Annotated in this window: 417 protein-coding genes, 12 tRNA genes, 1 rRNA gene, 3 other RNA genes and 43 pseudogenes (1 of these 476 only partly in view); 234 read left to right on the top strand and 242 right to left on the bottom strand. The window is 34.7% G+C overall.

The window, feature by feature from the left end; translation table 11 throughout:
* The 3 genes from AAGD79_RS02355 to AAGD79_RS02345 form a co-directional block, all read right to left on the bottom strand.
* On the bottom strand, positions 1-6,743 hold the 5' portion of the coding sequence (locus AAGD79_RS02355) for an ankyrin repeat domain-containing protein (protein WP_341811544.1). 2,200 nt of this gene lie to the left of the window's left edge; the window shows 6,743 of its 8,943 coding nt (coding positions 1-6,743); it begins with the start codon at positions 6,741-6,743; its stop codon lies off the left edge, out of view.
* A gap of 204 nt (positions 6,744-6,947) precedes the next feature.
* Positions 6,948-8,207, bottom strand: coding sequence for a hypothetical protein (locus tag AAGD79_RS02350; RefSeq protein WP_341811543.1), 1,260 nt, complete (start codon positions 8,205-8,207; stop codon positions 6,948-6,950).
* 634 nt (positions 8,208-8,841) lie between these two features.
* Entirely contained in the window at positions 8,842-9,498 is a 657-nt protein-coding gene (locus AAGD79_RS02345; RefSeq protein ID WP_141456732.1) for an exopolysaccharide biosynthesis protein, read from the bottom strand.
* A 379-nt stretch (positions 9,499-9,877) separates the two neighbouring features.
* Here AAGD79_RS02345 and AAGD79_RS02340 point away from each other — a divergent pair, with 379 nt between their 5' ends.
* Positions 9,878-12,136: a hypothetical protein gene (locus tag AAGD79_RS02340; protein ID WP_341811542.1), complete on the top strand. Its 2,259-nt coding sequence runs from the start codon at positions 9,878-9,880 to the stop codon at positions 12,134-12,136.
* A gap of 179 nt (positions 12,137-12,315) precedes the next feature.
* On the opposite strand, the gene AAGD79_RS02335 is transcribed toward AAGD79_RS02340, so the two are convergent.
* Positions 12,316-13,279, bottom strand: a protein-coding gene (locus AAGD79_RS02335; protein ID WP_264704656.1) for an IS630 family transposase whose coding sequence is annotated in 2 segments (ribosomal slippage) — positions 12,316-12,864 and positions 12,866-13,279 — 963 coding nt in all. Because the reading frame shifts where the segments join, the coding sequence is not laid out codon by codon here.
* Between the two features lie 302 nt (positions 13,280-13,581).
* Here AAGD79_RS02335 and AAGD79_RS02330 point away from each other — a divergent pair.
* The 3 genes from AAGD79_RS02330 (at position 13,582) to AAGD79_RS02320 (ending at position 15,914) form a co-directional block, all read left to right on the top strand.
* Entirely contained in the window at positions 13,582-14,037 is a 456-nt protein-coding gene (locus AAGD79_RS02330; RefSeq protein WP_141456730.1) for an Hsp20/alpha crystallin family protein, read from the top strand.
* 197 nt (positions 14,038-14,234) lie between these two features.
* Complete coding sequence (locus AAGD79_RS02325; protein WP_264339566.1) at positions 14,235-15,317, top strand: hypothetical protein; 1,083 nt, start codon at positions 14,235-14,237, stop codon at positions 15,315-15,317.
* Between the two features lie 384 nt (positions 15,318-15,701).
* Positions 15,702-15,914: a plasmid pRiA4b ORF-3 family protein gene (locus AAGD79_RS02320; RefSeq protein WP_141456728.1), complete on the top strand. Its 213-nt coding sequence runs from the start codon at positions 15,702-15,704 to the stop codon at positions 15,912-15,914.
* 117 nt (positions 15,915-16,031) lie between these two features.
* On the opposite strand, the gene AAGD79_RS02315 is transcribed toward AAGD79_RS02320, so the two are convergent.
* The 23 genes from AAGD79_RS02315 to AAGD79_RS02205 all read right to left on the bottom strand — a co-directional run bounded on the left by AAGD79_RS02315 (position 16,032) and on the right by AAGD79_RS02205 (position 34,910).
* Positions 16,032-17,042 (bottom strand): hypothetical protein, encoded by a 1,011-nt coding sequence (locus AAGD79_RS02315; protein ID WP_141456727.1) that lies wholly within the window; start codon positions 17,040-17,042, stop codon positions 16,032-16,034.
* Between the two features lie 66 nt (positions 17,043-17,108).
* A complete protein-coding gene (locus AAGD79_RS02310; RefSeq protein ID WP_264704372.1) occupies positions 17,109-18,596 on the bottom strand; it encodes a recombinase family protein in 1,488 nt (495 codons plus the stop codon).
* Positions 18,589-19,029, bottom strand: coding sequence for a DUF2924 domain-containing protein (locus AAGD79_RS02305; protein WP_341811541.1), 441 nt, complete (start codon positions 19,027-19,029; stop codon positions 18,589-18,591). The genes AAGD79_RS02310 and AAGD79_RS02305 overlap by 8 nt, the downstream gene beginning before the upstream one ends.
* Positions 19,030-19,033: 4 nt before the next feature.
* Positions 19,034-19,486, bottom strand: coding sequence for an ankyrin repeat domain-containing protein (locus AAGD79_RS02300; protein WP_338481571.1), 453 nt, complete (start codon positions 19,484-19,486; stop codon positions 19,034-19,036).
* Between the two features lie 38 nt (positions 19,487-19,524).
* Positions 19,525-20,253, bottom strand: coding sequence for an ankyrin repeat domain-containing protein (locus AAGD79_RS02295; protein ID WP_265039209.1), 729 nt, complete (start codon positions 20,251-20,253; stop codon positions 19,525-19,527).
* 167 nt (positions 20,254-20,420) lie between these two features.
* A complete protein-coding gene (locus AAGD79_RS02290; protein WP_341811540.1) occupies positions 20,421-21,581 on the bottom strand; it encodes a phage tail protein in 1,161 nt (386 codons plus the stop codon).
* Positions 21,582-21,867: 286 nt separating this feature from the next.
* Positions 21,868-22,668, bottom strand: coding sequence for a baseplate J/gp47 family protein (locus AAGD79_RS02285; RefSeq protein ID WP_341811539.1), 801 nt, complete (start codon positions 22,666-22,668; stop codon positions 21,868-21,870).
* A gap of 2 nt (positions 22,669-22,670) precedes the next feature.
* On the bottom strand, positions 22,671-22,997 hold the full coding sequence (locus AAGD79_RS02280) for a GPW/gp25 family protein (protein WP_341811538.1): 327 nt from the start codon (positions 22,995-22,997) through the stop codon (positions 22,671-22,673).
* 2 nt (positions 22,998-22,999) lie between these two features.
* On the bottom strand, positions 23,000-23,254 hold the full coding sequence (locus AAGD79_RS02275) for a PAAR domain-containing protein (RefSeq protein ID WP_264704364.1): 255 nt from the start codon (positions 23,252-23,254) through the stop codon (positions 23,000-23,002).
* Positions 23,255-23,719 (bottom strand): phage baseplate assembly protein V, encoded by a 465-nt coding sequence (locus AAGD79_RS02270; RefSeq protein WP_341811536.1) that lies wholly within the window; start codon positions 23,717-23,719, stop codon positions 23,255-23,257.
* A complete protein-coding gene (locus AAGD79_RS02265) occupies positions 23,706-24,182 on the bottom strand; it encodes a hypothetical protein (protein WP_264685224.1) in 477 nt (158 codons plus the stop codon). The genes AAGD79_RS02270 and AAGD79_RS02265 overlap by 14 nt, the downstream gene beginning before the upstream one ends.
* The gene (locus AAGD79_RS02260; protein WP_264685223.1) at positions 24,179-24,685 is read right to left on the bottom strand and encodes a phage tail protein; all 507 of its coding nucleotides are present in this window, start codon (positions 24,683-24,685) and stop codon (positions 24,179-24,181) included. Before AAGD79_RS02260 ends, AAGD79_RS02265 begins: the two co-directional genes overlap by 4 nt.
* The gene (locus AAGD79_RS02255; protein ID WP_338481578.1) at positions 24,686-24,991 is read right to left on the bottom strand and encodes a hypothetical protein; all 306 of its coding nucleotides are present in this window, start codon (positions 24,989-24,991) and stop codon (positions 24,686-24,688) included.
* A gap of 109 nt (positions 24,992-25,100) precedes the next feature.
* On the bottom strand, positions 25,101-26,105 hold the full coding sequence (locus AAGD79_RS02250) for a major capsid protein (protein ID WP_341811535.1): 1,005 nt from the start codon (positions 26,103-26,105) through the stop codon (positions 25,101-25,103).
* Between the two features lie 37 nt (positions 26,106-26,142).
* Entirely contained in the window at positions 26,143-26,514 is a 372-nt protein-coding gene (locus AAGD79_RS02245; RefSeq protein ID WP_341811534.1) for a head decoration protein, read from the bottom strand.
* A gap of 140 nt (positions 26,515-26,654) precedes the next feature.
* Positions 26,655-27,677, bottom strand: a complete 1,023-nt coding sequence (locus AAGD79_RS02240; protein WP_341811632.1) for a S49 family peptidase — start codon at positions 27,675-27,677, stop codon at positions 26,655-26,657.
* Positions 27,677-29,095 carry a phage portal protein gene (locus AAGD79_RS02235; protein WP_341811533.1) on the bottom strand — a complete coding sequence of 473 codons (1,419 nt, stop codon included), beginning with the start codon at positions 29,093-29,095 and terminating at the stop codon, positions 27,677-27,679. The genes AAGD79_RS02240 and AAGD79_RS02235 overlap by 1 nt, the downstream gene beginning before the upstream one ends.
* Positions 29,096-29,320: a gpW family head-tail joining protein gene (locus AAGD79_RS02230; RefSeq protein ID WP_341811532.1), complete on the bottom strand. Its 225-nt coding sequence runs from the start codon at positions 29,318-29,320 to the stop codon at positions 29,096-29,098.
* A 3-nt stretch (positions 29,321-29,323) separates the two neighbouring features.
* Positions 29,324-31,147: a phage terminase large subunit family protein gene (locus tag AAGD79_RS02225; RefSeq protein WP_341811531.1), complete on the bottom strand. Its 1,824-nt coding sequence runs from the start codon at positions 31,145-31,147 to the stop codon at positions 29,324-29,326.
* Entirely contained in the window at positions 31,144-32,625 is a 1,482-nt protein-coding gene (locus AAGD79_RS02220; protein WP_341811530.1) for an ankyrin repeat domain-containing protein, read from the bottom strand. Before AAGD79_RS02220 ends, AAGD79_RS02225 begins: the two co-directional genes overlap by 4 nt.
* Positions 32,626-32,628: 3 nt before the next feature.
* Positions 32,629-33,108 carry a hypothetical protein gene (locus AAGD79_RS02215; protein WP_264378236.1) on the bottom strand — a complete coding sequence of 160 codons (480 nt, stop codon included), beginning with the start codon at positions 33,106-33,108 and terminating at the stop codon, positions 32,629-32,631.
* 33 nt (positions 33,109-33,141) lie between these two features.
* The gene (locus AAGD79_RS02210; RefSeq protein ID WP_341811529.1) at positions 33,142-34,347 is read right to left on the bottom strand and encodes a DNA modification methylase; all 1,206 of its coding nucleotides are present in this window, start codon (positions 34,345-34,347) and stop codon (positions 33,142-33,144) included.
* Positions 34,348-34,460: 113 nt separating this feature from the next.
* Positions 34,461-34,910 carry a crossover junction endodeoxyribonuclease RuvC gene (locus AAGD79_RS02205; RefSeq protein ID WP_038228276.1) on the bottom strand — a complete coding sequence of 150 codons (450 nt, stop codon included), beginning with the start codon at positions 34,908-34,910 and terminating at the stop codon, positions 34,461-34,463.
* Positions 34,911-35,501: 591 nt separating this feature from the next.
* Between AAGD79_RS02205 and AAGD79_RS02200 the strand changes: the two genes are divergently transcribed.
* The 10 genes and pseudogenes from AAGD79_RS02200 (at position 35,502) to AAGD79_RS02160 (ending at position 42,011) form a co-directional block, all read left to right on the top strand.
* Positions 35,502-35,996 carry a sigma-70 family RNA polymerase sigma factor gene (locus AAGD79_RS02200; RefSeq protein WP_341811528.1) on the top strand — a complete coding sequence of 165 codons (495 nt, stop codon included), beginning with the start codon at positions 35,502-35,504 and terminating at the stop codon, positions 35,994-35,996.
* A 94-nt stretch (positions 35,997-36,090) separates the two neighbouring features.
* Entirely contained in the window at positions 36,091-36,912 is an 822-nt protein-coding gene (locus tag AAGD79_RS02195) for an ATP-binding protein (RefSeq protein WP_213863537.1), read from the top strand.
* Between the two features lie 11 nt (positions 36,913-36,923).
* Positions 36,924-37,124 (top strand): annotated as a pseudogene (locus AAGD79_RS02190) (hypothetical protein); the annotation flags it as partial.
* Positions 37,125-37,270: 146 nt separating this feature from the next.
* Complete coding sequence (locus AAGD79_RS02185; protein WP_182319925.1) at positions 37,271-37,447, top strand: hypothetical protein; 177 nt, start codon at positions 37,271-37,273, stop codon at positions 37,445-37,447.
* Positions 37,441-39,105 (top strand): recombinase family protein, encoded by a 1,665-nt coding sequence (locus AAGD79_RS02180; protein ID WP_341811362.1) that lies wholly within the window; start codon positions 37,441-37,443, stop codon positions 39,103-39,105. The genes AAGD79_RS02185 and AAGD79_RS02180 overlap by 7 nt, the downstream gene beginning before the upstream one ends.
* Before the next feature lie 19 nt (positions 39,106-39,124).
* A complete protein-coding gene (locus tag AAGD79_RS06965; RefSeq protein WP_010082071.1) occupies positions 39,125-39,286 on the top strand; it encodes a DDE-type integrase/transposase/recombinase in 162 nt (53 codons plus the stop codon).
* On the top strand, positions 39,279-39,443 hold the full coding sequence (locus AAGD79_RS02175) for an IS3 family transposase (RefSeq protein ID WP_084741697.1): 165 nt from the start codon (positions 39,279-39,281) through the stop codon (positions 39,441-39,443). Before AAGD79_RS06965 ends, AAGD79_RS02175 begins: the two co-directional genes overlap by 8 nt.
* Positions 39,444-39,685: 242 nt before the next feature.
* Positions 39,686-41,003 (top strand): annotated as a pseudogene (locus tag AAGD79_RS02170) (IS4 family transposase).
* Between the two features lie 80 nt (positions 41,004-41,083).
* Positions 41,084-41,278, top strand: a pseudogene (locus AAGD79_RS02165) (IS256 family transposase); the annotation flags it as partial.
* Positions 41,279-41,867: 589 nt separating this feature from the next.
* Entirely contained in the window at positions 41,868-42,011 is a 144-nt protein-coding gene (locus tag AAGD79_RS02160) for a hypothetical protein (RefSeq protein WP_153296793.1), read from the top strand.
* A gap of 27 nt (positions 42,012-42,038) precedes the next feature.
* Here the strand turns inward: AAGD79_RS02160 and AAGD79_RS02155 are convergent, their stop codons facing one another.
* Positions 42,039-43,211, bottom strand: a complete 1,173-nt coding sequence (locus AAGD79_RS02155) for an NADH-quinone oxidoreductase subunit D (RefSeq protein WP_010962676.1) — start codon at positions 43,209-43,211, stop codon at positions 42,039-42,041.
* A gap of 275 nt (positions 43,212-43,486) precedes the next feature.
* Between AAGD79_RS02155 and AAGD79_RS02150 the strand changes: the two genes are divergently transcribed.
* The 7 genes from AAGD79_RS02150 (at position 43,487) to AAGD79_RS02120 (ending at position 50,051) form a co-directional block, all read left to right on the top strand.
* Positions 43,487-44,665, top strand: coding sequence for an aspartate aminotransferase family protein (locus AAGD79_RS02150; protein WP_006280246.1), 1,179 nt, complete (start codon positions 43,487-43,489; stop codon positions 44,663-44,665).
* A gap of 88 nt (positions 44,666-44,753) precedes the next feature.
* Positions 44,754-46,037, top strand: coding sequence for an HlyC/CorC family transporter (locus AAGD79_RS02145; protein WP_341811527.1), 1,284 nt, complete (start codon positions 44,754-44,756; stop codon positions 46,035-46,037).
* 13 nt (positions 46,038-46,050) lie between these two features.
* Positions 46,051-46,317: a DUF2312 domain-containing protein gene (locus tag AAGD79_RS02140; protein WP_010082293.1), complete on the top strand. Its 267-nt coding sequence runs from the start codon at positions 46,051-46,053 to the stop codon at positions 46,315-46,317.
* Positions 46,310-46,885 carry a UbiX family flavin prenyltransferase gene (locus AAGD79_RS02135; RefSeq protein ID WP_341811526.1) on the top strand — a complete coding sequence of 192 codons (576 nt, stop codon included), beginning with the start codon at positions 46,310-46,312 and terminating at the stop codon, positions 46,883-46,885. Before AAGD79_RS02140 ends, AAGD79_RS02135 begins: the two co-directional genes overlap by 8 nt.
* Positions 46,869-47,747 (top strand): bifunctional methylenetetrahydrofolate dehydrogenase/methenyltetrahydrofolate cyclohydrolase FolD, encoded by an 879-nt coding sequence (gene folD, locus AAGD79_RS02130; RefSeq protein WP_265042931.1) that lies wholly within the window; start codon positions 46,869-46,871, stop codon positions 47,745-47,747. Before AAGD79_RS02135 ends, folD begins: the two co-directional genes overlap by 17 nt.
* Before the next feature lie 391 nt (positions 47,748-48,138).
* The gene (locus tag AAGD79_RS02125) at positions 48,139-48,315 is read left to right on the top strand and encodes a hypothetical protein (protein ID WP_182319925.1); all 177 of its coding nucleotides are present in this window, start codon (positions 48,139-48,141) and stop codon (positions 48,313-48,315) included.
* Positions 48,309-50,051 carry a recombinase family protein gene (locus AAGD79_RS02120; RefSeq protein ID WP_341811525.1) on the top strand — a complete coding sequence of 581 codons (1,743 nt, stop codon included), beginning with the start codon at positions 48,309-48,311 and terminating at the stop codon, positions 50,049-50,051. The genes AAGD79_RS02125 and AAGD79_RS02120 overlap by 7 nt, the downstream gene beginning before the upstream one ends.
* 165 nt (positions 50,052-50,216) lie before the next feature.
* Here the strand turns inward: AAGD79_RS02120 and AAGD79_RS02115 are convergent, their stop codons facing one another.
* Entirely contained in the window at positions 50,217-52,598 is a 2,382-nt protein-coding gene (locus AAGD79_RS02115) for a hypothetical protein (RefSeq protein ID WP_341811524.1), read from the bottom strand.
* A 395-nt stretch (positions 52,599-52,993) separates the two neighbouring features.
* Between AAGD79_RS02115 and AAGD79_RS02110 the strand changes: the two genes are divergently transcribed.
* The 3 genes from AAGD79_RS02110 to gatC all read left to right on the top strand — a co-directional run bounded on the left by AAGD79_RS02110 (position 52,994) and on the right by gatC (position 55,433).
* Complete coding sequence (locus tag AAGD79_RS02110; RefSeq protein ID WP_006280296.1) at positions 52,994-53,860, top strand: ankyrin repeat domain-containing protein; 867 nt, start codon at positions 52,994-52,996, stop codon at positions 53,858-53,860.
* 303 nt (positions 53,861-54,163) lie between these two features.
* A complete protein-coding gene (locus AAGD79_RS02105; RefSeq protein WP_155968767.1) occupies positions 54,164-55,090 on the top strand; it encodes a ribose-phosphate diphosphokinase in 927 nt (308 codons plus the stop codon).
* Positions 55,080-55,433, top strand: coding sequence for an Asp-tRNA(Asn)/Glu-tRNA(Gln) amidotransferase subunit GatC (gene gatC, locus AAGD79_RS02100; RefSeq protein ID WP_015588776.1), 354 nt, complete (start codon positions 55,080-55,082; stop codon positions 55,431-55,433). Before AAGD79_RS02105 ends, gatC begins: the two co-directional genes overlap by 11 nt.
* Positions 55,434-55,474: 41 nt before the next feature.
* Here the strand turns inward: gatC and AAGD79_RS02095 are convergent, their stop codons facing one another.
* The 11 genes and pseudogenes from AAGD79_RS02095 to AAGD79_RS02045 all read right to left on the bottom strand — a co-directional run.
* Complete coding sequence (locus AAGD79_RS02095; RefSeq protein ID WP_006279726.1) at positions 55,475-56,737, bottom strand: Tol-Pal system protein TolB; 1,263 nt, start codon at positions 56,735-56,737, stop codon at positions 55,475-55,477.
* 5 nt (positions 56,738-56,742) lie between these two features.
* Positions 56,743-58,377: a ribonuclease J gene (locus tag AAGD79_RS02090; protein WP_341811523.1), complete on the bottom strand. Its 1,635-nt coding sequence runs from the start codon at positions 58,375-58,377 to the stop codon at positions 56,743-56,745.
* 208 nt (positions 58,378-58,585) lie between these two features.
* Positions 58,586-59,704 (bottom strand): molecular chaperone DnaJ, encoded by a 1,119-nt coding sequence (gene dnaJ, locus AAGD79_RS02085; RefSeq protein WP_341811522.1) that lies wholly within the window; start codon positions 59,702-59,704, stop codon positions 58,586-58,588.
* An 82-nt stretch (positions 59,705-59,786) separates the two neighbouring features.
* Positions 59,787-59,864 (bottom strand) — tRNA-Arg (locus AAGD79_RS02080).
* 63 nt (positions 59,865-59,927) lie between these two features.
* Positions 59,928-60,854, bottom strand: a complete 927-nt coding sequence (locus AAGD79_RS02075) for a hypothetical protein (protein WP_264723760.1) — start codon at positions 60,852-60,854, stop codon at positions 59,928-59,930.
* Between the two features lie 214 nt (positions 60,855-61,068).
* Positions 61,069-61,449, bottom strand: coding sequence for a hypothetical protein (locus tag AAGD79_RS02070; RefSeq protein ID WP_265043710.1), 381 nt, complete (start codon positions 61,447-61,449; stop codon positions 61,069-61,071).
* A 130-nt stretch (positions 61,450-61,579) separates the two neighbouring features.
* Positions 61,580-61,735 carry a hypothetical protein gene (locus AAGD79_RS02065; protein WP_341811521.1) on the bottom strand — a complete coding sequence of 52 codons (156 nt, stop codon included), beginning with the start codon at positions 61,733-61,735 and terminating at the stop codon, positions 61,580-61,582.
* Positions 61,710-62,492: a group II intron maturase-specific domain-containing protein gene (locus AAGD79_RS02060; protein ID WP_196770138.1), complete on the bottom strand. Its 783-nt coding sequence runs from the start codon at positions 62,490-62,492 to the stop codon at positions 61,710-61,712. Before AAGD79_RS02060 ends, AAGD79_RS02065 begins: the two co-directional genes overlap by 26 nt.
* The gene (locus AAGD79_RS02055) at positions 62,438-62,767 is read right to left on the bottom strand and encodes a reverse transcriptase/maturase family protein (protein ID WP_265024668.1); all 330 of its coding nucleotides are present in this window, start codon (positions 62,765-62,767) and stop codon (positions 62,438-62,440) included. The genes AAGD79_RS02060 and AAGD79_RS02055 overlap by 55 nt, the downstream gene beginning before the upstream one ends.
* Positions 62,768-62,809: 42 nt before the next feature.
* Positions 62,810-63,205, bottom strand: a complete 396-nt coding sequence (locus AAGD79_RS02050) for a reverse transcriptase N-terminal domain-containing protein (RefSeq protein ID WP_341811520.1) — start codon at positions 63,203-63,205, stop codon at positions 62,810-62,812.
* 404 nt (positions 63,206-63,609) lie between these two features.
* A pseudogene (locus tag AAGD79_RS02045) lies at positions 63,610-63,843 on the bottom strand (PD-(D/E)XK nuclease family transposase); the annotation flags it as partial.
* A 99-nt stretch (positions 63,844-63,942) separates the two neighbouring features.
* On the opposite strand from AAGD79_RS02045, the pseudogene AAGD79_RS02040 reads away from it, so the two are divergent.
* Positions 63,943-64,807 (top strand): annotated as a pseudogene (locus tag AAGD79_RS02040) (IS982 family transposase).
* Between the two features lie 98 nt (positions 64,808-64,905).
* A pseudogene (locus tag AAGD79_RS02035) lies at positions 64,906-65,046 on the top strand (transposase); the annotation flags it as partial.
* Positions 65,047-65,061: 15 nt separating this feature from the next.
* On the opposite strand, the pseudogene AAGD79_RS02030 reads toward AAGD79_RS02035, so the two are convergent.
* Positions 65,062-65,926: pseudogene (locus AAGD79_RS02030) on the bottom strand (IS982 family transposase).
* A 138-nt stretch (positions 65,927-66,064) separates the two neighbouring features.
* Between AAGD79_RS02030 and AAGD79_RS02025 the strand changes: the two are divergent.
* The 7 genes from AAGD79_RS02025 (at position 66,065) to AAGD79_RS01995 (ending at position 69,544) form a co-directional block, all read left to right on the top strand.
* Positions 66,065-66,319, top strand: a complete 255-nt coding sequence (locus AAGD79_RS02025) for a hypothetical protein (RefSeq protein ID WP_341811519.1) — start codon at positions 66,065-66,067, stop codon at positions 66,317-66,319.
* 76 nt (positions 66,320-66,395) lie between these two features.
* A complete protein-coding gene (locus AAGD79_RS02020) occupies positions 66,396-66,593 on the top strand; it encodes a hypothetical protein (RefSeq protein WP_341811518.1) in 198 nt (65 codons plus the stop codon).
* 193 nt (positions 66,594-66,786) lie between these two features.
* Entirely contained in the window at positions 66,787-67,098 is a 312-nt protein-coding gene (locus tag AAGD79_RS02015; RefSeq protein WP_007548422.1) for a hypothetical protein, read from the top strand.
* 136 nt (positions 67,099-67,234) lie between these two features.
* Positions 67,235-67,783, top strand: coding sequence for a head-tail connector protein (locus AAGD79_RS02010; RefSeq protein WP_341811517.1), 549 nt, complete (start codon positions 67,235-67,237; stop codon positions 67,781-67,783).
* A 135-nt stretch (positions 67,784-67,918) separates the two neighbouring features.
* Entirely contained in the window at positions 67,919-68,329 is a 411-nt protein-coding gene (locus tag AAGD79_RS02005) for a DUF3168 domain-containing protein (RefSeq protein WP_265043846.1), read from the top strand.
* Positions 68,304-68,693, top strand: a complete 390-nt coding sequence (locus AAGD79_RS02000) for a phage tail protein (protein ID WP_265043847.1) — start codon at positions 68,304-68,306, stop codon at positions 68,691-68,693. The genes AAGD79_RS02005 and AAGD79_RS02000 overlap by 26 nt, the downstream gene beginning before the upstream one ends.
* Positions 68,694-68,758: 65 nt before the next feature.
* Positions 68,759-69,544 carry a hypothetical protein gene (locus AAGD79_RS01995; RefSeq protein WP_341811516.1) on the top strand — a complete coding sequence of 262 codons (786 nt, stop codon included), beginning with the start codon at positions 68,759-68,761 and terminating at the stop codon, positions 69,542-69,544.
* 403 nt (positions 69,545-69,947) lie between these two features.
* On the opposite strand, the gene AAGD79_RS01990 is transcribed toward AAGD79_RS01995, so the two are convergent.
* The 4 genes from AAGD79_RS01990 to AAGD79_RS01980 are packed head-to-tail and all read right to left on the bottom strand — an operon-like array spanning position 69,948 to position 71,095.
* Positions 69,948-70,112, bottom strand: a complete 165-nt coding sequence (locus AAGD79_RS01990) for an IS3 family transposase (RefSeq protein ID WP_084741697.1) — start codon at positions 70,110-70,112, stop codon at positions 69,948-69,950.
* Positions 70,105-70,266: a DDE-type integrase/transposase/recombinase gene (locus AAGD79_RS06960; protein ID WP_010082071.1), complete on the bottom strand. Its 162-nt coding sequence runs from the start codon at positions 70,264-70,266 to the stop codon at positions 70,105-70,107. Before AAGD79_RS06960 ends, AAGD79_RS01990 begins: the two co-directional genes overlap by 8 nt.
* A 3-nt stretch (positions 70,267-70,269) precedes the next feature.
* A complete protein-coding gene (locus tag AAGD79_RS01985; protein WP_341811515.1) occupies positions 70,270-70,755 on the bottom strand; it encodes an IS3 family transposase in 486 nt (161 codons plus the stop codon).
* A gap of 37 nt (positions 70,756-70,792) precedes the next feature.
* Positions 70,793-71,095: a transposase gene (locus tag AAGD79_RS01980; RefSeq protein WP_213863658.1), complete on the bottom strand. Its 303-nt coding sequence runs from the start codon at positions 71,093-71,095 to the stop codon at positions 70,793-70,795.
* Between the two features lie 209 nt (positions 71,096-71,304).
* On the opposite strand from AAGD79_RS01980, the gene AAGD79_RS01975 reads away from it, so the two are divergent.
* From AAGD79_RS01975 to ubiH, 4 genes are all read left to right on the top strand, one after another.
* Positions 71,305-71,565 (top strand): HNH endonuclease signature motif containing protein, encoded by a 261-nt coding sequence (locus tag AAGD79_RS01975; protein WP_151808131.1) that lies wholly within the window; start codon positions 71,305-71,307, stop codon positions 71,563-71,565.
* A 26-nt stretch (positions 71,566-71,591) separates the two neighbouring features.
* Complete coding sequence (locus tag AAGD79_RS01970; RefSeq protein WP_244226863.1) at positions 71,592-71,972, top strand: hypothetical protein; 381 nt, start codon at positions 71,592-71,594, stop codon at positions 71,970-71,972.
* A 7-nt stretch (positions 71,973-71,979) separates the two neighbouring features.
* Positions 71,980-72,990 (top strand): Mrp/NBP35 family ATP-binding protein, encoded by a 1,011-nt coding sequence (locus tag AAGD79_RS01965; RefSeq protein WP_265043819.1) that lies wholly within the window; start codon positions 71,980-71,982, stop codon positions 72,988-72,990.
* Positions 72,991-73,520: 530 nt separating this feature from the next.
* Complete coding sequence (gene ubiH, locus AAGD79_RS01960; protein ID WP_341811514.1) at positions 73,521-74,669, top strand: 2-octaprenyl-6-methoxyphenyl hydroxylase; 1,149 nt, start codon at positions 73,521-73,523, stop codon at positions 74,667-74,669.
* Between the two features lie 495 nt (positions 74,670-75,164).
* Here ubiH and pth read toward each other — a convergent pair whose 3' ends face one another.
* Positions 75,165-75,713: an aminoacyl-tRNA hydrolase gene (gene pth, locus AAGD79_RS01955; protein ID WP_341811513.1), complete on the bottom strand. Its 549-nt coding sequence runs from the start codon at positions 75,711-75,713 to the stop codon at positions 75,165-75,167.
* Positions 75,713-76,324 carry a 50S ribosomal protein L25/general stress protein Ctc gene (locus tag AAGD79_RS01950; protein ID WP_155968825.1) on the bottom strand — a complete coding sequence of 204 codons (612 nt, stop codon included), beginning with the start codon at positions 76,322-76,324 and terminating at the stop codon, positions 75,713-75,715. The genes pth and AAGD79_RS01950 overlap by 1 nt, the downstream gene beginning before the upstream one ends.
* Positions 76,325-76,469: 145 nt before the next feature.
* Between AAGD79_RS01950 and AAGD79_RS01945 the strand changes: the two genes are divergently transcribed.
* A complete protein-coding gene (locus AAGD79_RS01945; protein WP_264329789.1) occupies positions 76,470-76,769 on the top strand; it encodes an ETC complex I subunit in 300 nt (99 codons plus the stop codon).
* 51 nt (positions 76,770-76,820) lie between these two features.
* Here the strand turns inward: AAGD79_RS01945 and AAGD79_RS01940 are convergent, their stop codons facing one another.
* Positions 76,821-77,126, bottom strand: coding sequence for a hypothetical protein (locus AAGD79_RS01940; RefSeq protein WP_265043811.1), 306 nt, complete (start codon positions 77,124-77,126; stop codon positions 76,821-76,823).
* A complete protein-coding gene (gene rsmH / locus AAGD79_RS01935; RefSeq protein ID WP_341811512.1) occupies positions 77,123-78,004 on the bottom strand; it encodes a 16S rRNA (cytosine(1402)-N(4))-methyltransferase RsmH in 882 nt (293 codons plus the stop codon). Before rsmH ends, AAGD79_RS01940 begins: the two co-directional genes overlap by 4 nt.
* Positions 78,005-78,217: 213 nt before the next feature.
* Here rsmH and AAGD79_RS01930 point away from each other — a divergent pair, with 213 nt between their 5' ends.
* Positions 78,218-79,465: an MFS transporter gene (locus AAGD79_RS01930; protein WP_341811511.1), complete on the top strand. Its 1,248-nt coding sequence runs from the start codon at positions 78,218-78,220 to the stop codon at positions 79,463-79,465.
* 27 nt (positions 79,466-79,492) lie between these two features.
* On the opposite strand, the gene map is transcribed toward AAGD79_RS01930, so the two are convergent.
* Both map and ftsA read right to left on the bottom strand, forming a co-directional pair.
* Entirely contained in the window at positions 79,493-80,275 is a 783-nt protein-coding gene (gene map / locus AAGD79_RS01925) for a type I methionyl aminopeptidase (protein WP_095742848.1), read from the bottom strand.
* Positions 80,276-80,407: 132 nt separating this feature from the next.
* A complete protein-coding gene (ftsA, locus tag AAGD79_RS01920) occupies positions 80,408-81,646 on the bottom strand; it encodes a cell division protein FtsA (RefSeq protein ID WP_010962406.1) in 1,239 nt (412 codons plus the stop codon).
* Between the two features lie 138 nt (positions 81,647-81,784).
* Here ftsA and def point away from each other — a divergent pair, with 138 nt between their 5' ends.
* From def to uvrC, 10 genes are all read left to right on the top strand, one after another.
* A complete protein-coding gene (def, locus tag AAGD79_RS01915; protein WP_341811510.1) occupies positions 81,785-82,324 on the top strand; it encodes a peptide deformylase in 540 nt (179 codons plus the stop codon).
* Entirely contained in the window at positions 82,314-83,135 is an 822-nt protein-coding gene (locus AAGD79_RS01910) for a uracil-DNA glycosylase family protein (RefSeq protein WP_264707057.1), read from the top strand. The genes def and AAGD79_RS01910 overlap by 11 nt, the downstream gene beginning before the upstream one ends.
* 931 nt (positions 83,136-84,066) lie before the next feature.
* Positions 84,067-84,279 (top strand): hypothetical protein, encoded by a 213-nt coding sequence (locus AAGD79_RS01905; protein WP_006279675.1) that lies wholly within the window; start codon positions 84,067-84,069, stop codon positions 84,277-84,279.
* A 5-nt stretch (positions 84,280-84,284) separates the two neighbouring features.
* Positions 84,285-86,333 (top strand): NADH-quinone oxidoreductase subunit NuoG, encoded by a 2,049-nt coding sequence (nuoG, locus tag AAGD79_RS01900; protein WP_341811509.1) that lies wholly within the window; start codon positions 84,285-84,287, stop codon positions 86,331-86,333.
* Positions 86,317-87,342, top strand: coding sequence for an NADH-quinone oxidoreductase subunit NuoH (nuoH, locus tag AAGD79_RS01895; protein WP_341811508.1), 1,026 nt, complete (start codon positions 86,317-86,319; stop codon positions 87,340-87,342). The genes nuoG and nuoH overlap by 17 nt, the downstream gene beginning before the upstream one ends.
* Positions 87,335-88,330, top strand: coding sequence for a porphobilinogen synthase (gene hemB / locus AAGD79_RS01890; protein ID WP_341811507.1), 996 nt, complete (start codon positions 87,335-87,337; stop codon positions 88,328-88,330). The genes nuoH and hemB overlap by 8 nt, the downstream gene beginning before the upstream one ends.
* 146 nt (positions 88,331-88,476) lie before the next feature.
* Positions 88,477-89,235 (top strand): phosphatidylglycerophosphatase, encoded by a 759-nt coding sequence (locus tag AAGD79_RS01885; protein WP_213863111.1) that lies wholly within the window; start codon positions 88,477-88,479, stop codon positions 89,233-89,235.
* 44 nt (positions 89,236-89,279) lie between these two features.
* Positions 89,280-90,119 (top strand): glycine--tRNA ligase subunit alpha, encoded by an 840-nt coding sequence (locus AAGD79_RS01880; RefSeq protein WP_341811506.1) that lies wholly within the window; start codon positions 89,280-89,282, stop codon positions 90,117-90,119.
* Between the two features lie 3 nt (positions 90,120-90,122).
* Positions 90,123-92,240, top strand: coding sequence for a glycine--tRNA ligase subunit beta (glyS, locus tag AAGD79_RS01875; RefSeq protein ID WP_341811505.1), 2,118 nt, complete (start codon positions 90,123-90,125; stop codon positions 92,238-92,240).
* A complete protein-coding gene (gene uvrC / locus AAGD79_RS01870) occupies positions 92,224-94,041 on the top strand; it encodes an excinuclease ABC subunit UvrC (protein ID WP_341811504.1) in 1,818 nt (605 codons plus the stop codon). The genes glyS and uvrC overlap by 17 nt, the downstream gene beginning before the upstream one ends.
* 94 nt (positions 94,042-94,135) lie before the next feature.
* On the opposite strand, the gene AAGD79_RS01865 is transcribed toward uvrC, so the two are convergent.
* Positions 94,136-94,212, bottom strand: a tRNA-Arg gene (locus tag AAGD79_RS01865).
* 147 nt (positions 94,213-94,359) lie between these two features.
* Here AAGD79_RS01865 and AAGD79_RS01860 point away from each other — a divergent pair.
* From AAGD79_RS01860 to AAGD79_RS01835, 6 genes are all read left to right on the top strand, one after another.
* The gene (locus tag AAGD79_RS01860; RefSeq protein WP_006280146.1) at positions 94,360-95,133 is read left to right on the top strand and encodes an ABC transporter ATP-binding protein; all 774 of its coding nucleotides are present in this window, start codon (positions 94,360-94,362) and stop codon (positions 95,131-95,133) included.
* Between the two features lie 128 nt (positions 95,134-95,261).
* Complete coding sequence (locus AAGD79_RS01855; RefSeq protein WP_006013840.1) at positions 95,262-95,429, top strand: twin-arginine translocase TatA/TatE family subunit; 168 nt, start codon at positions 95,262-95,264, stop codon at positions 95,427-95,429.
* A 166-nt stretch (positions 95,430-95,595) separates the two neighbouring features.
* Positions 95,596-96,252 carry an exopolysaccharide biosynthesis protein gene (locus AAGD79_RS01850; protein ID WP_341811503.1) on the top strand — a complete coding sequence of 219 codons (657 nt, stop codon included), beginning with the start codon at positions 95,596-95,598 and terminating at the stop codon, positions 96,250-96,252.
* Between the two features lie 90 nt (positions 96,253-96,342).
* Entirely contained in the window at positions 96,343-96,999 is a 657-nt protein-coding gene (locus tag AAGD79_RS01845) for an exopolysaccharide biosynthesis protein (RefSeq protein ID WP_007549323.1), read from the top strand.
* Entirely contained in the window at positions 96,992-98,365 is a 1,374-nt protein-coding gene (gene cysS, locus AAGD79_RS01840; protein ID WP_341811502.1) for a cysteine--tRNA ligase, read from the top strand. The genes AAGD79_RS01845 and cysS overlap by 8 nt, the downstream gene beginning before the upstream one ends.
* Positions 98,366-98,371: 6 nt before the next feature.
* Positions 98,372-98,791, top strand: a complete 420-nt coding sequence (locus AAGD79_RS01835) for a DedA family protein (RefSeq protein WP_341811501.1) — start codon at positions 98,372-98,374, stop codon at positions 98,789-98,791.
* Positions 98,792-98,823: 32 nt separating this feature from the next.
* Here the strand turns inward: AAGD79_RS01835 and AAGD79_RS01830 are convergent, their stop codons facing one another.
* A complete protein-coding gene (locus AAGD79_RS01830) occupies positions 98,824-99,810 on the bottom strand; it encodes an ankyrin repeat domain-containing protein (protein WP_341811500.1) in 987 nt (328 codons plus the stop codon).
* 49 nt (positions 99,811-99,859) lie between these two features.
* Between AAGD79_RS01830 and AAGD79_RS01825 the strand changes: the two are divergent.
* Positions 99,860-100,720, top strand: a pseudogene (locus tag AAGD79_RS01825) (IS630 family transposase).
* Between the two features lie 25 nt (positions 100,721-100,745).
* On the opposite strand, the gene AAGD79_RS01820 reads toward AAGD79_RS01825, so the two are convergent.
* Together AAGD79_RS01820 and gatB are read right to left on the bottom strand one after the other, a co-directional pair.
* Complete coding sequence (locus tag AAGD79_RS01820; protein ID WP_341811499.1) at positions 100,746-103,607, bottom strand: ankyrin repeat domain-containing protein; 2,862 nt, start codon at positions 103,605-103,607, stop codon at positions 100,746-100,748.
* 132 nt (positions 103,608-103,739) lie between these two features.
* On the bottom strand, positions 103,740-105,164 hold the full coding sequence (gene gatB, locus AAGD79_RS01815; protein WP_341811498.1) for an Asp-tRNA(Asn)/Glu-tRNA(Gln) amidotransferase subunit GatB: 1,425 nt from the start codon (positions 105,162-105,164) through the stop codon (positions 103,740-103,742).
* 1,530 nt (positions 105,165-106,694) lie between these two features.
* On the opposite strand from gatB, the gene ruvX reads away from it, so the two are divergent.
* Positions 106,695-107,162 carry a Holliday junction resolvase RuvX gene (gene ruvX, locus AAGD79_RS01810; RefSeq protein WP_265043752.1) on the top strand — a complete coding sequence of 156 codons (468 nt, stop codon included), beginning with the start codon at positions 106,695-106,697 and terminating at the stop codon, positions 107,160-107,162.
* 44 nt (positions 107,163-107,206) lie between these two features.
* On the opposite strand, the gene ruvC is transcribed toward ruvX, so the two are convergent.
* The 8 genes and pseudogenes from ruvC to rplU form a co-directional block, all read right to left on the bottom strand.
* On the bottom strand, positions 107,207-107,695 hold the full coding sequence (gene ruvC, locus AAGD79_RS01805; RefSeq protein WP_151807779.1) for a crossover junction endodeoxyribonuclease RuvC: 489 nt from the start codon (positions 107,693-107,695) through the stop codon (positions 107,207-107,209).
* Positions 107,696-108,523, bottom strand: a complete 828-nt coding sequence (locus tag AAGD79_RS01800) for a cytochrome c oxidase subunit 3 (RefSeq protein ID WP_006279354.1) — start codon at positions 108,521-108,523, stop codon at positions 107,696-107,698.
* Between the two features lie 47 nt (positions 108,524-108,570).
* Positions 108,571-109,158, bottom strand: a pseudogene (locus tag AAGD79_RS01795) (TenA family protein); the annotation flags it as partial.
* Positions 109,159-109,274: 116 nt separating this feature from the next.
* Positions 109,275-109,958: a TenA family protein gene (locus tag AAGD79_RS01790; RefSeq protein ID WP_038249063.1), complete on the bottom strand. Its 684-nt coding sequence runs from the start codon at positions 109,956-109,958 to the stop codon at positions 109,275-109,277.
* A 126-nt stretch (positions 109,959-110,084) separates the two neighbouring features.
* The gene (metK, locus tag AAGD79_RS01785) at positions 110,085-111,257 is read right to left on the bottom strand and encodes a methionine adenosyltransferase (RefSeq protein WP_151807781.1); all 1,173 of its coding nucleotides are present in this window, start codon (positions 111,255-111,257) and stop codon (positions 110,085-110,087) included.
* 57 nt (positions 111,258-111,314) lie between these two features.
* Positions 111,315-111,391 (bottom strand) — tRNA-Ile (locus AAGD79_RS01780).
* Positions 111,392-111,400: 9 nt separating this feature from the next.
* Entirely contained in the window at positions 111,401-111,670 is a 270-nt protein-coding gene (gene rpmA / locus AAGD79_RS01775; RefSeq protein ID WP_006279564.1) for a 50S ribosomal protein L27, read from the bottom strand.
* Between the two features lie 10 nt (positions 111,671-111,680).
* Complete coding sequence (rplU, locus tag AAGD79_RS01770) at positions 111,681-111,983, bottom strand: 50S ribosomal protein L21 (RefSeq protein WP_341811497.1); 303 nt, start codon at positions 111,981-111,983, stop codon at positions 111,681-111,683.
* Positions 111,984-112,266: 283 nt separating this feature from the next.
* Between rplU and AAGD79_RS01765 the strand changes: the two genes are divergently transcribed.
* Positions 112,267-112,461 carry a hypothetical protein gene (locus AAGD79_RS01765; protein ID WP_041573492.1) on the top strand — a complete coding sequence of 65 codons (195 nt, stop codon included), beginning with the start codon at positions 112,267-112,269 and terminating at the stop codon, positions 112,459-112,461.
* A 616-nt stretch (positions 112,462-113,077) separates the two neighbouring features.
* On the opposite strand, the gene glmU is transcribed toward AAGD79_RS01765, so the two are convergent.
* Positions 113,078-114,370, bottom strand: coding sequence for a bifunctional UDP-N-acetylglucosamine diphosphorylase/glucosamine-1-phosphate N-acetyltransferase GlmU (gene glmU, locus AAGD79_RS01760; protein ID WP_341811496.1), 1,293 nt, complete (start codon positions 114,368-114,370; stop codon positions 113,078-113,080).
* The gene (pheS, locus tag AAGD79_RS01755) at positions 114,371-115,414 is read right to left on the bottom strand and encodes a phenylalanine--tRNA ligase subunit alpha (protein ID WP_341811495.1); all 1,044 of its coding nucleotides are present in this window, start codon (positions 115,412-115,414) and stop codon (positions 114,371-114,373) included.
* Between the two features lie 146 nt (positions 115,415-115,560).
* Between pheS and AAGD79_RS01750 the strand changes: the two genes are divergently transcribed.
* The 16 genes from AAGD79_RS01750 to ispG all read left to right on the top strand — a co-directional run bounded on the left by AAGD79_RS01750 (position 115,561) and on the right by ispG (position 126,725).
* Entirely contained in the window at positions 115,561-117,261 is a 1,701-nt protein-coding gene (locus AAGD79_RS01750; protein WP_341811494.1) for a hypothetical protein, read from the top strand.
* 67 nt (positions 117,262-117,328) lie between these two features.
* Entirely contained in the window at positions 117,329-117,925 is a 597-nt protein-coding gene (locus AAGD79_RS01745; protein WP_151808045.1) for a riboflavin synthase, read from the top strand.
* A 57-nt stretch (positions 117,926-117,982) separates the two neighbouring features.
* Positions 117,983-118,573: a CvpA family protein gene (locus tag AAGD79_RS01740; RefSeq protein WP_015588828.1), complete on the top strand. Its 591-nt coding sequence runs from the start codon at positions 117,983-117,985 to the stop codon at positions 118,571-118,573.
* Positions 118,574-118,683: 110 nt separating this feature from the next.
* Positions 118,684-119,014: a transfer-messenger RNA gene (gene ssrA / locus AAGD79_RS01735) on the top strand.
* 22 nt (positions 119,015-119,036) lie between these two features.
* Positions 119,037-119,474, top strand: a complete 438-nt coding sequence (locus AAGD79_RS01730) for a ClpXP protease specificity-enhancing factor SspB (protein ID WP_006279412.1) — start codon at positions 119,037-119,039, stop codon at positions 119,472-119,474.
* Between the two features lie 200 nt (positions 119,475-119,674).
* A complete protein-coding gene (locus tag AAGD79_RS01725; RefSeq protein WP_006279413.1) occupies positions 119,675-119,893 on the top strand; it encodes a hypothetical protein in 219 nt (72 codons plus the stop codon).
* The gene (locus AAGD79_RS01720) at positions 119,874-120,167 is read left to right on the top strand and encodes a type II toxin-antitoxin system RelE family toxin (RefSeq protein WP_306700832.1); all 294 of its coding nucleotides are present in this window, start codon (positions 119,874-119,876) and stop codon (positions 120,165-120,167) included. Before AAGD79_RS01725 ends, AAGD79_RS01720 begins: the two co-directional genes overlap by 20 nt.
* Positions 120,168-120,269: 102 nt before the next feature.
* Positions 120,270-120,491 (top strand): hypothetical protein, encoded by a 222-nt coding sequence (locus tag AAGD79_RS01715; protein WP_095742622.1) that lies wholly within the window; start codon positions 120,270-120,272, stop codon positions 120,489-120,491.
* The gene (locus tag AAGD79_RS01710; protein WP_341811493.1) at positions 120,472-120,783 is read left to right on the top strand and encodes a type II toxin-antitoxin system RelE/ParE family toxin; all 312 of its coding nucleotides are present in this window, start codon (positions 120,472-120,474) and stop codon (positions 120,781-120,783) included. Before AAGD79_RS01715 ends, AAGD79_RS01710 begins: the two co-directional genes overlap by 20 nt.
* Before the next feature lie 83 nt (positions 120,784-120,866).
* Positions 120,867-121,088 carry a hypothetical protein gene (locus tag AAGD79_RS01705; protein WP_006279415.1) on the top strand — a complete coding sequence of 74 codons (222 nt, stop codon included), beginning with the start codon at positions 120,867-120,869 and terminating at the stop codon, positions 121,086-121,088.
* Positions 121,079-121,354 (top strand): type II toxin-antitoxin system RelE/ParE family toxin, encoded by a 276-nt coding sequence (locus tag AAGD79_RS01700; RefSeq protein ID WP_341811492.1) that lies wholly within the window; start codon positions 121,079-121,081, stop codon positions 121,352-121,354. Before AAGD79_RS01705 ends, AAGD79_RS01700 begins: the two co-directional genes overlap by 10 nt.
* 171 nt (positions 121,355-121,525) lie before the next feature.
* Positions 121,526-121,804: a YggT family protein gene (locus tag AAGD79_RS01695; RefSeq protein ID WP_006279515.1), complete on the top strand. Its 279-nt coding sequence runs from the start codon at positions 121,526-121,528 to the stop codon at positions 121,802-121,804.
* The gene (locus AAGD79_RS01690) at positions 121,805-123,919 is read left to right on the top strand and encodes an FtsK/SpoIIIE family DNA translocase (RefSeq protein ID WP_341811491.1); all 2,115 of its coding nucleotides are present in this window, start codon (positions 121,805-121,807) and stop codon (positions 123,917-123,919) included.
* Positions 123,920-124,073: 154 nt separating this feature from the next.
* Entirely contained in the window at positions 124,074-124,619 is a 546-nt protein-coding gene (locus AAGD79_RS01685) for a hypothetical protein (RefSeq protein ID WP_341811490.1), read from the top strand.
* 188 nt (positions 124,620-124,807) lie between these two features.
* Complete coding sequence (locus AAGD79_RS01680) at positions 124,808-125,428, top strand: TRP75-related protein (RefSeq protein WP_341811489.1); 621 nt, start codon at positions 124,808-124,810, stop codon at positions 125,426-125,428.
* Positions 125,429-125,444: 16 nt separating this feature from the next.
* Positions 125,445-126,725 (top strand): flavodoxin-dependent (E)-4-hydroxy-3-methylbut-2-enyl-diphosphate synthase, encoded by a 1,281-nt coding sequence (gene ispG, locus AAGD79_RS01675; RefSeq protein ID WP_077188516.1) that lies wholly within the window; start codon positions 125,445-125,447, stop codon positions 126,723-126,725.
* Positions 126,726-126,826: 101 nt separating this feature from the next.
* On the opposite strand, the pseudogene AAGD79_RS01670 reads toward ispG, so the two are convergent.
* The 8 genes and pseudogenes from AAGD79_RS01670 to AAGD79_RS01640 form a co-directional block, all read right to left on the bottom strand.
* Positions 126,827-128,144 (bottom strand): annotated as a pseudogene (locus AAGD79_RS01670) (IS4 family transposase).
* A 118-nt stretch (positions 128,145-128,262) separates the two neighbouring features.
* Entirely contained in the window at positions 128,263-129,594 is a 1,332-nt protein-coding gene (rmuC, locus tag AAGD79_RS01665) for a DNA recombination protein RmuC (RefSeq protein ID WP_151807714.1), read from the bottom strand.
* A 256-nt stretch (positions 129,595-129,850) separates the two neighbouring features.
* Positions 129,851-130,021: a DDE-type integrase/transposase/recombinase gene (locus AAGD79_RS06955; protein ID WP_080717647.1), complete on the bottom strand. Its 171-nt coding sequence runs from the start codon at positions 130,019-130,021 to the stop codon at positions 129,851-129,853.
* Positions 130,022-130,276: 255 nt separating this feature from the next.
* Positions 130,277-130,423, bottom strand: coding sequence for an IS3 family transposase (locus AAGD79_RS01660; protein WP_007548352.1), 147 nt, complete (start codon positions 130,421-130,423; stop codon positions 130,277-130,279).
* Between the two features lie 59 nt (positions 130,424-130,482).
* Positions 130,483-130,614, bottom strand: coding sequence for a hypothetical protein (locus AAGD79_RS01655; protein WP_255356260.1), 132 nt, complete (start codon positions 130,612-130,614; stop codon positions 130,483-130,485).
* Positions 130,614-130,748, bottom strand: coding sequence for an IS3 family transposase (locus AAGD79_RS01650; protein WP_007548354.1), 135 nt, complete (start codon positions 130,746-130,748; stop codon positions 130,614-130,616). The genes AAGD79_RS01655 and AAGD79_RS01650 overlap by 1 nt, the downstream gene beginning before the upstream one ends.
* Positions 130,749-130,957: 209 nt before the next feature.
* The gene (locus AAGD79_RS01645) at positions 130,958-131,887 is read right to left on the bottom strand and encodes an AEC family transporter (protein WP_341811488.1); all 930 of its coding nucleotides are present in this window, start codon (positions 131,885-131,887) and stop codon (positions 130,958-130,960) included.
* Between the two features lie 225 nt (positions 131,888-132,112).
* Positions 132,113-132,334, bottom strand: coding sequence for an acetyltransferase (locus AAGD79_RS01640; RefSeq protein ID WP_264339186.1), 222 nt, complete (start codon positions 132,332-132,334; stop codon positions 132,113-132,115).
* A 16-nt stretch (positions 132,335-132,350) separates the two neighbouring features.
* Between AAGD79_RS01640 and AAGD79_RS01635 the strand changes: the two genes are divergently transcribed.
* Complete coding sequence (locus AAGD79_RS01635) at positions 132,351-133,514, top strand: multidrug effflux MFS transporter (protein WP_341811487.1); 1,164 nt, start codon at positions 132,351-132,353, stop codon at positions 133,512-133,514.
* Between the two features lie 27 nt (positions 133,515-133,541).
* Here the strand turns inward: AAGD79_RS01635 and prfA are convergent, their stop codons facing one another.
* Complete coding sequence (gene prfA, locus AAGD79_RS01630) at positions 133,542-134,621, bottom strand: peptide chain release factor 1 (RefSeq protein WP_007548640.1); 1,080 nt, start codon at positions 134,619-134,621, stop codon at positions 133,542-133,544.
* A gap of 98 nt (positions 134,622-134,719) precedes the next feature.
* Between prfA and yihA the strand changes: the two genes are divergently transcribed.
* The 4 genes from yihA to AAGD79_RS01610 all read left to right on the top strand — a co-directional run bounded on the left by yihA (position 134,720) and on the right by AAGD79_RS01610 (position 137,799).
* Positions 134,720-135,313, top strand: a complete 594-nt coding sequence (gene yihA, locus AAGD79_RS01625; RefSeq protein WP_265023858.1) for a ribosome biogenesis GTP-binding protein YihA/YsxC — start codon at positions 134,720-134,722, stop codon at positions 135,311-135,313.
* A 4-nt stretch (positions 135,314-135,317) separates the two neighbouring features.
* Positions 135,318-136,229: an acetylglutamate kinase gene (argB, locus tag AAGD79_RS01620; protein WP_182309211.1), complete on the top strand. Its 912-nt coding sequence runs from the start codon at positions 135,318-135,320 to the stop codon at positions 136,227-136,229.
* 414 nt (positions 136,230-136,643) lie between these two features.
* The gene (dut, locus tag AAGD79_RS01615) at positions 136,644-137,105 is read left to right on the top strand and encodes a dUTP diphosphatase (RefSeq protein ID WP_006279458.1); all 462 of its coding nucleotides are present in this window, start codon (positions 136,644-136,646) and stop codon (positions 137,103-137,105) included.
* 100 nt (positions 137,106-137,205) lie between these two features.
* The gene (locus AAGD79_RS01610) at positions 137,206-137,799 is read left to right on the top strand and encodes a hypothetical protein (protein WP_341811486.1); all 594 of its coding nucleotides are present in this window, start codon (positions 137,206-137,208) and stop codon (positions 137,797-137,799) included.
* A gap of 209 nt (positions 137,800-138,008) precedes the next feature.
* Here AAGD79_RS01610 and AAGD79_RS01605 read toward each other — a convergent pair.
* Together AAGD79_RS01605 and AAGD79_RS01600 are read right to left on the bottom strand one after the other, a co-directional pair.
* Positions 138,009-138,869 (bottom strand): annotated as a pseudogene (locus tag AAGD79_RS01605) (IS630 family transposase).
* A 33-nt stretch (positions 138,870-138,902) separates the two neighbouring features.
* A complete protein-coding gene (locus tag AAGD79_RS01600; RefSeq protein WP_341811406.1) occupies positions 138,903-139,259 on the bottom strand; it encodes a transposase in 357 nt (118 codons plus the stop codon).
* A gap of 33 nt (positions 139,260-139,292) precedes the next feature.
* Here AAGD79_RS01600 and AAGD79_RS01595 point away from each other — a divergent pair, with 33 nt between their 5' ends.
* Positions 139,293-139,517 carry a WPE palindromic element domain-containing protein gene (locus AAGD79_RS01595; protein ID WP_094189588.1) on the top strand — a complete coding sequence of 75 codons (225 nt, stop codon included), beginning with the start codon at positions 139,293-139,295 and terminating at the stop codon, positions 139,515-139,517.
* 345 nt (positions 139,518-139,862) lie between these two features.
* Here AAGD79_RS01595 and AAGD79_RS01590 read toward each other — a convergent pair whose 3' ends face one another.
* Positions 139,863-140,393: an IS3 family transposase gene (locus tag AAGD79_RS01590; protein WP_341811214.1), complete on the bottom strand. Its 531-nt coding sequence runs from the start codon at positions 140,391-140,393 to the stop codon at positions 139,863-139,865.
* 259 nt (positions 140,394-140,652) lie between these two features.
* On the opposite strand from AAGD79_RS01590, the gene AAGD79_RS01585 reads away from it, so the two are divergent.
* Positions 140,653-141,999, top strand: coding sequence for an IS110 family transposase (locus AAGD79_RS01585; protein WP_341811129.1), 1,347 nt, complete (start codon positions 140,653-140,655; stop codon positions 141,997-141,999).
* On the opposite strand, the gene AAGD79_RS01580 is transcribed toward AAGD79_RS01585, so the two are convergent.
* From AAGD79_RS01580 to AAGD79_RS01560, 5 genes and pseudogenes are all read right to left on the bottom strand, one after another.
* On the bottom strand, positions 141,965-142,276 hold the full coding sequence (locus tag AAGD79_RS01580) for an IS3 family transposase (RefSeq protein ID WP_341811213.1): 312 nt from the start codon (positions 142,274-142,276) through the stop codon (positions 141,965-141,967). The genes AAGD79_RS01585 and AAGD79_RS01580 overlap by 35 nt on opposite strands.
* Positions 142,277-142,335: 59 nt before the next feature.
* Positions 142,336-142,635, bottom strand: a complete 300-nt coding sequence (locus tag AAGD79_RS01575; protein ID WP_341811212.1) for a transposase — start codon at positions 142,633-142,635, stop codon at positions 142,336-142,338.
* Positions 142,636-142,692: 57 nt separating this feature from the next.
* Complete coding sequence (locus AAGD79_RS01570) at positions 142,693-143,013, bottom strand: hypothetical protein (RefSeq protein WP_341811485.1); 321 nt, start codon at positions 143,011-143,013, stop codon at positions 142,693-142,695.
* 115 nt (positions 143,014-143,128) lie between these two features.
* Positions 143,129-143,993, bottom strand: a pseudogene (locus AAGD79_RS01565) (IS982 family transposase).
* Between the two features lie 36 nt (positions 143,994-144,029).
* Positions 144,030-144,872, bottom strand: a complete 843-nt coding sequence (locus tag AAGD79_RS01560) for a hypothetical protein (protein ID WP_341811484.1) — start codon at positions 144,870-144,872, stop codon at positions 144,030-144,032.
* A gap of 700 nt (positions 144,873-145,572) precedes the next feature.
* Here AAGD79_RS01560 and AAGD79_RS01555 point away from each other — a divergent pair.
* The 3 genes from AAGD79_RS01555 (at position 145,573) to lpdA (ending at position 147,935) form a co-directional block, all read left to right on the top strand.
* Positions 145,573-145,740 carry a hypothetical protein gene (locus tag AAGD79_RS01555; protein ID WP_155968863.1) on the top strand — a complete coding sequence of 56 codons (168 nt, stop codon included), beginning with the start codon at positions 145,573-145,575 and terminating at the stop codon, positions 145,738-145,740.
* Positions 145,741-146,063: 323 nt separating this feature from the next.
* Positions 146,064-146,486, top strand: coding sequence for an IS110 family transposase (locus AAGD79_RS01550; protein WP_049973639.1), 423 nt, complete (start codon positions 146,064-146,066; stop codon positions 146,484-146,486).
* A gap of 75 nt (positions 146,487-146,561) precedes the next feature.
* Positions 146,562-147,935 (top strand): dihydrolipoyl dehydrogenase, encoded by a 1,374-nt coding sequence (gene lpdA, locus AAGD79_RS01545; RefSeq protein ID WP_341811483.1) that lies wholly within the window; start codon positions 146,562-146,564, stop codon positions 147,933-147,935.
* A gap of 5 nt (positions 147,936-147,940) precedes the next feature.
* Here the strand turns inward: lpdA and AAGD79_RS01540 are convergent, their stop codons facing one another.
* Positions 147,941-148,333 (bottom strand): hypothetical protein, encoded by a 393-nt coding sequence (locus tag AAGD79_RS01540; protein WP_265043996.1) that lies wholly within the window; start codon positions 148,331-148,333, stop codon positions 147,941-147,943.
* Positions 148,334-148,402: 69 nt separating this feature from the next.
* Between AAGD79_RS01540 and murG the strand changes: the two genes are divergently transcribed.
* On the top strand, positions 148,403-149,434 hold the full coding sequence (gene murG, locus AAGD79_RS01535) for an undecaprenyldiphospho-muramoylpentapeptide beta-N-acetylglucosaminyltransferase (RefSeq protein WP_265043994.1): 1,032 nt from the start codon (positions 148,403-148,405) through the stop codon (positions 149,432-149,434).
* Here the strand turns inward: murG and gshB are convergent.
* Together gshB and AAGD79_RS01525 are read right to left on the bottom strand one after the other, a co-directional pair.
* Positions 149,419-150,348 (bottom strand): glutathione synthase, encoded by a 930-nt coding sequence (gene gshB / locus AAGD79_RS01530; protein ID WP_341811482.1) that lies wholly within the window; start codon positions 150,346-150,348, stop codon positions 149,419-149,421. The two genes, murG and gshB, sit on opposite strands and share 16 nt — an antisense overlap.
* Positions 150,349-150,408: 60 nt before the next feature.
* Positions 150,409-151,005, bottom strand: a complete 597-nt coding sequence (locus tag AAGD79_RS01525; RefSeq protein ID WP_006279461.1) for a BON domain-containing protein — start codon at positions 151,003-151,005, stop codon at positions 150,409-150,411.
* A gap of 140 nt (positions 151,006-151,145) precedes the next feature.
* On the opposite strand from AAGD79_RS01525, the gene AAGD79_RS01520 reads away from it, so the two are divergent.
* From AAGD79_RS01520 to recJ, 10 genes are all read left to right on the top strand, one after another.
* Positions 151,146-151,227: transfer RNA gene (locus AAGD79_RS01520), tRNA-Leu, on the top strand.
* 158 nt (positions 151,228-151,385) lie between these two features.
* Positions 151,386-152,720, top strand: a complete 1,335-nt coding sequence (tig, locus tag AAGD79_RS01515) for a trigger factor (protein WP_155968869.1) — start codon at positions 151,386-151,388, stop codon at positions 152,718-152,720.
* A gap of 11 nt (positions 152,721-152,731) precedes the next feature.
* Complete coding sequence (gene clpP / locus AAGD79_RS01510) at positions 152,732-153,358, top strand: ATP-dependent Clp endopeptidase proteolytic subunit ClpP (RefSeq protein WP_006280254.1); 627 nt, start codon at positions 152,732-152,734, stop codon at positions 153,356-153,358.
* A complete protein-coding gene (clpX, locus tag AAGD79_RS01505) occupies positions 153,358-154,635 on the top strand; it encodes an ATP-dependent Clp protease ATP-binding subunit ClpX (protein WP_006279985.1) in 1,278 nt (425 codons plus the stop codon). Before clpP ends, clpX begins: the two co-directional genes overlap by 1 nt.
* A 15-nt stretch (positions 154,636-154,650) precedes the next feature.
* Entirely contained in the window at positions 154,651-157,104 is a 2,454-nt protein-coding gene (gene lon / locus AAGD79_RS01500) for an endopeptidase La (protein WP_341811481.1), read from the top strand.
* A 289-nt stretch (positions 157,105-157,393) separates the two neighbouring features.
* Positions 157,394-158,689 (top strand): Na+/H+ antiporter NhaC family protein, encoded by a 1,296-nt coding sequence (locus tag AAGD79_RS01495; RefSeq protein WP_253303194.1) that lies wholly within the window; start codon positions 157,394-157,396, stop codon positions 158,687-158,689.
* Between the two features lie 34 nt (positions 158,690-158,723).
* Positions 158,724-159,983 carry a cbb3-type cytochrome c oxidase subunit I gene (locus tag AAGD79_RS01490; RefSeq protein ID WP_341811631.1) on the top strand — a complete coding sequence of 420 codons (1,260 nt, stop codon included), beginning with the start codon at positions 158,724-158,726 and terminating at the stop codon, positions 159,981-159,983.
* 656 nt (positions 159,984-160,639) lie between these two features.
* Positions 160,640-160,762, top strand: coding sequence for a hypothetical protein (locus AAGD79_RS01485; protein ID WP_264374369.1), 123 nt, complete (start codon positions 160,640-160,642; stop codon positions 160,760-160,762).
* Positions 160,759-161,061, top strand: coding sequence for a hypothetical protein (locus tag AAGD79_RS01480; protein ID WP_341811480.1), 303 nt, complete (start codon positions 160,759-160,761; stop codon positions 161,059-161,061). The genes AAGD79_RS01485 and AAGD79_RS01480 overlap by 4 nt, the downstream gene beginning before the upstream one ends.
* A 60-nt stretch (positions 161,062-161,121) precedes the next feature.
* Positions 161,122-162,861: a single-stranded-DNA-specific exonuclease RecJ gene (gene recJ, locus AAGD79_RS01475; RefSeq protein ID WP_341811479.1), complete on the top strand. Its 1,740-nt coding sequence runs from the start codon at positions 161,122-161,124 to the stop codon at positions 162,859-162,861.
* A 54-nt stretch (positions 162,862-162,915) separates the two neighbouring features.
* Here the strand turns inward: recJ and AAGD79_RS01470 are convergent.
* Positions 162,916-163,173 (bottom strand): annotated as a pseudogene (locus tag AAGD79_RS01470) (IS256 family transposase); the annotation flags it as partial.
* A gap of 226 nt (positions 163,174-163,399) precedes the next feature.
* On the bottom strand, positions 163,400-164,206 hold the full coding sequence (locus AAGD79_RS01465) for a YgfZ/GcvT domain-containing protein (protein ID WP_015589111.1): 807 nt from the start codon (positions 164,204-164,206) through the stop codon (positions 163,400-163,402).
* A gap of 165 nt (positions 164,207-164,371) precedes the next feature.
* Here AAGD79_RS01465 and AAGD79_RS01460 point away from each other — a divergent pair, with 165 nt between their 5' ends.
* Positions 164,372-164,653, top strand: a complete 282-nt coding sequence (locus tag AAGD79_RS01460; protein WP_173862895.1) for a co-chaperone GroES — start codon at positions 164,372-164,374, stop codon at positions 164,651-164,653.
* A gap of 100 nt (positions 164,654-164,753) precedes the next feature.
* Entirely contained in the window at positions 164,754-166,403 is a 1,650-nt protein-coding gene (gene groL / locus AAGD79_RS01455) for a chaperonin GroEL (RefSeq protein ID WP_341811478.1), read from the top strand.
* Positions 166,404-166,965: 562 nt separating this feature from the next.
* Here groL and AAGD79_RS01450 read toward each other — a convergent pair.
* The 9 genes from AAGD79_RS01450 to AAGD79_RS01420 form a co-directional block, all read right to left on the bottom strand.
* Complete coding sequence (locus AAGD79_RS01450) at positions 166,966-170,088, bottom strand: AsmA-like C-terminal domain-containing protein (RefSeq protein ID WP_341811477.1); 3,123 nt, start codon at positions 170,086-170,088, stop codon at positions 166,966-166,968.
* Positions 170,081-170,518 (bottom strand): ribonuclease HI, encoded by a 438-nt coding sequence (rnhA, locus tag AAGD79_RS01445; protein ID WP_151807582.1) that lies wholly within the window; start codon positions 170,516-170,518, stop codon positions 170,081-170,083. The genes AAGD79_RS01450 and rnhA overlap by 8 nt, the downstream gene beginning before the upstream one ends.
* A gap of 175 nt (positions 170,519-170,693) precedes the next feature.
* Positions 170,694-171,581 (bottom strand): heme o synthase, encoded by an 888-nt coding sequence (locus AAGD79_RS01440; RefSeq protein WP_174515960.1) that lies wholly within the window; start codon positions 171,579-171,581, stop codon positions 170,694-170,696.
* Position 171,582: 1 nt separating this feature from the next.
* A complete protein-coding gene (gene ctaD, locus AAGD79_RS01435) occupies positions 171,583-173,133 on the bottom strand; it encodes a cytochrome c oxidase subunit I (protein ID WP_213863580.1) in 1,551 nt (516 codons plus the stop codon).
* Positions 173,134-173,148: 15 nt separating this feature from the next.
* Positions 173,149-173,913: a cytochrome c oxidase subunit II gene (gene coxB, locus AAGD79_RS01430; RefSeq protein ID WP_012673173.1), complete on the bottom strand. Its 765-nt coding sequence runs from the start codon at positions 173,911-173,913 to the stop codon at positions 173,149-173,151.
* Between the two features lie 1,235 nt (positions 173,914-175,148).
* A complete protein-coding gene (locus AAGD79_RS01425; protein WP_080717614.1) occupies positions 175,149-175,313 on the bottom strand; it encodes an IS3 family transposase in 165 nt (54 codons plus the stop codon).
* On the bottom strand, positions 175,303-175,467 hold the full coding sequence (locus tag AAGD79_RS06950; protein ID WP_156768661.1) for a DDE-type integrase/transposase/recombinase: 165 nt from the start codon (positions 175,465-175,467) through the stop codon (positions 175,303-175,305). The genes AAGD79_RS01425 and AAGD79_RS06950 overlap by 11 nt, the downstream gene beginning before the upstream one ends.
* Positions 175,468-175,590: 123 nt before the next feature.
* Positions 175,591-175,767 carry an IS3 family transposase gene (locus tag AAGD79_RS06945; RefSeq protein ID WP_410541945.1) on the bottom strand — a complete coding sequence of 59 codons (177 nt, stop codon included), beginning with the start codon at positions 175,765-175,767 and terminating at the stop codon, positions 175,591-175,593.
* Positions 175,768-175,914: 147 nt separating this feature from the next.
* Positions 175,915-176,199: a transposase gene (locus tag AAGD79_RS01420; protein ID WP_041573518.1), complete on the bottom strand. Its 285-nt coding sequence runs from the start codon at positions 176,197-176,199 to the stop codon at positions 175,915-175,917.
* Positions 176,200-176,779: 580 nt separating this feature from the next.
* On the opposite strand from AAGD79_RS01420, the gene AAGD79_RS01415 reads away from it, so the two are divergent.
* Entirely contained in the window at positions 176,780-177,691 is a 912-nt protein-coding gene (locus AAGD79_RS01415; protein WP_341811476.1) for an Rpn family recombination-promoting nuclease/putative transposase, read from the top strand.
* Here AAGD79_RS01415 and AAGD79_RS01410 read toward each other — a convergent pair.
* Positions 177,680-178,342 carry a hypothetical protein gene (locus tag AAGD79_RS01410; RefSeq protein ID WP_341811475.1) on the bottom strand — a complete coding sequence of 221 codons (663 nt, stop codon included), beginning with the start codon at positions 178,340-178,342 and terminating at the stop codon, positions 177,680-177,682. The genes AAGD79_RS01415 and AAGD79_RS01410 overlap by 12 nt on opposite strands.
* A 110-nt stretch (positions 178,343-178,452) precedes the next feature.
* On the opposite strand from AAGD79_RS01410, the pseudogene AAGD79_RS01405 reads away from it, so the two are divergent.
* Together AAGD79_RS01405 and AAGD79_RS01400 are read left to right on the top strand one after the other, a co-directional pair.
* A pseudogene (locus AAGD79_RS01405) lies at positions 178,453-179,317 on the top strand (IS982 family transposase).
* 117 nt (positions 179,318-179,434) lie between these two features.
* Positions 179,435-179,866: a hypothetical protein gene (locus AAGD79_RS01400; RefSeq protein WP_341811474.1), complete on the top strand. Its 432-nt coding sequence runs from the start codon at positions 179,435-179,437 to the stop codon at positions 179,864-179,866.
* Here AAGD79_RS01400 and AAGD79_RS01395 read toward each other — a convergent pair.
* Both AAGD79_RS01395 and AAGD79_RS01390 read right to left on the bottom strand, forming a co-directional pair.
* Positions 179,825-180,689: pseudogene (locus tag AAGD79_RS01395) on the bottom strand (IS982 family transposase). The gene AAGD79_RS01400 and the pseudogene AAGD79_RS01395 sit on opposite strands and share 42 nt — an antisense overlap.
* A 36-nt stretch (positions 180,690-180,725) precedes the next feature.
* Complete coding sequence (locus tag AAGD79_RS01390) at positions 180,726-183,134, bottom strand: ankyrin repeat domain-containing protein (protein ID WP_341811473.1); 2,409 nt, start codon at positions 183,132-183,134, stop codon at positions 180,726-180,728.
* Positions 183,135-183,799: 665 nt separating this feature from the next.
* On the opposite strand from AAGD79_RS01390, the gene AAGD79_RS01385 reads away from it, so the two are divergent.
* Positions 183,800-187,867: an ankyrin repeat domain-containing protein gene (locus tag AAGD79_RS01385; RefSeq protein ID WP_341811472.1), complete on the top strand. Its 4,068-nt coding sequence runs from the start codon at positions 183,800-183,802 to the stop codon at positions 187,865-187,867.
* A gap of 396 nt (positions 187,868-188,263) precedes the next feature.
* On the opposite strand, the gene AAGD79_RS01380 is transcribed toward AAGD79_RS01385, so the two are convergent.
* The 6 genes and pseudogenes from AAGD79_RS01380 to AAGD79_RS01355 form a co-directional block, all read right to left on the bottom strand.
* Positions 188,264-189,751, bottom strand: a complete 1,488-nt coding sequence (locus AAGD79_RS01380) for a recombinase family protein (RefSeq protein WP_341811471.1) — start codon at positions 189,749-189,751, stop codon at positions 188,264-188,266.
* Positions 189,745-190,179 carry a DUF2924 domain-containing protein gene (locus AAGD79_RS01375; protein WP_341811470.1) on the bottom strand — a complete coding sequence of 145 codons (435 nt, stop codon included), beginning with the start codon at positions 190,177-190,179 and terminating at the stop codon, positions 189,745-189,747. The genes AAGD79_RS01380 and AAGD79_RS01375 overlap by 7 nt, the downstream gene beginning before the upstream one ends.
* A gap of 4 nt (positions 190,180-190,183) precedes the next feature.
* Positions 190,184-190,594: an ankyrin repeat domain-containing protein gene (locus AAGD79_RS01370; protein ID WP_341811630.1), complete on the bottom strand. Its 411-nt coding sequence runs from the start codon at positions 190,592-190,594 to the stop codon at positions 190,184-190,186.
* A 91-nt stretch (positions 190,595-190,685) separates the two neighbouring features.
* Positions 190,686-191,405: an ankyrin repeat domain-containing protein gene (locus tag AAGD79_RS01365; protein WP_341811469.1), complete on the bottom strand. Its 720-nt coding sequence runs from the start codon at positions 191,403-191,405 to the stop codon at positions 190,686-190,688.
* Between the two features lie 168 nt (positions 191,406-191,573).
* Positions 191,574-191,903 (bottom strand): annotated as a pseudogene (locus tag AAGD79_RS01360) (phage tail protein); the annotation flags it as partial.
* Positions 191,904-191,922: 19 nt separating this feature from the next.
* Positions 191,923-192,787, bottom strand: a pseudogene (locus AAGD79_RS01355) (IS982 family transposase).
* Between the two features lie 96 nt (positions 192,788-192,883).
* On the opposite strand from AAGD79_RS01355, the pseudogene AAGD79_RS01350 reads away from it, so the two are divergent.
* A pseudogene (locus tag AAGD79_RS01350) lies at positions 192,884-194,509 on the top strand (AAA family ATPase); the annotation flags it as partial.
* A gap of 763 nt (positions 194,510-195,272) precedes the next feature.
* On the opposite strand, the gene AAGD79_RS01345 reads toward AAGD79_RS01350, so the two are convergent.
* The gene (locus AAGD79_RS01345) at positions 195,273-195,695 is read right to left on the bottom strand and encodes a hypothetical protein (protein WP_341811468.1); all 423 of its coding nucleotides are present in this window, start codon (positions 195,693-195,695) and stop codon (positions 195,273-195,275) included.
* A gap of 259 nt (positions 195,696-195,954) precedes the next feature.
* Here AAGD79_RS01345 and AAGD79_RS01340 point away from each other — a divergent pair, with 259 nt between their 5' ends.
* The 3 genes and pseudogenes from AAGD79_RS01340 (at position 195,955) to AAGD79_RS01330 (ending at position 198,736) form a co-directional block, all read left to right on the top strand.
* Positions 195,955-197,301 (top strand): IS110 family transposase, encoded by a 1,347-nt coding sequence (locus tag AAGD79_RS01340; RefSeq protein ID WP_341811129.1) that lies wholly within the window; start codon positions 195,955-195,957, stop codon positions 197,299-197,301.
* A 261-nt stretch (positions 197,302-197,562) separates the two neighbouring features.
* Positions 197,563-197,820, top strand: a pseudogene (locus tag AAGD79_RS01335) (PD-(D/E)XK nuclease family transposase); the annotation flags it as partial.
* A gap of 51 nt (positions 197,821-197,871) precedes the next feature.
* Positions 197,872-198,736 (top strand): annotated as a pseudogene (locus AAGD79_RS01330) (IS982 family transposase).
* 132 nt (positions 198,737-198,868) lie between these two features.
* On the opposite strand, the gene AAGD79_RS01325 reads toward AAGD79_RS01330, so the two are convergent.
* From AAGD79_RS01325 to purE, 3 genes are all read right to left on the bottom strand, one after another.
* Positions 198,869-201,532 (bottom strand): 2-oxoglutarate dehydrogenase E1 component, encoded by a 2,664-nt coding sequence (locus tag AAGD79_RS01325; protein WP_341811467.1) that lies wholly within the window; start codon positions 201,530-201,532, stop codon positions 198,869-198,871.
* Between the two features lie 858 nt (positions 201,533-202,390).
* Positions 202,391-204,208, bottom strand: a complete 1,818-nt coding sequence (mutL, locus tag AAGD79_RS01320) for a DNA mismatch repair endonuclease MutL (protein ID WP_341811466.1) — start codon at positions 204,206-204,208, stop codon at positions 202,391-202,393.
* A gap of 7 nt (positions 204,209-204,215) precedes the next feature.
* Entirely contained in the window at positions 204,216-204,707 is a 492-nt protein-coding gene (gene purE, locus AAGD79_RS01315; RefSeq protein ID WP_006280351.1) for a 5-(carboxyamino)imidazole ribonucleotide mutase, read from the bottom strand.
* Positions 204,708-205,142: 435 nt separating this feature from the next.
* Here purE and AAGD79_RS01310 point away from each other — a divergent pair, with 435 nt between their 5' ends.
* The 9 genes from AAGD79_RS01310 to AAGD79_RS01270 all read left to right on the top strand — a co-directional run bounded on the left by AAGD79_RS01310 (position 205,143) and on the right by AAGD79_RS01270 (position 210,909).
* Positions 205,143-205,439: a helix-turn-helix transcriptional regulator gene (locus AAGD79_RS01310; RefSeq protein ID WP_341811465.1), complete on the top strand. Its 297-nt coding sequence runs from the start codon at positions 205,143-205,145 to the stop codon at positions 205,437-205,439.
* A gap of 60 nt (positions 205,440-205,499) precedes the next feature.
* Entirely contained in the window at positions 205,500-205,907 is a 408-nt protein-coding gene (gene rpoZ, locus AAGD79_RS01305) for a DNA-directed RNA polymerase subunit omega (RefSeq protein ID WP_341811464.1), read from the top strand.
* A gap of 28 nt (positions 205,908-205,935) precedes the next feature.
* Positions 205,936-206,181, top strand: a complete 246-nt coding sequence (locus AAGD79_RS01300) for a monovalent cation/H+ antiporter complex subunit F (RefSeq protein ID WP_007548527.1) — start codon at positions 205,936-205,938, stop codon at positions 206,179-206,181.
* A gap of 6 nt (positions 206,182-206,187) precedes the next feature.
* The gene (gene mnhG, locus AAGD79_RS01295) at positions 206,188-206,475 is read left to right on the top strand and encodes a monovalent cation/H(+) antiporter subunit G (protein WP_006279703.1); all 288 of its coding nucleotides are present in this window, start codon (positions 206,188-206,190) and stop codon (positions 206,473-206,475) included.
* Between the two features lies 1 nt (position 206,476).
* Positions 206,477-207,004, top strand: a complete 528-nt coding sequence (locus AAGD79_RS01290; RefSeq protein ID WP_015589497.1) for a DUF4040 domain-containing protein — start codon at positions 206,477-206,479, stop codon at positions 207,002-207,004.
* Positions 206,997-207,416 (top strand): Na(+)/H(+) antiporter subunit B, encoded by a 420-nt coding sequence (locus tag AAGD79_RS01285; RefSeq protein WP_341811463.1) that lies wholly within the window; start codon positions 206,997-206,999, stop codon positions 207,414-207,416. Before AAGD79_RS01290 ends, AAGD79_RS01285 begins: the two co-directional genes overlap by 8 nt.
* Complete coding sequence (locus AAGD79_RS01280) at positions 207,413-207,724, top strand: cation:proton antiporter subunit C (RefSeq protein WP_006279706.1); 312 nt, start codon at positions 207,413-207,415, stop codon at positions 207,722-207,724. Before AAGD79_RS01285 ends, AAGD79_RS01280 begins: the two co-directional genes overlap by 4 nt.
* A 138-nt stretch (positions 207,725-207,862) precedes the next feature.
* Positions 207,863-209,788 carry an RNA polymerase sigma factor RpoD gene (gene rpoD / locus AAGD79_RS01275; protein WP_341811462.1) on the top strand — a complete coding sequence of 642 codons (1,926 nt, stop codon included), beginning with the start codon at positions 207,863-207,865 and terminating at the stop codon, positions 209,786-209,788.
* A gap of 140 nt (positions 209,789-209,928) precedes the next feature.
* Positions 209,929-210,909 (top strand): SGNH/GDSL hydrolase family protein, encoded by a 981-nt coding sequence (locus AAGD79_RS01270; RefSeq protein WP_010082050.1) that lies wholly within the window; start codon positions 209,929-209,931, stop codon positions 210,907-210,909.
* 174 nt (positions 210,910-211,083) lie between these two features.
* Here the strand turns inward: AAGD79_RS01270 and AAGD79_RS01265 are convergent, their stop codons facing one another.
* The 4 genes from AAGD79_RS01265 to carB all read right to left on the bottom strand — a co-directional run bounded on the left by AAGD79_RS01265 (position 211,084) and on the right by carB (position 215,282).
* Positions 211,084-211,467, bottom strand: a complete 384-nt coding sequence (locus AAGD79_RS01265; protein ID WP_227738615.1) for a hypothetical protein — start codon at positions 211,465-211,467, stop codon at positions 211,084-211,086.
* Positions 211,418-211,678, bottom strand: a complete 261-nt coding sequence (locus tag AAGD79_RS01260; protein ID WP_010082049.1) for an IS110 family transposase — start codon at positions 211,676-211,678, stop codon at positions 211,418-211,420. Before AAGD79_RS01260 ends, AAGD79_RS01265 begins: the two co-directional genes overlap by 50 nt.
* Positions 211,675-211,890 (bottom strand): hypothetical protein, encoded by a 216-nt coding sequence (locus AAGD79_RS01255; protein WP_006279709.1) that lies wholly within the window; start codon positions 211,888-211,890, stop codon positions 211,675-211,677. Before AAGD79_RS01255 ends, AAGD79_RS01260 begins: the two co-directional genes overlap by 4 nt.
* Positions 211,891-212,054: 164 nt before the next feature.
* The gene (gene carB, locus AAGD79_RS01250; RefSeq protein ID WP_341811461.1) at positions 212,055-215,282 is read right to left on the bottom strand and encodes a carbamoyl-phosphate synthase large subunit; all 3,228 of its coding nucleotides are present in this window, start codon (positions 215,280-215,282) and stop codon (positions 212,055-212,057) included.
* A 138-nt stretch (positions 215,283-215,420) separates the two neighbouring features.
* Between carB and AAGD79_RS01245 the strand changes: the two genes are divergently transcribed.
* Together AAGD79_RS01245 and AAGD79_RS01240 are read left to right on the top strand one after the other, a co-directional pair.
* A complete protein-coding gene (locus tag AAGD79_RS01245; protein WP_238514577.1) occupies positions 215,421-215,582 on the top strand; it encodes a hypothetical protein in 162 nt (53 codons plus the stop codon).
* 383 nt (positions 215,583-215,965) lie between these two features.
* Positions 215,966-216,826: pseudogene (locus tag AAGD79_RS01240) on the top strand (IS630 family transposase).
* On the opposite strand, the gene AAGD79_RS01235 reads toward AAGD79_RS01240, so the two are convergent.
* The 3 genes from AAGD79_RS01235 to AAGD79_RS01225 are packed head-to-tail and all read right to left on the bottom strand — an operon-like array spanning position 216,739 to position 218,676.
* Positions 216,739-217,146 (bottom strand): EndoU domain-containing protein, encoded by a 408-nt coding sequence (locus tag AAGD79_RS01235; protein WP_341811460.1) that lies wholly within the window; start codon positions 217,144-217,146, stop codon positions 216,739-216,741. The pseudogene AAGD79_RS01240 and the gene AAGD79_RS01235 sit on opposite strands and share 88 nt — an antisense overlap.
* On the bottom strand, positions 217,143-217,430 hold the full coding sequence (locus tag AAGD79_RS01230) for a hypothetical protein (protein ID WP_012673373.1): 288 nt from the start codon (positions 217,428-217,430) through the stop codon (positions 217,143-217,145). Before AAGD79_RS01230 ends, AAGD79_RS01235 begins: the two co-directional genes overlap by 4 nt.
* Positions 217,431-217,479: 49 nt before the next feature.
* The gene (locus AAGD79_RS01225) at positions 217,480-218,676 is read right to left on the bottom strand and encodes a phosphoglycerate kinase (protein WP_341811459.1); all 1,197 of its coding nucleotides are present in this window, start codon (positions 218,674-218,676) and stop codon (positions 217,480-217,482) included.
* Positions 218,677-219,510: 834 nt separating this feature from the next.
* Between AAGD79_RS01225 and AAGD79_RS01220 the strand changes: the two genes are divergently transcribed.
* The 7 genes from AAGD79_RS01220 to AAGD79_RS01190 all read left to right on the top strand — a co-directional run bounded on the left by AAGD79_RS01220 (position 219,511) and on the right by AAGD79_RS01190 (position 228,703).
* Positions 219,511-220,032 carry a cytochrome b gene (locus AAGD79_RS01220; protein ID WP_341811458.1) on the top strand — a complete coding sequence of 174 codons (522 nt, stop codon included), beginning with the start codon at positions 219,511-219,513 and terminating at the stop codon, positions 220,030-220,032.
* 5 nt (positions 220,033-220,037) lie between these two features.
* A complete protein-coding gene (locus tag AAGD79_RS01215; protein ID WP_341811457.1) occupies positions 220,038-221,066 on the top strand; it encodes a nitronate monooxygenase in 1,029 nt (342 codons plus the stop codon).
* 123 nt (positions 221,067-221,189) lie between these two features.
* Complete coding sequence (locus AAGD79_RS01210; protein WP_341811456.1) at positions 221,190-222,440, top strand: hypothetical protein; 1,251 nt, start codon at positions 221,190-221,192, stop codon at positions 222,438-222,440.
* 94 nt (positions 222,441-222,534) lie between these two features.
* Positions 222,535-222,909 carry a hypothetical protein gene (locus AAGD79_RS01205; protein ID WP_341811629.1) on the top strand — a complete coding sequence of 125 codons (375 nt, stop codon included), beginning with the start codon at positions 222,535-222,537 and terminating at the stop codon, positions 222,907-222,909.
* A gap of 44 nt (positions 222,910-222,953) precedes the next feature.
* The gene (locus tag AAGD79_RS01200) at positions 222,954-225,308 is read left to right on the top strand and encodes a type VI secretion protein (RefSeq protein ID WP_341811455.1); all 2,355 of its coding nucleotides are present in this window, start codon (positions 222,954-222,956) and stop codon (positions 225,306-225,308) included.
* Complete coding sequence (locus tag AAGD79_RS01195) at positions 225,289-228,105, top strand: hypothetical protein (RefSeq protein WP_410541944.1); 2,817 nt, start codon at positions 225,289-225,291, stop codon at positions 228,103-228,105. Before AAGD79_RS01200 ends, AAGD79_RS01195 begins: the two co-directional genes overlap by 20 nt.
* A 112-nt stretch (positions 228,106-228,217) precedes the next feature.
* The gene (locus AAGD79_RS01190; RefSeq protein ID WP_341811453.1) at positions 228,218-228,703 is read left to right on the top strand and encodes a hypothetical protein; all 486 of its coding nucleotides are present in this window, start codon (positions 228,218-228,220) and stop codon (positions 228,701-228,703) included.
* Here the strand turns inward: AAGD79_RS01190 and AAGD79_RS01185 are convergent.
* Complete coding sequence (locus AAGD79_RS01185) at positions 228,700-229,188, bottom strand: SH3 domain-containing protein (RefSeq protein WP_341811452.1); 489 nt, start codon at positions 229,186-229,188, stop codon at positions 228,700-228,702. The two genes, AAGD79_RS01190 and AAGD79_RS01185, sit on opposite strands and share 4 nt — an antisense overlap.
* A gap of 73 nt (positions 229,189-229,261) precedes the next feature.
* On the opposite strand from AAGD79_RS01185, the gene AAGD79_RS01180 reads away from it, so the two are divergent.
* Both AAGD79_RS01180 and AAGD79_RS01175 read left to right on the top strand, forming a co-directional pair.
* Entirely contained in the window at positions 229,262-230,617 is a 1,356-nt protein-coding gene (locus AAGD79_RS01180; protein WP_341811628.1) for a pyruvate dehydrogenase complex dihydrolipoamide acetyltransferase, read from the top strand.
* Positions 230,618-230,686: 69 nt separating this feature from the next.
* Positions 230,687-230,977, top strand: a complete 291-nt coding sequence (locus AAGD79_RS01175; protein WP_341811451.1) for a hypothetical protein — start codon at positions 230,687-230,689, stop codon at positions 230,975-230,977.
* Here the strand turns inward: AAGD79_RS01175 and AAGD79_RS01170 are convergent.
* A complete protein-coding gene (locus AAGD79_RS01170) occupies positions 230,943-232,289 on the bottom strand; it encodes an IS110 family transposase (protein WP_341811129.1) in 1,347 nt (448 codons plus the stop codon). The two genes, AAGD79_RS01175 and AAGD79_RS01170, sit on opposite strands and share 35 nt — an antisense overlap.
* Before the next feature lie 210 nt (positions 232,290-232,499).
* Positions 232,500-233,594, bottom strand: a complete 1,095-nt coding sequence (locus tag AAGD79_RS01165) for a hypothetical protein (protein WP_341811450.1) — start codon at positions 233,592-233,594, stop codon at positions 232,500-232,502.
* 237 nt (positions 233,595-233,831) lie between these two features.
* Between AAGD79_RS01165 and AAGD79_RS06940 the strand changes: the two are divergent.
* From AAGD79_RS06940 to AAGD79_RS01145, 5 genes and pseudogenes are all read left to right on the top strand, one after another.
* Positions 233,832-233,909, top strand: a pseudogene (locus AAGD79_RS06940) (hypothetical protein); the annotation flags it as partial.
* A gap of 155 nt (positions 233,910-234,064) precedes the next feature.
* Positions 234,065-234,612 (top strand): annotated as a pseudogene (locus AAGD79_RS01160) (IS630 family transposase); the annotation flags it as partial.
* A 214-nt stretch (positions 234,613-234,826) separates the two neighbouring features.
* A complete protein-coding gene (locus AAGD79_RS01155) occupies positions 234,827-236,347 on the top strand; it encodes a hypothetical protein (protein ID WP_149168922.1) in 1,521 nt (506 codons plus the stop codon).
* Between the two features lie 8 nt (positions 236,348-236,355).
* Positions 236,356-243,201, top strand: a complete 6,846-nt coding sequence (locus AAGD79_RS01150) for a latrotoxin-related protein (protein ID WP_341811449.1) — start codon at positions 236,356-236,358, stop codon at positions 243,199-243,201.
* A 22-nt stretch (positions 243,202-243,223) separates the two neighbouring features.
* Positions 243,224-243,379, top strand: coding sequence for a hypothetical protein (locus AAGD79_RS01145; protein ID WP_167495309.1), 156 nt, complete (start codon positions 243,224-243,226; stop codon positions 243,377-243,379).
* A 181-nt stretch (positions 243,380-243,560) separates the two neighbouring features.
* Here AAGD79_RS01145 and AAGD79_RS01140 read toward each other — a convergent pair.
* Positions 243,561-244,235: pseudogene (locus AAGD79_RS01140) on the bottom strand (Rpn family recombination-promoting nuclease/putative transposase); the annotation flags it as partial.
* 16 nt (positions 244,236-244,251) lie between these two features.
* Positions 244,252-245,116, bottom strand: a pseudogene (locus tag AAGD79_RS01135) (IS982 family transposase).
* 228 nt (positions 245,117-245,344) lie between these two features.
* Between AAGD79_RS01135 and AAGD79_RS01130 the strand changes: the two are divergent.
* On the top strand, positions 245,345-246,244 hold the full coding sequence (locus AAGD79_RS01130; protein ID WP_341811448.1) for a hypothetical protein: 900 nt from the start codon (positions 245,345-245,347) through the stop codon (positions 246,242-246,244).
* Here AAGD79_RS01130 and AAGD79_RS01125 read toward each other — a convergent pair.
* Positions 246,157-246,594 carry an IS630 family transposase gene (locus AAGD79_RS01125; protein WP_341811146.1) on the bottom strand — a complete coding sequence of 146 codons (438 nt, stop codon included), beginning with the start codon at positions 246,592-246,594 and terminating at the stop codon, positions 246,157-246,159. The two genes, AAGD79_RS01130 and AAGD79_RS01125, sit on opposite strands and share 88 nt — an antisense overlap.
* A gap of 42 nt (positions 246,595-246,636) precedes the next feature.
* A complete protein-coding gene (locus tag AAGD79_RS01120) occupies positions 246,637-247,017 on the bottom strand; it encodes a helix-turn-helix domain-containing protein (RefSeq protein ID WP_007549224.1) in 381 nt (126 codons plus the stop codon).
* 708 nt (positions 247,018-247,725) lie between these two features.
* On the opposite strand from AAGD79_RS01120, the gene AAGD79_RS01115 reads away from it, so the two are divergent.
* Complete coding sequence (locus AAGD79_RS01115; protein WP_265025859.1) at positions 247,726-248,256, top strand: phospholipase D family protein; 531 nt, start codon at positions 247,726-247,728, stop codon at positions 248,254-248,256.
* Positions 248,257-248,365: 109 nt separating this feature from the next.
* Positions 248,366-248,908, top strand: a complete 543-nt coding sequence (locus AAGD79_RS01110) for a hypothetical protein (RefSeq protein WP_006279913.1) — start codon at positions 248,366-248,368, stop codon at positions 248,906-248,908.
* Positions 248,909-249,246: 338 nt separating this feature from the next.
* On the opposite strand, the gene rnc is transcribed toward AAGD79_RS01110, so the two are convergent.
* The 18 genes from rnc to AAGD79_RS01015 all read right to left on the bottom strand — a co-directional run bounded on the left by rnc (position 249,247) and on the right by AAGD79_RS01015 (position 268,736).
* Positions 249,247-249,945: a ribonuclease III gene (rnc, locus tag AAGD79_RS01100; protein ID WP_341811447.1), complete on the bottom strand. Its 699-nt coding sequence runs from the start codon at positions 249,943-249,945 to the stop codon at positions 249,247-249,249.
* A 90-nt stretch (positions 249,946-250,035) separates the two neighbouring features.
* Complete coding sequence (locus AAGD79_RS01095) at positions 250,036-251,103, bottom strand: quinone-dependent dihydroorotate dehydrogenase (protein ID WP_341811446.1); 1,068 nt, start codon at positions 251,101-251,103, stop codon at positions 250,036-250,038.
* A gap of 121 nt (positions 251,104-251,224) precedes the next feature.
* Positions 251,225-251,296: transfer RNA gene (locus AAGD79_RS01090), tRNA-Cys, on the bottom strand.
* Positions 251,297-251,301: 5 nt separating this feature from the next.
* A complete protein-coding gene (locus AAGD79_RS01085) occupies positions 251,302-252,198 on the bottom strand; it encodes a class I fructose-bisphosphate aldolase (RefSeq protein WP_209473361.1) in 897 nt (298 codons plus the stop codon).
* 64 nt (positions 252,199-252,262) lie between these two features.
* Positions 252,263-254,569 (bottom strand): AAA family ATPase, encoded by a 2,307-nt coding sequence (locus tag AAGD79_RS01080; protein ID WP_341811445.1) that lies wholly within the window; start codon positions 254,567-254,569, stop codon positions 252,263-252,265.
* Positions 254,570-254,772: 203 nt separating this feature from the next.
* Positions 254,773-255,999 (bottom strand): DEAD/DEAH box helicase, encoded by a 1,227-nt coding sequence (locus AAGD79_RS01075; protein WP_038199603.1) that lies wholly within the window; start codon positions 255,997-255,999, stop codon positions 254,773-254,775.
* 35 nt (positions 256,000-256,034) lie between these two features.
* The gene (locus AAGD79_RS01070; RefSeq protein ID WP_006279919.1) at positions 256,035-256,286 is read right to left on the bottom strand and encodes a cold-shock protein; all 252 of its coding nucleotides are present in this window, start codon (positions 256,284-256,286) and stop codon (positions 256,035-256,037) included.
* Positions 256,287-256,460: 174 nt separating this feature from the next.
* Positions 256,461-257,795 carry a TldD/PmbA family protein gene (locus tag AAGD79_RS01065; RefSeq protein WP_341811444.1) on the bottom strand — a complete coding sequence of 445 codons (1,335 nt, stop codon included), beginning with the start codon at positions 257,793-257,795 and terminating at the stop codon, positions 256,461-256,463.
* An 18-nt stretch (positions 257,796-257,813) separates the two neighbouring features.
* Positions 257,814-258,686, bottom strand: coding sequence for an ATP synthase F1 subunit gamma (gene atpG, locus AAGD79_RS01060; RefSeq protein ID WP_341811443.1), 873 nt, complete (start codon positions 258,684-258,686; stop codon positions 257,814-257,816).
* Positions 258,687-258,884: 198 nt separating this feature from the next.
* Positions 258,885-260,105, bottom strand: coding sequence for a heme biosynthesis protein HemY (locus AAGD79_RS01055; RefSeq protein ID WP_341811442.1), 1,221 nt, complete (start codon positions 260,103-260,105; stop codon positions 258,885-258,887).
* Positions 260,102-260,833, bottom strand: coding sequence for a hypothetical protein (locus AAGD79_RS01050; protein WP_341811441.1), 732 nt, complete (start codon positions 260,831-260,833; stop codon positions 260,102-260,104). Before AAGD79_RS01050 ends, AAGD79_RS01055 begins: the two co-directional genes overlap by 4 nt.
* On the bottom strand, positions 260,826-262,055 hold the full coding sequence (locus AAGD79_RS01045; protein ID WP_341811440.1) for a lipoprotein-releasing ABC transporter permease subunit: 1,230 nt from the start codon (positions 262,053-262,055) through the stop codon (positions 260,826-260,828). The genes AAGD79_RS01050 and AAGD79_RS01045 overlap by 8 nt, the downstream gene beginning before the upstream one ends.
* A gap of 280 nt (positions 262,056-262,335) precedes the next feature.
* The gene (locus tag AAGD79_RS01040) at positions 262,336-263,544 is read right to left on the bottom strand and encodes a hypothetical protein (protein WP_070357004.1); all 1,209 of its coding nucleotides are present in this window, start codon (positions 263,542-263,544) and stop codon (positions 262,336-262,338) included.
* Between the two features lie 128 nt (positions 263,545-263,672).
* Positions 263,673-264,965 carry a sugar phosphate nucleotidyltransferase gene (locus AAGD79_RS01035; protein WP_341811439.1) on the bottom strand — a complete coding sequence of 431 codons (1,293 nt, stop codon included), beginning with the start codon at positions 264,963-264,965 and terminating at the stop codon, positions 263,673-263,675.
* A gap of 112 nt (positions 264,966-265,077) precedes the next feature.
* Positions 265,078-266,316, bottom strand: coding sequence for a hypothetical protein (locus AAGD79_RS01030; RefSeq protein WP_341811438.1), 1,239 nt, complete (start codon positions 266,314-266,316; stop codon positions 265,078-265,080).
* An 84-nt stretch (positions 266,317-266,400) separates the two neighbouring features.
* On the bottom strand, positions 266,401-266,757 hold the full coding sequence (gene sdhD, locus AAGD79_RS01025; RefSeq protein WP_010963113.1) for a succinate dehydrogenase, hydrophobic membrane anchor protein: 357 nt from the start codon (positions 266,755-266,757) through the stop codon (positions 266,401-266,403).
* The gene (gene sdhC, locus AAGD79_RS01020) at positions 266,754-267,131 is read right to left on the bottom strand and encodes a succinate dehydrogenase, cytochrome b556 subunit (RefSeq protein WP_341811437.1); all 378 of its coding nucleotides are present in this window, start codon (positions 267,129-267,131) and stop codon (positions 266,754-266,756) included. The genes sdhD and sdhC overlap by 4 nt, the downstream gene beginning before the upstream one ends.
* Positions 267,132-267,231: 100 nt before the next feature.
* Positions 267,232-268,736: ribosomal RNA gene (locus tag AAGD79_RS01015) — 16S ribosomal RNA — on the bottom strand.
* A gap of 153 nt (positions 268,737-268,889) precedes the next feature.
* Between AAGD79_RS01015 and AAGD79_RS01010 the strand changes: the two genes are divergently transcribed.
* The 3 genes from AAGD79_RS01010 to topA all read left to right on the top strand — a co-directional run bounded on the left by AAGD79_RS01010 (position 268,890) and on the right by topA (position 274,277).
* Entirely contained in the window at positions 268,890-269,504 is a 615-nt protein-coding gene (locus tag AAGD79_RS01010; protein ID WP_155969120.1) for a hypothetical protein, read from the top strand.
* Positions 269,505-270,098: 594 nt separating this feature from the next.
* Entirely contained in the window at positions 270,099-271,550 is a 1,452-nt protein-coding gene (gene terL, locus AAGD79_RS01005; RefSeq protein WP_341811193.1) for a phage terminase large subunit, read from the top strand.
* 276 nt (positions 271,551-271,826) lie between these two features.
* Positions 271,827-274,277 (top strand): type I DNA topoisomerase, encoded by a 2,451-nt coding sequence (gene topA, locus AAGD79_RS01000; RefSeq protein ID WP_341811436.1) that lies wholly within the window; start codon positions 271,827-271,829, stop codon positions 274,275-274,277.
* 164 nt (positions 274,278-274,441) lie between these two features.
* On the opposite strand, the gene AAGD79_RS00995 is transcribed toward topA, so the two are convergent.
* Positions 274,442-275,269 (bottom strand): rhodanese-related sulfurtransferase, encoded by an 828-nt coding sequence (locus AAGD79_RS00995; protein ID WP_341811435.1) that lies wholly within the window; start codon positions 275,267-275,269, stop codon positions 274,442-274,444.
* Between the two features lie 129 nt (positions 275,270-275,398).
* Between AAGD79_RS00995 and AAGD79_RS00990 the strand changes: the two genes are divergently transcribed.
* Complete coding sequence (locus tag AAGD79_RS00990; protein ID WP_341811434.1) at positions 275,399-276,997, top strand: iron ABC transporter permease; 1,599 nt, start codon at positions 275,399-275,401, stop codon at positions 276,995-276,997.
* A 10-nt stretch (positions 276,998-277,007) separates the two neighbouring features.
* Here AAGD79_RS00990 and AAGD79_RS00985 read toward each other — a convergent pair whose 3' ends face one another.
* On the bottom strand, positions 277,008-277,889 hold the full coding sequence (locus tag AAGD79_RS00985) for an Rpn family recombination-promoting nuclease/putative transposase (RefSeq protein ID WP_341811433.1): 882 nt from the start codon (positions 277,887-277,889) through the stop codon (positions 277,008-277,010).
* A 177-nt stretch (positions 277,890-278,066) separates the two neighbouring features.
* The gene (apaG, locus tag AAGD79_RS00980) at positions 278,067-278,468 is read right to left on the bottom strand and encodes a Co2+/Mg2+ efflux protein ApaG (RefSeq protein WP_174516854.1); all 402 of its coding nucleotides are present in this window, start codon (positions 278,466-278,468) and stop codon (positions 278,067-278,069) included.
* Positions 278,469-278,567: 99 nt separating this feature from the next.
* Here apaG and AAGD79_RS00975 point away from each other — a divergent pair, with 99 nt between their 5' ends.
* Positions 278,568-279,632, top strand: coding sequence for a 5-(carboxyamino)imidazole ribonucleotide synthase (locus AAGD79_RS00975; RefSeq protein ID WP_265043451.1), 1,065 nt, complete (start codon positions 278,568-278,570; stop codon positions 279,630-279,632).
* Positions 279,633-280,519: 887 nt separating this feature from the next.
* Here the strand turns inward: AAGD79_RS00975 and AAGD79_RS00970 are convergent.
* Entirely contained in the window at positions 280,520-281,713 is a 1,194-nt protein-coding gene (locus AAGD79_RS00970) for a bifunctional 2-C-methyl-D-erythritol 4-phosphate cytidylyltransferase/2-C-methyl-D-erythritol 2,4-cyclodiphosphate synthase (protein ID WP_341811432.1), read from the bottom strand.
* A gap of 263 nt (positions 281,714-281,976) precedes the next feature.
* Here AAGD79_RS00970 and AAGD79_RS00965 point away from each other — a divergent pair, with 263 nt between their 5' ends.
* Complete coding sequence (locus AAGD79_RS00965) at positions 281,977-283,041, top strand: AI-2E family transporter (protein ID WP_341811431.1); 1,065 nt, start codon at positions 281,977-281,979, stop codon at positions 283,039-283,041.
* Between the two features lie 129 nt (positions 283,042-283,170).
* A complete protein-coding gene (locus tag AAGD79_RS00960) occupies positions 283,171-283,806 on the top strand; it encodes a DnaA ATPase domain-containing protein (protein WP_006280257.1) in 636 nt (211 codons plus the stop codon).
* A gap of 166 nt (positions 283,807-283,972) precedes the next feature.
* Here the strand turns inward: AAGD79_RS00960 and AAGD79_RS00955 are convergent.
* Positions 283,973-284,837 (bottom strand): annotated as a pseudogene (locus AAGD79_RS00955) (IS982 family transposase).
* Positions 284,838-284,992: 155 nt separating this feature from the next.
* Here AAGD79_RS00955 and AAGD79_RS00950 point away from each other — a divergent pair.
* The 5 genes from AAGD79_RS00950 (at position 284,993) to AAGD79_RS00930 (ending at position 288,572) form a co-directional block, all read left to right on the top strand.
* Positions 284,993-285,163: a hypothetical protein gene (locus AAGD79_RS00950; protein WP_265043454.1), complete on the top strand. Its 171-nt coding sequence runs from the start codon at positions 284,993-284,995 to the stop codon at positions 285,161-285,163.
* Positions 285,153-286,139, top strand: coding sequence for a tyrosine recombinase (locus AAGD79_RS00945; RefSeq protein ID WP_151808093.1), 987 nt, complete (start codon positions 285,153-285,155; stop codon positions 286,137-286,139). The genes AAGD79_RS00950 and AAGD79_RS00945 overlap by 11 nt, the downstream gene beginning before the upstream one ends.
* A gap of 193 nt (positions 286,140-286,332) precedes the next feature.
* Positions 286,333-286,920, top strand: a complete 588-nt coding sequence (locus tag AAGD79_RS00940; RefSeq protein ID WP_010081980.1) for a lysophospholipid acyltransferase family protein — start codon at positions 286,333-286,335, stop codon at positions 286,918-286,920.
* Positions 286,921-286,971: 51 nt separating this feature from the next.
* Positions 286,972-287,241: a 30S ribosomal protein S20 gene (gene rpsT, locus AAGD79_RS00935; protein WP_012673338.1), complete on the top strand. Its 270-nt coding sequence runs from the start codon at positions 286,972-286,974 to the stop codon at positions 287,239-287,241.
* Positions 287,242-287,321: 80 nt separating this feature from the next.
* Positions 287,322-288,572 (top strand): citrate synthase, encoded by a 1,251-nt coding sequence (locus tag AAGD79_RS00930; RefSeq protein WP_341811627.1) that lies wholly within the window; start codon positions 287,322-287,324, stop codon positions 288,570-288,572.
* 189 nt (positions 288,573-288,761) lie between these two features.
* Here AAGD79_RS00930 and AAGD79_RS00925 read toward each other — a convergent pair.
* Positions 288,762-289,897: pseudogene (locus AAGD79_RS00925) on the bottom strand (transposase).
* Between the two features lie 321 nt (positions 289,898-290,218).
* Between AAGD79_RS00925 and AAGD79_RS00920 the strand changes: the two are divergent.
* The 3 genes from AAGD79_RS00920 to AAGD79_RS00910 all read left to right on the top strand — a co-directional run bounded on the left by AAGD79_RS00920 (position 290,219) and on the right by AAGD79_RS00910 (position 292,536).
* On the top strand, positions 290,219-290,575 hold the full coding sequence (locus tag AAGD79_RS00920) for a hypothetical protein (protein ID WP_223823154.1): 357 nt from the start codon (positions 290,219-290,221) through the stop codon (positions 290,573-290,575).
* A gap of 24 nt (positions 290,576-290,599) precedes the next feature.
* Entirely contained in the window at positions 290,600-290,902 is a 303-nt protein-coding gene (locus tag AAGD79_RS00915; protein WP_231115838.1) for a hypothetical protein, read from the top strand.
* 107 nt (positions 290,903-291,009) lie between these two features.
* Positions 291,010-292,536: an acyl-CoA carboxylase subunit beta gene (locus AAGD79_RS00910; RefSeq protein WP_341811430.1), complete on the top strand. Its 1,527-nt coding sequence runs from the start codon at positions 291,010-291,012 to the stop codon at positions 292,534-292,536.
* Between the two features lie 53 nt (positions 292,537-292,589).
* Here AAGD79_RS00910 and AAGD79_RS00905 read toward each other — a convergent pair.
* Positions 292,590-292,662, bottom strand: a tRNA-Thr gene (locus AAGD79_RS00905).
* Between the two features lie 247 nt (positions 292,663-292,909).
* Here AAGD79_RS00905 and mutM point away from each other — a divergent pair.
* Both mutM and pdxH read left to right on the top strand, forming a co-directional pair.
* Complete coding sequence (gene mutM / locus AAGD79_RS00900) at positions 292,910-293,725, top strand: bifunctional DNA-formamidopyrimidine glycosylase/DNA-(apurinic or apyrimidinic site) lyase (protein WP_010963068.1); 816 nt, start codon at positions 292,910-292,912, stop codon at positions 293,723-293,725.
* A gap of 16 nt (positions 293,726-293,741) precedes the next feature.
* The gene (gene pdxH / locus AAGD79_RS00895; protein ID WP_022626142.1) at positions 293,742-294,335 is read left to right on the top strand and encodes a pyridoxamine 5'-phosphate oxidase; all 594 of its coding nucleotides are present in this window, start codon (positions 293,742-293,744) and stop codon (positions 294,333-294,335) included.
* Positions 294,336-294,338: 3 nt separating this feature from the next.
* On the opposite strand, the gene AAGD79_RS00890 is transcribed toward pdxH, so the two are convergent.
* A tRNA-Met gene (locus tag AAGD79_RS00890) sits at positions 294,339-294,415 on the bottom strand.
* Between the two features lie 62 nt (positions 294,416-294,477).
* Between AAGD79_RS00890 and AAGD79_RS00885 the strand changes: the two genes are divergently transcribed.
* The 3 genes from AAGD79_RS00885 (at position 294,478) to AAGD79_RS00875 (ending at position 299,373) form a co-directional block, all read left to right on the top strand.
* The gene (locus AAGD79_RS00885) at positions 294,478-296,661 is read left to right on the top strand and encodes a ComEC/Rec2 family competence protein (RefSeq protein ID WP_341811429.1); all 2,184 of its coding nucleotides are present in this window, start codon (positions 294,478-294,480) and stop codon (positions 296,659-296,661) included.
* A 61-nt stretch (positions 296,662-296,722) separates the two neighbouring features.
* On the top strand, positions 296,723-298,420 hold the full coding sequence (locus tag AAGD79_RS00880) for a hypothetical protein (protein ID WP_341811428.1): 1,698 nt from the start codon (positions 296,723-296,725) through the stop codon (positions 298,418-298,420).
* On the top strand, positions 298,411-299,373 hold the full coding sequence (locus tag AAGD79_RS00875) for an RluA family pseudouridine synthase (RefSeq protein WP_341811626.1): 963 nt from the start codon (positions 298,411-298,413) through the stop codon (positions 299,371-299,373). Before AAGD79_RS00880 ends, AAGD79_RS00875 begins: the two co-directional genes overlap by 10 nt.
* Before the next feature lie 11 nt (positions 299,374-299,384).
* Here AAGD79_RS00875 and AAGD79_RS00870 read toward each other — a convergent pair whose 3' ends face one another.
* A complete protein-coding gene (locus AAGD79_RS00870) occupies positions 299,385-299,735 on the bottom strand; it encodes a diacylglycerol kinase (RefSeq protein WP_151807638.1) in 351 nt (116 codons plus the stop codon).
* A gap of 97 nt (positions 299,736-299,832) precedes the next feature.
* Complete coding sequence (locus tag AAGD79_RS00865; protein WP_341811427.1) at positions 299,833-300,066, bottom strand: hypothetical protein; 234 nt, start codon at positions 300,064-300,066, stop codon at positions 299,833-299,835.
* A 49-nt stretch (positions 300,067-300,115) separates the two neighbouring features.
* Between AAGD79_RS00865 and AAGD79_RS00860 the strand changes: the two are divergent.
* Positions 300,116-300,976: pseudogene (locus AAGD79_RS00860) on the top strand (IS630 family transposase).
* Positions 300,977-301,157: 181 nt separating this feature from the next.
* On the opposite strand, the gene AAGD79_RS00855 reads toward AAGD79_RS00860, so the two are convergent.
* Positions 301,158-301,913: an SDR family oxidoreductase gene (locus AAGD79_RS00855; RefSeq protein ID WP_012673418.1), complete on the bottom strand. Its 756-nt coding sequence runs from the start codon at positions 301,911-301,913 to the stop codon at positions 301,158-301,160.
* On the bottom strand, positions 301,900-302,715 hold the full coding sequence (locus tag AAGD79_RS00850) for a YihY/virulence factor BrkB family protein (protein ID WP_006279712.1): 816 nt from the start codon (positions 302,713-302,715) through the stop codon (positions 301,900-301,902). Before AAGD79_RS00850 ends, AAGD79_RS00855 begins: the two co-directional genes overlap by 14 nt.
* A 135-nt stretch (positions 302,716-302,850) precedes the next feature.
* Here AAGD79_RS00850 and AAGD79_RS00845 point away from each other — a divergent pair, with 135 nt between their 5' ends.
* On the top strand, positions 302,851-303,174 hold the full coding sequence (locus AAGD79_RS00845) for a TrbC/VirB2 family protein (protein ID WP_341811426.1): 324 nt from the start codon (positions 302,851-302,853) through the stop codon (positions 303,172-303,174).
* Positions 303,175-303,757: 583 nt separating this feature from the next.
* Here AAGD79_RS00845 and AAGD79_RS00840 read toward each other — a convergent pair.
* The 4 genes from AAGD79_RS00840 to AAGD79_RS00825 all read right to left on the bottom strand — a co-directional run bounded on the left by AAGD79_RS00840 (position 303,758) and on the right by AAGD79_RS00825 (position 307,267).
* Positions 303,758-303,943 carry a hypothetical protein gene (locus AAGD79_RS00840; protein WP_341811425.1) on the bottom strand — a complete coding sequence of 62 codons (186 nt, stop codon included), beginning with the start codon at positions 303,941-303,943 and terminating at the stop codon, positions 303,758-303,760.
* A 143-nt stretch (positions 303,944-304,086) separates the two neighbouring features.
* A complete protein-coding gene (gene recF, locus AAGD79_RS00835) occupies positions 304,087-305,166 on the bottom strand; it encodes a DNA replication/repair protein RecF (RefSeq protein ID WP_341811424.1) in 1,080 nt (359 codons plus the stop codon).
* A gap of 16 nt (positions 305,167-305,182) precedes the next feature.
* Positions 305,183-305,650, bottom strand: a complete 468-nt coding sequence (gene bcp, locus AAGD79_RS00830; protein ID WP_006279715.1) for a thioredoxin-dependent thiol peroxidase — start codon at positions 305,648-305,650, stop codon at positions 305,183-305,185.
* Positions 305,651-305,839: 189 nt separating this feature from the next.
* Positions 305,840-307,267 carry a sensor histidine kinase gene (locus AAGD79_RS00825; RefSeq protein WP_265044050.1) on the bottom strand — a complete coding sequence of 476 codons (1,428 nt, stop codon included), beginning with the start codon at positions 307,265-307,267 and terminating at the stop codon, positions 305,840-305,842.
* 66 nt (positions 307,268-307,333) lie between these two features.
* Between AAGD79_RS00825 and AAGD79_RS00820 the strand changes: the two genes are divergently transcribed.
* From AAGD79_RS00820 to AAGD79_RS00805, 4 genes are all read left to right on the top strand, one after another.
* Complete coding sequence (locus AAGD79_RS00820) at positions 307,334-308,509, top strand: aspartate aminotransferase family protein (protein WP_174515904.1); 1,176 nt, start codon at positions 307,334-307,336, stop codon at positions 308,507-308,509.
* Between the two features lie 14 nt (positions 308,510-308,523).
* Positions 308,524-309,030 (top strand): ribosome maturation factor RimM, encoded by a 507-nt coding sequence (gene rimM, locus AAGD79_RS00815; protein WP_038250708.1) that lies wholly within the window; start codon positions 308,524-308,526, stop codon positions 309,028-309,030.
* Positions 309,031-309,092: 62 nt separating this feature from the next.
* The gene (gene efp, locus AAGD79_RS00810; RefSeq protein WP_341811422.1) at positions 309,093-309,659 is read left to right on the top strand and encodes an elongation factor P; all 567 of its coding nucleotides are present in this window, start codon (positions 309,093-309,095) and stop codon (positions 309,657-309,659) included.
* An 8-nt stretch (positions 309,660-309,667) separates the two neighbouring features.
* Positions 309,668-310,363, top strand: coding sequence for an inositol monophosphatase family protein (locus tag AAGD79_RS00805; protein ID WP_006279720.1), 696 nt, complete (start codon positions 309,668-309,670; stop codon positions 310,361-310,363).
* 118 nt (positions 310,364-310,481) lie between these two features.
* Here AAGD79_RS00805 and hemA read toward each other — a convergent pair whose 3' ends face one another.
* On the bottom strand, positions 310,482-311,690 hold the full coding sequence (gene hemA, locus AAGD79_RS00800; protein ID WP_155969391.1) for a 5-aminolevulinate synthase: 1,209 nt from the start codon (positions 311,688-311,690) through the stop codon (positions 310,482-310,484).
* Positions 311,691-311,717: 27 nt separating this feature from the next.
* Complete coding sequence (locus AAGD79_RS00795) at positions 311,718-315,704, bottom strand: ankyrin repeat domain-containing protein (RefSeq protein ID WP_341811421.1); 3,987 nt, start codon at positions 315,702-315,704, stop codon at positions 311,718-311,720.
* Positions 315,705-315,855: 151 nt separating this feature from the next.
* On the opposite strand from AAGD79_RS00795, the pseudogene AAGD79_RS00790 reads away from it, so the two are divergent.
* A pseudogene (locus tag AAGD79_RS00790) lies at positions 315,856-316,720 on the top strand (IS982 family transposase).
* Here AAGD79_RS00790 and AAGD79_RS00785 read toward each other — a convergent pair.
* The 4 genes from AAGD79_RS00785 to ispH form a co-directional block, all read right to left on the bottom strand.
* Complete coding sequence (locus AAGD79_RS00785) at positions 316,717-317,046, bottom strand: hypothetical protein (RefSeq protein WP_341811420.1); 330 nt, start codon at positions 317,044-317,046, stop codon at positions 316,717-316,719. The pseudogene AAGD79_RS00790 and the gene AAGD79_RS00785 overlap by 4 nt on opposite strands.
* 42 nt (positions 317,047-317,088) lie before the next feature.
* Entirely contained in the window at positions 317,089-318,984 is a 1,896-nt protein-coding gene (gene htpG / locus AAGD79_RS00780) for a molecular chaperone HtpG (protein WP_341811419.1), read from the bottom strand.
* Positions 318,985-319,592: 608 nt separating this feature from the next.
* Positions 319,593-319,850, bottom strand: coding sequence for a hypothetical protein (locus AAGD79_RS00775; RefSeq protein ID WP_065095159.1), 258 nt, complete (start codon positions 319,848-319,850; stop codon positions 319,593-319,595).
* A gap of 636 nt (positions 319,851-320,486) precedes the next feature.
* Positions 320,487-321,416 carry a 4-hydroxy-3-methylbut-2-enyl diphosphate reductase gene (gene ispH, locus AAGD79_RS00770; protein ID WP_341811625.1) on the bottom strand — a complete coding sequence of 310 codons (930 nt, stop codon included), beginning with the start codon at positions 321,414-321,416 and terminating at the stop codon, positions 320,487-320,489.
* A gap of 20 nt (positions 321,417-321,436) precedes the next feature.
* On the opposite strand from ispH, the gene AAGD79_RS00765 reads away from it, so the two are divergent.
* Positions 321,437-322,984 (top strand): penicillin-binding protein 2, encoded by a 1,548-nt coding sequence (locus tag AAGD79_RS00765; protein WP_341811418.1) that lies wholly within the window; start codon positions 321,437-321,439, stop codon positions 322,982-322,984.
* 2 nt (positions 322,985-322,986) lie between these two features.
* On the opposite strand, the gene AAGD79_RS00760 is transcribed toward AAGD79_RS00765, so the two are convergent.
* Together AAGD79_RS00760 and elbB are read right to left on the bottom strand one after the other, a co-directional pair.
* The gene (locus AAGD79_RS00760) at positions 322,987-323,295 is read right to left on the bottom strand and encodes a hypothetical protein (RefSeq protein ID WP_010081942.1); all 309 of its coding nucleotides are present in this window, start codon (positions 323,293-323,295) and stop codon (positions 322,987-322,989) included.
* Positions 323,296-323,441: 146 nt separating this feature from the next.
* On the bottom strand, positions 323,442-324,149 hold the full coding sequence (gene elbB, locus AAGD79_RS00755) for an isoprenoid biosynthesis glyoxalase ElbB (protein WP_039963711.1): 708 nt from the start codon (positions 324,147-324,149) through the stop codon (positions 323,442-323,444).
* 136 nt (positions 324,150-324,285) lie between these two features.
* Between elbB and AAGD79_RS00750 the strand changes: the two genes are divergently transcribed.
* Entirely contained in the window at positions 324,286-325,320 is a 1,035-nt protein-coding gene (locus tag AAGD79_RS00750; protein WP_341811417.1) for a hypothetical protein, read from the top strand.
* 36 nt (positions 325,321-325,356) lie between these two features.
* On the opposite strand, the gene AAGD79_RS00745 is transcribed toward AAGD79_RS00750, so the two are convergent.
* The 10 genes from AAGD79_RS00745 to AAGD79_RS00700 form a co-directional block, all read right to left on the bottom strand.
* Positions 325,357-325,908, bottom strand: a complete 552-nt coding sequence (locus AAGD79_RS00745; RefSeq protein ID WP_341811416.1) for a 5-formyltetrahydrofolate cyclo-ligase — start codon at positions 325,906-325,908, stop codon at positions 325,357-325,359.
* Positions 325,892-326,512, bottom strand: coding sequence for an oxidoreductase (locus tag AAGD79_RS00740; protein WP_341811415.1), 621 nt, complete (start codon positions 326,510-326,512; stop codon positions 325,892-325,894). The genes AAGD79_RS00745 and AAGD79_RS00740 overlap by 17 nt, the downstream gene beginning before the upstream one ends.
* Positions 326,513-326,615: 103 nt before the next feature.
* A complete protein-coding gene (locus AAGD79_RS00735; protein ID WP_264723798.1) occupies positions 326,616-327,761 on the bottom strand; it encodes a SurA N-terminal domain-containing protein in 1,146 nt (381 codons plus the stop codon).
* Between the two features lie 184 nt (positions 327,762-327,945).
* Positions 327,946-328,036: transfer RNA gene (locus AAGD79_RS00730), tRNA-Ser, on the bottom strand.
* A 92-nt stretch (positions 328,037-328,128) separates the two neighbouring features.
* Positions 328,129-328,290: a hypothetical protein gene (locus AAGD79_RS00725; RefSeq protein ID WP_265043602.1), complete on the bottom strand. Its 162-nt coding sequence runs from the start codon at positions 328,288-328,290 to the stop codon at positions 328,129-328,131.
* Between the two features lie 44 nt (positions 328,291-328,334).
* Positions 328,335-328,841 carry an inorganic diphosphatase gene (gene ppa, locus AAGD79_RS00720; RefSeq protein WP_341811414.1) on the bottom strand — a complete coding sequence of 169 codons (507 nt, stop codon included), beginning with the start codon at positions 328,839-328,841 and terminating at the stop codon, positions 328,335-328,337.
* A gap of 59 nt (positions 328,842-328,900) precedes the next feature.
* Entirely contained in the window at positions 328,901-330,124 is a 1,224-nt protein-coding gene (locus AAGD79_RS00715; protein ID WP_341811413.1) for a hypothetical protein, read from the bottom strand.
* Between the two features lie 865 nt (positions 330,125-330,989).
* Positions 330,990-332,102, bottom strand: a complete 1,113-nt coding sequence (gene mnmA, locus AAGD79_RS00710; protein WP_265043597.1) for a tRNA 2-thiouridine(34) synthase MnmA — start codon at positions 332,100-332,102, stop codon at positions 330,990-330,992.
* Positions 332,103-332,418: 316 nt separating this feature from the next.
* On the bottom strand, positions 332,419-333,495 hold the full coding sequence (locus AAGD79_RS00705) for a rod shape-determining protein (RefSeq protein ID WP_007548791.1): 1,077 nt from the start codon (positions 333,493-333,495) through the stop codon (positions 332,419-332,421).
* 23 nt (positions 333,496-333,518) lie between these two features.
* Positions 333,519-334,940 carry a carboxypeptidase gene (locus AAGD79_RS00700; protein ID WP_010963135.1) on the bottom strand — a complete coding sequence of 474 codons (1,422 nt, stop codon included), beginning with the start codon at positions 334,938-334,940 and terminating at the stop codon, positions 333,519-333,521.
* 275 nt (positions 334,941-335,215) lie between these two features.
* Here AAGD79_RS00700 and AAGD79_RS00695 point away from each other — a divergent pair, with 275 nt between their 5' ends.
* The 3 genes from AAGD79_RS00695 to ftsH all read left to right on the top strand — a co-directional run bounded on the left by AAGD79_RS00695 (position 335,216) and on the right by ftsH (position 339,026).
* Positions 335,216-335,695 carry an OmpA family protein gene (locus tag AAGD79_RS00695; RefSeq protein WP_341811412.1) on the top strand — a complete coding sequence of 160 codons (480 nt, stop codon included), beginning with the start codon at positions 335,216-335,218 and terminating at the stop codon, positions 335,693-335,695.
* Positions 335,696-335,879: 184 nt separating this feature from the next.
* The gene (gene tilS / locus AAGD79_RS00690) at positions 335,880-337,175 is read left to right on the top strand and encodes a tRNA lysidine(34) synthetase TilS (protein WP_341811411.1); all 1,296 of its coding nucleotides are present in this window, start codon (positions 335,880-335,882) and stop codon (positions 337,173-337,175) included.
* Between the two features lie 12 nt (positions 337,176-337,187).
* Complete coding sequence (gene ftsH / locus AAGD79_RS00685; protein WP_012673393.1) at positions 337,188-339,026, top strand: ATP-dependent zinc metalloprotease FtsH; 1,839 nt, start codon at positions 337,188-337,190, stop codon at positions 339,024-339,026.
* Positions 339,027-339,183: 157 nt separating this feature from the next.
* Here ftsH and AAGD79_RS00680 read toward each other — a convergent pair.
* Positions 339,184-340,048, bottom strand: a pseudogene (locus tag AAGD79_RS00680) (IS982 family transposase).
* Positions 340,049-340,162: 114 nt separating this feature from the next.
* Between AAGD79_RS00680 and AAGD79_RS00675 the strand changes: the two are divergent.
* Positions 340,163-340,831, top strand: coding sequence for a hypothetical protein (locus AAGD79_RS00675; RefSeq protein WP_341811410.1), 669 nt, complete (start codon positions 340,163-340,165; stop codon positions 340,829-340,831).
* Here AAGD79_RS00675 and tmk read toward each other — a convergent pair.
* The gene (gene tmk, locus AAGD79_RS00670; RefSeq protein WP_265043584.1) at positions 340,824-341,414 is read right to left on the bottom strand and encodes a dTMP kinase; all 591 of its coding nucleotides are present in this window, start codon (positions 341,412-341,414) and stop codon (positions 340,824-340,826) included. The two genes, AAGD79_RS00675 and tmk, sit on opposite strands and share 8 nt — an antisense overlap.
* Before the next feature lie 108 nt (positions 341,415-341,522).
* Between tmk and AAGD79_RS00665 the strand changes: the two genes are divergently transcribed.
* Positions 341,523-342,095, top strand: coding sequence for a thioredoxin family protein (locus AAGD79_RS00665; RefSeq protein ID WP_007548785.1), 573 nt, complete (start codon positions 341,523-341,525; stop codon positions 342,093-342,095).
* Positions 342,096-342,100: 5 nt separating this feature from the next.
* The gene (locus AAGD79_RS00660) at positions 342,101-343,819 is read left to right on the top strand and encodes a monovalent cation:proton antiporter-2 (CPA2) family protein (protein WP_341811409.1); all 1,719 of its coding nucleotides are present in this window, start codon (positions 342,101-342,103) and stop codon (positions 343,817-343,819) included.
* Positions 343,820-343,849: 30 nt separating this feature from the next.
* Here AAGD79_RS00660 and AAGD79_RS00655 read toward each other — a convergent pair whose 3' ends face one another.
* From AAGD79_RS00655 to AAGD79_RS00640, 4 genes are read right to left on the bottom strand one after another with little or no spacing between them, the layout of a single operon-like run.
* Positions 343,850-344,467, bottom strand: coding sequence for an SURF1 family protein (locus AAGD79_RS00655; protein ID WP_213863315.1), 618 nt, complete (start codon positions 344,465-344,467; stop codon positions 343,850-343,852).
* Position 344,468: 1 nt separating this feature from the next.
* The gene (gene bfr / locus AAGD79_RS00650; RefSeq protein ID WP_077188433.1) at positions 344,469-344,945 is read right to left on the bottom strand and encodes a bacterioferritin; all 477 of its coding nucleotides are present in this window, start codon (positions 344,943-344,945) and stop codon (positions 344,469-344,471) included.
* A 59-nt stretch (positions 344,946-345,004) separates the two neighbouring features.
* Complete coding sequence (locus AAGD79_RS00645; protein ID WP_077188432.1) at positions 345,005-345,499, bottom strand: RDD family protein; 495 nt, start codon at positions 345,497-345,499, stop codon at positions 345,005-345,007.
* Entirely contained in the window at positions 345,499-346,137 is a 639-nt protein-coding gene (locus AAGD79_RS00640; protein ID WP_341811408.1) for an HAD-IA family hydrolase, read from the bottom strand. Before AAGD79_RS00640 ends, AAGD79_RS00645 begins: the two co-directional genes overlap by 1 nt.
* Positions 346,138-346,296: 159 nt before the next feature.
* Between AAGD79_RS00640 and AAGD79_RS00635 the strand changes: the two genes are divergently transcribed.
* Complete coding sequence (locus AAGD79_RS00635; protein WP_341811407.1) at positions 346,297-347,121, top strand: hypothetical protein; 825 nt, start codon at positions 346,297-346,299, stop codon at positions 347,119-347,121.
* A 238-nt stretch (positions 347,122-347,359) separates the two neighbouring features.
* On the opposite strand, the pseudogene AAGD79_RS00630 reads toward AAGD79_RS00635, so the two are convergent.
* From AAGD79_RS00630 to AAGD79_RS00620, 3 genes and pseudogenes are all read right to left on the bottom strand, one after another.
* Positions 347,360-348,220 (bottom strand): annotated as a pseudogene (locus tag AAGD79_RS00630) (IS630 family transposase).
* A gap of 33 nt (positions 348,221-348,253) precedes the next feature.
* Positions 348,254-348,610 carry a transposase gene (locus AAGD79_RS00625; protein WP_341811406.1) on the bottom strand — a complete coding sequence of 119 codons (357 nt, stop codon included), beginning with the start codon at positions 348,608-348,610 and terminating at the stop codon, positions 348,254-348,256.
* Positions 348,611-349,959: 1,349 nt separating this feature from the next.
* A tRNA-Gly gene (locus AAGD79_RS00620) sits at positions 349,960-350,032 on the bottom strand.
* Positions 350,033-350,204: 172 nt separating this feature from the next.
* On the opposite strand from AAGD79_RS00620, the gene AAGD79_RS00615 reads away from it, so the two are divergent.
* The 9 genes from AAGD79_RS00615 to radA all read left to right on the top strand — a co-directional run bounded on the left by AAGD79_RS00615 (position 350,205) and on the right by radA (position 357,215).
* On the top strand, positions 350,205-350,825 hold the full coding sequence (locus tag AAGD79_RS00615; protein WP_010962900.1) for a ribonuclease D: 621 nt from the start codon (positions 350,205-350,207) through the stop codon (positions 350,823-350,825).
* A 116-nt stretch (positions 350,826-350,941) separates the two neighbouring features.
* Positions 350,942-351,265, top strand: a complete 324-nt coding sequence (gene trxA, locus AAGD79_RS00610) for a thioredoxin (protein WP_007548839.1) — start codon at positions 350,942-350,944, stop codon at positions 351,263-351,265.
* A 42-nt stretch (positions 351,266-351,307) separates the two neighbouring features.
* Positions 351,308-351,384: transfer RNA gene (locus tag AAGD79_RS00605), tRNA-Ile, on the top strand.
* Between the two features lie 78 nt (positions 351,385-351,462).
* Positions 351,463-352,119 (top strand): CADD family putative folate metabolism protein, encoded by a 657-nt coding sequence (locus AAGD79_RS00600; RefSeq protein ID WP_155969607.1) that lies wholly within the window; start codon positions 351,463-351,465, stop codon positions 352,117-352,119.
* Positions 352,120-352,158: 39 nt separating this feature from the next.
* Positions 352,159-352,545, top strand: a complete 387-nt coding sequence (locus tag AAGD79_RS00595; protein WP_007548841.1) for a dihydroneopterin aldolase — start codon at positions 352,159-352,161, stop codon at positions 352,543-352,545.
* Positions 352,542-353,825 carry a dihydropteroate synthase gene (gene folP, locus AAGD79_RS00590; RefSeq protein WP_265043302.1) on the top strand — a complete coding sequence of 428 codons (1,284 nt, stop codon included), beginning with the start codon at positions 352,542-352,544 and terminating at the stop codon, positions 353,823-353,825. The genes AAGD79_RS00595 and folP overlap by 4 nt, the downstream gene beginning before the upstream one ends.
* Entirely contained in the window at positions 353,819-354,307 is a 489-nt protein-coding gene (locus AAGD79_RS00585) for a dihydrofolate reductase (RefSeq protein ID WP_265043300.1), read from the top strand. The genes folP and AAGD79_RS00585 overlap by 7 nt, the downstream gene beginning before the upstream one ends.
* A gap of 1 nt (position 354,308) precedes the next feature.
* Positions 354,309-355,064, top strand: a complete 756-nt coding sequence (locus AAGD79_RS00580) for a putative folate metabolism gamma-glutamate ligase (protein ID WP_265043297.1) — start codon at positions 354,309-354,311, stop codon at positions 355,062-355,064.
* A gap of 807 nt (positions 355,065-355,871) precedes the next feature.
* On the top strand, positions 355,872-357,215 hold the full coding sequence (radA, locus tag AAGD79_RS00575) for a DNA repair protein RadA (protein ID WP_264723993.1): 1,344 nt from the start codon (positions 355,872-355,874) through the stop codon (positions 357,213-357,215).
* Here radA and ftsY read toward each other — a convergent pair.
* Complete coding sequence (gene ftsY, locus AAGD79_RS00570) at positions 357,202-358,113, bottom strand: signal recognition particle-docking protein FtsY (protein WP_155969582.1); 912 nt, start codon at positions 358,111-358,113, stop codon at positions 357,202-357,204. The genes radA and ftsY overlap by 14 nt on opposite strands.
* 180 nt (positions 358,114-358,293) lie before the next feature.
* Between ftsY and iscU the strand changes: the two genes are divergently transcribed.
* The 4 genes from iscU to hscA are packed head-to-tail and all read left to right on the top strand — an operon-like array spanning position 358,294 to position 361,273.
* The gene (iscU, locus tag AAGD79_RS00565; protein WP_151808025.1) at positions 358,294-358,677 is read left to right on the top strand and encodes a Fe-S cluster assembly scaffold IscU; all 384 of its coding nucleotides are present in this window, start codon (positions 358,294-358,296) and stop codon (positions 358,675-358,677) included.
* 5 nt (positions 358,678-358,682) lie between these two features.
* The gene (locus AAGD79_RS00560) at positions 358,683-359,096 is read left to right on the top strand and encodes a HesB/IscA family protein (RefSeq protein ID WP_182309603.1); all 414 of its coding nucleotides are present in this window, start codon (positions 358,683-358,685) and stop codon (positions 359,094-359,096) included.
* Positions 359,089-359,547, top strand: coding sequence for an iron-sulfur cluster co-chaperone HscB C-terminal domain-containing protein (locus tag AAGD79_RS00555; protein WP_265024473.1), 459 nt, complete (start codon positions 359,089-359,091; stop codon positions 359,545-359,547). Before AAGD79_RS00560 ends, AAGD79_RS00555 begins: the two co-directional genes overlap by 8 nt.
* On the top strand, positions 359,525-361,273 hold the full coding sequence (gene hscA / locus AAGD79_RS00550; protein ID WP_341811405.1) for a Fe-S protein assembly chaperone HscA: 1,749 nt from the start codon (positions 359,525-359,527) through the stop codon (positions 361,271-361,273). The genes AAGD79_RS00555 and hscA overlap by 23 nt, the downstream gene beginning before the upstream one ends.
* 7 nt (positions 361,274-361,280) lie before the next feature.
* On the opposite strand, the gene lepB is transcribed toward hscA, so the two are convergent.
* From lepB to AAGD79_RS00535, 3 genes are all read right to left on the bottom strand, one after another.
* Complete coding sequence (gene lepB, locus AAGD79_RS00545) at positions 361,281-362,027, bottom strand: signal peptidase I (RefSeq protein ID WP_341811624.1); 747 nt, start codon at positions 362,025-362,027, stop codon at positions 361,281-361,283.
* Positions 362,028-362,974: 947 nt separating this feature from the next.
* Positions 362,975-363,862: an aspartate carbamoyltransferase catalytic subunit gene (locus AAGD79_RS00540; RefSeq protein WP_006280416.1), complete on the bottom strand. Its 888-nt coding sequence runs from the start codon at positions 363,860-363,862 to the stop codon at positions 362,975-362,977.
* Positions 363,863-364,065: 203 nt separating this feature from the next.
* Positions 364,066-365,091: an extracellular solute-binding protein gene (locus AAGD79_RS00535; RefSeq protein WP_265043290.1), complete on the bottom strand. Its 1,026-nt coding sequence runs from the start codon at positions 365,089-365,091 to the stop codon at positions 364,066-364,068.
* 454 nt (positions 365,092-365,545) lie between these two features.
* Between AAGD79_RS00535 and AAGD79_RS00530 the strand changes: the two are divergent.
* A pseudogene (locus AAGD79_RS00530) lies at positions 365,546-366,131 on the top strand (IS66 family transposase); the annotation flags it as partial.
* Between the two features lie 7 nt (positions 366,132-366,138).
* Here AAGD79_RS00530 and AAGD79_RS00525 read toward each other — a convergent pair.
* A pseudogene (locus AAGD79_RS00525) lies at positions 366,139-366,546 on the bottom strand (IS4 family transposase); the annotation flags it as partial.
* A gap of 216 nt (positions 366,547-366,762) precedes the next feature.
* Between AAGD79_RS00525 and AAGD79_RS00520 the strand changes: the two are divergent.
* The 3 pseudogenes from AAGD79_RS00520 to AAGD79_RS00510 form a co-directional block, all read left to right on the top strand.
* A pseudogene (locus AAGD79_RS00520) lies at positions 366,763-367,348 on the top strand (IS110 family transposase); the annotation flags it as partial.
* Positions 367,349-367,449: 101 nt separating this feature from the next.
* Positions 367,450-368,314 (top strand): annotated as a pseudogene (locus AAGD79_RS00515) (IS982 family transposase).
* A 16-nt stretch (positions 368,315-368,330) separates the two neighbouring features.
* Positions 368,331-368,543, top strand: a pseudogene (locus tag AAGD79_RS00510) (tRNA (guanine-N7)-methyltransferase); the annotation flags it as partial.
* A gap of 400 nt (positions 368,544-368,943) precedes the next feature.
* Here the strand turns inward: AAGD79_RS00510 and AAGD79_RS00505 are convergent.
* Positions 368,944-369,591 (bottom strand): heme exporter protein CcmB, encoded by a 648-nt coding sequence (locus AAGD79_RS00505; RefSeq protein WP_151808123.1) that lies wholly within the window; start codon positions 369,589-369,591, stop codon positions 368,944-368,946.
* Between the two features lie 106 nt (positions 369,592-369,697).
* Between AAGD79_RS00505 and AAGD79_RS00500 the strand changes: the two genes are divergently transcribed.
* Both AAGD79_RS00500 and AAGD79_RS00495 read left to right on the top strand, forming a co-directional pair.
* Entirely contained in the window at positions 369,698-370,090 is a 393-nt protein-coding gene (locus AAGD79_RS00500; RefSeq protein ID WP_010963040.1) for a TraR/DksA family transcriptional regulator, read from the top strand.
* A 296-nt stretch (positions 370,091-370,386) separates the two neighbouring features.
* Positions 370,387-371,522: pseudogene (locus AAGD79_RS00495) on the top strand (transposase).
* A gap of 9 nt (positions 371,523-371,531) precedes the next feature.
* Here AAGD79_RS00495 and AAGD79_RS00490 read toward each other — a convergent pair.
* A complete protein-coding gene (locus tag AAGD79_RS00490) occupies positions 371,532-371,741 on the bottom strand; it encodes a hypothetical protein (RefSeq protein WP_341811404.1) in 210 nt (69 codons plus the stop codon).
* 131 nt (positions 371,742-371,872) lie between these two features.
* Here AAGD79_RS00490 and der point away from each other — a divergent pair, with 131 nt between their 5' ends.
* The 5 genes from der (at position 371,873) to AAGD79_RS00465 (ending at position 376,397) form a co-directional block, all read left to right on the top strand.
* The gene (der, locus tag AAGD79_RS00485) at positions 371,873-373,198 is read left to right on the top strand and encodes a ribosome biogenesis GTPase Der (protein WP_010963041.1); all 1,326 of its coding nucleotides are present in this window, start codon (positions 371,873-371,875) and stop codon (positions 373,196-373,198) included.
* Positions 373,195-373,716, top strand: a complete 522-nt coding sequence (locus AAGD79_RS00480) for a disulfide bond formation protein B (protein ID WP_015589379.1) — start codon at positions 373,195-373,197, stop codon at positions 373,714-373,716. The genes der and AAGD79_RS00480 overlap by 4 nt, the downstream gene beginning before the upstream one ends.
* Positions 373,691-374,233 (top strand): demethoxyubiquinone hydroxylase family protein, encoded by a 543-nt coding sequence (locus AAGD79_RS00475; RefSeq protein WP_006279362.1) that lies wholly within the window; start codon positions 373,691-373,693, stop codon positions 374,231-374,233. The genes AAGD79_RS00480 and AAGD79_RS00475 overlap by 26 nt, the downstream gene beginning before the upstream one ends.
* A 580-nt stretch (positions 374,234-374,813) precedes the next feature.
* A complete protein-coding gene (gene mraY / locus AAGD79_RS00470) occupies positions 374,814-375,794 on the top strand; it encodes a phospho-N-acetylmuramoyl-pentapeptide-transferase (RefSeq protein WP_151807633.1) in 981 nt (326 codons plus the stop codon).
* A gap of 6 nt (positions 375,795-375,800) precedes the next feature.
* The gene (locus tag AAGD79_RS00465; protein WP_015589381.1) at positions 375,801-376,397 is read left to right on the top strand and encodes a ribonuclease HII; all 597 of its coding nucleotides are present in this window, start codon (positions 375,801-375,803) and stop codon (positions 376,395-376,397) included.
* A gap of 3 nt (positions 376,398-376,400) precedes the next feature.
* Here the strand turns inward: AAGD79_RS00465 and virB9 are convergent, their stop codons facing one another.
* The 3 genes from virB9 to AAGD79_RS00450 form a co-directional block, all read right to left on the bottom strand.
* Positions 376,401-377,183 carry a P-type conjugative transfer protein VirB9 gene (gene virB9 / locus AAGD79_RS00460; protein WP_010082330.1) on the bottom strand — a complete coding sequence of 261 codons (783 nt, stop codon included), beginning with the start codon at positions 377,181-377,183 and terminating at the stop codon, positions 376,401-376,403.
* 185 nt (positions 377,184-377,368) lie between these two features.
* Positions 377,369-377,824, bottom strand: coding sequence for an outer membrane lipid asymmetry maintenance protein MlaD (gene mlaD, locus AAGD79_RS00455; protein WP_007548591.1), 456 nt, complete (start codon positions 377,822-377,824; stop codon positions 377,369-377,371).
* A 2-nt stretch (positions 377,825-377,826) separates the two neighbouring features.
* Entirely contained in the window at positions 377,827-378,141 is a 315-nt protein-coding gene (locus AAGD79_RS00450; protein WP_007548590.1) for an NADH-ubiquinone oxidoreductase subunit NDUFA12 family protein, read from the bottom strand.
* A gap of 64 nt (positions 378,142-378,205) precedes the next feature.
* On the opposite strand from AAGD79_RS00450, the gene AAGD79_RS00445 reads away from it, so the two are divergent.
* The 3 genes from AAGD79_RS00445 to purF are packed head-to-tail and all read left to right on the top strand — an operon-like array spanning position 378,206 to position 382,240.
* The gene (locus tag AAGD79_RS00445; RefSeq protein WP_341811403.1) at positions 378,206-379,672 is read left to right on the top strand and encodes a proton-conducting transporter membrane subunit; all 1,467 of its coding nucleotides are present in this window, start codon (positions 378,206-378,208) and stop codon (positions 379,670-379,672) included.
* Between the two features lie 53 nt (positions 379,673-379,725).
* Positions 379,726-380,829, top strand: coding sequence for a rod shape-determining protein RodA (gene rodA, locus AAGD79_RS00440; RefSeq protein ID WP_341811402.1), 1,104 nt, complete (start codon positions 379,726-379,728; stop codon positions 380,827-380,829).
* 25 nt (positions 380,830-380,854) lie between these two features.
* Positions 380,855-382,240, top strand: coding sequence for an amidophosphoribosyltransferase (purF, locus tag AAGD79_RS00435; protein WP_265043424.1), 1,386 nt, complete (start codon positions 380,855-380,857; stop codon positions 382,238-382,240).
* A 19-nt stretch (positions 382,241-382,259) separates the two neighbouring features.
* Here purF and AAGD79_RS00430 read toward each other — a convergent pair whose 3' ends face one another.
* The 5 genes from AAGD79_RS00430 to ruvA form a co-directional block, all read right to left on the bottom strand.
* On the bottom strand, positions 382,260-382,769 hold the full coding sequence (locus tag AAGD79_RS00430; protein WP_264339539.1) for a DNA-3-methyladenine glycosylase: 510 nt from the start codon (positions 382,767-382,769) through the stop codon (positions 382,260-382,262).
* Between the two features lie 60 nt (positions 382,770-382,829).
* On the bottom strand, positions 382,830-383,285 hold the full coding sequence (locus tag AAGD79_RS00425) for a hypothetical protein (protein WP_264705938.1): 456 nt from the start codon (positions 383,283-383,285) through the stop codon (positions 382,830-382,832).
* Between the two features lie 35 nt (positions 383,286-383,320).
* Complete coding sequence (locus tag AAGD79_RS00420; RefSeq protein ID WP_341811401.1) at positions 383,321-383,746, bottom strand: hypothetical protein; 426 nt, start codon at positions 383,744-383,746, stop codon at positions 383,321-383,323.
* A gap of 77 nt (positions 383,747-383,823) precedes the next feature.
* Positions 383,824-384,804 (bottom strand): Holliday junction branch migration DNA helicase RuvB, encoded by a 981-nt coding sequence (ruvB, locus tag AAGD79_RS00415; RefSeq protein WP_015589389.1) that lies wholly within the window; start codon positions 384,802-384,804, stop codon positions 383,824-383,826.
* A complete protein-coding gene (ruvA, locus tag AAGD79_RS00410; protein ID WP_265044033.1) occupies positions 384,801-385,382 on the bottom strand; it encodes a Holliday junction branch migration protein RuvA in 582 nt (193 codons plus the stop codon). Before ruvA ends, ruvB begins: the two co-directional genes overlap by 4 nt.
* A 571-nt stretch (positions 385,383-385,953) precedes the next feature.
* Between ruvA and AAGD79_RS00405 the strand changes: the two genes are divergently transcribed.
* On the top strand, positions 385,954-386,118 hold the full coding sequence (locus tag AAGD79_RS00405) for a hypothetical protein (RefSeq protein ID WP_341811400.1): 165 nt from the start codon (positions 385,954-385,956) through the stop codon (positions 386,116-386,118).
* 157 nt (positions 386,119-386,275) lie between these two features.
* On the opposite strand, the gene AAGD79_RS00400 is transcribed toward AAGD79_RS00405, so the two are convergent.
* From AAGD79_RS00400 to rsfS, 4 genes are all read right to left on the bottom strand, one after another.
* On the bottom strand, positions 386,276-387,109 hold the full coding sequence (locus AAGD79_RS00400; RefSeq protein ID WP_341811399.1) for a transposase family protein: 834 nt from the start codon (positions 387,107-387,109) through the stop codon (positions 386,276-386,278).
* 164 nt (positions 387,110-387,273) lie between these two features.
* The gene (gene tyrS / locus AAGD79_RS00395) at positions 387,274-388,524 is read right to left on the bottom strand and encodes a tyrosine--tRNA ligase (RefSeq protein WP_341811398.1); all 1,251 of its coding nucleotides are present in this window, start codon (positions 388,522-388,524) and stop codon (positions 387,274-387,276) included.
* Position 388,525: 1 nt separating this feature from the next.
* Entirely contained in the window at positions 388,526-388,765 is a 240-nt protein-coding gene (locus AAGD79_RS00390) for a hypothetical protein (RefSeq protein WP_265043432.1), read from the bottom strand.
* Positions 388,756-389,073: a ribosome silencing factor gene (gene rsfS / locus AAGD79_RS00385; RefSeq protein WP_006279567.1), complete on the bottom strand. Its 318-nt coding sequence runs from the start codon at positions 389,071-389,073 to the stop codon at positions 388,756-388,758. Before rsfS ends, AAGD79_RS00390 begins: the two co-directional genes overlap by 10 nt.
* A 179-nt stretch (positions 389,074-389,252) precedes the next feature.
* Between rsfS and AAGD79_RS00380 the strand changes: the two genes are divergently transcribed.
* From AAGD79_RS00380 to AAGD79_RS00370, 3 genes are read left to right on the top strand one after another with little or no spacing between them, the layout of a single operon-like run.
* Complete coding sequence (locus tag AAGD79_RS00380) at positions 389,253-389,870, top strand: AAA family ATPase (RefSeq protein ID WP_022626414.1); 618 nt, start codon at positions 389,253-389,255, stop codon at positions 389,868-389,870.
* A gap of 34 nt (positions 389,871-389,904) precedes the next feature.
* The gene (locus tag AAGD79_RS00375; RefSeq protein WP_007548581.1) at positions 389,905-390,351 is read left to right on the top strand and encodes an RNA pyrophosphohydrolase; all 447 of its coding nucleotides are present in this window, start codon (positions 389,905-389,907) and stop codon (positions 390,349-390,351) included.
* Positions 390,348-391,115, top strand: coding sequence for a TatD family hydrolase (locus AAGD79_RS00370; protein ID WP_010082353.1), 768 nt, complete (start codon positions 390,348-390,350; stop codon positions 391,113-391,115). Before AAGD79_RS00375 ends, AAGD79_RS00370 begins: the two co-directional genes overlap by 4 nt.
* Positions 391,116-391,142: 27 nt before the next feature.
* Here AAGD79_RS00370 and mdh read toward each other — a convergent pair whose 3' ends face one another.
* The 7 genes from mdh to AAGD79_RS00335 are packed head-to-tail and all read right to left on the bottom strand — an operon-like array spanning position 391,143 to position 394,978.
* Positions 391,143-392,093: a malate dehydrogenase gene (gene mdh, locus AAGD79_RS00365; RefSeq protein ID WP_341811397.1), complete on the bottom strand. Its 951-nt coding sequence runs from the start codon at positions 392,091-392,093 to the stop codon at positions 391,143-391,145.
* Positions 392,094-392,096: 3 nt separating this feature from the next.
* Positions 392,097-392,669, bottom strand: a complete 573-nt coding sequence (locus AAGD79_RS00360; RefSeq protein WP_341811396.1) for an NADH-quinone oxidoreductase subunit C — start codon at positions 392,667-392,669, stop codon at positions 392,097-392,099.
* On the bottom strand, positions 392,662-393,168 hold the full coding sequence (locus tag AAGD79_RS00355; protein ID WP_006279574.1) for a NuoB/complex I 20 kDa subunit family protein: 507 nt from the start codon (positions 393,166-393,168) through the stop codon (positions 392,662-392,664). Before AAGD79_RS00355 ends, AAGD79_RS00360 begins: the two co-directional genes overlap by 8 nt.
* 3 nt (positions 393,169-393,171) lie before the next feature.
* Positions 393,172-393,525: an NADH-quinone oxidoreductase subunit A gene (locus AAGD79_RS00350; protein ID WP_006279576.1), complete on the bottom strand. Its 354-nt coding sequence runs from the start codon at positions 393,523-393,525 to the stop codon at positions 393,172-393,174.
* 18 nt (positions 393,526-393,543) lie between these two features.
* Positions 393,544-393,912, bottom strand: coding sequence for an HIT domain-containing protein (locus tag AAGD79_RS00345; protein ID WP_341811395.1), 369 nt, complete (start codon positions 393,910-393,912; stop codon positions 393,544-393,546).
* A 3-nt stretch (positions 393,913-393,915) separates the two neighbouring features.
* A complete protein-coding gene (locus AAGD79_RS00340; RefSeq protein ID WP_265043440.1) occupies positions 393,916-394,179 on the bottom strand; it encodes a hypothetical protein in 264 nt (87 codons plus the stop codon).
* Positions 394,180-394,195: 16 nt separating this feature from the next.
* Positions 394,196-394,978: a hypothetical protein gene (locus AAGD79_RS00335; protein WP_341811394.1), complete on the bottom strand. Its 783-nt coding sequence runs from the start codon at positions 394,976-394,978 to the stop codon at positions 394,196-394,198.
* Positions 394,979-395,161: 183 nt separating this feature from the next.
* Here AAGD79_RS00335 and AAGD79_RS00330 point away from each other — a divergent pair, with 183 nt between their 5' ends.
* Both AAGD79_RS00330 and AAGD79_RS00325 read left to right on the top strand, forming a co-directional pair.
* Positions 395,162-396,691: a UDP-N-acetylmuramoyl-tripeptide--D-alanyl-D-alanine ligase gene (locus tag AAGD79_RS00330; RefSeq protein ID WP_341811393.1), complete on the top strand. Its 1,530-nt coding sequence runs from the start codon at positions 395,162-395,164 to the stop codon at positions 396,689-396,691.
* 50 nt (positions 396,692-396,741) lie between these two features.
* Positions 396,742-397,692: a complex I NDUFA9 subunit family protein gene (locus tag AAGD79_RS00325; RefSeq protein ID WP_010082395.1), complete on the top strand. Its 951-nt coding sequence runs from the start codon at positions 396,742-396,744 to the stop codon at positions 397,690-397,692.
* 8 nt (positions 397,693-397,700) lie between these two features.
* Here AAGD79_RS00325 and AAGD79_RS00320 read toward each other — a convergent pair.
* From AAGD79_RS00320 to trmB, 4 genes and pseudogenes are all read right to left on the bottom strand, one after another.
* Positions 397,701-397,774 (bottom strand) — tRNA-Arg (locus AAGD79_RS00320).
* A 904-nt stretch (positions 397,775-398,678) separates the two neighbouring features.
* Positions 398,679-399,203 (bottom strand): annotated as a pseudogene (locus AAGD79_RS00315) (ParB/RepB/Spo0J family partition protein); the annotation flags it as partial.
* A 14-nt stretch (positions 399,204-399,217) separates the two neighbouring features.
* A pseudogene (locus AAGD79_RS00310) lies at positions 399,218-400,082 on the bottom strand (IS982 family transposase).
* A 98-nt stretch (positions 400,083-400,180) separates the two neighbouring features.
* Positions 400,181-400,636 (bottom strand): annotated as a pseudogene (trmB, locus tag AAGD79_RS00305) (tRNA (guanine(46)-N(7))-methyltransferase TrmB); the annotation flags it as partial.
* A 139-nt stretch (positions 400,637-400,775) separates the two neighbouring features.
* On the opposite strand from trmB, the gene AAGD79_RS00300 reads away from it, so the two are divergent.
* The 3 genes from AAGD79_RS00300 to AAGD79_RS00290 all read left to right on the top strand — a co-directional run bounded on the left by AAGD79_RS00300 (position 400,776) and on the right by AAGD79_RS00290 (position 403,135).
* Positions 400,776-402,428, top strand: a complete 1,653-nt coding sequence (locus tag AAGD79_RS00300) for a 30S ribosomal protein S1 (RefSeq protein WP_012673366.1) — start codon at positions 400,776-400,778, stop codon at positions 402,426-402,428.
* Positions 402,429-402,457: 29 nt separating this feature from the next.
* Positions 402,458-402,736, top strand: coding sequence for an HU family DNA-binding protein (locus AAGD79_RS00295; RefSeq protein ID WP_010963035.1), 279 nt, complete (start codon positions 402,458-402,460; stop codon positions 402,734-402,736).
* Between the two features lie 72 nt (positions 402,737-402,808).
* Positions 402,809-403,135, top strand: a complete 327-nt coding sequence (locus tag AAGD79_RS00290; protein WP_010082086.1) for a cell division protein ZapA — start codon at positions 402,809-402,811, stop codon at positions 403,133-403,135.
* On the opposite strand, the gene AAGD79_RS00285 is transcribed toward AAGD79_RS00290, so the two are convergent.
* Positions 403,110-403,388 carry a succinate dehydrogenase assembly factor 2 gene (locus AAGD79_RS00285; protein ID WP_006279484.1) on the bottom strand — a complete coding sequence of 93 codons (279 nt, stop codon included), beginning with the start codon at positions 403,386-403,388 and terminating at the stop codon, positions 403,110-403,112. The genes AAGD79_RS00290 and AAGD79_RS00285 overlap by 26 nt on opposite strands.
* Before the next feature lie 99 nt (positions 403,389-403,487).
* Here AAGD79_RS00285 and rseP point away from each other — a divergent pair, with 99 nt between their 5' ends.
* The 8 genes from rseP (at position 403,488) to surE (ending at position 415,808) form a co-directional block, all read left to right on the top strand.
* Positions 403,488-404,606: an RIP metalloprotease RseP gene (gene rseP / locus AAGD79_RS00280; protein WP_341811392.1), complete on the top strand. Its 1,119-nt coding sequence runs from the start codon at positions 403,488-403,490 to the stop codon at positions 404,604-404,606.
* Positions 404,607-404,614: 8 nt separating this feature from the next.
* Positions 404,615-406,951: an outer membrane protein assembly factor BamA gene (gene bamA, locus AAGD79_RS00275; protein WP_253303390.1), complete on the top strand. Its 2,337-nt coding sequence runs from the start codon at positions 404,615-404,617 to the stop codon at positions 406,949-406,951.
* The gene (locus AAGD79_RS00270; RefSeq protein WP_077188197.1) at positions 406,952-407,503 is read left to right on the top strand and encodes an OmpH family outer membrane protein; all 552 of its coding nucleotides are present in this window, start codon (positions 406,952-406,954) and stop codon (positions 407,501-407,503) included.
* Between the two features lie 4 nt (positions 407,504-407,507).
* Positions 407,508-407,939, top strand: a complete 432-nt coding sequence (gene fabZ / locus AAGD79_RS00265) for a 3-hydroxyacyl-ACP dehydratase FabZ (RefSeq protein WP_341811391.1) — start codon at positions 407,508-407,510, stop codon at positions 407,937-407,939.
* Between the two features lie 45 nt (positions 407,940-407,984).
* A complete protein-coding gene (locus tag AAGD79_RS00260; RefSeq protein ID WP_341811390.1) occupies positions 407,985-410,837 on the top strand; it encodes an FAD-dependent oxidoreductase in 2,853 nt (950 codons plus the stop codon).
* A 303-nt stretch (positions 410,838-411,140) separates the two neighbouring features.
* Positions 411,141-412,700 carry a proton-conducting transporter membrane subunit gene (locus tag AAGD79_RS00255; protein ID WP_341811389.1) on the top strand — a complete coding sequence of 520 codons (1,560 nt, stop codon included), beginning with the start codon at positions 411,141-411,143 and terminating at the stop codon, positions 412,698-412,700.
* Positions 412,685-414,028 (top strand): signal recognition particle protein, encoded by a 1,344-nt coding sequence (ffh, locus tag AAGD79_RS00250; RefSeq protein WP_151808007.1) that lies wholly within the window; start codon positions 412,685-412,687, stop codon positions 414,026-414,028. The genes AAGD79_RS00255 and ffh overlap by 16 nt, the downstream gene beginning before the upstream one ends.
* Before the next feature lie 1,027 nt (positions 414,029-415,055).
* Positions 415,056-415,808, top strand: a complete 753-nt coding sequence (gene surE, locus AAGD79_RS00245; protein ID WP_265043407.1) for a 5'/3'-nucleotidase SurE — start codon at positions 415,056-415,058, stop codon at positions 415,806-415,808.
* 20 nt (positions 415,809-415,828) lie between these two features.
* Here the strand turns inward: surE and hisS are convergent, their stop codons facing one another.
* Together hisS and AAGD79_RS00235 are read right to left on the bottom strand one after the other, a co-directional pair.
* Complete coding sequence (gene hisS, locus AAGD79_RS00240) at positions 415,829-417,055, bottom strand: histidine--tRNA ligase (RefSeq protein ID WP_155969466.1); 1,227 nt, start codon at positions 417,053-417,055, stop codon at positions 415,829-415,831.
* Positions 417,052-417,624 (bottom strand): NifU family protein, encoded by a 573-nt coding sequence (locus tag AAGD79_RS00235; protein ID WP_341811623.1) that lies wholly within the window; start codon positions 417,622-417,624, stop codon positions 417,052-417,054. The genes hisS and AAGD79_RS00235 overlap by 4 nt, the downstream gene beginning before the upstream one ends.
* Before the next feature lie 172 nt (positions 417,625-417,796).
* On the opposite strand from AAGD79_RS00235, the gene AAGD79_RS00230 reads away from it, so the two are divergent.
* Positions 417,797-418,045 (top strand): J domain-containing protein, encoded by a 249-nt coding sequence (locus tag AAGD79_RS00230; RefSeq protein WP_022626406.1) that lies wholly within the window; start codon positions 417,797-417,799, stop codon positions 418,043-418,045.
* Positions 418,046-418,064: 19 nt separating this feature from the next.
* Here the strand turns inward: AAGD79_RS00230 and AAGD79_RS00225 are convergent, their stop codons facing one another.
* Positions 418,065-419,594, bottom strand: coding sequence for an N-acetylmuramoyl-L-alanine amidase (locus tag AAGD79_RS00225; RefSeq protein WP_246484101.1), 1,530 nt, complete (start codon positions 419,592-419,594; stop codon positions 418,065-418,067).
* A 68-nt stretch (positions 419,595-419,662) separates the two neighbouring features.
* Here AAGD79_RS00225 and AAGD79_RS00220 point away from each other — a divergent pair, with 68 nt between their 5' ends.
* The 5 genes and pseudogenes from AAGD79_RS00220 (at position 419,663) to truA (ending at position 423,489) form a co-directional block, all read left to right on the top strand.
* The gene (locus AAGD79_RS00220) at positions 419,663-419,833 is read left to right on the top strand and encodes a J domain-containing protein (protein WP_010082675.1); all 171 of its coding nucleotides are present in this window, start codon (positions 419,663-419,665) and stop codon (positions 419,831-419,833) included.
* 104 nt (positions 419,834-419,937) lie between these two features.
* Complete coding sequence (locus tag AAGD79_RS00215) at positions 419,938-421,167, top strand: cytochrome b (RefSeq protein ID WP_006280242.1); 1,230 nt, start codon at positions 419,938-419,940, stop codon at positions 421,165-421,167.
* A 347-nt stretch (positions 421,168-421,514) separates the two neighbouring features.
* The gene (locus AAGD79_RS00210) at positions 421,515-422,273 is read left to right on the top strand and encodes a cytochrome c1 (RefSeq protein ID WP_010963022.1); all 759 of its coding nucleotides are present in this window, start codon (positions 421,515-421,517) and stop codon (positions 422,271-422,273) included.
* A 284-nt stretch (positions 422,274-422,557) separates the two neighbouring features.
* Positions 422,558-422,680: pseudogene (locus AAGD79_RS00205) on the top strand (IS630 transposase-related protein); the annotation flags it as partial.
* Between the two features lie 71 nt (positions 422,681-422,751).
* On the top strand, positions 422,752-423,489 hold the full coding sequence (truA, locus tag AAGD79_RS00200) for a tRNA pseudouridine(38-40) synthase TruA (RefSeq protein WP_265043404.1): 738 nt from the start codon (positions 422,752-422,754) through the stop codon (positions 423,487-423,489).
* A 79-nt stretch (positions 423,490-423,568) separates the two neighbouring features.
* Here the strand turns inward: truA and dnaN are convergent, their stop codons facing one another.
* The 7 genes from dnaN to ffs form a co-directional block, all read right to left on the bottom strand.
* Entirely contained in the window at positions 423,569-424,726 is a 1,158-nt protein-coding gene (gene dnaN, locus AAGD79_RS00195) for a DNA polymerase III subunit beta (protein ID WP_341811387.1), read from the bottom strand.
* 123 nt (positions 424,727-424,849) lie between these two features.
* The gene (locus tag AAGD79_RS00190; RefSeq protein WP_265043401.1) at positions 424,850-425,347 is read right to left on the bottom strand and encodes an invasion associated locus B family protein; all 498 of its coding nucleotides are present in this window, start codon (positions 425,345-425,347) and stop codon (positions 424,850-424,852) included.
* The gene (locus AAGD79_RS00185) at positions 425,340-426,233 is read right to left on the bottom strand and encodes an RNA polymerase factor sigma-32 (protein WP_041582625.1); all 894 of its coding nucleotides are present in this window, start codon (positions 426,231-426,233) and stop codon (positions 425,340-425,342) included. Before AAGD79_RS00185 ends, AAGD79_RS00190 begins: the two co-directional genes overlap by 8 nt.
* Before the next feature lie 318 nt (positions 426,234-426,551).
* Positions 426,552-427,244: a P44/Msp2 family outer membrane protein gene (locus AAGD79_RS00180; protein WP_341811386.1), complete on the bottom strand. Its 693-nt coding sequence runs from the start codon at positions 427,242-427,244 to the stop codon at positions 426,552-426,554.
* A gap of 590 nt (positions 427,245-427,834) precedes the next feature.
* The gene (locus tag AAGD79_RS00175) at positions 427,835-428,167 is read right to left on the bottom strand and encodes a YbaB/EbfC family nucleoid-associated protein (RefSeq protein ID WP_010963017.1); all 333 of its coding nucleotides are present in this window, start codon (positions 428,165-428,167) and stop codon (positions 427,835-427,837) included.
* A gap of 3 nt (positions 428,168-428,170) precedes the next feature.
* Complete coding sequence (gene dnaX, locus AAGD79_RS00170) at positions 428,171-429,772, bottom strand: DNA polymerase III subunit gamma/tau (RefSeq protein WP_012673353.1); 1,602 nt, start codon at positions 429,770-429,772, stop codon at positions 428,171-428,173.
* Between the two features lie 21 nt (positions 429,773-429,793).
* Positions 429,794-429,883, bottom strand: an RNA gene (gene ffs / locus AAGD79_RS00165) — signal recognition particle sRNA small type.
* A gap of 236 nt (positions 429,884-430,119) precedes the next feature.
* On the opposite strand from ffs, the pseudogene AAGD79_RS06935 reads away from it, so the two are divergent.
* Both AAGD79_RS06935 and AAGD79_RS00155 read left to right on the top strand, forming a co-directional pair.
* A pseudogene (locus AAGD79_RS06935) lies at positions 430,120-430,236 on the top strand (WPE palindromic element domain-containing protein); the annotation flags it as partial.
* Positions 430,237-430,343: 107 nt separating this feature from the next.
* Positions 430,344-430,997, top strand: coding sequence for a glutathione S-transferase family protein (locus AAGD79_RS00155; protein ID WP_065094500.1), 654 nt, complete (start codon positions 430,344-430,346; stop codon positions 430,995-430,997).
* A 1-nt stretch (position 430,998) separates the two neighbouring features.
* Here AAGD79_RS00155 and AAGD79_RS00150 read toward each other — a convergent pair whose 3' ends face one another.
* On the bottom strand, positions 430,999-431,646 hold the full coding sequence (locus AAGD79_RS00150) for an O-methyltransferase (RefSeq protein ID WP_010081993.1): 648 nt from the start codon (positions 431,644-431,646) through the stop codon (positions 430,999-431,001).
* A gap of 250 nt (positions 431,647-431,896) precedes the next feature.
* Between AAGD79_RS00150 and AAGD79_RS00145 the strand changes: the two genes are divergently transcribed.
* Positions 431,897-432,175 (top strand): DUF2671 domain-containing protein, encoded by a 279-nt coding sequence (locus AAGD79_RS00145; RefSeq protein WP_264705206.1) that lies wholly within the window; start codon positions 431,897-431,899, stop codon positions 432,173-432,175.
* Positions 432,176-432,204: 29 nt separating this feature from the next.
* Here the strand turns inward: AAGD79_RS00145 and AAGD79_RS00140 are convergent, their stop codons facing one another.
* The 3 genes from AAGD79_RS00140 to ssrS form a co-directional block, all read right to left on the bottom strand.
* Positions 432,205-432,909, bottom strand: coding sequence for a DsbA family protein (locus AAGD79_RS00140; protein WP_038199341.1), 705 nt, complete (start codon positions 432,907-432,909; stop codon positions 432,205-432,207).
* A gap of 54 nt (positions 432,910-432,963) precedes the next feature.
* On the bottom strand, positions 432,964-433,443 hold the full coding sequence (locus tag AAGD79_RS00135) for a type II toxin-antitoxin system RatA family toxin (protein ID WP_341811385.1): 480 nt from the start codon (positions 433,441-433,443) through the stop codon (positions 432,964-432,966).
* A gap of 1 nt (position 433,444) precedes the next feature.
* Positions 433,445-433,605, bottom strand: a non-coding RNA gene (ssrS, locus tag AAGD79_RS00130) — 6S RNA.
* 116 nt (positions 433,606-433,721) lie between these two features.
* Between ssrS and AAGD79_RS00125 the strand changes: the two genes are divergently transcribed.
* Both AAGD79_RS00125 and AAGD79_RS00120 read left to right on the top strand, forming a co-directional pair.
* Positions 433,722-434,312 (top strand): ABC transporter substrate-binding protein, encoded by a 591-nt coding sequence (locus AAGD79_RS00125; protein WP_341811384.1) that lies wholly within the window; start codon positions 433,722-433,724, stop codon positions 434,310-434,312.
* A complete protein-coding gene (locus AAGD79_RS00120) occupies positions 434,309-435,598 on the top strand; it encodes a bifunctional folylpolyglutamate synthase/dihydrofolate synthase (protein ID WP_265043392.1) in 1,290 nt (429 codons plus the stop codon). The genes AAGD79_RS00125 and AAGD79_RS00120 overlap by 4 nt, the downstream gene beginning before the upstream one ends.
* On the opposite strand, the gene AAGD79_RS00115 is transcribed toward AAGD79_RS00120, so the two are convergent.
* From AAGD79_RS00115 to AAGD79_RS06930, 3 genes and pseudogenes are all read right to left on the bottom strand, one after another.
* A complete protein-coding gene (locus AAGD79_RS00115; protein WP_246484378.1) occupies positions 435,566-436,078 on the bottom strand; it encodes a hypothetical protein in 513 nt (170 codons plus the stop codon). The genes AAGD79_RS00120 and AAGD79_RS00115 overlap by 33 nt on opposite strands.
* 92 nt (positions 436,079-436,170) lie before the next feature.
* Positions 436,171-437,517, bottom strand: a complete 1,347-nt coding sequence (locus AAGD79_RS00110) for an IS110 family transposase (RefSeq protein WP_341811129.1) — start codon at positions 437,515-437,517, stop codon at positions 436,171-436,173.
* Positions 437,518-438,010: 493 nt separating this feature from the next.
* Positions 438,011-438,145 (bottom strand): annotated as a pseudogene (locus tag AAGD79_RS06930) (DnaJ domain-containing protein); the annotation flags it as partial.
* A 609-nt stretch (positions 438,146-438,754) separates the two neighbouring features.
* Between AAGD79_RS06930 and recA the strand changes: the two are divergent.
* From recA to plsY, 6 genes are all read left to right on the top strand, one after another.
* Positions 438,755-439,822, top strand: coding sequence for a recombinase RecA (recA, locus tag AAGD79_RS00100; RefSeq protein WP_341811382.1), 1,068 nt, complete (start codon positions 438,755-438,757; stop codon positions 439,820-439,822).
* Positions 439,823-440,009: 187 nt separating this feature from the next.
* Positions 440,010-440,702 (top strand): phosphatidylserine decarboxylase, encoded by a 693-nt coding sequence (locus AAGD79_RS00095; RefSeq protein WP_007548750.1) that lies wholly within the window; start codon positions 440,010-440,012, stop codon positions 440,700-440,702.
* Positions 440,699-441,469: a CDP-alcohol phosphatidyltransferase family protein gene (locus AAGD79_RS00090; protein ID WP_015589351.1), complete on the top strand. Its 771-nt coding sequence runs from the start codon at positions 440,699-440,701 to the stop codon at positions 441,467-441,469. Before AAGD79_RS00095 ends, AAGD79_RS00090 begins: the two co-directional genes overlap by 4 nt.
* A gap of 22 nt (positions 441,470-441,491) precedes the next feature.
* Complete coding sequence (locus AAGD79_RS00085) at positions 441,492-442,835, top strand: alanine/glycine:cation symporter family protein (RefSeq protein ID WP_213863214.1); 1,344 nt, start codon at positions 441,492-441,494, stop codon at positions 442,833-442,835.
* 1 nt (position 442,836) lies between these two features.
* Positions 442,837-444,303 carry an alanine/glycine:cation symporter family protein gene (locus tag AAGD79_RS00080; protein WP_155969383.1) on the top strand — a complete coding sequence of 489 codons (1,467 nt, stop codon included), beginning with the start codon at positions 442,837-442,839 and terminating at the stop codon, positions 444,301-444,303.
* Positions 444,304-444,336: 33 nt separating this feature from the next.
* Entirely contained in the window at positions 444,337-444,894 is a 558-nt protein-coding gene (gene plsY / locus AAGD79_RS00075) for a glycerol-3-phosphate 1-O-acyltransferase PlsY (protein WP_341811381.1), read from the top strand.
* Here plsY and AAGD79_RS00070 read toward each other — a convergent pair.
* The 4 genes from AAGD79_RS00070 to AAGD79_RS00055 form a co-directional block, all read right to left on the bottom strand.
* On the bottom strand, positions 444,885-445,778 hold the full coding sequence (locus tag AAGD79_RS00070; protein ID WP_341811380.1) for a hypothetical protein: 894 nt from the start codon (positions 445,776-445,778) through the stop codon (positions 444,885-444,887). The two genes, plsY and AAGD79_RS00070, sit on opposite strands and share 10 nt — an antisense overlap.
* Complete coding sequence (locus tag AAGD79_RS00065) at positions 445,772-446,761, bottom strand: hypothetical protein (protein ID WP_341811379.1); 990 nt, start codon at positions 446,759-446,761, stop codon at positions 445,772-445,774. The genes AAGD79_RS00070 and AAGD79_RS00065 overlap by 7 nt, the downstream gene beginning before the upstream one ends.
* A gap of 52 nt (positions 446,762-446,813) precedes the next feature.
* Positions 446,814-447,725, bottom strand: a complete 912-nt coding sequence (locus AAGD79_RS00060; RefSeq protein WP_083250476.1) for a cation diffusion facilitator family transporter — start codon at positions 447,723-447,725, stop codon at positions 446,814-446,816.
* A gap of 11 nt (positions 447,726-447,736) precedes the next feature.
* Positions 447,737-447,809 (bottom strand) — tRNA-Val (locus tag AAGD79_RS00055).
* A 250-nt stretch (positions 447,810-448,059) separates the two neighbouring features.
* Between AAGD79_RS00055 and AAGD79_RS00050 the strand changes: the two genes are divergently transcribed.
* From AAGD79_RS00050 to AAGD79_RS00040, 3 genes are all read left to right on the top strand, one after another.
* Positions 448,060-451,437, top strand: a complete 3,378-nt coding sequence (locus AAGD79_RS00050; RefSeq protein ID WP_341811378.1) for a peptidase M2 — start codon at positions 448,060-448,062, stop codon at positions 451,435-451,437.
* A gap of 17 nt (positions 451,438-451,454) precedes the next feature.
* Positions 451,455-451,610, top strand: coding sequence for a hypothetical protein (locus AAGD79_RS00045; RefSeq protein WP_341811377.1), 156 nt, complete (start codon positions 451,455-451,457; stop codon positions 451,608-451,610).
* Positions 451,611-452,123: 513 nt separating this feature from the next.
* The gene (locus tag AAGD79_RS00040) at positions 452,124-453,428 is read left to right on the top strand and encodes a collagen-like protein (RefSeq protein ID WP_341811376.1); all 1,305 of its coding nucleotides are present in this window, start codon (positions 452,124-452,126) and stop codon (positions 453,426-453,428) included.
* A 744-nt stretch (positions 453,429-454,172) separates the two neighbouring features.
* On the opposite strand, the gene glyA is transcribed toward AAGD79_RS00040, so the two are convergent.
* From glyA to AAGD79_RS00020, 4 genes are all read right to left on the bottom strand, one after another.
* Entirely contained in the window at positions 454,173-455,450 is a 1,278-nt protein-coding gene (glyA, locus tag AAGD79_RS00035) for a serine hydroxymethyltransferase (RefSeq protein ID WP_341811375.1), read from the bottom strand.
* A 40-nt stretch (positions 455,451-455,490) separates the two neighbouring features.
* Positions 455,491-456,711 carry an MFS transporter gene (locus AAGD79_RS00030; protein ID WP_010081954.1) on the bottom strand — a complete coding sequence of 407 codons (1,221 nt, stop codon included), beginning with the start codon at positions 456,709-456,711 and terminating at the stop codon, positions 455,491-455,493.
* 135 nt (positions 456,712-456,846) lie between these two features.
* Positions 456,847-458,073 carry an MFS transporter gene (locus AAGD79_RS00025; RefSeq protein ID WP_338976831.1) on the bottom strand — a complete coding sequence of 409 codons (1,227 nt, stop codon included), beginning with the start codon at positions 458,071-458,073 and terminating at the stop codon, positions 456,847-456,849.
* Positions 458,074-458,257: 184 nt separating this feature from the next.
* Positions 458,258-458,419, bottom strand: a complete 162-nt coding sequence (locus AAGD79_RS00020; protein ID WP_006280042.1) for a hypothetical protein — start codon at positions 458,417-458,419, stop codon at positions 458,258-458,260.
* A 142-nt stretch (positions 458,420-458,561) separates the two neighbouring features.
* Here AAGD79_RS00020 and AAGD79_RS00015 point away from each other — a divergent pair, with 142 nt between their 5' ends.
* Complete coding sequence (locus tag AAGD79_RS00015; RefSeq protein ID WP_006280043.1) at positions 458,562-459,050, top strand: hypothetical protein; 489 nt, start codon at positions 458,562-458,564, stop codon at positions 459,048-459,050.
* Between the two features lie 45 nt (positions 459,051-459,095).
* Here the strand turns inward: AAGD79_RS00015 and AAGD79_RS00010 are convergent, their stop codons facing one another.
* Entirely contained in the window at positions 459,096-460,289 is a 1,194-nt protein-coding gene (locus tag AAGD79_RS00010) for a pyridoxal phosphate-dependent aminotransferase (protein ID WP_341811374.1), read from the bottom strand.
* A 68-nt stretch (positions 460,290-460,357) separates the two neighbouring features.
* On the bottom strand, positions 460,358-461,353 hold the full coding sequence (hemE, locus tag AAGD79_RS00005; protein ID WP_410541950.1) for a uroporphyrinogen decarboxylase: 996 nt from the start codon (positions 461,351-461,353) through the stop codon (positions 460,358-460,360).
* Positions 461,354-461,373 lie beyond the last annotated feature (20 nt).

Genomic DNA, 461,373 nt, shown 5'->3' with positions numbered 1-461,373 from the left:
ACATTTTGAGCATTAATATTAGCTCCTTTGTCAACGAGGAGTTGAGCAGCCTCTAATTGACTAAATCTAGCAGTGTAGTGTAACGGTGTCCAACCATTTTTATCAATCTCATCAACACTGACTCCCTTGCTGAGAAGAAACTCTATAACATTTTTATTATTGTTTTCAGCAGCAACATGTACAGGTTTTTTACCAGAGTTGTCTGCAGCGTTAATACTAGCCCCTCTGTCAACAAGAAACTCAGCAGCCTCTAAACCTCCTCTCCATGCAGCATAGTGTAGTGGTGTATTACCTACCCTTTCAGTATCGTCGATGCTTACTCCCCTGCTCAAGAGAAACTCTATAATGTTTTTATTATTGTTCTCAGCGGCAATATGTATAGGTTTTTTACCATAAATACCTACCTCTTGAGCATTAATGCTAGCACCTTGATTGATAAGCTCCCTCACTTTATCAAGATTATTTTGCCTTACAGCATTAAACAGCTGCTCAGTCGATAAAACTAATTTTTCCTTATCAAATTCCACTATAACATCTTCTGAGTTACAAATAGAAGCTATACACTTTGAGTTAGAAACTATTGCATCATTAAAAGCAAATATCATTTCTCTTGCTGGTTGATAAGTTTTCCAATTCTCTACTTTTACAAGAGTGTTATTTTTATGTGATAGCAATAAGGTATCATTCATAACTCTCATATTGAAATCTAATATAGACTTATCTTTCAAATCAACTAAACCAATATCGTTCTTGTTAACAGGTTGATTATGATAAATCTGTAACCCTTGCTCATCTGGTTGGTAATACCTGAAAGAACTAAATTCATCAGCTCTTTCTCCAAATTCTTCTGGTTCCATAACTCTATTGTTCAGTCCTATAGATAAATCCCAGTTTTTATGAACAGAAGAATAGTAATCCGATATTGATAATGCTCCTCTATCTGATAACAATAGCAAATCATTATTTAGCTTCAAAAAAAGTACTTTGTCTGAGTCAAATGTGAAACAATTATGATGATTTAAAAGGTTAGTACCATTAACACTAAACCTTCCATCTACTTTTAAGCTATGAGAGCAATAATCTCGCTCTAATTCTCCATTCTGAAGTTTGTAATATTCTTCCCCATTAAATGTAACTGTAACATCTTTATAATTTGATAGCAGGGTTACATTTAGGCCATTTTTGTTAATCTTTATTTCTCCTTTATTATCTTCTATAAATGGCATATCATTTAACGTACTATTTAGTAGACTAAAATCTAATATACCATTTGCTTGAGCAATCATAATATTAGCGTTTCTGTTATCGAAAAGATAAAGATGGCTTATATTACTTGGAGCTTTCCAGTAAAAATTATGGTGATCCTCATCAGGGTAAAAAATATGATTACTAGAACTACCTACAACACCATGATAATTAGTGTTTAATAATTGCTTTGTAATATTAAAGTTTGAATTGTCCATTTTTTGCAGATTATCCAACTTATTATCTAATTTTGTTATGTGCACATTTGTTACTCTATCAGTATTAATGTCTACTTTTGTTGGAGTTACAAACAAACCATCTGCTGTTTTTACCGATGTTTGTTTATCTACACTTATAAAAGCTCCACTTTTATTGTAGATATTTGTTATATTATTAGCGTGAGTCATACTACCTATATCACTAAAATTTATCGGCAATAATACTAAACCTTTCCCATAAATAGAATCACCAAAATAACCCTTTATTGCAGTAAAGTTTTTTGCTGTTATTACATCATTGCCACCTTTACCATCAACATAACCTGCATGAGAAACTTCTATATGATTAGCTTCGTTACTGCCAATGACAGAGTGTATATCCTCTGAATCTTTAAAATTCCCTCGTGTTATAACTGTATTACTCTGTCCAGCAGAAGAACCACCTAAATTACATACAAAATTATCCTTTGCTATGTAGAAAAAATTTGTTCCTTGTTTATGAACATCACAATTACTTAACTGATTTGTAAAATAATACCTATTCTGTACACTAGACCCTTGATTATTGATTCCATAACTATTAAGTAATATATTTTTACCATTGAAAATAACATCAACGGTATAATTAGAAGTCACATTTATAAAAGCATTGTTATTAGACATATAAAATAACATCTTTACAGACCCAGAAGGATTATTTCTGTTATATGAAACTGCATTATAGCAATTGGTCATATGTTCTTGTAGAAACCACCTTTCTACTGTTCTACTTAATTTCATGTTACTATACTGCGATGCACTACTGCATGATGCGCCACTTGGTAGACTAGCCAAGGTTTCTTTGCTTACAATTTGTACTGCAATATTGTCGTCATGTGGTCCACAAACAACATTATAGTTTCCAACAGCACTAGGAATTATTCTAGAATTATGCTTAATACCACTAGTGTAAAATGGATACGTAATATTTGTGCTTGATTCAAAATCAAATGTATCATCAACTATCCTTGTTTTAGCACGGCACTCATTCGATACACCATGCAAAGCTTGACCAAATGCTAGACCGTATCCTTCCAATTGTCTTTTATCTCGAGAACGAGCGCTAGTAGCATATTCTTCTTTTGTAACCAGTATAGAAGGCAGTGAAATAGCTATTGTATCATAGTTATTCTTAAATTGATCTAAGATCTTTGATATATACTGTTTATATATTTCTTCTGCTTCCATATCATGTTCTATATAATCTGGTACTTTTTTACCAAGAAAGAAATCCCAATAAAGATCATGCTTTTCCTGATCTGTAAGACTCATTTGTTCTGTTAACTTTTCTACCTCAAGCCCTGCTTCTACAAACTGTGATATGACAATAACAGCAACTGAGACAGCAGCACCAACTGGACCAGCAAATTCTCCTACTACTCCAGTTTCTAAGCCTGCTACTGACATTGTTTCAGTAACAACCGCAGGGACATCTGCAGCAATAAAGATAGAATTAGTTGCGATGTTTAGGTCATCAATCTTTATATCTACAGAATCTGTTGCACTCTGACGAGCCTTTATCGACTCTGCTAGCCCTAAAAATGCTGCCAAGTTACCTATGGCACGTCCCATAACTGGCGCAAACCCTTTTAGCATCTGAGAATCAAGCTTTGTTCCTAACTCTAATATTTTTCCAGAGATTTTTTCACCAATTTTTGGCATTACCCAGAGATTTAATGCATCGTAGCCTAATCCCTCCATGTCTCCATTTGCTATATGCTTACCAACTAAAAGTGCTGTAAAGGCAAGACCTGCACCTTCTGCTACTTTTCCTATTCTTTCTGCTACTCCTGATCTTCTCAGAATATTTTTCACTTCTTCTTTGTTCTCTATATTATCCTTCATTTCTTTCACAATATCCCTAATCTCTGGATCTATCGAATTTAGGTCTACATCCTTGATCTTTGCTACAAATGCTTCTTCAACATTTTTGTCTATAATTTCACCTTCAGATATCTTCTGAGAAACCTTAAAAAGCTGGTCATAAAACTCAATATTCTTTACTCTTTCTGCTACCTTGTCAGCATTAAATAACTCTTTGATACGCTGTTCTTTTTCTTCCTCTGTAATCTTTTCTTCATCAAACGAATCTATGCAGGCCATATTTACACTTCTTTCTCTTCTTGGTTTTTTACTTGGTGGATACTCCGGTGATGAAGATTCTCTTTTAGAACACTGCCCTACAGTAGGTAACATATGAACTGAACTATGAACTACTTCAACAGGAATAAATCCTTCCTTAGCTGTCCTACTTGTTAAAATAAGTTTATTCGGATTATTAGATCCTTTATCGAAAACAACACCGATAAATTTTACCTCATCACCATCTGTAAGTGTTTTATAGGTAACACCTTCTTTGTACTCTTCATTTATTTGATCATTTGCTTCCCTCAATAAAGCTTGAGCCCCTTTACCCTGCCTTGATGCCTTAAGTTCCAATCCTATTGGAGTATACTCTTCAGCATTTCCACCTTGAGCTACAAACTTAATACCATGAACTAGCATATCAATGCGTTCCCCTCTACCAGTTTGAAACTCAGTTAAAACTAATGCTCTAGTTTCTGGTGATTCTTGTAATTTTAGGTCGCTATAATAACTAAATGCTCCATTCAATATTCCCTGGAAATGAGCTTCTTTATTAACGAGGCTCTTAAAAGGGAATATTCCTTCTCCAATTTTTTCTAATAATCTACTATATCCTCTTATTGATAAGGATTGGATATCTAGTGCTTTATCAAATGTTTCTTTTAACTCATTAGGATAAGTAACTTCTTTAAAAGTACCTTGAAATCTATTATCTCCGTTGTTGTACTCTTGTAAAGAATTGTATTTTTCAGTCCAAATAGTAAGATATCTTTTAAAATCTGACTTATATCTAGTATCAAAATTAAGATTTAATTCGACTATTTCCCTATTCTCTATTTCCTTATTTAATCTATCAAGAGGAAGCACTTCATTCATCCCGTTCAAAACATCTTTTCTGTTAGCTTCAACAATATTTATTACATAAACCAACTTTTCTGTATTTTCTGGAATAAGCACCATTGTTACAACTGCATGACTCGCATCAAGATTAGCTGACAGCCTCTCCCTGGCTCTTGCAGCTGCTGTACGTCCAAGCCCACGAAGATTAGGATGTACCTCGGTAGGTATATTGTTTCCATAGATAAAAATGTATTTTTTGAAACCAGTTTTTAAATCTTCAATTCTATTTAACAGTAGTGATTGCCCCAGTAAAAACCTGCTAAAATAATGATTATCTCCCTTCTCCGATGTACCAGGAAACGTATGATAAATACGCTCTAAATTATCTTTCACCTGTCCTTTTAATTCTATTGTTCCAATCCTTTGCGTATCCCAGTCATCAGCAGATTTTAGCATATCTTGAAAAAGAGGGATTATTTCTTCTCCACGATTTGATACTTTAATATCAGAGATAGGAGATGGATTATCAAGATTTACACCAACACATAAAATGTTATCCGCAGTAGTTAAAACTCGCTGAACGTTTGGCTGGAAGCCTTGTGCATACTTTTCTGCTTGTTGCAAAGCTTTATCTGGAGTAGCATTAGTACCTGCTCCCGCTTTTAACTCAATAATAATAGGAATAGAGTCTAATGCACGATCAGGACCACGAGCTAGCAGGATAATATCTGCATAACCCCTACCTGCAAATTGCTCTGGATAAACTCTAAGATTATACCTATAGTGGAAATTCATGAAAACGCCTACCATAAATCCATGATGTGCTGCTTCACGTGCACTACTATCATAGGTTAATGAGTTTTCATATTTAGAATGAACTTTACTAATCTCTCTAAGAATTCCCTCAAGAGATTCTTTAGCTGCTTCTTTATCAGAATTAGCAAGTTTTTCTATATCACCTTCTGGATTACTCCATACTCCTTTTTCTATTTCATGAAATTCTTTGCTAGTAGCAGAATCAAGTATCCCTTTAGTTTCCATATTAACAAAAATACCATCCTTTCCTTTATAGATCTGTACTAATCTAGATTCCATTTTACCATTAATTTCATTCTTAATCTCTTCAATTCTATTCTCAATATCTTGTTCAGTCAGTCCCTTAGACGCTATGTTCTCCTTTAATATGCTCTCCAACTCATTAACAGTAAACTGATGGCCACGCTTACCTTCTGAAATGGAAAATAAATCTATATTATTAATAGCGTCTTCAGCATTTCCAATTTGACCATTTTTAACAATAGCTACTTTTAAAGTTTTCGAAGTATCAAAACTAAAATAAATCTTTTTAATATTTAACTTTTCTGCAATCCCTGTATCCAGCAAAGTAGAAAAGCTCCCTAAGAAGAAGTGAGTAAAAAATCCTGCTTTTTCTACAGAGTGTAAATAAGATGGAATCTGATCCACAAATGACTGAAATCTTGTTTCAAAAGATCTAAAATCCTCTTCTTGCTTGCTTGTACCAACTTCTGTACCTGCTTCTTCTATTAATAACTGTATTAACTCAAAGTCTTGTGGCCTTACTTTACCCATGACTCTTTTTAAGCCTTTTGCAAGCTCTTTATCATTATCAACAATACTTCTTTCAAGACCAAAATTATAATGGTTTCGTTTACCTGGTGCACCAACATGAAATAATTGTATTTGAATATCCCCATTACCATATGAAGGAAGTTGCACTTCACCAAAAACACTAATTGTTGCACTAAGCATCCCACTCATTGCTCTTATTTCAGGTTCACCTCCCCAAGTATTAAGTTTTCTCATGTTTTCTAAGTAATCTTTGAAACTTAGTCCACTTTCACCTTCAACAAAATTTCTAAACTCGCTTTCATGATAACTTATGTGATCAACTACTCGATTGCGAAATACATTTCTTACTAAGTTTGCAAATGTATCATCATAATTCGCAGTACCTAAATTCCGAACCAAACCTCTAATATGATCTAAATTTTGGGTTACAGTTCCATCATTTCCAAATAGTACTTCATACCTTTGTCGAAATAAAGCATCGTCGTTTCTGACGGGTATTAAGTAAGCCATAGTAACAGACCAAAACAAGCAACTACCGTCTCCTGGAACATCGATTCTCTTAATCCGACTTCCACTTTCGGAATCAACATCAGATCTCCGATAACGCTTGAAATGAGGAAATTCTTTAGCTTGCCCTATATATTCTATCTCATCCGATGATTCAGTAATCTTTGAATTAACACCTTCTTTTTTTAAATGATCTGTTGGATATTGTATCTTGAACATAAACCCCCTTCATTATATTATACTAAACCTACTATACCAAGCTTATTATATAACAATTAGAGATATCAATAATAAAAGCTATTTTTACCCATATGCTGGCTTATGTATATAACATTTGTATTATAATGCAACATCTTTTTGACAGAAGCTAAAGTAGTAACAAGAAACCACCACCTGCTTTATAGAATTGCCTTATAATACTTCTCAATTACCCAAACCTAATTGCTCACATGCCTTGCTTAATTTAACCTCAGTTAAGCTAGCAGGCTCTTCAGATCTAGGCTTACCGTATGATGAAAATTTATTTAGTGAATCAACATCTCTTTTCTCTAACACAGATCGTATATACTCCGCTTGCCTAGAATCCATAAATTCTTTGATTTGATCAGGATTAGCCTTATCTAGTATTGCCCATACTGGTACCATATAACCTTTATCAATTAGAGGTACTAATAACCTTCCTTGAAATACGGAATTACTTCTCATCTCTTTATTTAACAATAAGGTACGATGGCTATTAAATCCATCTCTCATCCACATATACATAAAAAGATTTACTCCTTCATCTATACAAGACCTTGAATAATTTTCTAATTCTTTTATATATTTCAACCAAATATAATAATAATCTTCTGAAATACTACTTGGCTTTAAGCAGTCAAACAATTTTTGAAACTGATCAAAGCGAAGTGCACTCTGTAGCGTGCCTAAACTACCATAATAACCATTTTCAGCTAAGTCTCTTTTTAGAAATTCTGGATATTTATCAGGGCTTATCTGGCTGAAACAAAACTCGAATATTTCAGGATAACTATTACAACGACTACCTGCTGCATACACTGCTGTTTTCATGAAGATCTCATCCTTTTTCTGTTCGCTCATCTCACTTTCAGGTAATGATTTTATTTTATTCCAGAAGAATTCCACTGCCTGCTCTTGCTTAAAACTCATAGCACACTTAAGCCCGTACTCATATGGATGACAGCCATCTAAATTTAGTTTAGAGATGTAACCACTGATAAAATGTGACCAAAAAACTATTAAAAGGTTCCCTGATAGAGTCTTAACTAAGTGAGAATACTCCAATAGACTGCTCTTACCTTGAGCTGATAGTTTATTTTTCCTCTCTTCAAACAAAGCAACAATATCCTCTTCTAGGCAATAACGACAAGCTATCTCATATCTCTTTTCAGCGCTAAATGGATTATTTGAACCTTGCGCAATCAATTTTTTGCCTACTACTTGCCTATCAAGCTTAAGTCCGTGTAAATTGTCTACTTTTTTCCAACAATCCTCGCTAGATAGCACTTGTGCAAGAAAATTACGTCCTTTCTGACCGCTTTTTTGGTGTAGACGCCAATTTGCATAGCACCAGCGTTCAATTTGAAAAAGCTTAGATGCTCTATAGGGGTCATCCTCTTTAATAGACGAAAATAAAACTTTTGGAATATCTGAACGCAGCATAATTACCCCTTTATGAATGGAAAAATATGAAAACTGGTACACCTAACATACACTACAGTAATTTAATACTATTTTAGGCAAGATATCCTATCTTTAAATTTTGTCAATCACTATTTTAGAAAAATTTTTTAGGCTTGAATAATTTGTGACAAAAGCCTCTTAAATAGTCAAAATACATGACCTCTTGTTTATTTTAAATTTTATTTTTGTCATAAGCTTGTCTTAATTCTTCCGCAAGTAAATCAATATTAATTTAGCAAAATATATTATTAAGATCTCAAGTAAAATAACCATTTCCAGCGTTTAAAACCAAGTGTGGTGAGAGCTTTTTGTTTTGGAATGCATTGGTCTTCCAAACGATACATACGAACTTTTTTATATGGTGATTTTATTATACGCTGAAATCACCTATATTGCCTTACTTTCGCTAAATCTACATATGAACTGTTTTGCCTAACTTTGTTGTAAAAATTCCAAGCTTTTACTTTTAAAACGCCGCTTTTGTTTAAATTGTTCTCACAACAGTACGTACTTTTTTATGCTTTTGAGACACAAACAGTAAACAAAAGAATTTGCTTCCACACTGGTTGCCATGGTATTTCTATAGAATATCTAATTTGCTAATAGCTCAAGATTAACCGTATGCAAAACTCTTGAGAAAAGAAAACGCACTAATTATAAGCTGTGGACCTTTTACTATTACAATAAGAGCAAATAATATTCCACACAAGGATACCAACACTCCAAGTATCGAGACAAGCCCGTCTTTATTCATAATACCAAGTGAAATAAGAGTCGTACCGATTGCTGGAATGAAGTGAGTCAACGGAAACGGATTGGCTATCACCAATACGCAAACCAGCATTATAAATGCCAAAATCTTTTCACCTGGCCCACAGAAGATAAAAGACATTCTCGGTTTCATGAACTTTTCTATTTTTTTTAATGCAGGTAAAGTTTTTTTAACCACAAGGGCTAATGTTGAACGTTTAAAGGATTTCCTTTCCAACCAACGTGGCATCCAGGGAGAATGAAACCCAAGCAGAAGTTGTAATGAAAACAAGATTAAAGGTATAGAAAGAATAGTTGTATAACCAGGTGGAACCGGTATAGGCACCGATAGCGGCAAGGAGAAGATGATTATTAAAATACCAAAACCACGTTCTTGTAAAGCTGTTTTAATGTCAAACAATGTCACTTTATCACTATCAGCAGTACCAGTACCTGCAACCTCTTTTAGAATATCAGATGCTAATTTTTTATCTTCAGTCAAATTCTTACCCCTTTTCACAATTACCTTTTAACCAAACGACCCAATAATTAGCATAATCACTACTATAACACAACATCTATTCTTGATTTAACTGATTCATTCCTCTTTGAATTTCATACTTATGGTCTTATCTGTTTCGATACAAATTTTCGTTATTAGAAGATAAATGAGGTATATTATGAATTTGCTTAAACTCTTCAATTACAGGCAAAAAGGCCCTTTATACTGTACTAATAATGGTATTAGCTACGTGCTTTAACGTTATTATAATATTTTGCATATAAACCTATTTTATAAAAATTCACAATATGAATTAGTAAATAAATTATGTTTAAATCAGTTGCGTATATAGTAAATATAATGCATTGTGTGCCTTTGTTAATAGAAAGGTATAAGTATGCCTAGTTCAAGGCAGGTAGTACAATATAACTCATTTGATAGTAATAACCTTGAAGACACTACTTTGCCTTGCGTATTTAAAGATTTTACGATTACTTCTGAAGAGATATTTGAGATTGGTAGTGAGGGTAACCAAGTAATAGATAATTCAGATGGTGAAATAGAAAGGCTGCAACAAGAAAACTTTGATCTCAAGAAAAATGAAAAGCTCTTGGAATGCTATAAAGGTATAGCGGAAGAGTATGATCAAGAAGTGAGTGAGCTCAGCAAGAAAAATCAGATCCTAGAAAAGAAAATTAAAGAGCTTGAAGCTCAATTACAAAGAAAAACAAGAGAATTAACTAAAAATGGCCAAGAAATTGAACAGCTAAAACAAGAAATAGAAAAAGTATTATTGGACGTGAAGAATAAAAATGACATAATAGGGAACTTGGACAGCAAATTAGAAGATATGAAGAGTGAAATACAGATGATAGACAAAAAAAATGAAGAGTTACAGCAAAGGTTAAATTTGGTTGAATCTAACTCAAGTAGACTAAGAAAAGAAAGTGTAGTGCTGGTAGACAGTATAGAGGATTTGAAGAGTAATTATGAAAACCAGATATTAGAAAAAGATAAGGAACTTAATGATGTAATAGGCCAGCTCTATGTTTATTTATCAGAGCGTGAAGAACTGTTTGCAGAATTTAGTTCATTGCAGAATGAAAATGAGAGTTTAAAACAGAAAAACTTCTATATTAGTAATGAAGTGTCTCTTGAAGATGAATTAAACAAAGAAAACGTAAGAAAAGAAATAGTAAGACCTCAGTCTACAACAAAAGTGGAAATGAGGCGTATCAATGATAATGATGACCAGGAATCAATATGGCTATATAGAGAAGCAGAAGATTATCAAACAGGTGAAGATAAAAAACCTAAAAATACTAACTACGACATTGGAGTATGGAATGAAGATGACGATGAAAGTAGCGATGATCAAAAATCAACCTGGCTGTACGAAAAAGTAGAAAACAATCAAGATTATCGAACAAGTGAAGACAAAAACCTTGAAAACACTGATTACGATATTGAAGTATGGAATAAAGATGACGATGAAAGTAGCAATGATCAGGAATCAACTAGTGAAAGTGACTATAATGTTAGCTATTGCTTTGATTATGATGAAATTGTTGGTAGGACCTACGGTCAACTAGTCTACAATGCAAACATAATACGTAAAAAAGATTCTTTTTCCTTAGCAAAAGTAAAATTAAGAGAAAGAGAAAGAGAAAAATATGAAAGTATTTGGCAAAAAATAGATAATATTCATGATGAATTGGATGCTTTGGGTAACTATGGTAATGAAGAGGATTATAAAGAGTGCAATAAAAGACTTGATAAAATTGTAAGCGAGGCGCTGAAACAAAGAGTAATGTTCACTCTTCCGTATAAAGCTAATATATCTTTAGTGGATCGCATAATTGATACATTGCAAAAGCTATATTTTTCTTACGATACTACCCGAATTTATGGATTTTTAGATGAGAAAAAGATATTGCAAATAGTATCAAGAGGTGCGTCTTTAAATAGATTTAGCGATGAAGAACATGGCGATTTCGTGAACATAATTTGCTCAGATAGATACGCTCTAGATCAACGAGAAAAAATACTTTTAGAACTTAAGGACTTGGTGTACAAAAGTATCGTAGACGTAAGTGTAAAAACTGATGATCATGATTTTGAGTTAGAGATGGACAATGGACACTTTTGTATAAAATATCCAAAAGATAGTGTTGTCGAAGTTGCAAGAATATTCAACAATAAAAAAGCTAAAAATTTAGGTCTGGAAATTGGTATGCTTCAAGTTGGAGAAAGTATAGTTAGAGTTGAAAATGAAGAAGGAGTTAGGAATTACACCGACATTTCGGAGGGTAGAATTGAAATGTCTTTTACTACTTACTTTGGGAAGGTCAGTGTTTATTTATCTACTAGTGATAGAGATAATAATAAAATAGAAGTAAAGCTCGCCAACGAAGAAAGCATAGCACGTTTTAGTAAGTTGGAGGATAAATCAAGTTTAGGGGGGAGCTGTCTTTTAGGAGGAAAAAATGTTTCTATAGGCATAGAAGATGGTTATTTTGAAATAAACAGTGACGTTTCTGAAGAGTTAGCTAAAACTATGAAACAGTCAGATTGTACAATAGAAAAATCATATGTTCCATCTAGCTTTATGAAAGAAGCTTATTGCAATCAGTTAGTAAATGAAAGGGGAATTTAAAAATCAGGCTCAAATATTTCAAAAATAACCATTCAAAGCAGCATTTTTTATACAACTTCGTTTTCAATCTATCTGGAAAGAAGATATCAAGTATTCAAAGTCCAATTCGACAAATCCATAGTCCATTCTTCCTCTAGCTTTTTTATCACTAATCCAAAATTTAGGTATAATACCAAATATCATAAATAAGTAGGCAAATAACTCACAGAACAAATAGTTTTGATCGAACTTTCCGTAATATTACGAATGAATGCACATATAGTATCCTCCAATAAACTAACAGAGTCATATATTCTATTTTTAATGAGATTGTCTTTCAAATATTGCCATAAACGCTCTACTGGATTTAACTCTGGTGAATATGGAGGTAAGTAGATTAAGGTAATATTTTGTGGTATTTTTAAACCTTTGGATCTATGCCATCCTGCACAATCCACAATAAGAAATGCCTCCCTTGTTCCTAAATATTGTGACATCTGCTCAAGGAATATATTCATACAATCAGTATTGACGTTTGGTGCGAATAAACTAGAAGTCTCTCCATTTCTAGGATTAACTGCACTATAGAGATAAAAGTTTTGCCTACCTAATTTCACCTTAACCTGTGTCCTAATGCCTTTTTTAAACCACCCGTGTCCAATCTTTGAATGTGTGCCAAACCGCGATTCATCGAAGAAAAATAGCTCTTTTTCGGGATACGTGACAATAGTTTCATTAAGATTTTTTTTTAAACTTTTCTTGTTTATTTTTATCCTGTTTATTGTGCACAGGCCTTGGAGTAATATACGAAAAACCTAACTTTTGCATCAGTCCATGTGCTGTAGACTTACTTACCTCAATAGAAAACATTTTCTCAATTATGATTTTTAATTTCTTAGCCGTTAGGTTGGCTCCTTCTTCTGCTATGACATTTTTAATTTCTTCTTGCTGCTTGTAGCTCAACTTCGGCTTTACTCCACGTCCTGGTTGTATTTTAAACGCATCGACTCCTCCTTCCTTAAATCTTGTAATCCACTTCATCAATGTAGTTCTAGTAATTCGGTATATTTGAGCAACTTTTGTTATTCCATATTCTTTTCCAGATATTATTGCCTGTAATCTTCTTCCTATCTCTCCTCTTATTCCGTGCTTCTTTAATTCCAGGTTACACTTATTATATCATTCTTCTCCTATTGCTTTACTTTTTCCTGCCATAACTCCTCACTAATTCTTAAATTGTTCTATTTTAGAAATTTTTCTTTATTTGTCTATTTATTTTTAGGAATTGGTATTAGTTTATTGGAGGATACTATATGTGCATTCATTCGTAATATTACGGAAAGTTCGATCAAAACTATTTGTTCTGTGAGTTATTTGCCTACTTATTTATGATATTTGGTATAAGGTATTGAAACTAACAAGTGGAATGATTACATAATGCACATATTAGTGAAAGGAGGTACAACATGAGTAATATAGTTCATTCAAATAAAAACAATAACCGTGATAACTTTAGTGTAAGAGGGTTACAAAGGGCCGTTGATGACATATTTGATAGCTTCTTTACAGGATGGAATCCAGAGCTTTCCAGAAGAAGCAACAGTCTATTACCAGCTTGTGACTTTTATGAAACAAAGGAAAGCTATTGCCTCTCATTAGAGTTACCAGGTATTTCCAAAGAAAGCATAGATATTAGTATATCTGGCGATAGCTTAATAGTGAAGGGTGAAAAGACATGTGATAACGAGTCAAAAGATAAGCAGTTTTATCATCGAGAAAGGTACTATGGCTCTTTCTATAGGTCTATTCAGCTTCCAGTAAATGTGGAGCGAGATAAAGTATCTGCTAGTTTTTCAGATGGAGTATTACATGTAACCATACCTAAGTCAGAGAAACACATCAAGAAGATTGATGTAAAGTAACCAGTAAGTGGTAGCAGGCTTCTAGTTTGAGGCTTGCTATTTTGAATCATTATAGATAGAATATAATAAAGTTCTATTGTCTTTGCGTATTTGTTGTACAGATGGTGTAAGGCCTTTGTTGCGTTTAGGTGTTGTTAATAATCTATTAATGGTTCTTATGTTATAATCAAGTTTAGGGGCTTTAATAAGTACGGACTATGACAGAAGCAAATCCAATAGTTACGTTGAAGGTTAAAATTAAAGAATTTAGCTTTAGTAAATTAAAGGCTGGCGAGAGCAATAAATCAGCACACTCTGGTGAAACAATGTATTTCGATCTTCCAAGAATGAACTTTGTTATTAATGGAAAGATTATAGATACAGTTTTAACCTCTGTGTTAATGGAAGGAGCGAAATATCGCAAAAGCAACCTTTTTAATAGTTATGATATATATAGCGCTGAAGCCGCAAGCAAAAAACAAAGAGAAATAGATAAAGATCATGGCAGGGCTTTTGTTAATTCAGTCCTTAAGGATCTTGAAAAAGAACTTGCATATAACGCGTTAAGTGAATTGTGGGAAAGTCATTGTGAAAATCCTGAAATTCCTGATTATCAGAAAACCAATTCGTACGGTAGAGATTTTGAGAGATTTTACAATGCTGGAAGAGAGCATATGCATCTATTACTCAAAGTAGGAGATGAGAATAAGAACTACCGACCATTTGTAAAGGAAGTTTTTAAGGAAATGTTTAAATATGCTGAAGCAGAAGTTCCGAGTGCCCCTATCTTAGAAGAACTAGTTACTAATTGTAATCAAGCAGGATACTTAGCAGGTATATTTATTGAATATCACTCTGCACTTAGCAATTATCGATTAACAACGCAAGACCCTGACAAAGTAATGAATATTGATTACACTGACCATAATAACATAAGAGTAAAGTCTGATATGGAAATACCTGTAATCAAATTTGATAATCCAGGGGAAAAAATATGTGGTCTATCCACCTCACTGGAATTTACACTTGAGTCTCAAGATGGAAAAGATGGTGTAACCTATAAAGACGGTAAATTATCACTCACTGTTCCCAAGGAATTAAAAAATTATAAAGAAGGAGATAGAAACTTGCTCTCTATTATTAGAGAATACTTTCAAAAATTCTGTGAAAAATTGGGATTTAAATTTGAGATGGAAACACAAAAAATAGAGCATGATTTAGACGATTTGCCGAAAGTAAACAGTCATCTTCAAGGCCTAAGAACGCCTATTTCCAGCAACGACCATATCATCGGTCATTAAAAGTAAGTATGTGTTGTCAGAACGAATGAAAGTTCAGTTAAGCTTTTTCTAAAGTATAGCATTTCTCCTAATAGTCCGAATAGGGTAAGATATGTGGGTAAGGTTATGTTTGACTTGTGTTGTTTTTTTGCTATTGGTTAATTTAATGTAAGTTAAAGATAAATTAAGTGGATAAGAAAAAGAAAGTATACTTATTTAAAGTTTCTCTAGACAAAAAAATCTACCGTGAGATGGAATTGAAAGCTGTCTTTATAAATTTGCAGAAACTATCATAAAGGTCTTTAGTTTTGAGTTAGATCATTAATTTGGTTTTTATAGTAACATAAACGATATTTATGAAAGTAATGAAGTATACACTTTATTTTATAATACTGATTATAGTTTATGCCTAATGAAAAAAGCGTCAAAAATTCTTATATCTACAAGGTTTTTGAGCCAGATAAAAAAATGATTTTTCTTTTTGATTATGGCGATAATTGGGAATTTTTAGTAGAATGTTGTGGCATTATTGAAGCAGAAGCTGGAACAAGATATCCAAAAGTTACTAAAAAGCAAGGAGAGGCTCCTCCACAATATCCTGACTACGAAGATGAGTAGTGTAAACAATATACCTATTAAGTTGATGGATTGCCTTGAGGAAAATAGCAGCAGGTTTAGTACTTGGTTAGTAAATTAGAAGTATTTCTTAGGAAATTATTTTAATATCTGTGTTTTTTAGGAATGTTCTCTTGCGTTGGATCGGAAGAGCTCTTCTACCTTCTCTAGCTTTGTACTCGGTTCTAGGGTACTGTACAACGCAAAGCTTATGCATGCCAATCCAGCAATCACTCCAACTGTTCCTATAGTAGGCATTTTCATAATATGTGATACAATACCACTTACCAGTAGCACCACCCCAACGGCACCAGTCAGAATCGCTCTCCGTTGCATTGCTTTTGTTGATGATTCTTCATCTGCAATTTTGAAAGATTTATCGTTAACACAAGGGTTAGAAGAAAAGATTCTTAAAGCATTCAGCTCTTTTACCACCGTTCTTCCTGAGTTAGCGAAATTCCCTTGATTTTCTTCATTCCTTTCATAATCTTCACCATTATTAATCTTCTTGCACGGCTGAGTGCCAGTTTCTGCGGTTTCTTCTTGTTGTTCTCCATAAAAATTTTCTTTATTCTTATCCGAAACTTCTTCAATATCTTCTGAAATATTATAAGCCACTGATCCTTCCATAATAGTTTCTATTAACGAGTTTTTTTCTTCTTTGTCACTTGTCATATTTGGATTCATCACTTCCTTATCATCCCAAGGCTCAAAACCTTCTACCCTTACTACACCATCTTTAACAGTACTATATGTACGTATTAATTCTCCATGACTTCCTAAGTAGTCCGAGACTATTTTCGTACGATTAAACTCCTTAAAAAGCCCATGTTTTTTAGCTTCTTCTAAAAGATCATTCTCAGCTTGCTTATTCTTGCAAAATCTAGCATAATGTAATAGTGTGAATACGTCTCTTCTACGTTCATATATATCAACTATTAGTATCCACGGAATCTTTCGTGTATCATGAAAGGATTTACTAATTTTTTCACTGATACTTTTACCCTCTTGTATCCTTTTTAATAGCTTAAAAAGCTCCTTTTTATCTTTGCTTGTTAACTGATCTTGATCAAATGGCAACTCATAGGTTATATCTGCTTCATTAGTTTTTCCGGTAATTAGTTTTCTCATATTATTTTTTTCTTTGTATCTCTTATGTAGCTAATTTGTATTAGTAAAGTATTAATCGTGTGATTTTTAAATCGCTAATTTGCAAAATTTCTTCATCTGCTCACTCCACAGCATTGGTATTTCCCTCAATTCAACTAACTTCAAACCCTTTGGCTGCCTCCCATTTACTATGTCTTCTTTGATCTTTGGTGCTAAATAATTTAACCTTAAAATTTGTTGTATACGTCTTGTACCTATATTAATTTTGGCACTTAGCTCTCCTACGCTTGCATATTTTCCCTCTTCTAGCTGACGTTTCCATAGGTGGGCTCCTACCACTGCTTTCAGTAACGCATTGTTTGTTTTACCTTCTGGCTCAATCACTGTACATTTATTTCCTTTCTTCTTCATTATTGGTATAAATTCCACCTTATCCTCCGAACCCATTTCTATTCCATCTTCTTTTACCATTACTCCTTTTATTAACTTTTTCACTACTTCTTTCTGTTTTCCAAAACTTAAATTTTTCCACTCTTCCGCTTTTTTTCCCCATTTTTCATATAGCTGTTCAGCTTTCTTCATCACTTCTTTTTCCACTTCTCCCGCTACTATAGTTCTGTTTATTGATTCACAACCTTTTCCCCTTAAGTGATTGTTACATATGTAATATCGATATCTTTTATTTTCTTTTTTTGAGTATGTCAGCGTCATGTTCACATTACAACTCTTGCACTTAATTATTCCCCTAAGTAGCGCTTCCTCATATTTTGCTTTTCTATATGGTTGATTCTTTATCAATTCCTGCGCTTTTTGCCATTTTTCTTCCTCTATTATTGCTTCATGTTTTCCTTCATACTCTTTCTCATAATGCCGTATTTTTCCCATATATATTGGATTTGTTATTATTCTTCTCACCGTCGCTTTTTTAAAGATATCTGATTTCGTATGGTACCCTTGGCTATTTAACTCTCTTGCCAACTCTGCCATTGACTTCAGCTCCAAATATCTTGCAAATATATGCTTTACTATTTTTGCTTCTTTCTCATTTATTATTAATTCTTTATCTTTTACATCATACCCAAACGGCAAAGTTCCTCCCATCCATAGTCCGTGTTCTTTTGATGTTGCTATTTTATTTTTTACCCTCTCTACTATCATTTCTCTTTCTAGTTGTGCGGCTCCTGATAACACCGTTTGTACGAACTTTCCCATTGGCGTATTATTGTCAAATATCTGCGTTACTGCTACAAAATTTACTCTATGTCTTCTAAAAAATGATGTTACTTCGATGCTGTCTTTTGTTTCCCTTGATAATCTATCTAGCGTATATACTACTACACAATCTACTTCTCCTTTTTTTACATCTTCAAATAATTCCTTTATTGCTGGTCTTTCTAAATTCTTTCCTGAGAAACCTCCATCGTCGTACCTTTTGGCCAATGCTACCCAGCCTTCTTTGCTCTTTATGTACTTCTCACATGCTACTCGTTGCGCATCTAAACTGTTAAACTTCTGCTCTAGACCGTCTTCATTTGACTTTCTCGTATATATTCCACATCTTATCCCTTTACACATTTTCCCTTCCCTTTTGATCACGCAAACCAAATAGGAGCGGCCCATTGTAACTCATTCCCATTATTTTTCCGGCTACTGCTGACAATGACGTGTAAAACTCTTCTCTGTAGATTAAACCCTTATCTGTTACCATTACCGCATGCGTCTCTTCTCCTCTCTCTAATATTAGCTCTGTTCCTGCTACTGGAAGTTTGTCACTACTTATTCTTTTTCCCTTCTCTAGCCGATCTGCCAGATACTCTAGTCTTTTTGTCCCCTTTCTTGACATTTCTCCATACGCTTTTTCCTGCATTCTATAAGCTAATCTTGGTATCAGATATTTCTTTGAGTATCTAGGCGCCTCTTCCCCAAATACCTTCTTCCACGTTTTTCTCAGCTCACCCAAAGGTTTTCTCTCTAAATTCATTACTTTCTTTTCTATTTCTTCCTCCATATTTTTAGCCTTTCATAAATAACTTTTCAATTCTGTCTGTTTCTTTCTTTAATACCTCGGTTACTTCTTTACTATAATCCATTGCTGTCATTCCAAATTTATCCGCTTGCTCTATTTCTCCTCCAGCTTTCACTAGCTCCTCCACTATTTCTTTTTCACCTACCATGCACGCAAGGTGTAGAGGTATGCATTTATTTCCATATTCCTCAGCATTTACGTCTGCTCCTGATTTTATCAATTCCCTCACGATTTCTAGACGTTTCTCCGTTACCGCTAGGTGCAGTGCTGTGTATCCTTCTATATCTTTAGCATTCACATTCGCTCCTTTTTCGACTAATAACTCCACTGTTTTTACCTCTACTGCATAATGTAGAGCTGTTCTTCCATTCTTGTCTCTTGCATAAATATTTTTATATGAGTTCTCTAATAGTGACTCCTCTTTTCCTTTTTTACTCATGACCTACCTCACCTTTTCTTTGAATTTAAATCCCTTTTCTAAGCCCTCCTTTTCACCACCTCATCTATCATCTCATTTACTTGGCTCATTATTTTGCTTGCTAAATTTTCACATTCTTCCTTTATTAGTGATTTGTCTCTCTTTCTTATTTCTTCTATCTCTATTATTTTTAGCTCCGGCATATAGCTCCCATTCAGCATGTCTGCTATTTCTTCCACTATCCTCTCTATTCCATAGCACGTCAGTTCTCTACTTTTTGTTATTCCTCCTTTTTCTCTCAGAAATTTACTCGCCCTTTCACTCTCTTTGCTATCACATAGACGATACTTTTCACTTTCCCAAATGTAATACATTGGTGTTGCACCATATTTATTCAGTTGATTAACCTCAGCTCCTGCTTTTACTAGCTCTTTTATTATTTCAACTCCTGCTCCTCCTATTTTGCATGCAGAGTGTAGTGGCGTACATCCAGTGACATATTGAGTGGCATTTACTTCTGCTCCTTCCCTTAGCAGCACTTTTACATTTTCTAAGCTTTTCGCAAATACTGCACAGTGTAGTGGTGTATAACCATTTTTATCTCTTGCATTTACCTCTGCCCCTTTTTTTATTAATAACCTCGCTGTTTTGTAATCAGAGATTTCTACTGCTTGGTGCAATATCGTCTCTCCTTCTTCATTTCTTTTATTAATGTTTTTAAACCCGTTACTTGATACTTCTTTAAAAAACTTACTAAAAGATTCTCTCTTTTCTTCGCTAAACTTCATACTTACCTCACAAAATTAGCTTTTCTAGCGCCAGATAAATTTCTTATGTTTACCTGCTGCTATTTAATTCATGTCCTTTTTAGCATAAGAAAGCAAGTCCTTTTCTTTTTATTTCATACACTTTAAACTATTGTTAATATAATATATGAGGATCTAAATATAAGTACTTAACTTATTAGAGATATTACTTGACTATTTTTCCAACTTCTGTGCAAATGTCGATGTTCATGCCACTTTAGTACTCCTGGGTAAAATACTAAAATGTAATTTTCTAATTCGTGTATTGAGTCTTTTTGCTCTAAATCATTTTTATAGTAAACGTTGTGTTCTGCTAAAACATATTTTCTGACCTTCTGATCTGTATAATTTTTTGCTTTATAGTTGTGAGTAACGCTAAATCTTTCTAAAATTGGCTTGTGTTTTAAATTCCAATATTGCCCTGAAAGTTTATCGCTTCCCAATACAAATTTATTTCCTCTTTCTTCTACGCTACTAACTGGAAAGCACGTATTTATGTCTCCTAAATCCCAACTGTCTGATAATACTATCTGCGCTTTTGCAAATTTAATCGATGGTAATAAACTCTGTGGTAATGGATATAGTGCTTTTAAGTTGTACCACAAATGATTTCTTTCATAAATACCGTTATAATTCTTTGTGTGAGGCTCGGTTTCTCCAAGGATTGCTACATCTAGGCGATATATATCATTGCTTAAAGCTCGTTCATAATGATCGCGTAGATAGTTTTCTATAATCCTAATAACTGGACCACTAGACCTGAAAAAATTTACTCTTCCAAATGATAACACTGGTCCATCTTTTTCTATTTTTACCCCTGAATAATCAGAAAGAAGATCTCCAAATAAACTCTCATCCAATATAAATCTCTGCGCATTATAATAATCGTTAAAAATCCTCATCAATCTGGATCTTACAGGCAGTAATAGTTTTGCCAGCTCTACTACTGCATCTACGAAGAAGTCATTTGGTACCTCTTTTATCCCTACTTGCAACTCAAAAAAATGTTTACCAGGTGGTTCTTCGATAATTTTAATATCTTCTATATTTGCCCATTTTAGTGCTATTTTTAGTGATGCTGGAGTTCCTCTCAGTCTTTGAAATTTTACTCCTTCTACTACGGCTTTTCTTTTATCCCTTATCCAACGTAGAATTTCCCCCAATCCATATTCTTCAACTAACCACGGCAATGTTTCTTCTTTAAGACTAAACTTAAATCCTCTGATACAGCTCGGATCAACCTTATAATCTATTGCATTAACCAGCGCTTTTTCTTGCTTTGTTGCGTTTGGCGGTAATAAACTTTTCATTTGTCTTTTCTTTCAAGTTGCTTTAATTTCCTTTATTTAGGTAGCTTATGAGTAAGCAAGAGATCATTTCAGAACTGATCAAAAATAAAGATGTTCTTAATATCGAAAACACTTTCCATAATATTTGACCATACTATCCATACTTTAAAAAATAAGTTACAACTTCTGGAAGAAAATCAATACTTTCGTCTCCCTAACATTGGGCATTTTTATCCAGTAAACCTTAAACCACTTATTGAACGCAATCCCCTCACTGGTACGATTCCACAAAACAAAAAAATACGTTTTAAATCCTATCTAACTTGACGTGGCCAAGCACTGCACACTCATTCCCCAATACTACAACATCCTCTTTTGGCTCGATTAATTCTACGTTTTCTACACCCTCTACAAATAGGTTTGCTATTATCCAAGATCTTGTAACATTCCATCCTAATCTTTTTGCTAATTCAAACTTCTTAATAAACTGCTTCTTGATTTCCTCCTTCGATATCACAGGACTTATGCTCATTCTGCTGTGAATATCTATTTCCGTAATATTGCAACCTATCACTGTTAATGTATCGGTTAAAACCCTTATATCATCTCTAGTAACCTGCTTTTTTACAATTTTAAGTAGTTCTTCTGATACTATGCCAGTTGTGGATAATTGTGTTGATAAGATTGAAATTTGTACTTTTCCTGGTATAGGTGATTCTACTAATGCATCTTTTACTCTACTATCTGCTGACAGTGCATGATACCTATAATACTCCTTGCTTCCACACGTGCTTGAGCCTACTATCTTTGCTTTAATTCTTTTTCTAAATCGTTCATCATCTTCTTCTTTTTGCCTCTCCACTCCATAAAACTCAGCTAAATTATCAAGATCTTCTCCCATTGCAAATTTTAGTAAATTGCTCTTTACTGATTCATTTATTCTTTGTCTTAGTAACAATTCCCTCCATGCTGCTACTTCTAATACCTTCATCGCTGGGTCACTTTCTACTAATGCTGTAAAACTTGCATCACACTTCACTAACTCTTCCTTCATCCGAGACAGAATTTCTTCGAAGTTCAGTCGCTCAATAATGTTAGTCTGCTGCATCTTTATACTATAAAGCGAATGTTTTTCCCACTTGGTACGTATAATCCTTCTAGGTCAAGCGTTACTTTTCCTTCTTTCACCTCTGTCATTTTTACTTTTTCTAGCTTAAATCTTTCCTCCCACCTTTGTAGAGCTTCTGCTACTGCTGAATAGATTTCCAAAGTTAAATCTCTATTTATTGGCTTATCTACTAATTCAAATAGTCTTGACCCATAATCTCTCCTCATTACTCTACTGTTAATAGGAGTGGTCAGTATATCAATTATTGATTGTTTCAGATGTTCTATTCCTTCTAATTCTTTTCCTGTTTTGGAGTCCATCCCTTTCATTTTTAGCCTGCAAACACGTTTTCACTGCCTTTTATTACTTTAAACCCACATGAAACTATATCTCCTACTCTTCCCGCTCCAAACCCATTTGCAAACACTGTTTTTGATCCTTCAGTTAATGCTCTTCCTTCACTAAATTTGTCTCCTTGTCTGCACATTGGCTTACCATTTACAGAAACATTGTTACTACCACTAATGCAAAAATGCGGTGTTACTTCTACACAATAATCTCCTACTCGTACAACCGATTTATTCATTTAATTAAGGTTTATTCTATCTGCTTTCAGTTTTATTTCGCTCTTCGTCATCTCTATGCTCGATTCCCCAGCTTTCAGTGTTATTTTGTCTACTACTTCAATCTCTAAATGATGCTTCTCTTGATCATATAACAATCTTGTTCCATCCTGAAACTTCACACTATTTATTTCTTTTTTATCCTCTGGTGCAGAGTATTTTTCCTGATATATTCCTCCTAATACCACTCCTAATGATAGTTCACCAAGAGGAGAAAATACCATTACTTGTTCATCGATATCTGGTGGAGACCAATTTCTATCTTTTCCTGCTTTGCTTGTTATCCATGGTAAATAATCTGTTAAAAATTCTCCTATTTTCACTCTTACTTTTGCTTTTTCACAATCTATTTCTTTTACAACTCCTATACGGACAATATTGGCTAATTTCCTCTGTAATTCTGCAATCGCAAAATTATTCTCTAACATTTATTTCACCGATTTCTATTTTGTGTGGCATAAATTTTCCTTCTTTCCAAATAGATCGCCCTACGTGTATTGTATGCACCCATTCTACCATCCACACAAGATATGCATCTAATTCAGGTCTAAATTCGTCAACTTCTGCAGAGATAAATTCTCCTGGTGAAACATTTTTTACGTTCCAAGTATTTTTATCTACTACTTTTGCTACTTCTGCTGCTAATGACCTGACAATAATAGCTGCATTTTCTATTGTGCTATCAATCACAATCCTCGCTTCAAATCTTGCTTTCAGCGCTAATTCTTCTGTTCCAGGATCATGTCCTTTTTCAAATCCGCTAAGTTCCACAAACACCGCTGGCGCTACTAATTCCTTTCTTATCGATGGATAAATTTCACATGTCTGTATTGCTGGTATTTCTTTCTTCAGTGTGGTGCAAATTGCGTTATGCAAATCTTTAAAATTCATACACTTCCTGTAATATAACTTAATTCACGTTCAAAAAATTTTGTAAATACTTTCTCAACCTCATAATTAACAAGATTCCCTATTATCCTTGAAGCCTCAGGTTCTAGTGGCAACTTAACTTCCTTTATTGGCAATGCTGCCCTTCCTTCACGTTTAAACATACCGCTATTTCCTTTTGGCATAACTGCTGCAAATCCTCCTATAAACTCATGCTTTCCTACTTTCGATCCTCTTCTTGTTTTTTGTATTTTGCCAATTGCCGATGCTTTAATGTCATAGAGATTTGCTCTAATTAACACTTCTAATCTGCTAGTTTTCGCCTTAAAAATTCTTAATCTCTTTCTTATCAAACTTAATTTTACCTTCTTTTCCTCACTGATTTCCTTAGCTGCTTTTGATTTTAGCCATATTGCTGTTTTGTTTAATGCACTCACTGTCGCTTTTTCCACTTTTTTCCTTTCAGCATCTATACTTTGTATAATACTACCGGTGTTAATACGCATTTATACTCCTGACGCTCGAATTTTCCATACCATTCCTGAATTATCTTGCAGCGGTGGAGAATATACTTTATATTTACGGTCACCTATAACAAAAATATCTCCTACAATTGGCTGCAGTACATCAAACGCACTTACTTCCAACACTAAAGTTTCTCCTACAAATTGCCCTTCACCAATCTCGTATAATTTATCTGGCTCTTGCTTTAATACTTGTACCATGTACGCCTTATTTTTCGACTCATACAAAGCTAACTCTCCTAAATGGGCAAAACAATCTTTAAATAATCTCTTTATATTTTTCTGCATACCATTTTTTCTAAAAGTCTTTACATATTATTTTAAACATATTGCATATCTTATATTTTTATGGTATATTTTTAAGGTCATAAATAGAGTTTTCTATGTGGGGACCCTACTATGTTGTTACTATTTTCGCTAAAACGGCCGGACGATGGCACATTGGCAGAGGATTTGACTGCGTATGTAAATCGGTCCCTCTATCAAATCTTCTTGGCTCTTGTTTTGCATAAAGCGGTTGTCCTAGTGTGTTTACCGTTTCATTAAAATCTGCTGGTGCAAAATATGTTGTAAATGTGCTCGCTGTTCCTACTGGAAAACAGTGCCCTGTATCTCTTTCTATAAACCTTCTTACGGTTCCTTCAGGATCAGTTGCTTGCCCTCTATATTCCTCAAACGTGATTCCACAAAACGTAAATCCTGATCTCATATCATTCCTTAGCGCTGCTCCTTCTTGCCATCTTTCATATGCTTCTTTTACTTTAGCATGAGAAGTGAGTGCATCAAAAAACTCAGGACTTACCAAGGCATGAATCCCGGTCATATATTCACCACTTAGATTATCTTCTATGTGCCTCAATACTTCCAGACACTTACGTTTTACATCTGTTGTTGCTGTTCCCAGTGCAAAATTTACTACTTTTGGTGTTATTTCAAATTCGTTGTACAGATTTAATAATTCTGACCCATCAGCATCTAAAATTATTCCTTTCAGCGCTCCCATTCTCAAATGCTCCAACGTTATTGCATGTTTGTTTCTCATTAGCTGCAAATGATCCGTTACTACATCTGCCAGCGCTTTAAGTTCACTCTCTGATCCAAATGCCCTTATTCCCTGTACTTCCTCTGGTAACACTACATCATCATGTGGAATATGTGGAATCGTAAACGTTCTTACCTTTCTTTTTCCTCTTTTTCCTACTGTTGCTGGTGCTCCTGGAACTTGTGTTGGCAACAGGCTTAAAACTCCATTATGTTCTTCTATGGTGATATGTCTAAATCTTACTGACCTATTTGGAAACAAGTTTAAATTTTCAACACGTCCATAATTTATCGGCAATATATTTATCGCATTTGTTAGCGCCGTCATGCTAAATGCTGTATTTGTAAATGGATTTTGCATTTTTTCTTTTCCCCCTTTTATATTTTTAATAGTTTTTTTAAGCTCCCTTGCGGATAATGATCCCTCGTGCTTCAAGTTGCTTTATTGCTTCAGCTTTCTGTTCTTCAGTGATATTTGCTGGCCACACAACTGCATGATCTGCTAGTATTGCACCACGAGTAATAATTACTGCTTTGGCATTTTCTGTCGCATTTACATCACTTACTATTGCACCTATTGCTGTTTGTGTGCCATCTGTTCCAGCAGGATTAAGTACTCTAATAAAACCATCTTCCGTCTTTTTGGCAACTACTGCACCAAGCTTAAGATTTTGACCTTTAGCTACTGTTATTTGGTCTCTTGAATATAGGTTGGACACTTCATATTTCAGAAGATCGCCTAAATTATTTCCTTCAGTTATACTTATCATGTCTTTTTCTCTCCTTTTTTTATTTTTTACAGCCGTGTTTATAACTGCTATACACCGCGGTTATTACCTTATAATTAGCCATTATGGCGCATTTTGGACACTTATTTACCGCAGAGCACTATATATGGCGGTTATAAAATTTAAATGCACCGACTTTTCGCTACCTGTGTCATCAAATCTTCCTGCGAATTCCGCGGTATTGCACTCAGTATCTCTGTCTTTTTCGTTCGCTCTGCAAGTAACTCCATTAAAACTTCCCGTGCTTGCTCAACACTTACGCCTTGCTCTATAAATTCTCCTATCTTTTCTGGCATCTTTGATACATTACATAATCTTATTATCTCTAAAATTTCTCTACGACAGTTCTCGTAGCTTTCCTCAATAGTTGTCATACTAACACTCCTACTTTTATGATTGTTGATAAATTCAAAAAATGTTGTAACTCCATCTGCAAGACCTATCTCTACTGCTTTCCCGCCAAAATATAGACCTGCTTCTGTTGATCGAATCTTTTCCATTGAAAGACCTCTGTTTCTTGCTATTAGCTGCAAAAACATTTCATATAGTCTTCCTACTTCTTTTTGTAAGCTTTCTAAACTTTCAGACGTCATTGGCTCATGCGGGTTTAAATCATTCTTTCGACTACCAGCAAAGATTGTGGTGTACTTAATACCTTGCCTTTCATCAAACCTACTTTGATCTATGTGACTTGCTATTACTCCAATACTGCCCACACCAGAAGTTCTGCTCACAAATACCTTCTCAGCGCTAGAAGCTATAGCATATGCAGCAGAATATGCATCATCATTTGCTATTGCAATAATTCTCTTTTTTGTTCTTGATTCATAAATAAAATCAGCTAGATCAAAGACACCGTTTACTTCCCCTCCTGGACTGTCTATGTCAAGTAGAATCGTCTCTATGCTTTTATCTCCTAAAGCACTCTCTATCTCTTCATGAATATTTTCATACGAAGTCATATCTAAAATATGATCAAAAGCTTCTGTTTTTTTTGTCAAAACTCCATAAATACGTATTATTGCTATTCCTTTTGGGTTTATATGAAAATGCTTTAAGTTCTTAAAGATAGGTTGTTTGCTGTTATATAATGATAGTAGTTCAAAGCTTCTTCTCTCTACCATTACTGGTTTATTTATCCACATCACCTTCCTTCCCTTTTATGATTAACATCAGAATCGAAACAAAGTCCAAAAGAATTAGCTCGCTTTTGATCTTCTGCTATTTCTTGGTCAATTTCTTCTACATCGTAACCCATTTCTGATACTACTTCTGCTCGACTCTTAAATCCATTTCTTACTGCCATTTGCTGTGCTTGCTGGTCTTTCAGTGGATCCACCCAATCAAATCCCTGTGGTATCCATTTTACTTCTTCTTTCGCTGCTTTTACTACTTTTTCATCTATACTCAGTTCTCCACAAAGTACTGCTAACTCTAGCCATCTACTCCATACTGGCCTGCAAAACTGAAATACTATAATGTTGTGTTGCAGCATAGCGCATCGACGACGAAACTCTATTAATCCAGCTCTGATTGATGAGTAATTAACACCTGTTAAATCTCCTGTTAGCTGCTCATATGTTATTCCTGTACCTATTGCTATTGCCCTCAGTTGCTGTCTCATGAATGCTTCATAACTTCCTCCAACATCTGATGGCTCTGAAAATTTTATGTCCTCTCCTGGGTCTAAAAGCTGCATTGTTCCAGGTTCCAGGCCAGATAGTGCTACTCCTTGCTCATTACTTTCACCTTCTCCCATGATATTTGCTTCTGGATCGAGTCTCGTAATAAATCCAGCAAACATTGCTGCTGTCTTTTTTCTCACTAATTCTGCATCATCGTATTGATCAAGTTCATAAAGCTTTAGCAGTATATTAGAAAGCCATGGCTCTCCTCTAATTTGCCCAGGTCTTAGTGGTCTATAGATATGTAAAACATCGTTTGCTGGTACTCTCACTGATTCTCCAAATGAGCCTTCTCCTGGATGTTCTCTAAATAAGTAATATGCTTCTCTTTGCCCAAGTCTATTGAACTCAATCCCGTTTCTTATTACATTACCATTTGCTAAAGTTTTATTTGTTTTATTTTCTAAATGTTCAGACTCAAGTACTTGCAGTTGTAATGGTACAGAAAATCTATCCTCTAGCTTTCTCGTTCTTAAACGTATAAAACATTCTCCTCCCTCTATCATACTTCTGCATACTAGAGCTTGTAATCCATAAAAATCACTTACTCCGTTACTATCTGCTTCATCTGTCCATCTTAGCCATAATTCTTGTACTTTCTTTCGAAATTCTCCATCTCTTGCTTTTGATTGCGGTTTTATTCCTGTTCCAATAGAGTTACTTACTATCGTATCAATTATATTTGCAGCGTAAGGATTTTTTCTCACCATATCACGTGATCTACTACGTAAAGTTTCAAGGTTTTGAGACAGCAAATTGTTTATACTTCCTAACTCTGGTTGAAAGTGAAAAAATCTTCTTCCTGAGCCTGCTGCATCCCACGCTGAGCTTTTTATCTTTGGTTTGTTAAATAATTGCTTGAAGGTTTTTAGCAGCATTTATAAAATTCCTTTACTCGTTGAAAAAACAATTTTCCTCTTTGGCTCCACTCCAGCAATCTTTAGCTCAGCTTTAATTCGTTGTCTTAAGCTTAGTAAATCATTTATATCTACTTCAGCATATCTTACAACATGGTCACCATATGCAATTGATACTACTCGCTCTCCGTTTTGTAGTTTCTTTATCGCTTCTTCGACTTGAATTAGATAATCTTCGTTATACATTTACTACTCGCTGATCCATTTGCTTTTCACTATTTTCTTTGATTTTTTACTTTCTGGTTTTTCACTTAAACTATTCCATTTACTCTCTGGCCATCTATCTATTCCCAGTGCTATCGATGCTGCTCTTGCATAAATCCTACAGTCTAATACTTCATTTCTTTCTCTTACCTTTTGCCACTCTTGTTTGGTATAACCTTTTACTACTTTGCTGACTAATTGCTCTGCCGTTAGCTGCTTAAAATATTCAGGTGCATACTCGGGAAAATGACAGTATCCTGCTGGAGCTTCTTCACCGTCCTTTAAAACATTAAGTAATTGAAAAAGTTCTGACTTTAAAATCGATACTCCCACTGGCCAGAGCTTTATTCCTCTCTTTAGCTTTTGACCACCGACTGTTATATCTACTCTACTTGGGCTGCTCAGTGGCACTAGGGCTTTATTTACACCTTTGACTGCCATTACTCTTCCAGATCCTTGATGACCTCTTACCCAGTTGTATACTTCTTGCGTTGCATATCCAGCATCTACTGCCATCATACTTATCATATATTCAAGATCATTTTCACCGATAAAATGATGATTGAGTAACTCTGAAAGCTTTCCCCATACTTCTCCTCCTCCAGTATCACCTTCAAATACTCGGTAGTCTATTGACCAACTTTCACGGCTTTTTCCCCATGCTACAACTTCTACTTCTAAACGATCTTTTTGGACATCAACACCTGCTGTGAGAACTACTTCGCCTTTTGGTACTGTGCCAATCTGAAAAAATTCTCTCCTGTTAAATAATTGCTTCCAGTCTGGTACTTCTCCTTTATCTACCCAAGTTTCTCCTAAAGTGGTATTTATCCAAACTTTCAGTAATTGTTCACTTTCCTTTGCATGGAGAAAGTCCTCTACTGCTTGTTGCCAACTATACCAACCAACTGGACTATAAAGACTTGAAAGATGAAATCCTTTTTTCTCACCTTTTACTCTATTAGTAGGTCTCCATTCTCCACGCTCAAGCATCTCTGTCTTTTGATGATTTTCTATTTTGCCGCTACATTCAGTACAGACATAATGTGCTGTTCTTGAGTCATTGTTTTCCCATTTTATTTGTGACCATTTTAAAACTTGATAGTAATTACAATGCGGACATGGAACAAAAAAGTATCTCTTATCTGTTGCTTCAAATTCTTTCTCAATTCTGCTTATTCCATGAATTGTTGGTGTTGATACTAAAAAAATCTTTCGCTGTGCAAATGTATTAGTTCGAGCAATACTAAGCAGTACTGGATCTCCTTCTCCTCCTGAATCTCCTGGGTAGGCATCTATTTCATCAAGAAAGAGATATTTTACTGGCATAGATCTCAGTGCTACACTGCTATTTGCTCCGGTTATTACTACTATTCCACCTGGAAATTCCTTACTTTGCACAGTATTGCCCGAATCTCTTGACCTTGGGTCTTTTACTTTATTTTTTAAACATGGCGTACTCTCTATTAACGGTGCAAATCTTCCCTTCGACCAACGTTTTCCCATTTCAACTGTTGGCTGTACTACTAGCATTGGACCTGGTGTTTGATCGATGATATAGCCTATCCAATTGTTACCAGCTTCTGTTCCTCCAATCTGCGCTCCTTTCATGAATACTACTTTTTCTGCAGTTGAAGACGGAGATAGTGAATCCATGATTTCTTTAAGGTATGGCGTTCTCTCTGTTCTCCATTTCCCTGGCTCTGATGCTGCAGTTGGCGCTAAAACTCGATACTCATTCGCCCACTCTGACACTTTAAGTAGTGGATCTGGCTTTAAACCTTCAGAAAAAGATGTAGCATATATCATATCGCTAGCTCTTCACCATCATTAGATGATACCTCAACATCACTTAAAATAGAACTGCACTCACTTGTTTTCTCACTTTCAAGTTCAATAAACATTTTCTTTTCAAGTGCTTCTTCTATGTACTTCTGAGTTAAATTACTCATTGCTATTGCAGCTATGAGCGCAACTATTCCCACCATTACCGCAGCTATAATGTTAGGGTAAATTCCCACTATCACTATTGCACATACTGTTATAGAAACACAGACGATATTGATATATTTCTTTATTTTTTTGTCTGCTATTTTCCTTTCTTCAAAATATTTATTGCTCAATAAATGAAATGTTGGAAAGTTCTTCTGTCTTCCAAATAACACTATTTCCTTCTCTTTGCTCAGTAATTTTATTAATTTTGCGTTGTTCGTTATTATTGCATACTGAAAAACATCCGTGGCATCTGCTCCTCTCTTTAGCAACAACTTTACTACGTTAAAGTGACCATGCTTTACAGCAACATAAATTCCCGTTTTTCCACTCTCATCTACAGCATCTATTTCAACTCCTTCACCAAGAATACCGTCTATTAGGTCTTCATATCCTTTTCTGGCAGCTAAATGAAGCAAACTGTTTTTATCAGCTCCGTATCTATTACTTGCTAAAATCTTTACTATATCTAATCTATTTGCTTCTTTTGCATAACAAAATGGTGTCTTGCCATTATCATCCTTAATTAAAGGATCTATATCTTCTCGCGTTAGTAAAACTTCTATTGTTTTCAGCCTTTCAGCATAATGTAGTGGCGTTTTATTTTCATAATCTTGTAAGTTAACCCCAGCATTAGGAACATTTATTAAGCATCTTACAATATCTAAACATAAGTCCCTTTCGTCGTAATTACTACTACTTATAGCTACGTGCAAAGAAGATAATTTCATTGCATTTCTGCCGCTGCCAACTACATTAACATTCGCACCAAGATTTGAAAGTAATTTTACTACTCCTAGCTTCTTGTTGTTTACTGCATAATGAATTGCTGCATGATTTCTCGCATCAAGAACATCTTTGTCCGCATTTCCTTCTCTAATTAAAATTTCTACTATTTGTTCATGCCCAGCTCCTGCCGCTAAGTGTAACGGTGTATGTAGTAAAGCATTCTGCTCATTAACATTAGTCCCTTTGTCGAGTAAAAACCTTACAGCATTTGCTTCATTCAACATCGCAGCTAAGTGAAGTAAGCTATCTTTCTCCAATCCATATTTGTGATTGATTAGTGCTTGTAATATCTCTTCTTTTGCACAATCCAGCGCACTTTTACCATTATCATCAGTGATCAGTGGATTAATATTTTTCCTATTTAGTAAGAGAGCAACCATACTAAGCTCGTTAATTTCTACTGCATAATGTAGTGGGGTTTTCCCATTTAATCCTCTAACATTTACATCCACTCCTGGTTGATTAATAAGACACTTTATTAATTCTAAACTTAAGTTAGCAGACATTATTTAAAACTTAATATTAGATAATTCTTGTAATGAGTTTGTAATCTCTTCGGTTAGCGCCATATGAATCTTTTCAGTGTCACTCAGTGATGCAAGCAGTGCTGAAACTCTATTTGGAATATTAAGCAAATTATTACGTACAACTCTTGCTACATTAAATGCATCGCGCTTTACTTCCTCTACTGCTACAAGTTCACCAATCTCAGCCTTAGCTTTCGCCTCAAGAAGTTTACCTCGTTCCATTTCATTTTTTATTCGAGTTTTTAGCAACATCGTGGAAAGGTTACTTGTATTTTCGTTTTCTGGATTTTTCCTCCTAAGTGGCTGACTTGGATCTCTTATTGCCGCTACTGCTTCATTTGCTTGTTCTCTATTGATCAAACCATCCTCCAACTCAACTATCCCTTTCTTTACTAAATAACAGACATATTGCTTTGATACTCCTATCTCTCTTGCCCATTCTGTTTGTGTTATTTTTTTCACTTTTTTTTTTCTTCTCTCTTTTTTGCCTATTTTTTACGAATTTTCTTCTTGAGTCTCTGAAAAGGTTTTACCAGTACCGGCTAAAATGGCATCTCTTCCCGTGTATACTTGCCAACGTTTTATCGTTACATCTACAAACTTTGAATCTAGCTCTATTGTTCTGCAAATTCTTCCTGTTCTCTCACATGCAATCAATGTGCTACCAGAACCACTAAATGGATCAAGTACTATATCTCCTGGTCTACTGCTATTAACTATTGCTCTTTCCATTAATTCTACTGGCTTCATCGTTGGATGTAGTGTATTGTGCGTTGGCTTATCATAAAACCACAGATCACTTTGATTTCTTCCTCCATGCCACTCACGTTTATTGCCGCTTTTCCATCCATAGAGCATTGCTTCGTATTGTCTTTGATAATCTGATCTGCCTAGCGTAAAGTGATTCTTTGCCCAAATGATAAATGTTGACCATTTTCCTCCTGCCTCTTCAAATGCTTTTTGCAACGTTGAAAACTCTGATGATGATATGCAAATGTAAATTGCACCTTTCGTATATGCTAAAATATGGGAACAGATATCGTAGAGAAAAATTTCGTACTTTTCACCTTGATTATCGTTTAATATTTTTTTATCTTGGCTACCACCATAATCAACATTATATGGAGGATCACAAACAGTAATGTCTGCCATTTTATCATCTAACAGCGCTTTATATGATTCAACTACAGAGCTATCACCACAATAGATTCGATGATCACCTAAAATCCAAAGATCACCTGGTTTTGTTACTTTTTTGTCATCAATAGCTAAGTCAGAAAGATCTTCTTTTTCACTATCTAAATCATCAAGGAAATGTTGAACTTTTTCTAATTCAAATCCAGTCATTTTAAGATCAAACTGTAAATCTTCTAACTCTTGAATTTCTACTTTCAAAAGCTCATCATCCCACTTTGCCCAATTAGCTGATTGATTGGCCAGTAATCGAAAAGCTTTGGTTTGTGGTTCATTTAAATTATCACTTAAGACCACTGGAATACTTTCCATACCAAGTTTTCTTGCTGCTTTAAGTCTTAAATGACCATCAACCACAGTGCCATCGCTTTTTGCAACTATTGGTATATGAAAGCCAAATTCCCTGATTGAAGCACACATTCTATTTACTACATCATCATTTTTACGAGGATTACGCTTATATTCGACGAGGTTTTCAACAGGATAGTAGTGGATTGCTAAATTCATATAATTTAAATCCTTAATAATTAAAAAGTTAATATTCAAAATATCTCTGACGCTAAAGAAGGCCTGGGGTTGAACCCACCAAATCCGCCATTCTGGCTGAAAGGACCCACTTTTTATGGATTTTTCGTCTTATTAATATCTTTACTAATATAGAACATTAATGCCAAAGCATCGGCCTCATTATCATCTCTAGGTGAAAAACTTTTTTCACGTATCGCTTCAATAACTTCACTCTTACTTGCATTGCCTTTGCCTGCTATAAAGCGTTTTATAGTTTTAACATTAACACCTTGGTAGGGAATATTGTTCTCTTCACACCAAGCAGACAGCACTGCAAGAAACCCACCGTAGCAATGGGCTGCATCAGTTCCTAAATGTCTTCTCACCTCCTCAAAGTACACTGCAGAAATGTCTTTCAAAGAATTGAGCCAATTGCAAAAGTTTAAGAAACACATTCCACCTCCGCTGAAACGACTACCATGAAAGCTTTTGCTCCCACTTTCAATTATTCCATCTGTTAGAATTGCCCAGCCTGTTTGCTTGCCGAGATCTAGCGTTAAGATTGACGTACAAAAACTCCTTTGTGTAATTAAAGTTCAATGCCCTGTATAATATATATGTACGATGACTCGCAAATTCGTCCGCAATTTTGAAAAAAAATTAAAAAAAATTTCATATCCTGCCATTTGAGTTTTTTTCATCTTTACTTATCTTAATAACTATTTTACATAACTTATATTACGCCAATATTTATATTATTATATTATCATATATTATATTTTACCTGTATTTAAATATATATATAATATATATAAGACTTCAGTAATCCGCAAACCCTCTTTACTGGCCGATTTTAGCCACTTAACTTTAGAAACGGCTTTTAGGAATAGAACATAAAAAAGACAATATTATCAATAACTTAACGATCACTGCTTTCTGAAATACTAATTAGTAACTCAGAAATTAGGTATGAAATTGGTAGTTTTTTACCTATGAAAAAGTAGCTTCAGTAGTGTATCAAAACGTTTAAATCTTATTTTAATTTTTAAAGATTTTATTCTTTTAGATAAAAAAATTATTACTACTTTTTTATAACAAATTAGTCATACAAAGTCTTGGTAAAAATCTCTATTCATGAAACTTTTGGAGTTTTTATGAAGAATTCTTATCAAGGAATCGATTCTACAATTGTTAAACATGTGAGATTTCAAGCTTCGCGCCTTAAATCCAAAAGCTGTTTTATTAACGAAAGTCTCGAAGATATAGAACAAGAGCTTTTTTGTCAGGTTTGGCAATATCTTAACCAGCACGATGAGAAAAGAAGTAGTTTTAGTACTTTCGTTGCTAGATTAGCTAATTATTGTGCTCGCAATATGTTACGCAATCAGTTATGTCTAAAACGTAATATAACTTTTGATGATATAAACGACGATATTCCAGATCATAGGAACTCGGAAATCGAAGCGATAATTCGCACTGATATAAATAATATAATTTCAACTTTGTCTGAAAAAGATAGTAATTTATGTCAATTACTTAAGGTATTTACTATTACTGAAGTTTCTGTAATAACCAAAATACCAAAGACACCTATCTATCGCACACTAGAACGAATACGCGATAAATTCTCAGTTTTAGAGAAGTTATAAGCTCTCGATTATATTTGCTCAAAAATTTTTTTTTGCAAATTGCGGACGAATTGCCTAGGTCATCGTACATATATATTTAGGTACTGGGAGAAAAATGAAAATAATGAACAGCAATGAACGGCTAAAAGTTCAAACAGGTATAAAAATGGTCATCTTTGGTCCTTATGGTATAGGTAAAACTAGTCTCTTAAAGACCATAAATGAACCAACACTTTGTCTTGATTTTGAGGCAGGTTTACTTGCTGTTCAAGATTGGCAAGGGGATTCTGTAAGTATTCGTACTTGGAATGAGGCAAGAGATATTGCATGTCTCATAGGTGGTCCTAATCCTGCGTTAAAATCTGACTCAGCATATAGCCAAAGACACTATGAGCATGTATCCAGTAAATACAAAGAGCTTGCTTCGGAGTTTCTCAAGTATCGATGTGTTTTTATCGATAGTATTACAGTAGCCTCGCGTTTATGTCTTTTATGGTCAAAAATGCAACCTGAAGCTTTTTCTGAAAGATCAGGAAAACAAGATATGAGAGCTGCTTACGGGTTACTTGCTCAAGAGATGATGGCTTGGCTCAATCAGTTTCAACATATTCCAAATAAAGACATCATTACAGTTGGAACTCTTGGGCAATACCTTGATGATTTCAATCGCTCAACTTGGCTACCTCAATGTGAAGGAGCTAAAACTGCAAGTGAAATTCCTGGGATAGTTGACGAAGTAATCAGTATGGTTGGAATCAAGAAAGATGATGGTACAGAGGTTCGTTCATTTGTCTGTCAGACAATTAATTCTTGGGGATATCCTGCTAAAGATCGAAGTGGATGCCTGAATATGGTTGAAGAACCGCATCTAGGAAAACTTCTTACAAAGATTAAAACCAAAGCTTTTGCAATTCAACCTATCACGCACAACATATAGGAGGTTATTATATGCTACAAAACTTTTTAACTATTGGTCAAAAAATTCCTTTTTTCAGTGTGAAAGAATACTTGGATGATCAATCGCCAATACCAGAAGATATAATCTCACCAAGAATTTTAATAAAAAGAGGCTTATTGGTACTGGGTGGCCCACCTAAAATCGGCAAGAGTGACTTTTTGATCTCTTGGCTTGTCCACATGGCCGCTGGGACTCCGCCAACAATATTGCAATAAACCTGAAACTTGAGAAGACTATTTCCCGAAAGCTTCTACAAAAAGAACGGAGAGTTGAATTTATTTATAGAGCTAATGATCAAATAACCATATGTCTCGATGGATAATATATGGTAGAGCTCATGGGCAACAAGAAATTAATAGTTCGTATTAGTTGTAGTTATGAAGTAAATCGATTAGCAGAGTTGTATCTATTAGATGCATATGAAAAATTAGTGTTAAGTAAACCAATAAAAGCGAGCAAAAAGGAAGAAAACTCTGAATATAAGAAAGTAGATTTGAGGACGGTAAAATGGTAACAGTTAGTTTATATGCAAGAGTTTCTTCAGGGAAGCAAGCACAAGAAGATACAATAGCAAGCCAAATTGCTACTATAGAGAATCAAATTAGTATGGATGGACATAAATTATTAAATGAATATAAATTTATTGATAATGGTTATAGTGGTTCTAACATAATCCGTCCTGGTTTGGAAAAATTACGTGATAAAATAGCAGAAGGTAACATTGATAAGGTTTATATTCATTCTCCTGATCGTTTATCTCGTAAGTATGCATATCAGATGATATTACTTGAAGAGTTTAAGAAATTAGGAGTGGAAGTCATTTTTTTAAATCATCAAATTAGCGATAATCCAGAATCTCAATTACTATTACAAATGCAAGGTATGATAGCAGAATACGAACGTGCAAAAATCATGGAACGAAGTCGTCGAGGAAAGATTTATGCAGCAAATAAGGGTTGTATAAGTGTAATGAGTGCTGCTCCTTATGGCTATCGTTATATAAACAAAAATACAGAAACAGGACAGGCCTTATTTGAGATTTATGAAGAAGAAGCTGAAGTTGTTCGTAAAGTATTTTCTTGGGTAGGAAGAGAAAGAGCCAGTATAGGAGAAGTATGTCGTAGGCTAAGTGCTATGTCCATTATGACGAGAACTGGAAAAGAGTATTGGGATAGGGCTGTAGTTTTGAGTATGTTAAAAAACTCTGCTTATAAAGGACAAGCAGCTTTTGGTAAAACAAGGTTTGGTGTCAAACTAAAACATATAAGACCGAAAAAAAACTCCTGCGAGCATCCAAAAGATAATTATTCTACTTATCCTGTTCCAAAAGAGGATTGGATTTATATTAAAGTACCTAGTATAGTAAGCGAAGATTTATTTGAAATCGTTCAAGAACAATTAGCTGAGAATAGAAAAATAGCAAGAACAAGACAAAGAGGAGCAAGACATTTATTGCAAGGTTTAGTAGTATGTAAGCTTTGCAATTATGCATATTATGGTACTAGCACTGCAAGGAATAAGGAGGGGGAAAAAACTAATAATCAGGTATATTATCGTTGTGTTGGCACGGATTCATACCGTTTTGGCGGTAATAAAATGTGTAACAACAAATTAATTCGTACAGATACATTAGACATGGCTGTGTGGGAAGAGGTAAAACATCTATTAAAAAATCCAAATAGAATATTAGAGGAGTATAAACGTAGACTTTCAGAACTTAAAAAATCACCACTAGATCAAAAAAGTGCTTTGCTTGAAATACAAGAAGATAAGTTAAAACGAGGTATTGCAAGGTTAATTGATAGTTATGCTCAAGAATATATTGATCAAGAAGAATTTGAGCCAAGAATTAAAGCAATGAAACAAAACTTAAAAATGGTTGAAGAACAAAAGAAAAAGATATTTGATCAGAAAAAACTCACACAAGAGTTAACTCTAGTAGTAACAAATTTAGAGGGGTTTTCCTCTAGTATTAACTCAAGTCTTAATAATGCAGACTGGCTAACTAAACGTGATATTATTAGAACGTTAGTTAAGCGAATTGAGATTAATTTTGAGGATGTAAACATTGTGTTTAGAGTAAAAGAGCTTCCAGACTCTTTTCATATGGAGAAAAATCAATGCTTGCAATGTTGTTGTAGGGGTAGGGATGGCTATATTTGGCAGCAATAATTCTCACGTATGGTAGTTAATGAGTAGTGCAATAAATAAACAATTGGTTATGAACTCTTTATTAATGGCCATTAATAGGCGTAAACCTGTTAAAAATCTACTGCTGCACAGTGACCAAGGTTCACAATATACTGCGCAAGGGTATCAATATCTCTTAGCTGTAAAGAATATAGATGAGTAATAAAGGCTGTTGTTACGACAATTCTGTTGCAGAAAGCTTCTTTAGCTCATTGAAAAGAGAAATACTTATTGATACTTCACAACACTCTGCTCAACACACTAGAACTGCAATATTTGAATACATAGAAATTTTTTATAACAAACAACGTCACTATTAACTATTGCATTCCAGAACAATTTGATGCATCATTCTTTTTGTAAAAAACATTCCACACTTTCTCTCCACTTTTTCTGGGTAAGGTCAGTCAAACCTCCATTTTTTTTATATCAATTTATTACTTTTTTTTCGGTTTGACACACTTTTTTGAACCATACGCGTCAAGTTAAGGAAATAAAGGTATGAAAGAGATAGAATAATAAGGTATAAGTTCTCCCAGATATACTTTTAGTGAGAGAACCAATGAATAAAATAACTTGCTTATCAAAAAAGCTCAAAGAATTTTTTAATGAAAAAGCAGAGAAAATCTCAATTACAACAAGGTTTATAAAAAGAAAGAGAAAGCTAAAAGGTTCATCATTCGTAAAAGCCATGGTCTTGGGTAATATAGGAGTTGATAATTGTAGCGTAGAAACAATGTGTCAATTACTAAACGAGGACTCGATAGATATAACAAAACAAGGTTTGGATTTTAGATTTACTGAAGAAGCAGTGGAATTTATGAAAAGGATGTATAATGAATCTGTGATTCTCTTTAAAAATATCTTGCAAGTTGATTGCAAAATCTTACAGCAATTTAATAGTGTTAAATTATTGGACAGTAGCTATATTACTCTACCTAACAGTATGGAAGAGATGTATAAAGGTTATGGTACTAGCTACAGTGGCTATGAAAGCAATACTAAGTCTGGAATAAAGTTACAATTAGTTTTCGACTACATGAATCAGATAATAGACCAACTTAATTTAACGGAGGGGGTAAGATCAGACCAGGGATATAGGAAACATTTAAGTAATATATTAAGCAATGATTTGCTAATATCTGATCTCGGTTATTTTGTGCCAAGTTCTTTTAAACAAATCAATGAAATAGGAGCTTATTTCATAAGTCGTCGATACCAACATATATGATGTAGAAACAAATCAAAAAATGGAGTTATTAGAATGTTTAGAGGATAAGTTATTTTTAGAAAACGAGGTATTGTTAGGAAAAGAAGCAAAAATTAGAGTAAGAATTATATGTCAGAAACTAACTGAAGAACAGTCTATGGCCAGAAGAAGGAAAGCTAATAGATTAGCAAGATCGCAGGGATATACATCCTCTAAAAGAAATCAAAAATTGTTGAACTGGTCAATATTTATAACTAATGTTCCAGAAAATAAAATTAGTGCTGAGCAAGTATTAACGATTTACAGAGTAAGGTGGCAAATTGAGTTATTATTTAAATTGTATAAAAGCCATATCAGGCTTGATAAGCTAAAAGGAAAGCCATGCAGAGTATTATGTGAACTATATGCTAAATTGTGCGCAATTCTTATATTTCACGGCATAGTTGGTTGCACAGAAGTGAAAAAGAATACAGAACTTAGCTTAACAAAGGCATTTATTGAGCTAAAAAGGCGGGTTAGAGAGTTATTTTTAGTATTAACCAAAATTAATAGTTTAAAAGCATTTCTTAAAAAACTCACTATAACTTGGTCGCGATTTTCATTAAAAGACAAACGTAGAAGGGCTAGAGTATCCACTTTAACCTCTCTAAATTTGCTCACAATCTCTTAACTTGACGCGTATGGTTCAAAAAAGTGTGTCAAACCGAAAAAAAAGTAATAAATTGATATAAAAAAAATGGAGGTTTGACAATGAGTCAGAAAGTAGTAAACAGAACTACCGGTTTGGTAGATTACAAAGAACTGGAAGCAAATATACTGTCATCAATAAGGGAAGGCAGACCATTAACAGGAAGGGATGGAGCATTTACACCACTTATAAAAAAGCTGCTGGAGGCAAGTTTGGAAGGTGAAATAGAAAATCACTTATTAGCTGAAAGTGAAGAGAGGGTTTGGTTGGAAGAAGTGGAGTAGCGAATGGATATACAAAACGCTGGGTCTATATTCAGACTACAGAATAAGGTATTACAAACCGAAAGCATCACCAGCACAATATGTTATAAACTTTGGTAAAGAATCTGCTAGGAAAGCGTAGTGCGGATGCTGCGTTTGACGAGGCGGGAGCTGGAAACGTTAACATGGGAATTTGGATTGAGGCCTATTGTGAAAACAATGGATCAGCCACCAAACCCTAAAGTAGGCGCGCCAGTTCTTGACCCTACATGTTTTTTTGAAGGTTAAATCCAGCTTAGGGTCGAGAAACTTAGATAAAGCCATAGCCAAAGTGTTTAAAAATATTAATAATTATACACACAATTATTCAACCATATTTTTGAAGATAGCTATGCCGCCGCGGTATCTCTTAGCCGCTAACAAGTAGCGGGATGACGATTGTTGGTAAATCTAAGTCAGTTTAGCTATAGGCAGCAATTTTCTGTATTTATTTTAAATTGAAGGAAGCTCAAATGAAAGATCATGTTTTGCTAAAAATCATAGAATGCAGTCTAACAGTGAACGGTTACGCTTTTGATCAAAAATGTTGTATAGTACACAATCAATTTTTCTGGATCCAAGTAGTCAAGGCACTGCCTTTGTGTTTGAGGCAAAATCGGCTATAACACTTAACATACTGCCTTTGCAAACAAATGTTCGTACAGTTATGTGTCAGCTACTTGCATGACGCCATTGCCTGAACGGGTACCAATGATTACCTATCAATCTCACCAAAAACTATATCGAGTGAGCCAATAATTGCTGCAACGTCAGCAAGCATGTGTCCTTTTGCCATAAAGTCTAAGGCTTGTAAATGCGCAAAGCCAGGTGCTCTTATTCGGCACCTATAAGGTCTATTGGTACCATCTGAAACTATATACACTCCAAACTCACCTTTTGGTGCCTCAACAACTGCGTAAGCCTCACCTTCTGGTACGTGATATCCTTCTGAATAGAGCTTAAAATGGTGAATCAGAGCTTCCATAGATTTTTTCATCTCTGCTCTTGACGGTGGAGAAATTTTTCTATCTTCAGTTTTTATTTGCCCTTCAGGCATTTTCTCTATGCACTGCTTCACCAAACTGATAGATTGCCTAATCTCTGCCATTCTAACTAGATAACGGTCATAACAGTCGCCATTTTGGCCGATCGGTATATCAAAATCTAGTTGATCATATATCTCATATGGCTGGCTTTTTCGCAAATCCCAAGCAAGCCCAGCAGCGCGCAACATTGGGCCACTAAAGCCCCAATCAAGTGCCTGTTTAATTGATATTTCACTAATTCCTACAGTGCGTTGCTTCCATATCCTATTTTCTGTTAAAAGTTCATCAACATCGTCTATATATTTTGGAAATTGCTCTATAAACTTTGCAATATCCTCAATCAAATCTTCTGGAACATCTGCTGCAATTCCACCTGGCCTGATGTAAGCTGCGTGAAACCTTGCACCTGAAGCTCTTTCGTAAAATTCCAGTATTTTTTCTCTTTCTTCAAAGAGCCATAAAAGAGGGGTCATTGCTCCAACATCAAGTGCTTGAGAAGAAACGTTCAGTAAATGATTTAGTATTCTCGTCAGTTCACAAAACAAGACACGTAAATACTTTGCCCTAATTGGCACTTCACATTGCAACAATTTCTCCACACAAAGTGAATATGCATGCTCTTGTGACATTGGTGATACGTAATCAAGGCGATCAAAATAAGGCAAAGCTTGAAGATACGTTTTATGTTCTATTAATTTTTCAGTACCGCGGTGCAAAAGCCCAATATGGGGATCTGCCCTCTCGATCACTTCACCATCCATCTCTAAAACAAGACGCAACACTCCATGTGCAGCTGGGTGTTGAGGTCCAAAATTTAACATCATTGTCTTTAGATCGGGCATGTCCAGTAGTTTAAGATATTAAAATTGTATAGGCTAAAATGCGCTCAAAGTCAATAAACTTCTTGCATAGGCTACAACTATCATTCAATAGAAACAAAAACTTTTACAATGGCTAATAAGTGTTGGTAAAACCAAGTCATTTTAGCTATAGAATGACAAAAAAGGTTTGCATTAGCCAAATTTTTAGTTGAAGTAGCATAAGAGGTTAAAGGAAAAGCTTTGTGTTAATGGATTCATTTCAGGTATAGTATAGATAATACCACAATACTTATAAAATGGATCATGTTGTTAATGCGTATAATAGACTTGACACTCCTATAGTCAGGGGAGAAGGGGCATATCTTTTTGATAAAGATGGTAAAAAATATTTAGATTTTGCTGCAGGTATTTCTACAACTTCTTTAGGGCATTGTCATCCATACATTACAGATAAGCTGAAAGAGCAATCGAGCTCATTATGGCACTGCTCTAACATTTTCACTATTCCCGAGCAAGAAAGGCTTGCCGAGCGTTTAACAACCCTTACTTTTGCAGATAAAGTTTTTTTCTGCTCAAGTGGGCTTGAAGCAACAGAAGCTGCAATTAAGTTTATTCGTCGTTACTTTTATTCAAAAGGGCAAGCAAAACGTAATCGTATTATTACAATTGAAGGAGGCTTTCATGGCCGCAGTATTGCTGCAATTTCTGCTGGAGGCAATGAAAAATCACGCGAAGGTTTTGCTCCGCTCCTTTCTGGTTTTGATAAAGTGCCAAGAAATGACATTAAAGCATTAGAAGAAAAAATCAACAATGAAATAGCTGCTGTATTTTTAGAGCCCATACAAAGCGAAGGTGGAGTATATCCACTAGACGTAGAATATCTTCAAAAAGTAAGGGAAATAACAAAAGCTCAAGGAATAATTTTGTGCTTTGATGAAGTGCAGTGCGGATATGGACGCATCGGTTCTTTATTTCATTATCAAAATGTCGGCATTGAACCTGATATGCTAACCTGTGCGAAGGCTATGGGTAACGGTTTTCCTGTAGCTGCATGTTTAGTGAAAGATTATATAGCAGAAGCAATTACTCCAGGAACTCATGGATCAACCTATGGTGGCAATCCACTTGCCATGACTGTTGGTAATGCAGTGCTCGATATAATGCTAAAAGAAGGCTTTTTTGATCATGTTAAAAGAATTAGTAAATATTTAAAAGAAAAGCTGTTGCTTTTAGCTAAAGAATTTCCTGAGATGATTTTAGAAGTTCGTGGAGAAGGGTTACTAATGGGAATAGAACTAGCAACTCTTGTAGCTGATAAAATTATTAGTCGATCTCTTGATAAAGGTTTAATAATAACTAGGGTTTTAAACAACAAAGTAGTAAGGGTAACCCCACCACTTATCATTGAGGATGAGCATGTGAACGCAGCGTGTAATATGCTTTATGATTTGTTTTTTAAGATTAAAGGTATATAAAATTCGGCAATATAAATTTAGGCTTGCAAATGCCTCTCATAACATGTAAAATTAATTTTATTTTTTATCACAATAACATCGTACTTTAATGGATTGGTTATTGGTCTTAGTATCATCAGCAATTTTTGTTTTGTTAGTTTTATCGTTTTTGTTCTCAGGAGCAGAAATAGGCTTAACCTCAATTAGCCGTTCTCGAGTTAATAAGCTAAAGCTAGACGGTAACAAAAAAGCCAGGGTAATAGATCGCTTATTAAATAGGAAAGAATTGACAATAGGAACGGTATTGCTCGGCAATACAATTATTAATATTACTTGCTCTGCTTTATTTACAGCAATATTTATCAATCTTTTTGGAAATGAGGGCATTCTCCTATCAACAATTATAATGACATTTTGTATTTTATTGTTCTGCGAAGTTCTACCAAAAACTTATGCTATTCAAAATCCTGAAAAATTTGCATCATTTTCTGCTTATTTTGTATTGTTTTTTGTAAAGATTTTTTCTCCATTGACACTAGGTATTCAATTTATTGTTAACCTCATCCTAAAATTATGTGGGCTGCATAAAGATAAGGAAGTGATATCTGCAGCGGATGCAATGCGTAATATGATTACTCTTCACCGCAGTGAAGGAACTATGTTGCAACAGGATTTAGATATGCTAAGCAGCATACTTGATTTGGCTGAGACAGAGATATCACAAATTATGACCCATAGAAGAAACCTATTTTCTCTTGATATAGATCGGAATAAAGAAGAGTTAATAAGAGAGATTTTAACCAGCAGTCACAGTAGAGTACCTTTATGGCAGAAGGAACCAGATAACATTGTAGGTGTAATTCACGTGAAAGCTCTAATAAATGCTTTGCGTGAAAAGAATAATAAAGCGGAAGAAGTTGACATTACCCAAGTTATGTCAAGGCCTTGGTTCATACCAGAAAGTACACCGCTCAGCGTGCAACTTCACAACTTCCGTAAGAACAGGAAACACTTTGCATTTGTTATTGATGAGTATGGAGCACTGCAGGGAATTGTAACTCTTGAGGATATACTGGAAGAAATAGTTGGAGAAATTTCGGATGAACATGATTTGATTACGGAGAATTTTATAAAGAAAATATCTGATAATATGTATCACATAGAAGGAAAATCTACTATTAGGGACATTAACAGGCAGTTATACTGGAATCTCCCTGATGAAGAAGCTACAACTCTAGCAGGTATGATTGTGAATGAAATAGAGCGCATTCCTGACGAAGGCGAGGAGTTTTCCATGTATGGTTTTCGCTTTAAGATTTTAAAAAAAGATAAAAATATTATTACTGTTGTTGAAGTGCAAGTAAAAATTGGTAATATTAGTGGCAGCAATTAATTAGTGGAGTTTCATGGAAGATACAGTAAAAATAACGGCTGAAGAGTTGAAGGGTTACATAGAGAGAATCGAAAAACTTGAACAAGAAAAGAGGGATGTGCAAGATCACATTCGTGATGTATATGCAAAAGCCGCAGATGAAGGTTGGGATATAAAAGTGATGAAACAAATTATTAGGCTGAGGAAGATGGATGATGATGACAGAGAGGAACAAGAAATATTGCTTGATACCTATAAACGTGCATTGGGAATGAGCTACGAAGAAGAGTTAAGTGAATAGCAGAATTGTAATTGGAATAAGTGGAGCATCTGGTTCTATTTACGGTGTGCGTATTTTAGAAGCGTTGAAAGACGTCGATTATGAAACTCATTTAGTGATAAGTCGTGCTGGGAAAGTAACTTTAGCTCACGAGATTAAAGAAAAACTTGAAGATATTACATCACTTGCAGATTTTTACTATTCTGAAGAAAAGATTGGAGAAAAAATAGCAAGCGGCTCATTTAAAACCTCAGGGATGATTGTAGCACCATGCTCTATGAAGACAATGTCTGAAATCGCATCAGGTGTTACTTCCAATCTATTGACAAGGGCTGCAGATGTAACACTAAAAGAAAGAAGAAAGTTAGTTCTTATGGTGCGAGAGTCACCACTGCATCTTGGGCATTTACAAAATATGTTAAAATTAACGGAGATGGGAGCAATTATTGCTCCACCAGTGCCTGCTTTTTATATTAAACCGAAATCGTTGGATGATATTATTAATCATTCTGTTGGCAAAGTATTGGATTTATTTGATATCAAATTACCCGACTTTAATGAGTGGCAAGGAAGTGACAATTATTATTGATGGTAAAAAAATAGCAAACGACCTATGTGAGAGGCTATCACAAAAAATTGATATTTTAAAGAGAGAGTATAACATTTTTCCTTGCCTGAAAGTAATTCTCATGGGTAGCAATCCAGCAAGTCAGGTTTATGTTCGCAACAAACAGAAAAAAGCAGAATCAATAGGCATAAGTTCTGAGACCATTGTTTTGCCTAATAATATTTTAGAAGATGAATTGATTGAGAAAATCAATGAGTTAAATGAAGATCCATCTGTGCATGGCATTTTAGTACAGTTGCCTTTACCAAATCATATTAGTGCAAGCAGAGTAATTAACACAGTAAGTGTTGAAAAAGATGTAGATGGCTTTCATGATGAAAACGTTGGCAAATTAGTTAAAGGTGAAAAAAACTGTCTTATACCTTGCACTCCTAAAGGTTCTTTGCATTTAATTAAGTCAATTGAAGAGAACCTTTCCGGTAAAAACGCAGTGGTAATTGGTAGGTCAAATATCGTGGGCAAGCCAACGTTTTACCTGCTATTGCAAGAAAACTGCACTGTCACCATCTTGCATTCACAAAGCAAGGATTTAGCTGAATATTGCTCTAAAGCGGATATAGTAGTTGCAGCAGTCGGAAAGCCAAATTTTGTTCAAGCAGACTGGATAAAGAAAGGTGCAATAGTGATCGATGTTGGCATAAATAGCGTTAACGTAGGAAAGCTTGTAGGTGATGTTGACTTTGAAGGAATAAAAGGGAAAGCCAAAGCTATGACCCCAGTACCCGGGGGCGTTGGCCCAATGACCATTGCATTTCTAATGATGAACACTGTTATTGCTGCTTGCTTGCAAAAGGGAGTTGATGCTTCTGATTTCATTAGTTGAGGTATGAAGAGGAAAGCTATATGAAGATAGAATGTACCATATCACAATTAATAAAAAATTGAGATTTTTGAAATTCCTCAGTAGTCAAATTTATTAAATATTTAGGATCATCATCTATTCTTTTTTCTCTACAAGTATAGCTAAAGTGGCTTAGGTTTACCTACAATTTGAAAAACAACAAATTCGTCATTCCGCTACTCGTTAGCGGAATCTATGCTGAGATACCGCGGCGGTATGACGTAGGGACTCCGCCAACAATATTGCAATAAACCTGAAACTTGAGAAGACTATTTCCCGAAAGCTTCTACAAAAAGAACGGAGAGTTGAATTTATTTATAGAGCTAATGATCAAATAACCATATGTCTCGATGGATAATATATGGTAGAGCTCATGGGCAACAAGAAATTAATAGTTCGTATTAGTTGTAGTTATGAAGTAAATCGATTAGCAGAGTTGTATCTATTAGATGCATATGAAAAATTAGTGTTAAGTAAACCAATAAAAGCGAGCAAAAAGGAAGAAAACTCTGAATATAAGAAAGTAGATTTGAGGACGGTAAAATGGTAACAGTTAGTTTATATGCAAGAGTTTCTTCAGGGAAGCAAGCACAAGAAGATACAATAGCAAGCCAAATTGCTACTATAGAGAATCAAATTAGTATGGATGGACATAAATTATTAAATGAATATAAATTTATTGATAATGGTTATAGTGGTTCTAACATAATCCGTCCTGGTTTGGAAAAATTACGTGATAAAATAGCAGAAGGTAACATTGATAAGGTTTATATTCATTCTCCTGATCGTTTATCTCGTAAGTATGCATATCAGATGATATTACTTGAAGAGTTTAAGAAATTAGGAGTGGAAGTCATTTTTTTAAATCATCAAATTAGCGATAATCCAGAATCTCAATTACTATTACAAATGCAAGGTATGATAGCAGAATACGAACGTGCAAAAATCATGGAACGAAGTCGTCGAGGAAAGATTTATGCAGCAAATAAGGGTTGTATAAGTGTAATGAGTGCTGCTCCTTATGGCTATCGTTATATAAACAAAAATACAGAAACAGGACAGGCCTTATTTGAGATTTATGAAGAAGAAGCTGAAGTTGTTCGTAAAGTATTTTCTTGGGTAGGAAGAGAAAGAGCCAGTATAGGAGAAGTATGTCGTAGGCTAAGTGCTATGTCCATTATGACGAGAACTGGAAAAGAGTATTGGGATAGGGCTGTAGTTTTGAGTATGTTAAAAAACTCTGCTTATAAAGGACAAGCAGCTTTTGGTAAAACAAGGTTTGGTGTCAAACTAAAACATATAAGACCGAAAAAAAACTCCTGCGAGCATCCAAAAGATAATTATTCTACTTATCCTGTTCCAAAAGAGGATTGGATTTATATTAAAGTACCTAGTATAGTAAGCGAAGATTTATTTGAAATCGTTCAAGAACAATTAGCTGAGAATAGAAAAATAGCAAGAACAAGACAAAGAGGAGCAAGACATTTATTGCAAGGTTTAGTAGTATGTAAGCTTTGCAATTATGCATATTATGGTACTAGCACTGCAAGGAATAAGGAGGGGGAAAAAACTAATAATCAGGTATATTATCGTTGTGTTGGCACGGATTCATACCGTTTTGGCGGTAATAAAATGTGTAACAACAAATTAATTCGTACAGATACATTAGACATGGCTGTGTGGGAAGAGGTAAAACATCTATTAAAAAATCCAAATAGAATATTAGAGGAGTATAAACGTAGACTTTCAGAACTTAAAAAATCACCACTAGATCAAAAAAGTGCTTTGCTTGAAATACAAGAAGATAAGTTAAAACGAGGTATTGCAAGGTTAATTGATAGTTATGCTCAAGAATATATTGATCAAGAAGAATTTGAGCCAAGAATTAAAGCAATGAAACAAAACTTAAAAATGGTTGAAGAACAAAAGAAAAAGATATTTGATCAGAAAAAACTCACACAAGAGTTAACTCTAGTAGTAACAAATTTAGAGGGGTTTTCCTCTAGTATTAACTCAAGTCTTAATAATGCAGACTGGCTAACTAAACGTGATATTATTAGAACGTTAGTTAAGCGAATTGAGATTAATTTTGAGGATGTAAACATTGTGTTTAGAGTAAAAGAGCTTCCAGACTCTTTTCATATGGAGAAAAATCAATGCTTGCAATGTTGTTGTAGGGGTAGGGAAACCTTTCTTGGGTTAGCTATAAAACTAATCAGCATCTTGTTTAGCACATATAAATTAAGTTTCACAAATATAGTGCTAAACCTTGAAAATATGTTATAGCTACTTCTTCCAATTTAGTGGTGGGTTTTGACAGTACACATGTTATTTTACTAGCTACCAACTCAAGTGTCACAGAAGTTGCAATCATTTTAAATGTCACAGAAGTTGCAATCACTGCATTTATATTCTGTACTTTAACATTTACTCTACTTTCTATTAGAGGCTTTACCCCCTTACATCATTACGTACAGCAGTATGATTTATTTCATTTTCAATTCCACTACTATGCTGCAACAAGATATCCCCATTAACTTTTATTTCAACATTTTTGTCACTACTACCATTGTTAAAATTTAATCCCTCATCTCTTCTACTTTGTCTTTTTTCTTTTAATTTTAATTCAGTTTCTCTTTTATCAAGGGTAGGAAATGGGATGTGAGTTTTTTCCTGACCATCTTGATTTATAGCTCTTGTTGTATTAAAAGCTTCGTTGCTTTTACATGATATTGTATAAGTAAGTGGTGTGTAGATTTTTTCTTCACTATCTGGATATTTTATAGTTATTGTTGCATTAAGAATGTCTTTCAGAATATCATTTTCTCTAGCTATGTCTAAAATTTTTTGAATAACTTTGCGATCATGTAATGCGGCAAGTAACTTATCAGTTACTTTTTGATTATTTTTATGTTTTATGGTTATTGTTGTGTTAAGAATGTCTTTCAGAATACCGTTTTCTTTAGCTACTCTTAACATTTTCTCAACAGCTATACTATCTTTACGTAGTATAGCATAAGCAAGTGGTGTGCAAGTTTCTTCCTGACCATCTGGATATTTTATAGTTGTTGTTGCGTCAAGAATGTCTTTCAGAATACCGTTTTCTTTAGCTACTCTTAACATTTTCTCAACAGCCATACTATCTTTACGTAGTATAGCATAAGCAAGTGGTGTAACAGTTACTCTCCGACCATCTAGACATTTTATAGTTATTGTTGCGTTAAGAATATCTTTCAGAATACTGTTCTCCTTAGAGATTTTTAAAATTTCTTCAATAGCTATACTATTTTCACGCAGTATAGCATAAGCAAGTAGTGTGTAAGTTACTTCCCGGCTATCTGAATGTTTTATAGTTGTTGTTGCGTCAAGAATGTCTTTCAGAATATCGTTTTCTTTAGCTACTCTTAACATTTTCTCAACAGCTATACTATCTTTACGTAGTATAGCATAAGTAAGCGGTGCGCAAGTTTCTTCATGACCATCTGGACATTTTATAGTTGTTGTTGCATCAAGAATATCTTTCAGAATACCGTTTTCTTTAGAGATTTTTAAAATTTCTTCAATAGTTTTGCTATTTTTACATGATATAGCGTAAGTAAGCGGTGTGTAAATTTCTTTCTGACCATCTAGATATTTTATAGTTGTTGTTGCGTCAAGAATGTCTTTCAGAATATCGTTTTCTTTAGAGACTTTTAAAATTTCTTCAATAGTTTTGCTATTTTTACATGATATGGCGTAAGTAAGCGGTGTGTAAATTTCTTCTTGACCATCTAGATATTTTATAGTTGTTGTTGCGTCAAGAATATCTTTCAGAATACTGTTCTCTTCAGCTGCTACTAGAATTTCTTTAATAATTTTGCCATCCTCCCAGAACATAGCATGAGCAAGTGGTGTGTAAGTCACTTCCCGGCTATCTAAATGTTTTATAGTTATTGTTGTGTCAAGAATATCTCTCAGAATACCGTTTTCTTTAGCTACTCTTAACACTTTCTCAACAGCTATACTATCTCTACGTAGTATAACATAAGCAAGTGGTGTGTAAGTCACTTCCCGGTCTAGATATTTCATGGTTGTTGTTGTGTTAAGAATATCTTTCAGAATACTGTTCTCTTCAGCTGCTACTAGAATTTCTTTAATAGCTTTGCTATCCTTCCAGAACATAGCATAAGCAAGTGGCGCGTAAGTCACTTCCTTGTTATCTGGATATCTTATAGTTGCTGTTGTGTTAAGAATATCTTTCAGAATACCGTTCTCCTTAGAGACTTTTAAAATTTCTTCAATAGCTATACTATCTTCATATAGTATAGCATAAGCAAGTGGTGTAACAGTTGCTCTCCGACCATCTGGATATTTTATAGTTGTTGTTGCGTTAAGAATATCTTTCAGAATACCGTTTTCTTTAGAGACTTTTAAAGTTTCTTCAATAGTTTTGCTATTTTTACATAATATGGCATAAGTAAGTGGTGTGCAAGTTTCTTCATGACCACCTGGATATTTTATAGTTGTTGTTGTGTCAAGAATGTCTTTCAGAATACCGTTTTCTTTAGCTACTCTTAACATTTTCTCAACAGCTATACTATCTTTACGTAGTATAGCATAAGCAAGTGATATAATAGTTGGTTCTTTACCCCGATGTTTGCTTACTTCCGTAGTAAGAATCCTTTGTTTTTCCTTTTTAGATATTTTTTCTAGTTCTTCAGCAATGCTACTTTTTTTGCCTTTTATTTTTGATGCTAATTTTAAAATACTTTTTTCATCTTTCTCTTTCAATTTCGAATCGTTTACCTGATGAGTCATTTTTTTTCTCAAGGTCTTTCTTATTAAACTAAGCATAACATTTTCTCTCTTCGTGGTTATAATATTTGCTTTTATGAATCAGTTGTGTTGATAATGTATTAATTGCATAGTTCAGACATTGTTTTATAAAGCAAAATTTTAGTAGACCACCTTACAAGAACGTTTCTTGCTAATTCTGAATCCGAAAAAAGGACGCAGTAAAGTTATTTGTAAGGGAAGAATGAAACTTGTAGCTATAGCTAAACTGACTTACGATAATTTGAAAAACCGTCATCCCGCTGCTTGTTAGCGGGATCTAGAGATACCGCGGCGGTATGACGGTTCGCGGCGGGATGACGATAAGCTCGTCATCCCGCTACATTAATATTGTATTAATAAAAACTTAATAATAATCCTTAATAATATATGAACTAACATGTTCGCAATTTCGTATGACAGAGGAAACAAAAGATGGATATGCTTCCTTATACGTTGCAATTCAGGAAGGTAATATTGAAGCTGCAGAACTACTAATAAAATGTGGCACAAACGTCAATGATCATTATGAACGCAATCGTACGCCACTGCATATTGCCATCGGACGCAAACAATTAGAAATAGCAAAATTGCTGATAAAAAATGGAGCAAACGTTAATGCAAAAACTCAAAATCATGGTAAAGATGATCTAACACCAATGCACTTTGCAGTTTTTGCAAATACGCCAGAATTTATAGAATTACTAGCTAGCCATGGTGCATTGATTAATGAAAGAGAAAGTACCGAAGGGTATACTCCTCTTCACTTTGCTGCTTTATATGGGAACAAAAATATAATACAAGCCTTAATTGATAAGGGACAAGATATTGAAGATGTGGACAATAATGGGCGAACAGCTCTGTTTTTAGCTGCTAGGCAGTGCACTGAAGCAGAAGATGATAGCAGAATAGAAATTATCAAGTATTTGATAGACAAGCTCAAAGCAGATGTAACAAAGAAAGACAATAATAACAATGCAGTACTCTTTCCTGCCGCTAATAATTGCCCTGGAAAAGTGGTAGAATTCATCATTGAGCAATATATAAAAATCTTTGAGTTAGAGAATTTTATCAACCACAAAAATAATGATGGAATGGATGCTTTGGATATTGCGCTGAATAGTGGAAACGAAAAAGCTATTGAAGTATTAAGATCATATGGAGCAGATATCAAGAATAAGGTAGATGGTAGCATTCAAAAAATTACTGCAGAAAAACCAAGTAGTACCCTAGACAGAGCAGAAAGTGCAGAGGTAGCACCTCCAATTAAGCAAAGAGTATAAAACTTTTTATAAAGCGATTATAAATTTCAGTAAGTTGCAGAGGCTCTACAATGGGAAGTGTAGTATGTTAGCAGATACAAATGACTAGATAAATTATATTTCATTAAAGTCATTTATCTTGAAACATAAGCAGGATTTTGTATAGTTGTTTCAATTTGGGTCTGTATATTGAAACAACGCGTGAAAATGACAGGTCATTGTACAAGAGGTACCTAATTCACCGACAAGAATGCTAGATAAAGACACTTACATTTCAATTATTTTACAATTTCTGTATAATCTTAAAAACTCAATTAGTGCGTTATGAAGATAATAATAGGTAATGCTAGTAAGGAATTAGGGGAATCAGTAGTTAACCGGCTAGATGTTCAACCATCCTCTGCTTGGATATCAAAGTTTACCGATGGCGAGGTAAATGTAGAAGTAGCAAATGATCTATATAATCAAGAAGTATATATAATACAATCTCTTTCTCCCCCTGTGAATGATAACCTTATGGAGCTTCTGCTCATAATTGATGCAGTAAATAGATTAGGAGCCAAAAGGATAGTAGTAATTATTCCTTATTATGGATATAGCAGGCAAGATAGAATTATCAAGAACAATAATGTGCAGTCTGCTTTAAGTGCCAAATTAGTTGCAAATCTTATTCAAACTGCAGGTGCAAGTAGTGTTGCAGTTATTGATTTGCACTCAAGTCAAATTGAAGGATTCTTTGATGTACCGATAACTAATTTGAACTGCTTTGAAGCATTTGTTGACTCTATACACACGGAAAATTTGGCAATTGTTGCACCTGATGTTGGAGCAATTGGTAGAGCACGTGCTTTTGCAAAGACTTTAGAGGAAAAGTACAAGATAGGGTTAAGTGATAAGATTATTGTAGTAGATAAATATAGGGAGAAAGCAGGCACATCTCAAGTAATGAACATAATAGGAGAAGTTGCAAACAAAAATTGTGTCATTGTTGATGATATAGTTGACTCTGGTGGAACATTGTGTAATGCAGCTCTTGCTTTAAAAAGTTACGGAGCAAAGTCCGTAACTTCATGCATCACACACGGTGTGCTTTCAGGAAGTGCAGTTGAGAAAATCTCTTCCTCTTCTTTAGATAAATTAGTGATTACGGATACCATACTTCACAAACTTGAAAAAACTGGTAAAATAGAAGTTGTTTCGGTTGTAAATATTTTAACTCACTTCATCCAAGGAGGTAGAAATGCCAGCTAAGTCAACAGAAGACGTTATTACTTCACTAATAGAATTTGCAAATAAGAGAAAAATAACAATTACCAAGGAAGAAATGCTTAAAATTGCACAGCTTGTAAGGATTAAGTTATCAAATGACGAGATTGATCACTACTCCAAAGAACTGACAATGCTGGATTGGATACATGATACTTTATTGCAAGTTAATACTGAAGGTGTTTCTCCTATGCGTTATGGCAGCATAGACAAGGACATTCATGTACGCGATGATGTTATAAATTCTCAAAACATTAAAAAAGAGATATTGTCCAATACAAAACCTGAGCATGGGTATTTTGTAGTGCCAAAGGTTATAAGCGATTAAAGTAAAATAAGGCTCATATCAAACCTATAATAGATCTACTTTCAAAAATAAGACCAATCCGGTAAAGAAGCATTTGTGGGAGTGGAAACCATTTTTTGATTTTTCTTTACTAAGTCTACTAAATATAGTTTAGAGTTGCTTGGTGATTCTGTTCTTGTAAAAATGATTTCTCTACCATTTGGTAGCCATGCCGGGGATTCAATTTTATGCCCCTCTGAAAGCAGACGTTCTTCTTTGCCATCTGGCTTCATAACTCCTATGTAAAATTTTCCTGACTGAATCTTTGTAAAAGCTATCAGATCTCCTTTTGGCGACCAAACAGGCGTAGCATATCTTCCACTTCCAAAACTAATTCTTTTAGGTTTTTTACTTTTGTTAGTAAAATCGATAACGTACAGTTGCTGACTCCCACTTATATCAGAACTAAAAGCCATATACTTTTGATCTGGAGAAAAAGAGGGAGAAGTGCTTATAGCTGAACCTTTAGTAATTTTTTTTGTTCGTTTACTACTTAAATCCAAAGATAATATATTCGTTTCACCACCCAATGAGTGGGAAATTAAAAGAGATTTACCATCGGGAGAAAATCTTGGTGCAGAAACAACTCCTTCAAATGCGCTGATTATTGATTCAGTGTTATCTTTTAAATTTTTTAATATTATATAACTTTTACCATTTGCGTACGAGATATAAACAATACCCTTTCCATTTGGTGAGAATCTCGGTGTTGACACAAATCTATCGCCATTTGTTAAGTATTTTATATTACTTCCATCTTGATTCATCACAGCAATTTTACGCACAGATTTGTAGTTGCTATCTTTTTCTTCAGCGATATACGTGATTTTTGTGTTGAAGTGCCCTTTCTCACCAATTAATCTATCATGTATCACATCCGAAACGAGGTGACCAATTTTTCTCCAGTCTTTTGCTGGAAAAACAACTGACTGAGTAAGTAATTCTCTTTTTGTAAAAGCGTCAAATAAACGAAATGATAGCTCTAATGCACTACCAGATATTTCGCTTAAACTTACTGTGACTACAGTATCGCTTTTCCAAGATTTAGATTCAGCTTCCGCGCCACGTTTTACATTAAATAAGCCACAATTAGATAAATTTGTTCCTATTACCTTTGCAATATTTTCGCTTAATTCGCTTTCCAACGCTGTTTTACATGTACATTTAGATACAACAAGACCAATGTTACCAACACTGCTTTTTTTTATATCAACATATAAAGCAGCTTTTGTAAAATAAGGAATAAATAACGAAATAAATAACACCAGATGAACGAATAGCTTCATTCATTTCATACCTGTTCTATCTGAACCTCAATTATAGGTCTTTTTAGTAAATATTCCTTTAAGATACTCAATATTGAACTTTCAATCTTATTTTTAATTTTTTTTGTTGGCTGCAAACTAAACAACGACTCAACTTTCTTGACAATTTTCTGTATGGTAGCTGCATCTTCTAGCACTTCAAAAACACCAGGTACAAATACTTTTGGTTTAGCAAGCAATTTATTTTTCTTGTTTACAACTGCTGTTACCACAATAACTCCGGCATCTCTCATTCTTTTACGCATTTTTATAACACTGCTCTCCGGATGACGTAGCAACATACCATCAATACCAAAGTAGTCAACATCAATTGAATCAACCTTTTCTCCGTTCTCCAAATTAACAATATCACCTGGTGCAATCATTATTGCTTTTGCCACACCGCACTCTTTAGCAAATTTTACATGTGCATGCGTGTGAATATATTCGCCGTGAACTGGAATAGACATCTTCGGTTTTATTAAAGAATACATTTCCTTTAGCTCTTCTCTTGTTGGATGCCCAGAAGCATGAACATGCTCTGTTTTTTCAGTAATAACTTCTACCCCCATCTCAATAAAGGCATTGAGCATGTTGTGCGCACGAGTTTCATTTCCAGGAATGATTTTTGACGAAAAGATCATGGTATCACCTTGCTGCATTTTAAATGCTTGATGACTCTTAGCAGCAAGTCTTGCGGTAGCTGCCAGTGGCTCACCTTGACAACCTGTGCAAAGTAGCACCAGTTCTTCCCTTGGAAAATTTACTGCTTCCTTTGCTTCAAGAAACTGAGGAGAATCAGTTAAATAACCACTATCTTGCGCAACTTTCACTATTCTCCATAAAGATCTACCAAGTAAAACTACTTTTCTATTTAGTGCTTTTGCAGCTTGGCTTATCGTTTCAATTCGTGCCACATTTGAAGCGAATAGCGAAACAGCAACTAATTTTTTAGACCGCTTTATTATGTTATAAATATTATTATAAATTTCACCTTCTGACTCAGGGTGATGCTTGCTTAATATATTGGTTGAATCGCAAATTGCTGCAAGCAGGTCACCTTTATCGCCAATTTCTTTTAGACGCTCGATATTAGAAGTTAATCCAACAACAGGTTTTGGATCAAATTTCCAGTCTCCGGTATGGAGTGCACTACCCATTTCAGTGCTAATTAATATTGAATTTGCCTCAGGAATTGAATGAGTTACATTTATAAACTCGACGGTAAAAGGACCCAAATTTATGCTGCCATTTATGTCTACCTCTTTCACAGGCACTATACCTTCCAATCGAAATTCTTTTAGTTTCTCTTTAAGAAAATTAACCGTAAACTTTGTTGTATATATGGAGCACTGCAACTCTTCCCACAAGTGGGGCACTGCACCGCAGTGGTCCTCATGTGCATGTGTAATTATTATTCCAAGTAAATCTTTTTTTCTTTGAGCAATAAAATCTATATCAGCAATGAGCAGCTCAACACCTGGCATAGTTTCATCTGCAAAACCAACACCAAGGTCGATCATAATCCACTTACCTTGGTAATGATATAGGCTAACATTCATCCCGATTCTTCCTACTCCCCCAAGCGGAAGAAATAAAAACTCATTTTTGTTTATATTCATTAAATTTAAATTATTAAAACCTGAGAATAGCAAAACTTCGACCTTAAATAAAGAAATTTATTGCTTTTACATAGTTTTAAGGAACTAAGAAGTTTCTGTTGGCTAATAATAACACTATTGTTAAGTTTTCCATTAATAAGGTCAAAGAATTGCAGGATTAAATGAAAACCCGTAAACAGTTACCCCTTTATGTCATTTAGCAGATTTCTTATTTTTTTTTTACTTTACTAAAAAACCCTTCAGATTGCTGTTGTACACTTGCATTTTCCTCTTCTTCAAGCGCTTTTAATAGTTCAATTTGCTTTTTAGTTAAATTTTTTGGATTTAAAGTCTCAACTATTACCTGTACGTATAAATCACCACGAGCATGTGAGTTCATATATGGCATACCCTTTTCCCTACAACGTAGTTTGGTACCAGTTTGAGTGCCTTCAGGGACCTTTACTTTTATTTTAGCTCCATCAATTGATTGAATATCGATTTCACCACCAAGCACTGCTAGTGTCATTCTTATAGGCACTTTACAGTGTAAATCTGCTTTATTTCTAGCAAAGATTTTATGGAAAATTATTTTCACGTATACGTATAAATCTCCACTTTTTCCACCTTTTGTTCCAGCTTCTCCTTTACCACTTATCCTTACCTTAGCTCCTTCTTCTATGCCTTTTGGAATTGAAACGGATATATTTACTTCATCTCTTCTACGTCCACTTCCACCACATTTCTTACATTTGTTTTGTATTATTTCTCCTTCCCCATAGCATGTAGTACATGTTCTTTCGATGGTAAAAAAGCCTTGTTGAGTTCTAATCCTACCGCTTCCCTGGCATGTGTGGCACTGAACTGGTTTAATTGCTCCTTCGCCACCTGTGCCTTGGCATGTATCACATTTTACATTTGTCACATAATGTATAGGCGCTTGTATTCCTTTAAATGCATCTTCTAAGGTAATTTCAAGATCATAACGTAGGTCTGCTCCAGATACTCCTGTTGTACTTCTTTTTGCTCTCGATCTACTTGCACCACCACCGAATCCTCCACCAAAGAAGTCATTGAATATGTTGCTAAAATCTCCTGCAGAGCTAAAGCCTTGAAATCCACCAGAAGCACCTTCGTGGCCATAACGGTCATAGCCTGCCCTTTTCTCAGAGTCAGACAGAACTTCATATGCAGCTGTTACTTCTTTAAATTTTTCCTCTGCTTCTTGATTGCCAGGATTTCTATCAGGATGATATTTTAACGCTAATTTTTTATACGCTTTTTTTATCTCATCAATACTGGCATTTCTGCCTACTTCCAGTAGCTCATAGTAGTCTTTTTTGCTCATATATAATAGTTTAGTGCTTAACCTTTAAAGATAGGTATTGCATATATTAATTTCAAGTGTGACTTCTGCTTCCTATAAAATGTGGTGCACCCTGAGCGACTTGAACGCCCGACCTTTTGATCCGTAGTCAAATGCTCTAATCCAACTGAGCTAAGGGTGCTTTCATAAAGTTAACTTTAGCAGATTTTGTGGCTTGATTCAATTAATTTGGCTAAAAATAAAACTATTGATTTCTATCATACGTGAACCCCTCACAATTCTCAAACTGCCGTTTCGCATTAGAATTATCAAATTCACTACAAGGAGGAGCAGTTGGAGTAGTATTAGGATCTTGAGAAAAGTAAGGAGGTGGTGCATCATAACGAGAAGAATCTCCATAACCATGCCCTTGTCTAAGACAGCTATCTACCGCTCCTTTAGCTTTCTCGATATTTTCTGATTCTTCCTCATGCTTCATATGAAAAGCTAAACCACCAGTAAAACACACAAGAGAATTAACGCCAAGGATAACTAAACCCCACACTGGTAAGACTGGGTAAACAGCACAAGCTACCAAAGCTGCCAAAGAAACAGCGCCAACCGCAAATTCTATATTTCTGAACGTTTTAAATTTACTATCCAGGTAATCTATTTTTTCTTCTTTTCTAGCCACTTTTCTGCTGCTGTTATACCAAAAACACATACCAGCATGGAAAGCAACACACACAACTGCAGCTACCATACCTAAAGCTAATAACTTTCTATTGTCTTCTGAGTCTTTTTTCTTATCTTCTCTGCTTTGATGGCTACCACTACTGAAACCAGGGTTATTTATAACTGTAGTATGACCACCAAACAGGCTGCGAAGTAGTAAATAATCCCAAAAATCTAAACCTCTATCATTGTATACATGTATATGTGTAGTCTGAGGGCCTGTAGGTTGTGTGTTATTCCCTGCGTTATATTGATCATTTCTGCTTCCTGTATCGTGCCTATTGCTTGAATTTGGATATGTAAATTCTTCATACACATTTTTAAAATTCTCCTTGCTCCAAGTTAAATTCGGTGTATTATTACAATACTGTAGAAACCCTTCAATATTATTATTATTACCTAATTTCTTTATATAGGCTAACGCATACCTTTTTAAAACACTGTCACTTGCTACCATAAATACCCTCTTAAGTTAAGATTAAATTAATAAATATTTATTATAACAAGATAACATCTACTTGTCAACTTGAGCCTGATTCAAGTATCCGTTCAGAGTGTGGCAGAAGAACTTATTCAAATAAAGTAGGTGGTAAAATATAAACATTTTATAAAGTGAAAAATAGACTTTTCAGACCACTGCCGAGCTAAAAAAGCCCTGAAAAACGTGATACTTAGGCCACTTCTTGCTTAAGCTGTACAATTTCAGCTTGAGAAAGGCCAGTGGATTCAGCTATTAAATTAACAGATACACCAGCTTTAAGTAAATTTTTTGCAACTTCGATTTTTCCTTTCTCTATACCTTCCTCAAGTTTGTATTCAAGAATGGCTTCTTCCTTACGTAGATCCATTATTCTTTCTTCATATGCTACTAAATCTTTCTCATTCCAGCAAAACTTGTCTAACTCATCATATGCTAGCTTTACTATTGGTGATTTTTCTGCTATATTCCTTAGGTCTTCATCTGTAGTTTCATCTGCATACTGTTGTCTAAGTGAAGAAGGTCGCCCCTCCTCACTCGACTTCAAAACCGTACGTGAGACTTTGCGCCTCATACGGCTTCTCTCTAATTTGGTGCTTGTCATGCACACCTCCTGTGTAATTCATCGTGACAATGCCCATGTAACAAAGATAAATTTTTGATCATATTGTTTCGTCTATTCCGGTCTTTATGATGTATTTCTATTATATCATCACTTTCAAACCATAGTCTACATTATCACATTTACTTTGTTGTAACTTCAATAGTTTTATTACTCTTAATGGCTTATCTGGTATTTTTCTCAGAAGTTTACCCCAATATACCCAATCACCATCATATGGAGATCTGGTTTTTTGCACTTTGTTTAATAACATGATCGCTGTGTATAGTAAGACGTACCTTGTTACTTGTCATAAAGCGCCAGTTATCGTTATTATACTTTTTAAAGTATTTTCTTTTTATCCAGCATTTCCCTTTGTTTGGGTGCCTAAAGACTGCCCACTTCCAGAGCTTTCTATGTATAGTATTATCCAATGAGCTAAAGATTTTACATGAAACTACCGAAGAGTAATATTGACTCCATCCTCTGTTTATTGGATTGAGATTCCTTATTATTACTTCCTGTGGCGCCCCACGCATTTCTCTAAGTTTATGTTTAATAGCAAATGTATGCTGCTTTATAGAATTACGACTTGGTTTTATTAATAATGTGTAACCTTTTTTACTTTCTTTTGTTGGATATTGTCTTATTGAAAATCCAAGAAAATCAAATCCTGGTTTTGTTTCGTCAATGGTTCTTAATGTATGAGAAATTCTTGTTTTAGAGGGCTTTAATTTTAGTCCAATGGTTTCTAACCATTCTTCAACTAAAATTTTTGCTTTAAGAATAATCTCTTCGTTTTCATGTATGATGACAAAATCATCACAGTAGAAAATTACACTAATAGACTTTTGCGCGTTTTTATGCGATATCCTACCATATTTTCTTTTCATGCATTGAAAGAGTTCGTTTGTTAATGCTTTTTTGACATGTTGCTCTAATCCGTGTAATGCAACACAAGCTAGCAACGGTGCCTCCTTGAATTGTACCACGTTTTGTGGATTGAAACTTTCCATCTTCCATAACGCCTGCCCTTAACCATCTTCTTATGATTTTCTTTAACGTTGGTGTGGTTTTCAAGCAGTTTATTATGGTTAATATTGTCAAAACATCCAGAAATATCAGCATCTAATACATATGCTGTTTTCTGTTTTAGCACATCAAATATGGCTTCAATTGCATCATGACATGATCTACCAGGTCTAAAACCATAAGTGTTTGGCTCAAGTTTTGCCTCCCATTCTGGTTCCAACACCATTTTTACAAGTGTTTGTTTTGCTCGACACGATATAGTTGGTATACCAAGCGGGCGATATTCCGATGGCTTACCAGGTCAGACACGTCTTGATGGCTTTGCTTTCTCTCTTATATCTAAGGAGTTTGCCAATTGCAATCTTTCTTTTTGACTAAGGTTAGCTTTTCCATCAATACCTGCAGTTTTTTTCCCTCTGTTGTCCTGAGTTACCCTTCTAACTGCGATCGTTCTTGCACTTGTTGATTTGAGTAATAATCTCTGAAGGTTGTGCATCTTTTTGATATCATTACATTTAGAGGCTTGGTACATTCGTTTTTGTAGCTTAAATGAAGATTTCTTCAGCTTTCGCCAAGGAATTCCATTCCATTCATACCTAGCTTTTTGCTGGTCCATAACATATTCACTACTATTCACCACTTTACCTTCCAAATTAAAGTGTTTACGTCTGCATATCCCAGATATTACTTTGGGCATTAGCTTCTTCTTCCACATAGCGGCTTGTGGTTGGCTACCTACTTATATTTAATGAATATAAGAGCTTTTATGTGGTTACTCCGTTCCATAGCTTCGTTTCACGTTAAACTTAGATTCCTACTATTTGCCGGAAGCTGGGAACATCAATAACTAAAGTCTTCAATCTTTAGTTCCCCTTTTGCTTCGTACCATTTTGGTCTATGCGTAGTTCAACCTCTTTTCGCATACTATGCTTTGACGACAATTCAAACATAGGTTCCTCTCGTAATCATATCTAACTCTGTTTGCAGGATGAGGTTTAGTGTTACCTGCTTTTATCTCATGCTTGCATCCCAAAGGTTGCCATCCTTTGAAATGTGAGACATACATTATCCCCGATGTCTAGGGAAGATGGAATTTAACCATCACAAAACCACGGCTTTCCGGGTCGCACTGAAGAAAAATAACCAACGATCCACTATGCTTTCTAGCTGTTCTTCCTTATTCTTAGGAAATTTAGGTAGTTCAATAAATACAAATTGAAAATCTTTTAAGTCATGTTCATAGGTAATTTTATCAAAAGTAACGTGATCAGATTTGTAAGCCAGCTTGTTAGGAAATAAGATAAAATCGGCGATAGCAATAAAAATAACTCCTTTAAACCCCAGTTATGGATTAGAAAACAGATAAAAGTAGAATTAATAAAGAGGGAAATAGGGTAAACTCAAGTATTTTAACAATAATTTAAGAGGTTACCCATGAAGAAAGATATTACAGAACTTTACTGCTGCGTCGAGGATTTTTGTCGTGTAGTAGATGAAAATTTTGCAAATAAGTTCTTATCAAATGGCAAAAAACCAACCAGAGTACCAGAAATAGCGCACTCAGAAATGCTAACCATAATCCTGTTATACCACCAATCGCCATGTAAAAACTTCAAGGCTTTTTATCTTTGTTACCTTAAGTTACTCTATAGATCAGAATTTTCAAAGATGCCTTCATATCACAGATTTATTGCCTTAAAGCCGAGAGTTTTACGGTATTTAGCATTACTTCTTCAATGGTTCTGCGAACAAGCGAAAATGACAGGTACTTCCTACATTGACACTTCTACGATTGCCATTTGCCACAAGAAAAGGATCTCTAGGAACAAAGTTTTTGATGGTTTAGCAGAAATTGGTAAGAGCACGTATGGTTGGTTTTTTGGCTTTAAATTGCACTTGGTGATTAACGAAATTGGAGAAATTCAATCACTTACTCTAACCAAAGGTAACGTTGATACCTGTGCCAACTATAACTAAAAGACTGACAGGACTTTTGTTCGGAGATAAAGGCTATATCAAGAAGGAGCTCTTTGAGGAACTCTTCGATAGAGGTTTAAAGCTTGTCACTAAAGTGAAAAAAGGCATGAAAAACGCACTAATCTCACTAAAAGAGAAGGCTTTATTGAGAAAAAGGTCGATTATTGAGACAGTCTTTGGTTGTTTAAAAAATAAATTTGAGCTTGAACATACACGGCACAGATCGCCAATAAATTTTCTGGTACATATTTTTTCTACATTAATTTCATATTCCATGCAGTCAAAAAAGCCTTCTATTTCTAAGCCTTACTGTGTTGGTTAATCCATAACTGGGGTTTTGGAAAGGGTGGAGACGTCTCTTTGATCTAGCAGAAGGATGGAGACTTGCTCATGAACCTCATATTTGTGGGTAATAGTAAGGTTTCTAAGGGAGGGAGTAGTAGTAATACTGCTTCCTTACCTGACCAGTTTGCTCGTGATAAAGGTTTTGAGAAACGCGCTCAATACTATGCTGCTAAAGCTTATTCAAGTCAAGCTCACAAAGGTGATCAAGATCTTAAAGACCCCAGTTATGGATTAACCAACACAGTAAGGCTTAGAAATAGAAGGCTTTTTTGACTGCATGGAATATGAAATTAATGTAGAAAAAATATGTACCAGAAAATTTATTGGCGATCTGTGCCGTGTATGTTCAAGCTCAAATTTATTTTTTAAACAACCAAAGACTGTCTCAATAATCGACCTTTTTCTCAATAAAGCCTTCTCTTTTAGTGAGATTAGTGCGTTTTTCATGCCTTTTTTCACTTTAGTGACAAGCTTTAAACCTCTATCGAAGAGTTCCTCAAAGAGCTCCTTCTTGATATAGCCTTTATCTCCGAACAAAAGTCCTGTCAGTCTTTTAGTTATAGTTGGCACAGGTATCAACGTTACCTTTGGTTAGAGTAAGTGATTGAATTTCTCCAATTTCGTTAATCACCAAGTGCAATTTAAAGCCAAAAAACCAACCATACGTGCTCTTACCAATTTCTGCTAAACCATCAAAAACTTTGTTCCTAGAGATCCTTTTCTTGTGGCAAATGGCAATCGTAGAAGTGTCAATGTAGGAAGTACCTGTCATTTTCGCTTGTTCGCAGAACCATTGAAGAAGTAATGCTAAATACCGTAAAACTCTCGGCTTTAAGGCAATAAATCTGTGATATGAAGGCATCTTTGAAAATTCTGATCTATAGAGTAACTTAAGGTAACAAAGATAAAAAGCCTTGAAGTTTTTACATGGCGATTGGTGGTATAACAGGATTATGGTTAGCATTTCTGAGTGCGCTATTTCTGGTACTCTGGTTGGTTTTTTGCCATTTGATAAGAACTTATTTGCAAAATTTTCATCTACTACACGACAAAAATCCTCGACGCAGCAGTAAAGTTCTGTAATATCTTTCTTCATGGGTAACCTCTTAAATTATTGTTAAAATACTTGAGTTTACCCTATTTCCCTCTTTATTAATTCTACTTTTATCTGTTTTCTAATCCATAACTGGGGTTTAAGGGTGAACTAGGCAAAACAAAAACTAAAACAAATGAAGTGTCGCTAGAAAAAGCAGGAAAAAGACAAATGAGTTTCTTAAAAGTTGCTTCTGTGAATCTTGTAACTATGTTAACAGTAGGTGCTACTCTCAGTATTGCTTTCGACTTGTCTGTTCTACCAATAATTGTAGTTTTTGTAACATCTGCATTGATAGCTAGCGGCGTTACATATGCAATATCAACGAAACCTACCACTGAATTGAAAGAAGTGGATATTCAAGGTTCAGCGCAACATGGTGTTTGTAAAACTTAGCACCCACAGTTGTACGAACATTGCAATTTGCAGATGCAAGTATAGCTCTTTTACAATAATCCGAACAGACCGTAATATGCTACTGGCCTGCTATAGCCATAAACACATATCTTATCGCATTCGGACTATTATAAGAAAGGCTATAGCTGCACTGGAATCCCAAAAAAGGATGATGTCATTCCAGTGCTTGACACTGGAATCCAGCCTTGCCGTAATCTCATCAAGAACGTTGTGTTTTAACATAAAACGGCTACTTTTATGCTTACCAACTTAATAAAATTCCTGGATCCCAGTGTCAGCTACTCGGATGACAAGAAGAGAGGGTACTTGGATAAGAGTCATTGCCCTCCTGGTAGGCCCAAATTGCAATGTTCGTACAGTTATGAGTTACACAGTAGTGCGAATTTTTTACTTTGGTAGTTTTTTTATTACAGTTATAATCATAAAAGTAGTTGAGTTTAATTGATATGAAAACTTTTACGAAAAATTTTAAAAATAACGAAAAAAAGCTAGAGGAGTTTAATAAGGAAATTGAAGATATAACAACTATAGCTCAAGATAAATTTGCACATGAACTTGAGAACATCGCATATGACAGTGTGCAGAAATTTCGCAGTCTGCTTGCTAAAGAGTTAAACTCCATCTTCAACAATATTCATTCTCAAAATGTTAATCTACTAAAATCTAGCCTAGTTGAATATGCTATAAGTTCAAATTTTATCAATAAAAAAGGAGAAACAGCTTTAATTCGCTCTCTTCTTAATATATTCATACGATAAAGCACTCAGAGTTGTTGCTGCGCCAATCTAACTTAATGTTGAATGCAAGCTGTATAGCTAAAGTAAGTAAGATTTGCCCCACGCTGTCACGAGGTAAACCTTACTTATTCTAGCTATATCAAAAAGGAGGGTTATTATGTCAATAAGATCTACTTCACCAAGAATATCTGTGCAACGTAAATCTAAGCTTAAATCTTTTCCGGTTACTTTAGAAGAGGTTAAATCTTTTTTACGCATTGAGAACGACCAGGATGATAAGTTGATTTCAGATCTAATTTTTATGGCTAATGATTATGCTGAGTGGCATATGGAAAAGTCACTAGTAAAGCAAACATGGCAAGTTTCATATGAAGATTATGTACCTCGTAGGATCTATTTAAGCTATGGCCCTGTGAGTAAGATAGTATTGGCTACTGCAATGATGTCTAAAAATCAAGAGAAGAGAACACTTAAGTATTATTTTAGTGATGTAGGGGGCTACGTTGAGTTTTTCAATTGTTTGAATGCAATAAGAGTTGATGTTGTATACGAAGCTGGTTATGACAATGTTCCTGAGCAGATAAAACTAGGTATTATGCGGCATGTTTCTGCTCTTTACAAAAATCGTGAATCGGAGGTAAGTAGCCATTTATCTGAAGTGAAGAAGGTATATTCTCCATTTCGCGAACCAAAGGTTGTTTTGTAGATAAGGATGAAATATAGCTAAAGTAAATAAGACTTGCCAACGTCATACCGCGATTCATTCGCGGTATCTCTTAACATAGATCCCGCTAACAAGCAGCGGGATGACGAGTTTCTATATATCTTTCGAGGGTTAATCATGGAAAAAATTCAAGCTATAAACGAGTTGTACAATAGCGTTTATGCAGCACTAAAAGCAAATTCTGATTTAAGGAAATATGTTACTAACATTTATGACTACTTACCTAAACAGGTCACCATTCCTTACTTGAGATTGCGCGCAGTGAATTATAGCAACCTGCATATGCTGTCCAATTTTGCTACAAAGGCAAGATTTTCATGCGACATATATACTTATCATATAGACAGTATGTTTGCCATTATAAGGCATATTAACTTGATACTTAAGAGTATTAAATATTCTGATAATGAAACTATTTTGGAAAGTAATTGTGCTATGGATCAGCACGATGAAATTTTACATTCAACAATTAATTTTGATATTTTAATAAAAGGAGGTGATAATGAGCAAATTACAGCTAAAAATTAAAGATCATGACAATAATTTTATTGTGTTAAATAATATAAGAAACCTAAGGTTTACTTTGCGTAATAACAGAGAAGAGGTGAGAGATATTTCTTCTTTTGGCTGGAGAAAAGTATTGGACTCTGCTGGAAGCAGACATATTACGATAAAAATTAATGGAATTTTAGACTCTGTATTAGCTGATGAATTATTACGTAATTCTGCTATGCTGAACTCTAATAATGATTATGAAATTAGTTTTAATGCTAAAGAAAAGATAAGGCTTAGGTGTTCAGTTGAACTGTATGAGAGGTATTATGACCCCGCTGCTTTTGACAGCTTTACTGTCGTTTTAGCCAGTGCTGAAGTTGTAAACGCTTTTCATTAATGTTAATTTAATCTTTTTATATACAATAGTAACTGGTGAGAATTTTAACTAAATTAAAAAAAATCATGAACGACAAAGACCTTTTCGAGGAAGACGGTGATAATATTGAAGAAAATAACGATGATAAAAGAGAGAAAAGTTTAGAAAATGAAAATCAGCAAAATCAAGAAGAACAACACAAAGAGGAAGATAAGCAATACATAATACAGTATATTCAAGACTATTTGAAAGTTTTTGAGGATATTCTAAATCAGATCGACGAAGGAATTGATAATTCGGATAGTTACGAAAGGACTATGCAAATAAAGCAAAGCATAGACAGGCTCATAGAGACTTTATATAGTCAGGCTGCGTCTGAAGATATTGATGCAGAATTTGAAACTACCAAACACACTCGCGATAAATCAGAATCTATGAAAAGAGTTAGAGAGAAGAGAAGAAAGCAAGTGATAGAAGAAGTATTAAGTAGCATGTTTGCCCAGCAACAAAAGGAGCTAATGAACGCTAAACACTTAAGTCATGGACATGAAACAGCAAAAGATGGGGATGTCCACGAAGCAAAGGAAAAAGTGAAGTCTTCAATCAGGGGAGTGTTGTTTTCGGTGATTGCTCATAGGATGGATCCAAGAAGGAGGGCAGGGGAAACTGCTGACGGTAACGAAAAGCAAGCTCATATATATGGCAGGGAAGCAGTTGGTGGAGCTTTAGGTGCATTGTTAAAAACGTTTTTAACAGCAGTTATTGCCGTTGTGCGTGAAATTGCTAAGCCACTTCAGAAACCGGAAACATCTTTTGCAAAACAAGTTGAAGAAAGCAGAAACGCAGATTCACAAAAGGGTCGATCTGTGTAGATTTCTCCTTGTAATAATCTTTCGATTCTACTGTCTGTTAATTCAAATTAGGGTTATAAAATTTTAGAAGCCAGCTCTTATATAACCAATTTATAGCAAGAAATTACGATACAAAAATCAGCGTCCGTTAGAAAATAAACATAACACAGGGTGATAGAGTTGCCCCTATCCATAAGCGTCAGTTAAGCTCAAAATTGTAAGCTTAAAATATGGTTGAATAATTATTAATAATAGTATATAATTATTAACGTTTTTCAGGCATTTTTGTTATGGGTGCGCCAAGTAAGCGTTTAGAATACAATTGGTGAAAATCCAACTGACCTTACCCAGAAAAAGTGGAGAGAAAGTGTGGAATGTTTTTTACAAAAAGAATGATGCATCAAATTGTTCTGGAATGCAATAGTTAATAGTGACGTTGTTTGTTATAAAAAATTTCTATGTATTCAAATATTGCAGTTCTAGTGTGTTGAGCAGAGTGTTGTGAAGTATCAATAAGTATTTCTCTTTTCAATGAGCTAAAGAAGCTTTCTGCAACAGAATTGTCGTAACAACAGCCTTTATTACTCATCTATATTCTTTACAGCTAAGAGATATTGATACCCTTGCGCAGTATATTGTGAACCTTGGTCACTGTGCAGCAGTAGATTTTTAACAGGTTTACGCCTATTAATGGCCATTAATAAAGAGTTCATAACCAATTGTTTATTTATTGCACTACTCATTAACTACCATACGTGAGAATTATTGCTGCCAAATATAGCCATCCCTCCTTGGTTTTGATGTAAGTAATCCCATACTTTATTTGGTTGATCAACAATAAAGTTTTGATCTAGTATATTGGGAGCTACAGCTCTATTATCTGTTTGTTGTTTTTTAATTTTAAACTTTCTTCTCAGTATAGCCCTGATGTCATTTTTCTGCATAATACTTTGCACCGTTTTCAAATTGCAACTTTTACCCAAAGCCTTCAATTCAGCATGAATTTTAGGAGCTCCATATCTACATTTAGAAACTTGATATATTTTTTGAATAGCTGCGAGTAGCTCTTTATTTGCTGATTCTCTACTGCTTATTTTTCTTGTGGTCCACTTATAGTAGCCACTAGCAGAAAATCCTACATAATTCCTGTACTTTATAGCATTTATAGCCTTTCTTATAATAGTCCGAATGCGATAAGATATGTGTTTATGGCTATAGCAGGCCAGTAGCATATTACGGTCTGTTCGGATTATTGTAAAAAGAGCTATACTATATAAAAAAATATTTTACTCTTTTTGACTGGCCAGGGCTTTTTTTTAAATGTCTCTTTCCCTTGTTACTCTTGCTTTGTAAATCAAACCTCTCTTTGTCGTAAGGAGCCATGTTACCTCTACCTGGAAATGCATCTGCTGCCGACTTTTTTTCGTTGTGTTTCTTTATCCATTTTCCTAATACACTATCCCTTATTCCTAGATCTCTTGCTACTTTTGCAACTGGTTGACCTACCTTTCTTTGTTCATTTGCCAGTTTAACAGCTTCCAATTTGAATTCTGCTGTATATTCTCTTACCATTTCTAATCCTCCAAAATTTTATTTTACCCAAAAAAACTCTTTTCTTTCTCTCCACTTTTTCTGGGTAAGGTCAGTCTTTAGGCACCCAAACAAAGGGAAATGCTGGATAAAAAGAAAATACTTTAAAAAGTATAATAACGATAACTGGCGTTTTATGACAAGTAACAAGATACATCTTATTATACACAGCGATCATGTTATTAAACAAAGTGCAAAAAACCAGATCTCCATATGATGGTGATTGGGTTTATTGGGGTAAACGTCTGAGAAAAATACCAGATAAGCCATTAAGAGTAATAAAACTATTGAAGTTACAACAAAGTAAATGTGATAATTGTAGACTATGGTTTAAAAGTGATGATACAATAGAAATACATCACAAAGACCGGAATAGACGAAACAACATGATCAAAAACTTATCTTTGTTACATGGACATTGTCACGATGAATTACACAGGAGGTGTGCATGAAAAGCTCCAAATTGGAGAGAAGCCGTATGAGGCGCAAAGTCTCACGTACGGTTTTGAAGTCGAGTGAGGAGGGGCGACCTTCTTCACTTAGACAACAATATGCAGATGAAACTACGGAAGAAGACTTAAGGAAAATAGCAGAAAAAGCACCAATAATAAAGTTAGCCTACGATGAATTAGACAGGTTTAGCTGGAATGAAAAAGATTTAGTAGCATATGAAGAAAGAATAATGGATCTGCGGAAAGAAGAAGGCATCCTCGCTAAAAAACTTGATGAGGGAAAGATTGAAGGAAAGATTGAAGTAGCAAAAAACCTACTTAAAGCTGACATCTCTATTGATATTATCTCTCAGACAACCGGCCTTCCTCAAGCTGAGATTAAACGACTTCAGGAAGAAATCACCTAAAAGGCTAATGATCAACGAAGAAATTGTAAGAGAGAACTTAAAAAAAGTCATAGAGCAAAAAAGCGGTAAAGATGTGATCGCTCTTGGCATAATATCCTCAATCATTATTAAAGGCTGGGACATTGGTTTTGCGCTTGAAGTTGCCGGTGACACGCAAGCAAACGAAGAATTAAGAAGAAATTGTGAGCAAGCTGTTAAAGCTATACCGGGGGTGACAAAAGTGACCGTGGTTGCTACTTGTCAAAAACAAACTGGGCAACAAAAAGCTAAATTACATATCGAAGGAGTGAAAAATATAATTATTGTGGCCTCTGGTAAAGGAGGCGTAGGTAAATCCACAGTTGCGCTAAATCTTGCTCTCTCATTAGCAAAGTTAAAACACAAAGTTGCTCTGGTTGATGCAGATATATATGGTCCTTCAATTCCTAAAATGCTTAGCACTGAAAAATTAAAGCCAGAAATACAGGGTGGAAAAGCAATACCTATAGAAAGGTATGGACTGCATACTATTTCAATCGGCTATTTTGTTGACAAGGATCGTGCAGCAATATGGCGCGGACCTATGATCACAAAAGCACTTTATAATCTGCTCATGGGAACAAAATGGTCCGATATAGAGTATTTGATAGTTGATACACCACCTGGAACTGGCGATGTGCATTTAAGTCTTATGGAAAATTTTAACTTAACCGGGGCGATAATAGTTTCAACTCCACAGGAGCTCTCTTTAATCGATGCTCGCAAAATTTATGATATGCTTAAAAAGCTCAGTATACCGATTATTGGCATTGTGGAAAATATGAGTTATTTCATTCAAAATGACTCAGAAATATACATATTTGGAAAAGACGGCGCAAAAAGAATGTCTGAGGAGCTGAGCATCAAACTCCTAGGCAGGATTCCTCTGGATCCACAAATATGTCATGCTTCTGATTGTGGAAATCCTTTAATGCTAAGTGAAGATTTGGCAGAGATTTATGAAGACATTGCTAAAGATGTTATAGCTAAAGTGGCTTAGGTTTACCTACAATTTGAAAAACCGTCATTCCGCTACTAGTTAGCGGAATTTATACCGCGAATGAATCCACAACTGTACGAACATTGTCTACCAGAAGGGTGTCATCCCAGTCTGGGATCCAGGAATTTTATTAAGTATAAAAATAGCTGTTTTATGTTAAAATACAACGTTTTGATGATTATGGAAAGGCTGGATTCCAGACTGGAATGACATCATCCTTTTTTCTGAATTCCAGTGTCAGCTACTTCCATGACATCATTATAAAGTAAAATAAGATCCCAGTGTCACGCACTGGGATGACAAGAAGAGGGCTACTGGGATGACAGGGGAGTTGCCTTTTTTCTACTTAGTTTGGGTTATGCAAGAAATCTAATATGATTACTTCTATGCTTAGCCATTTTCAAGACAGGTTCTAAGAGACTTAATTTGTATATAGGAAAACCTTAAAGTCTTTTACTCATAGTATACAAAGTTTGTTTAAACTATTTTCAAAATAGATAAAATATAATTTTACAATTAGCGTAAATAAAATGAATTATGATGTAATCACTTCAGGTGGTGGGTTGCTTGGTCTTATTACTGCAATTGGCCTCAGTTGTAACTCTGTGTCTGTAGCTGTAATTGAAAAAAATAGTTTGCCACGTGTAGTAGATGATAATCGAGCATTTGCTATTTCTCAAGGCTCGAAAAAAATATTGGAAAAATTAGGGATTTGGCAGTTTATAGAAAGCGAAGCTGAGCCAATACTTGATATATGCATATTAGATGCGGTTACTGTGCATTACAATCATAAAATGGTTGGTGAAGAACCAATGGGTTATGTTATTAACAATGCTACTATATGGAATGCAATCAACAATAATTTTCTGAATAAACTAAATATATACTCTCCACATTCCTATAAAACAATTGCTTGTGATTCAGGATATGTGGAAGTTATTCTTGATAATAACCAGGAATTAATATCATCGCTACTTATCTGCGCTGAAGGCAAAAACTCTAAACTACCAGAGTTATTTTCTATACCGACAGTGAAATTTGATTATAAACAAAGTAGCATAGTATTTAATGTAAAGCATGAACTGCATCACCAAAACTTAGCTGTAGAGCGTTTTTTTCCTGGCGGTCCATTTGCAATTCTACCGGTGAAGGGTGGCCATACTTCTTCAATAGTCTGGACAGAAAAATCTGAAATTTCAAAAATGCTAATGGATCTGTCTGAAGAAGAATTTATTATAGAGCTTAAAAAAAGATTTGGTTCTTATTTAGGAGAGATAAAACTAGAGGGTGAAAGAAAACTTTATCCTTTAAGTTTTGTTTTCGCAAAAAAGTTATATAAGGGTAGAGTTTTGCTTATCGGCGATGCAGCACATTCAATTCATCCAGTTGCAGGTCAAGGGCTTAATCTTGGAATTAGAGATGTAGAAAGTATTATAAAGCACGTAGTTGCCGCAAAAGCATCTGGTATTGATGTTGGCAGTAGTTATTTATTAAAGAAAATTTCACGTAACAGATACTTTGATAATTTTACAATGGCGCTTGCAACTGATGGATTAAATAGGATGTTCTCCAACAGAATATTCTGCGCTAAAGCACTAAGAAATCTTGGCTTGATTGCAGTTGAAAATTCAAATTTTCTCAAAAAAAGCTTCATTCGGCATGCTATGGGGTTTATATAAACCACTATTTTATAGTTAATGCAAGTCAGGTTTCCCACGTCATACCGCCGCGGTATCTCTAGATCCCGCTAACACGTAGCGGGATGACGGTTGTCGTTTAGCTACAAACATTAAGAAATTTACCAAACGAAAAAAAAGGCAAAGAAGCTCCGTGGTGCGAGTTTTGACCCTTTAATACTTTAAATTGGCGCTGTAATAATGTTCTGACGCTTAGTTTAAGCGCGATTTGGCTGAATGTAGAAAAATTTTAAAAGACATGCAGCCGCTATAATTTTATGTAATCCGCCAAAAGATACCCTGAGTTTTTTACTGAATTTTGTCATTGAACCTGCAGGTCAAAAACAAGTTTTGAGTCATAAACACCCTTAATGCTATAATAAGGAGGTTGGCGGAGTTTGTCAAGGAAATTTTTCGTTCCTACTGAATGACAATTGTGGCTTATGCAAGAAATCTGTTATTTTAATTATGTGAAATTTATTTTTGTGTTTCGTAGTATTATATAATCGAATTGATAAAAGCTGTATTATCTCCTTGCAGCATTAAGTGTATATTTTTCGCTATTTTTTCTACTAAGGGAGTAACATTATCAAAATTTGAAAATTTTGATAATACATAATCTGCTAAGCTTTTTTGATCTTCAGGTCTACCCACTCCAAATCTCAAGCGCCAATAATCGTTGCCAATAAAACTATCTATGGATTTAAGTCCATTATGTCCAGCAGAGCTACCACCTTTCTTTACTTTTATTCTTCCAAGTTCCAAATCAGCGTCATCGTGTATGACAACGATATTATCTAGCGATAATTTGTAAAAGTTTCGTATTTTTGCAACAGGGATGCCTGAATTATTCATAAATGAATAAGGCTTTATTAACATGATTTTATTATCATTAATCATGCCAGAGGTTATCAGATAATCGGCTTTTTTAGAGAACAACTGAAAACCCCAATATTTGCAGATTGCATCAACGGTGATGAAGCCGATATTATGATGAGTTAACTCATATTGACTACCAGGGTTACCAAGCCCAACTATCAGGTGCACTATTCCTCTGTTTCTGCTTGAGGTTCTTCAACGTCACTATCGGCAGCAGAAATTGTAACAATGGTAAAATTTTCTTCTTCATGGGCTACAAACTTAACACCTTCTGGTAATTTTACATCATTAATATGTATAGACTGGCCAATCATTTTACCGGATAAATCAACTTCAATAACCTGAGGTATTTTATCAGGAGAGCATTTAACAGCAATAGAACGACACAAAACATTAAGCACTCCACCTAACTTGATCCCTGGGGCTTTACTTTCATTCACAAATGATAGAGGTATGTCTATTTTAATTTCGCTGCCTTTATCAACAAATTGAAAATCAACATGTTGCACAGTATCCTTTACTACATGCAATTGGATATCGCGAACAAGAGCATATTCCTTTTTGCCCGAAATATTCAGCTCTATCAAATGTGCAGAAAGAGAACCTGACTTATATTGCTTTGTGAATTCCTTTGCAGACAATGTCAAATTTACATTATTATGGCCCTTTCCATATATGATTCCAGGGATGTTTCCTTTCTTCCTTAGAGAATGCATCGCTTTTGTTTTTGTTATGTCACGTAACTCTGCATTAATTGTTACTATTTCCTGTTGCGTCATCGGTTACTCCTATTCAGCTAATCCTTTTAATATAATTTAATAATAATATAACATAAAAATATTTATTTCAAACTTCATTCTTTCATACTAATTGTTTGTGAAAGGATTTATTTGGATATATATTTAAGCTTATTTAACAAGAACTATGGGCATTGACGATAAAGTAGTTTTTAGGATTTATAGACCAACAAGAACTGCAACACAATCTGGTTTAGGTAATACAAATTTCTGGCACCTAAAAATTGAATCTGGTTCTTACTACATTGAACCTTTAATGGGGTGGGTTGGCTCAAAAGATCCAAAAAAACAGATTGTATTAAAGTTTGATTCTCTTGAAAAAGCAGTATTCTACGCAAAAAAATGCAACGTTAAATACATAATTGAAATGCCAAAAAATGTTAAGAGGCTGCCAAAATCTTACGCAAGCAATTTCATACTAAAGTAAGGTTTATTGTGGTGTGCTTGTCTGTAAAAGGTAAGGCTTAATATAACCAATTTAATTCTGGGTTTTAAGTTGTGCTAGCACGCTGCTGCCATTTAAAGAGTCAAGATTTTTAACCTGGCTAGCCAGTATTAAAGAGTTATTTTTCAGGTATTTCTTTACAAGACTTGCAAGCCTTTTTGGATTATTCAAATAGCTCCATTCTGCTTGTAAAACTTTTATATCACTTTGCACTAAATTAATTTCACTTTTTATTTTTATTAGCTCTCTATTTAATGACTGAACATGTAATTTTACCTTAAATAGTCCTACAATGCTAAGAAAAAACATAACTATTGAGATGATGCAGAAAGTTCTCACGACAACCTCTGTATAGCTCTTAGTTTTGCTGAGCGTGAACGCGGATTTGCACTTACTTCTTCTATACTTGCTTCGATCACTTTTTTATTTAGCAGAGAGAATGTCTTGCAATCAGTAGCACATAAATCTTTAAAAAAAGTTTTGACTATACGATCTTCTAAGGAATGAAAGGTGACGACAATTAATTTGCCATTCTCACTTAAAATCTCAGATGCAGCTTTAATGCCCTTTTCAAGTTCTCCCAGCTCATCGTTTACCCATATTCTGATTGCCTGAAATGTTCTGGTTGCAGGATCAATTTTGCTTTTTCCACGAAATACCACGGAACGTACAATATCCGCAAGCTCAAATGTAGTTTTGATAGTTTTCTTCTTCCGTGCATTTACTATTGCTCTTGCGATTTTGCGAGAATGACGTTCGCCTCCGTAGTTATATATAGTATTTGCGATTTCTTCTTCGCGTAAAGCGTTAACAAACGTTGAAGCGTTTATATAAGAAGAGTTATCCATACTCATATCGAGTGGACCATCATGTAAAAATGAGAACCCTCTATCCCCGTTATCAAGCTGCATAGATGAAACTCCGATGTCAAAAACTATTCCATCGATACCTTCAATATTGTTGCTATCTAATAAATTTTTAATATTACTAAACTTCTCAATGAATAGTTTTATTCTATCTGAATATCTAACGCTTAAATCATCATAAAACTTAGTTACCGTTTCATCTCTATCAATTGCATATACTTTGCAATCAGCTGACTCCAATATTGCTTTGCTATACCCTCCAGCTCCAAATGTGGCGTCCACGTATATGCCACCATCCTGCGGTGATAGTAGTGATAGCATCTCTTTTAACAAAACTGGAGTGTGTGTCATATCAAAAAATTTAAGTACAGTTGGTGTAGATATCCTACTCTACTCTTCACATCAATTTTATTTATGTACATAGATTTTCTTGCCAAAATATGGTATCTTATCGGAATATATGAGCAATAATATTAAAATCAAGGTTTAATATTGTTAATATAATATTCACATAACGTTCACATTTTTTTTTATATATAAGATCAAACAGGCTATAGGGAAATTATGCAGCAAATAACAAAAGTAATATTTTCAAGTTTGATTTGTAACACTTTATTGTGGTATGACCACATGCTTTTTGGCCACTTAATAAACATAATAGGTGGTGTGTTTTTTCCATCGGATGATCAACTAACCAGCGTATTGAAGGCTTTTGGAGTGTTTGCAGTGGGTTTCTTAATGAGACCAGTCGGTGCTGCTATATTTGGTCACATTGGTGATAAACATGGCAGAAGAGTTGCCTTATTGCTCTCGATTATATTAATGACTTTATCAACCGTATTAATTGCTTTTGTTCCAGGTTATCAAAGCATTGGAATACTAGCATCAATTCTGGTAGTTTGTTTAAGGCTATTGCAGGGTATATCCCTTGGAGGAGAAGCAGGAAATGCACCATTTTTAATAGAACATGCTCCTAAAAACAAAAAAGGATTTTTTGGCAGCATTGAAGTATTAAGCGCAATTTTTGGTTCAGTATTAAGCCTGATAGCGGTACTCATATGCAAAAAAGTATCTGATTTTGAATCTTGGGGGTGGAGATTACCTTTCATTTTCAGTTTAGCAATGGGATTAATTAGCATATATATGAGATATATACTTGATGAAAGCCCAGAGTATAAAAGACAAAAAAATCCGTCTAAATTGCCACTAAAAGAGTTATTAAACAATTACAAAAAGCCTGTTCTAATATCAATAGGTATTGACTTGGTTGAAAATGCGTCTCTCTATATATATTTGGTATTTTTCAATGTGCTTACGAATAAAATATTAACAGTAAATACTCATTTTAATCATATAGTGGAAATACTGAGTCAAATTGCGCTCGGAGGATTGACAATATTGTTTGCAATACTTTCTGATAAGGTAGGAAGAGAAAAAGTTATGAAATTTGCATTTATAGCTTTTGTAATAGTGAGTTATCCAGTTTTTTCAATGTTATGTAGTGGCAATTACTTGCTGGCACACATTCTTTTTATAATTCCAATAGCTGCATCGCTTGGTCCTGTCAGTGCACTTATGTGCGAATTATTTCCAACAAAGGTTCGGTACAGTGGATTTGGTTTATCAAGAAATATAGCTGCTGGATTTTTTGGCGGCCTTGCACCATTTATATGCACAACAATTATCAAGGTTACAGGACAAGAGACTTCAGCTAGTTTTTACATGATTTTCTGTGCATTAATTGGGCTAGTTGCTATATCGCAAATTAAGGGTGAGCTTTCTTCAAAATTACCCAAAGTAAACCAAGTATAGTTGCAGTATAGCAGAATTTAAAAAAATCTAATTATAAGGTGGGAAATGCCAATTCTTAGGTGATAATGTGAATATTTCAGCACCATCTTTTGTTACTCCAAGTGTATGCTCAAATTGAGCAGAAAGTGAAAGATCGCGTGTTGTTACTGTCCAGTCATCGAGTTTACTGAGCAGAGTCTCATGTTTTCCAGCATTAATCATTGGCTCTATTGTAAAAAACATACCTTCCTTTAAGACAAGATCTTCATCTTGATCATAGAAATGCACTACATTTGGTGGAGCATGAAAGACTTTTCCTATACCATGTCCGCAGTAGCTGCGTACGATAGAATATCCAAAATCTCTAATATATTTCTCTATAGCAAGCCCTATTTCATTTAACTTATTGCCGGGCTTAACTTGTTTGATTGCTTCCATCAACGCATTATAAGTAGCGTCACATAAACGTTTTGCTTTTATTGATGGCTTGCCAACCCAAAACATGCGACTTGTATCACCATGCCAGCCATTTAAAATCACCGTAACGTCAATATTCAAAATATCCCCATCTTTAAGCGGTGTATCATCAGGAACACCATGGCACACAACGGCATTTTTTGAGGTGCAGATTGATTTTGGATACCCCCTATAATTTAGTGGTGCTGGAATTGCACCTGCATTAATTATAAAGTCATGGCATAGATCATTTAATTCATTAGTTGTCACCCCTACCTTTACGTACGGTGCAATGAAATCAAGAGTTTCAGCAGCAAGCCTGCCAGCCTTGCGCATAAATTCAAAATCTTCTTGTGAGTGTATAGTTATGTTCATATTTTCCATGTCTTATTGTAATTGGTACGCTTACTCGCAAGTACATAAACATAATAATTTTACATATTATAAAAATAAGTCCTATGGATCCTAGTGTCAAGTCATTTGTATGAAAGGTGGTAAAACAGAAATCTAGACTGTAACTTTTGATTTAACCCAATTATACAATTTACTCATTTTACCATCCTGACCTAAAATACCAGAATTATTTTTATAAAAAGTGTCAACTATTAGCTTTATAGAGCCTATAGCAGCAGAAAATACAGGATTTTTATCATATTCGCCATCAAGACCGCTACAAGACTCAGGGCACCCAATTCGAACTTGCTTATTGAATATATAGCCTGCAATTTCCTTCATGCTTGTGAGTTGACTAGTTCCACCTGTGATCACTACTTTATTAATTGGATCTTTCTGCTCTTGAAATTGCTCTCTTACCATTTCAAGTATTTCTTCAACTCTTGGTCTTATGATGTTAATAAGCTCAGATTTGAATACTTGAGTAGGTTCATCATTTTCGTTGTTTTGCATTGTAATGTACTCATTCTCATCTATTGAAGTTACGATAGTGCTGCCATACAGTATTTTTATATACTCTGCACGTTCTATGCTTGTGCATAGCCCGTAAGCAATATCTCGAGTGATATGAACACCACCAATTGGAACGCTGCTTGCATACACAAGTTTCCCTCTTTTGAAAATTCCAATTGCAGTGCACCCACCGCCTATATCAACAATAGCAGTCCCGAGCTCTTTTTCATCTCCACTCAGACAGGCAAGACCTGCAGAATATGCAGAAGCAATACAACCTGCCATATTTAATCCACCATTATTGGTAATACAGTTTTCAATATTGGTAAGCGCTGGACGCGAAGCAGTGACAACATTAACATCAGCAGATAGTCTTTTTCCGTACAATCCACCAACTTCTTTTATGTCAGTCATGTCATCTAAGTGATATTTTAGTGGTATATTGTGAATGATAACATTGTCTTCAATATATTTCTCAAATGTTTGAAAAACTACACGTCTTATATCACGCTCAGAAATCTCATGGTTAGCTGCAATAATTTCATTATGTACATTGAAAGATGAGATGCCACATCCAGCAATGTTCACATATATCTGATCTATGGTTTCTTCTGATACTTGTTCAGCTAAACCTATAGTTGATGAGATGGAGTAATTTGCGTGTTTTACATTAGTTATTGATCCACCGTTTACACCTTCTGCAATCTTATAACCCGTTCCTGTTACTTTATAGCTGAAGTTGCCATTTATCTTAACGATTAGACAAATAATCTTTGTTGTACCTATGTCTAAAACAGCAAAAACATTTCTCTTTGGTTTTGCTATTACTGCAGAGTACATTAGTTAACCTTATTACGCAATTTCATTTAAATTGTAGCTTTCTTTAATAATTTATATTTCTATTATAGATATAGCAACATTTTAATATACACTAAATTCTGGACAAAAGGAAAAGCAAAACATAGAATTATAATTTTTATGTCCATATTACCAATTGTAATTGCCCCTGATGAAAGACTAATCACACGTGCCAGTGAAGTAACAGATATAAACGATAAAATTAAAGAATTAGTAAACGACATGTTCGAAACTATGTATGATGCAGAAGGTCTTGGCCTTGCTGCAGTGCAAGTTGGAGTGTTAAAGAGAATTTTTGTTATGGATATTCAGCTAGAAACGATTGAAAATGAGCCAGCAGGATATGGCTCAACTGGCAAATTTTACATGATTAATCCTGAGATTACAGAATTATCCGATGAACAAGTAATTCTCAAGGAAGGATGCCTTTCAATTCCAGAGCAAAGTCATGAAATTAAGCGTCCAAAGTATCTAACTGTGGAATACAGAGACTTAAATAACGAAGAACAGACGCTAAAAGCTAGTGGTTGGCTTGCAAGGTGTATTCAGCATGAATTAGATCACTTAAACGGCATATTATATATTAGACATTTATCTAAATTAAAGTATGATATGGCCATGAAAAAAGCACAAAAGGTTAAAAAGCATTATGAGCAATAAAGACCTAGAATTATTAAAATTTTACCATGAAGTGGGCGTTGATTGCACACTAATGGAGGGTGAAGAGGAAAAAAAATTGGAGAGCAAAGAGAGTGTACAACCCTCTGTTATCCAAACTGGGACGAAGAAGAAAGATGCAGATACGCGCTGGGGTGACACTAAAGATGGAAAAGACATGTTTCCAAGTGACTGGATAATCGAAGCAAGGAAACTTGCAAGCAAATGTAATAGTGTGGATGAACTAAGAAGTGCAGTTGAATCATTTGAAGGTTGTGAGATAAAAAAAACTGCAACTAATACTGTCTTTTCCGATGGTAATCCAAACGCAAAAGTTATGCTCGTTGGTGAAGCTCCAGGAGCAAATGAAGACCTTCAAGGCATACCATTTTGTGGTGCAAGTGGAATGTTGCTCGATAAAATGTTAAATGCAATCAATCTTGATCGCACTAAGGTATACATAAGCAATACTGTATTTTGGCGCCCACCTGGCAATAGAAAGCCAACCGACCTAGAGCTTGATATGTGCAGACCATTTGTTGAGAAGCATGTTGCACTGGTTTCACCACAAATTCTAATTTTAGTCGGGGGAATCGCATGTTATAGCCTTCTTGACAGCACAAAAACTATATCGAATTTGCGTGGTAGATTTCATACGTACACTAACCAATATTTGTCCAATTCAATCACCACAGCCGCTATATTTCATCCAGCTTACCTACTTCGCCAACCGGCACAAAAACGTTTAGCCTGGGAGGACTTGAAGAAGATTAGGGAGTATCTTGATAACACCAATAACTGCACAAATACCTAATAAAGTGGTAGACCTCTTGCATAGTTTTTTGCAGCATGTTAACAATCGTTAGAAACGAAAAAACTTCCTTGACAAACTCCGCCAGCCCCCTTATCATAAAATTGAAGCTATTGTATTTGCTTTCGCCAATCTGCAGATTAAAAGGTAAGGATTACTTAATGTATCGGCGTCTTATGTTCAATTTTTTGCAGTATATAGATACTGTATGTCTTTACAAAACTTCATCTACATCTAGATTTTTATCTAAATAAGCTGAACGCGCTTATAAAGCGTTACAAGACATCAAAAAATGCCAATACTCGACAGAGATAGTAAAAGACTAGCTAACTCGGGGATTCTTTGTCTTTTTTTCTGCTTAGTAAATTTCTTAAACATTTGCAGCGTAAGTTAGTTGCAATTAAAAGCAGCTTAATCTTGCTTGTCAAGCGTTTAAAACATAAAAAACGCCAATATTTTAAAGCGGATAATAACCCCAGGGCTTCTTTTGCCTTTTTTCGTTTGGTAAATTTCTTAATGTTTATAGCTAAACGACAATCGTCATCCCGCAGCGGGATCTATGCTTTGAGATACCGCGAATAAATCGCGGTATGACGTAGAGCTCGCGTTAGCTACACTTTTATGCTTACCAACTCAGTATCCAATCAAAACCTGGATTTCAGTGTCAAGCACTGAAATAACACCGAAAGGGCTACTGCTGTCTTGGATGGAAACCAGTGTCAGCTACTTGAATCTGCCACGCAAATTGCCTGCAAATTGCAATGTTCGTACAGCTGTGCGTCATGCGCTGGAATGGCATCAAGGGGTAACTTTTTATTTAAACAATGATTGTAAAATGATTATAATAAGAGATCTATTGAAATTTTAAAGTTATTAAATATTGACGCTATATACTTAAGTGTTAAAATAGAATGAAAAGTTTTTAGGAGTTTATATGGCAGCAGGTGGGAAAGCAAAGACAGCTAGTAAAAATAACCCTACTCAGCGTAAGAAAGCTGAGCAAAAAATGTATAAAGATAAACCGGTAAAACCTGTTAGATATATAGATCGTGATTCGCGCATGAATTATATGTCTGCTCAATATGACAACGGCAATCTGGTTGAAGATGAGGTAAGCGGCAATCCTATAAAGTGGGAAGCTGTATAATAGTTGTGGTTAAAGTTACTATTAATTCTAAGGAATGTGAAGTAGAGCATGGGCTCACTATAATTCAAGCTTGTGAAGTCGTGGGCGTTGAAATTCCACGTTTTTGTTATCATGAGCGTTTAGCAATTGCTGGTAATTGCAGAATGTGTTTGGTTGAAGTGGAGGGTGGACCTCCAAAACCAGTAGCCTCTTGTGCAATGCCAGTTGCAGAAGGGATGGTTATTCACACTGATACCCCTAAGGTTAAAAAAGCACGTGAAGGTGTGCTTGAGTTTTTGCTAATTAACCACCCGCTTGATTGCCCAATTTGCGATCAAGGTGGTGAATGCGATTTGCAAGATATCACGATGGCTTATGGGAAAGGAACCAGCAGACTTGATGAGCATAAGAGGGCTGTGCCAAAAAAACACTTCGGACCACTGATTGAGACTGCGTTGAATCGATGCATTCATTGCACTCGGTGTGTTAGATTTTTGTCTGATGTTGCAGGTACAAATGAACTTGGAGGAATCGGAAGGGGAGAAAATGTAGAGATTAGCACTTACATAAAAAGGCATATTAGTTCTGAATTATCTGGAAATATCATAGATCTCTGCCCGGTAGGAGCTTTAACTTCAAAGCCTTACTCCTTTACAGCGCGTCCATGGGAGCTATCACATTGTGAGACTATAGATGTGCTAGATGCTGTGGGTAGCGCAATTAGAGTTGATTATCGTGGCCCGGAGGTTATGAGGATATTACCAAGGCTGAGCGAAGAGGTAAATGAAGAATGGATATCAGATAAAACCCGCTTTGCCTATGATGGACTAAAAGTTCAGCGTCTTGATCGACCTTATATAAAAAAAGATGGTAAATTAGCCCCAGTTGATTGGAATGAGGCATTAACTGTTGCTGCAAAGAAATTAAAGAATACAAAATCAAATAAAATAGCTGCAATTGCAGGTGATTTAGCAGATTGTGAGTCTATGCTTCTACTTAAAGAAATGATGCAGAAGCTCGGCTCGGGAAATATAGATTGCAGGCAGGATGGTGCAAAACTTATACCAAATAATCGTGGATCGTATGTGTTCAATACCACTATTGAAGGTATAGAGAATGCGGATTTGTGTCTGCTTATAAATACAAACCCAAGGATAGAAGCACCGATCATTAACGTAAGATTGAGAAAGAGATATTTACAGGGCAACTTTCCTGTTGCAAGTGTTGGTCCTAACATTGAATATTTGTATCATGTTGAGAAATTGGGCGATAATCCTGATATTTTGAGTGAAATAGCAAATGGAAATCATAAGTTCTGTAAGCTGCTGAGTGCTGCTCAGAGCCCTATGCTGATTATCGGTCAAGATGCATTAGTAAGAGACGATTCTGAATCAATTCTAATTCTAGCTGGCAAAATTGCAGAAGAATTTAACATGGTCAGAGATGACTGGAATGGCTTTAATGTGCTGCATAAAGCTGCAGCAAGAGTTGGTGGGCTAGATATTGGGTTTGTTCCTAAAAAAGGCGAAAGGGATATTAATCAAATATTGGAACATGCAGAAAGTGGTGAAATAGAAGTTGTTTATCTTCTTGGTGCAGATGAAATTGACACATCAAAGTTAGAAAACACATTTGTAATTTATCAAGGTCATCACGGTGATAAGGGTGCACATGTGGCAGATGTTATCTTGCCTGGTGCTGCATATACAGAAAAATATGCAACTTATGTAAACACTGAAGGTCGAGTGCAAAGAACAAATTTAGCTGTATTTCCTCCAGGTGAAGCAAAGGAGGACTGGTTAATTATTAAAAATCTCTCGCAATATTTGGATCTCTCCTTACCATATGATAGTTTATTTGACGTGAGAAAAAAATTAGATACTATCGGTCCACAGTTTAGAAATGCTGATCAAGTGATAAAAAACACATGGGTGCCAATTAGCAATGGTAAAATAAATTTAAGTGATACACCTTTTACTTTAAAGGAGTGTAATTTTTATATGACGGATTCAATAAGTCGCGCTTCAAAAATAATGGCAGATTGTACTAAAGCTTTTTATGAACACGCTAGTTAATATTTTATTTATTTTAGTACCGCTACTACTTTCAGTTGCATATTTGGCATACTTTGAGCGTAAGGTCCTTGCTGCAATTCAACTAAGGCACGGCCCGAGTGTAGTTGGACCTTTTGGGCTATTGCAGCCATTTGCAGATGCTATTAAGCTACTGATTAAAGAGCCGATAATACCATTTAGAGCGAGCACCATACTGTTCATTATGGCTCCAATGCTTACCTTTATCTTGGCATTAATTGCCTGGGCAGTTATACCGTTTGGTGCTGAAGTAATTGTAGAAAATGGCCAGCAAGTAGTTATTCCTAAGGTTATAGCAAATATTAATGTTGGAGTGCTTTACGTGCTAGCTATATCGTCGCTGGGAGTATACGGCGTGATTATTGCAGGCTGGTCAAGCAACTCCAATTATGCATTCCTTGGCGCTATACGGTCGGCTGCTCAGATGATTTCATATGAAGTTTCAATAGGCTTAATAGTTGCTGCAGTCGTTATTACCACTGGAACATTAAATCTTGGAGAGATGGTGGTAGCGAAACACAATATGCCATTTTGGGTTGATTTGCTACTAATGCCTATAGGAATAATATTTTTTATTTCTTTGCTTGCAGAAACTAATCGTCACCCATTTGATTTACCAGAAGCTGAAGCAGAGCTTGTCTCTGGATATAACGTTGAATATTCATCCATGCCTTTTGCCCTCTTTTTTCTTGGAGAATATGCAAATATGATTTTAGCAAGTGCTATGATGACGATATTCTTTCTAGGAGGGTGGTATCCTCCGTTAGAACTTGGTTTGCTTTATAAAATTCCAGGTTTAATTTGGTTCGTTTTGAAGATAATTATACTTTTATTCGTATTTATTTGGATTAGAGCAACAATACCTCGTTATCGATATGATCAGCTAATGCGCCTTGGTTGGAAAGTGTTTCTGCCAATATCGGTGCTTTGGGTGATACTCATTTCAGGGGTGTTGCTCTTTACTGGGAATTTACCTGGATCCAATGTTTAATTTTCCAAATACAAGATTAAGGCGCAGGCGCTCGAGCAAATGGGTTCGCAATTTAACAAGTGAAAATAGTTTATCAGTAAATGATCTGGTTCTTCCTCTGTTTGTTCATAACAGAGAAGAAACAACTGAACCAATTTCTGGCTTACCAGGCGTAAAGTGTTATTCAATAGATGGATTAGTGTCTATAGTTAAGGAAGCTAAAGATTTAGGAATTAATGCTGTTGCAATTTTTCCTGTAGTTGATAGTAAACTAAAATCTGAAAACGCTGAGGAAGCATATAATTCTGACAACTTAATCTGCAGAGCAATTTGTGCTGTAAAATTAAAGGTACCTGAAATTGGTATTATTGCAGACGTTGCATTGGATCCATACACTATTCACGTCCATGACGGCATTTTAAAAGCCAATCAGGTGGACGTAGAAAACGATGAAACCATGTCGATATTATGTAAGCAAGCACTTGCTTTAGCAGCATCAGGATGTGATATAGTTGCTCCTTCTGATATGATGGATGGTAGAATAGGAAGAATCAGAAAATCATTAGATGATAACAACTTTCAAGACGTATTAATATTATCTTATGCAGTAAAATACTGCTCTAGCTTCTATGCTCCATTCAGGCAAGTCGTTGGTTCATGTGGGCTATCACATTCTATAGACAAAAGTGGTTATCAAATGGATTATAAAAATGCGCGCGAAGCAATGTGCGAAATTGAAATGGATATAAATGAAGGTGCAGATTTTATTATGATTAAACCAGGTATGCCATATTTGGATATTATCAAAACAGCAAGTGATAAGTTTAATTTTCCGATTTTTGCTTACCAAGTAAGCGGTGAGTACGCAATGATAAAAGCTGCTGCAAATAATAGCTGGCTAGATTATGACAAGGTGATTTATGAGTCTTTGATTGGTTTCAAACGTGCGGGTGCAAGTGCAATATTCACTTACGCTGCACTTGATATTGCAAAAAATTTAAGTGCATAAGCCCTATAAAATTATTAAATTTTTGGCGCACGTTCTTCTACTGTTGCTGCATATTACCTAAAATCTTCCAATACATGTTTTAAGCTATTGATAAGTCTATTACAATACAGTATTATAAATAATATAAACCAAGTGTTACTTAGAACATGGGGATTTTTTTTAAATTTTTGGGGAAGATGCTAGGCAAGGTTTTTCCTGCTAAAACAGTAAGCTCTCTTTTAGGAATAGGATATTTACCAAGTTGGCAAAACTATTGGTCTTCTTTTTTAATATTATTTATTGTCGATGTTATATTAATTCTTACATATGGAGGCGAATACTTACTATATAAAATGCCAGACTCAGGAATAGTCGTAGCTGCTGTTTTTACAAAATTGGCAATAGTTATGTTAGTAATGCAATTAATTGGAATATTTATTTTTCATGCTCAAGACCCTTCAGCAAACAGTGGTGAAGAAATAGTAATACAAATAGCGTCAGGGCAAGTACTGACTGTAGCACTTTCAATGCCAGCAATGATGTCGATTTATTATGCTGTAAGTAAACTCTATGGGAGTATATGTAAGCAGATGTTTCAATGCCCATTTTGGTTTAATGATTTTATGCACTTTTTCTTTTTTCTTATGATACCTTACGTATTTTTTAATGTCGTAGAAGTGATAAAACCATGGCCAATAAGTTCAATACAGCTCAGCTATAATAATGCAATGTCAATTACATTTGAGGGGATTTTTCACACATTTTATGCGGTGATTTTACTGTATTTAACAGCATTTATATTCTGCGATTTAACTATGCATGATGCAATTGTCCTAAATAAAAGCATAATTCAGTATGTGAGGGAAAGTTCAGCAGTTTTAGGTGATTATTTACATGATACTGTTAAAAAAATAGGTATTGAATAGTACTTATTTATTTATATATTTAGTATAAAAAGTGTGCAATTTGTGTGAACTTACAAAGTATAATAAAAGAGTTACAAGATTTTTGGGCTAGTGAAGGATGTGTTATACTTCACCCATACACATCTGAAGTTGGTGCTGGCACATTACATCCTGCAACAATTATGTCTGCAATTGATACAAAACCGACAAAAATTGCATATCTACAACCAGTAATTAGGCCAGCAGATGGACGCTATAGTGATAATCCTAATCGCTTGTATCAACATCACCAATATCAAGTTATAATAAAGCCATCTGGTAATAATTTACAAGACGTCTATTTAGATAGCTTAAAAGTTCTTGGCATATCTACAGAAAAATATGATATTAAGTTTGTTGAAGATGATTGGGAAAATCCGAGCGTTGGTGCATCAGGACTTGGATGGGAAGTTACATGCAATGGAATGGAAGTAACACAGCTTACTTATATACAGCAAGTTGGAGGGATTGACTGCAAGATGATTCCTGGTGAGGCGGCATATGGGTTGGAACGTTTAGCAATGTGCATACAAGGTGTAGATAATGTTTACGATATAATTTGGAACGATAACGGTGTAACTTACGGAGATATTTTTAAACAAAGAGAATATGAATTTTCTTATCTAGCGTTAGATTATTATGATACTAAAGTGGTACAGCAGCAATTCGAAGATACGGAAAAATTGTGTAAGTTCCTTATTGAAAAGGAGCTACCAATGGCAGCCTATGACCAATGTATTAAAACTAGTCACCTACTTAATCTGCTTGATGCAAGAGGTGTGCTTGGTGTAAATGAACGTACAGCTTATATTGGTAAAGTTAGAGAGCTAACAAAAAAATGTTGTGAATTGTACATGAGTAAATAGCGTATGTCGTTGCAGTTATTATTTGAGTGCCTTTCAGAAGAAATACCACCGAGAATGCAGAATGTAGCTGCAACTCAAGTTAAGAGCTGTATTGCCAATGTTTTTAACAAAAATAATGTAAAATTTACATCAATGGAGGTTTTTATAACGGCACGTCGCATTACTCTATTTGTTGACAACATAAATGCTTTGGAGCTAAAGGATTCCAATAACGAAGTTAAGGGACCAAACATTAACGCACCAAAAAGTGCTATCGAGGGTTTTTTAAGAAAATATCAGAAAAATGAAGAAGATTTGCTCGTTCGAAAAGTAAATAATGAGGATTTTTACTTCATTAAAAGAGAAAGCTGCTCATTTAACATTCAAGAGTTTCTTAAAAATCAACTAGGAGAAATATTAAAAAATTTCTCTTGGCCAAAAAGTATGAGATGGGGCGAAGGAAAAGAAAGGTGGGTTAGGCCAATTAAAAACATTTTATGCATTTTAAATGATGAAATAATACCTGTATCTTTTGCATGGATCACAGCATCTAACACAACATATGGCCATCGATTTCTCTCAAGTGGTACGGCGCTTACTGTTAAAACACCTAAAGACTATTTTGAATTGCTAGAAAAAAACAGTGTAATTCTCCAAATGGACAAAAGAAAGCAATTTATACTAGATCAGATTAATAAATTCACAAAAGAGCAGAATTTACAACTTGAGAAAAATGATTATTTACTAAATGAATTGACAGGGCTTATAGAGTGGCCAATCGTACTGTTTGGTGAAGTGAATCAAGAAAAGTCATTTGGATTACCGAAGGAAGTAATACTTAGTATAGTTAATACACAACAAAAATACCTTGCTTTAAGTAATGGAAAGAGAATTTCACACTTTGTCACTGTTGTCAACGTCAACAATGGTGAAGTTGTTAAAGGACACGAAAGAATATTAGAAGCACGTCTTGCTGATGCCCAATTTTTAATGTCTCAAGATAAAAAGGAAAATCTAGATTATTATGTCAAAAGATTAGGTTCAATATTATTTCATGCTTCACTTGGCAGCGTGGGGGAAAAGGTGAAGCGTATTACGGCTTTGTCAAAGTATATAGCTATATTTATTCCACATGCTTCGCTGATAAAAGTTGAACGTGCTGCATATTTGGCAAAAGCTGATTTGGCAACATCGATAGTAAGAGAGTTTCCAGAATTACAAGGAGTAATGGGTGGATATTATGCTTCTTATTTTCAAGAAGATAGAGAAATAGTGGAAGCTATAACTGAGCATTATAAGCCAATCGGGCCAGAGCAGGAGTGTCCTAAATCTCCTTCTGCAATTGCTGTGTCAATTGCAGACAAAGTGGATAGCTTAGTTGGTTTAATTGCAGCAGGTGAGAAAATCTCTGGTTCGTATGATCAATTTGGTTTGCGGAGAATGACAATTGGTATAATTAGGACAATACTTGAAAATAATTTGCATGTTCCAATTAGGCTAATGATAGACAAGTCAGTATCTTTATATTCAAGGCTTCTATTTAATAAAAATACAGCGTCAGTTGATAAGCCGAATAGAAAACAAATTTCAGAACTAGTATTTAGATTTTGCTTAGAAAGATTCAAGGTTATTTTAAAAAATAGAGATATAAGGCAAGATGTTGTAGATTCAATACTATATAAAATCGATATTAATGATCTGCTGACAGCAGAAAAGCAAACTGTTATATTGGATCGTTATCTTAGTACTCCAGAAGGTGAACAAATTCTAAGCACTTACAAAAGAGTCAGTAACATGATGAGCAAAGCAAGGAAAAGTGATGGCACTACTTATAGTGCATCTTACGGTAAGAGGTTTTTGATTGAAAGTGAAGAAATTGCGCTATCAAATTGTGCTATAACTGCTTGTAAAAACATAAAACAAGCGATAAAAAATAACCACTTTAATGTAGCACTTGATGAACTTGCTGGTTTTGCTCCGTTTATCAATCAGTTTATGGACAGTATAAAGATTAACTGTGATTCTGATAAGCTGAGAAGAAACAGATTATCTTTGCTTGAAAATGTAGTTTCCATCTTTCATTTAGTAGCAGATTTTAACCTCATACAGGTTAAGCAATGGATAAATGCTCAGGCAATATAAAGAACAAATCAAATCATCTCCACAGTCCTGTGGCGTGTATAAGATGGTCGGAGATAAGAATAAAGTTTTATATGTTGGAAAAGCAAAAAACTTAAAGTCAAGGTTATCCGACTACCTTCAATTCGAAAATCTTTCTGAACGAATTAGAGTTATGCTCTTACAGGTTATTAAGGTTGAAATATTCATCACTGAGAATGAAATCGAAGCACTGCTTCTTGAAGCACAGCTAATAAAATCATTGAAACCACTTTATAATATTGTGCTTAAGGATGGAAAATCTTATCCTTATATAACAATTTCCAAGCACGATTATCCAAGAATAGCAAAATATAGAGGCAAATTTAAGAAGAATGAGTTTTATTATTATGGTCCCTTTACATCTGCCGCTGCTGTTAAGCAAACTATATTGTCATTGCAAAAAGCTTTTCTCCTAAGAGTATGCTCAGATCAATACTTTTCCTCAACAAAAAGACCATGTATTGAATATCAAATTAAGCGCTGCTCAGCACCATGCATAAACAAAATCACAAAAGACGACTACTGCCAATCAGTAAAACAGGCACGAAATACATTGCTTGGAAGAAATAAGGAAGTGAAAGAACAGTTACTTTTCACAATGAGAAAGTGCAGCAGTGAAGAAAACTATGAGCTTGCTGCTATATATAGAGATCGGGTAAAGTTTCTTGAGCAAATTCAAATACAGCACACGGATTTTTCTTTTGAAAAAGATGCAGATTTCTTCAGTATTGTACGTGAAGAGGATCTAGTATGTATTAGTGTGTTATCGTTTAGAAATAAAGACAACTACGGCAGCACTCCTTACTTTGCCGAGAACTGTGGTGATCACTCAAATGATGAAATTTTATCCACCTTTTTGGTCAATTTTTATAATTCAGCTAACATACCTCCAATACAAATTTACGTTCCAGATTCTATTGTGGATAAGGAAATTATAGAACAAGCACTATATAAGGTTGCTCAAAAGCCAGTAAAAGTTCTGCATGCAAAGAATAAAAAAGAGCGTGATTTATTGAAATTTGTTTATGATAACTCTCAGCATAGCTTAGAGCAGAAGCTTATCGATTATAGAAATAACCTAGAAAAGCTTGAAGAGCTTAGCAAAGTTTTCTTGTTACCAAGTATTCCAAAGCGTATCGAGGTTTATGATAATAGCCATATTTCTGGAAGCCAGCAAATTGGTGTGATGATTGTTGCAGGGCAGGAGGGTTTTTTAAAGAGTGAGTACAGAAAATTTACTATAAAGGAAAAATTTTCAGGCGATGACTATAAAATGATGAGGGAAGTGCTAACCAGACGTTTCTCCGGCAATATAAAAGGCATAATACCTGATTTTTTACTGATTGATGGTGGACCAGGACATGTTTCCATAGTACAGAATGTACTGGAAGTATTGAATATAAACGTTCCTTTTGCTTGTATGGCAAAAGGTCCTGATCGTAACGCAGGGAATGAAAGATTTTATATGCTGGGCAGGGAAGAATTCAGTCTGGCAAATGACAGCAAAGTCATGCTTTACTTACAATCGCTGCGTAATGAAGCCCACCGTTTTGCGATAACTTCACATAGAAAAAAACGCGATAAACAGTTTATAGTTTCACAATTAAGCAAAATACCCGGCATTGGCAACAAAAGAAAAAAAGCGTTGATGTCTTATTTTGGTTCAGTGAAAAATATAAGCAAAGCTTCTCTGGCTGAAATTCAAAACGTACCTGGAATTAGTAAAGGTTTAGCAGAAGTCATTCTTAAATACGTGAATTATAAGAGAGGAGTACTGGAATGACACAAAACCCGTTTTATTATTAGGGAATTTATATCTTAAAACCGCAAAAAAAGGTGTGCGTATTTGTGAAAAAAAATCTCCATAAAATTTAATGTGGTGGGACTAGTGCGATTCGAACGCACGACCTTCGGATTAGGAGTCCAACGCTCTATCCTGCTGAGCTATAGTCCCGTGTTTCCTACCATTCATGTAAAGTTATAGCAAAAAATCCTTTCTTTTCTAGATTTCTTGCATAACCAATTTATGACGACAAAAAACATTTCTGTACTTCTTGAGTATAATGCTATTATATTTAATAACATGGTTTAAGTAAGATTAATGCTAGTTAACAATATTGGTTATTTCTATAACAATCAAAACGACTTTGCTTTAAGCAATATAAACATTAAAGTAAAGAAAGGAAATGTTGCATGTTTATTGGGGCATTCTGGCTGTGGCAAGTCAACAATTTTGAAATTAATTGCGGGAATAGAAAATCCAAAATCTGGAACTATTTTTATAAATGATAGGTTAGTTGCAAGTAATAAGGCATCAGTCGCTATAGAGCATAGAAATATCGGATTGATTTTTCAGCATTCTGCATTATTTCCTCATAAAACAGTAGTAGAAAATATAACCTTTGCTATCCGCAGCTCTTCCAAGAGAGAAAAGCACCTAATTGCATTGGAAATCTTGAAGTTACTCAATATAGAAAAATATGAAAATATGTACCCTAACGCCTTATCTGGAGGACAGCAACAATTAGTTGCAATAGCAAGAGTGATGGCACAAAACCCTGATGTTGTGTTGTTAGATGAACCATTTTCTAATTTAGATATACTGCTCAAGTGCCGAATAAGACAACATATATTGTCCCTTTTCAGAAGTAAAAATATCCCTGTGCTAATGGTAACTCATGACCCGCAAGAAGCATTGAAAGTTGCAGATTTTATCTACGTAATGAAAAATGGTAAAATTATTCAATCAGGAGTTTCTAGCGATATATACCATAAGCCTAAAGATGATACGCTAGCAAAGTTTTTTAGTGAGCTCTCTTCTACTCTACAGTTAAGCGAAAAGTTTCCACTTATTCGCTGCAAGAAAATAATCTAGTTTGGGATTGTTATAAAATAATTAAAAAACCTTGATTTATAATTAAATAAAGGTGATATAATCTATGTGTTACTTGACTTCAGTCAAGTTTTAATATTTAAAGGTCAATATTTTAAATGGAGGTGAAAATGAGTTTAGGACCATGGCAATTGTTTCTAGTCTTAATAATAATTTTAGTTCTGTTTGGTGCAGGCAGATTACCGCAAGTTATGGGTGATTTAGGAAAAGGCATCAAAAACCTTAAACAGGAGCTTAAGGACTCAGAAAAATTATCGTCTAATGAACCAGATCGTTAGCGTCCTCATACTTCGTGACATGCACCTTAGTGCATGTCATCTGTTTAAAAACTTAGTCAGGTTAAAGAATGAAAGAGATGAAGTGTTGGTATGAAATAAATAACAAATATTGAAATACAGCAACAACTATGTTAGCTTAAGAGGAATATTTTATTAAAGGATAATTGTGCAAAAAAGTGAGAAACTAACTAAAGATAAAAAACTAGCTTCTGATATTCTAAAAGAGGTTGCAGATACCAATAACAATGATAGCAATAAAGTAACTTTGTTTGACATTAAAACAGCTTTGCATGAGCGCGGTTTTGGTATTTTAATAATCATCTTCTCCTTGCCGCTATCGGTGCCTATACCTGTTCCACCTGGTTATACAACTATTCTTTCTATACCTTTAATCTTATTCTCACTGCAGCTTTTATTTGGATTTGATTCTCCTTGGATGCCCAGTTGGCTAGAAAGAAGATCTTTTCAGCGTTCAACACTAGCTCTTGTGGTAGAAAAAACTTCCCCTGCATTAGAAAAAATAGAAAAATTCATGAAGCCAAGAATGTCTTTCATTTTCTATGGGCCTGGTGAGAAGATTCTGGCTTTTATGATGTTGCTTTGTGCAATAATAATAGCTCTTCCATTGCCTTTTACTCACTTCCTTCCTGCAATTGGCACAACTCTTATTTCACTTAGCATTATGAGTAAAGACGGGTTTCTATCCATATTGGGAGTTTTAGTATCATTGTGCGGGTTGTTGCTTACTCTTGTTGTAATAGTCAAAGGACCACAACTTATAACCGGAGCACTTTCTCTTCTTAAAAGCTTTACAACACTTTAATAAAAGAACGAATTACTAGCGCAAAATGAATAATGCATATTGAAATAAAACAATAATTGTGTTAAGAATTATTTTTATCAAAGGTTTTTCGTGTCAAAAAATGATAAGTTGACTAAAAGTGATAAATTAGCTTCTGATATTCTAAAAGAAGTTGCAGATACCAATAACAATGATAGCGATAAAGTAACTTTGTTTGACATTAAAACAGCTTTGCATGAGCGTGGTTTTGGTATTTTAATAATCATCTTCTCCTTGCCGCTATCGGTGCCTATACCTGTTCCACCTGGTTATACAACTATTCTTTCTATACCTTTAATCTTATTCTCACTGCAGCTTTTATTTGGATTTGATTCTCCTTGGATGCCCAGTTGGCTAGAAAGAAAATCTTTTCAGCGTTCAACACTAGCTCTTGTGGTGGAAAAAACTTCTCCAGCATTAAAAAAAATAGAAAAGTTCATGAGACCAAGAATGTCTTTTATTTTCTATGGGCCCGGTGAAAAAATTTTAGCTTTTATAATGCTGCTTTGTGCGTTATCAATAGCTCTTCCACTACCTCTTACTAACTTCATTCCTGCAATTGGTACAACTCTTATTTCGCTTGGTATCATGAGTAAAGATGGGTTTCTATCCATATTGGGAGTTCTAATATCATTGTGTGGGTTATTGCTTACTCTTGTTGTAGTAGTCAAAGGGCCACAACTTATCATTGGGGCATTTTCTTTTCTCAAAAGCTTCGTATATGGTTAGGCTTTACAACACCTTAACAAAAAAAAAGGAACTTTTTACACCAATCGATAAAGATCATGTGAAAATGTATGTTTGCGGACCAACAGTATATGACACAGCACATATAGGCAATGCACGGTCTGTTGTTGTGTATGATGTGTTATTTCAGCTACTTAAGTTTTGTTATGGCAAAGTTACCTATGTGCGTAACATAACCGACATTGATGATAAGATAATTAATGCAGCAAGTGAAAAAAATAGCAACATAGAAAGTATAACCACATATTACATTAAAGCTTTTCATGATGATATGGAAAGCATAAATTGTAAAGAGCCAACACACGAGCCAAAAGCAACGGAAAACGTAGATTATATTATAAAATTAATTGAACATTTACTGCAATCAGGCCATGCTTACGAATCTGACAAACACGTGTATTTTAATATAGAATCTTACCATGAATATGGTGCTTTATCAGGAAAAAAAACTGATGAATTGGTTCCAGGTAGCAGAGTTGAAGTTAATGAAAATAAAAAGCACCCTGGAGATTTTGTGCTGTGGAAGCCTGCAAATGATATTGACTACAAACTTTCAAGTTATTGGAATAGCCCATGGGGAGAGGGCAGGCCTGGATGGCATATAGAATGCTCAGCAATGTCATATGCTTACCTTGGCAAAGATTTTGATATTCATGGTGGCGGCATAGATTTACAATTTCCTCACCATGAAAATGAAATTGCACAGAGTAAGTCCGCATTTGCTGGATCAATGTTTGCAAAATACTGGATACATAACGGCTTTCTTACAGTAAATGAAGAAAAAATGAGCAAGTCCTTATTTAATATAGTCAAAGTAAGAGATTTGCTAGATAGTGGAATAAAGGGTGAAGTAATACGCTATGCACTGCTCAAAACTCACTACAGAAAACCACTTGATTGGACAGAAAACGTTATTTCTGATGCACAGGAAACCTTAAACAAATTTTATCGGTTATTACGTGGTTTAGATATAACGAATATTGATGAAAGTAACGCAGAGATTTCTAAAGATTTTATAGACGCTTTAAAAAACGACTTAAACATCCCTGAAGCTCTAGCTATATTACATGAAATGGCTGCAAAAATTAACAAAATGAGTAATGAAAGTGAAAAGCTTAAATTAACTGAGAGTTTTGTTAAGAGTGCCAGATTTATTGGTCTTCTTGAGTCAAGTTATCAAGAGTGGTTTACTGCTGGTGTGAGTCATCAAGAAATAGAAAGATTGATAGATTTAAGAAGAGCAGCAAAACAAAATAAAGATTATAATACTGCAGACAAAATAAGGGACCAGTTGAAACAAATAGGGGTTACAATTTCTGACAATGAAGATGGTACAACAACCTGGTAAATTCATATGGAAAACTACTTCCTGTTATTCACAGATAGTCTAGTATCATCATTAGTCTTACCCATACATCAAGGTTTTGTGTTCAATACCATGCTTTATTTCAGGTCGTATCACACTCCACTACTGATGTTATTTTTTGGAGTACTAGGATCAAGTCTTGGTGGAATAGTTAATTGGTACTTAGGTAAAATAACAATCTCTATACGAAAATCATATCACAAACTAGAAAACGAATATACAAAGCCAAAAGCCACAAAAAACTTGCTAATTTTTGCAACTTTATTACTTTCATGGGTGCCAGCACTTGGAAGTGTGATTCAAATTTTATCAGGTTATTTTAAATTAAACCTTTATATCCTTGCCCCTTTAATCATTCTATCTAATTTCTTCTATTTGTTATATCTAATACTTACTTTTGGAGTATAACAGCTATAGTACTGCAGCTATTAAAGCCCAAGTCATAGGATGGATGCACCATGAGCTAAAAGTAACTCCACAAGGTCCCTATGATTGAAATCAGTGGCATAATGTAATGCTGTTCTTCCTTCATTATTTTTAGTGTTAACGTCTGCGTTGTACTCTAATAGTATCTTAACTACATCAATCTTTCTCTTCATAGCAGCGAGGTGTAGTGGTGTGTTGCCGTCTTTATCCTTAGCGTTAACATCAGCACCTCTTTCAATAAGATATTTTATTGTTTCTAAGTTTCCATCTCCAACAGCGATGTATAATGGAGTTTCATTATTTCCGTTTTTAACATTAACATCAGCACCTTTGTTGATTAGATATTTCACTATACTTAAGTCCTCACTAAAGGTAGCCATATGGATAGCGAGGTGTAACGGTGTTTCGTCATTTTTACCCTTAGCATTGACTTGAGCACCTTTTTCAATAAGATATTTCATTATTTCTAAGTCTCGATTTCTTGCAGCATGATGTAATGGAGTTTCATTGCACCTGTTTTTAACATCAACATCAATACCTCTTTCTATAAAATATTTTACTACTTTTAGTTTTCCACTTTTAACAGCAAAGTGTAATAAAGTATTACCAATTTTAGTCTTGATACTAAAACAAGTATCCTTTCTAACAAGATATTCCACTACTTTTAAGTTTCCACTTCTAGCAGCATAGTGCAACGGAGTTTCATTATCTCTGTTCTTAACATTAATATCAGCGTTATATTTTAGCAGTATTTTTACCATATTAACCTTTCCCTTCATAGCAGCAAAATGGAGTGGAGTGTTGCTATACTTATCCTTGGCATTAACGCCAGCATTTTCTTGAATGAGGTATTTTGTTGTTTCCAACATTCCATTCAAATCATCTCCCCATAATAGACGGTTATTCTTGGCAATCAAGTGTAATGGTGTCCAGCCATGTTTACCTTTGGCATCAATATCACTACCACCTTCAACAGGACATCTTACTATAGCTCTTTCCATAAAAGTCCGGATGTGATAGGATAAGGGTAGATGATGATAAGGAGGTTGAATGCCAGCAGCATATAGTTATGATTTAAGAAAAAAAGCAATGGAAGCGCTAGACGAAGGAGAAAGCAGAGAAACAGTGGCAGCAAGATTTAAGATTGGACGAACTACTTTATGGGAGTGGCAGCAAAGAAGAAAAGAAACAGGAGACTTTCAATCAAAAAAACTTGGAAATGGGGGTTACAATCACAAAATCACCGACTGGGATACCTTTGCCAAATTTGCCAGAGAACACGGAGGAAAGACTCTATCGGAAATGGCTAAACTTTGGAACAACGTTAGTATCCAAACGATCTATCGAGCCCTTAAAAAAATTGGATTTACGCGCAAAAAAAGACATATGGATACAAGGAAAGAAACGAAGAAAAACGTGCTGAATTTTTGAAAATTATAGCGACAAAAGAACCTAAAAACTTAGTGTATATAGATGAGTCTGGCATTGATAACACCGAAGACTACCCCCTACGGATATTGCCAGAAAGGACAGCGGTTTTATGCCTTAAAATCTGGAAAGAAAACTCAACGAATCAGTATGGTTGCAGCCTTAAGTGGAAGAAAGATAGTTGTTCCGTTAACCTTTGAAGGCCACTGTAATATGGATGTTTTTAATGGATGGTTTGAGCAATTTTTGACACCGATCTTGGAACCTGGACAGACTGTCATTCTTGACAATGCTACTTTTCATAAGTCTGATAAGATTATCGAGCTTGCTAAAGGGGTTGGTGCAGAAATTTTGTATCTGCCGCCTTATTCTCCAGATTTCAACAAAATTGAGCATCATTGGTTTGCTATAAAAAACAGAGCCAGGAAAAACATTCCTCTATTCGAATCCTTTCGTCGTGCTGTTGATTCTGCCTTCCTATGACCTGTTCGGACTATTATGAGAAATGCTATACCTTCAAGTTCGCGTACAGAACTGCCCAGTGCAATGGTGTTAGATCATTATTACCTTTAGCATTAACGTCAGCACCTCGTCTTACAAAATACCTTACCACATCAATCTCTCCCCTGGTAACAACCCAATGTAGTGGAGTATCACCATATCTGTCTTTAATATTAATATCAATTCCTTTACCAACAAGGTACTTTACCGCCTCTAGTTTTGCAAACCTAACAATCTCATGAAACATAGTTTTGCCATTGCTGTCCCTAGTACTAACATCAATACCTTTTTCTTTCATAATATATTTTGCTATATCAAAATTTTCGCTCTCAACAGCCCAGTACAACGGAGGCCAGCAAAACCAATCTTCAGTGTCAAAATTAGCACCCTTACCTATAAAATACTTTACTATGTCTAATTTTCCATACCTAACAGCCCAGTATAATGGTGTCTGATAATAATAGTCCCTAGTATCAACATTAGCACCTTTATCGATCAGGTATTCCACTATGTTCAACCATCCACTTCCAGCAGCTAAATGTAATGGAGTAACGCTATACTCACATTTAGCATTAACAACCCCTCTAAATTTGTCTGAATATTTTTCTTCCATATGCGTTAATATGGCCTTAATTGCTTTATAATTACCATTTCCCGTAAGTAAATGTAATGGTGTACTACTGTATTCGCCGTAAGTGGAATTAAAATAAAAGTCACCAATTAACTTACCTTGTTTACTTACATATCTCCAAATAGATGTAGCATGACTTGCACTGTTTTGCGCCGCATTACCACTATTTATCAATTCTAGAGCTTTTCTGAGGGTTTTCTCTTCTTGTCGGTTCTCTTGTAATTTTAATCTTGTTACTTTCTGTACTAACCTATGGACATTTAATACACTTTGGTTTTGTTCATCGCCCACCATGGAATATCTCACAAGTAAACGGATGGCTAGCTTTAACTGCTTTTTCTTATAATCACTTACCAAATTTAAGAATATTTCTCTAGCGATTTTATCAGGTGCAAAATAAGCCAAAACATCTAAAATCTCTGAAGCTAATGGTCCATATTGTTCATCACTTCTTACTTTATCCATCGTAACTTCCCAAGCTGTAAAAGTTGTTTTAGTATAGTCATTATCAATTCCTTGAAATATTTTAGACTTAAGTAACTTCTTAGCTTTCTTTTCATACTCTTTTAGATAATCACTAATTTCGAACTTCTCTGTTATTTTCTGGTCTTCGATATATGATACTGCTTGTTGTATAGCTAAAGGAAAGCATTGCAACCTTCTTACCAAATTTTCTATCTCCCAATCTTGCGATTTATCTTTTTTTGGTATATTAAATCCTTTTTTAACAAATTCTATAGCGTCTTTTAGTTCCAATCCCTCTAGTACTATAACATCTATCCCCTTCTCCAGTTCTTGATCATGTGAAGTAATCAAAATATGAGGCTTGTTAAGATCAGGAGATAAAGAAAATGGCAAAAATTTACTTATCTTTTTGTACTCTTGAACGTTATCGAAAATGAACAGGCTCCTCCTTCTTGCAAAGAAAGCAAATACTTCTCTAACAATAGTTTCTATCGTTTTGTCGTTTCCGTACTTATCTTTGGGAGAAATACCTAGTCTATTATCTCTAGCTAATCTCAAGAAAGAATCTTTCATAGTTTCAAAGTTTTCAGCGTCTATCCATATAACATTGCCGTCATAATATCTTCTATATTTACAAGCATGTTTTCTAGCCAACTGGCTTTTTCCCATCCCCCCAGGACCACTAATAGACGTTATGTATGAAATTACAGCACCTTTGGGATTGCGTCGTAGCGAATCATGTAGCATTCCCAATTCCTCATCTCTTCCTGTAAATAGTCTGACTGGACCTCTGACATCAAACCAAATCGCTCCTAAAATTTCCTCTCTTATTTTTTCAAAAAACTCATTTATTTCTTCATGTGATAGAAACTTTCCCTCTCTTGCTTTCATCCAATCCAGAACTTCTACCAGAAAGCGACCATAAACGTTCTTTTTATCGATATTATTAAATTCTTTGCCTAACTCATTCTCAATGATTTCCGCTAGTTTTATCTCGTTAGGTTGATTTACTGCAAATACTAATTTATCAAAAAATTCCCTTATATTCTCTTCTAACTTGCCTTCATTTGTCATTCGCTCAAACTCACGTTGCCATACCTGATTTCTTTCCAATTTTCTTTTTGAGTTTTGATCTGATTTACCTTGAAGTTCTTTTATCTCCTTTTCCAATTCTTCTATTGCTTCTTTTACAGCACTCTTAAATGCCGGTTGCACTATTGAAATCATGTTATCGTGAGTACAAGAGAACTTGTATCTCGTACCGCCGTATTTAAAAAAAATATCACTAGTGCTTATTACTTCAACTGCAATTTCTATTCCCTTGTTTGGTCCCGAAGTTTTTGCTTTCAACTTTTTTATTGTATTTTGTGTTGTACTTTGAGCTAGATCGAAACCGATATTAGTACAGATAGTAAAGTCCTTTAGGTCACCATCTGCAAAATCTGGATTAATTTTAATCTTTAGATAGGAAACAAAATATTTTGGAACGCTAAATTCACCACTTTTATTTTTTGAAAGCAATTTACCTACACCGATTTTTTCGCATTCATTTTGCTTGTGTTTGTTTTGTATAAACCTATGTACTATTTTTTCATTTTTCCTATCCTGAAAAACAATATCATCAAAACCCGTAGCTGATTCCATTTCTGTAGCTAAACGGAAAGAATATCCAACATCTACTGCACGTTTGAGAAGCAGCATTACCCACTTTAGTTGGTAGATATCACCATGAAGAGACCGCTTTCTTCCCCAAGCAGGATAAGTTTCAGGCATCCTCAACCTCACATAATTTTAAAAATAGTACCAACAAATGGTAAAAAAGTTATATGTCATGATATACAGATATCGTAACAAAGACCTTGGAATATCTACGAGATGTGCTGTTATGTAAATAAAAAAATGTGACTAATTACTTAATCTCTCACTCAAAATTGAATTCACAACATCAGGGCTGGCTTTTCCCTTGGTGAATTTCATGACTTCACCAACAAAGAAACCATATAATTTTGTTTTACCGCTTTTGTATTCTTGAACTTTATCTTGGTTGCTATTGATGATTGTGTCGATAACTTCTGATATTTGACCTCTATCGGTTATTTGCTTTAGGTCCTGCTCTTCTATGATGAGAGATGCAGGTTTGCCAGTTTCAAACATACTATCGAACACTTGTTTGCCAAGTTTAGCAGAGATTGTTCCATCAACGATAAAATCTAAGAGCTCGGACAGGGCATTGGCTTTGATTGGGGAGCTCACAATATCAATACCTGCTTTATTCAAACGACCAAAAAGCTCTACGGTTAACCAGGTAACGGCGAGCTTTGAATCATGTTTTTTTATCAATTCCTCAAAATAATTAGCAATTGCTTTATCGGAGGTAATGACGTTTGCATCGTATTCGTTGATACCCAATTCCTCAATGTATCGCAGCTTTTTTTGATCTGGTAACTCGGGTAAAGATGATTTAATAGAATCGATTTTATCCTGGATTACCTCAACAGGTAATAAATCAGGCTCAGGGAAGTATCTATAGTCGCTTGCATCCTCTTTGCTTCTCATCACTTTTGTTTTTCCCAAAGCAACATCAAATAATAAGGTATCTTGACTTATTTCTTCTCCACTTTCTAAAATTTCAATTTGTCTTTGTATTTCATAGTCTATAGCTTGCACAATATAACGTATCGAGTTCAGATTTTTTATTTCACAACGAGTGCCAAATGTACTACTGCCTTTTAGGCGAACAGAAACATTTGCATCACAACGAAGTGATCCCTTTTCCATATCACCATCACACGAACCAATGTAACGCAAAATCTGCCTCAATTTTTTCATGCATTCTGCAGCTTCCGCAGATGAACGGAGATCTGGTTCTGAAACAATTTCCATTAAAGCAACCCCTGCACGATTTAAATCTACATAAGTTTTGCTTTCCTCATGAACGCTCTTTCCTGCATCTTGCTCTAAATGAATTCTCGCAATTCTTATTTCTTTTTCATTGTCGTTGATAAATACTCTACCGTTTTTAACTATTGGCTCAAAAAACTGAGTTATCTGGTAACCTTGTGGTAAATCAGGATAAAAATAATTTTTCCGATCAAAGTAAGAATACTTATTAATTTCTGCAGAAAGTGCAAGACCAGTGCGTATTGCTTGCTCTATGCAGTAATAATTTAGTATTGGCAGCGTACCTGGCATTGCCGCATCAACTAGAGAAACTTGAGTGTTATGCTCAGCACCAAATTCCGTTGATGAGCTAGAAAATAGCTTCGTATTAGAAGAAACTTGAGCGTGTACCTCAAGCCCAATTACCGCTTCCCAATCCTCTTTCGTCATGTATTTTATTTAAATGATAATCTTAATATTCTGCAAAATTAGCACAAAAAGTCAAAACAAAACTCATGTTAGCTAAGTGGTATGCAGATTGTTTTACCCATAGAAACGGGTTAAATGCAAAAGATTACTTGACAAACTCCACCAGCTCCCTTATTATGAAACTGAAGCTATTTATTTATCTTCGCAATCTGTGCAGGTTAATGACAAAAAACTTAGGGTATTTGGCGTCTCATGTTTAATTTTTCGCACTACGTGCATCGCATGTCTTTAAAAATTTTTAGGTTTTTACCTATATAAGCCGAAACGCGCTTACAAAGCGTTTAAGGCAGCAAAAAACGTCAAATTGACAAGGGAGAATTTGAATGCTAGCTACTATGGGGTTTTTTTGCCTTTTTTCCTGCTTAGTAAATTTCTTAAACACTTGCGGTGTAGGTTAGTTGCAAGTTAAAAGCAGCTAAATCGCTCTTAATCAAGCGTTTTAGAATAAAAAAAACGCCGGTATTTTAGTACATGGTAAATAGCCAACCACCACGGGGCTTCTTTTGCCTTTTTTTTCGTTTGGTAAATTTCTTAAATATTTATAGCTAAACGATAACCGTCATCCCGCTACTTGTTAGCGGCCGAGATACCGCGAATGAATTGCGGTATGACGTAGGATTGCTGTCATTCCAGTGCCAAGCACTGGGATCCAGCCTTTATTATTTGGTTGAAATTAAGTCTTCTGGATCCCAGTGGGCTTTGTTGCATCGCTAGCTATGATGGATTAAAGATAAAAAAGGTGGAGAATATCAGTAGCTTATTATTCTGGTATTTATAACAAGAACGGTCAGTGAATACCTAAATTTGAGTAAAAGAAATTTCACTACCACTCACTAATCCGGCTAAAATTCAAGAATTTCAATGCTTTAGCTATTTTCAATAGAATTAAATTTATTAATATAAATAATAAATTACTATTCTTAAATTTGATCAGATTGATTGCAAAAAAACAAGATTTTCAATAGGTTGCTTATAATCCTAATTATAGTTAGCCTTTCATAAGTAGCGATGCAACAAAGCCATCCCAGTGTCAGCTACTTGGATGACACCATTCTTTTTCCTGGATTCCAGTGTCTGGGCACTGGAATGACATCCTCCCTTGTGGAGATTGCTCTCAAATCACAATGTTCGTACAGCTATGCAAACACAAAGGTGTCATTCCAGCGCGTGACGCTGGAATCCAGTTGAGCTATTTCAACAAAAATACTGCATTTTGAGATGAACGTCTATTCTCACCAGACTTATTTACAAGTATAACAATTAAAGTCTGGATCCCAGTGTCAAGCACTGGAATGACATCATAGGGGCACTGCCCTTTTGGATGGAAACCAGTGTCAGCTACTTAGATGATACCTTTTTTCTACTTAGTTTGGGTTATGCAAGAAGTCTATTGCATTCCTGAGCAATTTGATTCATTATTCTTTTTGTAAAAAATTTTCTTAACTTTCTCTCCACTTTTTTGGTAAGGTCACTTTAAAGGAAGTCTAATAGATGCTACATAGAAATCCAGATGAGTTTCTAAAGTCTATTCCAAAAGAGAAGCGCATAATGTGCCTTGACATGGGAGAAAAGCAAATAGGCATAGCATTTAGCGATAAAACACAGCTCATAGCCACAGCTCATAGCATATATCACAGAAAAAATATGAGCAAAGATTTAGGTTATCTGCATAGAATATTCAAAGAAAATGAATCTGGATCAATGGTAATAGGACTACCATTAAAAATGGACGAGCAAGAAACTAAATGGTGTAAAACTATAATCCAATTCGCAAATAAAATAATAAAAAAATATAAAGTAAATATATACTTACAAGACGAAAGCTTCTCAACATCTATCGCAACTCATACACTAAAAATTACTGGAATATCAATCACAAAATCGAAAAAAATAGATGATAAAATCTCCGCATGTATTATTTTGCAACGAACGTTAGACAAGATAAATACAATCAAATAGTTTTTCCAGATCTGGAAATCTTCAAACTGAATCCCATATAAAAGTTACTCAACAAAACAAGAACCTTTCGTATAAGCATGACAAATTGCTACAGCAAGAGCGTCAGCAGCATGGTGGCATTTTATACTCAAATTTTTAACTATTTGCTTCACCATAAATATCATCTGATCCTTATCAGCATGGCCATTTCCGGTAATGCTTTTTTTTACATAGTTTGCATCATATTCATTCATAGTTAGCTTTGTTATTTTTAACGCTAAAATTACAACCCCTCTTGCATATCCTAAAGTTAGTGAAGATTTAGGATTTTTATTAACAAAAATTTTCTCCACCGCAGCTTCATTCGGAGAGTATAGGGAAATTACTTTCTTTAATTGTTCAAAAATTATATGTAGGCGTTCACCTGTACCCAATTTACCATCAGTTGATATGGTACCGCCGCCCAAAAATTCAATATTATTTTTTTCGTTCAGGCTGATAATGGCCCACCCAGTCTTGCTTATTCCTGGATCTAGACCTATTATTTTAACCACTTAATAAACGCTTAACCAATAGACAAACAAAAATAAAAATATCCAGACTACATCTACAAAGTGCCAATACCAGGAGGCAAACTCAAAGCACAAATGGTCCTGAAGTGTAAATTGGCCTTTCCGTGCTCTAAATAAACACACTGATAAAAATATTATTCCTATTATAACGTGTGCGCAGTGAAAACCGGTAATCATATAAAAATTGGATGTATAAATAAGCTTTTCTCCTGTTTCTTGTAGAGAAAAACTCGCTTCATGATACTCTATTGCTTGCACTATTATAAAAAAAACTCCAAGCAATATAGTTATGGACAGCATTTTAATCATGCTCTTTTTATCATTTTTAAGTAAAGAGTGATTTGCCCAAGTAATTGTTGTACCAGAAAGCAATAATATTAATGTATTCATGAATGGTAGTGACCACGGATCAGGTGGCAAAATTCCCTCAGGGGGCCATTCAACTTTTTTTGCAGGAGAAAACGCCTCAAATAAAAAAACTGGATCAAGCCAGGCTTTAAAGAATGAACAAAAGAACACTATAAAAAATACGACCTCCGAGAGAATAAACAAGTACATTGCAAATTTGAGTCCATGTTTTACAATGGCAGTGTGACATTTGTCATAAATGGCCTCCCTTATTACATCTCTCCACCAATAAAACAGCACCCCTGATACTGCGGAGATTCCCAAAACTAAACAAAACATTCCGACAATTTGTTTATGAAGCGCGCCAACTAATCCAAGTGCAAGAATAAGAATTGCTGCTGATACAGCAATTGGCCAAGGGCTTGGATCCACTAAATGAAAATCATGTTCTTTACTTTTCATAGCATTTTAAAAAATACTTATTAAGGATACAAATTAGCTTAAAATTGTCAATGTTCCTTAGGAAATTGATTGAATCTTGAAAAATTATATGCACCGTTCAAAAAATCTAACACAAATTGTGCAGTTATTCTAAACAACTCAAGCATTCTGCTCTTTTCGTTTTCTCTTGCTCTGCTGCAATATCCATCAACAATATTTTCCAAAATAATGCATCCAGACTTTACTGAATCACTGTAACAAAAATTAAACCAATCCCTATATCTATTATTTTTCTTGAATCTATTTTTCATGCTATCAACGACAGTCTCGTATATAAACATGCAAGAATACAAAACCGTCATAGCCTCATAGGTATTACTATGCGAGATGGATAAAAGAAAATTAGTGAAATTAAAACACTCAAGAGATTTCTTTTCGCGACTTATACCGTACATAGTAAAGTAGTAGTCATATAACATTCTATTAACAGTCACTGCTCTTTGGGCTACTTCAGCAAGCAAGATAATACTACTATAATCTTCCATTCTGGATGCAGCAATTAAGGTGGCACGAATATAATCACCTAAGAGCAATGCCTCTTGTTGAGTATAGAATTTGAAGTTCTCTATATTTAGGGTGTTATTCACTAACTCAACATTAAAAGGATGCTAAATTATATCCTTTAAAAGATTTGACCCGTAACAGCTCCTAATTATGCCACTGAACACTGTAGTTACCGATAAAAGATCAAGTTAACGTAAATAATCCGCTGCTAATATTCTTTGCTAGATATATTAGAGTAATATGCCTCATCCCAAAACATTATTTCTAATTCCAGCCCTTTCTTAAAAAACTCATACATCCTCTTTTTTTCACAGTCACTAGCTTTTTTATATAGCTTATTTGTAATATCAGTAACCTCATCAATTACAGCATTTACTGTTTCGCTACTATAAATGTTGATCCACTCTTTGTATTTGTTATTTTTAACCCCTTTAGTTGTTATCTCATTTACCATATGGCGTATAACGATTTGGTATATGTTAAAGCAAGAATAAGATGCTACTAAAGCTTCATTAACAGAATTGTGATATGCGGCACTCATGAAAAAGTCAGTAAAGGCAGAACAAGCTCTTGACTTTTTGTGATCATCAGATAGATCACAATCTTCAAAATATTTTTTATACTGTTCTCGAACATAAAATGCTCCTTGTGCCAAATTGATTAAACTACTCATCATTTCAATATCATCAACTCTAGCTGCAACAATTAAAAAAGCACGAGCGCAATCTATACAATACAGAAAATCCTGCTGAAGGTAGAATTTGAATTTTTCATAATCTAATGTATTATTTATCAATTCAACATTAAAAGGGTGTTCTTTTATTTTATCAATAAGATCAGAAAACTCTTTTACAATTACGTTGTACAGTTCTCCTTCTATTTCGTTATACACTTTATAAGCCTCACAATAAAAATTGAATATAAAAATTATTACTAATGTGGTATAATTATTATGAAAAAGCGTGCTATGCTTTAACAATAAGCTAGTATATAAATATGGGGCTGTAAATCAAAAATTTTAGCAATCTAAAGAAATTTTACTATTACCTTCTATATTGAATTCTCTACAAAGATCAGCAGATAAGTCCATGTTTTCCCAAGAAAATCCACCGTCCCTTTCCGACTGTTTACCAAAATGTCCATAACAGGCTGTACGTTTATATATAGGATGATTAAGCGATAAGTGCTTGATTATGCCTTTTGTTGATAAATCTATATTATTCTCGATAAACTTTTTAATTACTCTTTCCTCTACCTTATTCGCACCAAATGTATCAATATAGAATGAAGTAGGTTTTGATACACCAATTGCATAAGAAAGCTGCACAAGACAACGTTCAGCCAAACCTGCAAAGACAATATTTTTAGCAAGATATCTTGCCATATAAGCCGCAGATCTATCAACTTTGGTTGCATCTTTTCCGGAAAACGCTCCTCCACCGTGTGGAATATAACCTCCATAAGTATCAACCATAATTTTTCGTCCGGTTAATCCACAATCACTAACCGGTCCACCAATAACAAATCTACCAGTTGGATTGACTAAGAGATTTTCCTCAGGACACATCCATCCTTCAGGTAAAGATGAAACTATGTAAGGGTAAATTATTTCTTTTACTTTTGATTGATCCAAATCCTCAGGGTGCTGTATTGAGACAATAATACTTTCAGCACGTACCGGGAGGTTATTCTCATATGCCAAAGTGATTTGTGACTTTGCATCTGGACCAAGTTTTGCTTCTTTAACTGCGCTCATGATATTTTTCAGAATCGAGTGTGCATAAAAAATGGGTGCCGGCATAAGGTTTTCTGTCTCTGTTGTTGCATAGCCATACATTATGCCCTGATCTCCAGCACCTTGATCCAACCCTATTGCAATGTCATTTGATTGCTCATGCAGCAATATATTTACTTTCACTTTTCTCCAGTGGAACCCATCGTGCTTGTAACCAATATCTTTTATTGTATTCCGTACAATACTTTCAATCCTGCTATTTTTGATGTTAGGCCCAAACACTTCCCCAGCTATAATAACGTTATCTTTGGTGACTAAAGTCTCTATTGCAGCTCGCGCAAAAGGATCAGTAAAAAGGTACTCATCAAGTATTGCATCTGAAATTTGATCTGCTACTTTATCTGGATGACCAGCCGCCACTGATTCACTGGTTACTAAATTTTTATATAAACTCATGTTTTTGCTTATACAATATCAAAACCGCTATAGAAAACACAGTTAGTAACTACTAAATGGTGGGTCTGGGAAGAGTTGAACCTCCGACCTCACGCTTATCAGGCGTGCGCTCTAACCACCTGAGCTACAGACCCATGATTTATTCAAGCTGAAGCTTTCATATTATCTGTAGGCACGATATCAATAAAAGTCTTTTTATTTGCTGACCTTCTAAAGCTGACCCAGCCTTCTATTTTAGCAAAAATCGTATGATCTTTACCTATACCAACATTCTTTCCAGGATGGAATTTTGTGCCTCTTTGGCGCACAATTATGTTACCAGGAATAACCTTCCCATTCTTCTTTATTCCTAACCTACGACCCGCTGAATCTCTACCATTACAGGAACTACCACCTGATTTTTTAGTTGCCATATCTTACCTCTTACTTTTGAAGACTAATTTCATTTATACGAAGAACAGTTATATACTGCCTATGACCAGTTTTCCTACGGTAATTTTTTCTTCTTTTCTTCTTAAAGATTATAATTTTTTCCCCCCTGCACTGCTCCAACACTTCAGCTTTAACAGTAGCATTAGATGAATAAGATAAGCCATTATTTGAAATACAAATCACCTTATTGATTTCCACCTCTTTTTTTTCTTCAGCTTCTAACTTCTCTACCTTTATTATACTACTTTCTTTTACTAAATATTGCTTTCCACCAGTCTCAATTACTGCAAACATGATAAATATAAATTATTGTTATTAACTTTAATCGTAAACGATGTCATATACGCTGTCAATATAAATAAAAAGCATGACTTAACGTTCTTTTTGAGCTACTAAAATACTTCTATCTGTTTTCATCTTTTATCTACCTTTTCTCAGACAGTAGACTTCTTGCATAACCTAAGCAGAAAAAAGGCAAATAGTTATTATAGCTCTAAGTTTACCGACACCGTCATGCAAGTAGCCCCTTCTCCTGTCATCCGAGTAGCTTGACACTGGTTTACCTTATGATGATGTCATGAAAGTAGCTGACACTGGAATCCAGCCTTTTCATCCAAGACGGCAGCGCCTCCTTCTTCTGTCATCCCAGTGCCCAGACACTGGGATCCAGGAAAGTTTGCTTGTGAGCAAGCAAACTAGCATAGAAAGTGGTTACAACATTTTCGATGAGATTATATGGAAAACTGGATCCCAGTGTCAAGCACTGGAATGACATCATAGGGGCTCGGGTGACAAAAAAAGGAGCACTGGAATGACACCTTCCTGCCCAGTTCATGTTGCCATAAATATTAAGAAATTTACCAAGCAAAAAAAAGGCAAAAGAAGCCCTAGTCATTGTCTATTTTCAGTATTGGCGTTTTTTATGTTTTAAACGCTTGACAAGCGAAATTCAGCTGCTTTTAATTGCAACTAACCTACGCTGCAAATGTTTAAGAAATTTACTAAGTAGAAAAAAAGACAAAGGACCCCCGAGTTAGCTAGTCTCTTACTATCTCTGTCGAGTATTGGCATTTTTTGATGTCTTGTAACGCTTTATAAGCGCGTTCAGCTTATTTAGATAAAAATCTAGATGTAGATGAAGTTTTGTAAAGACATACAGTATCTATATACTGCAAAAAATTAAACATAAGACGCCGATACATTAAGTAATCCTTACCTTTTAATCTGCAGATTGGCGAAAGCAAATACAATAGCTTCACTGTTATGATAAGGGGGCTGGCGGAGTTTGTCAAGGAAGTTTTTTTGTTTCTATTCCCAATAAAAGTTTGTTATATGGTTATGCAAGAAGTCTAATATTAAAAATGACACAACAACATAATTAAATTAGACTACTTTATTCTCTTAGTTACTTGCTTTTCTCTTGCTATTGCAAGGCTTTTTTCTGGTACATTCTCAACTATAACACTACCTGCTGCAATTACAGATTCATCATGAATATTAAGCGGCGCAATTAGTGAGCTATTGGCGCCAACAAAGCAATTGCTCCCTATATTCGTTTCATGTTTATTTTTCCCATCATAATTACAAACAATAGTGCCTGCTCCTATATTACTCTCCTGCCCTACTTTAGCATTTCCTATATAACTTAAGTGTTTTATTCTAGTGTTTTGACCAACTTCACTTGTTTTCACTTCCACAAAATTTCCTATTTTTGCCTTATTACCAATTGTTGTGTTTCCGCGTATTCTGGTAAATGGACCGACCTCAGCATTACTTTTAATTAAGCAGTTTTCTAAATGCGAAAATGGCAGTATTTTCGCACCAGACTCTATTTTCACTCCAGTACCGAAAAAAACATATGGGTAAATCACTGAATCTCTGGCAATTTGCGTATCAAGAGAAAAGAAAACAGTCTCTGGTGCAACAAGCGTTACTCCGGAGTCGGTAAAAATTTTTCTTTTATTTTCTTGAAAGTAAAACTCAGCTTTTATAAGGTCATTTCTGTTATTTATTCCCGTTGCTTCTCCTCCACCGGTAATAACGTAACCGACATTTAAATTACTCTTCACTGCAATGGAAACTATATCGGTCAAGTAATATTCATGAGTTGAGCTATTGCACTCTATTTTCTCCACCAATTCACGTAAATTCTTTGCACATGCAACCATTATTCCAGCATTTGCAAGAAATTCTTCATGATTATTTTTATCACTCTTTGCTTCTACGATTTCTCTTAAGGAACCATTCTCAATAATTAACCTACCGTATTCTTTATTGCTTGTCCTAAAACCTAGGCAAACTAGAGCCTTGCCTTCTAAGCAACTAACCATTTTAGTTATTGTGCTGCTTTTTATGAGCGGAGTATCTCCATACTGCACAACAACTATGTTCGAATCTGGCAATTCTTTCAGGTTTCTCATCGCAGTTTTGACTGCATCTCCCGTGCCGAGTGTTGATTCTTGTGTAATTAACTGTATATCCTCAAAGCACTTTAGTCTTTCAATTAAAGGCAGATCAACTACAACAGCTATGTTTTTAGGATTTAACTGTTTTGCATTGTAAATGACATGCTGGAGCATGGAAAAATTGCCTATTTTGTGCAGGACCTTAGGCAAATCTGAATTCATCCGCCTGCCATGCCCTGCAGCAAGTATAACGAACGTATGAGTTTTACTTATCACTTATCTTAAAGATGAAAAATGAAAACCGTAATGATCAAGCCAGCTGATTTTGTTGTCATAAAAGCTCCTCAGGTCGCTAATTTGATATTTTAGCATTGCAAGCCTTTCTATACCAATGCCAAACGCAAAACCGTTGTATTTAGTATGGTCTATTCCAACATTTTGAAATACATTTGGATGCGTCATACCGCATCCCAGTACTTCTATCCATTTACTACCTTTATAACTTATGTCCACTTCCGCAGAAGGCTCGGTAAAAGGGAAAAAACTATTACGAAAACGTATCTTCAGCCCTTTATCGCCAAAGAACTTATTAAGGAAGTGATGAATAGTAAATTTTAACTGGCCCATATTGACATTCTCATCGACATATAACCCCTCTATTTGATGGAACATAGGGGTGTGAGTTGCATCAAAGTCGTTTCTGTATACTCTACCTGCGGCTACTATTTTAATTGGGAATTTTTTTGTTTTTTCCATGGTTCTAATCTGTACAGATGAGGTGTGAGTGCGCAGTACCATTCTTTTATCATCTATTTTATTCTTTAAGTAGAAGGTATCTTGCTCCTCTCGTGCAGGATGATGACTTGGAGTATTCAGTGCATCAAATACATGAAATTCATCTTCAATGTCAGGGCCATCAACTGCCTTAAAACCCATATGTGCAAAAATAAGCTTTACTTCATTTAGAACCTTACTGAGTGGATGGACCTTGCCAATTTTTTCTGGCCTCGCAGGCAACGTGATATCAACTGCCTCGTTCTGCAATTTAAAGTTAACTTCTTCGGCTTTTAGTATATTCTCCTTATTCATTATAAGCTGATCTAGCTTATTACGTAAAACGTTGATAACTTCGCCTAAATTGCGCTTTTTTCCTGCGTCTTCCATCTCTTTTAAGTTGTCAAAATAAGCTTTAATTACACCCTTTTTTCCCAAATATGATAGCCTAACTTTTTCTAAATCTTGTAAAGAAGAAGCATTCTCAATTTCGGAAACTGCTTTATCTTCAAGTGAAAGTATGTCATCTAATAACTCTTTATTCATCTTAAAAACGCTGGCTTAAACTTTCATTATAGTGAAATTTTAAATATCATCAACAATCCGAAAAATTGCCCTATTCTGATTATTAATTTATTGACTAATTAATCTTTTTTATTTACCTTTGCGTTGATGAATTTGCTGTATCAACTATGCACAACAGTAACACTGAAACTAAGAATAAGTATAAAATAGAGGATTTACCTAAGCTCTTTAAGGAAAAATCCACAAACATAAGTAAAGCATTTTCTAGCGAAACAATTAAGATCAGTGCTATTCGCTCGAGAAGTATTGAAAGCAATATACAAAAATTTTCATTTGAGCTAACAGCAACAGATAAAGACACCTTTAATATAAGATTATTTCGAATAAACCCTTTAATTGATTTTTTCAAAATCTGCCTTTCCCGGGAAAAAAAATTTACAGCCAACATAAAAGTGCCCAAAGAAAGCAGTGAACTATATAATAACTACTGTAAAACTAACAGTTATAAAACTGTAGAAGAATTCGTAAATAGTGCTCCGCCTCAAATCCTTCTGCAGGGCACAACGATAACGCTACAAACAGACGTTGAAAACATTAACCTGGACAACTTGTACCAAATCGAATTATTTCTAAATGAAAAGCTACAACATGCAGAAAAAACTGAAAATGAAGACAAAAAAGAACAGAGTGAAACTAACAAAAAAAATGCACAAAATAAACAAATCGTACCAGTTACAGGCCTGTTTGGCTATAATTTAACAAGTAGTAAAAAGCAAGTGATGCGGGTTCCAATAGTTGTTGCTGCAATGCGTGACAATTTTTTTTGGTTTGGATCTTCTTTTCGGCTATCCAATTTTTTTAATACAATACAATTCTTCTTTCAACAGCCACCAAAACTGTCCATACGAAACCAGAGGGCTTTGACTTACCATCCAACACTTCAAGAGACAAAACAGGACAAGGTAACACAAAAAGATGGAATCGACGAAAGAAGAATAGAAGACGTCACAATGCTTATTTCTGATTTCGGTCAAACTACTTCGCACACAGAGTATTTTAAGGCTAACAGAAAAAAGAAGTCAAAAAAGCAGACCAAAGAATTATCAGAGAAAGAAAAACCATTAGCCATAAAACAAGCACAAAATGATGCTAGAGTAGCTATGATAGATAACCAAATTGAGCACAGGGGGAAAAAACTCGATAAAATATTTATTGAAGTGATGAGTGGATACAAAAATCAAGATCCAGAAACATTTTGCAATATTTTCAGCTCAGTATTCAATATTGTTTACTTTCAAGATAAACAATTACATGCAATATTAGAGCCAGGCGAAATATCAGAAGTATTACAGATACTCGAAAGGCCACAACCTCTTAGTAACTCACTTTTAGGTAAAGAATATTTACAAAAACAAGTATATAGAAAAAAAGAGCAATTGCTTAAATTAGTTTCAGGTGTTTATATACAACAACCTTCTCCACAACATGAAAATACTCCTCATAAATCTACAAACCCTTTACCAATTAAAGATCTTTCACCAGCAACAAATGAAGCTAAAACTCTACCACCTACTAACATTACACTCAAATCACCGTTAAAAACTGTATTTTCCTCAAAAAAGGCTTATTTTTGTCTATTTATAATAGTAGCATCTGCATCAACACTTTGCTTATGGCATTTTCCATTAGGAAAAGTGTCAATGTTAAAAGGATTAGTGCCACCAGAAAAAAGGGAAAGTATTGGGTTAGCATTGAACATAGGGTTGCCAATATTAATCGCGCTGTGTATTTTGAATTTAGCTCGCTTTATATATTCTGAATATTCTATAGAATCTATTGAACAGAACAAATCTCCTTCTCGCATTTAAACTTACCCAAAATGTAAACAAGTTGTCCTAAGAGATCTTTCATGGTAAAATTATTTATTTTCACCATATGTTTAAAGGAATTATCACGGATATCGGGACTATAACTGATACTACCACTCACTCCAACTCTGATCAAATTTTCCATATCAAGACACAAAATTTATCCTCTATAAATAAAGGAGATTCAATAGCTTGCTCTGGTGTGTGTTTAACTGTTGTTGATATAATGAGCGATATATTTACAGTCCAAGCATCTCAAGAAACTATGAAGGTTGCTAACTTAAATACGTGGAGAATAGGAAAAAAAATAAATCTCGAACAAGCAATGAGATTAAGCGATAAGATCGATGGCCACCTGGTTCAGGGTCATGTTGATGGGATAGTAAAATTTTTAACAATTAATCAAAATTTAGATTCTCATGAAATCAAACTATCGTGCCCACAAGAATTAATTAAATTTGTTGCAAAAAAAAGCTCCGTTACACTAGATGGGGTTTCCCTCACAGTGAATTCAGTTATTAATCAGGAATTTACAGTAAATATCACTCCCTATACATGGGAAAATACAACTTTTCAGTACAACAAAGTAAATGATTATTTGAATTTAGAAATTGACATGATCGCTAGGTATTTAGATCAATTGATGCAGCATAAATACAATTAATTTTACAACCTTGTTATTTACAACTATTATATCTTGAAAACCATATAGATATAAAACATGCTTTTCGATAGCCTAATTATCTTCATTGTTGTTCTATGCGTAATAATCTCGGTAACTAGAGGCTTTATAAAAGAGCTATGCGCACTAATGTTTCTATTTTTATCGGTCTTTCTGACAGCTAATCACTATGATTTTTTCACTCCAAATTATAGTAAATATTTTGATTCTAAAGTTACACTAAACATACTTTCTACAATCTCTGTATTTATTATACTTAATCTTATATTCATGATAATAAATAACTGGCTAATGTACATATTATTACCCATAAGGTTGGGGTTTATCGATAGAGTTACTGGAATCTTTCTCGGAGTGCTTAAAGGAATATTGCTCTCTTATGTATTATTTTTTGCTGTGCACTTATATTGCTACACAGTATATGACAAAAAAGAGGGAGAGTATAAAATAGAAGCAGAAGACATATTGCCTAATTGGATAATAAATTCACACTCTTATCAGGCTTTATTTGTGACAGCAGAAGAAGTAATTGACATGTATGTACCAGAGTCGTTGATACTAAAAATAAAAGAGATCGGTGGAGAAATGGTTGATCAAGAAAAACCTAAAAACAATAAAAAAGAAGAGTAAATATTTTCATTGGGAGTATTCAAAAAGCCATATGTGTCAGGTTAAGAGCACAGAATTTTTTACTGGAAATATTAATTTTGTTTTAGCAATAAATCAACTTAAGGTCATAATATCTTGACATTTATTTAATGTTGCTATATAATAGCTATGTACATTTTGTGTACTATAGCAATAAAATTACCTTGTAATAGGTGTATTGGACCCGAGGGCAGTACTCGGCGCCTCCACCATGTTTTTTAATTATACGGGGGCGATTAAGGATCGACATGCATAGTAAAGATGGTAGCTTTGCTCGGTTAGACACCACCGCTAAGAGTTCATAATTTAAATGCAAACGATAATTTTGCTGCTGAAGAATATCGTGTTGCTGCTTAATTTAGCACAACCGGTTTATTACTAAAGCACGGTTTAGGGAACGCCGGGTAACAGAAGTTCCCCCAAAGTTTACGTATGTGAAAGTTATATGGAGCAAACAGATTACAAAAAACTGCTTAATTCTGCTAAGTTTCAAGTTATCAAAAAGACTTTAGATGTTATATCAGGTAATGGTTTTATCCCTCACTTAGAAATATTATTTTTCACATATTTTAATGGTGTGACCATGCCAGATCGTTTGAAAAAGTCATACCCTACTCAAATGCTTATTATATTACAGCATCAATTCTATGATTTAAAAGTTTCTGAGGATAAATTTAGCGTCAGTTTGAGTTTTCAAGGAAAACAAGAGCGAATTACTATACCGTTTTTTGCTATTAGTGAGTTTCGTGATAAAATTTCAGGAGATGTTTTAATATTTGACAAAATCAGTATCGACTCTGATAAAGAATACAAAAGTGAAAAATGTACTGAAAAACTATCAAACGGTAGTATTATATCCATAGATCAACTGCGTGATGAGTAACTGCTCATCTTTATAAACAAAAAATATTAATAGAAAAAAGTGGTCTAACTTAAGTAATAGAATAGAGGGTAGATAAATATGCTAAATCTTTAATTATTTATTAACGCAGGTGGCAAAATTTTTCTTACATATCATCAACTTCCTTTATTGAAAAATTCAGAAAAATGTTGTATAATTATTAGTAGACTTTGGTAAAACATATGACAGATTCAGGAATTAGTATAACTTTTGACCCAAAAACTTCACATAACCTTACTAAGTTAGCTGAAATCACCAAGGAATCCGTTCAAGAACTAGCAAAAAGGTTAGTCATCGAAGGAATCGAGTGCGAAGTAGAAGATATTGCGTTATATAAAACTATTAAGGAATGTGAGGATGTAGACTGGAACACAGTACTATCTGAAAGGGAGAGGACATAAACTGAAATACGATATTGTCTACTCAAAAAACTTTACTGAAAGAGATTTTCTAAATCTTCCAAAAACAATAAGATCAAGGATTACAAAAGCGATAAACGAGCGGCTTACAACTGATCCAATTAAATTTGGTAAACCATTACGTGGCAGGCTAAAAGGGTATAGAAGAATAAGGGTTAGTGATTATCGAATTATTTATACTGTAAATATTGCAAAACATAAGGTGTTTGTTGCTACAGCAGGACATAGAGACACCATTTATGAGAAGGCTACTTGATAAACATTAAATATATTTTTATACAGCCCTCCTTCCTTTCTTTATTGAAAAATTAAAAAAAATGTTGTAAAATAGCTATAGTAGTAGACTTTGGTAAAACTTATGGTAAATTCAAAAGTTAGTGTAACTTTCAACCCAGAAACTTCGCAGCATCTTGTTGAACTAGCTAGAGCCACCAAGCAGTCTGTTCAAAAATTAACAGAAAAGCTAGTCAAGGAAGCAATCGAACTTGAAGCGGAAGATATTGCATTTTCCAAAATTATTAGGGAGTTAAATTCTGATGATGCAGAAGAAGTAGAGGATAGTGAAGACATCTGGAAATAAGCAATACACCATTAAATATCTAAAGCATGTTCTTAAAAGAAATTTGTCTTCCTTGCCGGAAGATGTAAAGCCAAGTATTAAAGATGCAATAAAAGAGTATCTTGAGACTGATCCTATTGGTAACGGTGTGTTGCTACGCAAGAGATTAAAGGAACATAGAAGAATAAAAGTTGCTGATGATTATCGTATTGTCTACCGTGTAAATACTGCAAAACGTATAGTAATTATTGTTTCAATAGGACACAGGGACAATATTTACAAGCAGGCAATATTGGACCTACTGAAACATTAAATATATTTTTATACACCACTCCTTTCTTTATTGAAAAATTAAAAAAAATGTTGTATAATTATTAGTGGACTTTGGTAAAACATATGGCAAATTCAGGCATTAACATAGCTCTTAGCGAAGAAACTTTAAAGCATCTTGCTGAATTATCTGAATTTACTAAACAGCCCGTTCAAGAATTAGCAGGAAAACTATTTAGAGAAGCAGTTGAGCTTGAAATGGAGGATTTTTTAGTATCTAAAATTTCTGATGAGCGTGATGTTGAAGGTGCAGAAACAGTTGATTTTGAAGATATTAAGTGGGATTAGAGTGTTACAAGGTTAAGTCTCTAAAGAGTGTTGTTGAAAAAGATTTACCAAACCTTCCAAAGACAATAAGGCTAAGAGTTCAAAAGGCTATAAAAGAACGTCTTACAGTTGACCCAATAAATTTTGGTGAACCACTACATCATAACTTAAAAGGACGTAGAAGGCTAAGAGTTGGTGACTATCGTGTAATTTACAGAGTAAATCAATTAGATCATATAGTAACTATCACAGAGATAGGACATAGAGATGATATTTATAAGAAATAAATATCAACATTAATATATATTATACACTCCTCCTTCCTTGTCCATTCTCTACTTTAGGTGGCTTTGCGCAGCTCAAAAAATGAAGTTTTTTTTGGTTCAGCAAAAACAACATTTTGAGTTTGAAAAGGCTAAATACTTGTCTTTTATATAACTTTCGTGTAATAGATATGTATGCATCCAATCATATATCTACTCAATACGTTACTTGATCTTTATAGCTTCATTCTAATATGTTGGGTTGTCCTAAACTGGCTGGTTAAACTTAATATGGTGAACATATATAATGAAACTGTCAGTAGCATAATGCACATCTTGAACCAATTGACATATCCACCACTAAAGATTATTAGAAGATATATACCACCGTTCAACGGATTAGATTTATCTATAATGATATTGCTAATAACAATTCACTTTGTAAAATATACAGTAGCTTACTACTTTAGGTAGATGTTAAAAAAATATCTAAAATCAGCAATATATCTATCCCTTTTAATATATATATATATATCAGTTTTTAGCTATAACTATAAAGATCCTTCCTTAAACACGGCTACAAATGAGGAAGTGACAAATTTAGGTGGAATAGTAGGTTCATATTTAGCTGATATATTGGTTCAATTTCTCGGATTAACTAGTGTTACAATAGCTACAACCATAGTTTACTTGTTGATCTTCAGGCCAGCAAAAAGGCTGCTGAAAATTCTCTGTTTAATATTAATCAATTTAGGGATATGTGCTATATTACCACAACTTTCGCTAGGCGTCATTGCAAGGTACAGACACAGTGGAATAATAGGGAATGTACTCGTTAATCACTGTCCGTTTTATGTATTTGTGATAGTAACATCAATAGGTCTTGTAGGATTGGTTGGTTGGAAGAGAACAACTTACTCTATATTTTTCCTATTCAAAAAAATAGCTTGCTTATTTGTAAATGTTCTATTCTTCAGATCACGTAAAACTGCTGAATATTCAGTTGCACCATTAGTAGTAGAAGAAAAACATAAAGCTCAAGTCACTACTAGACAGCAACCAAGAAAAAGACAGACTGAAGAAATTTTTAAACCTTCCAGTGAGTTCGAGTTTCCAAGTATCCATTTACTTTCTAAAGCAGAAGAGTCTTTGCAGAGAAAGCAGCTGAATGAGATGGAGAGCAATAAAAATTTATCTCTGCTGGAACAAGTCCTGAGTGATTTTGGCGTGCAAGGAAAAATTATCAGTGTATGCTATGGGCCGGTTGTGACTTTATACAAACTTGAACCACAAGCTGGTACGAAATCTGCAAGAGTAATTGGCCTTGCAGATGACATTGCACGTTCGATGAGTGCACTCTCTGCACGTATTTCAATAATTCGTGGGCAAAATGCTATGGGAATAGAGTTGCCGAACAAGGAACGGGAAATTGTAATGCTGCGTGATTTGCTTGAATCACCAGAATACCAAAATGCAAACTTAAATCTTCCAATTGCGCTTGGCAAAGAAATAAGTGGAAAACCAGTTATTGCAGATCTAACTAAAATGCCTCACTTGCTCGTTGCTGGAACTACAGGGTCTGGTAAATCAGTTGCGATTAACACTATGGTTCTTTCACTCGTTTATCGATTAAGTCCTGACGAATGCAAGATGATAATGATCGACCCCAAAATGCTTGAGCTTTCAATATATGATGCAATACCACATCTAATAACGCCAGTAGTAACAGAGCCAAAAAAGGCTGTAGTCGCTCTTAAGTGGATCGTGAAAGAAATGGAAAACCGCTATCGCATGATGTCGTATTTGAATGTACGCAATGTTATAAACTATAATCAAAAAATCACAGAAGCGATGAATAGTGGAATAGAATTGGAGCGCGTTGTGCAGATTGGCTTTAACTCAACAACAGGCAAACCTCTGTTTGAAAAAATACCAATCAAGATGGAAACATTTCCATATATTGTAGTGATCGTGGATGAAATGGCAGATTTGATGCTTGTTGCCGGCAAAGAAATAGAGTGCTCTATTCAACGCTTAGCTCAGATGGCTCGTGCTGCAGGAATACACATCATAATGGCAACACAACGCCCATCTGTGGATGTGATCACAGGTGTGATAAAGGCGAACTTTCCAACGAGAATCAGTTTTGCTGTTACTTCTAAGATAGATAGCCGTACAATACTTGGCGAACAAGGGGCTGAACAATTGCTCGGCATGGGTGACATGCTCTATATGGCCTCTGGTGGTAAGATCATTCGAGTTCACGGCCCATTTGTAAGTGATAATGAGGTGCAAGATATAGTTGATCATCTGAAAATGCAAGGTGAGCCAAACTACATGGAGGAAATCACTAAAGAAGATGAAAATTCTTCTACAGAGTCACACGATGAAACGGAGGATGAAGAAAATGACCTCTATAACCAAGCAGTGGCCATCATTCAAAGAGATCAAAAAGTTTCAACCAGTTACATTCAAAGGCAGCTTAGAATAGGCTATAACAGAGCAGCAAACATCGTTGAAAGAATGGAAAAGGAAGGTATTGTCAGCGCTCCAAATTACTCAGGGAAAAGAGAGATATTGGTTGAATAACAATCTTGTAATACCTTAATTTAAGTTTCCGCACTTTCAAAAAGCAAGTCAAACAAAATTATTAAAAGGTCAATACATAATGACAGTTAATTTAATAATAATTTAAACATTGGGAATGTAAAATTATAATATATTAATTAACTAGGGGGTTAAAATGGTAAAAGGAATTTTGTGCAATTGGTTAGGTGTAACAGAATTGCAAGAAAGTCAAAAAATCGATGCTGAGCAGTTTGAAAAAGTTTTTGGTGCATTAAAAGAATGGCAAGAAGCTCAAAAGATAGATGCTAAACAGTTTGAAGAGGTATTTAGTGCATTAAAAGAATGGCAAGAAGCTCAAAAGATAGATGCTGAGCAGTTTGAAAAAGTTTTTAGTGCATTAAAAGACAAGATTGGTACTGAGCAGTTTCAAGGTATGCAAGAGCACTTAAACGGCCTGCAAAAAAAAGTGGAAACACTTGCAGAGGCAGTAGCAGATCAAGAAAAAACACTACTAATTTGTACCATAGCCACTGCTGTTGCCGTAATAGCGGTAACTAGTTTTGTTGCATTCTGTATCTATCAGGGAGTTAAGTGTGAAAGGGAGAAAGAAAAGAACTTGTCTAAAGATACACCAGACGCAAAACTTAATAATGTAGATGCTACCGATGGTACTAAAAAACTACGGAATGACTTAAAAGTTGACAAACATATAGCTGCATAACACTTTTCTTGAAAAGGTGTTACGCAACTTGTAACACCTTCCTCTTCTCTTAGCCTATGTAGATTTTTTGATAGTAAACATATCACTTTTTAGAAAAATATTTGTATTGTAAAGTTAGTAAAGATTCTGGTTTACTTAAAGTTTGTTAATTGCTATCTTTTAAAACACGATATTTACTATAGCACCATATGCTTAGGATTTTTTCTAAAGTTTTGTTTATATTAATGTTTTTGGTTTCTAGCTTTTTTACTGTGCATAGTGCTGGAGCTAAATCTAAGCTCAGTAAGAGATACATACCTCCTGGTAACCCTGGTGGTGCAAACTTTCATACAGATGAGGATTTTGCTGAGTCATATAAACTGTATGAGAAGCGTAGGGAATTGCTCAAGAAAAAAAAGTCACAAGATCGAGCTATAAATAAAGAAGATCTAATCAAAAAATTAAAAGAGAAAAAAATTGCTAGTCTTGATAATGAGCCAAATGACATGGAAGTGTGCATAGTCGACGATGAAGAGAGCGCTATGATAAATCAGCATGGTATTAATATCGCACGTTTAAAGGGTGCTGTATTTATAGATCAAGAGCCAGTTTCTCAGTATGAAAGTAAGCAGCATGAAAGTGAACAACAAGAAGGGAAGAAAGTTACTTCAACACGAGAAAAGAAAGTTTCTCCTATAAATATCACTATAAAAGAAACTCCTTCAAGAAGAACGTGCTCACATGATTCTATTGCTAATTTGGATAACGTAGATGCTTATAGTTTGAATGGTTCAAGTTCGTTTGGCAGCGTAGCTGACACAGTAAAATAGTATCACAATTAATAATATGCTAGATACAGACCTGATATTGAATGACGATGCATGTGAATTATCGCCAATTTCCAGGCACAAAACTCATGTTGTAGAAGTTGGAAAAGTAAAGATAGGCGGAAATAATCCTGTAGTTGTACAATCTATGGCGCTTGGTGTGCATATAGATTCTGATAATATAAAAAGTAGCGCAAAACATTATGCAAAAGAGATAACAGAACTAGCGCGTACAGGTTCAGAATTGGTGCGAATTGCCTTGAACTCAGAGGAGGTAGCAAGAGCAATACCTTATATAGTAGAAGAGATAAATAAAGAAGGTTTTGACGGTAAAATATTGGTAGGCTGCGGTCAATATGAGCTAGATAAATTAGTTCAAGATTATCCAGACAACATCAAAATGCTGGGTAAAATTAGAATCAATCCAGGCAATATAGGCTTTGGCGACAAACGTGATGAGAAGTTTGAAAGGGTGATAGAGTATGCAATAATGCACGATCTTCCGGTTAGAATTGGGGTAAATTGGGGTAGTCTTGATAAATACCTTTTGCAAAAATTGATGGATGAAAACTCTTCGCTTAGTAATTCAAGGCCTTCTGATGTTATACTGCGCAAAGCACTTGTAATGTCTGCTCTTGATAGTGCAAAAAAAGCTGAAGGAATTGGTCTAAATTCAAACAAAATAATCATTTCATGTAAAGTTAGCAAAGTGCAAGATTTAATTTTAGTTTATATGGCACTTGCAAAATCTTCCAATTATGCGCTGCATTTGGGTTTAACTGAGGCTGGTATGGGCAATAAAGGTGTGGTAAATACCGCAGCAGGGCTTACTTATTTATTGCAAAATGGCATTGGAGATACAATACGGGCTTCTTTGACTCAACGTCCTGGTGAATCGCGTACTAATGAAGTGGTGGTGTGTCAGGAAATATTGCAGTCTATAGGCTTGCGATACTTTAACCCTCAGGTTAATTCATGTCCTGGTTGTGGGCGCACGAGCAGCGATCGTTTTCGTATATTAACTGAAGAAGTGAATGGCTATATAAAAACTCATATGCCGATGTGGAAGAAAAAAAATCCAGGTGTAGAGCATATGAACATTGCTGTTATGGGATGCATAGTAAATGGTCCTGGAGAAAGCAAACACGCAAATTTGGGAATCAGCTTACCTGGATATGGAGAAAAACCTGTTTCAGCAGTCTACAAAAACGGCAAATATTTCAAAACTTTACAAGGTGATAATGTCTCTGAAGAATTTAAGGCAATTATTGATAATTATGTGAAGAAGCATTACACGTAACCTTTCACGGTTAATTAATAGATAAATCGCAAATAAAAAAGAAAATTAAACCTTGTTTTTCTTTTTTCGTTGGGAATGTTCAAAAAAGCATACGCGTCAAGTTAAGAGATTGTGAGCAAATTTAGAGAGGTTAAAGTGGATACTCTAGCCCTTCTACGTTTGTCTTTTAATGAAAATCGCGACCAAGTTATAGTGAGTTTTTTAAGAAATGCTTTTAAACTATTAATTTTGGTTAATACTAAAAATAACTCTCTAACCCGCCTTTTTAGCTCAATAAATGCCTTTGTTAAGCTAAGTTCTGTATTCTTTTTCACTTCTGTGCAACCAACTATGCCGTGAAATATAAGAATTGCGCACAATTTAGCATATAGTTCACATAATACTCTGCATGGCTTTCCTTTTAGCTTATCAAGCCTGATATGGCTTTTATACAATTTAAATAATAACTCAATTTGCCACCTTACTCTGTAAATCGTTAATACTTGCTCAGCACTAATTTTATTTTCTGGAACATTAGTTATAAATATTGACCAGTTCAACAATTTTTGATTTCTTTTAGAGGATGTATATCCCTGCGATCTTGCTAATCTATTAGCTTTCCTTCTTCTGGCCATAGACTGTTCTTCAGTTAGTTTCTGACATATAATTCTTACTCTAATTTTTGCTTCTTTTCCTAACAATACCTCGTTTTCTAAAAATAACTTATCCTCTAAACATTCTAATAACTCCATTTTTTGATTTGTTTCTACATCATATATGTTGGTATCGACGACTTATGAAATAAGCTCCTATTTCATTGATTTGTTTAAAAGAACTTGGCACAAAATAACCGAGATCAGATATTAGCAAATCATTGCTTAATATATTACTTAAATGTTTCCTATATCCCTGGTCTGATCTTACCCCCTCCGTTAAATTAAGTTGGTCTATTATCTGATTCATGTAGTCGAAAACTAATTGTAACTTTATTCCAGACTTAGTATTGCTTTCATAGCCACTGTAGCTAGTACCATAACCTTTATACATCTCTTCCATACTGTTAGGTAGAGTAATATAGCTACTGTCCAATAATTTAACACTATTAAATTGCTGTAAGATTTTGCAATCAACTTGCAAGATATTTTTAAAGAGAATCACAGATTCATTATACATCCTTTTCATAAATTCCACTGCTTCTTCAGTAAATCTAAAATCCAAACCTTGTTTTGTTATATCTATCGAGTCCTCGTTTAGTAATTGACACATTGTTTCTACGCTACAATTATCAACTCCTATATTACCCAAGACCATGGCTTTTACGAATGATGAACCTTTTAGCTTTCTCTTTCTTTTTATAAACCTTGTTGTAATTGAGATTTTCTCTGCTTTTTCATTAAAAAATTCTTTGAGCTTTTTTGATAAGCAAGTTATTTTATTCATTGGTTCTCTCACTAAAAGTATATCTGGGAGAACTTATACCTTATTATTCTATCTCTTTCATACCTTTATTTCCTTAACTTGACGCGTATGCTTTTTTGAACATTCCCTGTTAAGATGCCTAATCTACTTTCAGCTCCTCAGTATGTAAACTGCGTGGTAAAGACTCTAATTCCTTTGCAGCACTTAAACTTTTATTTTTTGCATGTATACCAAGCTTATTGAATTCTCGAGCAGCAGGAAACACCCTTGCTTCAAGAGAGCCAGCAGTTTTATTATAATGATCAACAGCACTTTTTAAGCTCCTGCGCAAATTATCAAAGTTTTCACCCATTGTGCAAATGCGCTCATATAAAATATGACCTAGTTCACTGATTTTCTTTGCGTTTTCAGCTATCATCTCTTGCTTCCATCCATACGCTATTGCTCTCAGCAACGCAATTAGAGTGATCGGTGTTGCAATGATCACTTTTTTTTCCACTCCAATCTCTATCAAAGCAGGCTCATATTCCAGTGCTGCGCTAAAAACCCCCTCCCCTGTTAAGAAAAGCACCACAAGTTCTGGCGTATTTTCAAATTGATTCCAATACTCTTTTTTACCCAAATCATTTATGTGTTTTTTTATTGCCAGGGAATGGTTCTTTAATTTCTCCTTTTGTATTTGCAAATCATTTTGTGATATAGCATCCATGTAAGAATCAAGCGGCACTTTAGCATCTATTATTATTTGCTTTCCAGATGGCATTTTGATTATTAAATCAGGACGCAATAAATTATCCTCGTTTTTATCAATCACTGACGGCTGAGTAAAAAAATCGCAATACTCAATCATTCCTGCCATTTCTACCACTCTTTTGAGTTGCATTTCACCCCATTTGCCCCTAATGTGAGGTTTCCTCAGGGCATTAGCAAGGTTGGAAGTTTGGTTCATCAGCGCTCCAATTTGCTCCTTTAAACCTTCATAGGCCCCTACCCTCTCCTTCTCTAGCTCACGTATTTCATTATCGAATTTTTCTAATTTTTCTTTTATTGGAGTTACAACTTCGTTGATCGTTGCTTGTCTTTTTTTGAAATCGCTTTCCGTTTCTTTTAATTTACTATCGATTACTTCCTTTGCTAAGTTCAGAAAATTATTGTTATTTGTTTGCAAAGCATCAAGAGAGAGCGCTTTAAAAGTGTTTGTTAATCTCTCCTCTGCTTTTGTTAGTAATTCTATTTCCTTTTTCTTTTCCTCACGTTCTTTTTGCAGAGTTACTTCAAGTTCTGCTTTTTTGACCCTTAAATCAACTATTTCTTCATTCTTCGTAAGCAAAGTTTGCTTTGTTTCTTGAAGTTCTTGCTCTAATTTACATAAATTACCCTCAAGGTTTGCTTTCTTTTCGCTCAGTTTTTTTACGATAATGTAGAAAAATAGTAATAGAGAGACAACCAGAGCTATAGAATTGAAAAGCATCAGAATAAAAAAGCTGTATTTACAATTCTATATGATTTTTGTGTGTATAAGAAAGAAAAAAGGAGCACCTAAAGAGGTGACCTTACCCAGAAAAAGTAGAGAGAAAGTTAAGACGTTTTTATCATGAGAATAAATTGTGCAGGAATGCAATAGTTAATAGTAGAATGTCTACGTTATTTGTTATAAAAGATTTCTATGTATTCAAATATGGCAGTTCTGGTTTGTTGAGCGAGAAGTATCAATAAGCAGCTCCCTTTTAAGTGAACTTTTCTGCAACAGAGTTATCGTAACAACAGCCCTTATGGCTCATGCTGGAAATGATGTTTTTTGTATTCAATAGAAATTGGTAATTTTGAGAGGTATACTGTGACCCTTGATCGCTATGTAACAGAAGATTTTTATCGGGCTTGCGTTTATCAACGGCCATCAATAAAGAATCTATAACTAATTATCATGTTACTCATTAACCACCATGCGTGAATATAGGTCAATTATTGCCGCCAACAACCTTCTTTAGTTTTTATGTAGGTAATCCCAAACTTTATTTGGCTGATCAGTAGTAAAATTTTGATCCAATGTGTTCGGAGCCACAACTCGGTTGCTTATTTGCTGTTTTTTATTTTTGAACCTTCGTCTAAGCTTGGCTTTAATGCCATTTTCTTGCATAACACTTTGTACTGTTTTAATTTTTGCCTAAAGCTTTTAATTCAGCGTGAATTTTAGGGGCTCCATATCTGCATTTAGAAGCTTGATGTATTTTTTGAATATCTGCTAGAAGCCCTTCTTTTGCTAATTCTTTACTGCTTTTTTCCTTAGCAACCAATACCACCAGTACAAAACCCTACATAGTTCCTGTGTTTTATAGCAATTTCTATATAAAAGAATACTTTACTCTTTTTCTTTGCCCAGGGCTTTTTTTAAAATGTCTCTTTCTCTTGTTAGTTCTTTTTTTAGATCAAATCTTTCTTTGTCATAAGGAGCCTTTGCCTGGAAATGCGTATGCTCCAGACATTTTTCCATCATATTTTCTTACTTAACATACTGCCATCTATACCTAGATCTTTTGCTATTTTTGTACTTGCTTGACCTGTTTCTTTAACCAGCTTAACAGCTTCTAATTTGAATTCTGCTGTATATTCTCTTCTATTTGTCATATTTTGAAAAAACGTTTTATTTTACTCCAAAAACGTTTTAACTTTCTCTCTACTTTTTCTGGGTAAGGTCAATTTACCGCCGCGGCGCTAACTAGTAGCGGGATGACGGGTTACCAAATTGTAGAAGTTGCTTTAGCTATAAATTCAAGTTTTATCAATGTCTTGTGTTGTTACCCAAATAATGGTTGTGCAAGCGCTTAATTTTTTGATCAAAAAGGAACAAGTTTAGTAAAAAATAATGATATTATTAGTGGAACATAAAACAGTCCCACTGCAGTACTGATTAGAAGCAACAGAGTAGCTTTATCTGGTTGATAATTCAAAATATTAGCAAGTATTACACTGGACCCAGAAACTGGAATAATAGCCAGCAACATCAGTGCTTTATATATGCTCTCATCGTATATACCTATAACATGCTTGTCTAAAAGGACAATTCCTAAAACAAACAGTGGCCAGAATACGTACTTTGCTGTAATAGTGATCAAAGCAAGCTTCCAATCTATTTTAAAGCTTGCAATATTCGCAATGCTCACTCCAAGTAGCACCATTCCTAATGTGACAAATGTACTTCTAATGTTCATCATAACATCTGTTAAAAAAGTAGGTATTTGTATATCGTATATACTTAAAAAGAAGCCCAGAACCATCGCATAAAGCGAAGGAAGTTTGAACAACTTTAATATGCATTCTTTTGCGGTATAAATACCATTTGCAGCTATGTAAAATCCTAAGCTGTTTTCAAATAGCGCCATTCCTATATAACAAACAACATATACAGATACTGAATCTTCATCAAATAAAGCCATGGCAATCGGCAGGCCAAAATAACCCATACTTGTGCTACCCGAGCTAAATGCTAATATGTTTCTCGTGTTATCCTTAAATAAAAAAGAAGAAAGATAATACACTGATAAGGACATAGTGCTACCTATAAACCATATCAAAATCGGCAGAGAAATTACTTTTAAATTAACTTCTGTATGAGAAACTCCATATAAAATCACTATTGGATTAGCTATATAAAAGAGTATTTGAGATATAGTGTTTCTATCAATTTTAAGACATTTTCCTGCTAAATAACCAATAAATATCGTAATATAAATAGGTAATATTTTTAGGAAAAGAGTAAAGAACATACTAGCCTATTGTGATACTTTTGACTGATAAAGTAATATTAGATCTTAAGGTATTGTAAAAGTAAACAAAATTTATTTTCCAATTTATCCAGCTCATAGTTAATTAAATTAGTGCCAAAATTTGTTTTTACATAGGACTTAAGAATGACATTTTTATGATAAAATTATGTTAAGTTTCTATAAAGCTTCTTGCATATTTTTAAATAATGACATATTTACTAAAAATTAAACTGCTTGTAGTAATTTAGACGAACTGTTGAAAAAGTAAGAGGAAATAAGTAAAGTTAGGACAGAGAGTAAGAGCTTTAACATAGTTGTCATATTTTTCTCAATTAACTCTGGTGTCCAATTTATCCACCACCTCTTTACGTGAGGTGTTTCTAACCATTTTAATAACAGTAAAAAATGTTCTTCTTTCAACGCTTTAAATGTGATATTTTTATTCATTAATTGAAAATCTCAAATGTTACTACCATTTCTATTAATCCTGTCTCTAATTGCCAAGTTCATTGAAATTGACATTTCCGTACCTAGTTTTCCTGATATGGTGCGCTATTTTAACGTATCAGAAGGAACAATTCAATTAACTATTGCTTATAATTTTTTAGGCTTTTGCATAGGAGGGTTGTTTTTCGGTCCATTGTCTGAATGCTACGGCAGAAGGAGAATTATGATCATAGGTAACACTTTGTTATTAATCGGCGCTGTTGGTTGTGTTTTTGCACCGTCGATTTTTTGGCTTTTAATCTCTCGCTTTGTTCAGGGCATTGGTGTCAGCACATCTGTAGTTGTGTTTGCAATCGTTGCAGACAGCTATAAAGGTGACGAAGCGGTGAAATTTATTGGAATCATGAATTCTGTTCTTACAGTTGTCATGGCAATTGCGCCAGTGTTAGGCAGTTTCATCAATGAAATTGTAGGATGGCGTGGTAATTATGCAACTGTTGCAATACTTTGTTTGATCTCTTGGGTTTTGCTGCTTTTAGCGTTACCAGAAACAAAAAAGGACCGCGATATTTTCAGTTTGAAAAAAACGATAAAAGATTACAGAAAACTACTATCTAATCCGAGGTTTGTTACGTTGTCTTTGATGTCAAGCCTCTTTTCTGCTGCTTATATGTCATTCATCACTTGTGGACCTTTTCTGTATATGAAGACTTTTGGTTTATCTAGCACTATTTATGCACTACATCAAGGTGCAATAGTTGGGTGCTTCTCACTCATCAGTCTATTTGCTGGCAAAATCTTGCAGAAACTTGGAGCAATAAAGTGTGTAATTTCTGGTACGAGCGTGGGTGCTATTGGGTCTCTATTGCTTGTAATATTCAGTATAATTGTACCCCACTCTTTCTACTTAGTAACACTGTCTATGATTATTTTTTCTATCGGTTGTGCAATTTTCCAGCCAGTGATTTTTAATGCATCAATAAATGTTTTCCCTGAAATTAAAGGCACAGCTTCTTCTGCAGTCTCGTTCATTAGAGCTTTTATCATGGCTATTTTTATCGGCTTAACAAGCTACATTTACAATGGTCAAACAATTAGTGTAGCTGTTCTTGTTTTATCCGCGATAGTACTAGAACTTGTTTTTACTGTCTATCTATTACGTTTAAAAGATCCTATGTAATTAATAAAGATATTCCATTGTAGGCTGCTAACTTTCCCCTGCCAATCTTTCTGCTTCATTACGTGAGATTAATGCCTCAATAAATTCATCTAGTTCGCCTTCTTTTATAATCTGCTCTAGCCGATGTGAAGTTAGATTAATTCTGTGGTCTGTTATTCTTGATTGTGGGAAATTATATGTTCTTATGCGCTCGGAACGATCACCAGAGCCAATCTGACTTTTCCTCATTGTTGACCTTTCCATTTCTTTTTTTTGTCTTTCAATTTCGTATAGCCTTGCCCTCAATACTTTGAGCGCTTTAGCTTTATTTTTATGCTGCGATTTTTCATCTTGCTGTATCACAACTATCCCTGTTGGCAAGTGGGTGACCCTTACTGCGCTGTCAGTTGTATTCACTGATTGCCCTCCAGGACCACTGGATCTATAAACATCTATTCGTAAGTCTTTTTCTTCTATTTTAAAGTCAACTTCTTCTACTTCAGGTAATATCGCAACAGTAGCGGCAGAGGTATGCAACCTTCCTGAAGATTCAGTTTCTGGCACTCTCTGTACTCTGTGCACTCCTGATTCAAATTTCAACCTTGCAAAAACTTCTGTTCCATTAATGAGTGCAGAAGCTTCCTTATACCCACCTATACCTGTATTAGAAATGCTTATTGGCTCGAACTTCCAATTTCTTCTTTCTGCATATTTTTGATACATACGAAATAACATTGCTGCAAATAATGCTGCTTCTTCTCCGCCTGTACCTGCTCTAATTTCTAATATTGCATTTCTTGAGTCATCTTCATCTTTGGGCAATAATGCTAACTTTAATTTTGCTTTTATTTTTGGTAATAATACCTTGTGCTTTTCGAAAAATTCTTCTTTTGCTAACTCTTTTATATCACCTTCGCTGTTTTCATCTTTCATTATTTCTTCTAAGTCTGAAATTTCCTCTTTCAGCGTGTTATATTCATCAATTATCTTGATTATTGGCCTGAGCTCAGAGTATTCCTTTGAAAGGGTAATGAATTCTTTTTGACTTAAATTGGTAGGATTTTCCAAATTCCTCTCTATATCATTAAATTTTTTCTTTAAGTCTTGTAAATTATTTTCCATATCCATATAGCACAGATCTAGCTAAGTAATATATACTGAAATAAAAAATTTCTTATATCAAGCAATAACACTATAATATACCTACTACCTTCTAGTTGAATATAATGGCAAAACAGATAACATCAAACTGCAATTTCATATTTGGAGCTTCGGACATAAAATCATTACCAAATGAGTCGGTTCCAGAGATTGCGTTTGCTGGTAGATCAAATGTAGGAAAATCCAGTCTGATTAACTTACTGATAAACAGCAAAAAAGCTGCCAGAGTTTCCTCTAAACCTGGATGCACTAGACAAATAAATTTTTACTCTATGTACAATGATAAGTTCAGGCTTGTTGACCTACCAGGGTATGGTTATTCTCATGCAGGTAAGGAGGAAATTATACAATATTTAAACTTAATTGAGTATTATCTAATTCAAAGAAGAAATCTAAGAAGAGTGTTTGTGTTGATAGATAGCAAGGTAGGATTAAAAGAAATAGACAAAGACTTCATTTATTGGTTAATATATAATAACATTAACTTTAACGTTGTGCTAACAAAAATAGATAAAGTAAGTCAAAAAAGCTTAGGTGCTGTTATAGAAGATATTCAAAGATGGATTAATAATGAGAATGTGTCAATTCATCAAATGAGCATCCGTGTTAAGCATAAAATAACCAAGGTAAGAGATGAGTTTTTCAAGTTTACAAGATAAAAAAATGAAGAGTAGTGAATTCTTAAAGGGTGAGGTATCATTTGAACAAAAAGCAGAAATATTATTTGAAGTGCTATCTAATATACCTAGCTTTGTAGGCGAGACTTTTGTCATTAAATGCGGTGGTACAATAATCTTAGATGAAACACTATTTAACACTTTTGTGCATAATGTTGTCTTGTTGAAGCAGCTTGGTATAAATCCGGTAATAATTCATGACGGAGAATATGAAATTAACTCGGTGTTAAAAGTGCTGGGTATGGACAGTAAATTTGTGAATGGTATCAGACTTACAGACAGAGACACTATGAAAATCATTGAAATGGCACTGTGTGGCTCAGTTAATAAAAAAATTGTTCAGCATATAAATTCTGCTGGTGGTTCAGCTATTGGATTATGTGGAAAAGATGGTAACTTAATTAAAGCCGAAAAAATAACCGCTACGCTTAGAGAAGATAGATCAAATAATATCGAAAAGATATTAGACATGGGGTTCATCGGTAGACCCACTGAAATCAATCCTGATATATTATTTTTTATTGAAGAATCAGATTTTATACCAGTTATTGCACCAATTGGTCATGGAAAAGATGGGGAAACATATCATATTGATGCCGATAGCACTGCAAGCGCAATCGCAATCGCAGTTTCTGCATCTAAAATGATAATCTTGAGTGACACAGATGAAGAAATAGATAAAATTGGTGGCAGGAAGATATCTGTTAAAAATTTAAATGCATCGATTGATTGTGGGAAAATTAAAGGGGAAAAATTTATTGAAAGGCTTATGGCATACGTTAAAATGGCGGAGGAATGTGCTGGAGTTGTTCACATAGTTGATGGTAGAATACCTAACATTATGCTTGATTTATTTACTGAGAGTAATTCAAGCATATCGATTGTGAGTGATTTATAGCTATACTGCTTGCAACTACACGAATACCAAGAGGGTGTCATTCAAGTAGCTGACACTGGAATGACAGCAATCTACGTCATACCGCGATTCATTCGCGGTATCTCTAGATCCCGCTAACAAGTAGCGGGATGACGGTTGTCAGGGTGTCATCCCAGCGCCCTTATGATGTCATCCCAGTGCCCAGACACTGGGATCCAGAAGACTTAATTTCAACCAAGTGGCTGCATAATAAGGACTAGATTCCAGACTGGAATAACATCATAGAGGCACTGGGATGACAAAAAAAGGAGCACTGAACTTGTCAAGGAATTTTATGGCCTAGCGTCACGCGCTGGAATGACATCATTTACATTTATCACTTTTGCAGATACAATTTACATGCTATAATTGAGTCTTCATAGATGGTAAATTGGAGTGCAAAGAAGTAAAATTAAAGTAGAAATAAAAAGATTATCACACGGAGAAGACTTGTCTCTTCCATGTTATGCAACTACGCAGAGTGCTGGCATGGATCTTTATGCTGCATTGAATGATTCTGCTGTTTTAAATCCACTTGAAAGATTACTTGTTCCAACTGGAATTGTGATTGCAATACCAAACGGTTTTGAGGGGCAAATCCGCCCACGTTCTGGTCTTGCTGCAAAACATGGAATCACTGTCTTAAATTCTCCGGGTACTATAGACTCTGATTATCGAGGTGAAGTTAAAATTTGTCTAATTAATCTAAGTAATCAGCCATACGAAATAAAAAGAGGAGATAGAATCGCACAAATCCTTATTTCTCCTGTATCTCAGGTAATTTGGGATGACAGAGAAGAATTCTGCGCAGAAGAAACCGGTCGCAATGCAGGGGGCTTTGGCTCAAGCGGCAGGTAGCTTACGAAAAAGCTTGACTATGACAGTTCTTTTATACACAATTTAAGCATATTAATATTTTATTAAATGAAGTCGTTTATGCTAACTTTCAAAAATCATTGTGGCCAGCTCCACAAAGCAAACACTGTATTTGTTGCATTTACTGCTATACGTTATAGGTGGATTAGCAATACTTTCAACACCGCTTTGGAGGCCTTCAACTTGCAAGCTAGCAGCTTTTGCAGCTACACCACTTGGAATGGGCGTTTTAGCATTTGTTGCTGCTGCGCTGACTTATTTAGCAATATATGCTATCAGCAAAAATAACGAAATATCTGAGTTGAAAGCTCTGAAGGTTATTAAGGATGGGTTGCTAGTAACAAAAGACGCATTTAGGGAAATTGCAAGGAATAACCAAGTTAAAGATGAAGAAGGTCAGGTAGAAAAGGATAAACATTATATAGACTTCAGCTTAGAAGGCAAGAACTACCGTATTATTGTTGATATTAATCAGTTTACCAATAAGCTAGGCAATACTTCACTCTTCGAGATAGATTCACTAGAAGTGAAAAACAAAGAAGGTAAGTTCGAGACAGTAGATAAAACAGAATGGAATAAAACATTAGGTTTAGAAAAAGAGGGTGCTAAAGAGGTTAACACTTATTTAGGCTCGCTTATTGTTGAACAAGTTGCTTCTCAACAACAGACAGTATAGCCAAGTGAAATAAAAGAGGTAGATTAAGTCTGCCTCTTTGTTTTTTTTGATTTTTAGTGTTACGCGCATAACTGCATGGATGTTGCGATTCTCAAGGCAACGTATCTGTTTAGATGCATGGCTAATGCTGAAACAAAAATTCCAGTGTTCCCTTTCTTGTCATCCCAGTGCTTGACACATATAGCATTTCTCATAATAGTCCGAACAGGTCATAGGAAGGCAGAATCAACAGCACGACGAAAGGATTCGAATAGAGGAATGTTTTTCCTGGCTCTGTTTTTTATAGCAAACCAATGATGCTCAATTTTGTTGAAATCTGGAGAATAAGGCGGCAGATACAAAATTTCTGCACCAACCCCTTTAGCAAGCTCGATAATCTTATCAGACTTATGAAAAGTAGCATTGTCAAGAATGACAGTCTGTCCAGGTTCCAAGATCGGTGTCAAAAATTGCTCAAACCATCCATTAAAAACATCCATATTACAGTGGCCTTCAAAGGTTAACGGAACAACTATCTTTCTTCCACTTAAGGCTGCAACCATACTGATTCGTTGAGTTTTCTTTCCAGATTTTAAGGCATAAAACCGCTGTCCTTTCTGGCAATATCCGTAGGGGGTAGTCTTCGGTGTTATCAATGCCAGACTCATCTATATACACTAAGTTTTTAGGTTCTTTTGTCGCTATAATTTTCAAAAATTCAGCACGTTTTTCTTCGTTTCTTTCCTTGTATCCATATGTCTTTTTTTGCGCGTAAATCCAATTTTTTTAAGGGCTCGATAGATCGTTTGGATACTAACGTTGTTCCAAAGTTTAGCCATTTCCGATAGAGTCTTTCCTCCGTGTTCTCTGGCAAATTTGGCAAAGGTATCCCAGTCGGTGATTTTGTGATTGTAACCCCCATTTCCAAGTTTTTTTGATTGAAAGTCTCCTGTTTCTTTTCTTCTTTGCTGCCACTCCCATAAAGTAGTTCGTCCAATCTTAAATCTTGCTGCCACTGTTTCTCTGCTTTCTCCTTCGTCTAGCGCTTCCATTGCTTTTTTTCTTAAATCATAACTATATGCTGCTGGCATTCAACCTCCTTATCATCATCTACCCTTATCCTATCACATCCGGACTTTTATGGAAAGAGCTATAACTGTACAAACATTTATCTTAATATTAAGTTTCTTAAACCTTCTTGATGCTTGTGAATAGCTGATAACTGCCAAATCTCTTCCTATTTGTTGCAAATACCCTTTTATAAACCCGACTGTTTGTCTTAAACCAATTCTAAAGAAACTGACGATTATATGCACCAAAATCACAACTTTATCACTATAAATATAGTTGCCGCCCTGCATTTTTGGACAATTCTCGTACCAATTTTCTATGGCGTCATTGATATAACAAAAAATGCTTCCTCTTTCTTGGAGAAATTTGTTATATTCATGGCAGTTACTGACTCTCATTTTTTGTGGCATATTTTTTCTTCAACAGTTAAATGGCTATTTATAATGAATTTTGTCAGTAACTGCCAGTTCTTTTCACTTGAGCGATGCAACAAAGCCCACTGGGATCCAGAAAATTTGATTGTGTACTATACAACATTTTCGATTAAAAGCTGGATTCCAGTGTCAAGCACTGGAATGACATCACAGGGGCACTGGAATTTTTGTTTCAATATTTGTACATTAGCCATGCATCTGAACAGATACTGTAAATTAGCTATATTACATTAGCCCATCAGATGAGTTGTAATGGTTATAATTGTCTGAGAAGTGATCTCTAACATCGTGACCTAACTCATTGGCATCAGGCTTCACTTCGTGATCTAACTCATTAGCATCGAGCTTAAACAAAGAAGGATTATCATCAGATTGTTGATTAGACTCTTTCTCTTTCGACCCAAATAACCATGAAAAGAGTGATGAGATAGAATCAATAATGGATTTAATTGCTGAAAAAATATTGGATAAGAAATTACTGGGTTGCTGAGTATCCTCTTCGGCTGATTCTGGTTCAGGCTCTTTTCCTGCTGTGTGACCTTACCCAGAAAAAGTAGACAGAAAGTTAAGACGTTTTTGCTATGAGAATGATGAATCAAAAAGCTCAGGAATGCAATAGTTAATAGTAGAATGTCTACGCTGTTTATTATAAAAAATTTCTATATATTCAAATATTGCGGTTTTAGCTTGTTGTGCAGAGTGTTGTGAAGTATCAATGAGTAACTCTCTCTTAAGTGAACTAAAAAAGCTCTCTGAAACAGCATTATCATAACAACAACCTTTGTGACTCATACTAGAAGTAATATTTTTTGTACTTAGTAAAAATTGATAATTTTTAGAGGTGTATTGCGATCCTTGATCGCTATGAAATAGTAGATTTTTAGCAGATTTGCGCCTACCAATAGCCATGAATAACGCATCTATAACTAATTGCCTATTTACTGCATTACTCATTGACCAGCCAATCACCATGCGTGAATATAAATCTATTATTGCTGCCAAATATAACCATCCTTCATTAGTTTTTATGTACGTAATATCAGTTACCCATATCTTGTTAGGTTGATCAGCGATGAAATTCTGATTTAATATGTTAGGAGCGTCGAACAAGAAAAAAATCTTGTTAAACCGGAAAGAAACTATTTCTTCACTTCCATAGCAATTTTTATATATAATTTATCAAGAAGTACTTCTGCAGTTATAACCGACTGATCAATGGTGCTTAAGTGCCCGTTTAGGAGCGTGGTTTTGGAGGAACGGTTAAACCACTGATGGAGTCTATTATGACTACCTCGATTAGAAGATTGTATAATCTAACCGTCCCAAGCTTAAGTGCTTCTCCATTATAAGTTATAGTAGGATAATTACCATGATAAAGGCAAAAAGTAAACTAGAAATAGTGAATCCTGATACAGCAGGAATTGATATCGGCTCAGCTGTACATTATGTATGTGTACCTGAAGGAAGAGATGAACAACGTGTCAAAAAATTTGGATGCTTTACAGTTGATCTTCATAACTTAGCAGGGTGGTTAAAGAAATGTAAAGTTAGAACAGTAGCTATGGAATCAACAGGAGTATATTGGATTCCTTTGTTTCAAATACTTGAGTCATATGGATTTGAGGTAAAATTGGTAAATGCACGATATATTAAGAACGTGCCTGGTAGAAAATCCGACGTTCAAGACTGTCAATGGTTACAACAATTACACAGCTATGGATTACTCCATGGGTCGTTTAGACCTGATGATCAAATGTGTGTGTTGCGTAATTACGTTAGGCAACGTAGCAACCTGATTGAAAGTGCATCCACACATATTCTACGTATGCAAAAAGCGTTAATTCAAATGAACGTTCAATTACACAAAGTCATAAGTGATATTACTGGAGTGACCGGTATGCAAATTATCAAAGCAATAATTGAAGGTGAAAGGAATCCTGAAAAATTATCAGAATTGAGAGATGTACGGATAAGAAATGATAGATCTACCATGGCAAAAGCGCTAAAAGGCGACTACAGAAAGGAACTCTTATTTGTGTTAAAGCAAGAATTTGAATTGTATAATATTTATCAGGAAAAAATAGCAGAATGCGACAAAAGCATCGAACAATATTACAAAACATTTGAAACAAAATCTGACGAGAATAAGCGATGCAGCAAAATAAAGAATAGGTTTTCAAAAAACAGACCAGACTTTCCTTTACACGAAGAACTGTATAGAGTAACCGGTATTGATTTTACTAAAGTTCCTGGGCTTGATGTGCTAACTATACAAACAATTATCTCAGAAGTTGGTTTGAACCACGATAAATGGCCATCAGAGAAGCACTTTACTTCTTGGTTGGGGCTAAGTCCTGCTAATAAAGTTACAGGGGAAAAAGTATTTGGGACGAGAACTCGCAAAGTTATTGCTCGTGCTGCAAATGCTTTTAGGATGGCTGCCCAGTGTGTGTCAAGAAGCAACAGTGGGATTGGTGCATATTGCAGAAGGTTAAAAAAACGACTAGGAGCACCGAAAGCGATTACCGCTACGGCTAGGAAATTGGCGTGCATTTTTTATAGTATGCTAAAGTATGGACAGGAATATGTAGAGAAGGGCATTGATTACTATGAAAAGTTATATAAGGAAAAAATAGTGAAGACTCTAAGCAAGAAAGCTAGTGAATTTGGTTGTGTCTTGATTAAAAAAGAGCTACTAGCAGAAAGAGTTTCTTAGAAGTTATAACTCTATTGTCTATTTGTGGTTTTTTACTTTTAAACTTTCGTCTAAGCTTAGCTTGAATGCCATTTTTCTGCATAACATTTTGCACTGTTTTGATGTTATAATTTTTACCTAAAGCCTTTAATTCAGCGTGAATTTTAGGAGCTCCGTATCTGCATTGTGATGCTCGATATACCTTCTGAATATCTTGTATGAGCTCTTCTCTTATTGATTTTTTGTTGTTTTTTTCCTTAGTAATCCATTTATAATAACCACAAGCAGATACGTTCAAAAATCTGCATAATTCCCGTATTTTATAGCAGTTTTCATGTTCTTTTATAAAAGAATATTTTACTCTTTTTGGTTTGCAAAATATCCCAGGGCTTTTTTTAAAATGTCTCTTTCCCTCGTTACTCTTGCCAGCTCTTTTTTTAAATCAAACTTTTCTTTGTCACAATGAGATACTTTCCCTTTTCCTGGAAACGCATCTACTCCAGACATTCTATCATTGTATGTTTTTACCCATCTGCTTAATGAATCACCGCTAATACCCAAATCTCTTGCTATTTTTGCTGATGATTGACCTGTTTCTTTTACTAGTCTTATAGCTTCAATTTTGAATTCTGCTGTATATTCTTTTCTTTTTGTCATACCACACCTCTTTGAAAAAACGTTTTATTTTACTTCAAAAACGTCTTAACTTTCTGTCTACTTTTTCTGGGTAAGGTCAGTGTCATCCACATCTTGTTCAGGCTTACTTCTGCTTATGAGTGTCTTATCTAACCATTTGGACATATTCTTGTCTGGATTATGAAAATACATTTTCTCTATGTCCTTGTTTTCATCAACAAAAATTACTACAGTTGCATTCTGACTTAATGACCCTTCATTTAATCTATAACGTTCACTAACGAGCGATTCATGAGAGTTCTTTATATCTTGAATCAATCGAAGTTTTTCTTCTTCTACTAAAAGGTAACCTCTGTGTTGTATAGCATAATTGGTCCCTTTGTACTTAAATTGCAACATTCCTGTAATCTCTGTGTAGTCATCACCTTTTTGTTCTTCTTCTGGCTCTGGATTCGTGCGGTTTTCATTTACCTCTTCTTCAGACTTACTTCTGCTTATAAACCCCAGTTATGGATTAACCAACACAGTAAGGCTTAGAAATAGAAGGCTTTTTTGACTGCATGGAATATGAAATTAATGTAGAAAAAATATGTACCAGAAAATTTATTGGCGATCTGTGCCGTGTATGTTCAAGCTCAAATTTATTTTTTAAACAACCAAAGACTGTCTCAATAATCGACCTTTTTCTCAATAAAGCCTTCTCTTTTAGTGAGATTAGTGCGTTTTTCATGCCTTTTTTCACTTTAGTGACAAGCTTTAAACCTCTATCGAAGAGTTCCTCAAAGAGCTCCTTCTTGATATAGCCTTTATCTCCGAACAAAAGTCCTGTCAGTCTTTTAGTTATAGTTGGCACAGGTATCAACGTTACCTTTGGTTAGAGTAAGTGATTGAATTTCTCCAATTTCGTTAATCACCAAGTGCAATTTAAAGCCAAAAAACCAACCATACGTGCTCTTACCAATTTCTGCTAAACCATCAAAAACTTTGTTCCTAGAGATCCTTTTCTTGTGGCAAATGGCAATCGTAGAAGTGTCAATGTAGGAAGTACCTGTCATTTTCGCTTGTTCGCAGAACCATTGAAGAAGTAATGCTAAATACCGTAAAACTCTCGGCTTTAAGGCAATAAATCTGTGATATGAAGGCATCTTTGAAAATTCTGATCTATAGAGTAACTTAAGGTAACAAAGATAAAAAGCCTTGAAGTTTTTACATGGCGATTGGTGGTATAACAGGATTATGGTTAGCATTTCTGAGTGCGCTATTTCTGGTACTCTGGTTGGTTTTTTGCCATTTGATAAGAACTTATTTGCAAAATTTTCATCTACTACACGACAAAAATCCTCGACGCAGCAGTAAAGTTCTGTAATATCTTTCTTCATGGGTAACCTCTTAAATTATTGTTAAAATACTTGAGTTTACCCTATTTCCCTCTTTATTAATTCTACTTTTATCTGTTTTCTAATCCATAACTGGGGTTTATAAAGTGTACCTTTATATTTAAATTTAAACATCCATCCATGGCCTTCATATTCATCTACACCCATCTGCTTGCAAATAGCTTTATAATTTTTTTCTTCTACCTCTCGTCCAATGACATTCGCTATGAGTTCAGTATCCAGAATATTCAAAGTTTGGACTGTTGCCGATGGTGAAAAACGCAATTGAAATATGTGGCCTAGCTCATGACCTAGAACAAAATCCATGGCACTTTGCTTATATGTCAGAATATTCTGACAATCTGTTACTCCTCGTGTAATATATCCTGAACCACCATCTTCATCTAAGCCGAGAAGATTGTTATACTTTGTATAATCGCTTCTATTATTAAAAATGTGAACCGTTATATTGTAACTTGCATTACTATTTTTCAAGCAAAACTTTTCTTTAAATGCTTCATAGGCAGTTTTAATGTCTGTTTCTATTTGGTTTTGTTCCTGCTCAGATAAGTTGTCGTATTTTATAGTACAATTTATATACCCGTATTTAACGGTAAAGCTGTTAGACAAAACATCATGTATATTTGTGGAAAAATAATTGAACTGCTTTGACTCAGCTTCCTTATACAATTGATGCCCATATTTATCCCTAGAATACTTTGGTAGTTTAGGTACTTTGGCAATTAAGTTTTTGTTACTATCAAAAAAAGAAATATCAGAATTACCAATCCTAAAATCCTTTATAGATTGCCCGCAAGTGCCATCATTTGCACAATCATGATTATCTTTCTTATTAAACCATGCGTTGGTGTATTTTTCCATTTTGATACCTCACTACCAAACCTTACTATATTATTATCTTGGTAAAAATCATAATAATTCGTTAACTTGTATTTTAAATCTGTATCAAATGTGCTTTTCTCGTAAGGTATCAATTGTGAAGTAATTAACTTTATTTGTTTAAAATTTTGCTAAAATAGCTCTTTTTATACTATGTTTTATATAGCTAAACTGACTTAGATTTACTGACAATTTGAAAAACAAAAATTCGTCATTCCGCTACTATAGTATTTTCTAAAACGAATGATAAACGTCTAAAATGGTATTACCAACTAAAAGGTGTAAGTTTGTACATTGATGCATTAGAGGTCTGAGGCGACTTTTGATGGTGTGCCAACAATGCTCTATCGGATTTAGATCTTACTATTACCCACAAATATAAATGTTTGTTGCATAGCTCTTAATGGCATAACTTTTGCTTGAAATAACTGTTTATATGGTGCAATTTACAGCTTTTAGTTGCTAAAATTATAACTCTTAGTTTAATAATTTTAATCTAATAAGCTTTCAGGTTAATAAAATTAAATTATTTGAGTAAATACAATACTATGTTTTTATTTGTGGGTAATAGTAAGGCTTAAAGCAAAATGTAGTACGAACGGTAGGTGGATCTAAAAGATCGAATTACAATCCTGTATACAGCATTTTGCATTATTGTTTGATTATATTTATAGGTACAAAAATGGCTAGAATAATTTTCATGGGAGTAGATGTTTCCAAGGAAGCATTGGACATCTCAATTAATGGCAAGCATAAGCGCATAGCAAACGTGAGTGATGCTATATCTAAGTTTATAGAAACAAATATAGTCGATTTACCCATCAAGTTATGTGTAAGCTGGTGGCTATGAAAAGCTCATTATAAAATTGTTGCAAGATAACTGTCCATAAAGCTCACCCGAATCGGGTATATGCATTTGCCAAAGCTTGCAATCATTTTGCAAAAACTGACAAGTTAGATGCTAAATTACTGGAAAAATACGCTGAATTTGTCAGTAAAGACGGTGAAGTAAAAGGATGTATAATTTCACAAAAGCAAGAGGAATTAAAGGAGCTGGGGGCAGTTGAGCGTAATTTAAATGATGCAATTCATGCAAACAAGTGTCGCCTGCAAAGTGCGACGGGAAAAGCTAGAGAATACATAGAAAGACAGATAGGGTTTGCTGAAAAACAATTGAAAGAAATTAGGCAAGACATAGAAGACGCAATAGCTGAATTGAAAGGAAAAAATGAGCTTTTAATCAGCTATAAAGGTATTGGATCAAAGACGGCGAGCGTTCTACTGACAGAGGTGCCTGAGCTTGGTAGATTAGAGAATAGAGAAATTGCATGCTTAGTTGGAGTTGCACCTAAAACTAGTGAAAGTGGAAGAAAAGTTGGCAAAGCTCAAATCAAAGGAGGCAGGTTTTATGCAAGGAAAGCACTATACATGTCAGCTCTTGTTGCTATGCGCCACAACAGAAAAATGAAAGCGTTTTATCAGCGTTTGGTTGATTCTGGCAAAGCTGCTAAGGTTGCATTAGTTGCTGTCATGAGAAAAATTATCGTTTGTTTAAATGCCATGATAAAAAATAACAACTTTTATCTTGACTCTTAAGACGGTAGATGACAGACCATTGATTGTATGGGTTCCATCTGTTATATATAATCTTTTTGAATACGAAGAAAACTGATGAATGAGTATGATATTACGGTTATAGGTAGCGGTCCTGGTGGTTATATAGCGGCAATTAGGGCGGCACAGCTTGGGTTTAAAACTGCAATTGTGGAAAAAGAAAAAAATTTAGGCGGTATATGCTTAAATTGGGGATGTATACCAACAAAATCACTGCTTAGAGCATCTGAGGTTTATAGGCTAATAAAAAGATCAAAAGAGTTTGGTATAGAAGTAAAGGAAGCGAATTTTGATATACAATCAATAGTGAAATACTCAAGAAACGTTGTTGATAAATTGTCAAGCGGTGTTGCATATTTGATGAAAAAAAATAATATCAAAGTTCATCAAGGTTTTGGTAAACTTGCAGGCAATGGTACTATAAAAGTCGTTAGCGATAAGGAAGAACAAGAAATTGTTTCCAAGCATATCATTTTAGCAACAGGCGTGAGGGCACGGAATCTGCCTGGAATAGAGGCAGATGGAGATTTAATATGGAATGCGCAGCACGCTATGACTCCAGAGAGATTACCAAAATCGCTACTAATTATAGGGTCTGGTGCAATTGGAATAGAATTTGCAAGTTTTTATAGTACTTTGGGTGTTGATGTAACAATCATAGAGATAAAGAGCACTATTTTGCCGCTGGAGGATAAGGACATTTCAGATTTAGCACAAGAAATATTCACAAAACAGGGGATAGAAATATATACAAGCAGTAGCGTAAAAGCTCTTACTAAAAGTAAAGACTCTGCTCAAGTGCTACTAAGTAGTGGTGAGAGCAAAGAATTTGAGAGGGTGATTGTTGCGGTTGGAATTCAAGCAAATATTGAAAATATAGGTTTAGAAAATACAAAAATTAAATTAAGCCCTTCTGGCTTTATTGAAACGAATGAATGGTATGAAACTAGTGAATCAAATGTGTATGCAATAGGTGATGTAGCTGGCCCACCATGTTTAGCACATAAAGCGAGCCATGAAGCCGTGATCTGCATTGAAAAGATTGCTGGTAAAAATGCTCATGCGTTAAAAAAAGAATGCATACCAAATTGCACTTATTCTCATCCACAAATAGCGAGCATCGGCCTTACTGAGGAACAGGCAATAAAAGGTGGGTATGATATAAAAATAGGAAAATTTCACTCTAACTTTAATGGTAAGTCTGTTGCACTCAGTGAAACTGAAGGGTTAGTGAAAACGATTATAGATAAAAAAACCGGAGAAATTCTGGGTAGCCACATGATAGGTGCAGAAGTAACGGAGTTAATTAGCAATTTTGCTCTTGCAAAGCAACTAGAAGGAACAGACTTCGACATAAAATCTACGATTTTTCCTCATCCAACCATTTCAGAGATGATACATGAATCAGTGCTTGCTGCAGATGTTAAATAGTTGAACTAACGTTCCATCGTTTTAGAGTTGTCAATGTCTTGAGTAGTAGTTTGATTAGGCACTTTAGTTTCAATAGATTGATTACCACCAGCATCAGAATTCTGTAACTCTTCTTTCAATCCCTTAGCTGCTTCTTTAACTTCAAGCTTTGCCTTTGGATGAAGATCTTCTGGGCCTTTTCCTTTAGTATCCAAACCTTGTTGTAGATTAGTGCTTTTCATTTTATTATGCTGCTCGTGCTCAGGTAGGTCAATGACCGAATTGAAAAGAATTTTTATTATATTTTTTAGCAGTTCTAAAAAACCTCCGCTTCTGCCTTCTCTTTGTTCTTGAGGTTTATTTTTCTCATTAGGTTCTTTTTTACTATTACTTTTAGGCATTTTTAACTCAACTATCATAACGCTTAATAAAATTCTACGTGCAAATTGTTAAATAACAGTTAACAATCTAGGATTTATTATTTACAGATGGATATTATTTTAGCAACAGGTGGCACAGGTGGGCATATCTTTCCGGCCATAGCTTTAGCAAAAGCACTAAAGACACAAGGATACAATTGCATATTATTCACTGATAAAAAAACAAATAAAAATACCGACATAGAAAGCTACACCTTACCATTACGTAAACCAAGCAGCAACAAATTTAAGTTTTTCCTTTTCTTGATATACAGCTCTATGTTAGCACTGTATCAAGTAAGAAAATTAAAACCAAAATCGGTCATTGGTTTTGGTAGCTATGCTTCTTTTCCAACTCTTCTTGCAGCAAGAGTTCTTTCTATACCTATAATTTTACATGAACAAAACACAGTTTTAGGGAGAGTAAATAGATTCTTTTTCAAGAGTGCAAAATTAATTGCAACCAGCTTTCCGGAGACTAAATATGCAGAGGGCAATAAATGTATTTTTACAGGAAATTTTGTTGATATAAAAGCACAGAGCCATTCTAGCACTGAGAAAATCCTAAATATATTGGTCATAGCAGGCAGCCAAGGTGCAAATTTTTTTGATGATGTAGTAAGCAGCGTAATTTGTGATTTACCTATTAAAATGAAAAAGAAAATTAGAGTGACGCAGCAATGTACGAAGAAAAATGTAAACAAGGTCAAAAGTCTATACAAAAGTGAAAAGATCGATTGTGAATTGAGTGAATTTTTTGATGATATGGAGAATAGACTGGCCAATGCTCACTTGGTAATTAGCAGAGCAGGAGCAACTTCAATAGCAGAGATCACTCTTGCTAGGCGTTCTGCTATATATATTCCTTACCCTTACTCAAAAGATAATCACCAATTTTATAACGCAAAATATATTGAAGACTCGAGAGCAGCTATAATAGTTAAGCAGAATAGTGAAGCAAAAAAAAATCTAACAGAGGTACTATTTGATCTATTAAATAATTCTCAAAAATTGCGTGATATGACCAATAGTACAGAAAAAACAGGGATAAAGAATGGGACTACTGAGTTTGTTAAGGTGATTGTTCACAGGTTTAGTTGATGGCTGCTTGCTTTTTCTTCAAACACGTCCCAAAGATCCTTTTCTAGCGATATATTATACAATTTATTGATATAAACTACTCCCGTGGGTGAAGTTGTGTTAATTTCGAGCAGGAAGTCATCTATAATATCAATACCAACAAATATTAGCCCTCTTTTCTTTAATTCAGGACCAATTTTGTTACATATTTCATTGTTTCTATCGTTCATTTGAGCGGGCTCAAAACTTGCTCCAAGTCGCATGTTTGTTCTGATCTCTCCACTGATTTTTGGAATTCGTTTCATTACACCAATTGGTTGGCCATAAAGTAGCAATATTCTTTTATCTTTATCTATGTTTTTACAAAATGATTGTGCAATCACAGGGCATTCGTATTTTGCTATCATGAGATCCACTACTACTTGAATACTATTCTCATCTTGTATTCTTATCACATCGTTTCCTCCATAACTATACAATGGCTTCAGAATAATATCTTGATAGTTGTAGTAGAAATCTCTAATCATTGATATATTTTCAGTAATCAAAGTTGGCGGAATTAGCTCTGGAAATAATGAAGTTATCAATTTTTCAGGACAATTTCTTATTTCTGTTGGATTGTTAATTACCAATGCGCTGGTTTTTTCTAAGATATATGTTGTTGTAATATAACGCATATCAAAGGGTGGATCCTGTCTGATAAATATGATGTCCATTTCATTCAAGTTGATTGCTACATCCTCTTTAGAGATAAAACTAACATCATCAACGCTGACTTTCTGAGCCAGAGCAATTGGATGGTTTAGCTTTAGTGCTAAATTGTTAGGAGCATAGACAAAAACTTCGTGCTTCCTCCTTTGTGCTTCCTTTATTAGCACGAATGTAGTGTCAGTTTCAAAATTTATATTTTCATCCATCTGAAAGGCAACTTTCATTTATGTTCTCTACCTATTGTCACAATTGTACAAATGTTATAATTTGAAAGCGATTTTTGCCTAATGGCGTAACTTACTGTACCTATATCGTACATAACTTACAACTTGTTTTACTCCCTTTACTTTTCTTGCAATTGCTATTACAGCTTTTAATTCCGCTTTATTTTGGGCTATACCCATCAAATAAACAACTCTATCAACCGTATTAACGCTATAATTAATTGACTTAATATTTCTTTTTCCCAGGAGTCTTGTTCTTATTTCCGCTGTTATCATGCCATCTACAGTGGTGTCTAGCATGGAAGCCATTTGAATTGGTATTACTCTTATTTCATTTATCACTTCTTTAATTTCTTTTTGCTGCCAAGCTATTTTTTCTGCTGTAAGTTGTTTTTCAGGAGTGTCAACACTTCCAATGAGCAATACTCTTCCTTCACTTACTTTAACCTTTATGGATGAAAATAGCCCATGTTTTAAGAGCCCCTTATTAATTCTGATGACCATAGTCGTATCATCAATGATATTTCCCAAGGATTTGTCCTGCATTGTTATTGCTGTTGCTGTCGCTGTAGCCACCACACCACCTATTATAAGGGTTGTGCAACCACTTTGTGTAATCAAAAAAATTGCGAGTAAGAAGCTTGTTATTAATCTCATTATTGATTTTCAGGGTTTAGAGCTTTCATTAAGAAATGTTAATAAGCTTTTTTGATTGTGTAAATACCATAAATTAAGTAAGACTTTAAACCTTGAATATTTTTAATGGAATACCTATAATAGGGTACTGAAAATTTCTTGCGGATATGGCGGAATTGGTAGACGTGCCAGGTTTAGGTCCTGGTGAGCTTGCTCGTGGGGGTTCAAGTCCCTCTATCCGCACTTTAAAGTCATGTAACTTAGGTTTTAAGGGAAAATTTATAATCACTAAATACACTTTTGTTTGTGTAAAAACCTGTTCTTAAGGATTGTGTTTAACTTAAATTCTGGTAAAATGACTCTATTAAGATATGAATTAAAATGTTAATAAATGAATTATGATGTCTAATAATATACCTCAAAATACAGTCGAAGTAAGTAGCGTATATACCTACAAAGAGCTTAGTATAGATAAACTAAAGTATGAGTATGAAATCACAGTTGGTAGTGATTATATAAAACAAAAGGTAAATTCCAGGTTGCAAGAGATAGCAGAAAATGCAAAATCACCTGGATTTAGGGCTGGAAAGATGCCCTATGACCTTGTTGTTGCAAATTATAAAAACGAGGCTTTGGAATATGTGATAAATAATACAATTGATTATTGCTCAAGTGATTTGATGAAAAAAATTGAAGTCAAGTCTCACATTTATCCTAAGGTTGATGTTATATCATTACCAGATCTGGGCAAAGAAAATGAGGAGGGCAATTTTGTATACAAGCTATCTTTTGAGTCGATGCCTGAAGTACCGATGATAGATCTTGACAAAATAAACTTAAAGAAAATTGAAGCAAAGATTGAAGAGGAAGATATAAAAGAATTTATTGATTCTATCAAAACAAAGTTCCCCAATTTTGCCTCTGTTGATGATGCTTCTTATCAAGCGAAAGATGGGGATAAATTGATAATTGATTTTGAAGGGCGGATTAGGAATAAGCTCTTTCAAGGTGGAAGTAGCAAAGATTTTGCCGTTAATTTAGGGTCTGGCACATTTATTAATGGTTTTGAAGATCAATTAACTGGTATGAAAAAGGGAGAAACAAAGAACTTTAAGTTGAAATTTCCTGAAAATTACCAAGCCATTTCCCTTGCAGGACAGGAAGCTGATTTTTCTGTGCGAGTTAATGAGATTCAAATTGCCAAAGATTTTGAAAATGATGATGAAATAGCTAAGAGTATTGGGTTTAAAGATTATTCTTTGCTAATAAATCATGCAAAAAAAATGATTGGTGATCAGTGCACCGAAATGAGAAATCTCTTAATTAAAAAGGAGCTGTTTGATTATTTGGATGCTAATTATAGTTTTGATTTACCCACAGACATAGTAAAACAGGAGCAACAAAGAATGGAAGGAGAATTGGGTGCTCAAAATGATTCTCGTAAAGAAGCTGAAAAACGTGTAAAGCTTGCTATGTTATTTATGAAATTTAGTGCAGAACATAAAATATCATTAACTCAAAATGATGTTTTGAGTGTTATTGTAAATCAATATGTCAGTAAAGATGTGCAATTTGACAGAGTACTTAAGCATTTTGAATCAAATAAACAATTTCAAGAATTAGTTAGAGGGCAAGCGCTTGAGTATAAAGTGACAGATTATATAATAGAAAAAGTTAGTAAAGAAGAGCAGATTGTTTCTGTGAAAGAATTAAAGGAATTATTTGATAATATTTAATAGGAAAAGGTATGACTCTTATACCAATTGTAGTTGAACAAACTAGTCGCGGTGAGCGCGCTTATGACATATATTCAAGACTAGTGAAAGAAAGAATAATTTTTGTAACAGGTCCTATTGAAGACAATATGGCCAGTGTAATAGTAGCACAGCTTTTATTTTTAGAATCGGAAAATCCCGATAAAGACATTTGTATGTACATCAACTCACCAGGTGGTGTTGTAACTGCTGGTTTGTCGATCTACGATACAATGCAGTATATAAACCCAGACGTTTCAACTTTATGTATAGGTCAAGCTGCGTCTATGGGTTCTTTATTGCTTGCAGCTGGTACAAAAGGTAAGCGCTACTCTCTACCTCATTCAAGAATTATGATACATCAGCCATCTGGTGGTTATCATGGTCAAGCAACTGATATAGAAATACATGCTAATGAAATTTTGCGGGTTAAGAAAAAACTAAATCAAATTTATGAAAAACATACTGGAAATTCACTGAAGAAAATTGAAGGAATGATGGAAAGAGATAAATTCATGGATCCTGAAGAAGCAAGGAAAATTGGCTTAATTGACAGGGTGATAGCTGAGCGTACAGATATTGAAATTGAAAATATTAAAGTTAAACAAAAGGTGGGTTAATGGATAACAATAATGATTTACACTACTGTTCTTTTTGCAACAAGGCGCAAGATGAAGTAGATAAATTGATTACTAACTCTTCGGATGGTTTAAAGGTGTTTATTTGTAATGAGTGCATAGAATTATCCCATAAAGCAATAAGTCAAAAGAAAGATAGATCTTTTAATTCAGATCGTATATCTGATATGAAGCTATTACTAAAGAAACCTGAGGATATAAAAAACTTTCTCAGCAAGCATGTTGTAGGTCAAGAACACGCGCAACACGTTTTATCTGTAGCTATGTATAACCATTGTCAATCCATGGTACAATTTCATGCTATAAGTGATATTGAAATCGAGAAGTCAAATATAATGCTTATTGGTCCCACTGGTTCTGGTAAGACTTTGCTAGCCAAAACACTTGCTAAAGTTTCAGATGTGCCATTTGCTATGGCTGATGCGACAACTTTAACTGAGGCAGGTTATGTGGGTGATGATGTAGAAAGCGTGTTGTCGCGTTTATTACAAGCTGCAAATTATGACGTTGTAAAAGCACAGCGTGGTATAGTGTTTATAGATGAAATAGACAAGATTACAAGAAAATCTGAAAGCACTTCAATAACCCGTGACGTTTCAGGTGAAGGGGTCCAGCAAGCTCTGCTTAAGATTATGGAGGGTACAGTTGCTTATGTTCCGCCACAAGGAGGGCGAAAACACCCACAACAAGAGTTTATACAAGTGGATACTAGTAACATACTGTTTATTTGTGGAGGAGCTTTTGAAGGCCTCGATAAAATTATTGAAGCGAGAAAAAAGGGAACGTCAGTTGGCTTTGGAGCAGATATAAGTCAGTCTAAAGAGCAAAAGAAAAAGAATGCTTTACATGATGTTCAACCTGAAGATTTAATCAAATTCGGTTTAATACCCGAATTTGTAGGGCGGGTTCCAATAACTGCTGTTTTAGATGAGCTGGATCATGAAGATTTAATACATGTGTTGACAGAGCCAAGGAATGCACTAATAAAACAGTACAAAGCATTGCTTGCGTTTAGCAAAGTAAACCTTGAGTTTTCAGATGAAGCAATATCAGCTATTGCTAAAAAGGCTATAAGCTACAAAACAGGTGCAAGAATGTTACGTGCTATCTTGGAGTCACTTTTGCTTGACATTATGTATACATCTGGAAACGGAGGCTTTGAAGGTAGCACTATAGTAATCACTAAGAAAATGGTAGAATTAGGAAAAGCAACGGTTAATCATAATAACAATGGCAATGTTATAACGGTTAATGATTAATTTGAGGCATATATTATGAACATTGAACGTGCTGTAAGCTCTAGTTTTACTGCATTGCCAGTATTACCTTTAAGAGATGTAGTAATTTTTCCAAATATAATGGTGCCTTTATTCATAGGCAGAGAAAAATCTGTTAATGCACTAGAGTATGCAATAAGTAGTAGTAATCACCAAAATGAGATTTTTCTTGTAGCACAGAAAGATGGCTCTGTTGATAATCCAGAGCCTGAAGATCTTTATGAAGTAGGTGTGTTAGCAAGCATTGTACAACCGTTAATAAAATTACCTGACAATGCAGTAAAAGTTATAATCCGGGGGATAAGAAGGGGAAGAGTTGTAGAATATATTAGCTCTCATACTTTATTACAAGCCAGGGTAGAGTTAGACAATTATTATAAAGAAGATGAAGACAATATTGATTTAGAAGCTTTAAGGCGGTCTGTTGTAGACGCGTTCGATAGCTGGTGTAAGCTAAACAAGAAAAATCAACCCGAGGTTGCCATTAACTCCATTGATCAAATCAAAGAAGTTAATCAACTTGTAGACACGGTAGCTTCACATTTAAATATAAAAGTATCAGATAAACAAAGTATACTTGAGGCTTATGACCCAGAAGAGCGTTTAAAAAAAGCTTTTGCTTTTATTGAGAGAGAAATGAGTATTTTGAACGCACAAAACCGTTTATATAAGACAATTAAATCGCAAGTTGAAAGCACTCAGAAAGTTTACTACCTTAACGAGCAATTGAAAGCTATACAGAAAGAATTAGGCGAATTTGAGAATGGTGATGAAGGGAATATACTCAATGAATTTGAAAAAAAGATAAATGAAACAAAGCTTTCTCAGGAAGCAAGAGAGAAAGCTATAACTGATTTGAAGAGATACAAGAAAATGAATCCCATTTCTCCTGAAGCTACAGTTATATCTAGTTACTTGCATTGGTTGCTTGAGTTGCCATGGGGAAAGTACAAAGATGCAAAAATTAACTTAAATGCAGCTAAGAAAATCTTAGATGAAAATCATTATGGCATAGAGAAAGTAAAAGATAGAATAATAGAATTTTTAGCGGTATTAAAAAGAGTAAAAGAGATAAAAGGTCCTATACTTTGCTTAGTTGGACCGCCAGGTGTTGGTAAAACTTCTTTAGCTAAGTCTATGGCAAGAGCAGTAGGAAGAGATTTTGTTCGCATAGCTCTTGGTGGTGTGCGTGATGAGTCTGAGATACGAGGGCATAGGAAAACTTATATTGGCTCAATGCCTGGTAAAATCATTCAACACATGAAAAAAGCTAATTCATGCAACCCGCTTTTTCTGCTTGATGAAATAGATAAGATGGGTTCTGATTCGCGTGGCGATCCTGCATCTGCATTACTTGAGGTTTTAGATACTGAGCACAATAAACACTTTACGGATCATTACTTGGAAGTTGAGTTTGATCTTTCAAGTGTAATGTTTGTAGCTACGGCAAACAGCTTAAATTTACCACATCCTTTGCGTGATAGGATGGAAATTATACAATTGTCCGGGTATACTGAAGATGAAAAAATCAGTATTGCTACACACCACCTTATTCCGAAGTTAAAGAAGGAGCATGGTTTGTATCAGAAGGAATGGGACATAACTAATGAGGCGTTATACGAGTTGATACGTTTATATACACGTGAAAGTGGTGTGCGGAGTATGGAAAGGGAGCTTGCAAAGCTCATGAGAAAGGCAGTTAAAGAAATATTGACTGATAAAAATAAGAAAATATCCGTAGGGGTTGACAATTTACAAGATTATTTAGGGGTACGTAAATATACCTTTGGCATTGCGGAAAATGAGAGTTTAGTAGGAATAGTAACTGGGCTCGCCTATACTGAAACAGGTGGTGATATTTTGATGATAGAATCAGTCCTAATTCCGGGCAAGGGAGAAATAAAATACACAGGAAAGCTTGGAGAGGTTATGCAAGAATCTATAAAAGCTGCGTATAGTTATATTCGATCAAATTGTTTGTTTTTTGGTATAAAGCCCGAAAAATTCCAAAATAATGATATACATTTACATGTACCTGAGGGTGCAGTACCAAAAGATGGCCCTTCTGCTGGCGGCGCGGTATGTACGTCTATTGTTTCTCTTATGACGAATATACCAGTTAACAAAAATGTTGCTATGACAGGCGAAGTGACATTGCGTGGTAGAGTTTTAGCTATTGGGGGCTTAAGAGAAAAATTGCTTGCAGCGCTCAGAGGATCAATCAAAACTGTGATTATACCAAGTGAAAATGAGAAAGATATGCAAGAGATTCCGGCAAGCATCAAAGAGGGGATCAACGTAGTTTTTGCTAAGAATATTGATGAAGTTATGAAAGTTGCTTTAATGCACCCTACTACTCCAATTGATGGTGATGATAATCAAAATAGTGTGCCTTCCTCTATAGAAAGTAAAGATGATACTTTTCCTATGTCGGAAACATTGAAGCATTAGATTAAAAAAATATTATCAATCTCCATTTCTCTTTTATCCGGCAAAAATCCACCAACTTGTGCATCCCATAAGGATATGACTTGCTTTGTTGTTATGTCATTCATATTTTTTACTTATTCTATCTCCCAGTTTAATTCAAGTAGATGATATATTATAATAGTCCTTTTCATGGAAACCTTTTCTGGTAGATTGCTTTCTAGAAAAACCTTGGTCAAGGTGCTAACTGTGGTTTATAATAATATAAATCATATCATAGTTGATTTGCGTTTATCAGAGCTGGAGTAGAGGTATGTTTTATCTTACAAATTTTTTGCCTATTTTACTGTTCCTATTTCTTTTTGTAGGAAGTGGTATATATTTTACTATTCTTGGCGTGTCAAATGCTTTTTATCAGTTATCTCCACTGGTAGCCATTGTTCCTGCCATAGCTCTGGGTTGGGTTTTATACAAGGGCAATACTGAAGAAAAAATGTATGCCTTTCTAGATGGGGTAAGAGATCGTAATATTATCACTATGTGTATCATTTTCTTACTTGCAGGTGCATTCAGTGAAGTAACTAAAGCAATCGGTAGTGCTGATGCCACAGTTAATTTGGCTCTTTCATTTATACCAACACAATTTTTACTCATAGGATTATTTTTTGTAGCAGCTTTCATCTCCACTGCTATTGGTACATCAATGGGCACCATTGCAACAATTGCTCCTATTGCAGTTGAACTGACACAAGCTGGGATTTCTCCTTCCTTAGGAGTTGCAACCGTTGTAGGAGGAGCAATGTTTGGCGACAATTTATCTATTATCTCTGATACTACAATTGCATCTGTGATGTCTCAAAAGGCTGATATAAAGAAAAAATTAAAACTGAATGCAAAAGTGGCACTAATTGCTTCTATATTCACAATAATTATATTATTTTATAGCTCAAGCAATAGTGCTGCTATTTCAGTTAAGGAGTATTCTTTATTGCTTGTGACTCCTTACATAATACTTATATTGCTTGCAAACTTTGGAATAAATGTATTTACGGCATTGGTTTTAAGCATAACTTTTGCTGGAATCATTGGATTTATAAATAACAACAATCATGGTTTATTGTTTTTAAGCCAAAACATCACTAAGGGGTTTATGAGTATGCATGAAATTATGCTACTGTCATTGATGGTTGGCGGGCTTTCAGGACTGGTAGGTAAAAATTCTAAGGAGTTTGCAGATAAACTTTCATCTTGGGTTATGATACAACGTGGTGGACAAAAAACAGCGCAGTTATTTATTGCAAAAATAGTCAGTATATTTGATATTTTACTTGCAAATAATACCATCGCTATAATTTTTAGCGGTGAAATTGCTAGAGATATTGCTAAGAAATATGAAATACCGCCTCACTATAGTGCAGCATGGCTAGGCATATTTTCTTGTGTATTTCAAGGATTAATACCGTATGGCGCTCAATTGCTTTTGGCTAGCACTATTGCTGGAGTTTCACCTTTGGCAGTCGTGCCACACGTATACTATTGCTATGTTTTAGGTATTATTGCAGTGTTATATATTGTATTGAACAAAATTGAGAAAAAAGATTGTGCTTAATATACAAGACAACGCTCCGCTCTGTAGAAAATGGATGTTCTTGGCAGTATGTGCTCTTGCTTGCTCTGGGTTACTGTCAATAATTGTTATTTTTCTACGATTGCCTTTTATCTCCTCTCTTGTTCCTTCTGCACAATATATTTTTGATAATGCGCTGGTAATACACGTGAACTTGTCAATTTTAGTGTGGATGTGCTCTATAATATCTCTGCTCTTTATCATAAACCTACAAAATACCAATAGTTGGTTTAACTTTTCATGGGTTCTATCAACCCTTTCGATGCTGCTCATGTTTATATCCGCATTCGTTCCAAACACTGAAGTTATCAAAAGTAACTATATTCCCGTATTACAAAACAAATTATTTTTACTTGGACTCAGTTTATTTATTGCCAGTATATTAGTAAATACAATGCTAGCATACACATCAAAAAAAGAGGTTTCATTTCTCTCTGTTGGGCAAATTGGGCTAGTTATTATACTTGTATCGTCATTTCTTTGCTTTGTTTTAGCATATAATAATATGCCTCCAGGTCTATATCACTCAGATAATAATTTATTTTACGAATATCTCTTTTGGGGAGGCGGACATTTATTGCAGTTTGCTTTTACTCAAGGAATGTTTTTAGTCTATTTAATAATGCTAAGTTCCAATGATATTAGTTTAGCTTCAAACAATAAAATTACTATTTTACCACTATTTATAAACACGATTTTAGCTGTAGGCGCACCGTTTGTATATTTTGTTTATCCAGTTGATAGTGCCAAGTTAATACAGTTTTTTACTTGGCATATGAGGATTGCTGGAGCAGTTTTGCCGTGCTTTTTGATAATATTAGTGTGCTACAACATCAGAACTTTTATTAATGATAAAAGCAACTATTTATTACATTCATTTTTGTTGTTCACTTATGGAGATGTGCTCGGAGTGTTGACTATTGAAGGTAATGTCACGATTCCTTCTCATTATCACGGTTCTGTAGTTGGGATCACTATAGCTTTTATGAATTTCATTTATTGGCTGTTACCCAAATTAAACTTTGAAGAGGTAAAAAACTCCATGGTAAGATTACAGATTTATGCCTACAGTGTAGGGCATTTTCTCCATATTACTGGCCTTGTGTGGCTTGGTGGATATGGTGCTTTAAGGAAGGTTGCAGATCTGCCAAGCATTTCGTCAATGTTAGCACGCACGTGCTTCATTATAGGTGGCGCTATATCAGTTGTTGGTGGAATGTTGTTCGTAATAATTGTGCTTTTACATCTGTTAAAAGGCAAAGCGCGTACCAACTGACCCATAGAAACGAAAAAACTTCCTTGACAAACTCCGCCAGCGCCCTTATCATGATACTGAAGGTATTCAGTTATCTTCATCTGTGCAGATTAAACAGCAAGAAAACAACGTAGTTGGCGTCTTATTTTTAATTTTTTGCACTATGTGCACCTTATGTCTTCACAACATTTTTAGGTTTTTACCTATAAAAGCTGAAACGCGCTTATAAGTCGTTTAAGAAAGTATAGTACGCCAATTTGCAGGATTAGAGAGTGAACACTAATTACCACGGGGTTTCTTTTGCCTTTTTTTCTGCTTAGTAAATTTCTTAAACATTTTAGCTAAAGTTAGTTGCACTTAAAAGCAGCTAAATTGCAGCGTTTAAGACTTAAAAAACGCCAAATACTGAAAATAGACAATGACTAGGGTTTCTTTTGCCTTTTTTTTGTTTAGTAAATTTCTTAATGTTTATAGCTAAACGACAACCGTCATCCCGCTGCTTGTTAGCTGATGAGATACCGCGGCGGTATGACGTAGGACTGCTGTCATTCCAGTGCTCCTTTTTTTGTCATCCGAGTAGCTGACACTGTCCTCCTTTGTCATCCCAGTGCCCAGACACTGGGATCCAGCATTTCACGCAATCCCATCAAGAACGTTGTATTTTACATAACACTTTTATGCTTACCAACTTAATAAAATTCCTGGATCCCAGTGTCAGCTACTCGGATGACAAAAAAAGGAGCACTGGGATGACAGGAGAGGGAGGCTACTTGGATGACATCATAGGGGCACTGGGATGACACCATTCTTTTTCCTGGATCCAAATAGTCAAGGCACTGGAATGACAAAAAAAGGAGGCACTGGGATGACACCATTCTTTTTCCTGGATCCAAATAGTCAAGGCACTGGAATGACAAAAAAAGGAGGCACTGGAACGACAAAGTGGAGTGTCTGCTTCTGTCATCCTATGATAGCTAAAAAGACCTGGTCACGCGCTGGAATGACACCGAAGGGGCTACTGCCCTCTTGGATGGAGACCATTGTCAGCTACTTAGATGATACCTTTTTTCTACTTAGTTTAGGTTATGCAGAAGTCTAATACAATTATAGAACAAGCTTAAAAATTCTGGTAAAGTAGTTTTATTTACAAAGAAAGAATATGCTACTTGAAATTGAAAAGCGCAGCATAACAAATGCATTGTGGAAGTTGCAAGAAGCAGATCAAAGGCAAATCTTAACTCTTACACAGAGATTTGAGTTACCAGAAATATTAGCAAGAATATTGGTTACTCGTGGTGTTAACATAGAAAATGCAAGCGACTTCTTATATCCACTAATCAGATCGCTATTACCAGATCCCTTTCACCTTCTTGATATGGATAAAGCTGTTTCTCGTATAATACGGGCAATAAAAAATGATGAAAACCTTGCAATATTTGGTGACTATGATGTTGATGGTGCAACGTCGTCAGCATTGATTAACAGATACCTGAGAGCAATCGATATACACTCTATAATCTACATTCCAGATCGTGTTGATGAGGGTTATGGATTAAACACAGATGCTTTATTACAACTTAAAAAGAATGGAATTGATTTATGTATTTCCGTTGATTGTGGTACGCTTGCATATCAACTAATAGAAGATGCAAAGGCTTTTGGTCTTGATATTATAGTTGTTGACCATCACCTTGGTACGGAAAAATTACCAAGCGCCGTAGCAGTTGTGAATCCAAACCGCCTTGATGAGAGCTCTCCTTATAATAACCTAGCAGCAGTTGGAGTGTCATTTCTGCTAATTGTTGCTCTTAATAAAAGCCTACGTGAGCAAGGATTTTTTACCAACAAAAAAGAACCAGATTTATTTGATCTGTTGGATTTGGTTGCCCTGGGAACTGTCTGTGATGTTATGCAGATCACAGGCCTCAATAGAGCACTTGTCTCACAAGGATTAAAAGTTATGTCAACAAGAAAAAACGTTGGCTTGCGTGTTTTATTTGATGCTTTGGGAATCCTTGAAAAACCAAGTGTTTCTCGATTAGGGTTTAGTATTGGGCCATGCATAAATGCTGGAGGAAGAATTGGAGAAGCATCGCTTGGTGCAAGGTTGCTTTCCACCGATGATGATGAAGAGGCACATTCAATCGCGCTAAAATTAATAGATTTGAATAATGCAAGAAAAGTGTTAGAAAATGAGGCTCTCTTGGAAGCTACAGCACAAGCGGAAAAGTCTGCCCAATCAGGTGCGAATTTTATAATGATAAGTGGCAATTGGCACCAGGGAATAATTGGTATAATTGCATCAAGGCTAAAGGAGCAGTTTCACTTGCCAACAGTAGTGATATCTTTAAATAATGGAATAGGAAAAGCAAGCTGTAGATCAATTTTGGGAGTTGATATCGGTGCTGCAGTCCTTTCCGCAAAGTTTATAAATTTGATTATTGAAGGTGGTGGCCATAGTATGGCAGCAGGATTTTCAATTAAAGAAGACAAAATAAATGATTTGCATGATTTTTTTACTGAAAGATTTTCAAACTCTATAAATGAGAAAACTTTAAAAGCTGATAGTATAGTAACTGCTAAAGCAATAAATTTGTCTTTATGGAATCAATTGCAACGCTTGGGACCATTTGGAGTTGGAAATCCTGAACCAAGGTTTATTATCCAAGGAGCAAAGATAAGAAAGCCTGAAGTTATAGGAGTTGACCATATAAAATGTTTTATTGCTGATGATAATGTTATGGTAAGAGCTATTGCATTTCGTTCTGCAAATACTCATCTTGGCTCTGCTATCATGCAGGGTAATGTTAAAGCTATTTTGGGTAAAATCTCTATGAATTACTGGAATGGCAATGAATTTGTACAATTTTTAATAGAAGATGTATTGACCATTAGTTGAGTGTATCTGTTCAGCAGAGTGGCAAAATAGGTAGACAAGATAAACCAAAAAATCAAGAAGAAGTGAGTGTGCACTTGTCCGTAAAGTCTTTCCATTTCTCCCATTTCTTCGATTATTCTCTTCACTTTCAGCTAATAAGTGATTTTCTATTTCACCTTCCAAACTTGCCTCCAGCAGCTTTTTTATAAGTGGTGTAAATGCTCCATCCCTTCCTGTTAATGGTCTGCCTTCCCTTATTGATGACAGTATATTTGCTTCCAGTTCTTTGTAATCTACCAAACCGGTAGTTCTGTTTACTACTTTCTGACTCATTGTCAAACCTCCATTTTTTTTATATCAATTTATTACTTTTTTTTCGGTTTGACACACTTTTTTGAACATTCCCGGAAATGCAGAAAAAAAATGTTCAACATTATATCAGGAGTCCTTGTCGTTTTAATCTGCACAGATTGCGAAGTTAAATGAAATAGCTTCACTGTTATGATAAGGGCGCTGGCGAAGGGTGTCAAGCAAGTTTTTCGTTTCTATATGCGCTACCTTAAGACTTCAACGTCTTAACGCACCTAACTCCATCTGCATATAAATTTGCATGGCTCTTTCCAGTATTAAGCAATGCAAATCCAATGTTGTCTACACTAGAGCGCAGTTCCCCTATTTCCTCATTGTTTTCATTTGTCACTTTAGTGCCAATATCTGGAAGTGCGTTATCCCCCTCAACAAGGTAAAGTTTTCTTCTGAATATTTCTTGTCTGCTCATTCGATTTACAACTTCCTGACCTATATAACACCCCTTATTAAAGCTTATACCGTTTACTTTATCGATTAAAAATTGCAGCGGAAACGATGAATTCTGCACCATATCTTTCGCTCCATCTGGAACGAGATTTTGAATTCTGACTTTTTCATACTGAGTAAAATCCCCAACCGGCTCTTTTATTTCATCTTTATGTATGATCCTCATTCCTAGCAGCTTGTGCCTTGGATCTTGAAAAATAACTTGTGACTTACCACTACACTCCGCCAACTTAGTATTAAACAAAACTCCAACCTTATATAGTGCGCTAACGTCTTTAATCTTCACTCTCAAGTAAGTTTTAAGCAAATCCAGTTTCTCGATTATTTGCTGCAAGTGCATGTTTTCGCACTCTAAGAGGGTGTATTTACCATATTCAATAAGAAAAAAATCATATAGATATTTTCCCTGAGGGCTAAGCAATAAAGAGTAAATGGCTTTTTGGCTATCCAACTTATTAATATCATTGGTTATAATACCCTGCAGAAAATCTCTAGTGTCAGGCCCATATAGCACTATCACACCACGACTTAAAAATGGTATATAACTCATGAAATCTCTATAAATAAATCTAAATTTTATTATATAACATTAGGCTCTTTTAGAAACTGCTTTTGGCGTGCATATTTTACAAGCTCCAGCCCTTGAAATCTAACTTACGAGTATATATATAAACTTATAAGTTAATTTGTTGATGAGGAAAAACAAATGTCAAGTATAAGTTTAAATGTATTAGATGATAGCGTGCTGATCAAGCCTATTAGCGAAGAAAAGCAAGGTGGAATTGTGCTTCCATCAAGTGCTGAAAAGAAACCTACTAAAGGTGAAGTTATAGCAATTGGTGAAGGTTCACGCAATTCAAGTGGCGAACGCGTAACTTTAACTGTGAAAGCTGGTGATAAAGTGTTCTATCGCCAATGGGCTGGTACAGAAATAGAACATAATAATGAGAAGCTTATCGTGATGAAAGAGTCCGATATACTTGCTGTCATTAAGTAGCAGTCTTTATTTTACTAAACTAAAACAAAGCACGACATAGTGCATTGTAAGTAATTTTATTATAGTTTTCTAAATTTTTTATTAACAAGAGGTGATAAAAATGACTAATGTAGTAGTATCAGGTGAGCAGTTGCAAGAAGCCTTTCGTGAAGTCGCAGCAATGGTAGACTCAACGGTGGCAATAACTGCGGGACCTAGAGGAAAAACAGTAGGGATTAATAAGCCCTATGGAGCACCAGAAATTACAAAAGATGGTTATAAGGTGATGAAGGCTATCAAGCCTGAAAAACCATTAAACGCTGCGATAGCAAGCATCTTTGCACAAAGTTGTTCTCAATGTAACGATAAAGTTGGTGATGGTACAACAACGTGCTCAATACTAACTAGCAACATGATAATGGAAGCTTCAAAATCAATTGCTGCTGGAAACGATCGTGTTGGTATTAAAAACGGAATACAGAAGGCAAAAGATGTAATATTAAAGGAAATTGCGTCAATGTCTCGTACAATTTCTCTAGAGAAAATAGACGAAGTGGCACAAGTTGCAATAATCTCTGCAAATGGTGATAAGGATATAGGTAACAGTATCGCTGATTCCGTGAAAAAAGTTGGAAAAGAGGGTGTAATAACTGTTGAAGAGAGTAAAGGTTCAAAAGAGTTAGAAGTTGAGCTGACTACTGGCATGCAATTTGATCGCGGTTATCTCTCTCCGTATTTTATTACAAATAATGAAAAAATGATCGTGGAGCTTGATAATCCTTATCTATTAATTACAGAGAAAAAATTAAATATTATTCAACCTTTACTTCCTATTCTTGAAGCTATTGTTAAATCTGGTAAACCTTTGGTTATTATTGCAGAGGATATCGAAGGTGAAGCATTAAGCACTTTAGTTATCAATAAATTGCGTGGTGGTTTAAAAGTTGCTGCAGTAAAAGCTCCAGGTTTTGGTGACAGAAGAAAGGAGATGCTCGAAGACATAGCAACTTTAACTGGTGCTAAGTACGTCATAAAAGATGAACTTGGAATCAAGATGGAAGATCTCACGCTTGATGATCTTGGTACGGCTAAAAATGTTAAAATTACTAAAGATAATACCACAGTTGTCAGCGAAAATAGCGATTCTGACAGTGTGAAAGCTAGAATCGAGCAGATTAAATCTCAAATTGAAACTTCAACTTCTGATTATGATAAAGAAAAGCTAAGAGAACGTTTAGCGAAATTATCAGGTGGCGTTGCTGTGCTCAAAGTTGGTGGAGCAACTGAAGTGGAAGTTAAAGAACGTAGAGATAGAGTCGAAGATGCGCTGCATGCAACAAGAGCTGCAATTGAAGAAGGTATAGTTCCAGGTGGTGGGGTTGCGCTTCTTTATGCTTCATCTGTTCTCGACAAATTAAAAGGTGCAAGTGACGAGGAACAAATAGGCATAAACATTATCAAGAAAGTTCTCAGTGCTCCAATTAGAAGGTTAGTCAAAAATGCTGGTCTTGAATCTGCTGTTATAATTGACTATTTGATTAAGCAGAATGATAAAGAGCTTATATACAACGTTGAGGCTATGAATTATGCTAATGCGTTTACAGCTGGTGTGATTGATCCAGCAAAAGTGGTGCGTATTGCTTTTGAAACAGCGGTATCTGTTGCGAGTGTGCTGATAACTACTGAATCTATGATAGTTGATGTACCAAGCAAAGAAAATGCTTCATCTCCTATGGGTGCAGGAGAAATGAGTGGCATGGGTGGATTCTAAGTAGAATGAAACCGTGGAGCAATTGCTCCACGGTAGTTCCAAAAAATCTCACATTTTACTATTCGTTAAAGGTAATACGTTTGGTGCAGAAATGCACTACTGTTTGCATCCGTTTCACTCCTTTATATTGTGGTTGTCTAATAACAAAAAGGCAGCATAAGAAAACTATAACCCCTAGTATATTTATACTATAGCTGACCCAAGCAACACGTCATACCGCGATTCATTCCACAACTGTACGAACATTACAATATGGCACATAGTAAACGATGTCATGAAAGTAGCTGACACTGGAATGACACCCTTTTGGATGGAAACCAGTGTCACGCACTGGCATGACACCCATTTGTTCCTATAGTTGTCTTTTCTCGTCTACCTTATTTTGCCACTCTGCTGAACAGATACAATTTACAACCACCCCCCTACCCTTTTTAGTTGTTCAGCAAATATAGAGAGGTTAAAGGGAGTGGTATTACTTAAACAACTAAATAAAAAACCAGGTAGATCATTCTGAAATTCTTGCATTTTTGTCCATAATTTTGTTAAATAACTTCCCTTTTGGTCATATCGAACCAAATTTCTTTTTCACACCACCTTTTAAGCCACTTTCGTTAGTTTTTGTCATAATGCGATCAAACACTCCCAATAACCTCTTTAATAGGTTTGGAGTTAGCGAAGAGATAAGATCAACAGATACGTTATTGTTTTTGTCATCACCATTTGCTTTATAGTCTATTGAAACGATTCCCCTACTTTTCCCACCAGTAAGAAGTTTTCCAATTATAGGAATTTTTAACAAAGATTTATTAATTGAATATGCTGGTATTACTTGTCCTGCAACCTGGAATTTATAATTTCTAATATCGAGCTTACCACCAGTGCTAATACCTAACTCCGCCCCTTCAAGCCAAGATTCTTCAATTTCAATAGTGCCATCTTTGTATGAAAAAGGTGCATTACATTTGTAAAAGTATACACCTTCATTTTTTATGGCATTTACAATGCCAGGCAATGAAGACATCGACAATAAAGTAGTAAGTAGTGGAGCATCTTTGATGTAGAAATTGCTAATGGATAACGTACCATAATGTTCTCCACTTTCTCTCTGAGGAGAGAGATAAAAAGACAATTTGCCGTTTTTAATTGATTTACTAATGCCTAAGGAACGCAAAAGCATACCTGAATTATCCGCATATATTTCGAGCCCTATTCCACTGTATTCTGCTAGTATGTTGCTGCTATCTTCCAGAAACTGCCCTGTAAATTGACTTCCATTGCAATTACCTTTAGTACAGGTTACATTCAGCTTAGCATTTTTGATAACGATGCCTTCTTTCATAATTACATTGTCAACATTCATACTAATCTCTATATCTTTATTTAATCCATTACTGTTTTTGCCAAGCAAGCCTAAAATATCACTTAAGTTAATTTCCTCACCATAAATAGTTATGGCATTTTTCTCCTTACCTGATTCAATTTCTATACTAAAATCATTATCAGGCAATTTAAAGCTACTAGAATTTAAATATAAATTTCCATTTTCTACTCTTCCGCTGAATTTTATATCTAGGTCATTTCCTACAATGTCTAATTTATCTACTAACAATTCACCTGCTCCTTTTAACCTTGTAGAAAACAAAATTTTATTGTGATCTTCAAAGCGATTTTTCCACCCTAAGTAGCTTGAATGTGATTCAAATTCTGATAAACCTATATCACCATTAACATACCCCGTCTTATCTTGATTTATCACTGACTCTAAATTTGCACTGACATAGCCACTATCAAAATTAAATATTTGAGCGGGTAAATCTCCGGTCAAATTCCAGGCGAAACTTTCATTCCTATTGCTACTTTTCAGGTCAAATAATAGCTGTGTGTTATTCACCATACCACTACCATTTAAATCTATAAAGTCACTGCCAAAACTAAGCTTAATATCATATTTACCAAGACTTGCATTATAGACGGCCAAATTGTCAATTTCAGAATGAAAATTTGCTGAGAAGTCTACTTTTTTGTCATCAGCATTTAGATTAAAAATGCGAAAATTAAATACGGATTTTGCCATTCCACTTACTTTATCCCTTTCAACCTTCACCACATCATCCAGCTTAAATCTTATAGGCTCATATAAACCATACGCATCACTTACAGCTTTGCCATTAATGGTTAGAACTGAATCTTCCTTATTTAGAGATTTCATTTCAATATCACCACCATTAACAGTGAAATTCTGAAACTTAGCGCTATTTACAGTAATTTCAAGATCGTTATTCTTGATGATCAAATCACCCTTTAATTCCTTTACTTGCTCAAAATCTTCATCAAATTTTACGCTACCGTTTTCTATATCAGCAACAATTACAATGTCTGAAAGATCGTCATCAACCAAATTGTTAATTTTGCCATTGAAACTTACAATGGTATTTAAAACATCCCCATCAATATTATCACAATACCAGCTTTTAAATTTACTATTTACTACACTATCTGGTATATAAGTACATAAATCCTTTGCAGCAAACTTACTAATATTAATTCTAAGCAAAGCATGACTTGTACCAAAGTTCATTTTGCCTATTAAAGAGAGATACGTGTCATTTAACTTAAAATGGAAGTTTTTTACACTAATAATTCCATTACTATATGTTAAATTTATATTTACATTAGTTAAGGCCAAATTTTTGTTCAAATAATTTTCTGTATTTAATACGTATATATTTCCATCTACAATTTCATCCTTTTTATTAATTTTCACTGAGAAGCTTCCTTTGAATCCTATATTTTTGTCCAAATTGTAGCTTTTAACTAATGTAGAAAACTTGCTCAATAGTCCCAATTTTAGATCATAAAATGTCCCGTACACATTTAGCAAATTGTTGCGATTTTTTATCGTAATTGATAAATCATCCAAAAATCCCTTTCCATCTTTTGTATTCACATGAATATCTAAAACATTAAAATCTTCCCCCTTCCCTATATATAATTTATCAATAAAAAATTCATCTTCTGTGCTTTTATCAATAGCGATGTTAGTAAATTCAATTTTTGAATCCGCATTTAAGTCAAAAAAAAATTCCCTTATTGTTTTTAATAGATTTTTTGCACTACTTTCTGTCATCTTGAAATTCTTCCCTGTCATCCCAGTATCTTTTTTTCCTGTCATCCCAGCACTCGTCCTTGTCATCCAAGTAGCTTGACTACTTGTTTCTTTTTTTCTAGATTCCAGCGTCACGCGCTGGAATGACACCGAAGGAAGGCGGTTACTACTTAAATAATGATTATCCAAAAGGTCTAATGAGTTTTGCGGATTAACATTAGTTTCTTCTCTCTTGATACATACATGCACATTATCAGCTGAAACCTGAGAGAGATTTGTGCTAGCTTTAAATAAGGAACTTAACTTAAAATGTACAAAAAGCTCAGGAACTTTTATAGTAAAATTAGGGTTTGCTATTGCCAAATCCGTAATGACTAAATACGGATCTTTGCCATCTTTCTGCCAAACAACTGAGGTATTCTCCATATTAACGCTTGAGCCAACAAATATTTTTGATATTTTATGTTTAACATAAAAATCAATATAATTAATATTGATTTCTAAAGGCTTAAAAAAAATAAAGAAGCACAATATGAATAATAAAGCTACGGAAAATAATATAGTAATTTTTTTAAGCATCGATTATTGCTTTTCTTGCTAAACTATCAGCCTCCTCATTATACTTATCGCCACTGTGTGCTTTAACCCACTTCCAATCAATTTCGTGTTGTGAAGCAACGTTGTCTAGCTCTTTCCACAATTCCATATTTTTTACTGATTTTTTATTACTTGTTTTCCAGCCATTCATTTTCCACTTATTTATCCATTCTGTTATGCCATGCTTAACATAAAGACTATCCGTATATAAATTAATATTACAAGAAAATTTCAATACTTTCAGCCCATTGATCACCGCTGTTAACTCCATTTTATTGTTTGTGGTATTTTCTTCTCTACCATAAATGTCTTTTCTGTAATCTTGAAATAATATGATAGCTGCCCATCCTCCCGCTCCAGGATTACCAGAACACGCCCCATCCGTATATATTGTCACTTCTTTTTTACTCATCTTTGTTTATATCGGTTAACAAAGTATATAGTTGCTTTTATGAAAGCACAATTTCTAAAGGTAGTTTAAGCTGCACCTTTAAATTTTATTATAGAAACAAAAAAAAGTGTGACAACGAGCATTACCAAAAGGAAAAGTAAAAAATAGTTTTTATGCTTCTGCCGTTCTTTCATAACTAAAATAAATCAATAGAACAAAAAATAATACTGGCGAATAGGGAAAATAGATAAGAAATTGAGTAAGAAAACATTTGTTTCTGTGAGTTGTGGTTCTTGAATCTGAGAATTGATATAGCGTACCAAATAAAGATGCAACCTGCAAAAATTGCCATGCTTAGATAAAGTAAAGCCTTTTTCAAGAATAGAGCTGGAAGCAAGCTAGTTAGCACCAGCAAGACACTATAAATTAATATATATTTTCTTGTTTTTTCCGGACCATAAACAATATTGAACATTGGAATCGATGCCTTTGCATAGTCTTCAGACTTATTTAAAGATAGGGCCCAAAAGTGTGGTGGAGTCCACATAAAAATTACTAAAAATAAAATGAAACTTTCCCAATTTACAGAATTAGTCACAGCTGCCCAGCCAATCATTGGAGGGAAAGCACCTGCTGCACCACCGATAACGATATTCTGCGGAGTACGCCTTTTTAGCCAAATTGTATATATGAAAACGTAAAATAATATGCTAACAGCAAGCAAAGCAGCAGAAATATAGTTTACTGCTATTGCCATGATAAATACTGACAATATTCCAAGAGTTATACCAAATTCAAGCGCACTTTCTGCAGAAACTCTACCTGAGGGTATAGGGCGGTTTTTTGTCCTTTCCATGAGCAGATCTATGTCTCTGTCATACCACATATTTATAGCACCTGCAGATCCTGAGCCAAGAGCAACACATATAAGAGATATTAGTGCTAGAAAAGGGTGCATACTACCTGGTGCAGTAACCATACCAGCAACTGCAGTAAATACCACAAGATACATTATCCTTGGCTTCAGCAAACGCCAAAAATCCAGTATTGTTGATTCAACATTTAGCAAAACACTTGTGTACATTCTATTTTACCACTGGTGGTTTTTCGAAAGTATGAAAAGGCGGTGGTGAAGATACCGTCCATTCCAAGGTGTCACCTCCCCAAGGATTATCTCCAGCTTTCTTGCCCCATTTAAAAAGATGTATAACTATAAACACAAAAAACATAACTGAAACAAAGGACATATACGAACCAATTGAGGATATATAATTCCAAGGGATAAACGCATCAGGATAATCAGGTATACGCCTTGGCATACCAGCTAATCCTAAGAAATGTTGAGGTAAAAAAGTGATATTGGTGCTAATAAAAGTAAGCCAAAAGTGGATTTGACCTAAGCGCTCATTATATTGTTTACCCGACATTTTACCAATCCAATAATAAAAGCCAGCAAAAGCTCCAAATAATGCAGCAAGTGACATGACATAATGGAAGTGAGCAACAACATAATAGGTGTCGTGCAGGAGCTTATCTATTCCACCATGAGAAAGAATTATTCCCGTTATGCCACCGCCAACAAACATAAAAATAAAACCTAGTGCAAATAGCATAGGGGTTTTAAACTCAATTGCTCCGCCCCACATAGTTGCAATCCAGCTAAAGACTTTTACACCAGTTATAACACCGATAAAAATTGTGGTAGTGCTAAAAAATGCAGCAGCGTCAGCACTAAGCCCAACAGTGAACATATGATGAGCCCAAACCATAAAGCCAAATACTGCTATACCTATCATTGCATAAACCATCCCTATGTAACCAAATACAGGTCTGTGAGAAAAAGTTGATACAACCTGACTTATGATGCCAAATGCAGGAAAAATAATTACGTAAACTTCTGGATGACCAAAAAACCAAAATAAATGTTGAAATAACACAGGGTCACCACCACCTGCAGGATCAAAAAAGGAAGTACCAATATTGCGATCAGTAAGAAGCATAGTTATAGCACCGGCAAGCACCGGTAAGGCAACAATCAACATAAATGCTGTTAGCAAGACAGACCAAACAAATAGTGGCATCTTAGTCAACGACATGCCTTTCGCACGCATGTTAAATATAGTAACTATAAAGTTGATCGCCCCAACAATTGACGACATACCAGCAACATGAAGTGCAAGTATAGCAATGTCAACTCCTGCACTTGGATGGGACATTACCTGTGATAAAGGTGGATATAAAGTCCAACCTGTACCTGGACCTTCACCAATAAACACTGAGAGAATGAGCAAAATAAAAGATGACACTAATAACCAAAAACTTAAATTATTCATACGAGGAAATGCCATATCTGGTGCGCCAATCATGAGAGGTACAAACCAGTTACCAAATCCTCCCATGAGGGCTGGCATTATCATAAAAAACACCATTATCAACGCATGCCCTGTAACCATTACGTTATATAATTGATAGTTATTGTTAAGTATATTAATGTGCATTAGCTGAGTGCGAATAATCACCGATAATAATCCACCAATAATTCCAGCTAATATGGAAAAAATAATGTACAGTGTCCCTATGTCTTTATGATTAGTGGAAAACAACCAACGCTTTATGCCCCTTGGTACGTCACTCATATCTATACTCCAAATTTAACTCACTAATTTTCTATTTTCAATCCACTTATTAAAATCTTCTTTGCTTACTGCTTCAACAACAATTGGCATAAATCCATGGCCTTGACCACACAATTCATAGCACTGCCCGTAATAAACACCAGACTTTTTGATATTAAACCACGCCTCATTCAGCCTACCTGGTATAGCATCAATTTTTACACCAAAAGCCGGTACTCCCCAGCTGTGTATCACATCTCCTGCTGTAACTTGTAAACGAACATTAGTATTAATGGGTAAAACGATGTTGTTATCAACAGAGAATAGCTTTAAATCTCCTTCGATAAAGTCTTCTTTTCCCTTAATATAACTATCAAATGACACACCTTGATATTCTGGATATTGGTAACTCCAATACCATTGATGGCCAATAACTTTCAGTGTTATATCAGCTTTCGGTATTTCTTCCTGTAGCTTCAGTAATTTAGCGTTTTCAAAGGCTAATATTCCAACAATGATAGTTGGTATAACAAACCAAATAATTTCTAAAGGAACACTATGGGTAGTTTTACTTATGTTTGTTACTTTGCTTTTACGAAAGCGAAACGCTATATAAGCAAGCAGCGCCCACACAAAAAGCATTATTGTAACCATCACAAGCATCACAAACGAATGTGACCTAACTACAGCCTCCATTACTTCAGTTGCAGGAGCAGGAAATCCAAATTGCCAGGAAGTAGGAGCAGAGGCAACAGATATATTTGAGTAAAATATTATCAATAGTGCAAATAACTTCACCATATCTTTTTTTTATTTGCTATAAAACTAAGTGATATACTGTATAATAGTATATATAAACTTACTATGCAAATAGAGATTAGTGATGGTTAATAATTTTTTAGCATTCAACAAGTATAATAGTACAATACTAATTGAGGAAAAAAGCATTTACATAAATCTATTGTAAGTAAAAATATTATAATATTTTAAATTAAGTATTTACTTTAAGTAAATTCTATAATAAGTTTAATAGTGTCTGTTACTGCTAATAACCCTCTAGCCTCACACCTAAAAGCAGTAACAGACACTATTAAACTTTATGACAAGTTTATAATCTGTAAGATCAAAGTCTTACAAGTTTCTTTATTTCATTATACATTGCAGTTTGTTAATTAACTTTTAATGCCTATGGTAGCATTTACAGCTTGGACCAAAGGTTTATGTATTATAGAAAATAATTATAAAAAAAACACACTATTTGTATACCATACAAACTTTTTTTATTCTGCATAGCTGAGTTACTAGATTCTGTAAACGAAATCTTTAGAGAAGCCAAATGGGCAAAGTTTCATGAAGGTCTTTTGCATCTCTTAGCATAGATCCCTTACTTAACCATCATACCGCGATTCATTCGCAGTATCTCAAAGCATAGATCCCGCTAACAAGTAGCGGGATGACGATTGTCGTTTAGCCATAAACATTAAGAAATTTACCAAATAAAAAAAAGGCAAAAGAAGCCCTGGGGTTATTATCCGCTTTAAAATATTGGCGTTTTTTATGTTTTAAACGCTTGACAAGCGAAATTCAGCTACTTTTAATTGCAACTAACCTACGCTGCAAATGTTTAAGAAATTTACTAAGCAGAAAAAAAGACAAAGAATCCCCGAGTTAGCTAGTCTTTTACTATCTCTGTCGAGTATTGGCATTTTTTGATGTCTTGTAACGCTTTATAAGCGCGTTTCGGCTTATATAGGTAAAAACCCAGAAATTTTTAAAGACATGCGATGCACGTAGTGCGAAAAATTAAACATGAGACGCCAAATACCCTAAGTTTGACTCGCGACATAATGTTGAACATTTTTTTTTGCATTTCCAGAGCAAGTTCTTGAAACCTAAACATTATATGTACATCATCATGATCAATTCTAATGCATCTAACTAATGCTATGATGACCTTACCCAGAAAAAGTGGAGAGAAAGTTTGGAATGTTTTTCACAAAGAGAATGATGAATCAAAATGCTCAGGAATGCAATAGTTAATAGTGACGTTGTTTGTTATAAAAAATTTCTATGTATTCAAATATTGCAGTTCTAGTTTGTTGAGCAGAGTGTTGTGAAGTATCAATAAGTATTTCTCTTTTCAATGAGCTAAAGAAGCTTTCCACAACAGAATTGTCGTAACAACAACCTTTATGACTCATCTATGTTTTTTATGGATAAGAGATATTGATAACCTTGCGAAGTATATTGTGAACCTTGATCACTATGTAATAGTAGATTTTTGGCAGGTTTACGCTTGTTAACGGCCATTAATAAAGAGTCCATAACCAATTGTTTATTTATTGAACTGCTCATTAACTACCATGCGTGAATATAGATCGATTATTGTTGCCAAATATAGCCATCCTTCTTTGGTTTTTATATAAGTAATCCCATACTTTATTTGGTTGATCGACAATAAAGTTTTGGTCTAATATATTAGGAGCTACTGTCCGTTTGTTGTTTCTTAATTTTAAATTTTCTTCTCAATATAGCCTGAATACCATTTTTCTGCATAATACTTTGCACTGTTTTTAAGTTGCAACTTTTACCCAAAGCCTTTAATTCAGCATGAATTTTAGGAGCTCCATATCTACATTTAGAAGCTTGATATATTTTTTGAATATCTGCTAATAACTCTTTATTTGCTGATTCTCTACTGCTTATTTTCCTTGTAGTCCACTTATAGTAGCCACTAGCAGAAAATCCTACATAATTCCTGTACTTTATAGCAGTTACTATGCTCTTTTATAAAAAAATATTTTACTCTTTTTGACTGGCCAGGGCTTTTTTTAAAATGTCTCTTTCTCTTGTTACTTTTGCTAACTCTTTCTGTAAATCAAATCTCTCTTTGTCATAAGGTGCTACATCTGGAAATGCATTTGCCGCTGACTTTTTTTCGTTATATTTCTTCATCCATTTTCCTAATACACTATCCCTTATTCCTAGATCTCTTGCTACTTTTGCAACTGGTTGACCTACCTTTCTTTGTTCATTTGCCAGCTTAACAGCTTCCAATTTGAATTCTGCCGTATATTCTCTTACCATTTCTAATCCTCCAAAATTTTATTTTACCCGAAAAAACTCCTTTCTTTCTCTCCACTTTTTCTGGGTAAGGTCAATTCGGAACTCTATTTCTTTTTTATGATCTTTACTTTTATTCTTATTGTTCATATAATATACCCTTCACTAATAATAAATTATTTTTAAATGGTTACTGTTATTTTCTTAGCAGTATTGGCATAAAGCCATAGCTTTTGGGTGAAGTCAAATCAAATTTTCAATTTTTTTTGTTTATTTTTTTTATGAAAAGGTAGAAGATATTAATAGCTGCTAATTTCTTTAAACGATGTTGTCGTAGATTCGTATTTTTATACACCAAAAAGGGTATCTTTGATGTCTCCTACAGCTCCAAACTCATAGCATCCATTTGCCAGCCTTTTAAGGCGCTTTATAGAAGGGTTAATAAAAGATGTACAAAAGGACGTCTAAGGTGCGTAGTAGCATTCTAAAGCCATCTATGGGAGACATTTTTTTCATCAACGCATTCAAAACTTAAAAAAATAAAAAACTTGAACATTTCTTCAGAATTGTGTATAATTATTAATGCTTTTTAAGGTTCTTTCTTATGACTTTTTCTAAGTTTCTTGATCCCAAAAATGATGTATCGTTTAAGCGTATCTTCGGTACTGAAAAAAATAGAGATATCCTTATTCACTTCCTCAATGATATTCTTGGCTTTACTGGTAAAAATGAAATAAAGGATATAGAGTTTTTAAGTACTATTCAAGACCCCGATATCGCCGCTAAAAAGCAAAGTATTGTTGATGTTCTCTGTAGAGATTCTACAGGTGCTCAATACATTTGCGAAATGCAGGTCGCTAAAACTAAAGGCTTTGAAAAACGTGCCCAATACTATGCTGCTAAAGCTTACTCAAGGCAAGCTGATAAAGGTGACCAGTATCATAACCTTAAGGAAATTATCTTCATTGCTATAGCAGATTGTGTACTGTTTCCTAATAAATCTGAGTACAAATCAAAGCATACTATTCGAGATGAAGACACTAATGAGCATGATCTAAAAGATTTCTATTTTATATTTATTGAGTTGCCAAAATTTCCAAAGAATAAGGAAGATCAGTTGGAAAATATAGTTGAAAAATGGGTTTATTTTTTTCGATATGCAGATGAGACTAGTGAAGAAGAGCTGGAAAAAATAATAGGTAGTGATGTAATAATTAAAAAGGCCTATGAAGAGCTAAATAGATTCAACTGGTCAGAAAAAGAATTTATTGCCTATGAACAGGAAATAAAACGTATTCTTGATGAACAGGCTGTCCTCGCTCAAAAACTTGATGATGCTACTGAAAAAGGTAGAGAAGAAGGTAAAGAAGAAGGCATCCAAATCGGACATGAAAAAGGCAGAAAAGCAGAGAAAATCGAAGTGGCAAAGAACTCACTTAAGGTCGGTGTCTCTATTGATGTTATCGCTCAAATTACCGGCCTTTCGATAGATGAAATTCAAAAATTAAGGAATTAATACTTTACCTTGACCTCTAGCTTGAGTTAAATGACATTGAACAGAAGTATTATTTAGATAACTTTTAGGCTTCAAGCTTATTTGTTGTTCTTTTACGTCACTCACTTCTAATCTGCTTAACATTTGTTGCATTAATTGATTTATTACTGGGTCTATTCTTCTATTAAATTCAGCCATAAACTTATCAAACTTTTTCGGACTTAATCTACCGGGATCTCCGGGTTCTCTACCAGGCAATGCTTCCTCTGCGTATGATTTTAAAATCCCTGAAATTTCATTAAATTCACCACTCCTAATTTTTTCATTAATCTTCTCAAATAATTTCTCAAAATTAATATCTAAGCGGTGCATTTTTATACCACCTTTCGATTCAGCTTGCTTCTCTAATACTTCCTTGAACGACTTTATAATATCCGATGTGTAAAAAAGAGCCTTTACAGGATTAACATCAGAAAACTTAGGAAGAGGACACTTTTTATCTAGAAAAGCTTGTAACAAGAAAAACATCAAGCTAGCATTATTACTCGCACAAACTTCACGACTAAATTGGCTAGTATATTGGATATTTGGGTTTCTTACTGTATCAGAATGATTGGAGCTACTTCCTGCTGTACCAGAACGGCTAGAGCTATTTTCTGAAAATGAAGGCAACGCAGCCCTTAAAACCCCAGTTATGGATTAGAAAACAGATAAAAGTAGAATTAATAAAGAGGGAAATAGGGTAAACTCAAGTATTTTAACAATAATTTAAGAGGTTACCCATGAAGAAAGATATTACAGAACTTTACTGCTGCGTCGAGGATTTTTGTCGTGTAGTAGATGAAAATTTTGCAAATAAGTTCTTATCAAATGGCAAAAAACCAACCAGAGTACCAGAAATAGCGCACTCAGAAATGCTAACCATAATCCTGTTATACCACCAATCGCCATGTAAAAACTTCAAGGCTTTTTATCTTTGTTACCTTAAGTTACTCTATAGATCAGAATTTTCAAAGATGCCTTCATATCACAGATTTATTGCCTTAAAGCCGAGAGTTTTACGGTATTTAGCATTACTTCTTCAATGGTTCTGCGAACAAGCGAAAATGACAGGTACTTCCTACATTGACACTTCTACGATTGCCATTTGCCACAAGAAAAGGATCTCTAGGAACAAAGTTTTTGATGGTTTAGCAGAAATTGGTAAGAGCACGTATGGTTGGTTTTTTGGCTTTAAATTGCACTTGGTGATTAACGAAATTGGAGAAATTCAATCACTTACTCTAACCAAAGGTAACGTTGATACCTGTGCCAACTATAACTAAAAGACTGACAGGACTTTTGTTCGGAGATAAAGGCTATATCAAGAAGGAGCTCTTTGAGGAACTCTTCGATAGAGGTTTAAAGCTTGTCACTAAAGTGAAAAAAGGCATGAAAAACGCACTAATCTCACTAAAAGAGAAGGCTTTATTGAGAAAAAGGTCGATTATTGAGACAGTCTTTGGTTGTTTAAAAAATAAATTTGAGCTTGAACATACACGGCACAGATCGCCAATAAATTTTCTGGTACATATTTTTTCTACATTAATTTCATATTCCATGCAGTCAAAAAAGCCTTCTATTTCTAAGCCTTACTGTGTTGGTTAATCCATAACTGGGGTTTATAAATATCACAAGAACCTTTCAGAAGAAGAAAAATTTAAAGCTATACAAAATGTCAAGAATATTTGTGAACTAGTAGATGAATATGAAGATCATGGATGGATGTTTAAATTTAAATATAAAGATACAACTGGTAGTATATACCTCAAGGACCTTTCAGAAGATGAAAAATTTCAAATTATACAACGTGTCAAGAATTCTGGACTAGATGAATATGAAGACCATGGATGGATATTTAGTTTTAAATACAAAGGCACCACTTATAACGTAAGATGCAAGTACTTTTCAGAAGAAGAAAAATTTCAATTTATCAAAGACATTAAGAACTCTCATGAATCGCTCGTTAGTGAATGTGATGGATTGGGGAATGAGAATACAGTTTTATCGATTCACGTTGATGAAAATAAGGAGATAAGTCGAATGTATTTTCGAAACTCCGACAAAAATATATTCAAACAGCTAGATAAGACACTTATAAACCCCAGTTATGGATTAACCAACACAGTAAGGCTTAGAAATAGAAGGCTTTTTTGACTGCATGGAATATGAAATTAATGTAGAAAAAATATGTACCAGAAAATTTATTGGCGATCTGTGCCGTGTATGTTCAAGCTCAAATTTATTTTTTAAACAACCAAAGACTGTCTCAATAATCGACCTTTTTCTCAATAAAGCCTTCTCTTTTAGTGAGATTAGTGCGTTTTTCATGCCTTTTTTCACTTTAGTGACAAGCTTTAAACCTCTATCGAAGAGTTCCTCAAAGAGCTCCTTCTTGATATAGCCTTTATCTCCGAACAAAAGTCCTGTCAGTCTTTTAGTTATAGTTGGCACAGGTATCAACGTTACCTTTGGTTAGAGTAAGTGATTGAATTTCTCCAATTTCGTTAATCACCAAGTGCAATTTAAAGCCAAAAAACCAACCATACGTGCTCTTACCAATTTCTGCTAAACCATCAAAAACTTTGTTCCTAGAGATCCTTTTCTTGTGGCAAATGGCAATCGTAGAAGTGTCAATGTAGGAAGTACCTGTCATTTTCGCTTGTTCGCAGAACCATTGAAGAAGTAATGCTAAATACCGTAAAACTCTCGGCTTTAAGGCAATAAATCTGTGATATGAAGGCATCTTTGAAAATTCTGATCTATAGAGTAACTTAAGGTAACAAAGATAAAAAGCCTTGAAGTTTTTACATGGCGATTGGTGGTATAACAGGATTATGGTTAGCATTTCTGAGTGCGCTATTTCTGGTACTCTGGTTGGTTTTTTGCCATTTGATAAGAACTTATTTGCAAAATTTTCATCTACTACACGACAAAAATCCTCGACGCAGCAGTAAAGTTCTGTAATATCTTTCTTCATGGGTAACCTCTTAAATTATTGTTAAAATACTTGAGTTTACCCTATTTCCCTCTTTATTAATTCTACTTTTATCTGTTTTCTAATCCATAACTGGGGTTTTATAGAGGTAGGTGATTCTAATGTTCCAGGTACGTCATCATAATCAGATAGTTGCGTAGAAATTGAATTCGTCCTAATACCCTGAGATGTACCTTCTTGAAAATGAAGTAATTTATTTTCCAACTTATCTCTTGCTTCTCTAAAACTGTCCAATTTTTTTTGCAAGCTAACACTTTCTTCTTTATACTTTGAAAGTGTTAAATCGATAAAATGATTACACAACACTATTAGACCTGTAGCACTAGAAAATAACAACAAGAGAGGATGAATGGTAACACCTGGCATATCTCCACTTCTTGCATCATGAAAATTTTTATACATATTAAGACAAGAGCCAAAAGCTGCAGAGCATACAAAAGCAAGTTTTGTTCTGCACAGGAAATACTCGACTTGCGCTAATTTTTCATTGCAATGTGCTAATTCTTTACGCAAATCATTAATTTTATCACTATAATACTTAATAAACAATTGTTTTGTTTCTTCATTATTAACATATTTCCATGCTCTGTAAGATCTTCCATCTATGAGCTCAACGTTTACATGCTCTGATTCTAGAAGCGCACTAATTGCGTTACTACTTCTAGAACGCACAGCTTCATGTAGAGGTGTGTAATCGCTTTTAACATCTTTCCTTCTGTTAATATTTTCATAAGTTAAATACTTGAAAAGAGCCGAAATACATTCTGGGTCATTACCTTCAATAGCCAGAGTAATTGCATCTTTTCCGTCTTTATCCTTAGAATTAATAACTTTAGAAAGCGGCTTTTCATTTTCTTGCTTATCTTCAAAATACTTGCACTTATACACCTTATTCGAACGATATGGCTCCTTAAGAATACACAAAAGTTCTTTTACAAGATCAACCTGATTTTCTTTAATAACCACATGCAAAAGTGTGTTTTGATTTTCCTCATCTTGTAACAGTAAAACATCATACAAATAAGCATTTTCATGTAGATAACTAATCTCTTTATTGAAACGTGTTTTATCTATACCTTCTCTTCCTCCTTTACAGATACTGAAGAGTCGTAAACTACCTTCCAAAGCATTGTGATCAATTGCAGAGGCACGTTGCCTTCTGTATAAAATTGGCGCTCCTTCTACGCAAACACTTCCGAAGTAACGAGCAATAGGGGAATGGATACATGCACTTAAAAAATTAGTAAGAGGGTTACAAGTGTTCACACCATTCCTACCTTCAAGCAGTCTAACTACATCTAATTTATTATACGAATCAGCATAATATAAAGGATCCCGATCATAACAGTCCTTAGCATCAATTATAGCATCACATTCAAGAAGAAGTTTAGCTACATCTAAATGACCTTCCCTAGCAGCATAATGTAAAGGTGTTCTAGCTTTTTCATCCATGGCCTCAACTTTAGCACCTTGGCTTATAAGAAAGCTAACCATACCCTCTCTATTGTAGTAAGCAGCATAGTGTAGAGGAGCTATACCCAAACGGTCTTTAGCATTAATTATAGAATCATGGTCAAGAAGAAGTTTAGCTGCATCTAAATGACCTTCCCCAGCAGCATAATGTAAAGGTGTTTTATCTTCTTCATCCATGGCCTCAACTTTAGCATCTCGGCTTATAAGAAAGCTAACCATATTTTTTCTATTGTGGTAAGCAGCATAGTGTAGAGGAGCCATACCAAAACAGTCTTCAGCATCAATCATAGTACCACGGCCAAGAAGAAGTTCAGCTACATCTGAATGACCTTCCCTAGCAGCATAATGTAAAGGTGTTTTTCTACTATCATCTTGAACGTTAACCTTAGCATTTCTACTGAGAAGAAGTTTAAGGACATACAAATTACCCTTACAAGAAGCTACACACAAAGGCGTTTGATTGTTTATACCTTTAGCCTCAATATTAGCACCTCCATCAAGAAAATCACTAACCTTTCTAATATCTTTTCTTTCTATAGCAGAAAATAAATATTTATCTAGCTTTGCTCTCAAAAAGTTTGCTACTTCTGTGTTACCAAGCTCATTTACTATGCGTAAAGGTGTCTTAACATTATTATCCTTAGCTAAAATGCTGGCACCTTGATCAACAAGAAATCTAACCATATCGTATTGACCTGCACTAACAGCATAGTGTAGAGGTGTCCAATTTTGGTCACATCTAATGTCAATATCAGCACCAATACTAAGAAGAAGTTGAGCTACATTTACACTATTTTTACAGGCAGCCCAGGACAGCAAAGGCAACTTATCTAAAAATTCACGATTAACATTATATTTATCAATATGTTGATCAATATATTCCTCCAACCGTTTAAAGTCGTCATTTTCTATAGCATGCGTAAAATCCGTTGTAAGGCTCGTTTGATCTTTCATAAACTATATAAAAAAAACTATTTTCCTACTCAGTACAATACTCCATTTTTAAAACTTATCAACCCCTATTTAGAAATTTTTTATGGAATAATTTTTGATGAAAGTCTTTAATATATTGCTACTAATTTAGCAATATATACTGTTAAAAACCTAAACAATATAACCATTTCCAGCACCCAAAACCAGCAAGCGTGAGAACAATTTTTCTTGGAATCAATTGGACTACCATGTGTACCATACGAACTTTTTTATACTCTGACTTTGCTATACGCTAAAAGTAGCAATATTAGACCATTTCATCCATATCTACATACGAACTAATTTGCTCAAGCTTATAGAAATAATTTAAATCTTCTATTTTTATAACCTTATTTTTACGCGGCTTGTTCTCACAAATATACGACCTTTTTTGCAATTTTAGGAAGAGTCAATAATTCAATTCTTTATAACACTAATTATCATGGTCCTCTCATTAGAGTTATCCTTTCAAAAAGACTATGAATTATCCATCTGCTTTATATGGTATCATAATATTTTGCATATAAATCTATTCTGTGAAAATTCACAATACTAATTAGTAAACAAATCATGTTCAAATCAATTGCAATTATTGTATATAGAACATACAATACGTTATCTGTTTATTTTAGTAGGGGGATATAGGTATGCTTAATTCAAATCAGATAGCACATGGTAGTAATGATTTTGAAGACACTACGTCTCGTGAATTTCCATATTTTCCTGAGGATGTATTTGAGATTAGCAGTGAAGAAAATCAAGTAATAGATAGTTCGGAAAGTACAATAGAAAATCTACAACAAGAAAATTTTGATCTTAAACAAAAAGTAGAGTTACACAGACACTATAAGGGAAGAGCAGAAGAGTATTACGAAGAAGTAAGTCAGCTTACCGAAGATAAGCAAACCCTAGAAGGGAAAATTAAAAGGCTTGAAGTTACAATGGAGAAACAGGAAAGAAATGCACGTAACATCTATGAAGAAAATGAAAGATTAGAACAACAGCTAGAAAAATTAGAAGGATGTCTGCGAAATGGGGTCTCTATTAAGAATTCTACAATTAACCTCTTAAATGAGGAGTTAAAGGATAAGAAAGATGAAATTCATTTCATGAACATAACAAATAAAAAGCTAAACAAAGATTTAGATCAAGCTGAGGCTTTAATAAGTAGGTTAAAAGATCAGTCTGACGAGAAGGAAAAGCAGCTGGAAGATTTAATGAAGTTACCAGATGACAATAAGTATTTACAAGAAATTGAATATCTGATAGGTGATGTAAATCAGGAGAAATTAAAAAATCATGATTTGATTGAAGAGTTGAATAGATTAAAAAAAGAAAATGAAGATCTAAAATTAAAAATTCTACATCTTCAACCCGGAAGATCACTCTTAGATAAGCTCAGTGAAGCAAAGATCAAAGCAGATAAATTTACTCAAATGGAAAATGGCTATGATAAAGGTGAGTGTAGTCATGAGTCAGATTTAGGTTACGCCTCTTTTTTTGATGGAATAAAGCCAGAGTCGAGTTCTAAGCAAAAGTGTCTAGAATCAAATAGGCCATTAAATTTAGAAAATCAGGATTTAATTAGAGAGTTAAGTACACTACAAAAAGAAAATGATGATCGCAAGTCTAAACTTCTATGCTTTCAGACTAAAATGTTACTTTCAGATGAACCAAGTGAGGTAAAGATCAAAGCAGACAAATTTACTCAAACGGAAATTAGTTATGATAGAGATAGTTGTCGCCAGGAAAAAATTAATGAAGAAGGTAAATTACTAGATAAAGATTATTACAGTTTTTCTGAGCAAGGAAAAGAATTAAATTCTGAGCAAAAGTGTTCAAAAACAGATAAAACCTTGAAAACACCACTAAAAAAGTCCAAGGAAGAACAAGTAAATGACAAGTATCAGCTGATTAAAGAATATTTATGTTCTTCGTTTGAACGTTGTAGTTTCACATTTCGTGATTGCTCTTTAATGGATATTACTGAAGATACGTTTGATAACTTAATGCGTATATGGTTTGTTCACAGATCTAACTTAATAAAAAGTGAAAATGAAAAAAAGTTAAATGAAGAATTGTTAAGTATTTTAAGCTCTACAGGAAATAATTATGCTAAGAATCTTGAGAGGTTTTTACTCGACAACAAAGACAATCAAGATTTAAAAACTGTTCTGAATCTCAGAAGGGGAGAGTCTAGATTAACTGTACTACATGCATTATCAAGCGTAGCTGATAAAGATAAAGACTATGATAATGCTGTGGGTTTGCTTTTAAAAGCAGGAGCTGACCCTAATATACATAATGATAGAGGGCAGACACCCTTGCATTGTGCTAATGGATTTAACAGTATAGCTTCTCTTCTAAAAGCAGGAGCTAATCCTAATCAGCAGGATAATCAAGGGAAAACTCCTTTGCATTATGCTGCTAAAGTTGGGTTAGATAAAGAAAGTATAAATTTGTTTCTAGAGAGCAGGGCTAAGCTCAATATACTTGATAAACAGGGAAAAACTCCTCTAGATGTTGCAATTGGTAATGATAACAAATATATAGAGTGCTTTTTCACTGACAATCAGAAAAGATTAAAAAAGGAATTATCTAATGAGTTGCACTTTCAAGGTGATTCAGTTGGCCTTACTGAAGGTCTCAAGCAGTTTTTACATAAACATAAAAATGATCAAGATTTAAAAGTGGTTTTCAATCTTTGTGAATTTGCAATCGTCCCTGAAGTAAGAAGATTACTTTTTTCAGAAGTAGGAGTAACTTACAAAATGGGCTATAGAATGGAAGAATATGTTCCAGAATCTAGCTTATGGTATAGTTTAACATTAAATAAAAATATGGAGCTGGATGAATTATTTAAAAAAGCATCTAAAGTTCAAAATATGTACCAACTATCAGAAATTGTAGATCAAGCTATACGGTCTGGAGTAAGATTTAATTTTCCCAGGTCATTTTATGATGAATTTGGAGAAGAAATATATAATTTTATGGATCTTGTAGTAAACAAAATTGGCAAATTAGACAGTAACTTTGAGATTGCTAGTGAAATAGTATGTAAATTGTTATCAAGAGGAGCAATGTTATATAGCGTAGATGCTGAGGATTTATTTGATACTCTGGAATGGGAATTTGAAGGCCACAAAACCAATACAGTAAAAGCCTATGAAGATTATATCAATCGTACTACAAAATTTATGGAAATTGCTAAAAGTGCAACCAATGGTAGGATAAAAAATGCAAAAATGGATAACTCATCTTTTTATTTAGAATATTCAGAGGATAGCACGATAGATGTTGCGAAGATTACAGATGGAGAAAGAGATTTAGGATTCACTCGGGAAGTAGGGTGTGGGAGAAATATAATAAAGATTGGTGAAAGTGAGGTAGAAATTATTACTCAAGGAGGAATAAGAAATTATACAGACCTTGCAGATGGTAGTGATATAGTACTGACTTTCTATACTAGTTTAGGAGAATTAGAAGTTAGGTTATATCCTGATGAGAAAAATGAAAATTGGATAAAAGTAGAGGTGAGTGAAGAAGGCCTACTTCTACTCGATGAAATAGACAGTTATAATAAAGCAATAGAAGATTGCAATGAAGGAATAGAAAATTATGAAAAAATAGGACAAAATTGCTTGTTGGGAGGTTTATCGGTTATTGAAGCCATAGACCGAGGTGTTTTTGCTAGATCTGGTGGATTAATGCGTCCTGAAGTAATAAGCGAATCCAATAAGCAGAAGGGCTCATGGGTAAAACGTGAAGAGTTAAGAAGGGATTCTAAGGAGGAAATTGCTAAAAGGCATAAGTTATTACAAGATTTATGTAATATTGAATCTAGTATTGTTAAAAAGGAGAAGAGCTTTGACATAAAAACTCATCTGGTAGATATCTTTAAAACTCTATCTAGGTTATCTGAAGAAAAAGAGGATATTTCTAAAATAGATTTAGTTAATACGGCAGAAAGAGAGAGTAAAAGGTTAGGACTAGAAGGTAGATACAATTGGAATGGGATTTTTAATTTAGAGAAAGAAGATACTGAAAAAGCAGAAAAACAAGGTGATAAAGAGCAAAAATCAAACATACCTGATGACTTCTATTTAGGGCACGCAATCAATAATGGAAGCTGTTTTTTTGATTCATTCAGGCAAAGTCTGGAACAACAAAAGGGAATCAAAGTTACTGTAGAGCAGTTAAGGAATGAGTGTAAGAGATTTGCGCAAGACAATCCTCCAGAGTGGTTTATAAGTAAAATTGGCAATGACTTTGATGAGGTTGAAGGTGAGTTCGTAAATCGTGGAATTACGTGTAACCAATATATCAATAGCATTGGAAAGAATGAATTTTGGGGACGTTACGATATCGAGGGCAGAGTACTTTGTAGTAAGTATGGTGTGAAATTGCATGTTGCAGAGAGTAATCCATTGCACACTATTGATAAGCAACAAGATCCGTTCTTGCATCAGTTAATAGATAGCTCAGGATCAAAAGCATGTAAGATAGATTATAGTCACAATAGTGTCTTACATATGGTAAATGGAGGCCATGATCATTTTCAACCCCTACTTTATAGAAATAAGGTCTTGGCAAAACAAACACAAGAACAAAAAGATTCCTTGTTCTATTCAAGCTTGCCAAGCTGTAGTATGGATGAGTTAAAAATAGAAAAAACATCTCATCAACAGAAGGCACTGCTTGTAAGTAGACCATAGCTTTGTATATGATTTGTTACACAGCAATGATGGGAGAAGTTTATTTAGTAAGTTGAAAAAGAAACTATTTTATTTAAAAAGTTTACTTAATGTTTATGGATTTTCAAGTACACTCTCAGATTCAAAAGGGGCTATAGATTGCTCAACATGTACTACTTTCTGGAGTTGTGTGCTGTGGTTTAGAGTATTGCTTTTTTTGATGTTTACAGAATTTTCCTCCAAATCTACCATTAAAATATGCAGCTAAAATTGGATACATTTTTTATCACTATTGCATCTGATATGCTAAAATCTTCATCATTTACATTGATATTTTCATATAATTGATTCTGTAACATTGATTTACTTTTCTATATCAATCTCAACATCTTTTGGCATGGCCCTTTTCTGTTGCTTTTATAAATCAAGACCGTAGAATTTCTCCAATTGCTCACTCCACAGCATCGGTATTTCTCTCAAATCAACTAATTTCAAATCTCTTGGCTGTCTCCCATTCACTATGTCTTCTTTAATCTTCGGAGCTAAATAATTTAATCTTAAAATTTGTTGTATGCGTCTTGTACCTATATTAATTTTGGCACTCAGTTCCTTCACACTTCCATATTTTCCCTCTTCTAGCTGACGTTTCCAGGAATGGGCTCTTACCACTGCTTTCAGTAGCGCATTATTTGTTTTTCCTTCTGGCTCTACTACTGTGCATTTGTTTCGTTTCTTCTTTATTGGTATAAACTTTTCCTCTGATTCAGAACTCACTTCTATTCCATCTTCCTTAACCATTACTCCCTTTATTAACTTTTTCACTACTTCTTTCTGCTTTCCAAAACTTAAATTTTTCCATTTTTCTTCGGTCTTTTCTCCCCGTTTTTCATATAGCTGCTCTGTCTTTCTCATCACTTCTTTTTCCACCTCTCCCGCTACTATAGTTCTGTTTATTGATTCACAACCTTTTCCCCTTAAATGGTTATTGCACACGTAATATCGGTACCTTTTATTTTCTTTTTTTGCATACGTTAGTGTCATATTTACACCACAGCTCTTGCACTTAATTATTCCCTTTAGCAACGCTTCCTCGTATTTCGCCTTTCTATATGGTTGATTCTTTATCAATTCCTGCGCTTTTTGCCATTTTTCCTCTTTTATTATTGCTTCATGCTTTCCCTCATACTCTTTCTCATAATGCCGTATTTTTCCCATATATATTGGATTTGTTATTATTCTTCTCACTGTCGCTTTTTTAAAGATATCTGATTTTGTTCTGTAACCTTGACTATTTAGCTCCCTTGCCAATTCTGCCATTGATTTTAGCTCCAAATATCTTTCAAATATGTGCCCTACTATTTTCGCTTCTTTTTCATTTATTATTAATTCTTTATCTTTTACATCATATCCAAGCGGTAAAGTTCCACCCATCCATAACCCCTGCTCCTTTGATGTTGCTATTTTATTTTTTACTCTTTCTACAATCATTTCTCTTTCTAGTTGTGCTGCTCCTGACAATACCGTTTGTACAAATTTTCCCATTGGCGTATTATTATCAAATATTTGTGTTACTGCTACAAAATTTACTCGGTGCCTTCTAAAAAATGACGTTACTTCTATGCTGTCTTTTGTTTCTCTTGATAGCCTATCTAGCGTATATACTACTACACAATCTACTTCTCCTGTTTTTACATCTTCAAATAATTCCTTTATTGCTGGTCTTTCTAAATTTTTCCCTGAATATCCACCATCATCGTACCTTTTTACCAATGCTACCCATCCTTCTCGGCTTTTTATATATTTTTCACATGCTACACGTTGCGCATCAAGACTATTAAATTTTTGTTCTAGACCATCTTCATTTGACTTCCTAGTATATATCGCACATCTTACCTCTTTCAGCATCCTTTCTCCTTATCTCTCATTCCAAATAGAAGCGGCCCATTGTAACTCATTCCCATTATTTTTCCGGCTACTGCTGACAATGACGTGTAAAACTCTTCTCTGTAGATTAAACCCTTATCTGTTACCATTACCGCATGCGTCTCTTCTCCTCTCTCTAATATTAGCTCTGTTCCTGCTACTGGAAGTTTGTCACTACTTATTCTTTTTCCCTTCTCTAGCCGATCTGCCAGATACTCCAGTCTTTTTGCTCCTTTTCTTGACATTTCTCCATACGCTTTTTCCTGCATTCTATAAGCTAATCTTGGTATCAGATATTTCTTTGAGTATCTAGGCGCTTCTTTCCCAAATACCTTCTTCCATATTTTTCTCAGCTCACCCAAAGGTTTTCTCTCTAAATTCATTACTTTCTTTTCTATTTCTTCCTCCATGTTTTCAGCCTCTCATAAATAACTTTTCAATTCTGTCCGTTTCTTTCTTCAATACTTCAGTTACTTCTTTACTATTTTTCGCATAATCTATTGCCGTCATCCCACATTCATCCTCTTGCTCTATTTCTCCTCCTGCCTCCACTAACTCTTCCACTATTTCTTTTTCACCTACCATACATCCTAGATGCAGCGGTGTGCATTTATTTCCATATTCCTCAGCATTTACGTCTGCTCCTGATTTTATCAATTCCCTCACGATTTCTAGACGTTTCTCCGTTACCGCTAGGTGCAGTGCTGTATATCCTTCTACATCTGTTGCATTTACATTCACTCCTTTTTCAACTAATACCCTCACTGTTTTTGCGTTTATTGCATAATGCAGAGCTGTTCTTCCATTCTCGTCTCTTTCATAAATATTTTTAAACGAGTTCTCTAATAGTGACTCCTCTTTTTACCGAGCTTTACCATAACTTACCTCCACCTTTCTTTAAAATTAAGTCCCTTTTTTAAGCCTTTCTTACTACTACATTTTCTGCCTCATCTATCATTTCATTCACTTGGCTGATTATCTTGCTTGCTAAATTTTGACATTCTTTCTTTATTAGCGATTTGTCTCTCTTCCTTATTTCTCCTATCTCTATTATTTTTAGCTCCGGCATGTAGCTTCCATTCAACATGTCTGCTATTTCTCCCACTAGCCCCTCTATTCCATAGCACGTCAGTTCTCTACTTTTTGTTATTCCTCCTTTTTCTCTCAGAAATTTACTCGCCTTTTCACTCTCTTTGCTATCACATAGACGATACTTTTCACTTTCCCAGATGTAATACATTGGCGTTGCGCCGTACTTATTCAGTTGATTAACTTCAGCTCCAGCCTTTACCAGCTCTTTTATTATTTCAACTCCTGCTCCTCCCATCTTGCACGCAGAGTGGAGTGGCGTACATCCAGTGACATATTGAGTGGCATTTACTTCTGCTCCCGAACTTAGCAGCACTTTTACATTTTCTAAGCTTTTCGCAAATACTGCACAGTGTAGAGGTGTATAACCATTTTTATCTCTTGCATTTACCTCTGCTCCTTTTTTTATTAATAATCTCACTGTTTTGTAATCAGAGATTTCTACTGCTTGGTGTAATATCGTTTCTCCTTCTTCATTTCTTTTATTAATGTTTTTAAACCCGTTACTTGATACTTCTTTAAAAAACTTACTCTTGCTAAAACTCATTTCATACCTCACAAAATTAGCTTTTCTAGCGCTAGATAAATTTCTTATGTTTACCTGCTGCTATTCAAGTCATGTCCTTTTTAGCATGAGAAAGCAAGTCTTTTTCTTTTTATTTCATACACTTTTACCTGTTATTAATATAATATATGAGTATCTAAATATAAGTACTTAACTTATTAGAGATATTATTCGACTATCTTTCCAACTTCTGTGCAAATGTCGATGTTCATGCCACTTCAGTACTCCCGGGTAAAATACTAAAATGTGCTTTTCTAATTCGTGTATTGAGTCTTTTTGCTCTGAATCCAAATCATTTTTATAGTAAACGTTGTGTTCTGCTAAAACATATTTTCTGACCTTCTGATCTGTATAATTTTCTACTTTATAGTTGTGAGTAACGCTAAACCTTTCTAAAATTGGTTTGTGTTTTAAATTCCAACGTTGCCATGAAAGTTTATCGTTTCCCAATACAAATTTATTTCCTTCTTCTTCTATGCTACCAAACCCCAGTTATGGATTAACCAACACAGTAAGGCTTAGAAATAGAAGGCTTTTTTGACTGCATGGAATATGAAATTAATGTAGAAAAAATATGTACCAGAAAATTTATTGGCGATCTGTGCCGTGTATGTTCAAGCTCAAATTTATTTTTTAAACAACCAAAGACTGTCTCAATAATCGACCTTTTTCTCAATAAAGCCTTCTCTTTTAGTGAGATTAGTGCGTTTTTCATGCCTTTTTTCACTTTAGTGACAAGCTTTAAACCTCTATCGAAGAGTTCCTCAAAGAGCTCCTTCTTGATATAGCCTTTATCTCCGAACAAAAGTCCTGTCAGTCTTTTAGTTATAGTTGGCACAGGTATCAACGTTACCTTTGGTTAGAGTAAGTGATTGAATTTCTCCAATTTCGTTAATCACCAAGTGCAATTTAAAGCCAAAAAACCAACCATACGTGCTCTTACCAATTTCTGCTAAACCATCAAAAACTTTGTTCCTAGAGATCCTTTTCTTGTGGCAAATGGCAATCGTAGAAGTGTCAATGTAGGAAGTACCTGTCATTTTCGCTTGTTCGCAGAACCATTGAAGAAGTAATGCTAAATACCGTAAAACTCTCGGCTTTAAGGCAATAAATCTGTGATATGAAGGCATCTTTGAAAATTCTGATCTATAGAGTAACTTAAGGTAACAAAGATAAAAAGCCTTGAAGTTTTTACATGGCGATTGGTGGTATAACAGGATTATGGTTAGCATTTCTGAGTGCGCTATTTCTGGTACTCTGGTTGGTTTTTTGCCATTTGATAAGAACTTATTTGCAAAATTTTCATCTACTACACGACAAAAATCCTCGACGCAGCAGTAAAGTTCTGTAATATCTTTCTTCATGGGTAACCTCTTAAATTATTGTTAAAATACTTGAGTTTACCCTATTTCCCTCTTTATTAATTCTACTTTTATCTGTTTTCTAATCCATAACTGGGGTTATATAATATTCCAGGTATTTTAAAGTCCGATAAAGTTGTTCTGGTTGAGGGAGAAAAATGTGCAGAAGCGCTGATAGAGAAAGGAATAATTGCAACAACAGCAATGTCAGGAGCAAATGCACCTATTGAGAAGACAGATTGGACTCCACTTAAAGGTAAACACATTATTATTTGGCCAGATAATGATGAAGCAGGCAAACGATATGCTGAAAATGCTGCAAAAAAGCTGTTAGATCTTGGAGTTGCATCACTTGCTGTGCTTGAAATTCCTCAAGATAAGCCTGAGAAATGGGATGCCGCTGATTGTGTAAAGGATGGTATAAGCATTGAAGAATTTTTAGCTTCAACTCCTTTACTTACTATTGATACCCCATCTACTGACATTCCAAATACTTCAAATATGAAAAGTTTAGAAAGATCTACAAAACAGCCGCTTAACATTTTAGACTGGAGTGTGAGTCGTTATTTAGGTTCAGTACCAATACAAAGGTTTCTTGTTGAAGGTTTATTTCCTTTAGGTGTTACCTCAATAGTAGCTGCTATGGGAGATACAGGTAAAGGTATGCTACTCCTTGACTTGGCACTTAAGGTTGCAAGTGATGCAGATCAGATATGTGGTTTTGGTTCCCTTGTTACAGAGCATGGATCAGTGGTGATTTTTTCAGCAGAAGATGATGCAGGTGAGATACACCGTCGTCTTGATCGTCTTGATCCTGGTAGCAAGAGAGCAGAATATCAAAATCGATTATTTATTATACCTATTCCAAATACGGGAGAGCCCTTTTCTATAGTGAAAAGCAACATGCGTGGTAAATGTCCTGAAACTTCAGATAAATTTGAAGACATCTGTAGACAATTAGATAAAGTAAAAGATCTAAAACTAATAGTATTTGATCCACTAGTATCATTTGTCCATGCTAATATAAACTCAGATCCAGAAATGGGATATTACGCAATGGGGTTACTTGCAAACTTAGCAAATGAAACAGGAGCAGCTGTAATTGTAGCACATCATATGAGAAAACCCAAGTGCAGTGAACCGATTACGACTGTGGAACAGGCAAGAGATGCGATAAGAGGTACAACTGCACTTGTTGATGGTGTGAGGTGTTCTTTTGCATTATGGCCTGCTTCAAAAGAGCATCAGAATACTGTGTTTAATACATTAAAGGTTAATAAAGTTAATAATGCAGTATACCAAGGAGCTATAGTTAAGTCTAATGGAGCAACAGATAGGAATATAAGAACTTACTTACGCTCCTCAACTGGCTTGCTTGAGGATATATCTGAGGAATTTAAGCTTGGAAAATTATCTGATGAATACTTAAAAAAGATACTGATGCAAGCTATTGCAGTGTCAGCAGAAGAAGGTCATCCGTTTACTCATACAGGTGGACCAGGAGTGTTTCAACAACGGCATAGATTACCAGCTGCGTTTCATGGTGTTAGTAGGCATAGACTTGAACGTTTAGCACAGGAACTATTAAACGAAAGAAAAATAGTAAAAGGTATGGCTACAAACTCAAAAGAGGATAAATGGCTTGATATCAAAACTGGTTCTTTTGCCAGAGGAGAAGGTAAGTTTAAGCTAGGTGCAGGAAGGTTTGAAATAGGTAACTTCTAAAAAATACTTAAAGCTCACTTATGAAAGTTTTGTGGGTTCATTTTGTCTCTCTGAAAGTAAGGTTTTAAGAACAAAAAATGAATCCCACACAACCAAATTTCCATGATTTCCGGAAAATTTATCAAGATTTGGAAATTAGAGTATATTCACACTTAAACTATTGAAATTCATTGATTTTTAGCCATCTAATATAAGAAATATTACGTTTCCATTTCCAAAAAATTTAGCTAATTTGGTAACACTCAAACCCGCTACAGTGGCTGATTTCCACTTTCCGAGAATCTTATATATTATATATATAAATAATAATAAATGATATAATAATAAACTAATATAAAATACAATAACTATAGTAATGGTTCATAGTAACTTTTGAGCAAAAAGAAAGAAGTTTGGAAAAGTAGTCACTAATAGAAATACAACACAGAGACAAAAATACGAAAAACCTACTATTGCATTTTGAACAACTTGAAAAAAAAGATGAAGGACCTAAAAGTGAAAGACAAAACAATTTATAATAGCGTTTTAAAAAGACTCTATGACCCAAGGGTACAATTATACCACCTTGACCTAAAGAACGCTTATAACAGCCCTTAAAAGCCGATTAACACCATGTCCTAACTTAGAAGTAAACACCCCATGTTAATCTTATCACGTTTTACTTTAGTTGTAAAGAAATTTTTTTAATGTATGAGACAGATTTGTATAGTCGATATTTTACGTAACTTATGGCGCTTAATTGGTTACTTAGTATCTCTAAAACTTAACGAGTTGCTTTTATAACCAAAGTAAAAGGGTTAATACGGTAGCCATAATCTTTACGTGATGATCCAGGCCAACCAACTGTTTGAATCACATCATTACGTTCGATGTTTAATCCTAACTTTTTAGCTAATGTGGTTTTTATTGTTCTTTGGATTGTGTTTAGTGGTTTTCTGATGTGATGTTCTGGGTCTGCTTCTGGATCAAGATTTAGGCGCTTTTCTATTTCAGTTATGCTAAGCAACATGTGTTTTTCAGGGGGTAATTCTTTTTTACAATCATTCAAAAATTGTTCAAATAATATGCGAAAAACTTTCATACATGCTACAGCTTTCTTATTTAGAATCTCTATATTGTTTACGTAAAGTGAGCCCTCTATCAATTGCAACTTTAGTAATTCCTTCTCTTTAGGAGCGTCGAACAAGAAAAAAATCTTGTTAAACCGGAAAGAAACTATTTCTTCACTTCCATAGCAATTTTTATATATAATTTATCAAGAAGTACTTCTGCAGTTATAACCGACTGATCAATGGTGCTTAAGTGCCCGTTTAGGAGCGTGGTTTTGGAGGAACGGTTAAACCACTGATGGAGTCTATTATGACTACCTCGATTAGAAGATTGTATAATCTAACCGTCCCAAGCTTAAGTGCTTCTCCATTATAAGTTATAGTAGGATAATTACCATGATAAAGGCAAAAAGTAAACTAGAAATAGTGAATCCTGATACAGCAGGAATTGATATCGGCTCAGCTGTACATTATGTATGTGTACCTGAAGGAAGAGATGAACAACGTGTCAAAAAATTTGGATGCTTTACAGTTGATCTTCATAACTTAGCAGGGTGGTTAAAGAAATGTAAAGTTAGAACAGTAGCTATGGAATCAACAGGAGTATATTGGATTCCTTTGTTTCAAATACTTGAGTCATATGGATTTGAGGTAAAATTGGTAAATGCACGATATATTAAGAACGTGCCTGGTAGAAAATCCGACGTTCAAGACTGTCAATGGTTACAACAATTACACAGCTATGGATTACTCCATGGGTCGTTTAGACCTGATGATCAAATGTGTGTGTTGCGTAATTACGTTAGGCAACGTAGCAACCTGATTGAAAGTGCATCCACACATATTCTACGTATGCAAAAAGCGTTAATTCAAATGAACGTTCAATTACACAAAGTCATAAGTGATATTACTGGAGTGACCGGTATGCAAATTATCAAAGCAATAATTGAAGGTGAAAGGAATCCTGAAAAATTATCAGAATTGAGAGATGTACGGATAAGAAATGATAGATCTACCATGGCAAAAGCGCTAAAAGGCGACTACAGAAAGGAACTCTTATTTGTGTTAAAGCAAGAATTTGAATTGTATAATATTTATCAGGAAAAAATAGCAGAATGCGACAAAAGCATCGAACAATATTACAAAACATTTGAAACAAAATCTGACGAGAATAAGCGATGCAGCAAAATAAAGAATAGGTTTTCAAAAAACAGACCAGACTTTCCTTTACACGAAGAACTGTATAGAGTAACCGGTATTGATTTTACTAAAGTTCCTGGGCTTGATGTGCTAACTATACAAACAATTATCTCAGAAGTTGGTTTGAACCACGATAAATGGCCATCAGAGAAGCACTTTACTTCTTGGTTGGGGCTAAGTCCTGCTAATAAAGTTACAGGGGAAAAAGTATTTGGGACGAGAACTCGCAAAGTTATTGCTCGTGCTGCAAATGCTTTTAGGATGGCTGCCCAGTGTGTGTCAAGAAGCAACAGTGGGATTGGTGCATATTGCAGAAGGTTAAAAAAACGACTAGGAGCACCGAAAGCGATTACCGCTACGGCTAGGAAATTGGCGTGCATTTTTTATAGTATGCTAAAGTATGGACAGGAATATGTAGAGAAGGGCATTGATTACTATGAAAAGTTATATAAGGAAAAAATAGTGAAGACTCTAAGCAAGAAAGCTAGTGAATTTGGTTGTGTCTTGATTAAAAAAGAGCTACTAGCAGAAAGAGTTTCTTAGAAGGTTAGTCTCTCATACCCAAAATAAGTGTTTTTAAAGCTCTTTATAGCTCATGAATTCATTTGCTGGGGTTTATAGAGGGAGTTGTAAAAGATGATAAAATATAACATTAAGGTGCGTGGTAGCATTCTAGGGTCATTTATGAAGGTAATTTTCCCCAACTCTTGAAATTTTGCTAACTTTAATAGACTTTAGCATAAAAACGTTGAATATTTCTTCACAATTGTGTATAATTATTAATGCTTTTTAGGTTGATTTCTTATGGCTCTTTCGAAGTTTCTTGATGCACGCAATGATTATGCCTTTAAAAGAATATTTGGCACCGAGAAGAATAAAGATATCCTCATTCATTTCTTGAACGATATTTTAGGCTTCACTGGCTTAGCTGCTATTCACGATGTTGAATTCTTAGCTACTATTTTAGATCCCGAAATTGCCGCTAAAAAGCAAAGTATTGTCGATGTTCTTTGTAAACCCCAGTTATGGATTAGAAAACAGATAAAAGTAGAATTAATAAAGAGGGAAATAGGGTAAACTCAAGTATTTTAACAATAATTTAAGAGGTTACCCATGAAGAAAGATATTACAGAACTTTACTGCTGCGTCGAGGATTTTTGTCGTGTAGTAGATGAAAATTTTGCAAATAAGTTCTTATCAAATGGCAAAAAACCAACCAGAGTACCAGAAATAGCGCACTCAGAAATGCTAACCATAATCCTGTTATACCACCAATCGCCATGTAAAAACTTCAAGGCTTTTTATCTTTGTTACCTTAAGTTACTCTATAGATCAGAATTTTCAAAGATGCCTTCATATCACAGATTTATTGCCTTAAAGCCGAGAGTTTTACGGTATTTAGCATTACTTCTTCAATGGTTCTGCGAACAAGCGAAAATGACAGGTACTTCCTACATTGACACTTCTACGATTGCCATTTGCCACAAGAAAAGGATCTCTAGGAACAAAGTTTTTGATGGTTTAGCAGAAATTGGTAAGAGCACGTATGGTTGGTTTTTTGGCTTTAAATTGCACTTGGTGATTAACGAAATTGGAGAAATTCAATCACTTACTCTAACCAAAGGTAACGTTGATACCTGTGCCAACTATAACTAAAAGACTGACAGGACTTTTGTTCGGAGATAAAGGCTATATCAAGAAGGAGCTCTTTGAGGAACTCTTCGATAGAGGTTTAAAGCTTGTCACTAAAGTGAAAAAAGGCATGAAAAACGCACTAATCTCACTAAAAGAGAAGGCTTTATTGAGAAAAAGGTCGATTATTGAGACAGTCTTTGGTTGTTTAAAAAATAAATTTGAGCTTGAACATACACGGCACAGATCGCCAATAAATTTTCTGGTACATATTTTTTCTACATTAATTTCATATTCCATGCAGTCAAAAAAGCCTTCTATTTCTAAGCCTTACTGTGTTGGTTAATCCATAACTGGGGTCAAAAGGGCTTTATTGGTGTAATGCGTTTTCTATTGCGCCTGGCTGCAGTGCCCAGCGTCAAGATCTGATGAACAATGTTCGCTTGCCAGCTTTCGCTTCAATATTTGCACAATTGTGCTAGATCCCCTGCATAACCTGCTTTAAAATCTCCTCCTGCTGCTGAGTGTGAACACTAACATAACCACATGCAGGAGATGCAGCAGCAGGTCTTGCGATACACTTAGGTCTTTTTGCTTGGATATCGAGATTAGATAACACTTCTTCTATCAATGGGTTGACAAAAAACCATCCTCCCATATTTTTTGGTTCTTCCTGACACCATATAATTTCAGCGTTTTTGTACTTTTCAAGTTCATTACTTAGTTTATCTGCAGGAAAAGGATAGAATTGCTCCAAACGTATTACTGCTATATCGTTTATTTTTTGTGTTTCAAGCATTTCAATTATATCGTAATAAACTTTACCGCTGCATATTACAACTTTTCGTACTTTATCACTTGAAACTAAACCTTTTCTACATTCTGGAATCACCGTGAGGAATTTTCCTTCAAAATCGGATAGGTTAGAAACTGCTCTTTTATGACGCAGTAGCGATTTAGGTGTAAACACTACCAAAGGCTTACGAAAGTCTCTATGCATTTGTCTGCGTAAGACATGGAAGTAATTCGCCGGAGTGGAACAATTAACTACCTGCATATTATCCTCTGCGCAGAGTTGCAAAAATCTCTCTATACGTGCGGAGCTATGCTCAGGTCCCTGTCCTTCATAACCATGAGGCAGCAATAAAACTAGACCGCTTGATCGCAACCACTTTGTTTCTGCAGATGCGATAAACTGGTCGATCATAATTTGTGCACCATTTGCAAAATCACCAAATTGTCCTTCCCAGAGCACCAGTGAATACGGGGAATCAAGGCTATATCCATATTCAAAGCCCATTACAGCATACTCAGATAGTGCGCTATCTATGACCTCAAAGTGAGCTTGCTTTTCATTTATATTGTTTAGCGGAATAAATGCTTCTTCTGTTACCTGATCAACAAGCCTTGAATGACGGTGCGAGAAAGTTCCACGACCAGAGTCTTGTCCTGATAAACACACTCCTATTCCTTCTGTAAGCAGTGATGCAAACGCAAGACTTTCGGCAGTTGCCCAGTCTATATTACTACCGGAATTTATACTGTCTATTCTGCCATCGAGTATTTTTCTAACCTTATTGTTAATGTTAAAGTTACTTGGGATATTGCTATTTATATGCACACCTAATTTTTTCAGCTCATCTGGCGGAACACCAGAATCCGTGTAGTATTCGCTCAAATCGTTCAACTTTGCTCTTCTTAATTTTGACCACACTCCACCGAACCAGTCAGCTTTTTTTGGAGTGTAAGCCGCTGATTCAGCAAGACTTTTATCTAATTTTGCCCTGAATTCACTGCGCAATTTATTTACTTCATCGCCATCTAATACTTTCTCTGCAGTCAATTTTTCTTCATACAATGTTCCAGGAGTTTTATGCTTTGATATCGCCTTATACATAAGTGGCTGAGTGAAATTCGGTTCATCACCCTCATTATGGCCATATTTGCGGTAACATATTATGTCAATCACTACGTCCTTTTTAAATTTCTGCCTATATTCCATCGCCAAATTCGCAACAAAACTCACAGCTTCAGGGTTATCTCCATTAACGTGAAACACTGGAGCTTCTATTGATTTTGCTATGTCAGTGCAATAAAAAGAGGATCGCGCACAACACGGATTAGCAGTAAAACCAACTTGGTTATTAATGACAATGTGCACAATCCCATCCACTTTATAGCCTTCAATATTGCTTAAGGTTAAAGTTTCAGCAACCACTCCTTGACCGATGAAAGCCGCATCACCATGAATTGATATTCCAAGCACAGATCTTATATTCTGTTTTGCTCTTATTCTTCCAGCCAAAACCGGATTTACCGCTTCAAGGTGAGATGGATTAGGGCATAAACTTAAATGTATTTTTTTGCCACTGGCAAGTGCTCGATCAGAAGAATAACCAAGGTGATATTTAACATCACCGGACACCTCAAGACCACTTGGGTATGCAAGATTGCCTTGAAATTCAGACAGCATTGCTGCATATTCTTTTCCCATAACTTTGGTTAGAACATTGAGTCGTCCGCGGTGAGCCATGCCAAGGACTATTTCTTCAATACTAAAAGCTGCAGAATCACTGATGATTCTCTCAATTGCAACAATAGCTGATTCTCCACCTTCAATAGAAAAGCGTTTATATCCAGGAAATTTCATATGGAGAAATTGCTCGAACATCTCAGATTCGATCAAGTGCCTCAGTATTTCTTTTTTGTCTCGCGAATCCAGTTTGTAGCTCTGACTTTCTATTTTTTCTTGCAGCCACATTCTCTCCTCATAAGAGGAAATATGCATAAATTCAAAACCGATATTCTTGCAGTAAATATCTCTATAGATTTCAGCGTCACGTGCTGGGGATAAATTTGAATATTTTTGATAATCTATTTCTTGATTTTCATTTGGTGATAGCGGGTTAAGGTCTGCAAAAAAATGACCGTAGGACCTAAAGAAATTTGCCAAATCAGAAGCCGAATCATCCGTCTTGGTTACATGCTGCGGACTGCAGGTCTCCGTTTTCTTAACTTCTAAATTACTTGAAAAAATTCTGTTCCAATCTTCCCCGATTGATTTATCGCCCTGCAGATAACGGCTATACATCTCTTCTACAAATTCTGCATTATCACCATAAAGGCAGCTTAAACTCGACATAATCACTATAAAAAGTATCAAATACTTATAAGTATAACTTAAGTTTTTTAAAAAAGAACTTTTTTAGTTTCTATACGTCATACCGCCGCGGTATCTCTTAACATAGATCCCGCTAACACGTAGCGGGATGACGATTGTCAGGGTGTCATTCCAGCGCGTGACGCTGGAATCCAGTTTTTATTTGCAGTCTACTTGACTCGAAGCTAAGTTTTCTGGATCCAAATAGTCAAGGCACTGGGATGACAAAGCTATAGGTTGCAAGCGAGACGTCATACCGCCACGGCGCTAACAAGAGATCCCGCTAACACGTAGCGGGATGACGGTTGTCGTTTAGCTATAAACATTAAGAAATTTACTAAGCGAAAAAAAAGGCAAAAGAAGCCCCGTGGTTGGCTAATTACTTACATTATACTTTCAAGTATGGCGTTTTTTTATTCTAAACGCTTAATAACCGCGATTTAGCTGCTTTTTAATGCAACTAACCTTTAGTCATAAATGTTTAAGAAATTTACTAAACAGAAAAAAAGACAAAAGAAACCCTAGGGTAGCTAATTATTCACTATCCATTTTTTAAGTTGGCGTTTTTTTATGTTTTAAATGCTTTATAAGCGCATTTTAGCTTATATTAGGTAAAAACCTAGAATTTTATAAAGACATAAGGTGCACATAGTGCAAAAAATTAAACATGAGACGCCAGATTCGTGAGTTTTTTTGTCATTTAATCTGTACAGAGAAGATAAATAAATAGCTTCACTTTCATGATAAGGGGGCTGACGGAGTTTGTCAAGGAAGTTTTTTCGTTTCTATGAGCTACTTGGATGACGAGAAAGGAGCACTTACATATTTATGGCAACCTCATTACCTGCGCTCAAAAAGTTTTTCAATATCACTGAGTTTCATTTCTATATAAGTTGGTCTTCCGTGGTTGCATTGCCCGGAATATGGGGTTTTTTCCATTTGTCTCAGCAGCTCATTCATTTCATCTAACCTCATTTTTCTACCCGCTCTAATTGATCCATGACAAGCGATAGTGGCCAATATTTTGTTCACTTTATCTTCTACTGGCAATGTATCTTCTATTTCCGTTAATCTATCGACTATATTAATTAGCATCTCTTTCACATCTATTGCTCCCAAAATTGCAGGGATTTCTTTTACTATCACTTTATTTTCTGATTTGATCTCAATATCAAAACCCATTTCAAATAACTTATCTTTATAAACTTCAATCATCTCCATTCCGGCTTGATTTTTGATTTCAACCGTTTCAGGAAGAAGTAGTTTTTGTCTTTTTATACTTGATTTTTGTTTTAAGCATTCATATAGTAGCCTTTCGTGGGCTGCATGCTGGTCGACTATAATCAATTTGTCTCTTACCTCGGCAATAATGTAAGTATTATAGACCTGACAGCGTGCAAACCCGAGCGGGTGGCTCTCTATCAAATCAACTTGCTCTAACACCTTTTTTTCTAGAACCATAGTCTCCGCTTGTGATGGTAATTTCTGTATGCCGGTATAATCAAACGATTTTGACTGTTCTGATAAGCTTTTTACTCTTTCATTTGGAGAAGCAAATTCTTTTATTAGTTGATTTTCAAAAGGACTTGGCCTTCTTTCATTTTGAACATTAGGTTTATCAAAAGGATCTGGCAATGTTGAATCCATTTTCTGGTCATGCGCTAGAAAGGTGCCTATCCTTCTTGAAAATGCTTTAATTAATCCTCTTGTCACTATCTCATATATGAGCTTCTTATTCTGAAACCTTACTTCTGACTTATTTGGATGCACATTTACATCTACTTGATCATAAGGTATCTCTAAATGTAACGCTGCGAAAGGATACCTATCGCTTGGAATAAAATCATGATATGCATACCTAACTGCGCCAATAAGTAAATTATCTTTAATTGGCCTTCCATTAACAAACGTATAGATCTGAGTGGACTTACCACGATTGACGGTCGGCTTACAGATGTGTCCCGTAAGTTTAATGTCGTCTTCTTCTTCATTGATCTCCAGAGAACTGCCCTGAAATTCTTCTTCTACTTCACACAATCTATGAAATAACGAAGTCTGCTTAGCGTATTTTAAGAGCTTTTTATTACCTGAAGTGAGAGTAAACCCTATATGATAGTTAATCATTGCTAGGTTGTTTACAATATCAACAATGCTTTGAGTTTCTGCTCTTTCAGTTTTTAGAAATTTTAGTCTATTTGGAGTGGCAAAAAATAAATCTCGTACTTCAATATGTGTGCCTTGTGATAAAGAGTAAGGAGTTTGCTCCCCTATTTTCTCTCCACCCTCATAACTTATAGACCATGCTTCATTTGCTTCTCTTGCCTTAGACGATAATTTTATCCTACTTACTGCTGCTATTGAAGGCAGAGCTTCTCCTCTAAAGCCAAGATGCTTGATTTCTATCAACTCATTGTCGCTCAATTTTGAAGTAGCATGGCGCATAAACGCAAGTTCTAAATCGTTTTTTTCTACTCCGTTACCATCATCTGTCACAATAATAAGGTTACGCCCACCACTTTCTATTTTAATCTCTATTTCTAAACTTCCAGCATCTATTGCATTTTCCACTAATTCCTTTACTACACTTGCTGGCCTTTCTATCACCTCCCCCGCTGCTATACGGTTTATGGTTTTTGTGTCTAAAAGAATTATTGCCATAGATTTATTATGAAACTGGTTTCTCTTTTACTTCTTTGGTCTGTTTCTCTCTCCACTTTTTTAACCTACCTGCAATTTCACTGTTGGAAATTGACAATATAGATACGGCAGTAATGGCAGCATTATATGCTCCATTTTCTCCTATAGACATGGTTGCAACTGGAACACCCTTTGGCATTTGAACTATAGAGAGTAGGCTGTCCAGCCCATTTAATTGTTTACTATGCACAGGAACACCGATAACTGGTAAACAAGTTAGTGACGCAACCATACCAGGTAAATGAGCTGCACCTCCTGCACCAGCTATAATAACCTTAAAACCTTCTTCTTGTGCAGATTTAGCAAAATTGAAGAGCCTTTCTGGCGTTCTATGTGCAGATATTATGAATATATCATGTGAAACTTCTAATGCTTTTAACATATCAACAGTATGGACCATAGTGGTGTAATCTGACTCACTTCCCATAATAACAGCAACATCTTTTTTTATTTTTGTCATATTCAACACAATTTTACTTACTAACTAAATAATGTTCCAGCTAAAAAGCAACAAATATTTAAATTATATTATAAATATAATATATAGAATTCTCGTTAAAATAGAAATTTTAAAAATTTAAATAAATATTTATATTAAGATATAGAGATATAAACTTCTTATGTAAGATAAATTTATAAAATAATTATTTTTGTATTTCAAGCTTTGTAATCTTAGCTTGTTCTTTCTATAAATGGTTTTTTCAGATAGACTGATGGTAAAATGGTAATTTAAAATTACTAGAAATTTGATAAAAATATTAATATATAATCAACTTAAAGTTTTAAATATTGATATCATATAATTATTGACAAGTTACATGATATTAATATCTTAGTATATTAATATCATGTTATAATATTTAATAAAGTTAATTGATATGTGAGTGTAAGAATTATGGAAATAATATCGTTAAATAACTTAGACAGTGCAGGAATAAAAACAAAGTTGCTTTATATAATAAATAAAATTGTAGAAAAAAATGCTTGGACTCAGGCTTTTGCAGCTGAGAAACTTGGTATTGATCAGCCAAAGGTATCGCAAATTAAAAATGGTAAAATAGATGGTTTTTCTTTAGAGCGATTGTTAGGATTTCTAAAAAAACTTGATCATGAGATAACAATCACGATGAGAGAAAGCCAAGAAATAAAATCTGAGGCAGAAAAAGTAAAACATGAAGTTGAATCGCAATAGATACAAAGTTGACAACTTGTTTTTTGTGATATAGTATAAAACTTATTAAGGTAGTATCTTATGGCTGAGTCTATTGTAGAAAAGTGTATAGAACGGGCAAGTAACCGTTTCAAATTGGTTCTGTTGGCAAGTCAAAGAACACATGATTTAAATACAGGGGCAAGTAATCCAATTCAAGCAGCTAAGTTTAAAGGTCATAAAAATACCATAGTTTCCTTACATGAAATAGCAGGAAAACAGGTGGATACTCATGAGCTGTTTAGCCTTTTGGTAGGTAGATGCAAGGAATACATGAAAGGAAATATGAATAATGTTTACAGCAGTAATACAAGTAAGCTAGCGAATTTATTAAATTTTTCTGATAACACAGATCTTGATGCAAGTCAAGAAAGCCAAGATTATGAAGTGGATGGTGAAATAGATGATGAAATAAATGATCAAGATGGCGATGAAGAAGTATCCGTTTAGAAATCTACTGAAGTTACATAGTCTTTAAATGATTTGCATTGCTATCTATACACTGTTGTTCTGTATGAGTGTAATGTTGTGTTGCATAGTGTCTAAGTCAAATGATGTGTACAATAAGGTTTTAGCGTTCAATAATTTCTCAACGCAAGTAGTTGTACTTATAACAGCAATATCAATCATTCTGAATAATTTTTTTTTAATTGATATAGCATTGTTGTATGCTAGCGTTAGCTTTATATCAACTATAGCACTAATGAGATTAATGTTGTTTTGATAATTTATGATAGGATCCATTTTCATATTTTTAGGTATTTGTTTGATAATTATTTCAAATATAGGGGTGATCAGATTTCCTGATTTCTATACTAGGTTACATGCAGCAGGTATTACAGATTCTAGCGGTGCAACGTTATTGTTAATTGGTTTTGCTTTGCAGAATGGATTTTCAATCAATACTGTTAAAATAGTATTATTAATTTTTATAATATGGGTAGCTAACTCAACTAATAGCTATATTTTAGCGCGCACTCATTATAAAGTTAAGAAAAAAACTGTTAAAGAAGGCTAAGGTGTTAGAAATATTAAATGTAGTGTTACTTTTGTTGTTACTAACAGTTACGGTTTTTATAGTTTTCTCGCGACATTTAGTCGTAAGTGCTGTTCTAATGTGTGTATTTAGTTCACTGATTGCGCTTATATACTTAATTATGAATGCACCTGATGTTGCAATTACTGAAGCTTCTGTTGGTGCGGGGCTCAGTACAGTTTTTACGTTTGCAGCACTCTCCTTGATAAAGAATCATAAAGTAAATCTATCTCATAACCCTATAACGCTTTTTTTTATGTTATTTCTGGCTGTATGTTTGTCATATTTTATGATTCAATTGCCAGATTTTGGCAGCCACAATGCTCCGATCCACTTGCATGTTGCTCCTTATTATGTGGAAAATACCGAAAAAGCTACCGGTATTCCTAATATAGTGACAGCTATTTTGGCAAGCTTTCGTGGTTATGACACGTTTGGAGAAACTATAGTAGTTTTTACTGCTGCGCTTTGTATAACGTTGATATTAAAAGAAGAAAAAGAAAATGATTAAAGATCCGATATTAAATGCAGTAACATTTTTGATGATACCTTTTATCATTTTATTTGGTTTATACATACAATTTCACGGTGATTACACTCCGGGTGGAGGTTTTCAAGCAGGAATAATTATTGACTCCGGGATAATATTATATTCAATGCTATTTGGTGTATCTACAACTCTAAAAGCAATACCTTATTCTGTGATTAGATTGACTAACGTGTTAGGTATTTTAATTTATGGAGGAACGGGCGTTGCAACAACTTTACTTGGCCAAAATTTTTTATCTTATGATATCTTGTTAACCAATAATAGAACCGGTCAAAAATTAGGTATTTTTTTGGTGGAATTAGGTGTAGCATTTACTGTCTGCTCCTCTATGTTAATTATATATATAAATTTTGCTCGTAGGAAAAAACAATGACTTTATATAATTATACGATTATTATTGTATTAATGGTGCTAGGTTTATATATTATTATAAACGATAAAAATTTAATCAAGAAAATGATAGGGGTAAGCGTCTTCCAAGCATCTGTTTTGTTATTTTACATATCTCTAGGATATATAAAAAGTTCCTTGCCTCCTATATTGGTTTCAAATTTTTATTCATATAGCAATCCTATACCCCATGTTTTAATGCTTACTGCTATAGTGGTTGGAATTGCAACATTTTCAGTTGGATTATCCATAGCAGTAAAAATGGAAGAAAAGTATGGAACAATCGATTAAGACAAGTGTACATAAATTAACAGTATCTTAAACTATATGAAGTAACAAATAGCCACAAGTTAAAAGTAAAATTATAGACTTGCTCGTTGTAAGTTTGTTTGTTAATAAGAAATAAAATTATAAACTATAAAGGTAATGATGTCAACTATTAATGATGCAGAAGATAAGAAAAAAATTATCAAAGATCTGGTAACTAAGAGTATAAAAAAGGGTGGTTTTATTACCTTTGATGATATAAATGATAAATTATCAGATGAAAATTTTTCGTCTGACTTTATAGATGATGCTATATCTTTATTGCAGGATTCCGGAATTAATGTGCTTGAAAGTAGCGAAGATGAAGAAGATATTCCTTCCAACAGTGATGATAGTAAACTTGATGATGATGACACATCGCCAAATGTTACTGCAACTTTAGTACAAAATGATGATCCAGTGAGGATTTATTTACAAGACATGAGCTCCGTAAAGCTTTTATCAAGGGCAGATGAAATCGAGATAGCAAAAAAAATTGAATCTGAAAAGCATAACATGTTACGTGCAATAATTGAAACATCAGTAACATTAAAGGTGATAAAAGTATGGCGTGATGATTTAAGTAATGGAGCTCTCTTACTGAGAGAAATTATAGATCTAGATGCAATTTATAACTCTGATTTTAATGTGGTACCCAAAGAAGAAAGTGAAGAGAGTGAAGAAAGTGCTGAAGATGTTGAGGATTCTGAGGATGTTTCTGAAGATGCTGAGTACTGTAGTGATGATGAGAAAGACGGTAATAATGAAGATATAAGTTCAGTCAATTTAAATGTTTCTATTCTTGAAATGGAAAGTGACTTATTGCCAAAGGTCATAGTTGCATTGGATGAGATAATTACTTTAACAAATGAAGCGTTGATATTAAGAAAAAATTCTAAAAATTTCTCTAATGAGCTAGAAAATTTGTATAATCAAATATGGTCTATAGCATTACAAATTAAGTTAAATGATGCTGCTGTTGCCAGAATTACACAAGAACTTTATAAGATAAATAGATCCATTACGCTTGAAGAGGCTAATCTTATTGCTGAGGCTAGAAAATACGATATCGATAGAGAAAGTTTCTATAAAGTTTATGATGACGTGCTTTTAAAGCACGAATTGAAAAAGATAAGTCTTTTAAAGATCAATGAAAATCAGTCCTCTTTTACAGGTGAATTAAAAAACAAATTTTTAAGGTTTATAGACGATAACTCTGAACATATAGCTAGTACCTTGAACGGTATTAAGCAGCATATACAGGAAGATAACGTACAAGAATTTAAGGAGCTAATCAAGAGAATACAAAAACACGAACGAGAAGTCTCTGAAGCAAAGCAAGAAATGATTAAGGCTAACTTAAGGCTAGTAGTTTCCATTGCTAAGAAGTATTCAAAAAGAGGCCTTGATCTGCTTGATTTGATACAAGAAGGCAATATTGGTCTTATGAAGGCCGTGGATAAGTTTGATTACAAACGTGGATATAAATTTTCAACTTATGGCACTTGGTGGGTAAGACAATCAATCACTAGAGCAATACCTGAGCAGTCTAAAGTAGTTAGAATACCAGTTCATATGGTGGAAATTATCAGTAAAATCAACAGAGCATTAAGAAAGATGACTCATGAGATGGGAAGAGAGCCGACGTTAGAGGAATTGAGTGTAGAACTGACAATGCCACTGGAAAGAATACGCAAAGTTATGAAAATAGTAAGGGATCCAGTAAGTCTTGAAGCTCCAACAGGAAAAGATGATAGTAGTACCTTTGGTGATTGTATAGAAGACAAGCGAGTCTCCAGGCCAGAGGATGCTGCAATACTTGCTGACTTGCGTGGCATTACAACCAATGTTCTTGCAACTTTAACACCAAAGGAAGAAAGAATTTTAAGAATGCGTTTTGGCCTTGGTAAAGATGGGAAGGAACATACCTTAGAAGAAGTAGGAAAAATTTTTAATGTAACACGTGAGAGAATTAGGCAAATAGAGGCAAAAGCACTGCGCAAGTTGAAACATCCAAGCCGTGCTAGAAAACTTAGAGGGTTCTTTTAAGTATACGTGTCAAGTTAAGAAGAAGCTGATTTTGCCCGGAAAAAGTGGAGAGCAAGTTAGGCCAAAGTTGTATAATTTCACCGCTATTTTTCTTTTTCTATGAATCTAATGAAACAACATGCTAATCTACGGTAAATATTATGACAAACAAAAATGACAATTCTAATTCAAAGTATAGAAATTTTTATGTTCTGGGTGATAGCTTATCCGATAATGGCGCAATCATTGGAATTTTAAATAATTTATCCTTTGCAAAAAGCGTAAAATTTGATGATCCTTTTTATCAAGGAAGATCTTTTAGCAATGGCCCTACTGCTGTTGAATATATAGCAAAATATTTAGATTTAGATGAATTTAAACCTGGGTGGAGTTATTCATTTTTTGGGAGATGCCACGAACAGCAAGGTCAGAATTACGCAGTTTCATATGCAACAGCATCTGAAATTTTTGACCCTATTTTTTCTTATTTCTTCAATAAATTTCGTTTAGCTAACCAGCTAGATGCGGTAATTAAACATCATCCAGATATAGGTAAAGAAGATTTATTTTGCATCATAATCGGCGGAAATGATGTTATGGTTGCCACTGCTTATGACGATACTAAAGCGGAAGAAGTGTTGGAACAAGCAGTGAGTGAAATATGTAATGCACTTAAGGTTCTAAATGAACATGGTGTTAAGCATGTAGTTGTTGCAAATGCACCTGAAGTTGGCTCAATACCAGCTTTTAATAGAGATGAAGAAGCAAGGGAACTAGCTACAAAGCTCACGGAGAGTTTCAATGCAAAACTGGCTAAAGGCTTAGATTATATGAAGAAAAGTACAAATCTTGAAATAAAAGCATTTGATCTTAACTCTAAAATGAGAAGTATGTTTAGCGAATACAAGAGCAAAGGTTTAAATTGTCAAGATGCATGCACATCGAACATTGCAGACCAAGTTGGGAGATTTAAAGAAAATATAAAAATACTCTTAAAGTTGATATTTAAAGGGGAACTTGACGTTCACTATAACCCTGGGTGTAGCAAAGAAACACTAAAGGATTATTTCTTTTTTGATTATTTCCATCCAACTGCGGAACTTCATCATGAAGTTGGTAATGAAGTGTATGAGTTGATTTGACACAGTTTTTTGAACATATCCTTTTAAATAGTAACCAGACTGCATTCTGTGATTTTTAGCAAAACACGATCTTTCATTTGAGCTTTCTTCAATTTAAAATAAATACAGAAAATTGCTGCCTATAGCTAAACTGACTTAGATTTACCGACAATTTGAAAAACCGTCATCCCGCTACTATATAGTTATTGATATATATTTTCTTTTAAGCTCTTGGTTTTGATCGATAAATGTAATCATTTCATCTTCTAAAGTTTTAATTTGATTACGTAAAATTGCAAGAAGTTCCTCTATTTGTTTGATTATAGATGTATCAGTTACCTGTTGGATTTGGGTTTTTTGTATTTTTGCTATTTCTACAAGTTGGTTTCTACGAGATAATTTTTGTTTCAAGCAATCAATATTACCATTACTAACTGTTAAAGGAGTAACACGCATATCTGTATTATTAATATAACGTGAGATGATACTGCAGTCTATTTTATCAGTTTTTGTAGTAATACCAAGGCTTTTAGCATAGTCTCTCCCACCTTGGTTGAATGACGTACACCTCAAAACCATTGCTTAGTAAAGTATAGGCACATAATTTTTCGTATCCACCAGTTGCCTCAAGACCAATTTTGGTTACATTATGCAAACGTAAAAAGTCCAGCATTTCATCAATGGATTGTACATTGTTTTCAAATATTTTATAATGCTCAAGTGGGTGAATGTGGAGATCTAATTTACTTTTGCTAACATCAATGCCAGCAATAATGTTTGATGAATTCATAATTCCTCCGTAATAATAACATATACTGCATTTTCCAGCCTTATATACGAGCCTAAAAGCTCAATCAGTTGTTCGGAACTTTCAGTATAATAAACCAGAGAAGAGAACCTTGCTGAACAACGATTCTTATAATCAAGGGGCGTGACGGTTCCTCTTCTCTGTGTGTCTTTAATATCACTACTTTGATATTTATAAAGACTTGTTCTTAACATATAAGGGAAGTGTCCTCTAGGTAAGATTGTGGAGTATTCGTTGCAGCATTTGGCTGTTCAATTACGCTAGTTGATTCTTTAGGTATACTATTTCCTTCAAAATTTCCATCTTTTTATTATGTTCTCTTTAGCATTTTGAGAGTGAATTATTCTAGTTTTGATATTTAACCGTTTTGTATCTGCTGTAATGATTTCACTTCCAATTTGCTATTCTTTACATATTGAATTGCAAGCACTAACGCTTTACTCCCAGAAGCTGTGGTACTGTAAGCTATATTTTGCAAAATAGCAGTTCTGCGAATATCTTTGCTGTCTGAGACTGATTTCACATCTTTTGAGGTATTGATCACTAGATTTATTTTTCCATCTTTGAGCATATCAACTATGTGGGGTCTGCCTTCTCTCACTTTATTTACAGCTTTTGCAGCAATGCCGTTATTGTTCAGATACAAAGCCGTACCTTTGGTTGCATATATTTCAAAACTCAGTTCTTTCAACATTCGTACAACAGGCAATATATACTCTTTATCATCATCTTTTACTGAAACCAGAGCTGCTCCTTCTGTTGGTAACTTGTATCCTGCAGCCATGTGCACTTTTGCAAGTGCAGCTTCGAAAGATGAGTCGATTCCCATCACTTCTCCTGTTGATTTCATTTCAGGACCAAGTAAAGTATCCACTCCTGCAAAGCGGGTAAATGGAAAAACAGCAGCTTTAACTGCAAAATGATTGAAAGGCTTGTTTTCCTGATTCAATTTTTTACCCAAAATAACCTGAGTGGCAAGCTTTGCAATAGGAATATTGATTACCTTGGAAATAAAAGGAACGGTTCTACTAGCTCGTAAATTTACTTCAAGTATGTATACATCTCTCTCTTGAACAGCAAACTGAATGTTTATCAGACCTTTCACTTTTAATGCTAATGCTATTCTCTCAGTTTGGAGCTTGATCTCTTTTATTACTTCGTCGCTCAATGTATTTGTCGGTATTGAGCATGTTGAATCGCCAGAGTGGATACCAGCTTCTTCAATGTGCTCCATGACCGCTGCAATGAAAACTTTTTCCCCATCACATACAGCATCAACGTCAACCTCAACTGCATTGACTAAAAATTTATCAAGAAGCAGCGAACCATGCTCAAAGATTTTAGTTTGATCCAAGACGTACTCTTTAAAGCTCTGAGTATCGTGTCTAATCGACATAGACTGACCGCCGAGGACATATGATGGCCTGACTACTAGTGGAAACCCCACCTTTTCTGCGTTGGTTAACGCTTCTTCTACTGAATGGCAGATAGAACTTTCAGGTTGTTTTAAATTAAGTTGCAAAGCAAGGTTTTTAAATCTCATGCGATCTTCTGCAAGGTCAATAGAATCAAACGGAGTTCCCAGAATTTTGAAACCTCTCTCGTTAAGCACTTTGGCTAACTTTAAGGGCGTTTGACCACCTATTTGAACTATTACACCAACCAGTGTGCCATTTTCTTGCTCTTTACTTAGTATTTCAAGCACATCCTCTGCAATCAGTGGGGCGAAATATAAACGATCAGCGGTATCGTAGTCAGTTGAAACAGTTTCTGGATTACAGTTGATCATTATTGTTTCATACCCCATTTCTTTGGCGGCAGAAGCTGCATGTACGCATGCATAATCAAACTCAATACCTTGACCAATGCGATTTGGACCACTTCCTAAAATGACAACCTTTTCTCGGTCAGAAATGTCCGCTTCGCATTCTGTCCTATTTGTAATGTCTCCCTCATAGCAGCCATACATATAAGCAGTGCTCGATTCAAATTCAGCCGCACAGGTGTCTACACGCTTATAAACTTGTTTGATGCCAAATTTTTTTCTTGTTTCTTCGATTTGCTCTACTTTCTTATTGCTTAATTTCGCCAATCTTGCATCTGAAAATCCCATTTTTTTCAGCTCTAACATTTCATATGCAGTTTCAGGAAGGCCATTTTCCTTGATTTTTTGTTCAGCCAAGATGATTTGCTGTATATTTTGCAGAAACCATAAGTCATATCCTGTAATCGAATTTATTTCTTCTATGCTAATTCCGTGGCGCATTGCGTCAGCAGCAATCAGTAATCTGTTTGGTAGCAATTTTGCTAATTGAGATTTTATGTGATCAATATCAATGTTCTCAGGAAATACTTCATCAAGTCCTGTAAAATCAGTTTCAAGTGAACGGAAAGCTTTCTGTAGTGACTCATTAAAAGTGCGGCCTATAGACATCACTTCTCCCACTGATTTCATGGAGGTTGATAATTCACAATTCGTCCCCTTAAATTTCTCAAACTCAAATCGAGGAATTTTAGTGACGATATAATCAATCACTGGTTCGAATGCTGCTGGTATTATTGGAGCGCAGTCGTTACGTATTTCATCGAGCGAATAGCCGATAGCAAGTTTGGTTACAACTTTTGCAATAGGATAGCCTGTTGCTTTCGAAGCAAGTGCAGAAGAGCGAGAAACTCTTGGATTCATTTCAATTACAACGAGGCTTCCATCTTCTTTAGGATTCACTGCAAATTGAACATTTGCACCACCGGCACTAACATCAATTTCTCTCAGCACTGCTATAGATGCATTTCTCATCTGTTGGTATTCTACGTCACGCAGAGTCAAAGCAGGAGCAACAGTTATGCTATCCCCAGTGTGCACTCCCATCGGATCAACATTTTCTATCGAACAGACTATTATGCAGTTATCTTTACAATCGCGGATAACTTCCATTTCATATTCTTTCCAGCCAATAATTGATTCATCTATCTGAACTTCATTTATTGGCGAAATTTTGAGAGCACTTTCTGCGATATTGAAAAACTCCTCTTTATTATATGCTATACCACTACCTGCGCCACCAAGAGTGAATGATGAACGGATGATTGCTGGTAATCCAACGTAGTCCAAAGCCTTTTTTATTTGTTCTTGATTTTTTATAATGATACTTTTGGGGTATTTCAGTCCTATTCTATCCATGGACTGACGGAATAACTCTCTATCCTCTGCTTTTTTTATTGCTTCTCTATTTACCCCTATTAATTCTACATTGTATTTGTCTAACACTCCATCATCTGCAAGTTTTATTGCACAATTGAGCGCTGTTTGCCCGCCCATTGTTGGCAATATTGCATCTGGCATCTCCTTAATTATAATTTTCTCTATGATTTCAGGCAGTACCGGCTCAATATAAGTTGCATCAGAAAACTCAGGATCTGTCATTATAGTTGCGGGGTTGGAGTTAACTAAAATGACTTTATAACCTTCACTTTTTAATACTTTACAGCTTTGCGTTCCGGAATAATCAAACTCGCATGCCTGACCTATAACTATTGGGCCTGCTCCTATTACTAATATAGATTCTATATCTGTGCGTTTCGGCATAATTACAATAACGGTCTCTATTCAAGTAATGTTACCAATCTTTCCTGTATATGTGAATTTTTATTAAACCTATTAGCTAATTACTTTTAGGCTTGACGCATAACTGTACGAACATTGCAATTTGCGTGGCAGATTCCAGTGCTTGACACACAGCTGTACAAACATTCATTTTTGAAGGTAAATTGCACAGCAAATGATGTCATTCAAGTAGCTGACACTGGTTCCTTTATGACGGCAGTGCCCAGAGGTGTCATCCCAGTCTGGGATGGCTTTGTTGCATCGCTACTTATGAAAGGCTAACTATAATTAGGATTATAAGCAACTTATTGAAAATCTTGTTTTTTTTGCAATCAATCTGATCAAATTTAAGAATAGTAACTTGTTATTTATATTAATAAATTTAATTCTATTGAAAATAGCTAAAGCATTGAAATTCTTGAATTTTAGCCGGATTAGTGAGTGGTAGTGAAATTTCTTTTACTCAAATTTAGGTATTCACTGACCGTTCTTGTTATACATACCAGAATAATAAGCTACTGATATTCTCTACTTTTTTTATCTTTAATCCATCATAGCTAGCGATGCAACAAAGCCATCTGGGATCCAGAAAACTTAACTTTATAGCTCTTTCCATAAAAGTCCGGATGTGATAGGATAAGGGTAGATGATGATAAGGAGGTTGAATGCCAGCAGCATATAGTTATGATTTAAGAAAAAAAGCAATGGAAGCGCTAGACGAAGGAGAAAGCAGAGAAACAGTGGCAGCAAGATTTAAGATTGGACGAACTACTTTATGGGAGTGGCAGCAAAGAAGAAAAGAAACAGGAGACTTTCAATCAAAAAAACTTGGAAATGGGGGTTACAATCACAAAATCACCGACTGGGATACCTTTGCCAAATTTGCCAGAGAACACGGAGGAAAGACTCTATCGGAAATGGCTAAACTTTGGAACAACGTTAGTATCCAAACGATCTATCGAGCCCTTAAAAAAATTGGATTTACGCGCAAAAAAAGACATATGGATACAAGGAAAGAAACGAAGAAAAACGTGCTGAATTTTTGAAAATTATAGCGACAAAAGAACCTAAAAACTTAGTGTATATAGATGAGTCTGGCATTGATAACACCGAAGACTACCCCCTACGGATATTGCCAGAAAGGACAGCGGTTTTATGCCTTAAAATCTGGAAAGAAAACTCAACGAATCAGTATGGTTGCAGCCTTAAGTGGAAGAAAGATAGTTGTTCCGTTAACCTTTGAAGGCCACTGTAATATGGATGTTTTTAATGGATGGTTTGAGCAATTTTTGACACCGATCTTGGAACCTGGACAGACTGTCATTCTTGACAATGCTACTTTTCATAAGTCTGATAAGATTATCGAGCTTGCTAAAGGGGTTGGTGCAGAAATTTTGTATCTGCCGCCTTATTCTCCAGATTTCAACAAAATTGAGCATCATTGGTTTGCTATAAAAAACAGAGCCAGGAAAAACATTCCTCTATTCGAATCCTTTCGTCGTGCTGTTGATTCTGCCTTCCTATGACCTGTTCGGACTATTATGAGAAATGCTATAACTTTCACTTCCCCATCCTTACCTAAATATTTCATTCCAAATGTATAAACTGGCGGCTTAATATCTGATTTATTGCATAGGGACTTATCATTCCAAATTGCACCTGCCCATTTATCTTCTTGAGCTTCAACATATCTACCTACAAAATGCATACCACCTAGTTTATCGTTTGGCTCACCACAAAAAATATGTCCAAACCCTATAGTTTCTTTTTCACTTCCACTATTTGTAAACCAAATGTTAGCCAGTTCATCTTTAAGTAACTCCAAATCCGCATCTGGCGTAATCACTTATATATTCCTTTCACTACTTCTTGATGCTGCGGACAACTAAGTAAAATTTTGAAATCTTCTTTATCTGGATGTGCTCCCCAATCTCCACAAACTTTCAACACTCCTCTATCGAAGTCAGTTAATTCTGAAACGGTGGCTGGTTGTGAACTGAAAAATGGTTCAAAATTGACTTCAACATTTTCTTCTACATAGCCGGTGTGAAAATAATGATCCTTAATATAAAAAATAAATCCTATTATTGGTATTATTAAACACAAAATTAGTTTAACTGTCTTCGACATAATCACGTTCACAAAAAAGCTAGCCTATAAGAAATAATTTAAAAAAGTTTTAATCTAATCGTTTTTGCAGAGCAGCAACTCCCGGCATTTCATCGCCACTTAACCAATCTAAAAATGCTTCTCCACCAGTGGAAACATATGTAAAATCCTTATCGGTAAGGCCTGCAGCGCTTATTGCAGATAGACTATCGCCTCCCCCTATTATGCTGGTTAACTTTCCTTTGTGCGTTAAGTCACTTACGATTTTCATTACCCCTATTGTACCGCTTGCAAAAGCTGAATGTTCAAAAACACCAATAGGTCCATTCCACAGCAGAGTCTTACTGCTTGCTATTATACTGCTTATTGTACTCAAAGTTTGTGGTCCGATATCCAAAATTATATCACCGTCCAAAATGGACTCAGTTCTTCTTGAAATACTAGTGCTGTAATCAGAGTTTACTGCAACCAGAACGTCTTCTGGCACAACTATTTTGCAATTGTTTTTATTTGCTGTTTCAACAATATTATGTAGAAGGTCGTCAACACCATTTTGAAAGAAAGATTTCCCTATATTTACTTTGCTAAATGACAAAAAATTATTGGCTATTGCACCACCTAGAACTAGGTAATTAACCTTTTCTGTTAGCTTCATAAGCACTTTTATTTTAGTTGATATTTTAGCTCCCCCAACTATCGCAGTAATAGGTTTAGCTTTAAACGATACAGCTTTTTCAAGATACTTTAGCTCATCTTGCAAGCAAAATCCTGCATAGGAAGGTAAAAATTCTGTAATGCGTGAAATAGAAGCGTGAGCTCTGTGAGAGCAAGAAAATGCATCATTTACATATATATCCACTAGAGATGCTAATTGTCTGGCAAAGTTTGCATCATTCTCCTTTTCCCCTTCATAAAATCTTAGATTCTCTAGTAATATTATATCTCCTGCATCCATAACACTTACTGCTCTTTGTACTTTTTCACCAACGCAATCGTCAATAAATTTCACTTTTTTATTTAGTAACTGCGATAAAGTGTCAATTACATTTTTTAGCGACAGATTATTGTCTCTGGCCTTTGGGCGTCCGAAATGTGATATAATAATAATCTTTGCACTCGCATTCACTAAATACTGAATAGTAGGCAATGCTCTCAAAATACGAGTGACATCACGAATTTCTCCATCTTTTATAGGAACATTGAAGTCAACTCTGAGTAAGACGGTTTTATTGTGAAGATCACAATTTTCTATACTGGGTATATTCATTGTAAAACTAAAGCTATAAAGCCACTATACAGCAGTTTGACCTAAAGTAAAGTTTGAGTTTACGAACGTTTAAGAAAATTTGCATGCCAAACGCTTGACACTGGAACCTTATCGTCATGCCATCACGAACCGTCATACCGCCGGGTATCTCTTAGCCGCTAACACGTAGCGGGATACTTGACCTTTACAGGGATGACGGTTGTCGTTTAGCTACAAATATTAAGAAATTTACCAAACGAAAAAAAAGGCAAAAGAAGCCCCGTGGTTGGCTAATTACTTACATTATACTTTCAAGTATGGCGTTTTTTTATTCTAAACGCTTAATAACCGCGATTTAGCTGCTTTTTAATGCAACTAACCTTTAGTCATAAATGTTTAACAAATTTACTAAACAGAAAAAAAGGCAAAAGAAACCCTAGGGTAGCTAGTTATTCACTATCCATTTTTTAAGTTGGCGTTTTTTTATGTTTTAAATGCTTTATAAGCGCATTTTAGCTTATATTAGGTAAAAACCTAGAATTTTATAAAGACATAAGGTGCACATAGTGCAAAAAATTAAACATGAGACGCCAGATACGTGAGTTTTTTTGTCATTTAATCTGTACAGAGAAGATAAATAAATAGCTTCAGTTTCATGATAAGGGGGCTGGCGAAGGGTGTCAAGTAAGTTTTGCATTTGATCCGTTTCTATGACTTAGATGCCAGTGCCTGCTACTTGACTCTCGGCTGGGTCGAATTTGTATAGCTACATTGTCGGTAAATCTAAATTGCTTTAATAATTTTGATTGAAAAATAGTTTTTCTATTATATAAATGCTACTTTACGGTAATCAAAATGGAAGACGATAAATATAGCCTAGGTTTAAGGGTTATCCATTGGTTGATGGCTGTTTTTATTATCGGTATGCTTTGCTCTGGACTTTATATGAAAAGCTTACCACTTAGCAATGAAATTAAGTTCAACATATACGCTATTCATAAGGCTTGCGGTATCACTATTCTTGGATTAATCATAGTACGCATATTTTTTCGCGTCTTTACTTATGTTCCACCACTTCCAGAAAATTTTTCTCGGTTTGTAATCAATATAAGTAAAGCAGTACACTTTGGTTTATATTCTTTGATGGTGCTAATGCCACTATCTGGCTATGTCATGTCTTCTGCTTCTGGCAAACAGATCAAATATTTTTTTCATATCCCTTTGTTGATTAATCAAAACAAAGATCTAGCTAACACGGCTAACGAGCTACATTCGATGCTTGCATATTTTATGGTACTCTTTATAATCTTACATATACTTGGCGCCTTAAAACACACATTTATAGATAAACAAAACATTTTTAAACGTATGATATAGGTTATATGTTAAGTAGCCTCTGGAAAAAAGGAACAGATTTTCTTGGCAGTGAGTTTGCTATAATGGGTGGTGCTATGAGCTGGGTTTCAGAGAGAAACTTGGTCTCAGCAATCTCAAACGCTGGTGGTTTTGGTGTGATTGCATGTGGTGCAATGTTTCCAGACTTGCTAAAAAAAGAAATCATAGAGACGCAGCAATTAACTAACAAGCCATTTGGTGTAAACCTAATTACTATGCACCCAAAGTTGAGTGAGTTGATAGATGTGTGTATTGAAACGAAAGTGAGCCACATAGTTCTTGCCGGTGGACTGCCAACGAAGCCTAATATAGAAAAAATCAAGAGTGCGGGCATTAAAGTTATGTGCTTTGCACCAGCATTAAGCCTTGCGAAAAGGTTAGTAAAAATGGGAGTAGATGCATTAATAATAGAAGGAATGGAAGCAGGTGGGCATATAGGTCCAGTTAGCACTTCTGTTCTTGCACAAGAGATATTGCCTCATTTTAAAAATGAACAAATACCAGTGTTTGTTGCAGGTGGAATAGGAAGAGGTGAAATGATAATTAATTACCTGGAAATGGGAGCAAGTGGCTGTCAAATAGGTACATTATTTGTCTGCACTAATGAGTCAATTGCCCACAAAAATTTTAAGGAAGTGTTTATTAAATCGGCCGCACGTAATGCAATACCTTCTGTACAGATAAGTGCTGATTTTCCTGTAATTCCTGTAAGAGCTATAGCCAACAAAGCAAGCGATGACTTCATGAAGCGTCAAAAAGAAGTTATTGATGAATACCAAAAGGGACAGATCTCAAAAGAAGATGGGCAGCTTGAAATAGAAAAGTTCTGGGCTGGAGCTTTAAAAAGGGCAGTGATTGAAGGAGATGTTGAAACAGGATCTTTAATGGCCGGCCAAAGTGTTGGCATGGTTGATAGGGAAAAGCCTGTAAAAGAAGTAGTGGATATGTTAGTTCAACAAGCAAAGAATCATATTAATAGCAAATCTGTAGAAGTAGAAAGCCCAGAAAGCAAATAGTTAAGCGACCTTCCAATAAGCAAGTTGCCGCAATTATTTATAATATGGCATAATTGCCCAGTTTTAATGTAAAATTAACGCTAAAGAGGTATCTATACATTTTATTATGTATGGAGGAATGTTATGCACAGTCCCTTTAAAAAACCTAAGAGTAAGGAAGGAGATATTAACCAACAATTGAGCAACACTATATACAAAAAGGTAACAGCAGAAAATTATCAAGAAAATCAAGATGAGACTTCCAAAGAATGCAAAAGGTTGTTCAAGCAGGGAGCTAGTCCTAAAACATTGGCTGAATTGGAAAAAATATTGAGAGAACGACAAAATGAGCAGGCTATTGCAAAACACTTAGAGTCATCCAAGCAAGGAACTAGTCCTGAAGCATTAGCTGAGTTAGAAAAATCAGTGGGGAAAAAAAGAGAACATTATAATAATTATATCCAACACTTTCTTCCAGCGTTGAAAGCAGAAATAACAGAGTCAAAAAAACTAGACTCAAAAAAAAAGGCAGCAATAGTACAAACAATTTTGGATATTACTAACAGGAGCAGCAGTGTAAGCTCAATACCAAATGCTGTTGAAGAAAATATTGAAGATCAAATGCAGCTAAAACATATTGAAGAGCAAAACAACACACAAGAAACACCCTTGAATGTAGCTGAGAAAAAAAGTGGTGATAATAAAATACTTAGTAATTCCTCTGTTACAGAGGAAGTGTTTGAAAAATATAGCAAGGTTGTGAAAGAAATAGAGGAGAAGCAAACTTCTAAACTCAGTAGTGGCAATGACTCAGATAGTGGAATAGACTCACCTGGACTGAGTGAAAAAAACTCGATATCACCAATAAATAGTAGAAAAAACAGTTTAACATCAATAGCAAGCACTTCATCTGAGGAAAGTTTAAACTCACCATTGAGCTCTGTTGAAGAAGATAATGGCTTACAACCAGAGGGTGGAGAAAAAACTGAGTTATTAGAATCAAATTTGGAATCCCCAAAAGAAAACGAGACTCAAGTGCAGCCAGAGCAGACTGTAAAAAAAGAGCCAAAAATGCAAGAAAATGAAAACTCAGATGGTCAAGCAAATCCAGATCAAGTTAAGAAAGATATCCTACTTAAAAACCAACCCAATAACAGAAATCTTCACGTTGCACTTGTAGCAGGTTGTGCTCTCTCCACAATAGGGTGCATTGTTGCAGGAGCAATGACATCAGGATTGATAGGAGCAGGACTACTTGCTATGGTTGCAGTGCTTGCTATAGCAGCAGTAGCTGAATTGCATTCAAACTTCCTATCAAGTAAATTAACATCCATTAATGTGAGTCCTCTTGTTGATGATAAGAGCTTACAGCATGTTCACAGCGGTAAAAATTAAATATGTGTTACTTGTAGTGGATAAGTGAATTCAGTTCTTGCCTATTGATATAAAAGTTGTTATATTTGAGGAATGTTTAAAAGGTGTTTAGTTGATGCGCATTCAATTGAATAAAGTTTTGGTTTTTATAGCCTTATTAAGTTTCATTTTTGCATCATATTCTAGCGAAGCAAGTTCGGCGAGTGATGAATTAAAGGGTATACAAGAAACGGTAAAAAATTTTATTTCTTCATTTTCAGTTAAAGATACTGTAGAAAATATGAGTCCTTCAACAATCATAGGGTTGTGTATAGCTGCAGTGATACTTGCAGTAGTGTTCAGAGGTCTAATCCTTTTTATGATAATGTTTGGTGTACTGGTCCTGATGTTCGGTAGTACAGAAAAGGCAACAGACTACTTAAAAGAAAAATTTAACTTTGCAAAAGATATAAAATTACAATCCGATAGCGAAAAAAAAGATAAAAATTAAGATAGTATTTTTATCTTTTTTAATTACCTTTATTGAATACGCATATGCAGTTAAAAGTACCAACAGTTAACTCTAAGCTTAAAAAAAAGAACAACTTAGCATTACTAGAAAGCATTGATTTAGATTTTGTTCCTTATGCTTGTCATTACGATGAAGAAACCATACTAACAAAACAGGGAGAATTGTTAAAAATAATCAAGTTAGAAGATTATTCTTCTGTTGATAACTACAGCGACCTCAGAACTGAAATTAGAAAAAGCATATCAAAAAATATTAATAGCCTGTGTTTTACCGTTTGGATTCATACCGTTAGAAAGCGCAATAAACTGAGCTTGAAATGGAATAAAACTGAAGACTTCTCTGACAACCTACATTCAACGTGGTTTAATAAACTAACTGATAGTAAATTACAGTATATAAATGAACTATACATTGTAATATTGTTTAGCGATTTTGGCAAGCATACTAATAATTCGTTTTTTTTCAATAGAATAAAGAATAAGCATAAGTTGTCTTTACAAGAAAGCCATCAGGAGTTGCAAAAGATAACTGACGTAATTCAAAATGATTTAGGACCTTTTGGAGCTAAAAAACTGAGTCTAAGGTTTAGTAAAGGTAAAATATATTCTGAAATGATAGAATTTCTCCACTATATTGTTACATTAACGCACAAAGATTATCCAATACATGAAAGGGACCTGTCGCAATATATTAGAAATTTTAAAATAGCTTTTGGTTTCAATACGTTTCAAACAATATTTGAAAATCAACAGAAATTTGGCTCTATTTTCAGCATAAAAGAATACCGGGAAATCTCTTTAGGTAATATAGATAGATGCTTGCAGCTTGAATCTGAATTTATCATTACAGAAATAATGATATTTACTAGTAATAACAAAGCAATAAAAGAATTTAAAAAACAAATCAACATGCTGCAAATTAGTGAGGATAATACCTTACTTAAAAGCTCAGGAATTGAAGAAATAATAGAGCTTGAAAAGACCTCTAGTATAGACTTCTGCCAACAGAAAATTATTTTTACAATATTTGCAGATGATAGGAATAAGTTAGCTGAAAGTATTAGTGATTTATCTTCTATAATGTCATTAGTTGGCTTCATGATGTTTAGAACTGATTTACATATGGAAAGTCATTTTTGGGCACAACTTCCAGGCAATTTTGCTTTTATTACGCAACCGAAAAATATCTTAACAAAATACGCTTGCAGCTTTGCTATGCTGCACGATTTTACGTCAGGTACATTAAAAGGAAGAAGGTGGAAAGAAGCGGTAATGATTTTTTTCTCAAAAAAAGGAAATCCTTACTTCTTTAATTTTCATGGAAAAAGAAATAATGGCCATACTACGATACTCGGAGCTCCAAATTCAGGCAGAACTTCACTCATTAATTTTCTATTATCAGAATCAAGAAAGTTTAACCCAAGAATTGTCATATTGGATAACACTGGAAAATCAATAATTTTTACTAAAGCAGTGAGTGGTAAATATTACATAATCGATCCAAAATATAAGGACAAAAGCCTAAAATTTAATCCACTAAACATTGAAGATAGTGCTTCCAATCGCAATATGTTGGTTGAACTGATCAGAAGAATGGTAGCCGATACGAGCTTGGTGGACGTAGAAGAAAAGATAAGAAAAATTGTGGATTCTATATTTGCTATACCCAAGGAATCACGTTCTATTTCACAAATTTCTGAGGTGCTCTTGCTCCTTGGGGGTAAGATAAGTAGATGGTGTGACGATGGTGACTTTGCTTACTTATTTCAAGATGGTAATGAATCAGATATTGACTGGGAAACAAAAATTATATCTCTCAACACCGCAAACCTTACAAAACAAAAGGAATGTATGTCCGTGATACTTTACTATTTTTTATATTCTTTTGAGGCAAAATGTGATGGCTCGCCTGCAATACTTGTTTTGGATGAAGCATGGGAGATAAGTAATATTTTTCCTACAGAGAAAGAGTTTGATAACTGGATGCAAAGAATGACGGAACTAAATGTTGTAGTAATCCTAAGTACTGAAAATTTAAATCTCGCATTTGCTAGCAAATTTACTCAATATTTAGATAAACATGTTGATACAAGAATCTTGATGCCGAACGTCAATGCAAATAGATTATACATGAAAGCATTTTCTTTATCAAAAGAGGAGCTGAATATAATTCTGCAGACGCCAACGCAGGAAGGTTTATTTTTGATAAAACAGTATAAAGGATTAGTAACTTTAAATTTAGATTTAAAGAATATGCAAGAAATACATGTACTTTCAGCTAACAAAGAGACAATAAAGTATATGTACGAGGCAATAAAGGAAAAAGGAGAAGAAGTTAATGAGTGGTTACCGGTATTTTATGAGAAGTGTAAGGCTTAATTTCTTATTGATATTTTTTTTGATACTTGGTCTTTCGTATCAAGGATATGCTGATTGTCCAACATTTGTAGAAAGTAATACTTGTTGGGAAGCAATAGTTGGTGGAGATTGGGTAAAGGAAATTAAGGTGCAAGCAATAAAAGATCAAGGAGTTGATGGTTACTTTAATCCCAAAATTAGAGTATGTGCTTATGATGGACAAAGTTATTGTTATGACTTACAAAGTGGGGAATCCTGCCGCCAGATATATGGAACGCAAGGTACAGGAGCTGGAGTTTCTGCTGCAGCTTTTATCGACTGGGAAGGAGATAAAACAAAAGCTGGAGGAGAAATTGCTCGGGGTCTTAAATGGGAATGGGCAGACGGTGTTACTGATGAGGAAAAAAGAAGATTCGCTAACTCTCCTAAAATATGTGCTTGCAGTCAAAAAGGGGCTTGTATGTCAGGAATTTCTTCATGGGGTTCTAGAGTATTTTCGGGTGAGAATATTTTCCGTCCTGGGGAGATGGAAAAAGTCTGTGATACCTGCTACCAAACGGCAGTAAAATGTGCTCCTGTTCCACTTGCACCTGGCCCCCCTCCATTTTGTGAACAACTTGCAATGTCGCTTCCACAAGTTAGAATTGTTCCTATAACAGATAAAGACAATGATTACTTTAATCCTAAGGTTAAGGTAATCATTGGTGATCTGAAAGGAAAAGACGGAGAGATTGGAGAAAAATTAGATTTCCCTAAAGGGTATGGAGAAAATAAAGCTGAGTGGCGCTCTATTTTAGACAAAGATGGCATCACGTACTACTTCAAAACTTATAGAGAAAAAGATAAGCTCTGCGCTGAATACCTTGGAACTCAAAGTATAGATGAAAACAATCCACAGTTCATCCGCTGTTTTCCTGCACCACCTGCTCCAGAACCTGAGATAGTGGAGATAGTAAATGCAAATACATTGAAAGTAGAAATGAAGATGAGTGAGAGCACTTGTGCTAAAGCACATGGAACCTATAGTAATGGTTCCTGTACTTTTAATGTTAATACTGACCTCAACCATCCTATAAACATTGGCCCCCTATCTTTAAAAGTAGTAAAACCAGCAATAGTAGCAAAAACAACTGATAGTAATATTGATAATATTATAGAAGGTATATTAGAAAGTAATCCGCAACAATTTAAAGTTCTGAAAGAATATGGCTATGTTCCTGATGTGCAAATTAAATGTTCTAAAGGCGGAAGTTTTTATAGTTTTAATGATTTTGAGAAAAAGTTAAAAGACAAATCTATTCAATGTGAATTTAATAACTCTGGGCAGCCGGAAATAGAAGTAAAGTATAAAGGAAATTCTAACAGTAAAATGCTTTGTCTTTCTGGATGGCAGCCAGAACCAGAGGAGTTTGTTCTTAAAAGAGAAAATAAAATAATACCACTAAAATTAATGGGAACAAGATATACTAAATACAATGCTGTTTACTCCAAGGAATCAAATCAGTTCTATTATCTTCCGAGCAAGGAAAATAAAAGAGCCGATCTCTTAAACAGAGATCAGAGTGAGTTAGATAAAATAATATTCAATAAACAAGGGTATGTTTTCTTCCCTGATGAAAATGAGCAGAAGAAGGGAGAATGCAGTTACTGTGTAAAAAGAAATGATGAGATAGACGATACATTTAAATCTAGTAAAGGACTGAAAGTAGTATACAAATTGACGGATGTAGAGCATAGAGAAAAATGTAATCAAGGTGATGATGGTTGTATCTGCTTTAATGGAACATGCAGCCGTTCAACACGATATGTAGACAAAGAAAACACTCAACCTTTTTATACAAAGATTTCACAAAATACAAATGGCGTTGTCACACAACAAGAAGCACCAATTAAAGCAAACAGAACGGAGGTCTTTTACGCTGATAAATTGTGTAGGTTCGATTTAGAAGGTCTCAAAAAGAAATTAAAAGAAAAATTAAAAGAGATAATCAAGGAACATCTGAAAAATAAGAAACCAGATCTTGAAAAAAATAATGAAAAATCCTATGATCATAAAAATAAAGATGTTTATACAGATGACTTATCAATAAAATTTGATCGTATTAAAATAGAAGCGTGGGGAAGTGGTGAAGCAGGTCATATACAAGGTAGTGGCTGTGACAATCAAAAATGCCATTCTACTGAAAGCAGAGTAGGGATGCCAGGAGATTATATTAAAGCTAAACTGAAAATCGATCCTAATTATCCTATAATTAAGGTGCAAGTCACAGAGGGAGGGGGTAACCAGGAAAGTAACCTCTCAGATAAGGACGGGGGACCTGTTTTCATAGAAATGTGCAATTCGCAGAAGCAACATTGCCAGCAACTGATTACTGTTGCAGGTGGAGGTGAGTATAGAACATACGGTGGTAAGGGTTATGAGGAAACAGTAATTCATAAGCAAGATTTAAAGCTAGAGGAGAAAATTGTAAAGGCAGATAAACTGAAGTCTACACAAGACAATAAAATAGCATATATAGAAAATGGTGAAATCAAGTATGAAACAGTAGAGTGTGGAAGTGGTTTGAGAAGCAGTAGATCTGGTGCAGGTGGCTGCATTAATAAAAGCAAAGGAATTTATGGTAAAGGCTCTCCAGGGTATGTGAAGATTAGACCTATTATAAAGGAATTTGACGAAGAAGAAATAAATGCTGCTATTAAAAAAGTAATAGAGGATCTATACGATCTTGAAACTATGACTGATTTTTGGGTAGGGGATCTTAAAGTGAATATAAGTGGGATAATTAAAGAGGAAGTCAAAAAAGAATTGTTAAGGTAAAAAGATATAACTCTGAAAATTATGCTCTCGTTTTAATAATTAATTAAAGTAAAGCATGTAGTAAATGGTGTATCTTAACAAAAAGGTATAACGAATGTAAGGAGGGTACTTTATGTCTCTAAAGAATAAAATTTCTGAGCTAATCGAACAACAATTTAGCATTAAATACCATGACAATTATTTGGCTTACGCTATACATAAGTGGGCTGCAAGCGAAATATCTAATTCTATTGCTTTTTGCATAATTGGTTGTGGAAATTGCAAGATTGGATATCAAGATGCTGCAAATTCGTTCAACATAACAAAAGAAGAAATTGAACAAGGCAATATTGCAAGCATAGAAAGTAAAATAAAAAATGAAGTTGAAAAATCAGGTAGCGAGTTTTCTGAGTTGATTTCTAGAATGGATCAATCGCTAAAAGAGCAGAGTGAAAAGTCTATTGTACAAATTTTAGATTCATCCGCTGAGGAGATGTTAAGGAGTTTCTGTGATAGCCCTGTACAGTCTCCAGAGCCTCAAGAACCCTCTGCTTCATCTGAAGAGCATGCTACAGAAGGCCCAGAAACTAGTGTTAATTCAGATCTTTTGTCAACCTAATCAACCCCATATATATGTTTTTTTTGTACCCATGCTTTGCGTTTTGGGGTGGAAAGAAAGCACCATTCTTCGTTGCATTTTTCTATCTTCATCACAACAAACTTGTCTATTTTCATAGTAATCTTGCTGTCTACACTCTGTTTTTGATATCCATAAGTATCTTCTTTTACAATCGTGTAGCGCTTATCACTAAGAAGATTGCCTTTTATCCATCCGCAGTCTTCATCTATATCGCAGACCTTTTTCCAACTCTCAAACTCTTCTATCACTTTCAGGGGCAGATTTTTGCAAGTGTATATCCATTTTACAGGATAGTGAAACCCTGGCCCCGTTCTCATGTTGATCTTATTTGATTTGGTTGAAACAAAGTTATTAGCAAACAAGCTATGGCTAAATAATAAAAATAATAGGATAATAGTACTGAACCAAGATCCCAGTGTCACGCACTGGGATAACGTGAGGGATAGTGTAACAGACTTATTCATCATAATTCACGATTAGGTTGACATAAGATAAAGAGTAAATTAAAAATTGAATAGATCTTTAAATGCAAAATCAATGCCTATAGAAATATTAATGCCTGCTCTTTCACCGACAATGAGCAAAACTGGAGGAAAAATTGTAAAGTGGCATAAAAAAGAACAAGACAAAGTTGAAGTAGGCGACGTAATTGCTGAGATAGAGACTGATAAAGCCATAATGGAGTTTGAATCTATAGATGAAGGAGTTTTAGCAAAAATTTTAGTAACAGAAGGAACAAGTGGCGTGCCTGTAAATCAACCAATAGCTTTAATGCTGGAAGAAGGAGAAGATGAAAGTGCACTTAACAACTATACTTCAACTTCCATCAATAGTGCAGTTAAAAAGGAAGTGACAAAAAGTGCTGTTGATAATCAAAAATCAGAACACCAAGATTTAAACGGAAAGCCAATAAGTCATTCTTCGGTGTCATTCCAGCGCGTGACGCTGGAATCCAACCCCTCAATGTCATCCCAGTGCTTGACACTGGGATCTAGAAAAGAAGAATGGATCCCAGTGTCAGCTACTCAGATGACAGAGGGTTATGCAGAAGGTAGAACAAAAATAAGCCCATTAGCTAAGAAAATAGCTCAAAATGAAGGGGTTAATGTGCAGCAATTAAAAGGTACAGGACCATATGGTCGCATAATTAAGGCTGATGTGTTGGAGTCTTTAAGCAGTAGTATACGCACTGAAAGTCCTGAGATAGTTGAAGTAAGCAACATGCGCCAAGTGATAGCACAGCGCCTGACTGAATCAAAACAGAATGTTCCACATTTTTATTTAACTGTAGACTGCCAGGTTGATAAGTTAATATCGTTAAAAAACGAGATTAACTCAGCAGATGAAAACAATAAAGTAACAATTAATGATCTAATCATAAAAGCTGCAGCTTTCAGCATGAAAAAATTTCCTGATATAAATTCTTCGTGGATAGATAATAAAATACTGAGATATTCAAATATAGATATTTCAATCGCTGTGGCACTTGAAGATGGGCTAATTACTCCTATAGTAAAAAATGCTGATAAAAAGGGTATTTTATCTATATCAAAAGAAGTGAAAGATTTAGTAAGCAGAGCAAGATCTGGAAAATTGAAACCTGAAGAGTTTCAAGGAGGAGGGTTTACTATCTCCAACTTAGGGATGTTTGGTATAAAAGCCTTCAGTGCTATAATCAATCCGCCGCAATCTTGCATTATGGCAGTTGGTGCATCTAAAAAACAACCAATTGTTATGAATGAGAAAATAGAAATAGCAGAAATAATGACAGTAACGCTCTCTGTTGACCATAGAGCAGTTGATGGGGCACTCGGAGCAAAGTTTTTAAATGCCTTTAAGCATTATATAGAGAATCCTCTGGTGATGCTTATTGAAACTGCGGTAATCTATTAGCATTGTTATTACAAAATTAATACCTCTAAGTTTATACTTTTATTAGTTAATAGGTTTAGAGGTAAAAAAATGAATACTACAGTAGAAAAAAATAATCCAAAAATTTTTCCTCAAAATGAAGGAAAGATTAACTCAAAAGGCATGGTTGCCCCACCTGTTCCTCCGAAATCTTCCCAAGCTAAATTTGCTGGAATAAAAGCAATTTTTGAGCGAAATGTACCTCATTCTCAAGCAAATGATAGTAATAAAACAGTGAGTAGCAATCTTGGAAGAACATTTGGCCCAACAATGCAAAAACTCATGGAAGACAACATTCATAGCACTTCTAAGAAACTCTTTCTGCTAGTAGCTCTTTTTTAATCAAGACACAACCAAATTCACTAGCTTTCTTGCTTAGAGTCTTCACTATTTTTTCCTTATATAACTTTTCATAGTAATCAATGCCCTTCTCTACATATTCCTGTCCATACTTTAGCATACTATAAAAAATGCACGCCAATTTCCTAGCCGTAGCGGTAATCGCTTTCGGTGCTCCTAGTCGTTTTTTTAACCTTCTGCAATATGCACCAATCCCACTGTTGCTTCTTGACACACACTGGGCAGCCATCCTAAAAGCATTTGCAGCACGAGCAATAACTTTGCGAGTTCTCGTCCCAAATACTTTTTCCCCTGTAACTTTATTAGCAGGACTTAGCCCCAACCAAGAAGTAAAGTGCTTCTCTGATGGCCATTTATCGTGGTTCAAACCAACTTCTGAGATAATTGTTTGTATAGTTAGCACATCAAGCCCAGGAACTTTAGTAAAATCAATACCGGTTACTCTATACAGTTCTTCGTGTAAAGGAAAGTCTGGTCTGTTTTTTGAAAACCTATTCTTTATTTTGCTGCATCGCTTATTCTCGTCAGATTTTGTTTCAAATGTTTTGTAATATTGTTCGATGCTTTTGTCGCATTCTGCTATTTTTTCCTGATAAATATTATACAATTCAAATTCTTGCTTTAACACAAATAAGAGTTCCTTTCTGTAGTCGCCTTTTAGCGCTTTTGCCATGGTAGATCTATCATTTCTTATCCGTACATCTCTCAATTCTGATAATTTTTCAGGATTCCTTTCACCTTCAATTATTGCTTTGATAATTTGCATACCGGTCACTCCAGTAATATCACTTATGACTTTGTGTAATTGAACGTTCATTTGAATTAACGCTTTTTGCATACGTAGAATATGTGTGGATGCACTTTCAATCAGGTTGCTACGTTGCCTAACGTAATTACGCAACACACACATTTGATCATCAGGTCTAAACGACCCATGGAGTAATCCATAGCTGTGTAATTGTTGTAACCATTGACAGTCTTGAACGTCGGATTTTCTACCAGGCACGTTCTTAATATATCGTGCATTTACCAATTTTACCTCAAATCCATATGACTCAAGTATTTGAAACAAAGGAATCCAATATACTCCTGTTGATTCCATAGCTACTGTTCTAACTTTACATTTCTTTAACCACCCTGCTAAGTTATGAAGATCAACTGTAAAGCATCCAAATTTTTTGACACGTTGTTCATCTCTTCCTTCAGGTACACATACATAATGTACAGCTGAGCCGATATCAATTCCTGCTGTATCAGGATTCACTATTTCTAGTTTACTTTTTGCCTTTATCATGGTAATTATCCTACTATAACTTATAATGGAGAAGCACTTAAGCTTGGGACGGTTAGATTATACAATCTTCTAATCGAGGTAGTCATAATAGACTCCATCAGTGGTTTAACCGTTCCTCCAAAACCACGCTCCTAAACGGGCACTTAAGCACCATTGATCAGTCGGTTATAACTGCAGAAGTACTTCTTGATAAATTATATATAAAAATTGCTATGGAAGTGAAGAAATAGTTTCTTTCCGGTTTAACAAGATTTTTTTCTTGTTCGACGCTCCTAACGTTCTTCTAGTAAGATTTTCCTCCACTGCAATATTACCTCGTGCGGATAATGCACCATTACCAACGTATCCAACTCCCTCACCCATTATAGATTCTGCAAACTTTCCTTCTTTTGATACCCTACTTGGCGCGCTAAGATCACCATAATTAATAGCAATGCTTTTGATGCCACTGTCGCTTATCAGCTTATTTAAATCTTGAGTATTTCCAGTATTGACAAATATCCCACAAAATCCTGAGTATTTTCCACTATCTTGCTCTATTTCCTTAGCAGCTTCTATTGCTGCATTGACAAAAGCTATTTTTGCTTCTTTTTGCTCATCATTACTCAAACCACTCAAAAAAGCATTAGGTACCACAATGCTTAATCCTTCTTTATGTTTGGCAGCCATTAAGGCATTCAGTTTTACTACGTTTTTAAACTTATCTTGTAGCTCAGATTTTCTGCTACCTATTAACTCTCGACTTCTAGCAAAATACTTGTAGTCTAAGGTATTTCCTTTTAACTTAGGAAAAGTAGTATAATGAACAACGCTTTCTATAGGATCATTCAGCAGCTTTCCTGAATGATCTAAATGTTGTGTTACTTCAGCCCTTATAACTATATAAGAAGATTTTTTCTGTAGCTCTCTCCTATAATCTTCAAAACTTTTATATTTAGATGGTATTGTTACTCTTTTACCAGCCTTAAGAAGCTGAATATCATGCACTTCTTTTGCGCCAATACGATCCTTATCATATATTAAATCTATTTTTTGTTGTTTATTTTTAATCTCTTTTGCATATACTGTTTTAGTTGTGTTATCTATTACTATATCCGCATCCACTCCTTGTGTAAGCTGCACAATAGGGGCTAATTTATTATCAGTTATCATGCACTTCCCAGTGTACGGATTAGAACAACAGCCTTTTTTAGACCCTAGCCCAAACATTTCCATTAGTGGCCTTCGAATTTCATAATGCAATGAATAAGGAGTTGTGCAAAATGGAATTTCTTTTGTTTCTTCCTGAATTAGTCTAAGATTCATAACCTCCTCACTTTACACATTGTAGTATCATTAATGATAGCATTTTATAAATCAGGAGTCAAGCATTCCAAACAAATATAAGCTACATATACAAAGCACAAAGATTTTTGAAAATAGCTCTAAATAGAACTCTTGTATTGTGAATCAGATAGCTAAAATGCTGCTAGATAATGGAGAAAATGCTAACTTGAAAATCAGGATTGTGTACCATTACACCTTGCAGCTCAAAAAGGTTACAGAGAAATTGTCGAAATTCTGTTAAACAATAATGCAGATCCTGAATGGCTTTGTTGCATAGCTGTCAATAAGATGTAGAGATGGAAGGAATTTACAAGGCAAATTCGAAAAGAGGCATACCGATATCAGTAAATTTATTAAGTAATACCAATTCCCATTCCCACTATACAAAGAACGGATAGACAATAATGGAAAAAAAGCCATACTAAAGTAAGTGAAGTAGCGAGGTTTAAATGGCATTAAGATCAAAATTATTGGATGAAAAAGTGAGCAAAAGAAATGCTGAAGAAAGTAAGGAACAATGCATATGTTTCAAAAAAACTAAATGCTGTAATTGCGGCAAAAAAGCATAGTATAACGGCTGTAGCAAAAATATATTGCATTTCAAGAAGCGCACTAACTTCGTGGATAAAATTCTTAAAATTTGGCAGAGAAGAAAAACTGTTTGCTCCTCCACAACGCCGTAAAAGAACTAAATTAAATCAGGCTCAACTACAGCAAGTTGAAGCATGGATAGAAGAAAATCCTAATATTACCATTAAAGAAATGAGAATAAGAATCCAGGAAAAGTTCGGATTAAATATCAGCAAATCTACAGTACACCGCCATATACAAAAGATGAAATTTTCATATATTACACCAAGACCAGTACACAACGTACAAGATAAAAGTAAACAAGAGGAATTCAAAAAAAAATCTCAATGAAGTTATTGGCAAGTATCCAGAAAAAGAGCTATTTTTCTTTGATGAATCAAGGTTTGGCACACATTCGAAAGTTGGGCTCTGTAATATCTTTCTTCATAGGTAATCTCCTAAATTGAAAGAATTACTTGGAGTTTACCCACTTTCCAGCCTTTTTTCACTTCTTTCTAACCCATAGTTGGGGTTAATAGAATTTTTTTTGTGCCGTTAAACTTTACACAATTTTTTAGCTGTGTTTTATCTTGAACCGATAGAAAATCATAGTATATTGAGTATTTTAATCGGGTTAGGTAATGAATTACACTCTAATGCCATCACTTAAGCATAAAGCTCTTGTGGAAATAGCTATTACGTTATGGAATCAAGATGATGCCTGGGATTTAGCGTCAAAGTTTTACTTCTCATCACCAATCCTAAATGTCAGTGAAAGAAAAAGAGAATGGCAAAAGGTAGAGGATGAAGTGATAAAAAAGGTACTAAAACTTCCGCTGCCAGAATTGTTAAAAAAGGAACTATCAAGTTTTGTTGAAGCAATAGGTTGGCAGATACTCATATGGAAACAATATCATAAAAATCTTTTAGGTGGCAAAGATGCTAGAGCAAGCTTAAGCAAGCTTTGTTGGACACCACAAGGCACTATTGATAAAGAGAAAACAGCAAAGATATTAGTGCAAGATGAAAATTTAGATATTGCTAAGCGCTATAGATTAGCATGCACTTATTGTTTAGAAGATAACATTCTCACCCTATGGAAACAAATCAGTGGTAGGAAACTCTATGGAAAAGATCTTAGGAAAATAAGAATAAATGAATCACCTCTAGTATCGTTCTGGTCCCATCATATAGAAGAAGAAACAGCTCAGTTAGGCGATATAATAAGAAGATATTGTCAAGATGATAGTGTTACTCATTATGAGTATGCATTTCGACGTTCAGCAGTTAGTGGCAATGAAGCAGCAACCAGATATTTCCTACAAAAGTTAACTCCTGAAGAAAAAGATAAGGTCTTAGTAAGAACTGCAGAATATGTGGCAAAAAGACGTTGTGACTGTGTTAGTGAGTTTACAGATTTTTCCAGGGAGAATTATATTGATGTTTTGTGCTTTTTACTTTCAGAAATGGATAGAGAACAACAAATGGAAGTGTTCAAGAGCTGCTCTTATGAAGTGCTAAAGTGCTTTTTGGATTGGCCATGGCAGAGTTTTTTTATGGAAACAGCGCAGCATATGTGGGCTTTCCTTTCTGAAGAAGGTTATGATTGTTTATTGAGAGTAATCGTTAATAAGATGATAGATGGTAATAAAGATTACAATTATCAAAAGCTCTTTGGAATATTTTGGCAGCAAGGTCCTAGTACTCACACAAAACATGTAATAGATAAATGCGGATCAGGTGGGTTATTATTACTAGACTTATTTAAGGTTGAAGATGTGGAAAATATCAAACTGATCTTTCAAGATGCAACTCCCAAAGAGAAAGAAAGGCTTATTTTTTGTAGTAGGGGGCAAGATATTTGCCAAGATTTGATTTATGGTGATAGGGGGGGATTTATTGAGTTCTTCATTCGAGAATGTATATCATCAAAAAATGAAATGGTAAAATTTAGGGAGGAATTTAAAGAACGTATAACATGGTGTTGTTCAAGAGAGGAATTTACAAAGAGGAAAGATAAATGGGATAAGTTTTTTCAATTACTGGATAATCTTATTCAAGAAAATGATAAAAAGAGAGGAATAGAAGGAGAAGAAAGTAGTCCAGCAAAGAAACTTCGTAGTATAGAACTTGAGGAAGTGACACACAGTATGAAGAAATAGATAAGAAAATGCCAAGAGCAACAGCTGAAGCGAAACATATTGAACACAAGCTTGAGTTAATAGAATTATTACTCACTGAACCAATTAATCCAGGTAACGGTAAGGGTAACCCTGTTCTCTCAGTAAATTTCGATGCACCTAAGGGATTTGCTGAAAAGTTTAGTTTATTTCTTCGTGAAACTCCAAATATTGGTTCAACATCTAGTCCTGAGTTTTTTATTCATAGCATATTAGGATCGATTTTAACCCTTCCTAATAGTGGTCTAGTAGAAAAGCTTGGCATCAATAAGGTGTATATTAAGCGTACTAATTTGAAAGTAGAGGGATTGAAAAATGAGATTAGCATTGTAAAACTATGCTTTTTTCTTGAAAAAAGTGGAAGAAAACAAGTGGTTCTTAGAGCTTTTACAAATGATCAAATTACAGGTTATGGGGATTTAAAACGGAAATATTGTTATAATGATGATGAACTTAAAGAGATAGCAAAAACACTAGAGATCTCTGACATAGATAACACAGATATAAATGAGTATTCGTTTCATATGCGTACTGAAGAAGATTTAGGCAACCTGTCATTCGAGCTATATAGAGAACAAAGAGATAGAGTAAAAGAAAAATTTAAGGATTTGGTGTCTTCTCCATCTCAAACTAGTGAATTTGAGGAGATCAATATAGGTCGGTCTACAAGTCTTGAAGGTGCATTTAAACAGCTTTCTGATAAGAGTATAGATCAAGTAATAGTTGGTATTAGAGAAATTTTTCTTGAACTGGCCGAAATATACAAAAGTAATCAGGGAAAGTTTTCACTGGGCAACTCAGAAGCAGCATATCATGGGTTTGTTTATGGAGCTTTAGCATTAAATTTTAAATATCGTTATGGTCTTAATTGTTATGTTGAACGTGCTGCAGGTAACGGACGTGCAGATTTAATACTTATGTCACGTACAAAAGATGCAAATGGTAGGATAAATCCTAAACCTGTTCCAGTAGTTGTTGAGTTTAAAGGAGAAGGTCATACTGCTGATGAAGCTATAACACAGATCAAGAACAAAGGTTATTTGTATAACCTCAGCATTAGAACTAAAGCAGAAGAGGCGGTTATAGTGGGAATTAGTTATGCTGAAGTAAAGACAGAACAAGCTAAGATTTTTCAATCCCAAGGTTTTGTGCATCAATTATTAGAAGGTGCTAAAGATTTTGATGGCAATGAAGCAAAGGAAAATTTAAAGGCAGAACTAAAGAACTTATATCACTTGATACCAAGTAAGGATAAAAACTATTTAAGCAAACTAGTGTTCGGACAGATTTTAGCTATGGATAGTATAGATAAAAATATTTTCACTTATCAGAATGAAGATAGAAGTATAGGAAGAGAGGCTACTACATTTCTACTATTCAATCAAGGGGAAGATAGAGCAGTAATATTAAATATTATAGAACATAGTGGTGAATTAAGAGAACTTAGAAGGCAAAAGAGATTTGACAGTAATAAAATTCCTCCAATTGATGAACTGGATATTGATTCTGCAGTTAAAATCGACCTGATAATAAACACAGGAGTAAAGAATAACCTAGGTGGGTTTGAAGTAGGAGAAAGAAAAGATAAGTCTTATTTTCAGGATATAAATATAAAAGAAGTCTCTCATAACTCTAAAAATAGATACAAGGGTAAATTTGAAAGAATAGGGAATGTTGACGTAAATAGCTTAATTGAACAATTACGTGGAATTGATGTTGTAGACTTGCTTAAGGAAAGTAAAGATGAAGAGATGATGGGAAATAAGTTAAAAGAGTCACTATCTCCTTTAGTAGAAGCTTTATTGCCTTTTAAGGAATTAATAAAAAGAGAAGTGGACTTTCAAGCAATAATGCAAGGGTTATTGATAAATGGAAAAACGCAAGATGGTAAAGAGATTAAAGTGTATGTGGAATCTAATATATCTTCATTAGGGAAAATGGACCTGGCGCTATCTTTTACATATTTGCAAGGAGATGAATCTACTATTGAGGAAGATGAACCAATTATCATAGAATTAAAATGTGCTAATAGTAGTGTAAAGAAAAAATTAGGACATGCAGAAAAACAGATGAGTGACAAATATAAAATTCTTAGATCTTTTACTGATAAGAGAACAGCCAAGTTTTTAGCCATGGTTTTTAATCAATCTAGTAGGTCCGATAAAGATTTAATTACAGCAAGCATAAAAAGTATTGAAGTCTATCATACCACATCTCAAGGTGAGATTAGCTCTCCCGAAAGAGGTGGTGCAAGAAAAAGGCTAAGGCTTGAAACTGGGCCTCAAATGGAATGTTTAGAAGCTAAAAGAAGAAAAATAAGAAATATAGGCATGTACTGCATAGACTCACGTGATGAAGAAAATATTACAGAGGAAGAAAAAGAGCAACGTATTAAAGAGTTGTTTAATGCTAACAAGGTAGCGGAAAGAGTAAAGAATATTGAGTTTTATGATCAGCTTTTCAAAGTTTCTGAACGAATCTCTAGAGGTGAAGCTACAGACCAAAATGTTGAAGAAGCATTTATTGCAAAGGTTAAAAATGTAGATCTAAATTCAATAGACCCAGAGATCAAGGATATTGTAAAGGAGATGAAAGAAAATAAAGAAGAAATCAAAAATATTCTCAGAGGATATGGGGTAGCAGAAAAAATAGGGAAAGTAGCAGAAAGTGCAGGTTTTGCCTTTACAGTATTTTTAGTTGGTAAACATATAGCAAATGGAGATGTAGAAGGCCTAGGTTATGATGCATTAAATCTCTGGGTAATGCCAAAGATTGGTGAGAAAATCTCTGGAAAAATATTAGGATTAGGAGAAAAACTTGATTCTCAAATGCTAAAGGGGTTTGCCCCAGTTATGGGACCTGCTATAGGTAACTTTGCAGCATTTTTAGGGTTAGCAGAGTCGATAAAAGCTCGGGAAAGTGCAACGAATCCTGTAGATATAAAGATTGCTGACCTAAACATCGCAACTAACTCCATTTTTATAGCTGCAGATGTACCTGCGATTGTTACTGAGACAATGTCAGCCGTAGGAATAGAAGCTGGAGTAATGGGAGAATTTGCTGGTCCAGTTGGTACTGCTATTTCAGTTGCTGTTATTATTATATCGCAATTTGTAGAAGCAGAGCTTGAGGTAGAGAAATTGGAAGAGCACATAAATCTTACAGATCAGGAGAAGCATGATTTGTATTGGGATTTCTTTCTTGGTAAAAAAGTACCAGATTATATAGAAAATGATATAGAGGCAGAAAGTATATATAAACAATATGTATTAAAGCTTATAAGCCAATATAAAGGTAATTATGATAAAATAGTTATGTCGCTGCCTTATATATTGGTTACAAAGGAAAAGCGTGTTTATGGGGAAATACAACTCCTCAGAGTTTATTGTCGTACTAACACAAAAATAGTTGATACTAAGTTTGATTTTGGATTCAATACGAATGTTACATATCCATTTCATATCAGTGATATTAATTCTAGAGTGATTCCTACGAACATTGAAAGTTATAGTGTCGTTTGCGGACCACACGATAGCGATATTAAAGTACAAATTGATAATCCTCCCTGTACTGACTGTGTTGTAAATGGAATTGGCTCAGGATGTGATAACTTATATGATCATAGTAATGTATTACTAAATAGAACATTTGAAAAGTGGTTTTTACAAGAATACCCTAGCGACTGTTATAATGCGGTTATATACAGAAATAAGAATTTCCGTGGGTATGGAAGCGTATACTATATAACAGCTCAAAATGCTAATATTAATGTTGTTTTTCAAGAAAAGGATATTTTAAATGGTGATCGAGGTAGAAGAGGTAAGGTAGAAAATAGGTACTATTTTGAAAAGTCATTAGATAGTTGCAAGGTGTATAACTCAGGTAGAAATTTCTTTTACATAGCAGGGAAGTTCTCTTGTGATTTAGGAGCAGATAGACAAAAGAATATAGTTATAACACAAGGTAATCTTACTACAGATTCAATAAACATACATTCTATTATCGGCAGTAATAGAACTAATTATATAAAGTTCTCTAATGCAGATTATGTAGATGGTAAGGGTGGAAATGATATAATAACAGCAAAAAACTTTGCTACAATAAAAGGTTATTTTGGTGATTCTATTCACGGAAGTGGCTTAGTATTATTGCCGATAAATTTTAGTGATATAGATAAAATAACTCATGTTAACGACAGAACAAATATTTATAATAAAAGTGGAGATTCTATAAGTGTAGATAAACAGACATTAATAAAAACAGCAGATGGTTTGTTTGTAACTCCAACGAAAGTAGAGAGTAATACTGGAACAGTAGCAAGTCTACAAATAACAAAAAGCGTTGGTAGTGATGTTATATTAGATGATGAGTTAGATAAGTTGCAAACAATAGATAATCGGAACTTTAATATTACAAAGCAATTATCAAGTACTAATTATCGTAGTACTATAGGTAGTTTTAGTAATCATATTTTTTATCCTGATAAAGAGCACCATAATTTTTACTGGGAAGCTCCAAGTAATATAAACCATCTTTATCTTTTCGATGAAAAAAGTGCTAATATTACGATTGCTCAAGCAAATGGTATATTAGACTTTAGTCAATTAAATAGCACATTAAATGATATACAATTTGCAGAGAATAATGAAGGAGAAATAAAGATTAACAAAAGTAGACTAAATGTAACCCTGCTACCAGATTATAAAGATGTTACGGTAACATTTGATAGGGAAAAATATTATAAACTTCAGAATGGTGAACTAGAGCGTGATTATTGTTCTCATAGCTTAAAAATAGATGGAAGATTTAGCGTTAATGGTACTGATCTGTTAAATCATTATAATTGTTTCACATTTGATTCAGATAAGGTGCTTTTTTTAAAACTCAATAATGATTTGCTATTGTTATCAGATAAAGGAGCATTATCAATATCAGATTACTATTCTTTTGTTCATAGAAACTGGGATTTATCTATAGAACTAAACAATAGAATTATAGAACCAGAAGAATTTGGAGAAAGAGCTGATGATTTTAGTTCTTTCAGGTATTATAAACCAGATGAACAAGGGTTACAGATTTATCATAATCAGCCTATTAATAAGAATGATATTGGTTTAGTTGATTTGAAAGGTAAGTCTATATTAGATTTCGATATGAAAGTTATGAATGATACCTTATTGCTATCACATAAAAATAACACTCTTGTAAAAGTAGAGAACTGGAATACTTATCAACCAGCAAGAGAAATGATGTTTGCTTTTAATGATACAATAGTTTCTAACTCAAAATGTATAGCTTCTACTTGCAATCCACAAGATGTTATAATGGACTTTAATAAAGAAAAACAGAAACAGTATTCTCAGCTAATAAAAACCTCAGGGCCTGAAGAAGCAAAGTCACTTATAAGAAAAGCTATCCAGGAGAATAAGTCGAACTTGCTTGAAGCTCTTCTTGATGGTATGAGAAACAGGGATGATAGATATACTCTTATCAATGCTAAAAACGATTTCGGCGAGACATTTCTGCACCTTGCTATCTCTCAGTGTTTTGTTGATAACGGCGTTAATAACCTAAAAGATACTAAGTTAAAGATTGTAGAGCTGCTGCTTAACAGTGGTATTGATGTTAATGCTCAGGATACCCAGGGCAAGACGTCTTTGCACCGCGTTGTCCTTCTAATGGGTTATTTAGTTCAAAATAATCATGATTTTAGTTTGTTACAACTTCTGATTTTTAAAAATGCTGATGTTAATATTCGTGACAATAATAGTAAGAAGCCTTTAGATATTGCAAGAGGTAAAGGTTTCACAAACATAATTTCCTTTTTAGAGAAGGCAGAAAGAAGAAATGAATACGTTGCACCAAAGCATATACGTCATCATAAAAGACATGCTTATCATAGAGGGAACCGTCATCGTTATTCACCTATTGAAAAGACAACAAAAGCTAGAATAGAAGGAAAAGCTATAGTAGGTAAAATTGAGTCTATGATAGATGAAAAAAGTCCTACAGTAGGATATGATGATGTAGAGGTTATGGTAGTAGGTGGCATAGAGATTGCTGCAATAAATAGAAAAAAAATCAAAGTGAATAAGGCAGAAGAGGTGCGCTATAAGAAAGCTACAAGCAGAGCAAGTGCACTATCTTCATGGATAAACAGTTTGTTCGGTTCAGTAAAAACCTCAATAGGTCGGTTATTAGATTCTAAACCTACATTGTCTGACGGAGTATCAAGTACTACAAGTCCAATCTCACAAGTTGATTCACCAGTAGATATAAACGGCACAATCATGTTACTTGATGTGCTTATTAGAAAAGTTACAGGTCAAAAATACATTTCTACAGCAGATCAGCACGTATCATTACTGGAAGCGCAGGGCTATGCATTAAATATTACAGAGGAATTTGAGAAAGTAGTAGAACAAGCTGCATTAAAAAGTGGCATATCAATGCATCGGTTAAATATTGATTTTGTTGAAATACAGAAAGAAGTTACAGGAAAAATCATGAGTGGTAAATTTGATGAGATTTCGGGGATTTTCAACTCATATGTAGAGAAAGCATGTTCTGGTAAAGAAGCTGGTAAATTAAGTCCGAAGAAATTTGAAAAGTTTATAGCTCAATTTAATAAGGGTCTGCTAAATCAATCAATAGAGCAGATATTACACAACAGAGATGGTAGATTAGAAGTTGATGGTACAAAAAAACAGCAGATAAGTTTAGAGCCTCAAAGTTATTTAAGTAATGCTTCAGTTCACAGCCATTCAAAGGACAAAGTATCAACTTGTCTTTCTGATGTAGGAGTAACCAAGCTTGGAAATACTTTGAGTAAGTAGATGAGAATATGGAAGGTATAATATGCCAAATAGTGAAAAGCTTATAATAGAATTTAAAGTGGAGGTGGTAGATCCCCTTAGCAAGTTTGATGGTTCTAATACTAACATGGATGAAGTAGGAATGAGAAGTACAAGACTAGAATTGGGAAATAAATGGTTAATGTACTATCAATATTAAACTTACGGTATATATCTTTAATATGTAAGGCTGAATAAGAGGGTAACGTTATGATAGTAATTTATATAATTCTATGTGCAATCTTTATAGCCATTTTAGACAGTTCACTAGATTCTTAATTAGGGGACATGTCTAACTTAGAAAAGGTTTTTATAAGTGTTAAAGTGAATAAGTAGGAATATTATGTTTTTTCTTTGAGTTGTGAAATTTCAGAATGAGAGAGACCGGTAATTTGAGCTATAACATCAATAGAGACACCGGCCTTGAGTGAGTTTTTTGCAACTTCGATTTTTTCTTCTTGTCTACCTTCTTGTCTACCTTCTTGTTTAGCATCATCGAGTTTTTGAGCGAGGACAGCCTGTTCATCACGAATACGCTTGATCTCCTGTTCATAGGCGATAAATTCTTTTTCTGACCAGTTGAATCTATTTAGTTCTTCATATGCTCTTTTAATTATTAGATCACTTCCTATTATTCTCTCTAGCTCTTCTTCACTAGTTTCGTCTACATATCTGAAAAAGTATACCCATTTTTCAACTATACTTGAAAGCTGATCTTCTTTGGTTTTTGGAAATTTAGGCAACTCAATAAATATAAAGTAAAAATCTTTTAGATCATGTTCATTAGTATCTTCATCGCGAATAGTATGCTTTGATTTATACTCAGACTTATCAGGAAATAAAATACAATCTGCTATAGCAATAAAGATAATTTCTTTAAGGTCATGGTATTGATCACCTTTATCTACTTGTCTTGAATAGGCTTTAGCAGCATAATATTGAGCACGCTTTTCGAAGCCCTTGGTCTTAGTGAACTGCATCTCTATAATGTATCTTGAACCTTGAGAGTCCTTACAAAACCCCAGTTATGGATTAACCAACACAGTAAGGCTTAGAAATAGAAGGCTTTTTTGACTGCATGGAATATGAAATTAATGTAGAAAAAATATGTACCAGAAAATTTATTGGCGATCTGTGCCGTGTATGTTCAAGCTCAAATTTATTTTTTAAACAACCAAAGACTGTCTCAATAATCGACCTTTTTCTCAATAAAGCCTTCTCTTTTAGTGAGATTAGTGCGTTTTTCATGCCTTTTTTCACTTTAGTGACAAGCTTTAAACCTCTATCGAAGAGTTCCTCAAAGAGCTCCTTCTTGATATAGCCTTTATCTCCGAACAAAAGTCCTGTCAGTCTTTTAGTTATAGTTGGCACAGGTATCAACGTTACCTTTGGTTAGAGTAAGTGATTGAATTTCTCCAATTTCGTTAATCACCAAGTGCAATTTAAAGCCAAAAAACCAACCATACGTGCTCTTACCAATTTCTGCTAAACCATCAAAAACTTTGTTCCTAGAGATCCTTTTCTTGTGGCAAATGGCAATCGTAGAAGTGTCAATGTAGGAAGTACCTGTCATTTTCGCTTGTTCGCAGAACCATTGAAGAAGTAATGCTAAATACCGTAAAACTCTCGGCTTTAAGGCAATAAATCTGTGATATGAAGGCATCTTTGAAAATTCTGATCTATAGAGTAACTTAAGGTAACAAAGATAAAAAGCCTTGAAGTTTTTACATGGCGATTGGTGGTATAACAGGATTATGGTTAGCATTTCTGAGTGCGCTATTTCTGGTACTCTGGTTGGTTTTTTGCCATTTGATAAGAACTTATTTGCAAAATTTTCATCTACTACACGACAAAAATCCTCGACGCAGCAGTAAAGTTCTGTAATATCTTTCTTCATGGGTAACCTCTTAAATTATTGTTAAAATACTTGAGTTTACCCTATTTCCCTCTTTATTAATTCTACTTTTATCTGTTTTCTAATCCATAACTGGGGTTTTTGGTACTCAAGCAAATATAAAAGATTTTTATTCTATTAAAAAAAATTTAATTTTTATTAAAATTTTCATTTATTTTTATTTAAAAAGTAAACATTATTAATATTTACTTTAATTAATATAGGATATATATGAATACAAAAATATTTGAGATGTTAATAAGGAGAACTGGTCTACGCAGAGATAGCAAAGCTGAGATCATACAGTTAAATAGAAATGAAAAAGCTTTTGTAGATGAGGATAAAGAATCTATCGAATTAGCTGAGGCCATTTTTGAAGAGAATAATATGTTTCATTTCCGCAAACCAGGTCCTGCTATGGATTACATTTTGCACAAATTAATAAATGATAGGAAGCTTTTCGAGGAAATGAAAGATAGAGGTACAAGTATAATACGTCTTTTTTCTTTGTTATCAATGTATCATGGTCGTCTCAATTGCTGTGTTATAAGAAAAGGAGGGTGTATTACTGAGTGTGGCATACTTGATTACGCTGGCACCTATCCAGAACTAGTGCCTTTAGAGGACTTTATACTTATTGAGCCTTGCTCGTACCTCGAGTACACTGTGCTTGATAATGATAACATCAGAAATAGGTTAGCTAGAGACTTGACTGAAGACAAAACAAAATTAGATATTTTCGTAAATGGAATTTTAGCAATAAAGAGCTCGGATTTAGTATTATCTTGTATTAACAAGATAGAGGTTCTTAATGAGGAAGATAGATATTTTGTTAATCGCTTACAGAAAAACAACATGCTAGACTACATCTTAAACAAAGATGATACAACACTTGCAAAATCAACTCTAAAGGAGTTGTTGAAGCTTTCTATTTTGCAGGAAGAAAAAAGCACTGAGTTAGAATCTCCCCAAGCTTCAAGTGTAAATGTTAGCAAAGCTCAGCAACATTGTAGTATAGCATTTCTCATAATAGTCCGAACAGGTCATAGGAAGGCAGAATCAACAGCACGACGAAAGGATTCGAATAGAGGAATGTTTTTCCTGGCTCTGTTTTTTATAGCAAACCAATGATGCTCAATTTTGTTGAAATCTGGAGAATAAGGCGGCAGATACAAAATTTCTGCACCAACCCCTTTAGCAAGCTCGATAATCTTATCAGACTTATGAAAAGTAGCATTGTCAAGAATGACAGTCTGTCCAGGTTCCAAGATCGGTGTCAAAAATTGCTCAAACCATCCATTAAAAACATCCATATTACAGTGGCCTTCAAAGGTTAACGGAACAACTATCTTTCTTCCACTTAAGGCTGCAACCATACTGATTCGTTGAGTTTTCTTTCCAGATTTTAAGGCATAAAACCGCTGTCCTTTCTGGCAATATCCGTAGGGGGTAGTCTTCGGTGTTATCAATGCCAGACTCATCTATATACACTAAGTTTTTAGGTTCTTTTGTCGCTATAATTTTCAAAAATTCAGCACGTTTTTCTTCGTTTCTTTCCTTGTATCCATATGTCTTTTTTTGCGCGTAAATCCAATTTTTTTAAGGGCTCGATAGATCGTTTGGATACTAACGTTGTTCCAAAGTTTAGCCATTTCCGATAGAGTCTTTCCTCCGTGTTCTCTGGCAAATTTGGCAAAGGTATCCCAGTCGGTGATTTTGTGATTGTAACCCCCATTTCCAAGTTTTTTTGATTGAAAGTCTCCTGTTTCTTTTCTTCTTTGCTGCCACTCCCATAAAGTAGTTCGTCCAATCTTAAATCTTGCTGCCACTGTTTCTCTGCTTTCTCCTTCGTCTAGCGCTTCCATTGCTTTTTTTCTTAAATCATAACTATATGCTGCTGGCATTCAACCTCCTTATCATCATCTACCCTTATCCTATCACATCCGGACTTTTATGGAAAGAGATATAAATGCAAAATAGATCCCAGTGTCAGCTACTCGGATGACAAAAAAAGGAGCACTGGGATGACACCATTTGTTGTATTTAACAAAGTTCGTACTTAGCTTCATGTTAGCTATAAACATTAAGAAATTTACCAAGCGAAAAAAAGGCAAAAGAAGCCCCAGCTAATATCTATTTTAGAACATTGGCGTTTTTTAAGTCTTAAACACTGCAATTTAGCTGCTTTTAAATGCAACTCACTAGTTTAAATGTTTAAGAAATTTACTAAGCAGAAAAAAAGGCAAAAGAAACCCCGTGTTAGCTAGTTGTCACTCCCTAATCCTGCAAATTGGCGTACTATACTGTCTTAAACGACTTATAAGCGCGTTTCAGCTTGTGTAGGTAAAAACCTAGAAATATTGTGAAGACATAAGGTGCACATAGTGCAAAAAATTAAAAATAAGACGCCAACTACGTTGTTTTCTTGCTGTTTAATCTGCACAGATGAAGATAACTGAATACCTTCAGTTTCATGATAAGGGGGCTGGCGGAGTTTGTCAAGTAAGTTTTTTCGTTTCTAACGGTTGTTGCCAAAAACTATGCAAGAAGTCTATTGACAGGTGATTAAATTATAATGTAGCCTATCGCCGTATATCCGGGGGTGGGTTGTTGTGAGGCTTTTTCACTTTTTATTCTTGTTAATGTGTTTTTCTCTGTATTACTATGCGGGTTTTATATTTTCGCCCTGCCCAAAAGCTACGGTTTGCTTTTCACCTGGAGAAGATTGTGCTATGCCGATAATCAGCGTAATAGATCAGTCTAAAAAATCTATCTTAGTTCAAGAATATACATTTACTCTTGGAACAATTGCAAAATCTTTGATCAATGCTAAAGAACGTGGCGTTGATGTTAAAGTCATCTTAGATAAATCGCAACTCTACTCAAAATATAGTGTTATAAATGAATTATTTTCAGGTGGAGTACCAGTTTGGATCGATGATAAGCCAAAAATTGCTCATAACAAGATAATGATTGTTGATAATCAAAAAGTTATCACAGGGTCGTTTAACCTTAGTAAGACAGCTAAAAAAGGAAATGCTGAAAATTTATTAATTATTACAGATTATCCTGAATTGATTCAGCAGTATGTGAAAAACTGGGAGGCACGAATGTCACAATCTTACAAATACGCTCCCAACTAATCGAGAGCGCTTGCTCAAAATCAGTTTTAAAAACAGCAAGGGAGAGCTTTTTTGATTGATTGGCATAATGATTATGATATAATGAACTAAAAATTTAAGGAATAAAGTAATGGATTATATAAATGATGCTGCCGGTAGCTACACTGCTATTCATGATTTTTTTCAAAACAACGGTGTTGGAGATTACAAAGTTCAATGCAATTATGGTGGGGTGCCGTATGCTACTGATGAGTACGTGCATTCTGGCGATAAATTTTGGAGTAATAATTTCATAGACTCACATTTTGGCAGGGAAATAAAAATGTATCCTCAAAGTGAACTTTTAGCTAAAGAATATGCTGGAAATACGTTGCCAGTTTCAATATCACTAGATAAGGATTTAATAAAAATGAAGGAATGTCAGAAAAAAACGAAATTTGTGGAACTAGAAAGGGAGTCAGGTGATTTAGTGCATGATAAGCAAAAGTATGTAAAGTGTTACACAACAAAGCTATCATATGATGATGTACATATTTACAATAACGATAAAGTTTCAACATTTAGCATAAAATACGACGTGCCAAATGATCCGAAATACAGTTTAAATATAACATTTACAAAGGTTAATGATAATAAACCAGGATTTTGGCAGAAATTTAAAAATATGTTTTAACGTGACCATTCACTGGTTTTTACTCAATCAACCAACAACAGTTAATATCAAATTTTTATAATTAAAAAATATGCTATTTTTTAAAACTTTCATTCTCCTTGACTCTGTCAACTTCACAAAACAACTCTTGGACCAAATGTATCTGGCATAACACCTTTTGGTAACTTGCTACTTCTTTTTTTCCGCATCTCCGACAACAGCCATTGATATTCCACTACATAAGGCTTGATTTTTGGTAGATCAACTTTTTTATGAATAATACTATGCTTCTCCTTAAATTGACCATTTACCCTAAACGCTATTAGCTTCCTTAAAATTTACATTAATGCCTATTTTGCCTAAACTGAAGCGTCTTTTCCAATTTTTTCTAGCATCAACTCAGCAGCTTTTTGTTCAGCAATCTTTTTACTAGAAGCGCATGCAGAAACTTTACCATAATCTTCTATGCAAACTGATATAGTAAATTCAGGATTGTGCGCTGGTCCAGTTTGTTTTACAAGCTCATACTCTGGTAAAGGCAATTTGTTTTTCTGAGTCCACTCTTGCAGTGAGGTTTTAGGATCTTGAGGGGGGTCAAGCATGCCTTTAGCTAGCTTTTCCCAATATTGGATAATAAATTTTTCAACATTTTCAAGCCCGCCATCAATATAAATTGCACCTATTAGTGCTTCAAGCGAGTTTTCTAAATTTTTTAAGTTACATCTCCCTCCATTGCAGCGTTCACTATTATTCATGATGATAAAGCTGCCTAATTTTATTTCTTTAGCAACATTAGCAATGGTGTTGCCACAAACTAAATCCGTCTTTCTTTTTGCCAATGCTCCTTCTTTTTCTTCAGGAAATAGTTTAAACAGTGTGGCAGATACAACCATATTCAAAACACTATCGCCCAAAAACTCTAGTCTTTCGTAGCTTACAATCTGGTTTTTGCTATTCCTTTTATTTACGCTTGGGTGAGTTAGTGCCTCTTCTAATATTGCATAATTTGTAAATTTATAATCAATGATCTTAGATATTGCATCATTCAAACTCCTCATACCAATTATTTAAAAGAAAAGCACTTTCTACCACCTTTATACCAGAGAATTAGTTTTATTTTATTAAAATAATACCACCAACTTCCAAAATTAATGTATACAACCCACCACCTCACTAATGTTACTAAATCCATCTCTCCTTATTAGTTCTGCAAGTTCTAGATTAATTTTGTTTACAACTTGAGGTCCGTGGTATATGAGAGCAGTGTACAACTGCACCAAAGAAGCTCCTGCCTTTATTTTTTTATATGCATCAGCACCACTTGAGATTCCTCCGCACCCTATCAATAATATTTTGCCCTTAGTAAATTTGTACATATCGCCCAATAACTCGGTTGAAAGTTTAAACAGCGGTTTGCCACTCAACCCACCACTCTCATTATGGTGAGAATGCAGATTATCTCTACTTACCGTAGTGTTGCTTACTGTTAATCCGTCAATCTTATATTCCAACGCAAGCTCAGCGATATTTTCTTTCGTTTGCTGATCTACATCTGGTGAGATTTTTAATATTATTGGTATGGATTTAGAATTATCAATTGATTTTCGGGTTAGAGTTACGGATTTCAACAATTCCGATAATTCTTGCTTATTGTGCAGATTGCGTAAATTAGGCGTGTTTGGGGATGAGATGTTCAGCACTATATAATTGCTCTTTCCATATACTATCTTTATTAAGTCAACATAATCGCTGATTTGGTCCTTTGATGTACTGTTTTTTCCTATGTTGATGCCAAAAATGCAGTCATCAAGCTTGGTTTCACCTATTTGTTTAAGAAAATAGTCTATTCCTTTATTGTTAAATCCCAATCTGTTAATTACCCCTTGATCTTTAATTAACCGAAAAATTCTTGGCTTTTTGTTTCCATATTGTGGATTACGAGTTACAGTACCAGTTTCAATAAACCCAAAACCAAATGAGAGCATAGGCCTTATAACTTCTGCATTCTTGTCAAAACCTGCAGCCAGACCTATGGGGCTTCTGAGCTTATTACCAAAAAAATTCACACTCAAAGATTCTGGTAGCTCTATAGGATTCTTATAAGGCATTTTCTTTAATGCCATAATTGCCAAAGAGTGAGCAACTTCGGGCGATAGTAAAAATAGTAAATTACGTTTGTAAAACACTTTGCTTATTTTTAGTTTATTTTTTACCATGAAACGCTATAAGAGTATAACCATAACTTGAAAAGAAATTGATTTTACTATGGACAAGCTTTCTCTATAGGTTACACACTTAAAGCTACTGTTAACTTTTACAAGATATAGAGAATGAAAGAGGCCGGGACCGGAATTGAACCGGTATAAAAGGATTTGCAGTCCTCCGCATAAGCCATTCTGCCACCCAGCCGTTTTTTATGTGTAGATATCCATTATATCTTTTAGCATAGATAAAGCCTCCTCCCTTTTGCGTTGAAAAGTGTTACGTCCAATGATTGAACCATTACCGCCACCCTGCTTAATTTCTTTCGCTTCATTGTATATGTTATCTACTTCCTTCGATTCACCACCAGAAAAAACTACTATTCTTTTCCCTGCAAAACAAGACCTTTTAACATATTCAATTCTTTTAGATAATGATTCAATATTTTCTGTTTCTATTTTCTCCCTTTCCAAATATTTAGTTGGAAGTTTTACTTTTATTATATTAGCGCCAAGCAAAGCTGCTATGTGTGCAGCATAGGCAATAACATCAACTGCTGTTTCACCTTCTTTGGAAATCCCTTCACCGCGTGGATAAGACCATAGCACTACTGCAAGCCCGTAAGATTTGGCTTCAGCTATGATTCCACGGGCTTCCTCCATCATATCGAAACACTTAGCAGAACCAGGATATATAGTAAATCCGACAGCTAAGCAGCCCAAACGCAGCGCATCTTTCACAGAAGAGGTTATTGCCTGATCAGAGGTTAGATCCTTTGAATGTAAAGAGTTGGAACTATTAAGTTTCAAAATAAGTGGGAGCATTCCAGCATAAGTTGCAGCACCAGCTTCAATCATACCAAGTGGAGCAGCATATGCACTTACTCCCGAATCAACCGCAAGCTGAAAATGATAATGTGGGTCATAAGCATCAGGGTTAACTTCAAAACTTTTAATTGGACCATGCTCAAATCCTTGATCTACTGGCAGAATCACTAACTTGCCAGTGCCGCCAAGCTTTCCATGCATGAGAATACGAGTAAGATTTGCTTTTACCCCAGGGTTTTCACTTTCGTAGTAGCTTAGGACTTGTTTTACTTTATCACTTATCACTATAATTCAAATTGAATTTAAGTTATAGATTGTAACAAAGATGAAGTTCAATACAAGGATTTTAAACTATATCAAAAGCAATTTTATTTTCTACTTTATTCATATAGACTCTTAATTTCTTTCCTTTTATTAATTTACGATTCAGTATTTCTTCCGCTAAGTAACTTTTTATCTCTTTTTCAATAAGTCTCTCTATCGGACGTGCTCCCATTTCCTTACTATAACCTGTTTGTGCAAGATAAGATTTCACTTCATCTTCTACCAAGCAGTTTATGCCTTTTTGCGTCAGCTGCTTTTTCAGTTCCTGAATAAATTTATCTACAATATGCAGAATTATATCCGCATTTAAGTCAGAAAAAGAAATAATCGCATCAAGACGATTACGAAATTCAGGGCTAAAAACCTGTTCTATCGCTTTTTCACTATCACCAGTGTTAAATTTTTTATGCCCAAAGCCAACAAAACTTTTGCTGCGTTCAGCTGCTCCTGCATTAGTTGTCATAATTAAGATTATATTGGAAAAGTTAACTTTACGTCCGTAAGTGTCTGTAACGCAACCATAATCCATAATTTGTAGCAATATATTATAGATATCGCTATGAGCCTTTTCAATTTCATCAAGCAGCACAACACTATATTGATTATTAGATACAGACTCTGTGAGTAATCCACCCTGATCATAACCTACATATCCAGGAGGAGAACCAATCATCCTTGATATCGTATGAGACTCAATATATTCGGACATATCAAAGCGTATAAGATTCATGCCCATGCTTTCTGCTAATTGTTTTGCTAGCTCGGTTTTACCAACACCGGTTGGCCCTGCAAAAAGATAATTTGCTAAAGGCTTATTGTAATTTCTCAACCCAGATTTAGCAATTTTAATAGAATTAACAAGAGATTCTATTGCCTGCTCTTGGCCAAAAATCACCTTCTCTAGATTAGCTTTTAAAGACTTTACTTTCTGCAAATCATCAGATTCAGATCCGCAAGGCACATTTGTAATTCTAGTAATGGTATTCTTAATATCTCTACTATTTACAATTTTACCCCTGTTTCTTAGCAATTTACAATATGCCCCTGCCTCATCAATAACATCAACCGCTTTATCAGGTAATATTCGCCCAGTAATATACTTATGCGAAAGTTCAGCCGCAGACCTAATGGCATTCTTTGTATAATATACTCCATGATACCCTTCATAGTAGTGCTTTATACCATCTAGTATCTTTATCGTTTCGTTAACAGAAGATTCCTTAACATTAATTTTTTGAAACCTCCTCGCTAATGCTTTATCTTTTTCAAAACTATTGCTGTATTCTCTATATGTAGTTGCACCTATACAACGCAGTGTACCTCTTGCAAGCGCAGGTTTGAGTAGGTTACCTGCATCAAGAAAGCTACCACTTGTAGAACCTGCTCCAATGATAGTGTGTATTTCGTCAATAAAAAGGATAGCACCTGGTTTTGCCTCAATCGCTTTTATTATAGATTTTATTCTCTCTTCAAAATCACCTCTATAGCGTGTCCCTGCAAGGAGTGACCCTAAATCCAAAGCATAAATTATACTGGACTTGAGCGCACTTGGAACACTGTTTTCAATGATTTTGAGTACCAAACCCTCAACTATTGTGGTTTTGCCAACACCTGGATCTCCAACATATAAAGGGTTGTTTTTTCTACGCCTCAATAATATTTCTATAGTGCGATTTAATTCATAATCACGACCAATAACATAATCTATTTTTTTGCTTCTTGCATAGTCATTTAAATTTTTACAATAACTTTGTAGAATTTCCTCATCTTTTAGTAGCTCACCTTTATTTACTGTAGTAGGAGCATCATTATTTTTATCAAGTTTTACTTTATGATTAGTGGTGTATTCATCTATATCGTTAGAGTATTTCATGTTAGATATGTGGTAAATCAAATTGGAATCTTTCGCACTTTGTTTCTGCAATAGATCTTCAACGTATAAATCTTGCCCAGACAAAATTTCTACTAGAACACTTGCTCCATTTATTTCTTTTTTCCCCAAGCTATGAGCCCGTATTATTGCTCTGTGTATTATGCATTGAAACATTGAGCTAGGTTTAACTCCACTGATAATCAATTCAGAACTGCTTTGTAAAAACCCTTTTATATTATTATTATAATCATTAGCCTTAATATTGCATCTTGATAGAATGTTATCCATACTGATGATTTCATCGGCTCTGATATTACATCTTGATAAAACGTAATTTACATCCACGTCTTTAGTTAACGCCAGCAATAAATGTTCTACTTTCGCATATTTAAGATTAAAATTAGAAGCAATGAATAGTGCTCTATTCAAACTTGCCTCTAAGTTTTTGGAAATCATCTCCTATTCTCTTTAAAAGTGGGAACTCATATATAATGAATAGCACACAATTATTAAAAAAATTGAAATCCAGCAGTTCGCTGTAGCCAATTTGAATCCCACTCTGGATCTACGTCATAGCACCGCAATATCTCAGCATAGATTCCGCTAATGAGTAGCGGAATGACGAGTTTTACGCTTATCAAATTGTAGGTAAATCCTATTTAATACGCTTTTTCTAGTACTCTGCTTTTCTTCTTAAATGCATTGATCTTTTTTCTACCGTATTTAGTCTTTAACGTACTTGGCCTTTTAAAGACCTTTTTGCTGTTACGTTTTTTAAATTGCACACTACAATCAAAATTTAGCTCTCCTTCTTTGTCTGCCAGTGCAGGCAGTCTTCTCTTATCTTGAGGTGTAACAAAAGATAGCGCATACCCTTCAGCTCCAGCGCGTGCAGTTCTACCTATACGATGAATATAGTCAGCTTGCGATTGTGGTGCATCATAATTGATAACATGTTGAATGTGGGGAATATCAAGGCCGCGAGAAGCAACATCTGTTGCAACCATGATTTGATTACGGCCACGACGAAAAGAATTAATGACCCTTTCGCGCTTGTGCTGCCTTAAATCACCATGAATTGCTAAAGCGCTATAGTCATCTTTGTGCAATCTGTTAGCTAGCTGATCCGCTCCTCGCTTTGTTTTGACAAAGATAATGATTGATCCTTCGCGCTGACATAGTTGTGTAACAAGCTTTTCATATTTTTCTGATTCTGATGCATAAACAATTTCTTGCTTAATTTTTACAGAAGTTGTAACCTCACAATCAACAGAAATACGTTCTGGTCGATTAAGGTACTTCTCAGCAAGTTTTACTATATCTCCAGGAAGAGTTGCAGAAAACATAAGAGTTTGCCTTATTTTAGGCAAATGCTTCATAATTTCTTCAATCTGAACTCCAAAGCCCATATCAAACATACGATCCGTTTCATCAAGCACAAGAACGCTAACATTGCGAGTAATCAAAGTTTTACGCTCAATATGGTCTATAATACGACCAGGAGTACCTATTACAATTTGTGGTTTTTTCTGAAGCTGATTTAGCTGCCTAAAAATAGGCTCACCACCAATCAACAAAGCGACCCTTAGTGCAGAATTTTGAGATAAGAGTTTTCTTATCTCATTTGTTACCTGATGCGCAAGCTCTCTGGTTGGCACGATGACTAAAGCTGAACCAGTGTTAGGCTCATTCAGCAACTTAGCAACCAACGGAATAGCAAATGCTAAAGTTTTTCCAGTCCCCGTTTGAGCAGATCCGAGAATATCTTTACCTTGTAGCGCTAAGGGAATCGCTTGTATTTGAATCGGAGTTGGGACGAAAAGATTATTTTTATCTAGAGCTTGTCTAAGCGAAGCTGGTAGACCCATCTCATGAAAATTATTCACAATACGTTAATCCTGTTAAAAGACTTCATAATAGATTAATCTTCCAATCTTAAATTTATTGCAGATTTTTTATCTTCTCCGTTTCTACCGCGCTCCTCTTTAACCTCATAACTCACCCTTTCTCCTTTTATTCCCTTCTCTTTATTCTCTCCTTTAAGTGCCTCAGGTCTTATTCCCGAACGTTCCAATGTGCTAATATGTACAAAAACGTCACCCCCTTTACCTTCTGGCTTGATGAAACCATAGCCTTTTTCGGCATTAAACCATTTTACATTACCAAATTCCATTTAAACAACTCCTAAATTATTAACTAACATTACTAATGTGATGAAAAACTTTGAAATTACGATTGAGAATGCTTTAAGCTTAGCTATTGAAACTAAACCTTTATACTCCATAGTCTATTCTTAACATTACATGACAATAATACACAATTGTTGTACTTGATGCAAATAAATTTTTTAATCGTTAAGCGAACCTGCAACCGTCATTTCGCTAACTTTAATCGTTGGTGAATTAAATTGCCCACAAAAAGTTAGATCATCTGCAACGACTAAATTGCTAAACATATCCTTCAAATTGCTAGCAATGGTAATCTCATGTATTGGATACGTTATTTTTCCATTTTCTATAAAAAATCCGGAAGCGCCTTGGCTGTAATCGCCATTGATTAAATTGACACCAAAACCAAATAAATCAGTTACATATATTCCCTCTTTCACTTCCTGAATTAATTCTTCAAACGATACATCACCATTCTCAATGTAGAGGTTACTAGCTGCAGGAATAACTGCAGCATTACTTGCACGAGTTGCACTTCCGGTTGTTTCTGAGTCTAATTTTCTAGCCGAGTATAAGTCTAAAATCCAATTTTGTAATATTCCGTTTTTTACAAATATATTTTTCTTGCTAGTTATCCCTTCTCCATCAAATGGTCTCGATGCTATGCCTCTTGGCAACAATGGATCATCGATAATATTAATTCTATCGTTGAAAATCTGAGCGTTTAAACTACCCCTCAAGAAAGAACTGTTGCTTATAATACTGCTCCCATTTATAGCAGAAGCAAAACTTTTTACTAGCCCTTTTGCTGCTCTTTTTTCAAAAATAACTGGAAATTTACCAGTTTTCATTGTACGTGAATTCAATTGATCAACTGCTCTTTTTGCTGCTTCTTTTCCTATTAACTCTGGCAACTTTAAATCACTAAAATTACATGCTATATCATAATCGTAACCAACCTTCATTTCACTTTCTCTTCCAGCAACAACAGAGACCTGATTAGCAAAGGTTGATTTACTAAACGAGCCAATAAAACCAGAAACAGTCGATAATACTGTATTCACTAAAGCGTATGAAGAAGAGGCTCCTTCAGAATTAGTGATACTCTTATGTGCAAGGGCTGAATTTTCTGCAGCTTCAGCAATTTCTTTTAGGTTATCAACGGTTACAACATTATTATCTGAGATACTTAAATCTGCAGAAGAGATATAATTACTACCATTTACAGCAAAATTAATGCAAGGATCTTCTGGCGCATTCTTTGCCATTTCTACCACTTGGCTTACTGTATCACTCAGATTATTCAAATCGTTTGTAGAAATATACGCAGCTTTGTTTTTACCTGCTATAGCTCTGATTCCTACAGTGCAATTTTTAGATTGTGATATTTGCTCAATTTTTGATAGACGCTGAGAAACTGAAGTCTTATTAGTTTCATATATTGTAACTTCCGCATCTTGATTTTGCTTTTTTATTAGTTTAGTAATATCTGCTGCAATATTTAATATATTCATTTTCTATTCCTTAGATTTCTATAAAGATTCTGCACCACCTATAACTTCAATTAAATCAGTCGTAATCGCTGCTTGACGAGAACGATTATAAAGCAATGCTAATTTGTTCAGTATCTCTTTAGTGTTTCTGTTTGCTGATTCCATAGCAACCATTCTAGCACTATTCTCACTCGTTGCACTTTCAAGTAAAGCAGAGTAAAGAGCAATTACAACGTAATCTTGAACTAAAGATTTTAAAATAAATTCAATATTTTGTGGTTCATACTCATAGCCGTAATCTGTTGTTGGACCAGCCAGAGAGCTATCAATCAAGGATGAGTCTTTACTCCATGGTTTTATTGTTTCCAACATTGGTTTTTGCGTGAAGGTATTATAGAATTTACTATAAAAAACTTTAACTTTATCGTATTTACTTAAATCTATACCATCAACCAAAGCTTCTACGTGCTTTAACGTGATTCCCTTACTATTTTCAATTTTTAAGATACTTTTAGAGTCAAATCTATTTTTACCTACATCAAAAGCTTTTTTACCAAGAAATACAATATCTACTTTTTTGCCATTTGCGATTGACTTATTTACACGCTCTTGACTAAATTTGACAATAGAAGAGTTAAAGTTGCCGCACAAGCCACGATCAGACGCAATAATGAATACTAGGTAAGAACCGTCGTTACTGACATTTAGAATTTTTGCCAGTAATTCTTGATCAACTGATAGCATTAATGAAAAAATAATGTTATGCAGCTTAGATACATATAATTTTAAATTTAATAACTTCTTTTGGCTTTGTAACAACTTTGCTGCAGAAACCATTTGCATTATTTTCGTGGTTTTCTGTACAGACCTAATATTCTTAATTGTTAAGGATAATTCCTTTAAGCTCTTCATTTTGTATACAACCCTGATTTATTAAAATATATAACTGTTAGTGTCTAAAAGCAAGTTTTTTTGACATTAAAACCAAGTCTAGCTAAGAAACTTGCAGGTTTATTGTTTGGAGATAAGGATTATATTAAGAAAGTGCTCTAACTTCAGCAATATCAATGTGAAAGTAGCCTAATGGTAATTTCTACACTTTGTGGAATTTTATAATATATAATAAACACAATTAAAACTATTACAACTTGAACACTTATGATCCCATTGTTCTAGTTCCCTGTTACAATTTTTACATTTCCAGCCTGGATCAGGCAAAGCTTCTGAGACCATCTTGTTTAGCCAATAAATTACCTTGTCGTGTTCTTGCAATGTAACCTTGAGTTGTATTACAATAAAGTAGATTGACATGTAATTAGCTTTTTTCATAGCAGTGTCTAAATATTGACTTGCAAGATCATATTTACCTGAACTCATTGAGGACAAAGCAAGTAAACAGTAACTAAAATAATAATCAGGGCGTAAGTTGTATAGTCTTTCAGCACCTTTACTATTTAAATTGATGTACATTTTAGCTGACTGAGGAGTAGGATTTACTGTATACTCTGCCTCTAGCACTGCAGAAACTTTTCTGATTTTTCCAAGTTTAATATATAATTCTGCCTTTAAATAATTGATGGGCTGAAAAATTGCACTATAACGTTGTGCTCTAAATAAAGACTTTATAGCCTCCTTAAAATTTCCTTTACTTTCATATTGCTTTGCTAAAGCGCAATAAAACACTGCAAACATTTCTTTATGATCAAAGGGGAGAAAAATATTGGACTTAACTGCTTCCTTCAACCTCAAAATTGCATTAATCCAATCTTCTTTCAATATGCAATGCTCTATTTGAAAGGGAATAGATAGCATTTTATCGTTAATTGAACTAGAGCAATATTCTATAAATTTTTGAAAGACTACTTTTTCTTGTTTGAGGTGGACAATCAGCTTATTGGCTAGAAGTAGAGCTAAGTTACGATTTTTATTTGCAATATTTGTTAAACCGTTACTGAAAAAGCTGTAATTTCCCGTCTTACCTGAGTTAAAGAGCTTTATTAAAGATAACCTATCGCTCTCCTCACTCAGACTTTTAACTAGCTTTTGGGCATTCTCTATATTGTCTAAGTCTATGCTAAAGAAAGCTTCAAAGAGAAGCAATTCTTCCCTATCCCTTCTTCTATTTCTTATGTTGGCAAATGTTGATGAAATGGAGGAAAAAAAGCGTACAAGTGTAATTAATAAAAATAATAAAACTACACAATTAAAAATAATGAAATATAGATCAATACTTATAGTGTAATTGCCTAATTCCAATTTTATTACTTCACCACTTACCTTGACCCATATACCAAATAAAAACGAAAAAGCGAAAATTATAAAATAAATCATGAGATATATTGTAATAAGTGATGATATATTGTTGAAATATTCTTAGAAGCTACAATAAAACCATTCAGTTTATTAAGCCATGGCTTGAATTCTGGGTATGTTAAATCGCCTATTGTAGTAGCTATGCTCTGCCAATCATTATCGTTTATTGACTCCTCAACTTCCGCAAATTTTACTCTTAATGGGTCATTTCGGTCGTCTACCTTTATCCAGTTTGAAATGATTTTTTTAGACAATGTACTTTTGTTGTAATAGATAGTATCAATAGTTTTTTCAAAAGATAACTTCAATTCGTGTAAGGTATTTATCTCTTTCAAATTTTCTAATTCATCTACTGCATTTTCTATCTCTGGATCGTCAAGCTCTGATATCAAAGGCTTTATTGAATTTATATGGTTATCAAATTTTGCTTCTCGCAATAACGAATTCTTCATTTTAATCACAAGTAACAGCAATTTTGCAAGGTTCTTACATCTTGAATTATTATCACCTTGCTCACACTGAGCATGCTGACTTCTCTTTAAGTCAAATATCCTTTTTTCCATTCTAGATTGATTAACTTCAAGCAACATTTTCAATTCATCTATGTTTTCCGTCAAAACTTTTATACTATCATCGCTTTCTTGTTGATTCATTTTTAAAAAGATTATGTTATTTATTGTGATGTAACTGGTAAATAACAATACAATTAAGAACCAACCTATGTACTTTTGCTGAGTATCATTCATAACGTAGTATCTCTGCAGGATCTTGTGCAGCTGCCTGCAACGCAGGAGCAATTGTCGCTAAAAATGATAAGAGTAACGCAAGTGCAGAAATATTTACTACGTCTTGGGGTACTAATATCACTGGCAAACTTGAAAAAAAGTATATCATAGGATCAAACAGCTTGACGTTAGTAATGTTTTCTAAAAACACTCTAATGCTTTCGATATTGAGAGAAAAAACGACACCTATAATACAGCCAAGACAAGTTCCCGTAAAACCGATTAATAGACCACAAGCGCAAAATATACGCATAATGCTTCCACTTGTTGCACCAAATGTACGCATAATTGCAATCGCGGATTTCTTTTCTTGCACTATCATCATTAAATTTGAGATAATATTAAACGCTGCTACAACTATAATCAAAGTGAGAATTAAAAACATCACATTTCTTTCAGTTTTTAAAGCACTAAAATAATGGCTTTGCTGTGATTGCCAACTTTCAGCTTCCATTCCTATTTCTTTTTCTATAGTATCTGCCAGCTTATCAGCTCTAGTAACGTCGTCTACAAGTACTTCTATATTTTTTATGCTATTTTTATAATTAAAAAAGGCTTGTGCTGATTTTAGAGGCATATATATCAAGGTATTATCATACTCAAACATACCCATATCAAATATTGCTATAACTTTATATTTTTTCATTCGCGGCATTTCACCAAGTAATGCATCAAATTCTTCAGATGATATAAACGTAATTTCGTCGCCATAGTCAATGTTCAAAACTTCTGCTAAGCGTGCTCCTATTATTATCCCTTCATCAAATTTTTTTACATCACCTATAATTACATTATTTGTAACGGCAGTACTATCAAGCAAATCTTTAGTTGACACACCTCGCACTACGCTACCTGCAATTTTACCATTTGCTACAATAATAACTTGATCATTGGTCATAGGAGTAGCTTTTAATATACCAGGAATTCTCTCAATAGATTTTGAAACTGCGTAGTAATCTGAATTTATGTTCCTATCAAAATAAACGTTAATATGGCCATCAATGCCAAGTATTGAGTCAAGCAACTTTGCTCTGAATCCGTTCATCACAGACATCACCACTATTAGTGTTGCAACTCCAAGGGCAATGCCGATAATAGAGAACAAAGTCATTATAGAGCAAAATCTGGCATTTCTTGCTCGCAAATAGCAAGCAGCCATAGTAATTTCAAAGGCAATGGACATTACAAAATATTTTGAGGTTAGACATTATATTTTTGAAACTTCGTATAATTGTAGACTTTTCTTTATTTAAAAACTAGAGATTTTTGCTTCCTTAAATTTAGCAGACTTATAGAGTATCTTTAACATTAGAATTTCAAAATCTTCCATATACATCCTCCAACCTCACTATATCATTATCAGATAAATGCTCTCCTATCTGAAATTCAACTATTTCAAGTGGAGAGCTTGTGCTTTTATAACATAGAAAAAATCAAGAATATTATTGGGTTTATTCAATAAGTTATAATTCTTTCCTTCCATAATTTTCAAATTGTACAACTAGTTGCTTTACATTTACATCTGTGAGAAGAGCATTTTTGCTAACATGAGGTCTCGGATCAGATTTTGCTGATAAGGGATTCATCTGAGATATTTCATCCCTCATTGGAAATAAGCGAGATTGGGAAGCAACTTTTGGTGATGGCCTAGTTTTTTTCTCCACATCTATATTCACTTGTGCAACAGGAGGGGTCCTGCTTTCAATAGTTTGCGCATTAGGACTTTCTTTTGCTTGATTTTGTTTGAATTTTTTTCTTATCTCTTGTACTTTAATATCGATATTATAATTAATTTCTTTTTCCATAGAAGATACTACCATTTCTAGCTTTGTGCTTGATTTTTGATCAGTATGACCTAACTTTTTAAGTTTTAGTGGTAATTCAGGTTTATCTTTAGTTGATTTAGGAACAGTTCCTACTACTTTTGGTTTTTGTCTAACTTCTTGACCAGCAGTAAACATTTTTTTTGGCAATGGGGGTGCTATTGATGGTTTTGGCAATATTGGAGGTTTAGATTGTTGTTTTTGTTTAAGTTCTCTTTTTGCTTCCATATGTTCTTTAGGAACTGTTACATAAATTAGCTCTTCTCTAGGCGATTTTGAACTTTGTGAATTTTCTGTTAAAATTTTACTCTTCTTCTCTTGATAATTTGATATCTCTTTGTATCCAGGCTTTTCATCTAATGAATTTCCATGGCCTGAATCATTATAATTAACTTCTACTTGTCTATCTTCTTTTAGAAAACTGCGTTCTGGCTTTTCTGGAGCTATTGCAATATTTCCTCTTTCAACTTGCTCCAAACCTGAAATTTTACGATAAGCCTCTAGATATTCAAAGATTGTCATTGAAGTAGGAGGAGGTAATTTATCAATAAAACTACTTATATTCTTAACTGGAACATTTCTTCCCGAGATTCTATTCAATATTTCCTTTAATATCTTAAGACCTGATGGCTTTCCATTCATCGATTTTACATAATCAATTGAGTCGCTACGTATAACAAACTTAGCTACATCTTCTGCCTTATCTGTAAAACGCTTTAATGCCTGAGATAAATCCCTTACCGTTTTATTATAATGTCTAATAGTTACTAACTCATCTCTTGCTTTTATAGCTTCTTTAAGGAAACCGAGATTTTCTCTATAATTGTCACTTTTAAATGGATCCTTCATATTAATTACAACTCATTATTTATTAAAATATGGGTATAGGTTTAAAATATTAAGATTTAGTAAATATTATTTTTTACATAAAGCAGCTATACCCATATTATAAATTGCCAACAAATGCATTTATGGCGTTACCATATTCTTCCATATACATCATCCAATCTCACTATATCATTATCAGATAAATGCTCTCCTATCTGAAATTCAACTATTTCAAGTGGAAAGCTTGTGCTTCTATTTTCAATCCTATGGGAAACTTCCCTTGGGATTTCTATCATATGGTCCTTTGCTATAGCATATTCTTTGTCTTCTAAACTAACATATCCAACTCCTGATAGCACTATATGGTATTCATCTCTATAGTGATGGAATTGCTTAGAAGTGCAGCTTAATGGATTGATAAAAAGATATTTTATAAGAAAATTTTCGCTCATTAAAATTATACTACAAAATTCCCATGGTTTAACTTCTTTCCTTATCACCTTTACTTTCTTAACTTTATGAATAAATGAAATTAGACTTTTGTTTGGTTGCTTACAAGCTCCACTCAATAAATTTTTATTACTTTCTGTCGTTGAAACTGGTTCTTTTTCTCTAATCACATGCTGAAATGATGCCGGTTCTTTACTAAACTTCTCACTCAATTCTAAAACTGAATTCCAAGTTCCAACATCCAACCAATCGAAATTAGCTTCTATCATTGCAACGTTTTTTGCTTTCTCCATCACCAAGTAATCAATGGATATGCCTTCAATTCCTGCAAAATCTCGTTGTTTTAAATACAGAAATCTCTCTTGCGGTGTGAAATATTTAAAACATAAATTGTAAAGATTCGGGGCAGATTTTTTAATCTCATCTATGTAGCGTTTTGCTTTAAACACAAATATTCCAGAGTTCCAATAATGATCGTTACTTAACTTACGCTCGGGCTTTTCTGTAAAATCTTTCACTATATGACATTTTTCTTTCTGATCATATACTGCATTTATATAGCCGTATTCAGAATTGAATTCATGAGGCTTAACCCCAAAAGTGACTATAGAGTTAGTTTCAGAGGCTAACTTAGACGCTTTTTGAGTAGAAGCATAAAAACTATTCAAATCACCTATAAAATGGTCTGAAGGCAGAATTAACATTGTCTCGTTTTCATTGCAGAGAAGTGCAGCAATTAATATTGCCGCTGCTGTTCCAATTTTCACTGGTTCGAAAATCACTTTATATTCTTGCAGTGCATGCAATTCCTCCATCACTAATGACTCGTACTGTATATTTGTAGCAATTATGGGCGGCATATAATCGCTTTTTAGCCTCAACAAAGTGTTGTGAAACATAGTGTTCTGACTAAATATTTTCTGAAATTGCTTTGGCTTAGATAAAGGCCAAAGTCTGCTACCACTACCACCACACAATATTACAGGGCGCATTTAGTTAAGATATTAATTATTTAATTAATATCTTATACTGAGGGCAAAATACATGCAAGTTTTTGTTGTGGAATAGTTAATAAAGAAAGTAAATGTTGATTTAAAGTAATTGCTAATGAGAGTGATCATGTGTAGCGCCTTGCCCTTGCTGTGAATTTCTTCTATTTTGTAATTCCTCAACATGACCTTTTCTTTTATCACTTAATATTTCATTACCCTTATTTTGTTCTTCCTCAGGACTCTTTAGTATTTCATTACTCTTGCTAACTTCTTTATCATCCCCTTGTTTCTTTGGCCTTCTAGCGTTAAGCTCATCCCATGTGCCCACTAGTGAATCACGATTCCCATGATCCGGCTTTAGCCTTTCTTCACCTTTAATAACATTAAAGTCACTTTTTGCTTCTTCCAAACATCCTTTCAGTTGGTGTTTCCACATGGTGTAGTAAGCATCACCATATTTTTTCTCATTTGCTACAAACAATAAAATTGGAGCCTTAAGTATGGTAGCTCCCATATCCATTAAATTTTTTACTGCCATTGCAGGAGTAAATAAAAGATAACCAAAAGACTTTGCAATTGGGTTTTGTTCGCTTATTAAATGCTCCCCTAACTTTATAGGAAGAGAAGTCAACAATTTAGTACAAACTTTAGCTAAACTTGTAACAAAAACGATAGGAACAGATATAAGACTTTTATCTAGCTCTAGATTACCATTCTGATCTCTAATTTCTGAAAAATGGGTGCTTAGCTTCTTGTAATCACTAGTGTATAATAATTCTCCATTTCTTCCTTTTTCATCAACAACTTCCTGAACTTTACCTTCTTTATTTTTTACCTCTTTAGTTAGCACAGAAGAATTAGTTAATTCAAATGGATATTGAGGATCCTTAGTTTTTTCAGCTTCAAAAATTGGCACGTGTTTTTTCAAATCCATTCTCGAAAAGCCTAATGGCTCAAAATATGACTTATGCAACTCATTTATCGGAATTTGCTTACCCTGATTGTCTATATAATTGATAGTAAAATAAGATCTATCATTATCTTTATCTTTGGTAACTAAAGATAATCTGAAACTTGGTTGTTCTCCATTCTCATCTTTTTGACCATACAAAAGTTTATAGGTTGGATTTTTATCTTTATCTAGTATAGCATTTCCATGCATATCCCTGTTTTCTATGATTTTAGCAGACTGTACAATTTGATCATAATTTTTTGGATACTGGCATTTCCTTCCATCATACATCATTACCTTTCTAAGGTCTTCGACGTAAACTTGAGATTCAGGTGAAGTAAGCAGACCTTTTGCTTTAAGTGTAAGATCTATTGCTCCCTTTTTTAATGCTTCAAACATATTGTCAAACCAAAATCGCTATAATGCTATAGTTCAATAATAAAACTAGTACACTAATAATATATTAACACAGCACCGGTGATTTTACAAGAAAATATGCCTGTAGAAGATAAAGATTGTAAAAGCGAGGGTTATATAAGTAATGCTTGATAAGTACTTTATGCATGTAATTGTAAAAATCCTCAAAGGTACGCTGTGTATATAATCTTCGCATACTACCTGCATTCCAAGAACTGCGTGCCAAAAAATGCAAAACAACAATACAACAAAAAATAAAAGCTCTAAAGGGTGATTAATAAATTTTTCACTAAAAGACAAAGAGCTATCAGTATAAAATGTGCAAGAAAATGAATAGATAAACCAAGGAAACAGGAACAGTAAAATTACCGCAGAAACACGCTGAACCCACCAATGATGTACTGAATTTCCAGATTGACTCATATAAACATAAATAAAAAAGCCATAATAGAAAGAAGTAGCGTTACTGTCAGCAGTATAGCACTCCTTGAAACGCCAGTAATTTCTAAATTAAGCCCAGCATCCCACAATAAATGACGAATACCATTAAGAAAATGATATACAAAACTTATAAAACATAAGACATAAGCTAATTTAGCAACAGGAGTGAATAATAATGCATTTAAGTACCTTACTATAAGTAACTCAGGAAAGTAAACATGTAATATGAAATACCAAGAAAGTATCATTAATAAAAGGAATAGCAAGATACCAGTCAATCTATGCATAATAGAGAAAAAACTAGTAACTTGTACTTTATATATTTGTAAATGTGGAGAAAGAGGTCTATCACTCATAAAATTCCGTTATCGGGAAATTAAAATAAAGTAGAAGTAAAGACAGCAGTATAGCACATAACAACACCATCATTAAAAATGGTAAGTTATGTGCAAAGCCTAAGGAGGTAATCCAGCTGCAGATTCCCCTACTGCTACCTTGTTACGACTTCACCCCAGTCACCGATCCCACTTTAAATAACTCCCTCCTTGCGGTTAGGTCGTTAGCTTCGAGTGAAACCAATTCCCATGGCGTGACGGGCAGTGTGTACAAGACCCGAGAACGTATTCACCGTGGCGTGCTGATCCACGATTACTAGCGATTCCAACTTCATGCACTCGAGTTGCAGAGTACAATCCGAACTGAGATGGCTTTTAAGGGATTGGCTTAGCCTCGCGACTTTGCAGCCCATTGTAGCCACCATTGTAGCACGTGTGTAGCCCACTCCATAAGGGCCATGATGACTTGACATCATCCCCACCTTCCTCCAGTTTATCACTGACAGTTTCCTTAAAGTCCCCAGCATTACCTGATGGTAACTAAGGATGAGGGTTGCGCTCGTTGCGGGACTTAACCCAACATCTCACGACACGAGCTGACGACAGCCATGCAACACCTGTGTGAAACCCGGCCGAACCGACCCTATCCCTTCGAATAGGTATAATTTCCATGTCAAGGAGTGGTAAGGTTTTTCGCGTTGCATCGAATTAAACCACATGCTCCACCGCTTGTGCGGGTCCCCGTCAATTCCTTTGAGTTTTAATCTTGCGACCGTAGTCCCCAGGCGGAATGTTTAACGCGTTAGCTGTAATACAGAAAGTAAAACTTCCCATATTTAACATTCATCGTTTACAGCGTGGACTACCAGGGTATCTAATCCTGTTTGCTCCCCACGCCTTCGCGCCTCAGCGTCAGATTTGAACCAGATAGACGCCTTCGCCACTGGTGTTCCTCCTAATATTTACGAATTTCACCTCTACACTAGGAATTCCTCTATCCTCTTTCAATCTCTAGATTAGCAGTTTTAAAAGCAATTCCAAGGTTGAGCCTTGGGATTTCACTTTTAACTTACTAATCCGCCTACGCGCCCTTTACGCCCAATAATTCCGAATAACGCTAGCCCTCTCCGTATTACCGCGGCTGCTGGCACGGAGTTAGCCAGGACTTCTTCTGTGAGTACCGTCATTATCTTCCTCACTAAAAGAGCTTTACAACCCAAAGGCCTTCTTCACTCATGCGGCATGGCTGGATCAGGCTTTCGCCCATTGTCCAATATTCCCCACTGCTGCCTCCCGTAGGAGTCTGGACCGTATCTCAGTTCCAGTGTGGCTGATCATCCTCTCAGATCAGCTATAGATCATTGCCTTGGTAGGCTATTACTCCACCAACTAGCTAATCTAATATAGGCTCATCTAATAGCAATAAATTTTTCCCCCGTAGGGCGTATACGGTATTAGTTGCCGTTTCCAACAATTATTCCGTACTACTAGGTAGATTCCTATACATTACTCACCCGTCTGCCACTAAGTTATACTATAGCAAGCTACAATATAACTCCGTTCGACTTGCATGTGTTAGGCCTGCCGCCAGCGTTCATTCTGAGCCAGGATCAAACTCTCAAATTTAGACTTCAACCTATAAAAGGTTGAGGGTACATCGGATAAATCCGACAAAAAATAATTTAGCTTAATACTGCTGTCTTTATTTCTACTTTAGAAATATTTTAATCTCCAACTATTCAAACAACTTTGAGAATATTATTATGTGATATAATCACTATGTCAATATGTTTTTGCAAATCAAAAGCATTAATGTATAAATATATAACTATTTGGAATATTACCATGAAAAAATACATCTTTCTGCTTGCACTCGCGCCAATGTTAGTTGGCATCACATTATACTTATTGCGCAACATTGATAACACAAAACAATCTATAACTGCAGGTGACAAGTTTTACGAAGTATTATTCTTAAAAAAAGATAATAAGCCGCTGCTAGAAGAAATAGATTCAAATTGGGAGTATTTAGCAAATTTTGAACGCGCATTCAATCATATCTCAGATTCAATGCCAACAGACACAGCATCTATTTATAATGATTTGGCAGATGATAAAGATGCTCCTAATGTTTTGCGTGAGTTAGCACAATATTTAGAAGTAATGAGCTTACTTCACTCCAACGGTGAAAAAATAAATAAAGATAAAATTGATAATTTAGAATCAAGCACAGTGTATCCTTATTCAAGCCAAGAAGCTATTGCTGTAGTAAAGATACACAATAACGACGTTAAGGGTGCAACTGAAATATTGCGTTCCCTATTAAATGATAGAAAATGCCCTATCCTAATCAAAGCTAATGCACAAGAATTACTCAGGATATATGGGAGTTAACTCATTGGACTTTTTGCATAGCTTTTGGCAGCGCATCGGATGAAACGAAAAAACTTACTTGACACCCTTCGCCAGCGCCCTTATCATGATAGTGAAGCTATTGTATTTGCTTTCGCCAATCTGCAGATTAAAAGGTAAGGATTACTTAATGTATCGGCGTCTTATGTTCAATTTTTTGCAGTATATAGATACTGTATGTCTTTACAAAACTTCATCTACATCTAGATTTTTATCTAAATAAGCTGAACGCGCTTATAAAGCGTTACAAGACATCAAAAAATGCCAATACTCGACAGAGATAGTAAAAGACTAGCTAACTCGGGGATTCTTTGTCTTTTTTTCTGCTTAGTAAATTTCTTAAACATTTGCAGCGTAAGTTAGTTGCAATTAAAAGCGGCTGAATCTCGCTTGTCAAGCGTTTAAAACATAAAAAACGCCAATATTTTAAAGCGGATAATAACCCCAGGGCTTCTTTTGCCTTTTTTTTATTTGGTAAATTTCTTAACATTTGTAATTGCAATTTAAGAGACCATAAAGGGTCAGTGCTCCTTTTTCTGTCATCCCAGCGTTACGCGCTGGTTTCAACATTATATCATGAACTTTCTAAAATTCATTGAACTGTGCTTTCAAACGGTAGTGCCGGGGTGTGAGTATAACGATTATCAGTATGTAAAAGTCATAGCAGACAGGCTGGAAGCAGCGAGCGCTGGTGAAGTGAAACGAATAACATTCAATATGCCTCCGCGCTCGATGAAGTCCATGTGCATAAGCGTTGCGTGGCCCGCATGGATACTGGGAAACCAACCAACTGCGAGAATAATAGTTGCAAGTTATTCTCAGCGGCTCAGCGAAAAGCACTCGCTCGACACCAGGTGCGTGATGCAGTCTAGTTGGTATAGAGCGCTATTTCCAGAGATAGAACTATCCAAAGACCAGAATACAAAATATAAATTTCAAACAGTGCAGAGAGGATACAGAATCGCAACATCAGTTGGTGGAACACTAACTGGTGAAGGTGGTGATTTTATCATTGTGGACGATCCGCTCAGTTCTGCTCAAGCTTTGAGTGAAACGCTTAGAAAGCGTGCCACAAACTGGTTTGATCAGACTTTAGTAACCAGGCTGAACGATAGAAAAAAAGGAGTCATCGTTCTTGTAATGCACAGGCTACACCAGGAGGACTTAACTGGACACCTTCTCTCCAAGCCAAAAAACATATGGCATCATATTTGTTTGCCAATGATTTCTGAAAATAAGCAGGTTATTTATTCAATCAAAAAGCCAATACCTCCCGTTCCTATCATCCGAGTAGCTCAGCACTGTGCGACCAGGCGATTATATAATAAACCAGCGTCACCTGTAAGGATATTATATTCAAGAGAAGAAGGTCAGTTGTTATATCCCCTCGATGGAGGAAAAGAAGAAGTTGAGATAATAAAAGCTGAACTTGGGAGTTACGCTTTTGCTGCTCAATATCAACAAAACCCTCTGCCGCTTTCAAGTGGTATAATTAAACCAGAGTGGTTGAAACGCTATAAAAAATTTCCTGATAATCTCTCGCATATAACACAAAGTTGGGATACTGCGGTTTCAACAAGTAACATGAGCAACTTTAGTGTCTGCACCACCTGGGCAAAAATAGATAATAAATTCTATTTACTCGACGTATATCGCGCAAAGCTTGAGTATCCAAAGCTTAAAGAACAGGTTTTGTCACTAGCTGCAAGATGGACGCCACACGCAATTTTAATCGAAGCAAAAACAAGTGGTCAACAATTGGTGCAAGAGCTAAAGACAAACAGTGATTTACCGATTATTGAAATAGTGCCACATGATGACAAGCTCACTCGATTCCACCGGATTGCTCCGATGATAGAGTCTGGCAAGGTTTTTCTGCCACATCAAGCAGTATGGCTGAACGATTTTGAGTATGAGATTTTAATGTTTCCTGAAACTCGACACGATGATCAAGTAGATAGTACCGTGCAATATCTCCAGTGGGTGAGAAACAGTACCTCCAGGGTTGCAGCTATACGAGCATTGTGATTTAAGAGCAATTTCCACAAGGGAGGATGTCATCCCAGCGCTCCTTTTTTTGTCATGCAAGTAGCTGACACTGGAATCTAGCTTCTCGTTGCTGCTGCGATCATATACTATTGTAATGAGCCTTCAAAGTCACTTAAAAATAGCAACGTCCAAGGGTTTTCTGAAAAGGTCCCACAACCAGGTTCGTAAAATTCACAAGAACCATTAAAATATTTTTTTACTTTTCATTGTATATTTCTCAACATATTATCTTTAAGTACTAAAATAATTAACAATATGGCATTATTAATAGTTGAATCACCTGCGAAAGCAAAGACAATAGGTAAATATTTGAGTAAAGAGTTCAAAGTAGCTGCATCCTTTGGACATGTGAGAGATCTTCCAGCAAAAAACGGTTCTGTCGATCCGGATAATGATTTTGCTATAAAGTATGAAACCATTGAAAAAGCAGAAAAGTATATAAAAGAGTTAGTAAAAGCCGCAAGCAAAACATCAGATATATATCTTGCAACAGACCCAGACAGAGAAGGGGAAGCAATGGCTTGGCATGTGATAGAGACATTAAAAGAAAAGAAAGCAATCAGTAATGAAAACAACATTTATAGAGTAGTCTTTAATGAGATAACAAAGAGAGCAGTTCAAGAAGCAATAAAAAATCCACGTGAAATTAATATGGATTTAGTGCGTGCACAACAAGCACGTAGAGCTTTGGATTATCTAGTTGGATTTAGTTTGTCACCACTGCTGTGGACAAAATTGTCGGGAAGCAAGTCTGCAGGGCGAGTGCAGTCTGTTGCATTAAAGATTATATGCGAACGAGAAGATGAAATTAGTAAATTTATAACACAGGAGTATTGGAGTATAAAGGCAGAAATGCAAAATAGCAAAGATGAGGCTTTTTTTGCTATGCTAAGCCACTATGACAATAAAAAGCTAGAAAAATTTGATATTAAGAATGAAGAAGAAGCAAAGAACTTAGTCAGGGAGATTGAATCAAGGCAATATGCTGTAAGCACAGTAGAACGCAAGCAAGTTAAGAGAAACCCGCTTCCTCCGTTTATTACTTCAAGTCTTCAGCAAGATGCAGTGAATAAACTGTATTTTAATGTGAAAAGTGTTATGCGCACAGCGCAAAATTTATATGAAGGTATCGATATTGGTGGTGAAACTGTAGGGTTGATAACTTACATGCGTACAGATGGGTTTCATATTGCAGATGAGGCTATAAACTCAATTAGAGGGTCAATTAAGTCATTATATGGTGATAAATATTTACCGCAGTCTCCTCGTAAATATGTAAAAAAGGTCAAAAATGCTCAAGAAGCACATGAAGCAATTCGTCCAACTGATATAAGTAGAACGCCGGGTAGTATTAAAGACTATCTAACACCAGAGCAATTTAAATTGTACGATTTAATCTGGAAAAGAACCATTGCAAGTCAAATGGAATCGGCGATTCTTGATCAAGTGGTAGTTGAAATTAGTTCTACTGACCAGAAAGTAATTCTGCGAGCAAGTGGATCGAGTATATTCTTTGATGGTTTTTATAGAGTCTATCAAGATAACATGGAAGCCGAAAATGAAGGCCTGCTACCTGCCATGAAGGAAGGGGAAGCATGCAAGCTGATTTCAGTTGAGCCAAAACAACATTTCACTCAACCGCCACCTCGTTATAGTGAAGCAAGTATCGTAAAAAAAATGGAAGAAATCGGTATAGGTCGACCATCAACTTATGCAACAATTATTTCGGTATTACAAGATCGTGAGTACGTTTCATTGGATAGCAAAAGGTTTATTCCAAGCAGTCGTGGTAAAATCGTTACTATATTTTTAGAAACTTTTTTTCAGCGTTGTGTAGAGTATGATTTCACAGCACAAATGGAAGAAAAGCTTGATTTAATTTCAAATGGACATGCAGATTGGAAAAAAGAATTAGGCCACTTTTGGGTGCCATTTTTTGGTCATGTAAACTCTGTCAAGCAAATGACGCATGATGAAGTTTTCAGCGGCATTCACGATTTGGTAATCGATTGGTTTTGTTCAGAAGAAGGAAAAAAAGAGGTGAATAAGAAATGTCCTGCTTGCTTAGGTGGCATATTGAAATTGAACTTTGGAAAAGCCGGGGTGTTCCTTGGATGTTCTAACTATCCTGAATGCAACCATACAAAAGAAATTACGGGCAGTAACGACAATTCAGAATATCCAAAAAGTTTAGGTATAGATGATATAACAGGACAAGAGGTAGTAATTAAAAAAGGTCCTTTTGGACTTTATCTGGAGTTTAATAACGAGTTAAAAAAGAAAAAAACGGTTTCCATACCAAAAGATATAAATGTTAATGAGATTGATCTGAGCACCGCTACTCAGTTACTTTCCTTGCCAAAAGTAATCGGAGAACACCCTGAAACCGGAAAGGAAGTAAAAATAGGCCTTGGGCGATTTGGGTACTATATTTTCTATGATGGTAGATACTTTTCTCTTAAGAAAAGCTCCAAAGAGGTGCTGAATACAGAATTGAGCGAAGCTGTACAAATTATTGCAAACAGTCCACGCAAAGAGTTAAAATCTCTCGGGGTTAATGAAAAGGGAAAAGAAGTTTTTATCTGCAACGGTAGGTACGGATTCTATATAAAATGCGGTAAAACAAACGTTGCTTTGGGCAAGAGTGCAGATATTGAGAGTATAGATCTGGAGAAGGCTTTAGAGTTGATTAAGGGTAAGAAGTAGACTTCTTGCATAACCATATGCTCTTTATTGTCATTCCAGCGTGTGACGCTGGAATCTAGAAAAAAAGAACCTGGATGCCAGTGTCTGGGCACTGGCATGACACCCTTTCTGGTAGAGGTTGCTCTCAAATCACAACGTGCATACAACTGCAGCAGTATGATGTTTTATTTATTATATCTATAACACTGAAGTTTACAATCAGAACAAACCACTTGGCCACGTGGAACTGATTTCAGTTTATCAGTTGAAACTTGATTTGAGCAGAATATGCATTTTATTGTGTTGCTTGGAGTAAGTGAGTTATCAACAGCAATTCTATCATCAAAAACAAAACATTCTCCTTTCCAATTACCATTTTTATTATAAGTTTTTTCAAGGTAAGAAAGAATGCCGCCTTTAAGATGGTAAACATCACTAAATCCAAGGCTTTTCATATATGCTGTAGATTTTTCGCATCTAATCCCACCAGTGCAGTACATAGCCACTTTCAGGTCTTTACTCTCAGAAAATGACTCTGTCCACTGAGGAAACTCACGGAAACATTGTGTGTGTGGATTAATTGCATTCTTAAACTTGCCTAATTTCACTTCATACTCGTTTCGTGTATCTATTACTAAAACGTCAGGTTGAGAAGTAAAATCATCCCAATGCTCTGGATCAACATATTTACCCTTAAGGGAAATATCAAGATTGCTTACACCAAGATTCACAATCTCTCTTTTTAATTTTACCTTCATCTTGCTAAATGGTTGATATTCTGCTGCACTCTCTTTCCATGTAAGGTCCCTTAGCCTATAATCAGAACGTAGAAAATCGAATATTTTATCAATTGCGTTTCTTTCACCAGATATTGTTGCATTAACACCCTCTTCTGCAAGGAGTATAGTACCCTTTAATTCAATGTTGTCGCATGCAGCTTTTATTTCGTCTTTCATGTCATAATAATTAGAGAGTTTTACAAAGTGATAGAAAGTTGCAATGACGAAGCTCATGATTATTCACTTATCAACTAAAAACATGATATACAAAATTATAAAGATATTCAATAGTACGGCTGTTAATTACTGGATATCTTCAGTTTTTACATATAACATTTTAATATAAAATATAGATTCAAATTAATGTTTTTAAGAGTATTTAAAAATATATTCTTATTTTTAGTAAGTATATTATTCGTCTGTCCAATATTATCATTAATATCAATTCTATTTACAGATACAGCAAATTCCGGATGGGTAATCAGCACACTTTTCCCTGAATATATACTGAGTACGTTAATTTTGATGATAGGAGTGGGGGGAATATCTTTCATATTTGGAGTAATTCCAGCTTGGCTCACCACATTTTTTTCATTTCCTGGAAGTAAAATTTTTGAGATTGCTTTGTTCTTTCCGATATCGATTCCTGGATATATAGTAGCGTTCGTCTATGTAAATACGCTAGAGTTTTCAGGTCCGGTGCAGAGCTTATTAAGAGACATTTTAGATTGGAGCAAAGGTGACTATTGGTTTCCTGAAATAAAATCCCTAGGTGGTGGAATATTAGTAATGGGATTCAGCCTATATCCATACGTTTATATGTTAGTCCGCTCAAGTCTAAAGAATGTTAGTAACTCAGTCACTATTGCGTCAACACTTGGGTTCTCCTCATTGAAGAGCCTGTTTTCTGTCATCATACCCTCCATACGCCCATCAATTATAGCTGGGTTGTCTTTGGTACTAATGGAAGTAATTACAGATTTCGGCACACCACAGTTTCTTGCTATCGATACTTTCACAACAGGAATATATCGCACCTGGTTTTTACTGCATGACAAATATTCAACTACTGTTTTAGCAGTTGCAGAGTTGATTTTCGTTGCAACACTAATAGCTATCGAAAAAAAACTACAAAAAAAAGGAATATCCTACTCTTCAATCAATACCAATTCAGATTATCACAATAAACGGAGTATAAGTGGCGCTATACCGTTGATCTTTGCTTATCTTATGTGTGTATTGCCGATATTAATAGGTTTTATTTTGCCAATGATTCCGCTCATATATTGGAGCATAGAGAAGGGGTTTTTCATATACGAAGCAAGATTCTATAACATAATAGCAAATAGCGTTAGTTTATCATTTATCACCGCATTAATCTCAATTAGCATTGCAATAATGATTGGATATACGGCGCGTAAAAATAAGGTAATCAACAATATAGCGCGTCTCATTTCTTTAGGCTACGCAATTCCAAATGCAATTATCGCAATTAGTATAATAATATTTTTAAGCAGAATATCCTCTTTCATTACTCAATATGTTGTGGAAATTAGCTTAGTAGGAACTATTGGCGCATTAGTTTACTCATATTTATTCCGTTTTTTTGCTATATCTTTCAAGGCGGTAGAGTCAGGGCTCAAAAAAACACCAAATGAAATTGAGTGGACTGCATATACCATGGGTCATGGACCTATTTCCACATGTTTGAATGTTCATATCCCTCTCATCAAGAAGAGTATATTATCGGGATTTTTGCTCGTATTTATGGATACTATCAAAGAGCTCACAGCAACACTTATTATAAGACCATTTAATTTTGAAACTATATCAACTAGAATATATGAACTTGTAAGCGATGAGCGCTATAGAGAAGCTGCCCCATTTTCGTTAATAATAGTTATAATAGGCTTAATCTCTACAATAACCTTATTTACACTTGATGATAGGGATAAAAAATAAACGTAACCGTTCACAGATTTCCACTTAATTCTTCAATCTCACTAATAGAAAGGCCAGTAAACTTAACAATAGTGTTGACATCAACATTATTAGCCAGCATTGCTTTTGCGACTTCAATTTTCCCTTTCTCTATACCTTTTTGTATACCTTTCTCTTCAGCAAGATCAAGTCTGTATTCAAGAATAGCTTCTTCTTTGCGTAGATCCATTATCCTTTCTTCATAGGCTACTAAATCTTTTTCGTTCCAACGAAACTTGTCTAATTCATCATATGCTAGCTTTATTATTGGCGCTTTTTCTGCTATCTCTTTTAAGTCCTCTTCTGTTGTTTCTTCTGCGTATTTAAAAAAGAAACACCACCTTTCTACTATACTTTCTAACTGCTCTACTTTATTTTTTGCGAATTTAGGCAACTCAATAAAGACAAACTGAAAATCTTTTAAGTAATGGCCGTTAGTTTTTATATCACGTATATTGTGAGTAGAAATATAATCAACTTCTTCAGGAAGTAAGTTACAATTTGATATAGCAATAAAGAAGACTTTCTTTAAATCAATGTAGTTGCCAGATTTATCTAATTGTCTTGAGTAGGCTTTAGCGGCATATAATTGAGCGCGTTTTTCGAAGCCCTTGTCTCTAGCGAGCTGCATTTCTGCTATATATCTATTTCCATGAGAATCCTTGCAGAGAACATCAACAATACTTTGTTTATCAGAGGCAACTTCGGGATCCATAATAGTGCTAAGAAACTCAACTTCTTGTATTGCATTTATCTCAGTAAACCCTAAAATATCGTTCAAAAAGTGGATCAGGATATTCTTATTTTTTTCCGTTCCAAAGATTTTTTTGAAACACAAATCATTGCGAGGATCGAGAAATTTTGAAAGAGCCATGGCAAAAATGCTTGAAAATATTAATAATTATACACTATTATTAACAATTATTCAACCATATTTTTGAAGATAGCTAGTTTCTGTATTTATTTTAAATTGAAGAAAGCTCAAATGAAAGATCATGTTTTGCTAAAAATCACAGAATGCAGTCTGGTTACAAATAAACTATTTTGATAGTTAATGGGGTCTAGTTTTGACGTATGGACTATCCAAAGAAAAGGGTGGTATCATAACCTCAAAAATTTTTATGCTTTCTTCATTCAGAAATTCATACTTACCCTGCATTATTCCTGACGGTGCATTTAAGTATGTTCCACTTGTGTATTTGAATACCTCTCCAGATTTTATCACAGGTTGTTCTCCGATAACACCAACTCCGGCAATTTCATTTACTTTTCCCTTATAATCTATTATTTGCCAATGACGACTTAACAATTGAATAGTTGATTGGCTTTTGTTTTTTATCTTAACGTTATACATCCATACATAGCAATTTTCATAAGGAATGGATTGCTCTTCAATATAAATTGGTAAAACTGTAACTTCAACAAAGTTGGTAGTTAGTGTGTATTCTAGAATCATTATAGAATATTCATGATAAAAAGATAACATTCTAATTATATACTTTTTTCATAGATTTTTCAAGTATACTTTAATTAGGAAACATCAATTTATAGTATGAATGAACCAGATGCGCTGAGCAAAAAAGTAATAGGAATAATAGGTGGTGGACAATTAGGTAAAATGACTGCTATCGCTGCAACAAAACTTGGACAAAAAATACATGTTTTTGCCAGTGCTAAAGACGATCCAGCTTGTTCTATTGCTGATGATTTCACAATAGCAGATTTCTCTGATAAGAAAGCGCTTGAATCTTTTGCACAGAGTGTGGATTTGGTCACTATTGAGTCTGAAAATATTCCATGTAGTGCAATTGATATCGATGTAAATTTTTATCCGGGTAAAAAAGCGTTACACATTGCGCAAAATAGGCTTAGAGAGAAAGATTTCATTAGAAGCTTGAGTATAAAAACTGCTAAATACAAAAGTATACAAAATTATAATGAGCTACTGAAAAGCAGTAGAGCTTTTGGCTATCCAACAAGGCTGAAAACAACAGAAATGGGTTATGATGGAAAAGGGCAATATGTGCTTGAGAATGATTCTGAAGTGAAGCAATTTGCTTCCTTTGATTGGAATACAGAGTACATTCTTGAAGCAAGTGTTGATTTACTGAAAGAGGTTTCAATAGTCGTTGCAAGAGATAAAAACGGTAAAGTAGCTTTTTTTCCTATAGCAGAAAATTACCACGTTGATGGAATACTTGATACTTCAACAGTGCCAGCTAAAATAGATAGCAAATTAACTCAAGAGGTACAACGAGCTGCAAAGAAAATAGCAAATGCGCTTGATGTAATAGGAATTCTGGCTATTGAATTTTTTGTTACTAAAGATAACGAATTGTTAGTTAATGAACTAGCTCCCAGACCTCACAATTCTTGCCACTGGAGCTTGGATGCATGTAACGTTAGTCAATTTGAACAGCTAGTTAGGATAATATGCGGGTTACCTATGCAGGAAGTAGTATTACGCTTTCCTTGTATGACGAAAAATATAATAGGTAATGATATATATGATTCTCATAAGTATTTGAGCAACGAAAAAGCTAGTTTAACCATATATGGGAAAAAAGAGGTTAGGGATAAGCGTAAAATGGGACATGTCAATATAGATTTAAGTTAACAGTTTTTCTACGTCATACCGCCACAACTGTACGAACATTGTGATATGATGAGATGTTACATAGTAAACGGTGTCATTCTAGCACCTCTTTTCCCGTCATCCCGCTGCTTGTTAGCGGGATCTCATTTCACTTTGTGAAGGTGTCATCCCAGCACCTCTTTTCCCGTCATTCCGCTGCTTGTTAGCGGGATCTCATTTCACTTTATGAAGGTGTCATCCGAGTAGCCTGACTACTTGGATCCAGGAATTTTATTAAGTTGGTAAGCATAAAAGTGGCTGATCTTATGTTAAAACACAACGTTCTTGATGAGATTACAGCAAGGCTGGATTCCAGCGTCAGCTACTTGAATGACAGCAGTCCTACGTCATGCCGCCGCGGTATCTCTAGATCCCGCTAACAAGTAGCGGGATGACGGTTGTCGTTTAGCCATAAATGTTTAAGAAATTTACCAAACGAAAAAAAGGCAAAAGAAGCCCCGTGGTTGGCTAGTTACTTACATTATACTTTCAAGTATGGCGTTTTTTTATTCTAAACGTTTAATAACCGCGATTCATCTGCTTTTAAGCCGCAACTAATCTAAATTATAAACATTAAGAAATTTACTAAACAGAAAAAAAGGCAAAGAAAACCTAGGGTAGCTAATTACTCACTATCCATTTTTTAAGTTGGCGTTTTTTGATGTTTTAAATGCTTTATAAGCGCATTTTAGCTTGTATAGCTAGAAACTTGATAAAGACATAAGGTGCACATAGTGCAAAAAATTAAACATGAGACGCCAAATACGTTGAGTTTTTTTGTCATTTAATCTGTACAGAGAAGATAAATAAATAGCTTCAGTTTCATGATAAGGGGGCTGGCGAAGGGTGTCAAGTAAGTTTTTTCGTTTCTATTTCCAATAAAAGTTTGTATGCAATAACACAGAAGCATGCACTGCTATTCCTTCATTTCTTCCAATATAACCTAATTTCTCTGCAGTGGTTGCTTTGATATTTACAAATTCATCATCAATTTCTAATGCTTTTGATATGAATTTCTTCATTTCTACTTTGTAAGGCGATATTTTAGGCTCTTCACAAACTATAGTAATATCTAAATTAGACACGCTGTACCCTTTTTCTTTTGCTTTTTTAGCAGCAAAGTCAAGAAAGTGAGATGAATTGCAATCTTTCCATTCAGAGGAACTAGGAGGAAAGTGCTCTCCTATGTCGCCACATCCCAGTGCTCCGAGTATTGCATCAACGATTGCATGTATTGCAACATCACCATCAGAGTGCGCTTCTATTGCCATGTTGTGTTCAATTTTCACACCGCAAATTTTTATAAAGCTTTCAGCACCATTTTGAACTTTAATGAACTTATGTATATCATAACCGGCTCCGACACGAAATTTTGGCTCTTCAAAAAGAAGCTTTGCCATATTGATATCCTCTTTTGTGGTTAACTTAAAATTGCTTTTCTCACCTTTAATAATCGCAACATGTTTTTTGTGCTCTACCATTAGTGATGAATCGTCAGTAAATTCTTTGACTGATTGATGGCATGATAATAATTCTTTGAAATTAAAAATTTGAGGGGTTTGTATGGCTCTGAGCTTTCCTCTTGAAATCGTAGATTCAATAAAACTATTACTCACCAATGACATAGTGTCTTCAACTTCTATTGCTGGAACTACTCCTGTATATTGATCATTAATCATAGATTCAACCAAGTTATCTATCAGAACATCTGACACAAAAGGCCTACAAGCATCGTGTATAACTACAAAATCTGGGTTAACTTTTTGTAAGCTTTCAAGCCCTAGTTTAACTGAACTTTGCCTGTTTTCTCCTCCGTATACAGGGCTTAGTAATTTAGTGTCTGTAATTAGTGATATAGCTTTCTCATAGAAACTTTCATGGTCTCTATTAATTGCTATTCTTATGTAATCTGTATATTGGTTAGCCAGAAATCTTTTAATTGTATGAAATAAAACAGATTTACCTGCCAGTTTTATATATTGCTTAGGAATCGTAGAATTGCATCTACTGCCTACTCCCGCTGCAACTATTAATGCTGCTATTTTGTATTTCTTAGCGCACATATTTCTTTTTGTAGAAGCTTTCCTCTCTATCCAAGATTCTTTCCGAAAAATAAAATTTCTGACATCATATAAAAGTTACTTCCCCTATTAACTAGCATAATTATAATAGCAAAAGAGATATTTAGAGAGCTCAAAATCTATCTTTGCCTGCGGATTAAACAACTAAATTTTAGTAAAAAACGATAGTATTACAAATCGTAAAATACTTTCAACATAGGAAAAATAAATTGCATATTTTTCAGTAAATTAGCTATGCTAAACACATGCAAAAACGTCATATAACTATTTGTTTCATACTGCTTTTTATAATAGGGATGTTATTCCTGATGCGTCCTATGATTTTTCCATGTTTAATATCTATTATTATTGCATATTTGTTTAATCCGCTAGTAGTCAAGTTTGAAAAGTATAGAATACCACGTTCATGTTCTGTAATTTTTATAATACTTATTTTATTAATAGCTTTTATACTAGTCATAACATTTGTTTTACCTATTATATATGTTCAAATTACTTCAATATTAAATTTCTTAGTGAGTAAAGTGCCTTCATTAAAGCTTAAAGTAATCCCCTCTGTATTAGAATTTCTTAATATGAAAATCGAGGATAGCTTATTTGATCATTTATCTAAAAATCTAGCAGAAAATTACAGCAACTATGTATCTTATTTCATGAATGCTCTTGATATTGCTAGTAACTTTATAATCCAAGTGTTAAGTTCAAGCTTTAACACGGTATCATTAATGGTGATTACTCCTGTAGTGTTTTTCTATATATTACGTGATTGGCCTTTAATTATAGAAAAAGCTAGTAAATTAATCCCTATTCCTTACAGAGGAAAAATTGCAGATTATTTTTCCAAAGTGGATTTCATTATATCTAATTATCTAAAGGGGCAGGTAAATGTATGTATTGTCATGATGGTCTTTTACTCTGTGAGTCTGAGCATAATTGGATTGGAACACTCTATTGTTATTGGAATTTTATCAGGAATGTTAACGTTCATACCTTACGTAGGGCCATTATTATATACCATTATTGGGTTTTTGAGCGCTATCACTCAATTTAGTGGATGGTTTGAAAGTGCTGCTGTTTTGCTATTATTTGGTGTTGGACAATTAATAGATTCAAATATATTAGTTCCTTTATTAATAGGAAAAAAAGTTCATATACATCCAACTGTAATTATTCTGGGAATTACTATATGCGCTTCATATTTTGGATTTACAGGTATATTACTTCTTATTCCAATAATAGCAATGTTCAATGTATCAGTAGAATATGCAATCAATAAATATTTTAAAAGTGAGCTTTATAAAAACGGCTAACAGACCTTTTGCATAATCAATTTATGGTAAGAGGAGAAATGAGCCCAGAATACCTGACACATTTGAGGAGCGTAAGTAAATTTCTGCGCAAAAATTACTACCAGAAAGAGGTTACGTAAGAGGTTCAACGTGCAATTAAATTTATTTAACAACAATCAAGCTGATTATAGCCGGCAAAATTACATCATCTTAGATGAAAATAAGCACGTATATAATTCGGTAGTTAATGATTTATCTTGGAAATGTCTGATTCTTTTTGGACCTAAAAGCTCCGGTAAAACTCATCTTGCTCATATTTGGCAATCAATAAACGATGCAATCTTTATCAATGTGAATAACTTCGTAAGCGAGATTAGGTATAGCGATGCTTTTATTTTAGAAGACGTACAAAACATTAAAGATGAAGCAATGTTATTACATTGTTACAATTACATGAAAGAAAACGACAAGAGGCTGCTAATCACTTCTTCAATTTCACCAAAAAAGCTTAACTTCAAACTAAGAGATTTAAGTTCTCGAATATTATCAACTATCAGCGTAAAAATTTTGCCTGCAAGCGAGGAATTATTAAGAATTATGCTAATAAAACGATTTTCAGATAAACAGTTAAAAATTGATTTAAAAGTGATTAATTATATTTTAGCAAGAATAGAACGTTCTTTCTATAGCATTGATAAAATTATAGAAAAGATAGATAATGAATCTATAGGGTCAAATGTGACCGTTCCTTTTATTAGCACTTTATTAAAAAAAGATGCCATTTGATTTCTTCTTTTGTAAAGGTGTATATTAAAAATTTATTAACACCCATAACACTAACGTAATTGGAATCTCTATCTGTCCATGTTAGAATTATAATCAATGTTATGTTATAATAAATATAGATAGATACAGCTAAGAAGTATTCTATATTTATAACCCCAGTTATGGATTAACCAACACAGTAAGGCTTAGAAATAGAAGGCTTTTTTGACTGCATGGAATATGAAATTAATGTAGAAAAAATATGTACCAGAAAATTTATTGGCGATCTGTGCCGTGTATGTTCAAGCTCAAATTTATTTTTTAAACAACCAAAGACTGTCTCAATAATCGACCTTTTTCTCAATAAAGCCTTCTCTTTTAGTGAGATTAGTGCGTTTTTCATGCCTTTTTTCACTTTAGTGACAAGCTTTAAACCTCTATCGAAGAGTTCCTCAAAGAGCTCCTTCTTGATATAGCCTTTATCTCCGAACAAAAGTCCTGTCAGTCTTTTAGTTATAGTTGGCACAGGTATCAACGTTACCTTTGGTTAGAGTAAGTGATTGAATTTCTCCAATTTCGTTAATCACCAAGTGCAATTTAAAGCCAAAAAACCAACCATACGTGCTCTTACCAATTTCTGCTAAACCATCAAAAACTTTGTTCCTAGAGATCCTTTTCTTGTGGCAAATGGCAATCGTAGAAGTGTCAATGTAGGAAGTACCTGTCATTTTCGCTTGTTCGCAGAACCATTGAAGAAGTAATGCTAAATACCGTAAAACTCTCGGCTTTAAGGCAATAAATCTGTGATATGAAGGCATCTTTGAAAATTCTGATCTATAGAGTAACTTAAGGTAACAAAGATAAAAAGCCTTGAAGTTTTTACATGGCGATTGGTGGTATAACAGGATTATGGTTAGCATTTCTGAGTGCGCTATTTCTGGTACTCTGGTTGGTTTTTTGCCATTTGATAAGAACTTATTTGCAAAATTTTCATCTACTACACGACAAAAATCCTCGACGCAGCAGTAAAGTTCTGTAATATCTTTCTTCATGGGTAACCTCTTAAATTATTGTTAAAATACTTGAGTTTACCCTATTTCCCTCTTTATTAATTCTACTTTTATCTGTTTTCTAATCCATAACTGGGGTTTATAGTAGAGCTCACTTTATAAGGTGTTTTTTATAGATTTAACGTTATAATTTAACTATGATAAGAGTAAGATTAAATTTAAGAGAAAGGTTAAAGCAAAAGTTTGTGATGTTCACTCTATTGATAAATGCTTTATTTGTCTCATATTTTCTCATAAGAAACACAGGGAACACTTCTAATCAAATTATAGCCAAAGAAATAGATATAGGAACTGATAATGAAAAATAAACAGTCGCAAAATAAAAAAGAAAATCTTTACATAACATATTACATAGATGCTTTAGCTTCAGAGAGGTCCGCTGCACAAAATACTCTGGAAAGTTATCGTTCGGATTTACACCAGTTTGAAGAATTTTTATTGGAAAGCGGCACTACCTTGGTTGGTGTAAACAAAACCAATATTAAAGATTATGTGAAATCTTTATGTACACAAAAAAAATATAAAAGTAGCTCTATATCAAGAAAAATATCCGCTATGAAAAATTTTTACAAGTGTCTATTTAATGACGGAATAATAGATTTTAATCCAGCGCCGGCTAATGATGCTGAATTAAAGAATCCAAAAGTTTCTCGTCCTTTGCCTAAGTATTTAAGTGTCGAAGAAATATTTTTGCTAATGGACACAGTGAGAAAATCAGCAAGCGAATCGAATAAAGAGATAAGCAGTAAAAGGCTATGTGCGATTTTAGATATCCTTTACTCTTCTGGAATGCGTGTTTCTGAACTAATTAGTATGAAATTATGTGAAGTGTCACATTTAATAAACAGTAATAACAAAGAATGCTATATAATAATAAAAGGAAAAAGTGGTAGAGAGAGGCAAATTCTTTTTAATGAACAAGCATTGCAGAGCCTTAGAAATTATTTATCAGTTCGTGATAATCTGATCTCTAAAGAAAAGGAATCCGATTGGCTATTCCCAGGTGATAAACCTAATAAACCAATTACAAGGCAGAGGGTCGGTCAATTAATGAAGGAGTTGGCAAGAAAATGCAATATTGATGAAAATAAGATCTCTCCACACGTGATTAGGCATTCTTTTGCTACCCATCTACTAAATAGCGGAGCAAATATTGTGTTGATACAGAAAGTTCTTGGCCATACTAACCTTTCTACAACACAAATATATACTCATATTGCTAACGAAAAGTTAAAGGACAAATTAGCTGATTCGCATCCTATTACTCAGATGATCAATAATTAAATTTATTGTTTTTAATTTGTAATAAAGTTAAATTTAAATAAATTTATGTGAGTTTGTGATTTCAAGTTTATTGTTTAATTTCTTTCTTATATTATGGGAGGTATTCTATACTTTCATTACTCTCCCTGTAATTTTCTTTTCTGAGTGTGTAATAACCATTTTCCTCGTCTGTTCGGTGAGAGTTGTATTATTCATGCTGCGTTTATTATGTGGCATTAAATATGAAGTGAGGGGAATGGAAAACATCCCTAAGCAACCTTTTATCATTGCATCTAAACACCAATCTCCATTTGAAACATTTATTTTTATACTACTATTTAGAAAAGCGGTTTTTATTTTAAAACGTGAATTGAAATGGATTCCATTCATTGGTTTGCATCTTATAGCGCTGAAAATGATTTTTATTAACCGTTCAGATGGTATCAGTTCTATACGCCATATAATCAAACTAGCAAAAATGCGTATAAAAGAAAATAGAAGCATAATAATATTTCCTGAAGGTACAAGAACAACTATAAACCAAAATATAAAATATCAACCAGGTATTGCTGCTTTATATAGCGTATTATCTGTTCCTGTGTTACCGGTTGCTTTAAACACTGGTTTGTTTTGGCCAAAAAGCATACTTTCTCTGAGAAAGAATCCCGGAAAGGCAGTAATAGAAATATTGCCCCCAATATATCCTGGGTTAAACAAAAATGAATTCTTGCAAAGTTTAGAAAAAATTATTGAAGAGAGAAGCAGTAGATTAACCATAGGAAAAACTGATATTGCAAATTAACAAAAAAACTTTATAATTAAAAGAAAAGTACAGTATTTTAGGTATTAATATATGGCAAATCATAAGAGTGCTAAAAAAATGATAAAGGTAATAGCAAAGCGCACTTTAATAAATAAGATGCGGAAAAGTAAAACTCGCACCTCTATTAGAAAATTGGTTGATATAATCAAGTCTGGCGACAAAGAAAATGTTGTTCTGGCATTTCGGAATGCTGAATCTAATTTACACAAGTGTGTGAATAAAGGTGTTATTCATAGGAATACTGCTGCGCGTAAAATAAGTCGCTTAAATGCAAAAGTAAAAGCATTGATGACCGCTTAATACGGTTAATGTAAAGTTAACTGTATTAATATATACTCCTCAGTTTGTATATTCTGTATAAAATTTAAGTAGCTTAAGTGATGGATAAAAAAGTGCTATTAGAACTAAGTAATGGATTAAAAATCGAGCTACCTGTATTAAGCGGAACAACAGGTCCTGATGTGTTAAATATCAAGGATTTATATAAGATGACAGGATTATTCACTTACGATCCAGGGTTTGTTTCTACAGCTTCATGCTCTTCTACAATTACATTCATTGATGGAGATGAAGGAGTTCTTAAATATAGGGGACATAATATAGCTGATTTGGCAGAGAATAATAATTTTACTGCTGTGATTTATTTATTGCTCTATGGTGAATTACCCAGTTCAGAGCAACACAAAAAATTTCTTCTCAAAATACAAAAATTATCCAAAGTATCAGAGCAAGTTACAAATGTAATCAAAGCATTTCCAAAGACTGCTCACCCTATGTCGATTTTAATTGCATGTTTTGCAAGTTTGTCAGCATCTTACCATGAAAAGCATGGCAACAATGTCAATGGTGAAGATCTAGACTTTGGAATTTCTGCAATAGCGCAAGTTCCTGCAATTGTTGCAATGATTTATAGGCATATCAACAATCAGGAATTCATAAATGCTAACAATGAATTAAGTTACAGTGAAAATTTCTTAAAGATGATATTTGGCGATGCTGTTGATAATGATAAAAGCGCCCTTTTTGCAAAAGCTCTGGATAAAATATTTACTCTCCATGCTGATCATGAACAGAATGCTTCTACGGCGGCTGTCAGATTGGTGGGATCGGCTGGTTCTAATCTGTTTGCAAGCCTCTCTGCAGGAGTTGCTACACTTTGGGGACCAGCACATGGTGGAGCTAATGAGGCAGTTATAAATATGCTAAAAGAGATAGAGCAAAGTGGAGATATAGATAAATTCATCGAAAAAGCTAAAGATGATAAAGATCCATTTAAATTGATGGGATTTGGACATCGTGTTTATAAAAATTATGATCCGCGCGCGCGTATATTGAAAGGCGCTTGCCATGAGGTTCTAAGTAAACTAGAACAAAATAATGAACTGCTTAAAATTGCAAAAAAACTTGAAGAAATAGCTTTAAAGGATGAATATTTTATTGTGCGTAAGTTATATCCAAATGTTGATTTTTACTCAGGTATAATAATGAATGCTATCGATATTCCCTCAAATATGTTCACACCTATTTTTGCACTTGCAAGAACCACTGGTTGGGTTACTCAGTGGTATGAAATGATAAATGATAAAGAAACTAAGATCTGTAGACCAAGGCAACTCTATTTTGGTAAATAAATTTATTTTCACTTCATTAGACTTCTTGCATAACCCAAACTAAGTAGAAAAAAGGTGTCATCCGAGTAGCTGACACTGGTTCCTTTACGACGGAAGTGTCCAGAGGTGTCATTCCAGTCTGGAATCCAGAAAAAAGGATGGTGTCATTCCGTATCCGTTCAGCCAATGGCGTCAACTTAAGAACTTTCATTAGCAAACTCTCCTAAAGACATGATGGCGTTTAGGCTTATCTACTTTATTGCGGCTGTCCCGGTCGGATTTTAACTTTAGCGCGTATACTTAAAAAGGGCTTGAAAGTTTTTTGGCGCAATAAGTACCTGATAGAGTTTCTGCCTCATTACACCAAATAAAACTGAAAAATTTAAACGATACTCAGTAATTTGATCTGGGTTCCAAGGCCCTTGTGCATCACATATATGAAGCGATAATATATTGCACATGACCAAGTTTGCCCAAAATTCTTGTAATACAGCCTCTCCAGAAAAATTCTCTAACTCTGCTCCTACTTTGAGTCGTTTATAGCACTCCTCTATGTGCCACCTTAACACATAAGCTTTGCTCCAAAGTCTCGGTCAAAAACTCTGTTTCTCAGTTGGCTAATGTCAGCACTATAACTCTTACTTTCTGTCCTTTCATTTTATTTTTTAGCTTTTCATTTTCTAATATAAAATCAAAATCTAATTCGCCAGCGTTCCCATAGCTTACTATAATTTCTTTTTTGCAAGCAAAAAATAAAATCTACTTCCAAATCATAATGCTGCTGAATGAATTTTACTGAAGACGATCATAGATAAATAATAATTTCTCTTGATTTAATAAACGCATTTGAGTGATAACTTCGGGTAATTGCTCTGCCGCCAACGTTTGTTCACCTATATTCCAAGCTGCAAGACGAGCACTACAAATCAGCGAAGTACACAAATCAACAAACAAATTGCCAATGGTGCCTGTTGTTCCATTTGGTTCAAACTCGGATACAATTTTCCCAGAGCTGGGTAATCTCATACCAGAACCATCTGCTGCAATAAGTCTATAGCCTCTCCAACTCAGGTTCATCCTGATAGGCTGTTTGGATGCTTAAATTCTTGAAAGCCTGTATGGCAAATCTTATACCTTGCTTTAGAAAAAGCTTGCTTTGAGGGTACATGTCAATGGCTCCATAAGTTCACATTCTATTCCCAAACTTTTTTTAACTAACTTTAAAATCATAGAAAATACTGTCGAAAAAGCTTGTTCGTGTAAAACTCAACACAATGGATTTTCTGAAAAGTTTTCGAGTATATTATATTTTTAATTTGTAGAATAAGGTTTTTTCCTTTTTGCATATTTCACCTAAAAAGGACACATTTTAGACTTCTTTGTTGAAATAAAACAGAAACAAAAGTGCTGTCCCTTGCACTCTTTGGATAATTTAATGATAAAAAATTTAGAGAGAAATTTTATACACTATCGCTGATATTTTTCCTTAAGTTGACGCCATTGCCTGAACACTTACCTAATGATGAAGCTATCGAAAACATAGCAAAGAGACTTCAAAAATCTATAGACGATGCAAAAAAGCACAAGGTCATGTTTAGTGTTGATGTATTCCAAGGAGAAAAAAGTCATCAATAATAGATTATTCGATACTGATCTTATACCACCTCATGGAGCAAGATAAAAATGTTACTGAGACTGGAAAAGAAAAACTACGGCCTCTTATGTTAGAAATGTTTAATCTAGTTTCAACAGGCACTGATGTGAGCCAAGAAGTTCGGAGATTATTGCCAGAAGATATACTGAAAGAACGCGGCGAATATTTGTCACGTCTAAAACAAATTGTAAGTGATAGTATTGAAAATGACAAAAAAAAAGGAATTGTAGTAGAAAGAGATAATAAATTTTATTATGTACAGTGTCCAGAAAAAAGTGTGATCACTCCTGCAAAATTTATGAACTCCCCGGAATTTAAGGACTTAGAATATGGTGCATTGCGAATAGGAGAAGGAGATAATCTAATCTGAATAAAAAGCTGGCAATATCATGATATGCAAGGCAAAGTAAAAATGACCTTTAGGGTAGGCGATGAAAAGATCGAAATGATTTTATCTTCTGAAAAAGCTGAAAGTTTTGGTAAAATAATGGTACATATGGATGACAAAAGTTGTGAAATCTTCTCAAAGTACCTAAAAGAGCTAGAAAAAGAACCTCGTATAAGCAAGGTTGTTGAAGCTGCTAAAAGTTTTGCACAAACAAAAAGCAGTGCAGTTAGTCCACCTCTTTCTAATATGAAAAGTGTTGACACATCGCAACATTTTCAAAGTAGTGACCATGAATCACCAGAGCATTAACAATTATCATACATACATTGTTGCATATAGCAATAGTGTATGTGTATAGTTAGTAGGGTTTGTAAACTTAATAAAGTCTACAACTAATTTGAAAACTACTTTATTGTATGCAAGACTTTAAAATACTAGAAAATCTAAAAACCAAAGCACTAGAAGCTGAAAAAGGAGGCGGTTCTGACAGGATTACCAAACAACATGAAAAAGGGAAATTAACTGCTAGAGAAAGGCTCAGTATATTGCTCGATGAAAGTTCTTTTGCAGAATACGATAAATTCGCAAAACATCATGCAAATGATTTTGGCATGCAAAATGCTAATTTTTTAGGTGATGGGGTAGTGATTGGTCATGGTACTATTTATGGCAGAAAAGTTTTTGTTTATTCTCAGGATTTTACTGTCTTTGGTGGTTCACTTGGTGCGTCACATGCAAAAAAAATATGCAAAATTATGGATATGGCAATTAATGCCAGAGTTCCAATTATCGGACTAAATGATTCTGGTGGAGCCAGAATTCAGGAAGGAGTAAATTCTCTTGCTGGTTATGGAGAAATTTTTCAAAGAAACGTAAATGCATCGGGTGTTATACCACAAATTTCTTTAATTATGGGCCCATGTGCAGGAGGTGCAGTTTATTCCCCAGCATTAACTGACTTTACTTTCATGGTGAAAAACAGTTCATATATGTTTATAACCGGGCCAGATGTAGTAAAAAAGGTTACCTACGAAGATGTAAGTTTCGAAGACCTCGGTGGAGCAAAAATTCATACAAGCAAAACAGGAGTAGCGGATTTTGCATTCAATAATGATGTTGAAATGCTGCTAAAAATGCGTGAATTCTTTACTTTCTTACCAGCAAATAATCAAGAATCACCGAAACCTAAATCAACCTGTGATTCAGTTAATGATATTGATGAATCTTTAAATACTCTGATTCCTAGCAATCCTAATACTCCTTATGATATGTATGAACTTATTGAAAAAGTTTGTGATGGAAGGAAATTTTTTGAGTTAAAACCTGATTTTGCTCGTAATATCATAATTGGTTTTGGTAGAATTGGAGGAAACACTGTTGGTATTGTTGCAAATCAACCTATGCACCTTGCAGGATGTTTGGATATTGATTCTTCAAGAAAAGCTGCGAGGTTTGTAAGATTCTGTGACGCATTTAACATTCCCATCATCACACTTATTGATGTTCCAGGATTTCTGCCGGGTACAAATCAAGAATACAATAATATAATACAACACGGAGCGAAACTGCTTTACGCTTACGCTGAAGCGACCGTGCCGAAAATTAGCCTTATCACTAGAAAAGCGTATGGTGGTGCATACATTGTTATGAATTCGAAACATCTAAAAGGTGATATAAATTATGCCTGGCCAACTGCTGAAATAGCTGTGATGGGCCCTGAAAGTGCAGTTGAGATTATATTTCGACACGAAAAAGATCAGCAAACGTTAATCAAAGAATACAAAGAAAAGTTCGCTAATCCATTTTTTGCTGCATCACATGGATACATTGATGACATTATAGTGCCAAGTAAAACAAGGTATCACTTTTATAAAGCATTAGAGCTACTCAAAAACAAGAAGGTAGAAAGGATATGGAAAAAGCATGACAACTTACCTCTGTAACTTTCTTCTAAGCCTTGCTTACAAGTTATGCAATATTATAAGTATAATCAGTGTGCCGTTACCAAGACTCGAACTTGGGACCTCGTCATTACCAATGACGTACTCTACCACCTGAGCTACAACGGCAAGTTTATATATTATGATAATGAATAACACAAAAAAGAATAAGGAAAAAGAAGAGGAGAAAAAAAGATTAGCGAAAGCTTTAAAGCAAAATATTTTGAAAAGAAAAAAGCAGCAACAGAGTAGACAGAGAACCCTTTCAAAACTCGTTTGTGGTGAGGAATTTTTAGGAGAAAGCACCGCAGAATACTCGAATGTATTTGAGAACGACAAAATTACCATCAGAAACTTAAGTTTTGAAGGAGGTATCATGCCAGAACTACCGGAAGTGGAAGTAATCTCTAATTTTTTGCTTGATAAAATTAAAAACAAGCAAATCAGTAATGTTATAGTGAATAATTGGAATTTACGTGCCCCAATAACAAAAAATATTGATGATATGCTAAAGGGCAAAGTCATACGCAACATCAAGCGTAGAGGTAAGTATACCATCTGGAATACAGATGGTAGTGTGGCTGTAATCATACATCTTGGCATGAGCGGAAAGCTTATATATGCTGACCACGATCAAATGCGGAATAAGCATGATCACGTGGTATTTTTATTTTCTGACAATACTTCAATAATTTTTAATGACCCAAGAAGATTTGGATTAGTTATCGTTTTAAATAAAGAACAAGAAACGGATTTTTTTAGCGATTTTGGAATAGAGCCCCTCACGGATGAATTCAGTGGAGACTATTTACAGGAGTTGCTGAAAAACAAAAAAGTGAATATCAAATCAGCGTTAATGGACAATAAATCAATAGTTGGCGTAGGCAACATATATGCTTCTGAGAGCTTGTTTAGAGCCCGTATATCACCACTCAGGTCAGCAAAAAACTTGACCTATAGAGAGTGCGAAAAACTTGCTGCTGAAATAAAAAATACTCTGAGTGATGCAATTGCTGCAGGTGGTTCAACACTGAAAGATTATGCACAGCCATCTGGATCTGCTGGATACTTTCAAAATAACTTTTACGTATATGGTAAAGTTCAAAAACCTTGCAAGATTTGCAATAATATCATAACACTTATACGACAAAATGGCCGTAGCACTTATTTTTGCAACGCGTGCCAGAATTAAGATTTTATTTTTTGATATGATATTTTCACTTGAAAAAGATCCATTTGATTTGTTTTCAAAGTGGTACAAAGCAGTACTTAATTCTCCGTGTGAACAACCAACTGCAATGACGCTAGCAACTTGTAGCAAAGACTGTATTCCATCTGCAAGAGTGGTATTACTAAAGGAATATAGCAAAGAAGGTTTTGTGTTTTTCACTAACGTAAACAGTAAAAAAGGGAAAGAATTGACTGAGAACCCCAAAGCTGCGTTAGTGTTTCATTGGATAGAATTTGCTAGGCAAGTGCGAATTGAAGGAGAGGTTAAACTTCTAAACGATGAAAGAACTGACAAATACTTCTCTTCTCGAGCGCTGGGTAGTCAAATTAGCGCATGGTGCTCAAAACAATCGAGCATTCTGAAAGATTGGCAAGATTTTGAGCAAGCTATAAAATTGAAGGAAAAAGAATTTCACAATACACAAGTTTCTCGTCCTGATTTTTGGGTGGGATTTTGCGTAATCCCAAAAGTAATTGAATTTTGGCAAGAAGGTGAATATAGGAAGCATATTAGATTTAGATACACTCTTGTTGAGGGAAGCGATTGGAAAGTGGAACAACTATATCCTTAAAAATGGTTGCGGGAGTAGGATTTGAACCTACGACCTTCAGGTTATGAGCCTGACGAGCTACCGAGCTGCTCCATCCCGCGTCGTTGCTTATTTAGTTATTATATATACAAATAATGAAAAAAGAAAAATAAAATTTCACCACATGCAAATATCGACACACTTATTAACTTTTCTTGACATAATAGTTAGTTATATACGTAACAATCTGCGCAATGAACAATATAACTTGATACTGTGGTTTCCTGTTTTTCAGTGTGTAGGAATTCTAACCTATTTTTCCCTAAGTTTTGAACCAAGCTGCATATCTATTTTTCTTTTGCTTTTACCCACACTAATTTTGATTGCAATATTGTATAAAAGGTACGCGATATTGTGTATCGCTTTAATTGCAGTGCTCATAGGATTTACAGCTAGTAAATTAAGAACAGCTTTAGTTGATACTCAAATTCTTGATAAAGAGAGATATGTAAAAGATATCGTTGCCACAGTGAAGGATATTAACGACAGGGGCTCATATAAACAATTTCTGCTTTCTGTTGAAAAATCCCCTACTATCTCAAAATCCTCTCCTGTCATCCCAGCGCCCCCTTTTGTCATCCCAGTGCCCCCTTTTGTCATCCCAGTACTTGATACTGGGATCCAGAAAAAAAAGATATGGATTCCAGCGTCACGCGCTGGAATGACACCGGATAGAGCTCTAGATAACATCAGAATATCAGTTAGAACCAAAGTGGAAAAAGGCATTAAAATAGGCGATCAAGTAAAATTATCAGCAAAACTCTTCCCTCTAAAGATTGCGCCCTCGGAGTATGCATACGATTTTGCAAGAATAGCATATTACCAGAAAATAAGTGCAACAGGCTTTGCAACAAGCAAAATAGCTTTGCACAAAAAGGCTGAAGCAAGGAAATTTCAAGAATATATAGAATCTTTCCGTCAATACATTTATGAAAACCTGCAGCAAAATATCAAAAAACCACATGCGGATATAATCTCTGCATTACTGATCGGTAAAAAAGATGGCATAGATCAAAAAACTATGGACGCGATACGAGATTCAGGTATAGCACATTTGTTTGCCATATCTGGTTTGCATTTATCATTTGTTGCTGGCCTGTTTTTTGTAGTGTTTCGTAATTTATTTGCAACATCTGAAACTTTGACTCTTAAGTATAATACCAAGAAAATATCTGCATTCCTTACTATCTTGCCAACCACGTTTTATTTGTTGATTACCGGCATGCAAATTTCTGCTCAGCGTGCCTACATCATGGTGATTTTAGTACTCGTTGCAATAATGATAGGGAGAAAATATCGAGGGTTAATAGCAATTGCGTTTGCTGCTTCAGTGATACTCTCAGTAGAACCAGAAGCAATTTTAAAGCCTGGCTTTCAGATGTCATTTTCTGCTGTTTTGGCACTGGTTGCCAGTTATCAAATTAATGCTAATAAGTTGTTCAAAATAAAAATAATGAAATATTTTGTATCGATAATGATCAGCTCAGTAATAGCAAGTTTAGCAACTGTTCCGTATACGATATATAATTTTAATTATTTTTCAATTAGTGGCATTATCACAAATTTAGTTGCTATACCAATAGTTACATTAATTATTATTCCACTTGGAATAATCTATGTTTTGTTGATTCCTTTCGGTATTGAATGGATTATAGCGCCACTTGTAGAACGCCCAATTGACAGCATTTTGTATATAACAAACGCTATCGCTAGTCTTCAGTATTTGGTTATTCCCATTCGTACTTTTCCTGCCTCATCAATTATTATAATAACATTTGGGTTATTGTGGCTGTGCTTGTGGGAAAGAAATTGGCGCTTCTTCGGAATTTTCTTTATTGTGCTGGGTATCTGCTTTAGCACCGCATATAAAACCCCCGACATCCTAATAAATGCTGATAATGTTGCTGTAAAAGAAAGTGATAACTTACTATATTCTCTCACCAGGAAAAATAGGAACTTTGTTGTCAAAACATGGGCGAAGCAAAATGGGCAGAACCAAATTTTGAATCATACAAAATATAGCAACCCAGATAAAAGGCTAAAGTGTAACGATTATGGCTGCATATATAATAAAGGAAATAATAAATTAGTGCTGCTAGCTTATAAAAAAGAAGATATTTCAGAAAATTGTGATAAAGTTGATTTAACAATTCAATTAAGTGAGTTTGACTATTCAGCTTGCAACGCTAAAATTATTAAACATGCTGATCTAGAAACGTATGGCACACATTCTGTTTGGTTAACAAATCGTTACGTAAAGATTAATACAGTGCGCTCCAATAGGCCTTGGCACATGTTGAAAAATTAAGAAACTTGATTTTAAGGTTTGGTTAATGTATACCTAAATAAGTTTAAACTAGAAAAATGTTATGGTTACAGACACTAAAGATCCTTTCAAAGACTATTTTGATTTTTTAGGATTTAGAAAACTTTCTGACCAGCCCAGTAGAATTTTGAGCTCTATAAGAAAGTATTCTGGTACTATATCGATAGCAAGTACCATTGCTACTCTTATAGCATTTACTGCCTTTTCTATTCAGCCTGTTACAGTAAGTATTGCTGGGTTTGCGTTCACGCCAGCACCTCTTGCCTTTATTCCTCTTATAGTTCTCTTATTTACTGCTGTTATAAACTTTATAAATACACAAAAAATAAAAGAGAATGAAATAGATAAAAAAATAGGAAACTATCAAGTTGATGAACAGTACAGCCAGATTGCTCAAGAAGCTAAAAAAATTGAAATTGTAACAAATTTAGATAAAAAGGGGGAAAAGCTTTCAATAGTTTTACCAATTTCTAAGACGCAGAGAGAAATACTAGAAGATATAGAAGCAGAAAATAGAAATAGGATTCTCTTGTTTACTGGATCATATGTATTTGGTACTATTATAGTAGTTTCAGCAATATCACAATCCATTAATGCTCCAATAATATTAATAGCTTTATTAGTCGCTATTCTTTTATGCATCATATCAACACTTAGCAATCTAATAAGTAATAGCGTGGATCATGAAAATCATACTATTAGAAAACACAGTTCTTTAGGTCTTCTATTTCCATACTGGTCTGGAAAGGGCATGGTTGTATCAGTAGTAGAAAATAAGCTTGGTAAAAGGGAAAATGAACTAATATCTCTAATGAAAAAACTACTTAGTCCGCTTTGCAACTCATTTGACAGTAACCTTAAAAAAGCTTGCGATTTACTTGATAATAGTCTTTTAAAGCCTGCAAATATTAACATTAAAGAAACGCTTGATCACCTAAAAAAAATCAGAGAAGACATCAAAAAAGATTTAGATTGGCTACATGCAGAAATTTCAGAAGTTTTAAACAACACTAAAGAATTGACAAAAAAAGCACATTCACTAGATATTGAAGGTACTTTTTCTAGGTTAGAGAATGCTATTAAAATTGCTGAAGATAAAATTGAACGATTTGAACCAAGCCGCTTTGTAGGCTGGCTTCAATCAACTACGCAGTCTAATAATAACGAGTTCCTTAGCATGCTAAAAAAGTTAAAAGAGGATACAGAAGAGGAAAAAACGGAATTGAAGGAGCAATTAAACGTAGTAAGGAATGAATTAGAAGAAATAAAAAAGAAGCAAGCTCAACCAAGTACGCCTGATTTAGAAGCTAACAATGGAAATAATACTAATAAATTATTAGTATTAGAAAATAAAGTCAAAGAACTACGTGACACAGTTAGAAAGTTAGAGCTGGAAGCAGAACAAAATAAGCTGCAGCAAAAGAAGGAAAAGTTAGAGCAAAAAAAATCTGAACAAGAAAAAACAGATGAATGGAAAGAAAAAATCAACGGCAAACCAAGTGACTTTCTATATTATTTATTAGAATCTATTAAGCTGGAAGAAAAAGATAATAAAGAAAAAAAGGTTGAGGCAACATTACGAGATTTTGATAATAAAGTTACAATCTACTGGAAAGATGGCTCTCAAACAATTTGCCATATTAAAAAACAAGGTGATCTGCAAATTGAGTCTAGTGCAACAATGTTTACAGACCCAAATGTTCAAGCAGCATGGGAAATGGCGCGGGGTAAATCACTATAGATCACTCAATAATAACCTTAAGTGTTAATAATGATAAAGAGAAATTAAGGTTAGACACCTATATAGCTGAAAAATGCAACATATCACGCAGCAAAGCGCAAAGATTGATACAAAATGAGCAGGTGAAATTACTTGGCACACCGATAATTAATAATGACTACATAGTAAAACCAGATGAAGAGTATGTGGTGCATCTCGTTCAACCTGACATATCCACATCAATTGAGCCTAATTATGACATAAAACTTAATATCGTCTATGAAGATGAAGACATTATAGTTCTGAGTAAACAAAGTGGATTAACGGTACATCCAGGTGCTGGGACAAACAATGATACGCTTTTGAACGCAGTTATCGCTCACCTTGGTAAAATCCCATATACCCATGTGAGACCAGGAATTGTTCATAGACTCGATAAAGATACCAGTGGGCTAATGGTAATTGCAAAAAATGAGGAAGCCCATGGTTTTTTGTCTGAATTGTTATCAAATCGTAAAATAAAGCGAGAATATTTAGCAGTAGTTTGGGGAGCATTATCTTCCCAGCAGGGAACTATAGAAACTAACATTGCTCCAAAGCGTGGTAATAAAGAAATGATGTGTGTTACAAAAACAACGGGCAAATTAGCAATCACTCATTACTCAGTAGAGAAAGTTATAGGACAAGCAAGCCTCGTTAAATGCACTTTAGAAACAGGTAGAACGCACCAAATTCGAGTCCACATGAGCCACATAGGACATTCTATAGTTGGTGATCAAGTTTATGGGAAAAATAGTAGTAAAAGCACAAAATATGCTAAAAACTCTAGTTTTATTCGTAATTTCAATAGACAAGCACTACATGCTTATACACTGGGCTTATATCACCCCAAAAGTAAGGGATACATGGAATTTGTCTCTGATTTACCGCAAGATATAAAAACTTTAATTGGTGAGTTTGACAACATATCTTAATAACATTCGTATTAACCTGTCAATATTATCATCCATGTTATCAGGAAGTTAATTAATGAAAGAAAAACTGCTGCACTACCTAGATCTTTCACCTTTTTTGAAAGTATGTGTTGTTCACTGGAAATACGCTCAATTGTCGTTTCAAAAGCAGTGTTAACAATTTCCACAATTAACACCAGGAATAGGCTACTTATCATTACTGCACGTTCTAGATTACTTACATCCAAAACAAACAAAATTGAGACACATACTATAAAAAGCAGTAACTCCTGTCTGAACGCAATTTCTGATATAAAAGCTGATTTTATTCCTTCACAAGAGTATTGAATTGCTTTTATTAGACGAATAATGCCCTTCTTCATTATTATTCACAAAACCCTTTAATCAAAATTTTAACTCATTTGGATTTGCTACACCTTATAGCATTTTTATCATTTGTTCACCCTATTGGTTTTGAAATTAAGATTTACCGCAACTACAATAAGTACTCTTATCATCACATTTTGGTGTTAAGTCAGGATAGAACGTGAGTATAGCATCATTCTTTCTTACAAACACTGATTGATAATTGTCATCTTCCATTTCATATAGACACATTCCATCTTTTCCTAATTCCTTAAACGCCTTAGTTGCAGAAATTATCGGCATGAAGGTTATATGCGTATCCATTTGGGCATTTATAGCTCTTTCCATAAAAGTCCGGATGTGATAGGATAAGGGTAGATGATGATAAGGAGGTTGAATGCCAGCAGCATATAGTTATGATTTAAGAAAAAAAGCAATGGAAGCGCTAGACGAAGGAGAAAGCAGAGAAACAGTGGCAGCAAGATTTAAGATTGGACGAACTACTTTATGGGAGTGGCAGCAAAGAAGAAAAGAAACAGGAGACTTTCAATCAAAAAAACTTGGAAATGGGGGTTACAATCACAAAATCACCGACTGGGATACCTTTGCCAAATTTGCCAGAGAACACGGAGGAAAGACTCTATCGGAAATGGCTAAACTTTGGAACAACGTTAGTATCCAAACGATCTATCGAGCCCTTAAAAAAATTGGATTTACGCGCAAAAAAAGACATATGGATACAAGGAAAGAAACGAAGAAAAACGTGCTGAATTTTTGAAAATTATAGCGACAAAAGAACCTAAAAACTTAGTGTATATAGATGAGTCTGGCATTGATAACACCGAAGACTACCCCCTACGGATATTGCCAGAAAGGACAGCGGTTTTATGCCTTAAAATCTGGAAAGAAAACTCAACGAATCAGTATGGTTGCAGCCTTAAGTGGAAGAAAGATAGTTGTTCCGTTAACCTTTGAAGGCCACTGTAATATGGATGTTTTTAATGGATGGTTTGAGCAATTTTTGACACCGATCTTGGAACCTGGACAGACTGTCATTCTTGACAATGCTACTTTTCATAAGTCTGATAAGATTATCGAGCTTGCTAAAGGGGTTGGTGCAGAAATTTTGTATCTGCCGCCTTATTCTCCAGATTTCAACAAAATTGAGCATCATTGGTTTGCTATAAAAAACAGAGCCAGGAAAAACATTCCTCTATTCGAATCCTTTCGTCGTGCTGTTGATTCTGCCTTCCTATGACCTGTTCGGACTATTATGAGAAATGCTATAAATAAGTGGCTGCATAATAAAGACTAGATTCCAGACTGGAATGACACCATAGAGGCACTGGGATGACATCCTTCCTAGTGGAGATTACTCTCAAATCACAATGTTCATACAGTTGTGGGCTTAACGGTATCTTTGCAGATACTATGGTAATTTATTCGGGAGATTTGCTGAGCGGTAAGATTTTTCCTGATATGCTGCAGTCTTCAGAAGCTAATTCCACAAATTTATCTGTTAGTTTATCAGGTGACACCAATTCAGATCCAGGAAATGCCTGCTCACTACCCACAGGTCCTTCCGTGTATACAGCATTTACACATAATTTTGTATGTTTTGTCTCAGATGCATATATCTGCACCATTATTTCTAGTGCAACTTTACTTGCAGCATACGGCATCCAATATGGATAAGAGGAAGGAGAAAGTGTCACTTCTGAGGTCATGAATATCGCTCTTCCAGCATTAGACTTTTTTAGCATTGGATCTAAGTTTTTTAGTAAGTACCAATTGGCAGTAAAATTTGTATTCATTACGTTCTGTAGCTCTTCAATCTCACAGTCATGAATGGGGTTCAGTTTGCCTAAAATTCCAGCACACGCAACTAATATATCAAGTGCTCCAGATTCTGATAATTTCAGGCTTTCTATCATGTTTGTCAGTATCTTTACATTCTCAAAGTCTAAAAGATCAAGCTGAATTAGTTTCACAGAGCCTTCTTTAAATTCTTCAAGCTCTTCAATTTCATTATATAGTGGCTTGAGATTATCAAGAGATCTTGAAATCAGAATCACACATGCACCTTCTCTTATAAACCTTTTTGCAACAGCAGAGCCTACTCCACCTGAAGCTCCGGTGATTAAAGCTACTTTACCTTCTAACTTACCCATTTCTTTCTCCTTAGCGAGATCCATTGAAATATTTTAGCTGAAAATTGAATTTTGCTCCATATATAAAAATCAAACTTAGCATATAAAAAAATAGTAATGACACCACCACACCACCTAAACTTCCATATATCAAATCCAGTTGGTCAAAGGAAGCTTTTAAGTATTGCTTAAAAGCTGAAGCAGAAATCGTCCAAAGAATAACAGCTACACAAGATCCAGGAAATACGTCTGATAAATTTTGTTTTATGTTTGGTAACATAAAATATAGCCAAGAGACTACTGTGAAAAGTACAAATTCAATAAGTAAATACCTAGTATAACTTAGCCCCTGATAGGAAAAATCAATTAGCATTGGTACTAGTGTAGAAAACACTATAGTTAGAGTTATAATAAGCGTGATTACTAAAAATTGTAATATACTTAGTACTCTTCTTAATATATAAGGCGGCGAAACCGGAACTTTATAGGCCTTATTGAGTATTGTTCTAAGCCCTTCAATTGTCGATGAAGCGGTCCAAACAGCACCTACAATTGCTAAAGTTAGTAAGCTTTGCGGCGGGCCTGATATTATCTCCCTAATACGCGGCATCAAAGATGATAAAATATCCTGTGGCATGTTATCAATGATAAATACCCAGCCAATGTTGTACTGGTCTAAAAAATTTGCGAATGTTGACGCCACAGCCATTAAAACGATGAGAAAAGGAAATATTGATAACAGAATTAAAAATGATAAATACCCTGCATGCTCCACTCCATCATTATGAATTGTGTCAATCAAAGCACGATAAAGGCAATAAACGATGCTGTAAAATTTCTGTAGCACTGTAATATAGACGAACCAAGAAAAGTATTCTAAATGAAATAAAGGATACTTTTAAGCAAAAAATCCTCACCATTTACTTAAATTTAATCAAAGTGAAGGATAATCCAGCATTAAATAGAAATTATCGGAGGCATAATGAAAAATTTTCTTCTATTTGTAGCTTTAATTCTCTCCTTTGCATTTGATGCAGGTGCTCCTCCTACTACTTTTGTTGATACAAATGATACAACATCATCGGTGATATGCAAGATAATAGGCTATACTCACGGCATAGGTGGCCCAATGATCACAATAGTGATAATTGGTGCAGCGTTGCTTGCAATATTCGGCAGAATGCCGTGGCCAGCGCTTTTTGCACTCGGTGCATTTACTGCTGTGTTTTTTGGCGCTCCTGTAGTCGTTTCAAAAATAACACCAGGAGGTGTGATTTGTAAAGACGGTGCAGTAGCGGATAAGTAATAGAAATTATTGGAGGCACAAACGTAGTTTTCTTTACTTGAAAGTGGTCAAGCTGACCACTTTCAGTGTCTATGAATACCTAATAAATTCTCTTTCTGTAATCATATCAGTTAAAGTTTAGATTCCAGCGTCACGCGCTGGAATGACAAGGCTTATCGTCATGCCGCCGCATACCGTCATACCGCGATTCATTCGCGGTATCTCATCAGCTAACAAGCAGCGGAATAACGGTTGTCGTTTAGCTATGAATATTAAGAAATTTACCAAATGAAAAAAAGGCAAAAGAAGCCCCGTGGTTGGCTAATTACTTACATTATACTTTCAAGTATGGCGTTTTTTTATTCTAAACGCTTAATAACCGCGATTCAGCTGCTTTTAAGCCGCAACTAATCTAAATTATAAACATTAAGAAATTTACTGAGCGAAAAAAAAGGCAAAGAAACCCTAGGGTGGCTAGTATTCAAATTCTCCCTTGTCTATTTGACGTCTTTTACTGTCTTAAACGCTTTATAAGCGCGTTTCAGCTTATATAGGTAGAAACCTAAAAGTTTTATAAAGACATGAGGTGCACATAGTGCAAAAATTAAGCATGATTTACGCCAAATACATTAAGTTTTTTGTCATTAATCCACTGCAGAGATTGCGAAGATAAATAAATAGCTTCAGTTTCATGATAAGGGGACTGGCGAAGTTTGTAAAGTATAGCCTTTCTTATAATAGTCCGAATGCGATAAGATATGTGTTTATGGCTATAGCAGGCCAGTAGCATATTACGGTCTGTTCGGATTATTGTAAAAAGAGCTATAACTTTTGCATTTAATTTAAAGTAAAAAAAACAGAAATGTTTTGGTTTGAGGTTTAATTGCCGGAATTTACAATTGGGAGTTGCCTGTATGAGCTTTGAAAGAGGTACTATTCATTTGATAATTCAAAAAACTTGAAAGAATAAAGATAGCTATTGAAATTATCTTGATTTACATCAGTTATCCAAGTTTGACATTGAATACTTAACACTTCCTCCATTAACGCCTTTCTGTAATGTTTATCCAGATGAGACATTATATCATCAAGTAGAAGAAGTGGTGCCTTATTGTAATGAATACACCTTGCTTTTACACTGGATAAAATAATAGAAAGCAGTAATAACTTTTGTTCTCCAGTGGAGCACAGATTTATTGGTACGTTTCTTTTTTGACAAAAAACCCGAAAATTATCGTTATGCACACCAAAGGTTACTCTACCAGTCAATGAATCTTTTTCTCTGTTTTCCTTTAGACGATTCTGAAAATATTCTGCAGTATCGTCCAAAGTTAGCTGGCTGCTGAATTTCAAACTTGCCTTCGGAAAAAACTCACTGGAATGGTTATCAATTGTGTCTTGTAGTGTCTTTAAAACAGACGATCGCATACGTAAAATACTAACTGCATTAACGGCCATTATGTTTTCAAGACTAGAGAGCCAATTTTCGTCCAAGGTGTTCTCTCTCAACAGTTTACTTCGCTCACGTTTAGCTTTTCTCTGTTTCATGTAGCAGCAAGTGTAATTTTCCTCAAACAGTGAGACTATACGGTCTAAAAATTTTAATCTGTCACTTGGAGAATTAAGAAGAACATAGTCCATTTGTGGAATCAGCCATATTACATTGGATATCTTATACAAAGATGAATAACTCGATTGCGTTTTTCCATCAATTTGTATTAGTTTCTTATCAAAACTCTTTGCGATACCAATTGAATTAAAATCCATTCCATTAAAAAAATCATAGTGCACTACCCAATCTTCATTACTGAATCTATTTTGTATCTCACTGGCTTTTGCTTTTTTCATTCCATTGCTTTTAGCAAGCAACGAGATTGCTTCAAGTATATTAGTTTTACCAATACCGTTTTTGCCAGTTATTACAACTGAGCTATCATCTGAATCCAGTTCAAAGTTTGAGTGGCTACGAAAATTATGTAATTTCAGCTTTTTTATGTAGCAATGGGTAGCCATTAACCTATTCTTTAGTTTATATTCTCTTTACTTCTTCCAGAACCTCATCAACATGTCCACTAACTTTTACATTTTTCCAGATCTTCACTATTTTACCTTTTTTATCTATTAAAAAAGTAGTGCGTTCTATTCCCATATACTTTTTGCCAAACATACTTTTCTCTACCCAAACACCATATTTTCCCAACATTTCAGCATTCTCATCAGAAACTAAAGAAAACGGCAGAGAATATTTTGCTTTGAAGTTAGTGTGACATCTAACACTATCTTTTGATACACCAATTATCACTGTGTCAAGGAAAGAAAAATCATCTATTTTATCTCTAAAGCCTTTTGCCTCCATTGTACAACCCGGAGTATCGTCTTTAGGATAAAAATAAAGAACTACATTTTTTTTATCAAAAAATTCACTCAGTGATAAATTTTCACCAGAATCTGTTGGTAAGCTAAAATCGGGTGCATTATTTCCTACTGCTAATTCCATACCTTGCTCCATTAATAACACTTCTATCTATAGTAGTATATTGTAGTCAGAGTATCAAATTTTATATATAGCTAACAGATAAGATTCTTGATGGGGGCTTATTGATGAATTTCTGCCTACCTTCTCGGCTTGCCGCTTTTGATAAAGTGTGGTTTTCGTCTGATGTAAGGCCATATCAAATAGATCCTATTAAAAATCAATCGAATCTTCACATGTTTGTTCTTCATAAAAGAAGTTCAATGTTATCGTAGTACCAAGTTTTGCTTCACTTTTAATGTCAAAAGTTCCACCCATTAACTCTACTAATTTCTTGCTTAGCGGCAATCCGATGCCCGTACCTTCGTTTCTATACCCCGAATCTGCTTGGCCAAAAACAGACATAACTTTATATATGTCCTGCTGCATTATTCCTATTCCATTGTCATGAAACTCAATAGTTAATAAGTTTTTTTCTATATTTTCTTTTATCACCATTCTTATTAAACCATCTTTGGGAGTAAACTTGATTGAGTTTGATAATAAATTTATTATAACTTGTTTCATTCTCTTGGGATCTGCAATGACTAATAATTGTTTATTAGTCATCTCTTTTTTTAAATTAATCCCGGCTTCTTTTAATTTAGGTAATAGCATATTTACGCATGAATCCATTATTTTGTTCAGGTTAAACTTCACTTTTTCTACTGTTAAACTACTTGATTCAGCTTTAGAAAAATCGAGCACATCATTAATTAAGGTAAGTAAGTGTGTTCCTGCATTATATATATCGTCTGCATACTCCTTGTATTGAGAATTATCCATTGAACCTAAAGTTTTATTTTTGATCAACTCCGCAAATCCAATAATAGCATTAAGAGGTGTGCGTAATTCATGTGTAACGCTTGCAAAAAACTTTAGCTTGTTTGCATTTTCTTGCTCTAATGTCTCTTTTATCTGCTGTAATTCAATGTTAGTTTTATGTTGCTTGGCTAGCATTTGGGTATTAGAAAAGTGCAAATAGAACATTATTAATATTAAGATTATTAATAATAGGCCCAAAAATGTTAAAAACAGGCCATATGCTATAACATAAGAATTATTGTAGTTTCGAAGAATCTTCAAAAAAAACGACGGTTTAACGCTATTTTCATGGAATATAGGGAAAATAGAAGTTAATGTATTTCCTGTAGTATAAAATATTTCTTGGTTACTTAATAGTTTATCAATTTCATCGTTTGTAAGTAACTGTTCATAATCATAATCTTGAGTGTTAAAATTACTGAATATTATTCTGCCGTTTTGATCATACAGTATTAAGCTGAAATCCTTTACTTTGCTCACTGATTGTAATAATTCAGCACGTAGTTTTACTAGTTGGTTTATGTAGTCAAAATTTTTGTATTTAATGTGATGCTTTTCTATTAGTAAATAATGGTATTTTTTTATTATGCCATTTTCCAGTACGCTTTTTAAGTTTACACTTGAATCACGGTAAGAAGAAAGGAAATTACTCCTTAGTAAATAATTACAATATATCACACTGAATAAAATCATAAAAATTGATGAGAATAATGCGATAACTTTTGTGTATTTGTTTTTCCCCAGTGCAGAAAACATTAATTTACCTATCTTATACATATCCTTACTCATTGCGAAACAACGGCTTTTATGTTATTAATAATAAAATTTAGCATATAATATTTTATGACAATTTCTCCTATTTTGCCAGTTTATTCTCCTGTTAATATAAATTTTTCTCATGGCAAAGGTATCTACCTATATGATGTTGATGGTGAGCGCTACGTAGATTTTCACTCCGGAATAGCCGTTAGTAGCTTAGGTCACACCAATTCACGATTAATTAGTGCTCTTAAATTGCAAGGAGAAAAATTATGGCATATATCAAATACCTATAATATACCTGCTGCCAATAATTTTGCAGAAAAATTAATAAACAACAGTTTCGCTAACACTGTATTTTTCTCAAATTCTGGATCAGAGGCAGTAGAATGTGGGCTTAAGATTGCTAGGATCTATCAAAATGGAAAAGGCAATAAAAATCGTCACAGAATTTTAACATTCCATGGTGCATTTCATGGAAGAACCTTTTTAACTTGTGCTACAAACGATAAACAGAAATTTTCTGAATTACTAAATCCCTACATTGATTGGTGTGATAACATCGAGCCCAATATTGAGAGCGTAAAGAAAGCAATTTCAAGTGGTATAGGCGTTATATTAATAGAACCAATACAAGGGCAAGGTGGTATCAAAGTAATGAATGAAGTCTTTATGAAAGAACTAAGAAAGCTGTGTGATGAAAATGACATATTGTTATTTTTTGATTGCGTGCAATGCGGTGCTGGCAGGACAGGAAAATTATTTGCATACGAACATATAGGAGTGGAACCTGATATATGTGCTCTTGCAAAGGGAATAGGCGGCGGGTTTCCGCTAGGGGCTTGTCTTGCGACTGAAAATGCTGCTAAATATATGGCGGTCGGTATGCACGGTTCCACTTTTGGTGGCAATCCGCTTGCAACCTCAGTAGGTAATGCTGTGCTCGAAGAATTGCTCAGCCCCGGCTTTTTGAAAAATGTTGAAATTAGAGGTAAATACTTAAAAAATAAACTAGAAGACTTAGCAAGTAAATTTCCAATAATAGAGGAAGTAAGAGGGAAAGGGTTAATGCTTGGAATAAAAGTGAAAGCAGACAATCAAAAGTTTGCAGAAGAGTTAAGTCATCGCGGCTTGCTTACTGTTGGGGTAACATCAGATAACGTTGTGAGAATTTTACCTCCACTCATTATCACTGAAAAAGAGATTGATGAAGGCATCGAGATTTTGACTCAATATTTATCTGAGAAATCTTCTGATTAGATACTTGCATTAATATGAACGACAATCTGGTATGCTTAGGAATTATTACCTCTCCTCACGGAATTAAAGGAGCTGTTAAAGTAAAAACCTTTACTGAAAAGCCTGAAAATATCTTCTTATATGGTAAGCTAATAAGTGGTGATGAGAATTATAAAATAGACTCAGTATCCGTCATAGGTGATAATTTAGTAATAGCTACAATAAGCGGAGTAAATTCCCGTAATGAAGCAGAGCTTTTAAGGAATAAGAAGCTATATATAGAAAGAAGCAAGTTACCAGAGCTAAATGATGAGGATGAATTTTACCAAAGTGACCTTGTAGATATGGAAGTAAGGCTGAAAAGTAATGAATTATATGGCTATGTAAAATCTGTGTATAATTTCGGCTCAGGGGATATATTAGAAATTTTAGTTATCAGCACAAAAAAACGTATTATGCTGTCTTTCACTAAAGAGATATTTCCACATATAAATATAAAGGGGAGGTATATAGTATTAAATATACCAGAATTTATTGACTAATAAAGACTTTGATATTTATATAAAGCTATTTATAATTGTAAGATCAAACTGAAAATGTAATTATGGCAGAAAGAGCTAACGATATTAGACCAGGTCAGGTGTTGGAACATAACGGCGGATTATTTTTGGTTGTAGGTATTATGCATACTCAACCTGGTAAAGGTGGTGCATACATACAAGCTGAAATGAAAAATATCAAGACCGGAGCAAAACACTATGAAAGATTTCGTTCTGATGCAACAATCAGAAGGGCAATTTTAGATGAAGAGGAATATGTTTACCTTTTCACTGAAGGAAACATTGTAAATCTTATGCATCCAAGTAATTACGAGCAAATCACTATAAATTTGGACTTATTGGGAGAAAAAAAAATTTATTTACAGGATAACATGAAAATTAAAGTTGTAGCTTATCAAGACAAAATAATTTCTGCGGATGTGCCTGATTATGTTACACTTGCTGTGAAAGAAACAGAGTCTGTTATTAAAGGACAAACTGCTACTGCTTCTTATAAGCCTGCAATTTTGGAAAACGGAATGCGCGTTAACGTGCCTCAATTTATAAAAGAAGAGGATAAAATTGTAGTATATACTCCAGGTGACAGCTATTATGAAAGAGTGAAAGAGTAAAAGGAAGAATGTCCCTCTCATCACCACGAATTAATGTGATGCTTGATTCTGTGCGTAATGCTTCCAAGCAGCTTATGCGCGATTTTAATGAATTGCAAATTTCTAATGTTAAATCAGCAGACTTTATTAATAAAACTTATTCAAAATCCAAGCAAACCATATACGATTGCTTGCACGACTACAAACGAGATTATGGTTTTATTTTTGAAGATGATACTGATCAAGAAGTAAAAGATAACACTTATACCTGGTTTATTATGCCTATAGAGGGCAGGGAGAACTTTTCTAGTTGCATGGTTTATTTTGCAGTATCAGTCTGTCTCATTCATAAAAATAAAGTTGTGGCAGCTGTAATTGATGCTCCGGCTCTTAGAGAAACTTTTTGGGCAGAAGAAAAGAAAGGTGCTTTTCTTGAGGATTTTAGATCTCGTCATGTAAAAATGCGAGTGAAAAGCCGTGAAGGGGGTCTAATAGATGTAAGTGGTAATTTGTTAAATAAATTGCTGCCTGGCAATAGTAATGTACGCTCCATAGGTTCAACAATTTTAGGCTTTGCATACCTTGCGGCAGGAAGGCACAGTGGAATAATTTACTCTGGAGTTAACAAATATAAAGCCTTGCTCGGTAGACTTTTTCTGCAAGAAAGCGGTGGAAGGCTAACGGAAGACAACGGGCTAATCATTGCTGGAGATATAAAACTATAGCTAAAGTAATTTATGTTTACCTACAATTTGATAAGCGTAAAACTCGTCATTCCGCTACTTGTTAGCGGAATCCATGCTGAGATACCGCGAATAAATCGCGGTATGATGTAGGGCTGTACTAGCTATAGCATAAACAGGCTACAGAGATAGACAACTTTTCGAAAACTTTTACAAGAGATTCTGTTAAATGCTCTATCATTTCATCGGTATGATAAGGTGTAGGGGTAATACGGAAACGCTCAGTTCCTCTTGGAACTGTCGGGTAATTTATATGTTGAACATATATTCCATACTCATCAAATAATAATTTTGATGCTTTTTTGGATAACTCTGAGTTGCCAATTATTATTGGAATTATATGAGTTTCTGTTGGAATGAAGTTAATTCCTGCATTTCTCAGTGAGTTTTTTACTTTTTCAACGACTTGCTTTTGCTTTTCCCTTTCAATGTTGCTCGATTTTAGGTGCTCAACGCTTGCCTTTGCTGCCGCTGCTAAAACAGGCGACATAGCAGTGGTAAAAATAAATCCTGGAGCGGAACTTCTTATTACATCTACCAAGCTCTTTGAAGACGCTATATACCCACCCATCACTCCAAAAGCCTTTGATAGTGTACCTTGAATAACGGTTATTCTATCCATCAGGCCTTCTCTTTCTGCAATTCCGCCACCATGTGAACCATACATGCCAACTGCGTGCACCTCATCCAAATAGGTAATTGCATTATGTTGATCTGCAAGATCGCATATTGCTTTAAGCGGCGCTATATCGCCATCCATTGAATATACGGATTCAAGTGCTATTATTTTTGGTGTCTTTTTGTCTATAGACTTGAGTAACTGCTCTAGATGATTAACATCATTGTGTTTAAATATATGTTTTGGCCTTTTTCCTGATTTTATGCCTTCTATCATCGAAGAATGGTTCTTCTCGTCTGAAAAAATTACTACGCCCGGAATAACAGACGATAAAGTGCTAAGTGTTGTCTGGTTAGCGAGGTAGCCACAAGCAAAAGTTAAAGCAGCCTCTTTTTTATGCAAACAAGCTAAGGATTTTTCAAGTTCAACAACCTCTTTTGTTGTACCAGATATATTTCTTGTTCCTCCAGCACCAACAGATGAATTTTGGATAGCGGCAATTACACTCTCATTTTGTGACATTCCCAAATAGTTATTACTGCACCAGACTATTACTTCCCTATTTCTTTCATAGTCCATAATGTGGGGGAGCCTACCTGGTAATGACGCAAAGTGCGTAAATTCACGGTAGCGCCCCTCATCTTTTATATCTTTTATTTTATTCAAGAATATTTCTTCGTAGTTTACCAAGTCCTTATTTACCGATAATTAACATAATTATAATAAATTATTAAACGATAGACTACTATATTTATTATACATGTACGGCAGTAGGTGCTTTCCCCGTGTTGAAAGGTTTTTCAACCTCGCTGTTTTCAACTTGGCTTTTAGGTGTAAGCAGTATATAACTGCAGCGGCAACCAGACAACAAGCTCCAACTGCTATCCCCACTGCTAACATTTCTAAGTAAACAGAGATAGCTATCGAAGCTACTGCAGCCACGACTAGTGTTGAAACAACTATAGTAGACAATGTGCTTTTTTTGATATTCTGTGGAGAATCATTATCTTCTTCACTTGGATCATTATCATTTTCTATATCTTTCATGAGAGGCTTGTGATCATCCAGAGTTATAGTGGAAGCACTATTAGATTGACTTATCACCATACCTATAGACTGCACAGATACACTACTATCATCCACCCCTTTGCTATTCTGCTCTAGATTATCGGCAGGTAGTTGATCACTACCATTCTTTGACACTACACCTACACTACTATCACCTGCACTTTGCAAATTAGTATTACCTTTTTCACTTGAATCATAACTCTGTACCATAGGTTGAGCTTCCAGCAAAAGTACACCATTTTGATTACTTGCAACTTCATCAGTATCTTCACTAATAGTTTCAACCAGACAACTCACATCCCCTGAAACCTGCGCATCAACATGAATAACACGCTCTCTATCCACAAAGGATAATACTGTGCTATTGTCCACATAGCCGCTGCTTTGTAAACTCACACCACTTTTTTCCACTTTATTGTTTTCAGTATCACTACTCACAGGAGTTACCTGATCACTTATAGTAGCGCTAACATCTTGTATATCTTTATTGTTTTGATTATCAGACTGTCTACCATTACTTTGAACATTATTCACTTGTCCAGAATTTTCTTTAGCTACTAAAGGTGTTGGCACTGATTTTGGTTGTGGCTCTTGTTTATCACTATCACCTTCAAGCGTAGAACCATCCTTACTATTTGTTGTACCTAACATAGATTCTTCTGCATCATAAAAAACTTCATCACTTAGAGAAGCTTGTTTTTCCTCATCGCTATCAACTGATAACACGGTAGCACTTTTACTTTGAGGAACAAGAGCGTCCTGTGTACTTAAACTTTCAATATCATCCGTTTGTTCTGGAACTGGAGTCTCAGAAACTTCTTGTTGCTCTTGAGTATTAGAAGGCTGTGCCTTAAGTTTTGCACTTTCTTCTGGTACATGTTCAGCAGGTTGAGCATGAGCTTGTTTTTTCTCATCATCAATATTAACAGGAGCTTCGTGACTACTTGTAGTAGCGCTAACATCAGTTACTGATGATACAGCAGCCTTAGCATCAGTTCCAATGCTTTTGATCTTGTCTTCAAGCAATTCTTTAGTTTGTAAGAGTTTTTCTTTCTGATCATTTTTTCTTTTCTTCTTAGTAACACCTAGACCGTTAGTGTCCTCCTTCTTTTTAATTTCAGTATTTACTTGGTTTAGGGCCTTCTTCAAAACAAGCTTATCATCATTGCTTTTTAGGAAATTCTTCATCCGCTTAACATCGTAGATAACATCAATAAACAATCCCTGCTTTATACTTTTTTTATTTTTAGACATTTTACCTCTCCTATAATTATTACCTATAGCTTCTTCTATTGAAGCCTTTCCATTACTCATAACATTTTCTTGTGGCTGCTTACTGCCAGCACTTTCAAGTCCTGGATTTTCTGATTGATTGTTATCTTCTTCATTCACTACTTGACTTGAAGTTGCAGTTTCATTTACTAAGTTACTATTTGATCGTACATTATCCTTAAGAAAATTTAGTATTTCTGTACGATTCCGCTCCTCAGCCTTCATTCCATCTGGATACTGCGATATACAAACTCTTCCCTCCTTATATTTTTCATAAGCATTTTGTACGTATTGTATGATTTTTTCAGTTATAACAGCACCTTTCTCTACAAACAATTTTACTCTTTCTAGATTACCTAATTTAATGGCTTCTTTAAATTGATCTTTACTAGTCTTCATAAGAAACGTTAATACGCTTAAATGAGCTTGCTTTTTATCTTCCCTACAAATTTTACAAGCATCTCGTGCGCATTGTATGATTTCTCCAGATATAACAGTACCTTTCTTTACATACGATTCTATTTTTTTCAGATCACCTTGTTCAATGGCCTTTTTAAGTAGCTGTTCATTATGAATATCCACAAGAAACGTTAATACGCTTGAATGAGCTTGCTTTTTATCTTTCTCACAATTTGTATAAACATTTCGTGCGTATTGTATGTCTTTTTTAGTTATAACAGCATCCTTACTCACAAGCAATTCTATTACTTCCAGATTACCTGCTCCAATGGCTTTGTTAACTTCCTCCTTACCAATTTTTGCTCTCTCTTCAAGAAATAACTTAACTATCTTCAAGCGATTATTTTGAATAGCTACACTTAAAGGACTCTCACGATGACTATTTTTAGCATTAACATCCTTACCCTTCGCAAGAAGTCTTTTAGCCCTGTCAATATTACCTTCCTTAGCAGCATGATGCAAAAGCCCTCCTGGGTGTAACACGTTAAGAAGGAATGATTTAGTTTCTGAAGCTACCATGCCTAAAAATGTCTTACCAGATTTATCTTTAATTTCCTCATTAGCTCCCTCTTTTAAAAGCAACCTTACTATTTCATCCTTATTGGAAGCAGCAGCATAATGTAGAGCTGTTTTGCCATCGCTATCTTGAGTGTCAATCTTAGCACCACTTTCAACAAGCAACATTACCATTTTATTAACATTCTGAATGTCACCATAAGAGGAAACGGCATAATGTAAAGCTGTTTTGTTATTCCTATCTTGAATATTAACATTAGCGCCATTTTTAATAAGTGAGTTTACTAAATCATAATCGTCTTTTTCTACAGCATAGTGCAAAAGTTTTATAGCAGGATCTCTACTCTCAGTATCTTCAAATCTATTTAGTATCGCTTCCACGCATTCCTGATTGCCAATTGACGACGCCCTTTTAAGTTTTTCACATATATTATTCCAAGAGAGTACACGACTTTGTTTTTCTTCTAAAAATTCTAATAAAGCTTTAATATACCCCTGTCCACCAGCACCAAGAAGTAGCCTATCCAAATCTTCATCTTGCGTGAACAATATACCTTCGTGCATCTTTACACATCTTTCCACAAGCGTATCATTAGCTGCAATGGCCAGCAGTACAAGCTCTTTCACTGTATCATTATAGTTACCCTTATATTTATGATTCGACAGCACCTCGTACATATGCTCAGTCAAATTAAGTTGTTGAGAGCAAAAATTATTAAAATTACCACGATTCAAGTCAGTGATAAACCTATCATTCTCCTTATCTTCTCTTATATTATTTATAACTTCGTTTAAATCATTATAATCACCATTTTTTGCTTTATTTATAATATCTACCAATTTATCAAAGGCTAAACTTTTAGGAATGATATCAAATGAATTATCAACATCTGAATCCACCTCTGCTGGCGAACCTGCAACAAATGATTTAGGACCTTCATCAATATTTGCAATAAGAGACTCAACAACTGCATTATCAGCATCTTCAAAATGCCTATTTATGTCACCTAGTAAACTTTTGCTACCAGCTTTGTAATCCTTTAATTGCTCAGGAATGGTAAGTGTTACCTTACCATCTTTATACTCTACCTTACCATTCTGAGATTTAAGCGTGAACTCTAAAATAGCATCAAGCCGGCATATTTCTATCTTTGTATCCTGTTGCTTAACAGGCATACTTGGACAATACTGAATATTTAGGGAATCTTGGCTATTACATATAATACTTATCTTTCTATCGTTAGCGTCAGGCAATTGTAGGTTATGCTCAAAAAATATAGGAAAGAGCTGCATGAACAAAGAGCCGTCATACCCGGCTTGATTGCAACTAGTAATTAACTCTTTCAGTATATGATCATCTGGAACTTCTGCCTTAGCATGCTTAAACATTTCTATTAGAACATGCTTTGCAACTTGGCGTTTATTACTTTGAAGCTCTTGATTACCCCAGTTATGGATTAGAAAACAGATAAAAGTAGAATTAATAAAGAGGGAAATAGGGTAAACTCAAGTATTTTAACAATAATTTAAGAGGTTACCCATGAAGAAAGATATTACAGAACTTTACTGCTGCGTCGAGGATTTTTGTCGTGTAGTAGATGAAAATTTTGCAAATAAGTTCTTATCAAATGGCAAAAAACCAACCAGAGTACCAGAAATAGCGCACTCAGAAATGCTAACCATAATCCTGTTATACCACCAATCGCCATGTAAAAACTTCAAGGCTTTTTATCTTTGTTACCTTAAGTTACTCTATAGATCAGAATTTTCAAAGATGCCTTCATATCACAGATTTATTGCCTTAAAGCCGAGAGTTTTACGGTATTTAGCATTACTTCTTCAATGGTTCTGCGAACAAGCGAAAATGACAGGTACTTCCTACATTGACACTTCTACGATTGCCATTTGCCACAAGAAAAGGATCTCTAGGAACAAAGTTTTTGATGGTTTAGCAGAAATTGGTAAGAGCACGTATGGTTGGTTTTTTGGCTTTAAATTGCACTTGGTGATTAACGAAATTGGAGAAATTCAATCACTTACTCTAACCAAAGGTAACGTTGATACCTGTGCCAACTATAACTAAAAGACTGACAGGACTTTTGTTCGGAGATAAAGGCTATATCAAGAAGGAGCTCTTTGAGGAACTCTTCGATAGAGGTTTAAAGCTTGTCACTAAAGTGAAAAAAGGCATGAAAAACGCACTAATCTCACTAAAAGAGAAGGCTTTATTGAGAAAAAGGTCGATTATTGAGACAGTCTTTGGTTGTTTAAAAAATAAATTTGAGCTTGAACATACACGGCACAGATCGCCAATAAATTTTCTGGTACATATTTTTTCTACATTAATTTCATATTCCATGCAGTCAAAAAAGCCTTCTATTTCTAAGCCTTACTGTGTTGGTTAATCCATAACTGGGGTTTGATTATACCTATCGCACAACTGGCCAACAAAATCTTTACTTATGGTTTTACCATTGATTATAAAATTCATTCTATGTAAGTCTTTATAAGCTTGCTTACCAGAATTCGCATCAGCATCATTTTTGTCTGCCCTTACTTGACTGAGCAAAGATTGCGTTAGCTTAAATTCTGATCTAGTCGCTCTGTTGGTATTTTGTTCTTCTTCAGCCTCTGAACAATTACCTGAATCCCCAGAATTTTTCGTACTTTTAACTTTATTTTCTTTTGCAGTATCTACTGCTGGTGCATGAGCCCACCAAGTAAACTCCAAATCATGTTTTACCCCTAATTAATAGCTAAGCTAAGTATAGCATTAAACAGAAATCTTGCCAAGCAAATTATTCAATCTCTTAGCAAACAGACTTACATCATCCATCTCTTCACCTTCCACGATGCAAGCTTGGTAAAATAATAAATGAATCATGTCTTCCAATGTTGGGTTTTCACCACTTTCAGCATAAGATTTCATTATACTCTTTATTACAGGATGCTTAGTGTTAATTTCAAGCACCTTTGGCGTGCGGTAATTTAGCTGCTTTTGTTCACGCAAAAAACGCTCCATGCGAAGATCCATAGCACCTTCATCAACCGCTAGGCATACGGGACTATCAGTCAATTTTTTGGAAATTTTTACGCTTTTTACTGAATCTCCAAGCACTGTGGTAAAATATTGCAGTATAGTTTCCTCAGTTTTTTCTCCATTCGATTTATTTTCTTCATCTGTCTTATCTTCTTCTGAAGAGAATTTTTCCAAATCAACATCTGCACGGGTTACAGACTTGATTTTCTGATCTTTGTATTCATGAATTACACTAGTCCAAAAGTCATCAACTGGATCAACAAATAGGAGCACTTCTAGTCCTTTACTGACGAATCCCTCAAGTTGCGGACTGTTTTTCACTGAATCGAGGCTATTTCCGGTGAGATAATAGATATGCTCCTGCTCAGGCTTCATTCTGCTTATATAGTCATCAATGCTGACTAATTTCTCATCACCAGTACTATGAAATCTGCAAATTGAGAGTAGTGCTTCTCTCTCATCAGTTGGCATAGCTTCGCAAAGACCTTCCTTTAAAACTGCACCAAAATTGGTCCAGAATTTTGTATATTCCTCTAAATTCTCTTTTGCTTTTTTACCGAGCTCTGATATCACACGCTTAGTGAGAGATTTTCTGATCTGCTCAACAACACGATTATTCTGCAGCGTTTCTCTGCTGATATTAAGAGGCAAGTCCGGTGAATCAACCACGCCTTTCAGAAAACGCAAGTATTGTGGTATAATCTGTACGTTATCTTCAGTGATAAATACTTTATTTACATATAACTTCACAGAGCAACGTCTATCTGGATGGAATAAATCAAAAGGTTTTATAGAAGGAACATAAAGCAAATTTGTATATTCTATTGCACCTTCATTTTTATTATGCAATATCATCCAGGGCTCCCCGCCAACGTGAGCAACACTGCGGAAAAAATCGTTGTGCTCCTCTTGAGTAACGTCATTTTTTGGCTTAGTCCAAATTGCAGCCTTACTGTTTAACTTTTCACTTTTTCCTTCTTCGTCTATAAATTCAACAGGAAAATTTATGTGATCAGAGTAAGTAGTGACAATATTTTCAACACGAAATTTATCTAAAAACTCGTTTTCTTCAGGATGCATAATGAGCGTAATTTTGGTTCCGCGAGGGACTTGATTATCTGACTTGCTGATTGAATATTCCCCATCTCCTTTGGATTGCCAGATCCAAGACTCCTCTTCTCCAGCTTTTCTCGATTCTACTATTACTTCTGATGCAACGATAAAGCTTGAGTAAAAACCAACACCAAACTTCCCAATCAGCTCCACAGTTTGGCTTGAATCCTTGCTATTCTTAATCGCATCCAAGAACTTTTGCGTACCAGAGCTTGCAATTGTACCAAGATTGTCTATTAAATCCTGTCTATTCATTCCAATGCCATTATCAGTGATATATAGCTCGTTCTTATCTTTATTGGAGCTGATAGTGATTTTTAATTCGTCACTCAAATCTAGCAAATTAGGGTTTAGTTGAGATTCATAGCGCAACTTATCACATGCATCTGATGCATTTGATATTAATTCACGCAGAAAAATGTCTTTATTGGTGTAAAGTGAATGAATCACTATATTCAGTACTTTCCCTACCTCAGCGTCAAATTTTAAATTTTCAGTTTCTTGTACATTATGCATTTTGAGCTCCATTATTTGCCTACTACCCTAATAATTTAAGTATTGAATCACGATCTTTCAAGGTCACGTACACCAAAATTAATGTGGGTGTAGTTATTATGACACCCAATTTATGGGATCTCTTGCATAACAAACTTTTGGCAGCGCATTGGATGAAACGAAAAACTTCCTTGACACCCTTCGCCAGCCCCCTTATCATGAAACTGAAGCTATTTATTTATCTTCGCAATCTCTGCAGTGGATTAATGACAAAAAAACTTAATGTATTTGGCGTAAATCATGCTTAATTTTTTGCACTATGTGCACCTCATGTCTTTATCAAATTTCTAGCTACACAAGCTGAAATACGCTATTTAAAACATCAAAAAACGCCAACTTAAAAAATGGATAGTGAATAATTAGCTACCCTAGGGTTTCTTTGCCTTTTTTTCTGTTTAGTAAATTTCTTAACGTTTATAATTTAGATTAGTTGCGGCTTAAAAGCGGCTGAGTCACGGTTATTAAGCGTTTAGAATAAAAAAACGCCATACTTGAAAGTATAATGTAAGTAACTAGCCAACCATCGGGCTTTTTTTGCCTTTTTTTTCGCTTGGTAAAATTTTTAATACTTAGATTAGTTGCAATTTAAGAGACCAGAAATGGTCAGTGCTTGGCACTGGAATAACGTCCTCCTTTGTTATCCCAGTGCCCAGACACTGGGATCCAGGAAACTTAATTGCAAGTAATGCATTGGATTTGGTGAGTATGGGTTTTATGTTATAGAATGAAACACTTTTGGTGAATTTGTAAAGAAAACTGGATCCCAGTGTTTGGGCACTGGGATGACACCATTCTTTTTCCTGGATTCCAGACTGGAATGACACCATTTGTTGTGTTTAACAAAGTTCGTACTTAGCTTCATATTAGCCGTAAATATTTAAGAAATTTACCAAACGAAAAAAAAGGCAAAAGAAGCCCTGGGGTTATTATCCGCTTTAAAATATTGGCGTTTTTTATGTTTTAAACGCTTGACAAGCGAAATTCAGCTGCTTTTAATTGCAACTAACTTACGCTACAAATGTTTAAGAAATTTACTAAGCAGAAAAAAAGACAAAGAATCCCCGAGTTAGCTAGTCTTTTACTATCTCTGTCGAGTATTGGCATTTTTTGATGTCTTGTAACGCTTTATAAGCGCGTTCAGCTTATTTAGATAAAAATCTAGATGTAGATGAAGTTTTGTAAAGACATACAGTATCTATATACTGCAAAAAATTGAACATAAGACGCCGATACATTAAGTAATCCTTACCTTTTAATCTGCAGATTGGCGAAAGCAAATACAATAGCTTCACTATCATGATAAGGGCGCTGGCGAAGGGTGTCAAGTAAGTTTTTTCGTTTCTATTCCCAATAAAAGTTTGTTATATGGTTATGCAAGAAGTCTAATGAATCGCGGTGTGACGTCTTAGCTATAGATGCTGGTTTGTGTGATTTCAAGAGAAGCTTAGTAGATAAGTTGTGTTTTAAACCAGATTCGGTATTTTAAACTGAACACTTTCAATAATACCACCTGGCATAACTGAAATTTTTACACTCAGGTTTACTTTTAGGTAGTCTATTAATTCATCAACTAATATGTCAGGAGCGGAAGCACCTGCGGTGATTCCTATCTTTTCTACGCCCTGAAACCAGCTTTTATTCACACAGCTGTAATTATCAATCAAGTAGGCTCTTTTTCCTCTGGCAGTGCACAGATCTAATAAGCGGTTTGAATTTGAGCTATTTTTACTTCCTACAACTAATACCATGTCTACAATTTCAGCTAGCTTTTTAACAGCATTTTGTCTGTTTTGCGTTGCATAGCATATGTCCTTTAAATCTGGACCTGTTATGCCTGGAAACCTTAATTTCAAGGCAGCAATAATGTCACGGGTATCGTCGATGCTTAACGTAGTTTGTGTAACATAAGACAAATTATCTGGATCTTTAACCTTTAAATCATATACATCCTGCAAAGTTTGCACTAAAGTGATAGGATTGTTTACTCTTCCCCTAATTCCCTTAACTTCTGGATGGTTTTCATGCCCAATGAGAATTAATTCTTTACCACTGTTTTCATACCTTTTTGCTTCTTTATGCACTTTGTTGACTAAAGGACATGTTGCATCAATCACTTGAATACCCTTTCTTTTTGCCTCATCTTCTATATTTTTTGATACTCCGTGCGCGCTGAAGATCAGTATTCCTTCATTATCTTCAATTTCCTCGATACTGCTTACAAAAACCACTCCTTGTTTCTTAAAGTCCTCTACTATATATTTATTGTGAACAATTTCGTGTAGCACATAAACTTGGCGCTCGTTTTTGTATTTTTCTAAAGTAATAGCTAATATGTCCACAGCTCTTTTTACCCCGGCACAAAAACCTCGTGGTTCAGCTAAGATGATTTCCATTTTTGTCAAATCAAGTAAATATGCAAGCATTACTTAAAAATAAGCTCCGCTCACTGTGTTTTATAGTACCATTATTTATATTTTATATAATAATTATTTTTCGCATATTCTCTTTAACATTTGATCAACCTACTACTTCAGAAAATTTTAGAAAAGATAATATAGTACATAAACAACCTGATATTTTAGATAGAAATGGAGTGGTAATAGCAACAAATGTGCCCACAACATCACTATATATAGATGCAACCAAAGTAAAGAATCCGGAAAGTATAGCAGCACAACTGTGTTCTACTTTGCATGACCTCGAATACAAGAACTTATATAGAGTACTTACTTCAGAAAAGAAATTTGCTTGGATAAAGCGGCACTTGACTCCAAAAGAATTACTAGCGATCAAAAACGCTGGTGTACCAGGAGTAAATTTTTATGACGACATAAAGCGTATATATCCTCACAGTAATTTATTTTCACACGTGCTTGGTTACACTGACATAGATGGCAACGGTATTGCAGGAGTTGAGGCATATATAAGTAAAAATAATGAGCAAGAAAAGCCCATAATACTATCCTTAGATACACGAGTGCAAAGCATAGTGCATGAAGAGCTAACTAAAGCTGTAAGCAGATATCAGGCACTTGGCGGAGTAGGAATTGTTTTAAATGTGAGAAATAGTGAAGTTATCTCGATGGTCAGCCTACCTGATTTTAATCCCAACTCACAGAATAAGGCAGAAGACGTACAAAAGTTTAATCGCGCCAGTCTTGGGGTATATGAGATGGGGTCGGTATTAAAATACTTTACAATAGCCGCAGCGCTTGATGCGAACGCTACAAAAACTAGCGATTTATATGACGTATCAACACCAATCACCATTGGAAAGTATAAAATTCAGGATTTTCATAAATCTAAAATTCCAAAAATTACTGTGCAAGATATATTTGTAAAATCATCCAACATTGGTGCAGCAAAAATTGCAGTCAAACTAGGTATTGAAAAACAGGTAGAATACTTTAAAGCTATGAAGCTATTTTCTCCTTTGAAAATAGAAATACCAGAAAAATCTACACCGATAATCCCGGATAAATGGAGTGAAAACACTTTAATAACAGCATCTTATGGTTATGGCATAGCTGTAACTCCTATACATCTTGCACAAACTGCAGCAGCATTAATCAACAATGGGATATTTCATAACGCAACCTTGATGTTGAATAAAAGAAGTATAGGAGAGCAAATTATCTCAAGAAGAACTTCCAGGGAAATGAGAAAATTATTACGTGCAGCAGTAACAGATGGCACTGGCAGAAAAGCAAAAATAAAGGCATATTCAATAGGAGGAAAAACTGGATCGGCGGAAAAAGTTGTAGATGGTAAATATAGCAAAGATGCAAACATAGCATCATTTATAGGAGTGCTAACTATGCTTGACCCAAGGTACATAGTGCTAATTGCTATTGATGAGCCTCAAGGGATGCACCATACCGGGGGAATAATTGCTGCGCCTATAGTAAAGAACATTATAAATAGAATAGCGCCTATACTAAATGTTACACCTGAGATGTAAAATTATGATTGCTTTACTACAACTTCAAATTTATCATCACCAAAATCCTTATTAATATACCAAGAACCATCATCTTTAGTTACAAATTCAAGACCTTTAAGGTCTTTTTTTATTGTCTTGCCATTTTGACCATCAATAGCGATATTAATATCGAATGTAATAATGTCTAGATTTATCATAGCTTCTTTCCCGCTGCACGAATTTAGACTGAACTTGCCTAACATGACATCATTAAAACTCACTTCCCCTGTATAGACATCACACTGACCGTCCACACAACACGTAGTTTCAATATAGAAAAGGTCTGACATATAAAACACCTTACGTTTATAAAAAAAGAGCTAAAGCCCTACGCCATACCGTTATAGTCAGTAAACCTAGAGCACTTTAGCTATAATACAGCTAAGAATGTAAAATTCAACAGTTAATTGTGTAAGGAAGTCTAAATTACTATATCTTAGAGGAATGGCTGTTTAGTTTTTTTGTTAATCTTTTTTACCATGCTGTCAATCATATGCTTTATCCCTTGATATACAGAGTATGTACTTTCGTCGCTACGCATATAAGCAGAACAGGAAAATACATTATGTTCTTCGTCTTCTATTGATAACTCTGTATCGCATTTTATGTGCTCGCCGCCAAGCCTTTCTATCAACTGTTCTCTGTCATCTCCTATAGTTACCTTAACCTTACTTTCTTCTTTACCTATCTTGCTACTTAAAATTGAAACAATGATGGCTGGAGATATGCATATCGCTCCTATTGGCTTTTTTGTAACAAAAAATTCTGAAACTAATCTTTCAAATTCAGGCATTACTGTCACCATGTCTTTACTTTCAGCTAAGTCAGATAAATTTTTCGCAACCCCGTATCCACCAGGTACAACTAGCATGTCAAAATTTTCAGCTTTGGCTTCTTTTAAGTCATATATTTCGCCTCTTGCGATTCTTGCTGCTTCCACAAGTACATTCCTTTTTTCTTTTGTTGCCTCTTTTGTTCTATGATTCATAACTTGTGTGATATTGATATCAGGTGCAAAGCATTTAACATCCACTTCCTGCTGATCAAGCACAAGCAAACTTAAAACCGCTTCTCTTACCTCTACACCGTCAAGGTGACCACACCCTGATAAGACCACAGCAGCTTTTAATTTTTTTTCACCCATAAAGTACCTTGATTTCATATAATCTAGATATTTTAATACAAATTCTATATTTGGAAAGGGGTGTGTTATATCAATTATAATATAATTAATGATTAGTATGTATAATTAGGCATATTTATAATCAACGAAGCTGAATATGGAATCTAGCAATAGTATGTTTTTTGACACTGACTATCCAGAACTAAGAAAAGCTATTTCAGATATAATAGAAAGTATTGCACAATCCTCACAAGAGGGGAAAAAAGAGTTATTTACAACCCTATCAGAACAAGTTAAAGGGATGAACCTCAAAGATTTAGGTTTAGCGATTAATGACCAAGGCTTGCAAAAGGAGGTCAACAAAGAATTATTTATAAAATTCATTGAAGAAGCGCTTGAAGGTTTAACTTCTGAAAATGTTAACTCAAAAATAATAGAAGAGGCGTTAAAATCTGTTAACCAACAAGCAATAAGTAATGTTATAAATAATAATAAAGGTCCACTGGATAATCTAGTCAATTATTTTAAATCAGCCTCTGCAAATAAAAAAATTGGAATAGCTTCTGCCGTAATGGTATTAGGAGCAGCATTTTCTCCGCTTATTGTGCTTGCTACATTAATAGCGCTTGTGGCTATTGGAGCACGTTATGTAGGAATAGGTATAGGAAAGGCAGGGGAAAAAATAAAAGAAGGTGCGATTGATGCAGGAAAAGCAGTGAAAAGTTTATCTAAAAATTTAGGGGATAAATTGCCTGAGGTTGGGCCAAAAAAAGATAACTTTAGTAAATTATACAACAGTTTGGCTCAAGAGATTATAGGCTATAATATGTCCGAAGAAGGTGAAAAAATAAAAAACGCCCAGAGTAAAGCAAAGGTCATAGGCATGCTTCAAAATGAAGGGCAGCGATCTGCTATACAAGAGTTAGTAAAGAATGGAACTATTCAAAATTTTTCAGAAGATGACATGAAAAAGCTTAGAGAAAAAGGTACTAGTACTTATGAAAGTGATAAGGAAGCACTTGAGGAACTTATGGAGAAATTTCAATCTAAAATTATGGCCATTGGTGAGGGTAAAATAGAGGAGGTAGAAAAAATGGTTAATGATAAAGTTAACCAAATGAAGTCACCAGTTCCTCAATTAGATAGTCCAAGTTCTGAACAAGCGAGTACAGGAGAAACCAAAACCCTCTGATGGCTTGGAGAGGGAGGGAATGGGAAAGGTAGAGATCTATTCTTTTTTATCCACTTTTTTGAGCAATCCACTTCCACATCTAACACACATCTCAGTGATTATAATATCCAATTTTTGATCATGTTTTTCTACAGGTAAATCTTTACAATATTGTTTCTCATAGGCTACACCTATAAATATTTTTCCAAGCGGCCGTAATTTTTTTATCATTGTATCATACCAACCACCGCCAAAACCTAATCTATTAAAATGATCATCAAAAGCAACAACAGGAGTAATGATTGTGTCGGGAATTACATCTTCATTTGTTTCGTTCCATTCCTCAAATTTTAGTAACTTATTTTTATTAGGAATTGCTACTTTATAATCTAAATCGAGTAAACTATGCATCAAAGGCACAACATCTATTTCCTCATCCATTGGAATGTAAGCTGCTATTGTTTTGCCTTTAACGTAGCTTAAGTTCTGATTAAAGAGATTAATAAGGGAATTTACCGCATAACTGGAATAACTTTCATCAATATCTTTTCTTATAGCTCTATATTGCTCTCTTATTTCCTTTTTGTGCTGTTTAATATCTTTGAACATGATCTATCCATTTCGCAGTAAGTTTTTCTTGTAAACTATTTTGCTTCAAGCGCTCACTTAAAAAATCAAAGTCAATAAATTCCATATCCTGGTCTTGATTACTGCAGCTATAAACAAAACTCCTTTCTCCTGTTTTCGCATTTATATGCTGCTGCACACACTGAGCGCAGATTTCTTTCATCATACACTGCATAGGAGAATTAACTGACGATATTGCTATATGACTTAACTTTAGATATGGCTTTAAAATTGTTTTTCTAGCTTCATTCACAGCTTTCATCATTTTATCAGAACCAATAGTGATAATTTTATCTATAACGTTCAAATTAATACCTAATCTTCCTTGTTGATAAGAGACTATTGCATCAACTATATTACCATGAAAGGATTTATCTTGATCTCTGCTTGTTTCTATCAATCCTTCTTCACATGCCCAAACTACTGCATTTGATGCACGCTCTATCAGTGCTCGTTTAAATACATCACTTAACTTCTTATAGCCAGCGAAGTACAAAACCTTGTTATTATTTTCAAGACATGCCTTCCCTATCGAAAATAACACTGCATTTCCAACTCCACCACCAATTAGCATTATATTCTTCATGTGCTATTTTAACTACATTTGTTCAAATTTTTTGAAATTTTATAGAACAAAGTAATTTATATAGTTCTATACACAAAGACAGAGACAAGGACACTCTCTGACTTCAACTATACCGATAACTGATAGCTGCATTTTTACGCATATCATCTAATAACAAGTTGCTTTGTATCATAATCTTTTGTTGGTACATTTTCTGTTTGATTGCTTCTATACCCGCTACATTACTCTTGATATCACACAACATCATCAACTTTGCAGTGCCATTTTCTCTCAATTCTACTATTTCATTCACACTTGTTTTACTAAATAAAATCTGTAAATCAGGATTTAAATCTCGCATTTTTATTTCAAATTCTTTTGCGTTTGGCAGCTTAAAATTATCTGCTAATTTATCAAAATTTAAACAATTAACTTTTTGCTCCTTGAGATTATCTAATAAACTTTCTGAACCTTCAACCACAATCTGTTTTAATTTTAAAGTGCTTTCCAGCAGTGCATGATTAAGTTGTACTTTATCTATTACTTTTATAACGGAGTAACCTTCACTGAAACTGAATGGACCTGCTATGTCGCTGGTTTCTAATCCTTCTAAAACGCTCTTGAGTTTTCCTTTTAGCTGACTTAAATTAACTGTTGCTTTACGCATCTTTATTGGAGATTCTGGGTTATTACTGTTGCGTAATTTTTTTACTAAATCTTCAGCTATACCATAAACGTCCTTGTCTTTTTGATCAGGAATTATAAACTCTTGGAACGTGATAAGATAATCCGGCTTTTCTGTTTGCCTTTTTACATCATCTACTTCTTTATCGCTTATATTAATAAATGGCACAATTCTTACTTCAATAATTTTGCTCCACAGTAACTGACATTTTATTTGTTTTCTTAAAATACCAAGATCTATATTATGCTTCTCTATGTATTGATCAACTTCATTAGCCTTAAGTTTAAAACTTTGGGTTAAAAATAACATAATAGCATTATCTAACTCCTCGTTGCTCAATTTTATATTCAGCCTCTGTGCTTCATTGATAATGATAATTTCGTCTATTAGCTCCCTAAGAATTTGAGGCTTTGCTTCTTTTTGATTAACACTTTGAGTGCCAAACAATGAATTTATAAAGTTGATGCGTTTTTCGATATCTAAATTTGAAATTGGTTCACCATTTACATCTGCAACAATTTCAATCTCGGTTGCAAGCAACCTAAGTGGCAACACTATCAACAGTAAAATTAGTATTTTATACATACAAGTAAAGTTGTTTAGTTAATAACCAATTCTATAATAAATACTGAGTCAATGCTAGCCAACTTTTTAATAGTGATCTCAGTGACAATGGAAATAAAAACCATTGCAACAAAATCAGGTACGCTGGTAAATAGGCTAAAAACATGCTAATATAGCGAATTTAAACCGTGCTAAAAACAGTATACGGAAGGAGAGGGATTCGAACCCTCGATACGACTTTTGGGTCGTATAACGGTTTAGCAAACCGCCGCCTTCAGCCGCTCGGCCACCCTTCCAAATTTAGAACCTAAAGATTATATAATACCAAGACCTCTACCACCTGTCTAATGCTTTTAATTGCAATATTTGTATCTGTTCAGATGCATGGCTAATGCTGAAACAAAAATTCCAGTGCTCCCTTTCTTGTCATCCCAGTGTCACGCACTGGGATGACATCGTTTACTATGTGCCATATTGCAATGTTCGTACGGTTGTGCGCGGTATAGATTCCGCTAACGAGTAGCGGAATGACGAATTTGTTGTTTTTCAAATTGTGGGCAAACCTAAGCCACTTTAGCTATAAATCAATAAAAACTAATTTCTGCTTTTTTCAATGATTTTCTTTGCTTCTTCCACACCAACCCATTCTCCAACTGCTACCGTTTTTCCCTTTTCTAGATCTTTATAATGAGAAAAGAAATGAGTAATTTTATCTAGTAGGCTTTTAGATAAGTCAGAATAGTCCTTTATATTGTCATAATAGCTATCAACACTGGAAACAGGCACAGCTAATATTTTCTCATCTTCTCCTTTTTCATCTTTAGTGAGTAATGCGCCTATCGGACGCACCGATATTAAAACACTAGATGCTAAGGAAAACTGAGTTAGCACCAAAACATCCACAGGATCACCATCACCTGCGCAGGTATTTGGTACAAACCCATAATTGCAAGGATAAGTCATTGAGGTAGATAAAAATCTGTCAACTTGTAACAACCTAAACTCTTTATTAAATTCATACTTTACAGGCTCAGCATTCGCACTTATTTCAATTACCACATTCACCGCATTTGGTCCTGCTGTTATTTTACTTAAATCCATAAATTACCTCTTAACTTAAGAATAAGCATTATACAATATATGCTTTTAAGTTGCTACATTTATGTAATTCTAAACTTATTTTGCACGGGCTGTCCTAAATTTTCATTCGTCATCTTATTGACTGTTGAAAGTGGTGGTTCCTGTGATAATTGAAATAAAGCATATACTATTACGATAGTAAGCACTGCAGCAATTACTAGATTAGCAAAATTATCCTGTGGTAGGACACCTTTTATTGGATTAAATAATTTTTGCTCCATAAAGAAATAATCAGCAACATATAACCCAACAGATAATACAAACATACCTAAAATAAGTTTACAGACTGTGTTTTTATGGTCTTTTTCTTTTTTCTTGCTGGTGATAGGATTTGGCCTACATTCATTCTCTTCTTGCAGCACTGAGTAGTATATATTATCAGGGCTCGTTATTAATTGTTCAAATTCATCACTATTTTGGTTTTTTAACAGTTGCTCTAGGGTGTTTTTTGTATTTATAGGATATATTAATCCATCCATTTTCAATGCTTTCTCTTGCCGATCCACATTCTCATGGTCGATTGTATATTTATCTCTACTTGATAATCCGATCATGTGTAGTTTGCCAGCTAAGAACATTATATAGCTCTCTATTAACTGATTCTCACATATCTCTAATACTTCTCTTTTTACTGTTTTGTTAGATGACGAAAGTTCTTTATAGTGACCACCCAAAGAAAAGAACAATGCTATATCTTTATCTGCTTTTATGTCATGAATGGAATAATAGCTGCTGATAACGCACTTATTTAATGCAAATTCTCTGTCATATTTGTTTAATGTATTTCCTTCACTTAGTAACTTTCTAAGACCAATGAGTACTTTATTTTTAAAATCTTCTTCTGTTTTAAATATTGGTTCTCTCTTTGGATTTGCTAAGATGTTAAGTAAATCTAATTTTCTTCCATCTACTACTTCATTTATATATTCATTTAACTCAGATCCTTTAATAACTTCATATATTTTATCTATGACATCTTTAGTATTGAGGTTATTGTTTTCACTTAGAATTCGATAAGCTAGAGCATAAATTAAAAACAGCCCTTGTAGACTAAATTTTAAGTTAAAATAGTAATCTAATTGTTCATCTTGCTTCTGTATGAATGCAGACAGACCTATGTGATTTCTGTGATCTATAAAACGATCTAAGTCAGCGTGTTGAAAGCTACCTAAAAAAATAAATAACGTCTCTAATAAATTACCCTTACCAACAATTTTTATTAGTTCTTCAATTTCTTTTATCATTGCTGAAACCTATAATGTTCTACTTTATAGTATAAGGGATACATGGCAAAATAGCAATAAATGTTATTAGACTTCTTGCATAACCCAAACTAAGTAGAAAAAGGTATAGCTATACCGCCGCGGCACTAACAAGAGATCCCGCTAACACGCAGCGGGATACTATCTACACCGTCATACCGCGATTCATTCGCGGTATCTCTCAACATAGATCCCGCTAACACGTAGCGGGATGACAAGGCTTATCGTCATGCCACCGCGAACCATCATACCGCCGCAGCGCTAACAAGAGATTCCGCTAACACGCAGCGGGATGACGGTTGTCGTTTAGCTACAAACATTAAGAAATTTACCAAATAAAAAAAAAGGCAAAAGAAGCCCCGTGGTTGGCTAATTACTTACATTATACTTTCAAGTATGGCGTTTTTTTATTCTAAACACTTAATAACCGCGATTTAGCTGCTTTTAAGCCGCAACTAATCTAAATTATAAACGTTAAGAAATTTACTAAACAGAAAAAAAGGCAAAAGAAACCCTAGGGTAGCTAGTTATTCACTATCCATTTTTTAAGTTGGCGTTTTTTAATGTTTTAAATGCTTTATAAGTGTATTTCAGCTTGTGTAGGTAAAAACCCAGAAATTTGATAAAGACATAGAGTGCACATAGTGCAAAAAATTAAACATGAGACGCCAGATACGTGAGTTTTTTTGTCATTTAATCTGTACAGAGAAGATAAATAAATAGCTTCAGTTTCATGATAAGGGGGCTGGCGGAGTTTGTCAAGCAAGTTTTTTTGTTTCTATTCCCAATGTTATATGGTTATGCAAGAAGTCTATTGTATGTTTACACTCTGCATTAAAGCTTTTAGTTAAGAGCATATCCATCCACCGCCGATAACTTGCTCATCTTTATACGCTACACAGGCTTGACCTGGACTGATGCCAAAGTAATCGTCGTTTAAAATGACACAGGCTTTATTTTTTTCGTCAGTTGAATGTATTGTTGCTAAACTTCCCGCATGTGATGATCTCAGCTTCACAGTTACTTCCATACCTTCCTTTGGTTGTTCTAACCAATTTAACTCTTTGATCAATATTTTTTTTTGCATTAATGCGTTGATCGGGCCTACTATAACCTCATTATTCTCTGTATTAATTTTTATCACATAAAGAGGTTCATTGTGTGCGATACCCAAGCCCTTTCTTTGCCCCACTGTAAAATTTACTATGCCACTGTGCTCGCCTAGCACTTTTCCATTAACATCCACTATTTTACCTTTCTGTACAGATTGTGGAGCTAATTTAGCTATTGTTTTACTATAGCTTTCGGAAACAAAGCATATATCTTGACTGTCCGGCTTTTCAGAAATTTGTAAGCTAAAATACTTTGCTAATTTTCTTATATCACTTTTATAGAACCCACCTAGTGGAAATCGCAAAAGCTTTAACTGCTCCTTTGTTGTAGCAAACAGAAAATAGCTTTGATCTTTACTCTTATCAATGCTTCTACACAACTTTACCTCACCATTTTTTTCTAACCTTCTCACGTAATGTCCTGTTACGAGCACATCCGCACCAAGATTTTTTGTAACTTGCAATAGATCACGAAATTTTACCGTTTGGTTACATCTCACGCATGGTATGGGAGTTTCCCCACGCATATAGGTACTCGCAAAATCCTCTATTACTTCCTTTTTGAATATTTCCTCATAGTTTAAAATATAGTGAGGAAAGCCAACACTTTCAGCTACACGCTTAGCGTCATAAATATCCTGTCCAGCGCAGCATGCACCCTTTCTTGCGTTAGCATTGCCATCAGTGCCATAGAGTTGAAGAGTCACACCTATCACCTGGTACCCAAGGTTATGTAGCAGTGCTGCAGCAACCGAGCTATCAACTCCCCCGGACATTGCAACAATAGCCTTGGTCTGGTGCGGAGCTTTATCTTTTAGCAGAGGTTCAATTTCAAATTCTTTTAGCATAATCGCCTTAATTTATAAACGCAAATCTTGTGTCATTCCAACATACAACTGTGCAAACGTTTTGATTTGGGGTCAATTTACATAGTAGATGATGTCATGAAAGTAGCTGACACTGGAATCTAGCTTCTATTACACAAATTCATTAAAACAGCATATTTATTTGTAATCAAGTTTCCTGGATCCCAGTGTTAGCTACTCGGATGACACCCTTTTCTGCTAGAAGTTGCCTTCAAATTACTTGGTGCATGACACTGGGATCTCATTTATATTACATAATTCCATCAAAACAATTCGATAAACTACCTTCAAAAATAATTTAATCTTGCTTGAATAAAACATGGCCAAAATAATCCATGTTTTCAAGCACTTTTCCACTACCTAAGGCAACACAACAAAGTGGGTCATCTGCAACACGAACCGGTAATTTTGTTGTTTCACTGATAACTTTACCTAGATTACGTAATAATCCACCACCACCGGATAAAACTATTCCTCTATCGACTATATCAGAAGAAAGTTCAGGTGGAGTGCTCTCCAGCGCAGTCTTAATAGCAGAAATTATCTGATGTACAGGCTCTATTAAACTCTCTGCAACTTGGTATTCTGATAAAAGCATTTCTTTTGGCATGCCACTCACTAAATCCCTGCCCTTAATTATCATTCCCTCTTTGTTATTTTCACCTGGCAGACTGGCTGAACCTATGCTTTTCTTAATTTTCTCAGCGGTTGTTTCACCGATTAATAATTTATGATTTTCACGAATATATGACTTTATTGCCTCATCCATAATATCGCCACCTACTCTGGCAGAACGTGAATAAACAATTCCACCTAAAGAAATAATTGCAACTTCAGTTGTACCGCCTCCTATATCAACAATCATAGAACCTTCAGGTTCGGTAACCGGGAGCCCAGCTCCGATTGCTGCAGCCATTGGTTCTTCAATTAAAAATACTTCATTTGCACCAGCACTTTCTGCTGCATCTTGTATAGCACGCCTTTCAACTGGCGTGGATCCAGATGGAACGCATATGATAATATTAGGTTTATTAACAGTGAATTTTGTGTTTGCACTGCGTATGAAATATTTTAGCATTTCTTCCGCACTTTTAAAATCAGCAATGACTCCATCTTTTAAGGGCCTTATCGCCTCTATCTCTCCAGGCGTTTTTCCAAGCATCATTTTAGCTTTTTTACCAAAAGCATAAGGAACATAGCTTCCTTTTTCTTTTATTCTTGCTACAACTGAAGGCTCATCAAGCACTATTCCCTGATTTTTCTGATAAACTAAAGTGTTTGCAGTGCCAAGATCTATAGCAATATCGCTAGCGAATAAACCTTTGAAAGTGAAAAGGCTATAAAACTTTCCGGTTAATTTTCGAACAAAATTCATACATAACTCAAGAAAACCATTTATTAAGACAAATTATACTTTTCAGATAAGTAGTAAGTAACACACTCAACGTCTAAACCCTTACCTGTTACTTTTTTTAGCAGTTCCAGGCCACACTTTGCACTGTATATATTTTGAGACAACCAACTGATAAGTAAACTAAAATCTCCTTTTATTATAGCACTTAATGATTCGTAATGATTCTTTTTAACGCAAGAGAAAATCTGCACAGCAGCAATTAAAGCAATAATTTTTATAGGAAAGTAGCCCATAACACCGCTTGCCCAATATTCATCTTGAAAATAAGTGTTTAGCTCATTTTCAGCTTTTACTGGAATTTTATAGTGCTTCATACCTTCCAGCCACGCATCATGCAGGTCTTTGACTTCCAATGTACCATTTATTATATCTTGTTCTAACCTAGTTCTCAACATAATATGAGCTAACAGACTAAATTCATCTGCATTTTTTAAAAAAGAAGAAAGGTTTATTTCATTGAAAATCAAGTACAAATTTTCAACACTGCTAACTTTCTCGTTAGTTTTGCCTTTTATAGCAAATTTCTCTTTTATGTGTGGTTGAATAAACTCAATAAATTCTCTGGATGTTCCAATCATCCTTTCCATGAATAACCCTTGAGTTTCATACATAACATGTCTCGTAATTGGACTACTTATAGAATTTTGCGCTAAACATTTTTGATAAATTGCATAACCACTATGCCGTAAAAGTGAAAATAAACCATAACAAAAATCAGATTCATCATAATCTATAGGGTAGTAATAAGAAGTACGAATCTCATTTAGTGCAATACCCATTTGCTGTAAACATAATGAGCCAAGTTCAATCTGTTTCTGAGTAGCAACTTTTTGTATATTAGTAACCTTATCCTTTTTCTGCTTTTCAATTATTTTATCTACATTTTCGCTAAAAAATTTGCCTACCTTGGGGAATACTTCCCTTATATTCTTTTCTGTGATATCAGAGTCATAGTCAGCAAGCAGTGAGTCGTATTTTGAGCATTTTAATTGCTGCGATTTTATAGAAGCTACTTCGCGAATGAGTGTGATTAAATCAGTAAAACGTTCTTTTAGTTTTTCTAAGTTACTGGTTTCAGAATGAGATAGCTTCCATAAATTTTGGCATTCAACCTTAGCTTTGGATAAAGACTTTACTAAATCAATAGGAACAGCACTGTTGCTTTTATGTATTCTCTCTATTAACTTTAGCTGCTGAGTATTTGCACTTTTTTTGTTACCAAGAGCATCTGCTAATGATTCCTTTATTGCGTCATGAGAGATAATTTCATGTCTGATTTCTTCTAGAAGACTCATTTGTTCAACTTTGTCCTCTATATTCAATTGGCTTTGGTTTAGTACTTTTAGCGTATTTTCGATATTCTTTACCCTATATAATACTTCCTCTAAAAACTTATAAGATTGCATATTTGTTCATTATTTTAGAAAACATCTGTTTAATACCGTAATAGATTAATAATAAAGTTAAAAGTATATTTGCTTAAAGTACAATAAAAAATTGTACTTTTTATTCTTTTATTGGATTTTTCTACTCAGAGTCCAGCATATTATAGGAAAATTAATTGTAAGGTTGTAGAAAAAGTATTTAGTATTTTATTTCTCTTGACTATATTACAATATGGAGAGATATTAGCTACTGAAATTAAAGTTACGCACTATTTAAAATTTATGGAGGTTTAGTAATGTGGAGTAGACTGATTATAATGTGCTGTTTTTGTTTATTACTTACTGGTGTAAGTTCTTGCCCAAAAAAAGGAGCAAATACAACAAATAAAATAAATTCTGTTGTTAAGCAGATAGGTGATAAAAGAGTTTTCTTTGGTTATGATGAATCTAGTATTGCTGAAGTAAGTGCAGATGCATTACTTGACGTAATGGAGGTGTTACAAGATAACCCTAACGCGAAGGTTACTTTAACTGGTCACACTGACAACCGTGGTTCTCATGAATATAATCTTGCGCTAGGCGCTAGAAGGGCAGATGCAGCTAAAAAATTTATGGTTAGTTGTACACCCTACATAGAAAACAGAATAAAAACTGCTTCTAAAGGTGAAACTGAGCCTTTGGTTAATGTAAAAGATGATTCTAGAAATTCTAAATATGAAAAAGAGCATGCTAAAAATCGTAGAGTGGAATTTTCATTTTCTGGAATAAAGAAATAGTTTCTTGCATTAAAACCTGGATCCCAGTGTCAAACACTGGGATGACATAAAGAAAGGGCACTGGGGTAGACAAAAAAGGACAAACTTGTCATATTTCGTTGCTTGTTAGCGGGATCTATATATACCACAAATAAGTCGCGGTATGGCGTAAGAGATCTGACCTGTCTGGCCATCAAGAGACATAATGGAATTAGAGTTATTATTTCAAAATGTGGTTAATAGTTTTGCTTTCTATAACAATCAAGTTGCAGTTGCAGTATCAGGTGGTGTAGATAGTATAGTCTTACTGCACTTAATGACTAACTGGGCAAAAAAAAACAAGCTTTCACTTCCTACAGCATTAACAGTAAATCATGGGTTACGTCCAGAGTCTCAAAAAGAAGCTGATTTTGTTGTAAGTTATGCAAAGGAACTTGGAGCAAAGGAATCGTTCATATTAAATTGGGAGAAGCAAAATATTAAAGGCAATATTCAGTTACAGGCACGAAAAGCACGGTATAAGTTACTAGCAGAGTGGTGTAAAAATAATAATGTTAAATATTTACTTGTTGCTCATCACAAAGATGATCAAGCAGAAACGTTCTTGTTAAGATTAGAGCGAGGTAGTGGCGTAGATGGATTATCATCAATGGACTACAAGTCTTTCCTAAATGGTATTTATATATTTAGGCCATTGTTAAATTTTAGTCGTAGTGAAATAGAAAAGTACGCTAAGCTTCATCGGTTAAAATGGATCGAAGATAGAAGCAACTATGACTTAAAATACAGGCGAACTTTATACCGTAACTTACTTAAAGCAAGTGATAATCAAGAGATTTTAACAGAGCGAATATGCCTCACAGCCCTTCATATGAAAAGAGCTGCAAAAGCGTTGATGCACTACACACGCCTTGCGTTTAATGACTGCGTTAATGTGCATGATCTTGGTTATATTGAAATTAAACTAAGTGAGTTTTATCAATTGCCAGAGGAAATAGCCTTGAGGCTTCTTCTTTACTCCATAATGGCAATTGCCAGTAAACATTATAAACCAAGGTACAACAGCCTTATCGTAATATTTAATAAAATATTGCAAAAGGATAGTAATGTTAACTGTACACTTTCTGGGTGTAAAATAAGAAAACATGGAGAAAATATCTTGATAATTAGAGAATCGTCAAAGATACAAGAAATTACCTTAAACCTACCTTTAAATGAACCTACTCAATGGGATAACAGATTTAGCTGCACAATACTCGTAAATCAAGAGTGTTCAGTTATCATCGCTCCATTAAAAAAAACACAAAAAGTTCCTGAATTTCTGAAGGATTACAACTGCTGCCCTGAAGTTTTCTATTCTTTGCCTGTAGTGCTAAAAGATGGAAAGGTGCTTGCTTATCCTGATGTAAATTATAACGGAAAAAATACCAATGACGATAAGGTTCAATGCATTATTAATAGCACGATAAAACAAAATTTGGTAAGCTTGATTAGTATTTAGTTAGAAATAGAAATGAAAAAATTTTTAGAAGGCTTATTGATCTGGTTAGTAATTATTGTTCTTATTTCAGTTGCTTATATTCAGTTCAGCGGAAATGTAGGTAAAAGTAAAACAATTATACCTTTTTCGGAATTTTTAACTAGACTAGAAGACAATGATGTAGAAAATATTGTCATAAAAAACCAGAGCATTGAAGGCAAGTTCAGGGACGGTTCAAGTTTCAATTCAAGCGGTGTCATATATAGCGACCTAATAAAAAATTTACATGATAGAAAAGTGAGATTCTCCTTTTCAACTGGAGATTCTGCCATGAACGTAATTGGTGGATTACTTATCTCATGGGTCCCAACATTTATCTTTATTGGCTTCTTGCTATTCTTTCTTAAACAAACACAAGCGGGGGGCAACAGAACTATAAGCTTTGGCAAATCAAGGGCTAGACTCATGACTAGTGGAAAAAAAGTAACATTTGATGATGTTGCCGGAATTGATGAAGCAAAAGAAGAGCTAGTAGAGATCGTTGATTTTCTTAAACAAAGGCAAAAATTTCAAATATTAGGTGGAAAAATACCAAAAGGGTGCCTTTTGATTGGCTCTCCTGGAACTGGTAAAACTTTACTTGCTCGTGCAATTGCAGGAGAAGCTAATGTGCCATTCTTTAGTATTTCTGGATCTGATTTTGTTGAAATGTTTGTGGGTGTTGGTGCAAGTCGTGTTCGTGATATGTTTGATCAAGGCAAGAAAAATGCTCCTTGTATAATTTTTATAGATGAAATAGATGCGGTGGGTAGACATCGTGGCATTGGTCTTGGTGGCGGCAATGATGAAAGAGAACAAACATTAAATCAGTTATTAGTTGAGATGGATGGCTTTGAGTCTAATGAAGGTGTAATAATAATTGCTGCGACTAACCGTCCGGATGTCTTAGATCCAGCACTGCTTAGACCTGGTCGTTTTGACCGACAGATTACTATTTCTTTACCCGATATAAATGGGCGTGAAAAGATATTAAATACTCATATAAAGAAAATATCAATAGCACCAGATGTAAACGTGAAAACAGTTGCAAGAGGAACACCAGGTTTTTCAGGGGCTGATCTAGCAAATTTGGTGAATGAATCTGCACTTATCGCTGCAAGAAGAAACAAGAAGATTGTTACCATGGATGATTTCGAATATGCACGTGATAAAGTGATGATGGGCGTAGAAAGGCGATCTCTCATTATGACAGAAGAGGAAAAGAGACTGACTGCATACCATGAAGCTGGTCATGCGATGATTGCTGTTAATATGCCTGCTTCTGATCCTATACACAAGGCAACAATTATTCCACGCGGTAGGGCACTCGGTTTAGTTATGAGACTACCAGAAACAGATAGAGTGTCCCTCACAAGAGAAAAGATGCTAGCAGATATAACTGTTGCAATGGGTGGAAGAGTGGCAGAAGAGCTAATTTTTGGCTACGATAAAGTCACAAGCGGTGCATCTTCGGATATAAAACAAGCATCTGATTTATCACGCGCTATGGTAACAAAATGGGGAATGAGTGACAAAATAGGCCCGATCTATCACAATCGCGAACAAACCATACATGGTTCTGAGATAATTTCTGAAGATACGTTAAAACTTATAGATGAAGAAGTGAAGAAAGTTGTATCTTCTTGCTATGAAAAAGCAAAAGACATTTTGACCAAGCATAAGAAAGGCTTAGATCTCATTGCCGAAAATCTACTGGAGTTTGAAACTTTAACAGGAGATGAAATAAAGGACATATTAAATGGAAAAAAAATTGTTAGAGAGGAAAATGAGAAGAATGAGAAAATAAAAAAATCCTCTCTCTATGAGAGTTGACCTCATCTTAAAAATGCTAATCAGCTAACGCTGCAATAAAACATTCAGAATTGTAACTGTCAATATAAATTGTATTAAAATATTCATAATATTGCATTTTCATCACAATAATGCTATCATTTAGTTAGTATTAATGTTTAATGACCCCAGTTATGGATTAACCAACACAGTAAGGCTTAGAAATAGAAGGCTTTTTTGACTGCATGGAATATGAAATTAATGTAGAAAAAATATGTACCAGAAAATTTATTGGCGATCTGTGCCGTGTATGTTCAAGCTCAAATTTATTTTTTAAACAACCAAAGACTGTCTCAATAATCGACCTTTTTCTCAATAAAGCCTTCTCTTTTAGTGAGATTAGTGCGTTTTTCATGCCTTTTTTCACTTTAGTGACAAGCTTTAAACCTCTATCGAAGAGTTCCTCAAAGAGCTCCTTCTTGATATAGCCTTTATCTCCGAACAAAAGTCCTGTCAGTCTTTTAGTTATAGTTGGCACAGGTATCAACGTTACCTTTGGTTAGAGTAAGTGATTGAATTTCTCCAATTTCGTTAATCACCAAGTGCAATTTAAAGCCAAAAAACCAACCATACGTGCTCTTACCAATTTCTGCTAAACCATCAAAAACTTTGTTCCTAGAGATCCTTTTCTTGTGGCAAATGGCAATCGTAGAAGTGTCAATGTAGGAAGTACCTGTCATTTTCGCTTGTTCGCAGAACCATTGAAGAAGTAATGCTAAATACCGTAAAACTCTCGGCTTTAAGGCAATAAATCTGTGATATGAAGGCATCTTTGAAAATTCTGATCTATAGAGTAACTTAAGGTAACAAAGATAAAAAGCCTTGAAGTTTTTACATGGCGATTGGTGGTATAACAGGATTATGGTTAGCATTTCTGAGTGCGCTATTTCTGGTACTCTGGTTGGTTTTTTGCCATTTGATAAGAACTTATTTGCAAAATTTTCATCTACTACACGACAAAAATCCTCGACGCAGCAGTAAAGTTCTGTAATATCTTTCTTCATGGGTAACCTCTTAAATTATTGTTAAAATACTTGAGTTTACCCTATTTCCCTCTTTATTAATTCTACTTTTATCTGTTTTCTAATCCATAACTGGGGTTTAATGAGGTGTGAGTAATGATTGATATAGCTTCTATTGGTGTAAGTACAGTTATTGATCAGAATTATAGAAGAAAAGCACAATTATGTTTATCAGGATTATTTGTAACTGTGTCAATAGCAACTGTTACCTGGTTTATTTTCCCTGCGTCACAAAATGTATTAGCTCCGTTTTTACTTCCGGCTATGTTCTTGCTCTTCACTTTATCGATGGGTTATTACATGTTCATATTTAGTTGTGAAGAAAAATCTTTGGTAAAGAATGTTCTTGGTATGGTTGAACCGGCTGAATCGTTAAAGAGAGTGCATTGCCAAGAAAATATTAAGTCCTTATTAGCAGAAGTGAGAAGTACTACGAAAGATAGGTTTCGTAACGTGCTTGTTAATCTTTGTTTTGAAGATCGTAGTAAAGCACACAAACTTGCATTATATGTGAAAGAAATTGACGATATTGTGTCTTCAATAAAAAATAAAGACCTCTTAGACCATTTTGATCAATTTTTTACTATTACTGAAGTAAGCAATAAAAAAAATAGAAGTGAATTAATGAACCTCGCAAGGGCATATAAGATGATAAGTGAAGAAGATCCAGACAAAATACAGGATTTTTTAGCTACTCAAACAAAAAGTTATTCATATGAAATAATGTTACCTGAAATTGATAATTTTCTATCACAAGCTAGGTGATTTTATCAATAATTTCATTGTGTACGTGATTATCATTTTTTGTTTCAATTTCAGTGATAACACTGCACCTAACGGGCTCTTTTATGGATATTTCCTGAAACCCTTTTCTGACCTTATTGTAAAAATTAACATCCATTTCTTCATATTTATTCTTGTCTTTTGCTCTATTTAACCCAACTTCAACGTCAATATCTAGAATAAATGTAATATCTGGATATCTAACTTCAACCAACCTGTGCAAATCTTCTATTAGTTTTAAATCAACTCCAAACCCATATCCTTGGTATGCAATAGTTGAATCAATAAACCGATCACAAATCACTATTTTTCCTTCTGCAAGAGCCGGTAATATTAATTTTTTCATATGTTCGCGCCTCATCGAGATAAGTAGCAAGAGTTCAGAAATAGGATCAATATTATTTGTTAACAACACTCCTCTTATCTTTTCTGCAAAATCAGTGCCGCCTGGTTCCCGAGTCAATACTACGCTATTTTCACCGCGAATTTGCTTAAAATGATTTGCAAGTAGCTCAGATTGTGTTGTTTTACCAGAGCCGTCTATTCCTTCGAAAGTTATGAACATAAGTTTTATAATTATAATACTAAAAAAGAATATGCAAACAGTATACATAGAAACCGTTTGACATTTAAATAATAAGACCGTAAATTACATATGGTATAATGATAGTCTATGGTTGCTCTGAATACTCCTAAAGTCGATTTTAGTTTTACTGCAAAAGATTTTAATCTTTTGGGAGTAGACAATAAATACTATACATTAAGTGACTGTTGTGGAAAAAATGGTCTTATTGTAATGTTTATATGCAATCACTGTCCTTACGTTCAGTCAATTATTAGCAATCTGGTAAGCGATGTTGATCAATTGAAAAAAGATTATCAGGTAAACACCATTGCAATAATGCCAAATGATGTAAATGAATATCCAGAGGATTCCTTTGAAAATATGATTAATTTTGCCAAGGAAAATAAGTTTACATTTCCATATTTAATTGATAGTACACAGAAAATAGCTAAAGAATACGGGGCTGTTTGCACTCCTGACTTTTTCGGCTTTAATTCCAATTTAAACCTTTGCTATCGTGGACGTTTTAACGACGCAAAAAAAGAAAAGGTTCAAAGCTATGAAGTAGGAAGTAGTGACTTATTTCAAGCTATGAAATTTATTGCAGAAACTGGTAATTCTCCAATTGACCAAAAATCAAGTATTGGCTGCTCAATTAAATGGTCTAATTCTACAGGTTAAATATCATGCACAGTGGCTCTCAGCATTTGTTTGATATTATAATTTTGCTTTCTGCTGCTGTGTTTATAGTCATAGCATTTTGGAAAATGAATATTAGTCCAGTGCTTGGTTACTTCGTTGCAGGTGCAGTTATTGGTTCTCACGGATTTAATCTGATACACTCAGCTGAAGCAATGGATAATCTTGCAGAATTTGGTGTAGTTTTTCTATTATTCATTATAGGCCTTGAATTGACATTTGAACGCCTGATCGCTATGCGTATTCATGTATTTGGGTTCGGTTCTCTTCAAGTTATAGTTACCATGGTAGCAATATGGTGCATCGCTCTTGCTTTCGGAGTGAATACGAATATAGCAACAGTTATTGGTGGTGGGCTTGCGCTATCCTCAACAGCAATAGTGTTGCAGGTTCTGCAAGAAAAAGGTTCTCAAGCAAGTCAGGTTGGTAGATTGTCGATAGCAGTGCTATTAATGCAAGATTTTGCAGTGGTACCATTAATAGTATTGGTACCTTTACTTACTGGCAATTCTGAGCACAGCCTGATAAGCTCATTGGCAGGTTCATTGGTGCAAGCAGCTATTGCATTAGTGCTGATATTTATAACTGGTAGATTATTGCTTAGACCTTTATTTTCGGTTATTGCTAAAATGGAAAGTAATGAGATCTTTATATCAACAACGCTTTTAATAGTATTAGGAGCAGCATTTATTACTGAGCAATTCCATTTATCGTTAGCATTAGGTGCATTTGTTGCTGGATTGTTAGTTGCAGAAACAGAATATAGACACTCAGTAGAACACGCAGTATTGCCATTTAAAGATTTGTTTCTTGGCTTATTTTTCATGACTGTTGGTATGTCCATCAATACCGAACTTTTACTCAATAAGTTACCACTAATTACTTTATTATCGATTATCCTTATCGTTTTAAAAACATCTATTATATATATATTGTGTAGATTTTTTGGGTTTAAGAGTGCACCTGCTATACAAGCTGGGTTACTGCTTTCACAAGGCGGTGAATTTGCGTTTATTTTGTTTCGCTTAGCAGATGAGCTAAATGTGCTACCAAGTGAAATCGCTCAAGTACTTATGATGGTAACTACAGTAACCATGGCTTTCACTCCTCTTTTATCGGGGCTTGGAGATTGGATAGCAAACTCATTTAGCACTGAGAAAACAATATTAGATGATGAAGCTGTTGAAACAGATACACAAGATCTTTATAACCATGTGATAGTTGCTGGATTTGGTAGAGTGGGATATATGGTAACAAAAATGCTTACGGCAGAGCATTTAAGTTATGTTGTTGTAGATATTCAATCGAAAATAGTCAAAGAAGGAAAAAGTGATAGTTTTCCTATATATCTTGGAGATGTTACAAGATGTGAAATTTTAAAATCGGTAGGAATAGAAAGAGCTCAAGCTCTCGTTATTTCAATAAAGAATGAAGTTACTATAAAAAAAGTTGTTTCTTTAGTTGCAGCAAATTTTCCGCATGTAAATATTGTAATACGCTTACCAGATCTGAGTAATGTGGAGGTTTATAGAGATCTAGGAGCTAGTAAAATTATTCCTGAAACATCTGAGATAGGATTGCAGCTAGGTGGAGCTGCACTGAGCCTTAGTGGTATTAGCGAAAGTGGAGTTACGTCTTTAAAAAGTAGATTCAGAAAAGGCAATTACAATATGTTAAAAGACCTTGGTAGTGATAAAGATGAATAACTACTTCTCTAATTTTATGTACAGAAAGCTTCAAGCTTTATTGAGGTTTTGCCTATAGTAAATTACGCACATAATCAACCAAATTAAGGAAAGTGCAAACCAAGTGATTGCATATTCCAAATGCTTCATTGGCTGTATAGCTACTTTGCTGCCAAAATTGTTCGGCCACAATACACACTTCTCTAGCTTAATACCTAACTCATTGGAAATTTCTTCTGTACTCAGGGTAAACCATGTATTCGAAGCAGTATCGTTCTTGATAAACCAATTTTTACTTTTATTGCTATCGCAATATAAAATTCCATCTGCAACTACTTTTTCAATTTTTACTTTTTTCTCCTTTTTTTCTCCGACTATTCCTTTATTCACCAACATGTAACGTCCAGTGGTGAGCAACATAGGAGACAGCACGTGATAGCCGTGTTGCCCTGCAAAAACATATAGTTCTATGTCACTTAGAATCCCATCAATCTTGACATGCCTATAGTTAAATTTTTCAAGGTCGTTATTGGGCAATAGATGAACCACTGGAAGACTCATACTTTTAATAATATTATTCTTCCAGTTCAATCTGAATATTTGCCATAACCCTAATAAAAAAAGAAGTGAGCAAGGTATAATTAAAATAAATACTATCTTTTTTAACACTCTATATTTGTGTTCTTAAATAGTTTTCAACACCCATTAGTTCAATAAGATCGATCTGTTTCTCAATCCAATGAAAGTGCTCTTCTTCATTTTTTAACATCTCTTCTAATAACATTACACTAACAAAATCCTTTTCTTTCTCAGCGATAGAAATCGTTTCTTTGATATCCTTAATACCTTTTCCCTCTAATTTCAAATTAGCTTCTAAGATTTTCCGTATTGTGTCTTTTGTAAACTTTCCATCATACTTTGATATTTCGTTTGTATCCTGAAAATTTGGGACTCCTTTAAATAACAAAATTCTTTCTGCCAACTTGTTTGCATGTTCAAGTTCTTCGTTAAGCTCATTTTTTACCTTTTCTGCAAGTCTATTAATTCCATTGTTTTTGAGAATCGCAAAATGCAAAAGATACTGGCGTACAGAAGTCAGCTCATTGGTCAATAATTTGTTCAAATGTTTTACTATCTCTTCATTCATAATCTTCCCTTAGTTCAATTCATCAGCATAATTTATATGATAACGATAGTTATAGCAACTCATTTAATAGTTCCTTTGATAACAACCGTATTAAATAGCATGTCGTGGTATGTCTGTTTTTTCTTAGAGAAGCAAGCAACTAGATACCAGCAGAGAGTGAGTAGCACTATAATTACTTTCAATGCACTCAAGACATTCACTAATACTTCCTGATCTCGCAAAAATTCAGTAAGGACAACTACTACACTGTTTAACAAAGGAAGAAAAAACTGGGAAGAGCTTCTGTCAAACGCTAAATTCAAGTCTATTTTAGAATTATCTAAATTGATAGTATACATATTCATTAACTGTTGACCGGGAGTTGCTTGGGCCTTTGAAGATATAAAATATGTGAAGTAACTACAATTTACACACATGTATGATAGATGTAAGATCAACGGAGAATCCTCTAATAGCAGTATAATTAATAAAGTTGGAATTAATAAAATTGCTACATCTATTAAATACGCGCAAAAGCGTCTTGTTATACTGGCAATCTCTGTAACAGCGGTCATTACCTATCTTCTAAATACTTTATTACAAAATCTGTAAGTTTATCAGAATGTTGAAAACATAACAAATCTTCATAACCGCTTATTGATTGACCGTATATAATAGGTAAACAATTGGCATTTTGTGCACACAGAACATCTGTGATGCTATCACCAACGAAAAACACATTTTCTCTATTTATAGGCAACGTACTCTCTTCTAATGCAAATAGCAGTGGGGTTACAGATGGTTTATCTTCTGCAGTATCGCATGACCCAACCACTCTTTCAAAGTAGGAATCTAGTTTAAAATAGGCAACTTCTTTACGTAAATTAGTATTTTTCTTATTACTTACTATTGCTAGATAAATATTGTGGCTTTTCAGTGTCTGCAACATTTTCTCTACTCCTTGATTCAGAGCAATGTTTTGTAATAGCACATTATCTAAGTATTGTTGATATATCTGGTTCGCTTTTTTCCACTGATCGCCAAATAAATTGACCATATAGCTCTTTCTTGACTCGTGGGAATTTCTATCAGCAGCTTTATTACTATACCCCATTGAGTTTATGGTATGCTTAATAGCATTAAAAATGTTATCTTGAGTGTCAACTAAGGTATTATCCCAATCGAATACTACTGCTAATGGGCTGTTTTTCATTTCTATATTGTTATATATTTTAAATTAATAAGTAAATAACATTTTAATAAAAAAAATATAAATAGGACGCTCTTACTCTTTACCACAAGTTATGTTAACTGTTTTTTATATAATTAGCTAACATACTGGTTATATGATATGTTTTAATAGGTAACAGGTATGGCCCAGACATCTAAAGAAAGTGTTGAAAAAAAGTTTAAAGATGTTTTTGAACGTTCTCCAGGTGCTTTTCCAGAAGGTACCTCATTAGAAAAGAAGGTTAATTATATCGCAAAAGGAACAGAGGCTCTAAAAGCTGTGAAAAGTAAGGAGCTTGAGAACAAAATGAAAAACGTTGCAGAATTGAGTCAGAAATTTGAAAGTCAAAAAGGACGTGCAGATGAAAAAGTACGTCAAGATTTTGAAAGAATTGCTGAGCTTGACCAACAATATAAAGGGAAGGGCATCTTCACAAGTGAAAAAGTTGCAGAGCCAAAAAGTGACAAAAAACTCCAAGACACTCAGAGAAAAACTACAACAGCAGTTAAAGACCTTGAACATAATACACAAAAAAAGACTACTGAAGCTTCTGTGCAAACAGCATCAGAGCACGATTCACAAACCGTTAATCCCTCAGTGAGCAAGAGTTCTGTAAAAGAGAAGCTCAACACTGAGCCGGACAAAAAAGATAACACGCCTCAACCACAAGAAAATCAAAAAGAAGAAGGGTTTTTGAGTCTTCTGAAGCGCTTTGTTAAGAAAATATTAGAAAAATTTTTAGGTGAAGGTGAAAAGGATGTAGAGAATGCTCGTGGCATGAAAGAAGATGCTCAAAGAGATACGTCAAGTAACGAAGAGCAACAAAAGAGTAAGCAGCTTGATGAAATTTTAAAGGACAAAAGTGTAAGCGAGGGTTTGAAGCAGGCAACAAAGCTTGAGAACCCGGCAATAACGCCTGTTAATACTCCTAAAGTGAATGAAGTAAACACGGGTCGTGAAAGGTGATCCGCTTTCAAGCTTCATTATACCGCCACGAACCGTCATACCGCCGCGGTATCTCATCCGCTAACAAGTAGCGTGATGACGATTGTCAGGGTGTCATCGCAGTGTCCCTATGATGTCATCCCAGTGCCCTGACTACTTGGATCTAGCAAGCTTTGCTTGCAAATAAGTCTAATACGCGTCGCGTTTTATGCCAAAACACAATTGGAGTTATAGCATTTCTCATAATAGTCCGAACAGGTCATAGGAAGGCAGAATCAACAGCACGACGAAAGGATTCGAATAGAGGAATGTTTTTCCTGGCTCTGTTTTTTATAGCAAACCAATGATGCTCAATTTTGTTGAAATCTGGAGAATAAGGCGGCAGATACAAAATTTCTGCACCAACCCCTTTAGCAAGCTCGATAATCTTATCAGACTTATGAAAAGTAGCATTGTCAAGAATGACAGTCTGTCCAGGTTCCAAGATCGGTGTCAAAAATTGCTCAAACCATCCATTAAAAACATCCATATTACAGTGGCCTTCAAAGGTTAACGGAACAACTATCTTTCTTCCACTTAAGGCTGCAACCATACTGATTCGTTGAGTTTTCTTTCCAGATTTTAAGGCATAAAACCGCTGTCCTTTCTGGCAATATCCGTAGGGGGTAGTCTTCGGTGTTATCAATGCCAGACTCATCTATATACACTAAGTTTTTAGGTTCTTTTGTCGCTATAATTTTCAAAAATTCAGCACGTTTTTCTTCGTTTCTTTCCTTGTATCCATATGTCTTTTTTTGCGCGTAAATCCAATTTTTTTAAGGGCTCGATAGATCGTTTGGATACTAACGTTGTTCCAAAGTTTAGCCATTTCCGATAGAGTCTTTCCTCCGTGTTCTCTGGCAAATTTGGCAAAGGTATCCCAGTCGGTGATTTTGTGATTGTAACCCCCATTTCCAAGTTTTTTTGATTGAAAGTCTCCTGTTTCTTTTCTTCTTTGCTGCCACTCCCATAAAGTAGTTCGTCCAATCTTAAATCTTGCTGCCACTGTTTCTCTGCTTTCTCCTTCGTCTAGCGCTTCCATTGCTTTTTTTCTTAAATCATAACTATATGCTGCTGGCATTCAACCTCCTTATCATCATCTACCCTTATCCTATCACATCCGGACTTTTATGGAAAGAGCTATAACTGTACAAACATTTATCTTAATATTAAGTTTCTTAAACCTTCTTGATGCTTGTGAATAGCTGATAACTGCCAAATCTCTTCCTATTTGTTGCAAATACCCTTTTATAAACCCGACTGTTTGTCTTAAACCAATTCTAAAGAAACTGACGATTATATGCACCAAAATCACAACTTTATCACTATAAATATAGTTGCCGCCCTGCATTTTTGGACAATTCTCGTACCAATTTTCTATGGCGTCATTGATATAACAAAAAATGCTTCCTCTTTCTTGGAGAAATTTGTTATATTCATGGCAGTTACTGACTCTCATTTTTTGTGGCATATTTTTTCTTCAACAGTTAAATGGCTATTTATAATGAATTTTGTCAGTAACTGCCAGTTCTTTTCACTTGAGCGATGCAACAAAGCCCACTGGGATCCAGGAAAGTTTGCTTGTAAGCAAGCAAACTAGCATGGAAAGTTTATACTAAATGAATGTTTTTGATGAGGTTGCACAGAAGCTGGATCCCAGTGTCAAGCACTGGGATGACATCATCCTTTTTTGGATTCCAGACTGGAATGACAGCAGTCCTACGTCATACCGCCGCGGTATTTCCAGATCCCGCTAACACGTAGCGGGATGATGGTTGTCAGGGTGTTGTCCAAGTAGCCTCTTTCTTGTCATCCCAGTGCCCAGACACTGGGATGGCTTTGTTGCATCGCTACTTATGAAAGGCTAACTATAATTAGGATTATAAGCAACTTATTGAAAATCTTGTTTTTTTTGCAATCAATCTGATCAAATTTAAGAATAGTAACTTGTTATTTATATTAATAAATTTAATTCTATTGAAAATAGCTAAAGCATTGAAATTCTTGAATTTTAGCCGGATTAGTGAGTGGTAGTGAAATTTCTTTTACTCAAATTTAGGTATTCACTGACCGTTCTTGTTATACATACCAGAATAATAAGCTACTGATATTCTCTACCTTTTTTATCTTTAATCCATCATAGCTAGCGATGCAACAAAGCCCACTGGGATCCAGGAAACTTAACTTTACACCAGGTAATAAGAACTGGATTCCAGCGTCACGCGCTGGAATGACAGCAGTCCTACGTCATACCGCAATTCATTCTCGGTATCTCAGCCGCTAACAAGAGATCCCGCTAACAAGTAGCGGGATGACGGTTGTCGTTCAGCCACAAACATTAAGAAATTTACCAAATGAAAAAAAAGGCAAAAGAAGCCCCGTGGTTATTATCCGCTTTAAAATATTGGCGTTTTTTATGTTTTAAACGCTTGACAAGCGAAATTCAGCTGCTTTTAATTGCAACTAACTTACGCTGCAAATGTTTAAGAAATTTACTAAGCAGAAAAAAAGACAAAGAATCCCCGAGTTAGCTAGTCTTTTACTATCTCTGTCGAGTATTGGCATTTTTTGATGTCTTGTAACGCTTTATAAGCGCGTTCAGCTTATTTAGATAAAAATCTAGATGTAGATGAAGTTTTGTAAAGACATACAGTATCTATGTACTGCAAAAAATTAAACATAAGACGCCGATACATTAAGTAATCCTTACCTTTTAATCTGCAGATTGGCGAAAGCAAATACAATAGCTTCAGTTTTATGATAAGGGGACTGGCGAAGGGTGTCAAGCAAGTTTTTGACGAAATGATTTTGAAAGTAAAGAGCGGGAGAAGGGGTTCGAACCCTCGACCTCAACCTTGGCAAGGTTGCGCTCTACCAACTGAGCTACTCCCGCAATTAAATTAACCTAAATTTACTTAATTATAGGCATATACAGCGATTTGTAAACCCCGTGTACACGAAAAATGTGAGAGCCCATAAATTTGCGTGGTTCCTTCTATGATCTTTTCGTATACTTAAGGCTTATTTTTGATTATCATAAGTTTTTAATTATTCCACAAAGCTTTATGGGAATATTTTTATATAAAGACGACTTGCCAGCTAGTTCAATACCAGATGATATAAGGTCTATAGCTGTTGATACCGAGGCAATGGGGCTACTTCATAGCAGAGATAGATTATGCCTTGTGCAGCTCTCTTTTAATGATGGCAACGCTCACTTAGTTCAACTCAAGAACGATTATACAGCGCCAAATTTGAGAAAAATATTAGAGGATAAAAATATAACTAAAATATTTCACTTCGCGCGATTTGATGTGAGCATAATACGTTATTACTTGGAAACTTGGGCACTTCCGTGCTATTGCACAAAGATAGCTTCACGTTTAGTTCGCACTTACACAGATAATCATAGCTTAAAAGAGTTGTGCTTAGAGCTGCTTGATACCAAACTAAATAAGCAGCAGCAATCTTCTGATTGGGGAAATGAAAATTTAACAGACAAACAAAAAAGTTATGCTGCATCTGATGTTTTGTATCTCCACAGGATAAAGGAAAAGCTAGACTTAATGCTGGAACGTGAAAATAGAAAAGAATTGGCCCAAAAGTGCTTTGAATTTCTTCCTACTCGTATTGAGTTAGACTTAATGGGTTGGGAAAACGTGGATATCTTTAACCACCAGATGTAATAGAAGTTTTTTGTTTGTGCAAAACACTTTAGGGCAATTTTTCAAGCTCTGCGGTAAGAATTTAGTTGATTAACTGCTAATAGATACGCTATATTTTACAAAAATTTAGGTATTTTATGAGTGATGATATTACATCGGTAAATGATCAAAATTTCAAATCTGAAGTCACTGACTATAAAGGGTTCGTGCTGGTAGATTTTTGGGCAGAATGGTGTGGGCCATGCAAAAGTCTAATGCCACGTATAGAACAATTGGCTAAGGATAGAAAAGGCAAGATTAAGATCTGCAAATTCGACATAGATGAAGGGACTGAAGTGCCAAGTAAGTATGGAGTGCAATCTATACCCACTTTAATCATATTTCAAGATGGTAAGGAAATTGCACGCAAAATTGGTGCAACAAATGATTTGTCAAGTTGGGTTGATAGTGAAATAAGCTAATAGACAAATTTGCTTTTGTGTGTATTATAAATATTGATAAAAGGGATTGTAGCTCAGTCGGTTAGAGCAGTTCGCTCATAACGAATTGGCCGTAGGTTCGAGTCCTACCAATCCCACCATTGTATTGATCTTAGCATGATCGTAACAATGAGAAAACTATAGTATATGAACTATATATTAATGTAATGGGGGAAATGATGGAATTTACTAAGTCTCTAAATAACAAGTTAGATGAATTGCACTTACTAAATCATCCATTTTACCAGTCATGGAATACAGGAAGCTTAAGCTTGCAAGCTTTACAAACCTATGCTAAAGAATATTATCACCACGTTGCTGCGTTTCCTCGTTACATCAGTGGTATACATTTTTTGTGCCCAGATCTAAAAATGCGACAGGTTTTACTTGGTAATTTAATAGAAGAGGAACAAGGTGATGAAAATCATCCAGAATTATGGCAACGTTTTGCTGAAGGGCTTGGCGTTGCGCGATCTGATCTTCGTGAAAGTGCACAGATTAAAGAGACACAGGAGTTAGTTGATGGTTACTTTGATATTGTAAGATCAGGTTTTGCGGCAGGTCTTGGAGCCTTGTACGCTTACGAACGTCAAACTCCAGAGGTTTCCAAGTCTAAAATTGAAGGTTTAAAAAAACACTATTCAATAAGTGATGAGCGTTCTCTTCAATTTTTTACGGTCCATATGCATGCTGATGAATGGCATTCTGAGGAATGTGCAAATCTTATTGAAGATCTAGATGAAAAAGAGCAAGATAAAGTTATGCAGGGTGCTCAAAAGGGAGCAAGGCTCTTGTGGGGTTTTCTTGATGGAATGATGAATGCTAGCGTGTGTTAGTAGTTGTAAGTAGCTTAAACTCAGTGATGTTGGAATGCAATGTCTGCATGTAATCTTCTTATATCTGACTTACGGCTTTGGGTTCATTTAGGCTATAGTGCAGAAGAGAAGTATCATTCTCAATTAGTTAGTGTTAATATTGATTTTACCTTTAAATCCCCCCCTTTAGGACTTACAACTGACCGGCTTGAGGATACTATATGCTACTTGGAGGTAGTTCAGAGTATTCAATCTCTCGTTCAAAGCAAGCAATTCAACTTAATCGAGCATTTAACTCATGATATATACAGGACCATTAATAACCTTGTGATGCAAAAAAAGCTTATTATTTCTTCTATAGGCGTAACTATTCACAAAGTTGCACCACCTGTCCCCAGTGTGCATGGAGGTGTTTTCTTTACTTATCGTAATGCGTTGCAAGAATGATTTACATTTCTATTGGCTCAAATATGGGGAATCGCTTTTCCCATTTACAAAAGGCTGCTCAGTTACTGCAGGAACGCTATTTTAAAAATTTAAAATCTTCAATTATTCTGGAAACTAAGGCTATTTTACCAAATGATGCTCCACCTGGGTGGGACAGGCCATTTCTAAATATGGTTGTGTATGGAAGTTGTTCTTCTTCTCCTGAAGAGCTGTTAAAGGGCCTTAAACAAATTGAATGTGACATTGGCCGTCTGCAGGTCTATGAAAAATGGGCACCTCGCGTTATTGATTTGGATATTTTGTTATGGGATGACCTGACACTTGATACACCCTACCTTAAGATTCCTCACCCAGAATTGATAAACAGACCATTTTTGCTTCACTTGATGGCAATGCTGAGTCCCATGGCAGTAGTTAACAAAACGTTTGGTACTGTTAACCCTAACATTAAGGATTGCTTTTTAAGGAGTTTTACGCTTTCACCAGAGCTTATAGGTATTGTCAATATTACTCCTGATTCATTTTCAGATGGTGGTCTTTATTATGATGCAGATCAAGCAACCAAGCAGGCACTGCGGCTGTTATCAGATGGTGCAAGCATAGTTGAACTTGGTGCTCAATCAACAAGACCTGGCTCCTCAATACAAACTCCAAAAGCAGAGTATGCACGCTTAAAACCAGTACTTGATGACCTTAATCAATATATGAAAGTTGGTGACATTAAAGTCAGCATTGATAGTTTCTGGCCAGATGTTATTTTGAACGTTTTGGAGCACTACAACATTGCCTGGGTAAACGATCAGAAGGGAGATCTAGATGATAATACCTTAAAAGCGATTGCTAGCAGTGGATGTAGTATCGTTATTATGCATTCACTCTCCATACCACCATATAGTGACAACATTATCCCAAGTGACATTGATCCAATTGATACCATAAATAATTGGGCAGAAAGGAACATTAATAGATTACTAGCTCTAGGTTTTGATCAAAGCTCGATCATTATTGATCCTGGTATTGGTTTTGGCAAATCTCTATATCAGAATATCTGGATTTTACGCAATATAGAAGCATTGCAAAGTTTTGGCTGCAAAGTTCTGGTTGGTCATTCTAGAAAGTCATTTATTTCTTCTTTTTCTATAGAACCTGTCTTTAACCGAGATTTAGAAACAATTGCTTTATCATCTGCATTGCACAACAAGGTTGATTTCCTTCGAGTGCATAATGTGCGTGATCACATGCGATTTTTTGTAGCTCAAGCTGCTTTACAGGGATGCTAGTTATCGGAATTATGGCTGTTGATCCCAAGGGGGTAATTGGAATAAATAATGGATTGCCCTGGCATTATCCAAGTGAGTTAGATCATTTTCGTCAGGTGACTGACAAACAAGTTATTGTTATGGGGAGAAAGACATTTGAAACTATGCCTCAAGACATATTAGGGAATCGTATTCCTATTGTTTTTTCTCGTGACAAATTAAATTCTTGTTTTAACAGAGGAGTAAAATGCACTATTATTTCTTCTATGCAAGAGTTTTTGTCAATCCAAAGTAATTGGAGTTACCCTCAAATCTTTATGATTGGTGGAGCACAAATAGCGCATCTTTTTTTAGAATATAATCTAATTTCAGAGTTTATCATAACAAAAATTCACAAACCCTATAAAGGTGATGTATATTTCAACTTAACACTTCTTGATGGATGGCATAAAACTATTCTCACCAAAACGAAAGATTATACTATATGTAGGCTAATACGTTAATATGCATGTTAAAGCAATTTATACCCACCGCATTGAATGTGGGGAAGTATTAGAGCAGGTTCTTGATCGCTATGTTTCAGAGTTGCTAGGAGAGGAAGTTGTTCTTGCTATCACATCAAAAATCATTTCTATTTGTCAAAAACAAGTGGTTTGCAAAACTGCTTGTTCTAAAGAAGAGCTAATCAAAAGAGAAGCTGATGCAATTGTTGATGTAGACCATAATTCTTACGGCATCTATTTAACAATCAAAGACAATATCTTAATTCCATCTGCTGGTATTGATGAATCAAATGGTAATGAAATGTATATTTTATACCCAAAGGATGTTCAGAAAACAGCTCTATCAATATGGAACTATCTCAAGACAAAACACTGCATAAAACATCTTGGTATTTTGATTACAGATAGTAACATAACACCTATGCGTCGTGGGGTTACGGGCGTTGCTCTTGGTTGGTGTGGATTTAAACCACTTTATTCCTATATAGGCAAGCCAGATCTTTATGATCAACCACTGCAAGTAACACAAGTCAATCTTCTTGATGCGTTGGCAACGTCTGCTGTTTTAGTTATGGGAGAAGGGGCGGAGCAAACACCAATGGCAATAATTAGTGGCGCACCAAAGATTCACTTTCTTACTCGTCCGCCAACTACAGAAGAAGAAAAAAGTGTGAAGATATCTATGGAAGAGGACCTTTACTCTCCTCTCCTCATGCGAGCCCGCTGGTTAAAGAGAAACTTAAAAATTTGCTATTAGACTTCTTGCATAACCATATAACATTGGGAATAGAAACAAAAAACTTGCTTGACACCCTTCGCCAGCCCCCTTATCATAAAACTGAAGCTATTGTATTTGCTTTCGCCAATCTGCAGATTAAAAGGTAAGGATTACTTAATGTATCGGCGTCTTATGTTTAATTTTTTGCAGTACATAGATACTGTATGTCTTTACAAAACTTCATCTACATCTAGATTTTTATCTAAATAAGCTGAACGCGCTTATAAAGCGTTACAAGACATCAAAAAATGCCAATACTCGACAGAGATAGTAAAAGACTAGCTAACTCGGGGATTCTTTGTCTTTTTTTCTGCTTAGTAAATTTCTTAAACATTTGCAGCGTAAGTTAGTTGCAATTAAAAGCAGCTGAATTTCGCTTGTCAAGCGTTTAAAACATAAAAAACGCCAATATTTTAAAGCGGATAATAACCACGGGGCTTCTTTTGCCTTTTTTTCATTTGGTAAATTTCTTAACGTTTGTAGCTAAACGACAACCGTCATCCCGCTACGTGTTAGCGGCTAAGAGATACCGCGGCGGTATGACGGTTTGCGGCGGCATGACCTCGTCATTCCCCTACGTGTTAGCGGGATCTAGAGATACCGTGACGGTATGACGGTTCGCGCGGTGGCATGACCTCGTCATCCCGCTACTTGTTAGCGGGATCTAGAGATACCGCGAATGAATCGCGGTATGACATAGGGAACCCTTTCTTGGGTTAGCTATAGATTTACTTCGCATATTCAGCTAATTTTTATTACAATTACAACAAAATAATTTTGGCTTTGATGAAAACTGTATATGTATGTCAATCCTGTGGTCATAGCACTGGCAGGTGGGTAGGGAAGTGTATTGCATGTGACAATTGGGATACAGTTGTTGAGGAAATAGCAGTAAAAACGAGCAAAAGAAGTATATCTGCACCAATTTTAATAAAGACGTTATCGGGTAGCGAAATTATCACTCCAAGTCGTTTTTTAACAGGAATAGAAGAATTAGATAGAGTTTTTGGTGGGGGTATCGTTCAAGGTGCTAGCATTTTAATTGGTGGCGAACCTGGAATTGGGAAATCCACCCTTTTGCTTAGAATTGCAGCTAATGTTGTGCAACTTTCCTCTTTTGAATGTCTTTATGTATCTGGCGAGGAATCTTTAGAGCAAGTGAGTCTCAGAGCAAAGCGTCTTAAGATAAATGAACCTAAAATTAAGCTTTTATCTACAGTGTCTTTAACTGATGTAGTAGCAACAATAAAGGAAAATAAAAGTATTAAATTCTTAGTAATTGACTCTATACAAACAATGTATGATAGCAGAATTACATCAGCACCAGGAACTGTAACTCAGGTCCGCACTTGCGCACATGAATTAACCATTCTTGCGAAACAATATGGTATTTCCCTCTTAATAGTTGGCCATATAACTAAGGATGGACAAATAGCTGGACCTAAAACTTTGGAGCATATGGTGGATACGGTATTATATTTTGAAGGTGAAAATAGCAATCAATACCGCATTTTGCGTACTATTAAGAATAGATTTGGCCCTGCAAATGAAATTGGTGTTTTTGAGATGTCTGAAGCAGGACTTGTGCCTGTTGATAACCCATCATCATTGTTTCTGATGGCCCATGACAGAGAAGTAGTTGGCAGCGCCGTATTTGCAGGAATTGAAGGTTCAAGACCAATTTTAATGGAAGTGCAAGCATTAATAGCAGGAACTAATATGGCAACCCCAAGAAGGGCAGTAGTTGGGTGGGATATTAATAGATTGGCTATGATCATCGCAGTGCTAAATGCTCGTTGCAAAATGTTTTTGCATGATAAAGAGGTATACCTAAACATTGCAGGGGGACTCAAAATACAGGAACCATCGGCTGATCTTGCTGTTGCTGCTTCCCTTATTTCAAGTGTAGTAAATTTACCGCTGCCAACTTCTTCAATAATCTGCGGTGAAGTTGCACTTTCAGGAGAAATTAGGAATGTCTCGCATGCTGATCTCAGACTAAAAGAAGCACAAAAGTTAGGATTCAAAAAAGCAATTATGCCTAAAAATGGTAATTACTCTTCTCACGATATTGAGATAATTAAGCTTGGTCACGTAAGGGAATTAAGAGAAATTTTTAATTACAATTAAATAACGCTTCAGCAAATTCTTTGCTAGTAAACTCCCTTAAGTCCTCTATATTTTCGCCAATTCCTATAGCATGTAACTTTATCTTATAAGCTTCTGCAAGTCCAATTACCACTCCACCCTTAGCAGTGCCATCTAGCTTTGTTACGATTAGCCCGGTAACATTAACCATTTTGCTAAATGCTTCTAATTGGCTATAAGCATTTTGGCCGGTAGTTGCATCAAGAACTAAAATAACATCATGAGGGGCAGTGTCATCCAATTTCTTTATCGTTCTATATATTTTTGATAACTCCTCCATAAGGTTCACATTATTTTGCAGCCTTCCTGCTGTGTCAATTAGAACAACATCAACGTTGTCTTTTATAGCTTGACTTACAGCTCTGTATGCCACACTTGCAGAGTCGCTACCGTACTCTCCAGTAACAATTAAGCAATCAGAACGTTCTGCCCAAATGTTTAATTGCTCACTAGCAGCCGCTCTAAATGTATCGCATGCAACAAGCATAACGGATTTTCCCATTTCCTTATATTTATATGCAAGCTTACCTATAGTTGTGGTTTTACCGTTACCGTTTACTCCGCATACCATTATTATATGTGGTTTTTTATTTAAAATTAACGGCTGTACAACTGGGCTCAATATAGCTTCTATTTCGTTCATTAACTGCTGCGAGATAATATTATGTTCAACTTCCTTGTCAAACTTGATGCTTGTGAGCCTATCGATAATCAACTTAGAAGTTTTATGACCAATGTCCATGCTAATTAGCAATTCTTCTAGCTCGTCTAAAAGCGACTGGTCTAATTTTTTTTTGCCAGAGAAAATACTTTTCACTCCGTCGCTAAAGCGAGAAGAAGTTTTTAACAGGCCTTTATAAAGATTACCAAATAAACTCAAGGGAATGCTCCTTTTAAAATTACAATATAAAGAATGACATGCACTGAGTGTATTTGTAAAGTTAAATACACTCACTTTTGTGTTATTCTGTGAGTAAAATATACCGTTTGCTAGTGTATTTTACTTTAGTTTTTAACCTAAATATGTTATAATGTAGAATAGCGGTTCACAGGTAATTTTATGAGTTATAATGAGAAAATTTTAGATCATTACGAAAATCCAAGGAATGTTGGCTCTCTGGATAAAAATGATCCAAGTGTTGGCACTGGTCTAGTTGGTGCACCATCGTGCGGTGATGTAATGAAATTGCAGATAAAGGTCAATGACAAAGGTGTTATTGAAGATGCAAAATTTAAAACTTTTGGCTGCGGTTCTGCCATTGCTTCAAGTTCCTTGTTAACAGAGATGATAAAGGGAAGAACCATCAGTGACGTTACACAGATAAAGAATACTCAAATAGTGGAAGAGTTGTCTTTACCTCCAGTGAAGATACACTGTTCGGTACTTGCTGAAGATGCTATAAAGGCTGCTATTCATGATTATCAAAGTAAGCAAAAGAATTAAGAAGCATGAGTGAATATCAAGAAGTAGGCGGAGGTGAAACTGTAAAAAAGAATAAAAAACTTATCACTATAACTGCGGAAGCAGTAGAAAGGATAAGGTATTTATTGGACCAAAAGAAGCATACTAACCTTGAGAAACCGGAAGAAGCAATAGGAATAAGAGTGCTAATTAAGCAAAAAGGATGTTCTGGTTTAAAATATGATATTGAATATGCATATGATACTCGTCCTTTAGAGTCGGTAATTGAAGAAAACTGTAGTGATGGCCAAAAAGTTAAAGTGTTGATCGACCCAAAATCCGTCATGTTTATTCTTGGCTCTGAAATGGATTATGTAGAAGAAAAATTTTCATCGGGTTTTGTTTTCAAAAATCCTAATGAGAAAGGAAAATGTGGTTGTGGAGAGAGTTTTCATGTCTAGCAACTATTTTGCATTGTTTGAAATTGAACCAGCTTTCAATATCAGCTTTGATGAGTTAGAGAAAAAATATATTGAGCTAAGCAAGACTGATATAAATGAAAGACAGTCCAAAAACATGGAAAATATCAACAAAGCTTATCAAGTGCTAAAGTCACCACTAGAACGTGCTGAGCATTTGTTGAATCTTTTTGGTGTGGGAAGCCCAAAGGATCATCCAAATTCTGAAATATTAAATGAATCAATGGAAATAAGAGAGTACTTACTAGACTGCGATGATCTACAATTTGCAAGCAGGATAATTGATGAAAAAATAAAAGATTGCGTTAAAAACCTAATTAACACTTTTGCTGTAAAGAATTTTGATGGAGCTGCTACACAAGTCTTAAGATTGAAATATTTATATAAGTCATTTGAGGAGGTGAAAAAGAATGCAACCAATTCAAATTTCTGAACCAAATTCAAGTGAAGTAGTTTTTGGTATAGACCTTGGCACCACCAATTCTTTGATTGCTATGGTAAATAAAGCTGGCAACGTGGAGATATTTAAAGATGAACAAGTAAGAGAACTGCTGCCTTCTGCTCTTTCATATGAAAATAATACATTGAAAACTGGCTACGATGTCGGTCAAAATGCAATCTACTCAATAAAGCGTTTAATGGGTAAAAGTGTTGAAGAATTAAATAAAGAAGGCGTCAATTTTGAAATAGATCATGAAAGCGAAAAAGTTATTAGAATAAAATGCGCAGAGGAAAAGTATCTTACTCCTATTGAGATTTCTGCTGAGATATTAAAAGCTTTACGTGAGAGGGTAAAAAAGTCTAAGGGGCTGGAAGTAAAAAAAGCAGTGATTACTGTGCCAGCTTACTTTGACGATTCAGCACGTAACGCAACTAAATATGCGGCAAAATTAGCTGGCATAGAAGTTCTTCGCCTCGTTAACGAGCCAACCGCTGCAGCGCTTTCTTACTCCATTGAAAAGAACAATAGCAGTGGAATATATGCAGTGTATGACCTTGGTGGCGGAACGTTCGATATTTCGATATTGAAATTGCACCAAGGAGTGTTTCAAGTCCTTGCGGTTGGTGGTGACACCAACCTCGGCGGTGATGATTTTGATCATTTGCTGAGTTCAATTGTGATTGATAAGTATAGAGAAAAGACGGCCAAGCAACTAAATTCCTTACTTATCGAATCACGCTCTGTGAAAGAGTACCTAAGCAATCACACTATAGGTATCTTCGAATTTAATGTTAACGGCCAGCCATTTGAGTGCGAAATTACCAGAGAAGAATTCGAGCAGGCAATCAGTTCTTTGGTTAATAGGACTATCAATATAGTCACTCGTACTATAAGTGATATAGATCTTAAAATTGACGATATAAGAGGAGTAATTTTAGTTGGTGGTGCAACTAGAACACCATTGGTTCAAAACTCACTAGTTAAACTCTTTGGAAATAAAGTACTAAATGACGTGGATCCAGATAAAGCAGTTGCCATTGGGGCAGCTCTGCAGGCTCATGATTTAACTTCGAGCTCAAAAGATAGGAATATTCTCCTGGATGTTTTACCTCTATCACTTGGCATAGAAACTATGGGAGGCATAGTTGAAAAAATCATACCAAGAAATACGCCACTGCCAGTTTCAGAAACAAAAGAGTTTACAACTTATATTGATGGGCAAACAGCAATGAAAATTCATGTTTGTCAGGGAGAACGTGAAATGATAGAGGATAACAAATCTCTAGCGCAGTTTGAACTAAAAGGTATACCTCCACTGCCTGCAGGTTCTGCAAGAGTTGAAATAGAATTTACAGTTAACGTTGACGGAATCTTGACTGTTACTGCAAGAGAAAAAACTACTGGAATTGAGCAGACAGTTAAAGTAAATTCAAGTTTTGGCTTGAGTGAAGCTGATGTTCAAAATATGGTTAACCAGTCAATAAACAGTTTTGACGAAGATATGAAGGCTCGTTCCCTTGCAGGTGCTAAAATTAATGGAAATAAACTCATACACTTGGTTGAAAACAATAATAACCTTTCCACTGATCAAAAGTTGAAAAACCTATTACAAAATGCAAAAAACGCTTTACAAGGCAATGACTTGAATGAAATTAACAACACTATCGCCGAGTTAGAAAATTCTTCTTTAGAGTTGTGTGAATTAACAAATAGGTAGAAAAAGCTTACACAACCTTGTGCAATACCCTATTTAATCTCAAAGCAACAGGTAACCTGAAATTAAATGGTAACCAATCGACCTTTCCTAATTTAAATGATAAACCAACTATGCTTACACGCCCAATGATATTTTCCATTGGTACAAAACCAACTTCAGGAAACCTACTATCTAAAGAATTATTTCTATTGTCTCCCATAACGAAAAATTGATCGTTAGGTACATAATAAACCGGAGTGTTATATGATAGCTTATTAGAAATGTCATCTACCAAAATCTCATGTTCCTTGCCACTTAAAAGCGTTTCTATATATCTTGGTATGTTACGATTTGACTCATAATCAAAAAAACTTTCAATTTGCCTTCGCTCTACTTTCTGATCATTTAGGTATAATTCTCCCTCTATCATTTGCACTTTGTCACCTGGTGTTCCTATTACTCGCTTAACAAACCTGATGCTGTCATTTCTTGTGGGTTTGAAAACTACTATGTCGCCACGCTTTGGAGGGGTATAAAAAATCCTGCCGCTAAAAATGTTTGGAGAAAATGGAAAGGAGTGTTTACTGTAACCGTATGAATATTTACTAGTAAAAATGTAATCCCCTTCAAGTAGGGTGCTTTTCATTGAACCAGAAGGTATATGAAATGGCTCGAATAAAAAACTACGTATTGATAGCGCAATCAACAGTAAAAAAAACAATGAAGATAAAAATCTTCCCGTTCTTATCACCAAGTTTTTGCTTAGTTCTTCCAACTTTTCCAACTTTGTTTTTCTTATAGATTAAGCTTATTATAATACATAAATTAAAAAATGGTAATATGAAATTTTACTTGTGAATGTTATTCCTCTATTCAAAACAATTTTGAAAAGGCGGTTCATTTCTTTCAACGGTCTCATCCAAGTAGCGTGACACATAACTGTACGAACATTGCAATTTGCAGGTGGCAGATGAAAGTAGCTGATGCACATCTGTACGAACATTTGCTTTTGTTAAGGTAATATGGTGTTATGAAAGTAGCTGACACTGGAATGGCTTTGTTGCATCGCTACTTATGAAAGGCTAACTATAGTTAGGATTATAAGCAACCTATTGAAAATCTTGTTTTTTTGCAATCAATCTGATCAAATTTAAGAATAGTAATTTGTTATTTATATTAATAAATTTAATTCTATTGAAAATAGCTAAAGCATTGAAATTCTTGAATTTTAGCCGGATTGGTAAATGGTAGTGAAATTTCTTTTACTCAAATTTAGGTATTCATTGACCGTTCTTGTTATAAATACCAGAATAATAAGCTACTGATATTCCCTATCTTTTTATCTTTAATCCATCATAGCTAGCGATGCAACAAAGCCCACTGGAATCCAGGTTGTAACCGTTCACGGATTGTGAGAATGAATAAAGAACTAAGCAGTCGTAACTTTTGGAAGGGATTTTGGCCATTGAGACGTGATGTCAAAAATATCGACAACATTCTTTCCACAAATCTTTCTCCATGTTCCGACCAGGTGAAAAAGCTGTTTTTACGATAGCCGTCTAATTTGCCGTTCTGCAAGGTTGTTGATTGACTTCAGGCTTTCGTAAAAACTTCCACACCATATCCTCGGCCTTAACATCTTAATGGCCATTCTCAAACCATTTACAAGCCTTGTCATTTCATGCCCCCCTTTTTGCATTAGTTGTGTAGCATCTTTTAATATTAGCAAGGCCTATAATAGTGCAACACTGCCTTACGTATTGCCAATCCAAATTCTACTTGCTGTAAAATAACACAATCTGCTACATCGCTGCTAATCTCAATCCCTCTGTTTATTGGCCCTGGGTGCATAACAATCGCATCTGGTTTTGCGTATGATAGCTTTTGTGAATCAAGTCCATACAAATAAAAATATTCTTTCTCTGAAGAACTATTATTCATGCGCTCTTTCTGCAATCTCAAAAGCATAATTACGTCAGCATCCTTTATACCTTCAATTAATGAATAATGGACTGAATCTACTTCAGGAAAATGCTTACAAATCAAAGTTGGTGGTGCGACCAAGTTTATCTCTGCTCCAAACATTTTTAGCAATCTTATATTTGATCTTGCAACTCTACTGTGCAGAATATCTCCACATATCACAACTTTGAGGTCCTTTATTTGCTTTTTGTGATTGCTGATTACAAGATAGTCTGCAAGAGCTTGAGTTGGATGTTCACTACTTCCATCGCCTGCATTGATTAGCGAGCAGTTAACATACTTTGCCAGTGTATTAATGATACCACTACTTTTATGCCTGATTATTATGTAATCAGGATTCATTGCATTTAATGTTTTGATCATGTCTTTTAGATCTTCTCCCTTGTTAATAGAAGAAGATCTTATTGGCAAAGTTACAACATTTGCTCCAAGGCTTTTTGCTGCTATTTCAAAAGACGCAAGTGTACGCGTTGAATCTTCAAAGAATAAATTTATTACTGTCTTATTTTCCAAGATATGACTATTTGCAACTTCTTTTTTAAGGTACTGGTTGGCCAACTTAGTTATATTTTCTACATCATCGACTGTAAGGTCTGAGATGTTTAACAAATTCCTTCTCTTGTTCATAGTTTCCTTTTCAACTACTTGAACCTATTCTACTTTCTTATTACCTTTTTTCAATAGACTTCTTGTGCAGCAATTGTTTTGGTGAAAGAACGGAAAAAGATAGTAAAGTCAAAATTAAGTTAGAAGGAAGAAAAAGTTCAGCGAGTCAAGAGTAAGGTATATTAGCATAAATCTTTCATCCCAATGTTTAGTGGCGCTGGGGATTACTTCCACTTACACTCATCCGCTATCATAACAGCCTCAAAAAGATGCTTCTCAAGTTCACTTAGAGGCAAATCACTTTGTGAATAATTTCCCCAAGATTTTAGTATATCGGAAGTTTCAACGCCTTCAATAATAGGATATTCTTGGTTTTTTTTAGCGTATAACTCTTGAGCCTGCTTGCTTACTAAAAATTCCAATAAGACTATAGCATTTTCCCTGTTTTTTGCGTTTTTTGTTACTGCTGCACCACTGATGTTTACCATTACACCGTGATCGTTGCGATTAGGAAAAAAAGCCCCTAGCTTGTCTGCAACATTCTTTTTATTTTCTGATGAAAGAATTCTCGCAAAGTAGTAGCTGTTTACTATTGCAACATCTCCCTCACCCGCTGCTACGGCGTAAATTTGATCAGTATCACCACCACTTGGTTTTCTTGCCATATTGCTCACAATTCCGCTTACCCATTCTTTCGTCTTTTCAAAACCATTATTTGCAATCATAAAAGCAATTAACGATCTGTTATATGGACTTGTAGAAGAACGCACTAATATTTTTCCTTTCCATTTTTCATTTGCTAAATCTTCATAAGTACTTAAGTCCTTAGGGTCTACTGACTCTTTATTGTAAACCAATATCCTAGCTCTTTTTGTAAGACCAAACCAATAATCTTCACTGTCTCTAAATCTTGCAGGTATAACACTTTTTAAAACCTCTGAATCTACTTGAGATAAAAGTCCTCTTTTTTTTGCTAGAATTAAGTTGATTGCATCAGCAGTCAAAAATAAGTCAGCTTCACCACCGTTTTCCATTCGTGAAAGTAGCTGAGAATAATCATCAATGATGTACCGTACTTTAATACCTGTATTTTTCGTGCATTCATCAAACAAAGTACGTACTAATTCTTCTTTGCGCGATGAATAAACATTTACCACTTGTGAGTCATTAGTTCCGTCGTTTCTGTATAAATAAGTAATAACTATCAATATAATTGCTATTAAGGATGTGAATATAAAGGCTTTTTTCATATTGGATAAAAAATAACTTCTTTCAGTTAAAGTTACCAAGATGGTACAACTTTAGCAAGTGTAAAGTTCGTTAGATAAATCATAAAAACTTCCTTGACAAGCTTCGCCAGCCCCCTTATTATAACACTGAAGCTATTTATTTATCTTCGCAATCTCTGCAGTGGATTAATGACAAAAAACTTAATGTATTTGGCGTAAATCATGCTTAATTTTTTGCACTATGTGCACCTTATGTCTTTATAAAATTTCTAGGTTTTTACCTAATATAAGCTGAAATGCGCTATTTAAAACATTAAAAAACGCCAACTTAAAAAATGGATAGTGAATAACTAGCTACCCTAGGGTTTTTTTTGCCTTTTTTTCTGTTTAGTAAATTGTATCCGTTCAGCGGAGTGGTAGAATAAGGTAGACAAAGTGATCTAAAAAGATAATCATAGAGCAAAAGTGAGGTAATGTGGTAAACCTTTTAGAACTTTGCAAAAATTTACAGCAAAAAATAGAAAAACTGAAAGCAGAGATAGAAAACTTAAAAGCAGAAAATAAAGCTTTAAAGATAGAGAACGCTGAATTAAAGGAAAGGCTCGGTTTAAATTCAAAAAGCTCATCCCTGCCCAGCTCAAAAGAGCTATACAAAATAAAAAAGGACAAGCCAAAAAGCGAAAGGAATGTTGGCGATCAGGTTGGGCATAAAGGAAATTTTCATGCCACAATGGAAGCGGATAAAGTAGTAAAAATAGAGTTGCCTAATATTTGCGAATGCGGAGGAGAGCTTGTAATATGCGAAAAACCTTATGTTCACCAAAAAGTTGATCTTCCGGAAATTAGGCCTTATGTAGTAATTGGAACATGGTCGTTGTTGGAGATGCAGAAAAAGAAAAAGTAGCAAGTTACCAGAAGGTGTTACGCCAGATACATTTGGTCCAAGGGTTAAGTCTATAATTGCAGCACTCAGCGGATTTTACAAAAACTCAAAGCGTGAAGTGGCTAGTATCATAAATGACATTTTTAATTTGAACATAAGTGTTGGCAGCATATCAAATCTTACTATTACCCACAAATATGAGGTTCGTGAGCAAGTCGCCATCCTTCTGCTAAATCAAAGAGACGTTTATATCCTTTCCAAAGAACATAAGGTCCTGGTTCTGGGTCATTTTTTCCTGCTAAATGGCCTCCAAGTTCATGAAACAGCTTCTTTTATGTTGGGAACTACACTTGGACATGGTTTTCTGTGTATTTTAACGTATAAAACTTTCCATTCCTCTTCAGCTAATAAGGTAGTACATGGTAATGTTGGGTTAGCTCTTGCAATTGATGTAATAAAGAAGATCCTCCAAGCAATAATACTCACAACTGTTAGATATCTCATTAGTCTTTCTGCTATTCCAAGCCTACATTCTTCAACTTTGAGACCGAATTTAAAATTTTATGTAATATCTCTATTTTCCATCTAAGGCAATTGTAAGTTAAAAACGTGATATAAAAGAGATAAGAGAGAAAGATAACCCTGCTCACTAGGAATAGCGGGCGTGCGCGACCGAAAGGAAATTGGTATTACAACCGTTGGTATCAAGGTACGCTAGCCCTATCTCTCGATACGTTTGAATAGTTGCTTGGGACATATATATGCACCCGTTTACAATCTTAAATTAACTAAAACTATCGAGGTTTATTATGGTTACATCTTATCAAAATTTTATTGGCATTGACATCGGAAAATTTAAAAATGTCGTTGCAATTCACAAACAGAAGAATGCTGTCGAATTTGATAATAATGCTTCTGGTTGGCAACAATTATTTCAAGAGTTTTCAGATATTCTACCTAATGCTTTAGTGACTTTAGAAAATACAGGGAAATATGAGCTTGGCTTATCACATTTTCTTACCGACAAAAATATTGCCGTGCATCGAGCTAATACTCGTAAAGTAAAAAGCTTTATTTTATCTCACGGAACTTTAGCAAAGTCTAGATGCAAGAGCTCTTGCTCAATATGGATTTGAACGCCATAGAACTATCTCTCTATTTGTACCTACCTCTACAGAACAATCAACTTTGGCTGCACTTTGTCAACGTCGTGATGATATTACGCAAATGAGAACTCAAGAAAAATGCAGACTTGAAGCACCGGAAAATGATCATATAAAAGAAAGCTGTCAAAAGACCATTGAGTTTTTCGATAGTCAAATAAACGAACTCAATGATACTATACAAAAGATTATTGATGAAAGCCGCGAATTACAACAACGCCAAAAAATACTTATAAACCCCAGTTATGGATTAGAAAACAGATAAAAGTAGAATTAATAAAGAGGGAAATAGGGTAAACTCAAGTATTTTAACAATAATTTAAGAGGTTACCCATGAAGAAAGATATTACAGAACTTTACTGCTGCGTCGAGGATTTTTGTCGTGTAGTAGATGAAAATTTTGCAAATAAGTTCTTATCAAATGGCAAAAAACCAACCAGAGTACCAGAAATAGCGCACTCAGAAATGCTAACCATAATCCTGTTATACCACCAATCGCCATGTAAAAACTTCAAGGCTTTTTATCTTTGTTACCTTAAGTTACTCTATAGATCAGAATTTTCAAAGATGCCTTCATATCACAGATTTATTGCCTTAAAGCCGAGAGTTTTACGGTATTTAGCATTACTTCTTCAATGGTTCTGCGAACAAGCGAAAATGACAGGTACTTCCTACATTGACACTTCTACGATTGCCATTTGCCACAAGAAAAGGATCTCTAGGAACAAAGTTTTTGATGGTTTAGCAGAAATTGGTAAGAGCACGTATGGTTGGTTTTTTGGCTTTAAATTGCACTTGGTGATTAACGAAATTGGAGAAATTCAATCACTTACTCTAACCAAAGGTAACGTTGATACCTGTGCCAACTATAACTAAAAGACTGACAGGACTTTTGTTCGGAGATAAAGGCTATATCAAGAAGGAGCTCTTTGAGGAACTCTTCGATAGAGGTTTAAAGCTTGTCACTAAAGTGAAAAAAGGCATGAAAAACGCACTAATCTCACTAAAAGAGAAGGCTTTATTGAGAAAAAGGTCGATTATTGAGACAGTCTTTGGTTGTTTAAAAAATAAATTTGAGCTTGAACATACACGGCACAGATCGCCAATAAATTTTCTGGTACATATTTTTTCTACATTAATTTCATATTCCATGCAGTCAAAAAAGCCTTCTATTTCTAAGCCTTACTGTGTTGGTTAATCCATAACTGGGGTTTATAACAGGGGAAATATTCATTGCAACCGATCATCAGGACTATGCAGAGTGGATAGCATCACATATAAAGCAGTGTAACTCTTTAATCTATAGGGAAGACGATTTCACAAGTTATACTCTTACAAAATACCACAGAAGAGCGCTCAAAGATCAGCGTAAAGTGAGGTTCTTTAAAGTAAGTGTTATTAATAATTTGCAGACTATGGATCAATAGAGTTTTTGCATATCTCTTTTACGTTAACTATAGATTAAAAATAATAAAAAAAGAGGGAGAAATAGAGTAAATTCCTTTAACTACTTCTCCTTATGAAGGAATAGACTTCTTGCATAACCCAAACTAAGTAGAAAAAAGGTATCATCCAAGTAGCCCCTTTCTCGTCATGCCGCTGCGAATCGTCATACCGCCGCGGCGCTAACAAGTAGCGGGATGACGGTTGTCAGGTTAGCTGTTATCCCAGTTTTTGACACTGGGATGACAACGAAGGGCTACTTGGATGACAGGGAAGGATGCTGGAATGAAGGTTTTTCAAATTGTCGATAAACCTAAATCTATAATAACTATTTGCCTTTTTTCTAGGTTATGCAAGAAGTCTACTGAATAACAGTAAGATTTTTCAATCCTGTTCCACAGCAAATTTTAGTGCCATGTGAGTAGTTATGGTGCTGTTAACAATCAAAATAACAAAAACTAAGATGGTGATTAGTAGTGTATAAATATTCAAGGATAAATTTTCAAATTGAGTTAGCATTTTAAAATACACAAAGGTTGGCATTATCATTGGCAAAACAAGAATTTGCGATACTCCTGATGCTAAGTTGTTTCGACCAATCATCAATGCATTTCCAGTAGCTGAAATATTAATGATTATCAGCGTATTAAATAATAAAGACACTCCAACTGCTATTGAGTGTTCAATACTATTGCCTAGAATTGCAAAGCTGAATATGGAAGAAATTACTGAAATCGGTAACCCAAATAATAACCAGTGAGCGAAAATTTTATAAGCAACTATAAGCCTAGAAGAGAGTGGCTGTACAAAGATTTGCTCTAATATTCCATCATGATAATCAGATGTAAACAAATTATTTGTAGAAATCTGCAAAACAAATGTAGCACATATCCATGTTAATGTTAACATAACTTCTTGTTTATTGTTGTTTTTAAGTGTAAATGAAGATAAACTTAACATTATGATAAAAATACATACTATATAGGTAAAGTTCTTATCATCTATTACTAATTTTTTTACTGAGTCGATCATACTAGGCTTTTAAATGTTTATTATAAATTATAGTGTTTACTTTGAGGTAGTATAATTTTTTGTTCATAAATTATATAGGTTTTATTATTTTTTTGATAATGCAATTATGGAAAAGTTACCAAAAATAAAGTCACCAGAAGATTACACTCCTTCAGAAGATGAAGAATATATGAGCGTAAAACAACTGGAATACTTCAGCTTAAAGTTACAATCAATACTCGCTGAGTTAGAGAAACAAGAACTAGAAGATAATAGTATTGATACATACTATTCTGATGAAGATAGTGGAAACGAGGAATTAATCAAGCGTCGAAAAGATAGAAAAGAAAAAATTAAGGAGGCGTTAGAAAAAATAAAATTAGGCACTTATGGTTACTGCGATGGAACAGGAGAAGAAATAGGAGTCGAAAGACTTAAAGCTAATCCGCTTGCTATATATTGTATTGAAGAGCAAGAGAGAGTAGAAAAAGAAAAGAACGTGTACAACATTAACGATTAATTTACACATAAGTGGTGAGCCCATTGGACTTCAAGAGGAGCAAGAGGCGCTGAAGTATGTTATGCTATAAAGAAAGTGGAAAATTGGACATTCTCAACTTGACTCCTGCAGATTAAAAATTAAGTTGTATCCGTTCAGGCAATGGCGTCAACTTAAGGAAAAATATCAGCGATAGTGTATAAAATTTCTCTCTAAATTTTTTATCATTAAATTATCCAAAGAGTGCAAGGGACAGCACTTTTGTTTCTGTTTTATTTCAACAAAGAAGTCTAAAATGTGTCCTTTTTAGGTGAAATATGCAAAAAGGAAAAAACCTTATTCTACAAATTAAAAATATAATATACTCGAAAACTTTTCAGAAAATCCATTGTGTTGAGTTTTACACGAACAAGCTTTTTCGACAGTATTTTCTATGATTTTAAAGTTAGTTAAAAAAAGTTTGGGAATAGAATGTGAACTTATGGAGCCATTGACATGTACCCTCAAAGCAAGCTTTTTCTAAAGCAAGGTATAAGATTTGCCATACAGGCTTTCAAGAATTTAAGCATCCAAACAGCCTATCAGGATGAACCTGAGTTGGAGAGGCTATAGACTTATTGCAGCAGATGGTTCTGGTATGAGATTACCCAGCTCTGGGAAAATTGTATCCGAGTTTGAACCAAATGGAACAACAGGCACCATTGGCAATTTGTTTGTTGATTTGTGTACTTCGCTGATTTGTAGTGCTCGTCTTGCAGCTTGGAATATAGGTGAACAAACGTTGGCGGCAGAGCAATTACCCGAAGTTATCACTCAAATGCGTTTATTAAATCAAGAGAAATTATTATTTATCTATGATCGTCTTCAGTAAAATTCATTCAGCAGCATTATGATTTGGAAGTAGATTTTATTTTTTGCTTGCAAAAAAGAAATTATAGTAAGCTATGGGAACGCTGGCGAATTAGATTTTGATTTTATATTAGAAAATGAAAAGCTAAAAAATAAAATGAAAGGACAGAAAGTAAGAGTTATAGTGCTGACATTAGCCAACTGAGAAACAGAGTTTTTGACCGAGACTTTGGAGCAAAGCTTATGTGTTAAGGTGGCACATAGAGGAGTGCTATAAACGACTCAAAGTAGGAGCAGAGTTAGAGAATTTTTCTGGAGAGGCTGTATTACAAGAATTTTGGGCAAACTTGGTCATGTGCAATATATTATCGCTTCATATATGTGATGCACAAGGGCCTTGGAACCCAGATCAAATTACTGAGTATCGTTTAAATTTTTCAGTTTTATTTGGTGTAATGAGGCAGAAACTCTATCAGGTACTTATTGCGCCAAAAAACTTTCAAGCCCTTTTTAAGTATACGCGCTAAAGTTAAAATCCGACCGGGACAGCCGCAATAAAGTAGATAAGCCTAAACGCCATCATGTCTTTAGGAGAGTTTGCTAATGAAAGTTCTTAAGTTGACGCCATTGGCTGTTCCGATTCGTTATATGACATAAGAGCATCATATATTTCATGCAATGTATTTGAGATGTTTTTTTCCATATGTTGATTAATATGCCCATATATTGTCGTCTCTTCCGAATACTCTGTATCTTTATGTATATGATTTTGTTGCTTTAATTCTTTTCTATCTACACTCTCTATTTGCTCTGACACTAGCATAACTACCCCATATTTTACATAACGAAATAAAAAAATTCTAACTGTAGTATGCTTATATAATCTACGAAGTCAATAGTTAAATTGAAAAGTTTCGGTTATAATTTACTTCATATAGAACATGCCCTTGAATTATGCTAAAAATCGCCATAGTAGGCCTACCAAATGCTGGAAAATCGACCCTATTCAACAGATTAGTAGGAAGAAAAGCAGCAGTAGTGAGTAACATTCCAGGAGTGACAAGGGATAGGCGAGAGGGAATGGGGAGAATTAGCGATTTGGAGTTTAAAGTTATAGATACAGGAGGATGGAACGACCAAACTAATTTTTCACTACAAGTTATTGAACAAATCGAATTTTCTTTATCCAATTCAAACATAATTTTCTTTCTTGTTGATGCAAAAGTGCAAAATGAGCGAAATGAAGAGTTTGCAAAGTGGCTGAAGAGAAAAATAAATAAACCTGTAATACTAGTAGCAAATAAATGCGAGAGTCATAAATCCGAAAATGTTGATTATTTGCAGTTTTTTGATTTTCTTGGCCCGGTGTATATCTCTGCCGAGCATAATCTTGGCATGGTTGATCTTTATGATGCATTAGCTGGTGTTATTGAAAATTTTAACGAGAACACTGAGTTACCTAACAATGAACTGAGTAGGCTGAGGATCGCGATCATCGGCCGTCCGAATGTTGGAAAATCAACTTTTTTAAATGGTTTACTTGCAGAAAACAGACTAATAACAAGTTCAGAGCCAGGTACCACACGTGATTCTGTGGATATTACATATGATCATGATGGAGAGTTAATTACTCTAATTGACACTGCCGGAATCCGCAGAAAGGCGAATGTTGTAGATGGCTTAGAATCAAGATTTGTTGAGAAAAGCATGGAATCAATCAAGCGCTCTCATGTGGTAGTTTTAATGCTAGACTCCCTAGTTGGTATTGAGCAGCAGGATTTATCAATTGGTGAAGCTGCAATTAAGGGAGGGAAAGGGATTATTGTTGTTTTAAATAAGTGGGATTTAATAGGTAAGGATGACAGAAGCAGGTTAATAAAATTTGTCAAACAACAGGAAGTAACCAGGTTATTCTTGGAAGTGCCAACTATAACAATTTCTGCGTTAAAAGGCATGCGCTGCGGTGATGTGATAGATAAGTGTCTTGAAGTGAGTGAATCCTTGAACAAGAAGATCAGCACTGCAAAACTGAATAAGTGGCTCATAGATGCTGTAGGAAAACATTCTCACCCTCTTGTAAAAGGCAAAGCAGTTAAAATGAAGTATATCGCTCAAATTGGTACTAAACCTCCAGCTTTTTCTTTGATATGTAACATACCTGAAAGTGTTGATGAAAGTTACAAACGCTATTTAATTAACGATCTCAGAAAAAATTTCTTTGCAGACGGTGTGCCAGTTAGATTGCTTTTGAAAAAAAATAAAAATCCCTATGTAAAATGAATACTCTGCTTTATACTTTCAGGGATAATTTACTTAAAGTTATGTGTAATAATTCCAGAATTCCTGCAATCTTTCTGCTGTCGAGTGCCGCTGCTCTAATTTTTGCATATGTGCTAGAATATTTTTTCAACATGCTGCCATGCAAGTTATGTACATACGAGCGAATAGTTTACTATATCGCTGGATTACTTGCAGTAGCGTGCATGCTTAAAGACAACAAAATTCTAATCTATGCAATGTTTTGCAGCTACCTCATAGGTGCAGTAATATCTTTTTATCATATAGGTCTTGAACTCCACTTATTTCATGATGTTTTAGGTTGTACAGAGCAAGCAAGTGGTAACGTTAGTATAGAAGAGCTCAGAAATAATCTACTAAATCCTAATTACTCTCCATCTTGTGACAGACCTCATTACGTTCTAGGTGTTTCCTTAGCAACATGGAATCTAATTTATCTAATAGTAGCTCTGTTCGTATCAGGTAAGGTGTATTGTGGAGAAAGAAAGAAATCTAAATAATTTAAGGTACAGCAACAATCAGTTCTTGCAACAGGCAATTAGAGTAGATCACGCTGGAGAATATGGAGCTATTTGCATTTATTCTGGTCAAAAATTTATTCTTAAGAAATCTTCTATAATCAATGAAATAATTGAAATGGAAGAGCAGGAAAAAAAGCATTTTCACTATTTTAATGAGAAAATCAAAGAGCAAAAAGTTCGTCCTACTGTTTTGTTGCCTGTTTGGCGTGTTTTAGGAGTGTCGCTTGGCGTTGCAACTGCCATTATGGGCAAAAAAGCTGCTATGGCTTGCACTGCTGCAGTTGAAGAAGTTATCGGGGAGCACTACAAAGAGCAAGTTTCACATTTAGAAGATGGGGAATTAAGAGAAACGATAAGTAAATTTCGCGACGAGGAGTTAGAGCACAAAGATATTGCAATTCAGCACAATGCTGAAAGCGCATTTGGCTACAACATTTTATCATCATTCATAAAAACAGGCTGCAAAACTGCTATTTACTTGTCTAAGTTAATTTAACTAAGCAGCTTTCTTAAAGTGTTTTAAATGTTCTGATAACAACAGAAACCAGGAAGGAATTCAAGTGTAACAATTATTTTATAACTATATTTACATATCACCATTATTAATAAATAATTAGTATTTGTAAATTAAATACATCTAAAGTATAGACTGCAAAGGAGGCAAAAGTGCGTTTTAATTTAGAAGAGGGAAATGCTCTTATGTAATACCTGCCACAGGTTCACAACTGTACGAACATTCATTTTTGAAGGTAAATTGCACAGCAAATGGTGTCATTCCAGTCTGGAATCCAGAAATTTTGCTTATAACTGAGCTGATAAGCTAAAGGTAATTGTCTTACACTAAAACAAACGTTTTTAATTAAGTTGCATAGAACCAGTGTCTGGGCACTGGGATGACACCCCACTGGTGGTCCAAACTACAACGTTCGTACAGTTGTGGATTCCAGACTGGGATGACACCCTACTGATGGTCCCAAATCACAATGTTCGTACAGTTGTGGGTCAGGCTATAGGATGACAGAAGTTGACTTTATTAGCTATAGGTGGTATGACACTTAGTCAATTTAAGTAAGCAGATGATCTTAGCTACAAAAGTATTTTTTACCTCATTTGTTTTTGGGTTTATTCTTTTTCCCTATTTTATAAAGCTTCTAAAAAAAATAAGCAAAGATGGGCAACCAATTAGATCATGTGGACCAGAAAGTCATTTAATAACAAAAAAGAATGTACCACCTATGGGCGGAATAATAATACTGATTTCTTCTTTATTACCAATTTTACTCTGGGCTCAGTTAACACCAGAAATTTTGCTGCTGATATTGATAACTCTATTTTTTGCTCTACTTGGATTTATTGATGATTATTTAAAATTGAAGACAAATCACTATCGAGGTTTAAGTGCAAAAACCAAAATACTTATTCAGTTTATTGTTGCTCTGGTTGGTGTGTTTATACTTAAGCTATACTCTGCTGAATGTTTTACAAAAACGTCCCTATTTAAAGGAGTAATAATAGATTTTGGCTATCTATATGTTCCGTTTGCTGCGTTTGTAATTGTCGGCTCTTCTAATGCTGTGAATCTCACAGATGGTTTGGATGGCCTTGCTGCAACTCAAGTTATCACTTCCTTTGCTTTTTTGGGGCTAATTGCATATATAACTCAGGCAGATATGAATATTACTTTATTCTGCATTGCATTTATAGGAGCTATTCTAAGTTTCTTGTGGTTTAACACACATCCAGCAAAAATATTTATGGGTGATGTTGGTAGCTTGTCGGTAGGTGCGGCTTTAGGGTTAACTAGTGTCCTAATTAAAAGAGAAATGCTTTTTGCCATTATTGGAATAATCTTTGTAATAGAGACTCTATCTGTTATTATTCAGATATCATATTTTAAATATACAAAGTTTAAATATGGAGAAGGAAAAAGAGTTTTTCTTATGGCACCAATACATCATCACTTTGAGAAGAAGGGATGGTCAGAAAATGCAATCGTTATGAAATTTTGGATAATTTCTATTATCTGTTCAGTTTTTACTATAACTTTCTTATTATAAAAACCTATGAAATACCCAGACTTTACATTAGAAAATAAATTATCAGGAGTGATAGCAGGAGTGGATGAAGTTGGAAGAGGTCCGCTAGCTGGTCCAGTAATATCCGCAGCCGTAGTGTTTATTGATAGAAATACAATTATTGATGGAATCAACGACTCGAAAAAGTTGACTCCTCAATGTAGGCAAGTCCTATATGAAAAAATAATATCCGTTGCAAAATTTGGTATAGGAATGGCAAGCGTAGAAGAAATAAATTCATACAATATCTTGCAAGCAACAAAACTTTCAATGAAACGTGCGTTGATAGACTTGGACCTAGAATTAGATTATGTGCTAGTTGATGGTAATCAACCACCTGAAGTGAAATGGCAAGTGAAATCCATAGTAAATGGTGATAATTTGAGTACATCAATTGCAGCAGCTTCAATCGTTGCAAAAGTTACGAGAGATCGGCTTATGCAAGAATTGCACAATAAGCATCCTGAATATAATTGGTATAAAAATAAAGGATATGGGACAAAAGAGCACCTTAACGCTATTGGCCTTTATGGAATTACAGAACATCATAGAAAAAATTTTGCACCCATATCTCGGGCATTATAGCCTTTACCCTTTTTTGAAAGGTATGGTTTCATTAAATAGGCAAACTGTACTCGATCCATTCCTTAAGGTAAACACTGAACTTACCCTTTCGATTATCAGGTAGTTATCAACTGTACGGAAATTTACTAAAGACTCATATCCTGCAGAATCAACCATAAAAACTGCTGGAAAATCAGAGTTTATTTTATTGAATTGTAGATATGTAAATTTTCCGTCATCAAAAACCTTAATTGGTATTATTGACTGACTACCTTTGACGTGCGAGATGGAATAATTAAAATTTAATCCCTTCTTTACAACTTCAATATCATTGATATCAGGAATAATGGTATGACTAGCTTGTTCGAAGATATCACCGTTATTTGTTGTGTAAATCTCATCACTGCTAAATAGTGGATAAAGAAACCTTACTTCATATGCTAATCTTGGATCATCTAGTCCAGTTGCTTCTTCAGCATGAAGTTCAAAGTAATAAACTCTTTTATTGGTAATTATAGTTGCATTAGTATCGGCAATATCATCTATAGGCTTAATAAACAATCTATTACCTTGAGGAAGGAGTTGCCAACCAGTTGAATCACCCATTGAAAGGTTTTGTATTACCTCCCCTGGTTCAAACAATATACTGGACTGATAACCATAAAAACCCGTATACTTATGTATAGCTTGTGGGTTATAATTTATCACCTTTATGTGATTATCTCCAGCTATTGAACGTGGCTCCTGTTTTGCAAGTGCATCACTACCACAGAGGAACAACAGTACGGCAAACAGTAAACCAATCATAATATCAAAATAAATTAATTTTCATTTTATCATTGATAGACATGCACTGCAACTATTAAGGCACTTTCTATACTATAAACCCCAAAGCAAGCGGTAGAAAAGGCAAGAAATAAGGCAAACTCCTTAAATACTTTAGAACTACAGGAGGCTTTACCTGAACGGATATACTTGGAATCCTGCCATTTTCACTTTGTAAACATACCAAGAATTCTGTCCATTATTCCACCCATATTTGCTTCAGCTTGAGTATACTCTATTTTACCACCATGCAAGATTAGTTTAATATCTGATCCAGGTGATATATTAACAAATTTACTGCCAACAACTCCACTGCTAGTGATCAGAGCTGAACTATCAATGGGCAATTTTATGTCTTTGCTTATACACATATCGATTCGTGCTACGTAGGTAGCTTTGTCAAGTGATACACCAGTTATGCTTCCAACATCTACACCAGAGATCTTGACACTATCACCAACTCCTATACCGTTAGCGTTAGCAAAAAGACCATATATTTTATAGCAATCCTTATAGTTTTTCTTTATGTAAGATAGCTTATCAATAGCAAAGAAAATCAGAAAAATAGTAAAAATTAATACAAATAATCCAGCGGTTATTTCAAGTATATTTGACCTTCGCATCTTTAGTTATCAGGACTCCAGCTTTTATAGTAATTTTTCACTTTTTGGTTTGGATAGTATGCATCTTTTGTACCCGTTAAATTAGGAGTATGTTTTACTTTTCTTTTTTTATTATTAACTGGTACTACATTATCAGTATAGTGAAGCCATATATGCCATTCCGGAGGCACTGTTGTAGGCTCAGAAACACTGCTATACATAACCCACCTTTTTCCTTTACTTGATTCATAGTAAGAATTTCCATTTTCATCTCTTCCTACAAATTTATCTTCTCTTCGTAATAGGCGTTTTATTGCATTACAAATTTTAGATAACATAAGGGTATTAAAACAAAAAGTATTATATATACTAATACTTTAACGATATATTAACAACAATTTAATGCAATTACCAATCTTACAAGTTATTATCCCAATAATTGCATCAATGTTTTGCTTTCTTGCCAAGAAACACAAGGTATCTTGGTTTATTTCTTTTATTGCAACAACAATCACTCTTATCATTTCATCAATACTACTCATTAAAACATATAAAGGTGAAATTATAACTTATCACCTTGGAAATTGGGCTCCTCCGTATGGAATAGAGTTAAGAATCGACGTGTTAAATTCCTTAATTCTAACCCTAGTGAATTTTATAGCGCTGATTAGTGTGCTTTATAGCTTTTATATTAACGAAAAAGAGATTAGCAAAAACAAAATCACTGGTTTTTACTCTCTATTTCTACTGTGCTTAAGCGGACTGCTCGGGATTCTAGTAACAAACGACATATTTAACCTTTACGTTTTCTTGGAAATTTCATCTCTTTCTTCTTATGTATTAGTTTCAATGGGAAGGGATAAAAAAGCCTTGGTTGCAGCATTTGAATATCTAATTAGTGGAACAATAGGCGCAACATTTTATTTATTTGGCATCGGGCTCTTGTATTCAATGACTGGAACACTCAATATGTCTGACATGGCTGAAAGAATAGTTCCATTATACGATAACAACATCATAAAACTTGGCACATTGTTCATTTTTGTTGGTCTCTCAATTAAAATGGCACTGTTTCCATTAAGCAGGTGGCTGATTAATGCATATAGTGAGGCGCCAAGTTTCATTAGCATATTCTTTTCAGGCACAGTGACAAAAGTGATGATATATGTTTTCATTAGGATCTTCTATACTGTTTTCCATCAGAATTTCTTCTTATTTAAACCATCACTAAGCAACGTGATAATTATCCTCGCACTTTGCGCTGTTATATTTGGGTCAATATCTGCAATAACTGCAAAAGATATAAGAAGACTGCTTGCTAATTCTAGTGTCAGCCAAATTGGTTATATAATTTTAGCACTGAGTTTTAACTCAAAAACAGGTGTATTTGCAGCAATTCTTCACATAGTAAACCACAGCATAATAAAAACATCTTTATTCATGGCTGCAGGATGTATTTCTTACAAATTTGATACAACAAAAATAGAGAATTTATCGGGACTCAAGAAATCAATGCCTTATACAGCACTTGCGTTCACTCTATTCAGTTTAGCATTAATCGGTGTGCCTTTAACAAATGGCTTTGTAAGCAAGTGGTATATAATGAAAGCAATTATCGAATCTCATGCGTGGATTTCCCTTGTAATATTTGCTGCTGGCTCTTTCCTTGCATTGATATATATGTGGAAGATGGTAGAGAAAATGTATTTTGAAGATGATGCAACGTCACGCACTGGAATGACACCGGACAAAATTAATGATGTGCCATTTCCTATGCTTTTCTGTCTATTGTTTATGGCAGCTTTAACAATAGTGACTGGAATATATAGCACTCCAATTCGGTTAGTAGTTGAGAAGTTGGTTTTTTGATTTTTATCTTTGTTTCATATTTTACTATACTTTAAGGTTATAAGGTCTTTATTGTGGATAGGCTGAAGAAGATTCATTGGTTGTTAGTCATTAACGTGATAGCGCTGTTTTGCGTTGGCATTGTTGTTCAATACTCTTCTGCTGGAGGAAAGTGGGTGCCATTTGCGATTCACCAACTGGTCATATTTTCCTTCTTTTTCCTACTCGCTATAGCTATGTCATTCATAGAGCTAGATTTTTATTTGAAGCACGCCTACTTTTTTTATGTAGCAGCAGCGATTTCGCTATTAGCAGTAAATTTTTTTGGCTCACACATAATGGGTGCAACAAGGTGGATAAGAATTGGATCAATTAGTTTGCAACCATCAGAATTTGCAAAAGTAGGCTTAATACTTGCGCTTGCTCGCTATTTTGATAAGCAGAGTGTGTATAAAATGATGGAATTTAAAAGATTGCTTAAGGCACTTATAATTATTTTCTTACCCGTGTTCTTGGTGTTAAAGCAACCTAATTTAGGCACAGCTGTAATAATGTTACTTATAGGGATGTCAATTATATTCACAGCAATAATAAAAAGATCTCATTCGGTAATATGTGGAACTCTTGGCATTTTTGCAGTACCGGCTATCTGGCCTTTTTTACGTCCTTATCACAAGCAAAGGATATTGTCGTTTTTGGATTCATCAGTGGATCCACTTGGAATAGGTTATAATGCGCAGCAATCTCAAATAGCTATTGGTTCAGGAGGTTTGCTTGGTAAGGGCTTTGTTAACGGAAGTCAAACTCAACTTGGATTTTTGCCGGAAAAGCGTACAGATTTTGCTTTTGCAGTGCTGAGTGAGGAATGGGGCTTTTTAGGTAGCATGGCTTTAATTTTGCTTTATACCTCATTACTTGGCATAATTTTCTCTATCGCTTATAGGTCGAAAAATTATTTTTCTAAGTCGGTATCTATCGGCATTTTCGCCTTTTTTAGCGCTCATTTTTTTGTAAACATTGGAATGTCAATAGGCCTCTTACCTGTGATAGGCGACCCATTGCCATTTCTTTCCTATGGAGGAAGTACAACTGCTGCAAGCTTGATATGCATAGGATTATTGCTGGCAATAAAAGCAGATGAACAACAAAATGCTTGTATTTTACCTATGCTAAAGTAAAATTAAACTTTACTTAATAGTTTTTATGCTAGATGAAATGCGTGAGGAGTGTGGGGTATTTGGCATAAGTTGCAACCAAAGTGCTGCTTTTAACTCTATACTTGCTCTCCACGCTTTGCAGCATAGAGGTCAAGAGTCTTTTGGCGTAGTAACCAGTAACAACGATAAGCTGCACTCTTATCACTTTCAAGGTCAAGTGAGCAGCGTATTTGATGATATAGATGAAATAAAGAAATCCTTACCTGGAGATTGTGCAATAGGTCATGTTCGATACTCAACAAGTGGTAGTAAATTTGGAGTGCAGCCCATGTTTGGCAAAAGTGGCAAATTTGGGGATTTTGCCATAGCACATAATGGTAATTTAATTAATATTTCTCCGATACGCGAACAATTAATTAAACAAGAGTGTGTTTTTCAGTCAGATATTGACACAGAAGTAGTAGTACATCTGACAGCAAGCGGTGAAAAAGATAGCTTCTTAGAGAGTTTTATATATGCATTAAAGCAAATACAAGGTGCTTATTCTTTTGTGGCAATCAATCAAGAAGTAGTTATTGGAGTACGTGATCCATCTGGAATCAGGCCTCTTGTTTTAGGAAAGTTAAACGGTTCTTACGTTCTTGCATCTGAAACTTGTGCTCTTGATATAGTAAATGCAGAATTTGTTAGAGAAATAGAACCAGGCGAATTAGTTACCATCAGTTCGGATAGTAAGCTAGCCTCAATGTTTCCTTTCCCACAGCAAAAATCAAGTTTTTGTATTTTTGAATACGTTTATTTTTCAAGACCAGACAGCATAATGGAGAATAGGTCCATATATGATATAAGAAAAGAAATAGGAAGAATACTTGCAGAAGAGAGCCCACCAAAAAACAATATGGATATGGTTGTACCAATACCTGATTCTGGAATACCTGCAGCTATTGGATATGCAAAGCATTCAGGGTTACCTATGGAACTGGGAATAATTCGTAATCATTACATAGGAAGAACTTTTATACAACCAACCGCTGAAGTACGTAAAGTTAGAATAAAATTAAAATTCAATGCTAATAAGCACATTTTGAAAGGTAAAAACATAATTTTAATAGATGATAGTATAGTGCGTGGTAGTACGTTAACAAATATAATAGTTATGTTAAAGGATGCAGGAGTAAAAGAGATTCACCTCAAAATTTCAAGCCCACCAATTAAGCATTCTTGTTTTTATGGAATAGATACGCCAGAGTGCAAAGATTTAATTGCTGCAAATAAATCTGTAGAGGAAATTAAGGAAGTTATAGGAGTAGATAGCCTAGCCTTCTTGAGTATTGATGGACTATATCAGGCTGTTAAAGCAGAAAAGCGTAACAATGCTACACCACAATATTGTGATGCTTGTTTCACTGGTGATTATCCGATTGGCAAATAGTCTACGCAAGGTCTTAAGTTTAGAAAATCTTAAACCGCCAAAATTTCTCTTGGCCTTTACTAATTCCGATTCTCGGGGTGCAAATATAATCTGGTTTGAGGTAAGATTCATAAACACAAAATTCGTGGCTTATAGTAAGGTCCTGTTTGTTATGTTCTTTTGTAATATTTAATCTTTTACACAATATTCCTGGCCCACCTAAATTTGCCTCAAGCGGTTCAATGAGCTTTAATCCCCGTATTAACACTGCTGCTGGGAACCCTTCTGCTTCTGTTACAATATTTAAACAGTAATACATTCCATATATAAAGTACACATATGAAAACCCCGGCATACCAAACATTACTGAGGTTCGGTTAGTATAACCCTTAGCTGCATGACAAGCTGGGTCACTCATTCCTATATAGGCTTCAACTTCGGTTATTATTCCACTAAAGTTAGAAAATTTTAGCATCTTTCCTAGTAACTCCCCGGCTACAACCAAAGTTGGCCGCTCGTAGAAATTTCTTGGTAGTATTGTGTTGCTCATCATAAAAGTATAAGTTACTTGCAGATGCAAGCAACTTATACTGAATTTTCACTACTTTACCTATTTTGAAGCAGCAGGAGCTTGATGCTTTTGTGATGCGCCGCTCAAGTCTTCTACATTTGTTGAATGCTGCTCCAAAAATTTTACTTCTTCAGAGCTTTGTTGTAATTGTGTTTGTGGCAATTGTGATGCTAACACTTCATGTAAAGGCTTTGCTTCATATTGCCTTCCTACTTTTACTTCTTTATGTGCAGCTAATTGCTCCATAGTAACACCATTACCCTCAATAAGTTCTACGGAGCCATTATCATGAATATTAATTTTAATATTACATTCTTTTCCTTGAGCATTCCACTTTAAAGTCATTTGATATGACCCATTAGCTACTTCATAAATTCTTGTTCCATGTTCATCAACCCGGCAACGTAGCCCCCTTGCTTTACTTTGAGGTAGCAATAATGTAATTGCTTTCACGCCATATTGTTTACACAAATCGTTATTTAGAATGTCACTCATGCTTATTTCTTTTGTATTACTACCTATCGCAATTCTTACGGCAGGCTCAATAATATTATCTTCATTTTTGCTTTCTTTAAGTTTATAAATTCTATATCATTATTTTCTATATTTTTAGATATCTCTTCTTTAATTTGTTCAGCAATTTTGCCTATAATGTTCTTACCACCATATTTATTCTCATCCCGAGCAGTATATGTACATATACCATTACTATCCTTATGAATATAAGGTTTTGGTTTCTTTTTATTAGTGGTATTAGTAGAAGTGTTGTTCTGCATTATAAAGAACTCATTCCATTCTTCTGCATTATTAAGAGTGACGTATTTAGGTACGTTCTCATCTAGTGTTGATTTAGGTACATTTTTAGTATCCGAAATCGAATTATTATCAGAAGGACTGATATTTAGATTAGAAGAAGTTTCAATTAAAGATACAGTTTCAGTGCTATTAGTTAACATATATGCCTCCATTATTTTTAATATATAAATGTTAGCATATAGATACCACGCCAATTAGTCAATATAAATTATGATGTTTAATGTTGAAAGCTCAAATACTCCTTTGCTTGATCGGTTAGAACGCGCCCTCTTGGTGTGCGCTTTACAAAACTAATTTTGATTAAATAAGGTTCTACTGTTTCTTCAATATTGCCAACATCTTCGGATAGCGCAATAGATATGGTGTCAATTCCAACAGGGCCTGAAGTGTTGAATAAAAATCTTAGATAATTCATATCAAGTTTATTGAGTCCCATTTTATCTACACCCAATTTTAGTAATACAGAATCAGCGACTTCATAAGTAATTTTTTTATCATCTTTCACTTCAACAAAATCCCTTATTCTTCTGAGTAACCTCAAAGCAATTCTTGGAGTGCCGCGCGCACGGCAGGCAATTTCCCGCGCAGCACCCTCTTCAATTTCAGCAGAAAGAACTCTTGCGCCTCTTTTTATAATATCGACTAGCTCCTCAAAAGAATAAAACTCAAGGTGCAAAGGAATGCCAAAACGATCTCTCAGTGGCGCAGAAAGTAATCCAAGCCGTGTTGTTGCTCCAATTAGCGTAAATGGTGGTAGATCTATCCTTAAAGTGCGAGTAGATGGACCTTCACCTACTAATATGTCCAGGCAAAAATCTTCCATAGCAGTATATAAAACTTCTTCGATGCTGCGATTTAATCTATGAATTTCGTCGATAAATAGAACATCTTTTGCATTTAAAGTGGTAAGCACTGCGGCCAAATCTCCAGCTTTACTAAGTAAAGGACCAGAAGTTGCGCGAAAGCTAACTCTTAATTCTTTAGAAACAATTTGTGCTAAAGTTGTTTTGCCAAGCCCTGGAGGACCATATAATAAAACGTGATCTAAAGCTTCAGTTCTCGTCTGTGCAGCGTTTATAAACACTTTTAAATTTTGTATTAAGTCTTTTTGCCCGACAAAATCATCAAGTTGCTCAGGCCTGATGTTAATATTGCGCACATCTTCAGTATATTCTTTACCGCACGATATTGATTTCATAATGTTAAGAGCTCCTTAAGCGCTATGCGAATAATATCCTTAGTGTCCAGATTTGACGATTCGTCTTGTATTTTCTTTATCGTATCATAAGCTTTCATTTTTTCATATCCAAGATTGATCAATGCTGAAAGGGCATCTTCATTAATTGGATTAAAGTTATTGTTATTTATTTCTAGTTTACTCACTTTGCCACTCAATTCAGTGATGATTCGATTTATGAGTTTCAGGCCAAGTCCGCTCATCTTGAGTGCTACTTTATCTTCATTCATAATTGCCAAAAATAGCTGTTCTGGAGTTAATTTGCCCAAAATTGACATTGCAGTTTTATAGCTAACGCCGCTTACTTTAACTAGCAACCTCAAGCACTGCTGTTCTTCTTTGCTTATAAAACCATATAGCTGAGTAGTGTTTTCTCTGTTATTTGCATAGGTTTCGATAAGTAATTTGATTCTACTTCCAATTGCACAAGCACTTAAAGTTTTGGCTGAAAGATACACCATATAGCCAACATCATTCACGTTCAGGATTATGTGATCACTGCGCACTTCATCAACTATTCCGCTTAGATTTCCTATCATTTTTAGCACTGTATAGGGTTCAGTTTAAATACTCCTGGATCTTAGGTCAAGCAAACGAACATTATAACAGGGAAACGTGGCTAAAAAACCACTTGACAAACTCCGCCAGCCCCCTTATCATAAACACTGAAGCTATTTATTTATCTTCTCTGTACAGATTAAATGACAAAAAAACTCACGTATCTGGCGTCTCATGTTTAATTTTTTGCACTATGTGCACCTTATGTCTTATAAAATTTCTACCTACATAAGCTGAAACGCGCTTATAAAGCGTTTAAAACATAAAAAAAACGCCAACTTAAAAAATGGATAGTGAATAACTAGCTACCCTAGGGTTTCTTTTGCCTTTTTTTCTGTTTAGTAAATTTCTTAACGTTTATAATTTAGATTAGTTGCGGTTTAAAAGTAGCTGAATCGCGGTTATTAAGTGTTTAGAATAAAAAAACGCCATACTTGCAAGTATAATGTAAGTAATTAGCCAATCATGGGGCTTTTTTTGCCTTTTTTTTCGTTTGGTAAATTCCTTAATATTTATAGCTAAGAGAGCCCAAGAGAGGTGTCATTCCAGCGCGTGACGCTGGAATCCCAAAAAAAGGATGATGTCATCCCAGTGTCAAGCACTGGGATGACAAGAAGAGGGTACTTGGATAAGAGGCATAGCCCTCCTGGTAGGCCGAAATTGCAATGTCCGTACAGTTATGGATTCATTCGCGGTATAGATTCCGCTAATGAGTAGCGGAATGACGAATTTGTTGTTTTTCAAATTGTAGGTAAACCTAAGCCACTTTAGCTATATATAATAGAATTTCGCTTTCTACTATCTTTCCAGTTGTAGACCTGCTGCGAATCAAGCGATAAAAAAAGGAAAGGAGGATGACTAAAATCAAGATTAACTAAAAGGCGTGCTTAAGATTTACAATACCAGCAATAATATTAAATCTCAAGTTGTATTTCTTCTGAAAATTGCGGTAAACATGCGACATAATCTTAAATATCTTTATCTCACGGATCTTATTTGCTACTCTCATTCTGAACGATGCTAGTCTTCTATTATATTCCTTCTGTTCCAGGGTTAATGGCTTCTTACGATACTTCTTGTGTGGAATTACAACATTGCTTTGCAATTTTTGCCAACCTTGATATCCAGAATCGGCATATTTTATGCTGTTCATTGGTAAATATTTTTCTTGTTTCCTTATACGAAAATCATGAATTTTACCGCGATGTGACCTTGACACTGACAAAATTTTTCCATGCTCCTCAACAATAATTTCAGTTTTCATAGTGTTGGTTCTTTTTTTTCCTGAATATGATTTCTTCCGTTTTTTACTATCTTCTGGTCTCTGTATTTGCTGTTCTGTAACATCAGCCAGAATCTTTAGTATTTTTTCTGGTGTCATACTTCTATCTTTTGTTATAGTAACTTTTTTGGCAAGTAATGGCTCTATTTTCTTCAGTAACCTACATACATTTGCGTTGTGCACATTGAACAGGCACCCTAAAAATCTATGTGTTATGTAAGTGCGATAGTACAAAATTACGCAAAATAACTTATCTTCCAGAGTTGGTAGTTGTGATCTTCTGCCATGGCACTTTTTCTGTTTTTCAAGTTTTTCCCACTCAGACCTCACTTTTTCCACCACCTTTTCGAACTCCTCTATAGTTAAACCTGTTATATTACGAAAGTTTCTTGGGTGTTTCTTTATGTTATAGTAATTAAAGCTCATTTTTTTACCTTACTCAATCTGCTTATTCTTCTTTTACCTCTCTCACATCATTTTGTCATCACCTTTTGCAGCGGGTCTTGTTTTATACATAATTCTCGAATTTTGAAAATTTGCTCCATATCTAATTTCTCACTTGTATAAAATTTGTTTTCTTACTTCGAGACCTAATCTACCACAACTTTAATATGGCGCTTCTTTCCTGCAGATAATTTTATAAATGACTGACCTTTGAAGCTCTCGGAATTTATTATATAATTAACGTTGTTTATAATATTATCATTAACTTTGCATCCATTGCCCTGTATTAAACGCTTTGCAGCGCCTTTTGAAGGTTCAAAATCGGTGTCATGTAGTAGGTCTACTAAGGATATGCCGCTTGCAACTTGTTCTTTTTTTATGATGTAATCAGGAAGTAGTGAGCTATCTTCATTCTCAAAAGCAGAAATTGCAGCAAATTGTGCAAGTTCCGCTTCTTTGTCACCATGACATATTTTTGTCACTTCTGTTGCCAAGACCTTTTTTGCTTCATTTATTTCTTGATCCTTTAAAGACTCTAATTTTCTAATCTCATCAATTGGCACATCAGTGAGCAATCTTAAAAAACGTCCAACATCTTGATCATCAACGTTGCGAAAATATTGCCAGTAGTCGTAAGGCTTTAGCATATTATCATCAAGCCACACTGCTCCACTTTCAGTTTTGCCCATTTTTTTTCCTTGTGCATTTAATAAAAGAGGCATGGTAAGGCCAAATAGCTCAGGTAAATTCAACTTTTTTCCAAGTTCAATTCCGTTTACTATATTTCCCCACTGGTCTGACCCTCCAATCTGCAGACGACAATCATATTTTTTGTTTAATTCAATAAAGTCGTAAGCTTGCAATAGCATGTAATTAAATTCCAGAAAGCTTAAGGTTTGCTCTCTATCCAGCCTGGTTTTCACACTATCAAAACTTAGCATACGATTTACAGAAAAATAAGCTCCTATATCACGCAAAAAATCTATGTATTTTATGTTATCCAACCAATCTGCGTTATTTACTATCATTGCACCAGTCTTGCTGTCATTAAAAGACACCATTTTCTCTAATATTCTCCTTATACTGGATGTATTTTGATTGATGTTCTCTACAGGCAAGATGCTTCTTGCTTTATCTTTGAAGGATGGGTCACCAATTTTTGTTGTGCCACCTCCAAGTAAGACTATCGGCTTATAACCAAATTTTTGTAGGTGACAGAGCATCATAATCTGAATTAGGTGACCAGCATGAAGACTTGGTGCTGTGCAATCAAACCCAATGTATGCAACTATATAATTGCTCTGCAATAATAATTGATCTAGTCCTTCAATGTTTGTGCATTGGTATAGGTACCCTCTTTCTTGGATGAAATTTAAAAATTCAGATGCGTGTTTCATTTTATAAACCCCAGTCTATCCTGTCATTAATGCCGAAGGTAACCCTAATAGAGAAGCCAGCGCCCAGACACTGGAACTTAATTATAAACAAGCACACTATACAACGTTTTCGATGAAATTGCATGAAAAACTGGATTCCAGTGTCAGCTACTTTCATGACACCACTACCTGTGCAGGAGTTGCCTTCAAAATTACAACGTTTGTGCAGTTGTGCACCAGCTATCCAGGCAATCAGTTCCATAACTCTTCTATTTTATAATACTCCCTTACTTCCGGCCTGAATATGTGAACCATTATGCCTTGAAAATTCAAAACTACCCAATTGCCTTCATCCATACCTTCTACATCTATTTTATCATGTGGCTTGAGGCTTTTTATTACGTGCTCAGCTAAAGCTTTAACGTGACGGCTTGAATCACCAGATGCAATAATCATATATTTTGCAATAACGGTTTTATTCTGCACATCAAAAGTTACTATATCATGACCTTTATTTTGATCTATTATCTCTTCAATTGTACTTCTTATCGATTCCATATCGCTAAGCATTGTTTACAGGTTATATGATTCATTTATAATTATATACTCAAAATTTCTAAATATGAACTATTTTCAACGCAACTACTTGTTAAAGGTATTACCTGCATCTATTTTATCATCATGTTTTTAGCATGTACAATGTATATACTTTTTATATAATTGAAAATAGCTTTTTACTAGTATTCATTATGGGCAAGACTCTCATCTACTTAATCGGCTTTCCAGGCAGTGGTAAGTTTACTACTGCAAAGGAACTGTGTAAAATCATTGGTGCAGTAATAGTAAGCAATAATCTATTCAATAATATTATATTTGATATTGTTAAATTACAAAACGCTGAAGTTCCAGATGACCTATGGGAAAAAATTTTTGCAGTTAGGGAAAATGTATTAGCAATACTGGAAAAACACTACGTAAAATCAAAACATTATATATTTACAAATGAATTGATAGAGGGTGATCCCTATGACCAAAGATTATATAACTCAGTGGTAAATTTAAGTAAAAAAATGGACATGGAAATTTTTTCTGTAGTATTACATTGTAATAATGAAAAACTAGTAAGACGTGTCCAATCAGAAGAGAGATATCAGGAAAATAAAATTACTGATCCGGATTTTGCTATAAAGAAAATTGAAGGGAAAAGGCTATTTATACCTGAGGGTTCGCTTGAAATTGATAACTCGAACTTGAGTGCAAAGGAAGTTGCAAAGAAAATTGTTGAAGAGATGAAGAAAGAAAAAAATGGAAAATTAATTAAAACTTCTGTAACAAATCATTTAAAAACAGAGCGTACTCGTGGTTGAGCAGAAAGATAAGTACCGTCCTTGTGTTGGCATAATGCTATTTAACAGACAAGGACATGCCTTTATTGGAAAACGCTTTGATAGCGATTCTTACTGGCAGATGCCACAAGGAGGTGTTGATGATGGTGAGGAACTGGAACAAGCAGCGTTACGTGAGTTGCTAGAGGAGGTTGGTACTAATAAAGTAAAGGTTATAACTAAAAGCAAGGATTGGATATACTACAACTTGCCTGAAGAAGTTATACCAATATGCTGGAATGGAAAATATTCTGGTCAAAAGCAAAGGTGGTTCTTAATGAAGTTTTGCGGAGAGGATGAGGACATTGATATTAATTATACTGGTCATCCAGAGTTCAAAGAGTGGCGTTGGCAAGGTATAGATAGTTTAGTAGCCAGTGCTATATCATTTAAAAAAGAAGTTTATAAAACAGTGATAGAAGAGTTTTCTTCTATAATAAAAGCCTCAACAATAAGCTCATGATAGTAGATTCTCATTGCCACTTGATTTATTTTTCTGACGATGAAATACCAAAAGTAATTTCAAGGGCAGAGCAAAATGGTGTAAAGGTTTTGCATAACATATGCGTAAGCATTGACGATGTTCCTAAGTTATTAAAAATTTCTTCATCCTATGATCAGGTCTACTCCTCTGTTGGTATACATCCGCTTGATGCTGCTATAGAAAACGGTGAGTGTATACATGTTGATGAATTAGTTGAATTTACCAAGAACCAAAAGGTAATTAGTATCGGTGAAACCGGGTTAGATTTTTATAAATCTGACAACAAAGACAATCAGAAAAAAAGTTTTGCATTACATATAGAAGCGTCAAGAATAACTGGACTACCTTTAGTTATTCACACAAGAAGCGCTGATAATGAGATGATCGATATGTTAAGGTCAGAAATGAAAGCCGGTGCTTTTAGTGGAGTAATGCACTGCTTTGCTTCCTCTAAAGAACTTGCTTATCAATCTATAGATTTGGGGTTATATATTTCATTTTCTGGAATTATTACTTTTAAAAATGCGAGCTTACTCAGAGAAATTGCACAAAATGTACCACGCGAGCGTGTTTTAGTCGAAACTGATGCACCATATCTATCACCTGAGCCTTATAGGGGAAAAAAGAATGAACCAGCAATGGTGAAATACGTTGTTGATTGTTTGGCAGAGTTGTGGAATGAGTCACCAGAACAAGTAGCGAAGGTAACCACAAGCAACTTTTTTAGGCTGTTTGAGCTATAAAGAAGCTCTATAAAACCATTAATTTGCTTATGAACCTAAAGATTTCACCAGCTCTCTCACCGAGTTTACAGACTTATTAAACATTTCTTGTTCACTATCATTCATTTTAACTTCTAGGATCTTTTCAATTCCGTTTTTTCCAATAATTACAGGAACACCAATAAACAACTCTTCTACACCATATTCACCATTAAGGTAAGCAGCACATGGTAATATGCGCCTCTTATCTTTTAAATATGATTCTAACATGCATATAGCTGAAGATGCAGGAGCGTAGTATGCAGATCCAGACTTAAGCAGATCAACTATTTCTTTACCGCCATTGCGAGTGCGTTCAACTATTTCATCGACTTTTTTCTGTGTGATAAGACCCATATCGATAATTTGAGTAAGTGGAACTCCAGCAACTGAAGCACAATTGATTAGTGGTACCATAGTGTCGCCATGTCCTCCAAGCACAAAAGCAGATATATCTTCAACTGAGATATTTAACTCACTTGCAAGAAAGTAACGAAAACGGGAAGAATCAAGCACTCCTGCCATGCCAACAATCATATTAGTTGGAAGGTTTGAAAATTTATGCACCACTGAAACCATGGCATCCAAAGGGTTGGTAACCACTATTACAAACGCGTTTGGAGAATATTTTTTAACATTTTCGCCAACCTCCTTCATTACTTTAGCATTGGTTTGCAGGAGGTCATCCCTGCTCATTCCAGGTTTTCTAGCGATGCCAGCGGTTATTATAATTGCATCGGAGTTTTTTATATCTTCATACCTATTTGTGCCAGTAATATTGACATTAAATCCATCAATAGGGGATGATTCTTCTATGTCGAGTGTTTTACCTTGTGGTATTCCATCACTAATATCAAGTAAAACAACATCACCGAGTTCCCTTAGTGCAATCATATGGGTGAGAGTTCCACCGATATTTCCTGCACCGATTAAAGATATTTTTTTTCTTTGTACTGTCATTTTCTACTCCTTTGTATTTACTTTTATGGTTTTACCTTCCCAAGGCGATAAGCTATCAAACATACGAAAATCTTGCGGTAAATCTATAGGATTATACACAACCTTTTTTGTCTCTATATCATATCTTACTTCCTCATAACCAGTGAGAGGGAAATCTTTTAACATTGGATGACCTTTGAATCCATATTCTGTTAGAATCCTACGCAAATCAGGGTGATCAGAAAACTCTATTCCATACATATCAAACACTTCACGCTCAAACCACAAAGCCGTACTAAATATCTTCGCTACACTTGGAGGCATGTCGCTTTCACATAACTGAAGCTTTATGTGTACTCTAATATTATGCACAATGCTGAGCAGATTGTATATTAGCTCGAAACGCTTCTCTCTATTTGGATAGTCAACCCCAAAAATATCAACTAATAGTTCAAACCTACACTTTTCATCATCACGTAGAAAGAATAGGTGCTTTTCAATTTCATCTAAAGTTGAATATATTATAATAATGCCATCATCTTTTTGAATGCACTCGCATTTGGTCTTTTTTTGTATATACTTTGCAGTTTTATCCATTCCGAGTCCGTTTTATTTTGTTTTGTAGGCATAGCATTCCATATAGCAACGCCTCAGCGGTTGGTGGGCATCCAGGGACATACACGTCAACTGGCACAATTCTATCACAGCCTCGGACTACTGAATAAGAGTAATGGTAATAACCACCACCATTTGCACAACTTCCCATGGAAATAACATACTTCGGGTCTGCCATTTGATCATAAACCTTGCGCAATGCTGCTGCCATTTTATTAGTTAGTGTGCCAGCAACAATCATCACATCTGATTGACGTGGGCTTGCACGAAACATTATACCATATCTATCAAGATCATAACGGCTGGATGCAGTATGCATCATCTCAACTGCGCAACATGCAAGACCAAATGTCATTGGCCACAATGAACCAGACCTTGCCCAATTCATTACATAATCTGTTAAATCACCAAATTTAGTGACAAGAAACCCTTCTTTTTTATAACGACCCCAGTCATCATTAGATAGAATTTGATTTGTCATAAACTACTCCCACTCTAATGCACCTTTACACCATTCATAGATAAAACCTATAGTGAGTATTGCAAGAAATACCATCATAGACCAAAATCCACCATAGCTTATCTTAGATAAAGAAACAGCCCAAGGAAAAAGAAAAGCAATTTCTAAGTCAAATATTATAAATAATATTGAAACTAGATAAAATTTAATGTCAAAATTTTTTCTTGCACTGGATAGTGGATTGAAGCCACACTCATATGTGGAAAGCTTTTCACCATCTGGCTTACTCACTGCAAGAAACATAGGCAATATACCTAAAGCAAAAGATACTACAATTGATACGCAGATAAAGATTACTATGGTTAAATATTCGCTCATTTAACAAAACATATAACACTATGAGTTTACATGCTTTCCTAATTTTTTACCACCTAAAATATGCACGTGAAAGTGTGGTACAACCTGCTCTCCATTTTCACCGTAGTTAGTGACTAATCTATATCCTGTTTTTTCTAGATTATATTTGTGTGCTATCTCTCTTACAGTTTTGAAGAAATCCGCTATTTCCTCTTCAGGAGCTTTTAGAATGAAATCATCATATGAAATATATTGATTTTTTGGTATAACTAAAATATGAACTGGTGCGTCAGGGTACTTATCATGAAAAGCTAGTACATTTTCATTTTCATGTACCTTCTCACAAGGTAACTCATCTCTTAATATTTGAGCAAAGATGTTATTGCTATCATAAACTTCATTGCTCATATTTTAAGAGCGACCTTTCCCTCTTCCTTCGTTTTTTTCTACATTAGGTGTAGATAGTGGTTTTATCGTTTCACCAGAAGCATCTTCAAGATTTAAAGAGCTTACAAGTTCCCTTACTTGTTCTTTTACCATGTCCTGCTGTTCTTTCAAAGAGGTTTCTATTCCACTTACCCTTTTTCCAGTAATAACTCCTGGTTGTAAGTGATACATATCCCCAGGAACAGTTAGACTATGATGTCTTTCCTCTATTTTTTTAGCTTCACTCATAATACTCCCCTATAACTTATTTTTGCATTCCACAACTTTGCGACTTACCTGCTTTTATAGCTTCTTGCGCCCATTTTTTCTCACCTGAAGCTATAGTTTCTGAAGGCTGACCAACATCAGACTTCACAACTTTGTCTGATGACTGCTTTTGATCATCATATTCCTTATACAATTTTTCTGCAATACCATACAGCAATTTTAAGTCTGTGTGAACTTTAAATTCTCCGCCAGTAATTTTTGCTAGCTTTTTAAGGTTGCCACCAACTCCTTCAGCTCCTTCAGCAATTTTTTCAAGAGCAAGCTCTTTTATTCTTTTCTCATCAATTCCTGGATTGTTCTTTTTGATGTCTTCAATTATTTTTTTAACATCAACTTCAATTACAACTTTGTTTTCTTCTTTAAAGATAGTTACATTTGGCAGGTTTTGCTTTATTTCACCTAATCGTTCTGGCGTCAAATAGGGTATATCCCCTGTCAGAGTCCTTGATGCTAAAAAAGTTACCTTTCCTGTTCCTTTCTTTTGCTCCATTATTTGGACACCAAGATCCTCACTAGCTTGTGTGGTTTCTATAGGTGGATCATATTCTTCAAGTGGGTTGCCAATAATAGAACGTCCGCCATTTTTTATGTCGTGCCGCATTTCATCCCAGGACTTAAACCAACTCTTTGGCCATATAGGGTACACTGCACCCTTGACTAGAACTTTTACACCTCTACCCAGAAAACTTCCTACTCCCGAAGCTGCATTACCAACTTTAGCTAGTATAGAAGTAGATTTTTCATTTTTTCCTGTGAACATACATACCTCCAAGGTACTTTCTACAACTAAATACATTTTAATTATAGACGAAAAAATTTAAACTTCTATATTCATTATAAGATAGAATTATAGGGATTGCAACCATTATTTGCACATTGTCTAAAACATGTAGTATTTTCGCTACTTTTATTGTTCAATTTATTATAAAGAATACTCTAAATTATGTTTAAATGGAACACAAATAATATCATTGATGCAACTGGCGGAAGAGACGTAAATGGTTGTAATTGGATACATAGCTCAAATATTTCAACGGACACAAGAAGCATAAAAAAAGGTGATTTATTTATTGCCCTCAAGGGAAAGAATTTTGATGGCCATAATTTTTTGCATGAAGCGTTTTTAAAAGGGGCTGTCGCTGCAATAGTGAGTGAGGGTAAATATAAAAGTTTCCCTCTCATGATTGTACAAGATACCCTGAAAGCTTTGCACGATATGGCATCATACTACATTAGAAATGTTCTTATTGATGCTAAAGTTATTGCAGTTACAGGCAGTGTCGGGAAAACCACTACAAAGGATATGCTGCATACTGTTTTATCGCAATATGGAGTGTCCCATGCAAACGAAGGTAACTTAAATAATAATATAGGATTGCCTTTGACAATTCTGAAAGCTCCAAAAAACTGCCAGTACTTAATTCTTGAAATGGGAATGAATAAAGCTGGTGAAATAAAAGAATTATCAAAAATTAGTAATCCGAATATTGCAGTTATTACCAACATCGAACCTGCACATACTGAAAATTTTTCATCACTATTTGACGTTGCACAAGCGAAGTTAGAAATTCTGTATGGTATGAAAAATAACGGTACTTTGGTTTTAAGCAGAGATAATAAATATTATGATTATCTCTCATCACACGCCAATAGAAATGTAATAAGCTTCGGTAAAGATAAAAATGCTGAAGTTTGTTTACTAAACTTAATAAGAAACGATGAATCTTCTGTCATTTCAGCACTATCTTCTGTCATCCCAGTGCTTGACTACTTGGATCCAGGAAGTTCAATTGCAAATGAGCATATCAGACGGTTGTATAATAAAGACTGGATTCCAGCGTCACGCGCTGGAATGACATCAAACCGAGTTGCTAATAGATTAAGTTTAAAAATCAGGCTGAGTGATAATCAAATTATAAACTGTAATTTACGTGTACAAGGTGAGCATTTTGCTTATTCGCTACTTGCTGTTGCAGCAGTTGTGCAAAGCCTCGGACTTGATTTATCAAAATTACCACTTGCACTTAAGAATTTTAGTGTAGCGAAAGGTAGAGGCGATATTCATAAGGTCAAATGCAATAAAAAATATATACATTTAATTGATGACTCCTATAACGCCAGCCCTGCTTCGATGAAAACTGCAATAAAAACTTTGAGTACATATTCTAATCAGAGAAAAGTAGCTTTGCTTGGTGATATGTTGGAACTTGGTGATGAAAGCATAGAGTTTCATACAGATTTGGTTAAGATTATCACAGAAAATAATATAGATAAAGTTTATACAGTTGGTAAATTTATGTTAGAATTGCATGAGCTTTTGCCAGATAATATAAGAGGCACGCATTTTAATGATTCTAATCAATTGAAAAGTGATTTAGCTAACATTATTCAGAATAATGACGCAATTCTAGTTAAAGGCTCACGAGGAATGAAAATGGATCTTATTGTACGGGAATTCGTAATAAAATATTAAGCGAAATCATTGTATTAATTTACAGTAACAAATTATTAGGAACTTTAATTGTGACAAAACGTGTAATTATTTTTGGTGGAACGGGGTTTATAGGGAAACACATCGTAAGACGCTTGGCAGCAGAAGGATATTTAATAAAGATATTCACTCGTAATCAGGAAAAAGCTGCTTGTTTAAAATTGTGTGGCAATTTAGGACAAATATCAATATTTAAAGGCGATTTTTTTGATGAAAAATCAGTTCTGGATGGTATGGAAGAATGTGATGTAGCTATAAACTTAGTGGGAATATTATATGAAGCAAAAAAGCACGATTTTTACGCTGTTCACGTTAAAATAGCTGAAAGGATAGCAAAAGCTGCAAAAATGAAAAATGTACCTATGATGATACATTTTTCTGCTATGGGAATAGAAAATAGCAAGTTGTCAAAATATGCCAAAAGTAAATTGGAAGGTGAAAAAGCTGTAACTTCAGCATTTCAAAAAGCAATAATAATTAGGCCAAGCCTTGTATTTGGTAAAGAAGACAACTTCTTTAATAAATTTGCAAGACTAGCAACTATTCTTCCTTTTTTACCACTAATTGGCAATGGAACGACTAAATTTCAGCCCATATGTGTAACAGACTTAGCTGAAGTGGTATATCGTATTATCAGTTTTAATAAGCAAGACAAGAAAATTTATAACATGGGTGGACCAAAGGTTTACTCCTTCAAAAGCTTATTGAAGTTTATTCTGAATGTTACTAACAGAAAGTGTTTGTTGATCAATGTATCTTTTCCAATGGCAAAGTTAATAGCTTTCTTTTTAGAAAATAAAATTATTTCTATGCTGCTAAAACCAATAACCGGAGATACGAACCCTATGCTTACTCAAGATCAGGTGAAAGTTATGATGAATAGTTCAATCGAAAAGTCAGTTGACCTTGAAACAATGAAGGTTCGACCATTAGCAATTGAAAATGTGGTGCCAGAGTACTTGAAGATTTATAGAAAGTATTGATAAAAGAGTGTGCCCGGTGGGATTCGAACCTACGACCCACAGCTTAGAAGGCTGTTGCTCTATCCAGCTGAGCTACGGGCACACAACATATATAAAATGCTTCTTAGTACAAGTGAAGTCAAGTACTTCGTGTGAATATGATGTTTATCTTACAAAACCTTGTCATTGCAGTTGTGTGTCGCGCGCTACCGAAATTGGATGCGAGAAGTCTATTTATTTTAGAAAATATTATATAGAAACTTACTTGACACCCTTCGCCAGCGCCCTTATCATGATAGTGAAGCTATTGTATTTGCTTTCGCCAATCTGCAGATTAAAAGGTAAGGATTACTTAATGTATCGGCGTCTTATGTTCAATTTTTTGCAGTATATAGATACTGTATGTCTTTACAAAACTTCATCTACATCTAGATTTTTATCTAAATAAGCTGAACGCGCTTATAAAGCGTTACAAGACATCAAAAAATGCCAATACTCGACAGAGATAGTAAAAGACTAGCTAACTCGGGGATTCTTTGTCTTTTTTTCTGCTTAGTAAATTTCTTAAACATTTGCAGCGTAAGTTAGTTGCAATTAAAAGCAGCTTAATCTTGCTTGTCAAGCGTTTAAAACATAAAAAACGCCAATATTTTAAAGCGGATAATAACCCCAGGGTTTCTTTTGCCTTTTTTTTCATTTGGTAAATTTTTTAAATATTTATGGCTAAAGATTGCACGAATGTTGCAATTACAAAAACGATTTCTACTAGGGTATCACGCACTGGGATGACACCATTCTTTTTCCTGGATCAAGTAGTCAGGGCACTGGGATGACAGCTACCCTGACAATCGTCACCCCGCTGCTTGTTAGCGGATACCGCGGCGGTATGACGTAGAAGTTATACTTTTATGCTTACCAACTTAATAAAATTCCTGGATTCCAGTGTCAGCTACTTTCATGACACCAACAGTTGATATTGGTTTGTTGCTTTGCTAGCCAACTACTAGCTATGCCTCAAGTTTCCTATTCAAAATTTTCAATATCAAATCCAATTCATTTGGATTATCATACCGTATCATAACTTTACCCTTAGAATTGTTGTCATTAATTTTGATCTTTAAACCAAGTTGAGAAGATATAGCGCCTTCTATTACTGTCATATCTTGATTTCTAGTATATCTCTGCTCTTTTTGATTGTTGTTTTGATGTAGGTCCTTTATCAGTTTTTCAGTTTGTCTAACGCTTAAGCTCTGAGAAACTATTTTTTCTGCAATACTTTCCGCATTTTCAACATTAATCAACGCTCTTGCATGACCCATAGACAATTTTTTCTCATTGATCATTGTTTTCACCCTATCAGGGAGCAACAACATCCGAATCATATTGGTTATGTGGCTGCGGCTTTTGCCTATAGCTGAAGCTAATTCCTCATGTGTATAGAAAAACTCATCTATCAGTTTTCTGTAAGCTTCACCTTCCTCTATTGGATTAATATCTTGCCTTTGTATGTTTTCAATAATGGATACTTCCAAACCCCAGTTATGGATTAACCAACACAGTAAGGCTTAGAAATAGAAGGCTTTTTTGACTGCATGGAATATGAAATTAATGTAGAAAAAATATGTACCAGAAAATTTATTGGCGATCTGTGCCGTGTATGTTCAAGCTCAAATTTATTTTTTAAACAACCAAAGACTGTCTCAATAATCGACCTTTTTCTCAATAAAGCCTTCTCTTTTAGTGAGATTAGTGCGTTTTTCATGCCTTTTTTCACTTTAGTGACAAGCTTTAAACCTCTATCGAAGAGTTCCTCAAAGAGCTCCTTCTTGATATAGCCTTTATCTCCGAACAAAAGTCCTGTCAGTCTTTTAGTTATAGTTGGCACAGGTATCAACGTTACCTTTGGTTAGAGTAAGTGATTGAATTTCTCCAATTTCGTTAATCACCAAGTGCAATTTAAAGCCAAAAAACCAACCATACGTGCTCTTACCAATTTCTGCTAAACCATCAAAAACTTTGTTCCTAGAGATCCTTTTCTTGTGGCAAATGGCAATCGTAGAAGTGTCAATGTAGGAAGTACCTGTCATTTTCGCTTGTTCGCAGAACCATTGAAGAAGTAATGCTAAATACCGTAAAACTCTCGGCTTTAAGGCAATAAATCTGTGATATGAAGGCATCTTTGAAAATTCTGATCTATAGAGTAACTTAAGGTAACAAAGATAAAAAGCCTTGAAGTTTTTACATGGCGATTGGTGGTATAACAGGATTATGGTTAGCATTTCTGAGTGCGCTATTTCTGGTACTCTGGTTGGTTTTTTGCCATTTGATAAGAACTTATTTGCAAAATTTTCATCTACTACACGACAAAAATCCTCGACGCAGCAGTAAAGTTCTGTAATATCTTTCTTCATGGGTAACCTCTTAAATTATTGTTAAAATACTTGAGTTTACCCTATTTCCCTCTTTATTAATTCTACTTTTATCTGTTTTCTAATCCATAACTGGGGTTTATAAGTATTTTTTTTGCTAATAAATTTAAAAATTCCGTATTAATTAATCGTCTTTTATTGTGACTTCTTTTTGGCCATGGATCTGGAAAGAGAATAAAGAATCTTTCAACACTGTTATCAGGAAAATTTGCAATCAATTCTCTTGCATCTTCTGTCCACATTAAAATATTTTTTATGTTCTGTATTTCTATGTTTGTTAGCAAGCGAGAAACCCCCTTTAAGTAGGGCTCACATCCTATAAATAATAGATCAGGTTCATTGAGCACCTGGTAAAGCATATTTTCACCGTTGCCAAAGCCTATTTCTACCCATATTCTTTTTTGTGAATTTACAATTTTCTCTATAGATTCCTTGCTGTTTTGAATAGAATATTTTTCCAATATTTCATCAACATCAGGTTTTAGCCTGGACCTTCTGGAGAACGATCTAATCCACTTGCTATTCTTAAATAGCATATTCTTGATACATATATAATTTTCTCACTATATTTTATATAGCTTAAACAATTCTCGAAATGAGTTAATGAAAAATTACTTGTCAATAATTGTTAATATTATATAATATATGAGTTCTAATAAAGTTTAAGTTAAAGGTATGAATAATAATAATCCAGTCGTAAATCTACCGGTTACTATCAGAAAGCTATCATCAAACAAATTTATAGAAGAGATATGTCAAGGCCAATTTGAGGATCAAGATAATACCTTGTTTGAAGATTCTTTTGTTAACAAAATTAAAGAAGGAGATGTGGTAGAAGGTGTAATTACAAGAATAAACCCTAACGACGTTGTGGTTGATATTGGTTTAAAATCTGACGGGAGAATTCTGATCAAGGAACTCGGTTGTAATGATGAGGTCATTATTGGCTCGAAAATCAGAGTTTATGTGGAAAGAATTGAAGATTATCATGGTAATGTTGTTCTTAGTCGTGAAAAAGCAATTAGGGACGAAAAATGGAATAAGTTGGAAGAAGATACAGTTACAAGGGCTGAAGTAAGCGGAGTTATTAAACGCTCAATTAAATGTGGCTTTATTGTTGATCTTGGTGACGGAATAAGCGCTTTTTTACCGCTGAGTCATGTGGATTTGAAGCAAGTAAAAGATGCGAAGCACCTTATTGAAACTGAACAAAAGTTCATCGTGCTTAAAATGGATAAGAAGCAGGGCAATATTGTAGTATCAAGAAAGCTGGTGTTAGAAAAATTGCACGCTGGTGAAAAAATTAAATTTTTAGAATCTTTAAATGAAGGCGATATAATAGAAGGGAAAATAAAAAGTATCACTCATTACGGTGTATTTGTCGGTATTCATGAATCAGATGTAGTGGGAGTTATAGATGGATTGTTACATATTACAGATATCTCTTGGAGTAGGGTAAGTCATCCGTCTGCAGTTTTTACTTGTGGTCAGACTATAAAAGTTAAAATTATAAAAATAGATAAGGAAAATGCTAAAATTTCCTTGGGTGTGAAGCAGCTAGAAGATAGCCCTTGGCAAGATGCAGAGTCAAAATATCCAGTTGATAGTGTGCATAAGGGTTATGTAACAAGCATAGAAGATTATGGATTATTTGTTGAGCTTAGACCTGGAATTGAAGGTTTAGTGCACTCGTCAGAAATAACTTGGGTTAAGAGTAATTTACCAGTTAGTAGTCTCGTAACAAGGGGACAAGAAGTATATGTAAAAATTCTCAGTATTGACATTGCTAAGAGTAGGATGAGTTTAAGCATGAAAAGGTGTGTAGACAACCCTTGGCAAGTATTTATCAATAAATATCCTCCTGGTTCTATTGTTTCTGGTGAAGTGAAGAATAATACCGGCTCATATGTATCTGTTGCTTTCGGTGATTCTGAAATAGATGAGAACGTAGAAGGGACAATATATGTGAAAGATTTTAGTTGGTCTAAAAATGGTTCAGATGAGATAAAGAAGTATAATGTAGGTGATAAAATAGAAGCAAAAGTAATAAGGGCTAACGTGAATCGGGCAAGAATTTATCTTGGAATAAAACAAATAGAGTATGATCCTCTTGAAGAACTGATAAAGAAAGTTAAGGTAGGTGATAAAATACAGGTTATTGTAGGTAAGAGAGAAGATAATGGACTAGTCGTTGAAGTTGAGAACGATGTAACCCTTCTAATAGATCAAGAGCATTTACCAGAGAATAAAAAATTCTCTATATCAGAAAAAATAGAAGTTGAAGTATTGGGTGTTGAAGAATATAACATAGCATTATCTGCTAAGTGATAAGGTTTACTTATTTTGGCTTCATATAAATGGCAACAAAGTCTGATATAATAGCGAGGGTAGCAAAAAGACATCCTTTTTTAGATAAGATTGTTATAGCAGCTATAGTTGATAGATTTTTTGGGATACTTTCAAGCACATTGAAACATCATAATAGAGTTGAAATTAGGGGGTTTGGTTCTTTTTCAGTTAGAAGTTATAACTTGAAAGAAACAAGCCATTTAATGTTACAGAAGTTTACAAAGAATCAATACTTTAAAACATATTTTCGTAGCAGTAAAAAATTATCTGATTTGATAAATGAATAAAAATTTATACCATAAATAAGATGAAAGTAGGGGTTTGAGTTTATACTGTACGATAGAAATTTTTAGCACCATATGCAAGTAGTAGAAATAGTTATACGTAATAACACATATAAAATATCTTGCGAAAGTGGGAAGGGGAATCATTTATTACGCCTTGCTAATAGTTTTGACAAGTTAGTTAGTTCTGTATCTCAAAAAACTGGAGGTAAGGGTTCGGATGCATTAAATTTCTTACTTGCAGCACTAATTCTTGAGGATAAAATTTTAGAATTAACAAAGCGATTAGATGAAGTAAATCAAGAGCGCGAAAAGTATAGAAACGAGAAAAGAATAGAATATACTGAGGTACTAGATAAGGTAAATAAGATTATCACTAATCTTGAGTGCATAAAGGATTAGCTTCAATAAAGCAAGCAATTAAATTGACTATCTGACTATTCAAGCCAGGAGGGAGGTTTGTCTTACGAGTTATGTAACAATATAATTCGTAATCATCAAGATCAACTATTTTTTCGTATTCGATTAGTTCGCTTAAGGAAAATTTATCAAGATATTTCAATGCGAAATGCCCTAAAAGTATATCGGTTTCTTTGCAACCCCTATGCCAGCTTCTATATATTAATTTTCTTCTGAGTAGTGAGGTATCTGTCATTACAATTAAACTTTTTTTAATTTAAAAGTTAAACTAAATACTTGTCAAGCGAGGCGCATTTTAATATACTTAACATTTTGTTAAGATCTAAATATACAGGTGGAATTAATTTCTAATCTTATCCATCAATTTAGCGATGGAATATATTATTTTTTATCATTTTCTTTAATAATTTCTGTCATAGTATTCGTGCATGAATATGGGCATTATGTTGTTGCCAAAGCATGCAAAGTTAAAGTTGAATCTTTTTCCATAGGTTTTGGTCCTGAAATTTTTGGTTTTAACGATAAGTCTGGAACTAGATGGAAATTAAGCGTTGTTCCATTGGGTGGTTATGTTAAAATGCTAGGAGATACTAATGCAGCGAGTGTCCCAGCTGATCAACAAGAATTAACGGAAGAAGAAAAATTGTATTCATTTCATACAAAACCGCGTCATAAAAAAGCAGCAGTAGTTTTTGCAGGGCCTTTTGCAAACATGGTATTTGCTGTTATAGCTTTTACAATATTTTTTAGCATAGCAGGTTATTATCGCACTCCACCGGTGATTGAAAATGTAATCGAAGGTAGTGCAGCTAAGCAAGCTGGTTTGTTGCCAGGTGACACTATTACACAAATCAATGAGCATAAAATAAAATACTTTGAAGATATTTCATGTGTGATAATGTCGAATCCTAAAACAAGAATGGAGATTGAGTATAGCAGAAATAATGAGAAGCACAGGACCAGTTTAACTCCATTAATAATCAAGGACAAAGACGTTTTTGGCAACACAATAGAAAGAGAAACTATAGGGATTATTTCAGTCAATACATTAAAGCAGTCGTCTTTTCTTGGGGCTGTGAGCTTATCAGTAAGTGAAACTTACCACACTATGTGCTTAACGATCAAAGCTCTCTTTCACATTATTGTTGGTAAAAGGAGTATCAATGAAATAGGTGGGCCAATAAAAATCGCAAAGTATTCAGGGCAATCAGCTAAAAAGGGGTTCGTTATGGTTGTGTATTTCATGGCAATTATTTCAGCTAATTTAGCTGCAATTAACTTGCTGCCAATACCACTGCTAGATGGTGGGCATTTATTTCATTATATCATAGAAGCGGTTATACGTAGGGATTTAAGCTTGAAATGTCAAAAATATGCAGCTATTTTTGGTGCTTTAGTGTTGTTTTTGCTTATGGCAACTGGAATGTCAAATGATATTAGGGATCTTTTTTGAAATAAAATATGAAAAAGCTATTTTATATACTGGTAGTGGTTTTTATTTCTTTTCCTGCCCTGCTTGTTGCTTTAGGAACTGCGGAAAAAGTGCAGGTGAAAGATGTCAAATGTATTGGTAATGAGAGGGTAAGCAACCAGACAATAGGGTTCTATATAAAACTAAAATCTGGTGATTATATAAACGACGATGATATAGACTCAATTATAAAAGATCTATATAAAACAAAGTTATTTGCTAGTGTTAATGCTTACATAGATGATAAAAAAAATTTAGTAATAAAAATTCAAGAAAATCCACTGATTAACAAGGTAGTGTTAAAAGGCAATAAGTTATTTAACAGCAAAGAGCTGCTAAGTAATGTGATTCAATCAAAGTCGCTAACTATTTTAACTGAAACAAAATTGCAAAACGATTTAGTGAATTTAGTCACTACTTATAGAAATAACGGTAAGATTGGTGTTAAAATTGAATATGACCTGAATAAGCTTGATGGCAATAGGGTCAATCTAATTTTTAAAATAAAAGAAGGCAAAACCTCTAAAATTAAGGATATAAGATTTATAGGCAATAAAAACTTTTCTGAAAATGAGCTAGAGCAAGTTATCAAAAGACATAGTAATGACATATTTAGTAAGTTATTTAGAGCTATTTTTAAAGGCGGAAATCATTATTCACCGCAATATCTATTGATTAACACAGAATTGCTCGATCATTTTTATTCATCTAAAGGATATATTCAAAATAATATTCAACCAATTGTTGAGGTTGATAATAACAATCAAACAGAGTTAACTTTTTTGATTGACGAAGGACAGCAGTATTTATTTGGAAATAATGAGGTTAATATTGAAACTGAAATTCAGGATTTGAGCCTAAAAGAAGAAATATTGGATTTTATAACAGAGGAAAACGATAAGATATTTAATAGAGTTAAAATTAATAATACAGTAGAAAAAATAAACAAATATTTAAATGAGAAAGGATATATATTTGCAAAAGTTAATCCAGAGTATGCACAACGTGACAATGTTGTAGATGTAACCTACAGAGTGCTGCCGGGTAAAAAGATTTATATAAATCAAATTACAATTGATGGTAACGATCGCACTTTAGATAAAGTGATCAGAAGTAAGCTAAGTGTAGCAGAAGGTGATGCGTACAATATATCTGAGATTCAAAAGTCACGTAAAAAACTAATGAGTAGTGATTTTTTTGAAACAGTGAAAGTAAATAGTTATGCAGTTAATGATAATGCAGTAAATCTTGACTTAAGTGTTAAAGAAAAAAACACTACTTCGTTGTATTTGGGAGGAGGTGTGTCTCTTCCTGGTGGAGCATTGATTAAAATTGACCTCAAAGACCGTAATTTATTTGGTACTGGAAAAGAGCTCTCTTTTGCTCTTGAAAAAAGTCAATACGTATTTTCTACTGATTTAGAGTTTGTTGAAAATAATTTTAACGATTCTGATACGTCACTAGGCATGGGTGTATTTTATGAAAAACAAGATAAACCAAACACTACTTTTGATAGTTGCGATATGGGATTTTTTACAAAGTTATCATATAAAGTCACAGAGAACTTAACTAATTCCCTTCGCTATTCTTATAAGTATAATCATATACACATGGATAATAAGGGTGGACAAGACACCGATATCTCTGAAATAATACTGGACCGAAAAGGTAAACATCAGATTTCATCAGTGGGATACACGTTGGCATATAATAAACTGGATAATCTATATGCTCCAAAAGAAGGGTATTTACTGCGCTTAAGTCAGGATATTTCAGGATTGGGAGGAAACGTGAATTTCCTAAAATCTGAATTCTTATCTTTTTATACGCACCCTATATTAAGCAAAATTGACGATGATATAACGCTACGCTTTAAGATGGCGGCAGGTCATATTTTTTCTTATACTGATGAAAATCTAAACATTGGCCAGCACTTTTTTAAAGGGGGTAATGAGATTAGAGGGTTTGACCTTTCCGGTATTGGACCAAGAGCAGAAGACAAAAATAAAAGCTCATTAGGAGGCAAAACTTATTTTAATCTAACACAGCAAGTGGATTTTCCTCTACCAAAACTATATGACTATGCTGGTATCAAAGGCTCACTATTTGTTGACTATGCAACACTTTTTGGCTTAGATGATAAAAATAAGAAGTATGAAGGGAAATACTACGATAGCAAGCTTGTGAGAGTGTCACCAGGTTTTGGCTTTTCAATGCTTTCTCCTTTTGGTAGACTTAGATTGGATTTCGGGTTTCCTTTAGTAAAGGAATCTTATGATATAATACCATCACCAAATGTTAAATTTTCTATTGAAGCGGGGATTTGAATGAAATATATACAGTTATTTATATCAGTTATTGCCTTAATTATTTCCTTATTTGTGGGGTATAAGTTTGTAGGATATCAACCTCAGAACACAAAAGCTGCAATTATCGATAGTGACAAAGTCATCAATGAATCTCTTGCTCTGCAAAATATACAACAACAAATAAAGGAGCAGAATTCTAGATTACAACAAGAATTTGAAAGTGAGTTAGAAAAACTTAAGCCATCAAAAGAAGAATTTGAACTTTTGTCAGAAGAAGCAAAAAAAGAAAAGACAGAACAGTTTAATAAGCACACTGTAAATACTAGAGATAATTACGCTAAAAAAATGTTACATTTAGAAGAAAGCTATAGAGACGCAGTAGAGAGTGTTTTTAACAAGATAAAAGAAGTCGCTAAAAAAACGGCAGAAAAAAACAACATAGATTTGGTACTATTTATTTCAAAAAAGAACCAAGTTTTATACTCCATGGATGAAGTTGATTTATCAGATGTGGTATTAAACAATATAAACAAGAAAATACCTGAATTTGCTTTGAAAGGCATTGAGTAGGCTTATGCAATTTAATATCAGTGATATTATAAAAATATTACCACATTCTTATCCGTTTCTCTTAGTAGATAGAGTTATAGAGTGTGATCCTGGTAAAAGTATAAAAGCAATCAAAAATGTGACTTTCAATGAGCCATTTTTTATTGGCCACTTCCCTGGTCATCCAATAATGCCAGGAGTCTTGATAATTGAATCTCTAGCTCAGGCATCTGCTATATGTGTTCTAGGTAAAGAAACAATAGAAAATAAAGTTGTTTACTTTAGATCCATTGAAAATGCAAAATTCAGAAAGCCAGTTACTCCAGGGGACACATTGATTCTTCAAGCTAACATTCAAAGTGTGTGTTTAGGTGTACACAAATTTAGGTGTATTGCATCTGTTAACGAAGAAAAAGTTGCAGAAGCAACAACCTCAGCAGTACTGCAAAATAAATAAAATCTTCATCTGTAAGAAACAGCATGTACACTTTATAGTATAGCAATGAAGCTGAATTTCAAAATCTCATTTTCGAATCTATATACTCGCAATGGATTAACAAAATTAGATGAGACATTTTTGAATTATATTAAATCATGTGATGAGAGCTTGTTTTGTTCATTAATTGAAGCAAGAGAAAAAGCAGCTTCTTCTTCGATGTCATCCCAGTGTCACCCCCCGTCATCCCAGTGCTTGACACTGGGATCTAGAAAACAAGAAGGACGGTCAGCTACTTGGATGACAGATAGCCAGCTCATTATAGACCTTTCGTACTTACTTGATGAATTTATTGCAAAACTTTTCAACATTGAAAAAGAAATAGAAGAGCTAAAGAAAAAGCACAACGACTTTGCTGTAATATATAAATGCAAAAGGTTATTTGTCCAACGCTATGCATTGAAGAAATACACTAATGTGGCGAATATAGATATTACTAACAAACTAAGTCATTTTCTCACTTTGCCAACAACAGAAAAAAATTTTGCTGAGCAGGTGATGCATTGGTTTGAAGATAAAGAAAATCACAAAGAAGAAATAGAACTTGCAGCACAATATGCAGTGTGGAGAGTAAAAAATAAACAGAGTATATTATTCAGTATTCATAAAAAAATCGACCACGAAAACCTCATACCATTTTCTAAAAAAGAAGTAGACAAAGTTGAAGTGCTGTATTCAAATGAAGTAAAAAGACGATACGGTTTTGATCTAACAAGCAAAAAGGTGAGTTTGAATAAAGCACTAGATAATGCTCACTACTGCATATTTTGTCATAAGCAAAGTAAGGACAGCTGCTCAAAGGGGCTAATTAATAACGACAATACTTTTAAACAATCTCCACTAAAAGTTGAACTGCACGGCTGCCCACTAGAGCAGAAAATATCAGAAATGAATCTGGTGAAAAGCGAAGGGTACAGCATAGCAAGTCTTGCAATTGTGATGATAGATAACCCATTATGTGCAGCCACTGGGCACAGAATATGCAATGACTGCATGAATTCGTGCATATATCAAAAACAAGAACCCGTAAATGTGCCAGCAATTGAAACAAGGATTCTGGATGATGTGCTCAGTTTACCGTACGGATTTGAAATATATTCTCTGCTCAGCCGTTGGAATCCTTTAAATTTTCAGCGTTCATTGCCAAGAGGAAACACTGGAAAAAACGTTCTAGTTGTAGGCCTTGGTCCTGCTGGTTTTAATTTAGCTCATCATTTGTTGAACGATGGGCATAACGTTATCACCATTGATGGACTAAAAATTGAGCCTTTGATCGATAATTTCCAGCTAATTAAAGATTTCAAACACGAAAAATTGAGTGAACGCATGGCAGGAGGGTTTGGTGGGGTGGCAGAATATGGTATTACTTCTCGGTGGGATAAGAATTACTTAAAGATTATTAGATTACTGCTGGAAAGACGTGAGCATTTTGCACTTTATGGAGGCATTCGTTTTGGTGGCACGATTAATGTTGATGACGCGTTCAACTCGGGTTTTGATCACATCGCCCTAGCACTTGGCTCTGGCAAGCCACGAATGATCAAAATAAAGAATATACTAGCTCGTGGAGTACGTATGGCATCTGACTTTCTTATGTCGTTACAACTGACTGGTGCTCTTAAATTTGATTCTATAGCAAATCTGCAAGTTCGTATGCCGATAGTTGTCATAGGTGCGGGGCTTACTGCGATTGACACTGCCACTGAAGCTTTAGCGTATTATCCAATTCAAGTAGAAAAATTTCTTCTTCGTTATGAGATATTAGTTGATAAGTATGGAAAGGACTGTGTTGAAAAAGATTGGACAGAAGAAGAACACAAAATTGCAAATGAGCTCATATCGCACGCAAAGTTGATCCAAGCAGAGCAAGAGTTAGCAAAAAAAGAGAATAGAGAAATAAAAATATTAGAGTTGATGCAGAGCCTCGGGGGAGTGAAAGTTATATATAGAAAAGAGCTAAAAGATTCACCGAGTTATCGATTAAATAGCGAAGAGGTGCAAAATGCACTGTCAGAAGGAATTTACTTTATTGAAAACTTAGAGCCAGTTGAAGTTGTGACGGATAAATATAACCATGCTGAATCAATAAAACTGATAGACACAAAATCCGGCGAAATCAAACGTATAAAAGCACGTTCTATTTTTATAGCAGCAGGTACTGAGCCAAATACGGTTATTGCAACAGAAGATGAAAAGCATTTTAAATTAAGTAATGGGTATTTTACTCAATTGAATTCATTGGGAAAAGAAATAGACCCAATATTTTCTCCTAAAATGCAAAATAAAGACAGAATATTAGTATACAAGCAAGGCAATAAAACAATTAGCTTTTTTGGTGACCTTCATCCTTCGTATATCGGCAGCGTCGTGAAAGCTATGGCAAGTGCTAAGAACGGCTACCCTATTATTTCTCAGCTTTTGAGTGGAGTTAATAGCTTCGTTTCTGTCATTCCAGTGTGTGATGTTGTGGGCCAGAAAAAAAATGCGTGGTCAAGTGTTGAAGACCTGGCTAATAAAGAATTATTTAATAGAATCAAAGAGCAATTCACTGCAAAAGTCATAAAAGTTCAATATTTAACAGATAAAGTGATAGAAATAGTGATTAAAGCACCTCTTGCGGCAAAGAATTTTAAACCTGGACAATTTTTTAGGTTGCAAAATTTTGAAACCAATAGCAGAAAAACTAACCTTGCTATGGAAGGTATAGCTGTGACTGGCACTGAAGTAGACAAAAAAAAAGGAATTATTTCCACTATTGTGCTGGAAATCGGCGGCTCCACTAATTTATGCAGACACTTAAGAGAAGGCGAGCAAATAATTCTTATGGGCCCAACTGGCAGACCTACTGAGGTTTACTAAGTCCCAATATTAAAGTGATGCCAAATTTTATTTCAAAAAGTAAATAATTTACTAACGCTCGTGCACAAATTAAAAATAAATTATGCACGAGTGTAGCGTTATGAATTAGGAGTGCTATATTAAAGCTTACCTCACTATTAAAGCTATCGGTCAGATTAGATTAAAAACCTAATCTGACCGGTTTCTCTATAACCCTCTAAACTCTGATATAATTATATGATAATTAGTTTAATTAGTGGTTAATATGCAAATTGATTTTATTCATATATTGAGATAGCATAAACCATATTGGTTTTAATTATTGTGCAACTTTATAAATCGTCACTGTTACTTCTACTGACTGTATTAATAGTTATAGTCCTAAAATTACCTGAAAATTTGAGCATTGCAGTAAATTGGTCTCTCCCAATTCTAGATTTTGATTTATCTTTTCGTACCATACTAATATCTTTTTTATCAGTTGCATTTTTAGCTGTTCTACCAGCACAAAATTTGACTTTTTCAGAGATGCTATCTTTTGCTGCTTACACTATTAGTTCACTTTATGCAGTTTTATCTGAACATATGATATTGGTTATAATATTCTGTGAATTAATGACCATCAGTGCATTTTTTATTCTCGCAGCTAGCTGTAGAGATAGTGGACCTGCAATAAGGTACGCTTGTGTACACTTTTTCGTTGGAGTTATATTAATAGCAGGATTGGCACTTCAAAGCACTAACCTGATAATTTTGGGTTTATTGATAAACTGCGCTTGTTTTCCTTTTTCATTTTGGGTTGTTGATGCATATCCTGCTGCATCGCTACATGGCACCACATATCTCTCTTTATTTACCACTAAAGTCTCTTTTTTAGTGATGCTTTTACACACTTATAACCTATGGCAAGATTGTACTGAAATATTAGCGCTTGTAGGCGCCATCACTGCAATTTACAGCATTATATTTGCTTCTCTTGAGCAAAATATTCGCAGATTTTTATGCTATAACGTTGTAGGACAAATGGGCTTGCTGATTATTGCAGGAAGTTTGCTCAGTCCTTCGGAAAAAGCAATACCAATTTTGATACTGCATATAATCTTCTCTCTTGTTTATCAATCATTATTGTTTGTGGTCAGTAATTCGATTATTTCACAAACAAAAACAATTAGTTTTAATGGAGTGGGTAAACTGATGTCAGTGGAAGGCATGTGTGCTATAATCGCAATACTTACAATGGCTGCATTTCCTGGAACCGTTGGATTTATCAGTAAATCATATATCACAGCTGAAATTGAAATGAACACTGTTGCCTTAAAAGGGTATAAAAATTTATATAAGCTTCTAAATTTGCTGCTTCATTTAAGCGTGGGGCTAAAGTTTCTTTATTACTTATTTATTGCAAAAAGTAAGTCAAAACCTTTAGCAGAGAGAGGAGGCAAAATGACTATGATTATTTTAGCATTTATATGCGTAATCGCTGGCAATCCTTACTTACCTATTTACAATAAACCTTCGATTTTCGATTTTGTGTACAACACAAAAAATATTTTGTCGCAATTTAATTTGTTACTATGTACCACTTTATTGTTTATTCCTTTACGCAAGTTATTTTACCCGAGAGTAAATTTTAAAATGGATGTTGATTGGATTTTTAGAACTTTCATATCCTATATTGTCTTGTTGTTCAATCAGTTAGTCTCTAAAACTAGAGAAATGTTTGCCAGCGTAGTGCAAAACTTGACTAATCCACTTACTGGTTTATACTTTAATAATATTACTAAACTTAAAGAAGTGCTGGGTTATAACTCAGTGAGTTTTGTTTCATCTTCTTCTCTCTTTTTAATGAGTATTCTACTAATGCTATTATGTTTAAATCGTTAACTGAAAGTTTAAATTCTGTATTTAGTAAACTGAGAGGAAAGTCAATCATTTCTGAAGATGATTTTAATCTTGCCATGCGTGAAATACGCATAGCCTTAATTGAAGCTGACGTTTCACTTGAAGTTGCAAAAAAATTCATCAACGACATTAAAGATAAAGTGATTGGGGAAAAAGTCATAAAAAGTGTTTCTCCAGCACAAATGATAATTAAAATTGTACAGGATAATTTAGTTGCAGTTCTCGGATCAGAGAAAAGTGACTTAAATCTAGCAGTTAAACCCCCTGCTGTGATTATGATGGTGGGCTTACAAGGTGCAGGTAAAACAACTACCTCAGGAAAGCTTGCTTTAAAACTAAAAAAGCAAAAGAAAAAAGTGATGCTTGCCTCTTTAGACATTTATAGGCCTGCTGCCCAGAAACAACTTGAAGTGCTAGGTAAACAAATAGATGTGCAAACTTTACCTGTAGTAATAGATGAGAAGCCCATTACAATTACAAAAAGGGCACTGGCAGCAGCAAAGAACGATAATTATGATGTATTAATACTAGATACTGCAGGCAGGCTTCATATTGACAATAATATGATGAATGAGTTGAAAGCCGTAAAGGAAATAGCTTCACCTGCAGAAGTTATTTTAGTAGCCGACGCAATGATAGGCCAGGATGCGGTCAACATTGCCAAATCATTCAATGAGGTAATAGGTGTAACCGGCATTATTCTTACCCGTGTTGATGGTGATGCACGTGGTGGTGCTGCTCTTTCTATGAAAATGATCGCCGATTGTCCAATTAAATTTATTGCTTGTGGTGAAAAATTAAGTGACCTCGATGATTTTTATCCAGATAGAATTGCAAAAAGAATACTTAGCATGGGTGATGTTGTCTCATTGGTTGAAAAAGCTGCTGAGATTGTTGGTCAGGAAGAAATTGATAAGTTACAAAAGAAAGTGAAAAAAGGTAAATTCGACCTAAACGACCTAGTGGGAATGTTAAAAACTCTGAGTAAAATGGATGGCATTAGCAACATAATGAAATTCATTCCTAGTTCATTTACAAAAAAGCTAAGTAGCAGTGTGCCAGATGACAATAAAGTGAAAAAATATATAGCCATCATAAACTCAATGACTGAAAAAGAAAGGCAAAATCCAGATATTTTAAATGGCAAAAGAAGACTTAGAATTTCTAAGGGGTCCGGAACAACTGTAACTGACATTAATCTTCTAATTAAGCAGTATAATCAAATGAGCTCTATGGTAAATAAGTTCAGTAAAGTTGACCATAGTAAACTCAAAGAATCTGATTTGATGGATATGCTAAGCAGAAAGTAAGTCAGCAGGTAGTGGAATGAGACAAATCATCAGTAAACCTTTAGCTATATCAAAAGCGGCTTAGGTCTCGCAAAAAAATTTACAGCTTCTTGCTAGCCAAGAAATTTATTATTAATTTTAAGAAATACTATAGCTGACCCAAGCAACACGTCATACCGCCGCGGTATCTCTAGATACCGCTAACACGTAGCGGGATGACGAGGCTTACCTTATCGGATTGTTTCAACACGTCATACCGCGATTCATTCGCGGTATCTCATCCGCTAACAAGAGATCCCGCTAACAAGCAGCGGGATGACGAGCTTATCGTCACGCCGCCACGAACCGTCATACCGCGATTCATTCGCGGTATCTCTAGATCCCGCTAACACGTAGCGGGATGAAGGTTGTTGTTTAGCTATAAATATTAAGAAATTTACCAAACGAAAAAAAAGGCAAAAGAAGCCCTGGGGTTATTATCCGCTTTAAAATATTGGCGTTTTTTATGTTTTAAACGCTTGACAAGCGAGATTCAGCCGCTTTTAATTGCAACTAACTTACGCTGCAAATGTTTAAGAAATTTACTAAGCAGAAAAAAAGACAAAGAATCCCCGAGTTAGCTAGTCTTTTACTATCTCTGTCGAGTATTGGCATTTTTTGATGTCTTGTAACGCTTTATAAGCGCGTTCAGCTTATTTAGATAAAAATCTAGATGTAGATGAAGTTTTGTAAAGACATACAGTATCTATATACTGCAAAAAATTGAACATAAGACGCCGATACATTAAGTAATCCTTACCTTTTAATCTGCAGATTGGCGAAAGCAAATACAATAGCTTCAGTTTCATGATAAGGGCGCTGGCGGAGTTTGTCAAGTAAGTTTTTTCGTTTCTATTGTAATGACAGTTATGGCCTGTGCAAGAAATCTATTGATTTACAGCAGGTTCTTTGTTACAGTTCGTAGTTATGCAAAGAAACTTAAAGCCTCATGAGTTTATTTACAGCCAGTGGTTTACATAATTTGGAGCTGTATAGCTGAACATTGTATATGATAATATTAATAACAAACGATGATGGTTTTGGAAGTGAAGGAATAAAATTACTCAAAGAGGTTGCACGGAATTTTGCGTCAGAAATATGGATAGTGGCACCAGATACTGATAGAAGCGGAGCTGCAAGATCTCTTGATTATCCAGTGAAACAATCTATTGGAATAAAACAACATAGTGAAAGGGAATTTAGTGTGTCTGGTACTCCTGCAGATTGTGTCATTATTGCGCTAAATAAAGTTATGAATAAAAAACCAGACTTAATATTGTCCGGAGTAAATATTGGATCAAATGTCGGGGACGATATTTGTTATTCAGGAACAATTGGTGCTGTAATGGAAGGTGCTGCAAGGTCTATACCTTCTATTGCGCTAAGCCAAGTTTATCATGATAAAATAGACTGGCACAATACAAAGGTTTTTGCACCAAAGGTTATTGCCAAGCTAGTTAAGGTTGGTTGGCCTAAAAACATAGTGATGAGTGTAAATTTTCCTGCTACGGAAAAAGTAAAAGGAGTAGAATTTGCTGAACAAGGTGAATATAACATTGATGGGGATTTAATTTTTACTGAAAATTCGAATGGCTCTTTTAGCTTAAATTGGTCTCGAGAGCACTCAGGCAGTGGTAGTATAAATAAAATAAAAGAAGGATTTATTACTATTACACCGGTAAAATTAGATTTTACAGATTATGATACATTGAATACTATGAAAAATTCTTGTGCAGACGAATTTTCTTCTATAGCTGACTGAGAAAAACATTTGCATTGCTCCTAATAGATATTTTCTATTGTGTTATCGCGAGCAATTATTTTTTCTTCACCTGTATCCATGTTTTTAATCTTTAAAGTTTTACTACTCAATTCTTCATCGCCAAAGATTAAAGCAGCTTTAGCATTTGCTTGATTTGCTTTTTTCATTCGGGTTCTGAGCGTTCCGCTATATTCATAGATTACATATAAACCATTTCTGCGCAATTCATTCGCAAGTGTTAGGGTATATTCTTCAACCTCTCTACCGATTGGAATTAGGTAAATAGGTCGCTCTTCTTTCGGAGAATAATTGATTAACTCCATTATGCGCTCAATACCCCCTGCAAATCCTATTGCTGGAGTGTGTTTTCCACCTACTGAAGATACTAAATTATCGTATCTTCCACCGGCAAAAACTGCCCCTTGTGCACCTAAATCCTCTGTAACAAACTCAAACACTGTGTGGCAATAATAATCCAAACCTCGAACTAGTTTATTGTTTACGGTATAAGGTATATCAAGAATTGTTAATCCATTTAGTATTTGTTCAAAGAAATCTGAGGACTCTTTCGTATAATAATTGCTGATTTTGGGCGCATCAGAAATTATTGATTTATCTTTCTCGTCCTTGGAATCCAGTATTCTGAGTGGGTTTTTGATCAACCTATTTTTGCTATCTTCTGATAGATCATTTTGATACTTTGTAAAGTATAAGATCAAAGCTTCTCTATATTTAGTTATTGTTTCACCATCACCTAAAGAGTTGATTTCCAGCTTTACATTTTTATTGATGCCAAATTCAGTTAGTAAGTGCTGAGCGAGTGATATCAATTCAATATCAGCTTTTGGATCTTCTATGCCAAAAACCTCAAAATTTATCTGATGAAATTGCCTTTGTCTTCCCTTTTGCGGTCTTTCATAGCGAAATGCAGGTCCTGTTGAGAATAATTTTATCGGTGTTTGCAGTTTTTTTTCAATGAGTAGCCTGACAATCGCTGCAGTGAACTCAGGACGTAAAGTTATGCTCTTTCCCCCTTTATCATTGAAGCTATACATCTCTTTAGTGATGATATCTGAGCTATCACCTAAGGTTTTTGTAAAAACCTCCGTGTATTCAAATATCGGAGTTTGAGCAGGCAAAAAGCCATATAGATTTGAGATTCTGCTTGCTGTTTGCTCTATGTGTTTAAACTTGTACCATTCATCAAACAGGAGATCTTTTGTTCCTCTAACCGTTTGATTAGTCATAGTGTGGTCTCTATACCTGCAATCTCTGGTATGTGGTAGCTCAGCATATTTTGCACTCCTTGCTTTAAAGTAATTGCAGCACTTGGGCATCCAGAGCAAGCTCCTTGTAACTCAACATAAACTATTCCATCTTTATAGCCACGAAATTTGATATCGCCACCATCTTGAGCAACTGCAGGTTTGATATGACTTTCCATCAATTCTTTTATTCTATTTACAATTTCTATATCATTTTTATCAAAAAATTCTTCATCCGGTATATTATTATCATTTACTCCTTCTTTATCTAGTGCTTTTCCACCTGAAGTAAAGTGATCCATGATTGTAGTTAAAATTTCTACTTTTAATGTATCCCAATTAATTCCACCCAATTTTGTTACTGAAATAAAATCATGACCAAAAAACACTCTTACCACATGTTCTATTTGAAAAAGATTTGCTGCTAGTTTAGAATTTTTTATCTCATTTACATTTGAAAAATCAGCCGTTTCTCCTTCGTTTAAAATTTCAAATCCAGGAAGGAATTTTAGCGTATTTGGGTTTGGTGTTTCTTCAATCTGGATGAACATGTTATTTACCATGACAATTATAATTGTTACTATTTAATCATAAAATGATAAAAAAATATACATGTCATTCATCTTTTTTCTTTTTTTAGTATTCATAGTAATTACATTTGTCTTGCCTAGCGTTGTTGTATTTTTTCTTTTCCTGACAAAAAAAAATAATATGAGTTTCATGATGAACTCTATATTGAGTAAGTTTTTGAACGAATTTAGTAGCAGTAGAAGTTATACTGAAAATTACACTGGTGATAACATGTCCAAGGATGAAGCATTAAAGATACTGGGGCTGAATCCTGAGGCAAGTCAAAATGAAATCAATAAAGCATATCAAAATTTAATGAAATTAGTTCACCCAGATAAGGGAGGCTCGGAATATTTTGCGCAAAAGCTAAATGCGGCACGTGATAAATTGTTAAAAAAGTGATCTTAAAAAAAGTTTTCGTTTAACGAATTTCTTCCTTTGCTTTTTCTAAATACTCCAATATTGCTTCATGTAGTGCAGTCCATGTTATCTGTTCTTCCAGGGAAGGTATAAATTCTTGTCTCCAAGCATTCTTAAACTCCTGAAACCACTGTTTTTCAAAACCCTGAAATTCTAAAGAAATATCTACTTTAAAGCTATCAATTAAACTGGAAACTTCTGCAGCTTTAGAGCTATCTAGTGATTTTAAAGATAACACTCCACTCTTTAAAATCTCTAACTCTTCCAATACATTAAGCTTAAATGGTTTATAGAGTGAAGACCATATGCGATATCTTAAATAAGAATCATAGTATAACTTAATTTTGTACATTAAAGTGGTAGATGCATCAGGAGAAATGTTATTCTCATATTGTGCAAGAGAAGATAATAAATTCTCATAATCTACTTTGCTTAAACATGGTTGTAGAGTCGATTTAATTTTTTCACTAAAGGTTAGATAACTAGAAGAAATGCCATGACTATATTCACTAAAGAATTCAGGAAATATATCTGCTTGTTCTAGTTTAAGAGGTAGATCTTTTCTAATTTCTCTTGGTAAATTATGTATTGAAAACTGATAAATAACCCATACAAAATTCTCATCAAACTCATCTGAGTAATCAGCATTATTATCAGGAAAAATTACATTACCTTTCTTATCATTCCAAGGTTCTATCTTATAGAAAAATCTGTTCAGCCTTTGTTTTAATTTCAAAATACCTTCATTTCTATCACCTGCTTTATACAATGTTTTGCCCATTTTGTGTTTAGCATCTTTAGGGTTTATTCTGTCACTTATGTGCAATCCAATTTCATTTTTCTCTAATAACTCCCAATCAAACAATTTGTGTGGATCTGGTTTACGCATTGTATAGCCAAGCTCTGGATCATACACTATAGTTCCTATTTCAGAATGACTAAATATCATATCCCTTTTAATTTTAAAACGCTCCATAAGGTATAAAATCAGCTCTTTAACAGATCTCATTTGCTCTTCCGGAAAAGGCTCAAGTCCTGTGTTTACAATTTCAATACCTACAGAATAGTTGTTAAGCTTCCGTAGCTCTTCAAGCTTGCTATTTATCTTAACTCTTGCATAACTAATACCAGCATGCCATGCTTCTTTCTCTAATGGAACCATTAAGGTAACGCTGCCGTCCCTATCGACAATAAAATGAACTGACAATCCTCTAGCATTCAGCGTATCTTTTGTACCTTTTAGTGTTGATGTTTCAGTATGGTGAACTATAACCATTAACACTTTTTTACCTGCCCTATCACCATAATTTAAAGCTGAAGCTGGATCTAAAAATAACAAATCCTGATCTTTCAATAATGGTAATTTTTCTTGTAAATCTTGAAAATCATTCTCGATATTGCTTGAACTGGATACTTGCCCAGATATGAGAAATGCTGAGACAGTAATCAGTAAAACTAATAAATATTTGTTGACTTTAGATAGTTGGATTTTCATACCATCTTCATAAACACTTTGTAGATAATTTTTCATTATATAGTTAGAATAGGGTTGTTGAATAAATTTACAAGACAAAATCATACTAGTCTGGTAGTAGTAACATGTTCAGAGATGGAGCATTTAAAGTGCTAGGAATAGATTCTGGAGCGAACCAAAATGAAATCAATAAAGCATATCAAAATTTAATGAAATTAGTTCACCCAGATAAAGGAGGCTCGGAATATTTTGCACAAAAATTAAACGCAGCACGTGACAGGTTGCTGAAGAGGTAATTAATATTGCTTTAAAGTTTTTATTTGTGCGTAAAGGATAAGTTGCTACAATAAAAAAATAAGATAAAAGTAGCAATGGACATGTGTTCAGAAAGGTTTAAGTTATGCAGGAAGATAACAAAAAAGAAACAATAAAAGAAGAAAAAGGCATATTAGGATGGATAGAATATAGATTGCCTATATTTTCTTTTCTAAGACACACTGCTTCTTACCAAGTGCCAAAAAACTTAAATTATGCTTGGAACTTTGGCTCTTTGGCTGGTATAGCGCTGATTTTACAAATAATAACAGGTATATTTCTTGCTATGCACTACACTCCGCATGTTGATTATGCGTTTAATAGTGTAGAGCGCATAATGCGAGATGTGAATTACGGGTGGTTAATACGCTACACTCACGCTGTTGGAGCATCGCTCTTCTTTATGGTAGTCTATGTTCATATAATGCGTGGATTATATTACGGATCTTATAAAAGACCGAGAGAGATGGTGTGGTTTATTGGAATATTTATATTTTTTGCAATGATGGCAACTGCCTTTATGGGATATGTATTGCCTTGGGGACAAATGAGTTTCTGGGGTGCAACAGTTATAACCAACTTATTTTCTGCTATACCTTTAATTGGCAATAAAATAGTTATATGGTTATGGGGTGGTTTTTCAGTGGATAACCCAACACTTAACCGTTTTTTCGCTCTGCATTATCTTCTGCCTTTTGTTATTATTGCTTTAGCTATGCTTCATGTGATAGCTCTGCATAGGTTTGGCTCTGGTAACCCAAGTGGAGTGGAGGTAAAATCAGATAAGGATACCATCCCTCTCTATCCTTATTATATAGTCAAGGATTGCATAACTTTTGGTCTGTTTTTTGTAGTTTTGTTCGCATTTGTTTTCTATGCTCCCAATTATCTTGGGCATCCAGACAATTATATAGAAGCTGATTCTATGGTCACTCCGGTACATATAGTGCCAGAGTGGTATTTTTTACCTTTTTATGCAATGCTACGTTCAATTCCAGATAAACTTACTGGTGTGCTTACCATGTTTGCGTCTATTTTAGTGTGGTTTTTGTTACCTTGGCTTGATAAATCAAAAGTTAAAAGTGGTGCTTATCGCCCGGTGTTTAAGAAATTTTTTTGGGTTTTTGCAATAAATTTTGTACTTCTTGCCTGGCTTGGAGGACAAGAGGTAAAAGAGCCTTACATCACTATGAGTAGGCTATCTACTCTTTATTACTTTGCATACTTTGTGATAGTTTTACCACTGCTTAGTAAGTATGAAAAGCCAAAAGAACCACCAAAAACCTTAAGTGATTCTGTGCCGGAGATGAGGTGATGTCAATTCAAAGCAGATCTCTTACAAAATTCTCTGTCATCCCAGAGCCCTCTTTTGTCATCCCAGTGCTTGACACTGGGATCCAGAAAAAAAATAAATGGATTCCAGCATCATGTACACAATTGTATGAACGTTGTATACAACACACAGTGTCATTCCACTATCTTCCGTTGTCATCCCAGTGCTTGACACTGGGATCCAGGTATAAAAATACTTACAAATCATGCAATGGACAACAGATTCTAGGAGTGCATGATAACCATAATGTCAGTGATGAAATAAGCTGGATTCCAGTGTCAGCTACTTGCATGACATCAATTCGAAATTTACTAAAACAGTGGTTATGCATGGGATCTAATGTATTTGCAATCTTCTGCATGTTATTTCTATCTAGTCTTATATCTGCAGAAGAATTTAAATCATCACCAAATAAGAAAATAGACTGGAAATTTGATGGAATTGTCGGATCTTTCGATAGAGAGTCAATTCAGCGTGGCTATAAAGTGTATAAAGAAGTCTGTGCTGCTTGTCATTCAATGAATAGGGTAGCATTTCGTAATTTGCAAGATGTCGGTTTTTCTGAAGAAGATGTAAAACAAATAGCAGCTTCTTATCAAGTTAAAGATGGTCCGAATGATTTGGGTGAAATGTTTGACAGACCTGGAGTACCTTCGGATTATTTTATTGCGCCTTTTGATACAAAAGAAGCAGCTGCAGCAAGCAACAATGGTGCAGTCCCACCAGACTTATCATTAATTATTAAAGCAAGGCATGATGGTGCAAATTATGTCTATTCATTGTTAACAGGCTATCAAAACGGCGAACACGATGAAAATGATTTATATTTTAATTCGTATTTTCCAACAGGCAGATTAGCTATGGCGCCACCACTTTCTGAAGGAATGGTGGAATATGATGGTGCAAGGCAAGCCACAGTTGAAAATATGGCGTATGATGTGATAAATTTTTTACAATGGGCAGCAGAGCCAGAATTAGAGCGCCGGCATAAACTTGGATTAAAAGTAGTGGCGTATTTTATAATTTTAACAGTGTTTTTTGTATTAACTAACAACAAAGTTTGGAGCAAGCTCTATAAAAAGAAGTGATAGTCAATTTTGCCTCAAGCACAATGGTTGTCATCCAAGTAGCTAACACTGGTTCCTTTATGACGGTGTCATCCGAGTAGCTGACACTGGGATGGCTTTGTCGCATCGTACCTTATACGGTAATAATTTACGATAAATTCATGTAGCCATTTCGAATTTAGCCATACCAATGTCAGTAAATTTATTAAGCAAATAGCACTTAATGAGCAGTTCTTTTTCACGATTTATAGCTCTTTTCATAGAAGTCCGGATGTGATAAGGATAGATAATGATAAGGAGGTTGAATGCCAGCAGCATATAGTTATGATTTAAGAAAAAAAGCAATGGAGGCGCTAGACGAAGGAGAAAGCAGAGAAGCAGTGGCAGCAAGATTTAAGATTGGACGAACTACTTTATGGGAGTGGCAGCACTGTAGGCTTGACCATAAATTATGTTAAGATAGAAAATGACTATTTTAGATAGAGCTTGATGTAATGCAGTGCGATACAAAATAACGGTAGAATATAATGGTAGTAGTTTCTCTGGTTGGCAAAAACAGCAACACTCTGCTAACTCAATCCAGGAGAAGATAGAAAATGCTATATTTAATTTTAGTGGTGAGAAAGTTACTTTGTACTGTGGTGGCAGAACTGATGCAGGGGTTCATGCTTTAGGACAAGTTGCTCATTTTGATATCGAAAAGGAATTTGAGCTTTATAGAATAAGAAACGCAATAAATTATCATTTAAAATCAATTCCTATAGTTGTGCTTAATGCGGAAGTTGTAGATGATGCGTTTCACGCACGGTTTTCAGCAAAAAAAAGATATTACGAATACAGAATAGTTAATCGCTATGCTCCTGCCGCTCTGGAGACGGGTTATGTATGGCAAGTGTTTAGCCCACTTGATGTAAATATTATGCGTGAAGCTGCTAAACATCTACTTGGAAAACATGACCTTTCAAGTTTCCGTTCAAAAGATTGTCACGCCGCAAATCCGATAAGAACAATTGATGATATCGATATAATACAAAACGGGAATCATATACACATCAAAATATCTGCTATTTCCTTTTTACATAACCAAGTGAGAATTATTGTGGGTACTTTAGTTGAATTTGGAAAAAATAGAACCAATCCGCAAGAAATGCTAAATATATTAAACCAATGCAAAAGAAATGCCGCTGGAGTTACTGCACCACCTTTTGGCTTATATTTGGTAAAGATAGATTACTAATTTAATAAAAGCTAGTGAAATAAGTGCCATACCGCCGCGGTATCTCCAGATTCCGCTAACAAGCAGCGAGATGACGAGTTTAAGTTCTCATTGGCATCACTACATATAATACACTTGAATCATCTTCATCAGTGATAATTGTAGCACTATTACCATCGGCCAAGCTAAACTTACATTTATTTTTTATGCAGGATAGAACATCAAGTAAATAACGCGAGTTGAACCCTATTTCTATAGGGGCTTCATTGTAGTCCACTTCTATGGATTCAGTTGCATCACTGCACTCTTGGGAGTTTGAATGCAGAGTTAGCAGCTTTTCTTGTAGTGAGAATTTAATAGATTTTACTTTATCAGATACAACAACGGAAACTCGATCTATAACATCTGAAAGTTTTTTACTTTCAATAATCATATGCTTATCTTGAGATGCTGGAATAACTGCTTTATAATTTGGAAAAGTTCCATCTATTAATTTTGATATTAGAATATATTCACCGCATGTAAACTTGATTTTTCTGTCTGAGAGTTTTACTTTAATTTCATTACAATCGTCCAATATTTTTAACAGCTCCATAACAGTTTTACGTGGAATGATCACACCAAATTCGCCATTGATGTTCCCAGGCTTTGGCCTCTTGATACATGATAAACGATGGCCATCAGTTGCAACGCAGTACAGAAATTGCTCATCTGTATGTAGATATATTCCATTTAAATTATATCTTGTATCATCTAGTGATACAGCAAATTTTGTTTTAGTTAATAAGTCTATCAGGTCCGTATTTAGTAGAGTAAAATCATGTTTATAATTGTCTTCTTCAAGAGCAGGAAAGCTGCTTGAAACTACATTCGGTAAAGAAAAGTTTGCATTTCCGCAAGACATCAATAATTTTCCTTGGTTGTTTACTTCAAAATTGACATCCAAATCAGCGGGTAACTTCTTCACTATGTCATGTAAAGTATGCGCTGAAATTTTTACTTCTCCTTCTGTTAATACGGTTGCAGCAAGTGAGGCAAACATTGAAATGTCAAGATCAGTTGCCATTAATTTTATGCTGCCGTGTTGTGCTTTGATATTTATACACGCCAAAACATCTATTGCATTACGCCTTTCAACCACTCCACTTACTCTGGATAATGTATTTAAAAGACTTGTGCGGCTCACGCTAAAACGCATCTGCTCGCACACAGAATTTTGCTTTTTGATTTCTGTATCTACACCTGCAACCTCTGACATTGCTAACTCTCAAAAATATATTTTAAATGATATCCACATCCCATATAAAGTAAAGTGCTATTTATATTTCCATTGAAAGAGTAGTCTAGTTTATACTATAGCTGGGTATTCTGTTACAATAGTTTACTTTGTATGGCATAAATCATGCATTTTTTGATACGCTTTTTGAAAACCAAGTAGGGAATAAGTATCATCAATGGTTACTGTTTTTGCTTTTCCATTCACTACCATTGATAATCCCTGCTTCATTTTTAGAATGAGATCTTGATCTATTTTTGTATGCTCTGCCCACGCAAAACTTCCCTGTATTATAGGCAATGTATATTTAATTTTTTTATCGATATTGAGAGCTACAGGCTCCTTGTCATACTGAAAACCAGAGGTAACGCTTACCTCATCTGCTTTTTTATCAACATAACTAACCATTACATACGGCTTGCGATTGGTTGTATAATATTCGCTTTTTTTTTTAGGATAGGATACAATATAACATACTTTCTCTCCATCTTCCAATGCAGTATACACGAGCCAATCTTTATATTTTTCCTTCAGTTGCACATCACTAACTGATGCAAAAGCGTCTATCGAAAAAAATATTAGAAATATAAAAAAACTACGCATGCAAACAAAATTTCAAACTTTCAGATTGTATATATTGTTTTACCTTAGCCATCGCCTGCTCAGCCAACTGCCTTATTCTTTCTCTTGAAACACAATATTTTTTACTAAGTTCATCCAGAGTTTGAATGTTTTCAGACAAATATCTACTGATAAAAATGTCTCTTGCCCTTTCGTTGAGGCTCGCTAGTGCATTGTTTAAAATTGCTTCTTTTAATTCTTTTTCTTCATGATTCTGATAGGTTACTTCTTGACTAACCAAGTTACATGGGATCATATCTTGTAGCTCCCTTTTAGAGTCATCACCTATTTTTATGCAATCGTTTAGCGACTGATCCTTACAAGCCATACGGTAATTCATCTGCAGAACGTCTCCTTCGGATACAGAAAGCTCATTAGATATTGCTTTTATTTCTTCATTATTTAAGGTTTCCCTGTTTGTATACTGTAAAATTCTTTTTTTTATTTTACGTAAACTAAAAAACAATCTTCTTTGTGCTTGCGTTGTGCCTATTTTCACAAACGACCAAGATTTCAATATAAAGTCTTTTATTGAAGCTTCAATCCACCACACCGCATAAGTTGAAAAACGAAACCCTAAATCAGGATTAAACTTTTTCACTGCATGCATTAAACCCATATTTCCTTCCATGACCAGGTCCATCAACAATAGTCCATAATTTTTGAATTTCATTGCAATTTTCACTACCAAATTCAAATGGCTGGTAATCAATTTATGAGCAGAAGAAACATCCTTATATTGGTTCCAATTTTTTGCTAATCGTACCTCTTCCTCTTGAGACAGCATAGGAAATTTTTGCACCCTAGCAATATATTGCATGAGATTGGTTCTGCTATCGACACATAAGTTTGCCATTGAGGTCAACATAACAACTTAAATTAAAACTTCATGCATATAATATATTGATTTTCCAGCAAAAATTCAAGCTTTGATTTGAAAAAAGTACAAATTTTCCATCTAATTTCTTGGAGACAGTAGGCCGCAGTGTTAGCTAATTGGATAACATTATGTAACTTTAGATGATATTCTACCAGTACAATGGTAAACGTTATAGCTTAAACACATAGCAAATAGTGTTATTCCAGTGCCTTGACACTGGAATCCACATTTCTTTTTTCTAGATCCCAGTGTCATGCTACTTGAATGACAAGAAAAAACCCACTGGGATAACAAGACTGAGATAGACTAAAAATTAAACGCTACTCCAGCTTCTGCACCAACAGTGCTGTAAAGAACTTTATGTCCTCCTTTGTCTTTACCTGCCGCACCAGCAGTTTTATCGAAATTAGCACCATAAGAACCAAAATAACGAGCTCCAGCATAAAGTTTGATTTCTGGAGTTACGTCGTAGCTAACCCCAGCTTTTGCTTGATAAGCAAAACCAAATTTATTTTTTTGCTCATTTAAAGCGTCTTTCAAAGGAGTGCTAATATACGCTGCACCAACACCAACACCAACGTATGGAGTGATAGGCATATCTTCAATTGCTATATCGTAATACACGTTAACTAGCCCTGAAATTGCTGTTAAACTGTCTGCAATAGTATCTGGCGTAAATTTTGCATCTGTAACATCATTTTTGTTTAGGTATGAATAAACTCCTTCAACATCAACCCTGATGTCGTCCATTTTGTAACCAAACGCACCACCACCAGCTATAAAAGATGCTTTTAATGGATTATGAATGTCTGTGGCCTTTTTATATTCAATACCTTCAATTTTTGTGAAAAGAGGTAAAATTTCACCGTTGTATTGCAAACGAACGTAGTAGCTAGTTTCTTCATCACTTATTGGACCAACAGGATCTGAAAAAGCAGAGTTTGATAAACTTAGCAACGTTGCTAAAGCGGCTGCTGAAAAAAACTTTTTATAATGCATAATTGTCCTCGTAAAAAAAATTAAAATTCCACTTTAGCAGTCTAAGTAACAACTAAAGTTAAGTCAAGTGCTAACTTAATAACACAAAATATTCTACATTTTAACTAATTTTTAGGAGAAGACAAAGATTTTATTAATGAATAAATACGACTTTTGATTTTTTGGTATAGCTAACACAGGTAAGATTTACTATCGAAAGACCTCGTCATCTCGCTGCTTGTTAGCGGATGAGAAATCCACAACTGTACGAACATTGCAATTTGGGCCTACCAGGAGGGCAATGCCTCTTATCCAAGTACCATCTTCTTGTCATCCCAGTCTGGGATCCAGGAATTTTATTAAGTTGGTAAGCATAAAAGTAGCCGTTTTATGTTAAAACACAATGTTCTTGATGAGATTACGGCAAGGCTGGATTCCAGACTGGAATGACATCGTTTACTATGTGCCATATTGCAATGTTTGTACAGTTGTGGAATGAATCACGGTATGACGTAGGGCTATGCTAGTATAGGTACATTATATGAAGAAGTACTAGCGTTGGGAATATTAGAAAAAAAATACTTACACTAAAAGAAACTTCAGTAGTAAATTCAAAAAGGAAGTTTAAACCCAGATGGTAAACCCATCATACCTGCAAGATCAGAAGTTGCATTCGCCATATCTTCTTCTGCTTTTTTAACGGCATCATTAAACGCTGCTGTTACTAAATCCTCTACTATATCTTTTTCCTCATTTCTCATAAGTTCTAAGTCTATGTTCACCTTTTTAGCTTTATAGCTACCTATTTTTATGACTTCCACTAATACAGAAACTTTGCCACCACCAGAAATACCTTGAAACTCTTTTCCAACATATTTTTCTTGAGCTTCTGCAAGCTTTTTTTGCATCTCTTGCGCTTGTTTCATTATTTGACTAAAATCCACAACTTACTCCTTATTTTCTATATTAACTACTTTTGCACCTTTAAACGTGTCAAGGATATCCTTAACTGCAGGTGCATAATTTAAATTACTCACTTCCCTGTTTATATAACCTGTATCAACTGCAATAACCCACTCTTGCTGAGTCACCTGGTTTAAGTAATTTTTTAAATCATTGCAAAAATTACTATCCAACTTAGATACAGCTTTTAATTTTAAATATCCAGGTTTACAATCTATTAATTGTAGATTATTACACAGTTGTTTGTAAAGATAAATTTGGTTACTTCGCCTTAATAGTTGCAAAATCTTATCAAAATCGTAATTTTGTTGTTTATTTTCCACATGGATCCCAGTGTCACGCACTGGGATGACAGAGTGGGGTTGTTGTTTACTTTCCACATATTTTTTTGGATCCGAGTAGTCAGCTACTTGGATGACAGAGGGGGAAGGTGCAACAGGTCTGCCCTGTCTATTTCCTTGCTCTACATTCTGCGAAAGAACTTTTTTGATCACCTGTTCCGGAGAAGGCAGATCAGAAAGATAACAGAGGCTAATTAACATCATTTCAGCAGCAACATCGTTGCATGTTGAAGTTTTTATATCTTGAATACCTTTAAGCAACATCTTCCACAATCTCGAAAAAAATATTAAAGATCTCTTTATACTTAAATCTTTTATCCTATTCTTTTCATGCTCTGTAACTGCATTATCAATCTCTTTTGTAATCAAAAAACGGCATACTAACTGAATTGTTTGCAATAGACCTTCAAAAATACTAAGTGGGTTTGCTGTTTTTACCGCCTTGTCAAACACTGATAGAGCTTTCTGTAAATCACCTTCTAATATTGCCCCTAATAGATCGAATATAATATCTTTATCCACTAGGCCAAGTATGTCTGTCACATTTTTAGTGGATATTGCACCATCTTTGCTATATAGCACTGCTTGATTCATCAAAAACAAGGCGTTACGCATTGAATTTCCAGAGTGTCGTGCAATTAATTCTAATGCTCCCTTTTCAATGGAATAACTCTCTTTTTGTGCAACATCATTTAAACGTTCCACTATTTTAGCTACAGGAATGTTGTGTAAATCAAATCTTTGACAACGTGCAATAATAGTTATTGGTATCTTTTTTATTTCCGTAGTTGCTAAAATGAACTTTACACTAGATGGTGGCTCTTCTAGGGTTTTAAGTAATGCGTTAAATGCACTGCTAGATAGCATGTGTACTTCATCTATAATGTAGACTTTGAATTTAGAGCTTATAGGTGAATAGCAAATATCTCCCAGGATTACTTTAATATCGTCAATGCTAGTGTGACTTGCTGCATCGATTTCAATTACATCTGGATGGCTTGAATTTTTTATTGCTAGACAATTTTCACATGATCCGCAAGGTTCAAAAATTGGCCCCAGGGAACAATTCAAACATAAAGCTATTATCCTTGCAGTGGTGGTTTTACCAACTCCACTACTACCAGAGAGCAGTATAGATTGTGGGATTTTGTTTAAAATAAAAGCATTTTCTAATACACGCACTAATATATCTTGACCTACTAGATCTTTGAAGCTACTAGGACGATGTTTTAATGCTATATTCATAGCCTCGGATAAAACAAATAATGAAATAGGTATGCAACCCAAAAAGGTTCTGATATGGCTGCTTCATTTCTGATCTGACCAAATTACAGAGTTTTTGCCTGCATACCTTATAAAATATTATACTTTTTTTTTTATTTAGCAAGGTATATCCTATATTAGCTCTATAATTTGATATGTTAAATTTTTTACAGTGCTATTTTGAAGTAAACAAAAAGTTAGTTGTCATGCAAGTCACTACAAGATTGTCACTCCAATGTTTATTTATGTCATTTCAGCGCTTATTTATGTCATCCCAGTGCCTAGGCATACAGCTGTATGAATGTTGTGATATAAGAGCAATTTTTACCGAAAAGGATGTCATCCCAGTGCTTGACTACTTGGATCCAGAAAACTTAACTGTAAATGAGCGCACTAGGCAATTGTATAACAAGAACTGGATTCCAGTGTCAGCTACTTGCATGACACTACCTGCTACGCAAACTTCTGTGGACTACAAAGAAAGTTCGTACAGTTGTAGGTCAAGCCATAGAGTAACAAAAAAAGGATATTGGTATAACAAAAGAGGAACATTATGATTTTATATCATTTTCCTCTTTGTCCATTTTCACGAAAAGTTAGAGCTTTTCTAAAAGAAAAAAAATTAGGCTGTGATCTAGTGTATGAAAATCCGTGGGAAAAGCGGAATGAATTTATGGAGATCAATCCAACCGGGCAAGTACCAGTGTTAATAGATAATAACTTTGTAATAGCGGATAGTAATGCCATTTGTGAATATATAGAAGAGACTTACAATAGCGACGTCAAATTACTTGGTTCATCCACTATTATTAAGTCTAAAATACGCGCTCTAATCAATTGGTTCGATAACAAATTTTACAATGAAGTTACTAAGTATATTATGAATGAAAAAGTAATTACTAACCGCAGCCCTGACTCTAGATTTCTTCATGCAGCTCAGCATAACCTGCCTTGCCATATGGAATACATCGAACACTTAATTAACAAGAACGTTTGGCTTGCAACTGATAAGTTCACTTTAGCTGATATTACTTTAGCATCGCATATTTCCGTAATGGATTATGTAAGTAGTTTTCCATGGGAAAAAAGTAAAATTTTAAAAGAATGGTACTCCATTGTTAAATCAAAGCCTTGTTTTCGTGAGATATTATTAGAGAGGATTTCTGGTTTAATCCCTCCTAAACATTATGCTGACCTTGATTTTTAACTTATGTTAGCTTTAAAGCTACAGTCATTCCTTCATCAGTTGGAATCAATATAGAGAAATATTTTTTTTCATCTGATAATCTATTATTAAACTCCCTCATGGCATGCCATGATTTTTCTGATACTTCTTTTGGAGGCGATTCTAAAAATACTGTGTTAAACAGTAGAGTGTTATCTGCAACGATTAGCCCATCTTGTTTAATGTATGACTCTGCCCAATCTAAATACTTAGGATAACTACTTTTGTCAGCATCAATAAATATCATGTCAAATGGTGCTTTTGCTGATAATTCATTAATTTTTTCCAGTGCATCGCCTTCTATTAGAGTAATTTTATCACTTAGATTAAAAGCACTAAAATTTTTTTTTGCTATTCTTGAGTGTTGAGGATTATTTTCTATTGTATATATATGACCGTCTTTTAGTAGAGCTTTTGCCATGCAAATCGACGAGTAACCGTATAACGTGCCAATCTCAACAATACTTTTGATTTTTTGGATTTTTATAAATAAACTTAATAGCTTTCCTTCTTCAGGGCCAATTTGAATATGTTGCTTTTTTTCAAGAATACAATATTCTTCTATTTTTTTATATTCTTTTGCAAATAGATTTCTTATGTATGACAATTTTATACTAAAATTATTACGCATATATTATAAATTAGGGAGACTTAATTCATACACAATTTATAAATATAATAATATAGTTTAAAATAATAAAAACATTTATTTTAAGTTATTATTTCATAGTATAAAATTTTAAGTGACAAAAATTATTATATATCGTACTATAGTTAACTAGTATAATAAACAGTTGATTATTATGCTAGAATTCAAGGGATTGTTTATGCGCATTTCTCTTTTTAAAATATAATTTTTATAATCAATTAGAGGGGGTTATATGTCTTATACTATTGCTGGTAAAGTTGAAACGTTAAACAAAAAATCTAACAAGAATGAAGGGGTTATGTTACTACATAATCCAGCTTATCGTGAAAAGTATAAAGAACGTTTTGATGAAGCTCAGAGAAAAGTTATGGATATGGTTCAGTTTTATGATGGGACAATAGTATTAATAGAGAATAAAATCGCTATGTATTACTACACTTGGCACAGTAAAAAAAGAGAGTTTGAGCGTAAAAAACAACAAACAGTAGTGAAAAACAATGACTCAGCATAGAGTCTTTTATATGGTAAGCTACAGTGGTATTACTTCACTATAGCTTTTCCATATAATTTATCTATCACATTAGTGAAATATTTCAGCTCTTTATACCCTCCATGTTTAACTTTATTATGCTCTATATATGATTTATCATCGTTAAGCTTGATGAAAAATATTGGAGTGGCTGTGATACCAAGTTTATTAATTGCCAGTGATTTATCATTTACGATTTTATCCATTATTTTCTTATCATTAATGCATTGGTTAAATGCATCTTGCTTTAAGTTGCTTAGTGCAGCAATTCTTTGTAGTAAAGTCAAATCACTTAAATTGTAGTAATTCCACGAATCTATTGAGTTAAAAACAGCTTTGTTAAAATTAAAGTAGTCTTCTTGTTTTTCGTAGCAATGACTTAGCATTGCAGCCTTTAGCCCTCTGTAATCCAAAGGAAAATGACGAAATATATATAACATCTTACCTGTGTCTATATATTTCTCTTTAATTTTAGGAAAAACATTCCTATGAAAAAGAGAGCAGTGATAACAAGTTAATGAAGCATATTCTATCATTAGAATTGGTGCTTTTGGATCTCCTAATAATTTATCATTAGGTAATGGCGATAATAGCTCATTTGATGTTATTTCATTGGGTTTTTTTTGAATGTATTGGTTATCGGATAAATCTTGCTTAACAACTGCATAAGAATTAACACTTATGAAAATTAATAAAAACAATAGTCTAAAAATCATTACAATATAAACACTTAACTTACTAAAAAAAATTATACATTTATATTAATAATGTCAAGATAACTTTTGTTTAGCAAGGCTTTCAGCCCTATCTTTAAATGCAGCAATTATTTTACTTTGTGTATACTTATATACTGAGTTTAATAAAGTGGAAAATGAGTTGGACTTAAACTTAAACTCTATATAAAACTTTACCATAGTTTTATTTTCATCTATGGGAATGAATTGCCATTCATTGTATAGATGTTTAAATATTCCATTTGATGATACAGCTTTTATCCAACCTTCATTTGTTCCACTTGGAGAAAGAGAAGTAACTTCTGATGTATATCTACCTTTAATTCCATGAAAAGCTGCGAGGAGATCCACAACCATTTGGTTGTTAATTTTTTCTTTTATATAAACGGCTTTGCACCAAGGAACAAAATCAGGATACCTTTCAACATCAATTACAATTTGGAATACTTCATTAGGCAAACATAGGAAAACACTCTGTTCTTTGTATTGATGAAGCATAAATGTTAAACCAATCAAAATAGGATCCGTATCTACCGTCAGCCTTAGTAGATTCCTGAGACTAAAGTTAAGGTGGGCATCGCGTATCAATTTCAACGAAATTAACAGAGGCAATTCCCTTGACTAGAAATTATCGCTCGGGAAATTTAACTTAACTCATAACGCATAGAACAGACCCTTAATTAATTGTAGATGATTTATACAAGGTGTGTCTATAGATATATTAAAGCTAGCGATTATTATTTAATCTTTATTAAACTTTGCATTCTAAGTATCATAGCTAATAAATATATCTTATGAACATTACTAAAGTTTTAACTATCATTGTTTTTATTGTAATTTCTTCAAGTGCTTACACTAATTGTACAGATCACAAAATTTTTGTGCATACTATGAAGCAACAAGTGGATGGTATATCTACAAAGGAGAATAAAAAAAACCGGGAATGTGTGCAAAAAAAGCTTCAGGAGGTCATTCAAAACAATGTTAACCTCAAAGGAATATCGCAATTCGTCATAGGAAAACATTGGGCTTTAGTTAAACAAAAAGAAAAAGAAGATTGTTTAAGAGAGTATGAAGTGTATCTTACGCGTTTGTGCGTTAAAATTTTATATAAATACATGCATGATAGTGAAATGATCATAATGAGTACAAAAGCAGTTGACGATGAAACTTGCTTAATTGGTACAAGATTTTCTTACGGTGATGAAGAATTTACAAATATTGATTTTAAAGTTACTAAAAATAACAGTTCTTTCTTGATAAGTGATGTTGTAATGAGTGGAATAAGTATTGCTATTAATCAACGTTATCAATTTAGTGAAAAAATCGACACGCATGGCATAGCAAGCGTTATAGCTGAATTAAAATGCAATAACAATCCATGATATATATGCCTCATTGGCCTAAGCCACTTGGTAGCAGGCCGAATGATTTTTCTCTTGATCGCATAAAAGGCTTTCTTAGCAAACTAGATAACCCCGAGAAAAAAGTGCCTCCCGTAATTCATATAGCTGGAACTAATGGGAAAGGCTCAACACTAGCATTTATAAGATATATAATGCAAGCAGCAGGGTATAAGGTACACGCATACACTTCTCCACATTTAGTGAGTTTTAATGAGAGGATAGTGATAGCCGGCAGCTATATCGACGATAATGAATTATATAGCTTATTAGAAGAATGTCGTGCAGTAATTGCAGAACAACCTATCACTCTGTTTGAAGCTGCAACTATTGCAGCTTTTTTAGCTTTTTCTCGTCATAAAGCCGATATAACTTTAGTTGAAGTGGGTATGGGTGGAAGGCTTGATGCAACAAATGTTATAGATAATCCGATTTTAACAATAATTACTTCCATTGCACTTGATCATACGGAATATCTTGGCCCTACTGTAGAAATTATAGCAGGTGAAAAGGCTGGAATAATGAAACCTAATGTTCCTTGCGTAATAGCACCGCAAGAAAAATCTATAGTGAACACGCTAGAACACCACGCAATAAATAAGAAATCTCCCTTGTATAGAGGAGGTCTTGAATGGAATTGCAAAAAAAAGAACAACAAAATGGTTTTTCAATCAGCTATTCAATCAATAGAATTTCCTTTGCCATCTTTAAAGGGTGATCATCAGGTGATTAATGCAGGCAATGCTATTGCAGCATGTAGTATTTTAAGTGGAAAGTATGAATTTGATATTGGAGAAGAGGATATCACTTCAGGTTTACAGTGCACTTATTGGCCTGCACGGCTAGAGTCTATAAAAGAAGGTAATTTAATTTTCCTACTACCGAAAGATTGGCAATTATTTTTAGATGGTGCACACAATAATGATGCTGCTAGAGTACTATCTCAGTGGGTAAAAGATAATTTTGCTGAAGGTATTTATATGGTTTTTGGTGTTACTAGTAACAGAAATGTGGAAGAGTTCTTAGAGCACTTAAAGCCATATATCAAGCTACTATGTGCGGTTTGTGTTAAGTCTGAACCTAAAGCAACAAATACAAATTTGATTAGGGAAAAAGCCAATAACATAGGAATAAAAGCAGTTGAATGTGAATCAATTGGCGATGCAATATCAAATCACATATTAAAAGCCTCTACCCAAAACGTCAAAACCATACTAATCTGTGGCTCATTGTTCCTAGCTAGAGACTTCGCTATGGAGAATAGCTAACTTTGATGATATTAACTGACCGATGGGGAAATAACTTTGATTGCTCATAGTACTGCTTGGCTTTTCGTTATCGACTTCTATAAACTGATCATCACCTTTAAATTGCTCCTCAATTGAATTTATAGCTGTCTTTTTGAGAATATAATTACTTGCAGCATTTAAAATAGGTGAAGTAACAATTAAAAGCGTGAATGGTAATGAAAGTAATAAGCCGGATAACATCATAGAGTTAGTTATACCAAAGCCGTTGGCAACTAAATCTAATCCCACACCGAAAAACATTAAAGATGTACAGATTGTGTTGCTCAAAATAACTGAATTTTTTAGCCACTTTAATTTAGTCCTATCACTCTTTGAAAAATTTTCGCATTCTTGGTCAAAGTTAAACAATAATAAAATATTAGTCTGATGATTAAACTCTTTCCCATTTCTAGTATAAATGCTCTTAACAGCTAGACTCAAAATAGATCCTGCTAACAAGGGAGCAAGAAAACCTACTGCTATTGGTACATTAGAAGAAATACCATTAATTATTAAAAATGCAATTGATGTGAAGGATACTAAAAGAACTTCTAAGAAACTCTTTCTGCTAGTAGCTCTTTTTTAATCAAGACACAACCAAATTCACTAGCTTTCTTGCTTAGAGTCTTCACTATTTTTTCCTTATATAACTTTTCATAGTAATCAATGCCCTTCTCTACATATTCCTGTCCATACTTTAGCATACTATAAAAAATGCACGCCAATTTCCTAGCCGTAGCGGTAATCGCTTTCGGTGCTCCTAGTCGTTTTTTTAACCTTCTGCAATATGCACCAATCCCACTGTTGCTTCTTGACACACACTGGGCAGCCATCCTAAAAGCATTTGCAGCACGAGCAATAACTTTGCGAGTTCTCGTCCCAAATACTTTTTCCCCTGTAACTTTATTAGCAGGACTTAGCCCCAACCAAGAAGTAAAGTGCTTCTCTGATGGCCATTTATCGTGGTTCAAACCAACTTCTGAGATAATTGTTTGTATAGTTAGCACATCAAGCCCAGGAACTTTAGTAAAATCAATACCGGTTACTCTATACAGTTCTTCGTGTAAAGGAAAGTCTGGTCTGTTTTTTGAAAACCTATTCTTTATTTTGCTGCATCGCTTATTCTCGTCAGATTTTGTTTCAAATGTTTTGTAATATTGTTCGATGCTTTTGTCGCATTCTGCTATTTTTTCCTGATAAATATTATACAATTCAAATTCTTGCTTTAACACAAATAAGAGTTCCTTTCTGTAGTCGCCTTTTAGCGCTTTTGCCATGGTAGATCTATCATTTCTTATCCGTACATCTCTCAATTCTGATAATTTTTCAGGATTCCTTTCACCTTCAATTATTGCTTTGATAATTTGCATACCGGTCACTCCAGTAATATCACTTATGACTTTGTGTAATTGAACGTTCATTTGAATTAACGCTTTTTGCATACGTAGAATATGTGTGGATGCACTTTCAATCAGGTTGCTACGTTGCCTAACGTAATTACGCAACACACACATTTGATCATCAGGTCTAAACGACCCATGGAGTAATCCATAGCTGTGTAATTGTTGTAACCATTGACAGTCTTGAACGTCGGATTTTCTACCAGGCACGTTCTTAATATATCGTGCATTTACCAATTTTACCTCAAATCCATATGACTCAAGTATTTGAAACAAAGGAATCCAATATACTCCTGTTGATTCCATAGCTACTGTTCTAACTTTACATTTCTTTAACCACCCTGCTAAGTTATGAAGATCAACTGTAAAGCATCCAAATTTTTTGACACGTTGTTCATCTCTTCCTTCAGGTACACATACATAATGTACAGCTGAGCCGATATCAATTCCTGCTGTATCAGGATTCACTATTTCTAGTTTACTTTTTGCCTTTATCATGGTAATTATCCTACTATAACTTATAATGGAGAAGCACTTAAGCTTGGGACGGTTAGATTATACAATCTTCTAATCGAGGTAGTCATAATAGACTCCATCAGTGGTTTAACCGTTCCTCCAAAACCACGCTCCTAAACGGGCACTTAAGCACCATTGATCAGTCGGTTATAACTGCAGAAGTACTTCTTGATAAATTATATATAAAAATTGCTATGGAAGTGAAGAAATAGTTTCTTTCCGGTTTAACAAGATTTTTTTCTTGTTCGACGCTCCTAAGAGATTTGAATAAGAAGAATATTTTACATAAGCAGTTACATTATTGTTAATTGACTGCTGCTTATTATAGAGTTTATTTCTGCACTTATCATCTAAGTATTTTTGCAATTCTTCATAACTGCGACTCCACAACTTACCGCGTAATTCTTTTATTGAGACCTTTCTCCAATGGCTCTATTATAAATTCTTCAAAAAATGGCTTATTTAATGCAATAATCTTAAATTTCTCCTCCGCTTCTTTATTGTTTGGGTTTTTATCTGAGTGATATTTTAACGATAATTTACGGTATTGTTGACTAAGCTTTTTCTTAATATTCTTAATGTCAGAATTTACCACATCCTCCTTTTGAATATTAAATGTTAAAAACAACTGCTTTAAAGCGTGGTACTCATTTTCATTCAAAACATTTCTAGCTACATTACACCTACAAATTAACTAACTATTAATGTTCTATAATATACATATTTCCAAACTATGTCAATTATTTTATAAATATCTCTGGTAAAAATTATTTCTGTTATGACTAGCATGATAAGTGTATGAAGCGACTAAAATTGTTATTACAGCGCTTAGTGTATGACAGTGCTCCAACATTTAGGGTTGCAGTTTGCATGGCAGATCTGAGTAGCTGACCCATCTAAGAGGTGTCATCCAAGTAGCTGACACTGGAATGGCTTTGTTGCATTGCACCTTATACGGTAGTAATTTACAATAAATTCATGTAGCCATTTCGAATTTAGTCATTTCAGTGTTGGCTACTTGGATGACACCAACTGCTATGCTGCAAATTGCAACGTTCGTACACTAAAGTATAGTGTGTTACTAACGAAGGCAAACAAATATCTGCTTTATGAAAACGTTAATATTTTTCATTGAAATAATACATAAATACTAGAAAAACCTTGGCAGGTTATTCGCGTTCGATTATCATAGAGAATTATACAAATTAATAAATGATCTATGGCAAGTAACCCAGAAGAAAGAAATAGTGATAAACAAAAAGCGCTAGATAACGCAATAAGCCAGATTGAAAAAGCATTCGGTAAAGGTGCAATAATGAAGTTGAAGCAAAACCCTGTAGAAAAAATAGACACAATATCCACAGGATCAATTGCGCTTGATTCGGCTATAGGTGTTGGAGGTCTGCCAAAAGGGCGTATAATTGAAATATTTGGTCCCGAGAGTTCTGGTAAAACCACTCTTGCCTTGCACGTGATTGCTGAAGCACAAAAAAAAGGAGGATCATGCGCATTTATCGATGCAGAACATGCATTGGATGTCTTATATGCTCGTAAACTTGGGGTAAGCACTGATGATTTAGTAATTTCACAACCAGACACTGGAGAGCAGGCGTTGCATATTGTTGAGTATTTAGTGTGTTCCGGTGCGGTTGATGTGATAGTTATTGACTCTGTTGCAGCGTTAACCCCAAGAGCTGAAATTGAGGGTGATATGGGTGATCAACACATGGGGCTGCAAGCAAGGCTTCTAAGTCACGGGCTACGGAAACTAACCTCTGCCGTTTCAAAAGCGAACTGTATATTGATATTTATTAATCAAATTCGTATGAAAATAGGAGTAGTGTATGGAAATCCTGAAACTACCACGGGTGGAAATGCATTAAAATTCTATACTTCTGTAAGGCTTGATATAAGAAAAGTTGGTGTAATAAAAGACAAAGAAAATATTACAGGTAATGAAACAAGAGTTAAAGTTGTAAAAAATAAAGTTGCTCCTCCATTTAGAGAAGCGAAATTTGATATAATGTACAATGAAGGTATATCAAAACTCGGAGAAATAATAGATATGGGAGCAAAGCTTGGTGTGCTTGAAAAAGCAGGCGCTTACTATTCATATAACAACACACGTCTTGGGCAAGGAAGAGAGAATGTAAAAACTTACCTAAAAACAAACAAAGAAGTCGCAAATGAAATAGAAACGAAAATCAGAGATTTACTCAGAAATCATGATAATTCTATCATAATAGACGAGGATAGTGAGCAACTTTTAGAAGAATCAGTTTTCTGATCTAAACTTAGGCATTAGATTTTGTGTTGGACGGGTTGTTACAGTATGACGGTAATTCTATGTGCTAATATAACAATCTGTAATGTTACCTTGTATCAAAAAGACTTTGCTGAAGCAGTTAAAAAAAGCTTTTCATGAGAAATTATAAATGATAAATTGTTAACAATAGGTTATTGTTAATAAGATTATGTGTTTTGGTTTACCTAATATAAACAGGGAAGGTTATTCATTTATAGTAGTTTCCTTTATAGTAACGTGTATAGCATTCTCTATATCTTGGGGGTTTGGCGTTACGTGCTTGTTTCCGACATTATTGTGTACTTATTTCTTTCGTGATCCAGCAAGAGCTGTGCCAAACAATAAGAATCTTATATTAAGTCCTGCTGATGGTGTGATTTCAAAAATTGAAGAAGTTAATTATCCTTTATCAGCAGAAAACGGAGAGGAGAAGAAGTTTACGCTTGTTAGCATATTTTTAAGTGTTTTGAACGTCCATGTGAACCGTATACCAATATCTGGTACGATAAAGGAAATGAGTTATAAAAAAGGCAAGTTTGTATCCGCAATGAGCAATAGGTCTAGTAATGAAAATGAAAAGCAGGTTATTGTAATTGAATACGAAAAGGGGAAAGAAATTATTGTGGAGCAAATAGCTGGATTAATTGCACGTCGTATCGTTTGTAATTTAGGAATATCCCAGAACGTAAAAGCAGGTGAAAGGTTTGGAATTATAAGGTTTGGCAGTAGAGTGAATATCTACGTTCCTGCTGATACAGAAGTCAGAGTTTCAGAAGGGCAAACTGTTATTGGTGGTGAAACAATTATAGCAAACTTAAATAAGGAAAACGTTCAAGAGAAGCTTACTTTTGACGTTATATGAATAACGATGGAAGTAACAGTAGATTCTTACCTATTACTAAATTATTCCCAAACTTTATAACTTTATTGGGTTTATGTTCTGGTCTCACTTCACTTAAATTTACATTTAATGAACAATGGGAATTCTCAGTAATTTTTATCATCATTGCAGCAATAATAGATGGAATGGATGGCAGAATAGCTAGAATTCTAAAATCAACTAGCGATTTTGGAGCTCAGCTTGATTCTTTTGCAGATTTTCTAAATTTTGGTGCAGCGCCTGCATTTCTTTTGTATTTTTGGAAGCTAAACGAAATCAAAGTCATAGGTTGGATTTTAGTAATGATATACGTAATCTGCATATCAATAAGACTTGCAAGATTTAATGTTTCGCTACACTCAGAACAACCATACTGGGAAAAATTTTTCTTTTCTGGTGTTCCAGCTCCAGTGTGTGCTTTACTTTCTTTGTTACCAATAATTATTACCTTTCAATCTCATGAGAGTGAATACTTACTTCTCATAGAGCGATTTTTTAACACAAGAAACGTAGCTTGTTACTTTCTGGCCATTTCATTTTTTTCGATAAGTCACATTCCAACTTTCTCTGCAAAATATATTTATATTCCCAAAAGCCTATCCTATATATTTGTGTCATTTTTTGGAGTACTTATTGTATTTTTCATCAGTAAGCCCTGGATGACTCTACCAATTTTAGGTATAGTGTATACACTTACTATTCCAATAAGCATCGGGTTTTACATATATTTTACATATAAAACTCGTTAGCTAACAAAAAATAGAAAACTGCATGATTTTGAAGATAAGTGAACTATTAAATTCATTTCTGTATATAAAGATATTCAACATTCCATTTATAATTATTTGGGTAATTGCAACTGGAATCTTTTGTACTGCCCAGTTCAAATTCATTAACTTTAGGTTACTTAAATATGGAATACAGACGCTATTCAATCTAAAGTGTAATAACAGCAACAATGGCATAATCACTCATATTCAAGCGTTTGCAACAGTAATTTCAGGAACAGTTGGTCTTGGAACAATATCAGGAGTTGCAATAGCTATCACAATAGGGGGCCCAAGTGCAGTTTTTTGGATGGTAATTACCGGAATACTTGGTATGTCGATAAAGTTTGCCGAGGTGGTGCTTGCATTTACTTATCGCTCTGAAAATACAACTGGCGGGGCTTTTTATTACATGAAGTACGGGCTTGCAAAAATTGGATTTGCAAAAACTGGTAGATTTCTTGCCTTCACTTATGCGATTATGCTACTTATTGCAATGATTTTGGGCGGTATACCATTTCAAGCAAATCAAATAGCAGCACTATCAAATAACCTCCTAGAATACAACGCATCCATTATTATATCCCTGCTTGTCTTTATTGTAATATTGGGAGGAATAAAGCGCATTGCTTTCGTTTCAACGAGCTTAACACCAATTATGATAGTGCTATATGTGGGTATGTGTATATATTTAATTTATGTAAACGGAAGTAATTTGCTGAATGCTCTATCCATAATATTCCAAGATATCTTCAATAAATCAGCTATAGGAAGCGGAGTATTGAGCGGATTAATAGCCGGAGTGAGAAGATCAGTGTTTGCTAACGAAGCAGGTACCGGAACAGCAGCTATAGCACATTCAGCTGTAAAAGAAGAAGATCCAATTAAAGTTGGGTGCGTTGCAATGATTGCACCACTTATAGACACAATATTAATCTCATTTTTGACTGGTATTGTGATAATTATCACTGGTATGCATAGCACTGATAACGTGGGTGATATTACACTAATTAGTTCGATATTTTCAACAGCTTTGCCCTTGTTCAGCAAGTTAGTTTTTCCGCTAATGATGTTTTCCTTTGCATTTTCCACAATAATAGCTTATTGTTACTACTGTGAAGTTGCTTTGCTGTATTTATTTGGTAGTAAAAAAATACTGATACCGTTCCAAATTCTTATAGTGGTTTCAGTGTATATCAGCTGTATGTCAAAGAATATAGAATTTATATCTTATCTAGGTGACAGTTTGTTTATGTGCCTTATGATTCCAAATGCTGTTGCAATATATCTACTAAGAAGGGAAGTTTTGAATACAATAGATTCTTATTACAATTCTAAAGGGTATTAACATGATTTATAGATTGCTTTGTATGGTGTTATTTTGCCTATTGTTTAATGATGTGTACGCTGCTTCAGGTTTTTACGAAAGTTATGACGCTGTGTTGAATGGAATAAATAACTTCATGAATGAAGTACTGTTTTTCAAGATCCTTTACGTGCCATTTATAATCCTTCTACTAGTTTTTGGTTATGTGTTTCTAACATTACGTTTTGGATTTCTCAACATAAGAATGTTTAAGCATGCGTTTGCTATTTTATGTGGAAAATATGACACGAATCACCATGATGGTCATATTACGCATTTTCAGGCATTTATGACTGCACTTTCAAGCACAGTAGGCCTTGGAACTGTTGCTGGAGTCGCAATTGCAGTTTCAATGGGTGGACCAGGAGCGGTGCCTTGGATGATGATTACAGGTTTTTTTGGTATGTCAGCAAAATTTGCTGAGGTAACGTTGGCGTTTAGACATAGAACAGAAGATCAGGACCAATTGTTTAGTGGTCCCTTTCAGTATATAAGGAATGGTCTGGAGGAATTTGGATTTAAAAAACTTGGTATTGTGCTGGCTGCCATGTATGCAGTATTCTTTGTATTATCAGGTCTTGGTGGAAGTGTAGCGTTTCAAACCAACCAAATGGTTTCAATATTATCTGGCTATTCAAGTTGGGTAGATGGTCACTCTTGGTTTCTTTCTTCCATAATTTCTGCGCTGCTTGCTCTAGTGATTATTGGCGGAATTAAAAGGATAGCTAGAGTATCTTCTGCACTAGTGCCTATTATGTCACTTATATATATCTTTAGTTGTATTATTATTATTGCATTTAATATTCATAACCTTGGTTATACGTTGAAAATATTATTTTCCACTATGATAGATTTCAATGCTGTTGGCGGAGGGATGGTAGGAGCATTTGTTGCTGGAATTCAAAGGGCAATCTTTGCCAGCGAAGCAGGTGTTGGTTCTGCTTCAATTACTCATGCAACAACTAAAGATGAAGAACCAGTAAGAACTGGACTAGTCGCTATGATAGAACCATGCTTTGACACAATGTTAATTTGCTGTTTAACAGGAATAACAATAGTAATAACAGGTGCATACCAAACAGGTGTTGGTGAGGGAATATTAATTACTCACAAAGCATTTGAGACAGTTTCTCCATGGTTTCCTATCCTTCTAACAGTAGCTGCTCCTTTGTTTGCATTTTCTTCAGTAATTTCGTTTGTATATTGTTGTGAAATGGGGTGGCTATATTTATTCGGTGCAAAAAGTATAGTGATATACCGCATAGCGGTAATAATTGTGGCGTTTTTCTCTGGTCTTTCTAAAGATATAATGGCTATTGCCAATATCGGTGGAACTTTATTCTCTTGTTTAGCTCTCATCAACATGACAGCGCTTATACTGTTTAGTAATCAGATTAACGATGAAGTTCAGTGCTACCTAAAAAGGCTGAGGAATAATAAAATTAATTAGGTTCTTGGTATAACGGAAAAGTATGTAGTCCTTATGCTGTCCTACATACTCGGTTCAATACCGTTTAGCTTAATCATTACAAGAATAAAAGGGATAAACTTAAGAGAAGTAGGTTCAGGAAACATTGGTGCTACAAACGTTGCAAGGACGGGAAATAAATTTCTTGCTGCTTTGGCATTATTTCTGGATTCCTTTAAGGGATTTATTGCCGTTTATATAGCACAACAATTTTGTGATAATAACGATTTTTATATATATGTATCTGCAATTTTAGCAGTTTTAGGACACATGTTTCCTATTTGGCTAAAATTCAGTGGAGGAAAGGGCGTTGCAACCACTCTAGGGATACTGATAGCATTTAACATCGATATTACTTTAGTATTCGTAATAATTTGGATAATAGTCTTTCTTGCCTTTAGATACTCTTCCCTTGCTTCACTCAGTGCTACTTCAACGGCTGTAGCATGGTCCTTTTTTTTTCAGAGGAATTTGTTCTTAACATTACTAATTATAGGAGCACTGCTCTTCCTAAAACACCACAGAAATATTGTGAATCTTCTGCAAGGTAAAGAGTATAAATTTTATAGATAATGTACTGCCAAATTATTGACACTTAAACTACGAGACAAATTGCTTGACGGTATGATTTTGTCCTCTTTGTTTAAGTCTATGATTTTTGCTTTTGTTATATTCTCTACTTCTTGAGGTGTTAAAAGACCATCTTCAATGAATTCCTTTTTTGTTTCTCTTATTTTTTCATAAAGTTGAGTAACGTGATCTTTATTTCCTTCATATACACTTTCAATTTCTAACTCTAGCTTATGTGAAGCTCCTTTTTTTAACATTTCATCCATTGCTGCTTTTGTTACTTTTAACCTTTCTTGCAAAATTTTCTTTATTTTTTCCTTATCATTTTCGTTATTTTTACTGAGTTCTACATATACCCTATAACATCTTTTTTCTCTTGGGAGCATTCTTAACCCATCTAACATGCTAATTATCTGACCTTCAATAGTCTTCTCAGCCTTTAATTTAAATTCTGCTACTTCTTCTTCTATTATCTTATTAGCTATTCTCTTAGCTCCATCCAAAGATGAATCCTTGAGAGAAAAATCTGTCTCGAGTAGATCTCGATTTAATAGCTCTAAGAATACTTTTTTTCCGATGTTTTCGAGTAAACTTTCTTGGTCATCTAAATCATGCTCCTGCAGTTTATTTCTCATGTGCTGAACCAGCTCACAACATTGTAATTTATTTAACTTTATAGAGCTAATATTTTTCATTAACGTCAGCACAATTTGTTCACTATATTGAGAAGTAATACTCAATAATTTTCTCATTAAAGGAATACTTACTTCTGAAATAAAATCATCAACTATTTTTTGACTTTCATCGTCTTCATAACCATTTTGAACGTCATACCAAGCCTTAAGAATTTCTTTATTGTTTTTCTTGTTTTTTAACCTGTCTAACATAAACTCACGTGCTTTATTTTGTGCTTCTGAGAGCAACATTTCCCTTGGGGGAGTAATCTAATTTCTGGATCAGGATGAATACCCTCTAGCGTGCTTAACATTCTATAGATAATACCGGTGAAGCAAGTGTTAGGAATTCGCTCTTTTCTAGAGAAAGTTTGGCTATCAATTAAATTAGAAATCAATGCATCCTTTTTACTCTTAACGGCTTCTCCGTCTCCATCATTGCAAGCCCTTAAAACTAAAAGCAGAACCTGCCCACCTGTAAAGCCGGAGCTATGCTTTTGATCATCTTTGCAAAAGTCATCTAAAAATGCAATTACTCTTCCTTTATCCTCATCACTAAACTCATATGAATTGTTTATATATCCAATGAATTGAATATATTCATCATTTTTGATTACGTCTTCAGGTACTTGTTCACTATACTTACCTTTTAATTTATCAATATTTTTAATGATATCATCATTTAATTGATGGGGCAGTAAATGTTCAAGCTTAACATCAAAACTATTAACCATACCACGTAAATTCTCTTTTATACCTTCCAAAAAGAAATTTATAGAAGCTTTAAGCAGCGTAAATGGGTTAAAATCTTTTGGCCTTAGTTCACTCTGCAATAAAATTAATAGCATTGTAAGTGGTATAGTTCCCAGTAACGAAATAAGCAAGAAAGTGGTAGTGAAAGTTAGATATGTTATGAAAGCAGAAAACAAGAGGAAGGCTGCTACCTTGATTGTATTGTTTTTAAAAAATATTTCCCAATATTCCCTTTTGCTCATTTTTTGCTGTTTTGCCGTTTTTATTTCTTTGTAGATATAAAGAGTTTTAATTTCAGACCTGAAGAACATAGTACCAAGAGAAAAAAGAACATTAACAGGATTAGTGATAATGCTTAACGAGACAAAAGCTCCAAAGTAGCTAACAAATTTTAGCTTACTAGAATCCTTTGAAGGAAATTGTATTTGAGAAATACCTATCATAGCTTACCTTCAACATCATTACACTCTAGTAATAGCATAATAATTTAAAACGTCAATGTTTAAGTATCTTATTATCCGCACACTCATCGTATTCGATCTCGACTGTAGAGTGTGCTATCTCGAACTTATCTAGCAATATTTTTTTTATTTCATATAAAACATTGGTGTGCTGCACATTTTGCTTTATTTTAGCATGCATGGTAATTATAAAATAATTATCAGACAGCGACCATGTATGTATGTGGTGCACATCTATCACTTCAGGTAATTCTGATGTGATCTTACTTTTTATCTCTTCAGCAGATATACCCTCAGGCGTACCTTCAAGGAGTATATGGCAAGAATTTTTGAGAATTTTATAGCCGCTATTTAGAATTATCACACTAACAAATACTGATAAGATTGGATCTACTATTTGCCATCCAGTAAGCATGATAATTATAGATGCAAGTATAGCAGCTACAGAACCTAAAATATCTCCTATAACGTGTAGTACAGCACTTTTTATGTTTATATTGCTCTCGCATTTACTATGTAATATAAAAAAGACTATTATGTTAGAGACAAGACCGAGTGTAGCAATTATTAACATTACTTTCCACTCAACATTGACTGGAAAAATAAACCTCTTTATTGACTCAATTATAATGATTACTGCAATGAGGAATAGAGTTAAACCATTAACAAATGCTGCAATTATCTGCAACCGATGATATCCGTATGATCTCTGCAAATCGGATTTCTTAGCTGAAAACCTATGTGCTAACCAGCTTAAAACCAAGGCAAAGAGGTCAGTGAGCATATGCCCTGCATCTGATAATAGAGCAAGCGAATGTGAAATTATTCCACCTACTATTTCCATAAACATTGTTATCGCAACTATTATTATGGAATAGATTAAGCGCTTGGACTGCGCTGCTGAGTGTTTACCGTTATGCACTGCTGTCATATAAAATCTTTTCATAAACAAAAACGTGGGTAACACTGGGTTCGAACCAGCGACCGCTTGCACGTCAAGCAAGTGCTCTACCAACTGAGCTAATTACCCATCGTGGTTTTAGTATAGTGCTTTGGTGGAATGAAAGTCAATAAACCACTTTGCTTTTGTCCTTGTCCAATGTGATTCCGGAATATAGCTGTATAGAATTTCAGCCATATTCTAAATTTTACATATTAAGTTAACTATCTATACTTTATTTATTAAGATATAAATTATATTAATACAGGGATTTACGTTTTTTTTAGGGAAATTACTTTATGCTTGATATTGAAAGATCAGCAAATTAGAGGTTAAAATTATGACAATTAGTCAACAAGTAAATAAAAATATAATTAAAGCAGAATATTTCAACAATAACGGCAAAGGGTTTAATTCGCCACATGTTATAGAAGTTGAAGATTTAAATATTAAAGTAGAGGTTTATTCTCACAATTTAAGAGCAAGTAAAGTTGCTAACATTGAAAGTGAGATAAGAGAAACAGCTACTAATTTTAAAAACGCATTCGAGTTAGAACGCGGCAGTTCAGAACAAACATTTAAAATTTACATGTTTGATGACAAGGATGATTACACTCACCTTGGCGGAAGCGAGCGTTTCGGTTCTTACCTTGGAGACGAAGGTGGTAAATGTTACTACAAAGGGAAAGCTGACGTTTTTGCTGAAATGTACGTCTACCAGCAAGGTGGCATTCATAACCTTCAGCATGAATTTGCACATGGTTTAACTTACTTGGCTACAGGAGGCAAATCTTTACCTACAGTATTAATGGAAGGAATTGCAGACTACTTTGAGCATCATTCAGATCATAAATTCAATTCTCAAGGATCAAGTATCGACAAAACTGAAGCTGCAAATTTGGATTTAGATAAAATTTTAAGTTTAGAATACTCAAAGGACAGCGAAGCAAATAGCTTGGTTTATAAAACAGGTCATGCGTTGATAATGTACTTACAGGAAAAAGATCCTAGTTTATTAAGAGACTACCTAGATGCTTTACGTCAAGGTAACTCAGATGAGTCAAAAAGTTTCTTGAAAGACATAAAAGGACACGATACTGACTTCAAAAGTTGGCTTGCTGAGAATGATACAGAAACTGCAATGGAACATCTCAACGCTTTGCAAGTTACAAAAGGAGATTTCATAGCAATTGGTCAAGAAATAGTGGGTGGAGAAATTAAAAACGTATCCTACTATAAAGCAAATATAGAAAAAATGGATGGAGAAAACGTTGGAAGTTTTTCTCCTGTAGAACACGTTGCATTTTATGATGTTGCTCGTGCTATAAATAGGGCAACAAATGATACATTTGATATATCAAAGGAATATCATTTCCTCAAGGTAGTAAAAACTTCCGATGGACAGGATAAACTAACTTACTCTGACCAACAAGGTAATGAGTACCGAAACAGTCTAGAGTATAAAAATCAGGCTTTTAGAATGCTATCAAAGTATGATGAAAATTTAAAGAAAGCTTATGATGATGCATTAAAAAATCTCGATGAGCAGAGGCAAATGGAATATCCCAAGATAAATAAAGAATATAGCGAAGGGAAGATTTCTTACGAAGAGTATTCAGACAAATATTATTCAATTCCCTCCAAATATGAGGAATTAAAAAGTACCTTACTTGATAAAACCATAAACACTGGCTTAGAACAAGTAAAAGCGACTAAGAACATCGACGTAGAAAAGATGTTAGGAGAGATGATCAACATCGATTCAAACTTGATAAGAGGTACAAATCATATTGATCTACAAGAAGGTAAGATTTTTTCTATGCAAGCTCATGGTCAAGGAGATATGGGTGCACTGTCTATATATGACGGAAATACAAAGCTTGGAGAATTATTGAGCGAATCAGGATTTTTTAAGCAAGTTGAAGGCCAAACTAAAGAAACTTTCGTTTTTGAGGATATATTGCACAACTTAAATGTTTCATACGAAGGCGGTGCTTACATGGCAGTTACAAAAGAAAATGGTCATTATAAAGCTTCCCTAATAGATGGCAGAACAGTTGAACGCGATGAATACTTTGATGAAGCGCATTTACATGAAAATGAATTGTTGCATCCTAGCACTGGACACATCCAAAAAGATTTAGATTCTCTGCTTCTTAGAGGTACCAAAATTTTGAATCATCAGGATTCAGAACATGCACAATATTCTGATGAGCAAAAGGCAAATGGAGTAATCGTGGAAAAAGGAAAATTACTGGATAATAAGGGAACAGATAGGACAGACGATGATGTATATGAAGCTGTCGTAAAGCAAGGAGACGAGCGCTTACATGAATTTAAAAATATGGGCTTTTATATTACCGAGAAAGGTGATCTATTTATTCATGACCATGGAGCAAACGTAAGGTTTCAACTACCACAAAGTATTACTCACCTAAAATTAGTGGAAAAAGATGGAGCATATAAGCTTGTTCCGGTGACGAAAGATGGGAATGAACATCCAGTAGGTATGCCAAATATATCAGACGAATATAGATATATAGATCCAATATTTGCACATGAATATGAAAAGAGAGATTATTCCCATAAACATGTAAATGTGGGCCTTATAAACTTAGAGAAATATGGCTCTGGCAAACTTTTTGCTATAAAGTACGACCCAAATGATTACCACATACAAAGAAACTCTAGCGGTGAAATAGTTAGAATAAAAGATCAAACATATTTCACTAAAGTAAAATTGTTTGATGGCGACGAAGAAATTGGAATGTTATCTAATAACTTCCATAACTTCAAAGGTAAAATATTCTTTTCTGCTGACTACAACTACAGTTATAACGATTTCCTAGCATCTGTTTCTCCTCAAGTTGAAATTGAGGATATGGGAAATGGAAGTAAAAAAATAACTTTCGATCAAGGTAGTGGTGATATCGGTGATACTAATAGAGGCTACACGGACTATCAGAGAATATATACAAAAACCGAAAGTCCAAAAGGGCAAGTAAGTGAAACTAAGACAGAAGTTCATAGTACTACTAATGTTGTTGCACAAGCTGCTGAAGAGAAAACTGCATCAAACGACAATAGTGAAATGCAGTCTGATCAGCCACAAATTCCAACAAGGGCAAAAAGGTCAGCTTCAGTGGAGGAGAAAGAGCAAGAACAGGTAGTATTAAAAGACACAATTCTCAAAATAGAAAAGAGCTACGAGCAGGACTCAGAAGGGAAGCATAAGGCAAATGTAACGATAAATTATAATGATGTGAAAGCCTTGTATGATAGAGCGGAAGGAGCAGAAAAGCAATCTGTGTTAGATTTTTGGAACAAACTGCACACATCAGATTATAAGGTTGGTGCTTTGCCGGAAGACAAATACTATTTTGAAAAAGGCAAATTCGTAATCCACGATAGTGGCACAAAGAAGCTTATAGTGTTACCTGAAGATAAGGTGTCCATCAAGATAATGAAGGATGGTGATAGTTATAGTTTAGCTATATCAAGTGGTAATGGCAAAGTAATAAACAGCATTAGTAAAATAGATAATCCAAATTACGAATTGCTGTCAGATTCAAGTCATTTCAATTCAGGGGAGCAAGATAATATTGTATTATCAGATCAACATCACGAATATAATCTTTATCTAGAGAATGGTTTTGTGAAAATGTTCGATTGCGCAAGCGATCACATTTATCACGACCACAACTCGGCCTATATCTAATACATACAAGGAGGGCAGTGCCCTCTTCTTGTCATTCCAGTGTCAAGCACTGCCGTCTTGGATGGAAACCAGCGTCACGCCCTGGAATGACAGGGTTTGTCATCCGAGTAGCCCCTTCGGTGTCATCCCAGTGCCCAGACACTTGGATGGCTTTGTTGCATCGCTACTTATGAAAGGCTAACTATAATTAGGATTATAAGCAACCTATTGAAAATCTTGTTTTTTTGCAATCAATCTGATCAAATTTAAGAATAGTAATTTGTTATTTATATTAATAAATTTAATTCTATTGAAAATAGCTAAAGCATTGAAATTCTTGAATTTTAGCCGGATTGGTAAATGGTAGTGAAATTTCTTTTACTCAAATTTAGGTATTCATTGACCGTTCTTGTTATAAATACCAGAATAATAAGCTACTGATATTCCCTATCTTTTTTATCTTTAATCCATCATAGCTAGCGATGCAACAAAGCCCACTGGGATCCAGAAAACTTAACTTTAAATAAGTGGCTGCATAATAAAGGCTGGATTCCAGACTGGAATGACATCATCTGCTACACACTTGAATGACAAGAGAAGAATTCTGAAACAACAAGTTTCAAGGAAATCTTATGTAAAATCTAGCATTAACAAAAATTATACTATTTTCATGCATGCTATGGTTTTTGTAATTAATGGAGGGTGATATGGCGTTGAGTGAAAAATTGAGTACAATAGATACAATAGAAAACCTTGCAACTAACAAAAATTTTTTAGGAAAATTGATAGTGGAACTCAATAAAGGTGCTAATGATAAAGGTATATATACTAAAAAAGGTGTGGATGATGAGTTGAGAAAGAAAGCTAATACTGCAGATGTTTACACTAAAAGAAATGTAAATGATGAGTTGGCAAAAAAAGCTGACAAGAATTACGTCGATGCTGAGCTAGGAGAGAAAGCTGGTGCAGCTGATCTAGCCAACAAAGCTAATACTGCAGATGTTTACACTAAAACTGATGCAGACACTGCTTTTGTCAAAGCTACAGAGCTTAAAACAAAAGCTGCAGCGAAAGATGTCGTGGATGCTATAATTGCTTCTACTGATTTTACCGATAAAGTATACACTAAAAATGATGCAGATACTGCGTTTGTTAAAACTGCAGATCTTGCAACAAAAGTTGCAAAAAAAGCTGTTGTGGATGCTTTAATACCAGAATTAGCAAAAGGTGATGATGATAATGGTATCTATACTAAAAAAGGTGTTGATGACACGTTTCTTAAAACTGCAGATCTTGGAACAAAAGTTGCAGAAAAAGCTGTTGTGGATGCTTTAATACCAGAATTAGCAAAAGGTGATGATGATAATGGTATCTATACCAAAAAAGGTGTGGATGATGCATTTGTTAAAACTTTAGGACTTACAGATACGCTAAAAACAGAAGTAGTAAAACAGCCTGTTGTGGATGCTATAACTGCTTCTCCTGATTTTACAAATAAGGTATATATTAAAGCTGCTCCAGCCGATGAAGTTTACACTAAAACTGCTGCAGAGACTGCTTTTGTTAAAGCTACAGAGCTTAAAACAAAAGCTGCAGCGAAAGATGTCGTGAATGCTATATTTGATGCAAAAGACGGCGACAAATCAATTTTAGTGGATAAATTAGGAGGATTTCTTGATGCTACTGACACAGCGTATGGTGACAAAAATGATCAAACAGCAAAGGTGTTCTTAGGAGGTAAAGGGCTAAAAGGGGAGACAGGAGCCACTGGTCCTAAAGGAGCAGATGGTAAAGATGGAGCTCAAGGCCCACAAGGAGAGACAGGGGAGACAGGAGCAGATGGTAAAAGTCCAATAGCTGCTGAAATAGCTGCTGAGAAAGCCTTACAAGAGCATGTAACAAAGATAAGCATACAAAGTCCAGAATTTAAAAGAGCTGTGCAAGAGGAAATGTCACAACCGTATTTTGAGCCTCCAACAAGTGATGATGCTGCACTTAATTGGACTTGGTAATACAGCTTAGATCCAAGTAGTCACGCTACTTGGATGACGTCATATGGTCCTCTGATGACGGAAAAAGGACTCGGATAACACCCTACAATGTCATTCCAGCGCGTGACGGTGGAATCCAGCCTTTTCATAATCATTAAAATGTTGTATTTTAACATAAAACGGCTACTTTTATGCTTACCAACTTAATAAAATTCCTGGATCCCAGTGTCTGGGCACTGGGATGACACCCTACTAGCAGAAGTTACTCTCAAATGTTTGTTCATGTTAGCTACAAACATTAAGAAATTTACCAAACGAAAAAAAGGCAAAAGAAGCCCTAGTCATTGTCTATTTTCAGTATTGGCGTTTTTTAAGTCTTAAACACTGCAATTTAGCTGCTTTTAAATGCAACTCATCTTAGTTTAAATGTTTAAGAAATTTACTAAGCAGAAAAAAAGGCAAAAGAAATCCCGTATTAGCTAGTTGTCACTCTCTAATCCTGCAAATTGGCGTGCTATACTGTCTTAAACGCTTTATAAGCGCGTTTCAGCTTATATAGGTAAAAACCCAGAAATGTTGTGAAGACGTAGGGTGCGCATAGTGCAAAAAATTAAAAATAAGACGCCAATTACGTAATACTGTTGTCGTTTAATCTGCACAGATTGAAGATAAATGAATACCTTCAGTTTCATGATAAGAGGGCTGGCGAAGGGTGTCAAGTAAGTTTTTTCGTTTCTACCAGCTACTTGGATGACACCACATAAATTAATAAATAGGAAAATTACTACAAATCTTTTCAACTTTAGTTTTCACCGTTCTTTCAATATCAGGGCTATTTCCGCTGATTAATCCTTGAATTACTTCATTCATTAGACCAGCTATTTCTTTAAAATTTTCTGCCTCAAGTCCGCGTGTTGTCTCAGCAGCGGTGCCAAAACGGAGCCCTGAGGTGATGGTTGGCTTTTCTGTGTCAAATGGCACAGAGTTTTTATTGCAGGTAATGCCAGCCCTCTCAAGGCTATCTACAACGTCTTTTCCAGTTAATTTCTGCGATCTTAATTCAACTAGCACTATATGAGAGTCAGTGCCACCGGTTATAATGTCGAGTCCATGCTTTTGCAATTCTTGAGCTAGTACTTTCGCATTTTCCACGACTTTCTTGCTATAAGTTTTAAATTCTGGCGCCAATGCTTCTTTAAATGCAACAGCTTTTGCAGCTATCACATGCATAAGTGGCCCGCCCTGCAATCCTGGAAAAACTGCAGATTGAATTTTTTTGTGTAATGCTTCATCATTGGTCATCACTATTCCACCACGAGGACCACGCAAAGTTTTGTGAGTTGTGGAAGTCATAACATGTGCATATTCAGCAGGGGATGGATATTCGCCCGCTGCAATAAGCCCTGCATAGTGAGCAATGTCTGCAAGCAAATAAGCACCAACTTTATCTGCAATCTCGCGAAAGCTTTTGAAGTCCATTTTTCTTGGATAAGCAGAAGCACCAGCTATGATCAATTTCGGTTTATTCTCCAGCGCCAGCTTTTCTATCTCATCCATATCCAGCAAGTAAGTGTCTTTATTCACTGTATATTGAATTGACTTAAACCATTTACCAGAAAGGCTTGGTGCCGCACCATGAGTTAGATGCCCACCGCAATTCAGTGACAATCCAAGTATCGTATCACCTGGAGTAAGCAGTGAAGCAAATACCGCCTGGTTTGCCTGAGAACCAGAATGAGGTTGAACGTTTGCAAATTTAACACCAAACAACTTACAAAGTCTTTCTATAGCCAGACTTTCAATTTTGTCCACATGCTCACAACCACAGTAATATCTTTTACCTGGATAACCTTCTGCGTATTTATTAGTCAGAAAAGAGCCTTGTGCCTCCATTACCGCTTTGCTTGCAAAATTTTCTGATGCAATTAATTGCAATTGTGATTTTTGGCGTTGTAATTCTTTTTCTATAGACTGATAAACCTCGTTATCAAAAGACTTTAAACTATTTTTAGAGCCACAGATTTTTTTTAAAACACTCATCATAGATCAAACCTCGCTTTAATTTTAAGATGCACAAGCAATTTTAAGACTGCTTATCCTGCTTTTTTAACCATAAGAGCCCAAAAACAGCTATCAGCAAACATACAGGAATAATAGATGTTGCTTTTATCAGCAATTCAGCACTATACACAGGATTTCCTTGTATCACTGTCCTATCCCAACACAAATCTATTATTTTTGCGATCCCAGTGTGAAAAAAATAGCCAAAAACCATGACTATCATATTTGACACAGCTGTAGTTAATCCTATTAAGTTATTATTTACATAACTTAATGCTTTGTACAGTGTTACTATTTGATATCCAGAAGCGAAACCTATAACAAGAAGTGCAGGCAATACAATATACAATCCGCCAGCCTGTGTAAAAAGTAAAAGGAAACTAGCAATCATTGCAAAGGAACAGACAATAATAACTTCATAATGTCTATTTGGATATTTTTCTAATATGTGAGCAAAAGAGAGCAATCCAGCTGCAAATCCTACATATATAACAGAAGAAATTGAAGACGCTAGATCACCGGCCATTTGATATACCTCACATAAAAAAGCTTTTGTCCAAGCATCAGCAAAACCTTCTAGTGGACCTACCATTAAGCCACCAAAAAAACTAATTAGAATGATATATTTATTGAAAAGCACAGTTTTTAGATCCTTCATGCTAATTTTTTCTTTTCGAAAGTCGTAAGCATTGTAAGGAATAACTAAAAATAAAGATAAAGCGAGTAAGAAACCAAACCCTGAAAGAATATAAATTACGTAATTCCAACCAAACTCATCAAGCAAAAGTTCTATTGGTAGACCACCATATATTGCCCCTAATAGCCCTATAATAACAGATATGCTTGCCATTTTTGCTGATTTTTCTCGCGGAAAATACATACTGGCAACTTTAAATACTCCTATTACTGACGCAGAAGAGCCAATCCCAACAATTATTCTACCTAATACTGAATAATACCACTCATCAAAGCACACAAGAGGTAATGTTCCAATAGATACCAAGACAGCACAAATAGGTAAAACAATTTTTGGACCGAATCTATCAAAACAAAGACCAACAGGGATATGAACTAGTGTAAATCCCACATAGTAGAGACCATTAAATTGCCCTAAATCTGCAATGCTTATATTAAATTTTGTTATTAATACAGGCGCAATTATGTTTGGCATGACACGTAACACATACTGGTATGCATAGAAAAGAGATACTATCAACCATACAAAAAAATTACTTTTCGACATACCTACCACCTAATAAAACCCTATTACAATTAAAACAAAAATATCAAAGTAAAATAAAGTATTATATTTCATAATAACAAGAGCCTTAAATTAGTACATCTAACGATTTTATCATACGAGCCTTCGATAAATTATCTACTTATTACAATCAACTTCTCTAAAATCTTTATTTTTTAACCATAAGAGCCCAAAAACAGCCACCAGCAAACATACAGGAATAACTGATGTTGCTTTTATCAGCAATTCAGCACCATACACAGGATTTCCTTGTATTATTGTTCTATCCCAACACAAATCTACTATTTTTGCGATCCCAGTGTGAAAAAAATAGCCAAAAACCATAACTATCATGTTTGACACAGCTGTAGCCAGGCCTACTAAGTTATTATTTACATAACTTATCGCTTTGTAAATGGTAACCACCTGATATCCAGATGTGAAGCCAATAATAAAAAGCGTAGGTAATACAACATACAAGCCACCAATCTGAGTAAAAAGCAAAAGAAAACTAGCGATCATTGCAAATGAGCATGCAATTATTACTTCATAATGCTTATTTTTATATTTTTCCAATAAATAAGCCAAAGAGAATGATCCTGTTAACATTCCTATCAATATTACGGAAGAGAGAGAAGATGCCAAGTCTTCATTCATTTTATATACTTCAAAAAAGAATGCTTTCACCCAACCATCGGCAAAACCTTGCATTGGACCGACCATGAGTCCACCAAAAAAGCTAATTAGAATAATATGCTTGTTGAAAAGTATGTTTTTTAAGTCTCTAATGCTAACTTTTTCCTGTTGAGCATTGCTTTCAGGCGTTACTAAGAACAGCAACAGAGCAAGTAAACACCCAAATGCTGAGAATGTATAGATAACATAATTCCAGCCAAATTTATCGAGTAAGAAGTCTAAAGGTAACCCGCCACATATCCCTCCCAAAATTCCTATAATTATAGATAAGCTGGCCATTCTTGCTGATTTTTCTTGCGCAAAATACATGCTTGCAACTTTAAAGATTCCAATTGCCGAAGCGGATGACCCAATTCCCACAATTATTCTTCCAATTATTGAATAACTCCACTCATCAAAGCATATAAGCGGTAGTGTTCCGGTAAATGTCAAAACGGTACAAGCAGGTAAAACAAACTTTGGTCCAAATCTATCAAGGAAAAGACCAATAGGTATATGAGCTAGCGTATAGCCTACATAGTATAACCCACCAAACTGGCCAACATCTGCAATACTTATGTTAAATTTTGTTATTAATTCAGGCGCAATTATGTTTGGAATTACGCGTAATATATATTGGTATGCATAAAACAGTGACGCCAACAACCAGATTAAAAAATTCCTCTGCAATACTTTACCCCAAAGCTAGCATTATAGATACTCTGTTTATAGAAAACAATATTTTTATGAATACTTATTTTAATTTACCGGAATTTTATACAGTTGAACTCATAGCCAACATAAGTAGTTTATGCATTAACTAAATTTTCCAGGTTCAAGTTTGGATGATGGAAAAAGTTCACTTTTTCTATTTTTAAAAGAGACCTTTTATTTTACTTATAATTTTTTCTACCATATCTACAACTGGCTCATGAATAAGGTATATGAAAAAAATTACACCACAAATGATAAGTATATTTATGATTTTACCCTTATTCATCTTTATCTTGAGCTTCACTTTTGTTACAAGATCCATTTTATTTATGTTTTTATTTCATGCTGACAATTATATCTTAAATACCATAATTTTCAGTAAAATTTGACTTCAGAAGTATTCTATTAATTCAATATTAACCTTTTTATGTGTAAAATAGTTAATATAATATTAAAGCAGGCTGATGAATATAAGCACGATAGATAATACGCTGCAAAATTACATAACAAAATACATTGAACAAACATTCGCTACACACGTGCTAGGCAATAGATACGACAAATTGTATAGGAAACTTCTAAGTGGTATAGAAGAGATAATAAAGCTTGCTGTAAATGAAGCAAAACACTACGATGAAAATTTAGAAGATCTATATAACGATTCAAGATTTAATAAGAAATTTATTCAAGCTGTTGCTAAACATCAGGTATCGGAATTTTTAAATACTTATCCGAAAAGAAAAGAAATTGTTGCAGAATTTTACAATGAACATCACATTAACGAAAGTGATTTAAAGACTCTGGAAAAGGGGAAAGATTTAGTAAATAAAATAAATAACATTAACTTACTGCAACAAAATGAAAAAAATGAGGAATTCAATATTAGAAAGACACTTGCTCAATCAATAAAAATGCCTTCCATAGAAAAACACAAGTTAGAACATTCAAAATAACCTTGGCGAAGTATGGCAAAATATACAACTTATGGATAGTCTATTTCATTTTAACTCCTGGCACGCTTTAGTAATACTATCACATCCAATTTCTAATTGTTCCTGAGAGGTTGCATAAGAAATTCTGATAAAATTTTCTAGACCAAATGCAATTCCTGGAACCACAGCAACCAAATGATCTCCCAGTAAGTATTCAGTAAAATCTAAATCATTATTTATTATCTTACCACTTTTTGTGCTTTTACTGAGCAATCCTTCACATGAGACAAATAAATAAAACGCACCTTGTGGAACAGACGCTGATAATCCCGGGGCAGAATTTAGCTCTTTCACCATAAAATCTCTACGACTCTTAAAAATCCTTGTTCTTTCTTTCAAAAAACTATGATCACCGTTTAATGCTGCTGCTGCTGCTGCTTGTGCTATCGAATTTGGATTAGAAGTGCTTTGAGACTGCAGCGTAGAGATAGCTTTTACCACATCACTTCTACCTGCAATATACCCTATTCTCCAGCCTGTCATTGCATAGGCTTTTGATACTCCATTGACTACAAAAACTCTATCATAAAGCTTCGGCTCAACCTGAGCGATAGTAAAAAACTTTTCGTCGTATATTATATGCTCATAAATATCATCTGTAACGACATTCATATGTGGATATTCAAGCAATATTTGTGCTATGTCTTTCAATTCATCACATGTGTACACAGCTCCTGCAGGGTTGTTCGGTGAGTTAAGAATTAACCATTTAGTTTTTTTAGTTATCCTGCTTTTCAATAATTCCGCTGTCAGTTTAAAATTTTGTTTGCATTCTACTACAACTGGCAAGCCGCCAAAAAGACTTACCATATCAATATATGAAACCCAATAAGGAGCTGGAATAATAACTTCATCTCCAGAGTTAATTGTTGCCATGAACAAATTGAATAACACCTGCTTAGCACCTGTACCAACACAGATTTGGTTAAGCGTGTACTCGAGGTTATTATCCTTTCTTAACTTATTAACTATTGCTTCTTTCAGCTCACGCGTTCCATCAACAGCAGTATATTTAGTCTTACCTTCACTTATTGCTTGAATAGCTGCTTTTTTTATATGATCTGGAGTATCAAAATCCGGTTCTCCTGCAGCTAAAACACAGATCTTTTTTCCTTCATTTTTCAACTTATTTGCCTTATCAGTTACAGCAATCGTAGGTGATGGTTTTATTAGGGACATTCTTTTTGCAAGGTCTGACATATCTTACTGAAGCTAAATTCAAATTATAAACCCCGTACAACAAAAAAGCTAGAATTTTGTGTATTGTATTAGTAGCTTTTTACCAGGTTTACCAACGAAGCAATATTTTCAACTGGAGTATCAGGGAGTACTCCATGTCCGAGATTAAATATGAAGGGTAAATCTCTAAAGCAATCTATTATACGTTTTGCTTCTTTGATTGCTTCCGTTTTATTATAGGCTAAAAGATTAGGATCAAGGTTTCCTTGTAGAGGGATGTTTAGATTCGCTTTCGCCCATTTTATTGGAACATTATAATCTATACTTACTGCAGATACACCTGTTTGTTCGCAGTAATCTTTATAAAGATTTCCAGCAGACCTTGGAAAACCTATTATTGGAAAATCAGAAAATCTATCCTTTATTGCCAAGATAATTCTCTTTGTTGGTTCGATAACATATTCTTTAAACAATGGTTCCGATAACACACCAGCATTACTGTCAAATAGCTGAATAACATCTGCTCCAAATTCTATCTGTTTAATTAGATAAATAATCGTTACTTCCGTTATTCGTTCAATTATTTCCTTCAAACACGAAGGATAAAAATTTAATACTTTGGAAAAAGTTTTGCTGCTCCCACCTTCTATGATGTATGAGGCTACTGTCCATGGTCCACCAGCAAATCCTATGAGAGATTTTTCTTTTGGTAATTGGCTTCTGACTTTTTTTATAGCGTTTAGAATTGGTAAGGTTTTAGTTTCAATTTCTTGTGGACCCTTCAATTCCTTAGGACTTTCCACGGGTTTTATTATTGGACCTACACCGCGTACGAAATTCACGTCACAACCCAAAACATCAGCTATTATTAAAATGTCTGAAAAAATTATCGCCGCATCCATGTCAAATCTTGTCACCGGCTGTAACGTCAATTCTGTCACTAAATCTGTGTTGTAGCATATCTCCATAAAATTATTCATATTTTCTACTGCTTTGCGGTACTCAGGAAGAGACCTGCCAGCCTGACGCATTAGCCAGATAGGCACTCTTCCACCCGGCTCATTTCTCTTAATAATTTTCGCTATTGTTGTTTTGCCGCTTTCCA

It is taken from the genome of Wolbachia endosymbiont (group A) of Oxytorus armatus, assembly GCF_964027005.1.
Classification (GTDB): Bacteria; Pseudomonadota; Alphaproteobacteria; order Rickettsiales; family Anaplasmataceae; genus Wolbachia; species Wolbachia pipientis.
Note: the sequence above shows the minus strand (reverse complement) of the source record. Positions and strands in the feature narration are given on the sequence as shown.

Bases quoted from the DNA above. Each gene is read 5' to 3' on its own strand.
- AAGD79_RS02350 (WP_341811543.1), bottom strand. From the start codon at position 8,207: ATGCTGCGTTCAGATATTCCAAAAGTTTTATTTTCGTCTATTAAAGAG.
- AAGD79_RS02340 (WP_341811542.1), top strand. From the start codon at position 9,878: ATGCCTAGTTCAAGGCAGGTAGTACAATATAACTCATTTGATAGTAAT.
- AAGD79_RS02330 (WP_141456730.1), top strand. From the start codon at position 13,582: ATGAGTAATATAGTTCATTCAAATAAAAACAATAACCGTGATAACTTT.
- AAGD79_RS02325 (WP_264339566.1), top strand. From the start codon at position 14,235: ATGACAGAAGCAAATCCAATAGTTACGTTGAAGGTTAAAATTAAAGAA.
- AAGD79_RS02320 (WP_141456728.1), top strand. From the start codon at position 15,702: ATGCCTAATGAAAAAAGCGTCAAAAATTCTTATATCTACAAGGTTTTT.
- AAGD79_RS02315 (WP_141456727.1), bottom strand. From the start codon at position 17,042: ATGAGAAAACTAATTACCGGAAAAACTAATGAAGCAGATATAACCTAT.
- AAGD79_RS02310 (WP_264704372.1), bottom strand. From the start codon at position 18,596: ATGTGTAAAGGGATAAGATGTGGAATATATACGAGAAAGTCAAATGAA.
- AAGD79_RS02305 (WP_341811541.1), bottom strand. From the start codon at position 19,029: ATGGAGGAAGAAATAGAAAAGAAAGTAATGAATTTAGAGAGAAAACCT.
- AAGD79_RS02300 (WP_338481571.1), bottom strand. From the start codon at position 19,486: ATGAGTAAAAAAGGAAAAGAGGAGTCACTATTAGAGAACTCATATAAA.
- AAGD79_RS02295 (WP_265039209.1), bottom strand. From the start codon at position 20,253: ATGAAGTTTAGCGAAGAAAAGAGAGAATCTTTTAGTAAGTTTTTTAAA.
- AAGD79_RS02290 (WP_341811540.1), bottom strand. From the start codon at position 21,581: ATGAAAAGTTTATTACCGCCAAACGCAACAAAGCAAGAAAAAGCGCTG.
- AAGD79_RS02285 (WP_341811539.1), bottom strand. From the start codon at position 22,668: ATGCAGCAGACTAACATTATTGAGCGACTGAACTTCGAAGAAATTCTG.
- AAGD79_RS02280 (WP_341811538.1), bottom strand. From the start codon at position 22,997: ATGAAAGGGATGGACTCCAAAACAGGAAAAGAATTAGAAGGAATAGAA.
- AAGD79_RS02275 (WP_264704364.1), bottom strand. From the start codon at position 23,254: ATGAATAAATCGGTTGTACGAGTAGGAGATTATTGTGTAGAAGTAACA.
- AAGD79_RS02270 (WP_341811536.1), bottom strand. From the start codon at position 23,719: ATGTTAGAGAATAATTTTGCGATTGCAGAATTACAGAGGAAATTAGCC.
- AAGD79_RS02265 (WP_264685224.1), bottom strand. From the start codon at position 24,182: ATGAATTTTAAAGATTTGCATAACGCAATTTGCACCACACTGAAGAAA.
- AAGD79_RS02260 (WP_264685223.1), bottom strand. From the start codon at position 24,685: ATGCGTATTAACACCGGTAGTATTATACAAAGTATAGATGCTGAAAGG.
- AAGD79_RS02255 (WP_338481578.1), bottom strand. From the start codon at position 24,991: ATGCAGAAAAATATAAAGAGATTATTTAAAGATTGTTTTGCCCATTTA.
- AAGD79_RS02250 (WP_341811535.1), bottom strand. From the start codon at position 26,105: ATGCAAAATCCATTTACAAATACAGCATTTAGCATGACGGCGCTAACA.
- AAGD79_RS02245 (WP_341811534.1), bottom strand. From the start codon at position 26,514: ATGATAAGTATAACTGAAGGAAATAATTTAGGCGATCTTCTGAAATAT.
- AAGD79_RS02240 (WP_341811632.1), bottom strand. From the start codon at position 27,677: ATGTGGATAAATAAACCAGTAATGGTAGAGAGAAGAAGCTTTGAACTA.
- AAGD79_RS02235 (WP_341811533.1), bottom strand. From the start codon at position 29,095: ATGCTGCTAAAAACCTTCAAGCAATTATTTAACAAACCAAAGATAAAA.
- AAGD79_RS02230 (WP_341811532.1), bottom strand. From the start codon at position 29,320: ATGTATAACGAAGATTATCTAATTCAAGTCGAAGAAGCGATAAAGAAA.
- AAGD79_RS02225 (WP_341811531.1), bottom strand. From the start codon at position 31,147: ATGATATATGCTACATCTTTTTCTGAAGGTTTAAAGCCAGATCCACTA.
- AAGD79_RS02220 (WP_341811530.1), bottom strand. From the start codon at position 32,625: ATGTCTGCTAACTTAAGTTTAGAATTAATAAAGTGTCTTATTAATCAA.
- AAGD79_RS02210 (WP_341811529.1), bottom strand. From the start codon at position 34,347: ATGAATTTAGCAATCCACTACTATCCTGTTGAAAACCTCGTCGAATAT.
- AAGD79_RS02200 (WP_341811528.1), top strand. From the start codon at position 35,502: ATGAAGAATTCTTATCAAGGAATCGATTCTACAATTGTTAAACATGTG.
- AAGD79_RS02195 (WP_213863537.1), top strand. From the start codon at position 36,091: ATGAAAATAATGAACAGCAATGAACGGCTAAAAGTTCAAACAGGTATA.
- AAGD79_RS02185 (WP_182319925.1), top strand. From the start codon at position 37,271: ATGGGCAACAAGAAATTAATAGTTCGTATTAGTTGTAGTTATGAAGTA.
- AAGD79_RS02180 (WP_341811362.1), top strand. From the start codon at position 37,441: ATGGTAACAGTTAGTTTATATGCAAGAGTTTCTTCAGGGAAGCAAGCA.
- AAGD79_RS06965 (WP_010082071.1), top strand. From the start codon at position 39,125: ATGAGTAGTGCAATAAATAAACAATTGGTTATGAACTCTTTATTAATG.
- AAGD79_RS02175 (WP_084741697.1), top strand. From the start codon at position 39,279: ATGAGTAATAAAGGCTGTTGTTACGACAATTCTGTTGCAGAAAGCTTC.
- AAGD79_RS02160 (WP_153296793.1), top strand. From the start codon at position 41,868: ATGTTGTATAGTACACAATCAATTTTTCTGGATCCAAGTAGTCAAGGC.
- AAGD79_RS02155 (WP_010962676.1), bottom strand. From the start codon at position 43,211: ATGCCCGATCTAAAGACAATGATGTTAAATTTTGGACCTCAACACCCA.
- AAGD79_RS02150 (WP_006280246.1), top strand. From the start codon at position 43,487: ATGGATCATGTTGTTAATGCGTATAATAGACTTGACACTCCTATAGTC.
- AAGD79_RS02145 (WP_341811527.1), top strand. From the start codon at position 44,754: ATGGATTGGTTATTGGTCTTAGTATCATCAGCAATTTTTGTTTTGTTA.
- AAGD79_RS02140 (WP_010082293.1), top strand. From the start codon at position 46,051: ATGGAAGATACAGTAAAAATAACGGCTGAAGAGTTGAAGGGTTACATA.
- AAGD79_RS02125 (WP_182319925.1), top strand. From the start codon at position 48,139: ATGGGCAACAAGAAATTAATAGTTCGTATTAGTTGTAGTTATGAAGTA.
- AAGD79_RS02120 (WP_341811525.1), top strand. From the start codon at position 48,309: ATGGTAACAGTTAGTTTATATGCAAGAGTTTCTTCAGGGAAGCAAGCA.
- AAGD79_RS02115 (WP_341811524.1), bottom strand. From the start codon at position 52,598: ATGCTTAGTTTAATAAGAAAGACCTTGAGAAAAAAAATGACTCATCAG.
- AAGD79_RS02110 (WP_006280296.1), top strand. From the start codon at position 52,994: ATGACAGAGGAAACAAAAGATGGATATGCTTCCTTATACGTTGCAATT.
- AAGD79_RS02105 (WP_155968767.1), top strand. From the start codon at position 54,164: ATGAAGATAATAATAGGTAATGCTAGTAAGGAATTAGGGGAATCAGTA.
- gatC (WP_015588776.1), top strand. From the start codon at position 55,080: ATGCCAGCTAAGTCAACAGAAGACGTTATTACTTCACTAATAGAATTT.
- AAGD79_RS02095 (WP_006279726.1), bottom strand. From the start codon at position 56,737: ATGAAGCTATTCGTTCATCTGGTGTTATTTATTTCGTTATTTATTCCT.
- AAGD79_RS02090 (WP_341811523.1), bottom strand. From the start codon at position 58,377: ATGAATATAAACAAAAATGAGTTTTTATTTCTTCCGCTTGGGGGAGTA.
- dnaJ (WP_341811522.1), bottom strand. From the start codon at position 59,704: ATGAGCAAAAAAGACTACTATGAGCTACTGGAAGTAGGCAGAAATGCC.
- AAGD79_RS02075 (WP_264723760.1), bottom strand. From the start codon at position 60,854: ATGGTAGCAAGTGACAGTGTTTTAAAAAGGTATGCGTTAGCCTATATA.
- AAGD79_RS02070 (WP_265043710.1), bottom strand. From the start codon at position 61,449: ATGAGGCGCAAAGTCTCACGTACGGTTTTGAAGTCGAGTGAGGAGGGG.
- AAGD79_RS02060 (WP_196770138.1), bottom strand. From the start codon at position 62,492: ATGGAAAGTTTCAATCCACAAAACGTGGTACAATTCAAGGAGGCACCG.
- AAGD79_RS02050 (WP_341811520.1), bottom strand. From the start codon at position 63,205: ATGCCCAAAGTAATATCTGGGATATGCAGACGTAAACACTTTAATTTG.
- AAGD79_RS02020 (WP_341811518.1), top strand. From the start codon at position 66,396: ATGCTACTGGCCTGCTATAGCCATAAACACATATCTTATCGCATTCGG.
- AAGD79_RS02015 (WP_007548422.1), top strand. From the start codon at position 66,787: ATGAAAACTTTTACGAAAAATTTTAAAAATAACGAAAAAAAGCTAGAG.
- AAGD79_RS02010 (WP_341811517.1), top strand. From the start codon at position 67,235: ATGTCAATAAGATCTACTTCACCAAGAATATCTGTGCAACGTAAATCT.
- AAGD79_RS02005 (WP_265043846.1), top strand. From the start codon at position 67,919: ATGGAAAAAATTCAAGCTATAAACGAGTTGTACAATAGCGTTTATGCA.
- AAGD79_RS02000 (WP_265043847.1), top strand. From the start codon at position 68,304: ATGAGCAAATTACAGCTAAAAATTAAAGATCATGACAATAATTTTATT.
- AAGD79_RS01995 (WP_341811516.1), top strand. From the start codon at position 68,759: ATGAACGACAAAGACCTTTTCGAGGAAGACGGTGATAATATTGAAGAA.
- AAGD79_RS01990 (WP_084741697.1), bottom strand. From the start codon at position 70,112: ATGAGTAATAAAGGCTGTTGTTACGACAATTCTGTTGCAGAAAGCTTC.
- AAGD79_RS06960 (WP_010082071.1), bottom strand. From the start codon at position 70,266: ATGAGTAGTGCAATAAATAAACAATTGGTTATGAACTCTTTATTAATG.
- AAGD79_RS01985 (WP_341811515.1), bottom strand. From the start codon at position 70,755: ATGCTACTGGCCTGCTATAGCCATAAACACATATCTTATCGCATTCGG.
- AAGD79_RS01980 (WP_213863658.1), bottom strand. From the start codon at position 71,095: ATGGTAAGAGAATATACAGCAGAATTCAAATTGGAAGCTGTTAAACTG.
- AAGD79_RS01970 (WP_244226863.1), top strand. From the start codon at position 71,592: ATGAGGCGCAAAGTCTCACGTACGGTTTTGAAGTCGAGTGAGGAGGGG.
- AAGD79_RS01965 (WP_265043819.1), top strand. From the start codon at position 71,980: ATGATCAACGAAGAAATTGTAAGAGAGAACTTAAAAAAAGTCATAGAG.
- ubiH (WP_341811514.1), top strand. From the start codon at position 73,521: ATGAATTATGATGTAATCACTTCAGGTGGTGGGTTGCTTGGTCTTATT.
- AAGD79_RS01950 (WP_155968825.1), bottom strand. From the start codon at position 76,324: ATGACGCAACAGGAAATAGTAACAATTAATGCAGAGTTACGTGACATA.
- AAGD79_RS01945 (WP_264329789.1), top strand. From the start codon at position 76,470: ATGGGCATTGACGATAAAGTAGTTTTTAGGATTTATAGACCAACAAGA.
- rsmH (WP_341811512.1), bottom strand. From the start codon at position 78,004: ATGACACACACTCCAGTTTTGTTAAAAGAGATGCTATCACTACTATCA.
- AAGD79_RS01930 (WP_341811511.1), top strand. From the start codon at position 78,218: ATGCAGCAAATAACAAAAGTAATATTTTCAAGTTTGATTTGTAACACT.
- map (WP_095742848.1), bottom strand. From the start codon at position 80,275: ATGAACATAACTATACACTCACAAGAAGATTTTGAATTTATGCGCAAG.
- ftsA (WP_010962406.1), bottom strand. From the start codon at position 81,646: ATGTACTCTGCAGTAATAGCAAAACCAAAGAGAAATGTTTTTGCTGTT.
- def (WP_341811510.1), top strand. From the start codon at position 81,785: ATGTCCATATTACCAATTGTAATTGCCCCTGATGAAAGACTAATCACA.
- AAGD79_RS01910 (WP_264707057.1), top strand. From the start codon at position 82,314: ATGAGCAATAAAGACCTAGAATTATTAAAATTTTACCATGAAGTGGGC.
- AAGD79_RS01905 (WP_006279675.1), top strand. From the start codon at position 84,067: ATGGCAGCAGGTGGGAAAGCAAAGACAGCTAGTAAAAATAACCCTACT.
- nuoH (WP_341811508.1), top strand. From the start codon at position 86,317: ATGAACACGCTAGTTAATATTTTATTTATTTTAGTACCGCTACTACTT.
- hemB (WP_341811507.1), top strand. From the start codon at position 87,335: ATGTTTAATTTTCCAAATACAAGATTAAGGCGCAGGCGCTCGAGCAAA.
- AAGD79_RS01885 (WP_213863111.1), top strand. From the start codon at position 88,477: ATGGGGATTTTTTTTAAATTTTTGGGGAAGATGCTAGGCAAGGTTTTT.
- glyS (WP_341811505.1), top strand. From the start codon at position 90,123: ATGTCGTTGCAGTTATTATTTGAGTGCCTTTCAGAAGAAATACCACCG.
- uvrC (WP_341811504.1), top strand. From the start codon at position 92,224: ATGCTCAGGCAATATAAAGAACAAATCAAATCATCTCCACAGTCCTGT.
- AAGD79_RS01860 (WP_006280146.1), top strand. From the start codon at position 94,360: ATGCTAGTTAACAATATTGGTTATTTCTATAACAATCAAAACGACTTT.
- AAGD79_RS01855 (WP_006013840.1), top strand. From the start codon at position 95,262: ATGAGTTTAGGACCATGGCAATTGTTTCTAGTCTTAATAATAATTTTA.
- cysS (WP_341811502.1), top strand. From the start codon at position 96,992: ATGGTTAGGCTTTACAACACCTTAACAAAAAAAAAGGAACTTTTTACA.
- AAGD79_RS01835 (WP_341811501.1), top strand. From the start codon at position 98,372: ATGGAAAACTACTTCCTGTTATTCACAGATAGTCTAGTATCATCATTA.
- AAGD79_RS01830 (WP_341811500.1), bottom strand. From the start codon at position 99,810: ATGGAAAGAGCTATAGTAAGATGTCCTGTTGAAGGTGGTAGTGATATT.
- AAGD79_RS01820 (WP_341811499.1), bottom strand. From the start codon at position 103,607: ATGCCTGAAACTTATCCTGCTTGGGGAAGAAAGCGGTCTCTTCATGGT.
- gatB (WP_341811498.1), bottom strand. From the start codon at position 105,164: ATGACGAAAGAGGATTGGGAAGCGGTAATTGGGCTTGAGGTACACGCT.
- ruvX (WP_265043752.1), top strand. From the start codon at position 106,695: ATGCTACATAGAAATCCAGATGAGTTTCTAAAGTCTATTCCAAAAGAG.
- AAGD79_RS01800 (WP_006279354.1), bottom strand. From the start codon at position 108,523: ATGAAAAGTAAAGAACATGATTTTCATTTAGTGGATCCAAGCCCTTGG.
- metK (WP_151807781.1), bottom strand. From the start codon at position 111,257: ATGAGTTTATATAAAAATTTAGTAACCAGTGAATCAGTGGCGGCTGGT.
- rpmA (WP_006279564.1), bottom strand. From the start codon at position 111,670: ATGGCAACTAAAAAATCAGGTGGTAGTTCCTGTAATGGTAGAGATTCA.
- rplU (WP_341811497.1), bottom strand. From the start codon at position 111,983: ATGTTTGCAGTAATTGAGACTGGTGGAAAGCAATATTTAGTAAAAGAA.
- AAGD79_RS01765 (WP_041573492.1), top strand. From the start codon at position 112,267: ATGAAAGTAGCTGACACTGGAATCCAGCCTTTTCATCCAAGACGGCAG.
- pheS (WP_341811495.1), bottom strand. From the start codon at position 115,414: ATGAATAAAGAGTTATTAGATGACATACTTTCACTTGAAGATAAAGCA.
- AAGD79_RS01750 (WP_341811494.1), top strand. From the start codon at position 115,561: ATGCACAACAGTAACACTGAAACTAAGAATAAGTATAAAATAGAGGAT.
- AAGD79_RS01745 (WP_151808045.1), top strand. From the start codon at position 117,329: ATGTTTAAAGGAATTATCACGGATATCGGGACTATAACTGATACTACC.
- AAGD79_RS01740 (WP_015588828.1), top strand. From the start codon at position 117,983: ATGCTTTTCGATAGCCTAATTATCTTCATTGTTGTTCTATGCGTAATA.
- AAGD79_RS01730 (WP_006279412.1), top strand. From the start codon at position 119,037: ATGGAGCAAACAGATTACAAAAAACTGCTTAATTCTGCTAAGTTTCAA.
- AAGD79_RS01725 (WP_006279413.1), top strand. From the start codon at position 119,675: ATGACAGATTCAGGAATTAGTATAACTTTTGACCCAAAAACTTCACAT.
- AAGD79_RS01715 (WP_095742622.1), top strand. From the start codon at position 120,270: ATGGTAAATTCAAAAGTTAGTGTAACTTTCAACCCAGAAACTTCGCAG.
- AAGD79_RS01705 (WP_006279415.1), top strand. From the start codon at position 120,867: ATGGCAAATTCAGGCATTAACATAGCTCTTAGCGAAGAAACTTTAAAG.
- AAGD79_RS01695 (WP_006279515.1), top strand. From the start codon at position 121,526: ATGCATCCAATCATATATCTACTCAATACGTTACTTGATCTTTATAGC.
- AAGD79_RS01690 (WP_341811491.1), top strand. From the start codon at position 121,805: ATGTTAAAAAAATATCTAAAATCAGCAATATATCTATCCCTTTTAATA.
- AAGD79_RS01685 (WP_341811490.1), top strand. From the start codon at position 124,074: ATGGTAAAAGGAATTTTGTGCAATTGGTTAGGTGTAACAGAATTGCAA.
- AAGD79_RS01680 (WP_341811489.1), top strand. From the start codon at position 124,808: ATGCTTAGGATTTTTTCTAAAGTTTTGTTTATATTAATGTTTTTGGTT.
- ispG (WP_077188516.1), top strand. From the start codon at position 125,445: ATGCTAGATACAGACCTGATATTGAATGACGATGCATGTGAATTATCG.
- rmuC (WP_151807714.1), bottom strand. From the start codon at position 129,594: ATGCTTTTCAATTCTATAGCTCTGGTTGTCTCTCTATTACTATTTTTC.
- AAGD79_RS06955 (WP_080717647.1), bottom strand. From the start codon at position 130,021: ATGGCCGTTGATAAACGCAAGCCCGATAAAAATCTTCTGTTACATAGC.
- AAGD79_RS01655 (WP_255356260.1), bottom strand. From the start codon at position 130,614: ATGGAAAAATGTCTGGAGCATACGCATTTCCAGGCAAAGGCTCCTTAT.
- AAGD79_RS01650 (WP_007548354.1), bottom strand. From the start codon at position 130,748: ATGACAAATAGAAGAGAATATACAGCAGAATTCAAATTAGAAGCTGTT.
- AAGD79_RS01645 (WP_341811488.1), bottom strand. From the start codon at position 131,887: ATGTTCTTTACTCTTTTCCTAAAAATATTACCTATTTATATTACGATA.
- AAGD79_RS01640 (WP_264339186.1), bottom strand. From the start codon at position 132,334: ATGAATAAAAATATCACATTTAAAGCGTTGAAAGAAGAACATTTTTTA.
- AAGD79_RS01635 (WP_341811487.1), top strand. From the start codon at position 132,351: ATGTTACTACCATTTCTATTAATCCTGTCTCTAATTGCCAAGTTCATT.
- prfA (WP_007548640.1), bottom strand. From the start codon at position 134,621: ATGGATATGGAAAATAATTTACAAGACTTAAAGAAAAAATTTAATGAT.
- yihA (WP_265023858.1), top strand. From the start codon at position 134,720: ATGGCAAAACAGATAACATCAAACTGCAATTTCATATTTGGAGCTTCG.
- argB (WP_182309211.1), top strand. From the start codon at position 135,318: ATGAAGAGTAGTGAATTCTTAAAGGGTGAGGTATCATTTGAACAAAAA.
- AAGD79_RS01600 (WP_341811406.1), bottom strand. From the start codon at position 139,259: ATGCCACAAAAAATGAGAGTCAGTAACTGCCATGAATATAACAAATTT.
- AAGD79_RS01595 (WP_094189588.1), top strand. From the start codon at position 139,293: ATGAATTTTGTCAGTAACTGCCAGTTCTTTTCACTTGAGCGATGCAAC.
- AAGD79_RS01585 (WP_341811129.1), top strand. From the start codon at position 140,653: ATGATAAAGGCAAAAAGTAAACTAGAAATAGTGAATCCTGATACAGCA.
- AAGD79_RS01575 (WP_341811212.1), bottom strand. From the start codon at position 142,635: ATGACAAAAAGAAAAGAATATACAGCAGAATTCAAAATTGAAGCTATA.
- AAGD79_RS01570 (WP_341811485.1), bottom strand. From the start codon at position 143,013: ATGTTGCAATTTAAGTACAAAGGGACCAATTATGCTATACAACACAGA.
- AAGD79_RS01560 (WP_341811484.1), bottom strand. From the start codon at position 144,872: ATGGAAAAATACACCAACGCATGGTTTAATAAGAAAGATAATCATGAT.
- AAGD79_RS01555 (WP_155968863.1), top strand. From the start codon at position 145,573: ATGGCTAGAATAATTTTCATGGGAGTAGATGTTTCCAAGGAAGCATTG.
- lpdA (WP_341811483.1), top strand. From the start codon at position 146,562: ATGAATGAGTATGATATTACGGTTATAGGTAGCGGTCCTGGTGGTTAT.
- AAGD79_RS01540 (WP_265043996.1), bottom strand. From the start codon at position 148,333: ATGATAGTTGAGTTAAAAATGCCTAAAAGTAATAGTAAAAAAGAACCT.
- murG (WP_265043994.1), top strand. From the start codon at position 148,403: ATGGATATTATTTTAGCAACAGGTGGCACAGGTGGGCATATCTTTCCG.
- gshB (WP_341811482.1), bottom strand. From the start codon at position 150,348: ATGAAAGTTGCCTTTCAGATGGATGAAAATATAAATTTTGAAACTGAC.
- AAGD79_RS01525 (WP_006279461.1), bottom strand. From the start codon at position 151,005: ATGAGATTAATAACAAGCTTCTTACTCGCAATTTTTTTGATTACACAA.
- tig (WP_155968869.1), top strand. From the start codon at position 151,386: ATGTCTAATAATATACCTCAAAATACAGTCGAAGTAAGTAGCGTATAT.
- clpP (WP_006280254.1), top strand. From the start codon at position 152,732: ATGACTCTTATACCAATTGTAGTTGAACAAACTAGTCGCGGTGAGCGC.
- clpX (WP_006279985.1), top strand. From the start codon at position 153,358: ATGGATAACAATAATGATTTACACTACTGTTCTTTTTGCAACAAGGCG.
- lon (WP_341811481.1), top strand. From the start codon at position 154,651: ATGAACATTGAACGTGCTGTAAGCTCTAGTTTTACTGCATTGCCAGTA.
- AAGD79_RS01495 (WP_253303194.1), top strand. From the start codon at position 157,394: ATGTTTTATCTTACAAATTTTTTGCCTATTTTACTGTTCCTATTTCTT.
- AAGD79_RS01490 (WP_341811631.1), top strand. From the start codon at position 158,724: ATGTTCTTGGCAGTATGTGCTCTTGCTTGCTCTGGGTTACTGTCAATA.
- AAGD79_RS01485 (WP_264374369.1), top strand. From the start codon at position 160,640: ATGCTTACCAACTTAATAAAATTCCTGGATCCCAGTGTCAGCTACTCG.
- AAGD79_RS01480 (WP_341811480.1), top strand. From the start codon at position 160,759: ATGACACCATTCTTTTTCCTGGATCCAAATAGTCAAGGCACTGGAATG.
- recJ (WP_341811479.1), top strand. From the start codon at position 161,122: ATGCTACTTGAAATTGAAAAGCGCAGCATAACAAATGCATTGTGGAAG.
- AAGD79_RS01465 (WP_015589111.1), bottom strand. From the start codon at position 164,206: ATGAGTTATATACCATTTTTAAGTCGTGGTGTGATAGTGCTATATGGG.
- groL (WP_341811478.1), top strand. From the start codon at position 164,754: ATGACTAATGTAGTAGTATCAGGTGAGCAGTTGCAAGAAGCCTTTCGT.
- AAGD79_RS01450 (WP_341811477.1), bottom strand. From the start codon at position 170,088: ATGCTTAAAAAAATTACTATATTATTTTCCGTAGCTTTATTATTCATA.
- rnhA (WP_151807582.1), bottom strand. From the start codon at position 170,518: ATGAGTAAAAAAGAAGTGACAATATATACGGATGGGGCGTGTTCTGGT.
- AAGD79_RS01440 (WP_174515960.1), bottom strand. From the start codon at position 171,581: ATGTACACAAGTGTTTTGCTAAATGTTGAATCAACAATACTGGATTTT.
- ctaD (WP_213863580.1), bottom strand. From the start codon at position 173,133: ATGAGTGACGTACCAAGGGGCATAAAGCGTTGGTTGTTTTCCACTAAT.
- coxB (WP_012673173.1), bottom strand. From the start codon at position 173,913: ATGGTGAAGTTATTTGCACTATTGATAATATTTTACTCAAATATATCT.
- AAGD79_RS01425 (WP_080717614.1), bottom strand. From the start codon at position 175,313: ATGAGTCATAAAGGTTGTTGTTACGACAATTCTGTTGTGGAAAGCTTC.
- AAGD79_RS06950 (WP_156768661.1), bottom strand. From the start codon at position 175,467: ATGAGCAGTTCAATAAATAAACAATTGGTTATGGACTCTTTATTAATG.
- AAGD79_RS01420 (WP_041573518.1), bottom strand. From the start codon at position 176,199: ATGGTAAGAGAATATACGGCAGAATTCAAATTGGAAGCTGTTAAGCTG.
- AAGD79_RS01415 (WP_341811476.1), top strand. From the start codon at position 176,780: ATGACTTTTTCTAAGTTTCTTGATCCCAAAAATGATGTATCGTTTAAG.
- AAGD79_RS01400 (WP_341811474.1), top strand. From the start codon at position 179,435: ATGTTTAAATTTAAATATAAAGATACAACTGGTAGTATATACCTCAAG.
- AAGD79_RS01390 (WP_341811473.1), bottom strand. From the start codon at position 183,134: ATGAAAGATCAAACGAGCCTTACAACGGATTTTACGCATGCTATAGAA.
- AAGD79_RS01385 (WP_341811472.1), top strand. From the start codon at position 183,800: ATGCTTAATTCAAATCAGATAGCACATGGTAGTAATGATTTTGAAGAC.
- AAGD79_RS01380 (WP_341811471.1), bottom strand. From the start codon at position 189,751: ATGCTGAAAGAGGTAAGATGTGCGATATATACTAGGAAGTCAAATGAA.
- AAGD79_RS01375 (WP_341811470.1), bottom strand. From the start codon at position 190,179: ATGGAGGAAGAAATAGAAAAGAAAGTAATGAATTTAGAGAGAAAACCT.
- AAGD79_RS01365 (WP_341811469.1), bottom strand. From the start codon at position 191,405: ATGAGTTTTAGCAAGAGTAAGTTTTTTAAAGAAGTATCAAGTAACGGG.
- AAGD79_RS01340 (WP_341811129.1), top strand. From the start codon at position 195,955: ATGATAAAGGCAAAAAGTAAACTAGAAATAGTGAATCCTGATACAGCA.
- AAGD79_RS01325 (WP_341811467.1), bottom strand. From the start codon at position 201,532: ATGTCGAGTTTAAGCTGCCTTTATGGTGATAATGCAGAATTTGTAGAA.
- mutL (WP_341811466.1), bottom strand. From the start codon at position 204,208: ATGGCAATAATTCTTTTAGACACAAAAACCATAAACCGTATAGCAGCG.
- purE (WP_006280351.1), bottom strand. From the start codon at position 204,707: ATGACAAAAATAAAAAAAGATGTTGCTGTTATTATGGGAAGTGAGTCA.
- AAGD79_RS01310 (WP_341811465.1), top strand. From the start codon at position 205,143: ATGGAAATAATATCGTTAAATAACTTAGACAGTGCAGGAATAAAAACA.
- rpoZ (WP_341811464.1), top strand. From the start codon at position 205,500: ATGGCTGAGTCTATTGTAGAAAAGTGTATAGAACGGGCAAGTAACCGT.
- AAGD79_RS01300 (WP_007548527.1), top strand. From the start codon at position 205,936: ATGATTTGCATTGCTATCTATACACTGTTGTTCTGTATGAGTGTAATG.
- mnhG (WP_006279703.1), top strand. From the start codon at position 206,188: ATGATAGGATCCATTTTCATATTTTTAGGTATTTGTTTGATAATTATT.
- AAGD79_RS01285 (WP_341811463.1), top strand. From the start codon at position 206,997: ATGATTAAAGATCCGATATTAAATGCAGTAACATTTTTGATGATACCT.
- AAGD79_RS01280 (WP_006279706.1), top strand. From the start codon at position 207,413: ATGACTTTATATAATTATACGATTATTATTGTATTAATGGTGCTAGGT.
- rpoD (WP_341811462.1), top strand. From the start codon at position 207,863: ATGTCAACTATTAATGATGCAGAAGATAAGAAAAAAATTATCAAAGAT.
- AAGD79_RS01270 (WP_010082050.1), top strand. From the start codon at position 209,929: ATGACAAACAAAAATGACAATTCTAATTCAAAGTATAGAAATTTTTAT.
- AAGD79_RS01265 (WP_227738615.1), bottom strand. From the start codon at position 211,467: ATGGTTTTGAGGTGTACGTCATTCAACCAAGGTGGGAGAGACTATGCT.
- AAGD79_RS01260 (WP_010082049.1), bottom strand. From the start codon at position 211,678: ATGAATTCATCAAACATTATTGCTGGCATTGATGTTAGCAAAAGTAAA.
- AAGD79_RS01255 (WP_006279709.1), bottom strand. From the start codon at position 211,890: ATGTTAAGAACAAGTCTTTATAAATATCAAAGTAGTGATATTAAAGAC.
- carB (WP_341811461.1), bottom strand. From the start codon at position 215,282: ATGCCGAAACGCACAGATATAGAATCTATATTAGTAATAGGAGCAGGC.
- AAGD79_RS01230 (WP_012673373.1), bottom strand. From the start codon at position 217,430: ATGTCGAAGACAGTTAAACTAATTTTGTGTTTAATAATACCAATAATA.
- AAGD79_RS01225 (WP_341811459.1), bottom strand. From the start codon at position 218,676: ATGAATATACCCAGTATAGAAAATTGTGATCTTCACAATAAAACCGTC.
- AAGD79_RS01220 (WP_341811458.1), top strand. From the start codon at position 219,511: ATGGAAGACGATAAATATAGCCTAGGTTTAAGGGTTATCCATTGGTTG.
- AAGD79_RS01215 (WP_341811457.1), top strand. From the start codon at position 220,038: ATGTTAAGTAGCCTCTGGAAAAAAGGAACAGATTTTCTTGGCAGTGAG.
- AAGD79_RS01210 (WP_341811456.1), top strand. From the start codon at position 221,190: ATGCACAGTCCCTTTAAAAAACCTAAGAGTAAGGAAGGAGATATTAAC.
- AAGD79_RS01205 (WP_341811629.1), top strand. From the start codon at position 222,535: ATGCGCATTCAATTGAATAAAGTTTTGGTTTTTATAGCCTTATTAAGT.
- AAGD79_RS01200 (WP_341811455.1), top strand. From the start codon at position 222,954: ATGCAGTTAAAAGTACCAACAGTTAACTCTAAGCTTAAAAAAAAGAAC.
- AAGD79_RS01195 (WP_410541944.1), top strand. From the start codon at position 225,289: ATGAGAAGTGTAAGGCTTAATTTCTTATTGATATTTTTTTTGATACTT.
- AAGD79_RS01190 (WP_341811453.1), top strand. From the start codon at position 228,218: ATGTCTCTAAAGAATAAAATTTCTGAGCTAATCGAACAACAATTTAGC.
- AAGD79_RS01185 (WP_341811452.1), bottom strand. From the start codon at position 229,188: ATGAATAAGTCTGTTACACTATCCCTCACGTTATCCCAGTGCGTGACA.
- AAGD79_RS01180 (WP_341811628.1), top strand. From the start codon at position 229,262: ATGCCTATAGAAATATTAATGCCTGCTCTTTCACCGACAATGAGCAAA.
- AAGD79_RS01175 (WP_341811451.1), top strand. From the start codon at position 230,687: ATGAATACTACAGTAGAAAAAAATAATCCAAAAATTTTTCCTCAAAAT.
- AAGD79_RS01170 (WP_341811129.1), bottom strand. From the start codon at position 232,289: ATGATAAAGGCAAAAAGTAAACTAGAAATAGTGAATCCTGATACAGCA.
- AAGD79_RS01165 (WP_341811450.1), bottom strand. From the start codon at position 233,594: ATGAATCTTAGACTAATTCAGGAAGAAACAAAAGAAATTCCATTTTGC.
- AAGD79_RS01155 (WP_149168922.1), top strand. From the start codon at position 234,827: ATGAATTACACTCTAATGCCATCACTTAAGCATAAAGCTCTTGTGGAA.
- AAGD79_RS01150 (WP_341811449.1), top strand. From the start codon at position 236,356: ATGCCAAGAGCAACAGCTGAAGCGAAACATATTGAACACAAGCTTGAG.
- AAGD79_RS01145 (WP_167495309.1), top strand. From the start codon at position 243,224: ATGCCAAATAGTGAAAAGCTTATAATAGAATTTAAAGTGGAGGTGGTA.
- AAGD79_RS01130 (WP_341811448.1), top strand. From the start codon at position 245,345: ATGAATACAAAAATATTTGAGATGTTAATAAGGAGAACTGGTCTACGC.
- AAGD79_RS01125 (WP_341811146.1), bottom strand. From the start codon at position 246,594: ATGAGTCTGGCATTGATAACACCGAAGACTACCCCCTACGGATATTGC.
- AAGD79_RS01120 (WP_007549224.1), bottom strand. From the start codon at position 247,017: ATGCCAGCAGCATATAGTTATGATTTAAGAAAAAAAGCAATGGAAGCG.
- AAGD79_RS01110 (WP_006279913.1), top strand. From the start codon at position 248,366: ATGGATTATATAAATGATGCTGCCGGTAGCTACACTGCTATTCATGAT.
- rnc (WP_341811447.1), bottom strand. From the start codon at position 249,945: ATGAGGAGTTTGAATGATGCAATATCTAAGATCATTGATTATAAATTT.
- AAGD79_RS01095 (WP_341811446.1), bottom strand. From the start codon at position 251,103: ATGGTAAAAAATAAACTAAAAATAAGCAAAGTGTTTTACAAACGTAAT.
- AAGD79_RS01080 (WP_341811445.1), bottom strand. From the start codon at position 254,569: ATGATTTCCAAAAACTTAGAGGCAAGTTTGAATAGAGCACTATTCATT.
- AAGD79_RS01070 (WP_006279919.1), bottom strand. From the start codon at position 256,286: ATGGAATTTGGTAATGTAAAATGGTTTAATGCCGAAAAAGGCTATGGT.
- AAGD79_RS01065 (WP_341811444.1), bottom strand. From the start codon at position 257,795: ATGAATATATTAAATATTGCAGCAGATATTACTAAACTAATAAAAAAG.
- atpG (WP_341811443.1), bottom strand. From the start codon at position 258,686: ATGAAGAGCTTAAAGGAATTATCCTTAACAATTAAGAATATTAGGTCT.
- AAGD79_RS01055 (WP_341811442.1), bottom strand. From the start codon at position 260,105: ATGATTTATTTTATAATTTTCGCTTTTTCGTTTTTATTTGGTATATGG.
- AAGD79_RS01050 (WP_341811441.1), bottom strand. From the start codon at position 260,833: ATGAATGATACTCAGCAAAAGTACATAGGTTGGTTCTTAATTGTATTG.
- AAGD79_RS01045 (WP_341811440.1), bottom strand. From the start codon at position 262,055: ATGTCCATTGCCTTTGAAATTACTATGGCTGCTTGCTATTTGCGAGCA.
- AAGD79_RS01040 (WP_070357004.1), bottom strand. From the start codon at position 263,544: ATGAAGGATCCATTTAAAAGTGACAATTATAGAGAAAATCTCGGTTTC.
- AAGD79_RS01035 (WP_341811439.1), bottom strand. From the start codon at position 264,965: ATGCGCCCTGTAATATTGTGTGGTGGTAGTGGTAGCAGACTTTGGCCT.
- AAGD79_RS01030 (WP_341811438.1), bottom strand. From the start codon at position 266,316: ATGTTTGAAGCATTAAAAAAGGGAGCAATAGATCTTACACTTAAAGCA.
- sdhD (WP_010963113.1), bottom strand. From the start codon at position 266,757: ATGAGTCAATCTGGAAATTCAGTACATCATTGGTGGGTTCAGCGTGTT.
- sdhC (WP_341811437.1), bottom strand. From the start codon at position 267,131: ATGAGTGATAGACCTCTTTCTCCACATTTACAAATATATAAAGTACAA.
- AAGD79_RS01010 (WP_155969120.1), top strand. From the start codon at position 268,890: ATGTCAATATGTTTTTGCAAATCAAAAGCATTAATGTATAAATATATA.
- terL (WP_341811193.1), top strand. From the start codon at position 270,099: ATGAACTTTCTAAAATTCATTGAACTGTGCTTTCAAACGGTAGTGCCG.
- topA (WP_341811436.1), top strand. From the start codon at position 271,827: ATGGCATTATTAATAGTTGAATCACCTGCGAAAGCAAAGACAATAGGT.
- AAGD79_RS00995 (WP_341811435.1), bottom strand. From the start codon at position 275,269: ATGAGCTTCGTCATTGCAACTTTCTATCACTTTGTAAAACTCTCTAAT.
- AAGD79_RS00990 (WP_341811434.1), top strand. From the start codon at position 275,399: ATGTTTTTAAGAGTATTTAAAAATATATTCTTATTTTTAGTAAGTATA.
- AAGD79_RS00985 (WP_341811433.1), bottom strand. From the start codon at position 277,889: ATGGCTCTTTCAAAATTTCTCGATCCTCGCAATGATTTGTGTTTCAAA.
- AAGD79_RS00975 (WP_265043451.1), top strand. From the start codon at position 278,568: ATGAATGAACCAGATGCGCTGAGCAAAAAAGTAATAGGAATAATAGGT.
- AAGD79_RS00970 (WP_341811432.1), bottom strand. From the start codon at position 281,713: ATGTGCGCTAAGAAATACAAAATAGCAGCATTAATAGTTGCAGCGGGA.
- AAGD79_RS00965 (WP_341811431.1), top strand. From the start codon at position 281,977: ATGCAAAAACGTCATATAACTATTTGTTTCATACTGCTTTTTATAATA.
- AAGD79_RS00950 (WP_265043454.1), top strand. From the start codon at position 284,993: ATGATAAGAGTAAGATTAAATTTAAGAGAAAGGTTAAAGCAAAAGTTT.
- AAGD79_RS00945 (WP_151808093.1), top strand. From the start codon at position 285,153: ATGAAAAATAAACAGTCGCAAAATAAAAAAGAAAATCTTTACATAACA.
- AAGD79_RS00940 (WP_010081980.1), top strand. From the start codon at position 286,333: ATGCTGCGTTTATTATGTGGCATTAAATATGAAGTGAGGGGAATGGAA.
- rpsT (WP_012673338.1), top strand. From the start codon at position 286,972: ATGGCAAATCATAAGAGTGCTAAAAAAATGATAAAGGTAATAGCAAAG.
- AAGD79_RS00930 (WP_341811627.1), top strand. From the start codon at position 287,322: ATGGATAAAAAAGTGCTATTAGAACTAAGTAATGGATTAAAAATCGAG.
- AAGD79_RS00920 (WP_223823154.1), top strand. From the start codon at position 290,219: ATGGAGCAAGATAAAAATGTTACTGAGACTGGAAAAGAAAAACTACGG.
- AAGD79_RS00915 (WP_231115838.1), top strand. From the start codon at position 290,600: ATGCAAGGCAAAGTAAAAATGACCTTTAGGGTAGGCGATGAAAAGATC.
- AAGD79_RS00910 (WP_341811430.1), top strand. From the start codon at position 291,010: ATGCAAGACTTTAAAATACTAGAAAATCTAAAAACCAAAGCACTAGAA.
- mutM (WP_010963068.1), top strand. From the start codon at position 292,910: ATGCCAGAACTACCGGAAGTGGAAGTAATCTCTAATTTTTTGCTTGAT.
- pdxH (WP_022626142.1), top strand. From the start codon at position 293,742: ATGATATTTTCACTTGAAAAAGATCCATTTGATTTGTTTTCAAAGTGG.
- AAGD79_RS00885 (WP_341811429.1), top strand. From the start codon at position 294,478: ATGCAAATATCGACACACTTATTAACTTTTCTTGACATAATAGTTAGT.
- AAGD79_RS00880 (WP_341811428.1), top strand. From the start codon at position 296,723: ATGGTTACAGACACTAAAGATCCTTTCAAAGACTATTTTGATTTTTTA.
- AAGD79_RS00870 (WP_151807638.1), bottom strand. From the start codon at position 299,735: ATGAAGAAGGGCATTATTCGTCTAATAAAAGCAATTCAATACTCTTGT.
- AAGD79_RS00865 (WP_341811427.1), bottom strand. From the start codon at position 300,066: ATGGAAAGAGCTATAAATGCCCAAATGGATACGCATATAACCTTCATG.
- AAGD79_RS00855 (WP_012673418.1), bottom strand. From the start codon at position 301,913: ATGGATCTCGCTAAGGAGAAAGAAATGGGTAAGTTAGAAGGTAAAGTA.
- AAGD79_RS00845 (WP_341811426.1), top strand. From the start codon at position 302,851: ATGAAAAATTTTCTTCTATTTGTAGCTTTAATTCTCTCCTTTGCATTT.
- AAGD79_RS00840 (WP_341811425.1), bottom strand. From the start codon at position 303,943: ATGCTACTGGCCTGCTATAGCCATAAACACATATCTTATCGCATTCGG.
- recF (WP_341811424.1), bottom strand. From the start codon at position 305,166: ATGGCTACCCATTGCTACATAAAAAAGCTGAAATTACATAATTTTCGT.
- bcp (WP_006279715.1), bottom strand. From the start codon at position 305,650: ATGGAATTAGCAGTAGGAAATAATGCACCCGATTTTAGCTTACCAACA.
- AAGD79_RS00825 (WP_265044050.1), bottom strand. From the start codon at position 307,267: ATGTATAAGATAGGTAAATTAATGTTTTCTGCACTGGGGAAAAACAAA.
- AAGD79_RS00820 (WP_174515904.1), top strand. From the start codon at position 307,334: ATGACAATTTCTCCTATTTTGCCAGTTTATTCTCCTGTTAATATAAAT.
- rimM (WP_038250708.1), top strand. From the start codon at position 308,524: ATGAACGACAATCTGGTATGCTTAGGAATTATTACCTCTCCTCACGGA.
- efp (WP_341811422.1), top strand. From the start codon at position 309,093: ATGGCAGAAAGAGCTAACGATATTAGACCAGGTCAGGTGTTGGAACAT.
- AAGD79_RS00805 (WP_006279720.1), top strand. From the start codon at position 309,668: ATGTCCCTCTCATCACCACGAATTAATGTGATGCTTGATTCTGTGCGT.
- AAGD79_RS00795 (WP_341811421.1), bottom strand. From the start codon at position 315,704: ATGTTTAAGCATGCTAAGGCAGAAGTTCCAGATGATCATATACTGAAA.
- htpG (WP_341811419.1), bottom strand. From the start codon at position 318,984: ATGCATAATGTACAAGAAACTGAAAATTTAAAATTTGACGCTGAGGTA.
- AAGD79_RS00775 (WP_065095159.1), bottom strand. From the start codon at position 319,850: ATGGTGTCATTCCAGTCTGGAATCCAGGAAAAAGAATGGTGTCATCCC.
- ispH (WP_341811625.1), bottom strand. From the start codon at position 321,416: ATGGAAATCATCTTAGCTGAACCACGAGGTTTTTGTGCCGGGGTAAAA.
- AAGD79_RS00765 (WP_341811418.1), top strand. From the start codon at position 321,437: ATGCAAGCATTACTTAAAAATAAGCTCCGCTCACTGTGTTTTATAGTA.
- AAGD79_RS00760 (WP_010081942.1), bottom strand. From the start codon at position 323,295: ATGTCAGACCTTTTCTATATTGAAACTACGTGTTGTGTGGACGGTCAG.
- elbB (WP_039963711.1), bottom strand. From the start codon at position 324,149: ATGGGTGAAAAAAAATTAAAAGCTGCTGTGGTCTTATCAGGGTGTGGT.
- AAGD79_RS00750 (WP_341811417.1), top strand. From the start codon at position 324,286: ATGGAATCTAGCAATAGTATGTTTTTTGACACTGACTATCCAGAACTA.
- AAGD79_RS00745 (WP_341811416.1), bottom strand. From the start codon at position 325,908: ATGTTCAAAGATATTAAACAGCACAAAAAGGAAATAAGAGAGCAATAT.
- AAGD79_RS00740 (WP_341811415.1), bottom strand. From the start codon at position 326,512: ATGAAGAATATAATGCTAATTGGTGGTGGAGTTGGAAATGCAGTGTTA.
- AAGD79_RS00735 (WP_264723798.1), bottom strand. From the start codon at position 327,761: ATGTATAAAATACTAATTTTACTGTTGATAGTGTTGCCACTTAGGTTG.
- ppa (WP_341811414.1), bottom strand. From the start codon at position 328,841: ATGGATTTAAGTAAAATAACAGCAGGACCAAATGCGGTGAATGTGGTA.
- AAGD79_RS00715 (WP_341811413.1), bottom strand. From the start codon at position 330,124: ATGATAAAAGAAATTGAAGAACTAATAAAAATTGTTGGTAAGGGTAAT.
- mnmA (WP_265043597.1), bottom strand. From the start codon at position 332,102: ATGCTAAAAGAATTTGAAATTGAACCTCTGCTAAAAGATAAAGCTCCG.
- AAGD79_RS00705 (WP_007548791.1), bottom strand. From the start codon at position 333,495: ATGAATTTTGTTCGAAAATTAACCGGAAAGTTTTATAGCCTTTTCACT.
- AAGD79_RS00700 (WP_010963135.1), bottom strand. From the start codon at position 334,940: ATGCAATCTTATAAGTTTTTAGAGGAAGTATTATATAGGGTAAAGAAT.
- AAGD79_RS00695 (WP_341811412.1), top strand. From the start codon at position 335,216: ATGTGGAGTAGACTGATTATAATGTGCTGTTTTTGTTTATTACTTACT.
- tilS (WP_341811411.1), top strand. From the start codon at position 335,880: ATGGAATTAGAGTTATTATTTCAAAATGTGGTTAATAGTTTTGCTTTC.
- ftsH (WP_012673393.1), top strand. From the start codon at position 337,188: ATGAAAAAATTTTTAGAAGGCTTATTGATCTGGTTAGTAATTATTGTT.
- AAGD79_RS00675 (WP_341811410.1), top strand. From the start codon at position 340,163: ATGATTGATATAGCTTCTATTGGTGTAAGTACAGTTATTGATCAGAAT.
- tmk (WP_265043584.1), bottom strand. From the start codon at position 341,414: ATGTTCATAACTTTCGAAGGAATAGACGGCTCTGGTAAAACAACACAA.
- AAGD79_RS00665 (WP_007548785.1), top strand. From the start codon at position 341,523: ATGGTTGCTCTGAATACTCCTAAAGTCGATTTTAGTTTTACTGCAAAA.
- AAGD79_RS00660 (WP_341811409.1), top strand. From the start codon at position 342,101: ATGCACAGTGGCTCTCAGCATTTGTTTGATATTATAATTTTGCTTTCT.
- bfr (WP_077188433.1), bottom strand. From the start codon at position 344,945: ATGAATGAAGAGATAGTAAAACATTTGAACAAATTATTGACCAATGAG.
- AAGD79_RS00645 (WP_077188432.1), bottom strand. From the start codon at position 345,499: ATGACCGCTGTTACAGAGATTGCCAGTATAACAAGACGCTTTTGCGCG.
- AAGD79_RS00640 (WP_341811408.1), bottom strand. From the start codon at position 346,137: ATGAAAAACAGCCCATTAGCAGTAGTATTCGATTGGGATAATACCTTA.
- AAGD79_RS00635 (WP_341811407.1), top strand. From the start codon at position 346,297: ATGGCCCAGACATCTAAAGAAAGTGTTGAAAAAAAGTTTAAAGATGTT.
- AAGD79_RS00625 (WP_341811406.1), bottom strand. From the start codon at position 348,610: ATGCCACAAAAAATGAGAGTCAGTAACTGCCATGAATATAACAAATTT.
- AAGD79_RS00615 (WP_010962900.1), top strand. From the start codon at position 350,205: ATGGGAATATTTTTATATAAAGACGACTTGCCAGCTAGTTCAATACCA.
- trxA (WP_007548839.1), top strand. From the start codon at position 350,942: ATGAGTGATGATATTACATCGGTAAATGATCAAAATTTCAAATCTGAA.
- AAGD79_RS00600 (WP_155969607.1), top strand. From the start codon at position 351,463: ATGGAATTTACTAAGTCTCTAAATAACAAGTTAGATGAATTGCACTTA.
- AAGD79_RS00595 (WP_007548841.1), top strand. From the start codon at position 352,159: ATGTCTGCATGTAATCTTCTTATATCTGACTTACGGCTTTGGGTTCAT.
- folP (WP_265043302.1), top strand. From the start codon at position 352,542: ATGATTTACATTTCTATTGGCTCAAATATGGGGAATCGCTTTTCCCAT.
- AAGD79_RS00585 (WP_265043300.1), top strand. From the start codon at position 353,819: ATGCTAGTTATCGGAATTATGGCTGTTGATCCCAAGGGGGTAATTGGA.
- AAGD79_RS00580 (WP_265043297.1), top strand. From the start codon at position 354,309: ATGCATGTTAAAGCAATTTATACCCACCGCATTGAATGTGGGGAAGTA.
- radA (WP_264723993.1), top strand. From the start codon at position 355,872: ATGAAAACTGTATATGTATGTCAATCCTGTGGTCATAGCACTGGCAGG.
- iscU (WP_151808025.1), top strand. From the start codon at position 358,294: ATGAGTTATAATGAGAAAATTTTAGATCATTACGAAAATCCAAGGAAT.
- AAGD79_RS00560 (WP_182309603.1), top strand. From the start codon at position 358,683: ATGAGTGAATATCAAGAAGTAGGCGGAGGTGAAACTGTAAAAAAGAAT.
- AAGD79_RS00555 (WP_265024473.1), top strand. From the start codon at position 359,089: ATGTCTAGCAACTATTTTGCATTGTTTGAAATTGAACCAGCTTTCAAT.
- hscA (WP_341811405.1), top strand. From the start codon at position 359,525: ATGCAACCAATTCAAATTTCTGAACCAAATTCAAGTGAAGTAGTTTTT.
- AAGD79_RS00540 (WP_006280416.1), bottom strand. From the start codon at position 363,862: ATGAACAAGAGAAGGAATTTGTTAAACATCTCAGACCTTACAGTCGAT.
- AAGD79_RS00535 (WP_265043290.1), bottom strand. From the start codon at position 365,091: ATGAAAAAAGCCTTTATATTCACATCCTTAATAGCAATTATATTGATA.
- AAGD79_RS00505 (WP_151808123.1), bottom strand. From the start codon at position 369,591: ATGATCGACTCAGTAAAAAAATTAGTAATAGATGATAAGAACTTTACC.
- AAGD79_RS00500 (WP_010963040.1), top strand. From the start codon at position 369,698: ATGGAAAAGTTACCAAAAATAAAGTCACCAGAAGATTACACTCCTTCA.
- AAGD79_RS00490 (WP_341811404.1), bottom strand. From the start codon at position 371,741: ATGCTAGTGTCAGAGCAAATAGAGAGTGTAGATAGAAAAGAATTAAAG.
- der (WP_010963041.1), top strand. From the start codon at position 371,873: ATGCTAAAAATCGCCATAGTAGGCCTACCAAATGCTGGAAAATCGACC.
- AAGD79_RS00480 (WP_015589379.1), top strand. From the start codon at position 373,195: ATGAATACTCTGCTTTATACTTTCAGGGATAATTTACTTAAAGTTATG.
- mraY (WP_151807633.1), top strand. From the start codon at position 374,814: ATGATCTTAGCTACAAAAGTATTTTTTACCTCATTTGTTTTTGGGTTT.
- AAGD79_RS00465 (WP_015589381.1), top strand. From the start codon at position 375,801: ATGAAATACCCAGACTTTACATTAGAAAATAAATTATCAGGAGTGATA.
- virB9 (WP_010082330.1), bottom strand. From the start codon at position 377,183: ATGATTGGTTTACTGTTTGCCGTACTGTTGTTCCTCTGTGGTAGTGAT.
- mlaD (WP_007548591.1), bottom strand. From the start codon at position 377,824: ATGCGAAGGTCAAATATACTTGAAATAACCGCTGGATTATTTGTATTA.
- AAGD79_RS00450 (WP_007548590.1), bottom strand. From the start codon at position 378,141: ATGTTATCTAAAATTTGTAATGCAATAAAACGCCTATTACGAAGAGAA.
- AAGD79_RS00445 (WP_341811403.1), top strand. From the start codon at position 378,206: ATGCAATTACCAATCTTACAAGTTATTATCCCAATAATTGCATCAATG.
- purF (WP_265043424.1), top strand. From the start codon at position 380,855: ATGCTAGATGAAATGCGTGAGGAGTGTGGGGTATTTGGCATAAGTTGC.
- AAGD79_RS00430 (WP_264339539.1), bottom strand. From the start codon at position 382,769: ATGAGCAACACAATACTACCAAGAAATTTCTACGAGCGGCCAACTTTG.
- AAGD79_RS00425 (WP_264705938.1), bottom strand. From the start codon at position 383,285: ATGAGTGACATTCTAAATAACGATTTGTGTAAACAATATGGCGTGAAA.
- AAGD79_RS00420 (WP_341811401.1), bottom strand. From the start codon at position 383,746: ATGTTAACTAATAGCACTGAAACTGTATCTTTAATTGAAACTTCTTCT.
- ruvB (WP_015589389.1), bottom strand. From the start codon at position 384,804: ATGAAATCAATATCGTGCGGTAAAGAATATACTGAAGATGTGCGCAAT.
- ruvA (WP_265044033.1), bottom strand. From the start codon at position 385,382: ATGATAGGAAATCTAAGCGGAATAGTTGATGAAGTGCGCAGTGATCAC.
- AAGD79_RS00400 (WP_341811399.1), bottom strand. From the start codon at position 387,109: ATGAGCTTTAATTACTATAACATAAAGAAACACCCAAGAAACTTTCGT.
- tyrS (WP_341811398.1), bottom strand. From the start codon at position 388,524: ATGAAACACGCATCTGAATTTTTAAATTTCATCCAAGAAAGAGGGTAC.
- AAGD79_RS00390 (WP_265043432.1), bottom strand. From the start codon at position 388,765: ATGGAACTGATTGCCTGGATAGCTGGTGCACAACTGCACAAACGTTGT.
- rsfS (WP_006279567.1), bottom strand. From the start codon at position 389,073: ATGCTTAGCGATATGGAATCGATAAGAAGTACAATTGAAGAGATAATA.
- AAGD79_RS00380 (WP_022626414.1), top strand. From the start codon at position 389,253: ATGGGCAAGACTCTCATCTACTTAATCGGCTTTCCAGGCAGTGGTAAG.
- AAGD79_RS00375 (WP_007548581.1), top strand. From the start codon at position 389,905: ATGCTATTTAACAGACAAGGACATGCCTTTATTGGAAAACGCTTTGAT.
- AAGD79_RS00370 (WP_010082353.1), top strand. From the start codon at position 390,348: ATGATAGTAGATTCTCATTGCCACTTGATTTATTTTTCTGACGATGAA.
- mdh (WP_341811397.1), bottom strand. From the start codon at position 392,093: ATGACAGTACAAAGAAAAAAAATATCTTTAATCGGTGCAGGAAATATC.
- AAGD79_RS00360 (WP_341811396.1), bottom strand. From the start codon at position 392,669: ATGGATAAAACTGCAAAGTATATACAAAAAAAGACCAAATGCGAGTGC.
- AAGD79_RS00355 (WP_006279574.1), bottom strand. From the start codon at position 393,168: ATGACAAATCAAATTCTATCTAATGATGACTGGGGTCGTTATAAAAAA.
- AAGD79_RS00350 (WP_006279576.1), bottom strand. From the start codon at position 393,525: ATGAGCGAATATTTAACCATAGTAATCTTTATCTGCGTATCAATTGTA.
- AAGD79_RS00345 (WP_341811395.1), bottom strand. From the start codon at position 393,912: ATGAGCAATGAAGTTTATGATAGCAATAACATCTTTGCTCAAATATTA.
- AAGD79_RS00340 (WP_265043440.1), bottom strand. From the start codon at position 394,179: ATGAGTGAAGCTAAAAAAATAGAGGAAAGACATCATAGTCTAACTGTT.
- AAGD79_RS00335 (WP_341811394.1), bottom strand. From the start codon at position 394,978: ATGTTCACAGGAAAAAATGAAAAATCTACTTCTATACTAGCTAAAGTT.
- AAGD79_RS00330 (WP_341811393.1), top strand. From the start codon at position 395,162: ATGTTTAAATGGAACACAAATAATATCATTGATGCAACTGGCGGAAGA.
- AAGD79_RS00300 (WP_012673366.1), top strand. From the start codon at position 400,776: ATGAATAATAATAATCCAGTCGTAAATCTACCGGTTACTATCAGAAAG.
- AAGD79_RS00295 (WP_010963035.1), top strand. From the start codon at position 402,458: ATGGCAACAAAGTCTGATATAATAGCGAGGGTAGCAAAAAGACATCCT.
- AAGD79_RS00290 (WP_010082086.1), top strand. From the start codon at position 402,809: ATGCAAGTAGTAGAAATAGTTATACGTAATAACACATATAAAATATCT.
- AAGD79_RS00285 (WP_006279484.1), bottom strand. From the start codon at position 403,388: ATGACAGATACCTCACTACTCAGAAGAAAATTAATATATAGAAGCTGG.
- bamA (WP_253303390.1), top strand. From the start codon at position 404,615: ATGAAAAAGCTATTTTATATACTGGTAGTGGTTTTTATTTCTTTTCCT.
- AAGD79_RS00270 (WP_077188197.1), top strand. From the start codon at position 406,952: ATGAAATATATACAGTTATTTATATCAGTTATTGCCTTAATTATTTCC.
- fabZ (WP_341811391.1), top strand. From the start codon at position 407,508: ATGCAATTTAATATCAGTGATATTATAAAAATATTACCACATTCTTAT.
- AAGD79_RS00260 (WP_341811390.1), top strand. From the start codon at position 407,985: ATGAAGCTGAATTTCAAAATCTCATTTTCGAATCTATATACTCGCAAT.
- ffh (WP_151808007.1), top strand. From the start codon at position 412,685: ATGTTTAAATCGTTAACTGAAAGTTTAAATTCTGTATTTAGTAAACTG.
- surE (WP_265043407.1), top strand. From the start codon at position 415,056: ATGATAATATTAATAACAAACGATGATGGTTTTGGAAGTGAAGGAATA.
- hisS (WP_155969466.1), bottom strand. From the start codon at position 417,055: ATGACTAATCAAACGGTTAGAGGAACAAAAGATCTCCTGTTTGATGAA.
- AAGD79_RS00235 (WP_341811623.1), bottom strand. From the start codon at position 417,624: ATGTTCATCCAGATTGAAGAAACACCAAACCCAAATACGCTAAAATTC.
- AAGD79_RS00230 (WP_022626406.1), top strand. From the start codon at position 417,797: ATGAACTCTATATTGAGTAAGTTTTTGAACGAATTTAGTAGCAGTAGA.
- AAGD79_RS00225 (WP_246484101.1), bottom strand. From the start codon at position 419,594: ATGAAAAATTATCTACAAAGTGTTTATGAAGATGGTATGAAAATCCAA.
- AAGD79_RS00220 (WP_010082675.1), top strand. From the start codon at position 419,663: ATGTTCAGAGATGGAGCATTTAAAGTGCTAGGAATAGATTCTGGAGCG.
- AAGD79_RS00215 (WP_006280242.1), top strand. From the start codon at position 419,938: ATGCAGGAAGATAACAAAAAAGAAACAATAAAAGAAGAAAAAGGCATA.
- AAGD79_RS00210 (WP_010963022.1), top strand. From the start codon at position 421,515: ATGGGATCTAATGTATTTGCAATCTTCTGCATGTTATTTCTATCTAGT.
- dnaN (WP_341811387.1), bottom strand. From the start codon at position 424,726: ATGTCAGAGGTTGCAGGTGTAGATACAGAAATCAAAAAGCAAAATTCT.
- AAGD79_RS00190 (WP_265043401.1), bottom strand. From the start codon at position 425,347: ATGCGTAGTTTTTTTATATTTCTAATATTTTTTTCGATAGACGCTTTT.
- AAGD79_RS00185 (WP_041582625.1), bottom strand. From the start codon at position 426,233: ATGTTGACCTCAATGGCAAACTTATGTGTCGATAGCAGAACCAATCTC.
- AAGD79_RS00180 (WP_341811386.1), bottom strand. From the start codon at position 427,244: ATGCATTATAAAAAGTTTTTTTCAGCAGCCGCTTTAGCAACGTTGCTA.
- dnaX (WP_012673353.1), bottom strand. From the start codon at position 429,772: ATGAATATAGCATTAAAACATCGTCCTAGTAGCTTCAAAGATCTAGTA.
- AAGD79_RS00155 (WP_065094500.1), top strand. From the start codon at position 430,344: ATGATTTTATATCATTTTCCTCTTTGTCCATTTTCACGAAAAGTTAGA.
- AAGD79_RS00150 (WP_010081993.1), bottom strand. From the start codon at position 431,646: ATGCGTAATAATTTTAGTATAAAATTGTCATACATAAGAAATCTATTT.
- AAGD79_RS00145 (WP_264705206.1), top strand. From the start codon at position 431,897: ATGTCTTATACTATTGCTGGTAAAGTTGAAACGTTAAACAAAAAATCT.
- AAGD79_RS00140 (WP_038199341.1), bottom strand. From the start codon at position 432,909: ATGATTTTTAGACTATTGTTTTTATTAATTTTCATAAGTGTTAATTCT.
- AAGD79_RS00125 (WP_341811384.1), top strand. From the start codon at position 433,722: ATGAACATTACTAAAGTTTTAACTATCATTGTTTTTATTGTAATTTCT.
- AAGD79_RS00120 (WP_265043392.1), top strand. From the start codon at position 434,309: ATGATATATATGCCTCATTGGCCTAAGCCACTTGGTAGCAGGCCGAAT.
- AAGD79_RS00110 (WP_341811129.1), bottom strand. From the start codon at position 437,517: ATGATAAAGGCAAAAAGTAAACTAGAAATAGTGAATCCTGATACAGCA.
- recA (WP_341811382.1), top strand. From the start codon at position 438,755: ATGGCAAGTAACCCAGAAGAAAGAAATAGTGATAAACAAAAAGCGCTA.
- AAGD79_RS00095 (WP_007548750.1), top strand. From the start codon at position 440,010: ATGTGTTTTGGTTTACCTAATATAAACAGGGAAGGTTATTCATTTATA.
- AAGD79_RS00090 (WP_015589351.1), top strand. From the start codon at position 440,699: ATGAATAACGATGGAAGTAACAGTAGATTCTTACCTATTACTAAATTA.
- AAGD79_RS00085 (WP_213863214.1), top strand. From the start codon at position 441,492: ATGATTTTGAAGATAAGTGAACTATTAAATTCATTTCTGTATATAAAG.
- AAGD79_RS00080 (WP_155969383.1), top strand. From the start codon at position 442,837: ATGATTTATAGATTGCTTTGTATGGTGTTATTTTGCCTATTGTTTAAT.
- plsY (WP_341811381.1), top strand. From the start codon at position 444,337: ATGCTGTCCTACATACTCGGTTCAATACCGTTTAGCTTAATCATTACA.
- AAGD79_RS00070 (WP_341811380.1), bottom strand. From the start codon at position 445,778: ATGTTAGACAGGTTAAAAAACAAGAAAAACAATAAAGAAATTCTTAAG.
- AAGD79_RS00065 (WP_341811379.1), bottom strand. From the start codon at position 446,761: ATGATAGGTATTTCTCAAATACAATTTCCTTCAAAGGATTCTAGTAAG.
- AAGD79_RS00060 (WP_083250476.1), bottom strand. From the start codon at position 447,725: ATGAAAAGATTTTATATGACAGCAGTGCATAACGGTAAACACTCAGCA.
- AAGD79_RS00050 (WP_341811378.1), top strand. From the start codon at position 448,060: ATGACAATTAGTCAACAAGTAAATAAAAATATAATTAAAGCAGAATAT.
- AAGD79_RS00040 (WP_341811376.1), top strand. From the start codon at position 452,124: ATGGCGTTGAGTGAAAAATTGAGTACAATAGATACAATAGAAAACCTT.
- glyA (WP_341811375.1), bottom strand. From the start codon at position 455,450: ATGATGAGTGTTTTAAAAAAAATCTGTGGCTCTAAAAATAGTTTAAAG.
- AAGD79_RS00030 (WP_010081954.1), bottom strand. From the start codon at position 456,711: ATGTCGAAAAGTAATTTTTTTGTATGGTTGATAGTATCTCTTTTCTAT.
- AAGD79_RS00020 (WP_006280042.1), bottom strand. From the start codon at position 458,419: ATGGATCTTGTAACAAAAGTGAAGCTCAAGATAAAGATGAATAAGGGT.
- AAGD79_RS00015 (WP_006280043.1), top strand. From the start codon at position 458,562: ATGAATATAAGCACGATAGATAATACGCTGCAAAATTACATAACAAAA.
- AAGD79_RS00010 (WP_341811374.1), bottom strand. From the start codon at position 460,289: ATGTCAGACCTTGCAAAAAGAATGTCCCTAATAAAACCATCACCTACG.